Here is a 415,059-nt window from a genome sequence, read left to right on the forward strand (position 1 = left end):
CAGCTTCAAGCTAATCAGATTTCCCCAGATAAGAACGTGAACTTTCACTACACAGCTACATCATTTACTCCACCCGTTAGATCACCCGGCTTCGGTGTCCTTGGCCACCTCGCATCCAGCCTAAGCCTTTTATGATGTTTCTGTTCCTCACCTCATAGTTTTGCTAGTGGCTTCCTTCCCAAAAGACTACACGGTATTGCAGTTGCCAATCGCTAGTAGTTAGAATTTAATAGAACCCATGAAATGGTAATCCTCGTACAGTGAACTTTCACCCCACTAGTCTACGCCCTTGCTGGGCGTACCAAGAAAAGGCAGAACGACGCTGAAGAGCCTGTGCGTCTGCTTTGGGCGTTAAGCATCAGCTCAAGTTATGAGTATCGAAATGGAAGCTAGAGAGTTCAAAGTAATAACAGGGATAGAACTCCCTGTATCTTTAATTGAACTCTACAAAGAAAAAGGGAAAGAAGGTTTTGGCCCTGAACATGGCATGCTCGGAATTATTACTGGCCACAAAAACGACTTAGATGATTCGATCTTGAGTCTATATCAGAGTTTATGTTCTGGAGACTCTGATGACCCCAACTGGATTTGGCCAACGGAACTAGTTCCATTTATTCATATTGGGTGTGCAATCCACTATTGCATAGATTCTACTTGCCAAAATAATAAAGTCATTGAATTCGATCCAACAGGTTATGATCCAGAGGTGGGCCCTAAAGGCCACTTCAAAGAGATTTGTCCGTCTTTTAAAGAATGGGTAGCAAGCAATGTGTAAATACTTAACAAACCGATCAACTTCGCGCCTACGTGGCCGGACAGCTAAAAACGTGGCTTCGCCACATTGCTGCCGCTATTGAGGCGTTAAGCGAAAAGATATGAGTACAGAAGAGGCAATGGAAAGGCTAGGGTATACGCAGGAATGGATCGATAGCGGTATCATCTCTGAGGAATTTCTAGCCTTGCAGTACCACGAGATAAATAATAGTGAGGACCAAAATGCAGAGCATTATAGGTGGGGTGGATTTCTCAACTATATTCGTGGAAAAAGCACACTATCAGACGATGAGGTAGAAAATATATTTTCGCTTGAAGATCGTGGTCCTGACGATATCGATCTTCATATAAATAGAGTAATTGAGCTGATTCAATCGGGTCTGCTAACCGATGAACAGTTTGTTAAAATTGCGCACCATAATGAGATTTTAGAAAAACCGATACAGAAGGTATATCAAAGGTTTGCATTGCGTCAAAAAATTCGTTCAATTGGTATTGAGCTAGCGTTTGATGAAGTAAAATCGTCAACAGATACTACAGTGCATGAGTATGTACTGGATCTTCCTGATGTTAAATTAGATCATGTCAGGTGGTTGGCGGAAAATGGCGCCAATAAGCGAGTACGTAATATTGCAAGGCAAATGGCCAATAGTCGTAGGTTCAGGGGTGACGCTTAAATTGGGTAGCCGGTAGTTTCTAGCTTCCGGCTACCACACCAGCCATCGTGCGAGTACGCGATGAGCGTTTACCTATCCGCAATGTATCCCCACCCAACGATAGAGCCGAGCAGCTCTTCATTTGAGTAGAGTGTCATGGCAACGCGCTACCTCAGCGTTATCCAACTGGACATATATCAGTAGCCTAGCATTTCCTTTAAACTTGTGGATTTAGGTTCAGGCCTTCCCTCTGTCCAAGGTATTAATCTTGGCATTAGGCTACTATGCCATCGGCTGACTTCTGTTTAATCATCTCGGTTATAAATAACCGAAACGCTGCCGTGCTCCACCCTTTTTCTCTATCCCTGCGATGGTGGCTAGCGAATTGGGCCTATTTATGAGTCAGCGACCAAGTTGACAGCAGCAAGCTCAATCGATCTCTCCAGATAAGAATGTGAACCTTCACTACCCAACTACACTATTGAATCTATCCATTAGATCACCCGGCTTCGATGTCCTTGGCCATCTCGCATCCAGGCTAAGCTTTGTATGATATTTCTGTACGTCAGCTCATAACTCTACTAGCGGCCTCCTCCCCACAAGGCCTCTCGGTGCTGCAGTTGCCATTCGCTAGTAGTTATCATTTAATGGAACACATTAAATGGTGATCTTCCTACAGGGGACTTTCACCCCATTAGCACACGCCTATGCTGGGTGTAGCAAGTTAATCAATGCTACCCGGATCTCTGCATTAGGTGCTCCGGTCCATTATTGAGACGTTCAGTGAAATAATGCAATACGCTCCATTACTCTTACTATTGCTGTCGGCTATATCAGAAAATGTTTATGCATGTATGAAAATTGCTCCCTCCATGCTGAAGGAGTATGAGGGTATGTCAATCTATGAATCGAATTTAGCGTCGAGTGATATTGCTTTTCGAGGGTACTTGATACAAGCCGAAACTACGGCACGAACAGCTCGAGAAAAGGGGGGTGTAAGAATCTATAAGTATCTCGTAATTGAGCCATTTAAAGGGAATATTAAAAAAAATGAGGTCGTAGAGGTATCACAGAATCGTACTTATTGTAGCTTTACCTATAGTATTGATAAGGAACATTTAGTTTATCTTACAAAAGATAAAAACGGACTATATCAATTTGGTATGGCTCACTCTGGCCCGTTATTTGATCAAATTCTAGATATGGAAAAAGAGGAAGATGTAGAGTTTTATCAAAAGATCGTAGAAGCCGGTAGAGGATCTGATTATGTGGTGCGATCATATTTTCCCAACGGGAAGCCAAGAATTTACACTTATAGTGTGGAAAAACAGCTGGACAAAGTACGTGTCGCATCAACATTTAAACCAGGTAGTCGGTAGTTTCTAGCCGCCGGCCCCCACACCACTCATTGTACGGGTCCGATTTGAGCGGTGCGCTATCCGTAATGAATCTCTGTTCAACGCAAGTGTCGAGCAGCTCTTCATTTTTCTGTTTAATTACTTTGCCAATCACTGACCGAAGCGCTACTTTGTTCTACTACCTCTTTCCTTCCCTGAGACGGTAAATAGCGTATTGAGCCTACTTATGAGTCAACGGCTACACGGACAGCTTCACAGCAGTAAGCTAAACAGATCTCGCTAGATAAAAACGTGAACTTTCACTACATAGCTGCATCATTGACACTACCCGTTAGATCACCCGGCTTCGCTGTCCTTGACCACCTCGTATCCAGGCTAAGCCTTTTATAATCTTTCTGTACGTCAGCTCATGGCTTTACTAGCGGCTTCATCCCCACAAAACCTCACGGTGTTACAGTTGCCATTCGCTAGTAGTTAGCATTTAATGGACCCCATTCGGCGGTGATCTTCCTAAAGGGGACTTTCACCTCATTACTTCGCTCCCATACTGGGCGTACCAAGTTTAGGCAGCCGACGCCTACGGCGCAGATGCTAAAAGCGTTAAGGCTATAGACTAAGTATCGAGCATGTGAGGAAATCATCAATGAGGGGCTGAGCTCATTTACACCCATACTACTTGGCTGTGGATCAGGAGCATTTGGCCTTGTAATGATTATCTCTGCACCACCAACTGATAAAGTAATCGGCTTCTATGTCTTCGCCAGTGCTTGTTTAAGCATTTCATTTGCCTGCATGTTTACTGGTAGAGTTCGTCAATTTTTCGGTAGCTTCATTGGTCTTGGATTGTATTCTGTACTGTCGTCCGCTGTTGCGGACACAATAACCACGGATAGATTCTTTTGAGTATTAGATATCTTGCAGAAACAAAAGACTACAAAGTCTATTCCATCTTCGAGTCTGTGTATTTAAAAAATAAGTCTACTTGTAGAAATCTAGTCGAGCATGAAGAAGAGGATCAATGTATAGCTTGGATCTACGGCGATCCAGATTCAGCTGTAATATCATGCGATGGAAGTTTCATTGTAGTAGCAGGATGTGGAATAACAATATTTTACATCGAAACTAACCAAGCAACTGAGCTATTTAACGAGCCTGATGACATTACTTGGACTGAGGGTATATACCAGAGCTCTGAAGATGATTGTAAATATGTCCGATTTAATGCACTTACCAAAAAAGATAACTTAAAAATACATCGCTTAGACACCCAAAAAGGTAGTCTGGAGGTGTTAAGCTGATGGCTATAAATCAGGTAGGCCCTAGTTTTTAGCTACCGGCCTCACACCACCCATCGTGCTGGTCCGCAATGGGCCGTGCCCTATCCCTGATGAATCTCTACTCAACAACAATATCGTGCAGCACTTCATTTGAGCTGAGTATCATGACAGTGCATTACCTCAACTTTATCCGGCTGGCAACATATTGGCAGGCTAGTCCTATCTTTTAACGCGTGGATTTTGGGTTCAGGACTTCACCATATCTAAGGTATTAGTCCTGGCATTAAGCTACTATGCCGCCGGCTGACTTATGTTTAACCACCTTTGTCATTACGACCGAGTCGCTGCTAAATTTTATATCCTTTGCGATAGTGGCTCGCGAGCTGGGCCTACTTATGAGTTAGCGGCTACGCGGACGGCTTCACAGCAGTAAGCTCATCAGACCTCCCCCGAGAAAAGCATGAACTTCCACTACCCAACTGCATCATGACTCTACCTATTAGCTCACAAGGCTTCGGTGACCTACCCACCTCGCCTACAGGCGAAGCCTCATAGGATATTTCTGTTCCTCAGTTCATAGCTTTACTAGCGGCTTCATCCCCACAAGATCTCACGGTGTTACAGTTGCCATTCGCTAGCAGTTATCATTTAATGGCGCCCATTAAATGGTGATTTTCCTACAGTGGACTTTTACCCCATTAGTTCATATCCAAGCTGGGTGTACTAAGTAAATCCATGTGACTCCTACCGTGGCACCTGATTTAGGCGTTATATTCCAGGAGAGATATGTTAATCCGAGGTAATGTAACCAACATGAGGGAGCATACTACAAAGAATTTTTTATCCATTTTGGGCTGATGGAATCGGCATCGTGTTTTGATATCTATTAGTGATGAGGATGAGCACCTTGATGTCCCCAAGAATGGAAGTATTAAACGTTTGGCTTGCTTCCGTGCTATCTGTCATGAAGGGAGCAACCGCACATAACATCAATCAGATTTCAGGTCAAAATCACATCTCAGTATGTGGCGAAGTTCTAAATATACTGTAAGAAGGCGAACTTAAAATAGCTGTCAAATCGCTGCCATCACCAATAATGGCCAAGTTTGAAATGATGTACAGGTGAAGGCTGGTTAGATTATTAAATTCAGCAGTGAGCTGCAGCTGCATGCACAATATAATAATTTCAAGCACGGTCGCCCACAATCGGGCTGGACTCGTCGCTGCGCTCCTCGCCCGTGTTACGGGCATCAGGCCCTTGGTATTAATCAAGGGGCCAGGCCGACAAGCTTAGATACGGCGACGGAGCTACACAAAAGGCTAACCCCATTCTCATATGAACGTACATGGAGGAATAATGAGATTAACGTATTTCTTTGACACGGCTCAGGAAGCAGAGTCATTCTTTCTTAGCCTGGTGCCACTATACTGCGGTGAGACTACCACTATTGATGTGACACTTGATGAGTTTAGTTTAGGGCTCAGTGAATTGAGTGAGATCTGCACCATGTGCTCCTGGCACTGCGACAAAGGCGGCATCTATGCATTTCTGGATTTTGAAGGTGACGCCTTCAAGATTGCTGATCAGATAAAAGCCACGATTGATAAAATACTTGAGCCTATGGACCTGCGTTATCGCGACTGCCAAGTGGAGAGGTCCTTAAGCGCCTTCGCTGAGGACGAAGAGCCTGACCATCTGAGACTAACCTGGCCAGAAAGCTGGGAACAGGCCCCAAATTTGGGCGAGGGCTGTACGTTCAATTACAATATTTATGCGCTTTTGCCGGCTGAAAATAAGCTGTATACGGGTAAGTGTCTATCTGAACAGCAACAAGCTAACCTAGTTAAGCACTGGTTAGATTACGGTGGTCTCACTGTCGAAGAACTCACTATGTACTATTGGTCAGACGGGGCCGATGGTAACTACACTCCAAGTTCACTCGAAAACATTTTGACTGCTATTTACGGGAACGGTCTACAGAAGTGCGGCTATATCAGTATTGCGTCAAAAAAGGGGCAGTACGTGAAGCGCTTGATCCAGGACCTATTGTTACCAAATGTAGAACTTTTCGATATTTCAGATAGTGGTTATGAAGGCGCTGGTAACGAGATCAAGATTGTCAGTGATAGCGGCGTGCATCTGCAGTTCAATCTGAGGCGAGAGCTATCGGTGGAAGAACGGCAGGCTATTATGAAGCGCTACCAACAGAGTGATCTTTACAAGTTTATCAATACCGCTTTTTCCCGTCTGTTTGACATAGAGCCTGCCTTGGTGTTAGAAGATGATAACAATGCAAACGTTGAGTTTGAACATGCCGATCAACTCGAAGGGCACCTGGTAGCGCTATCAAACGCACTCAAAGGCGGTGGCTATAATATCTCAGCGATTAAGGTTAACAAAGCCCTGGTTAATCTTGGCATCCTTAGAGAGATGAAGGTACGAGGAGTTAAGACCCCTAAGAAGTCCTTCACTGAAGAACATTCTCCATTTGGTGAAAATATCCCTAAGTCTCATCGCAAGAATGATATTGAGGCACGGTATTATCCAGGAACTTTCAGAGCGCTGATGTACCAATTGGGAGAAGCTCCTTCTCTTACTGAGCGGTGATCGCACCACGCAAGAACTGTCCCACCAAAGATCTCTGGCATTAAAAATGAGATGAACTCCAGGATATTAAATACCGAAAAATGAATGGGTCGAACACTGCTTTGTAAACGAGTGCAATGCCCAAATCGGGTATCCGGTAGTTTCTAGCTACCGGCACCCACACCACTTATCATGCGGGCCCGTAATGGGAAGTTTCCTGCCCACAATGAATCTCTACCCAATGATTGTCTCGAGTAGCGCTTCAATTGAGTTAAATGTCATAGTATTGCGCTACCTCAACTTTATCCGACTGGCAATATATTGGTAGGCTAGCCCTGTCTTTTAACCCGTAGATTTTGGGTGCAGGGCCTCCCCCTGCCCAAGGTATTCATCTTGGTATTAGGCTACTATGCCGTCGGCTCAATTCTGTTTAATCTTCTAGGTCATTACTGACCGAGGCGCTACAGTGTCCTTGGGCACCTAGCCTCCGAGTTCAGCCTTATAGGGTGTTTCTGCTTATCAGCTCGTGGCCCTACCCGCGGTTTGCTCTCAACAAGACCTCACTGTATTGCAGTTGCCATTCGCTAGTAGTTAGCATTTAATGGCGCCCATTAAATGGTGATCCTCCTACAGGGGACTTTCACCCCATTAGTTCACGCCGATGCTGGAAGCTTCGCCCCTTTGGGGCTGGACAATCACTCTACGCTCCAGCTACCAGTGATAAAATCGTTATATGGAAGTATATATGTTGAAGAAATTATCGGTACTATTGAGTTCTATTCTTTATATATCTTGTACGAATAATATCCCATATACCCCAATCGCGAAGGATAACTACGGGGATGATACTCCAGGCTACAAAGAGAAAGACTTAGGGGGCGGTCGCTACGATATTGAAGTTTGGGGGTACGAAAATACTAAAGAAGAATTGTATGTATATTATCTGCATAGGCGATCCCAAGAGCTCTGTAAATCTGGATATACATATATACCCAAAGATATAGAGTTGGTTATGGTTTCTAGTGGCCGGCAACCCAAAGTGAATTCAGGTAGATTGTGGAGTATACAGTGTGTAAATCCATAACGGCCACATGAATCGGGTAGTCGGTAGTTTCTAGCAACTGGCCCCCATACCACCCATCATGGGAGACTGCAATGGGCAACTCCCAATCCGTAATGAATATATCACATAAAGATATCAACTAAATACACTGAGGGTTAACTACAGTAGGTTAAACAGATCTGCCCAGATAGGAGCGTGAACTTTCACTACTCGACTGCATCACTAACTCTTTCCACTAGATCACTCGGCTGGGTGTCCTTGGCCACCTCGCCTCCATGCTAAGTCTTATAAACTACTTCTGTTCATCTTTGCTAGCGGCCTCCTCCCCACAAGACCTCACGGTATTGCAGTTGCCATTCGCTGGTAGTTAGCATTTAATGGCGCCCATTAAACGGTGATTTTCCTATAGGGGACTTTCACCCCACTAGTCTACGCGCTTACTGGGCGTACTAATACCGTCAAAATTGCCCTACGGGCTGGACCCCGGTGCTAACGTACCTCCGCCCGTTATCCTAGGCGTTATAAAAACCATCAAAAATAGGAGATTTAAATGGCTGAAGCATGGGGAACCGTAGTAATAAAAGGTGATGATTCTATAGTTGATCTTATTAAGGCTGACGATGAAAGTATCGAGTGGGCCTCAATGGAAAGTCTATTCTTGGCTTTAGGGTTGGGACAATTGAAAGGTAGTCATTATAAGCTTGAGTACTGCAAGGGCAATTCATTTTATCATGAGGGGATCCAGCGTGGTAATGGAATTGCTTCTATATCCATATTTGGTGATGAGTGGATGCCCGTTGTAGATGTCTTAGCTAAAAACGCACGTGGAATAGAGATCTACGCGAGAATCAGGGATGAATATGGCACGTCAGCCTATTACATACTAACAAAAGAGGAACAGCGGTTTAATTCTTCCTTGGACTACGAATGTGGTGTTGAAGAAAGCGAAGAGGCAGAGTTCGAGAAACAATGGAGTTCTTTGGTACCTTCTGAAATAAAATCGACATATTTTTCATAGCGGTGCAGTTTTACAAGTCGGTAGCCAGTAGTTTCTAGCTACCGCCCCATACCATCCATCGTACGGGTCCGCAATGGGTGGCTCCCTATCTGTAATGAATCTCTACCCAGCGATAGTGCCAAGCAGATATTCACTTGAGTTGAGTTGAGTGTCATGACAGTGCGCCACCTCAACTTTATCCGGATGGGAAACATGTCGGTAGGCTAGCCCTATCTTTTAACTCGTGGATTTTGGGTTCAGGCCCTCAACCTGTCCAAGGTATTAAGCTACTATGCCGTAGGCTGGCTTCTGTTTAATCAGCTTAGTCAATTACTAACCGCGGCACTGATATGTCCCAACACTTTTGTCTATCCCCACGATGGTGGCTAGCGGGTTGGGCCCGGTTATGAGTCAGCGGCCATGCTTACAGTTTCACAGTAGCAATCTAAACGGGCCTCCCCAGATAAGAACGTGAACTTTCACTACACAACCGCATCATTTACCCTACTCGTTAGATCAAATAGTTTCGCTGCCCTTGGCTACCTCGCCTCCAGGCTAAACCTTATAAGATGTTTCCGTTTGTCAGCTCGTAGTTTTGCTAGCGGCTTCCTCCCCACAAGACCTCACGGTACTGCAGTTGTCATTCGCTAGTAGTTAGCATTTAATGGCGCCCATTAAATGGTGATTTTCCTATAAGGGACTTCCACCCATTAGTCCGCGTCCATGCTGTACCAATCGCTCCCCTTGATCGCTGGTACAGCCAAAAGGCTGCGCTTATCTGCCAGCCCTTGTACAGGGCATGATATCTCAGGAGGTTGAAGAGTTGTGATTATTAGGGATATGGTGTTAGTAATACCCTTTCTCGGGCTAGCTGGGTGTGCTTCAACCGAGTTGAAAAAATCATTTAAACCAGTAAAAAAACATATGAAACTATACAATTTAATCCTGTATTTGGAGAGGTGACCAGTAAACACCCAGAATATTTAAAGGCCCAGAAAGAGTGTGAAAATACTGTTTATGATGATGGGGTCAAAATTAATGATATATTAGTATATGATCGCTCAAAGCTAAACGGAATATCCACTAAACACATGTCTGAATATATTAAAAATAGATCATCTCGAGGTTTAGGCATTAATGGATCATTTAATTTGGCCAGTGCGGCTTTATCTATTCCAATTAAAAGTGATACCCCCTCTTATCAGTCTAAGGGTAACCCCAAAACATATGAAGATTATACGAAAGAATATATGACTCTGGAGAAGCCGACTGAGATTAAGGCTATTAATAGCCTTCAGGATAAATATATTGAATGTATGCAAGAAGAGAAAAATTTTGAGCCTTTGAAGTTTATAGTAAAGAATGCTGAAACAGGCGAGATAATAAGGGTACACAAAGTCAAGAAATAGACTATATCGAGTAGTTGGCAGCCTTAAGCTGCCAACCATTTTGCGGGTCCGCAATGAACAGTCCCCTATCAGTAATGAACCACTACCTATCGATAGTATCGAGCAGCACTTCACTCAAGTTGAGTGTCATGGCAGTACGACTGCCCCAACTATATCCAACTGGCAACTTATCGGTAGGCTAACGTCTGTTTATTCACCTTGGCGATAACTGACCGAGGCGCAGCTGTGCTCCTCCATTCTTTCTATCTCCACGTTGGTGGCTATCGGGTGGTGCCTAATTATGAGTCTGCGACCATGCTGACAACCTCCCCCAGCAAGACAAATAAATCTCCTCCGATAAGAACCTTGACTTTCACTACACAACCGCATCATTGACTCTACCCGTTAGATCACCCAGCTTCGATGTCCTTAACCACTTTGCTTCCAGGCTAAGTCTTTTAGGATGTATCTGTTCGTCTGCTCGTAGCTTTACTAGCCGCTTCCTCCACACAAAACTTCGAGGTGTTGGTGTTGCAGTTGCCATTAGTTAGTAGTTAGCATTTAATAGCGCCCATTGATTGGTGATTTTCCTATCGGGGATTTTCACCCCATTAGTTCACGCCCGTGCTGGGCATACCGAGCGTAGGCAAGCCGACGAAATTGGCGCTGCGCTTCAGCCTTACTCGTGCTAAAAGCGTTAGGTGTACGCATGGATATTACGATTGATGGGCCAACTTTCTACGACCAAGAAGATGAAAATATTTTCTTTTCCTGTATCTATGAGCTTCCTGACTACAAACAAGTACGAGGCCATGGAATGGAACTCACTATCAGCTTTAACCAATCACCTTCAGATGAAGCCATAATTAAATTATTGGTAATTTGTAGGCGCTGGCATATTAGTGCAAATGTACTTGAACGCTTTAAACGTAAAACAAATTTAGAGTGCTACCTGTGGAAGAATGAAATCCCACGGTCAAGCACCTAACAAATAAAGGCTGTGCGCCTTATGGATAGGACGTGCTAACGTGCAGTGCTGCTTTGGGTATTATGTGTAGTGGCGAGAAAAAATGAAAACCTTTGCATTAAGCTTGATTATTATTGGTAGCGTCATTGGTCTTTCTAACTGGGCATCAGGGCTAAGTGCTTTGATAAAGAAAGGTAGTACATCATTTTCCCCATATATAGGCGGTATAATTTGCTTGGGTGGAGTATATTTACATCCAACATTTCACTTGTCGGATTATTGGTGGCTTGCTTTAATCGTAGACTTTACATTGCTTCCATTAATATTAGTGTTAGCTTGTCAAGCTGCTAGAAATAGAGGAAGTCGTGAAAAAAAATAAATTGGGAGCAAGTAGTTTCTAGCTACCGGCCCCCACACCACCCATCGAGCGAGTCCGCAATGGACGGCTCCCTATTCGTAATGAATCTCTACCAGACAACATTATTGTCCAGCACTTCATCTGAGCTGAGTGTCACGAAAGTACGCTACCTCAAATTTATCCAAACTGGAAATATATCGGTAGGCTAGCCTAATCTTTTAACTCGTAGATTTAGGTTCAGGCCTTAACTCTGCCAAAGATATTAATCTTGCATTTGACCATTATGCAGCCTGCTGGCTTCTGTATAATCACCTAGCCATTACAGACCGAGGCGCAGCTGTGTTCCACCACTTTCATCTATCCCGAGATCGTGGCTAGCGGGTTAGGCCTACTTATGAGCTGACAGCCTCACAACAGTAAGTTACACAGCCCCCCCAGATAAGGACGTGAATTGTCACCACACTACTGTATTATTTACTCTACACGTTAGATCACTCCGCGTCGGTATTCTTGGCTATCTCGCCTCCAGACTAAGCCGTATAGGATATTTCTATTCGTCAGCTCGTAGTTTTGCTAGCAGCTTCCTCGCCCACAAAACCTCACGGTGCTGCGGTTGCCATTCGCTAGTAGTTAGCATTTAATGGACCCCATTCAACGGTGATTTTCTTACAAGGGACTTTCGCCCTGTTAGCTTACGTCTATACTGGGCGTACCAAGTGGCGGCAATGCTAAGTCCATCACGGTTGGACTCAGCATTGTGTGCCTCGCCATTGCGCCAGGCGTTAAGCACACGCAAGATTAGGAACCCTCTCCATTTTATCGCGGCTTCTGAACTCGATAATTGATAGGGGAAAGAATAATGGATGATTTAAGAAGCAGGGCTGCGAGAAGATCCAAGACCAAAGCTAAGCCCCATAAGAATAGTGCTAGAACTAAAAAGCCGTGGATTTCGGAGAAAAACTGGAAGTTGATGTATACACGCTCTGAAAAGCTTCGTAGAGCTAAGCAATTAGGGATCGAGTACCCCAGGCGAACTATGCTTCAAATCCTAAATACTGAGCCTCCTGAGAAAGATTTAGATATGCGAAATCTCCTATTCATATGTAGCCGGAATCAGTGGCGTAGTCCTACAGCTGAAGCCATTTGGAGAAAACACCCTGATTTCAACGCTAAATCTGCGGGTACCAGCCCGCGGGCTAAAAAAACAGTCAGATCAGCGGATATTCGCTGGGCTGATGTGATATTTGTTATGGAACAAAAGCATAAAAATAGGCTAATAGCAGAATTCTCTAGAATGCTGGATCATAAGCCAGTTCATGTCTTAGATATTCCAGATGAATACAAATACATGGACCCAGAGTTAGTTCAAGAATTAGAATCGGTTGTTAGGGCGTACTTAGAGAGTTAGTGTCCAGGTTCAGCCCTTACAAAATTTAGGTAAGCTGAAAAACTACTACACCTGCGGTTCCGCAGTTCCCCTCTGCTAAAAACGGTAGGCGTGTAATATCGACAACCTCTTTGAGACATAATAATGAAGAAACTCAAAAACGAAAAAGAGTTAGTGAAAAAGGCTATAGCACTCGGTACTGCATATGGCACCAAGCGAGGAGTTGTCGAGTTCGAAGCTACCGATTCAGCTCACGAGAAACTCGAATATATTTACCGTCTTTTAGTTCACGATAAAATAATTCAACCGCTTCCAGAAGACAAGATATCACAGAAGGCAATCATGCATAGGTTGGCAATTTGGGCTTCAAAGTACTGAGCGCTCTAATAGGATTTTCAACTAAATCGGGTAGTCACTAGTGTCTAGCGAACCGCCCGATTCATACCGCCATCAGACAAGATACTTTGCCCATTGATGTATCGGGCTTCATGTGAAGCAAGAAAGACACAGGTCTGCCCGATTTCTTCGAACGTGGCAGTGCGCTGTGCGGGTATGGAACTGCGGGCAAACTCCGACAGGTTTACGTTTTCACAGAAGCCCGGCATTAAATTATTCATGCGAATATTGTATCTTGCATAACGATCACCATAGAGCTTGGCAAAACTGTGTAAAGCGCCACGCAGCATGCTCATCGGATAAGGCGCTCTCGGCTCAACCGTGTTCATTGAAGAAATATTGACAAATGCCCCTCCTCCCTGCTTGATATAAATCGGCGTGACTATACGGGCAAGCTTGACGACATTGAGCACGTACATATCGAGGCTCTCATGCCAGAGATCGTCGCTTAGCTCAAGCAGGGGGCCGTTGAAATCAGGATCGAACCCTACTGTTTTAATTTCTTCCGGCACCCCGCCACCATGGCCCATATTGCTAACGATGGCGTCAATACGGCCATAGGTTTGCATCGTATCGTCGACCATTGCCTGCAGATCTGCGGTTTCGAGAACCGAACCCTGCCGCCCTATGCCACCTAATTCCTTGGCCAGTTCAACACTGCGGTTGGAAGGGGACATCAACGAGACCTTGTAACCCGCCTTAGCCATTTCGCGGGCGCAGCCGGCACCAATTCCCTGACCAGTTCCGGTCATAATAGCAACTTTTGTTTCGGACATTACGCTATCCTCTAGTGCAAATAATTCATGGGTGGAGATCAATATACGATCTTTAAAAGTGGCAACAAAAGGATATAATTACATGTACTTATGAGTTTAATTCATACCAAAACACGATCTTTACCATCTTTGGCCGGCTTGCGTGGGTTTGAGGCTGCGGCAAGGCATATGAGTTTTACCGATGCTGCGAAGGAGTTGAGCGTTACGCAAACGGCGATCAGTCACCAAGTGAGAAATTTGGAGTCGAGACTGGGTGTAAAACTGTTCCATCGAGCGGGGAAGTCGATTTCATTGACCGATGCTGGGAAAAAGCTGTTATCCGAAGCCAGTGAATGTTTTGATCGACTCGAAAATGCGCTCCACCTCATCAAAGCCGAGAGTCAATCTCCGGTGGTAACCGTGAGCGTAACCCCCAGTTTTGCCAGCAAATGGTTAATACAGCGGTTAGGTAACTTCTGGAGAGCCTACCCTGATATACAGTTGAATGTTCACCATACCCTGGCTCTCGCCAATTTCACTAACGATGGCGTCGATATTTCCATTCGAGCTGGTGACGGAAACTGGCAAGGTTCAGTGACCAGGCTTTCGTTGCCGCTCGATTTAAGCCCGATTTGCCACCCTTCGCTGCTTAACGGCAAAAATCCTTTGAAAGTGCCATCCGACCTCAAGTATCAAACCTTGCTGCATGAAGATAATTTTGACGATTGGGCATCGTGGCTCAAAGCAGCCGGGGTCGACGATGTCGATCCGCGATCAGGTAGCGTCATGAATGATGGTAACTCTCTCGCAATTGCAGTCGAAAACTGCCAGGGCGTTGCACTGGGCCGAATATCTCTAATCGAGGATGACTTAAAATCTGGAAGAATCGTAAAACCATTTGATATAAGCATTGATTCCAACTTCTCTTATTATCTTGTCTGCCCATACGAAAAACTTGATAACCTTGGAGTACAGGCTTTTCGTAACTTTATACTCAGCGAGGTAAATCAAGCTGTTCAACGCAAGTCCGGAGAGAGATAAGGTATCGCTTAACAACAATCAATTAGCTGGACACGGCAAAGCCTCGCCGATAATCCTAAGCGTTAATAGTCTTATGGAAACAATCCATCTACAAGTAAAATATTTTCAGGAAATATTGATCCAGCGGTCTCGTAGCTAATTGATACAAGGAGTTCCGAAAATAATAATGTTCAAAATCCGCAAAAGTAAAAAGTTACGGTCACGTAGCTTGATTAGGCACCAGAGTCAGCACTACATGTTTTGCTAGGTGCTAACAATGCTAAATACATACATTATATACACAAGTGTAAAATGCCGAACGGAGAACACATGAATAAAGTAAGAGATACAGGTGATATTGAAGGTAGAAAATTTAGCAAATCAGAAATCAAAAGACTGGAAATAGAGCTCTAACAATACCCCACCCTAAAGATATCAACAAAGCGATCTTTCGCAATCTAAATATATTGATAATCACTTACCAAAAAAAATAATAAAATTCAAAATAGAGCACCCCAAGCTTTAACACTTGTTATTACTTAGCTTTGATTTAATAACTACATCATCAGTATTTAGAGAGTCACATATGAGCTCATGATAACCACGGGGCAGCAATGTTTAGATGAGATATTATTGCGATTATACCGTCTACAACACTAACCTATGTCCAACTTTATTGGCAACCCAGGACAACACCGTTAAAACAGGAAAACAGGAAAACAGGAAAACAAATAAATCATCAGCCTTGGAAGGGTAACAAGAGAAGGGGAAGTATGAAGTGGCTTAAGATAAGCCACTTCTATTACAAAAGGCTAATATCTACTAAAGCGGTAACGGCATAGGTTTTTCATTCACCTTAAGCTCACTATCTTTCAGGCTGACATTTGAGATGTAGCCGTCATTGGTAGACACTAACAAACCTTGCTGTTCAAGGGACGCTAATATGGTCGGCACCTGTTGAGCAGCGATTTGCTCCAGTTGCTCTTCACTCATACCTTGAGTTTGAGGGTTATTTTTCAATTGAGCTTTCATCACTTGTACGGCAATAAATTCAATCACAGCTTTATCGCCACTTAGCTCTCCGTCAACTAAGGTGTGTGACAGCCAAAAAGCCGGATCTAGTGGTTGCTCCGGTAACGCACTGATGCCAACTAAGCTAGTATGAAGGTTACTATTAAAGCTGCCTTGTGGGAAAGTACCGCGTAAGCTGGTAATGTTCAGTTGAGGCTCGCCAGCCACTAAAGATAGCAAGTTTTCGCTCATAAACTCCATTGTCTTAGTAGTTGCTTCTTCCGTAGGTAGTTTATTGAGTGAAACGGCAAAGTCCTGATAAGACTTCAAAAATTCCTGACTGATATTGGTGACCTCAAGCTCAAGGGCCAGATCTTCACCGTGGAATTCAGCTATATCGACCTTTTTAGTTCCATAGGCAACTTGCATATTCCCCAGCTGATTTTCTGGGTTGAGTTCAGTACTGGCCTTTATATATAAATCAGCAATGTCAATATTTTCGTTTTGCTCTCTATCATTTAACTTTACGGCACCAAAGTTAATTGTTGTATCAGAATCATAAAACGTACTTTCAAACATTGCTTCAAGGGAGGAAGGCATGGTCATATCCATAGTCAACCTTTCAACCTTAAAATCCCTTAGCTCGGAAGTAACGGTAAGGCTATCGGCACTCCCCTGGTAAGTTAGTTGCTCATCCTGATATTGCCCACGACCCTGAAAACCACTAAAAGTTAACTGAGTTTTTTGATCCTCAACATCAGTAGTAAATGGTGTAATGCTATCGTTATAGTAATAACTACCTAAGGCCTTCATATTGCCATGGACCTGGTAAAAAGGAGCCTCCTCAGCCCAAACCAAATGTTCACGCAATTGATCACCGGCGACTTCTAGCGTCCAGCCAAGCCATCCGAAACCGGCATGTTCACCGAAGCGAAAGGGGCCGTGGGAAGCACTGAAATCCACTTCTACAGAAAAAGATTCAAGTTCAGAGGTAACTGGTATATCCGCGAAAGCATTGACATCCATGCTGACCAAAAAGGTGGCCTGGGTTGAAAACCAGGATGAATCCATGTTTTTTACTTCAACCGTGTATGCCGAATTTTTATTCGCAGTAGCGAGTATTTCATCAATGGATGACTCGAGCTGAGCACCTACTATTTTAGGCCCAACAATACCGGTAAGCACTGCTGCCGGAAGCAATACACTTAATACTTTTTTCATTAAGATAAATCCAAACTACAAATATGATGATGGGAAATAAGTCTATTATTTGCTATTATTATCTCATACTTACAGTTAGCTGTAAGTGAATATGTAAAATATTTATCCTTTTCACTCTAAACTACAAAACGGGCGTCCCACAACAACAATATGTGAAGCGGACTCTATGAAACCCACCACATTAACTATCTTGACTGGCGCCCGTGATGGCAAAGGGGGAGGTTTCCCTCACCGACAATGCGAACGCCTTGCTCAACTGTAATTGGCACAAATTCTTATGCTCTTTAAAGGATCGTGTAAATGTAACCGTTGACGATTTGAGGTTCAGTTTACTGGGCCACTCGAAGGTTTAAATCCACGCGTATGCGATTGTAATTATTGTCAAGCTAACCCATCACGCATTATTAGTGATCCAAATATGTTAGTAATTTTCATTGGAGATGGAATTTCAACTAGACAAAATTGGGATCAGCTCGCTAATTTCTATCATTGTAAAAGTTGTAATCAACTGTTAGCCGTAGGCTGCGATATAAATAGTCAGCTTCGCGGAGCGGTAAATCTCAACATATTGAACGACATGAATGAAATTGGCAAACCTGTTCAAGTGAAGCCAAGACTATTAAGTGCCGAAGAAAAACTAGAACGCTGGGGCAAGTTGTGGGGCTCCCTCAGTGGGCTTTAAAGGCATAATAAGATACAGCAATAGGTCCTGTTGATCACAGAGGCCGCCAAAATATCGCCTCAACCGAAGTGATCTTGAACTTTCAGGATATTAACACTAATACCGCCTAACCCAACTTTGTTCGCCCGGGTAAATAACCATAGCGCGTAATAGAGGGTTTACCAACCTTGGTTTTCAATGAGTGGTGTAGGTCAAGCAATTCAATTTGCTCAACCTGAATAACTTGCGCCTTCTTTAGCGTTATCCTTAATCAAGTCAAATGAGATCGTTTTCCACAGTGACACGACACTACCATCATTCATGGAAAAGCATTCCTCTTGATTGTTAATTGGGCCAGATCAATCAGTGCACCGCATCACAGTCTTTCTATCTCAAACACCAGAAAAGTTACATCTAATTAGCTTCTGAAATTTCTCTTTGAGATTGAGAGACATTGTTGAGGTCTTCTCCTATAGAAAGGTTAAGGCGAGTCAGTTTTGCATTCAGAGTTACCACAACCGCTAAAACGACCAATAGGACAGTAGCTGGTAAAGCAGTGCTGAGCGCTTGCCCAGCCAACAGGTGCGATCCCGCAGCTCCGATCAAAGCGATGGAGAAACCTGCATATCCCCACTGTTTAAGTGTTTCAAACTTTGGCTGAAGGATTACAATCGCGCCGATCAAATAGGCGGTACCTAAGATTTTCAACAAATATAGGGGGTAGCCTAGTTCATTCGCTGCCTGAACGAGGTCCTCTTGCCCAGATAGTTTGGACATGCCCGATGCCGCCATAAGCACTGCGAACAAAGAAGAGGCCACATAAAAAATGACTGCTTGTTTTCTCATGAAGGGAATCCTGTTTCATTGAATAACATGCACAGATTAGGTGTTCCCTTATTGCAGTTATATAGACAAAAAGGCAAACTGGTATTGCATGAATGCAACGTCAGGTTTGTGATATGGATTGGAACGATTTGAAGGTCATTATCGCGCTTGCAGAGAAAGGAACCTTAAAGGCGGCTTCTAGGCAGTTGAATGTTAATTCGACCACTGTGTGGAGGCGGATCCAGCAGCTTGAAAGTGAGCTTTCAACGCAGCTATTTATTGTTAGTCGTCGCGGCTACCAACTGACTGAGGCGGGGCGAACTGTTTTGGATAGTGCCAAGCGAATGGAGTCATTGGCCGATGGCATCCTCATTCAAAGTTCTCTGCAACATGACAAAGTTCAAGGTTTAATTCGTGTTACCGCACCCTCAACAATGGCAACGACCACTTTGCCCGAGTGGGTTAGTGAATTCCGGAGGTCATTCCCCGACGTTGAGTTTGAGATCCTTGAAAGTGAGCAGGCTCTGGATATCGAGCATCGCGATGCGGACATTGCCATTAGGGCAAGTCATACAGCACCGGAAAACCTTATTGCGCGTAAAATGAGAGATGTAAATTTAAGCATCTATGCCTCTGAAGACTTTTTGAAGGCTAGTGGGTATAACGCTCCTTTCAAGTTGTCCGAAATTGAACGCCTAACAGCTATTGACTACGTGCACTTAGATAACCCAGCAGTGCATTGGTATCAGAAACGAATTAAACACAATGCTAAATCCATATATTGTAATTCTATCACTACAGCATTGAACGCTGCGCTTAATGATCAAGGGATAGCATTGTTACCAACTGATGATTCATACGATCTAGTTGAACTCTATCAACTGGACGCTAAGTACAACTCATCTTTGTGGATTCTTGCTAATAAGGATCTGAGAAACACAGCACGTATCAAGGCTTTTTGGGACTTCTTAATTACTAAAATGGAAAATTATAAAGTTCAATGATTTGCATGTTCCTATGCATGGAACTATCAGGGGGAGCTAAAATTCTATGTATTACGAAATGTTACAACACCAAAGGTTCCTCTATCTCTTCTTCATTTTCTTGTCATCTTATTTTTCTGCCTAAAGTCCAAACCTGACTATGCAATTTACAGTTAATAGGTTTCTGATAAGTCCCCGTTTATGCGGGCCTTGATAGGCTGACTATCAAACAAAATGTTACAAATCAAAGGCTTAGGTTACCATTGAATATTGGCTTTAATTTCCCGCTAACAAAAAGGAGTTCAGTATCAGAATCAGGCAAGAACAACCATACAAAGCCAAGCACGATCGCAAGAACAAGTATTTGTTGGACCACCACCATTTTGCAGCCATGCTCCATATTGATTGGCGCTTGCTGTACAAGTAAAAATTTGGAATTTTCAAGCAATGTCAGGAATTATAGAATTAGAGCGTCTTTTGAGCGAAATGAATCCCGAACTTATTGAAGATGAATTTGTATTTTGCACTGTTTCAGGCTCATTAGCTCAATATATTGAATGGAACCCACTTGCGAGCTTCAATGAAAAAGAAGGATTAACACTTGTCTTAACAAAAGATATCGCAAGCCGAGAGGGCTTGCAGTTTAAAAATACTTACAAGCAAATAACTTTAACCGTACATTCTAGTTTAGAGGCTGTTGGATTAACAGCCGCTGTTTCTAACAAACTAGCTTCGAAGGGTATTAGCGCAAATGTAATTGCAGCATACTTCCATGACCATATTTTTGTACAATCAGAAAAAGCAAGGAAAGCGTTGATTGCATTGAAAGAAGTCGGCAAAAACGGTTTATAAGTGCTCCAACAAGGGCATATACTGGCTGACTACTACGCTGCGTGTCAGATTTTGACCACCTCGTATATTCCTATTAAGCAAGTGTTAAGATTTTAGGGTTGAGAAAGTATGGCAAAGGAAATTGAGCGGAAGTTCTTAGTAGATGAAAAGTCTATTGCTTCTTTTACAGGAGGAAAGAGAATCAAACAAGCCTATGTGAGTACGGAGTCCAAAGCTGTAGTTAGAGTTCGTGTAATTGGAGATCGTGCATACCTAACATTGAAAGGTGAAAGTAAAGGAATTACACGGACTGAGTTTGAGTATCCAATACCCTTTGAAGACGCAAATGAAATGATTGCGGAGCTATGTGATGGTCCCCTCATAGATAAAACGAGGTTCATAGTAGAGCACGAAAAACACACTTGGGAAATAGATATCTTTCATGGAGATAATGACGGCTTGATTGTTGCTGAGGTCGAGATGCAAAGTGAATCTGAGAGTGTGGTGTTGCCGGAGTGGATTGATAAAGAGGTTACTGGAGATCCAAAATATTATAATTCCAACTTACTAGATTTTCCATTTAAAGATTGGGATAAATCATAACTAGAACGTGCGCAACATTGACACATAATTCGCTGAGCTAATCACAAAATAAATTCTGTATGTCCTCGGCTCAGCCAGGCATCATGAGTAAATCACTATGAACCCAGCCATAGAAGAATTAAAAAGATATTTAACCGAGCTAGAATCGGTGAATGACTTTGAGTCGATAGAACTTAAATCTGAGCATATTGGCATTTTAATTCAGGTAAAGTCGGCGATAGGACAGCTTGAACTATGCGAAAAGTATGGTATCAGTGCAGCTTCACTAGTAAGTAGTTTACTCAAAACTGAAAATCCAAATTTTTGCTATTTAGTGGTACATGAAAACGAATCGTCGAACCCTGATAGCTGGGAGGAAGTTATCTTCGAAGGACAGAAAATTCAGTTTAGTGGTGGTGACCTTGTAATTCGCAAGCAATCTACACACAGCAAATCATTGTCGCCAATCAACAAACTGCTTATATATTACAATTCTTATAGAAGTTAAGCACTAAAGACCCACGCCGAAAGCATGCTTAAAAAGAGAATAAAAGGTACTCAGAAGCAAGCGATGACTACCACCACAATAAGAGTAATTTGCTTATTAATTTTGGTTTTAGGAATCACACTCCTCTTTGGCTTTATAAAAATCCACAACCCCGATGTAAGCTTTGAAAGCTCAGATGGCCGCTGGGGAGACTCTGAAGTTCAGCTCAAGGGGCGAGATTATTCCGTAATAGGAGAAGGATTCCGTAGGTACAAACTTCAATGTAACGCAAGCGATGTGTACCTTGTTAGAAATACCAAAAAGAATTGGATAAATGTACTTGCTTGGCCAAACTATCTCTCTCATGAGAAATGGAAAGTCCCATACAGAACGGCAAGTGGAGTACGCTATGATGGCATTATTAGGTGCCAGACAAGCCAATGACACCACACTCTAAGTCCAGTACTGCGTAACCCTAAAAACTTCAATCTGCTTTTGATCAGAGGAGTAGTTTAAGAACAATAGGACCCTCCTTCACCTTCTGAAAACTGGCGCACATTTTCATTTATTGAGCTGTCGCAAGACATTACATAACCCTACCGAATAAAAAGTATATACATAAGAATTAAACGTTCCTTCGCACCACTGGCGCTATCTCCCGCAACGATTTATAAATCAGACAAGCGAATAGGATTACCGACAACTAAAAAATTTCGCAGAAAAGCAATAATCGTTTTTCAAATTATCTCTTCTTGCGTGAGAGCACCCTCAAAATCAGCATTCTTGATTTGCCCTTTTACTGCAAGACCAGTGATTGATACGGGCTTCGCCCGCAGAAACATGGGAGAGCGAAGTTGAATTACCCGGATCAGTTCACTCCTCAGATTTGGCCATTGATTGTTTATTGTCTGGCCGTATTTGCCCTAATTACCTTAATGCTCAGCCTTTCCTATTTTCTCGGTCAGAAACGCAGAGACCCGGCTACCGATGAGCCCTATGAGTCGGGTATTGTTTCCCAGGGCAATGCGCGTCTGCGCCTCTCTGTCGCCTATTACCTTGTTGCCATCCTGTTTATCGTCTTCGACCTGGAGGCGATTTACCTGTTTAGCTGGTCCATCGCATTTTATGAAACTGGCCTGCTCGGGTTTATCGAGGCCACCGTATTTATCGTGATACTGCTGGTGGGGCTTATTTATCTGTGGCGCCTGGGTGCACTTGACTGGGGCGGATACCAGAAGAGTTTGGAGAAACGCCAAAAACCCCGATAACAACAATGAGAATTCATAATGCGCTGGAAGCTGAGCAAAGCCGACGACCTGATTGCTACCGAACACGGCAATCCTTCTGAAGAAATAAGCACTCAAGATTTAGAAAAAAATATTCTCCTTACCAAACTCGAAGAGCTGGTTTCCTGGGGCCGTTCAAATTCCCTGTGGCCATTTAACTTCGGGTTGTCCTGTTGCTATGTAGAAATGGCCACCGCCTTCACCAGCCGCCACGACATCTCCCGCTTTGGCGCTGAGGTCATCCGTGCAACCCCACGACAAGCGGATTTAATTGTTATTTCAGGGACAGTTTTCCTGAAAATGGCACCAGTGGTACAGCGACTCTACGAGCAAATGATCGAACCCCGTTGGGTCATCTCCATGGGTTCCTGCGCAAATTCCGGCGGTATGTACGATATCTACAGTGTGGTTCAGGGGGTCGATAAGTTTCTCCCGGTCGATGTTTATGTGCCCGGCTGTCCACCTCGCCCAGAGGCTCTACTGCAGGGATTGACCTTGCTGCAAAAGTCGGTGGCTGCGGAGAGACGAGCCTTCAGCTGGGTTGTGGATGATCAAGGAACTCACAAGGTTCCAAAGCCCAGTCAGCGTGACCTCCATAGGGAGGAACGTATGAAAGCTGACATGCTACGTGCGCCCGACAGTGTTTAGGCTTCATGGAATAAGAAAAAAACAACGGAATAGCCAATGACTGGCGTAATTGCGAAAACTGTCCACACAGCAACTCCCTACAGGAAAGCAGCAGAGGCATTTATTCGGGACCTCGACACCGGATATAAGCTTCACTCGTTCTGGTGGCAGCCACACTGTGATGATATGCCCACACTGTGGATCGAGAAACATGCCTTGATCCCTCTTTTACTCTTTCTCAAGCGGGATATCACCCAACCATTTGAAATGCTGTATGACCTGAGTGCTATCGACGAACGGCTGCGGATCAACCGTGGGGAGGGAACCGAAAAACAGCCTTCCAGCGATTTCACCCTGGTATATCAACTACTTTCATTTACCCGCAATTTATTTATCCGTATTAAGGTGGCTCTTCCCGAGAGTGATCTGAGTGCACCGACTATTACTACCGTTTGGGAGAATGCCAACTGGTATGAGCGGGAAGTGTGGGATCTATTCGGTATCGACTTTCCCGGTCATCCCCATTTACAGAGAATCATGATGCCCCTGACCTGGAAGGGGCATCCACTGCGTAAGGATCACCACGCCCGGGCTACCGAAGTCGACCCATTTAGTCTGTCAGAAGAGAAAGAGCGCAAGGAACAAGACGCCCTGCTGTTCCGGCCGGAAGACTGGGGCATGGCCAGGAGTAATGAGGATTCGGAGTTTATGTTCCTCAACCTGGGCCCGAATCACCCCAGTGTGCACGGGGTATTCCGTGTAGCCCTTCAGCTGGATGGTGAACAGATTATCGATGCTGTGCCAGATATCGGTTACCACCATCGCGGTGCGGAGAAGATGGCCGAGCGCCAAGCCTGGCATACCTATGTGCCCTACACCGACCGTATCGATTACCTCGGCGGTGTCATGAACAACCTGCCCTATCTGATGGCACTGGAACAACTCGCCGGCATTAAGGTCCCTGAACGCGCACAGATGATACGGGTGATGATGTGCGAGTTCTTCCGCATATCCAGCCACCTGGTATTTTTTGGCACCTTTGCCCAGGACGTGGGGCAGATGTCTCCCGTGTTCTATATGTTTATCGATAGGGAAAAACTGTTTGGAATAGTTGAGGCCATTACCGGCGGCAGGATGCACCCGGCATGGTTCCGTATCGGCGGTGTAGCGCAGGACTTACCCCAAGGTTGGGACAAGATGGTGCGGGACTTTCTCGACTATATGCCCGCACGCTTAGCCGATTACGACGGCATGGTAATTAAAAACAAACTCCTGCAACGCCGCACCCGTGGTATTGGTGTCTACGATACGGCGGAGGCGTTTGAGTGGGGGGTTACCGGGCCAGGGCTTCGCGCCACGGGCCTGGATTGGGATCTGCGCAAGAAACGCCCTTACAGCGGCTATGATCAGTTCGAGTTCGAGATTCCCAGCTACGATGGTGGGGACTGTTTCGACCGCTGCCGGGTCCGGGTGGACGAGATATGGCAGAGCCTGCGGATTATCCGCCAGTGCCTGGAAAATATGCCGGCAGGCCCTTATAAGTCGGACCACCCTTTGACTACCCCTCCGCGAAAGGGGCGCACCATGGAGGATATCGAGACTTTAATTCAGCACTTTGTGAATAACAGCTGGGGACCGGTAATGCCAGCCGGCGAAGTGTGTTATCCCATTGAGGCCACTAAAGGAATCAACAGCTACCAAATCGTTAGTGATGGGGGGACCACCTCATACAGGACCCGAATTCGCACCCCTTCATTCCCACACCTGCAAATGATTCCGTTAATGTCCAACGGACTATTGATTGCTGACCTTATTGCCATTATTGCCAGCATCGACTTCGTCATGGCGGATGTGGACAGATAACAATAAAAAACTACGGCACGCACAGGGCCGTATAGCAGCGGAGTAGAAAAGTGTACGGAAATATACCCAGCGTTTCAGCCATCGCACACACAGATGGCAGCAGCGCCTCAACGAAACCTCCGCAAGTTCTATCTCGGGGGCGACTATGTCCAGCTTACTAGAACCGGAATTGATTGAAGTAATGGAGCAAGGCAATAGCAACTCAGCAGACAACCAGGCGACCTTAACAGTACAAGAAAAAGAGGAAATTGATCAGGAAGCCACCCACTACCACGAAAAAACTTCAGTGGGGCTCGAGGCGTTGCGGATTGTACAGAAACATCGCGACTGGATTTCCGATGAGAGCCTCCAGGCAATTTCCAATTATCTGGATATTCCCGTTGCAGAACTTGAGAGTGTCGCCACCTACTTCCAGTTGATTTTCCGCCAACCAGTAGGCAAGGAAGTGATCTACCTGTGTAAAAGCTCCAGCTGCTGGATTATGGGTTGCGATAATTTGCAGAAAAAAATATCTGAGCGCTTAAATATCCAGCCTGGAGAGACCTCCGAAGATGGGATTTTCACCCTGCTGGAAACGCCTTGCCTGGGAGATTGTGATAAAGCTCCAGTCCTTATGCTCGGCGAGGAGATGCATCGCCATTTGGATGAGAAAGGTATTGATGAATTAATCGATAAGAAGAAAAAATACCATGCTGACAAATCCACTGACTAAGAATATTTCCAGTGACAATATTGCCGCCACTATTGAGCAATATGTGGAAAACGACGGCTACCAGGGCTGGCGCAAAGCCATCACCATGGTACCGGACGATATTATCAACGAAGTAAAAGATGCAGGCCTGCGTGGACGCGGTGGTGCGGGGTTTAACACTGGGCTGAAGTGGAGTTTTGTACCTAGGGGTGAAGATTCGCCCAAACAAAAGTACGTTGTCTGTAACGCCGATGAAATGGAACCCGGCGCCTTCAAAGACCGATTGCTAATGGAGCGAGACCCCCACCTCCTTCTAGAGGGAATGGCTATAGCCGCCTATGCCATTGGCGCCTCTCACGCCTATATTTTTATTCGTGGTGAATACCACCTGGCTGCAAACCGGCTCGAACAGGCAATCGATGAAGCCAAGCAGCAGGGCATGATTGGCGAAAATATTTTCGACAGTGGCTTTAATCTGGAGATCTGTCTGCACCGCAGCGCCGGTAACTATATCTGTGGTGAAGAAACCGCACTGCTAAACGCCCTTGAAGGCAAGCGGGCCATTCCCCGTGCCAAGCCCCCCTTTCCACAGGTCAGCGGGCTTTGGGGCAAACCCACCGTCGTTAACAATGTAGAGACCTTGTGCAACCTCCCCCATTTAATTAGCCACGGCGTGGAGTGGTACAAAAACCTTAGCCGGGGTGACGATGCGGGAAGCAAAATATTTGGTGTTAGCGGCAAGGTTAATAATCCAGGGGCTTGGGAACTCCCAATGGGGACGCCCATTCGCGAAATTATTGAACAACATGCCGGTGGCATGAAAGATGGCCTACAACTGAAGGGCATTCTTCCCGGTGGAGGATCGACCGACTTCCTCGGCCCGGACCACCTCGATCTTCCCATGGATTACGACGTTATCGGCAAGGCCGGCAGCCGTATGGGGACCGGCACGATCACCGTGCTCGACGATAAAACCTGCCCCGTAGGCTTGGTACTGAACTTGACCCAGTTCTTCGCGCGGGAATCCTGTGGCTGGTGTACCCCCTGCCGGGACGGCTTGCCCTGGGCGGTCAAAATTCTGGAGAGAATAGAGTCTGGCCAAGGGACGAAAGAAGATTTGGAACTCCTCCGAGAACAGTGCGAGCGTATTGGCCCCGGCAATACCTTTTGTGCCCTGGCTCCCGGCGCCGCAGAGCCGATACAAAGCGCGTTAAAACTCTTTGAACAGGATTTTATCGACCATATTGAAGGCGGTTGTTGCCCCTACCAATAAATTAGCGCGACAACCCTGCCCCTGAAAGCATTAATAAAAAGAAAATGGATTTCAAATGCCAACCATCACAATAGACGGTAATAAATACCAGGTTGATGGAGATCAAAACCTGCTCACTGCCTGCCTGTCCCTGGGTTTGAATGTCCCCTATTTTTGCTGGCACCCCGCCATGGGTTCTGTTGGCGCCTGCCGCCAATGTGCGGTTATCGAGCATAAGGACAGCGAAGATCAACGAGGCCGGTTGATTATGAGCTGTATGACACCGATAAAAGACGGCGGTATTTACAGTGTCAGTTCGGAAGCTGCGAAAGATTTTCGCGGTTCTGTGATAGAAGACCTGATGACCAACCACCCTCATGATTGCCCGGTTTGTGAGGAGGGTGGCGAGTGTCACTTACAGGATATGACTGAAATGTCCGGTCATACCATGCGCCGCTATCAGGGTACCAAGCGCACCCATCGAAACCAGTATCTCGGCCCCTTTATCAATCACGAAATGAATCGCTGTATTACCTGCTACCGGTGTGTCAGGTTCTATCACGACTATGCCGGTGGCGAGGATTTACAAGCACTGGGTCGCAATCACCAGGTCTTTTTTGGGCGCAATACCGAGGGCATGCTGGAAAATGGTTTTAGTGGGAACCTTGTCGAAGTATGCCCCACCGGAGTATTTACCGATAAGACCTTCAGCCAGCACTTTGTCCGAAAATGGGATTTGCAGACAGCCGCCTCAGTCTGTGAACACTGTGCCGTGGGTTGCAACACCGCGCCTGGAGCGAGGGAATCCGGCAACAACCAAGACCCGATGTTGCGCCGTGTGGTCAACTTATATCACCACGATATCAACGGCTATTTTCTCTGTGACCGGGGGCGCTTTGGATACGAATATGTCAACAGTAAGAGCCGGATAACCCAAGTACTTTCTGCGCGCAAAGATGATGTGATCAGCTCTACAGCAGAAACTGATGAACGTTTGCATAAAGAGGTTTCCCCCAAGGATGCAGTGTTCTCACTTTCAGAAAAACTCGCATCTGCGCAAAGAGGTGAACATCATTTAATAGGTATAGGTTCACCCAGGACATCATTGGAAAATAACTTCGCCCTATTAAAGTTTGTAGGGCGGGATAACTTCTTCTCTGGCCTCAACCAGCGGGATATGCAGCTACTACACCTTGTAGACAGAATTCAGAGCGATGCCAATATCCACAGCCCGACCATCCCTGAGATAGAAAATTCAGATGTTGTATTGATACTCGGGGAAGATATCTACAGTACAGCCCCCAGGGTTGCCCTGGCAGTTCGCCAAGCAGCACGGAGCCGCCAAAAAGAACAAGCTGAATCATTAAGAATACCCTTGTGGCAGGATGCTTCTGTTCGACAATTAGAGGGTGAACCCAGCCCGATTATTTTTATCGGCACCGAACTCAATCAGATCTCAGATATTACCTGTAAAGCGATCTATACCCTGCCGGAACAGGCTGCCCAAATCGGCCAGGCAATTGCCAATAATATTCTGGAGGTTAAAAGCAACAAAACTTCACTGAGTGCAGAGAATCTGGAGGAAGCTGAAAGAATCTCAGCAATATTAACTGCGGCCAAAAACCCAGTGATCATCTCTGGAACCAGCAGCAAAAATATCCACCTTACCCACGGCGCAGCCAAAATCGCCAGTGCACTGGCAGAAAAAAATGGCAAACCTACTTCTCTATACTTGTGTTGTGAAGAGGCTAATAGCTTGGGAGTTATTCAGCTGTTTGAGCCCGAAACCGGTTCCCTTGAGCATCTGATCACTGAACTCAAGAATGACAAAACCAATATCGATAAAACCCTAGTGATTCTGGAGAATGACCTCTCCTTAAGAATCGCAAGTGAAGAGTTAAACAGTCTGTTTGCCAGCGTCGACCATATCGTTCTGCTGGACACCCTGCTCAATGAAACCGCCAAATATGCCGACTTAATCTTTCCTGTATCCGCAACGGCCGAATCCCAAGGGACATTTATTAACAATACTGGTTTGGCACAGCGGTTTTACGCGGTCTATGAAGGCACTGGGTTTATCCAGGAGAGCTGGCGCTGGCTGGTAGATGCCGCTGGTTTTTGCACAGAACACTCCGAGAGTATCGACACTATTATCAATTGGAATCACTGCCCGGATATCACCGATTCCCTGGCAGCAAGTGTTGCTTCACTCAAGGTCATCAAAGATTTAGGGCCGGATGAAAACTTCCGGATTCAAGGGCTGAAGGTTGCTCGACAGACCGCTCGCTATAGTGGTCGCACTGCTATTCACGCAGAGGAACATGTCTCAGAGGAGCCCCCACACCAAGACCCCGATGCTCCTATGAGCTTTAGCATGGAAGGTGTGCACAATCCAAACCGGTCACCGCTGCAAGCCAATATCTGGTCTCCCGGATGGAACTCCAACCAATCAATTTTCAAGTTTCAGCAGGAAGTAGGTGGCGAACGCCGTGGTGGTGCCTCGGGCAAATACATCCAGCGACAGGAGCAAGCACTTTCGGAATGGTCCTTGCCCACAGCCCCCGATGGCGATACAGATAGCGAAAACCACAGCCTAACGACACTGCCGATTTACCGAATGTTTGGTTCGGAAGAGCTCAGTAACCGCGCAATGGCCATCGCTACAGTGATCGATAAGCCATTCTTTACTTTAAATCGAGGTGATGCCGAAAGTGCCAACCTCAACCAGGGAGACACAGTGGCGTTAGACACCAATAGCGGTGTTTTCCGGGGCAGTGTGGTTATCTCCGATAGCCAACCTTCGGGCAGCCTGGGTGTGCCCTTTGGTCTTCCAGGGCTTGAAACTCTTGCCCCCGTATTACCGGGTGGCGCCAATCTGTTGCCAGTGGAAGAAAGCTCCGCAATCGGGCAAGAGGACTAATTATGAGCACAAATATCTGGATCATATTGCTCAATATTTTCGGCGTATTGATAGTTACCGTGCTGCTAGCAGCCATTTTAACTTGGGGCGAGCGCCGCCTATTGGGCTTTTGGCAAGATCGTCCGGGTCCTAACCGAGTAGGGAAATTTGGCACCCTGCAAGTTATTGCAGATATGATCAAGCTGTTCTTCAAGGAAGACTTCACTCCGAAATTTGCAGATATTCCCGTATTTGTACTGGCACCCACTGTAGTTATGGCAACCATGTTGATTGCCTTTGCTGTAGTGCCCATATCGCCCAATATTGGGGTCACCGACCTGAATATCGGTTTACTGTTTGTGCTGGCTATGAGTTCTATTGCGGTCTATAGCGTAATTCTCGGGGGATATGCATCAAATAATAAATATGCTCTGCTCGGTGGGCTAAGGGCTGCCGCTCAAACCGTGTCCTATGAAGTATTTATGGGTTTGAGCCTGATGGGCGTTGTTATGCTCTCAGGCAGTTTCAATCTGCGCGAGATTGTTAATGCCCAGGCAGATGGTTGGTTTATCATCCCTCAATTCCTGGGTTTTATTGTTTTCTTTATTGCCGGTATTGCCGAGAGCCGCAGAACTCCATTTGATCTTCCGGAAGCTGAGCACGAACTGACAGCGGGATTCCATACCGAATACTCCGGTATGAAGTTCGGCATGTTCTTTGTGGGTGAATATCTGGCAGTGATTCTAATTTCAGCGCTAATCACCACACTGTTTCTCGGTGGATGGCACGGCCCCCTACTGCCTCCATTTATCTGGTTTTGCCTGAAGACTGCCATTCTGGTTGGTGTGTTTATTCTTTTAAGGGCGGCGATTCCACGCCCCCGTTATGACCAATTAATGAAATTCGGCTGGAAGGTCATGCTACCTCTGGCCCTGATCAATCTACTGGCTACCGCAGCGGTACTTTTGTGGACTGCCTAGAAAATTAAAATAAGCGTGCGAGGCCAAAGAAATGATTTCAAGCCAGATTCGCAGCATGTGGTTGGTATTTAAACACCTGTTCCGGAAGAACGTTACCGTACAATACCCTGACCAAAAGCCCTACTTGGCACCCAGATATCGTGGCAGGATCGTGCTCACCCGAGATCCCAACGGTGACGAGCGCTGCGTTGCCTGTAATCTCTGCGCCGTTGCCTGCCCTCCTGATTGTATTTCACTGCAAAAAACAGAAGATCCTGACGGCCGCTGGCGTCCCGAATATTTTCGTATCAATTTTTCCCGCTGCATTATGTGTGGGCTTTGTGAAGATGCCTGCCCAACCTATGCCATTCAGCTAACACCTGACTTTGAGATGTGTGAGTACGATCGGCAAAACATGGTGTACGAAAAGGAAGATCTTCTAATCAGTGGCCCCGGTAAGTATCACGACTACAGCTTTTATCAAATTGCAGGAAAGGCCATCTCAGGTAAAGACAAGGGCGAAGCTCAAAATGAGGCCGAGCCCATTAATGTAAAAAGCCTAAATCTCTGATTTCAATAAGGCTAATAACTAAAAAGAGGTTTTCCCAGTGAATTACATTTTCTACTTAACCGCTGCGGTTGCCATTGTCTCAACCGCCATGGTTATCTTTCACAAGAACGCGGTCCACGCGCTACTTTATCTTGTCACTTCACTTTTATCGATTGCCGTTATTTTCTACCAGTTTGGCGCCCCCCTGGCAGCTGCTTTAGAAGTTATTATTTATGCCGGCGCAATCATGGTATTGATTATTTTTGTCATCATGATGCTCAATCAGGGAGACGCTTCAGTTGCACAGGAGCAAGCCTGGTTACAACCCCACACCTGGATTGGCCCAGCCCTTCTATCAGCCATTTTGTTAATCCAGCTACTTCTGCTGGTTAGTAGCGGGCAAATCCCTTCAGAGCAAACCTATCACTATATCGGTCCCAAACAAGTCGGTATCGCACTTTTTAGTCATTACGTTCTCGCTGTCGAACTGGCTTCAATGCTGCTTTTGGCAGGGCTTGTTGGAGCTTTTCACCTCGCCCGACATAGAAGAACAGTTAAACCGGAGTGAAGCTATGCCTATCGAATCTGCACCTGGCTTGGAGGCTGGCGTGCTGTTGGCCTCCATTCTGTTTTGTTTGGGGTTAGCCGGATTACTAATCCGAAGAAATATTATTTTTATGCTGATGTGTATTGAAATTTGCACAAATGCCGCAGCATTAATGTTTGTTGTCGCCGGCGCACACTGGGGCAATGCTGATGGGCAGGTGATGTTTGTTTTTGTTGTCACCCTGGCCGCTGCCGAAGTAGCCATTGCACTAGCGCTGGTCTTGCAATTCTATTATCGCAAACACACGGTCGATATTGACCAGCTCAATGGATTGAGGGGTTAATATGAACGGATCACTTGCCTGGATACCATTGCTTCCCTTTCTTGGTTTCCTGACCCTCATCAGCATTCCACTTTTTACACAAAAGGAACCCTCACAAAAATTAGTAAGCCTGATTGGGGTGGGCAGTGTGGGAATCGCAGCGATTCTGGTTTTTAACCTCGCACTCTCCACCTTTCTGGGCAACCCGGAATCGGTCGTTACGCTGTCAGTTTGGCAGTGGATGCGAGTATCTGACCTCCAACTCGGCTTCACCTTTCATGTGGACTGGCTAACCCTGGTAATGCTGATGATCATTACCGGAGTGGGCTTCCTTATTCACTTATACTCAGCCGGATATATGCGTGAAGATCCGGATTTCCGCCGCTACTTTTCCTACCTGAATCTATTTGTCTCTGCCATGCTAATTCTCGTAATGGCGGACAACCTGGTACTTCTCTATCTGGGATGGGAAGGTGTTGGTCTTTGTTCCTACTTGCTCATTGGCTTTTGGTATAAGGCCCCTGCAAACGGAGCGGCGGCACAGAAGGCATTTATCGTCACCCGCGTCGGCGATACCGCCATGGCGATCGGCTTGTTCCTGTTGTTCTTTGAGTTCTCAACACTAAATATACCGGAGCTCATCACAGCGGCAGGGAATCCCGGGGTCAACACTCAAATTGTCACTATCGCTATGCTGCTGTTACTGGGGGGCGCTGTGGGTAAGTCAGCACAGATTCCACTCCAGACCTGGCTTCCCGATGCGATGGCAGGCCCCACTCCCGTCAGCGCCCTTATCCACGCTGCCACCATGGTGACGGCCGGGGTCTACTTGATCGCCCGAATGCACCCGCTTTATCAACTGTCTGGAACCGCCATGACAGCTGTAGCCATTGTCGGCGCTCTGACTCTATTAATCTCCGGATTCAGTGCTATCGCACAAAGTGATATCAAACGGGTCCTGGCCTATTCAACCATCTCCCAGATTGGATATATGTTCCTGGCCCTGGGTGTCGGTGCCTGGTCAGGAGCCATCTTCCATTTGATGACCCACGCCTTCTTCAAGGCTCTGCTCTTCCTCTCCGCAGGGTCAGTAATCCTGAGCGTACATCACGAGCAGAATATCTTTGCCATGGGCGGCCTCTATCGCAAAATCCCCTTTACCTTTATCTGCTTTACCATCGGTTGCGCCTGCCTGGCAGCACTCCCATTTACGTCCGGCTTCTACAGCAAAGATCATATTTTGCTCAGCGCTTATGAATATCATCAAGGAGTAAACCTGCTTTGGCTTGCCGGTCTATTGGGAGCACTGGTCACAGGGATTTATAGCTTCCGGGTTCTGTTTCTTGCATTTCTGGGCAGTGAGGGCAGCGCCTCCTCACACTGTAAAGACGCCAATAACACGGTGATGATGCTTCCCTTGGGCCTCCTCGCTGTGCTTGCCCTATTTGGTGGAATTCTCGCTCCACCTCTCCAGGGAGTCTTTGGCACCCCAACCGATGAACACCACTCCTGGGTCATTGAAGCTATTGCCATTGCTATGCCGCTGATCGGCCTGTTTATCGCTTGGAAAATGTTCCTGTTCGAGAAGAAAGTTGGGGAGCAGCGCTCTCCACTAATGCAGTTTTGGTTTAAGGGATGGGGTTTTGACTGGGTCTATGACCGGGTCTTTGTAAGACCTTTTAAATTTATCACCGCCCTTAACCACAAAGATATTATCGACAGCATCTACAAGGGTACCGCTTCGCTGAGTACACATTTAAATAACGCCCTCAGCTCTTCACAAAACGGCCAAATACGTTGGTACCTGGCCACCTTTGTAGCCGGATCAATTTTATTCCTAGCCCTGTTGGTGGCTCTATGACATTACTGGCAATAATTATAATTTTATTTGTTGGGGGAATATTAGCCTGGCTGGCAGAGAAACATCTCTATGAGGGTGGACGCTTAATCAGCCTGGTTTCCCTGATTATCGCATCCCTACTCTTGATCAGCTATTTCCCCCAGGCAGAGTCCACAGCTGTTACAGGTGACAGTCAGTGGTGGGATAGCCTTTTGATATCCTGGATACCCAGGTTTGGGATCAGCTTCCATCTGGCGATTGATGGACTCAGCTTTCTTATGCTGCTACTGACAATGGGGATGGGGATCTTTGGGTTAGTAATGACCTGGAATGATGTCACCTTCCGGCGCGGCTTCTTTTATTTTAACTACCTGTGGACACTGGCCGGTATTGTCGGTGTGTTTACCGCTATCGACCTGTTTTTATTCTTTTTCTTCTGGGAAGTCATGCTGATTCCCATGCTGCTGTTGATTGCAGTTTGGGGCTATGAGGGCAGAGTCTACGCTGCGATAAAGTTCTTTATTTTCACCCAGGCAAGCAGCTTGTTAATGCTGATTGCCATCGTTGCCTTAGCATTTATCCACTATCGGAATAGCGGACAACTGACCTTTAACTATATGGATTTGTTGGGTGCTCAACTGTCTGCAACAGCAGCTTATTGGTTAATGCTCGGATTTTTTATTGCCTTTATCGTCAAGTTGCCAGCGCTGCCCTTCCATACTTGGTTACCTGACGCCCATACCCAGGCCCCTACTGCCGGCAGTATTCTGCTGGCAGCGATTCTATTGAAAACAGGAGCCTATGGTTTATTACGTTTTACACTGCCCTTATTCCCGGAGAGTTCACAAGCTTTTGCACCGGTTGCAATGACCATTGGAGCCATCAGTGTGGTCTACGGCGCATCGCTGGCATTCGCTCAGAAGGATATGAAAAGACTTGTGGCCTATTCCAGTGTAAGCCATATGGGATTTGTTCTATTGGGGCTCTACGCGCTGAATACTATCGCCCTGCAGGGCGCAGTGATGCAAATGATCGCCCACGGCTTGAGTACCGCTGCTCTCTTCGCATTAGTAGGTGCACTACAGCATCGTCTCCATACTCGGGATATGAGCCAGCTCGGCGGTGTCTGGCCTCTTCTGCCAAAGCTATCCGCCGTTGCACTCTTCTTTGCCATTGCCTCGCTGGGACTGCCTGGGCTGGGTAATTTTGTTGCCGAATTCCTGGTGCTTGTTGGTAGCTTTAAAGCTAATCACTGGTTAACGGTTATTGCAGCAATTGGGCTTATTGGAGCAGCACTCTATGCACTATTGATGATGCAGCGTGTCTTCTTTGGCAAGTTTAATGACAAATTGAAACCAGCTACAGAGGGGAAAACTGTCAGTGATCTAAGCCTCAGGGAGATCTCTGCGCTTCTTTCACTGGCGGTGCTTCTCGTGATCTTCGGGCTCCGCCCCCAGCCTATCTTTGATATCGCCGAGCCTACGATTGCCAAATCAATGCAAAAATTTCAGGCCCCTGAAAATAAAGAAGTCGTCATAGAAAAGACAGGGCCGGAAACTTCAGCAAGCTTATCCTCTCCTACTGCTAAAAGCGCTAATACAGGTACATCTCTATGAGTGCCCAAGAACTATTTTCTATCCTACCGCTTTTACTGATTAGTGCCGGTATTGTAATTTTGCTGCTCCAAGTATCCTTCTGGAGAAATCATGCGGGCGCTCTGGTTACAACTCTTATCACTTTGGTAGCCGCTATCATTGCCTGTTTCTGGGTTGGAGCCACCCTATCGGGCAATAACGGGTCCATTCAAGTGACTGCCCTACTCTCGATTGACTACAACTCATTGTTCTTCTGTCTGCTGATATTAGTTACCGCTATAGCCGTCAGCGTTATGGGATACAACTACTTAAAACTTCGGTGTGACCTGAATAGAAACCCGGATAGCTATCCAGAAGAGTTTTATATACTACTTTTACTTGCCATTTTGGGAGCAAGCACCCTGGTATTTGCCAGCCACTTTGCCACTTTCTTCCTCGGTATAGAATTAATTAGCCTCGCACTGTATCCACTATTGGGATTTGCGGTTACTGGCAATTTATCCTCAAGCAAAGATCAAGTAAATTCCCTGGAATCTGCCTTTAAATACTTAATCCTTTCAGCACTTTCTACCGCTCTCGGGCTATTCGGTATCGCATTAATTTATGCGGCGTCTGGGGCACTGGACTTTGGCAGTATCGCTACACGGATACAGGATCTTTCACAGACTTCTGCTCTTTTTGCAACCGGCGCCACTCTGCTGGTCATTTCTGTTGCTTTCAAGTTATCACTGGTTCCATTTCATATCTGGACACCCGATGTATTCCAGGGCGCACCTACGCCTACGACGGCGTTGATCGCCACAGTGGGAAAAACAGCCGTAATTGCCTTTCTGTTGCGATTCTTTAATACCTTAAATCTATACCAGAGCCCTATTCTTATTGACTTACTGACAATCGCCGCCATAGCTAGCATGCTGATAGGAAATTTATTGGCCCTGATGCAAAACAATATCAAAAGGCTGCTGGCCTACTCCTCAATCGGCCATATAGGCTATTTAATTGTGGCGTTTATCATCGGCAATAGCGCGTTTGGTACAGAGGCGGTTATTTATTACATGGTCGCCTATGTCATTACTACACTAGGAGCCTTTGCAATTGTTAGCCTGATAGCCGATTCAGTCGAGGCCACACAACTAACCAATGGAACAAATGTCAGCGACGTGACCAACAGTGCAGATGATCCTTATCACAGGGACTTTTACCGGGGATTACTCTGGCGTAGTCCATGGCTGTCGAGCTGTCTTGCTCTAATGCTGCTATCTCTGGCTGGAATTCCCTTAACTATTGGATTTATTGGGAAGTTTTACGTCTTTACCGCAGGTGTTGAAGGAAAAATGTGGGCTCTTCTCGCTGGTGTGGTTATTGGTAGTGCATTGGGCCTCTTCTATTACCTTCGCCTTCTACTTACGATGGTACAAAGAGATGCCATTGACACTAGCAGTAACAGCGAAACGTTACAAATTACCACCTCAGGGCAGTTTTTAATCGCAATTCTCGCTGCTGTACTGGTTTTTTTCGGAATATTTCCACAGATCCTTATTAACTGGATAAATGCTATATAAAGTAGAGAGCGAGTGCTGATGTAAAAATATTTTAAAGCCCAGGCAATAGCCTGGTCATCAGAGGGTACTTACTATGAAGACTTTCAAACAAGCATTTGAAGTCATCAAGGATGCTGAGAGATTTCACCTGGAAATGGCAGCTGTTTACGAGACCTTACTGGATAAATCAGAGGACTACCGAACCCAATTGCTATTAAAACACATGCTTGAGCATGAGCAGAGAATGGCGAAAAACCTGCAGAACTACAATGATGTAGCGCAAAATAAGGTGATGAAGACATGGCTGCAATACACCCATGAAGAAAGTGCCAATGACTTTATTCGCCGCCTCAATCTGAGTGATCCACCCACAATTCGTGAAATTAATAATATGGGACGAGAGGTAGATCGCTATTTCTCAGAACTCTATCAGGCGGTGTATGGGGCAATTGAGTCGATGGAGGTGAAAGAGGTGTTTGAAGACCTGAAACAAATACAAGATAAGGAAAGAATTACCTTATCTATGGCCACAAACTCACTGTGGGATATGTAAAAACCCCGCTACTTACAGCGGGATCTAATCGTCACATAATTCTGCAGTCGGCTAACCCGGCATTAAGAAACACCAGGTTAGCCAGCTACAAAATTCCAGCTACAGCTGGGATTACTTAGAACTCATACTGCGCTCTTACGTAGTACAGAGCTCCATTGAATCCCATAGGTGCTGTTTCCGGATATTCCGCTCCGGCAACACCGGACCAGGGATTTTTATCCGGATAGTTGTTGAATATGTTTTCCGCACCTGCGATCAAGGTCATGGAATCATTGAAGTCATAAGCAGCCTCAATATCTACTGTAAATTCATCACCGGCGTCGATGGGCAGACTATAGTCATCCAAATGTGCTTCCCAGTAACTACCGTAGTAGTTGAGTCGCACTAGGCCTCGCCAATTATCTCCTGTGTGATTAAAAGTGGCATTACCACGAACATTTGGCAATCCGTCTTCCAGCTGCCTAAGACGCATATCACTTATAGTCTCTTCCCTGAAATCAGTTACTTCAGTATCAGTCCAATTCCAAGCGAAACTAAGGTCCGTAGCATCGCCTACTGGATAGGTTGCTACTACGTCAACACCACGAGTTTTAGTGTCAAAATCATTAGTATAAAAGCGGAAAAAGGTTAAAGAGTCAGCGCCGCTGATACCATCAGCCACTAACTGAGCGCGTTCGTCATCGGTCAGCAATTGATCCGCTGACTGGGTAATCCTGTCATCCACAGAAATCTGGAAATAGTCAATTGTAATTTCCCAATCACCTGCTGAGAATATCGCCCCCAATGTAAAGCTATCAGATTCTTCCGGCTGTAACTGCGTTCCGCCTCTTAACTGAGCAATTGGGTTTGTTGGTGGGATAGTGCCCTTGTTCTCTAACTGGCCATTAGTAAAAGCTGTTGTTACATTGCTGATATTAGATTGTGCTGGAGTTGGTGCACGGAAGCCCGTACTCCATGTAGAGCGCAAGGCAATAGCATCATTGATTGTGTAATGACCTGACAGCTTATAATTAAAAGTATCGCCAAAATCAGAAAAATCTTCCCAACGCAAAGCTGCGCCTAATCGAAGATCATCATTTACTTCAAGCTCAAAGTCAGAGTAAATCGCTATATTGTCGCGGTCGAAAGTGCCTACAGTTTCGGGGCCAAAACCAGAAAAGCCATTAGACCCAATCAAGAAGCCTTGCTCTGCCAAATCGCCAATTTGCCAGGATGCGGTATCACCCTGTTTCACTTCAAATTCTTCTTCTCGCCATTCAAAGCCCGTCGCCATAAATAGCGGCAAGCCAGCAACTTCTGTACTCTTAGTCAAATCAATATTGAAATTGGTTTCAGTTTGAGCATAACCACCAGGGCTGAACTCAGTCGGAGTATCTGGGCCCAAAGTAGCGTTTACCGTATTATAAATATTGAAATCTACTTCGTTATGGCCTCTACTTGCACTTACATCGTAGCCAATCCCATTGGCAAATTCTCCCCGCATGCCGAAGACCACAGAGTAATCCTCAAGATCTCCACCGAATCTTGGCGTAAATCCTCCAGGGAATATTTCTGTATAAGAAAAACATTCTTCGAGATCATGTGCTTCCGACACACTCACGTTCTGACAATCATCAATACCGTTACTGGGATCTAAGTCACCAATTAGAGGATGGATGAATACTTCGTCGTCATCTATAACGCCATTGCCGTTTACGTCTGTCTTTTCCTCATACGTAAAAACCCCAGATCGGTTCTCGGGATTTCGGAAATAGAACCCTCCATCAGTAGAACGACTCGCGTAGTTACCAAAGGCATACAGCTCAGCGGTATCATTTATCTCTATGGCACTGTTAACAAAGAACTTGGTGTCGTCATTAACTTCTGGCTGGCCCCAGATCTGCGCAGGATTGGCAACATAGGTATTGCCATCTGCAATCAACTGGGCTGCATCGTCCCGCTGCACACTGCGGCTGGTAGAATCCTGCTCACGATACTCGAGGCTGACATTCACAAAACCAGAATCCGTCAGAGGCAGGCCGAAATTCGCCGCTATCGTACTCTGATCACCATCACCTTCAGCGGTAGTTGCATACTTGGCTTCAACCGTGCCGCCCTCAGCTGCATCCTTTAACTGAAAGTTGATAACGCCGGCAATCGCATCGGAGCCATATTGGGCTGCGGCACCGTCACGCAGGACCTCAACCTGTTTCAGAGCAATCGCCGGAATTGCAGAGATATCTGGCCCCTGGGCACCATCTGAAACACCACTTCCGAGGAAGGAAATGACGGCAGCGCGATGGCGACGCTTACCATTCACCAGAACCAGTGTGCTATCGGGTGGCAGTCCACGCAGGTTTGCAGGGCGAACAATTGAGGCAGCATCAGAAATTGGCTTTGCATTAACGTTGTAGGATGGAACAACGTTTCTAAGCAGGTTACTGAGATCTCCATCCCCCTGGTTTACAAATTCTTCTCCGGTCACGATATCGATGGGAGCGGAGGAATCTGTAGCGGAACGCCCTTCAACACGGGTACCGATTGTTATCACTTCCTCAAGGAGTGCATCTTCAGCAAAAGTGGGACTGCTTAGTGCAGCAATCGAAGCTGCCAGCAGAGAGGGAGCGCCACAGGCCGTAAGCCAGCGCTTCTTTTTTTCATTCATAGGAGAAATACCCTGTTTTAGTTATCTCTTATTTTCTTCCGAGCCAAATCAACCAGCTTTCACTTAAACCAATTTGTGCGTTACAGCAAAAATAAATTGGCTAATTAAGGTAGTGCTCCAGGAGATCAATAAAAATTTTTTACGCACTTGAAAGCTCGCTTATGCAGAGGGAGGTTACCACCAATACATTCACTGCAAGAAGTGTGACAACCAGAGAAAATGCCAGAAAAACTACAATTTGCAAGAACAAAAAAGGCAATTTTAAAAATTAAGAACGACTAAAAATGTAGATACTGACAAAACTGCCAAAAATAAAATAAATCTAATTAGATGATTAAATTAAATTTAATTACAAGAGGAAGCAAAATAGAGCGCACATACACAAGCAGGGTATATCCCAAATAATAACTTCTACAGAGGACAAATGAAACTTATTTGATGATTTGAGGTAAAAAAATAACCTTAGCCTACCGTAATAAACATGATAAATATCATTTCACAAACAAATACCGTGAAGATATTTTATCTTGTCAGCTCTAACTCACAGACAAACATCCACAGAAAACCCACTTAACAAAAGAGGTTAATACTAAAAAACTAACGAATATGGGACAAGCAAACCTAACAAGAGTAGATTTGTGTTATAAAAAAACCACCCACTGATACGCTTCGAAGCTAGTAGAGTGGCTTTAATAAACGTCACAGTGAACTATCAGTCTAACTTTTGGTTGACAAAGATATCTCTAAGTAAACCTAGCAACACTATTCAACAATCAAGTGCGAACTTTATTGCGGCTTGAGCGTGAATCTCTGTGGAGTTCATCAGGTGAGTAGAGGTATCCTCTTGCGAAAGCAACATGCAAATCTCTGTACACCCTAGGATCACACCTTCGGCACCTCGATTGGATAGCAAATCCACAATACGAATAAATTCCATTTTTGAACTGTTAAGGACTCTTCCCTTACAGAGCTCTTCGTAAATAACCCTGTGGACTATCTCTCTATCGCTGGGCTCCGGAATCAAAACCTCAATCCCATACTTTTCCTGCATATAGCCACGATAGAAATCTTGCTCCATAGTAAAAGCTGTCGCCAACAAGCCGACGGTCTTTATCCCTCTGTTCTTAAGTGCTTCAGCTGTAGCATCACCAATATGTAAAAAAGGTACATCAATAGTCTCGATAATATCTCCAGCTACTTTATGCATAGTATTAGTGCACAGTAAAATGCCCTCAACACCAGCTTTCTCCAGGCACATTGCCGCCTCAACCAATAGCTTACTCGCCTGAGCCCAATCACCCTCCATTTGTAATCGGGCTATTTTTTCAAAATCGACGCTATAAAGTAGAATTTCAGCCGAATGCAGCCCTCCTAACTTTTGAGCAATTCCTTCATTAATCAGGCGATAATAAATTGCTGTACTCTCCCAACTCATTCCACCCAAAAGGCCAATCTTCTTTATCTTTGAGTTCATCTAATATCCCTTAATACATGTTGCGAATACTAACATGAGAGAGTCGAAAGACTGATTGTAAATTGAGGGCATTCAGGAATAGCGACAACTTAATTCAAAGTACCAATTTATATAAAACCGGTATTCACTTATAAATTACATACGGACGTGATTTAATACTTTTCTTATTCTTAGTGAAAGATCAATAATCAGACACTTCTGTAGGATCAACCCGCATACAGGAAGCTATTAAGTTTCTCTTACTGAAGTTGTAACCGGACACGACACTCATCAAGTTTTCCCTTCCCAATAGCCGGTGGGTAATCTCACCAAGAGGCAATCCTTGCCGGTCCAATTCCCGTGCTTCAGTTGCAAGATTTAACAAATAATCATACTTGGCTTGTAAGCGGATTTTTCCTTTTTCTACAATCCCTCTATGAGGACAAAATATAATATCAAAATCATAGGTGAGCACTTTTTTGATACTGTGCATTAAAGTTGGAATACTTTCATCTTTACGCAATAGCTTTAACTTACTAGCTACATACAGATCAGCAGTGAATATCCACCCTCGATCCTGAACTAGATAACAGGTCATGTCTTTAGCATGCCCTGGTGCGGGGATAACAACTACCTTTTCGCCGGAGAACCTTAAATCTTCCGGTAGTGGCGCAGCTTCCGCACGCCCGGCCCTCCCCCAAATCAGCATCTGTATTGGCGGTATTCGAAAACCTCTCTTTAATATCTCTACTGTCGCCTTAGGGGCTCTTGGCTGTATACCAGTAAGCTTATAAATTGCGCCGGCGTTACCACTATGATCTTCGTGGTGATGGGTGAGGACTAATTGCCGAAAAGGTTTATTTTTTACAAACCACTTGACGTATTTCCACTGGTTACTGGGGCCGGCATCGATAATAGTGTCACCCAACCGATATACAATAAAGGTTGTATTGATACCAAAGTCGAAACGGCCGACCCTTTGCGCATCCAGATCTTGATAGTCAAAAGAATCAATAACCGACACGCCACTCTCCAGCGCAAGAGACAGACCTTTAAGGAATTATAGAAGCATATCTATAAGGGCTGTCCTCCCCGGCAATTGAGCAATTTTTACGCCAACCATCGCAGGCTCGGGGAAAGAGAGTTTGATATAAGCTTAAATACGACAAAGTGACATTAATGGTGACGAGCTACTTTGTCATTTTTAAACGCAACTGCAAACCCAACTTGGATGTGGCTCCAGTAGTGACCCAGGCAACGCGCCCGTCAGTGTCGACAATCAGCAAGGTTGGCGTCACTTTAACGCCCCATTGGGCACTTAAAACACCATATGGATCATTTAGAGAAGGAAAAGCAAGTTTGTGATTCCGCATATATTCAGTAACCACCTCTTCTGTTCCAGACTGCATCGCAACACCAACAACCTGGTAATCCCGAGACAGGTCAGTCACAGCGGGGGAAACTATCCGGCAATAGGGGCACCAGGTTGCCCAAAAATAAATTAATACTGGACCTTTAGAGTACATTTGCTTTAGGTCAATAAGATTTCCCTGCAGCGATTGCCCCTCTAACTGAGGGGCCTGGTTCTCAGGGATATCTCTTTGGTGGAAATAACCCACGGCAGTAACCATTAGTACCGCCAAGGTGATAAATATCAACGCCTGAACCAGGAAGCTATAACGAGCTTTTTCCACCCCAAATAAACTCCTTTAGTACTTCACACTACACCCATAAGCCCGCGACGAAGACTTGGGCACAGCCAGTCCCTTCAGTGAAGCATCCAGTGCTGCAGAAACATAATTGTGTGAACTGCCTATAACCGCAGGATTGGCTGAGTCATTATCATCAATGGCTCCAGCATATACGACTTCCCCCTGAGGATTAATGATAAACATATGTGGGGTAGTTTTAGCTCCATAAGCACGCCCCATAACTCCAGAGGTATCCAGTAAGAAGGGTACGCTTGCGCTGAGGTTATGACTCTGTGCAACTGCCATAGCCTGCTCTGGCTCCAAATAGCCCTGCTTTCCTTTAGCGGAAGAAATTACCGTGAGCCAATTTACTTTCTGTGCTGTATACCTTTTTTGTAGGGACTGCATATTACCACTGCCATAGTGTTTCCTGACATAAGGGCAATCTTTATTAAACCATTCAATAACCAACCATTGGCCTGTGTAATCGGAGAGATTGTGAGTTTTTCCAGCAGCATCCACTACTGAGAATTCTGGCGCTTTTTGTCCAGGAACGGCTGCTGCCAACACAACACTCGGCAACATCAGGAATAAAAGCAAAACTCCTCTAAGTATCGAATTATTCACGTTGAAAAGTAATTTCATAATTAACCATCCTCACTATTAACAGTTAAGTGCTTACTAAACAGTGCTGCAATTAAAGACTCTTGCAGCAGTGGTGGAAGTAACTCTGGTTTTTTCTCTCCTGCAGGATACCATGCATATACAGGTACAGAGTTCCTCCCTAAATCCTGCAAAGCTTGGGTAATTTCAGGGTTATAACGCGTCCAGTCGGCCCGAATTAGAAGCACGTTATTCTTTTTAAATAATGCTTGTACACTCGGGGTATCAAGCACCAGCTTTTTATTTACCTGGCAGGTAATACACCAGGCTGCGGTATAGTCGATAAACACAGGGCGCCCATTATCCAAGGCTTCCGTCAAAAGTGCCTTGTCATAACGATGCCAGTCATACGCCATTTCTGCAGGTTGCTCACCACCCTCCATACGGATTGCCGATAGAGATATCAGTAAAATAGCAGCGACACAAATCAGACCCGCTGCTCCCCCCTTTTTGGAAAAATTTTTTACTAGCCAGATTGCAAGAGTAACAACGAGCAACAGGCTTAAACCGGCCAACCAACCAGAGTCCCCAGCTAGGCGCCCTAAAATCCATAGTAGCCATATCACCGTTGCGTAAAGCGGAAATGCAAGAAACTGACGCAACTTCTCCATCCATGGACCTGGAGCTGGCAGATGCCTCAGTATTACAGGACTTGCACACATCAAAATAAATGGCGCAGCGAGCCCTAAACCGAGGCATAAGAAGATGAGTAGAGCCTGAAGTGGAGGAATCACCACCGCTGCCCCCAGAGCTGCTCCCATAAATGGACCGGTACAAGGGGCGGCAACAAAGACAGCTAAAACACCGGTGGTAAAGGAGCCACGGCTACTGGAACTAGCAAGCCCCATTAATCGGTACCCAAACTCCAAAAAGCCGCTAAAGGATAGGGCCATCAGCCAGAAGAGCATAATTAACCCAATTACCACAACCGGTGACTGAAGTTGAAAACCCCAGCCAACGGCCAACCCTCCCCAGCGTAGAGCCAATAAAGCAAGCCCCAGGGCAAGAAAAGTCACCATAATGCCGGCGCCATATAGGAAAGATTCACGCAAACGTTCGGCTGGACGATTACCACCGTTAATCAGTCCAAATAGCTTTATGGACAGCACCGGGAAAACACAGGGCATCAGATTCAATAGGATACCGGCAATAAATGCTGACAGGAGTAAAAGCCATATAGAGGTCGCGCTCTTCTCAATTTCCACTTGGGATAAGAGGGGGGCAGAGACTTTCCAGGCCCGGCTCGAGTCTGTAATCACAAAATCGCTGCTTTCAATAATCTCGGAACCTGGCAGACGCTTGAACTTGTAGAGGAGAGTTTCATCTTCGCGCTGAACTTCTGGCTCAGACGCAGAGTACAAGTCACCATTTATGGGGAAAATACTTGGTATTTCATCGCTACGATTCCCACTGAGCTGCAAAGTAATATGCTCACTACCTCGTGCTGAAATGGATACTGGTTGCCACGGGCTCTCACTTTCTCCCCCTGGAAGCCTGTTGGCAAAGTAATTCCTTAACGCCAGATCTGTAGCTGGCCAAGCCGCCTGCTCTGCAACCGGCCGTACAAGGCTCATAGTGGCAAAGCCCGGTATGCAATCCACTTTACAAACCAACCACTCCAGGTCCGCATGCAGGGTCACCTCTTGCGTGCGCTTATCTGGAAGGAGCTGGAACAGGTAGGCAACATTCCCGGAGTACCCTAGGTTAGTAAGATGCTCTACCCGGAGGCGCGTTGGGAATGGCCATTCGATCGGCCCTAATAAAGCGCCCTGAGCCTCCATATCAAACCGGGGAGCCGCCCCTGAATCTCCAGCATTACGCCAATACACATGCCATCCAGGATCTACCTCAAAGTAGAACCCAACCGTCTCTCTCATTCCTTGGCGAAATGTATCAGGTGCCAGCCAACGCACCTTGACGTGATCACCAGATGCCGTCTCCTGTGCTACAGGGAGACCCGCAACCAACAGTAACATCAAACAGCAGATGTTGATCAGCGTGGTCTTTATTTTCAATGTGATTCTCCTTCTCGCCTAATCAACTGGTACTCCCCCTTTGGGTCAGATACAAGTTACAACATTGGCCTCCCCCATCACAAAACGAAGTCTCACTATACTCCGATCATACCTAACCTAAAGAAGCGCCCAGAATGCCTGCCTTGCAGATAAGTGACGGCCGTATCCTTACTTATGATGACTATGGTGATCCAAATGGCTGGCCTGTGCTTTTCAATCATGGCTTCTCAGATTCGCGACTAATTCGCAATCCTGATAGAGACCTTACCGCATCTCTTGGCGTAAGAATCATCTCTGTAGATCAACCTGGTGTGGGGGGATCATCTCCCCATAGAGGCCGGCGAATGGTTGATTGGGGGGCAGATATCGAAGAACTGGTTAATCGTCTAAATATTGAGACATTTTCGGTAGTCGGCCATTCAGGTGGTGCCCCTCATGCACTTTCTATCGCTAACAAACTTCCCCACAGAGTCTCTAAAATTGCCCTTGCAGCCCCAGTTGCGCCACTGGACTACCCAGGAATGACTGACCTGCTAAAAAACCCGGATATCAGACTTATCGCAAAGATCCATCGTTGGCAATTTCTTACTCGTTGTCTGTGCCGATTAAGTGCATACCAAGCCAATAGCAATATACAAGATTATATTCAGCTCTTTGCAAAGAAAGACGCCTCTGATGCCGCACTGTTTATTCGAGACCCGGCACTTAAGAAAATGTTTGAAGAATCATTTTCTGCTGGAGCAACGCAGCATGGGGAGGGTTTTTTTGAAATGATAATGGCGCTTTGGGATTGGGGGTTTGATCCTCGTGAAATCACCACTTCCACCAAAATATTTTATGGTGACGCCGACGATATAATTGATATTAAAATGCCAGAATATCTCTCAAGTATCATGCCAAATAGCTCAACTCAAAGCTGGCACCAGCTGGGACACTATGCCTTTGTTAACAAGTACTGCTGGGTTGAGTTGCTCAAGTCAGCTCGCAAGTAAGCCTTGCGAACTTTACGAGCAACGCTTTTATCTAGCCATCAACAGGCAAAGCCTCTACTGCACTTACCGGAACCAGGCTTGAAATAAAATCCTCAGTGGCCACATCCCAGGAATAGGTCCTGGCATGAGTAACACAGTCCGATCGGTCCAATAATAGTGCCTTTTCTATGGCCACTTGCAGATTGCTATCCAACGCTCCAACAGGGGCATCACCAATGATATCTTTCGGACCTGTCACAGGGTAGGCGGCAACGGGCAAACCACAGGCTAAAGACTCAAGATTAACCAGACCAAAAGTGTCAGTTACCGAAGGAAATACAAAAACATCTGCAGCGCTGTAACATTCAGTTAAGTCCTTACCCTCTTTAATTCCCAGATATACCGCCTGTGGAAACTTCCTCTTTAATTCATTGAGTTGAGGACCATCCCCCACGATAACTTTTGTTCCCGGTAACTCAAGAGATAAAAACTTATCCAGCGATTTTTCCACTGCAACACGCCCTACATTGAGCATGATAGGTCGAGTTAGGCCCTCAAAAAGTTTTGTCTCAACCGGATGGAATTTTTCTAACTCTACGCCTCTTCGCCAGCGGGTGACACGGGCAATCCCCAAGGCTCGAGCTTCCGCTGCCATACCATCTGTAGTCACCATTGTTTGTGCTGCGGAATTATGAAAGCGACGCAGGAGACCGTGTAACCACTTCAGTGGAACTTTATAGCGAATCGATACATATTCAGAGAGACGGGATAGCCAAGATGTCGTAAAACGCAAATTATTCCGTTTGCAGTAGCCACGAACAGCCCACCCCACTGGACCTTCACTCATGATGTGAATAGCGTCCGGTGAAAAATCCTCAATAATTCGGGCAGCTTTCCCACCGGGAAATACTGCAATTTTCACCTCTTTATAGCCCGGCCAAGGGAAATTAGTAAAATCATTAGCAGAAACAATTTTTACTTGGTGTCCCCTTGCTATGAGTTCTTTCTCAGTTTTTTCCAGTACTCTGGAAACACCATTTAGTTGCTCCGGATAAGTATCCGTAGCAATCAAAATCTTCATATTTTGCACTCTTCAGCTATAGACATTAAACCTCACCTTCCACAGGCAGCCTTGATTTCATATAAAACCAGGACCATTGAAGTATAAAAAAATTACCACTTCGACACACAAGGGATTTTAGTTTGGTCACATCGATGTGAATATTTTTTGGCAATACCCTCAACTTCAGTGAGAAGATTATCATTCAGGGTTATAGGCTTGAGCCCCATCTCGATAAGCTGATCATTATTTACCAACAAATCATTTTCTGCTGATTCTTTTCTGGGGTTGTCCAAGTAGGCGATTCCTACCCCTGTCTTGCTGGAGATTATATTTGCTAGATCCCTGATACGATGCGTCTCTGTCATTTGATTCAGAATTTTGACTCTATCGCCTATCTCTGGAGGATTTTCAATAGCTAACTGAATACATTGACAGGTATCCTGAATATGAATAAATGCCCGCTTCTGGCCACCAGTGCCATGAACGGTAAGTGGGTAATTAATCGCCGCTTGCATCAGGAATCGATTGAGGACTGTTCCATAATCACCATCATAATCAAATCGATTAATCAGAGATTCATCCCTCTGTGTTTGTCGGGTCTGGGTACCCCAAACGATCCCTTGGTGTAAATCAGTGACACGTACCTGATCGTTCTTGTTATAGAAGGCAAATAACAATTGATCCTGAGCCTTTGTCATATGATAGATAGAACCTGGATTACTAGGGTAAAGAATCTCCTGTTCACTCAAATGCCCTTCAGTCTCTACCTGGATTTTTAAATATCCTTCGGGAATAGTGAGACCAGCTGTTCCATACCCGTATACACCCATAGTACCCAAGTGAATCAAATGTATATCCAATCCGCTTTCCACTATAGCCGCCATGACATCATTGGTAGCATTCAAGTTATTATCAAGTGTATAACGTCTATGCCGGACAGATTTCATCGAATAGGGTGCGGCACGCTGTTCAGCAAAATGTACAATCGCGTCTGGTTTTTCCTCTTTTAAGAGAGTGAGCAATCGATCAAAATCCTGTCCGAGGTTAATATAAACATGCCTGATGGACATACCGGAAACTTCACGCCATACACGAAGCCGCTCGGACAGGTGCCTGATTGGTGTCAATGAATCAACTTCAAGCTCAATATCAATTTTTCGCCGTGATAAGTTATCAACAATAATAACTTCATAACCCGCCTCTGAAAGGTGGAGAGATGTAGGCCAACCACAAAATCCATCACCTCCCAAAATCAATATTTTCCTCACCCTACCCCCTAAAAACTCTTAGGAATTTATACAATTCGAATACACTAATATTTTTATCAGCTTCGAATTAACCTACCTCATTCAAAAGTACCAACTGCCGTTAAACGAGGCCATACAGACAAATTTATTCGATTTTTTGTGACATTGTCGTGACAATCCATATCACTATCCATGTTCCTTGTACGCCACAATGAGAAAAAATGAACCACTCGTTTAAAATATCTCTCAGCAGCTTTGTAGTTGATAGTAAGTTGGGGGCTTCCTCGCCTACAGGCGCAATAATAGAACTATCTCATTGTTTCTATATTGAAATATATGGCGACAAAGATCTTTATCGCGCCATTCAAATGAATAGTGCGCCAATTTTACTTTAAGCCTAAATACATTGAGCACTCGAACGGAAACACTATTGTTTTAGACCGATCACTCTATCCCTCTATTAGAAAGGAAAATACGCCAATAATGTTTTCAATAAAGCTAAACTTTTTTGACAATCATACGGTTCAAATTAGTCGCCCCCCCAAAGCACCTTTCTGTAAGTAAGACAGCGATCAAATACCCTTCATCTCTGTGTCTACGCTCACAAGTACATGCTGAATTTTGATCTGGTATAGCGAACTGGCCACTCACCGAAGATAAGAAGCGTTTCCATAAACCCTATCAACAAAGGTGAAATTAAATTCCACAAACAGATGAGTTATTAGCCTACAAACCATGTGTCACCTGAAGACAATACGAATTCACAATTGGGGAATTCACTCTTAATCGAAAATAATTATAAGTTTTTCAAAATATCCATTGCCTTCAGTAACGTTAATAACCAGCACTTTTTCCTAAATCTAATGTCACAACCACCAGGAATAGGGACTTTCCGTGAAGCAGGAAAGCCTGTCACCGAAAGGCAAATATGCAAATACCTACCCTTTCAAAGGAACTTATTTATCACAAACGGCAACTAAAAAAGCCGAAAAACAAAAACATAGCCGCGTACTAGCGCGGTAGGTTATGGGCAAAATCGACACAATCGGGATCGCATTTTAGATCTTTAGGTCAGTTAATCTGAGCTTTAAAATCTGCTATCGCAATACTGTATCTCCCGTGGTCTTGACGCCTGCCATAAGTGGCAGAACAGGCACAGTTCTACCTATAAGAAGCTTGCAAGGATGCTGTTAAACCTTTACTGGATGCACTTTGCGAGATAAAAATGTTATTACCAAAATCTCTATCAATTTTTCCTTGTAGCACAACTGATAATCAGTTTTTTGGGGAATCGTGCTTAAAAGAAAAGTGGTCGAGTGTCTCCGCATCGAGTGCATTTTCGTAGAAGAACTCACCTTACGTCCGCTCAATATCAGTACCCGGAGATATAGCTGATGATACTTAAAAAACACCTATTGCCTGTCACTATGGCAATATCGGCTTTAACATTTAATGCCACTCCAGCGCTTGCCGACTTTGGTTCCAAGCACGATAAAAACCGAGTTCCCAAGCACGCAAGAAAAAACCAAAGACAGCAAAGAACCACTCCCTTCGACTTCAGTGAAGTCTTCGATACCGTACAGATATTGCATGCTGGAGCAATTGAAATTCACCTGGGTGGGCATTTGGAGCAATCTGATCTCGAATCCATGGAAACCCTGGAAGCCTATGTTCATGCTTTTGAGGAAGGCGATGAATTATTCGAGATGAATTACAACGCTCTCGACGGGGTCGGGGTCAATGTGGGCAACGGCAAAAGATTTACCAGCTTCCCAAGGCCCGACCTGAAAGGACCTAATGCATGGGCGAATGTCCTGCCCCATCGTGCGACAGGCCCCAACGGTGATTCCTGCATCAGCTGTCACAACGTACCGGTAGCCGATGGCGGTGGTGGCGTGAACGATAATGTGATTCGTATGGACCCTGAACGTAAGCAAAAAGGCTTTATCGAGCGCCAGTCGCCCCACCTGTTCGGTATGGGGGCTGTACAGTTGGTAGCGGAAGAAATGACTACCGAGCTGCACACTTTGCGGGATGAGGCTATCAGTGAGAGCTGCTCATCCGGCACAGATACGACTGTCGCACTAACCGCAAAAGGCGTTAGCTTTGGTGAGATCTCCGTCTCCTGTGATGAGGTCAACTACGATAATGTTGAAGGCCTTGACGCTGACCTGGTAGTCAGACCCTTTGAGTGGAAAGGCTTAACCGGATTTGTACGCGCATTCGTTCGTGGCGCGGCACACCAGGAGCTGGGCATGCAGGCCACTGAATTGGTCGGTGATGCAGACAGCGACTTTGATTCGATCACTAACGAGCTCAGCGTTGGTGACATTACCGCGTTAACTATCTACAACGCAGCACAGCCCCGCCCGGTGACAAAAATCGAGCTTAACAGCGTGATCGATTCCCTAACCGAGGAAGAGCAGGAGACTTACGGCTTACCACTAAGCGACGGAGAAATCGCCAGTATCGAAAATGGCGAAGAGCTATTTAGCTCTATTGGCTGCGCCTCTTGCCACTCCCCTGAGATGGAAGTTGCATCACCAGTCTTCTATGAACCCTCTCAGCACGCCAACTACCGCGATGAGACTTATCCCGCAGGCGATATAGCCGGCCTACCTAGCAGATCCCTGCAATTTAACTTGCTCACAGAGATCATGGATAACCCCCAGGAGCTTCCATCCGGACAAACGCTGGGACAGTTTGAGGAGTCGGAGAATGGCGGAGCAATAGTCCGCTTGTATGGCGACCTTAAGCGTCACGATATGGGCACAGCCATGGCCGAGGAAATTGATGAGGGCAATGTGGGAGCCTCTGTATTCCTCACCGAAAACCTCTGGGGCGTTGGCTCAACACCACCTTACTTACACGATGGACGCGCTACCACTATGACTGAGGCGATTGTCTATCACGGTGGTGAAGCTGAATCCAGCAAGGAACAGTTTGATGGGCTGAGTGACACTGAAAAGGCAGACCTGGTCAACTTCCTGGATAACCTGGTGCTCTATCTCGCGGAAGAATAAACGCAAGGTTAACTCCATAAACCTGAAGCGGGGCGGCCACAGGCTCGCCCCGCCTCTCTTTATCCCCTCCCTAATCGGGAATATTTCGCTTGTGCCATTCAGCCAGGGACTCTTCAGGGTAGCTTCCAAACATTTCGTCCCCCTCCCGTATATCTGGCTGCACCCAACTCGGAGCATAATCCAGCATCATGTGGCTACGCACTGGCGGTACCGGCAACTCAGAATCAATCGCAGAAACGAAGGGGTGTACCAGTTCTGGCCAGCGCGGGTCCCAAAGCCATAACGCACTGCCACACTTTGAACAAAAATGCCGCCGTGCCGGACTCTTCCCGCTACTTTCCCGACTTCGAATTCCAATTTCAGCCTGATAGACACTCAAAAACTCCTCGCCCTCCACTTTCAGGGTTTGGAAATCTGCCCCCAGGTTAATGGCAAAACCCCCTCCTCCAGCTGTCTTTCTGCATATTGAGCAATAACAGCGATTGAAGGGATAAGGTTGCCCGGAGTTCAAACTGAACTTAACCGATTGGCAGTGGCAAGATCCTTTGAGTTTCACAGTATTCCCCCAGACTTTTACCTTTCGTTCCGCAGGTGGTCAGAATGACGGTTTTACAAACCGCACAGATTCCTGTGCCATTTTTGTCGATGGCTGAAATTGCTACACAAATCATAAGTGTATCCGGGCTAAACTGATTCACCATCCACAATGAGACTCAGGGCGTCACACCAATGAATGAACCTATCAGGCATGATAAGTGGCAGGCTCAAGAGTACGTAAACGCCTCTGACATGCAGTGGCGCCACGCGATGGAAGCCATACATCGCTGCGATTATCGCCAGGCAGCCACTATTCTTGATGTGGGTTGTGGCGATGGCAAGGTGACCCGCTATTTAGCTGAGCGTATGACGAATGGCAGGATTATCGGTATTGATCTAACCGAGGATATGATTTGTTATGCCAATAAAAATTACGCCAATATACCCAACCTATCCTTCGAGCAAATGAGCGCAGACGAAATCCAGTTCGACTACAAATTCGACATTATTTTTTCTTTTAGTTGTTTACACTGGGTAGCGGACCAAGCTCAAGTCTGGAATAGTTTTTACAAATATTTAAAAGATAACGGTAAAGTAGTTTGTGGTTTTCAGGTTGATCATGAAAATTTCTGGGAGGCCGTATACGAGGAACAAGAAACAGCTACATGGAAACCCTACTTTGAGAAATTTCACGATCCATATAATCACTATACGCTAGAGGAAATGCGGAACTATGCCGAAGAGGCAGGTTTCTATTTACCCAGATTCGATGAAATCTACCATGTGGAAAACTTTCAAACCTGGGAAAAGCTCACCACCTTCTTTCTATCATGGGTTCCCCAATTCCGCCATCTAGGCCACCCAGAAAGAGAGCAGTTTGCCGACCAGGTAATGAACAAATACTATAAGAAAATCCACCCGGAAATGCGAAAGGATGCTGGAGTAAGAATCAAACGATTTATTATTGAGGCAGAGAAATAGATTCTCTTCAAGCTTTCCTCATAGCACCAACACTCTCACCTGCTGCCACAGAGGGTTCTGATATATTTTTATAAATAATAGTTGCACCAATTATTAGCATAATTAACTCAATCAAGTAGTGAGTGCCACTTAAAGTTAAATACACAATAGATTCTTCAGGGAATAGTGGATAAATTGACACACCTAGATAAGCCACCACCAGACTAACACACAACCAACGCTTTAACCGCCCCGTTATCATCCGAGTCAATATAAAGAAGGCATAGGCAAAAGCAATAGATACCAATGTAAAATAGGGATAGATAATATCTATCAAACTAGGTGCAAGCCCCCCAGAAGATTCATCATAATTTAGTGCTATCAGGAAAGGTTTTAAAAAAACTCAATATATTGCTTAGTAATGGCCAGGCAAGCAACCCAAAAATAAATACCCTTAGCGATTCCCTGATCACAAAACACCCTTCTTCTGCAACTCTTAATCCAGAAGCAACGATCATCTTAATAAATAACTTTACATCGAAATTGGCTACTGGCTAGTACGTAATGAAAACCTAGAGTCTAGGCATCTCATCCAAGTTAACCTGTAAGCATGAAGCAATCAAATTTCTCTTGCAGAAGTTATAACCAGTCAAAGCGCTGAACAATCCTTCTTTACCTAATAAACGCAAAGTAGTCTCTTCTAAGGGCAGTCCCTGCTGCATCAACTTCTGCGCCTCTCCAGATAGATTAAGCAGATACTCATATTTTTTATTCAACTGCTGCCAACCATCGTCTACCACACCTCTATGAGGACAGAGGATAACGTCAAATGAATGATCCAGGACTCCCTTTATACTTTTCATTAATGTAGGGACATCTTCATCAATACGCAGGAACTTTAAGTAGTTGGCAATAAATAAATCAGCACTAAACAGCCAGCCACGCTCAGGTAACAAATAGCAGGTCATATCCTTTGCATGCCCAGGACAAAATACTGGTAATACTTCTTCTTCACCAATGTAGACCTCCGCTGGGAGAGGTGCCACCTCCGCTTTTCCCGCAGTTCCCCAGAAAAACTTCTGCATCGGGGGAATTCGGAAGCCTTTTTTTAATATACCAATAGTCAGATCCGGGGCCACCGCCTGCACACCGGTAAGTTTCTGGATAGCGCCGGCATTGCCACTATGGTCTTCATGGTGATGAGTCAGCAATAACTGCTTTAGCGGTGCGCTTTGTATAAACGGCTTGACATACTTCCATTGATTGCTGGGACCCGTATCAATTACGGTTCCATTGAGGCGATAAACAACAAAGGTTGTATTAACACCCATATTGACTCGGCCGACGCGAATAGCATCTAAGCCTTGATAATTAAAGGTTTCACGTACTGGCATAGCTGTGCCCTTGGATAGCTAGGCGTTATTTTTAGGCGAATGCCGTATCTTGGGGAATTGTATTTCCCATGAAAATGAATGACATATCCTTTCCGAACCCTAGACAGTTACGGAGGAGACACATCCTGACTTGCTGCAGAATACTGAAACTAGCTGGTCGAGGGTTATTCCAGTGCCACCACTTCTATTCCGGCATCGGAATAGCGCCAACGCAAATTGAATTCACACAATTGCATGCCATAAATGCGCTGAGGATCGGTCTTTTGGTATGCCGGTCTTGGATCCTGGGATAACACCTGTTCAATTAAACGGGGGAGATCTGTACCCCAGTCATCGCGGTAGGCTTTGGCTTTATTCAGAACTGGCTCGGGGATAGTAACGGGAATTTGCACTGGAGCTGCATCAGCAAATTCACTTTGCGCATGCGTTAACGCATCCGCATAGGGAACATAGGGTTTAATATCCAATACTGGCGTACCATCGACCAAATCTGCCCCGGCAACTATCAACTCCACTTTAGGAGAGGTGCGCACCTCCAAAAGACGAACTACTGACAGCCCGATATTATTGGGACGAAAGGGCGAGCGAGTGGCGAGTACACCCAGCTTCTTATTGCCGCCCAAACGGGGCGGGCGCACTTTAGCTGACCACTGCCCAGCGGCTTGGTGAAATTGGAACACTACCCAGATATGGCTATTTTGCTCCAGACCCGCAACTGCATCTGGCGTATCCAGGGGGGGTAACAACGCAATACTGGCGCGACTGGCATCCGCCAATAGTGGCTGGCGGGGCACTCCAAACTTTTCTCCAAAGCAGGAATGCACCCGCGCAATAGGCTCTACAACCATTTAAAATCCAAACACTTTTATAAACTACTTATCAATACCGCCGACACACAAATATTTTATTTCCAGGTAATCCTCAATACCGTATTTTGAGCCCTCGCGTCCCTGTCCGGATTCTTTTACACCGCCAAAGGGTGCCATTTCGTTGGAAATAATACCCTCATTGATACCGACCATACCGTATTCAAGCCCCTCTGCAACACGCCAAATACGACCGATATCCCTGGAGTAAAAATAAGAAGCCAGACCAAATTCCGTATCGTTGGCCATTTTAATGACTTCCTCTTCAGAGGAGAATTTATATAGCGGAGCTACCGGACCGAAGATCTCTTCTTTGAACAGGTTCATTTGATCGGTGGCCCCACCCAATACTACGGGAGAATAAAAGCATTCCCCCATAGTACTGGGACCACCAGCAACTAGGGTTTGCGCGCCTTTTTGCAGCGCATCTTCCACCAGGGATTCCGTTTTCTTCACTGCTTTGGTGGTAATCATAGGGCCCATGTCGACACCGCTATCAAAACCACTGCCCATGGAAAGCTGGTTTACCGCAGCGGAAAATTTCTGTGCAAATTCATCGTAAACACCTTCCTGCACGAAAATGCGATTGGCGCATACACAGGTTTGACCGGCATTGCGATATTTACAAACAATTGCGCCCTTTACGGCTTCGCCAATGTCGGCATCATCAAAAACAATAAATGGGGCATTACCGCCCAACTCCATAGAGGTTTTTTTCATGGTTGCTGCACACTGGGCTTGCAGCAATTTTCCGACAGCGGTAGAACCGGTAAAAGTAAATTTCCGCACTAAGGGATTGGCCGTCATTTCTGCGCCAATCTCCGGTGCCTTATCCCCTGCGACAATATTAAAAACACCTGGGGGGATCCCCGCTTCCTCAGCGAGAACTGCGAGTGCCAGTGCGGATAGAGGTGTTTCGGAAGCGGGCTTGGCAATAAATGGACAGCCTGCGGCAATAGCGGGAGCCATTTTGCGTGCGATCATAGCGCTGGGGAAATTCCATGGCGTTACAGAACAGGTCACACCAATCGACTGCTTGATAACCAAGAGCCGTTTATCACTGGAAGGCGGGCTAATAACATCCCCGTAGACGCGCTTGGCTTCTTCCGCAAACCATTCGACATAATTAGCACCATATACAATTTCGGTACGGGACTCTGTCAGTGGCTTGCCTTGCTCTGCGGTCAAAATAATGGCTAGATCATCGGCGTTAGCAATTATCAGCTCATACCAGCGCCTGAGTATTTTCGCTCTTTCTTTTACCGGAGTATCGCGCCAGGCAGGCCAGGCTTTACCAGCAGCTTCTATAGCACGGCGAGTCTCATCTGCCCCCAAGTTGGCGATACTGGCAACCGCCTTGCCAGTTGCCGGGTCCAACACATCGAAGGTATCGCCAGAATCAGCGTCAATCCACTGGCCATTGATATAGGACTGGTTGCGCAGCAATGCAGGATTCTTCAGCTTCAACATCGTATTCTCCTTGTGGTTTCTTCCCTGGCCCCGTCAAAAACGGGATCACTGGTACGATAGAAATCCCACAATGCCATTCCACTGTGGGTTAAGGCTGTAGAAGCTGGAGTGGTGCGCAAACCGGCAGTATCCCTTGCCGGCTTACAGGTAACCTAAGTTACCGCCTCTTATTTTTTCTTCTTTTTAACAAACTTCATCAGGCGGCGTTTCTTGGCCTTCTGGCGGTCACTCAGCTTGTTCTTTTTGTCCGCGTAGGGGTTAGCGCTGGTGCGGAACTCAATTTTTACCGGAGTACCGTGCAAATCCAGAGCCTTGCGGAAAGTCTTCTCCAGATAGCGCACATAATGTGCCGGTACCTGCTCAGTCTGGTTACCGTGGATCACAATAACCGGCGGATTTTGTCCACCGGCGTGAGCGTAGCGCAATTTGATACGATGTCCGTGCACCAAAGGTGGTTGGTGCTCACTTACCGCCCACTCCAGAATACGAGTGAGGTGATTAGTGGACAGTTTGTCTGTAGCGCTCTGGTAAGCACCCTCAATGGACTCGTACAGATGCCCAACACCGGTGCCATGCAGTGCAGAAATAAAGTGCACATCAGCAAAGTCCACAAAGCGCAGGCGGCGCTCCAACTCGGCTTTCACATAGTCGCGATGATCCGCTTCCAGCCCATCCCATTTGTTCAGGGCAACTACCAGCGCGCGTCCCGCCTGTACCACGCTGCCCATCAGGTGCATATCCTGGTCCACCAGGCCTTCGCGGGCATCGATCACCAGCACCACCACGTTGGCATCTTCCACCGCCTGCAAGGTTTTGACGATAGAGAACTTCTCCACCGATTCCTTGATATTTTTCCGGCGGCGAATGCCCGCAGTATCGATCAGGGTGTAAGGCTTTTCGTCGCGTTCATAATTGATATAGACGCTATCGCGGGTTGTGCCGGGCTGATCGTAGACAACAACCCGGTCCTCACCCAAGAGGCGGTTAACCAGGGTGGATTTACCCACATTGGGGCGGCCCACAATGGCAATCTTGATTCCGGTCGCTTCCTCGGCTTCCTCTTCAATCTCCTGCTCGGGCAGGTCCTCGATGACCCGCTGCATCAGGGAGCGAACACCGCGCCCGTGGGTAGCAGTCGTCGGGAAAAGCTCACCAATACCCAACTCATAGAAAGGTGCCAGGGCAATATCCGGGTTTACCCCATCAACTTTGTTGGCCACCAGGAAAGTGGGCTTGGAGCGGGTGCGCAAGCGCTCGGCAATCATCTCGTCGGCTGGGGTCAGGCCGGCGCGGCTGTCCACCAAAAAGAGTACGAAGTCTGCTTCTTCGATGGCCTGCATGGATTGTTCGGCCATAGCCGCATCGATGCCTTCTTCGCCACCGGAAATACCACCGGTATCTACCAGTAACAGCTTGCGCCCGTCGATCTCCGCCTCACCGTACTTGCGATCGCGGGTAAGCCCGGCGTAGTTGGCCACCAAAGCGTCGCGAGACTTGGTCAACCGGTTAAAAAGTGTGGATTTGCCCACATTGGGGCGCCCGACCAGGGCAATTACTGGCAGCATACAAATTCTGGTTTTAGCCGTATAAAAAAATACAAAAGCCCGCGCGAGGCGGGCGATTTCAACTTGCCTGCGCAGCAGGCTCCATTTGCGGGCTCTAAGCCCTAAGGCGGACAGCCTGTCCGCCTCTCGTCAGTTGGCTGCGATTATCAGGAATCAGCGAGGCGTAGAGCTGATAACTTGCCATCATCCGACAGCACAAATATCAGATCGCCATCAACCAGAATGGGGATGCGAATCGCATCACCGTCCACCTGCTCGCGGCCAATAAATTGTCCGGAATTAGGGTCCAGCACATGCAGGTAGCCTTCCAGATCTCCCACAACGACCACGTCCTGGAAGAAAGCCGGTCCGCTCAATTCGCGGCGCAATAGTTCGTTATTACTCCACTCGATCTGGCCGCTGCCCACATTGTAGGCATAGACGCTACCGGAGGCATCACTGAGGTAGACATGGCCACCACCTACTGCCACTTCGTGGTGGGTAGAGGCATCGCGAGCCCAGAGGCCGCGGCCATTATCTTTGGACAAGGCGACAACACGGCCCTGGTAGCTGGCGGCAAACACCAAATCGCCGCGCACTACTGGAGCACCATCGATATCAACTACCCGCTCCAGCTCCGCAGAGCCCTGGGGAATAGCGACTCGCTGTTCCCAGCGCTGAATGCCATCGCGGGCGTCCAGGGCCAGCAGTTTGCCGTTATCCAGGCCGGCAATCACCATACCACCGCTGATAACAGGTGCTGCAGTACCGCGCAGGGTCAGTACTGGCAAATTGGTATTGTGGCTCCACAACTCTTCACCGCTGGTAGCGTCGAGGCCAACCAGCTTGCCATCTACGGTCTGCAGGACAACCACGCCAGCACCGATCGCTGGAGCGGCAACTACTTCGCCGGAGACTTGGTAATTCCATAGCTCAGCGCCGTTTTCGAGGTCCAGAGCCACGGCGCGGCCGCGGTAGTCGGAGACTACCGCCATGCCCAGACCAGTGCCCACGCCACCGCTCAGATCTACATCCAGATCTGTCTCCCAGAGCTTACGCCCGGAGCTGCGATCAAAAGCACTGATTTCACCATCGCTGCTGGCAGCTATCAGGCGACCATCGATAAGGCTCGGCTGCAGCATCGCGTAACGCTTTTGGTCAATACCGCCAATATCGGCAGACCACACCTCTTGCAGGGCAACAGTGGAGTTAATATCCACCAGTTCGACGGGGTCGACATCTTCCTTCTCGTCATTAGAGGCACAGGCAGCCAGGGCCACCGCTAGCGCCACCGCTGCAGTGCGACCCGCAGCGCGATTCAGAAATCCCATTACTCGTCTCCCTCAGATACAGGCTCGGTTTGGTTCTGAGCGTCACTGCTCTCGGTTACCGCCAGGCTTTCAGCCTTCAGGCGCAGAAGTTGGGTGTTGCCCGCTTGCTCTGGCAGAAGCTCTGTCAGTGCTTGCTCGTACGCGGCACGCGCACCGGCGATGTCACCCTTTTGCTTCAGGATATCACCACGAGTCTCAGAATAAAGGGCCGCGAATGCCGGGGGGATAGTGCCCTCGAGCAATTTCAGGCCTTCATCGGACTCACCACGGGCCGCCAAAACAGCGGCCAGGCGGCGTTTAGCGAGCAACTCCAGGCTTGCTTCACTGGTGTTGTCGAGTACCCACTGCAGCTGCTGCTCGGCAGCTTCCAGGTCATTGCTCTCCGCTGAAATAGCCGCGAGACGCAGTGCAGCCTGGCTGGCGTAGATACGCTTGGCAAAATCATCTTTCAGCTGCTCGGCCACATTCTTGGCAGTGGTAAGCTGCTTGTTGTCCGGTTGATTGTTGTTGGCGGAGACCGCTTCAACGAAAGTCTGGTACAGGTCAGAGGCCGCTTCAGCCTTAGTGCGCTGATCTCCCTGCCACCACTGATAACCGAAGTAACCGGCCAGGGCCAGCACGACGCCAGTCACAATTCCCTTGCCATTTTCCGCCCACCAGCGCTTCAGCGTTTCTATTTGTTCTTGTTCGGTAAGATGCTCAGCCATTGGGTAATTTGCCTTTCCTGTAGATTACTAACTTTCCCGGCGGGGGCCTCCGCCTCCCTCAGTGTTTCTTTCAGCCTTGCAGCAGTGCTGCCAGCTCTTTCGGTGCCAGCGTTTGCTGCGGTTGGTCAGCGCGAAGGTACTTCACAGTTATCTGACCACTTGCAGCCTCATCTTCGCCGATAATCAGCGCATAATCGGCGCCGCTCTTATCAGCTTTCTTCATCTGGCTTTTAAAGCTTCCTCCACCACAGTGCAACTGCAGTCGCAACCAGGGCAGCTCGTCGCGCAATTGCTCGGCGGCTGTCATGGCAGCTGATTGTACATCACCAACGGCAACCAGGTAGGCATCTACCTGTTGCGAAAGGGACTCAGGCAACACTTCTAGGGTTTCTAGCATCAATACAAGACGCTCAACACCCAGGCCAAAACCCACTCCCGGAGTGGCTTTGCCACCCATCTGTTCTACCAGGCCGTCATATCGGCCACCGGCACATACAGTGCCCTGGGCACCGAGGCTGTCGGTCACCCACTCAAATACAGTTTTTCCGTAGTAGTCGAGACCGCGCACCAACTTGGGATTGATCTCATACTTAACGCCTGCCCCGTCCAAAAGTGCCTTTAACTGACTAAAGTGGGCGGCGGATTCCTCATCGAGGAAGTCCAGTAGACAGGGCGCATCCGCCAGCAGTTCCTGAGTTTGCGCATTTTTACTGTCGAGAATTCGCAGCGGATTGCGCTCCAGACGGCGCTGGCTGTCCTCATCCAGCTGGTCACGACGCTCACTTAAATAAGTGACCAGCGCATCCCGATAAGCAGCGCGGCTCTCGGCGTTACCCAGGGAATTGAGCTGCAGGGTCACATGTTCGCTGATACCCAGCTGACGCCACAGTCGCGCAGTCATGATCAGGATTTCTGCATCGATATCCGGCCCTTGAATGCCAAACACCTCGACACCAAACTGGTGGAACTGACGCAGGCGCCCCTTCTGTGGGCGCTCATAGCGGAACATAGGGCCGAAATACCACAGGCGCTGTGGCTGGTTCAGCAGGTTGCTCTGGATTGCTGCACGCACAGTGCCCGCTGTGCCCTCAGGGCGCAGGGTAACGCTGTCACCGCTCTTGTCATCAAAGGTGTACATTTCCTTCTCGACAATATCGGTAGCCTCGCCCACCGCACGGCAAAATAACTGGGTCGACTCCAGGTAGGGAGTGCGAATTTCGGTGTAGCCGTAGCGACTAGTAAGTTCACTCAGTGTGGCTTCCACGTACTGCCATACCGGGGACTGTTCCGGTAGCAGATCGTTCATGCCGCGAATTGCGCGAAGCTGTTTCAACGCTGTTCCTTAATTTTTCACTCAATTAATTGGGTCTTGCGCAGGGAGCTGTTGCCCTCTACGCCTTGGCGATGATATCCGCTTCGCGCTCGGCCTTGGCGGCCGCCTTCTCGCGAATCAAGCGTTCTAAATCATCCACCAGATTTTCATTCTTAAACTTGCGGTCCGGCTGCCCATCCACATAGATGGCATGGCTTGGGGTACCACCAGTCAGGCCTACATCGGCTTCTTTCGCTTCGCCGGGGCCGTTGACGATACAGCCAATTACTGCCACATCCAGCGGTGTGGTCACATCTTCCAGGCGCGTCTCCAGCTCATTCATGGTTTTCACCACATCGAAGTTCTGGCGCGAGCAGCTGGGGCAGGCAATAAAGTTAATACCTTTATTGCGAAGACGCAGGCTTTTGAGCAGATCCCAGCCCACTTTGACCTCTTCTACCGGGTCTGCAGCCAGGGAAACCCGCAGGGTGTCACCGATACCGTCGAGCAGGAGGGCACCGAGACCAATCGCCGACTTCACTGTGCCAGCACGCAAGCCGCCAGCTTCGGTAATACCCAAGTGCAGCGGTTGCTCAATCTGCTGGGCCAGCTTGCGATAGGCAGCCGTGGCCATAAAGATATCGGATGCTTTTACACTGACTTTGAAGTCCTGGAAGTCCAGGCTGTCGAGGATTGATACATGGCGCAGCGCCGACTCTACCAGAGCATCCGGCGTGGGCTCGCCATACTTTTTCTGCAGGTCTTTTTCCAGGGAGCCCGCATTGACACCGATACGAATCGGGATATTCAGATCGCGCGCTTTATCCACTACGGCCCGAATACGCTTCTCTCGGCCAATATTGCCGGGGTTAATACGCAGGCAATCCACCCCCAGGTCTGCAACCCGCAGGGCGATACGGTAATCGAAGTGAATGTCTGCGACTAACGGGACATTCACCTGTTTTTTAATTTCTCCAAACGCCTCTGCGGCATCCATGCTGGGCACAGAAACCCGCACTATATCGGCTCCAGCCTGTTCCAGGCGCTGGATCTGGCCAACAGTAGCTGCTACATCGCAGGTTTCGGTGTTGGTCATACTTTGCACCGAGATTGGGGCATCCCCTCCGACCGGTACATCACCCACCATGATCTGGCGCGACTTGCGGCGGACAATGGGAGATTCAAATTGCATAGGCTGACCTGGTGGTATTACTGATAAAAATCGAGGGGAGATTATAGAGAGATTGGGCGCAAACCTACAGGGTTCGCGCCCAAACGGGGAAGATCATCTTAATCGCCGACAATCAGACGACGAGTGCGGCGGTCGCCAATAGGCTGGCTGTCGATAGTTTCATCGCGGTAAACCACATGGGTTGCACGGGCATTTCCCAACATCAGCTCAAATGGAGCATCTCCATCTAAAGATTTGGCACTGCCAGCAGCTTGGACCCCTGCCAGTAAAATCACACCTTGTGCGTCTTTCACCTCAACCCAGGCATCTTCATCAAAGCGAAGCCGCAAAGCGCCTTTCAGGGCCTGGTCCAACTGGGCTACTTGGGAGGGAACAGGCTCAACCACTTTTTCCACAGAAGCAGCGGGTTTATTCTCCACCGTTTCAGCACTGCCAACCTCAAGTTGAACATCAGCAACTCCATTTGATGCTGGTGCAAATGGCTCTGAGCTCAACTCTTCAACTGCAACTTCCTGCCCCTCTACTTCAGTAACCGGATCAGTTACAACTTCACTGGCAACGGGGGCTTCGGCAACCAGGTCCGCAGTATCCTCACCCATGGGCATACCGGGAATATTGACTGGAGTACCGTACTTCCACCAGAAGACACCACCCGCGAGCAACAGGGGAATCAGGGCTAGGGCACCATGTCCGCGCTTGCGCTCAGGGCGAAATGCCTCGGCTTTAGTGGTTCGCCGGGATTCACTGCGCTGTGCTGGCTGCGGCCGATCCCTATCATAGGCTTCCAAAGCCGGCTCAGCAGGAATATTCAACTCGCGACAAATATTGCGGATATAGCCTCGCGTGTAGACAGCTTCTGGCTGCTTTTCGTAATTATCGCTTTCAATCCACTCAACTGTGTTATCAATAATACACAGGCGCTGCGATAACTCCTCTCGGGACAGCCCGGCCGCTTCCCGAGCCGCCAGCAAAAGATTGCCAGCGGACCCCTTAGAAGTTTGCGTATTGGATACGACCTCACCACCTTCGCAGTGTTCGGGACTACTATCCGTCATTACCACTCAACTCCTGATATTTCAGTGTCTCCGCAGAGTACGGGTACAAATTCTTCAAAGCAAGGGCGTAACTCCGCTCCTTGTCACGATTGCCAAACACCTTCTCGATACGAATCCCAAGCCACAGTGACTGGGGTGTCTGGCGATTCTTTTCACTAAATTGATCCAGGTACGCCTTGGATTTTGCATAATCACCGGCATTAAATTTCAGCTCAGCCATTTCGATCAACGCCAGCGGCAAATCGGAGTTCAGCGCTAACGCCCTGGCATAGGCCCCTTCCGCCTTGTCAGTGAAGCCCAGACGCGCGGCCGTACGGCCGTAGTTAACCAAGGCAAAAGATCGACGATTATAAGTGAGGTCTGTAGAGGCGAGTTCGAACTGTTTGAGGGCCTCTTTGTAGCGTTCTTGTTTATAGAGAAAAACGCCGTAGTTAGTGTGGGCCATAGAAAACCCGTCGCTATAGCGCAAGGCTTTCTTGAAGTGAGACTCCGCAATATCCAGCTCACCATCCGCTTGATAAAGAAGTGCCAGACCGTGGTGCGCCAGTGGGTTTTTTTTACCCAATTCCAAGGCGCGGTTAAAATGGCGACGGGACTGCTCCCGGTTGTTCGGGTCCCGCAAATAGCGAATCCCCAACTGAACATGGGTCTCCAATGCCTTATCCAGATCAACTTCCTTGCGCTCGGGTCCCCCAGAGGTTACACACCCCCCCAGCAGAGTACCGAGCAGTACCAGGAGCGACAGGCTCTTAAATTTCGCGGACACTACATCACCTGTATCTTTATTTTTCACTTATCGGCCCAGCGAGATTGTGCGGGTGTCACTAATACATCAATGATGTGCTAACGCCAATCCCTGGACAAAGCAAGCCCGCAAAACACAGCAAAAACCAATATCGACCACCGGCATCCATTGGCAGTGATAAAAATACATATCGGTATTTTGTGTGAGAAATCTGATTCCGCCTCAGCTGGCACTTTCCAAATCCCTATACTGCCGGAAAGCCTTGCCAGTTGCAGCCCTAAAACCCAATCAATTCCATTTAGTGATGACTTTGTCGAGTATTGTCAATCCGCCAGTACCGGTGTACCGGCGGAATAAGTAAAAAGGGCTTAGAAGAGTTAGAGTTGATTACCTTCCTGGTCAACCGCATCCAGCTGCATGCCATCTGGACCAGTGTCCCGCGGCGGAATCAATGACTGGACTGCATTGGAGTCAGTATTTGCCGCATCTGGATCAGTTAGGGTTTCGAGGAACGCTACCAGTAAATCAACTTCCTCGTCGTCCAAATTCACAGCGCCGTCGCCATTTTCAGCCAACAGTGCTTCAGTCAGTGCCTGGCCATTGGGCGCAACTTTCGCGGCACACTCATCCACCTCTGCAAACTGATCCAAATCGCACATCTCACTGTTGGTGAAATACTGGGAAACAGAGTCGGCTCGACCAGTGTAGTGTTCGACATTTCTTTTCAATGTACCGAACTGACCTGCGTGCCCCCAGGGGCCAGTGAGCGCCACGTTAAGCAGCGTTGGCGTGCGGAAGCTGCCGCTTCCATTACCACCCAGGTCAGCACCACTGCCACTCTCATCTTTACCAACACCAATCTGTGGATAACTGACAGCTCTCAACCCTTGATTAGAGAAAAAGGCTCCTGAGTGGCAATTTGTACACCCTGAATTTCGTGTCATAAAGGTAATTGCCCCTCGCTTTTCATCGTTATTGAGGGCCGCAAGGTCTCCATCAACATAATCAAAGAAGGGGTTATCGATAAAAATTTGCACCGCTTCATAAGAGGCAATTGCCTCTGCAATTCTGCTGAAGTTAATTGCCGAATCGCCAAATGCTGCGGTAAACATTGCACCCCACGAGTCCTGGGTTAATTTTTCAGCGAGAATATCCTCACGATAATCAGTAAAACCATCATCGCTGGTATCGTCGTAACCGAACTGGGTGATATCCCCCATTTCTGCAGCTTCTGTGACCGGGAAGTGGGCTTGGGCCATCATCAGTGCGAGGGTACCAATACCCACGGCCGCCTCTGTGTTGCGAGTAACATCCCGGGAGTCTGTCCTGAGCCCTCCATTACCATTGATCGCCACTCGGTTATCCCAAAACAAACCGTTATCCCAAAGGGCTACATTGCAGATAGGCTGGGCATTTCGCGGTACCAGCGGAACTTCATTCTGGCCGTCGGAGCGACCGGGACCGACTAATTCAGCATCAACGGGATCAACACCAACTGGCATAGACAGATCATCACCACCACAACCTATTGCCGGGTGGTGGCAGGAAGAGCAAGATGCATCGCCATCAGCGCTCAGATTTTTATTGTGAAACAAGCGCATACCCAGCTCTACCATGGCAGGGTCCTGTTCACTTCTGACCCGGGCAGCAAAGGCGCGCATATCTTCCAACTGCTCGGCCATGCCAACGTCATCCAGCACTGCCTGTAGGCAGCTATCGAGACTGCCATCAGCAATATTGACCGCTGAACGCGCATTTTGACATTCATCAAAATCGGAAATTCGGCTATCAGAACCGTCTGCATCAGAACCGTTACTGAGGCCATCATTAGTATTATTTACCAATGTTCTGGCAGTGACGCTGGCGGTCTCATCTTCGCTGTCGACATCGCCGGTGGTTACTGAGTAGGTATATTCAGTGTCTGATGAGAGACCTTCATCGACATAGTATCCGCTAGTCGTCTCAGCAACTCGTTCGCTGCCACGATAGATAACATAGGTCGCACCGGTGCTTTCCCAGGAAAGACCAATGCTGGTACCGGAAAATGCGTTGCCGATCAGTTCTGCAGGAATAATTCCCTGACCTGAGCCTGTATCGCCATCGCCATCGCCATTATCATCATCACCTGAACCAGAATCGTCATCACTGCCAGTATCAGAAGTTTCAGTAGGCGTGTCATTGCCATTACTTGAGGAACCTCCTCCTCCGCAGCCCACCATCACAAGAAATAGAGGTAGGACCAGCAGCTTTACCAGAGCCGTTAGCGATAGTGTGATTTGATTTTTATCAACATTCATAGTTCTTGACCTGCCCGTCAATGACCTTTTCTTATTCCGAGTTCTGGACAGCAAATACAGACCTAAGTGCCAGTGCTGGCATCAAAGGGTAAGGAAACACTTACTATATCTAAGAATAAATTCTGCGTTGCAACCTAATGAAAGATCTAGGGAGCCTCGCATTGATTGTGGACCATCCTGAAAATCAGCGGCATTGCGAAAATACCCAATTACTCCCAGGGCCTACTGTAATGACTTAAAACAGGAATAACTGCTAATAAGGTCGCAGTAAGCTACTACATCCGTTCTCATAGTCAGGAATTTAATAAAAATTAGTAGTTTCGGTGTTTGCTTAAGAAAATATGTAAATTCAATCTCTGAAGTTTGGGCGTTAACGCCCAAACCCCAATGAAAATATTTTTGCGCCATTGAAACAGAGGTGGGACAAGCAAGGAGAGTTTGTAAAAACAAACTGTGTCAGGATTATTTCAGATAGATTAAAAAAAGCTGCCGGCAATAACCAACAGCTTTTTAGCGGTGACTACCGACAAATAGCCGGCTAATCCAACTTAGGGGAAACGCAAAGCGCTCTTGACGCAACCATTTCCCAAAGAGTCAATGGAATGAAGGCTATAAACTTTTACCATCACTATCTTTTGCATCTAACTGCTTTCCATCTGGTCCACCATCCCGAGGAGGAATCAGAAACTGAATCTCATTAGAGTTGGTATTCGCGGCCTTGGGGTCAGTAAGAGTCCCCAGAAATACCACTATAAGGTCCATCTCCTCTTCGCTCAGGCGATTTATACCCCCACCCTCATTTCCATCTAAGATCGCCTGAGAGTGTGCCAAACCATTGGGAGCCAGTTTACTGGCGCAATTTTCAAGATCCTTGAATTGAGCGAGATCACACATCTCACTATTTTCAAAGTACCTGGAAATGGAGGCTCCATGATCACTGTAGTGTTCAACATTTCTCTTCAGCGTGCCAAACTGCCCGTTGTGCCCCCAGGGACCAGTGATCGCCACATTCAGTAAGGTCGGTGCCCTGAATGCTCCGAACCCTAAGGAACCCTCTCCACCCAAATCTTCCCCACTGCCACTCTCATCGGTTCCTATACCTATCTGCGGATAATTTGCGGCCATCAAGGCTTCAGACGTGAAGAAAGCTCCCTTGTGACAGAACGTGCACCCAGCATCCTTCGACATAAAAGTAATAGCACCACGCTTTTCCTCTACATCGAGCGCCTCCAGGTTACCGCCCACATAGTCAAAGAAGGGGTTATCGATAAATATTTGCACGGCTTCATAAGCTGCAATTGCTTCAGCAATGCGACTGAAATTGATTTCAGAATCCCCAAAGGCAGAGGTAAACAGCGGAGCCCAGGCTTCGACATCCAAATTAGCCGCTAATATATCTTCGCGGTATGCAGTGAAATTTTCATCGACAGAATCGTCGTATCCAAAGTCCGCGATGTCCCCCATTTCTGGCGGGGCCGTTACCGGGAAATGCGCCTGCGCCATAAGTAGGGCTAACGAACCAGATCCCACAGCATCATTCGTATTATCGGTAACATCTCTTGAATCCGTACGGAGAACGCCATTCGGACTCAGTGAGACCCGGTTATCCCAGAACAGTCCACGAGACCATAGTGACGCATTACAAATAGCCTGTGAATTTCTCGGCACCAAAGGCACTTCGTTAGTTCTATCAGATCGACCTGGCCCGAGCAAAGCAGTATCTACAGCATTCACTCCAACCGGCATCGAGAGGTCATCTCCACCACAACCAATCGCAGGGTGGTGACAGGATGAACAAGAAGCATCTTGATTAGCACTGAGAGACTTGTTGTGGAACAGACGCATACCCAGCTCCACCTTGGCGGGATCCTGCTCACTGCGGACCCGTGCGGCAAAAGCCCGAATATCTTCGACAAGAGAAACCATGCGATTGTACTCGAGCATGGCTGCCAAACAATTGTCCAAGTCCTCTTCGAGTAGATCTAGTGCCGTCGCAGTATTTTTACACTCTGCAAACGTGGAGATACGCTCATTCAAGACATCATCTTCTGTACCGTTATTCAGGCCAGTATTGGCGTCATTAACTAATGTCTTGACTGTAATCTGCGAAGTTTCTGATTCGTTTGCAGCATCAACCGTACTGACAGAGTAAACATATTCGGTGTTAACTGAGAGGCCCTGCTCCACATAATAGTTATTGCTGGTTTCCGCGACCTTTTCACCGTTTCGATAGATAAAGTAAGTCTCACCATCTCTTTCCCAGTTAAGACCGATACTGGTTCCCGAATGGGCATAGCCAATTAGCTCAGTGGGTTCACCGGCTTCTTCCGGCTCAGGATCGGTACCCGTCCCTGAGCCGGAACTGGAACCGGAACCGGAACCGGAACCATCATCACCCTGAACGGTATCTGCAGGCGAATTATCCTCACTACCAGATGACCCGGAGCCGCAACCAACTAACAGCGAAAACAGCGTGAGGAAAAAGAGTCTAAGTAGGACTCTGGGAAAGACTTTTTGATCGAACTTCTGAGCACTCATAAGAATCCTAGTGGTCCCTTCCATATATTTTTAATAGTTCATAGGTGATAACGCGACACCAATAGATTTGGTTGACCAATTAAGGAAGAAATGTGAACAAAAGTCCGGAGTGAATCCCGGAGGGAACGACCAGCTCACCAGAATTTCAGGGGATAGCATTTTTTCCAGCAACAACTGACTAAAAACTTCGCAATCCAGACGATGACTTATACCTAGCCCTGATCGCAGGAATTCACTCTCGGATCAACTTCGGCCTGGCTCTGGAAGCAAAGTAAGAATTAAACTGTGGTGAATTTTAAGGCAGAAGGTAGTTGCCTGAATGATGAGTGCGAATAAAGTTCGCTAATGAAGAGTTGGCATCTCACCAGTAAGTCAATATTAGTGAGATGCTCAAATAAAATGCAGGAATATTATAGTGCGTTGCCGTCCTGATCCCAGGCATCCAGCTGCATTCCATCGGGTCCGCCGTCACGGGGAGGAATCAGGGATTGGGTTGCATTTGAATTTACATTCTCTGCATCCGGGTCAGTGAGCGCCTCAAGAAATGCCGCTAACAGCTTCACTTCATCGTCGTCTATCGGAAGTGCTGCATCACCATCTATTTCCAGAATTGCCTCGGTCAACTCCAGACCATTGGGCGCAACTTTCGCTGCGCAGTCTTCTAGCTCGGCAAACTGATCCAGGTCGCACATTTCACTATCTTCGAAATACCGGGACACCGAATCCGCTTGCCCGGCATAGTGCTCAATATTTCTTTCTAAGGAGCCAAACTGCCCGGCGTGCCCCCAGGGACCAGTAATGCCTGCATTGAGCAGTGTTGGAACACGAAAGCCACCGAGTACTGCCCCTCCCCAATCAGCGCCATCATCCTCTTTTCCGACACCAATTTGAGGATAGTTAACGACCCTCAATCCCTGGTTAGTAAAGAAGGCGCCCGTATGGCAAGCAGTGCAACCAGAGCCTGGCGTAAAATAAGTAATTGCTCCCCGCTTCGCATCGTCATCCAGCGCTGTCAGGTCACCGTCGATATAGTCAAAGAAGGGATTATCAATAAAAATATATACCGCTTCATAGGCGGCAATCGCCTGTGCGACCCTACTGTAGTCAATACTGTTGTCTCCATAAGCGGCAGCAAATAAGGGGCCCCAGGACTCCTCATTGAGCTTTGGTATAAGATATTCCTCACGGTAATCAGTAAGGTCATCGTCGCTACTTTCGTCGTAGCCAAATTCAGAAATATCCCCCATCTCAGCAGCATCAGTCACCGGAAAATGGGCTTGGGCCATCATAAGTGCCAAAGTACCGGTACCTACCGCCGCTTCAGTATTATTGGTTACATCCCTGGAGTCTGTTTTAAGGCCACCGTCACTCGTGAAAAGAACACGGTTGTCCCAGAATAATCCATTATCCCAGAGCGCCACATTACAAATAGGCTGGGCATTGCGTGCAACCAACGGCACTTCGTTTTCACCATCGGAACGCCCTGGGCCAAGCAAATCGGGATCAACGGCATTAACCCCAACAGACATGGAAAGATCATCACCAGCGCAGCCTATTGTCGGGTGGTGGCAAGAAGAGCAGGCGGTATCACCGTTAGCACTAAGACTTTTACTGTGGAATAACCGCATACCCAACTCAACCATCTCCGGGGCTTGCTCACTTCTAACTCGAGCAGCGAAAGCGCGCATATCCTCCAGTTGCTCTGCCATTCCCACTTCATCCAGCACAGCCTGCAAGCAACCGTCGAGACTACTATCGTCAACATCTACGGCTGAGCGCTCATTTTGACATTCATCAAAATCAACAATGCGCTTTTCAATGGCCTCTGCTTCAGTACCATTGCTCAGGCCATCATTCGTGTTATTAACCAATGTTTTTGCAGTAACACTATTGGTATCACTATCAATACTCCCCACACCGACCCAATAACTATATTCAGTATTAACTGAGAGGACTTCATCCACGTAATGGTTATCTGTAGTTTCTGCGATCAATTCGCCATCGCGATAGATGCTGTAGGTCTCTTCAGAGTCCTCCCAGGAGAGCCCTATGCTGGTGCCGGAGAAGGGATTTGCAATCAGTTCAGCAACCAAGATCCCCTGCTCTGAATCGGAATCATCATCTGCCCCAGTATCACCATCCGAATCGTCACCATCGTCTGAGCCAGAGCTATCCCCAGAGCCGCTATCATTTTCAGTAGTCTCTGTCGATGAATCATCTTCACCGCTAGAGGAACCACCGCCCCCACAGCCCACCATAAATAGAAATAAAGAAATGAACAGCAGCTTATTCAGCGCTACAAGCAATTGGGTTAATTGGTTTTTTTCCGCGTTCATAATGTTCGAACAGTCCCGTCGATAACTTTTCTTTTCCTAAGCCAGGCAACTCAGAGAACTCCATGCACTTCAACTCTCAGCACAGCTGTGCAAGCACTTCTACACATTGTTTTTCCTGAACCTAAGCACGCTGCAACAGCTCCAGGCCAAATGAAAATGACTGGATAGCACGCTATAGCGTCATAATGTTTTGATGGTTGTTGGAGATACGGGTGTAGCTACTGCAAAGATCCAGTGCCAGACGGTCTAGTGAAAACCTCTCTCCAATGGCCAACTGCTTTATTCAAAGTCAAAATATTGCAGGCAAAATGCAAATTAAAAAAATATGATCGTTTTGACCTAATCTCATGCATATATCCAACGCTCCCTTCCCGGGTAAATTTTCCTAGAGCGTTAAACGTTAGATAAAGCAATTTCGTTGACACGAAAAATAGAATAGAAAGGAACTTTCAGACTGAACAGAGTTTTTTAGAGAAGGGAAAAATCGAAGCCAATAGGCTGCCAACAATTTGGCAACCTATAAAAAAAATTACCAGCGACTAGTTAACAATACGAACGGGGCGCTCTGCATTGCGGTAGCGCTCGGAGCGGCGGGTACGGTCATTAACACTGCCTGCCAACTGACCACAGGCCGCATCAATATCATCGCCGCGTGTAGTGCGCACAGTCACGGTATAACCTTTGTCGAGCAAAATCTGCTGGAAGCGACGCAGTGCGTTATTACTCACTCGCTGGTAGTCGGACAACTCAAACGGGTTAAAGGGAATCAGGTTAATTTTCACCGGAATCTCTTTAAGCAGCTCTGCTAATTGCTCAGCGTGCTCCGGGCGGTCGTTAACCTCGCGCATCAGCGTGTATTCAATGGTCATTTTACGGTGCGTATCCGGCATGCGGTCGATGTAGCGCTTGGCGGAATCCAGTAGCATCGCAATAGGGTATTTTTTATTGATCGGCACCAACTCGTTACGCAATTCATCGTTGGGCGCATGCAGGGAAATTGCCAGGCTCACATCGGTCACATCGGCGAGGCGGTCCAGTGCGGGCACTACACCGGAGGTCGACAGGGTGACGCGGCGCTTGGAAATACCGTAGGCGTTGTCTTCCATCATCAGGTTCATGGAATCGACCACATTGTCGAAATTGAGCAATGGCTCACCCATGCCCATCATCACTACGTTGGTAACCTTGCGCGGTCCTTTCGGGTCCAATTGACCGAAAGATTTACAGGCAATCCAGACCTGCCCGATAATTTCTGCCGCCGTTAAATCGCGGTTAAAGCCCTGCTTGCCAGTTGCACAAAAGCTGCAATCCAGGGAACAGCCCACCTGGGAGGAGACACAAAGGGTGCCGCGATCACCATCGGGGATATAAACAGTCTCGATAGCATTGCCACCGGAGACTTTAATTAACCATTTCCGTGTGCCATCGGCGGAATCCCACTGATTCAATACTTCCGGGGCACGGACTTCGGCCACTTCCGCCAGCTTTTGACGCAGGGCCTTGCTGACATTGGTCATCTCAGCAAAATCATCAACCCCATTCTGGTGAATCCACTTTAAAACCTGAACAGCGCGGAAGCGCTTCTCGCCCAATGATTCAAAAAAGGCGGCCAGCTTTTCTACCGAAAGGCCGAGCAGGTTGGTTTTCTCTGTGGTCATTCATTTCACCTCGGGGGAAGAATTGCACCGGTCCGGACAGACCGGTGCGATTTGTGGCGCGGATTAAGCGCGCGCGCAGATTTCGTCGTCGGCGAAGAAGTAGCTTACTTCGCGAGCAGCGGACTCTGCGGAGTCGGAACCGTGTACAGCGTTGGCGTCGATGCTGTCAGCGAAGTCAGCGCGGATGGTGCCAGCAGCAGCTTCTTTAGGGTTGGTAGCACCCATCAGGTCGCGGTTTGCCAGGATAGCGTTCTCGCCTTCCAGAACCTGTACAACAACTGGACCGGAAGTCATGAAGTCAACCAGGTCTTTGAAGAAAGGACGCTCTTTGTGCTCAGCGTAGAAACCTTCAGCTTTTTCGCGGGACAGTTGAACCATCTTCATGGCAACAATGCTCAGGCCAGCTTTCTCAAAACGGCTCTCGATTTCACCGATTACATTCTTGGCTACTGCGTCCGGCTTGATGATAGAAAGGGTACGCTCCAGGGCCATGGTTATCTCCAAATTGATTTTTTGTAACTTAACTTAGGAACCTCTGAACAACTCTGTAAGCCCCGCAGGGCGGGCCTTCAAGGCTCGCGGAGGTGTTGCGGGATTGTTGCGGAGTTGTTCAGAGGTTCCCTACATAAAGAAAGAGCAACCTACTCAGTTGCTCTTCCCTGATATTCCTTTCATACCCACCGGGGGTACTCAATTTTTGATCACCGCATTTCGCGGCCGGCGGATTATACGGGGTATTGATCGACTTTTGTACTCTCTTGCCAATACTGCCCCGAAGGCCGGTCACTCCTGCTCTTCGATCCAGGCAGCCTGGATCGCTTCGAGGATTTTCTCTCCGCAGCGATCGGGATCGTCATCAAATCCGGGCAGCGCCATCACCCAGTTGCGCAGGTCGACAAAGTTGACCGTCAGTGGGTCCACATCCTCGTGAGCTTCGCTCAACTCTATGGCAATATCGTGAATATCAGTCCACTTCATGATTCGGCTTCCTTAGCGTGCAGGTCAATGCTTTTCCGACACCTGGTTGATGGTGTACTTGGGAATCTCGACCACCAGGTCTTCATCCTCCACAATCGCCTGACAGGACAGGCGAGACTCCGGTTCCAAGCCCCAGGCTTTATCCAGCAGGTCCTCTTCAAGCTCGTCCGGCTCTTCCAGGGAATCGAAGCCCTCGCGCACAATGACGTGGCAGGTGGTACAAGCACAGGCTTTTTCACAGGCGTGCTCAATTTCGATATCGTTGGCCAGGGCCGCGTCGATCACGCTGACACCGCTCTCCGCTTCCACCACTTTGCCCTCGGGGCACATTTCCGGATGGGGTAAAAATACTATCTTCGGCATGGGGTACTGAACCTCTGTGGTCTCAATCCGACGGGGAGAAAGTAACGACTCCCCGGCCGCCGGCAGCGCAGAGTCTGCGCCTGATCATGGTTATTTATCAAATTCATCCAAGCTGTGGCCTTGCATAGCGCGCTTAATAGAGGCATCCATACGCTTGGCAGCAAAAGGCTCAGACAGCTTATTCAAGGCTTCGATACGTCGACGAATTTCCTCAGCGTCGCCGCCGTTATGGGCCAGGCGCAGAGCTTCCATCGCGTGCTCAAGCTCATTTAACTCACCTTCGTCCAGCAGCTGGGCACCGTTCTCACGCAGGGCCACCAACATGCTTTCCAGGGTTCTCTCCGCCTCCACCTGGGCCTCACGCAGGGCACGCAGGACGATATCCTCAGCGGCGTGGGTGTAGGATTCCTGCAGCATTCGCGCAATATCCTTGTCCTCCAGCCCATAAGACGGTTTAACCGTAATATCGGCACTAACACCACTGCTTTTTTCCATGGCTGTCACCGATAAAAGACCGTCAGCATCCACCTGGAAAGTCACACGGATATGGGCGGCACCGGCCACCATCGGCGGTATGCCGCGCAATTCAAAGCGCGCCAGTGAGCGACAGTCACTCACCAGCTCCCGCTCGCCCTGCACGACATGGATTGCCATGGCAGTCTGGCCATCTTTAAAAGTGGTGAACTCCTGGGCTTTAGAGACGGGGATGGTCGTGTTGCGATCAATCAGTTTTTCCGCGAGGCCACCCATGGTTTCAATCCCGAGGGAAAGGGGAATAACATCCAACAGCAGCAGTTCTTCGCTGGACTTATTGCCCACCAGTACATCCGCCTGAATCGCGGCGCCGATTGCTACCACTTGGTCGGGATCAATTTCCGCATGGGGGGGACGACCAAAATAACCCTCAACCCGCTCGCGCACGCGCAAAGTACGGGTGGAGCCCCCCACCAAAACCACTTCCTGTACCTCATCGGCACTGATACCGGCATCGCGCAGGGCGCGTTTACAGGCGCGTAGGGTTTTGTCGATCAGGGGGTCCAGCAGTGAAGCCATGGTGTCGCGATCGAGCACGCCTGACCAATCGCCGTATTGCACTTCCACCTGCTCGACACTGGACAGGGATTCTTTCGCAGCACAGGCGCTGTCTAACAGGACTCGCTGGGTCGCGGCGTCGAGATCGGTACCCAATCCCACTTGCTCGGCGATCCAACTGGCAATGGTGCGATCGAAATCGTCGCCACCGAGAGCGGTATCGCCGCCGGTAGACATGACTTCAAACACACCCCGAGACAGACGCAGAATAGAGATATCGAAGGTGCCGCCACCGAGGTCATAGACCGCGATCACACCCTCTTCGCCTTTATCCAGGCCATAGGCAACAGCCGCTGCTGTGGGCTCGTTGAGCAGGCGCAGGACTTTCAGGCCCGCCAGTTGGGCGGCGTCTTTGGTCGCTTGGCGCTGGGCATCATCGAAGTAGGCCGGCACGGTGATCACCGCACCATCCAGCTCACCGCCCGCTTTGCCATAGAGCGCTTCGCGGCCGCGCGCAGCCAGTTTTTTCAGGATTTCTGCCGATACCTGCACCGGGTTTACCGGTCCGGCTGCAGTTTCAATCGAAGGCATACCGCCGCTGCTCTCAGCCAGGCGATAGGGCAGCTGCTCACCAAAACTTTTGATATCTGCAACACCTCGCCCCATCAGGCGCTTGATAGAAATCATAGTGTTGTAGGGATCTTCTGCAGCGCACGCGCGGGCTTCAGCACCCACGGTAATCGCCTCGGCTCCGTAGTGCACCACTGATGGCAGGATCACTTCACCCTGCTCATCGGCAATGGCCTCTGCCGATCCACTGCGCACGGTCGCTACCAATGAGTTAGTGGTCCCCAAATCGATACCCACTGCGTGCTTGCGCTGGTGGGGAGCTGGGCTCTGGCCCGGTTCAGAAATCTGCAGTAATGCCATTAGTTATCTCTTCTTTAAGCGGGGCGCGGTACCGTCTGGCCCTCTCAGTCAGTGCTCTCGCAACTAGTCGTTGAAAAGGTCTTCTTCCAGCTCGTCAATTTGTTTCTCAAGCTTGGCCAGGAACTGAAGCTTGCGCAGCGAGTCCTCTGCTGCGCCCAGATCGCCCCCGTCATAAGTTTCGGCAAAGCGCTGTTCCTCACTGGAGATCAGCCCCCGCGCCTCAGCACTGAGCTCATCCAGCGCAGCTGCCGGATCGGGCTGCTCGCGCACTTCTTCCAGGCGCTCGCGCAACATCATCTGCTGCATCAGAAATTCAGTATCTTTGGTGGTCTGCTCAGGTGGCACATCTACCCCGGCCAACTTGAGTAGGTAGGCGGCGCGCTGTACCGGGTCGCGCAAAACGGTGTGCGCCTCATTGATCTGGGCCGCCATTTTGATGGCCAACAATTGTTCGCCCTCGGAATGGGAAGCGTATTTGTCCGGGTGGAATTCCCGCTGTAATTCCCGGTAGCGGGTCGCCAGGGCACTGCGATCGACCGCGAACGCGGGTTGCAGACCAAAAACTTCGAAATGGTTCAGGTTGGTTGCCATCTGAATATACCTACTGGGGCACAGCCTGGGACGCGGCTGAAGTTGCCGCTTACTGCTGCACGGCCCCCAACTGTCCGAGGAGCCAATAAAAAGGCCGGTATGCGCAGCGCACCCGGCCTTGTGGGGCGAGAGCGAATCAGACGTGGAAACTCTCGCCGCAGCCACACTCATTTTTTACATTGGGATTCGAGAAGGTGAAGCCTTCGTTCAGGCCTTCCTTGACGAAATCCAGCTGGGTGCCGTCGAGGTAAACCAGACTCTTGGGGTCCACCACCAACTTAACGCCGTTTTGCTCAAATACCGTATCTTCGGCTTCGAACGAATCGACAAATTCCAGCACATAGGCGAGACCGGAACAGCCGGCCGTTTTGACACCGACACGAATGCCGATTCCCTTGCCTCGCTTGGCCAATTGACTTTGAATGTGGGCCTCAGCGGCCTCGGTCATACTAATAGCCAAAATAACACCTTCGCTATGTTTGGACGCTACATTTGGACGAGAAGTTAACCCGCCGCAGATTCCTTGGCTTCTACAGCGTCATCGGACTCACCGCGCTTTTCGCGGATATCGCGAACCGCAGCTTTAATCGCGTCTTCGGCGAGAACCGAGCAGTGGATTTTCACCGGCGGCAGCGCCAGCTCCTCTGCAATGGCAGTGTTTTTGATCTGCTCCGCTTCGTCGATCGTCTTGCCTTTCACCCACTCGGTCAGGAGGGAGCTGGAGGCAATGGCGGAACCACAGCCGTAGGTCTTGAACTTGGCGTCTTCGATAACACCCTCGTCGCTTACCTGAATCTGTAGGCGCATCACGTCACCACAGGCGGGCGCGCCCACCATACCGGTACCTACATTGTCCGCCTTGTCGTCCATACGTCCAACATTGCGGGGGTGCTCGTAGTGGTCAATTACTTTATCGCTATAGGCCATGACTTTTCTCCTAACTCTTGCGCGCGCTTAGTGAGCGGCCCATTCAATCTTGTTCAGGTCTACGCCGTCTTTGTACATATCCCAAAGCGGTGACAATTCACGTAGTTTCTCCACGGCCTTGCGCACTTCTGCGGCAGCGGTGTCGACATCACTCTCGCTGGTAAAACGACCAAAGCTGAAGCGCAGTGAGCTGTGCGCCAGTTCGTCGTTAACACCCAGGGCTCGCAGTACGTAGCTGGGCTCCAGGCTCGCAGAGGTACAGGCGGAACCGGAGGAGATCGCCAGGTCGCGCAGCGACATGATCAGGCTCTCACCTTCTACAAACGCAAAGCTCACGTTCAGGTTGCCCGGAATTCTCTTCTCGGCGGAACCGTTGATATGGACCTCTTCCATATCCTTGATCTGATCCCAGAAACGGTCGCGCAGAGAGCGCAGACGCTCGGCTTCCTGAGCCATTTCTTCTTTAGCAATACCAAAGGCTTCGCCCATACCGACAATCTGGTGAGTCGGCAGGGTACCGGAGCGCATGCCGCGCTCGTGGCCGCCACCGTGCATCTGGGCTTCCAAACGAACGCGGGGCTTGCGGCGTACGTAAAGGGCACCGATACCTTTGGGGCCGTAAATTTTGTGGCCGGAGAAGGACATCAGGTCAACTTTCATTTCCTGAAGGTCGATCGGCAGCTTGCCGGCGCTCTGGGCCGCGTCCACATGGAAAATAACTTTGCGCGAGCGACACAGTTCGCCGATCGCAGCGATATCGTTGATCACCCCGATCTCATTGTTGACGTGCATCAGGCTCACCACAGTGGTGTCCTCGCGCATGGCTTCCTCAACCTGCTCCGGATAGACGATGCCGTCTTCACGGGGATTCAGGTAGGTCACTTCAAAACCTTCCCGCTCCAGCTGGCGGCAGGTATCCAAAACCGCTTTGTGCTCAATTTTGGAGGTAATGATGTGCTTGCCGCGACTCTGGTAGAAATGGGCCGCACCCTTGATACCCAGGTTGTCGGACTCGGTGGCACCGCTGGTCCAGACAATTTCGCGCGGATCGGCATTGATCAGCTCCGCCACCTGGCGTCGGGCATTCTCCACTGCTTCTTCCGCTTTCCAACCAAACAGGTGGGAGCGAGAGGCCGGATTGCCGAAATTGCCTTCCATCGTCAGCTGCTCTGCCATTTTCTTGGCGACGCGTGGGTCAACCGGACAGGTAGCCGAATAGTCCAGATAGATGGGAAGCTTCATAGTCATACCGTTTCCGCTTAGTAAATCTCTAATATCTGTCTGCTGGCCCGTTTGGGCCTCAATCACAGGCCGCCGAGTACAGCGACCCTCTCTTCCGGCGCCTCGCGCATATCTTGCCGACGCGCAACTTCCTGCACCTCAGCTCGGGAAACCAGGTTGGCCAAGCTGATACTGCTGAGGAAGCTATGAATCTGATCGCTCAAGTCTGACCAGAGGTAGTGGGTCAGGCACTGTTCGCCGTTGGCGCAATCCGCATTGCCGCCGCAGCTGGTGGCGTCTACAGATTCATTGACCGCATCAATGATCTGCGCCACAAAAATCTCTTCACCATCCCGCGCCAGGCGATAGCCACCGCCGGGTCCACGCACACTGGACACCAGCCCAGAATGCCGCAACCGGGAGAACAACTGCTCCAGGTAGGACAGTGATATACCCTGGCGCTTGGATATGTCTGCCAGACTGATCGGTCCGCGATCAGCGTGCAACGCCAGGTCCAGCATGGCAGTCACCGCGTAGCGGCCTTTGGTTGTCAAACGCATATCAGCTCCCAACTGATGTACAGCCCTTTTCCGATCGGGGCGCGAGTATGGAATAACCCACTACTGTAGTCAAGTATATAACCCAGCGGGACACTCGGGTACTCAACTAGTCGGGTCGCCCCTTACCACCAGAGCGATGAATGTAATTCTGGATTGAGGTCAACATACCGCGCAGTATACCCAGCTCCATATCATCGGGGCGCACCCGACTATACAGTCGGCGCAGGCGGGTCATTGTCTGACGGGGGTTATCCGGGTCAATAAAGCCCAGCTCGCCCAGCGCCTGTTGCAGGTGATCGAAATACAGCTCCATATCGCTGGCCTTGGCCGGTGGACGATCCCAATCGGTGTAATTCACAGGCTCACCCTTTTCCGCTTCCAGGGCCGCCATACGCACTTCGTAGGCAAGTACCTGAACAGCAGTCGCCAGGTTCAGGGAGCTGTATTCCGGGTTGGCAGGAATATGCACATGGTAGTTACAGGCCTGTAATTCTTCGTTGGTAAGCCCTCGATCCTCGCGGCCAAACACCAAAGCAACCGGATGAGACGCGGCCTCGGCGACGGTACGCTCTCCACACTGGCGCGGGGTCAGCAGGGGCCAAGGGATTCGGCGCTCGCGAGCGCTGGTGGCCACAACAAGACCACAATCAGCCACGGCTTCTTCCAGGGTATCCACCACAACGGCGCTATCGAGCAGCTCAGCTGCCCCTGCTGCACGCCAAACAGCATTGGCTGCAGGAAATTCCCGAGGCGCTACCAGGTACAGCTGACTCAGGCCCATATTCTTGAGCGCGCGCGCCGCACCACCAATATTTCCGGGGTGTGCGCTGTTAACCAGAACCACGCGCACATTGTCGAGCGCGGCAAGTGGAGTCGTGTCTAAAGGTGACTTGGCCATACTGAAAGTAATAAATCGGTGTCATGGGGGCGCGCGAGTGTAGCAAAAACCAATCGGAATCCCTACAATCGCGTCCGTCGCAGTTAACCTGCGGCCTGCTTTTTAACCCCTTTAACCACTTTGTGCGGAATAGTTATGGAACCCATGCTAAATATTGCCCTGCGCGCGGCGCGTAAGGCAGGAGAACTGATCGAACGGGCCTGGGAGCGCGGCGACCTGATGAAATTCGAAGAAAAGACGCGCAACGATTTCGTTACTGAAGTGGATAAGGCCAGCGAACAGGAAATTATCTATCACCTGCGCAAGGCCTACCCCAAGCACAGCATCCGCGCTGAAGAAAGCGGCCTGCAAGAGGGCGCAGAGCCCGATTACGAGTGGATTATCGATCCCCTCGATGGCACCACCAATTTTATCCACGGCGTCCCACAGTTCGCTGTTTCTATCGCCTGTCGCTATCGCGGCCGCATTGAGCACGCAGTCGTACTGGACCCGATCAAACGCGAAGAATTTACCGCAAGTCGCGGTCGCGGCGCTGCCCTGAATGGCCGCCGTATCCGCGTCTCTTCACGCCAGGGCATGCGCGGCTCTCTGATTGGCACCGGCATTCCCTTCAACGGCCTGCCGCTGGATAACATCGACGCCTACCTGGCCGCCCTAAAAGATATCGCTGGGCAAACTGCGGGAATCCGCCGCCCTGGCGCCGCAGCGCTGGATCTTGCCTATGTTGCTGCCGGGCGATTCGACGGCTTCTGGGAAATGTACCTGAACACCTGGGATATCGCAGCGGGCTCCCTGCTGGTCAAAGAGGCCGGCGGCCTGATCAGCGATTTCCGCGGTGGTGAAGACTACCTGGACTCCGGCCACCTGGTCTGTGCAACTCCGAAAGTATTTAAGCCCCTGGTGAAAATCGTGGGCAAACATATGGGGCACATACGCTAAAATCCTGAACGGCACTCCGGCAAATAAGATGCCGGGGTGCTGATTCCAACAGTCCAACTCACCTCTTCCCCGTCAAACACTCCATCAAAACTCGCGCAAGCTGCGGTCGATCAAAGTTATCCGGCAAAGCGGTGGTCACTCCCGAGGAAGCCTCTCCTCCCATAACCACCAAACAGGTTTTTTGAGTGACTTGATCCTGCTTGAGGATACTTACCAAATCCCCAACCGACATTCCCGGTAAGGTATTGTGAAACAACACCACATCCGGTGCTTGGGTACGCGCCATAAATATGGCCTCAACAACATCTGCGGCCACAGAAAGCTGTACTTGCGGCGCCCCCTGCAAAAGCTTTTCCACCCGAGCCACACTTTCAGGACGGATATCCACTAGCAGCAATCTACAATCGGGTAATGTTGACGGGGCATCAACAGAACTTGCAAATGACAGGAAAGACTCCGCTGCATCAACCATTGGGAATTCAACCCAAAATACTGACCCCTGCCCTTCCTGACTGTCAAAATCGATCCGCCCCCCCATCGCCTCCGCCAGACGCTTGGCAATTGCAAGACCGACACCCGTACCCTCGATATGACCTTTTTCCTCCCCCAGACGGTTAAAGGGCTCAAAAACTTCTTTGCGCCTCTCTGCTGCAATCCCCTTGCCGGTATCCAAAATATTCAGCCTCAACCAGCCATCGGCCTGCGGCGTAAAATTAATAATGACACGGCCATTTTCACGATTGTATTTCACCGCGTTGCCCGCCAGGTTCAATACAACTTGCTTATAGCGCACAGGGTCCGCACAAATATAAGCGGACTCCCAGCCGAGAGGCTCAAACATCAAACTTACGCGACGGGTTTCAGCCAGGGGCTCGAGTAAACGTTTACATTCTGCAACCAAATCGGCCGGACGAATTAATTCCATTGAGGGGCCCAAACGCCTACTGTCGATTCTGGCCAGCTCCAATACATCGCCGACCAAATGCAATAAATGCTGCCCCGCGCGACGAATTTCTGATAAGCGCTGACGCTGGTCTGCGTTGAGACTCTGATCTAATTCGACGATTTGGCTGTAACCTAAAATTGCATTAAGTGGCGTGCGTAATTCATGGCTCAGGCTAAATAATAAATCTGCCCGATGCGCATTTTCCTCCCGCTGCAACTCCAGCTCCCGCTCCATTTGCGAAAGTCTTTCCCGGCTGCGGCTGACGTCCTGTAAAACTCCCAACACCCGCACGGGCTGACCGCGACTATTTAATTGGGCCTTACCGCGGCAGCGAACCCAAACCACACTGCTATCCGAACGCCAGATGCGAAATTCCACATCGAGCGGTAACCCCTCGCGCACATGATCCCGCATGGACTGCTCAACCCGAGGGAAGTCCTCCGCTAAAATTCGAGCCTTCCACTGCTCCGCGGCTGAAATACCGATACTGCGTATCGGGCTCACTTCATAACCCAGAATCCCCCAGCAGGCATCATCAAGCACCATTTCATCTGCGCGTAGATCCCACTCCCATAAACCATCGCCAACTCCAGACAGTGTTTGTAAGGGGCGCTCACCAGGCAGGTTGGATAGGTAGCGCTGGGCCAAAGTTTCGGTGAAGTCAGCGCAACTTCCAATCACAACAAATCCACTGTCATCCTCGAGGTTTATCGCGCGTCCCCGCAATCGTAACCAGCGCAACTGACCGAGACTGTCGTAGGCCCGAAAAGTAGTATCGAAGTGTCCACCTTTGTTAGTAAGACGACGCCGCACAGTGATAATTCGATCCCGCTCATCAGAGTGAACCGAACGCAATTCATCACCCGTCCACAGGGAAGTCAAAGAGAGTTCTGCAGTTTCTGCAAACAGGAGCCAAATTTCACCTTGAGCACGCTGGGCACCGGAATCCGGATGCCACTCCCACAACCCGCAATCTGAATCCAAAAACAAATCTTGCAAACAAGCGGTATGACGAGGCAGGCGCGATGCATCCAAAGAAGAGAGCTCATCGCTGGTTGCCAACTGGAACACTGCGCTGGACGGATTTGGGGTTAGTGACTCTGACACACAGGGCTCGACTATCGAAATTAGCTCATTAATTACCTGGCTCATGCATCCTTGCCATAAAAGAGAGCCTCTCTCCCGGGGCCGTCAAATTTGGGAACGCCTCGGGAGACCCTAAACTAAAGCATTATGAGCTTTGCGCAAAGTGCGGGCAAAAAAAAGGCCCCGCAATGCGGGGCCGTAATCAGCGATGATGAGAGAAAACGGGAAGTCACCCAGTGTTAATGGTTTGCCATAACCCTAAGAAACTCTCCCGAAATGCGGGTCCGTTGTCCCGCACAATCACTAATGCAACCCTTATGCCAACTTTAAAAACGGTGTTTTTAACCGGCATCACCCTTCATCCATTGTGTCACAGCAAACTTACGAACCATTGCGAACCTCAAAATATGGTCGCCGCACCAAAACAATGCATTCTCAGCAAAGACACTAGGGGAAAAATCGCTATCAGGTCTGAGAAAAATCGGGACCGCAGAATATGGCCGGTGAGATTTATTTCTCCCGGGCATACATAAACCCGAGGACCACACTATGAACACAACCTCGATAGACTCTACTGTCAAAAGAAAACGCTTCTGGCCTCCCACGTTGCTCTTTGCCATAACAGGTTTGTTGGCAATTATTGTTGTGCCCCTATATGGCTTTATTTTTGGTTATCACTGGTATCAGTGGCTCGCATTCGCCGCAATGGGTGCACTCTGTAGCTTTTCAATTGCTGCCGGATACCACCGTCTCTGGTCTCACAAGAGCTATGAGGCCCACTGGTCCCTGCGAATTTTCTTTGCACTGTTCGGTGCCGCAGCACTGCAAGACACAATATTGAAGTGGTGTGATCACCATCGCCACCACCACCGATTTATCGATGACAATGATCGCGACCCCTACTCCGCCAAGAGAGGGCTATGGTTTTCCCATATCGAGTGGATGTTGCGGGAGTACCCCACTAGCCATCAAAACTTTAATAACGTAAGGGATTTGCAACGAGATAAAATCGTGATGTGGCAACACAACAATTACCTTCCCATAACTGTTGCTATGAACCTTGGTATTCCCTCACTACTTGGAATTATCGCCGGTGATCTTGTCGGCATGTTCTTACTCGCAGGGGCACTCCGTATATTCTTCTGTCATCACACTACCTTTATGGTGAATTCGCTCGTCCACAAATTTGGTCGCAAGCCCTACCGGGATGATATTTCTGCCTGTGACAATGGCGCTGTTAACCTTTTGGTTTTTGGTGAGGGCTACCACAATTTCCACCACGCCTTTCAAATTGACTACCGAAGTGGCATTCACTGGTTTCAATACGATCCAGTCAAGTGGGTCATTAAGGCTCTTAGTCTGATCGGTATTACCCGTAACCTAAAAGTAGCCTCTCCAGTGAAAATTCAAAAAGCCAAGCTAGACCTACAGTTTAAGAAGGCGCGTAAGAAGCTGGAAAGCGGATCTCTGCCCAAGGGAGTCGAAGAGGCCCTAAAAAGTGAAGCTCTACAGCTCACTCATACCCTGGAAAAATGGGAGCAATTGCAATTAAAAAGCTATAAGGCTAAAAATGGAGAAAAGCCCAACAAATGGGAGTTAACCCAAATACAAACCAAGACGAATGAACTTGAGTACAGTTTGAAAATGCAAGGAGAACGACTTCAAGCTCTGATGGAACACGTCCAGGAAGAAAAACCTAAGGAAGCTTTATAATCAGGCCCCCTAATGGAGCCCAAACCTACACTTCTGCGTATTTGCTCACAGCAAATTTGCGCATGGAAAATGCCACCCGTTCATCCACATTTTTCCTGAACATTTCTTCATCAAATTTTTCGATAAAGCCCAAGCGCTCGCGCAAGCCAACACCGTTGGCAATTTGGATTGCCAACCCTGGACGCGCATTGGCCTCCAGTAAGAGCGGGCCACGTTCACGATCCAGGACAATGTCACAGCCTAAATAACCCAGTCCGGTCATTTCGTAACAGCTCGCCGCCAAGCGGACCAGCTCGTACCAATCCGGTACCTGCAATGCATCGAAGGGCACTTCAGTATCCGGGTGTTGGTCAATTCGCAACCCGCGCATTACCGCATGACAACTTTTGCCCGTGGCCAGGTCAATACCTACACCTACAGCGCCCTGGTGCAAATTGGCTTTACCATCTGAGGCGTGGGTTGAGCAGCGCAGCATGGCCATCACCGGATAACCGCGAAAAACAATAACCCGCACATCAGGCACACCTTCAACGGAGTAGCGATCGAAGACCGGGTCAAAATCCACCAGGGCCTCCACCATCACCCTGTCGGGTTTGCCACCGAGACTGTATAGGCCGCTGTGAATATTGCTCACGTGCCGCAAGATATCCAGCGCATCAATTTCAGCACCGGATATCTTTTTATATTTGTCACCATTGCGACCGGCAATAACGAGAATACCTTTACCACCCGAGCCCCGTGCCGGCTTGATAACAAACTGCCATAGAGGGTCAATCACCTCCATAACTCGCTTGCGGCTGGCAGGGCTTTCAAATGCCTCGATCAACTCGGGCACAGGAATTCCCGCTTTTTTAGCCGCGCGCTTAGTGTTTAGCTTGTCGTCGACGATGGGATATTTTTTGCGGTCGTTATAGCGCGCAATATAGTCAATATTACGGGCGTTCATCCCTAACACCCCCATGCGGCGCAGGGTCAGCGGAGATACCACTCCGCCGCGAACTTTATTGAAAATATGCTTAACTGAAAACTGCAGCATAACGCCCCCTAGCGAACCAGCGGACGGAAACGCATCAACTCACTGAGTCGATATCCGGTGTAGTTGCCCACCACCAGAATAAAGGCCAGCAATACCAACAGTAACTCGGGGAAGTTGAACGTCCAATGCTCAATATAGCGGTTCGTCATTACCCACCAAGCCAGTATCGCCACTAACAAACTACCCCCGGACTGCACCACCACCTCGTAGGGGCCATCCTCCTCCCACACAATCGACATACGCTCGATAGTCCAGGCAAGGATAATCATCGGGAAGAATGTCACTGTGAGAGCCTGCTCAATGCCCAGCTTATAGCTGACCACACTGATTGCCCCCATTATTATCACCACCGTCACCACGACGGCGGCGATCCTCGACACCAATAGCAAATTGAGCCTACTGAGATAGAACCTCACCCAAAGGCCGAGGATCAGGATCAAAGTAAAAATGGCTAAACCGGTAATCAACTGGGTTTCGATAAAGGCAATTGCCAGCAGTACCGGCATAAAGGTACCGGAGGTGCGCAGGCCCACGAATACACGCAGCAGCACCACCACCAGGGCCCCTACAGGGACCAGCAGGATCAGCTTGAAAATACTCTGCTGCTCAATGGGCAAACTGTAGATCGAGAAATCCACCAGCGCATCTTTCTCATCCTTGGTGCTGCGTATAGAGACATCGCGAGCTGGGACATCATTGGCAATCACAGAGAAGGTCACTTGGGAGTTACGACCGCCCTCAAGATCCAAAAGACTCTTGCCACCGCGCTGCCAAATAAAGAAATTTTCCGGCACACCAGGCTGGCCACTGCTGGGTTCAAACACGATCCAACGCTTGCCATCATAGACCTCAAGCAGATCTTCTGGAGATAGTCGACGTCGATCATCCTCCAGGTAGAGGCCGCGAATACGGTGGGCGGGGATATCGGCTGTCGCCAGTACAAGCAAAGCGACATCCACAAAAGAGCGATCGGCGTAATGACGGAAGATCAGGTTGCGATCCTGATTTTCATCGTCATTCAATTCGAATAGTAACTGGGTAGTTAGAGATTCCACATCGGAAGAGCGCTCACGGGCCTGTTCAACCAGGGAGTAAATCGCCAAGCGCACCGCTTCTTGCTCACGAGCCCCCAGGAAGGGTTTTTGTATCTCAGTGCTCAGATCCAGAGGCTGCGCCAGCGCAGCACCGGGCCGCTGGTAAACATCCAGCTGATAGAAGAGAGATTGGGGGCCTCTTGCAGCCCGGCGAGACCAAATGGCCCGATAGGCATCATCTTCTCTCGCGATATAGAAACCAAAACCGGAGGAGCTGAAGGTCTCCCCCAGTATTTCCATATTGCGCTGCTCGCGCGGGAGGGTCAGTGCGGCCTTTACCGGACCGCCATCGGCATCGAAGCCCACTTTTGCTTCGATAGTCCACACGGTGCGGTACTCACCCGGCAACAGCGGAAAACCCAACTCAAGGTTTTTATAGGCGGTCAGGCCTGCTCCTACCAATGCGAGTAACGCCGCAATTACATAAACTTGGACACGCGGCGACATTCGCCATTCCCCGTAACTCTGAGGTCCCAATTAGGAACCCAATTGGATTACTGGCCTATTTAACCCCGTCTATTTGGGGTTGGCCCTGGACATTGCGCCGGCTCACATCGACAACAGCGGCATCTTTGAGGAAGTTGCGTCCCAGCAGCATCAATAAATCAGAGCCGCCCTCATCGGTCAGGTTAACTTCGACTTGGTGGGTTATACGCCCAACAGTCAGGTTAAGCTCCACTACCGGCCTGCGCTGATTATCAAAGCCCAGGCGCTCCACTCGAACATGGCGTTTTATCGGCAGCTCTACCGAGACCGGGTCCATTTTGCTCGACTGAACAATCTGGAACCTGATCCAGTCCCTGCCATCCCGCTCGAACGGAGTCAGCTTCCTGACCCGCAGTGTGGAAGTGGGTGAACCTGTATCGACAACGGATTCCAGGATCAGGCCGGGAGGCTCTATGGCCACTTCTTCTACCGATCCCAAAACCAACTTATCTTTGGCAACGGGCACTTCGACTACTTTTTCTACAGTTCGTTCGATTACCCGCTCAACAACCTTCACTTCCGGTTCCGCACAAATCACTTCCGCAGGCTCTGGGCACTGCATTGCAGAATCTGGTGATTCTACCGGTGGTGCAACTTCCGCTGGTTGAGCGGCCCTGTCCCGCCCCGGATACATCAGTGACTCACAACCGGCGAGCACCGAAAGCGTCAACATTAACCACAGAAGGGAAAATCTCTGCATACCGACCAATTACCTCAAGCCCCATTAGCAATGCCATTCGGACCGCTACAAACGCGCGGTGTTCGCTTATCTGACGGAGAAATTGCTCCCCGCCTCAGGCAAAAGGTCGATATTAGCTCATGAGCGCGGCCACTGCACAGCGATGTCCGCCGAGTCGCGGGACTCAACACTAACAATGTGACATGCCGCCCAGAGTGATTGAGAGTATTGGGCTCAGGGAATCAGAAGCTGGTTAGCCCTGCTGCAGGCGCTGGTCGATAGTTTCCAAAATAGCCAGCAGTGCCGCAGCATCATCCCGCCCCTTGAAGAACTCTTCGGCAACCGGAGCAATACCACACTGGCCCGGTAGGGGCATCTCCCCTTCAATCAGGACCTGCATACGCGGCAAAAAAATAAATTGAAGCCACTGGGGCAAGGTCAAAGTATCCACACAAAATGGCTCGGTGCTGGCCAGGGCTTCTGCGGGTGGCGCATTATCCTGCCAAACCTGCAGGCTGCGCAGTTCGGATTCAAGGAACAGGAGCTGATCAGCGATTTCAGAATAAATAGGTTGCATAACTCATAGAACCTTCACATTTACAGCCGTGATAATACGCAATAGCCACCTGCCCAATCTGAGTAACAGCGCAAATACGACTAAAGATTTTCTAAATTTTTCGATTAAAGGGCGGCAGTGAATTGAGTATTGCCTGACCATAGCGACGGGTAACCACCCGGCGATCCAGCAAAGTGACTGTGCCGCTGTCCCCTTCTGCCCGCAGTAAGCGCCCGCAGGCCTGCACCAATTTCAGGGCTGCATCCGGCACTGTGATTTGCATAAACGGATTGCCGCCCTTAGCTTCAATCCACTCCGCCAGCGCCGCCTCAATCGGATCATCGGGCACCGCGAAAGGCAGTTTTGCAATAACCACGTGGCGGCAGTAGTCACCAGGCAAGTCCAATCCCTCGGCAAAACTTGCAAGCCCGAACAGGATACTGCTGCCACCGCCATCGATAATCTCACGGTGGCTATCCAGCAACTGCTGGCGGGATTGCTGCCCCTGCATCAGAATTCGGTTGCGCCAGGTACCAGGGAGCGCCTCGTAAACCGTCTCCATCTGGCGCCGGGAGGAAAACAGCACCAGAGCGCCACCCTCCCCTTTCAACAGGTCTGGCAACACATCGATAATGGCGTCTGTGTGTTGCTCTGCATTGCCCGCATCTACAGCTTCCGGGGGCACTTGCAGTGTTGCATGGGAAAAATCGAAAGGACTCGGCACCACCTGATAGCTGGCATTGTCTGGAGTACCGGCACGCATTTGCAAACGATCAAATTTCCCCAAAGCTGTGAGTGTGGCCGAAGTCAGTACCGCGCCGTAACAGCGGCGCCACAAGCTGTACTCCAGGGTTTTGCCTGCGAGTATCGGTGAGCTGCAAACCTCAAAATCTGTGGAGCCGCCCCAGTCCACCAGGGTGACCCAGCGCGCCTGGGGCAATGCGCCATCAGCATCGGCACGGGCGTAATTCGCCCACAACAGAAGATTGGCCTCAGCGCGCCCATGCCAACTGCCCAACTGGGGGTACCAGCGCTCCAGATCTGCCAGGGGTACCGGCGAGTGGCCGTCCTCCATCATGCGTTGGGCGGTCTGCAACATCTTGCTGAGCAGGCTTTCCAACTCATCAAAGTCTTCCCGCAGCTTTTCCGCCAGCTGCGACATGGAATCGGGGATTACCCCACCTTCAAAGCGATGGCGGATGGTATTGCCCCGCTCATCTTCAAATTCACACAGCTCTTCAATCAGCGGCCACATCTGCTCCAACCCCTGCTTGGCAGAGGTGAGAACCGCCGGCAGCTGCTCGCCGCAGCGGTCGATCTGGGCGCCGTCACCAATCTCACCCAGCATCTGCCCCAGGGCCTTATTGGTTTGATCCAACCAACCGGTGGAAGCCCCTACGCGGCTGTGGTGAGAGAAATGATTGAGGGCCTTTTCCGGTAGATGGTGAGCTTCATCAAGTACATAGATAGTCTCTTCCGGGGGCGGAAGAATCGCGCCACCACCCAGGGCCAGGTCCGCCAGCAACAGGTCGTGGTTGGCAACTATCACCTGGGTCTTGCCCAGGCTTTCTCGCGCTCGGAAGAAGCTGCAATTGGTGACATGGGGGCAGCGGCGGCCACTGCACTGGCGATGGTCAGTGGTAACCCGACTCCAATCATCCGTCTCAATCGTATCCGGCCAGTTATCCCGATCGCCATCCCAGGTACCCGATGTCAGGCTATCCGTCATCTTCTGGTAGAGAGCGACACTCTCCGCTTCCACCTGCGGGAGTTCATCTTCATAGAGACCAAGGGAAAGGCCGGTGCCGGAGGCAGAAAAGCTGGACAAGAGTTGATCCAACTTGGATAGGCAGAGATAGCGGCCACGGCCCTTCGCCAGGGCAAACTCAAATTTGAGCCCACTGTGACGAGCAACTTCTGGCAGGTCTTTGTGGATAATCTGTTCCTGCAGGGCCACCGTGGCGGTGGATATCACCAGGGTCTTGTCCTGGGCCTGGGCCAGGGGAATAGAGGCGAGAAGGTAAGCAACGGTTTTACCGGTACCCGTACCCGCTTCAACTACACAGATATGCTCGCCATCAGTCTTGTCGCTATCGCGCTCACCACTGGCATTCTGGGTGATGGAACCCAGTGAGCGGGCAATGGCAGCTACCATCAGCTTCTGCCCATAGCGGGCTTTCAGCCCTCGACCGGACAGGAATTGGCTATAGGCGCCCTGAATGGCGCTTTTGTGTTTTTCGTTGAGCACGGGGGTGAGGTCTATTCGCTAAGTGGCTGGCGCAGGGGGCACTATTATCCACTAAGCGCCCTCTCCCCACCAGCTTCTGAACTCAGCGGGCCTTACTCATAGGCGAGGCGAGATACCACAGGATTGGCGTAGGCCTGAATAGCCTTGTCGCGCCAGCGCTCATCGACCCGAGCCATGCGCGCTTCAAACTTCTCCCGCTCTTCTTTATGTGCAGCGGGGTCCCAGGCTTTAGCCGGATATCCCACCGGTAATTGAGGAACCTCACCGTAAACCATCTCGTAGGCAATCATATTGGATGGGTGCAATGTGTAGTTGCCGATAACTTGGCGATCTATTTCTTCAGCCAGGCTGTTTACATCGTTAAAATCACCTTCAATCGGCGTGCCGAAGGCGGCATGTACACGGCCTTTGTGACCGACAATGCCCTTACCAATCGAGGCCAAGTCCTCGTTTTTACCCTTCTTGTACTCGTCCTTGTGCTCGGTAACGTAAATTTCCTTGGCCTTCTGTGCATCACAGGGGTCCCATTCGTAGGAAATAGACACCGGAACAATGTGCAACTTGCGCCAAAAATCGGCAAAGGGCGTTTCCCGGTCCTTAGTCATGGCGAACATGGCGCAGAGTGCTGGATTGGTGCGATCCAGGCCATCTTTGGCGCGCCCGGAACGCTGTGCGATCCACACATGCTCGTTATCGTTGACGATGGAGTGATAGATGTAATTGGACAACTGGGTTGCTGCCTGCAGCTTTTCCCGACGACTGCCAGAACTGCGCACCACGGTGAAGCACTTGTTCAACTTCATCAGGTCGCTGGCAAACTGCTTGCTTAGCAGGTTGTCTCCAATCGCAATGCGGGAGGTCTCATGCCCTTCGCGGAACATCGCCTGAATCATCAGCGCCGGGTCCATAGCGATGTCGCGGTGATTGCTGACAAACAGGCAGGCGCGATCCCTGGGCAGGGTGTCCAGACCAGAAATGCTCAGGCCGGAGGTGGTGCGCTTGATCACCTTCTCCATATATTTGCCGACAATCTCTTGAAGATCCCGCACATTGCGAACATTGCGCAGTTCAAAGCGCAGAAACTGACGTACCAACCAGGCGACGGCGCCCTCCAGCTGAGCCAGTTTAGGGACAAGGAAATGCGCCGCTGCATGGGACATTTCCGGGTCGGCAATTAGCCTTTTGATAACCTCGCGCACTTCATCATCGCGATAGGGGCGCATATCCTCGAATTGAGAGGGGTCTAACTCACTTGCTCTCATGAAATACTACCTGTCGGACCTGCCTCAGACGGCCCGCACTTATTTATTTTGCGGCTGGATCAGCCGGGACTACTGGGCGCAGAACATACCGGAAGCGTCGACGAACTGCCAGCACTGGACCCGACCAGATAGTTGACCGCAGTGATAAATCCGGTTTCGACGACCAAGTCAACGCCAAAATACAGCGATGGTGCGATGATACAAAGTGGACTTCACCGCCCCAAGCTATGAGAATAAGGCTATTAACCGCCGCCGACGGCAAAACAACGATAACGAATACGGCGCTAGCCACGCAGTCAAGCAGGAGTTCACCTTGTCTCAATCCAACCCCAGCTCAGAGCCGCGCGCTCCCAGCTTAACGGACGCCCTGATCCCTCTCGGGATTCTCGTCGCCCTGTTGTCACTATCCGTATATTTCTACGGTGCAGACTCCTCCTACGGTCCCAATCAAATAGCGTTACTGCTCTGTGCCTGCGTTGTGGCCCTAATGGGGATGAAGAACGGACACAGCTGGAACGACATGGAAGGCGGGATGCTCCACGGCATTGGCCTGGTATTTGGCGCTATCCTGATCCTGCTGTCTGTAGGTGCACTTATCGGTAGCTGGATTCTGGCCGGCACAGTGCCTTCCATGATCTATTACGGCGTGCAGATTCTGTCGCCACAGTGGTTCTACGCCGCCAGCTGTGTTATTTGTGCCGTAGTAGGACTGAGTATTGGCTCCAGCTGGACCACAGCGGGCACCTTGGGTGTGGCACTGATGGGTATCGCCGGCGCCCTGGGCCTATCCCTTGAGGTCACTGCCGGAGCGGTAATCTCTGGCGCCTACTTCGGCGATAAGATGTCCCCGCTATCTGACACCACCAACGTGGCCGCAGCGGTAACATCCAATGATCTGTTCCAGCATATTCGCCATATGATGTCCACAGCGATCCCGGCCTTCGCGATCGCCCTGGCGGTTTTCGCGTTCCTGGGTTTTACCTCTGAAGCCAGTTCTGCCTCCGCAACTGATATCGAATCATTGCTCACCGCCCTTAGCAGTGAGTTCAAAATTTCCCTGGTTAGCCTGCTGCCTTTGATCTTGTTGCTGGCAATGGCCTGGCGCAAAGTCCCCGCTTTCCCAACATTGATCATCGGCTCCCTGGTTGGCTGTGCCATCGCACTGATTTTCGAACCGGAAGCCGCCCGTCGCCTCGGTGGCGGTGAAGGTGCACTCGCCCCCCTGAAGGGCGCCTGGTACAGCCTATTCGATGGCTATAAGTCCACTTCCACCAACGAGAACGTGGCTGCATTGCTGTCCAAAGGCGGCATGAGCAGCATGCTTAACACCGTATGGCTGATCACCTCCGCCATGGCCTTCGGCGGCGCTATGGAGCGGGCCGGATTCCTACAGGTCATCGTCCAGGGGGTTTTGTCACTGGTTAAAACAGTGGGCGGCCTGGTAACTGCCACCGTATTCACCTGCTTCGGTATGAACCTGGCCGCTGGCGATCAATATATGGCGATTATTATTCCGGGCCGTATGTTCCGCGAAGCCTTCAAGGAAAAGGGCCTTCACGGGCTTAACTTGTCCCGCACCCTAGAGGATTCCGGCACCATCACCTCTGTGCTGATTCCCTGGAATACTTGTGGTGCCTTTATGGCGGCAACGCTGGGTATTGCTACCTGGGAGTATTTACCCTTTGCCCTGTTCAATATTATCTGTCCACTGTTGGCGATCGCCTATGGCTGGCTGCACTTTAAACAGAAGCCCATTTCTGTAGCGGCTACGGCATCTTAAGGAAATAGACAAAACCCCTATGAGTAAAAGCGGTACCCTAAGCGCCCTGATCGAGCAGGCTGACTTCAAATTGCGCTGGTTCGATCTGGGCCGGCGCTTGCAGTCGGTTTCGAAATCCACTGCGGCATCCTTCGAAGCAGGTCTGGCTCCCTGGCCACACCCATACTTGCGCCAGGCCTGGACGGGCCTGCTGCTGCAACCAGCCGAAGGCGGTGAACCCATCGTCTGGTTCCTGCGCTTTCCGCTGGACGAGCAGGGCAAGCTGCAACTTCAAGCCCGAGATGGATTGCTTCGCGCTCTGGCACAGGAACTCAAGCAGGGACCCGCTTCTGAATCTGCTGCGCAGCTGGACCAGCTGCTGCAGCAAAGTGGCTTGCTGTTTACCCCGTCAACTGAGCGGCAGGCAGCATTTCACTCCCAAACAGCGCTTCTGCTGGGCCGCCAGCCCAGCGAACATTACGAGCCTGTCCTGCGCTATTTTGGCGACCCGGAAAATCACCGCTGGGACAACCTTGCGCTGCAAGGGATTGCCGACTTGGCCGTGCGCTGGGAAAAAGAAAGCACTTTGCTAATGCGCCAGATTGGAAAAGTCGCGGCTCCGGTTTTTATTAATATTTGCCATTGCCTGGAAAACCAGCCGGTCGACCACCGTCTTGCAGCAGCCATTATTGAGCGAGCAGAGCAAGAACTGACCGCAAACACGCCGGATATCTCGGTGGCCGCTGCTGCTATCAGGGGTATCTCTCACTCACCAGCCACAGGATTGCGACAGGCATTTATACAGTCACTTTTGGCTGAAGATGCCAGCAACCGGAATAAAGAAGTCCTGGCCGCAATAGGCAGTCGCTGCGTCCAAGATTTGGAAGGACAAGAATTGGCCGCACAGTGGGTTGGCAAGCTGGCCGATGCCGCTGACCAGCAGACTTTTAACTTACTGCTTTCCGATTTAATGTTTATTCCGAAAGTGCGAATCGCCCTATTGAGTGCTCTCCGTGACCCGGCAAGAAAAGAAAGTCTCGCAGTAGCCTTTGGCAATTTTTTGCACGGACCCAAACCGACACACTGAAGGCCTAAAGATAACGCCTCAGCTGGTGCTCCCTCACCCATTAAAGCTACTTTCACGAGTGAGAATTTTTAACAGAAAAAACTCTTACTCGTGAAACCATTTTCTTTGCATCGCAAAAAAACTCCCCAATCCATCAAGCGGCATTGTCAGCCACAATAATAATTCTTAGAGTCTGCCTCAAAACTGGCGCGATCAGTTTCAGCGCGTAGATTAAACAACCGAAATTCACCATAAAAAATGGTCAGCACAAACCACATTTTTTAAAAAACCCCTTATTTAAGTAGTTTTTTAAAATAAATTGGCGCACCTCTTTTCATAACTTGATCATTGACAGACATTTAAACCCAACGCCTATTACACTCAAATAGGCGGTACCTTTGTAGAACAGATTTTACAAAGCTGACCAACAGGTGACGTTTTATTGGCTATGCTAATGGCTAACATCAACGGAAAGGAGTTAGGGGATGAATTTCACTCCAGCCAAGTACTTAATTGGAATTATCAGTGCACTGGTTCTTGCAGGTTGCTGTAGCCCTCCGGCACCTCCAGCTTACTGCCCACCCGGCGCTGAACAAATTCCTCTATCCATGGCTTGTCCTGCAGATGCCGACTGCTGGATGGCTTCCGACAGAGTGCGCTGCATGAAGGTGGTCAAGTAAAATCTTTTTCTTGCCCGACAGCGTGGTGATTCATACTAAATGAAGTTTTGACCAAATCACCGCTGACAGACACCCGATTTACAAAGCCTTATTTAGTATGGATCACCACAAAATGCCGCTCTAACGAGCGGCATTTGTCTTTCCCCACACAGTTCCTTATCTCGAAACATTCCCTGTAATAGACTGTGATGCCCGCGGCGCTGGCCCGGCAAAGAAAATGCCGTTAGCATTGCCGCCCAGAAATAATAAATAAAATTTGATTTGTGTACGTTTTAGCCAAGTGGCAATAAAAAGGCTCAGAAGAGAACAAACCGAATACCATGACTAGTGAAACCCTGGCTTTAAGCCGTGTAGCGGCAATCTCACGGTTGAAGTCCCATTTTGACCAACATAAGTGGTCCTTGAGAGAGCTGTTTGCAACGGATCCCCAAAGGACAGATAAGTTCAGCTCAGACGCAGCCGGAATCTATCTGGATTACAGTAAGAACCACTTGCGTGAAGACACCCTTAAGTTGCTGTTGGAATATGCAGAAGAGCAGGGTCTGAACAACCAAATTACTGCGCTAGTGAACGGGGCCATTGTCAACAATACCGAACACCGCCCTGCCCTGCACACCGCACTGCGATTTCAGGGGCAACCGAAAACTGAACAAGAGCGGGCGGTAAAAGATTGCCGCGAGCAAATGAAACAGTTTGCCGAATCGGTGCACAACCATAGCTGGCGCAGCTTCTCAGATAAACCGATCCGCCATATCGTGAATATCGGTATCGGCGGTTCCGACCTGGGTCCGCGCATGGCGGTAGAGGCCCTCAGTCCTTGGCACAAAGACTCTATCGATGTGCACTTTGTAGCAAATATCGATGGCGCAGACCTTAGCGACACCTTGGCTGGTATCGATGCGGAAGAAACCCTTTTTGTAATTGCTTCCAAGTCCTTTTCCACCTTGGAAACCCGTGAAAATGCGCTGTCCGCACGCCGTTGGATGTTATCTGCCGGTTGCGATGAGTCGCAGTTGGCCAAACACTTTGTTGCGGTGAGCAGTAATATTACTGCTGCTCAGGATTTCGGAATTGCTCCTGAGAATATTTTCCCAATGTGGGATTGGGTGGGTGGTCGCTACTCACTCTGGTCTGCTATCGGCCTGCCCATTGTTCTTGCTTGCGGCTATGAAGTTTTTGAACAGCTTCTGCAAGGCGCCAATGCAATGGACCAGCACTTCGCCACTACTCCACTGGAGTCCAATCTACCCGTACTGATGGCGTTGACCCAGTTCTGGTATCGCCAGTGCTGGCATACGACCAGCCACGTCGTGCTGCCCTACGCGCAGCGCCTGGCCCGATTCCCCGCCTGGTTACAGCAGCTGGATATGGAGAGCCTGGGTAAAAGTGTCGACAAGGACGGGCAGGCGCTGGGCTACCCCAGTGGCAGCGTTATCTGGGGCAGTGAGGGTACGAATGGCCAACACTCTTTCCACCAATTATTGCACCAGGGAACCGACCTTATTCCAGCAGACTTTATCGCAGTCAAGGAACCGACGTCTGAACTCCTCGAACAGCACCGCTGGCTGCAGGCCTGTTGTATTAGCCAGAGCCAGGCGCTACTGCGAGGCAAAAGCCTGCATGAGGCCCGCCAGGAGCTGGAAGAAGCTGGTCACACTCATCGTGAGGCCCACGCCCTAGCCCCACATAAAGTAATCCCTGGTAATCGCTCCAGCAACACCCTGATCCTGGAAAAGTTAGATCCTTTCCACCTGGGCTCGCTCCTGGCACTGTACGAGCACAAGGTCTACGTTGGCGGCTGCCTGCTGGGGATCAACCCCTTTGATCAGTGGGGCGTCGAACTTGGTAAGCAGTTGAGTTCAAAAATCCATAAGGCTGCCAAGGGTGAAATTCCTCAGGATGACTGGGATAGTTCAACCCGCAGCCTGATGAAAAAGCTGCTCTAAACTCTACAAAAAAGGCCGCACTAATTAGTGCGGCCTTTTTTGATCTTTGCTAAGGACATCGTTAACTGGATGCAGAGCCCCGCTTCAGCATTGGCTCAATTAGATCCAGTGGCAACGGAAATACAATTGTAGAGCTGTTATTTGCGCCGGCAATATCAATCATGGTTTGCATATATCGCAAAGTAATCGCGTTGGCATTTTTCGATAATTGATTCGCTGCCTCAGTCAGCTTTAAAGCCGCCTGCGCCTCCCCCTCTGCGTGTATAACTTTAGCCCGCCGCGCGCGCTCCGCCTCTGCCTGCTGTGCGATAGCCCGCACCATACTTTCATCAAGATCGATATGCTTAATCTCTACATTAGTAACTTTTACACCCCAGGCATCTGTTTGCTCATCGAGTATTTTTTGGATATCTACATTTAGCTTATCTCGCTCACATAACATCTCATCCAGCTCGTGCTTACCCAGTACCGAACGCAATGTAGTTTGCGCTAACTGGCTTACAGCCTCGTGATAGAATTCCACATTAATAATTGCAGACTGTGGATTAATTACCCGGTAATAAACCACTGCGTTGACTTTAACTGAGACATTATCCCTGCTGATAACATCCTGGGTGGGTACGTCCATCACTACAGTGCGCAGATCCACACGCTCCATAGTTTGAACAATGGGAATGATTATAATCAGTCCTGGCCCTTTCACTGTTTGAAAACGTCCCAGGAAAAATACCACCGCGCGCTCATACTCCCGCAAAATACGAATGGCATACATCAGTAGCAGTATGAGTGCGACTACCAGTATCCCAAAAAAATAACTGAGCATCATTGGACTCTCCTTAATCCCACCTTAACTGTTGAGCGCTGTCATTAGCTCAATTAATTACCCTACCTACTCCACCTCTACCCGTAAAACCATACCATGTTGGGCCACTACTCTAACTTTCTGCCCCACCTTCAGAGGCTGGTTACAGGTCGCCTGCCAAATCTCTCCATCGAGATGCACCAAGATCTCTGCGCCTTTAACTTCGCTTACCACTGCAGAGCGTCCCACAAAAGCCTGGTCTGCCGAGACTTTCGGCTGGCGTAAACTACGTCCAACAGCGGTCAGTAGCATCAATAAAAAGACACCACTTACACCGGCAATAGCCCCAATCAGCTGTTTGGAAACCTGCATTCCCGGCACATCACTATCAATAAGCATTACAGAGCCAATCACCAATGCAATAATTCCGCCGATCCCCAAGGCGCCGAAACTCGGCATAAAAACCTCTGCCACAATCAGCAATGCGCCAACAATAATTAATGCAAGACCAGCGTAATTAATCGGTAAAACTTGCAAGGCATAAAATGCCAGCAACAGGCAGATAACACCAACAATCCCGGGAACAAAAGCACCGGGGCTATAGCCCTCAAAAATAAGCCCGTAAATACCCACCAATAACAAAATATAGGCCACTTGAGGATTGGTAATCAGTGCCAGCAATTCATTGCGCCAATCCGGCTCGTAACTTTCACTTTGCAGCTCGGCAATATTCTCCGGAATCGTATAATCGCCGGTATCGAGTAATACTTTTCGACCGGCAACCTGGCGTAATAAATCATCATCATTATCCGCAACAATATCGATAACATTCATTTTTAATGCTTCTGGAGCCGTCAGGGTCGCTGCTTCGCGTACAGCTTTTTCCGCCCAGTCTGCATTGCGCCCATGGCGCTGTGCCAACCCTCGGATAAACGCGACAGAGTCATTAACGACTTTGCGCTCCATGGCTGTTCCAGCAAGCGGTTTTTCTTTTTCTCCATCCTCACTGTCTTCCGCCTTTTCTTTTTTCTCTTCCTCCTGCTTTCCCCCCGGCATAGGTGTGCCCTGAGGTCCGCCAATCTGCACTGGCGTAGCCGCTCCCAAGGTGGTAGCAGGAGCCATAGCGGCGATCTGGCTGGCATAGAGAATATAAGTTCCCGCACTCGCAGCGCGCGCGCCGGAGGGGTAAACGTAGGTGGCAATAGGGATAGGAGACGCAAGGATATGCTGGATGATATCCCGCGAGGCCGCATCCAACCCCCCAGGGGTATCCAGATGCAGAATCACCAACTCTGCGCCCTGGTCCACAGCTTCCTGCGTAGCCCGCTTGAAATAATCAGTCGTCGCGGGACCTATGGCGCCATCAATTTTGAGTATGGCTACATGAGGAAAGGGCTCTTCCTGGGCGGCACTTTTGCACACAAAAAGGCTGAGCAGCAGCGCCAGGAAAACCAGGCTGCGAAAGAACAAAACGGGCGAATTCTGCTTCGACATGCATCCATCCCTGATGCGACATCTGGCTCAACGCCAATATTTGGATATTGAGTGCCACAGTGAACAAGAAAAATCACTTTAGCATTCACGACACCCTAAACCGGAAACAAAAAACCCCGGCTAATTCCATCAGATTAACAGAATTAGCCGGGGCCTTGTTTATTTCCACCGGGATTTACGCCCAGTTGAGTAGTTTTATACCCGATTGCGTCGGCTATACCAGTTCACATCGCGGGAATATTTATCTACCTGATTCTCAACACCCAGCAACATAGCAAACAGAGCCATACGCACCAGCAAGCCATTGTCGGTCTGGCGGAAAATCGCCAGGCTCGGATGTTCATTCAGGTCGGTATCCAGTTCATTCGCCTCTGCCCGTGAATCCCGTGGCAGGGGGTGCATAATTACCGTGTTAGGCTCTGCGTGGCGGGTAAAAATAGCCTTATTCAGGCGGAAGCGCCCACGGTAGCGGTTGGCCTCTTCCTGAGAGGCGAAACGCTCTTCCTGGATACGGGTGGAGTAAACAATATCCACATGGGAGATAGAGGATTCCAGCTGATCAGTAACCGTCACCTCGTGCCCGGCCCCGCGCAGCATCTCCACAATCATTTCCGGCATGGCCAGTTCCGGTGGAGAAACCAGGGTAATCTGCACCTTGCCAAACAAACACAGCAGTTTGCACAGGGAGTGCACCGTGCGGCCGTGCTTGAGGTCGCCGATCATGGCGATACGAAAATCATCCAGGGTGCGACCGTGCGCGGCCAGCTCCTTGCGAATGGTGTAGAGATCCAACAGTGCCTGGGTGGGGTGCTCATTGGCGCCGTCACCGCCGTTGACCACCGGCACACGACTCGCTTCAGCAAACTCAGCCACCGACCCTTCTTTTGGGTGGCGCATACAAATCACGTCGCTATAGCCCGATAGCACTCGAGCGGTGTCGTAAAGGGATTCGCCCTTTGCCATAGCGCTGGCAGTAATTCCTACCGTTTCACGTACAGTACCGCCCAACAGATTAAAGGCGGCTCCAAAACTCAGGCGAGTACGGGTGCTCGGCTCCATAAACATATTGCCGAGAATCGCCCCTTCCAATACACGCGTTACCTTTTCACGCTGTGCATAGGGGGTCATGGCGTCAGCTACATCAAATACACGCTCTATGTCAGCGCGCTCAAATTGGCTGACCGACAGAATATTGGCTCCGATAAAGTCCATGGTTACTCCAGTGGTTGCGCCTTGTGGGCGCCGGGTATTCGCGAGCGGCATTCTACTCGGGCACCAGGAAAGAGCCCAGAGGAAGAACGGCCGCTGACGTGATTCGACACATTAGGCGAGTAAGCTATCGCCCCAGTTCTCCAGCTCTGTAATCAGGGAGATGCGCTCCGGGTGCTGAACCCGCAGCTCAGACAGCTGGCGGAAGTAATCTTCCAGGGTGATTGAGGCCCCGGCAGTAGCGTCAGTTAAGCGCTGGAAACACCAGATCTGCCAGCGCTGGTGCTCTTCCTCAGACAGGGTCTCGGGGAAATTGCGCGCCCGCATACGGAATAGCAGCTCGGGTAGGCGCTTATCGGTGAAAGGCACTTCACCCGCCAAAGCTTCCGGACCTCGGGCCGCCAGTCCACGGTGCAGTTCACGGCAGATATCGCGGTCAGAGTCGCTGAGGAATCCACCGTAAAGGTCCGCTTCCACATCTCTCTCAGGGAATTCCCGATCCAGGAATACGTTGTGCAGCTTTTCTGTCAAATCGATATCTTTGAGCTTCTGCCAGTTCGCCTCACAGGTTGTGCGATCGATACCCAGCTCAGCGGCACGCTTGTCATCCAGCATATTTGCAGGCGCCAATACCGGGCACTTGTTCAAATGCACCAGTTTCAGCCCTACCGGCAACTCGCCCTCACCCAGCTTGTCGCGAGAGGTGTATAGGCGCTCTCGCAGAGTGTCTGCATCCAGGCTGAGTAATGGCTCGGGGTCCATCGCCAGGTTGGCAACAATAACCGCATTGCGGTTAACCGGGTGACTGGCCAAGGGCATCACATAGGTCAAGTGACCATGATTAGCAGAGACCTTGCCGGAAATATGCAATAGCGGACGGCGCTCGCGCATATCGATCATCTTGGCGGCCTCCTGCTTGCGGCGCAGGCGGAACACATAGTCGTACAGCTTTGGTTGCTGTTTGCGGATCAGCCTCGCCATATCAATGGTGGCGTGCACATCCGACAGCGCATCGTGGGCGCCCTCATGGGAGATCCCATTGGCAGCGGTCAATTCTTCCAGGCGGAAGGACGGCGCACCGTCCTCACGGGTGGGCCACTGGATTCCCTCTGGGCGCAGGGCGTAGGTGAGGCGCACCATGTCAATAATGTCCCAACGGCTGTTGCCGGAGCGCCATTCCCGTTCATAGGGATCGAGCAGATTGCGATAAAGGGTGTAGCGAGTTACCTCGTCATCAAAACGCAAACTGTTGTAGCCCACCCCACAGGTGCCCGGCGCACCCAGTTCGGCGAGGATGCGCTGGATAAACTCTATTTCCGGCACTCCATTGGCCAGGGCTTTCTGCGGGCTAATGCCAGTCACCAGGCTCGCCATCGGCTGCGGCAGGCAGTCCACTGAAGGGCGGCAGTAAATCATCAATGGCTCGCCGACGATATTCAGTTCTTCGTCGGTCCTGATACCGGCAAACTGCGCCGGCTTGTCGGCACCCGGGTCTGTACCCCAGGTTTCATAATCGTGCCAATAAAGTGTGGTAGAACTCACGGTACCTCCATAATTTGGCGGCATCATACCACCGAGAACCTCCTCGTCTGGACACCCAAGTCGAGATTTCGAGCACTCCGGACCAACTCCTTTGCCAACGCTGGTTGCAAAGCCGCCACCGCCCATTAAAATTCGGCGTTTCCACGAATTTAAGACAGCACTTCACTCTATGAATATTCGCCAGCTCCTCACCGACAAATTCCAGGCCGCCATGCTCGCCGCCGGTATCCCCGAAGAATGCGGCCCGATTGTGGCACCTGCGAAGAAAGCCGGATTTGGCGACTACCAGGCCAATGGCGCTATGGGCGCTGCCAAGCGTATGGGCACCAACCCGCGTGAGCTGGCTGGCAAGATCCTTGAGCAGCTGGATAAGGGCGCTATGATCGAAAAGGTCGAGATCGCAGGCCCCGGTTTCTTGAATATTCACTTGAGCGAACAGTGGCTGAGCCAGCAGCTATTGGCCGCCCAAGGCGACAAGCGCCTGAATATCGCCTCGGTTGAAGAGCCCAAGACCGTAGTCATCGACTATTCCCATCCCAACCTGGCCAAAGAAATGCACGTAGGCCACCTGCGCACCACCATTATCGGTGATGCCCTGGCACGACTGTTGGAGTTCCAGGGGCACAAAGTAGTTCGCCAAAATCATATGGGCGACTGGGGCACCCAATTCGGCATGTTGCTGGCACACCTTTCCGACAAACTGGCAGACAGTGATGCAGAAGTGGCACTGGCCGACCTGGAAGTCTTCTACCGCGAAGCCAAGGTTCGCTTTGATGATGAAGAAGGCTTTGCCGATCGCGCCCGTGAATACGTTGTAAAACTGCAAGGCGGAGATGAGCAGTGCCTGAAACTGTGGAAGCAGTTTATTGATATCTCTATCAGCCACTGCGAAGAAATCTACTCCAAGCTGAATGTCACCCTCAAACAGGAAGACGTTTACGCTGAAAGCCAGTACAACGATGATCTGCCGGTGCTGGTAAAAGAGCTGTTGGATAATGGAATCGCTGTTGAAGACCAGGGCGCGATCGTTGTTTTCCTGGAAGAGATGGCCGATAAGGAAGGCAACCCCAGCCCGATGATTATCCAGAAGAAAGGCGGCGGCTACCTGTATGCCACCACCGACCTGGCCGCTATCCGCTACCGTGCCAACCAACTCAGTGCCGACCGTATCCTATATGTTGTTGATGCTCGCCAATCCCTGCACCTACAGCAGGCCTTTGTCGCCTCACGCAAAGCGAGCTTCCTGCCGGAGTCGGTTTCTCTAGAGCATTGCGCTTTTGGCACTATGATGGGCGACGACGGTAAGCCATTTAAAACCCGCACCGGCGGCACCGTAAAACTGGCAGCCCTCCTGGATGAAGCAGTAGAGCGTGCAGAGAAGCTGGTGGCTGAGAAAAACCCAGAGCTGGATGCAAAAACCTGTGCAGAAATCGCGCGCAAGGTGGGCATCGGCGCGGTGAAATATGCGGACCTAAGTAAGACCCGCACTAACGATTACATCTTCAGCTGGGAATCCATGCTGAGCTTTGAGGGCAATACCGCCCCCTACCTACAGTATGCTTACACCCGCGTACGCAGTATTTTCCGCAAAGCCGGTATTGAGCCGAGCGAGCTCAAGGGCGATATCCAACTGGAAAGCCCGCAGGAACGCGCCCTGGCAATTAAACTGAGCCAATTTGGCGAAGTACTGGACCAGGTAGCCAAAGATACCTTCCCGCACGTACTCTGCACCTACTTGTACGAACTGGCCAGCGCCTATATGAGCTTCTACGAAGCCTGCCCAGTATTGAAAGAAGGCGTAAGTGAACAGCAGAAGCACAGCCGCCTGCAATTATGTAATCTAGTGGCCAGCACTATCGCTACTGGCCTCGACCTGCTTGGCATTGAAGTGATGGAGCAGATGTAATTTGCTCCAGCCCGGTATCACCTTCTGTAACTTTTCAGATAGGCAAACCGGGCAGCACCCGGGTAGGCGGCCTTCAGTTGTGGCCTACCCAACTATCCTGCACCATCTTTTATCCCACTCAGGCCACACGTTTCCCGCCAGCCTGACAAAAGGAAATCACCCGTGAAAATACTGATTACCGGCGCCTCCGGCCTATTGGGGCGCAGTGTATTTAAACAGCTTTCCAGCAATCCGGTTTTTTCTGTTACCGGTACCGCCTTTTCCCGCGCGGGAGAAAATTTAATTCGCCTGGACTTATCCGATAGCGAAGCGGTGAAGACCTGCCTGCAACAGGTTAATCCCGATATTGTCATTCACTGCGCCGCCGAGCGCTGGCCTGATCGCTGCGCCGACAGCCCCGACACCGCCTGGCAGCTCAATGTCAGCAGCACAGAATTCCTGGCGAAATACTGTAACGAAAACGATACACAATTAGTGTATATCAGCACCGACTATGTTTTTGATGGCAGCACTCCGCCCTACAAAGCTGATGACAATCCCAACCCGGTTAACTTCTATGGCCGCAGTAAATTGGCAGGGGAAGAGGCGGTACTGAATAACGGCAATCACTGGGTTTTGAGGTTACCCTGGTTATTCGGGCCCGTTGCCTATCTGGAGGAATCCGGCATCACCGCCCTACTGGATACTTTGCGCAAGCAAAAGCCAGTCACGTTGGATCACTGGGCTATTCGTTTTCCCACCAGTGTTGAGGAAGTGGCTGAAGTATTGGAGCAATGCCTGCTAAAAATTCGTAGTGGTATGAGTTTTGAAGGCATTTACCAGTGGAGTGGCGATACGGCCTGCACACGCTACGAACTCGCACACATTATTGCCAAGGCTTGTAACCTGAATGCCGAACACCTGAGCGCTGAAAGCGAACCCAATTTTACAGTGCCACGCCCTTACAATTGCCAGCTGGATAAATCAAAACTGACAGGTATGGGAATTAACGGTAGTGAACCCCTGGAGCAACAGCTATTACGAAATTTAAAGCCATTTATTGAAGGCTGATTTAAATAGCTTTCAGATAAAGCGCTACAGGGAAGTATCGCTGCCGGCCATGTTCCGGCTCACACCTGTGTAATACCGTTAACTCATACAACAAACGGTGCTACAAGGTGGCAATCGAGTAGATCAGGGAGGAGCTATTGGATTGCCGAGTAAAACCACTCGAATATTTAGGGAAGGATAAATGAAATTAAAACACTGGTTCTCTGCAGGAGCTCTGGTACTGGGCAGCCTAACCACATTGGCTTCTTGCAACGCGGATAGCGGACCTCACAGCAAGAAACCACACCAGGCCATCAAGACTGAAAACGCCCAACCCATTATCTGGATTGGCGACTTCAATAACTTTGACGATGCCGTAGCACTGATGCTAATCGCCAAAGACCCACGCTATACCCTGGAGCTGGCTGTCGTTGAGGACTCTTTCAATACCGTAGCGCACGGGGCCAACACTGTTTACAACATCCTCGAATGGCTGGGAAATAACGATACCCAGGTTATTCGCGGAGCCTATTTTGCCACAGAAGAAGTCGCCTACGGCGCAAACGGCAAAGCTTCAGTATCTCCAGTGAATGACGATAAGGCCGTTCTCGGCAGAGAAGACTACCAACTACCCAACTCCTCCGATTTCTCCACCGGCACCTGGAACCTGGAGCGCCGCAACGCCATGGGTATTAATCTCTACGGCCAGTATGTACCCGGCCCCTGGCGTGACAACGGCTCCACCTTGTATGGAACTGACCACCTAATCCCGCGCGCAAAACAGGAGCACTACCGCTACCAAGGTAACAATGGTGTCTCCTTCAATTTTGAGCTGGCCGAAGACATTATCCTGGAAACGATGGATAACCTGGAGCAACGCCCAGTAGTTTTCAATACCGGCAAACTCACCACCCTGGCCCGGGTACTTGGCAAAGCCAACGAAGAGCAGCTGGCTAAAATTGACCGCGTTATTATGATGGGTGGTGGCTTTGAGAATTATGAGCCGTTTACAGAGAATCACGAAGCAGCCTGCTTTGGCGATAAATCTAGAAATCTGGGCGGCAATATTTTCTCCCACCCCAGCTTCGGCTGTGACAGCGACTTCAGTACCCATCAGGAATTCAATATTCTGCTCGACCCACTGAGCGCACAATGGACCTTCGACGCCCTGAGTGAAAATAGTATTGAAACCTACCTGGTTCCGACCAACTCAACGGATATGGCCAAAGTACAAGGCAGCACCATCGAAGCCCTCGCAGAGCGCCGCGCAACTCCGGAAGCCTGCTACACCTCCCAACTCCTCAGTTCCATTCGTGAATTTGAGGGTGGGGATTTCCAGGGTAATGGTGACTTCGCCATGGATGCCGTTATTCGCCTGTGGGATATTATCGCTGCGATGGTACTACTGGAACCTGAAACCCTGGAAATGGAATTAGTGCCCGGCTATATCACCGTCGATCAACTAGATGCAGGCCTAGCCGACAGCACAACTCCCTATGATCCGATTACCTTTGACCCAACAGTGGGAAAGACTACTTTTGCTGAGGCCGGTGAGGGCTTGGCAGTAAATGTGGTTATGGGTATAAACCACGATGCTGCGCGCTCAGCAATGATTGAACGCTTGCGTGATCGCTTTAATGCTGCGCGGAAGGGGCCTAGATGTAAATCCAACTAAGTAAATTTAGATAGCAGTTAACACAATAGAACCTTTAACCTTTATAAAAACCGAATAAATGATAAAGGTTCTTACTTCACTTATTGAAGATCAGTAAGCTACCATTTTCGCTTCCCAAATTAATATTCTGTATATCGACATCACCCTCTCTATACAACTTGAGAAAATATTATGATGCACAACCAGTTACACCTGCGCCACAAATCACTGATAAAGCTTGAATGAAAAAACTAAGCCTATACTCTATAGCCACCTTGCGGACCACCTGCCTTTAGCAGAATAAAAGTACCAATTTAATTCATTTTATAGGATGCAAGCTTGAAGAGCTTTACTGTATACGGAAACTGCCAAACCCAACCCCTAGCAAACATATTACAAGAAAATAAATCATTTTCTGAGATTTATAGGTATATCCCTATAAAGCCGGCACAGACTCTCGGCAAGGATGACTATAAACCTATACTGTCAAAAATAGAAAGTATTGACCTGTTTATACATCAGCCTGTCGCAACTACCAACAATAGACCCAAAGAGCTGTCTAGCGATCACTTGCTTAAAAAATTAAAGTCAAACGCATTGAGAATTTCCTTTCCCTCGATTTACTTTGATGGATATTTCCCACACCTTCAGGCCTTTAAAGGCTTGGTATCTGAATTGAATTTAGTTCATGATTATTTTATAGCCTATCTATTTGCGAAGGGCTATAGTGAAAAACATACTTTTGAAGCAATCAATGATAGCAATTTGTACACGCCAAACACCTCCAAACAACTAGTTTCAAATTCCCTTAACAACCTCACTGCTCGAGAAGCATCCGAGGACCTCGACATAAGAATCTCAAGATATATAGAGAAAAACTATAGAAAGCAAAAGCTATTCAATCAATTCAATCACCCTAGAAGACCTGTGTTCAGATATATCGCTGAGAATATTTTAAAGACAATTAAGATACAAGATACCTTTATTCCTGAAACTGGGGCAACGACTCTCGACGGAATTATTACTCCAATATATCAAAGCACCTACAACAATTTAAAACTTGAATTTCCTGAGGACTTCCATCATTACAGATCCCAAAATCACGACCGCATCCACCAGAATGATATAATTTCATGTCTATTTAGGTTTTATAGAACATTGGATTCCAAAATGATCGAGGAACACGTTAAGAAATCAAAACCCTTCATTTCCGAAGCAATTGATGGACTCCAAAGCCACATATAAAAATTTAATTTTTGAAGCCAATACACATAACAGTTTCAAGCGAGGTCAACTAGCTATAGGCTGGCTGGCCTCCACAAAGCAAGCCTGAAACTCTAGAAGCTCCCACACTATCTAGCCACCTCCTAAAGAATATTACCAGATCGAATTCATCAATTAGTAAAACAATGCAATTCAACTTATCACCCAGCCACTCTATCGCTTAAACAAAATTGTCAGGAATATGCCTAATCACTCCCCCCCTATTCTGCTACGAGCATTCATCGCTCTTCCTTACAGAAACCGCGCGGGGCTCTTAAGAGCACTAAACTTGACTTCACCACAAAGGAACTAATCGACCACCAGTATACAAGCACTAGTATTAAACAAATTTCTGAATGAGCGAAACCTAAAAGAGCATGAAAAAGCGGTCGACCGCTCAATAATTTATCACTGAGACAGCAGCAAAGCTCATTCCAGGGCGTGTTTATATTGCAAAACCACTAATGATTATCAACTTACAAACCCTAGCAAAAACTGGATCGCCTAGAGCATTCAACGGACCACATTCAATTAGGCTACTTAGTGGCCCCCTACAATAACTCATCAAAAAACTAGCAAATAAAGCTCATTGTTTCTCTATAAAAACAAATGATCAACCACAATATACTCCACATAAATCACTCTGAAAAATCCTTTACCGAACCACCATTTAAAAAGCAATTAACTAGACCAACATATACATCAATCAAGCTGCAGAGCAATGAAAAAATCAAGCTTATTTTTTCTTGTTTGACTACATTTTAGAATTTTAAAATCAAGCATACCCAGCTTTCGCGCCCCCTCAATACAATCCACAATAGAGCCTGGGGTGAAAAGATTCACATGGCAATCATGATAACCTTTAAGGGCTCTATCAAAGGTATCGTAGGATTGTTTAACCGTAAAAGTTCTCGGAACTTTAACTCTATAGTTCGAATAGTCCGCCCACAATCGAGCCGCCTTTACATTTTTATGATAATAACGCTGATCAAAAGCATGCCTTGGAGCTGGCCTATCTCGATCCAACACATAGTTTTCTACTAGCTCTCCCAGCCCAGTCCAAGGACGCTCAACATCAAAACAGTATCGACAATCAGGCACTATAGAAAATATAATCCCACCTGAATTCAAAACTTTGGAAGCATCATTCAGCCAGCCCAAAAAATTTGGCAAGTGTTCCAATACATGGGATGTAAATATATAATCAAATGATCTATCCACCACTTCACTTAACTTTTTACCTTTTAAAACATAATCCAACTCGACAACCTTATCTGGATTTCTATTTTTATTATTTTTAATTTTATTTTTTAGCTGAATCTCATCAAAATAATCCACATAGAAAACTCTGTTGTCAGCCTTCTTTATAAAGGGCTTATCCAGAGGACCAACCTCCAGACCGACCTTTTTCTGAGGAGTAACAATTTTCAAAAACTCATCAGCATAGGAAACCTGCATTATGCGCTTCCTTCCAAGCAAGCCATTCCCAATTAACACTTTTTACTCCTTTAAAATTCACGCACCCAAAATACACTCACCGATAAAAACATAAATATCCCAACCAAAAATGGGCTCTAAACAGCACATTTTTTGAGTATACCCCTCCCCCTTCTCTATTGCTAGAACCAAACATAACGCCCCACCCCATGATGTCGAAATTACAGTTAATAAAAAACTTACTACCAACTATTCACTAGTTTAAATATAATTCCTCAATAATACGGAACTCTTGCTGCCAAACGATACCAAGATACTGAAAAGTAAATCGCTAAAAAATAGCGATTAGCAAGAAAACACCAAAGATAGAGTGGAACAGATAACTCCGAAATCTTTATTAGTTAATTTGTATCAGATGGATAGATAAAAATCTATACTCTGTTGGAACAGGTACAACAAAGCGCCACCTATAATTATTGCGTACGAAGCGCACTTAAAGTTAATATTGGAACGACAAATAAATGGTGAAAATTATCGCTCAAAGTGTCTATTGATCATACGATACGTACCAAAGCTAAAGTCAATACAGCTTCACTAGACAGTAATCTTGCGTTAACAGCCATTAAGTAACTGAGAAAGCTTAGAGACAGGTATTTAATCCCCTAATACTCACCCCGAAAGAGTAAACACTATTGAAACATTAAAAGTCGCAACAAATGAATTATTCTTTTAGCGGTAAAGACTTTGACTTAAAATCGGTATAGGTTCTGAGAGCCAGGTCATATAGGCATGCACAGCAATCTCACAGTAAGTTGCAGTCCATTTAACTTAAGATAACTTAGGTGAAACCAGATAAGATAAAAATAAGCTGGCCCCCACCTTTAAATAAAGCCTTCAAATGATATAAGCACAGCATATTGCTTGTACTATTATCACTCTGAATTATTGATACTTTTTATATTATCCGCAAAAGTAATATACGTAATATTTCAGTCAGAATTGAAGACCCGTCTTACTGCATCAAAAGCACAAATTTGACAGCGTCATCGGGTCTATTTCTCTCAATGCTTAACATTTTTGGAAATGTTAAAAAGTTAATAAATTTGAATACAATACCTTAATTCACCACAAAGAATAAAGATCCCAAGGCTGGTTAAGAAATGACATTCACATCCACCTTTAGAGTTCAAGAGTAGAAATGGATGCGGTTCCTCCAAAGCCAACCCCCTCAACTCCCACTCCCTTACACAGTAGAGGTTGAAGATCCAGAGCTATTAGAGAGCAGATCCTTTTAGCCCCAGGGTAAGATGAGAATATGCACTTAGAACAAAATGCCTCTATTTGCCATTTCACAGGATTTAACCCAATTTTTAACCCCAAATTTAGCAGTTTCCTCGCTCAAATCCCGCAGATTGCCCCTACTCGCCCCGATTGCTAAGATGCGCGCCTGCCGCTATGGCCCGGCTCCCCCTTTGGTTCCGTATTGCGACACTGGGGCTGCCAGCAAACCGATTTTTCCCAAGCGTTACCCTCGCCTATCCGCAACGCGGAGGCCCGAGGCTTTCCACAGGAAAAGCGGTATTGAGGCCAGGTGCTATTTTTAACCGCGAGCGCACCGCGACGACTCCCTGCGACTACAGGAACGAAGTTTATGACCCAACCATCGCTGCAGCAGTTGGAACAACACGACGCCTTTATCCATCGCCATATTGGCCCCGATGCCAAACAGGTAGAGGCCATGCTGGAAACCCTCGGAGTTGCCAGCCTCGAAGAGCTGATCGAGAAAACCGTGCCCGAAGCCATTCGCAAGACCGATGAGCTGGATCTGGCCGACGCGATCAATGAAGTTGAGGCCCTCGCAGAGCTGAAAGATATCGCGGCGCGCAATAAGATCTACCGCACCTTTATTGGTATGGGCTACCACGACACCATTACCCCCAATGTGATCCTGCGCAACGTGTTGGAGAATCCGGGTTGGTACACCGCCTATACCCCTTACCAGCCGGAAATTGCCCAGGGGCGCCTGGAAGGCCTGCTGAACTTCCAGCAGATGATTATGGACCTCACCGGCATGGAACTGGCCAACGCCTCCATGCTGGATGAAGGCACCGCTGCCGCAGAAGCCATGGCCATGTGTAAGCGCCAGGTCAAGCGCAACAAGTCCAACGTCTACTTTATGGACCAGGACTGCCATCCGCAAACTATCGCCGTAGTTAAGACCCGCGCCGAACACTTCGGCTTCGAAGTCGTTGTCGGCGACGTGGAAAAAGATATCCCCACCGAGCTGTTCGGCGCACTGCTGCAATACCCCGGCAGCACCGGCCGTGTACGCGACCTGAGCGATATTATTGCCAAGGTCCACGAAGCCAACGCCCTGGTAACCGTGGCCGCAGATCTGATGAGCCTGGTAGCCCTGCGGGCACCGGGTGATATGGGTGCGGACGTAGTCGTCGGCTGTAACCAGCGCTTCGGTATCCCCATGGGTTACGGTGGCCCCCACGCAGGCTTCTTCGCCTTCCGCGAAGCTTACAAGCGCTCCGCACCGGGCCGTATTATCGGTGTGTCCGTGGACAGCAAAGGTAAGCGCGCGCTGCGTATGGCCATGCAGACCCGCGAGCAGCACATTCGCCGCGAGAAAGCCAACTCCAATATCTGTACCTCCCAGGTACTGCTGGCGGTGATGAGCGCGTTCTATGCGATTTACCACGGCCCCGAAGGCCTGAAAACCATCGCTGCCCGCATCCAGCGCTTAGCAGATATTCTCGCTTCCGCCCTGCAGCAGGAAGGCTTTAACCTGGCCCACGACAGCTGGTTCGATACCCTGAATATCACCGTTGGCGCCAAGCAGGAAGAGATTTACCAGCGCGCCCTGGCCGCAGAGATCAACCTGCGTAAAATTGGTGAAGACGCTCTGGGTGTGAGCCTGAGTGAGACCGCCACCCTGCAGGATGTGTCTGACCTGATCAATGCCTTTATCGGCACCGAACACAGCATCGACCTACACACTCTGGACAGCGAAATTGCCAGCAAGGGCTCCCTGGGTGTACCCGCCGCCCTGGCGCGCGATACTGAATTCCTGACCCATCCGGTGTTCAACACCTACCACTCCGAAACTGAGATGCTGCGCTACCTCAAGTCTCTGGAAGCCAAGGATATCGCCCTGAATCACTCCATGATTCCCCTGGGCTCCTGCACCATGAAGTTGAATGCCACTGCGGAGATGATCCCGGTCACCTGGCCCGAGTTCGGCAAGCTGCACCCCTTCGCACCAGTAGATCAAGCACAAGGCTACGCGGAAATGTTCCGTCAGCTACAGCAAATGCTGTCCGCTTGCACCGGTTACGATGCGGTGAGCCTGCAGCCCAATGCCGGTTCCCAGGGTGAATACGCAGGCCTGGTTGCTATCAAGAAGTACTTCGAAGCGAAGGGTGAAACCCAGCGCAATATCTGCCTGATTCCCGCCTCTGCCCACGGCACCAACCCAGCTTCCGCCATGATGGTGAGCATGAAAGTGGTTGTGGTTGCCTGTGATGATAAAGGCAATGTGAATATTGAAGACCTGAAAGCCAAAATCGAAGAGCACGGCGACCGCGTTGCCGCACTGATGGTCACCTACCCGTCCACCCACGGGGTGTTCGAGGAAGGTATCCGCGAAGTTTGCGATCTGGTTCACCAGGCTGGCGGCCAGGTTTATATCGACGGTGCCAACATGAACGCCTTGATCGGCGTCGCAGCTCCGGGCCAGTTCGGTGGTGACGTATCCCACCTGAACCTGCACAAAACTTTCTGTATTCCTCACGGTGGCGGCGGCCCCGGTATGGGTCCGATCGCTGTTGGCGAACATCTGAAGCCCTACTTGGCGGCCCACCCGGTGACTGAAGTACCGGAAACCAAGCTGGATAACGGCACCATATCCGCCGCTCCTTGGGGCTCCGCCAGCATCCTGCCGATCAGCTGGATGTATATCCGTATGATGGGTAAGCAGGGCATGAAGCAGGCTACCGAAATGGCAATCCTGAACGCCAACTACGTAGCCAAGAAGCTGGGTGAGCACTACTCTCTACTCTACACCGGCACCAATGGCTTTGTTGCCCACGAGTGCCTGGTTGACCTGCGCCCCCTCAAGGAGGCCAGCGGTATCACTGAAGAGGATATCGCCAAGCGTCTGATGGACTTTGGCTTCCACTCCCCCACCATGTCCTTCCCCGTAGCCGGCACCCTGATGATCGAGCCTACCGAAAGTGAATCCAAGGGTGAACTGGATCGCTTTATCGAGGCTATGGCAACAATTCGCCAAGAAGTGGAAGATGTCACCAGCGGTAAATACACCCCTGAAGACAACCCGCTGCACAACGCTCCCCACACCCTTGAGGACGTGATGAGCGATGAGTGGACCCACAGCTACTCCCGCGATATCGCTGCGCGCCCGGCGGCGTGGTTAAAAGAGCATAAGGTGTGGCCCGCCGCTAACCGTATCGACAACGTATACGGCGACCGCAACCTGATTTGTTCCTGCCCTCCGATTGAGAGCTACGCTGATTAAGATCTAACACTCTCACAGGTGGATTTAAAAGCGGGCTTAATGCCCGCTTTTTCTTTGTTAACGAAAATCATTGGACTCGACTTCTTGCTCAAAAAGATCCTACCCACCAACGACGGACACTCTCAGAAAGCAATAGCAAAACCCCAATGATCAGTCGAAGGCTACAACGTAATATAGGCCTGCGAGGATATCGTCCAGGGTAAGCATATTAGCTTACAAAATTAATACGCTAGCAAGTGCAACTCGAAAAGAATTAAGCCCTCAACAGACTGTAAGCTATTTAAAGAAACTTGCAGGCATATCGTTACATCATGAGTAGATCTACCGACTAATTTATTTAGATCAGGCAAATGGTGGAGACTTGTACAAGCACCTTAGGCGGATTAGTTCAGAAGAAACCTGCGTGCGCAGCTTCCTACTCCAGCATGAATCAATTCAATGTGCACATTAAGAAGCCATTAGTTCGCCGGTTGAATAATAGTCACATCCACAATAACACTTTCATGCAGTGCCATACCATTCTCAGGAAATTGTTTATTGATATCCTCAAATAGAATCGCACTCAGCTAGTTAATCCCCAATAAGTGACGAAAGTTAAGGATCGTTGTTTTGTGAAGATCGGACCATTCAAAGGCAATCCAGCGAAATTACATATAGATTCAATTTTATATAGCGCGTCCAACACATCCGGACCCTGAGGTTGGATCGCAGCCATACAATGAATACGCCTCTCCTCAAGAGCACTAAAACTCAATTCGAGCTTCTAATCCAGGCTATGTTATGAGTATACCCATCTGAGAAAGAAACGTTTCTCAGCGAGTTATGAAGCACTTTAGATTGTATTCTGCTTCGCCAAAAGGTAAAGCGTATGATCTATCGTACTGAACACCACCAAGTTGGCCCTTTAGTCAAAATTACATCGGATTACAATAAAGAGCGCTTTTCCAAAGAAGTCCGTACAAGATTCCACCTAAATACGTGCACTCACCTTACCCGAGTTGACATGCCAGCCTTATTGCGTTATATGTCCACATTGGAACTTCTATAGTTGCCTTGTATTCTAGAGTGAGGGTATCTCTGCATTAGCTTAAATAAGAAATATCAATAACTAATCTGCTACTTAATTAAAGTTAAGCGATCAGCCATAAGCCCCTGCCGAATGAGGAATACGAATATTGATGTAATCAGTAGCTCTTTTGGGAATGATTCCCTTATAGGTCAAGAATTTATAAGTAAGGACATTGTACAATCGCGCCCCCTGAAGAGGTTAGATTACATAAAACTTAATTGAGCTCTGAGGATAGTTGATTGGTTATATTGGTCACTTACACTAGAGTCGTTTTATAGTTAATATATTAAATTGCGAGATGTTTTATGAAGTTATATCTGCACATTGGAACAGAGAAAACTGGAACAACCACTATACAAGAGGTTTTATTCAAAAATCAGAACTTCTTGAGCGAGCGGGGATTCCACTTTCTACAATGTGCCGGCGTAAAAAACAACAGAGCCTTACCTGCATACTGTGTTAATGATGAGAAAAGTGATGACTTCTTTAGAGCTAGGAACATTACCACAATTGAAGAAAAAATAATATTTCGAAAATCGCTAAAGGAAAAGTTAGACAAGGAACTTAGCAACCTGCCTGCAAACGTTCACTCTGTAATCATTTCAAGTGAGCACTTCCATTCAAGGGTAAATACAAAAGAGGAGGTTAATAGAGCTCTTGAGTTAATGTCCGAATATTTTTCAGATATTTCTGTCATTTGCTACCTCAGAGAGCAATCTGCGGTTTGTGAATCTTTATACTCAACATCTATCAAGTTTGGTTACTCCCAAAGTTTAGATTTCATGTTAGCCCAGTGTCAGCCATCTAATATATACTACAATTATTATGACATGCTATCTAACTGGGCAAGCGCTTTCGGATTGGAAAATATAAATCCTAGAATATTCTCTAGAGACTTCTTTGTTAACAGCGACCTTATTGATGACTTTTTTTGTCAACTAGATCCAAAACTATTAAAGGGATTATCAAAGGATGTTGATAAGGAGAATGAATCTCTAACTCAGCTTGGCCAGACCTTGGGGAGAGCTGTTAATAGGGTTACACCTAGATATCTTGCCGATGGGACCCCAAACTCACTTCGAGCAAAAGTATTTGATATTATTTATCAGGAATTTAAAGGTAAAGGAGAGCGTGTTTCCCAGGAAAAATATGATGAAATTTATTACTCCTTTGAAGAAAGTAATAGACAGTTAAATAAGGAATTTTTTAAGTCTGAGGATGATATTTTTGTGTATCGGATGCGGAACACAGAGAAATCTGAGCCTGCGGGAAAGGAGCAAGTTGATAGCTTTGTTAAAATCATACAGTCCTTGATGATCGGCTATGCGGGATTACCCGGTCGCTATGCAGGCTTCCCCGATTATTACGCAGATGTTTTTAGGGATGCATCAATTAAATTGGAAACTGTAGATTTAAAAGCTTCTTTGGGGCTTATGGAGATTGCACACTCGATACGGCCTGAAGGAGAGGTTATCAAGAGCAAGCTCGAAAAGTATAGAAATTCCATGTAAAGACTAAACGTTTATTTGAAATATACTTTAATGGTTTGACTCTAATTTCAAACTACTCTGTATTTGAGATTAATTAGGGGGCATACCGCCCCTTTTTTTTGACTAATGTCTCGTAAAGCTATAAAGCGGATACGCGAAATAGACCTCTGGCGAACTAATTCAGACCAAATCTGATACATCCTCTTAACTAGTTTTGATGTATATACCTATACCTAAAAGCGAAAAACTCCATAATCTATACTAATGATCGTATCATCTAACAAAAAACTGGACTGCTAAATTTGGCAGAAGAGCTTCAAAGTTTTCAAACTACTGAGTGTATCCAGAGACACTTTCTATCGGTACATGGAAGCCCTTTCAATTGTCCGCTATCGAGTTCACAGTATCATGAAAAAGCTAGGTTTGGCAGTAGAATTCAAGAAGCGATTTACACTGACGACAGATAACAAAACACCAACTTCTGATTGTGCAAAACCTTCTGAATAGGGAATTATCACTGAGTGTTAAAAATCAAGTTTGAACTACTGATATTGCGTATATCTGGACTGTGCAAGGCTGGTTATACTTGGCGCTAGTGATTGGTCTCTATTCACACCGGATTGTTGGTTTGCATCTAGATCGCCAGATGGAAACGGCCTTGGAAAACCGTGCATTGCTAATAGCTGTCAATTTGCCTACGCCACCAAAAGGTCTTTTCACCGCTCTGATCGAGGCAACCAGTATGCCAGCCATACCTACCAAGCACTGTTGAAGCGACATGAGATGTTATTCTCAATGAACCGCTAAGAAAATTGTTGGGACAACGCTCCGACTGAACGTTTTTAGCAGCCTGAAACGGGAGTGGCTAACAGAAAATCTCTATAACAACAAGGGAGAATGCGATAATCGATGTAAGAGCCTATATCGCTTATTACCACACACGCAGAATACATACAACGCTGGAGGATGTAACCCCTATCGAATTTGAGAAATGTGCTTAATGAGGTGTTCGGTTGGAATTGACCACAACATATCGAGACGCTGCTAAAAAATTCCTACGAAACCGAGGGCAAAACCTTCGGTAGTACAATTATCTGTCCACCACCCTTCAGACTCATAAGCACGGAATGAGCGTACTTGGACTCACAGCTGCTGCATGCCCGGCGGCGTGGTGGCAAGAGTGCTAAGTTTGGCCGACTGCTAACCTTATCGATAAGGAACCAGCTACAAGCCTAAGATACCAGCCACTTATACCCATTACCCCCCTGCGTACCTTTACTAAATCATAGCAAAAACTAACCAGACAATTAATCTGACAACTCAGTTGTAACAAATTAACTTACCCTCTCATAAAATAAGCTAATTAACACCTATGCTAAGCTAATTCTTAACAACCGTTCTGGCATCGGTGGTGTCCGAAGTGAGACAAAGACAAGTCGGGGAATAAGTGCTGACATATCGAATCTCCAATTAAACCGGTAATTGAATTCAGCCAAATAACTCTGTACTTACTTCGGTTTAATTGCATTATAGGTGCTACGTATTGCACTCTATAAATCACCGAGAACCGTATTCACCCAATAAAATTCAGGCCCTCAACAGAATTCCGACCGCCACCACAAGCAATCTTGTCATGTGCACATCCAGCAGTTATAACGGCATTGAAGCACGCAAGACCGCCAGAAATCACTGTGCTGCCGTTACAGAGGTGTTTTTTGCTCCATGCAGAAATCTCACTGCTCCTGAAACCCTTGACAATAGGGAGCTTGATACGTCTTGATCGCCCTTCCTTGGTGGTTTCAACCGCAGCCACAACAGGGGGTTAACTTTAGCTCCACGGCCAGATTTGCATTCTGTACGCTCCCCCCCCCTGAAATAAACATCATCCAGCTCAACGAAGCCAAACAGCTTATATTGGCGGTCTTGCTCCATCATCACCTGCATGAGTTTGCGCTTCATGCGCCAAGTTGCGTTGTATGAGATACCCAAGTGACGTAACAACTCTATACAAGAGATGCCTTTCTTATCCTGGGTGACGAAAAAAAATCTCAAGTAACAAGGGGCAACTTGGTAGAATCGAAGATCATACGGGAAGTGATCGATGTCTGACGCCGACATCGATCCTAGATTGCCAACATAAGTGACACACGCCTGCCTGCTAGAAATTCTAGTGGGCTCAAGTAATTTAGAATCTTTCTTGGACGAGTGTTTATTCGGAACACTGCTTCGTCAATACGGCTTTGGGGTATCTTACCAATCTTCATACCCTTCGGGAAGAAACGTCTCAGTAGACCATTCGTATTTTCGTTTAATCCACGCCCCCAAGAATGATAAGGCTTTGCAAAATATATTTTGCACCCCAGTTTCTGTGTAATCGCTTGATGACCAGCAAACTCCCCTCCGCTATCGAAGGTTATCGTTTTACATATTGCCTGATACGGCTTCAGCATCTTCTTAATTGCCCGACTTAATGTCTTCTTACTCTTGTTGGACACGCAACGAGTGAGCAACAACTTAAAGACTCGCTCAACTAAAGTCACAAGATAGCCATCCTGGCCATAAACCGTATCGCCCTCCCTGTGGCCGAGCTCGGTGTTTCCATCAACAATCGTAGGCCATTCTTCAATATCAATACGCTCCGGAATGAGCTTTGCCCCTGCTTCAGAGCCTGTACGCCTTCGGTAGACTTTGTCTTTTCGTGGAAGCCGCAGCCTCCAACCAAGCTAAGCTATCCAGCGATAAATAGTAGAACAACAGACCGTTCTCTCACATTTCTCAAGTTTCATCCGACCAGCAACTTGTTCGGGGCTAGCATTTTTTAGCTGATGGTCGATTTGCACCTTCATGACGAAATCAAACTAGGTGTACTTACGGGCCCCATATCGCCTCTGCAGCACCTGACGATGAACGCTTTCAGTACAGTAAGGATGAAAGCGATTGAGCTGTAGTGCAATGGCTCGAGCCGAATAGCCCTGTCCATTGAGGACTTCGATCTGGTATCGTTCTTTCAGGGTAAGCTGGTTGATATAGGTTCCCATGAAATTCATGGCTTGTTTGTGTGGGAGCTGACTAGCCTACAGCCAGCTGGCCTCCTTCGCTATCGCAATGCATGTCGGTTATTGTGGGAATCTAGGGATTACATTATGTGAGCTTTCGGTTAGATATATCACAATACTTGTCATACCCACAGTGAGGACAAGAAAACCCTTTTGGCCAACACCACTGGCAGAGAGCCTCGAAACACTGCTCATCGGTATCACATTCTTGGAGGAATTGAGTCAAACTAATGCCTTTCTGGAACTGCACCTTATTACGAGCCATGATCTATTCCCTTATGAATCGACCAAACAACTGTATTTACATACAGATTTATATGAATTAACAAGGATGGAAATTAGCTAAAACAATGAAAGCTAAAGCATGATAAATTTTACTATCGCTAATCTAATAAATTCATTTTAAAATAACTCAACTGTGAATTAAGCCTATATGGAGCAAAAATGAAACCACTTGATAAATTAGATCGAAGATTCAATCTTAAGAATGGAACTTTCAACCTGGACGATGGTACACTTTTCTTACGACAGAAAGGTAAATCCCAAAATCAATTTGCATATCTTCTAGGCGAGCGAACACTTAGCGATAAAACTATAAACAACTTCAACCTAAATATAGATAGAAACAGAGACTACTGTTACAAGAGAAACATACCTTATCGACATGTTATCTTTCCCGCCAAAGCCATTGCCTACCAGGATATATTTCTTCAGGAAGGTCTAAAAATAACCCCAATCTATGGAAAAAAGCACACTCGAAAATCTGTTTACTACCCCGGAAATATCGTTGAGCCAATCGATTACTTCAAAAATGATTCCCACTGCTCTTTCTTGGGCCAATATAAGATTATGCAAGAAGTACTCCACGGTCTCGGTATCGACCTGCATAAGTTCACCTACAAAACAAAAATCGAGCAAAACAGGGGGGACCTAGGGAAAATGCGAGGAGACGCACCTATAGACCTTCTTTCATTTGATTGCTTCACCGAAATAAAACCAGAATTAGACCGATTTAACCTATCAAAGGCTCTGCAGGGAAACACAGGGGGGATATTTCTAACAATAAACCAAACAGCCCCCATTAAAAAACGTATATTACTATTTGGCGACAGTTATTTTCAAAGTTGCTTGAAATGGCTATCTCATATATTTGAAGAAATAATCTATTTAAGATCACCATATATACTTCCAGATGTAGCAAGCTCTCTTTCCCCTGATTTAATTTTAACTGGAAATGCAGAGCGATATCTAGTAAACACTCCAAATGCAGAAAATGATGTGCCCTTCTTTATTAATTACATCCACTCTCGTTTTGAATCCAGGAAATTAGATGAACATACTCTCTCTGCGTTCCAGAATATTTTCTCTGGTAGAAACTCCATAAGCTACTTAGAGTGGAAAGAGACTTTAAGAATCTCCCACAAGAAAACCCTACTCAACCTAGAAAATAATCATTTACTCCAGTTATGCGAAAACAACAATATATTAATAGACAGGATTAGAGATACTGCCACATCCCTGGAAAAAACGGACATGGAAGAAGCCTATCGGCTTATGTCTATTGCTCACAAAGCTCGGCCAAGTGGTATATTTATACGCAGAAAATTACAGGAATATATATTGTTACTTAACCCATAAAAAACTTAAAAATAAGGAGCCGTGAGAATTTTCCTGACAATCAATAACAGCTCATAAGTGAGCTCATTAATTACTTTTAACGGATTGGCAGCGGGCTTAAGGCCCGCTTTTTTCGTTTTTATTGGGCCTAATTAAATTTCGACCACTTTCAAAGCCCCCCATTTTCCCTCTCAATCAATGGTAAGGAACACCCAATGAAAAGCGGCAAACAAAGAAGAACCGAAATTAAGCAAGCTCGAAGAAAAAGAATAGAGAAGTTAAATAGAGGCAAGATCCTTGATCAGTTCAGTGGCCCCATTCCCGACTGGGCTATTGCGGTAGATAGAGCAACAATTGTGCACCACTCTTACTACCTTGACATTCCTCTCTACTACTTGGATCGAGAATTTCAATGTAAAGATTGTGGCTCAGATGAAGTATGGACGGCAAAGCAACAAAAATGGTGGTATGAAATCGCCAAAGGAGACTTTGAGACTTCTGCGATTCGCTGTCGTCCCTGTAGGAAAAAGAGAAACCAAGCGAAAGCAGAACAGAAAGCTCATATGGAAGCAATGGCAAAGAAAAAGCCACACCCCAATGAGGCCTTCTTTAAAAAGGGCTTTATTAAAGAATAATACAGGTGCATCCAGTAAGAACCAGAAATCGCGCCTTAGGAAACGAGTATAAGGATTGTATTTCGGAGTGTTTACAATCCACTCCGAAATAGATTTACTAAAAAAATTAATTAATCACAACTATCAATATTTTTGAACTACTTTAGGCAATTAGGAAGTGCTGAAGTACCTGGCCATATTGTAGAAAGGTAACTGCTAGAATCTTTAGTCACATTAAATATCATAGTACCGCCACCAAGGTTATTATTCTCATTACATGATGCTAAAGCGCTCGCTGCAGAAGCACTATTCAACACAGTAGAAGCGCCAACACCCAGCTTAGACTTATCAACACCCAGATTGATATACTTCTGGATTCTTGAAGTACAACTTGAGCCCAACCAATAGCTCATCTCCCAGCCATAAGTTAGTTGATCGCCCAGTTTCTTGCCATTCCATTCAGCCTGAAAAGCATCGGCATCACTCCAGAGCGCTTTAGAAATGATTTTATTCGGCATTTTCTCTCGCAATGCACTAGTCACTTTTACCAGGGAGTCAGAATAGGTTTGGCCGCACTGTGAGTACTCATCATCAATATCAATACCATCCAGACCATATTGATCCACTGCATCTTTCAACTGCTGAGCAAAGTCATCAGCGGATTGCTCATCGGCAAAACAAGACCAACCTGCATTTTGGTGATTTCCGAGAACGCTGAGCACCACTTTCGTACCCTTGTCTTGCAAGTCTTGTACTGTACTCAAATTGTTATTGAGCAAGTCTGACACTTGGTCATTAAAATGCAGTACAGCTTTCTGACCATCGTAATTAATATTTGCCGCGAAGATCACAGCTATATCAAACAACTGGCTGCCATCGCTCTCTGTAAAGCAGCCCGCATTGCCCAGGTTATTACTATTAACTTCTACGTAAGCAACTTTAGGAGCTAACACACTTTCCTGAGGAGTATCAGATTTACACAGAGTTGAGCCCAGCTCACGGATTTCATTCTTACGTGAACCACACCCATACCCGCTGCCATCCATGGAGGCATTATCGGCAAGATTTGCAATTTCCCAGTCCCCCAGGACGGAACACAGCTCATCCTTATAGATTTGAGCCTCAAGATAGGTGACCGGGCTTGCATCAGATGCACAGCTGCTTCCACTAACAACTTGAGGCGCTGAAGGTTCGGATTTACACAATGTCATGGATAATTGGCGACTTTCATTACTCGTCAATTGGCAATTATTTCCCAGATGTTCTATTGAGGACCCGTCTGATAAACCAACCAAATCACCATTACTGAGAAGATCACAAAATTCATTAGGATAATTAAGCGCTTCAGAATAGCTTACTGCTGTAGTGTCCGAGGGACAGTCAACCGAATTAACCACTTCAATATCTGCGTATGCACCAGTCTGAAATAAAATGGTGGCACAAGCAGCCTGCACTGCTCTACGTGTCGATTGTTTCATATTTATGCTCATTTTTATTATGTAGTTATGTAAATTCTGTAATCTAATATCGATAATCAAAAAAAATGGTGTAGAGCTTACACTCTACACCCAATACTACGATCAACGAGGTATTAGAATTTATAGTTTGCACCAATATATAGTCTGCGCCCAGAGTAATTATAATAAGTCATTCTGTTTTCCTGCTTCCAGAACCCCTCTGCCTTTTCCTCCGTTAAATTAATGATAGATGCCGTGAAATTGAGGTTTTCATTGAAGGTAAAGCTGACATTAAGATCAAGCTGCCCATAAGCTTTATCGTATAAATTATACCCTTGGTGAAGCCCCCCAGCTCGATCATCTTTCCAGTTATAAGATGCTCGCACACTGTACAAATCATTTTCATAATAACCGGAAAGATTGTACTGGTGCTTAGCCGTTCCAGGAATTTCTGCCTCAGTTTCTTCACCATTAACAAACACCCCTGAAGTACTGGTGTCGGTGTAGGTATAATTTGCCATTACACCAAAACCACTTTCGAACGCGTGTTGTGCAAACAGCTCAACGCCTCTTGAAGTTGCCTCAGCACCACCCGTTTTTGTGGTCATGTCGACTTCAATGGGTCCATTGCAGCAATTGTGCTCACGTAATACAACTTCAGTTGTGGTTATAGGAAGGTTGCTGATATCCTTACTAAATAATGTTGCCCCAAGTGCGGAAGCATCAAAGTAATACCATTCAATTCCCAGGTCGAATTGATTGGAGAGCATCGCTTCTAGCCCAGTATTTGCTGAAGTGCCAGTCCCACGGCCGGTCCAAGAATCCGGCGAGTTAATATTTACAGGGGGGCCATAAGACTCAGCCTGCCCCAAATCAGCATAACTAACTCGAGACATGGTTTTTGCTGCAGCAAATCGTATTACAAGGTCATCAGTTAGATCCCAGGCAATATTCAAACTTGGTAGGAAGTTTTCACTGTCAGCACTTCGATTATTTGCATTGGTGATATCTGTCTCTTGACCAATGATGTCATCGTACGTCGAGGTAGTTAAGTCGGTATTAACATAGCGGACACCAAAGTTACCCCGGAAGGCTTCCCATTCAAAATCTGCCTGTGCGTAAAGTGAAAATATTTTTTCCTCGATGGTATAGGTACCGGATAAGACAGGAACTACAGTCCGAGTAAAATTATCACTAACGTAGGCTTTAAGCGCATCTATATCAAAAGGCAGATAGTTAATAGCCCCGGTATCGCCTGCGCTATTATCGATTACGCTGCCGCCAAGTAAGATTGAAGTGTCTGGATGAAAATCCGGGTTGTGGAACCATTCGGTACCCGACAACCACCCACGATAACCACCGTTATCCGAAATACCGTCATCCCACAGGAAAGTATCTCTTAGGGACTTGGCTTCATGATCTCGGTATTTAGTACCGACATAGATTTTGTTAACTATTCCCCAATTGGTATCAAATCCCAGGTCAAGCTGATAATAATCTTCCCTATCCCGATTTTGGGTAGCGTCAGAACTAAACCAGTCATAGTATGGATAGGCCTCCTGATCCGAGGTGAGATCTGTAGAGATTTCGTAGCTAGGTTCCCCGTCGGCAATAGACCACAGCCAACTATTTACGGAACCATAACGTGCATCCATATTTGCCATGATTCTTTCGGAGACACCTCCTTTTGCAGAGCTGCGCCCAATATTCACTGCTGCTGTGTAAGAATCACCTTCATACAGAATTTCGAGGTCGAATGTATGAGATTCTGATTCACCGTAGCTATCCTGCCCGGTCAATTGCGGAGACATTAAACCTCGCTCTACCTCAACACCACCATTGACATCAGCATCGCCCCAGTTATCAGCATTTAGCAAACCGTTATCACCGTTGCCATAGGTAACTACGGTATCCCCTTCCAGCTCAACGCCAAAGTAGGGGTTATGGTTATCATTCCATTCTGCTAAGGTGAGATTCTGACTACGGGTATCGTATCCCAACTGGGAACCGAAATAGTTCAGAGCAAATTCCAAGCGCTCAGTTGGCCGCCATTGAGTGGTAATTTGATAACCATCCCTGGCCCTATCCTGCTCATGATTACCAATACCCATAGCTCTGGGCGCCCAAACATTGTTGTAAACTTCACCAGTTTCCTGGTCAACAATTGCCGGACGCTCAGCACCTTCAACCGTATCTGAATGGAATCGCCAATGACTCGCGTAGTTTTCAATTGAGGTTACGGTTCTGTCCTGCTTGGTATAGCCAGCCAGGATACCGAAGGTTTCACTCTCATTTTTCCAGGAGTAAAAAGCACTATATTGAGGTTCCCACTGCTCATTAGTATCTGAGTAAGTGGTTTCAGTAGTTATAACACCCTCACCAGAATCCATTTCCAGAGGCTTACGACTGTGTAGAATAACCGTTCCGCCAATTCCTCCTTCATCAATTCTAGCTTCCGGGCTTTTGTAAACTTCTACTTTGCTAATCATGTTGGATGGCAGCAAAGTGTAATTAAAGCTTCGAGATGGCGCTTCTCCATCAGAGGTTGCAATGTAGTTTCCATTTAACTGAGTCAAGGTCCACTCGGCACTGGTGCCACGAATACTGACTCGACTACCCTCTCCACCACTGCGTGTAATTGTGATCCCTGGCACGCGCTGAAGAGAGTCTGCAACATTCTTATCCGGGAACTTGCCCACATCCTCGGCGGTTATCGCGTCTACAATAGCATTAGAATCCCGCTTAATTTCCAGGTTTCTGGTATTACTCTCAAGAATTCCGATTACCTCAATATGATCCATCGGTTTGTCTTTCTCAGAGATATCATCAGCAATCGCCACGCTACTAATGGCTAATGAAATAGCGGAGACTAGCGATTTCTGCTTAATCTCTCGGCTCCAGATTTTGACCATGGTTCGTCTATTATTCTTGACTGTTTTCATAGTATCCCAACTTTCTTTTCTTATAAGTTTTTTAAAAGAGCCCCTCTCCAAATTGGAGAGGGGCGAGAAACCGTCAGGGGACCCTAAACCCCGTAATGACAGTCCACTTGTTGAGCACTAAAACCCTAAGAAAAAAACGGGATAAGGGGGTAATAGAAACTGAGACAGGAATAGAACAAAATCGGCGTTTGGATTTTTGGAGAACACTAAGGGAAAGGTATAAGAAGGTATGAAAGGCCAAAATTCGATTATGGATTTACATGATATTCAACAAATAGATAAACTATTTTTAAAGAGAAGAAAGCCAGCACCAAACCATTTCAACAAAAAACTTCTATTGATTATCCATCTCTAAGTAGTTCAGGAATGGCCTATCGCATTCAAAGTTGAGACTGAACTTCTTCTCTATAAATAGCGGGAAGCTGCCCAAACATGGTCTTGAAATGTCTACTGAAGTAACTGTGAGATGGAAATCCGACACGGTATGCGATTTCAGAAATTGGCCGCTGAGTGTCCACCAGCATACGACGGGAGTTCTCTAACCTAACCTCTCTGACAAACTGCATTGGAGTTTTCTCCAAATACTTTTTAAATCGCCTCTCAAGGGCGCTAACAGACAAACTGGCTACCTCTGCTAGCTGTTCGACAGTAATCGGCTGACTGTAATTATTTTTAATATATTCAACAGGCTTTTTCAGCTTATCCATTCTGGAGAGCGTTTTGACCGTTTCATTAAGGTCGCGAGCTACGCCATAGGTACCAATAATTTTTCCAGTGGAATTCTTTAGTGGGCGCTTGGATGTCGTAAACCAAACCAACTCTCCACTTTTCCCTATATTCAACTCCAGTCGATCTGTAATCGTTTCGCCCTCCATCACTCTTTGGTCATCACGCATATAGTTTTTTGCGAGATAAGAGGGAGAAAAATCCATATCAGAGCGGCCCACAACCTGATTAAGGGACCTGCATCCAACATGCTCAATAAACTCTCGGTTACAATGTACTACGTAACCAGAATCATCTTTTACCCAAAAAATAATATCTGATATTAAATCAAAAACCGCAATAATCTGCTGGGTAGACACCATTTCCAATATTGATTCAGACTTCATTATTATTATCTACAATAGCTGGTAAAGAGTCCCTTTTATTACTGTACAGATCCAGCAAGCAGAAAAGGCACTAAAAAGCGCCTTCTCGGCACTCTCCCCGCACCTCACCACCATATGCGGAAATAACCCGTTCAATTTCAAAATAGCCACGCTCACAGAAACCGCTTTCCAACATCTTTTGTTCGAGAGCCCAATCTAAATAACGCTCTACACGGTCACTTGAACGGCCTCCCAAACCGATAGTATCCCGCTGCATTCGACGTTGAGAACTAGGCTGGTTTGAGACTGGGGGAGGAAGATCCTGTCGATCCTTCTCAAGAGTAAATGTAAAACGCTTAGCTCCATTTTGAGCAATCTCAGTTACAAACGACTCTTTCATTCCGGGAATCGGCTTGTTGCTGGAACAGGCACTGAGAAAAATAGGTAACGCTAGGCTAGCGGCAATAAATAAACGGGCCTGAAAACTGCTAATATTTTTATTATTCACTCAAAATCCTCTCTAAACACTAACCTGCTTTACTACATCGAGCGCAAAGTTAGTATTGTTTACTGCGTTTCTATTTAAATACCACTGTTTTATTTCCGTGTATAAACACTCGTTCCTGTAAAACTAGTTGCAGCGCTCGAGTCAAAACCAATTTTTCAACATCCCTACCTGCATCCGCCATGGTTTCTGCAGAATAGGCATGATCCACATGTATTACATCCTGTTCAATGATCGGCCCTTCATCCAGATCATCGGTAACAAAGTGCGCTGTGGCTCCAATAATTTTTACTCCACGCTCGTAGGCCTGCTGATAGGGCTTGGCGCCAATAAATGCAGGAAGGAAAGAATGGTGGATGTTGATAATGCGTCCACTATAGCGAGCAACAAAATCAGGGGTCAGCACGCGCATATACTTGGCCAGCACCAAATAATCCGGGTTGTACTCATCTACTAAGGTGGCCACTTGCTGCTCGTGAGCTTCGCGCTCCATCCCCTCTGCAGAAATACAGTGGAAAGGAATATCAAACTTCTGTACCAGCCCCTCCAGATCCGGGTGATTGCCGATAACAGCCGCGATCTCCACATCCATAGCGCCGGAATAGCACTTCATCAGGATATCCCCCAGGCAGTGGGGCTCGCGGGTAACCATCAGCACCAGGCGTTTCTTCCGCTCTATGGATACCAAGCGACGCTCTGCCCCCTGGGGCAGTGTCATATCCAGATCTTCCAGGAAGGTGGCATCGTTAAAGATACCCTCCAGGGCAGTGCGCATAAAGAAGCGCCCCTCAACCCGGTCCACAAACTCATCATTTTTGATGATGTTCAGCTGGTGCTTGTAGCAAATATTGGTAATCTTTGCGATCAGGCCCTTATCATCGGGGCAGTCGGTCAGCAGTATCTTCTTTTCCATGGTCAAATTTCAGGCCAAATATCCAGAGTCCAGACTATACACTATGCCGACTTTACGATTCAGCGATCCATTCCGGGGAGAACATGGATAAAAACCTTTACGCCGATCATATGGCCACCCTGTGCCGCCGCTACGACGAAATCCTCGAGCAGAGCGGGTTTGATACCCTCAACGTATTCAGTGGCGCTCCCAGGGTGCAGTTTCTAGACGATAACTATTACCCGTTTAAGGTGAATCCCCACTTTAAGGCACTGGTTCCCATTACCGACAACCCCCACAGCTGGGTTATCTATCAGCGCGGACAAAAGCCAAAGCTTTTGTTCTACCGCCCAGTAGACTTTTGGCACTATGTACCGCCGGCACCCCAGACCTTCTGGAGCGATTTCTACGATATCGAGCTACTGAGCAAGCCGGCCGATGCCCAGGCGTTCCTGAGCTCGGAGAATGCCGCTTTTATCGGTGAGAGCGACAAGCTGCAAGGCTGGTCACTGGGGGAGGAAAATCCGGAGCTTCTGATCAACCGCTTGCACTGGGCCCGCGCTTATAAAACGCCTTATGAGGTCGCCTGCCTGCGTGAGGCGAACCGCATTGCGGTCAGTGGGCACCGCGCCGCCGAACAGGCTTTCCGCAGTGGCGCCAGTGAATTTGAAATCAACCAGGCCTACCTGGGCGCTGCTGGCCAGGGCGAGAACCGTATGCCTTACGGCAACATTGTTGCCTTGAATGAACACGCCGCAATCCTGCACTACACCCACCTGTCTACTGAGCGCCTGCCTGAGCCGCAGCTGAAAAGCTTCCTGATCGATGCGGGTGCTGACTGCAATGGCTACTGCTCTGATATCACTCGCACCTACGCCTATGCCGATAATGAGTTCGCAGAGCTGGTAGCGGCTATGGATGAAAAGCAGTTGCAGCTGGTAGACGGCCTCAAACCTGGCCTGCCTTACCCGGAACTACATCGCCAGTGCCACTTAAACGTGGGAGAGCTGCTGGCCCAATTTGGCATAATCAAAACCTCTGCCGAGAATGCCGTGGAATCCGGCTTAACTCGCCCCTTCCTGCCACACGGCCTGGGTCACTTCCTCGGCCTCCAGGTACACGATGTCGGCGGTCACCAGGCCGGCCCCGATGGAGGCACGACACCCCCACCAGCCGAGTACCCGTTCCTGCGTACCAGCCGAACAATCGAGGAAAACCAGGTATTTACCATCGAACCTGGACTCTACTTTATCGATAGCCTATTGGGAGAGCTAAAAGACTCAGACCTCGCTGCCGAGGTTAACTGGGATAAGGTCGACAGCTTCCGCCCCTACGGCGGCGTGCGTATTGAAGACAATATTGTCGTACACGCAACCGGCAACGAAAACCTTTCTCGCACCCCTTAGTTCATAGACTAAAGCAATATTGTGAGAGTGCTTACAAGTAAGCGCTCTCGCAATACCTTTACCTTACTCCGAAAGTTAAAACATTAAAGAACGCCCTACCGCTCCCGCTTTTCCTCTCGCCGCTTGCGCCCCTAAGCTGCTTGCCCCCTCACCGAAAAAAAGCCAAAGTCCATCACCGGTATTACAACAAGAAAAGGGACGGTTCATGAGAAAAAAAACACTGGCAACGCTTATCGCAGCCACAGTTCTAGCCGCAGCCAATAGCGCTTATGCAAAATCAATCGAGTATATTTTTTACGATAAAGAGGGCATTGCTGGCTCTGAAGTTATTCACCAGGATGGAACAAAGGTATCTGGTGAATTAAAGCTCGGCTGGAATAACCGCCGCCTAAACCTCAAGGAGAGCTTCACTATCGGTGAGGCGGCAATGCCCGAGCAATTATCCATTGAAGGGATCAGCCCATTTGGTGCTCCAGTCAGCGAAGAATTTTCCCTGGAAAATGGTGTCGCTCGCTGGAAAGGTTCCGATGAACATGGCAGCGCAAAAACTTCCGAAGCCCAATTTTATATTCCCAAGAACAGCACCCTTGCCGTACAGGCGCAATTGGTGAAAGCACTGATTGCCGATGCAGATCAAAATATTGATTTACTGCCGCAAGGAAAAGCACGCCTCCATAAGCTTGATAAAGTGACCCTGCAACAAGGCGAGAAAAAGAAAACGGTCCACCTTTACGGCGTAAGCGGCCTGGGCTTTACCCCAGATCTCGCCTGGTATGATGACAATGGGGATTTATTTGCCTCCGACGAAGGGGGATGGTTCGCCATCCTGCGCAAAGGCTGGGATAAATCTCACCTCGAAGAACTGAAAACTCGGCAAGTCGCAGCCGCAGACCAGTACCTGCAAAGTATTGCCAAGAAACATACCCACACATCAACCCAACCCATCCTGATCAGCAACGTCAACCTGGTTGATGTTGAATCTGGCAAACTGCAGAGAAAGCACCATGTGCTGATCAAAGATGGAAAGATCGCAAAAATCAGTAAAAAACCGATCAAAGCCAACGGGGCAACCACCATTGATGCCCGTAACCATACGCTGATCCCCAGCCTCTGGGATATGCACGCCCACTTATCCCCTACCGATGGTGTTCTGAATATGGCCGCTGGCATTGTCAATGTTCGCGACATCGGTAATACCCATGAAAGTATCATGCGTATTGAAGGGATGTTTGAGTCAGAGCAAATCATTGGCGGCGACCTTTTCCGTGCGGGCTTTATGGACCGGGAAAGCGAAAATGCCATGCGAATGGGCAAGACTGCGGACAGCCTGGAAGAAGCCAAGGATATTGTCGAGTGGTATGCCGATCGCGGCTATCAGCAAATTAAAACTTACAGCTCGATGGAGCCCGAGTGGATCGCTCCCTTAGCCAAGCATATCCACGAAAATGGTATGCGTTTGTCCGGTCATATTCCTGCATTTATGACCGCCGAAGAGGCAGTGGACGCGGGCTTTGATGAAATTCAGCATATCAATATGCTGTTTCTGAATTTTATGGGCAAGATAGATACCCGTAAAAGACTGCGCTTTACAGAAATCGGAGAGCACGCCCACGAGCTGGATCTGGATAGCAAAGAAGTGGCTACTTTCCTGGATAAGCTAGCCAAAAAAGGCACTGTCGTAGACGCAACCACCACCGTATTCAGTTCGATGTTACTGCGCCAGCCGGGCAAAGTAGATCCTGAGTTTGCCGATATTACCGACCACCTTCCAGTCAATATCCAGCGCGCCTTTGTTGGGGCCGAACTGGATGTGAAGCCGGAACACCGGGATGACTACGACCTTTCAGCGGAAGCCCTGCTGGCCATGATGCTCAAACTACACGAGCACAAGGTTACTATGGTCGCGGGCTCCGATGGCATCCCCGGATTTACCCTGTTACGCGAACTCGAACTCTATGCCAAAGCAGGTATTCCCAATATTGATGTACTGCGCACGGCTACACTGGTACCGGCGCAGGTTATGGGGGCCGACGAGTACACTGGCAGTATTGCAGTGGGAAAAAATGCAGACCTGGTTTTACTGGAGGGAAATCCCCTTGAGGATATTACCGCGCTGCGTCGCACTGCACTGGTGCTCGAGGGACAAAATATGTATCGCCCGGATGAACTTTACACTGCCTTGGGTATTAAACCTTTCCACCCTTCAGTGCCATTTGAATTAAATAATACTACTACAGTAGCCACCAAGTCCGAGTAAGTTAAAAAAACAGAAGCGAAAAAAACAGAAAAAAAACCGGCAATCCAAATGATTGCCGGTTTTTTATTTATAAATTGGCTAGGCCAGTTCTGTGCGCACAGTGCGTGCAGCCTCTACCATATTCAGTAGGGATGACCCGACCTCAGCCCAGTTACGGGTTTTAAGGCCGCAGTCTGGGTTTACCCAAAGTCGCTCAACCGGCACCACCTGTGCAATTTTCTTAAGTCGCTCAACCAGCTCCCCCCTTTCCGGCACATTGGGTGAGTGAATATCGTAAATGCCAGGTCCAATTTCATTGGGGTAACCACCGGCCTTGTCGGCAAACGCGCTGAGTAGGCGCAAATCGGAGCGAGCTGATTCAATAGTAATTACATCCGCATCAAGGGAAACAATGGCATCCATAATTGCATTGAAATTGCTGTAACACATATGAGTGTGGATCTGGGTTTCCGCTTTTACTTCGCTACAGGTGTAGCGGAAACACCCTACCGCCCAGGCAAAATAATACTGGTGCTCAGACTCTCGAAGGGGAACTCCCTCACGCAAAGCCGGTTCATCAATCTGGATGATCCCGATACCGGCCGCCTCAAGATCCAACACTTCTTCCCGCAATGCCTTGGCAATTTGCAGACAGCTCTCACTGCGGTGAATATCTTCCCTCGGGAAGGACCAGTTGAGAATTGTCACCGGGCCGGTAAGCATACCTTTTACCGGCTTATTAGTAAGGCTCTGGGCATAGCTGCTCCACTCTACTGTCATAGCGTTAAGTCGGGAAATATCATCAAAAATAATCGGGGGTTTCACACAGCGAGAGCCATAACTTTGCACCCAGCCATTACCGGTGTGTACAAAACCATCCAGTTGCTCCCCGAAATATTCCACCATATCGTTGCGCTCAGCCTCACCATGCACCAGTACATCCAGACCGAGTATTTCCTGACGACGGATAGCTTCGGCAATTTCAGCGCGTAGATGTTCTAAATAATCCGCTTCAGAAATTTCGCTATTGCGGTACTTGCGGCGCACACCGCGCAAAAGATCCGTCTGTGGGAATGAGCCTATTGTGGTGGTTGGTAGCAGTGGCAATTGCCAACGCTTGGCCTGTACTAAAGAGCGATCCTGAAAGCACTGTTGACGCCAGGTATCCCGTAATTGATCAGCAATGGAGCCCTCGGCTACACCACTCTCTCCGCCTGAGACAGGGATCTCTGTGTCCTCATTGAGCAGCTGCTGTAATTGAGCCAACTCCTGAAGTTTCTGGCGGCTGTAAGCGAGCTTCTGTTTTTGCTCACTGGGCAGCTTGACCTCCGTTTCCAGATCCACAGGGCTATGGAGCAGGGAGCAACTGGCTGATAGCCATAGGCGATCTCCCAACTGCTTCGCCAAAGGCTGCAAAGTGCCCTGCCAACGATTGAGGTCTGCTCGCCACACATTTCGCCCATTAATCACACCCGCAGACAGAACCTTGTTCTTACCTGCCAGCTGGGCCGCAGCTTCAAGTTCTTCAGGTGCGCGTACACAGTCAATATGTACCCCGGACACAGGGAGGGAAAATACCAGCTCCAGATTCTCGCGCAAAGGTGAGAAATAGGTAGCCAGCAGTGTATTCACCCCCGGGGCTACTACCGCAATCTGCTGGTAGGTGCTATCAAAAGCCCCACGCCATTCATCCGGCAGATCCAGGCCTAGTATGGGTTCCTCCAACTGCACCCATTCAACTCCGAGGTCAGCGAGCTGAGACAGCAACTCGGCATAGCAAGGCAGGAGTTTTGGCACTAAATCCAGAGGGCTATCCACACCTCGTCCCAGCCACAGGTAAGTGAGTGGTCCGATAACCACCGGCTTGGCTTTGTAGCCCAGGGATTGGGCTTCCCGCACCTCGTCAAGTAACCACTCACTATCCAGGGAGAAGGCCTGATCATTGGAGAGTTCAGGGACCAAGTAGTGATAGTTGGTATCAAACCACTTGGTCATGGCACTGGCCGCTACCGGCTGTCCCGATGGAGCGCGACCACGGGCCAAGCGGAAATACTGGTCCAGCTTGTTATCTGCCGCTCCTTCTTTAAAGCGCTGACCGACCACACCAAACATCAGGGAGTGATTCAGAACCTGGTCGTACCAGGCGAAATCCCCCACAGCTACACGGCTCAAACCGGCCTCACTTTGGGCCTGCCAGTTACCACGGCGTATCTCTGTGCCCACTTGCAGCAACTGCTGCTGGGGCATATCACCGCGCCAATAGGCTTCTTGCGCTTTCTTCAGTTCGCGATTGGCTCCGATACGCGGATAGCCGAGGATATGTGTTTGCACCATGGCCGCCTTCCCAAGCTCTTTCCTGTGAGGGGATCAAAGTTGCCCCATTGAAAAATACCCCGCAGCTGCGATCTCGGTAACGGTCGCATTAGCGAGAGTCCTGACTTGATTGTGTGCGCACAGTGCTGTTCAATCAATTTCATATTTTTTGCAAATAACATGAATAATTTTAATGATGATTGAATTGCGCCATTTGCGTGCGCTGAGTGTTTTGCGTGAGACAGGCAGCCTGGTACGCGCAGCAGAGCGCCTTCACCTGACCCAGTCGGCTCTTTCGCACTTATTTCGCGAAATGGAGGACCGGCTCGGCCAAGAACTGTTTATACGTAAATCCCGGCCTCTGCGATTTACCAGTGCCGGTCTGAGACTGCTGCAATTGGCGGACGACATACTGCCCCAGGTAGCTATAGCACAACGGGACCTGTCTCGACTGGCATCTGGGCAAGCGGGCAGGCTCAATATCGCTATCGAGTGCCACAGCTGCTACCAGTGGCTGATGCCCGCACTGAATACCTTCCGGGACAGCTGGCCAGAAGTGGAACTGGACCTGTGCAGCGGCTTCCACTTCGCTCCCCTACCCGCACTGGTGCGCGGCGATCTGGACCTGGTTGTCACTTCTAATCCAGACCCCGATCTCAAAGGACTGCACTACGAGCCGCTATTCAGCTTTGAAATGTGCCTTGCCATAAGTCGCAAACACCCTCTAGCGCAGGAGAGCAAACGGCGTTGGGTAGAACCGCAGGAATTGGCTGGTGAAGTCCAGATTACCTATCCGGTTGAGCGCGAGCGGCTGGATATCTTCCAGCACTTCCTCGACCCCGCTGGAATTGAACCCGCAGAAGTTCGAACCGCAGAACTCACCGTGATGATGGTTCAGTTAGTAGCCAGCGGCCGAGGGGTTTGCGCCCTGCCCAATTGGGCGCTACACGAGTACCTGCAAAAGGGGTTTGTTTCCCAATTCCAGCTGGGTAAAGAGGGCCTTTGGAGCACTCTCTACGCGGCAGTGCGGGAAGATATGCTCGAGCAACCTTATCTCACAGACTTCCTCAAAACCGCACGGGATACCAGCTTTGCCAATCTACAAGGTGTGAGAGCGGCCAGAACCTGCCTAACCACTTACAAAAGTTAACTGGGCGGCTTAAGCCTTTGCGGAAATAATGACTTACTCAACCTCAGCACAATTATCAAACAAACTGAATATTTTCAGATCAAACAAATCAATGGTTTGGTCTGGCCGGAGAGGCCGGTAAAATCACACAAATAACTATACGGCAGTGGCCTGTACCCGGCCAAATGCCTGGACTTTGTAGGAGACCCTCTATGTCAAACCCGGTTGAACGTTGGAACTCAGTGAGTAAAGGACTGCACTGGCTTTTTGTAATCCTGCTGCTCTCTGTGTGGGGAGCGGTTGAACTGCATGAGTTTTACGAGCGCGGCGACCCCATGCGCGGCTGGTTTATGCAGCTGCACTTCTCGCTGGGAGTCGGTGTCCTGATGCTTCTGGCCCTTCGCCTCTACTGGCGTGCACGTCACAAGCGCCCACAGATTGAAGGCAAGAAGTGGCAGAAGGCACTGTCCAGCCTGACCCATGGTGGACTCTACCTGTTGATTCTGGCTATGCCGGTATCAGGCATCGTGATGCGCCAACTGTTTGGGCGCGATACCGAGTTTTTTGGCCTGTTTGCCGTTCCCAACCTGTTCGCCAAAAACCCGGATCTGGGCAAGCAAATCGCTTTCCTGCACAAAGATGTAATGTGGCCCGCCCTGCTCGTACTGGTTGGACTGCATATCGCCGCCGCCCTGTGGCACCACTTTATTGCCCGCGATAACACACTCACCCGTATGCTGCCACAGCGCTAATTCAAGTCAGGGAAGAAATAGAAGAAAGGAAACTGAATGGGAGAGCGCAGGCCTGCGCTCTCCCGGAATAAACCTGCTAAACAGGTACGACTTACTCGTCGTTATTGCCGCGCTTGGCTTTGGGCTTACCTTTGGGCTTGAACTTAGGCTTACCCTTGGGCTTCCCTTTCGATTTCACCGCCGCTTCATCGAAGCGGGTGATTTTCATCGGTTTACCGGAAACACGCACCTTCTTCAGGTGTTGGAACACTTCTTTCGGCATTCCCTGGGGCAGATCTACCGTGGTGAAATCGTTGTAGATTTCGATACGGCCGATATAGGAGCTGTCCAGATCCACCTCATTGGCAATAGCGCCTACAATGCTGCCGGGGCGCACGCCCTGCTCGCGGCCGATCTCGATACGGAAGCGCTCCAGCCCCTCATCGGGCGGCGGCAGCTTGCGATCTTTCTCGAAGCTTTCCTTCTTGCGGCGGCGACCACCGTCAAAGTCATCATCGCGCTCGCGACGCTCTTTGCGCGGCCTCTGCTCTTTCTCTTGAATCAGCAGGGGCTGGTCACCCTGGGCCATTGCAGCCAGCGCGGCAGCAACATCCAGAGGGTCAACCTCATTCTGCGCCAGGAATTCCTCAACCAGCTGACGATAGGGCGCCAGATCAGTTTGGCCTTCCAGGGTCGCGGTAATGCGCTCGCGGAAGCGCTGCATACGGGCGCTGTTAACTGCATCTGCGCTGGGCAAATCCAGTTTTTCGATCGGCTTCTTGGTCGCTTTCTCGATGACACGCAACATACGGCGCTCGCGGGGCGCCACAAACAGGATCGCATCGCCTTCGCGACCAGCGCGGCCGGTACGACCGATACGGTGAATATAAGCTTCGGTATCGTAGGGGATATCGTAGTTAATCACGTGGCTGATACGCTTTACGTCCAGTCCACGAGCCGCAACATCGGTGGCTACAACAATATCGAGCTTGCCGTTTTTCAGCTTGTCAATCACGGCTTCACGCAGGTTCTGCGCCATATCACCGTTCAGGGCGGCACTGGCGAACCCTCTGGCGGCCAGCTTATCTGCCAGTTCCACGGTGCTGTTTTTGGTGCGCACGAAGATAATCGTGGCGTCCACCGGCTCCGCTTCAAGAATACGGGTCAGTGCATCCAGTTTGTGCAGACCACCAACCGGCCAATAGCGCTGGCGAATGGTTTCCGCAGTCTCAGTCTTAACACGGATTTTTACTTCAACCGGCTCATCCAGATGCTCGCGGGCGATGCGGGCAATCTCTTTTGGCATAGTGGCGGAGAACAGCGCAATCTGGCGCTCTTCAGGAATCTGCTCCAATACCCACTGCACATCATCGATAAAGCCCATGCGCAGCATTTCATCCGCTTCATCCAGCACCAGGGTGCGTAGATTGGACAGATCCAGGGAACCACGACGCATATGGTCCATCACCCGTCCGGGAGTACCTACCACCAACTGAACGCCACGCTTCAACTGCTGTATCTGGCCGCGGTAGTCAGCGCCACCGTAGATAGGCGCAACGTGGAAACCTTTCAACTTGGATGCGTAAGACTGACAGGCTTCAGCCACCTGAATAGCCAGTTCGCGGGTCGGTGCCAGCACCAGTGCCTGAGGGCGACGATCCTTCAGGTCCAGCTGGGAGAGTAGCGGCAGCGCAAAAGCTGCGGTCTTGCCAGTGCCCGTCTGGGCCTGGCCTAGCACATCCCGCCCCTCCAGCAGGGACGGAATAGTTTGTGCCTGGATCGGGGAGGGAGTCTCATAGCCGAGCTTTTCGATGGCGCTGAGAATTTCAGACGGCAGACCCAACTGGTCGAAGCCGGCCGCTTTAGGGGTATCGGTCATTTCGGAATTCACTTGAAGCCAAAGTCCCTATCGCGGGACCGGAGCGGTGGGTAAAAGGCCGCGCAGTCTAACAGGTTAGACGATCCAGATCAGCCTGTTTTTTAAACAAGCTGTGATGAAGCGTGCAAGCGGAATGAAATACCTTAGATGGAAAGGAAAAGAACGCAAAATCCCTAATCCCTAATCCCTAATCCCTAATCTCTAGTCCAAGTCCGTGCGAGAGAATTAACCCGCACTATTTCCGCTTTTGATAGAGAGCTTGGCCTGGGGGCTACCCTCAGCAGCAGATTCTATGCGCTTTACCACCCCTTCGATGGTGGCGCCAACCGCCTTGGAGAAGCTACCGTCTAGCTGAGTTTGCTCATATAAATAGGTATGAAAGCGTCTGAAAAAAGCAATATCCACGCTCTCAGGCTCAGCCCAGAAGCTGGATAGTTTACCTTGATGAGTCAGGCCTGGGATGTCATATAGCGCGCGCCCAAGCACTTTTGTGGGCACTTTGTGAAGAAGGGCAGAGATACCGACAGTACTATTAATTGTAACTACGCCACGAGCATGATCGAGAAGGGTGGGCAAGTGCAGATCATGACAATATATAACTCGTCCCTGGATACTATAGCGAGCTTCTAAGCTATCAATCAGCTTCTGGTAATGACAAAACCCACGATCCATCGGGTGATGCTTTAAAACGATCACCGCGTCATTTGGCGCGTTCTTGGCAAATGACTTCAATACTCGATCAATGGCGTTTTCAATTGAGAGAAGGTCCGAGTGCTGTCTTAATTGAAAATCATCTCGAGTCTGTAAGGGAAATAAGAAAAAACGCTGGCTTAGCTTTCCCGTAAGCTTAGGCGTCAAACTGCGCTCTGTTACTTTATAAAGCCCTTTTCGTGCAAAGCTCTTCAACCAACAAACGCCTTCGGCTTTCCAATCTCGATTTCTATGATGGTGATATGCCTGAAATTCGGAACGCGCGAGGCGCATCGCTGCGTAGTAACCCATAGCGAAGCAAGCACGATGCCAGAATGTTTGCCCTACTGGTAACCCACAAGATCTGCTCTGGACCGGTTCATACTTTTCGATCTCCTCCCGCGTCCAGTCCATTTGAGAGAAAGCATTAACCCCCCCCCATTCCAACGTAACAAAATCTGGACGTAAATACCCCTCTTCAAACACCCCAAAAGCAACACCCAAAGATTCACAAACACTTCGAGCTTGAGAGTGATAGCGACGACAGTCTCCATAAACAAATACAGCTTCTGCATTATGTTTTAGCAAATAGGACTTAAAGAAGGGTGACCAATCACTTTCGGTTCCCGTGAAATCACTCTGAAAATCAGCCCAAGCAAAATAGCGATCGCCGCCATTGAAATTAATTTTATGCGTAGTTATGCCTTGATGTGAGAGTCTCTTTGCCAACTTCGCAAAGAACGGGCCATGAGGTCCCTGTAAAAAGACTGCCACAGACATTATTCAACCTACCCCTAAAACTTGCTATTTAGCGCTTAGAAATTGAGCACATATATATAACGGGTCAAACAAAAACCATTTCCATGCCGCACATTAGCTACTTCAGTCATTGACATATCGCCATATGTCACTCCGTGGCTCAATAGGCCTAACAGGAAATTGATCAACTAAACGAACAAGAACAGGTATTAGAGTACTAACCGGCGCAAAATTCTACCAAATAGAACAATAATCTTCTACAGTTGTTAACTTCTTCCAAACCTCAGAAATTGGTAGTGACAAAATTCTCCCGCACCGGAGAAGCATAGAGTATAAACAGGGAGTACTTTTCTCTGTTTAGAATACTAAGTTCATTTTTTTGAAGCTTCAGAAGCCATTTTATCAAAACAAAATTTTTTACTTTACATCCTTACCCATCATAAACGAAGCTGGCGAACTTGCCATCAAAAAAGTTTTCGGCCAAGTCGGGATTTTAGTTGGATGGCCAGCCATTTCAACTGACCAGATCACAATTCACCCACCAAACAAGCGGTCATACTAAGGCCTAACTAATATCATACCAGTCAACCCCAAAACATTATTTATCAAGTAAAGGCGCTTCCTACTGGCAATAACTACCAAAGACCTACACGATATACTTAGAAGCAAGCACAAACAAAATAGCAAGCTTAATCCACAGTTTCCATGCACCGAGAACGAGCTAAGCGTCCATAATAATTTCGCTGCTCTCCACTATTAATCTTGCCTTTATCCAGCCGTTTTAAGGCCACTTTCCATACTGTTTCGAATGCTTTAGCAGCACTATTAGGGAAAGGGGTAAATAATGGATTAAAGGGGTTGTCTCTAGCCTGCATCCACACCGTCATACGCTTCGACTTTTGGAGCGCCTCACCGCGACAGTGAAAACCATACACATTACCAATCACTAAAGTATTTGCAGGGACAGATAGCTTTTTCACTTCATATCCCATTTTTTTCAGATCTTTGTCATTGACCCGAAAAGATCCATCCCAATAACGTCCAGATGGCCTTTCGTTGCCCTTCTTACAAGCCTCTAGACTCTCTCTATACTCCCACTTCAACCTTTTCCAGGAAAGCTTGTGAGAACCTGGTGCATAGACGTAAGCTCCATTATTATCACTCGTCTCATCTATATATAACCACCCTTTAACACACGGGTGAAAGGTATCCGCATGTAAGTCTCGTTGAGGGTCTGGCCGGGGATTCACATTCTCATGGTTGCAGAGGTTTTCTATATAGAATAAAGGCGGCCGATTCTTCGATGAGCAGTACCGCATCAAGCGATTTAATAGCTGATTTTCAACTAGCCGCTTAAATTCTGGAGCTCTTTTTCGCTCCTCGTAATCCATAAATATCCTCTGGGTTACAGTCGTACCTTCAATTATTTCCCTAACAGGCCCCTCGAACTGATCAAGCTCCTTTACCAACTGTAAAAACTGCTTATTATCGAGAAAATTTTTCTTTAAAATATAACCATTCTCAATAAATTCTCTTCGGTATTCCGAAGGAACTATAGGAGAAAGGAGAAATAATCGGAACCGAAATAGAGCATGAGCAACTACAACCCTAAGGACATGTAACCCGAAAAAATTAAGCACGTAATTTCCAATAATAGGATTATTCTTAAAGCTCTTCCCCCAGCTAACCAATTCGAAAGACCACTTAGGTGCTTTCCAGGTCAAAGCAAGTATTCGACTTAGCATTATCACCTCCCAAAGATACATATCTGAAACTATATTATTTATATGGAAATACAGTTTCGCTTTGCTGCCTACTAAACAGGGCACCCATTATCATATTAATCAATAACGAAGAAAAATTTTTCTATACCAGCAAAAAACTTTAAAGAAAAAGCTCTCGCCATTATATAAAGATCGTTTTTTTTCTACCAACTTAACTGTGGTCTCTGCATCAATGTAATCCCCTGTCGCAGCATCAACATATACTGGGTAAAGTAGCAAGGTTCCCGCGATTAACTCATCTAAAGTCAATTTACGTCGCCGCCTTTGCTTAAAAATGTCAAAATCCTTCCTATCACTCCCTACCTTGGAGAGCAGAGTGTCCTCAGTTAAACCCCAACCGGAATAAAAAGGTAAACCATAAGTGACAACCTTAACTTTTCTAAGCAAGGCTTCAAACCCCGCCAAAGAACACAAGGTATGCACCTCATCAACCTGATCCAATATTTGAGAGATATCCCCTTCAGTAACAATCGAGTCATATAATCTTTTAGATCCTTGAGGTAATTCTCCCAAGCGAGCACCAGCAACCACATCGGGATGAGGTTTATAGATAATATATGCTTCTGGATTTTCCTTCCTTACTCTCTCCAAAAGAGAGTGGTTACTTTTTATAACAGGAGAACCATAAGCAATTGAGGCATCGCTTTCCACCTGCCCAGGAACTAAAATAATTTTCTTATTATCAGGAAGAGAGAGATTTACTGAGCCCTGAATGTTATATTTTGTAACTCTTTTTCTTAAAAGTAGCAGATGAAGGCTTTTCGCCCTATTAAGTATTTCATCACTAAAATTAGTATTACTTAAAATAATTTCAAGATCACTGGGTGACCGGGCATCAAAGTAAATACCCCGGGAATCAAACACTAAAGAAGTGGGTGCAACCAAGTCCGCACCTAGCCCTGCTGAACGTATGAACCCATCTTCAACTCTCCAAAGACGAGCTTGAATCTCCACAATCTTTTTCTGCAATGAGTTCGTTGGCCGACTAGCCCAAACAAAAATATTAGCGCCCGCTGCACACTGACTGACAGAGCTTGTGCCTCTAACAAAGTCCACCTTTCTCTTTTTACTAAGAAAATTAGGAATAAACTTTCTCTTCCATGATGAAAAGCCCACACCTAACCAAGCACCTTGAAACCTAAGCCACTGCCTCTTTTGCTCCGCAATCAAAGCAACCGTCTCTTCAAACTCACATTTATCACCGGTATATGGGTTTATATATCGACAATACCTCAAATAGGCAGCACAAAAGAGCTGCGAAAGAGATCTGTTGATATTGCGACGTGATAAAAATTGTCTATCTTTAGTTAATCCCCACCCAGAATAAAAAGGAACACCAAAGCAGTGTACTTCTTTCCCTGCAATTAAAGCATCAAACCCCAGCTGACTAGTGACAACATAAACTTTTTCCACATAGTCAAAAATAGCCCAAGGTGAGATATCTTCAGATATAATTCTACAGCCTTTTTCAAAAGCTAAACTTAATAAATAACCCTTCTTCTTCCCTGTTATAACATCCGGGTGTATTTTTACACATATCTCGGCTTCAGGGTTATCTTCAATAGCACTATCCAGCATGGCCAGAAAATGAGATTCAGAAGCCTGGCCAGCCGAAACAGAGACATCACCAAAAGTCTGATCCACAACTAAAACCCTTTTCAAATTAGTTGACCAATCTAAGGGCTTATCTATGGATTGATTATATTTACAAAGCCTATTAGCTCGTAATAGCTCTATCCCTTTCTCCGCTCGATCCAGTTCTTCAGAAGTGAAGTCAGCTAAAGCTATCAATGTTTCTAAATCACTAGGTCGAGATGCATCATAATAGATCCCGGTTTTATCGACCACCAGACTATGCGGAACCGCTCCATTAACTCCCAACCCGAGCGAACGTAAAAACCCATCTTCTATACATGCAAATGGGAGCCCTGCTCGTAGAGCAATCCTTTTTGCTTTCATCGCTGTTGGTTTAAGCCCCCAACCAATCATATAACTCACATAACTAGCGGGCTTGAAGGTAATATACTGGCAGCGTATATCGAGTAGGCTTTCTAGAATCCGGTGTTTCCGCAAACCTAAAGAACAGTGTCCGGCTACAGGCATTTTCGTGCCTCGGCCAGCATATTCCTTCGTAATTCTTCATCCTCAGCCAAAGCAAGAATTCCATCGATCCATTGCGAAGAGTTCATAGGTAAAAGCAAACCGTTTTCACGATGACGAACCACTTTGCCATAAATATCACCAGCAGCGTAAATACCCACAGCACCAGCCTGTGTGATATCAAAGAACTTGGTGTGAGACCTAGCTCTATTAAAAGGTACATTCAATAAGGGCGCTAAACCTATATTTCGCCCCGGCACCTGTAACATCGAGAAATAAGTAGGCCATTTCATCGGGTGCAACACTTTAACCCTTGGTATATTGGAAAAAAGCCGATTCACGTAGGTATTTCCAATTATTTCAAAGCTCAAATTTTGATTATACTTAAGAACCTCACTTACCACAGGGTACAACCATTGGATATCTTCTTGATGTGATGCAGAGCCATGATAAAAAAGATTTACAAAATTTCTATCAGTTATCTTGATGGGCTCCGCTTGCAACAATCTTGGCCTCCAGTCACTATATTTACTCTGTAAATAAGGCGTCGAAACCAACAATTGAGCTCCCACAGACTTCAACCATTTTTGCTTTGACCACCCATATCGAAGTAATTTGAATTTGTACTTAATAGACAAGCCAAGAAGTGCCTTCTGATCAAATAAATCATCATCTATAAAGAAAAATATACCAGAAATATCCTCAACATTTTTCTTCAGGAATGATTGCCATTTGCTAGGGACATAACGCACAAATAAAATATTTGCATCACGTATATTTTCCTCTGCAGGGACTTCATTAAAACCGAAACGTTTATAGCTAACTCCCATATTTTTAAGGAATGGCAAAATAAAATAATCTGTCGAGGGGTTACGACCTTCTTCTACAATTAGCCAGCGGCTAGCAAATTCCAAATCAATCTCCAGACCTGTCAAATCTCAAGGGGGAATACAATTGGCAGCAACAGTAAAACAACCAGAGAATAAGCAATAGTCAGGGGCAACCCGGCACGGAGAAAATCACGCAAATGATATCCACCAAGGTTCTGTACTATTAGGTTTGTTTGATAACCAAAAGGTGTCAAAAAGCTTGCACTTGCTCCATAAGCTACAGCCATTACAAAAGGCATCCAACTGACATCAAAACTATCAGCTAGACTCCAAGCAAGGGGGAATGCCAAGGCCGCAGCTGCATTGTTAGTCATCAACTCAGTTAGCAACAGCGTGAGTATAAAGATACCCACCAAACCCGCTATTGGCCCCCAGTCAGCTAGAAGCCCCTTTAGCCCGATAGCCAATAAATCCGCCAAGCCACTACTAGCGAATGCTTCTGCAAGTACCAAGGCACTCGCAATGATCAACCATATCTGAAAAGGAAAGCGCCTCTGCAATTCAGTAGTTGATAGGATACCGAGTGCGATCATACCGCTAAGAAGTACCACTAACCCTTTTAACAGAGAAAAATAGCCTAGCGCGGTTCCCACCACAACTGCCGAAAAGCCTAAGCCTAACAACCAATTATCCCGTCGTGACAAGTCACGTCGCACTTCAGTGCCACTAATCACATAGAAATTTTTGTCAATATTCAGGTGATGACGAAAATCCTGGCCTACTGCTAGTAAAAGGGCGTCTCCCGCACGAAGTTCAATTTCACCTAACTTACCCGATAGCCGATCACCACCACGACGCATTGCCACCACTGCAGCATCAAAACGAGTACGAAAGTTACAGCTTTTTAACGATTGCCCGAGGATACTAGAATTAGGGGTAATTACCACTTCAGTAAGATTCAGGCCCAACTCTTCATCCTCTAACGCAAACAGGCGTAGCCCCTGAATGCCCTGTAAACGTCCAAGGTCACGAACGTCACCGCAAAAAATTAATTTATCACCATCTCGGATAATCTCTGAGGGGCCTACAGGGCTGATTACCTGATCACCCCGAACTATCTCAATTAGGTAAAAAGTTTCCAAGTGACGCAGATGATTCTGCTCGACACTCTTTCCGTCGAGAGGGGAATTCTCAATGACTTCCGCTTCTAAAAGATATTCGGTCACAGGCTCATCGACTACGCTCCCTTCTGGCAACAAACGGTTACATAGCAACAAAACAACCAACCCTACTAAAGTGGCAGCTATTCCAATGGGCATAAAAGTAAAGAAGTCTAAGCCAGGCAAGCCTCGATCCAGTACAAAACTATTTACTATCAGATTGGTAGAAGTGCCAATTAGGGTAAGTGTTCCCCCAAGAATCGCTGCATAAGACAGAGGCATCAAAAGTTTGGCTGATGGGAAGCGCCGCTGCCCCTTGACACTAGACGCAAGAGCAGCTACCACTGCCGTATTGTTAAGAAATGCAGAACTCAACGCTGTAGCAGCAGAAAGTCTCAGTAAACTAGCCTTAAGAGATCCCTTAATCAATCCTTCTGAGATCACCCGAAGCCAACGAGCCCTCTCTAACCCGACCGATACCAACAATAGAGCGACCAAAGTAACAAGACCGACGTTCACCCCCTTTTGTAGAGCAGACTCTAACGGTACAAGCCCCGTTAGAAAGCACGATCCAGCAGCCGTGGCAAAGATCAGGGATGGCTTTAAGCGGGTAAAAATAAGTGAACCGATAACCAGAATGAAGATCCCGGCTACAAGCAATTGAGAAAAGGTCATAAGATTAGGGCGTCATTAAGGCTATATGAGATAGAGTTCTATTACTAATACACTTGTAACTCACGAAGATTATGCCAAATTTAATGTGACTGCGCTTTCTAGCCTCCAACCTATAAAGCGGCAAGTTAAGCAGGCCCCTTCTTTGGCAAGATTTTGAGGAAAATAAAAGCTCATCTACTAGAGCATCCCGCATACTATTATGCGTGGCAATTAAAATGCCACGCTTTGCTAAAATCAAGCCAAGGTAAAGTCCTCGTGAGCTAAGGTCAGGTTAGGGTTGTATGCGGGATCAGCATCCAGCACCCCCCCCCACCGATCACGCATATAGTCAGCCTCCCTTTGTGCCCGGCGGCGTTTAGCTTTTGTATCATCCGCTCCACGGGAAACAGACTCGTGGTGATATAGCTCAGCATATGGCGTCCACAAATTACGATATCCTGCTTCACGAACTTTCAAACATAAGTCCACATCATTAAAGGAGATTGCCAAGTCTTTCTCATTTAAGCCTCCAACCTCCTCAAACACGGACTTACGTAATACTAAACAAGCGGCCGTCACAGCAGAGAGATTCTGTATTAGATGGAGGCGTGAAAAATAACCATACTCATTGCGACTGAAATATTTATGGGAGTGGCCCGCAACACCACCTATGCCTAATATTACACCACCATGCTGGATAGTATCGTTGGGATAATAAAGTTTGGCTCCAACACAGCCAATATCAGACCTTAAAGCCTGTCCTACCATCTCACTTAACCAACCATCATTGATGGGTTCAATATCATTATTGATCAAACCAATAATCTCACCCCTCGCAAGAGCAACGCCGAAATTATTAATTGAAGAATAATTAAATGGATGATTCCAGCGGTGAACTGAAACACGAGGATCAGAGGCAATTATCTCCTCTAAAAAGCCTAGTGTAGCCTTGCAAGTGCTTTGATTATCTAGAATTAACAACTCAAAATTTGGATAATCAGTTCTAGATAGAATTGCATCGATACAGGGCTTTAAAATATCATAGCCGTCCCTCGTAGGAACCAATAGAGTCACAAGTGGAGCGCATTCGGGCACATTCCATCGTACTCTGTAACTATTTGGAGCCGAACCTAGTGTCACACTGGCATTTAGAGATTGAGCATCCAAATAGTCACTCACGGCTTTTAAACCAGCAGTTGAGGCATAATTTTTAGCAGTACCTTCCTTAGCTGTGGAGCCGATAATTGCTCTCCAGTGGTACAATATCTCTGGAATATGTACCACATTGCTACTATTCAGGTACGGCATACATCGCAAAAGCAAATCATGATCCTGGCTACCCTCTACCCCCAGGCGGAAGCCCCCAACCAAGTCTACGAGAGTTGCCTTTAAAACGGTCAAATGACAAATATAATTTTGTGACAGTAGCAGATCAGGATTCCACCCAGGTTTAAAGTGGGGATCAAAGCGTTCACCTAGCTCATCAATTTTATCCTCATCACTATAGAGCAACTGCGCCTCTGGGTTATCAATAATTGCCTGCATCACTGTCATCAATGCATGTGGCACCAATGTATCATCATGATCGAGTAGTGCAATATACTCGCCCCTTACCAATTCTAAAGCGGTATTACTAGCAGCAGATATATGCCCATTATCCTTTCGAAAAACTACTTGGATACGAGAATCCTTCTCCTGATAACTCTGAAGGCATTCTCGAACTTTCTGATTTGAAGAAGCATCATCTGCAATACAGAGCTGCCAGTTGCCGTAACTCTGCACAATTACAGACTCTATACAGCTACTTAGCAGCTCCAAATCACTGTTAAAAGTTGGGAGAATAATTGAAATCAATGGTTGCGTATCAAGTTTTCTACTGTATGCAACATCTAAATTGGAAGCTATCTTTAAAGTCTCAATCTCAGAGATCCATTCCGCATAATCACATGCCTGTCGCCGTTTGGAGAAAGTTCTTGCGTAATATTGTAATGCCAACTCTCTCCAAGACCGATTAGTCTCATGAGCTTCATTACGGATACTCTGCAGTACTTCCACTTTCCGTAAATCACGGAACTTAAAATGCGCGTTAATTAAACGCTGGCACAAACGATCATAGGCAAACTGCGCTGGTAATTTAACTAAACGAAAATGCTTAACAGAAAAGTACCCAGTAGACTCCAAAGGGTCTAATCGAAGTACCTTAACCCGCCTTGGTAGATACACGAGACGCTTTGTAACCCTGCCTGCCTTTAAGGGGATCAAAACACTATCCGACTCATCGAAACCTTGCCCATAATTAAAATATAGCTTTGAATCGGCGAGCAGTTGGTCATGCGATAAATTGATCTCCACCATATACCAACCAGCACCCATAAGGTGGTTTTTAATGTAAAATTGTGGATCGCTGCTTGTTGCGCGCCACTCGAAACCTTTTTCAAGCTTCGTAACAGGCTCAATTGATACCTGCGGCCTAAGCCGAGGAATCAAATTAACATGGAAAAGGGATCTTAAAAATTTAAACACTAGTTAACAGCCTAGAAAATAAACAGTTCATTTCACAGTTTTTCGCATGAAGACTCGAAAGCCGCCAATCTATAACTTTACATAAATACAAGCTCTTCAATCACAAATACTGTTAACAACCACCCCATATTCCCAAATTAATTTTCATACACTTTTAGACGGTTATATATCCTATTAATAACAACGCCACTAGGCCTAAGTGCCAGAGCCTTTTTTATGAAGAGCAGAGCCTGCTCAAACTCACCGATGGTCTCTAACGCCAATGCTGTTTCCCTGCAGATATCCGCCCCATCGGAAGAGCGTGATTTCACAACTTGAAGTTGCTTATCGGTGTATTGAAATTTAGATATGGTTGGCTCGTTATATAAAACTCCAAAAATATCGGCAAGCCGATAAACCACATAGCTATTTACGCTAGAATTTGAAAGGTGACTAGAAATCAGTTCTTTTAACTCTTCTTTAACATATGGACGATGATCAATTGCCTTTGCTGCATCCAACAATTCGACTAAAGGAATACGCTTCTCTATTGTATCGACTTCACCTAAATTTGACGAAGCTGTCTCACTAAAGAAATCATCAGGGCAATATGCCAAAACGCTTTCTTTCATGTATTTATTGGATATGGAAAATTTTTCTTCTAACAGTTTTAGTTTTTCTAAAGTTACTACATCTGTTAGTGGCGAAGGCAACAGCTGCAATTCGTCTGAATATTTCTGTAAGCACCAATCCAATTCATGCTGCAATGACAATGTCGCATCACTCAGAATATAATTCAGCTGACGTTTTAGTTCCAAAGCTCCCAAAGAATAAGAAGAGTTTACAGCCTTAATATTCAAAGAGAATTTATTTATACGCTTCCTAGAAACACCAAGAAAATTAAGAAAATTTAACTCAATACTATTAGGCTCTTCCTTTGAATAACGATACGGATATACGATTACATTATCGGAACCAAATCTTTCAATCCAACTTTTGAAAACATCACCTGATATCCCCCCCAAGTTTTCATTTAATTTAGTCTCAATAAAGCAATCTAAAAGCTTAGTGCTAAAATGTCGTTTAATTGCTTGATTATAGTTTGAAACCAAAGCGCTTATTGGGGCTCTAAAATAAGCGAAAATTTTCACCCTATACTCGGATACAAGGCTAGCTAACTCTTTAGCTCGTCCATAAAAGGACTCACCTGACAGTAACAGGCACAGCTGATTCCGCTTCGCGACCTCAACCCACTCCACTAATAGCTTTGCGGCACTAGCCATATCACCACGTATAAGCATAACTCCTAACCTGGAGTGTCCACCTGAAACGTCGTTAACATCCAGTGGATGTTCTGGATAATAATAACCCGATTTTAAAAGCTCCTCTCTGTTATCCATACAAAACTTCTGAATAGCTGAAGAGCCAGATTTAGGGGCGCCAATATGTATCACAATGTCTTGTGATTTAGGATCAGGAATGGTAGAGCTAGTTACTACAGGAGTGATAAATTTTGATCTACCCCTACCCAAAAAATATTTACCAATAGAAGCCAAAGTAGATAAAGTCCCCAATATACTTAATTTTTAAGTAATCATTATTACTCAACCCTTTCACATTTTACTTATTAGCGTAACCTCGCGAAAGGGACCGGATGGGCAGAAAAAAATTGCCATTTGCTGTCAACTTAGTCGTTTAGCACCCTACCCATATCCCAATAATTAAAACACTCTGTACTAAGCAAAACCTAGAACCAGCTCTTTAGTTTCGATGAATTTTCACAAACTAGAAAGTATCTCGAAGCTCTTAGATCAGAATAATCGTTGAATCGCTCTTCGAGCAGCCCTCACACCGTAAGTAAGTTGTACGAAAGTATAACTTAAATGATAACATTCAACTATAGTTAAAAACTATGACGTAATTGGCACAACAAATGTGCTAGAAGCATTTTTATGCAGAAAAGGCATGCCAATCCTGCATATAGACTCAATCTAGCCACCTTTTGACAGGTTAGTCACTCCCAAAAATATCTCTTGTATAAACTTTTTCAGAAATATCAGAGATCTCATCGACTAACCGATTTGCCACTACCACATCAGAGATTGCCTTAAACTCACTCAAATCACTAATTACACGTGAGTGAAAAAATTCGGATTCGGCAAGCGTGGGTTCATACACTACTACTTCTACACCCTTTGCTTTGATACGTTTCATTACTCCCTGAATAGATGAAGAACGAAAATTATCGGACCCCGATTTCATTATAAGTCGATAAATTCCAACCACCTGAGGATTGCGTTTCAAAACGGACGACGCAATGAAGTCCTTTCGGGTTGTATTTGCATCAACAATTGCAGAAATAATATTATTGGGTACGTCCTGATAGTTAGCCAGTAGCTGTTTTGTGTCTTTTGGTAGGCAGTAGCCACCATAACCGAAAGAAGGGTTATTATAATGATTTCCGATTCGCGGATCTAATCCGACGCCTTTAATTATTTGACGTGAGCTTAAGCCGTGTGTTTCCGCATATGTATCTAATTCATTAAAGTATGCAACCCGCATAGCTAGATAGGTATTAGAAAACAGTTTAATTGCTTCCGCTTCAGCTGAATCACATAAGCAAACGGAAATATCCTCTTTTTCAGCCCCCTGACAAAGCAGGTCAGCAAATTGTTGAGCCCTATCAGATTGCTCTCCAATGATAATACGCGACGGGTACAAGTTATCATAGAGAGCTTTCCCTTCTCTCAAGAATTCAGGTGAAAAAATAATGTTATTGCAGTCGAGCTGTATCCTTAATTTGTTTGTAAAACCTACAGGAACTGTAGATTTAATTACTATTGAAGCTGTAGGGTTAATTGTTAGTACATCTCTTACAACTGACTCAACCGACGTGGTGTCGAAATAATTTGACTCAGGGTCATAGTCAGTAGGTGTCGCGACAACTACGAACTCCGCATGTTTGTAGGCTAACTCCTTATCCAAAGTCGCCCTTAGATTTAGAGGAATTTCAGCTAGATATTTTTCTATCTCTCGATCAACTATAGGTGAAACTTTATCATTGATAAGATCCACTCTGCTCGCATTTACATCAACACAAAGAACTTCATTATGTTGCGCAAGCAAGACCGCATTAGAGAGCCCTACGTAACCTGTGCCAACTACCGCAATTTTCATATCTACTTACCGGACTTCTTTAAACAATTTATATCAACTCGAAAATAGACAAATTAAAGGCAAAACTATTTACAATAGTTTTGCCTTCCACGTCATACGAATATATAAAATGTCATGCTATTTTACCACACGATTTATAACAATTACCACTGCAACTACGTGACCAGAAATGCAAATTGAAAAGGTAAATTAATTCGCATCTGAAGTTTCTAAAGTAGACACTATAAAATACCTCATTCCCTAGACTTTTCATTAACCAGTCACGTCCTTACAATTAAACTTGAATAACTTTGCATTTATCATGGACGTTAATAGTTAGTAACTCCATATGAGATAATGTATTAATGTCGGATACAAGTCCCTCAAAATTATCCTGAACGTCAATGCGTTCGAGCAAACTACTACTTACTAATATACCTTCAAAGTTTAGTTCATCAATCTGACTCAATGCTACGAACTGGGAATTTAGGCTTGACAAATTACTGTACTTAAGATTCGGCCAATTGTCACTTGAAACTGTATTATCGACGAATCCAGAATCCATAGCATATGGCTGGGCCACCCTGACATTCTTATCATATTTTGAGAGCTTAGAAATCACATAACAATGAGAGCCCAGAGTAAGTAAAGAATCTGAGATTCCTTTAAAAAAACTTGGATGTAACTGATTTCCACTCTTTAAAAGGCAAACATAGTATTTGCCTATTTCATACGGAAATTCTAGGTGAGAAGGAAAGAAATCAATAAAATTGGAGTATTTGGCCTTGGCTTCAGAGCTTGGAGATGCCATGACAACTCCAATACTTCCTGAAAAATTACAGAAATTTGCCGATGCAACAATTGCTGCTAATGTGATATCAAGCTTTTCAGGATCCTCGCATTCGGTAATCAAGAACAGAATGCTTTCGGAAGCAGTGCTCGCATCCGGAGAGCCCTTATCAGGACCTGAAATTGAACTCTTATATTCGATTAACGAATCCGAATAATTTTCCAGCTTCGTTATCTGGTTTTCAGCCAAATCCATATAGTAGTTTGAAAGCAAGGCAGGTACGTAAAGTGGCCTATTTTCGTTTGTATACCTCACAATCAACTCCCAATCAACCAAGCGCCTCATTCTTTCGTTGAAGCCACCTAAAGACTGATACTTTGATCGTCGATGCATAAAGGCATTTAAATCTATAAAGTTTCTATTCTTAACTAGCGCCTGATTAAAGGGCCCTGCACGTAGAAACGACTCTTCCACCAAGCTTTCGCCACTGGTGAGATTGCAAGTTTGATGAATTAGCTGGCCCGCATAAGCACATTCTCTGCTTTGATTTTTTTCCAGCTCAAATGCCATAATAGAAAGATAATTTTTATCCCAGGTATTGTCAGAATCTAAGTAAGCTATAAAGTCTCCCCTAGCTTTCTCGAGGCCTACGTTTCTTGCTGAAGAAACGCCCATATTTTCTGGTAGCGTATAAATAGAAATACGGTGATCATTCGTTGATGATTTAATCACTTCTACAGAGCGGTCGTTACTCCCGTCATCAACAATGATCAGTTCCCATTCTTGATAAACTTGATCTAGTATGGAGCTAACTGCATCCAGAACTACATTTTCTCGATTAAAAACTGGCATTATGATGCTAACAAGCGGTTTCTCACTTAACCGGTCAAAGTATCTATTAGCATCATAAGATAGCCCTTGCTTTAAACTTTCAAAGTACTTCTTTACTGCCTGGTAGTTTTTGTCTTGAACATAAACCGAACGATGGACATAGAGCCATTTGTTAACATCCTGAAAAACATTAATTTTTTCAGGTGTTTTAGGTTCTCGAAGTGAAAATGAAACATCACGCTCACATAAATAAATCGTTTTACCATCAGGATCGATAGCTTCAACTTTTATATTATGGGCATTACCATCAAGTACAAACATCGGTAATTTGACTTGTAATGAGTGACACCCGTCGAACTTAAAGGCTTTTTCTAAATCTTCACGATAGTTATCCGCGGAATACACCCCTAAAAATCTTCCATCAGAAAACAGCTTAAATTTTATTTTATCAAATAGGTTTGTTTCATCTATAAGCCATCCACAAAGAGATCCACCTGAAATACCATCAATGCGCCCTTTATAAGAAGCGCTAAAACTATCAAACTGAATAGTAGACGGGGAATTTATTGCGTCAACTTCTCTCCATCGAATACTTACAACTGCCTTTTTTCCATTAATGTAAGTTTTTGGAATCTTAAAGGTATATCCGTGATGGCCGTCACCGCTAACTCCCGCTTTTACAAGATCCTCTCTAAACTCATCACAAGTTACATTACCAACATAAAATTCATCAACAAACACATCAAGGTTTAATTTTAATTCGGGATTTAACGAATTTATAGCCCAACCATGCACAATTCCATCATTTGTTACTGAATCAAGACGTATTTTTAAATGATCAGTTTGTACGTCATCTTCAGACTCGAGGGTTTTTCCTGAAATGCCTGCTTTCCCATCTAAAACAGCTCGATCCATCAAACTATTCAGCTTGTCACTAGTTTCAGGGAAGCTTTTCTTTATTCTCTCTTTCCATGGATTAATGAATCTTTCTAATAGATTTTTCTCCAGCATTTCAAAGTCTCCCACCCCAAACTTACCATAGAAATTAAAAGTATTCCGAATATAATAGTAAAGATAGTATTCCTTTGGAGGCTTACCTTTAGGCTCAGAATTCTTATGATGCCTTATCAATACTGAAGGACAAATAACTATCTTTTTATCTTTACGCCTTGCCTCCAGGCACCAATCTGTTTCCTCGTAATATAGGAAGTAATCCTCAGGTATGTACCCGATATCATCGATCAACGAGCCATTAAAAAGTAGGCATGCTCCTGCTGCATACTCGACCTCATACGGCTCACTTGGCAATGAACTAAAATGATCGCCGGAATAATGATGATCGACATTAACACCTTCATCAAATGAAACTACTCCACCAGCACTCCAAATTTGACTAGTATCATCCCTTAAAATAGCTGGAGACACGATGTCTGACTCGATATTTTTCTTATAATTTATCAGGGAACTGATAGAGTTTGGGAGATACTCAATATCCGGGTTTGAAATCAGTACATACTCTGATTTTAAGGTGTCAATTGCGTACCGAACCCCGACATTATTACCTCTAGCGTAACCAGCATTAGTATTCAATCTAATCACATGGCAATCGCTAAAATAGTGTGTCAATAAGTTATCGTTGATATTTGTTGATTTATTATCAACAATGATAATTTGATATTCAAAGTCAATGGATTGGCTCCGTATACTTTGAACTACCTTCAGGACGTCTTTTTCACAGTTGTAATTTAATATTATAACTGTAAGTGTTGGACTGCTGACGGTATCTGTTGGCTGATGAATTAGTCTTGCCCCGTCGCCCAGATGTTTAAAGGGAGCGCTAGAAGACTGGTATGCAAATTTTATAGAATTTGCTCCATTGCTCCAAGAAATATTCTCCGCGTATTCTTTTGCTCGCTGCTTCATCAACGCTCTATCTAAAAGCGAGACCTCCAGTGATTTTTGCATTGCAGAAATCAACCCAGAAATACTACCTTTTTCATAAACAAAACCATTTTCACCATCTTTAATAATTTCTGGTAATACACCATCGGCGGGCGCAATTACAGGAATAGAAAAAGAAAAGGCATTTAATACCGATCCTGATGTCAAAATATTTCGATAGGGGAAAACAGCAAAATCTGCCGCATTAAAATACAGTTCCAATGACTCATCTTCAACCATCCCTTCATATATCTCAATCCCATCAACCTTTCCGTAGAGCTCGCTAATTTCTCCAGGCTTAATTGGGTGGACAGGCTTCCCTGCTATGATAAGTTTTGAATTTTTATCTACTTTCCTAATCTCTGAAAATGAAACGACTAAATCTGTAATTCCTTTATACGGACGCACCTGCCCAAGAAATAGAAATACAGTTTCAGAATCTTTAATTCCAAGCTTTTTTCGAGCAGCTGCCCTAGAAATTGTATTCGGATAAACACCTATATAATTTCCATGTTCAGAAATAGATATTTTTTTTCTGTTCATAAAATAATCCGCAGATAGAACATCTTTGGCCAATTCATTATGAACGAAAACCTGGTGTGCTAAGTCCGTTAACTCTTCATTAAGCTCTTTTTCAATTTCAATAAAATTACTATCGTGAGATAATTTATTATGAACAGTCCAAAAAAACTTACCGCCTTTAAGTATGTATCGCCTAATCTTTCCTATAAATGCGTTCTTTAAAAACTTTGCCTCATAAATAGTTTTTGCACCGGCCAACACTCCAGAGGTCCAGTGAAGATGAAAAACATCACTATTCACTAGTGAAGCATCTAATTCATTGTACGCAATATACTGAATATTATATTCCCCTTCGAGCTCTGCATACATTTCTTCCAAATATGGATTCGTAGCCCTGTAATCCGGACATATAATAAGGTTTTTCATTGATTCAACTATACTTTTCAAGTGCTTACAATTATAAATTATGCTCGTCCGTATCTATCTTGAAAACGAACAATATCATCTTCTCCTAGGTAGGAACCTGTTTGAACTTCAATCATCTCTAACTGAATTTTCCCCGGGTTCTCCAATGCATGTATTTCACCAATAGGAATGTAAGTCGACTCATTCTCAGAAACCAAACGAGTCTTTTCACCTATAGTAACTTTAGCGGTACCCGATACGACTATCCAGTGTTCGGCACGATGGTGATGCATCTGAACAGATAGCTTTGCGCCTGGCTTAACTGTAATTCTCTTTACCTGATCTCGTGCACCAAAATCTATCGAATCATAATGTCCCCAAGGGCGATACACCTCTCTTCCATGTTTGAATTCACTCCGCCCTTCATCTTTAAGTTTATTGACGACCTGCTTCACTTCTTGAATTTTATTTTTATCGGCAACAAGAAGCGCATCCTTAGTTTCAATAACTACGATATTTTGCAAGCCTATTGCCGCGACCAACTTTCCATCAGCATTAATATAGCAATTTTCCACATCCTGAAGTAGGACATCACCTCGAGTGACATTGCCATTCAAGTCCTTTTCAGATATTTCCCACAAGCTACTCCAACATCCGACATCACTCCATTGTGCATCGAGGGGAATCACCATAGCTTCAGTAGTTTTTTCCATAACAGCATAATCGACTGAAACATCAGGCGAAGATTTAAACTTCTCAGCATGAGGGCGTAGGAAATTCAAATCTGATTCAGCTTCATCCATTGCTGCCTTGCAGCTCTCAAATATGTCAGGGCAATGAACCTTAAGTTCTTCTAGATACGCACTCGCTTTAAACATAAACATGCCGCTATTCCAGAAATACTCACCACTTTCTAGGTATCGTTTTGCTGTATCTACATCTGGCTTTTCTACAAATTCAGCCACCGGAGATGCTTTGTGAATAGTTTCAGCTCGAATATAGCCGTATCCGGTATGCGGGTTTCGTGGTACAACTCCGAAAGTCACTAGCTTGCCTAGTTCAGCATGTGATTTAGCTTCCTCCACGGCTGCATGAAAAGCGGCTTTATCCTGAATTACATGGTCAGCAGCTAAAACCAAGAGAATCTCCTCTGGGTCTGCCGCCATAGCTGCCAGAGCTATCGCTGGAGCGGTATTTCGGCCCAAAGGTTCTAAAATTATTGTTGCTCCTTCGGATCCAACTTGCCGCAATTCCTCTGCGGCAATAAACCTATGCTCTTCATTACACACAACCATTGGTGCCAGAGACGATATCACCTCTATCCTATTGATTGTTTCAATCAACATGGAATCGCTACCCATCAATTTTAGGAATTGTTTCGGCATTAGTTCGCGGGAAGCAGGCCACAAACGACTTCCTGAACCACCCGCCATAATTACTGGTTTAATTTTCATGATTCGCTACCCCCTCTCCATATTGAGCTGTAACACTATTCATATAACTTCCATCCATAATAGAGGTCCACCAATCGTTATTTTCCAGATACCACCGCAAGGTTTTTCTAATACCTTTTTGAAAGCTTTCATGCGGACAATAACCGATTTCATCATTTGATTTCTTAGGATCTATCGCATAACGGCGATCATGACCAGGCCGGTCTTTCACAAAGGTAATTAACTCGTGAGATACTCCTGCGATCGCAGCTTTTGCATGAGGATATCTATTTTCAAGTAATGGGTTTTCACTAAACTCATCATTCATTAATGCACATATCAATCTAACGATATCAATGTTGGTCCACTCATTAATTCCACCTAAGTTATAACATTCACCCAGCCGCCCCTTATTAATAACCAAGTCGATACCTCTTGCGTGATCTTCAACGTAGAGCCAATCCCGAATCTGCTGCCCATTTCCATAAATAGGCAAAGGCTTATTATGTAGAATATTTGTTATTACAAGCGGTATTAATTTTTCAGGGAAATGATATGGCCCATAGTTATTTGAGCAATTACTTGTTGTCACCTGTAATCCATAAGTGTGGTGATAAGCACGCACTAGGTGATCAGAAGCTGCTTTACTTGCAGAATAGGGACTATTTGGTGCGTATGGCGTATTCTCACTAAAAGCAGGGTCTTCTGCTTCAAGAGTTCCATATACTTCATCCGTTGATACGTGATGAAAACGATGGGTTTCTCTATTGATCCCCTCATCAAGCCACACTGTTTTAGCTGCCTTTAATAAGCTATAAGTTCCAATAATATTCGTCTGAATAAATGCATCTGGCCCGCTAATTGATCGATCCACATGACTTTCAGCCGCAAAGTGCACTAAGGTATCAATTCGGTGTTCACGGAGTAGAGTTTCTACCAGCGCTCTATCGCATATGTCACCTTGGTAAAACTTATAATTAGGGTGATCCTTAACTAGATCTAAATTTGCAAGGTTTCCTGCGTATGTGAGTGCATCTAAGACTATCACTGTATCCTGTGGGTAATTTTTTATCCAGTAATGGACAAAATTAGCACCAATAAATCCAGCGCCACCGGTAACCAGTAATTTTTTCATATCAAGATCGCTATCAGTCACAATTTTTAAAAAAGCCCCAATACCTAATAGGCAATTAGACAATTAATGTTGTTGTTTCTTTTCAGATAGAGCCAGTCTAAGTGACTCACGCCAATGCCTAGGCTTAATATCTAATTCGGTAATCAATCGAGTTTTATCTAATACACTATAAGATGGTCTCTTCGCAGGAGTAGGATATTCATGTGTAGCTATTGCTTTAAGGTCTAATTGTTTATCCTGCGAAAGTACACCTAAGATCTTACCTTCTTCATAAATAGCTACCGCAAAGTCATACCAACTGGCTACCCCGAGGTCGGTACAATGGTATATACCACTCACACTAGGTTTTTGAGCAAGTATGATTAAGATCTCCGCTAAGGTTCCTGTCCAGGTTGGTGTGCCAACCTGATCTGCAACGACACTAAGTTGATCTCTATCCGCCATCAACCTAAGCATAGTATTCATAAAATTATTCCCGTGGGATGCGTAAACCCACGCGGTACGTACAATTATCGCTTCCGGAAGGATTCTTAAAACGGCAGTTTCTGCTTCAGCTTTACTAGAGCCATATACCCCGACAGGATTAACTTTATCGGATGTTAGGTATGGAGCTGACTTCTCACCATCAAACACGAAATCTGTTGAGACGTGAATGAGGCGAATATTTAGACTGTTACATACCTCTGCTAGATTTTCGCTACCCTGCTTATTGATTGCAAAAACGACATTTTCTTCCTGCTCTGCCTTATCAACAGCGGTATAGGCAGCAGTATTTATGATTACATCGGGCTTAACTTCTCCGATCACGGCCTGGACAACTTGTTTATTGGAGATATCCAGCTCTTCGCGTCCCATCGCGACCATCTCAATATCGACAGGACATAGCTTTTGAAGCTCACGTCCAAGTTGACCGTTTTTACCCGTTATTAAGATTTTAAAAGTTGCCATTTTATACAGACCAAGAATAGTTTGACGACGCATCTATCGCGCCGCCAAGTTTTAGCAAAATAGGAAGGTTAATCTTTAAAGAGAAGCTAATCTCGGAGTTAGTGAAACCAGCGTATACTCTCTATTCGAAATGAACCGCATCCACAAAAGAACTACCGCAGCGATCTTTTTCCGAAAGCTGAGGCTGTATACCTTCAATAAGTGGCCAGTCAATATTCAGATCTTGATCATTCCACAGGAGCGACTGCTCGTATTCTGGAGCATAATAATCTGTGCACTTGTATATAAATTCAGCATTTTCACTTGTTACATAGAAGCCATGAGCAAATCCTTCAGGAACCCACAGCTGGCGCTTGTTCTCAGCTGACAGGTAGACACCAACCCATTGTCCAAAAGTTGGAGAGCTTCTTCGTAAATCTACTGCAACGTCATAAACTTCGCCATGCACTACCCTAACTAACTTACCTTGAGTTCTCTCTGTCTGGTAATGTAAGCCTCGCAAAATTCCTTGAGAAGACTTACTGTGATTATCTTGAACAAACGTACGATGTTCACACTTACTATTAAAGATATCATCACGAAATGACTCGTAGAAAAAGCCACGTTCATCACCAAACACTTTTGGTTCTACAATTTTAACGTCGGAGATTTTTGTATCAATGATATTCATACTAATTGAGAATTTAGCTGTCATCGCGCAGAGAAGCAATCTAGCTACTGCAGCTCTAATGAGGAGGATAGAGGCAGAGTCGTTCGTCCCTGAACGACATCTAAGTAATAACTCTAGAAAAAGCTCAATTTTAGCCCGTTTGGACTTTTATAAACCAGAGGCGTAGCGTCGTGTATTGAGAGAAGAGGTTTCACCATTCTCAACTAAAATTTGCATCAAATATTTCCCATAGCCACTTTTCATTAAAGGTTGAACTTGCGCTTCTAGCTCTTCTGCAGTGATAAACCCTTTACGATATGCAACTTCTTCTGGGCAGGCTATTTTTTGCCCCTGGCGACGTTCGATTGTTTGAACAAAGTGAGCCGCATCTAACAAATTATCGTGCGTACCAGTATCCAACCAAGCACTGCCGCGTCCAAGACGTTCCACGTCTAATTGATTTTGGGTAAGATATACTTTATTAATATCTGTGATTTCCAATTCACCACGCGCACTCGGCTTCACTTCTCGAGCGATGTCACAAACTTGATTATCATAAAAATAAAGGCCAGTGACAGCGTGATTAGACTTAGGCTTTTCGGGTTTTTCCTCTAAACTAATAGCCCTACCATCATCATCGAACTCAACAACACCATATGCTCGCGGGTCTGCCACACGATAACCAAATACTGTAGCTCCCGTCTCTCTCGCATCAGCTTGTTGCAAAATTTGACTGAAGCTGTGCGAATAAAAAATATTATCACCTAGTACAAGGGCGCTGTTGTAATTACCTACATGTTCGCGCCCAATCAAAAATGCTTGAGCTAGGCCATCGGGAGATGGTTGCACTGCATAAGAAATATTAATCCCCCATTGTGCGCCATCCTCGAGCAGACGCTGGTATAAAGATTGCTCCTCTGGTGTCGTAATGATTAGGATGTCTCTAATACCAGCCAACATCAATGTCGTCAAAGGATAATATATCATCGGCTTATCATAAACAGCCATTAACTGTTTGCTCACCCCTTTTGTCAAAGGATACAAACGAGTTCCTGACCCTCCGGCCAGTATTATCCCCTTGCGTTCAGAAGCCCCTTTAGCAACCATCGCCCCTTACCCCCAATTTTCCATTCCGCTATTGACTTTATTTAATATGTCTCAGAAGTTCCTGGACATTAAGACTTCCATGAAGGTGAATCCAACCACTGAACCCCAAAAGCTCTATTGAGCCCTTTGAGGCGTGGATGATTACATAGATGCCCCAAAAACGATATCACAAGCGCCTTACAGCTCATCACAGCCATAAAACTACATTTAAGAACATACGGTAAAACTACTATTCTTTATTAACTCTGCAAAATAAAAGCCAATATGAACACGAAAAACACATTAGATGTACCAGTTAAAATGATAGTACCGCAGCTGTGCCTACCGCAATGCGATATAGTATCTCTGTGATGTCTTTTGTTACTTGTAGCTCGCTAGATTGGATCTTTGGCATTACCATAATTTCATCACCTGGTCTCAGGCGATCTCCTAAGCGATTATCAAAATCACGGTCCTCAATGCGATTAATAGTTCCATCTAAGTGTAAAATTACTAATTCTTGCTCATTTGCGTTATTGGCAAAGCCACCTGCAAGCTCTATATAATCATCCAAAGTGTGCTTTTTATTGTAAACCAATGATGTAGGGAAAATAACTTCTCCCACTATTGATACAGTCGAGGATTTCAATGGAACGACTAGCTCATCACCATCCTCCAGTAACATTTGAGCTGCATTTGGATTATTAGCAATCACCACTTGGCCTTTAGGTTCTGCCTTCCGCGCTTGCTCAATAAAGTTTTGAATCATCAGTGCACTGTCTTTCTGTGCAGTTTTTTCCAAGTCGGTATTAGGCTGACGCGTAAGAACTTCCATTTGCAACGCATCAAGTGAACGGTCTAATGCCGCACGCTGCCTTTCAGCCACACTCATTCGGTATAACTGGATAGATTCCCTATCTGCGTTATCTCGGAAGCTAAGCTGCTCTAACAGAACTTCCAGCGTTGCACCGTAAGGTAAAATATAAGTTGCAGGGCCATTTAATTCACCCGAAACACGAATGGAAATGGACTTTACATCGTTATCTCTAACCAGTTCAACCTCTGCACCTGGGTACAAACGCTGTGTAAGGGCTTTATCAAGAGGGAGATAATTAGCCTGCTGAATACCATCGATAGCCTGTGTGATTCGAGCAAAGTTCGCCTGAGGGTCTGGCTTACTAATGAGAAGCATTTCGCCAAGCTGCGTATAAGGCCCAATAAACTCCATCTGTGCAGCCCGCTGAACCGCTCCCTCCACAGTTACAGCTCCCCTTTTAGCTCCAACCACGATAACATCTCCGTTGCGCAACTGAAGTGCCGGCATAGTCCCTTCGACCAAAAAGTTATAGAGATTGATTGACTCTATCGGTTCTCCTTGACGCAACACTTTGATGTCAACAAAGCTACCACTTTTTGCATCAATCCCTCCTGCACTATCAAGATAATACAAGATCGAGTCAGAGCTGAAACCATTGTACAGTCCGGGGCTAGCTACATACCCAGTAACAAATACTTTTACCGGCTGACTGGCCTCAAGATTAGCGTAAGCCTGAACATTATTTTTAAATACCCGCTTGACATGACGCAGAACGAAAGTGTTTAACTCTCCGTTTTTTACTCCAGCCACATGAACAGGGCCAACCTCAGGAATAAATATATTTCCTTTAGGGTCTACAGTAAGCGAGGCACTGAAACTATATGCTCCCCATAGCTGTAAATTTATTTGATCACCAATTGTAATTCGATAATCAGGGTTGAAACCGCTAAAAGGCTGATCTTTAAATCCCCCCTTGAACAGCGTCTGTCCAAAAACTGGCACATTATTTTGATGCGACTCTAAAGAAGCGGGCTCGTCGATTAATTGAGTTTCCAATGCTATAGCTTGCCCGCATCCCAACGAAGCAAGTAGAGCAAACCCAGATCCGATTTTCTTAACTTTTCCTGTAATCATTTGTGCTAATCTTTTTCGAATAAATTTATCGATGAATTTAGGGAACCCCCAACGTTCTCTCTGCTTTACATCCTATGTTCACGGATAGTAACAACCAGCATTTTTCCTATCCCGCATAGCATCAGCAAAATAATTGCGATGCTTGTCAAATTGTAGAGTTTATGTGGATACTCAGCTTCCTCAGCTAACGATGGCTTCGTCACAACCAATAAATGCTTTAACTTACCTGAAGCCTCCATTCGTGCGGCCTCTAACGCCTTAAGAGAAGTGGCATATGCATCAGTAGCAAACTGCAAATCGAGTTCTAAATTTTGGAAATGAGCACTAAGAGAATTAAGTTTTTGTTCTCCCTCCTCCTCCCCAATCCCCACCAAACGGACCTTCTCTAGCTCTATCTGATTCTCAAGGGCATCTATATCCGCTTGCATAGACACAATTTGTGAAGAATCTGCATTTAGGTATGTCTTTGCTGCCGTAAGCTGGGCACGTTGCTCAGCTAGTCGTGATTCTAAACCTTGGATAATAGTACTAATTCCCTTGGTCAGTTCCTCTGGACTTACCACCTTATGGCTGTTCTGAAAGTCAAGAATTAGCTGCTTAGTAGTCCGTAATTTTCCCTGAGCCAAATCAACTTCACTTTTCACAAAAGCGACTTGTTTATCGGCCAATTGATTACTAATTGCATTGACAAAATCTTCGGACTTTTGAATAACAGTCTCACTTAACAGTTTTGCAAAAGTCGGGTCAAATGCCTGTATTTCGATTGTAATAATCCCTGTGGTCTCATCATGACCAATGCCTATATGCTCACGATAATATTCCAAGTACTCTTCCTGAGTTGCATCAGAGGACAGCCGTGAAAAGAAATCGTAACGAGTACTTTTGTAATACTCTGAAAGTCCTAAATTATTATCCAAGTACAGCGCCATATCTAACGAGTGGATATAGTTGACCACTAAGAAAGCATCCTGAGTATCAGCGCCCATGCCAGGAATTAGCAAACCTAGTGCGGGGGATGTTGCCTGAGACGATGTACTATCCTTCACTATCAACTGCGCTCTACTAACATAGCGCTCAGAAACCCAGAACAAATAGTACACAACAAGTAAAAGTAGAGGCAAAAATACAAACAAAGCCCATCCATTGAACCTAGAAAAATAATTAGAAGCCTTGCTCACCACGTCAATCAGAGCTTTTTTCCTTGATGGATTCTGCACTTGTGCTTCAACTAGCTGGTCTTTAACTTCCATAATTAACTCTTATGCATCTCAATGGCTGTTGTTTTTTCTGGAGCTCTTAGTTTTTTCCCCTGATACAACTCAATAGCTTGATCAACCGTATCAAGAATCCTTAATCCATTCGGGTCCAGATATATCCCTACATCACAATTCTTCCGAAGAAGTGCCATAGCATGTGCCACAATAATAAAAGATGAATTCTTCCTTTTTTCGGCTATAACCTCTTCGCACTTTCTTTTGAAGTGTGCATCGCCAACCGACATCACCTCATCAACCAAGTAAATATCGAAGTCGATAGCGATGCTTAAGCCAAACCCGAGTCGTGAACGCATTCCGGATGAGTAATTACCTACAGGGACATCGAAATAATTTCCGATTTCAGCAAAGTCTTGCACCTTATCCATTACTTTGCGCTGTGCACTTCCCCAGATACCGTGTATGCCGCAAACAAAAGCAACATTTTCACGGCCAGTCATACTTCCTTGAAAACCACCGGCCAACCCCATCGGCCATGAGATCCTTTGATTGGTAAGCACCCTTCCCGAGTCGGGATAATCAATACCACCCATTATGCGTAGTAAAGTTGACTTGCCGGCTCCATTTCGACCAAGAATACCTATGTTCTTTCCTTCAGGGAAAGATGCATTCACGTTCTCAAAAAGTACTTTTCGTCCATGAGGCGTGCGGTACGACTTAGTTAAGCGCTCTAATCTAATCATTGACTTCTCATTAAATCACGCCAATTTGCCCGATAGCAAAGCAAACCAAAAAATAGCACCGAAACAGAAGTAACTCCTAGGTACATCAGACTTCCAGAGTATCCACTGAAGTTACTAAATAACGCCTCACGATTTAACTCAATTACATGCAACAAAGGGTTCCACACCAAGTAAACATGATATTCCTTTGGAACCTGTTCAAGGGAGAAGAAAACCCCAGACATAAAATAGAGAGGCCGTATTAACATAGGGATTACCTTCGCCGCTTCTGGAAACCGCTCACCCAAAACACATAGCGCCAAGCTAAGACCTAAACAAAAAAAGAAAAACAGCAGGTTAATTGCCGTGAAAAGTACAAAATTATTAAACGGGGTGGACACTCCACCCCATGCAAATACAGCCATGAGTGTGACAAGAGTTGCCAGATAAATAACAAACTCCAACAACACACGACTTAGAACTGCATCAAACGGCCTCAGCTGCCGATAGTTGAATAACCCTCGATTTGATTTCACTGCCGCTAACCCCTTCTGCACGCAGTGATTAAAGAAAAGAAAAGGGGCAATTCCCGCAAGCATGAATAGCGGGGTAGGCACCCCAGGATAAAATTCATCTCTTAGAAAGCTGAAAACGGCCACCAACACTATGATATGGAGTGATGGCTCCAGCAGCATCCAAGCATACCCGAGTCGCCACTTGCCAAAACGAGTTTTCATCTCGCGCACCAGTAGCGCATAAATCACATCTCGTTGAATTTTCCAGGTTGAGCGTTGGGTAAAAAACTCCATAAAGATCTACTATTTTGCAAAGTGTGAACCAGTTCGCAACGGAACCAAAGGTAGGTTTGGGATAATCGAATAGAAAAAGTAACCCTGTAGGTGGCTCTTAAGTACAACCCCTAACACTTCATATTAAAAAGTTAAGCTTACCCTTCATTAACAATAAATTAGATTACTGTCAACATCACCCCTTCACAAGAATAAGTGCAATATCTTATAGCAGCGCTCAACTAAGGCAATCACGCGCCATTACGCTAACATTGCCGGCCATCTCGCATAACTAATCTTCAACACTTCTTTACTAAAACGGGCAGGCGTCAAATGATAAAGCTCTGCGCACCAACCCTTAAGCTCCTGCGGCCATCCATAAGTTGTAATTCCCTAGGCTAAGGCCTGCCCCTTATACTAGCACCCAAAATCTGCAATGCGACTCGCTTAACCCAAACCCTCCATGCTAATGACGAAAAAATCCGCTCGTTGAGCGGATTTTGGCCACCTGATCTAATGGTGTATGTAAGTGGGCCACAGAGTTTTTGTAGCAATTCAGCTACAATGGAACCATTGGAAAATGGGCAACCTACTGAATTCTAAACAAAAATTCACTCCCTGAGCAAGTTTTATTCTCTACAACCTTGCTTTGCTGTGGGAGCTACTACCCTCAGACTTGGGATTCTGCTCTGTCCTGCAAAAACACGATCTAACGCTTTTAACGGCTGATCAAAATACAACCAGAGCACCTCTCCCAGCCACCTATAAAGACATTAACCATGTTAGCATCAACCAGCCTGAGGTATTTCTGCCATAAAAAGTTGGCTGTGCGACAATCTATTCATCTTAACTTTAAAGAAGTAGCATCGCTGGAGATTTGCAATTCCTTCATATATAAGTCATCTTTCATAATCAAGCTTCAGGAGAAGCCGGAAATAACGAGCTTTTACCTGCCATGATTTTTAAATATCCACCAAACCAGTCATGCCGTTAACTCTCCCATATTGCCCTGCTTAAAAATCTAAGGTAAGCCTTATAGGGGCACATTTACCTTCTAATAGATAAGTGATATTTATCATGTCTGTAAAATAATAGTCAGGTTCTTGCCTGCTTCCAAAAATATCAAAAATATTTTAAACTTAGGGCAGCGCTAGAGGGAGTCTCTTATATATCTCCTGACTTAAAATTTAAGTTCTATAACTACTACGCTCATAGAATCTGAAAAACTCAAACGCTCAAATCATGCAACGTACGAAATAATTTTTACTATCAACAAGCGACCAAATATAAATAGCTTGGTTTCAGGTATTAAGTGCAATCCTTTTATACCGCAAGCAGATCAGCTTGCAGCCCTATAAATAACTCATTCGGTGACCTTCCACCTCGACTCGCTCTTGGTCTACTATTCAGGCGATCCATTACAAATTGAACCTGCTCGTCTGTTACCTTATTAAAATCGGTACCCTTTGGGAATGAGGCCGTTAGTATTTTCATTGATCCCTCTCTCCCAAGATGAATATGGGTGAGTAAAATAAATATGAGCTTCTAAGCCTTCTGCAATTGTTTCATGACCAGCAAACTCAAGACCATTACCGAAGGTAATTGTTTTGATTTTTTCTTTGAAGTTCACCATGTGACTAACCGCTGCTTCAGCCAATAAGCCTGATCGTTTACCTGTTAATCTGACAATAACAGTAAATAGCGCTTGCGTTCAACCATGGTCAGCAAAGCTCCACCACGCCCCTTGCCTATAACGGTATCACCTTCCCAGTCACCTATCCGATTTATCCGATCAACAACCGCTGGTCGTTCATCTATGCTCACTCTGTTTTTGATCTTTCCGCGTCGATCATACTTACCGTAGCGCTTACGATAGGGCTTTGATGCAATCCTAAGATGCTTGTATAAGTCTCCACCATTTGCCTGATCTAAATAAATGAGTTGGTAAATCGTCTCATGATGTAACGATACACCTGTATGTCTCTTTAAATAGCTTGCAGTCTGCTGAGGACTTAATTCTTTCCGAGTAGGATGACTATTTGTTGCCACACTCCATCAGTCACTTCTGTGCCTTATACGCTTGCCTGCGTCTAAGCTCCGAAAGCTTATGCGCTTACCCTGGGCGATATCCTCGCAAACCTGTATTGCGTCGTAGCTCTCGGCTGATCGTTGCGGGGTGCCTCTCTAACAATTTTGCTATTGCTCTTTGAGAGTGTCCGGATTTTTTAAACTGTAAATCTGGTATCGTTCGTTCTCGCTCAATTGGTAGTAGCTCATCAGTGCCTTTCTCTTGGTCGGGAGAGGTGCCGACTCTACCAGCTGAGCCCTCCCTTACCAATTGCACTTATTATCCGAAACCTGATCCTACCCACCAACAACGGACACACCACTAAGCGACTAGTTGTTCCTCAAACGCCTCAGGGCTGAGATAGCCATTGGCGCTGTGTAAGCGATTTCGATTGTAGTCTATTTCTATATACTCAAATACGGTTTCCCGCATGAGGCACCTTGTAGGAAAGCGGTTACCATGGATTACTTCTACCTTAAGTGAGTGGAAGAACGTTTCTGCGCAGGCGTTATCATAGCAGTTACCTTTGGCGCTCATGCTGCACCGCAGATCATAAGCTGTAATTAAAGATTGATAATCTTTAGAGCAATATTGGCTTCCCCTGTCAGTATGCACGATAACATTTGTAGGTTTCTTACGTCGCCATAAAGCCATTTGAAGGGCGTCACAGACCAATGTAGCTGTCATCGTTTCTGACATCGCCCAACCAATAACCAGCCGACTATATAGGTCTATCACTACAGCCAGATATAACCAACCCTCTTCTGTTCGTAGGTAGGTAATATCCCCGACCCATTTCTGATTCGGCGCTTCAGTATTGAAGTTCTGCTCGAGCAGATTTGGGGCCACTGGCAGACCATGTTTTGAGTAGGTTGTGGCTTTATATCTCTTGGCGGCTTTAGCCCGTAGGCCCTGTCGACGCATGCTGGCAGCAACTGTTTTTTGATTATATTTACTCCCCTCACTGGCCAATTCCCTCGTCAGGCGAGGGGCGCCACTACGTTCTTTACTGGCTATAAAGCGCTGCTGTACCAAACCATCAAGCTCCATTTGGTACTGCTGGCGCTTGGATTGATCGGCCGATCTTGACACCCAATCGTAAAACCCACTGCGAGATACGCTCAATACCTTAGCCATCGCTTTGATGCTGAACTTATGCCTGTGCTTTAGCATGAAGGCGTACCTCATTTCAGGCTCTTTGCAAAGTACGCTGCGGCCTTTTTTAAGATCGCCAGCTCCTCTGCCTGCTCAGCCAGCTGCCGCTTAAGGCGAGCATTCTCTGTGGCCAGCTCTCTCTCGGCATCCCCTCGGCTCTGATGTAACTTAGCCTTGCTTCGCCATCCGTAAATCTGGGAAGGATGTAACCCAAGCTGTTTAGCGGCAACGCTTACCCCTACCTTGACCGCCAGTGCTAGGGCATCTTTTCTATATTCCTCTGAGTATTTTTTACGAGTGGTTTTGGTTGATTTACTTGATCGTGTCATAGGGCACCTCTGCTGCGTAGTTTATCGCTTAAGAGAGTGTCCGTCTTTGGTGGGTAGGATCAACCAAGTTACATTACATTTGTTCCAAAAATAATAAAGCTCCTCTTTTACGCCTCCTGGCTGGGCGATGGTATCGCATTCCTCCACTATGGGGTCGCTGAATTCAGCGATAGCGCTTAAAACTACAATAGGAGCCCCAAAAACCTCTGAATCATTATCTTTCAGACGATGTACAAATACTTCGGTATCACCTAGAGCAAATAATTTAGGATATCCCTTGTTAAGAGCTTCTATGTCAGACATACCTATACTTTTTGAAGTGCTATCGTTTTCGCAAACACCAAAAAATAAGATGAAGAAAGAAATAACAATAAATTTAAAAACGTTGTTTAGCATCATGATTCAGGTATTACATTTAACAGTTTATTAAAGAGCCAGTGGCTCACTATCCGTGAGGCCACTATTTCTGAAGTAGACCTTTAAGCTATGTAAAAAAGCCTTTATTTACAGTAGGTAAAAAATTTTGACCAAATAATAACCAGAAATAGTCAGCCATCGGCTCAAATCGCCTGGTTTCATCTCTCGCTCTTGAACACATTTTACCCGCAATTACATCAATAAGTTAGGGGGGAACTTTCTGCAGATGTAAGCCATGGCTCTATAATTCGGGGCTTCGCACCGGCGGTACGCCCATTCCAGTACTGAAAGCAACGACTAGTATCACCCACTCAGAATTGCCATAGCCGCAATCGAGCTATGCACAATAAGTCGTCCGACAGTATCATAATACCATCAGACACCGGATCGGAAGCCTCCCCCCTTAAAGTAGACGCCACCTTATATTCATCTGGGCTTTTGAACCCAAGTGAACCATGTCTTCTTTTAAAGTTATAGTGCTTATCAAGATACCAAGATAAGTTAGTTCTTAGCTCCTCAACGGATTCAAAATTAAACCCTTTGAAACTCTCAGTTTTCAGTGTTTGAAAAAATGATTCTACATACACATTATCATTCATAAATCCTGGACGGTTCATGCTCGGCTCAATACCCAGTTCCTTGAGTCGGTTTTGGTATGCATGAGCACCGTACTCAGAACCTCTGTCGCTGTGAAATATTGGATCTGATTCTATATTTCTGCGACGGACAGCTTTATTTAGCGCTGACAGTGTTAGCTCAACAGTTCGAGTGTCCGACAGCTCCCAACCCAACACTTTCCGGGAGTAAAGATCAATAATCACAGCTAAATATTGCCATTGCCCATTGATTTTCATATAGGTTACATCACCAGCCCATTGAGAGTCTGGTTTACTCGGCATATCATGCTCTCTTTGTAAATTTTCAACCTAAATGCAAGGATTTCCAGGCAAAGGGCGTCGGCGATAGATCCTTCCGGCTTTCCCCACGATTCCAGCCTCTCTCATAAGGTGTTCAACGCGCTTGTGATTTATTCGTTCACCATTAGCTTTCAGCTCTGCGCTAATTCTTGGGCTTCCATAATTACCATCATGCTGCGCATAGATAGCTTCGATACATCCAAGAATTCGCCTATTTTCTATGTCTCGAGTGCTCTCATCACGGTTGAGCCACTTATAAAACCCTTGGGGTGAAACATTCAAGTATCTACATAAGTACCTGACACCAAAGTCTGATCGATTACGAGCTATGAACGAGAATCTTTCAGCTTTGGATCTTTCAGGTACATTTCCCACTTTTTTAGGAAATCATTCTCCTTTTGCAATTTCTCAACCTGCTTTTTTAGACGTCTTATCTCTTTATCATCAGTTTGAGACTGAGTTTTCGTTGTCTTTGTCATACTTATTCTACGACTGGGCTTCTCGACCAGCTTGCCTTCTCTACTTTCCTGTCGCCATCTAAACACCATTACTGGATGCAAACCAATAACGTTGGCGATAGTCGTCGTATCTACTTTCAGTTGATTAGTGAGAGCTACCACTCTAACTTAAAACTCTGTTGAATATTCAACAACCCGCTCTTCACTCAGTATTTTCGGCATTTTTTCCTACCTTATTCAAAAGGTAGGCGTCTACTCAATGGGGGAAGGTTTCCGCGCGCCGCGCTGAGTTTAATAAATTCTTTAATTACCTAATGGCTGAAGGCTTGAGCAAACTGGAAAGCAACCCCTTCACCACAGCCGACGATCGCCCGCGCCTGCTGGAAAAGGGAAAGCCCATTAAAAAGCGCCAACGCTTAACCCTGGAAGCTTACTGGACCATCTATGACAAGGCCGGGGAATTAGGCTATGAAGCGCTTCAGGTCGCTATGGGTATCAGTATGCTAACTACCATGCGTCGCGCCGATATCTGCGAACTGAACTTTGAGAAACACCTGCAAGGTGACAATCTACGCAAAACGATTAATAAATCTGAAGCGCAACGGGACAGCCTTGCCGCCAGCCACTTAAATTTTAATTTAAAAACCCACCAACAACTTGGCAAACTTATAAACCGCGCGAGAGAACTCAGCCTAAGGAATTATCGCTGCCCCTATTTACTAAGCCATACACCTAAGCAACGGAGAACGGGAAAAATCAAAGAGCATGTTTGCCAGGTAATCCCCGACCGATTGAGCGATATGTTCACCGAAGTTCTCAACGCTACCGGTCTCTATATCGGATTAACCAAAGATCAAACCCCACCCAGCTTCCACGAAGTACGCAGTCTGGCTTCAGACCGGTTTAAGCGTATGGGGTATGATGTGGAATCAGTGCAGCAGTTAATGGCGCATACTGATGAGCGGGTCACGCAGGCGTATCAAGCTAGGCATGGCATCGATTACGAAGAAATTGCTATTTACCTAGATGAGCAGGCAATCGGTCGAGAGTTTTAAAAAAGGGCTAGGAAAGCCCTTTTAATAATTTCGTTACTAACTCAGCCCTAGGTATCAACCCAAGTTAGTAGGAGCAGAGCGAACTTACTCACCTTCTACGGTTAGAAGCTCAGCACTGCCATCAACAACAGTAATCATCTGGTTATTACTACAAGGATAGAGATTTATCCCATTGGAAAAACTAGAGAGGATATGCTCAGCGGCATCCTTAAAGGGTTGATTCCCGTAGTGAGGTAACGGGTAGAAATCCACAAGGTTCAGCCCCTCATAAGACTCTAAACCCTTTACAACATCGGCATTGTCCATCTCCTGGATATACGCAATATTCGGTGAAAGTATGACAGAACCTGCCGACTCACCAATATACGTTTTACCGGATTTTACCTGTTCTAGTAGGATTTTATCCGCCCCACTTCGCCTGAGTTCTTGAAGCAGAAAAAACGTATTGCCGCCAGTCACATAAATGTATTCATTATTCTTAAGTTTACTTTCAATTTCACTGATTGAGGCTGTGGATACATCCAAGTTATCCACAGTAAGGCCCAGCCTTTCGAAGGCCCGCCTTGCATCATCAACGTAAAAATCAATTTCTTCGGGAATACTTGCAGTTGGGATAAATGTAACCGCTTTCCCTTCAAGACCTCTCTCATAGCCTCCAATTACATCAGCAACCTCAGCGAGATATGAGGTCAAGAACAGTTTGGTCATGTGTTTTAATCCCTTAACGTATAAATCGAATCAACTGCCTAATATTGAAAGCACGCACTCTCTAAGGAAAAAGCTAAGAAGCTCGTTACAAAGCCACAGGATTATCATACAGTCATTGGAGATGACAAAATTGACCTATATCTACATCATTAAAAACACAAAGGCAGAATGAAAAAAAAGGCCATCTTAGCTTTTAACTAAAAGCTCAAATTGAATAACGGCACATACAGGCATGGCTGATGAACCAGGGGGGGTAGTTAAGTTGATATGAAAAGCAACCTGGATGGGCAAGAGCTTTCAAGGTAGAAATTTCAGACGAAAAAAAAAGGGCCTTAAGGCCCTTTTTTCATTCTTGCGAGTTTTTGTTCACCGGATAAGAGGCCGTGAACCTCTTCTCGCAACCCCTTGAAGTACAAGGGAAATTTGGTGGAGCTAAGCGGGATCGAACCGCTGACCTCAACACTGCCAGTGTTGCGCTCTCCCAGCTGAGCTATAGCCCCAAATTTTGTTGCTTGACGTTTCCGTCGAAAGCGGGGCGCATTTTAGCAAGGTTTAGACGCCTGTCAACAGAAAAAATAACTTTTTAATCAATTAGTTAGCTGCTGACACCACAGGCCCCCGGAGGCTGCCGCTTCCAGGGGCTCGCCAACGCGGATCAGCCTTACTTGAGTCCAGCGTACTCTTTTTCCCAGCGCTTCAACACTTTCTTTCCGGCACCACCCAATACGTCGATCGCCTGGCGCAGGCGGGCGCGGCTGAGGTCGGGGCCCAGGAGCACCATGGCTTCCATCACGGAGAAGGACGCAGTGGTGCCGCTGATGGCGACAAACAGCGGGGCATTAAAGTCTTTCAGCTTGATTTCCATAGCCGTGGACAGGGCTTTCACTGCCTGGAAGATACTGTCCTTGTCCCAAGCGCGCAGGGCTTCCAAGCGCCACAGGGCAAATTGAAGCAGCTTCTTCTGGTCATCCAGAGGCAGCTTGTTACCGCTGAAGCTGTCTTCGGTCAGGGGCAATTTGCCAGAGGCGAGGAAGCTAACCAGCGGTGCAAAGTCACCGAAGGTTTCCATGCGCTCTTTCGCCTGGGGCAGAACCTTAAGCAGGTTGTCCCGGTTAAACATCCACTCGGTGAGGCGATCGGCGAGTTGCTCGTTTTCCAGTTCGCGAATCCACAGGCCGTTCAACCAGGACAGTTTCTCTACATCGAATACCGGGCCGCCCAAGGAGACACGTTGAATATCGAAATGCTCCAGCATCTCTTCGAGGGAGAACTTCTCGCGCTCATCCGGCATGGACCAACCCATACGGCCGAGGTAGTTAAGCAGTGCTTCAGGCATAAAGCCGGCGCGCTGGTAATACAGAATAGAGGTGGGGTTCTTACGCTTGGAAAGCTTGGTCTTGTCCGGGTTGCGCAACAGCGGCAGGTGGCAGAGCACCGGCATTCCCCAACCGAAGTATTCGTACAGCAGTTTGTGCTTGGGTGCGGAGTTGATCCACTCCTCACCGCGAAGAACATGGGTGATCTCCATCAGGTGATCATCCACCACGTTCGCCAAGTGGTAAGTGGGCATACCATCGGACTTGAGCAGAATTTGTGCGTCTACTTGGGCCCAGTCGATTTCAATAGTACCGCGCAGCAGGTCCTCAATTACACATGAGCCCTCTTCGGGCACGTTCATACGCACCACATAAGGTGCTCCGGCAGCGCGTCGCTTTTCCACTTCCTCTTCAGGGAGCGCCAAGTCGCTGGGCTTCAGTGCGATGCGACCTGCTTCACGCAGTTCTTCGCGGAGCTGCTCCAGCTCTTCCGCAGTGCGATAGCAGTGGAAGGCATGCCCTTTTTGTACCAGCTCATCGCAGTAAGTTTTGTAGATATCCCCGCGCTCACTTTGGCGATAGGGGCCGTGGGGGCCGCCGACATCCGGTCCTTCCTGCCAATCCAGCCCGAGCCAACGCAGGCTGTCGAGAATGGCTTTCTCCGATTCCGGGGTACTGCGCTGCTGGTCGGTGTCTTCAATACGCAATACAAACTGGCCGCCTTGAGCGCGGGCAAAGCACTGGTTGAAGAGGGCAATATAGGCTGTACCAACGTGGGGATCACCGGTTGGAGACGGTGCGATTCGGGTTCTTACGGTCATGATAAACCTGATTGATAAATGGAGGACTCGTTAAACCGCAGGATTATAGCGCTGGCCAGCCTCTTGGCACAGGCGGGGTTTTCTCCTCAATAAGAATATTTACGCGCCATAACTTCATTATTGTGAGCTAATGACGTGACATACATCACGAAAAAAGTATTATTGCGGCCATAAAGAAGGAATGGCTTGACTAACGTATTACCCCAAATTTTGCAGGGGTTTCCGCGAGCAGCTTCTCCCTAAGAACGATAAATTAATCGCTCAGGATGGCATACCATGCAAAAAAATGTAGTTCGCACACTGTTTTCTGCTATTGCAGCAGGTACCCTTTTCAGCATTTCTGCCGCTTCAATGGCCGCTACTGATAGTGCAAGCAGTGATATCACCCTCTCTTTCACACCCACTATTGAGATCACTCGTGTAGACAACCTCACGATTACCGATCCCACTTTGGGTACCGATGCCGTAGGCACCGAAGATTTCTGTGTGGGCGGCCTCGGGTTCTCCACCTACAGCATTACTTTCGACAGTAATGACACAGTAAATGACACTGAGTTCACCCTCACTGACGGCACCAACAATGTCCCTTACAGTGTTGGTTTTGATAACAGCACTTCCGGTACTTTTACAACTGTTACCGAAGGCGATGCGTTGACAGGCCAAACCCGGAATATCGCTTCCTGTGGCTCCAGCGATAATGCGCGCTTCCAAATCACTGTGGCCAACAGCGATTGGGAAACTGCAACTGTGCTAAATGGCACCACCTATACCGATACCCTGCTGATCACTGTCGCCTCCGAGTAACAGTAAAGAGTGGCTGGCCCTGCCAGCCATAGCTCAATATGGCAGGACGTCATCTGGGGCGCCTTGCGCTGGCTTTGTGTCTGGTGCAAGCCTCTTGCCCCGATGCCCTTGCAGCGACCGCAGCGACTTTCCTACTGGAAACCTCTGCTCCTGAAGGGTTTGATGATCTCACCGAACCCCAGCAACTCGTGGTGGATCTCTACTACGGTGGCCGGGAAATTGGTGCTGCGCAAGTCACAATAGATCCGCGCTTTGTTCGCTTTGACTCCCCGTCTGAGGTACTCGAACTGTTGCCCGAATTTCGCGATACCGAGCGAATTCTCTCCATCCTCGAACGACCGCAAACAAGAAACAGTCATCATGTATGCCGCTCAAACCGGCAGATTGGCTGCGGCTACTTAATGCCCTCAGAGTTTGCCGTTATTTACAATGAGCAGCTCTACCGGCTGGATCTTTTTTTCTCACAAGAGCTGTTGCCACAACAAGCGGCAATCAATGATCCCTATCTGCCGGAAGCGAGTTCTGACTTCTCTGTCGTACAAAACCTGAGCGGTTCCTGGAGTGGAGTTGAAAGTGATTGGGGCCCGGACAGCTATAGCGCTGCATTAAATGGCAACACCATAGTGAGCTTTGGTGAGAGCGCTCTGCATTCACAATGGTCTGTGGCCTCAGAGCAGGGCAGCCGGATCCATAATCTGTATTGGAGTCGGGATTTTCAGGGGCAAGCCTATTCGGCCGGTCTTTTACAACCCCAGGGAGGCTTTGGCTACTTCAGGCCTCAGGAAGCGATCTATGGCATAGAGCTACGCACTTCCCAGCGCACCCGAACCGATATCAGTTATCAACAGGGAGCGCCGGTTGAAATTAATATGCCGGTGCGCGGTAGAGTCGAGGTATATCGGGATGAACGACTTATCCACACCGAACTACTGGAGGCCGGCAACCGCCTGTTAAATACCTCTACCCTACCCCACGGCGCCTACGATATTGAGGTGCGCACTTACGATGAAGCGGGGCGGGTATTAAGCCGGCATATCGAATTCTTTGCCAAGGATTCGCTACTGCCGGCCCCCGGCGAATGGTTTTGGAGCTTGCAGGCAGGCTTGCCCACCCGCAATTTTTGGGACGACACTCTGCCGGACTACTACGAAGAAGGAATTATTACTGCCTCTGTCGCACGCCGTTTAACGACCGGATTGGGTCTTTTTGTTTCTGGCGCCGCAGCCGAGGAGCAGCAATTGTTGGAAGTCGGCGGTCGCTGGATTGGCGAAGGCGTTGAAGTCTCCCCAAGCTTGGTGACATCCGGTGATGGACGCAGCGGATACCGATTGCAGGCATTACTTAAAATGCCCTACGGGACTTTTAGTGCAGTAAAAACCGAGCTGGATGCCAATAAAACGCCGTTCAATAACGATAAATATACATTGCTGCCGGGCAGCTATTCCCAAACAAGTCTGAGTTTGCGCACAGCAGTATTGGGCGGACAGCTATCCCTAAGATTCAGCGAGCGGGATCAAAACCAACTCCCCGGCAGCATCGACAACGGCGATTCACTGAGCAGTGCCCAGAAGTTAAAAACCCTGGAGTTCCGCCACCCCATTTTTAAGAGCACCCATTGGCTCGGCAACGCCACTCTGTCCCACAGTGATGCAGACGGCGAGCAGTACACGAGTCTGGAGTTCCAGTTCCGAATGCGCTCCAAGCACTGGCAACACACCGCTAATCTTTATAGCGACAACAGCGAACAAAGCACTAGCAGCGAGCGATTTGCACTGCAAAGCCGCTGGTACGACCGGGATTTATGGGCGGCTGAATTTGAACAGCAGCTTTCTATGGAAGCATCCCCTGAAGCCAATTACCTGGAGGCCCGTACGCATTTAGCGGGACATCACGGATATTTGAATACTGCAGTTGGGCTTTACGATGATGATGAAGGCCGTGCGATCAACTACCTCGGAGGATTCAGCACCAACCTGATTGCCACAAAAAATTCCCTCAATTGGGGCGGTGAGCAAAATCTCCAGAGCGCGGTTATCGTAAATATCGAAGGCAGTGAAGATAAAGATTTTGAAGTTTTGGTTAATGGCAGCCGCCGTGGATACGCCAAAGGCGGCACAACGTCAGTGATTAATTTACCGGCTTATCGCAGTTACGACCTTTCCCTCCGGCCCCTGGAAGAGGGCTTTTTCGATTACCGGGAAACCTCCGAAACGATTACCCTGTATCCGGGCAATGTGGGCGCCAGCAGTTACCAGATACTGCCACAAATCCTGGTACTGGGCCGATTAACCAGCCTTGGCCAGGGGCTGACAAATACAGAAATAATCATTGGCGAACACTCAGCGCAAACTGACCAATATGGTGTTTTCCAAATGGAATTCCACGGTGAACATAGCACCATCCTAAATACAGAAGTTCGCTGGGGAAATTGTAAAGCCTCAATCGAAGCCGCTTCATCGGGCGATAGCTGGCTCAACCTGGGAACCATAGAAGAGTCAGAGGCCAACTGCCAGACTGGGCAAATAGCAGAGGTAAGCCGTGTCCGTAATTAAGAAGCTGCACAAACTTGGCCTGGCCTCTGCGCTGTTGATTCCGCTATTTAATATACCAGTACAAGCCCAGGTAAATTGCTCCAGCAATAACGATTTGCGAGTTTGTGGCCTGGAAGATTCACACACTATTGATTACGAATCAGAACCTAAAGAAATTCAGTTCACTACCCGAAGCCTGCTGGGAAGCTGGACCCTGCGCTATGATGTAGAAGTGAGTCCGCTCAGTGGATCTACTTTCGCACTATTTGCGGACAGTGGTGAACAGCTGGATATTGATATTTCATTTCGAGCCAATAACGGCACCACGGAAACACTCAGTCCAGGAACTCAGTCCGCTACTTTTGCCGGCACCAGCGACGATGCAGATACTTATTTAGTGATCGAGCTGGACAGCAGCCAAATACCCTCTTCCAGCCGCTACTCCGCCAGCTTTGAGATGACACTGAATAATTATTTTATTATTTGGACTGCCGGCACCGAAACAGTTCAGTTTGACATTGTGCTGGACGTAGAGCCAAACATCGCCATTCGCAATCTGGGTGATATTGACCTCAGCAACAGTGGCACCCTGTTTGGACAGGCCATTGAGGGCAGTGAGGACTTTTGTGTTGGCGGTATAGGATTTAGCGGTTACACAGTAAACCTGTCCAGTGCCAATGGCAGCACCGGGGGATCAGGCAGTAGTGCCTATGAATTGGGGGGAAACAGTGAACAAATCCCCTACAGCGTTGCCTTCTCAGACAACCTGGCTGCAACTTCAGGCATTTCCCCGGATAGCCTTGGCGATATCTCCGGCAGTTTTAGCCGAACTTCGGATGAAAACTGCCTTTCTGATAATGCGCGAATTTATATTTCCATTGCGCCCTCAGACTGGGAAAACGCGGGCGAACCTCTCTACACCGATGTACTCACAGTAACGGTGAGCAGCCAGTGAGTTAGATACAAAATAATCCTTTAATCCGCCCAGCCTGCTATAGGCAAGCAACCAATCCTAATTAGCCACTAAGAGGAAAACGAACCCGCTCACTCTGCTGCCCTCGTAGTAAAACTTCCAGCTCACCGCCAACGAGTTTACCCGTTACTTCGATACTGGTGCCAGCGTATAACCGACCGGTGGCCTCAAGTTTTTCACACTTCTCTTCAGTCACACAATGACGTACTTCCACGACTTCTACATTAATATTGCCACTATTCGTGAGTCGGTAATTATCCCCTTCAGCCACTAAATCAATTTTATAAGCTCCGCCTTTTGGCTGCACAAATACCAATGCCTGATAAGCTACAAGGATTTTTAGTGCCGTTCTGTCACTCTTGATATCACCTACAACAGGTTTAAAAGTCACCCGGTAGACTTTTTCCTCTTCAAGATCTCTATCTAAGGCCATTAAGCGAAAGCGCTTTCTCTCTCCGGGGGCCAGGACAGCTCTTGCGGGGCTGACAAGAAGTTTAAATTCATCGGGATTTATCACCCTGACTCGGCTCTCATTATCATGGCCGGGGTTATCCACACGGAATATTTCAGTTTGGATATATAGCGTCTCATTATCTGGATTGCTGACGAGAACATCATCCCGGGCGCTGGGAGTATCTTCCAGGTAAAGGACAATTTTATCCACAGACATAGCTGCCATTACTGGCTGGACGACAAAGAGTAGCAGTGAAAGCAGTACTTTTTTCATAAAGAGCGGGTAGTTTTAGAACTTCTTAAAGTAAGCGCAATATCGGGCTGTTTTATCCACAAGTCAAATCGGAACCTAATGAGCCTCCCTTAAATCAATATCACCAGCCCCGCTAGTAAATAAGAGGCAATACTGATTTGCCCTACACCGCCTGAAAAGTAAAACACTGCCAACGTAATAGATCATCCTGACGCGACATACCGCTAGCTAACTCAGTGGCGCGCTATCCATATGGGCAGTATGCAATCGATTCAGCATCATCACTATGTAAAAACCCCAGCCCTCCATTGATAGCCCTCTGGTCCCATATTTCCTCCCCGTGAACCTTGCAACAGCGGTGGCACCGTCTATTTTTCCTGTATGACCCGGCTCCAGCCAGGGTCCGGTTCATCTCTGGGCAAAGGCCAAATTACGCCCAATTCCAGACGACAATAACACCCGCTTTTCGGACCAGATTCACATGTTAATTGCTCATCGCGGCGACAAGACCCGCCAACCAGAGAATACGATTGCCGCTTTCGAGGCGGCCCATAATCTGGGGGCCTGCGCTATTCAGTGCGATATCCGCTTCAGCGCCGACGGCACCCCCTGGTGCTTCCACGAGGATAGCCTGCACATCCCCGGCAATGACCAGTCCCAGGTCTTCCACTCCCTTAGGGACTCACAGTTACACCACCAGTCGATCAATCGCTTCATCGAGCTGGTAGACTGGGCCAGCTGCCATCGCCACCTGGATTGGTTTATCGGTATCTCACCTGCCAATATCGCCGCCACTGGATTTGTCACCGCCGTTAAAAAGTTAATGGAGCTGATGCGCACCGAGAATGAGTCATTCGCTCTACTCACCGCAGACTGCCGCAGCCTCAGAGCCGCCCGCAATATGGGCTGGCATCGAGTTGCCCTTGAGATCAATAGTGTCTCCCGGTGCCTATCTGCCGACATTGTTACTTTGGCGCCAGAATATCTACTAATTCGCGACAGCCAAGTTGAATGTGACGAATTGCCCCCAGGCCCCTGGCAATGGGTTGTCTATGAAATCAACTCGACAGAAGAGGCAGTACTCTGGCGCAAGCGCGGTGCTCACCATATTCTCACCGGCAACTTGCCGCTGCTGATGCGCTCCCGGGAAGCGAGTGATGTCTACGGATTTTGATGTCCTGGTAGTCGGCGCAGGTATACAGGGAGCGGGAGCCGCTGAGGTTCTGGCCACAAATCACTATTCCGTGGTGATACTCGAACAGCTGGGTATCGCCGCCGCCACTTCCTCTCGCTCCTCCAAACTCATTCACGGCGGCTTGCGTTACCTGGAGAGCGGCCAGTTCCGTTTGGTCTACGAGTGCCTGCGGGAGAGAAAGTGGCTACTGGATAACAAGCCTGAACTCGTGAGAATGGTCCCTTTTTATATCCCTATCTACCAGCACAGCAGGAGACCGGCCTGGCTGGTCCGCTTGGGGTTGAGCCTATATAGCCTTCTGTCTGGACTGAGTAACACTGATTCATACTTTCGCAGAATACCCAAGTCCCAGTGGGACAGCCTTCCAGGCCTGAATAGGGAGGGCCTAAAAGAGGTCTTCCGCTATAACGATGCGCAGACCGATGACGCAGCACTTACCAGGGATGTAGTTGCCTCAGCAGTTGCCCACGGGGCGCAGATTATCTGTCCCGGTAGCCTAGTAGGTGCAGAAGTCACTGGAGATGGGGTCCGCGTTGACTATGTTGCTAATGGCAAGCTCAGCACGCTGCGCACCCGGGCGCTCATAAATTGCAGTGGCCCCTGGGTAGCCAACACGAATGCACGCTGTTCACCGCCAGTGGACATGCCCCCTATCGACCTGGTCGCAGGTACCCATATTTTATTGCCCCTCTCTCTTGGCGATAAAATCTACTATGTGGAGGCTGATGATGGCCGTGCGATTTTCGTGATGCCCTGGCAGGATAAAACACTGGTTGGAACTACAGAACGCCCCTATTTTGGCGATCCTCGGGATGTCACCCCCACACTAGAAGAAGAGAGTTACCTTCTGCAGACCGTACAGAAATATTTCTCTCAAGCCCGGGAGCTCATTGGAGAAGATATTTGCGAGAGCTATTCCGGACTACGGGTACTTCCGGAAATGGAAAAGAGTCCTTTTGCGCGCTCCCGGGAAACCATTATTTGCTGTGATGATAATAAGAAGCCTAGAATTCTAGCGGTGGCAGGCGGTAAGCTAACCAGCTATCGTGCCACTGCACGTAAATTACTAAATAAACTTGAACCCACTTTATGTGTGGAACCACCCACCCCACCCAATACCCAACATTCCGAAACCGCAAAAAACTCTTCTGAACGCGAGAGAAATATCTAAAATTTCTTCCTCGCAATAGCCCCCATTTACTTTGGGAGCCAGAAAATGGGGAGCAAGAAAAACCTCCTACCCCCGAATTTTGCTATTAACCTTCATCCACATTGGAATTCATTACTGCTAAACACTGACTTCCCGGACCTGAACAAGGTCCCTGCAATACATAAGTGGCACGCTTATCACATCCTGAAACCCCATAAGTTCTGTATCCCAGTTGCTGGATCGTTATTGAGCCCGCATCACAGTTCAGATCAAAAGGCGCCCTTTTAGATACAGTTTCTTTCATTAATGAAGCGCATCCACCCAAAACCAGTACCACAGCTCCCACACTGATTAATTTAAACTTCATACTAAACTCCTTTTATAAATTTTGTTGAGCTTGGCCAAAAAGTCAGAAGTGCACTGCCACCAAAGAAAAGACTGCACTCAAAATAATCGGCTCAGTATTAAGGACGGAGCAATTCTATCTTTCATCACAGAAATCTGTCAGCAGAAGAACATTGTGTTCACTCACTATTTATTTTGCTAATGTGGATAATTCAAATTACCAGCAAGTACAAACTGAATAAAACCTGATCTCTCTTTACCTTGCATACATCAGCCATCAAGGATCGAATGAGAAGCTCTTGGTATATCAACCCGTTCCAGCTTTTACATCCACCGCAGATCTCTCACACTATTAGTTACACAAGCAACCGATAGGATAAGAGCACCCCTTATAAAGCCCGCCAACCATTATTCGAGTTCCACCTTATTCGAGTTCCACCTTGCTGTTCCGCAAGCACTCACTCCAGGATAGGTGCCCGAAGTTTCACAATAAAGCCGCACATCACCATAGGCATCCCATATAATGGCGGCTACTCTGTTTTTATTAGTGTTTTACTCCGCAGTTTATGTCCGAATTTAATACCCACCGTTTCTGCACTGCACCACTTCTCGATTGGAGCGACCGCCATTGCCGCTATATGTGGCGCCTATTGAGCAAGCATGCACGCCTGTATTCGGAAATGGTGACCACCGGGGCAATACTGCATGGTGACCAACAGCGACATTTGCAATTTGATGCAGCTGAACAACCTGTCGCCCTGCAGTTGGGGGGCAGTGACCCTCAAGAACTGGCTGAATGCGCCCGTATCGCCGAGGAATGGGGCTATAGCGAAATCAACCTAAACTGTGGCTGCCCCAGTGACCGAGTCCAGTCCGGGCGTTTTGGTGCCTGCCTTATGGCGGAACCGGATGTGGTAGCCGCAGGACTCACTGCCATGCGGGAAGCGGTATCTATTCCGGTTACCGTCAAGCACCGTATCGGCATCGACGATATGGAAGACTACCCAGGCCTGACCCGCTTCGTGGAGGCCCAGGCCAATGCCGGTGTGGATACCTTTATCGTCCATGCGCGCAAAGCGTGGCTAAAGGGGCTAAGCCCCAAGGAAAACCGTGAAATTCCTCCGCTCAATTACGACATGGTTTACCAGTTAAAGAAGGATTACCCCCAGCTACAAATTGTTATTAATGGGGGGATCAATTCAATTGAGGAATGCCAGCAACATTTAAGCCACGTGGATGGTGTTATGCTGGGGCGCGCGGCTTACCAAACCCCGACAATCCTGGCCCAGGTGGACAGCCAATTATTTGGCGGTGAGACCGGCCCGGATGCCATCCAGGTGGTAGAGCAGATGCTGCCCTATATCGAGCAGGAAATGCAGCGCGGACAGCGCTTGAATCATATCACCCGGCATATGCTCGGGTTATTCCAGGGGCTTCCTGGTGCTCGACGCTTCCGCCGCCATTTGAGCGAAAATGCCCACAAGCCGGGGGCGGGTCCCGAGGTGCTTGAACAGGCATTGGCCCAGGTCACCCAAGCCGCTTAGACCGCTTTCAATATGTAGACCAGTGAATAATTAAGGGAGGAACCATGAACAAGTTGGAGCAACTCAAACAGCGCAGCCAGGTTGTAGCAGATACAGGAGATATTGAAGCAATTCGCCGATATTGTCCTCAAGATGCCACAACCAACCCCTCCCTACTGTTTAAGGCCGCCCAGCTCCCTCAGTACGACAACCATATCGCCGAGGCACTTCAGTGGGCCGAAAGCCACCAGGGTGGCTCGAACGCGGAAAATATTGCACGCCTGGCCGCCATCAAACTGGCTGTCAGCATCGGCACGGAAATCTTGCAGTTGGTGCCCGGGGTGGTATCCACCGAGGTCAATGCTCGCCTCTCCTTTGATACCCGCGCTACTATTGATTACGCACGCCACCTGATCGCCCTCTATGAACGCGCAGGTATTGCCAAAGAGCGGGTATTGATCAAGATCGCGTCGACATGGGAAGGCATTGCTGCCGCATCAGTACTGGAGCGCGAGGGAATCCACTGCAACCTGACCTTGTTGTTCAGTCAATCCCAGGCGATTGCCTGTGCCGAAGCCGGGGTAACTCTGATCTCCCCCTTCGTCGGTCGAATCCTCGATTGGCATATCGCCAACAGCGGCCGCGAGTCATTCCCTGCGGAAGAGGACCCGGGCGTAATCTCGGTGCGTAATATCTATGAGTACTACAAGTCCCGAGACTACAAAACCATTGTGATGGGCGCCAGCTTCCGCAATACCGGGGAGATCGAGGCCCTGGCTGGTTGCGATCGACTGACAATCAGCCCTCAGCTATTACAGGCCCTGGAGGACAGTGAGGCACCTCTCGCTGCTGGCCTGCCACCGGTATCCGCAACCAAATCCCGGCCGACACAGGATCTGGCTGAAGCCGAATTCCGCTTTCAATTGAATAGCGATGCCATGGCCACTGAAAAGCTTGCCGATGGCATCCGGAACTTCGTGAAGGATCAGGAACGTTTAGAGCTATTGTTACAGAACCGAGTAAAGGGACAGCAGGAAATTCATGCTGCAACAAATCCGTAAACTGTTTGAGCAGATAGGAAATAGCGTTGATGTTGAAGCACGTGACGAAAAAGACGTGCGGATGATCAGCGCTGCGCTGTTAGTCGAGGTCGCCACTGTCGATCAAAAGCTCGATGAGTGTGAGCGTGAAACGCTCACACAGCTCTTATGCCAGCACTACTCTCTCGACCAGACTAGTGCCACAGAAATAGTCAGTGAAGCTATTGGCCAACGGGACAGAGCCACATCCCTGTTCGAGTTCACCCAGGCAGTGAATGAACAGTTCAGCGAGAGAGATAAATACCTGCTGATTTTGCAGATGTGGCAGGTAGCTTTTTCAGATGATGTTATCGAGGCTTTCGAGGAGCACCTGATTCGCAGGGTGGCAGAGCTAATTTATCTGCCACACGGACTCTTCACCAAGGCACGCGCCGAAGCGAGGGATATGAAGCGTTGCTAAGAAAGGGAGATTTCCAGAACTGGGGATTAGGAGAGAATAAGCGCTAGTGATAATGCGCCGAAGATTTGGCAACCGGGGAACATTCTCGCTCCAGGGTATGTACCAAGTCGCGAAAAGTCTCGGCGTTTTGCTCGTTCATGCTCATCAATACCCGGTGAGCTTCCAGCACCTTTTCCCGCGCAGCACACTCGTCGGGGCTATTACATACCAAAGGCGTGGTGGGTACGCTCAAATCGTGGACCGTATCGCTGATTTCAACCAACGAATCAAAGCCCATAGCGTCCAATAGATGGCGGATACCTTTACCCGCAGAGAATACCAGCGGCTTATCACAGCCCCGCTCCAAAGCGCGAATAGCAATCTTCGCCATCAGGCCGAGGGTCGTACTATCAACACCTTCTGCACCACCGAGATCAAATGCCACTCCGGCAAAATCACCCCGTGCAAACATGTTGTCGATAAAGCTATCAAATGAGGTACAAAGGTTGAGACGAACATCACCTACTAACTTGATGACGTAGATGCCCTGGTGGGCCCCAACCATAATTTGCCCGGACTGCATAACAACCCCTGGCTCACCCGAATACACCTTTTGATAGAAGTGCAGGCGGATGGCAAAAGTTCACTGGTAGAGAACACAATAGCATTTGACGTTTTTGGCGCCTAGTGCAATTTTGTGCATAAAGTGGGCGGAGCTTACTCCTGACTATGCAGACTGACAAGTGCGATAAAGCACAAAATTCGACTTCATAGTCGAAGACTATCGATAGAAGTTTTAGGCATTACTGGCGGCCTAAAGTGAGAATCGTAATATCGTCCGGAAGGGCACCAAAAGTATCCATTTTTAGAGACTGACAGAGCCTGTCGAGTTCTCCCCCACTCTCTGAAATAGCCCGCAAAAGCTGGGCCTCTTTATCGAGCAGATCGCCCTGTAATAATTCAAGTACACCGTCTGAACAAGCGACCAGGCGCCAAGCGGGCGGCAGCTCAGCACGCATCACTTGCCAATCACCCCGTTCAAAAATACCCAGGGGACGCCCTTTTCCCGGCAACCAGTCTGCACCCGCCTCACTAACCAGGGCCGGCATAGGTATTTGCCCGGCGACGGCATAGTGCAATTGCCGGGCACTACTATCCACAACCCCGACAAACATACTGGCGTGCTTGCCCAATTTTGTGGATAACAACTCTCCATTGACCAGATTAAGGACATCCAGCAAGTCATCACTGAGGGAGTCCAGCTGGGCAAATAAGGGGCGCTCCCGCAAACGATGCATAATGCTGTGCTTAATCAGGGCAGTAACCAGCGCAGAAGAGACACCATGGCCCGACACATCGACCAGGTAAAAGGCTACAAAGCGCTCACCGAACAAGCCGTAATCAACAAAATCACCGCTCAGGTACAGGGAGGGAACCAGCCGGTAGGATGCTTCCACACCGCTGGGGTAATGATAGGGGGTACGGGGAAGTAAATGCTGTTGCAGTAAACGGCCAGCTTCCTGGTCCCTGCGCAGCAGCTCGACATGATCCCGCAGTTCACTGTTGCGACGCTCCAAGGTCACTTTATATTCGCGATTCTGCTTCGCCAGGTTTTCTTCACCGCTGATACGGCAGATCATACGATCAATAGCCGCTGCTTCTTCCAGGGGTTTAACCAAGTAGTCTTTGGCTCCAAGGCGCATCGCTTGGAGTACATCATCGGCAGCACTGTCTGAGGCAATAATTACTGCGGCCACTTCTGGGGCTATGCGCTTTATCCGCCGCAACACTTCCAGCCCACTCATATCCGGCAAATAGCGATCAATCAATACGATATGGAAAGCACCGGGGCTGAACTGGCCGATGCCATCTTCCCCGTTGTTGGCAACACTTACCTGGAAGCCAAAACGCGAAAGCGCCCCTCGCAAAAAATTGCGGGAGCGCTCATCGTCGGTAAGCACTAGGCTACTGGGGCCGGCCATATAAAGGCTCTAAAAAGTTATCTGCCCTAGGTGACAAATCAGTAGTCGGAAGCCTCTTCCACTTCACCCTGATCAATTGCCTCTGCGGCCTCTTCTTCGGTTTGAACATCCATTTCACCATCGACAATCAAATAGTCGCGGCGCTGCAGGTAAGCATCCCGCAAGAGTACATAGCGATCACCATGCAACAAGGACTCCGCTTGCAGCAGGCTGGCACGGCTCTGAATGATATCTGTACCCTTCAATGCATATTTGGTCGCGTCGTCATTTACATAGGTCAAGGGGTTGGTGTAGTAATCCACGACCCTGGCAGGGGTATCCCGTACAGTGGACGGACCCAGTAGCGGCAAAACCAGGTAGGGGCCAGAAGGCACACCCCAAACAGCCAAAGTCTGGCCAAAGTCCTCGCCATCACCCTGCTCGAGACCCATGTGCTGGGCAACATCCAGAATACCGACAATACCTACCGTGGAATTCACCAGGAAACGACCCGCGTCATTGCCCGCTTGGCCCCATTTACCCTGCAGAACATCATTAAAAGTATTGGTAACTTCGCGCAGATTGTCGAAAAAGTTGCTGACACCGTGCTGCACGAAAATCGGGGTAATTTGGCGATAGCTGACAGCGGCGGGCTTCAACACATAGCGATCTGCACCATCGTTGAAGGAGAATATGGCCCGATTAAAACCTTCCCAGGGGTCGCGAAGTGATAAATCTTCGCCCTCGGCACCACCAAATTCATCGGCAGGATCAAAGCCGTACTCATCCTCGAGAGACAGGCCCCCGTCATCGGCACTGGCATCCTCTGCTCCGCTGGTATCTACCGCAGCCGGGTTTTGAGCTGCACCACCAAACGGATCTTGTTGCGCTAGCGCCCCTACTGGAGTAACAGCTATCAGAGTTGCCATTAACCAGGGCGATAAAGTTTTGCTTCCAAGCACAACCCTGCTCCTCTTATATCAAACTAGTGAGACCAAGGATTCTAACGCCCTAGTAATTCGTAAGCTACCCTCGGCAGCATAGCAGCTGGGATTTGCCAAAGATAAAGGAGTTTCAGGCAATCACAGGCTAAGCCTTTAAACCGGCAATAACCCCTTTATTCAGTAGTTTTTCTAATAAATCGGCACCAAAATCAAATAAGGAGTCACGACTAATATTGGGTAATTCCTGAGCCATCTGTTCCAATATTTGTAAGCCGGTGTAATCGCCCGCAGAGACCAACTGCAACAATCTGGCGGTGACGGCATTGATCTCCATAAAATTCACTTTGTCGGAACGATCCCGGTATACGAAAAGGAACGTCGGTACCTCCGGCGGCTCTTGGGGCTGAAAATCCGGCCCCAACCGATGCACTGGGTAGCGGTAGCTGAGGCTCCAGACAAGAGGGGAAACTACAGGAACTTGCTGTAAAACATCCCCCTCTATCGCCAGCCCTTCCGGTAATTCCACATCACTGACATCTAAAGCCAACTCTACCCACTCGTAGTGGGCAAGCTCCAACAGGAACGGAGGATCTTGTGGTTGTTCTCCCCGTTCGTTCTGTAAATATGAGAGAAACTCTTCACTGATCTGCAAAAAATACGGGCTAACGGATGTGTGTTTGTGGACAAAATCACGCACCATTTGATGCCAGTTTTCGTCGCTATAAAGACTGCGCAATACCGGGAATCCACTGGCAACAAAGGATTCAATATTGTTGTAAATCAAATCTCGATAAATAGCGACACGCCGGTCCTCAATTTCTGCCGGCGGCGCAACTTGATCCGGTGCGCGCAAATGGGCAGCAAAGTCCCGCTGCACACTTTTGAATGTCTCGGGCTTATCGACGACTGAGGACATAATTCTCTTCCACCTGGTGACTGGCCTGAATGGTTTTAATATGTCCTACTTCTTCGAGTAATTTGGGAATCGGCGGAATATTAAAATCCCGCTCAAGTAGCGTCGGCATCACACCGTGAATATCGTAGGCGCGATCGAGTAGTTCCCACACAGGATCAATAACCGGTGCACCATGGGTGTCCACCTTTAAATCCTCTGCCTCATCATAGTGCCCGGCAATATGTACGTAGCGAATTCTTTCAGTAGGTAGTGCAGATAGAAAGTCCAGCGCATCGTAGCGGTGGTTAATCGAGTTTACATAAATATTGTTCACGTCCAGAAGCAAATCACAATCGGCCTCTTCCAGCACCGCATTTAAAAAAGCCAGTTCAGTCATCTCCTGGCCCGGCGCCGCATAGTAGGAGACATTCTCCATTGCAATCCGTTCTTCCAGTGCGTCCTGGACCATACGGATTCGCTCGGCAACATACATCACCGCTTCTTGCGTAAAGGGAATGGGCAATAAATCGTACAGATGGCCGTGATCTGAGCAATAACTCAAGTGCTCACTGTAACCGCGAATATTGTGTTGCTTGATAAATTTTTTAATGGCTGCAACCAATTCCATATCCAATGGTTCTGGTGCACCAATCGAGAGAGATAAACCGTGAAGTAAAAAAGGAAAACGCTCTGTATATTCCTTAAACCAGCGCCCATAGCGACCGCCAACACCAATCCAGTTCTCAGGTGCTACCTCCAGAAAATCTACGGCATCTGTATCAAGGTTTTCACCCATCATTGAGCGGCGCAATCCAAACCCAGCGCCTTCTACGGAAAACTCGCGCAACACTTTCAGGTCTCACTATTTTCAGCGATCAATAAAAAACAGGGTGGATCGCTAAAGCGTATCCACCCTCTTTGAGTACAGCGAAAAATTACCCGCCACACTTACCTTCGCCGCACTTACCTTCTTTTTTCTTGCCTTCGCCGCACTTACCTTCGCCGCACTTGCCTTCTTTTTTCTTACCTTCGCCGCACTTGCCTTCGCCGCACTTACCCTCTTTCTTTTTATCATCACCGTCGTGATCAGCCAGCGCCACGTTGTAGCCTGAGCTCAGGTCTGCTGCGGCAAAGGGGTTAGCATTGCTGTTGGCAGCAGATACATTCATAGCGGCAGTGGCGATAAACGCTGCGCCAACTGCGGCGGCTACAGGGGAAAGGTGCTTCTTGTTCATAGTGAATCTCCTAACTAGGTGTCCTTAGCAATAAAAAGTACAAGAGACTTTTTTCCACTCCGCAGAAGTATAATGCTGCGAAACAAAAATCAGTCATTGAATAGAACCCGCCACAAAATAACCGGTATCAAGGGGTCATTCTGGGCTCCAGGCCTGCTTTCAGTACTTCTGTCGGGCTCTCCATCAAATTCTTACACTTGATCAAAATTTTTTTTGTGATCTCTTTTCCATAGAGAAAATCAACCAAGCAAACCTTTCCCATCAATTTCTGCCCATGACTTGCTTAAGCGCTTGGATGACACCGGCATCAGGGTTTTTAGAGTCTGCGCGAATAAGGAAACACGAAATTCCTCCAACATCCAGCGAAACTCACGCAATTCTGCCTCTGCAGAGAGTTCTCTGGGTGAATATTTCTCCACTTGCGCCAAGTAAGGCTCCGCCGCCTTCTGGTATTCAACTTGCAGTTTTCGGTCACGGTTAGGGTCGAGAGCGGCCTTTTCCAAGCGCATTGCAATCGCCTTCAGATAGCGACCGTACTGGCGCAGCCATGACAGCGGAGTATCAAACAGGCATCCTCGGTAGAAGAGCCCAGCCAGTTGCTGCTGGATATCCCCCACCGCCATTGCGACCGCCAGGTTTTTCTGCTGCTTGATTTGTTTGCGCAGGGGCACTAGCTGGGCCAGGGCCTTGACCAACAGATCACCAATCTCCTGGGCCACCCCCACCAAGTCACCGTCATTTTCCAAAGCGGCCAGGAATTCAGCTTCGGTGCGCGGCAACTCCTCTTTGGGCCAGAAAACTTCGCGCACGGCTGCCATCAGGATGTCGTCAGCTACCTCCTCACGGCGCCCCAGATCCGCTGCAGAAAGCCCCAGCTCCTTGCCTCGCAACAGCTCTTTGCGCAGATACTTCACCTTCTCCGGCAAGTGCAACAGAGTCAAACGGCAAATACCGGCGCGAGTAAGCCTGCGAGCCTCGCTGGGGTTATCCAGTAGCTTCAGGGAGACACTGTCTTTTCCTTCAACCAGCGCTGGGTAAGCCCGCACCTTGAGCCCGCCCTGGTTGAGGGTATGGGTCTCTGGAAGATCACCGAAGTCCCAGCGGGAAATACCCTCCCGCTCAAAACTGTCGCCAGCCGTTGCCAGCCCCTGCTGTACCCTATCCCGGTAGCGCGCCTGCAATAAGGCCAAATCCCGATCTTGATCCAGCAATTTACCGCCTTCATCCATTACCTGGATATTGAAACGGTAATAATCTTCCAGGGCCTGTTCCGCAGACTCCCACACCTCATCTGGCAGCTGCTGTGCTGTCTGGCGCTTCAGCTCCAGAGCCAACGACTGCCACAACGGGGTATTGTCTGCACGCAGTCGGGGCAAAGCCTTATCTATCGCAGCTGGCACTGGCACAAAATACTTGCGCCACTGCTTGGGCAGGGCTTTTACAAGAGCGATGCACTTGTCCCGCAAGATGCCCGGCACCAACCAGGAGAGGCGAGCTGCCGGCACCTGGTGCAGCGCTGCAACCGGCACCTGGATACTGACGCCATCATCCACACTGCCAGGCTCAAAGTGATAGCTGAGCGGATAGACAATACCGCCCGCCTGCAACTCATTGGGGAATTGGGCCTCTCCCACATGATCGGCACTCTGCTGCATCAATAAGTCGCGGGGAATAAACAGCAGCTGTGTATCGCTGGATTCCGCTTTCTTGCGCCAGTGCTCAAATCCAGCCAGGTTGACGATATCCGCCGGGATACGCTCATCGAAGAAACGGTACACCACTTCATCATCCACCAGAATATCCCGGCGACGGGATTTGGCTTCCAGCTCTTCCAGGGACTTCAACAGGTCGAGATAGTGCTTATAAAACCGGCCCTTACCGCGATAGCGTTGCTCCACCAGCGCCTGGCGAATAAACACTTCCCGAGAAGTTTGCGGGTCCAGTTTGCCGTAGGGAATTCGGCGTTTTTCCACCAGCACCAAACCGTAAAGGGAGACCTTCTCAAAGGCCATCACCTGCCCGGAGCGAGCGTCAAAATGGGGTTCAAAATAATTGCACTTAACCAGGTGCTGCGCGGCGGCCAATATCCACTCGGGCTCGACCTTAGCTACGGTATGGGCGAATAGGCGGCTGGTCTCCAGTAACTGGGCAGACACCACCCAGCGGGGAGGTTTTTTAAATTGGCCAGAGCCTGGGAAAATATGGAAACGACGATTGCGGCAGCCGTTAAACTCCTTGTTTTCATCCCGCGCGCCAATATTGCCCAGCAATCCCACCACGATGGCTCGGTGTATCGCTTCGTATTCCGCCGGCTCTTTGTTTTCTTTAACTTCGAGATCGCGACAGGCCACGCGCAGCTGGTGGTGGATATCTCTCCACTCGCGCATACGCAGCCAGGACAGGAAGTTTTTCTGGCACCACTTGCGCAACTGATTTTGACTCAGTTCCTGACGCTGGACTTCAAAGGCATCCCACAGCTGAACGAAGGATAAAAAATCCGATTGTTCATGCTGCCACTGGCGATGTTTTTCATCCGCAGCCTGGCGTTTTTCTGCCGGGCGCTCGCGCGGGTCCTGCACGGCCAGAGCGGCGACAATAATCAAGAGCTCCCGCGCACTGCCATTCTCTGCCCCCGCCAATAACATGCGGCTCAAGCGCGGGTCCAAAGGCAACCTTGATAGGGATCGCCCCAATTTAGTGACCCGGCCCTGCTCATCTACCGCCTGTAATTCCTGCAGCAATTTATAGCCGTCATTAATCAGTCGTGGGTCCGGCGGATCGACAAATGGAAACTCGCGGATATCACCGATACGCAACTGCAACATTTGCAGAATGACTGCGGCCAGATTTGTGCGCAGAATTTCCGCATCGGTAAATTCCGGGCGCTGCTCAAAATCCCGCTCTTCATACAAGCGCACACAAACACCAGCGCTGACACGGCCGCAGCGACCGGCACGCTGGTTGGCGCTGGCCTGGGAAACCGGCTCTATAGGAAGCCGCTGAATTTTACTGCGGTAACTGTAGCGGCTCACTCGTGCAGTACCCGGGTCGATCACATAGCGGATACCGGGCACCGTAATAGAGGTCTCTGCCACATTGGTAGCGAGTACAATGCGACGGCCTTTATGGCCGTGGAAAACTTTGGCTTGCTCCGCAAGGCTCAAGCGGGCATACAAGGGCAGCACTTCCAATTGCGCTATCTGTGCATCGCGCAAAGCCTTGGCGCACTCGCGGATTTCCCGCTCGCCGCTCATAAATACCAGGATATCCCCACCGCGCCGACTGCTGGACTTTTCCTCGTGCAGCAATTCCTCCACAGCAGTGACCACCTGCTCGTTGAGATCTGCATCCGTATCCGCTGCGGGGCGATAGTGAACTTCCACCGGGTAGGTACGACCGGAAACCTCGATAATCGGCGCATCGCCAAAGTGCCGGGAAAATTTTTCCAGGTCGATGGTGGCCGAGGTAATTATCAGTTTCAGGTCAGGGCGCTTGGGCAGTATGGTTTTCAAATAGCCCAACAGAAAATCAATATTAAGGCTGCGCTCATGGGCCTCATCGATGATCAACGTATCGTATTTATTTAACAGGGGATCGCGCTGAATTTCAGCCAGTAGGATACCGTCCGTCATCAGTTTGACGTGGGTATGCTCGTTGCTGTGATCGGTAAAGCGCACCTGGTAACCGACGGACTCTCCCAGGGGCTGCCCCAGCTCCTCAGCAATTCGGTTGGCTACAGTGCGCGCGGCAATCCTGCGCGGCTGGGTGTGGCCAATCTGGCCGTAAATTCCCCGGCCCAGTGACAGGCAAATTTTTGGCAACTGAGTGGTTTTACCAGAACCGGTTTCACCGGCAATCACTACAACCTGATTTTTCTCGATCTGCTCGGCGATTTCCTCCCGCCGCGCTACCACTGGCAAAGACTCCGGCCACTGCACTTCCGGCAACTTGCGCCGACGCTCCTCCACCAGGGTCTCAGACGCTTGGAGCTGCTGCTCCAATTGGGCCAACATGCGATCTACCGGCTTGCCCTCTTTCTGGCGCCGACGTACATTTTTGACGGTCCTGCGCAACCCATAGCGGTCACGCCCCATGGTCGCGGAGATTCGGGCCTGCAGCGCCCCCAGTACTTTTTCTGCTTCGGTGTGACTCATAATTCGTACAGCAATGGCAAACGCGGGATTATACCCCCTGAGCACCGCAGGGCTATCAAACCTTATTGTGGCGCTCATCTATACTGGTGCGAATAGCACTTCTTCTGAGGGGCACGGCCTTTACTGCTGGTGCAATTCCTCAGGGTCATACCTTGCGAGCAGTACTATGCAAGAGATCAAGCCCAAGCCCCCCGCCAGCGCAGGCCAGCTGTTTGGCCACCCCAAGGGACTCTTCCTGTTGTTTGGTACTGAGATGTGGGAACGTCTCAGCTACTACGGCATGCGTGGTATTTTTGTCTTCTACCTGACCTCTACAGCGACTGCCGCAGTCTTCGGCTGGGAACAACTGACCGATACCGAGTTGCAATCCAAAGCCCTCAGCTACCTGGGCTGGTATGCAATGCTGGTCTACCTGACCCCCATTATTGGCGGTTGGATGGCAGATAATCGCTGGGGCCAGCGCCGCTGTATTATGTTCGGCGGCACCTTGATGATGCTGGGACAGTTCGCCCTGGGATTTCCCCACGGTTGGCTGCCAAATGGCAGCCAAATTTACATGCTGTGGATCGGGTTAGCCTTACTGATTATCGGCAACGGTTTCTTCAAGCCAAATATCTCTACCATGGTCGGGGACCTCTATGAAGAGGGTGATCACCGCCGGGATACCGCTTTTACCATTTTTTATATGGGCATCAACCTGGGCTCAATCCTCGGTTACCTGCTGGTGGGCTGGATTGGGGAAAAGGTGGATTACCAGCTGGCCTTTATCGTCGCTGGCCTTGGCATGTTAGCCGGCCTAATCCTGCAGATGACCCAAGCCAAGCGCTACCTGGGAGAAATCGGTGTAGAACCTTCTGCGCACCTGGAACTGAAAGACAAGAAAGATGAGGACGTCGATAAGCGCCGCCCTTTGACTCAGGAGGAGCGAGACCGCATCAAAGTTATTTTGGTTTTGGGCGTGTTTATCGTGATTTTTTGGGCTGGCTTTGAGCAGGCTGCCGGTTCAATGAACTTATTCGCCAAATATCGAACCGACCTGAATGTGCTGGGGTGGGAGATTCCCGCCAGTTGGCTGCAGATGGTAAACCCTCTGTTTATTATTATCCTCGCGCCAATTATGGCCAGTATTTGGGTAGGCATGGGAGACCGGGAACCCAGCTCACCGGCCAAATTCAGTTTGGGACTGGTTTTTCTCGGCGTGGGATTCTTATCCATGTGCGGTGCCGCCCTGCAAATTGGCGATTCAGAGACCATTAAAGCGAGTATTTGGTGGCTGGTATTTGCCTATATTTTCCACACCATTGGCGAACTTTGCCTATCGCCAATTGGGCTCTCTGTCGTAACTAAATTATCTCCGCTGCGCTATTTATCCCTGATGATGGGGCTTTGGTTTGCCTTTATTGGTATTGCCAACAAAGGAGCCGCAGAGATCGGTAAACTCGTTGGTGTATCCGGTCCACTCGCAACCTTTGGCGGAGTAGCCCTGGCCGCAATTATTGCCGGAATTATCCTGTACTTTATTCGCGAGAAACTGGTGGACTGGATGCACGGTGCAGAAGAGGTTCACGTAAAGGTGGGCGAAACCACCAAGGAGGAACTGAGCATCACCGCCGATCACGACGGTGTACCGCCGAAGCATTTTAGCGGTAATGACAAATAAGGGAGCCAACCCATAAAAGGCGTATTTTGCGAGCACGGACCTCGCTCTTTAACGTTATCAGATTCCGGACCGCTAACAGGCGTACGTTTAGCAGTCAAAGATCTCTTTCAATTGAAAGGGGAGAAAAATACGGCAGGCAGCCCCGAGTGGTTCAATACTCACCCCCCAGCCAATAAAACTGCACTCAGCTTACAGCAATTACTGGAGGCCGGCTCAACCTTTATTGGATTTACTCTCCTTGATGAACTCGCCTACAGCATGCAGGGGAGTAATTTACATTACGGTTCTGCCGACAACCCTAAACTGCCCGGCTATTTTTGTGGGGGTTCCTCTATGGGATCGGCCGCCGCCGTGGCCTCAGGAACAGCCGATATTGGCTTAGGCACCGACACCGGCGGATCGGTGAGGGTACCTGCAAGCTATTGTGGTTTATTCGGCATTCGAACCAGTCACTCACTTATTCCTACCGACGGTGTTATCGGTTTAGCACCCTGCTTTGATACTGTCGGTTGGTTTAGTCAAACTCCTTCACTACTTGTAGACGTCGGCAAAATTCTCATCCCGTCACAGCACTTGTCCACAAATAAAGTAACCCGCCTGGTTATTTGCCCCGAGATCAGTCAACTGGCAGATACGCCCATTCAAGCAGCAATCCAGGAATTTATTCCTACATTAAATAATCAATTTCCTATCTGCGAGATTAAACACCTGTCTGATATTGAATTACTCGGCGAACTGGCGGGTGTATTCAGAATTTTGCAGGGCCGCGCCATCGCCAATACCCACGGAGACTGGTTGCGAAAATACCGGCCAGTATTTTCAGAGGACATCGCCACAAGAATTACTATGGCCCTATCAATTACCGACGATGAGATATCCTGGGCCAACGAAAAACGACAACAGTGGTGCAAGTTGATGGAAACATTACTACCGGACAACAGTAGCGTTTTACTAGTACCAACCACCCCCACAACCGCAATTAAGAAAGGGACCGATAGTGAATCCAGAAAATTACAAACAAATCGCCAGCGACTATTGGGTTTAACCGCTATTGCAGGGCTTTGGGGCGCCCCCCAGTGTCATCTGCCGTTGTTTTCTATCGTAGAAAATGGGATTAATACTGGGGGAAAAGAGATAGAGAAACCCAGTGGCTTCTCATTGATAATGACTCCACGAAGCGATTTTTCGCTTCTCTCTCTAGTTGAACAACTAACAAAATCCCTCGAAGGAATAGCAGGCAGCACCTACGGTGCTACCTGAAAAAGCGATCAGCCTTTTAACGCCCTTTAACCAAATAAGCGATGGCTCGATCCAACCCCTCCAGGGTCATCGGATACATATGCCCGTCCACCAGTCTCTGGGTCATACCGATACTGGGGGTATATTGCCAGTACTCCTCTCCTACAGGATTCAACCAGATCAGGTTACTGTAGGTATCGGTAACACGCTCCATCCAGGCCGCACCGGGCTCTTCATTCATATGTTCGACACTGCCGAAACGACTGGTAATTTCGTAGGGCGCCATAGACGCATCGCCGACAAAAATTACTTTGTAGTCCTTGCCATAGGTGCGCAGTATTTCCAGCAGCGAGGTATTTTCGCTATAGCGCCGCTGGTTGTCTTTCCACACATGCTCGTAAACAAAATTGTGGAAATAAAAATATTCGAGATGCTTGAACTCGGAACGACAGGCGGAGAACAGTTCTTCACAGACGCGCACATAGGGGTCCATAGAGCCCCCTACATCGAAAAAGATCAGCACCTTAATCGCATTATGTCGCTCCGGCACCATTTGAATATCCAGTAACCCTGCGTTGCGTGCAGTAGAGGAAATGGTGTTATCCAGATCCAGTTCCTCTGCGGCACCGGTGCGGGCAAATTTGCGCAACTTGCGCAGAGCCACCTGGATATTGCGGGTGCCCAGACTGATACTGTCATCCAGATTTTTAAACTGGCGCTTCTCCCAAACCTTTGACGCCGAGCGATTGCGCCCCTTACCACCCACACGGATACCACCGGGATGATAACCACTATTGCCAAACGGGCTAGTGCCGCCAGTACCAATCCAGCGATTACCACCGCTGTGACGTTTCTTCTGCTCCTCTAGACGCTTTTTAAATTCCTCCAGTAGTTTTTCCAAGCCACCGAGGCTTTGCACCTGGGCCTTTTCCTCTTCGCTCAGCTGCTTCATAAATTCTGCACGCAGCCAGTCCTCGGGAATCATTTGCTCGACAATGTCGTCGAGGGTCTCAAGGTCCTTAAAATAGGCGTCGAAAGCGCGATCAAATTTATCGAAGTGCTTCTCATCCTTGACGAGGCAAACGCGGGCAAGGAAGTAAAATTCCTCAAGGTCGGCAAATACCAGGCGCTGCTGTAATGCCTCAAGCAGGGCCAGCAGTTCGGTGATGGTTACCGGTAATTTATAGCGGCGTAAATTCTGGAAAAAGCCAATCAGCATAATAATTCGCAGTCAGCACAGAGAAAAAATAACACCCGGTTAAACCGGGCCGAAATCACCGAGGACAATTTCAGCCCTCGGTGACATTAACCAACACAGTTTAGCGATTATCGCGACGGGCCATAAACGCCAGGCGCTCCAGCATATGGACATCCTGCTCGTTTTTCAGCAGGGCACCGTAGAGCGGCGGAATGGCATTGCTGCTATCGCTGTTTTTCAGGATCTCCTCGGGAATATCATCAGCCATCAACAGCTTGAGCCAATCGATCAGCTCAGAGGTAGAAGGCTTTTTCTTCAGGCCTGGAACCTCGCGCAGCTGGAAGAAAATATCCATTGCCTCGGCCACCAGCTGCCCTTTGATCCCTGGGTAGTGCACATCGACAATTTTGCGCATGGTGTCACGATCGGGGAAGCTGATGTAATGGAAAAAGCAACGGCGTAAAAAAGCGTCCGGCAACTCTTTCTCATTATTGGAAGTGATAATTACGATGGGGCGCTGCTTGGCCTTGATGGTTTCGCCAGTCTCATAGACAAAGAACTCCATACGATCCAGCTCAACCAGCAGGTCGTTGGGGAATTCGATATCCGCTTTATCGATTTCATCGATCAGCAGCACCACGCGCTCTTCTGCCGCAAAGGCCTCCCAAAGCTTACCGCGCTTAATGTAGTTGCCAATATCGTGAACCTTATCCACCCCCAGTTGGGAGTCCCGCAGGCGGGATACCGCGTCGTACTCGTACAGGCCCTGCTGGGCTTTGGTGGTGGATTTAATATGCCACTGAATCAGCTTTAGTCCGAGGCTCTCTGCTACCTGCTCGGCGAGCAGTGTTTTGCCGGTGCCGGGCTCACCCTTGATCAATAGTGGGCGCTGCAGGGTAACGGCCGCATTCACCGCCATCTGCAAGTCGTCGGTCGCTACATAGCTTTCGGTACCGGTAAACTTCATAACTGCTCCAATCCTGTCGTCGAGGCTAACTATCTCTTTTAGCGAATGATAATTGAACAACAGGTTGGGGGCGAGGCGGTAACGCTCAATTTGGATGACCAGCTTGCGCTGGGGGAATTTGCCAGTCCCGCAGGGCGAGCCTTGAAAGTACGCGTGGGCTTACCGAAGCAGCCTAGGCCATCTGGGTACTGCGGCGGTGTACAACCTGGCGACCTTTGCCGGTGATATACCAGCGGATGCCCAGGTGACTGTGAATTTTCCCGACCATCTCCAGCACCAGCAAGCTATTCAAGGCGCGGGCTATAGAATTGGTTTCCATACCGCTGTCCTGCACCATGCCGGAAAGAGACCGAAATACACACTCCCCGGTATTTAACAAATGCAGCACCTGTAGGGCATTGTCATCCAATTTACGGATCTGATTGAAATCGATGGTCGGCCCCTGCTCGGGGTCGCCCTCAATTTCATGCTCCAATAGGGGCATGATTTCCAACTGCATGGTGCGCAGTTCCTGCTCCATATTCTCTACTCGGGCGCGGGCAATACTGGCGTCTCGCAACTGGCGCCGCGCGGCGTTAAACACGAACATACGTGATGCAATTGCAGCGAGCAGGCAGTAACCGGTAAAAATCAATAAACGCGAGGGGTCACCCTGGATTTCTATCAACAAGTCACTCTGGGTGAATTTAAGGAATATCGGTACCATCAAGGCGCCACACAGCCCCATAATCAGGCAACGTGCGAGCCCCGCTGGATCTTCTTCGGTAAACAGCATTTGATAGTAATTGACCAACCCACCCAAAATGCCCGAAACCAGCATTACTGCAGTCAATATAAGCAGGTGATCGAGCATCAGTATTCCTCAGCCATTCGGCTCTCACTGCCAATCCGGGCAAGTGGGTATTGAACTGAATATTTCACTCTATTCACGACTGCCCTTGCCCTCTTCCCCTATTAGGTGCGAGGTATTTCCCACATGCCGGATACAGCCGCCTCTTGTTGTTACTGGATACCTGGCAGAAAAGTGACACTGCTTTTACATTGTTTTGCATTGCGCCACAGCGGGAACCAGCTTAATAGATATAGCAGCTGTCATTGACTGGGGTTGTCGGTCTAAAGGGTTTTAGCGCCTTTGATACGAGCAACCGAGTGAAGGCCTGGATATAGGCGTCGAGGAGGGACGATGGCTGCGCAAGTGAATTAAAGTGCAACAAAAAATACTGGGGGAATGGCTACCCTGCCCTCAGGCATGACAGCCATATCTTGGGTTATTGTTCGTTAAAGTAGGGATCTTCATCAAAGCGACGACGCCTGTCCCGGCGAAACCTCATCAGCAAGCTGACAATCCCCCAAACAACCATGATCGCCAGGGCTCCACCCGAAGCGAATATCAAATTGGTAGTGACCTCTGGCGCCGCTCCATTTTCTTCAAACAGCGTTTGATAAACAAATAGCGGCAACACCGGCACAGCAACTGACTCCGCTACAGAGGTCTTTGCCGGCGCCAGCAACACCGCCGCAGCCACTAACAGTAGAGTCTGGCGCACCCAACTCCATCGCCAATTGCGCATAAACCACCAGCCCGCCAACAGCATAACCAGTGTTGAAGCGGCGTATACCATCCAGGCAAATTGGAAATCTTCTGTCATTCTCTCACTCTACTTTCTGGCACACCGATTTAATATCGGGCAAATATGCCAGGGTCCTTTACATCGTCACTCGCTCGGAACCGGCATATTTACGCCGCTTCGCAGACAAGCACTGCCAGCCATAAATCGATCCGAAGAATGATTTAATTATGCGCAATATTCAAAGGCGTTCACAGGTCGCAGTTCCCGTTTGCGATCAACCTTGTTCAACCCAAGAGACAATATGATCCTCCATATCGTCTGAATGAACCGACTCTTCACTGACAACGCGCCCACGCACCGATATCCCCGCCCGATGTACGGATTCCGGGTCCCCCGACACCAGTGGGTGCCAGTCCGCAAGAGGGCGCCCTTCCGCAAGACTGCGGTATGCGCAGGTGAGCGGCAACCAATCGAATTCGGCAATATCCTCTATACGCAACTGAATACATCCGGGAACATGGGCTTTGCGCTGGCTGTACTCACTGCACTGGCAGGAATGGGTATCCAACAGGCGGCAGGCCACATTAGTGAGGTAGACCTCACCCGTATCCTCATCCTCCAAGCTGTGCAGACAGCAGCGACCACAACCGTCACAAAGCTGCTCCCACTCGGATCGACTCATTTGCTCCAGCGTTTTCCGCCGCCAAAAAGGCTCCTGTGCCATTTAGCTCGACTCAGCGTTGCAACTTGCTGTTCTTCAGCGCGATTTCACTCATTTCGGAATCGGCTATTGGCGGCATCTGTAAGTAATAGCCGCGAGTGAGCACCTCTTTGAGCAACTTGTCCGCCTCTGCACGGGCCAGCTTTTTGTCCGGCGTCACCAACATCGTAGTGACGTGCTGCGGCTTGCCGAAAAGCTCCAGTAGATTTTTGGGAACCCTCGTAGTGCCTTCGCGCTTATCCACGTACAGATACATTTCGTCTTTATTTGGACTGCGATAAATATCGCATAAAACTTTCACTTCAATTCCTCTTTACGCAATTGTTTCAGAGCTTCGAGCAAAGGGTGGCCAATCACATCGGCCCGCCACCCTGTGAGCCGCCCCTCTAACTCGGGTCGACGGGCCTGGACCAAGGCTTCCAGCTCTTTTTTGCGAATTAATATTTCGGCAGGCAACCCGGCCCGCTCGGCAATAGACACCATCTCAAGCCGCAGTTGCTTGAGGATCTCTCCCTGCTGCCGGTTGAGAGGCTGCTGCATTCGCGCAGGAGGATCGCTTCTCTCGCAGGCTTGGGCAACGATTTTTAACAGGGCCTCTCCGTGCTCACGCAAAGCCCGCCCTTCCATACCCAGTTGGCTCAAGGCACCTCTATGTCGAGGCAACTGTTGGGCCAGGCCGAGACAGATATTCTCTTTCAACAAGTGATTGCGCGGCATATTCAGCGCCCTGGCCTGCTTTTCGCGCCAGGCACACACATCCTGTAGCACTGCCAGTTGTTTACTGCGCAGGCGCCAGGCACCTTTCACTTTTTGGTAGTAAATCTCAGGCGGGTTCGGGTTTCGAGCCGTGACCACCAATGATGCACAGTCTTCCTGCAACCACTCCAGGCGCCCCTTCCCATTGAGGTCCTTTACCAGTACGCCGTAGAGTACCGGCAACCAAGCGACATCGAGGGCGGCATAGGTTTTCTGTGCATCACTGAGAGGTCTCTGCAGCCAGTCCGAGCGGGTTTCACTCTTGGGCAATTCAATATGCAGTAGCTGGTTAACTGTCGCCGCATAACCTAAGCCCGCTCCCATGCCACAGATCGCAGCGGCAATTTGGGTATCAAAAATGGGCTCGGGGATCACCCCCAGCAAGCGCTCCAGGGTTTCCAGGTCCTCACTACAACTGTGCATGATTTTAGTGACAGCGGTATCGAGCAAGAGGTCGCGAAGCGGCTGTAACTCCTCAATCGCCAAATTGTCGATCAGGTAGCAGTGTTTTCCATCACCTACCTGGACCAGGGCCGGTTGGGGATAAAAAGTACGGCTGCGCATGAACTCGGTATCCAGGGCTACCGCACTCTGCTTGCGCCATTCTGCACACAACTCTACCAGCTGCTCGTAACTGTCGACCCAGCGTGGAGTGGTATCTATTTCTGTCATTGATATCACTCAACTGCCGGAAAAAAATGCGGTTCGACTATTAAAGGCGTGGGCGAGAGTGCCGCCATCGATATATTCCAGCTCTCCGCCGATGGGCACACCGTGGGCAATCCGGCTCACCGTCACCCCCTGGGCACGAGCTCTCTCCGCGATGTACTGCGCGGTAGCTTCACCTTCTACCGTAGGGTTAGTGGCGACAATAAGTTCGCGCAACTGCTCAGTAGCGAGCCTCTGCTCCAGCAAGTCGATCCCCAGGTCCCCCGGGCCAATACCATCGATGGGCGAGAGATGCCCATGCAGGACAAAGTAGCGACCGTGGTAATTACCGGCCTGCTCAATAGCCAGAACATCAGCGGGCGTCTCAACCACGCACAGTGAGTCCTGCTCGCGCCGGCTATTGCTACACAATGAGCAAACGGGCTCCTCTGTCAGGGTGCGACACTGCCCACAGCGCCCGACTTGTTCCACCGCTCGTGCCAAACTCTGGGCCAGCAGGGAGGCAGCTTCCCGGTCTTTTTCCAACAGGTACATCGCCATGCGCTGCGCGGACTTGGGGCCCACACTGGGCAGACAGCGGAGCGCGCGGATCAGCTCTTCAATCAGGGGACTAAACATACAAACTCAAAACCAGTGGATGGCCACTTCTTAAAAGGGGAACTTAAAGCCTTCAGGCAAATTGATACCTGAAGTCAGGTCTCCCATCCCCTGCTTTTGCAGTTCCTGTGTTTTTTCCTCTACACGGCGCACAGCGTCGTTGACCGCAGCGGCCAGCAGGTCTTCCAGCATTTCCTTCTCCTCAGTCATCAGGGAGGGGTCAATTTCCACAGATGTCACATCGTGGCGACCATTCATCGTCACCTTGACCATACCCGCCCCAGACTCACCGCAGATGCGAAGCTCAGTCAGGTCCTGCTGCATCTTCTGCATTTTTTCCTGCATATCGGCCTGCATTTTCTGGGCCTGCTGCATCAAATCGCCCAAACCTTTCATAGGTAACCTCTATCTTGTGCATGTGGCCCCGGAATAAACCGGGCCCTAATTGTCATTAATCTTCTACTACTAGTGATTCTACGGAGCCCGGCACCAGTTCCGCACTCAATTCTGCCTGTAATTCTTGAACCAGTGGGTCAGCGACCAGTGCATCCTGGGCAGCTTCTAGCCGCGCTTGGCGGGTAGCTGCGACTAATCGGGCGGGGGTACTCCCATGTACCTGCCCTACTTGTATCTGCGCTACCACAGGCTGTTGGAAGAAGTCAGCCAGAGAGTCCCCCAGACGCCGCTGGTGAACTTCGTCGTAGAGGCTGCTGTAAGATTCATCCAGGGTGAACGAGAGTATATTGTCCTGCCTGCCCACCATCTCCAAGTGCTGGGCAATAGAGTGCAAAATACCGGTAATACCCAGCTGTCCATACATTACCGGCCAACTGCCAGGCGTTAATGCTTCCAAACGCCCTTTTGGCACTTCCTGACTGCGGCTTTCTACCGGAGCCTCCCGCGAGGTATTCACCGTATTTTGTGGTACTGGTTGCTGTGATGCCGGCGCCGACTCCACTTCCGCAACTCGCTGGCGAAGCTCGGCCAGGACATCTTTACGCTGGGGACGCTCTTCTGCCACTCCCTGGACAGGAGGCGGGCTTGTAATTTGCTCCGGCTGAGCCTCCGTCGCTGGCTCACTGATCATTTCAGCTGGGGCTGCAGGCTCTACCTCCCTTTGCTCTGCCTGATTCTGCAACGGCTGCAGGCCCTGCACTGCCTGCGGGGGAGCCACATCAACCTTTGTAACAGCCTGCGGCTGTGCCGCTTCAGGCTTTTTTGCCGGACTGACCTCCGGTACTTCTGGCGCTACAGGGGCCTGTGGCTGTAGCGCTTCTAGAGCTGGTGCTGGTGAAACGGATTCGGAAGCCGATGGCAGTGGAGAACGGGGAATATCCGCAACTCCCTGAGGACGGAAGGCCAGCATCCGCAGTAGAGCCATTTCAAAGCCACTGCGCTGATCCGGGGCCAAGGGCAAGTCACGCCGGGCCAGCAGGGCCATCTGGTAATACAGCTGCACATTTTCCGGGGCGATACGCCCAGCTAAATTTCTCAGTCGCTCACCATCACCCAGGGAATTATCGATAGATTGCGGCAACACCTGAGCCACTGCGATACGGTGCAGGTTATCGGCGAGTTCTGCCAGCGCAGCACTGTAATCAGGGGCCTGCTGAGACAACTCAGCAACTGTGGCAAATAAAGCCTGTGCGTCCTCTTCAGACAAGGCTTGCAGCAGCTTCCACACCAAACCGGTATCGATACTGCCCAGCATACCGCGCACTTCTGCCTCGGTAATTTGCCCCCCACCAAATGCGATGGCCTGGTCAGTAAGACTCATCCCATCTCGCATACTGCCATCTGCGGCGCGACCGAGATGCCACAGGGCCCCTTCTTCAAACGGAACCTGTTCTTGCTCCAACACAAACTTCAAGTGCCCCACAACCCGCTCGGGGCTCATATTCTTCAGCTTGAACTGGAGACAGCGGGACAGCACGGTAACCGGCAACTTCTGCGGATCAGTCGTTGCCAGTAGAAACTTCACATGGGGAGGCGGTTCTTCGAGGGTTTTTAACAGCGCGTTAAACGAGCTGTTCGACAACATATGGACTTCGTCGATCAGGTAAACCTTGAAGCGACCCCGGGTCGGTGCGTACTGCACGTTCTCAAGCAGTTCACGAGTATCTTCGACCTTGGTACGCGAGGCTGCATCCACTTCGATCAAGTCGACAAAACGGCCATCGGCAATCTCATTGCAAGTGTGGCACTGGCCACAGGGTTCAGAACTAACTCCCTCTTCACAATTCAGACACTTGGCCAGGATTCGTGCGATCGTGGTTTTACCCACACCACGGGTACCGGCAAAGAGGTAGGCGTGGTGCAAGCGGCCATTATCCAGGGCGTTGATCAACGCCTGGAGAACATGCTCCTGTCCCACCATCTCGCGAAACAGCTTCGGCCGCCACTTCCGTGCCAGTACTTGATAACTCATTCAATCTCCGGTGCTCGACACACCTCTGCAAGGTCTTATTGTCTGCGCCTGTGGCGCGGCCGCCATTATACCGGCATCCATCGCCAGGCATAGAGAATCGAAGAGTGTGACCAGTCAAGTTCTATCGTACCTCTCGTAGCGAAACCAATGCTTGTGATATAACTGTGCGCCAGCTCGCACTAAGAACAATCAGTCCATAACTACAGCGAGCAGGGTACGGGGATCACGATCAGTAATGAATAAGGCCAGGAAGACGCTTCTTGAAAGGCTGTTTACCGAACACGGACAGGCCTTGGTACGCTTTGTCTCTCGCATTGTAAAAAGCCCTGACGATGCCGAGGATATCGCCCAACATGCCTATCTACGCCTGCAAAAACTCAGCGATGAGAAGGAACTTGAGAATCCACGGGCCTACCTCTACCAGATTGCCAATAACCTTGCTGTGGACCAGCTGCGTCGGGGCAAGCTTCATGTAGAGTATGTGAGCCAGCAGATCCCCATGGAGGGTGAGCCCTACACCGACGACCATGCGGACCATCAGTCACCAGAAAGGTTGCTGGCAGCCCGCCAGCAACTACAGTCCATCTACGAAACCATGGACAAGCTGCCCCTTAAGTGTCGCCAGGCCTTTCTATTGCATAGGACCCGGGGCCTCTCCTATAGCGAGATAGCTAAGGAGATGAATATCTCCGTGAGTAGTGTGGAAAAGTATATTTTGCAGGCTTTGAAAGCGTGTCGTAAGAAGGTGACTCCTGAAAGGTGACCTTCAGTCAGTTGCGCCACTTGTGACATATATCCTTAAAAATAACGATAAAAAAATGAACCACCAGTATTCACACCTTAACAACAACTCCACAAAATTATTTGAGGGGGGAAGCTGTTCAGTCGTCTCAGCTTCGAAGGACCGAATTGAGTAAACCTAAATACTCTACATACAACAGAACATTTTACTGCAATTCAGTAAAAACTCGTTGGAATGACATTTTTATTCGACGGTATGCGCGGTAGAGGTCGCACAAATCCAGAAACTTTGAGTAATATGCCGCCCTGAATATCAAAGTACTAAAGTAACACTTCGTAAACCCAAGATGCTAGAGCAACCATGATGACTAACCCTAAGCAAGCAATAAGTGAAGAAAGCCTTGACCAGGCTTGCGCTTGGGTTGCTCGTTTGCGCTCTGACTCGATTACATCTAGCGACCGTCACCAGTTCAAGAAGTGGATTTCCCAAGAAGAGAATCAGCTGGCTTTTGCCGAAATCACTGAACTCTGGGGAGACCTGGGTGCTTTATCTCACCTACCGGTAGATACATTGTTCCCTGAAAGCATCCCCTCTCCGCAAAATAGAACTGCGATTTGCTCCGCATCCACCGATAACGCACAGGGGCAACAAAGCTCAAAGCAATGGACATTGCCGCAGTGGCTTATGGGCGGCGGTCTAGCAACCTGCGGAGCAATAGTTGCCCTGTGGGTTGGATATCAGGGTATGGGCGGCGAACTCAAGGCTCAAATATATGCGACTGAACGCGGACAAATACAGACAATAAACCTGTCCGATGGCTCAGAAGTAAAGCTGAACTCCAATAGTGAACTGCGGGTGATCTATAACCGCAATGAGCGCCGCACTGAGTTAGTTCGAGGTGAAGCCTTCTTCGAAGTGGCAAGGCAAACTTCTCGCCCCTTTACTGTTACTGCCGGCAGCGCCAATATCCGCGTATTGGGAACCGAATTTAACGTTGAACTCAACCCACAGAGCACAAGAGTATCTGTAACTGAGGGCACAGTCTCAGTCAGCGAAACCGATAGCGCTCCCGGCTTGGAGCCTGAATCAGTACAATTGGTCAAGAACGAGAAAGTCAGCGTTTCTGAAAGAGGACTCAGTCCAATTGGCCAAACATCACCGGAAGAAGCTACCGACTGGACAAAAGGACTGCTAGTCTTTGAAAAAACCCCACTTAAGGACGCTTTAACCGAGTTAAACCGTTATTTAGCTGTTCCAGTTGCCGCCTCCCCCCAAGTAGAGGACAAGTTGGTTTCAGGAACCTTTGAGATTTCCGACCCAGATAGCACCTTGAAAGCAATCGCTACTGCGCTCGATTTACATGAAGACCACAGCGACTCCAACCTGACTATCTTGTCTCCCGCACATAACTAGGTTATAACCGTCGATACGGCGGTTATATATTACACAAGCAAAATAAGCCCGCCCAAAAACTAAGAAAAACTATCAATTTGCTGCATTTTGACATGCTGCATGTATTTGAATGGGCACCTCATTGACACTTAGGTACTGGATAACAATATCCCTTGTGTTAGCGCTTTGCTCCCCTAGCGCTACCTACGCCCTATGCCCTGAATCGGGAATCGAAATCCCCAAAGGGAGCCTCTCTCAAGCTCTGATATCACTGGGCCAACAATGTAAAATATCACTGCTGGTTAGAGCCTCATCAGCTGCAAAATTTCAAGTTAACAGGCGGACACTACTTAGCCCCGACGGCCAATTTGAGCCCGCTTTAAAGCAACTATTAGAAGGAGTGCCGCTATCCTTCAAAAAAGTAGGCCCATCATCAGTAGCAGTTATTGAATCACCCCAGGCTAATACTAGCCCGCAAATAGCAACAGGTATTTTACAAACTGAAGAAGTAACGGTTACGGGTCAGAGCCTAACGGGAAGTCACTTGCGCCACTTCCAATCAGAAGGATACCTGCCGGTAGACCGTCTTTCGCGAGACCAGCTGGAAATGACCGGCGCTCAGACTATTGCCGATTTGCTAAAGTTTTTACCTGCTATCTCCGGCAACTCCACAAGCACTTCAGTTAGCCAGGAGAGCGATGGTACTGCAGCAGTCTCCCTGCGCGGCCTACCAGCCAATAGCACTCTTGTTCTCCTCAATGGGAGACGAATCATCAGCGATGGGTTTAATGGAGAAGCAACCGACTTAAACACTATCCCTCTAGCTCTTGTTGAAAGAGTCGAAATTCTAAAAGACGGGGCTTCGGCTGTTTATGGCTCCGATGCTATCGCAGGAGTTGTGAATATTATCCTGCAAACTGACTTTGAAGGGCTCACAGTGAAGAGCTATTACGGACAAGCTTCACAAGGTGATCGACAGAGTGAATCCCACCATTTAACCTGGGGATGGAGGGGGGACCGGTCTCACTTAATGTTAAACCTGGCCCAAAATCGCCAGGGAAAAGTAATGAGCCGGGACCGAGATCTCTCCAGCTCAGCGGATAGTCGCGCAATTGGGGGGACAGACCAGAGATCATCCGCCATCCCAGATGGCTTTATCGCCCTCGAGAGAAATGAGGTGTTAACCAACCTCTCCCCCGGAACCTATCAGAGCTGGTCGCCGGAAGAGAAATTTAACTACAGCGACTACACCTCAGCAATTACCCCCACCCAAAGTGACTCAATATACATAGCCGGCAACCTGGATATCGGCGAAAGCACGCAAGCTTTTTCTGAAATTATGGGAGTCCGATCTATCGGAGTATCAACCTCTGCTCCCACCCCTGTATTTACACGCTTTGACAACGGGGACCTAACGATAGCGGCTGATAATATTTACAATACTTTTAACGAAGAAATTTATGATGTCCGCAGACGCGTTATCGAGCTTGGCCCAAGGACACAAAACAACCGAACAAACACCTGGAGACTCAATACCGGAATTAAAGGCTTCTGGAATGAGTGGCAATGGGAACTAGGTGCCTCAATTCACAGAACCTCTAAGAAAGAAACACTAAACAATGTAATAGATCCCTTTGCGCTCTCCCTGGGGCTAAAAGGACCAGATGTCTGCAATATCACGACCTCCTGTGTGGCTGTAAACCTTCTTGGCCCCAGCGGAAGTATTGATGCGGAACAGCTAGAGTTCATTCGCGGCAAAAGTGTAACCACTAGCAACTCCCGAATGACATCTTTCACATTCATAACTGACGGCATTATCAAAAAGATATCAGCAGGAAATATTCTTGCAGCAGCAGGAATTGAGTTCAGACGGGAAAGCGTAAATCTTCACTCCAATGATAATTTTGGAATGTCCTTTATTGGTGGGCACGCCCCTGGATCTACAGAAGGAACCCGGCTTGTCAAAGAAGCTTTTGCTGAGGTGTCCATCCCGCTTATTTCAGAAAAGCTGTGGCTAGATGGTGCCATTAGAAGCTCTCACTACGACGACTTTGGGGATACTAGTAATCCCAAACTGGCTCTAAGATGGAAACCAGCTCCCTCCCTTCTTGTACGAAGCAGCTATACCACTGGGTTCAGAGCCCCAACTCTTACAGACATGAATCAACAGGGCTACCAAACACAAGAATTTCTATTCGACCCCTGTACCAGCACAAATGCAAGCGACCTTCCTGGCTGCCAATTTCAGTCAGACAGTTCACGGATACAATATTTAACTGAATTTAGCGGTAATCCAGATCTAGCTCCAGAAACATCCCGAACAATTTCTCTTGGAGTGACATGGGAACCTCTCAGGCTTCCCGACTTTATTGCTAAGTTTGACCTTTATGACATCGACGAAGACCAAGTGATCGGCACTAACCCCCAGTTTTTATTGGATCAAAATGCCTACTACAACCTTTATACGGATTTAGTCAAACGCGACCAAAGTGGCGATATCACCAAAATATATGCTTCTCGTATAAATCAAGGAAGCCGTGAAATTCGAGGATATGACGCCGCTTTTCGTTATCACTTCCAACTAGAGGGTGATAAGGAGCTGCATTTGGCTTTAAACATCAGCAGAATGCTTCACTACCTCAATCAAAGCTCACCTAACTCAACCAAAGAAGATCTATCTGGCACCTTCACAGATATTTCAGCCGGCGGCCCAGGATCATTGCCAAAGTGGAAAGCCAATGCTGGAGCATACATAAAAAAAGGCCCTTGGAATGCCGGCTATACCGTCCATTACGTGGACAGCCTTAAAGAAACGTTTACCACCCTGGACGGCACTAACGAAAGCCGCAATATCAGCGACTGGTCATCACATGACATTCAGGTTGCTTACACCCCGAGCTCTCGACTGAGATTTGCGTTCGGTATCAATAATTTACTAGATCGCTCACCTCCTTTTGCTTCAACCGCAGAGAGCAATAACCACGACTACCTTACATATGACCTAACAGGTCGATTCTTTTACGGAAGCTTCTCCCTAAGCCTTTAAGTTACACCTCTCTACTCAAACCTCTTCTGCCTCCCCTTTTACCGCTCTCAGACAGACCAAAAATAAAACAAAAAGATCGATGAGCGAGCACGCGCTGACCTACCAAACCTGACAATACGTAGTATCAGAAAAAAACACGATTCTTTTGAGGGGTTCCGCCCGCCAAACGTTAATAGGTGTGTTGGGAGGGAAGTAGCCACTTGGGGGTAGCTACTTCCAGCAATCGTCATTAATGACAACAGACTATAAATCCAACGATCAAGAGAGGATTGACAATGAAAAAGAACCTCCTGTCCGCAGCCGTAAAGGGAGCCCTGGGCTTCACCGCTGCCGCAATTATGGTTCCTGCAATGCCTGCTTTCGCTCAGCAAGATGCGGAAATGGTTGAAGAAGTTATCGTTACTGGCTCTCGTATCAAGCGCCAAGACCTTGAATCTGTTACTCCATTAACCTCTATTGGGGCAGAAGAGTTCAAGATTTCCGGTAACCTCAATATTGAGCAGAAACTCGCTGAACTACCTCAGACTCGGCCCAGCTTTGGTCCCAGCTCTAACAACCCTGGGGACGGTACTGCCCAGGTAGACCTTCGCGGCCTCGGAAGCTATCGTACAGTGGTTCTTGTCAACGGCCGCCGCTATATTCCCTCTACTCAAGAAGGTATCGTTGACCTGAACACCATTCCCAGCACCCTGATCCGGAGTGTTGATGTAATTACTGGTGGTGCTTCTGCGGTATACGGCTCCGATGCCCTCGCCGGTGTAGTTAACTTCCAGTTAGTAGACGATTTCGAAGGGGTTCAACTTACCAGCCTTTATGATGTTACAGAGGAAGGTGATGGCACCAAGCGCAATATCGACCTGACTATCGGTGGTAACTTTGCCGATGGACGCGGTAATGCTACCGTATATGCATCTTGGACTGACCGTGACCCCGTTTTCCAAGCTGACCGCAACTTCAGTACTAACACTTGGGGCGAAGCGGACACTGACGGGGACGGCTTCAACGATAGCCTGTCCACCTCTGGTTCCAGTGGCATTCCTGGCACAAACGTATTTAGTACTGGCACAACCTTTGAGCCAGATGGCACTTCTCGCGCTTTCCAAGACCCAGAAGACCGCTTTAACTACGCTCCAGATAACTATTTGCAGCTGCCGCAAGAGCGCTTCCTGATTAGTGCGTTTACGCATTACGACCTGAATGACAAAGTCACCGCTTATGGTGAAATGGCGTTCTCTCACAACCAAGTTCCACAGGAACTGGCCCCCACCCCTGCATTTACTACAGTTTCAGTAAACCCAAATACACCTTTCTTCGATGAAGCTTACCAAGAAACTCTTAGAAACCTGAATGTCGCAAATGGCAACAATGCAGATGATCCGGTTGATCTTTTCATCGGACGTCGAATGGTTGAAAATGGTTCTCGCGAATCAATAGATACTCGTGACGCTTTCCGCATCGTGACTGGCTTCCGTGGCGACATCAATGACGACTGGTCTTTTGATACTTACTACAGCTACTCCAATCTCGATCAGACCAACCGTCAAAACAACGACGTTGCGGCCTCCAAGTTCAAGCAAGCTATCCTTGTCACAGATGACGGCACAGCATGTCAAGATACTTCCAATGGCTGTGTACCATTAAATATTTGGGGCGCAGGCAATATCAGTGACGAAGCGATTAACTTCATCACTGTCGATGCCACAAACATTACCAGCATCACACAAGAAGTAATCTCTGCAAGCGTATCCGGCCTTCTGGGCACTGTTCCCTCTGCAGATGAAGCTATCGGTGTGGTGTTTGGTTTAGAGCATCGCGATGATGAGTCTAGCTTCCACCCTGATAGCTACCTCGCTACAGGCGACGTTTTGGGCTTTAATGCCGGGCAGCAGACCATTGGTGGTTATACCGCAATGGAAGCTTTTGCCGAAGTAAACGTACCGCTGGTTTCTGGCAAGCCTGGAGTTGAGAGCCTAGCTCTGTGGGGTGCATACCGCTATTCCGATTACTCGAATATTGGCGGAGTTAACTCTTTCGCAACTGCTTTAAACTACGCTCCAATTGAAATGGTTAAGTTCCGCGCAGGCTTTCAGCAGTCTGTTCGCGCTCCAAATGTCTACGAGCTTTACCTAGGTGAATCCGCAGGCTTCCCGCCCGCTAGCGACCCATGTGCTGTAGGCGGTTCAGGGGATACCGATACCTGTAACGCCACCATGCCTGATGGCGTAACTGCAGGCAGCTTTACTCAAGCGAATACCCAGATTGAAGGTGTTTTCGGCGGCAATGAGGAGCTTCAAGAGGAAACCTCAACTACGATCACATTTGGTGCAGTAATTGAGCCGATGGATGGCCTCGACATCGCTATCGACTACTACGATATTGAAATCGAAGATGCGATCGACGTATACGGCGGTGGTGTAAATAACATCCTGGATCTCTGCTACAACCAATTCCAAGATGCTAGCTCACCATATTGCCAAGCAATTAACCGCCGCAGCGACGGTAACGTTGACTACGTAGAAGCGTTTAATGCGAACATCGGCCTGATTGAGACCAGAGGTGTTGACCTCAACATTAACTACGGTACCGATCTGGACTTCGGCTTTGATGGTGCCTCCTACCTGAGCGTCACTTTCAACAGCACCTACCTGCTCCAGTACGACGTAACTCCCGTTGCTGAGTTCCCAAGTGTTGTGAATGAGTGTGCCGGCTATTACGGAAACACCTGTGAGGCACCCAGAGGCGAATTCAACTGGAATACACGTGTTAGCTGGCAGAGTGGCCCACTAACCTTGTCCGCCTTGGTTCGCTATCTTGATGGAACCAAAGATGACCAGTTGATGACCGTTAGTGGACCTCGCACTATCGAAGTTACCGCTGACAACATCGATGATCTGATGGATGCGGGCTCTGCTTTCACCAACATCGCCGTTGGAGACACTGTCACCAATCCATTCGATGAGCGCAACCAACTGGTTGTAGAGTCTATTGATGATGAGTTTTACCTTGACCTCAGCGCCGGCTGGGCAGTCAATGAAAACTTTGACATCAACTTTGGTATTAAGAATGTTCTAGATACTGAACCCACCACTTTGGGGGATTCTGCTGAGCAAGCTAATACCTATCCATCTACTTATGACTTGTTAGGTCCGCGCTACTTCCTGAGCGCAAGCTATCGTTTTGAGTAGAAGTAAGCTGATTGTCATTTGACACAAAGAAACGGCGAGCATTGCTCGCCGTTTCTTTAATTAGAAAATGTCTATGAAGAGAAATTTAACGCTTCAACAAGTCCTGGCGAGCCTTGGAAAAATGGTGGAGTCTGGACATGCTCAGAACGCGCTACCTGCAATCCAAAAATTGAATCAGCAGTTCCCGAACGAGCCGAATGTATTACACCTCTCCGCTCTCGCGTTAGGTGCAGTCAACAGTAAAAGAGAAGCTAAAGATTTCTTTGAAAAATCACTTAAAGCAAAAAATGACCAACCGCCGGTACATAATAATTTTGCTAACTTTCTAAAAGCGCAAAAGCAGATAGATCTTGCAAGGTACCATTACAAGCAAGCTATTCATTACAATCCGAAATTTACAGCCGCATGGCGAAATTTGGCAATACTTGAGTTTGAATCAAACAACCTAACTCTAGCCTATGAACATGCCTTAAAGGCCGCAAGCTTCACGCCTAGCTCTCCTGCTTCACTAACCCTCCTTGGAAATATCTGCAGAAAAAACAGCCAATTTCAAGATGCCTTGGATTTCTTTCAAAAAGCGAGGGCTCAAGATGCAAAGAATTTGAAGGCTACTTATGGATTAGCCATAACTTATTCTGACCTTGAGGAGCCTGAAAAAGCGCTAGCTTTGCTTGAAGAAGTTCTTAGCTTGGCACCTGATATGAGCGAAGCACTTTATGCCAAAGCACTTGCCGAACTAAACCTTGGCTACCATAAAACAGCCATAGAAACACTTGAGAAACTCATTACTACAGAACCTCTTCATACCGAGGCGCACAAAACCCTGAATGAAGCATATTGGCAGCTTGGTAATAAAGGGCTATTTTGCGAAAGCTATCGCAAGTTATCGCAATCCCCAAAAGATCATCGAGAAATCACCATTGCTCATATTGAAAGCTTAATCGCAGCAGGGTTAATTAAAGAGGCACAAAGCGTACTTGAGTCACGTCCAGATGTTGACACAAGCTTCGAACTTCTATTTCTCAGAGGCAAAATTGCCGAAGAGGAAGGAGATTTAAAGCTTGCCTTGAAATTCTATGAAACTGTTTTTTCAGTGCAACCTGACCTCAGCATTACAAAGCAGTACTTAATAACCCTTGTTAGAAACTATGAATTCGAAGTGGCTGATAAACTTGTTAAGCAGGCCTTAAAACAAGCCCCAAATGACCAACTTCTTTGGGCTATTCAAGGGACGTGCTGGAAAATGATGGGGAATGAGCGCTACCAATGGCTCACTCAAAATAGTAGCTATATTCAAGAGTATGTAATACCAACCCCAAATGGGTATTCCAGCCTTAACGAGTTCCTTCTGGAGTTAAAAGCAAATCTATTAGACATGCACAAACTGAAGGAGCGCCCCCTTTTTCAATCGGTACGCTCTGGAGTTCAAACACCTGGCAGACTGCTTCACAAAAGTCATCCTGTAATATGCTCCTTAAAGGAAAGCCTTAAAGAGGTCATTAGCGATTACATATCAAACTCACCTGAAGATGAGAAACACCCATTTTTAGGAAGAACGTCATCAAATTTTAAATTTTCTGGATCATGGTCCGTAATGCTAAAAGGTGGTGGACACCATGTTAGCCATGTGCATCCCCAAGGCTGGATTAGCTCCGCTTTTTATGTAGAATTACCACCACCAGAAAATGAAGGAGCCCCAACAAATCCAGGTGACATCTTTTTCGGGAAGTCTCCATATGAACTTGGAGAGAGAGATTTTGTGGAAAAGCAAATAACTCCCTCTAAAGGATCACTAGTTTTATTTCCTTCATACACTTGGCACGGAACAATCCCCCTACCAGAAGAATCCACGCATCTGAGAGTAACCACGCCGTTTGATGTAATCCCTAGCAATTAATAATTAACTGTGAACGCATTACGCCATTTCCCCACGCCTTAACCAGCCAGTAATTGAATAGCGGCTCTTAGGCGCAAATGGAGCAACATATGAAACTGAATGCTTCTGAGGGACTTTAAATACGTTTACAGCATTAAATGTTGGCACCAGTCCCTTGATTGCCCCTCCATCCTTCCCATAAAAATGCAAAACTCCGCCCCAGTCTAAATTCCAGTTTGGGGTTAAATTAATAACATATGCTGCAACTCTATTCTTCCCGGAAACACCATCATCATGCTCCTTTAGAAAATGCCCACGGTCAAAACATGTCGCTTGAACGTCGGCGAAAGCAATACTATTGTCCCCAACAACTGAGCGCATTAAGGATAAAAATGACTCGCTGTTAACCAACTGAAAAATAGACATAAACCGCTTATCCTGACCACTACCACGACTACAAAAATCAAATATAGGGATGCTCTTGTAAAGGTATTGAAACTCTGTCCCAGCCTGAGACCACACGATATCGTTCAACATACCTTTCTGATCAGCACTCCAACCACAATAATCAGAAAAGCTAATATCCGTATGAACACCAAGCTTATTGAAAGACAGGTTCCATTCCTTCTGCTCCCTCAAAAAAGAAAAAATATCACTAGCCGACTGACTATGAAGAAAATTAGGTACCTGTACAACTGATGACCTTAAGAACTCCTCCCGCAGCCTATCAACATCGAGATCAGATGATATACAATACATTACAACTCCCAGTAAGCATCGATCAGAAGAGATGCCTATAAGACAATTAAATTTCACTCAAGGTCGGCAATTTAAAACACTTAGGGAAGTATACCGAGATAAATCTGTCATATGAAGCATCACACCCCACCCAAAAGCCCCAAACCCTCTCAATGGGAGACCTCTATTGCCTCAATTGAACTTGATCTAAAACAGAAAAATTATACTTCTGCACATACACAACTTCTTAATCTGCCAACCTCGACCTCCTCCAGGCAAATTCAAAAATTGTTGATGCTTGCCTTTACGTCAAGACAGCTAAAAAAGAGGTCCGAAGCACTTAGCCAGCTAAAGGAAGCTGAAACTACAAACGGTATCACAGCAGCTGATCTCAAATTTATAGCAACAGAATATGTAGCCCTAGAAAAACACCATTATGCAGTCGCAGCAATTGAGAGAATTGAACCAATGGATGGGCAAACATTCCATTTGCTCGGTCTTTCTCACTTTAAGTTAGGGAATATAGGGAAAGCTTTTCCAATCTATAAAAAATTATTTTCTCATTTACAGAACAATCTGGCTATTGCCCGCGAGCTATCATTGGTCGCAGCGGAGTTCCGGGATTATGAAACCGCCATCACTGCATACTCTAGATATATTCAGTTAGTATCGCCCTCAGCCTCCGACCGTTTAAAGTATGCAGATCTATTACTAATGGCAAGAAAAACTGAAGAAAGCCAAGTCCAGCTCGAGAAAGCAATAAGCATGGGGGAAACATCCGCTCAGGCTGATCTATTGAAGGCTAAAATAAAAAGACTAAATGGGAACTATAGCGACTCAATTAAGCATGCAACACTAGCCACTTCAAAGAACCCCAAACTCAGCGCTGGATGGCAAATTATTGCTGAACTCACCCCTCCAAGTGACATTAGCCAAGCTCTAGTAAACAAACTAAATTCGGCCATTAAATCTCTATTAGAACCATCGATCGATGCGGAAATATGTAACTTTGCACTTTCAGAAATCTATATAAAACAAAACAAATACCAAAAATCCTACAAGCAAATTGGAATAGCCAACAAAATCAAGCTTGAACTACTAAAAAGGGCAAATAACACCTACGACCCTCGAAAAACAGAAGAATTGTTCTCGAAAATAATAGAGACATACAGCCTATCATCGCATGCGCACAACAAGAGTTCCAACCAAAACAGCCCTATATTTATAGTGGGAATGCCAAGATCAGGAACAACTTTAATAAATAAAATTATAGAAAATTCCAATAGTGTTTACAGTCTCGGAGAAAGTGAAGAAATACCTAGAACGGTATCCCAGCTGCAATTGAAATTTCAGGGGAAAGCCTATGAGAACATTCACAAATTAAGCTCTACCGACTGGAACCAGCTTGCTGAGCATTACATGAAACTCGAAACGGAAGCAGAAAAAGACACTGTGGACAAAATGCCCAGCAACCTACTAAACGTTGGATTGATTTTATCTTTATTCCCCAATGCCCGCATTATTCAAGTAGCCAGAAATCCTTTCGATGTATGCATGTCAATTCTTTCAAAGCCCTTTCCCGAAGGGCATACATATGCGTGCAAAGCAGAAGATGTCGCTCACTATTACTACCAATCAATGAGACTAATGCAATTTTGGGGCAAAACCTTCCCAAAGAGTATTTTCAACCTGAATTTTGATGAATTTCTATCCACACAAAAAGAAACTGCCCAAAAACTATACTCCTTTTTAGGCCTTAGATGGAGCGACAACATACTGTCCCTGAGGGGAAAATCTAACAATTTTACGTTTAGCGAGCTGCAAGTACGAAAACCTATAGATCCTTCAGAAGCCAAGAAATGGAGCAAATTTTCTGAGGCTGCCGAAGACCTCCTCGCAGCCTTAAACAACGAATCAAAAAGAGCCCTAAAGCATCAAACATCTAATACGGGAAGTTGAGATATGCAATATATAATTAATCGTGAACTTGACTCCCTTTACTGGAGCAATGAGTTTAATCAAGACCTGAGCTGCCGAGTTACAAACTTATTAAGTAACGATTCAGCCCACACTTTGAAAAAAGAAATCTTAAAATATGCGAGTTTTAAGCAGGCACATATTTCCAATGGGAAATACTCTGAGATATCAAAAGATGAATTTGCACAGTTAGATCTTAATGATCGCCGCACACTAGTACAAAACGTACATAAGTTAGCTAGCGATGGAGTTGGCTTTTGGTATGGAAGGCAAGAGTTGAGTCAGAGCTCAACCCCTCATCTAGCCAATATCTACAGCTGGCTTTCTAGCGAAGAGATGATAAAGAATATTAGGACTATTACAGGAATTTCATCGTTAGCATACCCAAGCGCCCAAATAACAGCTTTTGCTCCTGGGGATTTTTTAACTCGCCATAGAGACGATGTTTCGGCAGAAAAAAGAAGAGTGGCTTTTGTTTATAACTTATCCGAAAATTGGCATCCTGACTGGGGGGGACTCTTGCAGTTTTACAAAGATGATGGCACTCCCACTAAGTCTTGGTCTCCCACTTACAACAGCCTTTGCTTATTTCATGTCAAACATATTCATTCCGTAACTTGTGTTGCTCCATTTGCACCCAAGTTACGACTCGCTATAAGCGGCTGGTTTCACGACAAATAAATCATATCAATTTCTCACGATTGCACTTACTGCCTGTGAAAACTCCTCGCAGGCAAGCAACTCAAAGCTGCATACAGTGCACACTTTCCCCCAAACACCTCCAGCTTGATACCCACCTCACTACATTAACTATTCCTCTCACCTTTATTTCTGGAAGAAATTTCCACTATTCCTCAGGCAAATCCCCAGCCTCAGCGCTAAAAATTTTTATATTAATAAAAGACTCGGCTACGCAATAAATTAACGGCATAAACCTGTAAATAGGACAAAAAACCTAAAAAAATACTGTTTAACCCAATATCAGCCAATCCTAATCTATCTTCTAGGCCAAATTATTGGGTGCATGAAATGTCACAATAGTTCCATAATAAGCAAATATGCATTAAAGTCACTCATGTCACTTAAAGCTTTTTATCGAATAAAGCCTAATAAGCACCTTAAGTATAAGAAGGTTCCACTATGATCAAGACCAAATTGAGCATCGCCATCGCTGCTCTGGGCACCATCGCCAGCACTGGCGCTTTTGCTCAGGAATCTGCTGATGTTGGCGCAGAGGTAGAAGAAGTAATTGTTACTGGCTCGCGCATTGCTCGTGACCCACTGTCCACTACCGGACCAATCACCCTGGTTGATTCCGAAGCGATTCAACGCTCTGGTGTAGGCACTATTGATGAGCTGCTGAACCAACTTCCTTCTATGGGCACCACCGGCATCAATGCAAATGACAACAACGGCGGTGCTGGTCTTTCATTTGTAGATCTTCGCAACCTAGGTTCTGCACGTACCCTGGTTCTCGTTAACGGTCGTCGCTTCGTATCGTCCAGCTCTGGCGTAGCCTCTGCAGTAGATATGAACAATATCCCTGTAGACATGATCGACCGCATCGAAGTACTGACCGACGGTGCGTCTGCTGTATACGGTTCCGACGCGGTTGCAGGCGTAATTAACGTAGTCCTGAAAGACTCTTTCGACGGCGTTCGTATAAATGCTCGTGCGGGAGCAACCGAAGCTGGCGGTGGTGAGAATGGCGAACTTTCTATCACTTTTGGTAAAGAGTTCGACCGTGGCCAGTTTATCGCTAACGTGACTCACAGTAAGCGCGACGAAATCGCTTATAGCGACCGCGACTGGGCGGGCCTGCAAAGCTCAATGTCTCCCACCGGTAATATCTTTACCAACTACGGCTCCTTCAGCGTTGCCGATGACGGTGTCACTTTGGGTGATTACTCCAGCTATGATATCGGCCAATACATGTGGCTTTCCGGTTCCATGGAGCGCACCAGCTTCACCGGAAGTGGCTCATACTCCATTACCGACGACATTGAGTTTTACGGGGAAGGTTCTTACACCCTGAAAACTACCAATCAGCAGCTTGCCGCTCAGCCCATGTACGCTGGCAATGGCCTCAACCTGACCGCTGACCACCTCTCTGATGAAGTTCAAGAGCAATTGGCAGAAGCATGGCAGGTAGCTGAAGATGCTTACCAGATTGAACTTGCAGCTTACAATGCTGCAGTTGCAGAGTGGGAAGCACAAGGTAGCCCTGAGGATCTTGAGCCTACAGCACCAACTGCAACCCACGGGGACAGCTGGTCAGACGGCCTCTCTGATGTTCGCCTGCGCCCTGTAGCCGGTGGAACTCGTGACTCCGAACAGAAAACTGAAACCTACCGTATCCTCGGCGGCTTACGCGGAGATCTTGCCAATGGTTGGGGCTGGGACGCTTTCGTAAGCTACGGTAAAAACGAAGGTGAAAACACTGTCGGAAATTCCATCAGCAAAACAATGCTGCAGGAAATCCTGGATGGGGAAAGTGGAATTGCTGACGAGGATATTCAGTTCCTCGGTGGCATGAGCGATGAAGTTATCGACTACATCAGCTACACCGATCGCGAAGACAACGAGTACGACATGCTCAATGTCGGCGCGAGCTTGACTGGAGACATCGAACAGATTCAATTCCAAGGCGGTGCCTTAGGGTTTGCTGCTGGTCTTGAATATCGAGAGGAGTCTGGCGAATTTAACCCCAGTGAAGAAACTCAATCCGGTGCCACATTTAGCAACCAGCAAGATGCGACATCCGGAGACTTCGCTGTAACTGAAGTATTTGCCGAGTTTAACCTGCCTATCCTGGCTGGCTTAAAGTATGCGGATGAGCTGTCTGTTGACGCCGCTGTTCGTTATTCCGACTACGACACATTTGGCGGCCAAGCGACTTACAAGCTCGGTGCAGTCTATGCGCCGACTGAAAACCTGCGCTTCCGTACCAGCTTGTCTACTGCATTCCGTGCTCCAGGCATTTATGAGCTCTACAGCGGTTCTTCACAGAGCTACGAGTATCTCATCGACCCATGTGACACTAGCAGCAACAACTCTGCTGGCCAGGGCGCAAACTGCGACATGGTAAGCGCGGGCTTCACCCAAGCCGGCTCCCAGGTACCGACAAACATCGGTGGTAACGAAGATCTTCAGCCTGAAGAATCAACAAGTTTCACCGCTGGTATTGTTTGGACTCCTAGCTTTGTAGAAGACCTGTCCATTACCCTGGACTACTTCGATATCCAAATCAAAGACGCCATCACAGATGCCGACACGCAGCAGATTTTGGATGATTGCTACAGAGACGGTATCAGCTCTGCCTGTGAGCTTGTTAGCCGTGGTACCAGTGGGCAAATTAACTACCTGGAAGGCTCTCTGCTGAATATTGGCGAAATTAATACCAGTGGTATTGATATCGACGTAGTTCAAAACCTTTACTACGATGCTGGTAAGCTGGCTCTGCGCGCTCAAGCGACCCACCTGCTTGAGTATGAGGAGTACAACACCCAGACTGACCAAACTACTGACTATGTAGACTACATAGGCACTACTGGCGACGCATACACCAAATGGCGCGGGCTGGCCAGTGCAACCTGGTATGCCGACAGCTGGGACTTTGGAGCAGACATTCAGTATATCGGTGATGGCCATAGCCCCTATATGGATATGCCTTCACACACCTACCTGAACTTGAAAGCAGGTTGGGATGTTAACGATTCCATGCGTCTTACTGCAGGTATCGACAACGTCACCGATCGCGAACCGTCTACTACCTCTGGTAGCGACTGGAATGGTACTTACGACTTCCAAGGCCGCTACGCCTGGGCTGGTGTTAGCTACCAGTTCTAAGTACTGACTTTCTAAGTCAAATCGATAAGGGCGCTATTTGGCGCCCTTATTTTTTCTAGTTAAGTATTCGCAAATAAAGTTACAACCGCTCTTACACTAACTACTCCCCAGCGCCCATTAAGAACTCTAACTTATTCATATATCTATTTTTAACGGATAAATTATTTACCAGTGAAAATGCCTCCGTAAAGCTCTCCCTGGAAGACACCACATCCCCAAGCTGGTATCGAGTTAATCCCAACAAAAAATGAAACCGGTGATCACTGCTATCGGCTCTTATAGCCCTTCGAAGGCGCTTTTCAGCCAGCTTAAACTTGCCATTTTCATAGGCTTCCCGCGCCTGATAGTAAATGTAATAAGGGTTTCTCTCACGATGATAGCGAACCCTATCTGCGTAGCCATCAGCCAGCACTTCCCTACCTGTGCTACGATACAAACGCTCTAAATTACTATTCGCAACAAGGTTTCCCTTTTGCAGGTTTAACGCCTGTAAATAACTCTGTTCAGCTTCGTCAAGATGGTTAAAGTGGCTGTAGAAAGCTCCTAGGTTTGACCATAGGTCCGCCCTATTCGGGTGTAACTGAATAGCTTTGCGCAGGTACAAAAATGCTTGCCTCTCTTCTCCCTCGCGCATCAACTCAACCCCCCGATTGCTGTAATAGAGCGCAAAAGCAACTCTATCCTCGAGCTTTTGCTGCTTGTAGATAGGGTCATAAGCAGCCAAGTTGAAGTCAATCACCCGCCGGCCCCGTGCATGCTCGGACACCATGTTCACATGGCGGTAGACAACGAAGATTTCGGCCTCATCCTGGTTCCAAACTGGAGGTACATCTACCTCATTAAAATAAGCTTGGGCACCCAATTGTCTAGCCATAGCTACCATCAATAAGGTAAATGTCAGGCAATTGCCACGCTTTCGGTGATAAGCCTCTATTGCGGGAAGGGTACTATCGGCATCGTATTCAAATTGCATATCTCCCTGACGGAAGGCGCCAAGCAGCCCCTTTAACCGCACATCGGGAGCTGAGCCGGGAGAAATCGTACTGAGGTATGATTCTATATCGTTATCAAGATCTAATAATTCCTCACTTGGTAGCTCAAATTTCTCAACTGGCCGGCCGAAAACCGCTTTGCCACTTAAGACATGATCGCTATCTGCAATTTCCACATGGCGGCTTGGAGACTGGGAGCAACCAGTGGCCAGTAGCACTAGAGTAAGTCCGAACAGAAGCTTCACAGTTATTTCCCCTCAAGATTAGGATCACAACAGGATTTAACTCTAATTTACAGACTCACAAAGTACCCTGTTGCCATTTTTATGAATAACCTCACAACAGTTCGCCTGTTAAATAGACAGCTGGTAAACTTTCCAAGTTACGCAGGAGGTAGACTCTACAAACATTTGGGCCTTTGAGCTGGCTGGAAACACCCAGTGCAGACCCGAATCGGTCCCGACCTCTTTAAACAAGAGCAATACAGGAAAAAAATAGTACTCTGACACACGGATGAATTACCTGGCTAGCCAAAGGGCTCTGAAATTTCAGCTCCCTGGCCAGGCTGCCTTCCTAATATGCAACAGCATATTGCATTAGAGCTATAACAACTGGAATTTCAGCTTATGTCGTCAAATATAGACCAAAATGACGCCGGCTTTTTTGGCCACCCGAAAGGGCTCTCAACACTTTTCTTCACAGAAATGTGGGAGCGGATGAGTTACTACGGTATGCGAGCCCTGCTTGTGCTGTTTATGACAGCCAGCCTTCAGGAAGAGGGCTTGGCCTTTACCGTTGCAGCAGCAGGAGCCATTTATGGGCTCTACACTGGCGCCGTGTATTTCCTCGGCCTGCCCGGTGGTTGGATTGCAGACCGCCTACTAGGAGGACAACGCACCATTTGGTATGGCGGCATCATCATTATGTGTGGCCATATTGTGCTCGCTATCCCAGCCAGTTGGAGCTTCTTTATAGGCTTGATCCTTGTTGCTACCGGCACAGGCCTGCTCAAGCCCAATATCAGTGCAGCAGTTGGCCACCTGTACCAACCAGATGATGTTCGCCGCGATAGTGGATACGCACTGTACTATATGGGCATCAACATGGGCTCAATCATTGGTTATGCCGTCTGCGGGTATTTCGGTGAAAGTGAAGACTGGGGCTGGCACTGGGGCTTTGGCGCAGCCGCTGTGGGGATGGCAATTGGTTTGTTCCAATATCGCCGTACTATCGACAACCTGGGAGGGGCCAGCCTCAATCCCGAGAACCCACTTTCGCCAGAAAAGGCAAAGCTCGCTTGGCGCATAATCGGTGCTGTTGTAGTCGGTGTTGCGGTGATTACTGGCCTGGTGATGAATGGTAATATCACCATCAACCCAGTAGAAATAGCCAAGTACGTAGCAGTAGCCTTCACCCTAACTTTCCTTGCCTACTTTGGCTTTATCTACTTTGGCGGCCAGCTGAGCGGGTCAGAGAAAAAGAAAATGTGGGCGCTATTCCTAGTCTGCGTAGCCTCTACCTTTTTCTGGTCGGGCTTCGAGCAAGCGGGTTCCTCACTGAACCTATTCGGCCGCGACTACACGGATCGCCTGATTGGCAGCTTTGAAATGCCAACCTCCTGGCTACAAAGCTTTAACTCCATCTTTATCATTACTCTGTCCCCCTTCTTTGCCGCGCTGTGGATTAACCTGGGCAAACGCATGATCACCCCATCCTATGGGCTGAAATGTGCACTTGGCCTGATCATCATGGCCAGTGGCTTCCTGGTAATGTTCTTTGCCGCTCAATACGCAGCAGCGGGCCTGAAAGTTGCTCCTTACTGGCTGGTAGCCACTTACTTCCTGCACACTGTCGGTGAACTCTGCCTGAGCCCAGTGGCCCTGAGTGCAGTAAGTAAACTTTCTCCTCGCCGCTTTGCTGGCCAGATGATGGGTGTCTTTGTTCTGACTTACTCTATCGGCAACCTCTTTGCCGGTCTTCTGTCAGGTAACTTCGATCCGAACAATGTTGCTGAGATGCCAAACCTGTTCCTACAAATCAGCTTGTTCACAATCGGAGTGGGTATCATCCTGGCCTTGATCAGTCTCAAGTCCAAGTACTGGGAAACTGACTCAGAAGCACCCCAGAATACTGCGACCGCTGAAGGCTCCACTAAAACGGCCTAATACTTAGCTGTATTCCAAAAAAAAGGCCACTGCTATGCAGTGGCCTTTTTTATTTTCCCTCGCCTAAAGCAAGCCTTGTAACAAACCGACATTCAGCCAGATAAAGCGCACCCCAATAATAAACAGCAAAACAGCAAAGCAATGCTTAAGCATTTTGGGAGAAAGGCGATGGGCGAGATTGGCACCAAAGCGGGCAAAAAACGTGCTGGTGATAACAATTCCAAAAAACGCAGGCCAGTACACATAGCCACTACTCCATTCCGGTAGAAGTTGATTGTTCCAGCCCTGGAATCCAAAGCTCAGTGCACCCGCAACCGCAATGGGAAGACCACAAGCCGCCGACGTAGCAACCGCACGCTGCATCTTCACCCGGCAACGGGATAAAAATGGAACGGTTAGTGAGCCCCCACCGATACCAAAAATCGCGGATACCCAGCCGATAACTCCCCCAGCAGATAGCAATAAAGATGACCTTGGTAAGTTGCCGGCCCCCTCCGTTAATTGATCGTGCCGGGCACCACTAAGCCACATCCTCACCGCAATCACGATCGCAAAGACGCCGATCAGCAGCTGCAGCCAGGCACCGGGCAACAGTTCAGCAGTGGCACCACCGGCCCAGGAGCCGATTAAAATGCCTGGAGCCATAACCCCAAAGATCTTCCAGTCCACCGCCCTTTTCTTGTTGTGGGCGCGCACTGAACTGATTGAAGTGACAATGATTGTTGCTAGGGAGGTACCCACAGCCATGTGGGTGAGGATTTCAGGGGATATCCCCATGGCGGTGAAAACAAAGACCAAGGCAGGGACAATGATCAGGCCACCACCTACGCCAAATAGTCCGGCAATAGTTCCAGCAGCGGCACCAACCAACAAATAAACCAGTAGTATTTCCATAGCCCACCCCGTTTAAATACAACAAACAATTTTGTCGCATTTAAACAGATATAAGCTGGGGATAGATAGCGACCTTAACTTCTGCTTTCCACTGTAAGCCAGTCAAAGCCTTCCTGCTGACAGGCAAAAATACAGCTCTCCACTGTTTCGGCAACCTCTGCCAGGGCCTCCTTTGCCAGGGCAAGGCTGTTATTTTTTTCACTGATATGGGCTACAACCAGGTGCTGTAGCTGCTCATAGCCAACACGCTGTAGGAAGCCAGCAGCCTGCTGATTACTCAGGTGGCCATAGGCACCTCCAACGCGTCGCTTCAACGAAGGTGGATAAGGTCCTTGAGCGAGCATCAGGGGGTCGTGATTTGCCTCTAGAACCAAGGCATCACAATCACCAAAGTGCGCTTCAACATGAGGGGTGATAGTCCCCAGATCCGTCAACAAGCCCAGACTGCTACCGCGACAGCGAAACACAAACTGCGCCGCCTCACGAGCATCGTGGGGAACCGCGACCGGGGTTACTTCAATATCAGCGACGACAAAGGGCTGGTGCCCCTCAATTAAGTGCAGCTCCGGTAACCTGCCAATATCACGCGCCTTAAAAGTACCGGGCGTCAGGTAGACAGGCAGGCCATATCTGCGCGCAAGTGGACCTACACCAGAGAGGTGATCACTGTGTTCGTGGGTAACCACAATCGCAGAGATATCAGCGGGAGACATACCGAGCCGCGCCATACGGCGTTCGGTTTCCTTGATGGTAAAACCGCAGTCAACCAAAAGAAAGTGGTCGCCACTGGCGACCACTGTTCCATTGCCTTTACTGCCGCTTCCCAAAGAGGCGAAGCGCAGGCCCATTAAATAAGGTTCTGCTGGATAGATTGAAGCAGCTGGGAAGCTTCATTCTTTGAAAGCGGCTGTCCGCGAGTATCGCGCACGCGCACTTCAATCTCATCGTCATTGCCACGAATAACAATCAGATAGCCGGGATAAGCCTCGCTTGTAGCGGTTTCTACTCCCAGGCCTTTGATTTCCTTGAAGAGAGCAGGTTCAGCACCCTCAGTCATATCAATTCCAGCCAAGATCTGCTGTAGGCTTACCTGATCAGCGCTCTCTGCCAGCTCATCTTCATCGCTCTTGCTACCCCAGGAGAACCAACCTCCGTCGCCATCTTCCTCATCAGAAGCAAGTGCACGGTCTTCATCGTAGGTGACGTAAAAAAGTCCAATATCGGAATCTTCACGGTGTAGACGATAAGCACCAGAATTCACAGCATGAGCGACAGTAGCCCAGGCCCGATCCATTTCGAGCCCCATTGCAATATAGGGCTCATGACCAGCAGGCTCCCTCAACTGGACCTTAAGTGAGCTGCTACCAATTGCCTGGGCAACCAAAGACGCTGTAGCAGCAGCTGTTTCTGACGCCAGAGCCGTGGACATTTCATCAATCATCCACCCTTCTCGCTCAGGGCTCGAAGAGCGGTCTGGCCAATTAACGCTACCGCCAACCGGGGCAGCAGAAGGCACAGACAAGTGGCGTACATGAATCTCTGTCGTATCGGGTTGCACACCGGTTTCTACCTGCAAGCGATACTTATCTTTAGTGTCAGGGCTCTCTTTAAAGGCCATCCAAGCAGTTTCCATCACACCCGCATTGGCATCTGACATTTCTATATTCAAGCCTGAGCTGCGAAGGAATTGGTGCAACTGGGGCCACACCTCTTCAGGAGGCTGGGATACCAGCACCCAGCGATTTCCGCCGAGCTTTTGAATCTTTACTCTCTCCAGACCCGCATTCACTGAAAGCGCTTGAGGACGCGGAACTTCAAATTCCCCTTGGGCCAGCTGCTCTCCTGCAATCTGGGGGATCTCATAGAGTTCCTCCTGGTGCTTGGTATTAACACCTTCAGGTATCCGCAGAGGCGTCAGGCTATCGGCATGCTGGTAATCATTACTGCGATCGCGGAAATAGCCATCGTTGCCGAACACACCGCACCCCGCCAGTGTAATACTGGAGATAAAGAGCCCGGCTCCAACGGTCAATTTTTTCATTAAAGCTATCCTGGTTAATTCTCAGTTCGCGGGTTTAGAGTACACCGGCACTGCGCAGAGCTTCGCGCACTGTTCCGTGGTGCTCAGGGGATAAACTTGTCAGAGGTAGGCGTATTCCACCGTCGACACGACCCATCTCCCGGAGAGCCCATTTCACCGGTATCGGATTGGACTCCAAAAACAGCACTTTGTGCAATATTTGTATTCGCTGGTCAATTGTCCGTGCAGTCACCGCATCACCGGCCAGCGCCGCTTCACACATTTGGGCCACTGCTGCGGGAGCCACATTAGCGGTTACACTAATATTTCCATGACCACCCAGTAACATTAGTTCAACCGCGGTACTATCGTCGCCAGAGTAAACGGCAAACCCTTCGGGCAGAGTATCTATTAAAACCTTAGCCCGCTCCAGGTCACCAGTGGCCTCCTTGACGCCTACGATATTGCCGACCAACGCCAGGCGCTGTACCGTTTCTGGCAGCATATCTACTGCTGTGCGGCCGGGAACATTGTAGAGAATTTGGGGAATGGAGACAGCCTTGGCCACCGCACGATAGTGCTGGTAGAGGCCTTCTTGGGTGGGCTTATTGTAATAAGGTGTAACCAGCAGACAGGCATCTGCACCACATCGGGCGGCATTCTCTGTGAGGTCAATCGCTTCAGAAGTAGAGTTTGCGCCAGTTCCAGCAATCACTGGCACTCGACCTGCCACTTGGTCCACAACACGTCGAATAACCTCAATATGCTCATTGAAGTCCAAGGTTGCAGATTCACCGGTAGTCCCCACCGCAACCAGTGCTCGGGTCCCCTGCTCGATATGCCACTCAACGAGGTTGTGCAGGCTGTCCCAATCCGGGCTTCCGTCTGCGTACATTGGGGTGGCCAGGGCCACCATACTACCGGTTAACATCCTCACTCCTTATTTTTTGCACTCCACCCGGAATACCACCGCCAGAGTCAGTTCAGTATGTTACTTAGGCCAGGGTATCTGCGCCAGTGCGACTAGCTCGCCATTCTTTTGCGTTTCTTCTTCTTTTTGCGTACCCCGTGATACACGTTTTCTGCCCCTTCAGGACGGGTCTTAAAACGGCGATGCACCCACATGTATTGTTCTGGGGCCTCGCGAATACGCGCTTCGATAAACTGGTTCACCAAAATGGCATCTTGCAGCTCATCTCCCGAAGGGATCTGCTCAATAGGATCGTAAATCTTCAAACGGTAACCTGAGCCATCATCCAGTCGTGCCACCACATAGGGCACCACTTTGGCCTTGCCGACCCTGGCGAACCGTGAGGTTCCCGTAACAGTCGCCGCCGGAACATCGAAGAAAGGAGCAAAGATCCCCTGCTTAATCCCGTAATCCTGATCCGGAGCATACCAGACCGCACGCCCGCGCTGCAGGGCTCGCAATACCCCGCGCACATCTTTACGCTGATAAACACTACCATTCTCAGTATGGCGCTCTCGCCCTTTGCGCTGCATGTAGTCATAAACCGGATTTTTGTGCGGCCGATACATGCCATCGAGAGTAATACTCATCCCCATCATGGCGGCGCCGATTTCAAGGGTAGTGAAATGCATGGCCATCAGGAGAACGCCCTGGCCTTGGGCCTGGATGGCCTGCAGGGCTTCCAGCCCTTCAAAGGTAAAGCGTTTCCGTAACCACGTTGCAGAGCGAAACCAGGCCATGCCGGTTTCCATCAAGGCGATACCACTGGACTCAAAATTACGCTTAAGAAGTTCAGTTCGCTCATTTTCCCCCAGCTCGGGGAAGCACAGCGCGAGATTACGTTCAGCAATCGTGCGCCGGCTGGTAGCTACTCTTAGCATTAGGCGGCCAAACGCACGGCCCATGGCCAACTGCCAGCGATAGGGCAATTGCGCGATCAAAAACCATAGTGCAAAAAGCAGCCAGGTCAGCCAGTAGCGAGGATGCAGCAGCGCCGCGCGAAATCGGGGTTTTTCCATCAGATCTATATCAGGGTGTGGCGCCGAGGCGCAACCTAAGTCGGTTGAAAACGACGTAGTATACCCTATGCGAAGAGAGCGGGGAGCGCGTAACAGCCACAGGAGGTCAGTGCCTTAATAGGGTGTCCAACTCATCCACTGCGACACACCAATCCGAATCATCCAAAATGGCATTCTCCAGGAACTCTCGTTGCCCATCACTCCAAAAGGAGGCGGAGGAAAGCTTCTCATGACGGTGCAAATAGTGAGTGACCAGAAATTCATGGATCTGTGCATCTTCAGACGCCAGCCCCAACTGGGAAAACAAGTCCTTCAGTGTGTGATGTCCAGTAGTTTCCATAACGATTACCGCTATCTATTCTGGCAGCCATATTTTCATGGCGACTACCCCAATTATAGTTGGGCAGCCCCTGATTCATTCCGCATTATTCCTTCGGGGCTTTCAGAGGCATCACAGGCTTTCATCAATAGAATTCAGACTCTACCCTTTTAGGGCGCCGGGTTGGGATTCCCCTGGTGTATAGCTTCGATAGCCGCTAATTGCTCACCATCCAGGGTCATTTCAATGCTGGAAATATTGGAACGCAATTGCTCGATAGTTGTGGCGCCAATGATATTTGAAGTAACAAATGGCTGCTGATTCACGAATGCCAGTGCCATCTGCGCAGGGTCCAGACCAAACTCCCGGGCCAAATCCACATAGGCCTGGGTCGCAGCCAAGGTTCGCTCTCCAGCGTAGCGCTGAAAGCGATCATAGCGGGTAAGTCGTGCACCCTCCGGCTTCCTTCCCCCCAGATACTTGCCCGAAAGAACCCCAAATGCGAGGGGGGAGTACGCCAATAGGCCACACCTCTCGCGAATAGCAATTTCAGCGCAGCCAACTTCAAAAGCCCTGTTTAAAAGACTGTAGGGGTTTTGAATCGATACAATCCTTGGCTTTCCGTAGGCAATCGACTGCTGCAGGTACTCAAACATACCCCAGGGGGTCTCATTGGAAACACCGATATGACGAACCTTACCTTGCTCAACCAACTCCTCAAGCGCGCCCAATGTTTCAGCTATAGACACACCATCGTCGCTGCCGTGGACATAGTCCAGGCGCCCGAAGAAATTAGTTTGCCTTTCAGGCCAGTGGACCTGGTAGAGGTCGATATAGTCAGTGCGCAACCGTTTTAAGGAATCATCACAAGCCTGCAAAATCTGCTCTCGGTTCAGACGGGGACCCGAGCGAATATGGCCAACACCTGAATTGGCGGCACTGCGGCCCGCCACTTTAGTTGCGACAATAACCTGGTGCCTGCCTCCTCGCGCAGCCAACCAGTTGCCGATATATTCCTCGGTTCGGCCCTGGGTTTCTGGCCGTGGCGGTACGGGATACATTTCCGCGCAATCAATAAAGTTAACCCCTTGAGATATTGCATAGTCGAGTTGCTCAGCGGATTCAGCTTCATTATTTTGTTCACCATAAGTCATGGTGCCCAGGCAAATCTGGCTGACCTTAAGGTTGGTGGTGCCGAGTTGGCGATACTCCATTGAAAAGCCCCCATAAACCGAAAAACCGGATTATGCAGCTTTGCTAGGAAGAGTTGTAGGAGTGCGTTACGGAAGGGGAAACGGGACTCCCAAATGGAGTCCCGCAAAAAATCAGCCGAATTTGGTATCTACCATAGGTGAGGTGTCTGCATCGTAATCAATGCCATCAACACCAAATCCAAACAGCTTGAGGAAGTCCGCCTGATAGCCCTTGAAGTCAGTCAAGTCAAACAGGTTCTCAGCAGTTACCTCTGGCCAGAGCTTTTCGATCTTCGCCTGAGTCTCAGGGCGCAGCTCTTTCTCGTCCATGCGTAAACGGTTCACATCATCGAGACGTGGAGTATCGGTATAGAGCCCCTCAGTGTAGAGGCGGTATAGCTGTTCGATACAGCCCTCATGAGTCCCCTCTTCTTTCATGATTTTGTACGCAAGAGAGATATAGAGTGGCATCACCGGAATAGCAGAGCTGGATTGGGTCACCAGCGCCTTCAAAACGGCAACGTTAGCCGCAGCCTTACCGTTATCGGTGATCGCTTTTGCCGCGCGATCAAGATCTTCTTTAGCTTTACCGATAGTCGCGTGACCATAAATCGGCCAGGTCAACTTTTCACCGATATAGGTATAAGCCACAGTTTTGCAGTTATCAGCCAATACCCCGGCATCACCGAGGGCCTGCATCCACAGTTCCCAATCTTCACCACCCATAACCTTGACGGTATTTGCGATCTCTTCGTCGCTCGCCGGCTCCAAAGTAATATCGGAGATCTCCAGCTTGTCAGTGTTCAGATTCTTGGCAGTGTAAGATTTGTTAATGGGCTTGAGTACAGAGCTATACAGCTCACCGCTTTTCGGATCTGTGCGACGCGGGGATGCCAAGCTGTAAACCACGAGATCAACCTGACCTAGGTCTTCTTTGATCATCTCTACAGTCTGGGCTTTCACCTCATCTGAAAAGGCATCGCCATTGATACTCTTTGCGTAAAGCCCCGCTTTGTGTGCCTCCTGCTCAAAAGCTGCGGAATTGTAATAACCCGCAGAAGCCGTGCGCTTTTCAGTAGGCGGCTTCTCGAAGAACACACCAAGGGTGCTTGCGCCGCAACCAAAAGCAGCTGTAATTCGTGATGCCAGGCCGTAGCCTGTGGAGGCACCTATCACCAGCACCTTTTTGGGCCCATTTTCGACCGCTGGCTGGGACTGAATATACTCAATCTGCTCGCGTACGTTAGCAGCGCAGCCCTGCGGGTGGGCATTGGTACAAATAAAACCGCGTACTTTCGGCTGGATGATCATCCTTACAGTCTCTCCCTTCGTCTTTTGGGAATCGTTGTTACCTGATTACAGATACGCTGGTGGCGCTCCGGAGAACTATCAACCCAAGGTCGTGAGTGCGACGCCTGGGTCAGGTTCGTGGGCCATTCTAATCTCTGTCGCCGAGGAGTCCCATAGCGGTATTTCCCACAATCGATAGATGACGTCCAAAATATCTACTATCCCGGCCAAAGCGCCATATCCTGTTTAAAACCCAAACAGGAAATCGATATTTCCTGACTTTCCTGCACATAAAAGGGGCTACAGTGATTAATGTCGCGCCAAGCCGGTGCCACAAAAGGGCTAATTGACATATTTCCACAGGAAAATTCATCAACCGCGCTTTTTCTGGCTTGGCACGCTGTATGCAGTCTCACCAGTGAAGGAAGCTTTTCGCTGTCATACAGCAAGCCAGGGATGGCTCGAGCGTTGTTCAACCTGTAGTAAGTTAGGAAGGTCAGAGTGAAATACTATTCGCGACACTGTGTGAAACCCGGAGACCTCAATCCCGCCCAGCGCCTGTTTGGCGGACAGCTACTGTCCTGGATTGATGAGGAAGCGGCAATCTTTGCCGGCTGCCAGATGGGTACTCCAATGCTGGTCACCAAACTGATGTCGGAAATTGACTTCGTCAGCTCCGCTTGCTGCGGTGATGTGGTGGAGTTTGGATTCGAAGTGGTTGGTATCGGCCAAACCTCTCTCACAGTCCATTGTGAGGTTCGCAACAAACAGTCACAGCAGCTGATTGTGCAAGTGGACCAAATTGTTTTTGTCGCGCTGGACGCACATGGCAAGCCTACCCCTCACGCAAAGGCCGGCATGTCCCTGGAACAGGCCCGAATTGTTACTCAACAAGAGCGGGAGGTTCGCGAACGCAGAATTGCCAGCTGACTCTACCCCGGAGCAATAACGCTCTAGAGCAGTGAACCGGTGGCGGTATACTGACGCTTTGCACTAACCGCCATCGACTATGTTTGAACTGCGATTTCACACCCCCAAATCCTGGGCTCAAGTGGTGCTCGCCGACTTTGATCGATTCCTGCAAGACCATGCTGCCGCAGAGAAAAAGGCCTCCGGCATGGCGGTATCCATGTTCTCTCACTATCCCGACAAGCCCGTTTTAGTGGAAGCCATGATCAACCTGGCACTGGAAGAAATGAACCACTTCCGCCAGGTTATCAAGATTATGCATGATCGAGGGATCTACCAGGCACCGGATGTGAAAGATCCGTATATCAACACCCTGCGCCAACTGATTCGCCGGGGGCCAGATGAATACTTGATGGACCGCCTGCTCACCGCAGCGATCATCGAAGCGCGGGGGTGCGAACGCTTTGGACTGGTGGCTGAGGCACTGCCAGCTGGCCCCCTGAAAACCTTCTACCAGGTCATCGCTGATAGCGAGGCTCGCCACCACGAACTATTTGCTGAACTCGCCCTGGAGTACTTTCCCCGCGAAAAAGTGGAAGCGAGGCTATCTGAATTACTCGACGAGGAAGCCGCGATTACTGCCGCACTCCCATACCGCGCGGCATTGCATTAGCGGGCCGTAATTCGACGCAATTCCTATTCCCCTTTAATGGTGTATCCTGGCGCCAATCTCTAGCCCGACGTAGAGGCGCCAAACATATGCAGATTTTCCTTCGCCAACACTGGTTCCGCCTGTTCTTATTGACCACATTTGCCATTACCTGGGCCTGGTCTGCCTGGAACCCCCTGCACCCCGATGACTGGTTGCTGGAGAACTATCTGGTATTTGCCGCTCTACCGATCATTTTGATCAGTGCACGGAGTTTTCCCTTATCGAATATCTCCTATACATTGATCACCATCTTCATCTGCCTTCATGTGATCGGCTCTCACTACACCTATGCCGAAACGCCTTTTGGCTACACCTTGCAGGAATGGCTGGGCTCCGATCGCAATATGTACGACCGCCTGGTGCATTTCAGCTTTGGCCTTCTCCTGGCCTATCCGGTGCGAGAGGTTCTTGTGCGCCTGGCTCAGCTGCGTGGATTCTGGGCCTATTTCTTCCCGGTAGACGTGACTTTTGCGCTCTCATCAATCTACGAAATCATCGAGTGGCAAGCGGCAAAAGCTGTCTCTCCAGAATTGGGCGCAGCCTTCCTCGGATCTCAGGGAGATATTTGGGATGCGCAGAAAGACATGCTGCTGGCGGGGCTCGGCTCTATCACCACCATGCTGGTGGTACTCGCCCTGAACCTGTGGTTGAACTCCAACGCCTGGAGTGATATTCGCAACAGTCTTAAGGCCCCCCCGGGTGACAGCGCCCTGGGAGAAACCCGATTGCGCCACTGGTGGAGTAATCGACGCGGCTAGAGTCCAGCCCTATTTGGACAATGCGTGATTTAGCGGTAAACGGGTTGTCTGCTTCATCGTCTCCATTACAAAACTGGAGCTGACATCAAACAGGTCGGCCTTGATCAGTTCCTTATAGAGACGATCGTAGCCAGGCATATCGGTGACTACCGCTTTGATCAGATAGTCCAAATCTCCACTCATACGATGGACCTCAAGAATTTCAGCCACCCCCTGTACCAGTTCGCCAAAACGGGCGGCCCACTGATCGTTGTGCTGGTTGGTACGAATTGAGATATAAACCGTCAGCGGCAAGTTCAGTTTTTGCTGATCGAGGAGGGTAACCCTGTCGCAAATCACCCCCTCACTCTCAAGACGCTGAATGCGGCGCCAGCATGCCGACTTGGACATCCCAACCCGCTCGGCAATATCCCCCACTGACAGGGTCGCATCAGCCTGCAACAGCTCGAGTATTGCCCTATCCAATTTGCTTAATCCTTCAGTCATCACTCAGTCCCCGCCTCGCCCAATCACACAAAATGACGCCTTATGGCACAGTTTTACGATTTAAATCTTATTATCGGCACATTTATTCATAAATTGCACAATAAAAGATACAAGTAGAGACATTGTTTCAAGCATTCGGGACTAAAGTGAGCCCCACAAAACAGGGGAAAGGAAATCATGACAGACCTGATAAAGCACATCCGCGACTCGGTAATCGGCGAATTGCAAGCAATCGTAACGCCGTTTGGAAAACGTCCTCTGGTGTACGCCGACTACACAGCTTCCGGTCGTGCGCTGACATTTATCGAAGAGACTATCCGCCAGCAGGTACTGCCCTTCTATGCCAATACCCACAGCGAGAGCTCCTATACCGGTGCCCATACCACCGCGCTACGGGAGCAGGCCCGTGAAGAAATTCGTCAGGCAGTCAACGCCAGCGATAACCATAAAGTGATTTTTTGTGGTTCTGGTGCAACAGCGGCGATCAACAAATTGATCGATATTCTCAACTTGCGCCTGCCCGCAGACCTGGATAGGCAACACCAGCTCTTAAGTAGAATTCCCGAACATGATCGCCCGGTTATTTTTATCGGCCCATACGAGCACCATTCCAATGAACTCCCCTGGCGAGAGAGCATTGCCGATTTAATCGCTATTCCACTGGATCAAAGTGGAAAACTTGACCTTGAAGTACTGGAATCAGAACTGCGCGCCCATGCCCATAGACCACACAAAATCGGCAGTTTTTCTGCGGCCTCTAACGTAACCGGAATCAAAACAGATGTAGAGGCAGTGACTGCACTCCTTAAAAAACACGGAGCTTTATCTTTTTGGGACTACGCCGCCGCAGCACCCTATGTGCAAATTAATATGCAAGGGCCAGCAACGCCGGATAGCCACTACCAAAAGGATGCCGTGTTTATCTCCCCGCACAAATTCATCGGAGGACCTGGTACCCCAGGTATTCTGGTTGTACACGAAGACCTGCTGAAAAACTCGGTACCTGCCACACCGGGAGGCGGTACCGTCCTTTATGTCACACCGGAAGATCACCGCTATCTGGAAGACGCCGAGCGCAGTGAAGAGGGCGGCACTCCAGCCATTATCGAGTCGATCAGGGCCGGTATGGTTTTCAAACTTCAACAGACGGTGGGCGCAAAAGAGATTGGTCGACGCGAAACCCAATTTTTACAGCGGGCACTGCAACGCTGGTCGGAGGAAGAGGCCATTGAGATACTCGGCAATACTGACCCTGCGCGACTATCCATCATCTCCCTGCGAATTAAATGGAACAATAAGGACCTTCACTACGGTTTTGTAGTGGCATTGCTCAATGACCTGTTTGGTATTCAGGTTCGCGGAGGCTGCTCCTGTGCCGGTCCCTATGGGCACGCTTTATTGGGCATCGATATGGCCCACAGTAAATCCTTGGAAGAACAAATCCTGCAAGGTCACAAGGTACTGAGACCCGGTTGGATAAGACTCAATTTTAACTATTTTATCAGCGAGGAAGTCTTCGAATACTTATTGGAGGCAGTGGCCCTGGTCGCCAACTACGGCTGGAGATTGTTGCCGTTTTACCGTTTTGACCCAATCACCGGCGTATGGCGATATCAGGATAAGAAAATAAGGACATTGATTGATATTTCTCAGCTGACATTTACCGAGAAAGACACGCAACAAGAGCAGGAAAATCGTTGCAACTTAGATCTTAAAAGCTATTTAGTGATGGGAGAAAAAGAGCTTCGCAAAGTTGGTCGCGAAGCCCATTTCTACGATTTAAGACTACCCGATGAGGCAGAACCCCTACGCTGGTTTGCCAGCCCCCGGGAAGCGGCACTGGCACTTTAAGTGGGAAGCGAAGGGGCTTCTACCGCAACAGCAACAGAGGCTGGCGGGCTTTCAACAACATTTTAACGGTGATGCTTCCCATCAGAAGGTCGTGCAGGCGGTTGTGACTGAAAGCTCCCATCACGGTTAGGTCAATCTGGTGCTCGGTTTGGTAGGCCACCAAAGCTTCAACGGTATTGCCGGTGAGATTACTGGCAGTGCAAGTGAGTCCTGCAGAATCCAGTTTGGCCGAGGCTTCAGCCAACAAATTCTCCGCAGTTTCAGCGGGCCCTACATAGACAAGGTGACAGGAGAGTTCGCGAAATAATGGGCTCTCTGCAACCATCGCCAATGCCTTGCACGAGGCCTCACTGCCATCGTAGGCAAGCATCACCCTGCTGGGCTCTGTGAAGTCCCGATTGACCACCAAAATCGGCTTGTGCAGTGAGCGCACTACTGTCTCCAGGTGAGCGCCAAGTCCACGCTCAGAATCCCCGTGCTCTTCACCGCGAATTCCCAACACCAGCGCGCGAATGGAGTCTTCCATTTCCACCACTGATTCTGTCAGGCTGTCGTGACGCTGGCAGGCTTTGATATTTTGCACACCGGCATCTTCGGCGCGGCTGCGGGCGGCCTGTAGCATCAGCTTGCCCTGCTGCACCATTAACTGCGCCCGCTGCTGCTCCAGCGCAGTTAACTCTTCCAGCAACTCCTCCTGACTTCCCAGGCCAATACTGCCGGTAAAATCGGTTACCGCAGGGACACTGCTTCTTTCGATGTTGTGCAACAGCTTCAGCGGTGCTTGCAGGCTCCTGGCCAGCCAGGCCGAGTAATCACACACCGCTCCAGTGTAATGAGAGCCATCGATACAAGAGAGTATCAATGGCGCTTTGCCGCCATTACCTGTGTTCTCATTGTTATTTTCGCTGTTGCTTACGGCCATCAATGTCCTCCAAGAACCCGCTCAATTTCCTCGGGCTTATCGTGTACGCCAAAACGGTCGACGATCGTTTCACTGGCCTCATTCAGTCCTACCAGCTCAACTTGTGCTCCCTCGCGGCGGAACTTAAGCACCACCTTGTCTAGCGCATTAACCCCGGAAACATCCCAGAAATGCGCGCGGTTGAGGTCGATCACCACCGTATCCACCACCTCTTTGAAATCAAATGAAGCGGTAAACTTATCGGCTGAATTGAAAAATACCTGCCCAATGACCTTGTAAGTGCGGCGACTCTGCTTTTCATCCAGGGAGCTGCTCACATACATAAAGTGACTGACTTTGTTGGCAAAGAACAGCGATGCCAACAGCACACCGACAAATACACCATAGGCCAGGTTGTGAGTCCACACTACCACAACCACAGTGGCCAGCATGACCAAATTTGTAGAGAGTGGGTAGTGCTTCAGGTTGCGGATGGAGCCCCAGTCAAAGGTGCCGATAGAGACCATAATCATGACTGCCACCAGCGCCGCCATGGGGATCACAGCAACCCAGTCACTGATAAACACTACCAGTGTCAGCAGACCGATACCGGCCACCAGAGTGGAAAGACGGCCGCGGCCACCGGATTTCACATTAATAACAGACTGGCCGATCATCGCACAGCCAGCCATACCACCCAGGGTACCCGCAGCAATATTGGCAATACCCTGACCTTTACACTCGCGGTTCTTGTCACTGGTAGTATCCGTCAGGTCGTCGACAATCGTCGCGGTCATCAGGGATTCCAGCAAGCCCACGACGGCCAGACCTGCGGAGTAGGGAAAGATAATCTGTAAGGTTTCAAAGTTAAGCGGAACTTCTGGCCAGAGGAAAACAGGCAAAGTATCCGGCAGCTCACCCATATCGCCGACAGTGCGAATATCCAATCCCATCGTCACTGCCACTGCGGTGAGGAGCAGAATACACACCAGCGGTGATGGCACAGCCTTGCCAATCACGGGGATATAAGGGAACAGGTAAATAATCCCCAGACCCGCCGCAGTCATTGCATAGACTTCCCAGGTGCCGCCGATCAATTCCGGCATTTGCGCCAGGAATATCAATATTGCCAGGGCATTGACGAACCCTGTCACCACAGCCCGGGAGACAAAACTCATTAAGCTCCCCAGCTTCAGGTAACCCGCAATAATCTGCAGTACCCCAGTCAATAAGGTTGCCGCAAGCAGATACTGCAACCCGTGTTCTTTCACCAGAGTCACCATCAGCAGAGCCATGGCCCCGGTGGCAGCGGAGATCATTCCCGGGCGACCGCCGACAAATGCAATCACAACAGCGATACAGAAAGAGGCGTAGAGCCCGACCCTGGGGTCAACGCCCGCAATGATCGAGAAAGCGATGGCTTCGGGTATCAAAGCCAGGGCCACTACCAGGCCGGCGAGAACATCCCGACGTATGTTGCCGAACCAGTCGGCTTTGGTCGATGAGAGCAGCGAAGGAAACATAGGAGACAGCTAATTAAATTGAGATTGATCAAAAAAAGGCCGCGCACTCTAACATAAACGGCAGTAACCCCGCATGGCGCAGCCTCCCTCTCCCCACTTTTCCCCTGATAAATATCAGAACTGTCCACAGCTGTTCGACCGCGGACAAGGCGGACACCGGACACTTTTTGCGGACACCATTAAGAAAACAAAAAAACACAAAAAACTAAAAAAGTCTTTTTATATCAACAGGTTAAATAAAATTTAACTGTTGGCATGCTTATTGCGATACCCCTCCTAACAAGCAGATTCTTAGCTCTGAATCCAAATTTCCAAAAGCCTGCATCCAAATAGCAATGACAGGCAAAACAGCAAGAGAAACGGAAAGCCGCAATGATTAGAGATACTTCCGGACAAGATACCAAGATAGAAGCCGTGCCGGTTTGGAAGAACAAAAAGGTCGTCAAAGCCTCGGTATTTGCCGGTTTGACATTGGCATTCCTGACCTGGGGTATTAGCTCCTGGCACAGCAATAGCTCTGTCGACAGCACCCTCTCCCTGTCTCAAGTCAATATCGCCCAGGTCCAGCGAGGAGACCTGGTGCGAGATCTGGTGGTTCAGGGCCAAGTGGTCGCCGCAAACAGCCCCACACTTTTCAGCCCTGCCCAGGGCATTGTGAAGTTTGCAGTGAAAGCTGGGGATACCGTTGACGAAGGGCAGTTGTTGGCCACCGTCGACAGCCCGGAACTATCCAATCAGCTGGCCCAGGAAAACGCTCAACTCAACCAGCTGACGGTGAACCTGCAGCGCCAAAAAATCCAGGCCAAACGCCAGCATATGGAAAACCAGCAAAAGGCCGACCTGGCCAAAGTCAACCTCACCGCTGCCAAACGAGAATTGAGGCGAGCAGAGTTGTCGATGGAAAAGCAAATTATCTCGCGGCTGGATTTTGAAAAAACCAAGGACGATATGGCCCGCGCCCAGCTGGAGTACGAACAAGCCGTACAAAATGCGGGACTGGAAAAAGAATCACTGACCTTTGAAACCCAGAACCTGGAACTCCAGGTCTCACAACAACGCCTTCAGGTAGAAGAAACTGAGCGCCGAGTGCGCGAGCTGAACATTATCTCACCGGTCAACGGCACCATCGGTAGCTTAGCTGTGGCACAGCGCAGCGCCGTGGGCGCCAATGCGCCACTTATTACAGTTGTCGATCTCACCAGTTTTGAACTCGAGGCCAAAGTGCCGGAAAACTATGCCGACGACCTGGGTATCAGCATGGCCGTGGTAATCAAACTCGGTGGAAAAGAGCTACCAGGGGAAATTACTGCAATCTCCCCCGAGGTTATAAACGGCCAGGTGGTCGCACGGGTTCGTTTCACTGAGGGGCAGCCGAAAAAGCTTCGACAAAATCTCCGCCTCACCGCCCGCATACTGCTGGAAAACCGCAATAACGTGCTACTGGTCAAACGCGGTGGCTTCCTCGATCAAAGCGGTGGCAACCATGCCTTTCGTTTGAACAGCGAACAACAGGCAGAGCGAGTTTCCATCCAGATAGGCGCCTTTGGCTTAAAACAGGTAGAGATTATCTCAGGTCTACAAGAGGGAGACAGAATCATTATCTCCTCTTCCGAGGAACTCGAAAATGCCCAGCTAATTGCGCTGACAGATTAACCCCAAATTCAAATTGGAGCTCAGTAAAGCTCTTTAGTAAATCAATCAATAATTTAAAGTTTAAGAAAAAGGGAATATCGCAATGTTGAAAATGAACAATATCCGTAAAAGTTTCCGTACCGATACTATCGAAACTCATGCGCTGCGCGATTTCAGCCTTGAAGTTAAAGAGGGTGAGTTTGTTTCTGTGACCGGCCCCAGTGGCTCCGGTAAAACCACCTTTCTCAACATCGCCGGCCTACTGGAAACGCCCACCAGTGGAGAGTACCTGCTCGACGGTGAGAATGTTAGTAATCTCAATGACCGCCAGCGCTCACATCTGCGCAACGAAAAAATAGGCTTTATTTTCCAGGGGTTTAACCTGATTCCCGACCTAACTTTATTCGACAATATCGACGTTCCCCTGCGCTATCGTGGTTTCAATGCAAAAGAACGTCGCAAGCGTATTGAAAAAGTGCTCGAGCAGGTAGGCCTTTCTGCACGCGCTAAACACCTGCCGGCACAGCTCTCCGGTGGACAGCAGCAACGTATCGCTATCGCCCGCGCTTTAGCTGGCGAACCCCGTTTTCTACTTGCGGATGAGCCCACCGGTAACCTCGACTCCTTAATGGCCCGCCAGGTAATGGAGCTACTGGAGTTTATTAACGAGTGGGGAACCACCATCGTAATGGTTACCCACGATCCAGAACTCGCACGCCGTGCCCACCGCAACATCCAGATTGTAGATGGACAGGTTTGCGATTTACGTGCGGTCCCCGAGCAGCCTGCTGCCGTTACTGCTTAAGGAGACTGCACCATGTTTGGATACTATATTTCCCTGGCCCTACGAAGTTTGCGCGGAACCCCGATTTTAAGCAGCTTAATGGTTGCCGCTATTGCAGTCGGTGTCGGCGCCTCTATGACGGTGCTGACCCTGAACTACACTATGTCCCAGAATGCTTTAAAGCACAAAGACGACGTTCTCTTTGCCGTACAGCTAGACAGTTGGGATGTTAATAAAGCTTACAAAAGTAAGAATGAAATACCCTGGCAGCTGACCTATCGGGACGCCGAAGCGTTATTGCGCTCAGATATTCCCACCCGCCAAGTTGCCATGCATCGCTACGGTTTTACCGTTGAGATTGAAAATTCTGCTATTAGACCTTTTGAATCACATACCCGGGTAACTACCCGAGACTTTTTCGCTTTGTTCGATGTGCCCTTTATTTATGGTGGCACTTGGGAAAAGTCTGCTGATAGCTCTCCTACTCAAGTAGTTGTGCTTTCCAAGCCGACAAATGACAAGCTTTTCTCTGGTCAAAATAGCGTTGGAAAGACAATAAAACTCAACGACGAACCCTATACGGTAGTGGGCGTTATCGACACTTGGGAGCCCTCACCAAAGGTATATGATGTCAACAACAGCCCGTTTGATACAGTAGAAGAGTTATTCATACCCTTTGGCTTACACCGCAAATTGGAAATTCACAGCTGGGGCAACACCAATGGCTGGGACAATGCCGATCCGCAGGGATATGAAGAGTTTCTACAGAGTGAATATCTCTGGGTTCAATACTGGGTTGAACTTACAACTAGCGAACAAAAAGCACATTACGAAAATTTTCTTCGTGCTTATATTCAGCAAGAGAAAGCTCAAGGACGTTTCGAGCGACCACTAAAGTTTGCCTTGAGTAAGCCATCTGAGTGGTTGGTTCTCAATGAGGTACTCAGCGATGACAACCGCATTCTTGGGTGGGTTTCTTTGGCGTTTCTCCTGGTATGTATTATCAATGCCGTTGCATTATTGTTGGCAAAATTTCTACGCAAAGCACCAGAAGCTGGTGTGCGTCGCGCCTTGGGAGCAAGTAGAAGTGCGATTTTCACCCAGCACTTAATTGAAAGCGCAACCATAGGAATCATCGGCGGAGTAGCAGGTATTTTTCTCGCCATACTCGGCCTTAGCGGCATTCGCTACCTGGCCATGGGCCAAATCGACACACTTCCAACTATGGATTGGGTCATGATGGTTGCGGCTATTGGCCTGGCTATTGTCGCAAGCCTATTGGCAGGTTTCTATCCAGCATTGAAGATCAGTCAAACCAACCCTTCTATCTACCTGAAAACCCAGTAAGGCCTGACCATGCTTGAATTAAAACCGATGCTGTCCGCCCTCTGGCGCAACAAAGTTTCTGCACTGCTGATTGCCCTTCAGCTTGGCTTAACCCTGGCAATTATCAGCAACACAGCAATAATAATCCAAGATAGAGTAGAAAAGATAAACCGGCCCACAGGAATCGATGTCGACAACATTATTACTATTGGGTTCATGGCAATACCAAAAGACTACGACACAATTGGGGCGGTACGAGCCGATTTAGGGATTCTCCGTCAACTTCCAAATGTTGTCGATGCCTCGATCACTCAACAAATCCCTCTATCGCAATCAGGATCGTCTTCGGTATATCACAATAAAGCCAATCAGGAAATCGGCGGAGAAGGAGCCAACTACTATCAAGTTGATCCACACTTTATTAACACCCTCAATTTAAAGTTAGTCGCAGGTCGTAACTTTACCGAGGCCGATATGCAGGCCAGCAACTCTCACGAGGCTACAAAAAAACCTGTTGTCATTATCACCCAGCAACTTGCCGATAAATTCTACCCCAATCAGGATCCTATAGGACGGCCAATTTTCTCCGGTGGTAGCTCTGAACCGATGGAAATAGTCGGAGTTGTAGAACGGCATCTGGGAGCATGGGTTGGATGGTCCAAAGCTGGTAATGTGATGTTTTACCCAGAAATAAAAAATAGGCGTTATGCAAAATATATAGTACGTACAGAGCCGGGTAAACGCGATGAGGTAATGAAGGTGTTAGCTGACAAGCTTTCCGAGCGAGACCCTCAGCGAGTAATCTCTGTTGAGCCACTCTCTAAGTATGTCAAACGCAGCTATGCTATCGACAATATGATGGTTAAAGTACTCTCTATCGTTGCAGCTATGCTGAGCTTTATTGTAGCCCTTGGCATTGTAGGTCTAACCATTTTTTGGATTAACCAAAGGGCCAAGCAAATTGGTGTTAGACGTGCATTAGGGGCCACCCGTACTAATATCAGCCGATATTTCCTTATTGAAAACGGAATGATAGCGAGTCTGGGTATCGCAGTTGGCAGTGCAGCGGCACTGATTGCCAATCAATATATGGTTCGCGATTACTCACAGCCTACTTTAACAATTGTACCTCTAGTTATTTGTGCGCTACTGGTTCTCTTAGTCAGCCTTGTAGCTGCACTTGCCCCAGCACTACGAGCAGCCAATATATCGCCGGCGACAGCCACCCGAAGTATTTAAACAACAACCTTTAGGGGGTGAGCTAATTGCTCGCCCCCAAGATAAGGTAAAAGTTTTCCTCATTCATTTTCATGGTTTATCTGCCACATTCGGTCGACATACCCCCCAGCAAAAAAACAATAGGGACATTGATCTTGTTTAAAAAAATATCTTCTTTATTTTTTGTGGGGCTAACCTTCATTAGCCCAAACTTACAAGCTGAAAAACATCCGGTTATTGCTGGTCCACTAGTAACTGAAGAACTAGTACAACAAATTACTAGAGCCGACCAACGCTTATTTGATGCATTATTCAATAATTGTGATCTAAGAGAAGCACAAAACCTGGTGACCGATGACTTTGAAATGTACCATGACAAGTGGGGTCAAACAGCAAAGTCTGGAGAAGAGTTTGTCAAGGCCATTACCAATATGTGTAAACAGCGTGAAAATGGAAGTGGTATTCGTGCACGTCGTGAACTGGTAATCGAGAGCACTAAAATCTACCCTGTTAACCATTACGGTGCTATTCAGTCAGGCACCCATCGATTTTATGGCATCAATGACGACAAATCTGAGATCTTACGGGAAAGTTCACAGTTTACTCACCTCTGGAAACAGGTAGATGGAAAGTGGCAGCTCGCGAGGGTACTCAGCTTCGACCATAAACCTGCTGAGCAACACATCGTCCACTAACTCTCCCTAATCTATTTGTGGCAGGGAAAACCTGCCACAAGCATTCCCCCTCGCCATCAACACATTGCATAATAGGCGCCTTAATAGCGTGTCTTAGAAACTATGGACAAAGTACTTATTATTGACGACAACAGCAGTATCGTTTCCGCCCTGGAGATCCTGTTGTCTCTGCATGACTTGCAGCCACTTTGTGCGATTACTCCTCAAGCCGGCTTACAGCTACTACGAGAGAACAGCGATGTCAGCCTGGTTATCCAGGATATGAATTTCACCGCTGACACAACTTCTGGAGAAGAAGGCAAAGAACTGTTCTTCGCGATTCGGGAAATAAATCCGGACCTTCCGATTATCCTGCTGACAGCTTGGACTCAACTGGAAATGGCCGTCGAGTTAGTCAGAGCTGGTGCTGCTGATTACCTGGGTAAGCCCTGGGATGACAATAAACTAATATCCACAATTAACAATTTATTGGAACTGGGAGAACTACAAAAGCGCCAGCAGGCATCCCAGCAACAAGCTTTGAATGCTCGCAGCCAATTACGGGAGGACTTTTTACTACAAGACATAATTTACCGCAGCGATAAAATGCAAAAGCTGTTGGAGATGGCCACTCAAGTAGCGAAATCTGAAGTTCCCATCCTGATCACAGGGCCAAATGGGGCCGGCAAAGAGAAGATTGCTGAGATTGTCCAGGCGAACTCTTCATCTAAAGAAGGGCCTTTTATTAAAGTTAATGTGGGTGCACTGCCGGAAGATCTGATGGAAGCAGAGCTGTTCGGAGCCGAACCTGGAGCCTATACCGGCGCCAGCAATCGGGCACGGGAGGGCAGGTTTGAGGCCGCCGATGGCGGCACCCTGTTCTTCGATGAAATTGGCGAGCTATCACCCAGCGGTCAGGTGAAACTACTGCGTGTACTACAAACCGGGGAATTCCAACGTTTAGGCAGCAGCCAAACCCGCAAAACCAAAGTTCGGGTAATCAGTGCTACCAATAGAGATCTCCACAAGGCTATCGAGGAAGGCAAGTTTCGCCAGGATTTATTTTATCGACTCAATGTTATAGAACTGCGCCTCCCACCACTGCATGAGCGCCCTGAAGACATCCCTCCCCTCGCGATGAGCTTCCTCGCAGAAAGTGGCAACTCAAAAAAGCTATCTCCTCAAGCGTTAAACGCCCTTACTCGCTATCATTGGCCCGGCAATGTGCGAGAACTTCAAAATGTTATGCAGCGAGCGGCCGTCCTTAGTCAGGAGGATACCATCGATGAAGCCGTCCTGGCACTTCCTGAGCAAACACCATCCGATAAAGTGGAAGTGAGTTTCGAGCCCAGTCGTGAGCTGCTACAAGAGACACTATCCAACTGCAATGGAATTATTGCCCAGGCTGCACGAGAACTCGGTATGAGCCGCCAAGCGCTATACCGCCGCCTGGAAAAACACGGTATACCCTATTGATGTCGAAATATTTTTCACTTGAAGGCCGCCTTATTGCAACAGCGGCCATTCCCTTAGTCGCTGGTGTTACCATATCCTGGCTCGGCATTCGGGCTGGCTTTAACCCATCACTCGCCTGGTCAGCGGGACTCATCATTTCATTGCCGTTATTAATTGTACTGATTCGCCTTATACTTGCCCCCCTAACTAGCACCCTAAAATCACTACAAAATGGCCTGCTAAATTTTCGTGACGGCGACTTCTCAATTTCCCTTGTACATCCAAAGGATAGCGAGCTCAGAAAAATAACACTGCTTTATAATGAAATTGGCGAACACTTACGTAAAGAGCGCGCTCATATTTATCAACGGGAACTCCTTTTAGACACCGTTATCCAGACATCTCCCCAAGCTCTTTTACTGGTCGATCAAAGCGATCGTATTATTTACTCAAACAGTAGTGCCAAACAACTACTCAATAATGGTAAACCTATACAAGGGTTAATGTTACAAAACCTCCTACCCAAAAGCCCTAAAGAAATAGCTAGCGCCATTAATAGCTGGAAAAATGGACTATTTAATTACACTGATAGTAATGGACCGCACTCCATGCATATCGGGAACAGTACATTTATATTGAATACCCAAAAGCATCGCTTAATCGTCTTGCGGGAAATGACCCGCGAACTAACCCGTGCAGAGGTAGAAGTTTGGAAAAAAGTTATTCGCCTGATAAGCCATGAACTGAACAACTCCCTTGCCCCGATCTCGTCTCTCGCCCACTCAGGAAAAATGCTGGTAACAAAGCCCGGCAAAGAGAAAGCTCTGGAAAAAGTATTCGATATTATTGCAGATCGCTGTAAGCATCTAACAGAGTTCACCCAAGGATATGCCTCTTTTGCAAAACTCCCTCCCCCTAGCTGCGAGGCCATAACTTGGCAAGATCTAGTCGATCGTATAATGCCAATTCAGGCCTTCTCAATTAAGGGCGCCTTACCGGATGAACCCGGTTATTTTGACCCCATTCAAATTGAACAGGCCCTCTTAAATTTGATTAAAAATTCACGAGAAGCTGGTAGTGATAGTGAGGATATTGAGCTTGAAGTCAGCACCGATATCCTTGGGCAAAAGTTAGTACTCTCCGATCGTGGCTGTGGCATGAGTGAGAAAGTGCTTGAGCAGGCTTTGCTCCCCTTTTTCTCAACTAAAGAGCAAGGTGTCGGCCTGGGCTTAGCGCTCTGCCGAGAAATCATTGATGCACACGATGGGCACATACAACTCTTGAACCGCCCCGGTGGAGGGTTACAAATTTGCCTCTGGCTACCATGGAAAAACAATAAAAATTAGATGTGCAACAAGTTATGCTACAAAAGCCATCCAGACGGGGAAATAATTTCTAACAGCGTCAACGGGAAAATTTCTCAGTGATCAAATGAACGTCACACTTTAGTTTAAAATTATGCCAAATCTCTATAATTTTATTGCGGCCTAATCATCTTAAAACGTCATCCCTCTGTAGCTAATAATAAAAAAACTGAGCTGCCACAACTCGAAGTCTGACTATTTTAGTAAGTTTTATTTATGTCTGATTTCGGAACTTATAATTATCTCGGAACGCACAAGAAGGGATCATGCTAAAAATAAACAGTTTGCTCTCCGTCGGCACGCTTGCACTGAGCCTGATGACAGTCAATGCCCACGCCGTTAACTCATCTCAAAAGGGTGGTGATCAAGTCGACTTGGTTATTGCCAATGAAGCCAAATTAATTGATATGCTCAAGCGCTCTGGGCGCATCAGCCAAGATGCCTCTATTGCAGAAGCTGAACGCACTTTAAGGGCTTACTTAAAAGAGCGGGCCACCCATAGCATTAATGGGGCTCAAGATCTTTCCAGCGATACCGTAACGATGATGCGCGATGCCCGTGGAAAACATCACCCCCGGCTTAAAAGGGGCAAAGGTTCCCTTCACCGCAACCATGGCAGCCGCCACCCTAGAAACATTCAACTAGAGAGCTACGACGGTGAAGCCCAAACTGCACGGGTTCTCGCTATTTTGATGGAGTTCCCCGATTTTCCCCATAACAGCATCGAGCCCGGGGAAAGTGATATGTACTACGCGGATTACGCCGCTGAACATTACGCTGACTTGCTTTTCTCCCAAAACGGCTTTGAAGGCCCCAATGGGGAAAACATGCTATCCATGCAACAGTTTTACTGGCAGCAATCCGGCAACAGCTACTCAGTTGAAGGCTCTGTAGCAGGTTGGTATATGGCCAACCAACCAGCAGCTTTTTACGGCAATAACACCGATGGTGATGCTCGCTCCCTAATTCGTGAGGCCCTGGAAGCTGCAGCTGCCGACCCCACAGTAAACCTGTCAGACTTTGATATTGAAGACCGTTACGACTTGGATGGTGATGGCGATTTTTGGGAAGCAGATGGTTTGGTAGACCACATCATGATCTTCCACTCCTCGGTTGGTGAAGAAGCAGGTGGCGGGCAACTGGGTGAAGACGCCATTTGGTCTCACCGTTGGAACCTTGGCAGCGTCTATTCACTAGAAGGAACTACTGCGGAGGTAGATTACTGGGGCGGCACTATGGCTGCTTATGATTACACCATTCAGCCGGCGGACGCCGCTGCAGGGGTTGTCAGCCATGAATATGGCCATGATTTGGGCTTGCCCGATGAATACGATACCGATGGTAGCGGTCGCGGTGAACCCGTCTCCTCCTGGTCCATTATGTCCAGTGGTAGCTGGGCCGGTATTATTCCGGGTTCAGAGCCCACCGGCTTCTCTGCCTATGCCAAGGAATACCTGCAACACAACCATGGTGGGAACTGGCTTCATGGTGAAACTATTGCACTAGATGAAATTCCTCGCCGCGGTATCGAGTTGCTACTCGATGAAGCGGTTAATAAGGGGACCAATAACGATGCAGTCCGAATTGACCTACCAGCAAAACAAGAAATAGTTACCGAACCCAGCAGTGGAGAATACGCCTACTTCAGCGGTAGCGGCAACAACCTGCAAAACTCTATGACAATATCTGTTGATCTGAGCAATGCAGAAACAGCAAGCCTCTCTTTCAAAGCTTGGTACGACATTGAGCTGGATTGGGATTACGCCGCGATCATGGTAGATTCCGGTGATGGCTTTGTCTCCATTCCCGGTTCAGTAACTACAGATACCAATCCCAACGGCACCAACCCAGGTAATGGTATTACTGGTAGCTCCGAGGGCTGGATTGACGTTGCATTCGATCTAAGCGCTTACGCCGGGCAAGAAATTAGCCTTTCACTTACCTATATTACTGATGGCGCCGTAGCGAATTCAGGTCTTTTTGCCGATGACATCAGCATCGAAATTGATGACACAACATTCCTTTTCGATGATGCTGAAACTGATGGCAACTTTAGCCTTGCAGGCTTTAGCCGAAACCCAGGCTATCTCGAGCACGATCACTACTACTTACTCGAATGGCGTACGCATCGCGGCGTTGATGCCGGATTGGCACATGTGAATGTAGCCGGCGAGATGCTCACTTTCACAGAAGGCCTCTTGGTTTGGTACGTAGATTCCAGCTACGATAATAACTGGGTTGGCGTACACCCAGGAAACGGCTTCCTCGGAGTTGTTGATGCCGACCAAAATGTATTGAGATGGAGTGATGATTCCGTTGCCAGTACCCGCTATCAGGTTCACGATGCCACATTTAACATCGAAAGAGCCGACGACATGGTTCTGGATTTACTCGAGGACTACGGCATACTCTTAAGTGACACTCACAACCGCCGCTACCCATTGTTTAATGACACCCGGAGCTATAGCAGCGAAGAAATACCAGATGCCGGCCGCGCTATCACACCTTACGGCTTAAAGGTTCGGGTCGTATCTCGCAGCGGAGATAAATCTGTAGCTAAAATACGCGTAACCAAGTAAAGAAGTAAAAACAGACGGCGCCTACATGGCGCCGTCTCCAATTTAACAAATAGAATAAGATTCCCGCTTAAAACAAAGCCTTTAATTTGAGCAAAACTCCCCTCTCCAGCTAACCTGAATGCCAGAAACTTATTTTCATCATTCAGGCATTCATTTATGGAAAAGCCTCTAGACAACTCCCGTCGCCACTTTCTTAAGCTTTCAGGAACATCGCTACTTTTAATTCCTGCCACATTTATCGCAGCACCCTCAGCTCAGGCCCAAATCAAAGCGCAAAAAGACAAAGTAAATTACCAGGATACTCCCAAGGATGGGAAAAAGTGCGTGGACTGTCAGCTATTTGAGCCCCCCAATGCCTGCCTGGTTGTGGAGGGCGATATCAGTCCCGAAGGGTGGTGTAGCTTATTTGTTTTGAAGCAGGGCAACCCAGTTTCAAATTAAGCTGGGACCCGCTGTTCACCGCGCAATTTAATCACGTCCGCGCGGGGCGGAAGACCAAACATACGGCTGTATTCACGACTGAAATGAGAGGGGCTCTCATAGCCAACCCGATAGCTGGCGGAAGCCGCTTCCAGTCCCTCAGTCAACATTAGGCGTCGTGCCTCATGTAAACGCAGCTTTTTCTGGAACTGCAACGGGGACATGCGCGTGATCTGCTTAAAGCTGTGATACAGGGATGACTCACTCATATTGGCCTGGTCGGCCAAGTCACTGATACGCAGCGGTTCTGAGAAACGGTCTTTTAGCACCTCAATCACGCGGGATACCCGGTTCGCCTGGCTATCTACCATGGCAAACTTGCGCATCCGCGCGCCAATCTCCCCCATCAGGGCACGATAGATAATCTCACGCCGGGCTAATGGCGCCAGTATCGGGACATCTTTAGGGCTATCCAGCAAGGAAACCAGCCGGTTTAGCGCATCAAGCATACCGTAATCCATTTTGGTCAGGCACAGGCCGCAGCTGACTTCGGGACAGTCGTAGCCAGCCTCCACACCCGGCGCCTTATCACCCAGCTCCATAACCAGGTCTGCCACCTCTTGCGGGTCGATCGTTATCTTTACCCCGAGGAACGGTGTATCCAGGGAAGCATCTTCAACACGCCCCAGGATCGGTAAGTGCACTGAGGTTGCCACATAGCTCAGCGGCATATAGGAAATTTCCCGGTCTCCCAGTTCTAAGGTCTTGCGGCCTTGAATAATAAAATTCAGGGACGGTGTATACACCGATGCCGCACAGGCTCCCGGCTCATTACAGCGAATCAGGGAGAGACCACCCAGTACCGTTTCATTTAATCCCTGTTCCGGTGCCTGACGCATCAGGGAGGCAATCAGCTTCTGCCGTATCGACTCCATATCCATGGCGACAGAGTTGAATTCCGCTCTTTTTTCAATGCTCATATGCTCCCCTTGTGCCCGCTAACAATTCCACGACTCAACACGAAGTGGCACAGAGTATACGGAGTTTTAGGCAATTTCCGTGTAGTTTTGCAGGATTGGGCAATCACTGTGCAGTAATAGGTAACTATAACCGATTAATAGCCCTGCAGTCGCTGTAATATCTTAATCACCTTTTGCGATAACTAGTTATATATCCAGTTCTTTACACATCCAACAGAATGTGATCCTTCCAACCCAAAAGTACGTCTTAAGTAGAAATAGGCAATCAATTAACAGTTCCCGGATACCGCAACCAACTTGGCCACCGCTAGAGTTACGCCCTTACTGGGAGAAGCACCCAATAGCCCTTCCCCCTCCGTAGCAAAGGGAGTACACGCGTAATGGTAAGAAAATTAACGACGGTTTTATTCGGCGTATCCGCACTGGTACTCGCCGGCTGCAACAGTGACGCACCCAGCGGTCAACAACCGCCTCCCCCAGCCGTGGAGGTCGCCCAGGTATCTGCAGGAAATACGACATTGTGGCGCAGCTTTACCGGCCGTGTGGCAGCCCCAGAAACCGTTGAACTGCGCCCACGGGTTAGCGGTTATATCGACAAGGTTTCATTTGCCGAGGGAACTCTGGTCAAACAGGGCGATGTCCTGTTCACCATTGACCCCCGCCCTTACCAAGCTCGCGAACGCGCCGCCCGCGCAGACCTGGCTCGGGTTCGCAGCGACCTCTCCTATAGCGAGAAGCAAGCCGGCCGGGCAAAACAGCTACTCAACAGCAAAGCCATCTCCCGCGAGGAATACGATCGGCGTATCGCTTCGCGAGATTCGGCCCGAGCGGCCCTCAGCGCCGCCGAGGCAGCGCTGGAAAATGCCCAGTTGGACCTTCAATACACTGAAGTTAAAGCACCAATAAGTGGCCGAGTAAGCCGCGCCCTGGTTACTCAAGGCAATCTCGCCAATGCCGACAGCACCCTGCTGACAACGCTGGTCTCTGTCGACCCAATGTACGTGTATTTCGAAAGTGACGAACAGACTTTTGCTAAGGGCCGCGACTTACTCAACAGCGGGCAAAAACCTGCTGTGCGCATAGGTCTCGCCGGTGAGCAGGGCTATCCACACAGTGGGGAGTTGGACTTTATTGATAACCGCCTGAACAGCCATACCGGCACTATTCAATTCCGCGCTGTGGTTAACAACAGGGACGGCTTTTTCAGACCGGGGCAATTTGCCCGGGTGGAAATGCCGATTGAAGAGGTGTCACAGGCAGTTTTAATCAATAGCAAAGCGGTTCTTACCGATCAGGACCGCCGCTATGTCTACATCGTCAACGACAGTAATGTCACCGAAAAGCGCCCCGTGGTCGCTGGCCAACGCCAAGGTGACCTTGTGGTTATCCGCAGCGGCCTGGAGCCCGGCGAGAAAATTGTGGTGAATGGCCTGCAAAAGATTTTCTTCCCAGGCATGCCCGTCGCACCGGAAATGGTGGCCATGCAGGAGCAGGTAAAGGCGACCCAAGTCGCTGGCCATTAAACAAAGAGCAAGGGGCTTGCCGAAGTGGGCCCATACATTCAGCTAATCCTATCAATGGAATCCGAGCGGCTGACTGAGTCGCTCTCGGAGTAGCAGTATATGAATTTTTCCCGTTTCTTTGTCGACAGACCGATATTTGCATCCGTGTTGTCGATCATTATTTTCGTCGTCGGTCTGATCAGTATTCCCTCACTGCCGGTCAGCGAATATCCCGAAGTTGTGCCTCCCAGTGTGCAAGTGAGTGCTCGCTATCCTGGCGCTAACCCTAAGACAATCTCAGAAACTGTTGCCACGCCGCTGGAAGAAGCAATTAACGGCGTGGAAAATATGATCTACATGAAGTCAGTGGCTGGTAGTGACGGCACCCTGACTTTGAACGTGACCTTTGAGTTGGGCACCGACCCGGACCAAGCCCAGGTACAGGTGCAAAACCGGGTGTCCCAGGCCCTGCCGCGCCTGCCCGAAGATGTCCGCTTGCAAGGTGTTACTACCCAGAAGCAGTCGCCAAACCTGATGATGGCGGTGCACCTGATTTCACCGGACGACAGCCTCGACGCTACCTATATTCGCAACTACGCCGTACTGCATATTCGCGATGAGCTATCGCGCATTCCCGGCGTGGGTCTTGCCGCCGTATTCGGTTCCGGTGACTACGCCATGCGCTTGTGGGTGGACCCGCAGAAAGCCGCCGCCGTAGGCATTACTGCTGCCGATATTGTCAGTGCCGTGCGTGAGCAGAACGTACAGGTTTCCGCCGGCCAGATCGGCGCCTCCCCCATGCCGAACGGCTCCGACTTCCTGATTTCCATTAACGCCAAAGGCCGCCTGGAAAGTGAAGAGGAGTTTGGCGATGTTGTACTCAAGACCGGCAATAATGGTGAGATCACCCGCCTGAGAGATGTGGCCCGTGTAGAGCTGGCCTCTTCCCAGGACTCCCTGCGCGCCCTACTTAACGGCCGCCAGGCTGTCGCTCTCCCTATTTTCCAATCTCCCGGCTCCAACTCACTGGAGGTTTCTGCGGCGGTACGGGAGAAAATGGCTGAACTGGATGACCAGTTCCCGGAAGGCCTCAAATGGGAAGTCGCTTACGACCCCACGGTTTTTGTTAGCACCTCCATCAGCTCAGTGATCAAGACCCTACTGGAAGCCGTACTACTCGTGGTTCTGGTGGTTATCCTGTTCCTGCAAACCTGGCGCGCCTCACTGATCCCGCTGTTGGCCGTGCCGGTATCTATTGTCGGCACCTTTGCGGTGCTGTTAATGCTGGGCTTCTCAATCAACACCCTAACCCTGTTCGCCATGGTGCTGGCCATCGGTATTGTGGTGGATGACGCCATTGTGGTGGTGGAAAACGTCGAGCGGAATATCGAGGAGGGACTGACGCCTTTAGCCGCTGCCCACCAAGCCATGCGCGAGGTGAGCGGTCCGATTGTCGCGATCAGCCTGGTGCTCTGCGCGGTGTTTGTGCCCATGGCATTCCTGGACGGCATCACCGGCCAGTTCTACCGCCAGTTTGCCACCACCATTGCCATCGCCACCATTATCTCCGCGATCAACTCTCTGACTCTATCTCCGGCTCTGGCGGCAACTCTGTTGAAGCCTCACGGCGCCAAACCGGATATGCCCGCGCGCATTATTGAGCGTTTGTTCGGCTGGATATTCCGCCCTTTCAACCGCTTCTTCCAGCGCAATTCCGAGCGTTACCAGCGGATCGTGGGTGGCAGCCTCAAGCGTCGTGGTATCGTATTTGGTGTTTACCTGATATTGCTCGGCGGTACTTTCGCCCTGTTCCAACAGGTGCCCGGCGGCTTTATTCCGGTTCAGGATAAGACTTACCTGGTGGGCAGTATCCGCCTGCCGGAAGGTGCCTCCCTGGACCGCACCGAGGAAGTTGCTCGCCGCGTGAGTGAATTGGCCCTGGAAACAGAAGGTGTTGCCAACGCCGCGGCCTTTGTCGGCTTCAATGCCCTGCAAGGTACCAACACCCCCAACGTGGGCACGGTATTTATCCTGTTCGACGATTTCGATGAACGTGAGCGCAGTGCCCAGGAAATCGCTGCGGAGCTAAATGGCAAGATCTCACAGATCAAGGAAGGCTTTGCCATGACCTTTATGCCGCCGCCCATCTTCGGTCTGGGTGCCGGCTCCGGCTACTCGCTCTATGTTCAGGACCGTCGCGGTGCCGGCTACGGTGAGCTGCAAAACGCCACCAATATGTTGGCTGGTGCCCTGAGCCAAGCCAGCGGCCTCAGCTACCCCTTCAGCTCCTACCAGGCCAATGTGCCGCAGATGGACGCGGAAGTGGATCGACTACAGGCCAAGGCTCAAGGTGTGCGCATGGACGACTTGTTCGGCACCCTGCAGCTCTACTTCGGCTCTATGTATATCAACGACTTCAACCTTTTCGGCCGCACCTACCAGGTCGTTGCCCAGGCTGATGCACCCTTCCGCGATGAAGTGCAGGATCTCGATAATCTCTACACTCGCAATATGAATGGGGAGATGGTGCCCATCAGCACCATGGTGACCCTGCGCCAGAGTTACGGACCCGATCCGGTGATCCGCTACAACGGCTATCCCGCAGCCGACCTGATGGGGCAGTCCGATCCCAGCATTTTGTCCTCTTCCGAGGCACTGGCAGCGGTTGAGCAGGTTGCCAGCCAAGCCCTGCCACCGGGCATGCAAATCCAGTGGACCGACCTCAGCTTCCAGCAGGTCAACCAGGGCAATGCCGCTATGGTGGTTTTCCCTCTCGCAGTACTACTGGTATTCCTGGTGCTGGCCGCCCTCTATGAAAGCTGGGTAATGCCACTGGCGGTGATCCTGATCGTGCCCATGTGTCTGCTGGCTGCACTATTTGGTGTCTGGGCTACTGGCGGCGACAACAATGTATTTGTTCAAGTCGGGCTGGTTGTACTGATGGGGCTCGCTTGTAAGAACGCTATTTTAATCGTGGAATTTGCTCGCGAACTGGAAATGGAAGGCAAAGGCACTGTCGAGGCTGCACTGGAAGCCTGCCGCCTGCGTCTGCGCCCGATCATTATGACTTCAGTCGCCTTTATTGCCGGTGTTGTTCCACTGGTATTGGCCGGCGGCGCTGGCGCTGAGGTGCGCAATGCCATGGGAATTACCGTATTTACCGGCATGATCGGTGTAACCCTGTTTGGCCTGTTCCTCACTCCGGTATTTTATGTTGCCCTGCGCAAGATTGCCGGCGGCAAACTATCAGCTGCCCGTCACGCAGATAGTCAAGAAAGCAATTTACCCTTAGAGCACGCGACTAATACTTAACCCCGCTTATCCCGGGCGCACCAACACTATGCGCCCGGGCTTTTTCTACTTGCGCTCCTCCTTTTTCCAGCGGGCTCCAGGAAAAACAATCACATACAAGCGGATCAACAAGCCCATTGGCACACAAATCAAAATCACAATAACTCCTAAAACAGCACGCATATAATCACTGCCTTCTTCGTGTTTCTCAGCGTGATCCCACAGGTAGGATTGGTAACAGTGATCGGGCCCATCAATCGGCTTCAGGGTATAGTTAATTACCCGCTCCAGAAACCTCCAGTAACGCCGAAAACGTGTTTCTGTCACCCTTGAGAAATAACCACAGCGCGCAGATATAGTTGCATCAGGATTGCCGCCAGCAATGGCATTGCCCAATTGATCCACGGCAACAATAACATTCCAAAGCCAGCTTTTATTGGCACCTTTCATTACCAGCCTATTTATTGACGGATAACCCTCCTCCCTAATACCCCAGCCCTAGGGTTTGGCATCCACAGTAAAACAATCACCAATGAAAGAATAATCCATAAAAACACGAGCGTGCACACAAACGCTTTTTCGTAAGAAAATCAAGTTCCGCCGAACTTCAGTGGCAAAAGCCGCGTTCGGCTAGACTTTTTCCGAGCGGCAATAAATCCATGCCGTTAAAAAATACTTCAGATTATCGAGATCTCTTCCTAAAAGATGTTGCATGTCGCCACGATTGCCACCCACTCGGAAAGGATGCTTCCCGTCCTACTGGAATCCGCCAACCGCAACGGCGTGTCATTATCTATCCTTGGGCACAATTACCCTTGGAAAGATTTCTCGTCCAAAATAGACATCTTAATGCCTTTCTTTAGATCCCTACCGGAAGAGGATATCGTCTGCTACCTGGATGGTTTCGATTCACTAATACTGCCATCAATCAAACACTTAGAAAAAAAATTTCTCACCTTTGGCAAGGAAATTATTTTTTCCAATGATTACGAACATAGCGGTATACAAGGATTTTTTGAAAGAAAATTTTTTCCCAGCGAGTGTGTTTTTTCTACAGGAGTCTTTATAGGCAGAAATATAGCGCTACAAAACCTTTTCCAGGCCGCTCGTAACATGTACCCCAATTACTCTGATGACCAAAAAATTCTTAGGCACTATTATGCACACCAAAACTGCACACAAATAGGTATCGACGGTGAAAGCCAACTTTTTTTTAACTTTGATGCCGCCAATCCAAGTTTCAATCTACTAAGCCAAGTAAGCAAAATTCACAACGAAGAAATATACCTACACAATGGAGAAACTCCGAGTATTATTTCATTCCCTTGCAGCTGGTTTGCTATTGGCATCAAGAAAAAACTCAATGTGCTTCTGGAAAAACTCGGGTACGAATACAACCCAGGAATTAACATCAAAGGTACTTTCCATGGCCTGAAGTACTATATTGGCACCTCGATTAAAGAGAGTATCAAAACACTATTAAAATAGCCCCAAATCACCCAGCCAATACTCCCTTCAATCGCAGATAACCTTTATATCGATCAATAAAAGCTATAACTTAATTCAAACGGTGAATAGGGTCCTTCACACCAATCACCGGTGTCCAGTTGATAGCAGTGCACACCCTCGGCAATACAGTTATCGAGACTTCCCATATAGGGATCACCGGCCAGGCAAAAACGCGGGAATGCAGTAAGTTCATCCGGTGGCACCGGAGTAGTTTTGTAGGTGTAGTAAGTTGCCGTGCCGGTTAAGTCATAACCGAAACCGTCAGCCACGCAGCCCGCCAGGGACTGCGTTACAAGAACAAGAAAAAAAACAACGCTAATTTTCATAGGAAATACAACGCCTTCCACCGGAAATGTCAAAACAACGAGCACTGGGTGGGCAAATAGAACCCGGCGCCAGCTCCTCAGAATCTCCCGGGCAGCTTGTTGGAGACGCAGGTGCATCTGGCACGTGGGAGGAATGAGAAGAGTGAGAAGAGGGATAACCCCGGTATTCCGCATGGCGGGGAATTGGCGGGCTTACGGGATAAACTACTTGATTGCGCGTATCGGGGGTTCCACAACCCTCAAGGAATACACCCATCGACAAAGCAGAAATAAATATCGCAAATTTTTGCATGGTAGCGCTCCGTATCAGCACCGCGCGGACAGAATCCACGCACTTTTAGATCCGGCTATTTCGCAACAGCTCCACACTGAGCTCGGCTACTATCGTTAGTAAACCCGCAATATAGGGAAAAACCAGGCCATGGAGTCCTGCAAGCTATCTACGCAATCCGCCGCCTCGCATTCGCTTTTGGCGGTAAGGGGTTGTGGGTATTTTGTGTGGTTACTGCCGACTTCCACAAAGCTGGCGCTTTGTCCGGCAGCCTCTGCCTCATAAAAGAAAGGGTCTTCGCCCTCCACTTCGTCCGCAGGCAAAAACAAGCAGCCCTGCATCGCAAATACCGCCACAAACGGCAACGCGAATTTCCTTGTAGGTCCCATAATCCGACACCTCACATTTTCAGTGCTGCGATGATAGTAGCCTCTCTGTGAGTCTAGCTGCCGAGGCATTAGCAGCCAGCAATCCAGAATCGATTTGCGCGTAAATCATCTTATTGTTGTTTTACGCGGCGAATATTTCATTTCCACTTAAAGGCTCCTTAGTCCTGACTATAAAAAAAGCGGCCGATTGGCCGCTTTTTTTACTGACTTTAACTCGCTGGCAATTACAGCAACAGTCTGCGCACATCCGCCAGCACGCTAACCAAATAAGTCATAAAGCGTCCGGCATCTCCGCCATTTACCGCGCGGTGATCGTAGGAGAGCGCCAAGGGCAACATCTGCCGAGGCTCAAAATCCTTACCGTTCCACACCGGCTTCATCGCCAGCTTGGAAACACCGAGGATACCAACTTCCGGAGAATTGACGATCGGGGTAAACCCGGTGCCGCCGATAGCCCCCAAACTGGAAATGGTAAAGCAGGCGCCCTGCATCTCGTTGGGCTTCAGCTTGCCATCGCGGGCCTTCAGGGCCATTTCAGTGGCCTCGGCCGCCAGCTCGTACAGGCCTTTCTTATCCACATCGCGGATAACCGGCACCATTAAGCCTTTGGGTGTATCTACTGCCATACCCACATGCACATAGTCCTTGCGCACAATGTGCTCGCCATCGTTGTGCAGGGACACATTAAAGCTCGGTTCTGCACGCAGGGCCGCAGCTACCGCTTTCAGCAGGAAAGGCACTGGGGTGAGCTTCACTCCGCGCTTCTCCGCCTCGACCTTCATGGACTTGCGGAAGGTTTCCAGCTCTGTGATATCCGCATCGTCAAACTGGGTGACGTGAGGCACGTTGAGCCAGTTGCGCGACATGTTGGCTGCGGTAATCTTGTGGATCTTGCTCATCGGCTCCACATTCACCGGGCCAAACTGGCTGAAGTCGATATCCGGCATCTTGGCGATACCGATTCCACCGCCGACACCAACCGCGCCGCTTTCAGCTTTCTTCACCTGCTCACGGATGTAATTATGCAGATCGTCCTTGGAGACCCGGTTGCGCGGGCCGGTAGGCTTCACCTTATTCAAGGTAACACCCAACTCGCGGGCCAGTTTGCGCACGGCGGGGCCGGCGTAAACCTGGGCTGCTGCGGTGAGGTTGCGCTCCAGCTGATAGTCTTTCTGCGGCACTGCCGGGGGCTCAACAGACGCAGATGCCTGCTGTGGCGCGCTCTCGGCAGGCGCTGTTGCTGCAGGGGCTGCAGCTGTAACCGCGGGCGCGGCGGCGCCTGCAGCAACTACTTTCAACACGCCCAAAGTGTCACCTGTGGAAACCTTGTCGCCTTCTTTAACGGCGATAGAAACCACGGTACCGGCGCTGGGGGAAGGCACATCCATAGAGGCTTTATCGCCTTCCACCACAATCAGGGAGTCCCCCTCTTCAACCACATCACCGGGCTGTACACTGATCTCGATCACATCAACCGCATCAGCACCGCCCAGATCCGGGATCTGGATCGTTTCCTCTTTCGGCTCGCCGCTCGGCGCTGCCACAGGGGCTTCAGCCACAGGCTCCGCAACGGGTGCAGCTTCTTGCTTGGCGGGGGCCGCAGCGGGCTCCTCTGCCGGCGCTTCCGCCACATCGGTTTCGATTTCCCCAATCACGTCGCCTTCAGAGACCTTATCGCCCTCTTTCACGCTGATGCTGAGGATTTTGCCAGCCACTGGGGCTGGCACATCCATGGAGGCTTTATCGCCCTCCACCACAATCAGTGAATCCTCTTGCGCGACGGTATCGCCGACAGCAACAGAAATTTCAATCACATCCACCTGATCGGCACCACCGAGATCAGGCACTTTAATGACTTGTTTTGCCATAGGAGTTCTGCCTTCTCTTAGCTGATGCGCGGGTTAACTTTTTCGGCGTCGATATTGAGCTTCACGATTGCTTCCGCAACCTCTTTCGCATCAATAACGCCCTGCTTGGCCAAGCCGTTCAGTGCGGCAATTACCACGTAGTTGCGATCCACCTCGAAGAAGCGACGCAGCTGCTCGCGGCTGTCACTGCGGCCGAAACCATCGGTACCCAGGGTGGTCAGTTCACCGTCGATAAATTCACGCAGTGGCTCCACATAGGAACGGATGTAGTCGGTGGAGGCGATAACCGGGGAGGTATTGCCTTCGAACTGCTCAGTGATCCAGGCTTTGCGCGGCTCGGCTTCCGGGTGCAGCATATTCCAGCGCGCCACATCCTGGCCTTCACGAGCCGATTCCACAGCGGAGGTAAGGCTCCAGACATCGGAGGTCACACCGAACTGGTCGGCGAGGATATCCGCCGCAGCCAGTACTTCGCGCAAAATAGTACCGCCACCAATCAGCTGTACATGTTTCTTCGCCGCTTTGCCCTTGGCGCCTTTCTTGACGTTGGACTGCAGCTTGTAGATACCGCGGATAATGCCCTCTTCCACGCCCTGAGGCATTTCCGGCTGCAGGTAGTTTTCGTTCTCGATAGTGATGTAGTAGAAGAGGTTCTTCTGCTCTTCGTACATCTCTTTCAAGCCGCGCTGCATAACCACCGCCAGCTCATAACCGTAAGCCGGGTCGTAGCTGCGGCAGTTGGGGATAGTGGAGGACAGTACGTGGCTGTGGCCATCCTGGTGCTGCAGACCCTCACCGTTTAAGGTTGTACGGCCAGCAGTGGCACCGATCAGGAAGCCGCGCGCCTGCATATCGCCAGCGGCCCAGGCCAGGTCGCCGATACGCTGGAAACCGAACATGGAGTAGTAGATATAGAAAGGCACCATCGGCACGCCGTGGTTGCTGTAAGCCGTGGCCAACGCCATCCAGGTGGACATAGCACCGGCTTCGTTGATGCCCTCTTCCAGCACCTGGCCTTTCTTATCTTCCTTGTAATACATGATCTGGCCGTGATCCACCGGGGTGTAGCGCTGCCCCTGGGAGGAATAAATACCCAGCTGGCGGAACAGGCCTTCCATACCAAAGGTACGGGCTTCATCGGGAACGATCGGCGCGATGTTCTTGCCGATATTCTTGTCTTTTACCAAGGCCGCGATAGCGCGGACAAAGGCCATGGTGGTGGAGATTTCGCGCTCACCGGAGCCTTTGGTCAGTGCGCTGAAGGCATCGAGACCAGGAACTTCCAGTTTCGGGCACTCAACCGGGCGACGGGGAACCGGACCGCCCAGGGCCTTGCGGCGCTCCGCCATATATTTCATTTCCGGGCTATCCGGAGATGGGCGGTAGTAAGGGACCTCTTCCAGCTCTTTATCAGTGAGCGGAATGGCAAAGCGATCGCGGAAACGCTTGAGGGAATCCAGATCCAGCTTCTTCACAGAATGGGTATCCATCGCCGCTTCACCGGCGGAGCCCAAGCCGTAACCTTTAACGGTCTGGGCCAGGATCACGGTGGGCTGGCCTTTGTGGGCCATCGCCGCCGCGTAGGCTGCGTAAACTTTGTAGGGGTCGTGGCCGCCGCGATTGAGCTTCATAATCTCATCGTCGGACATATCCTTAACCAGCTCCAGCAACTCCGGGTACTTGCCGAAGAAGTGCTCGCGGGTATAAGCGCCGCCGTTGGCCTTGAAGTTCTGCATCTCGCCATCGACTACTTCGTCCATGACTTTCTGCAACAGGCCTTTGTCATCTTTCTCCAGCAGCGGATCCCATAGGCGACCCCAGAGTACTTTGACAACATTCCAACCGGCACCGCGGAATACGCCTTCCAACTCCTGCACGATCTTACCGTTGCCGCGTACCGGGCCGTCCAGACGCTGCAGGTTACAGTTAACCACGAACACCAGATTTTCCAGTTGCTCGCGGCCGGCCAGGGAAATTGCGCCCAGGGTTTCCGGCTCGTCACACTCACCATCACCTAGGAAAGCCCACACTTTGCGATCGCCGCGCGGGGACAGGCCGCGGGCAGACAGGTAGCGCATAATGTGCGCTTGGTAAATCGCTTGGATCGGCCCCAATCCCATGGAAACCGTGGGGAACTGCCAGTACTCCGGCATCAGCCAGGGGTGCGGGTAGGAGGACAGGCCATTGCCGTTCACTTCGCGGCGGAAGTTGTCCAGCTGCTCTTCATCGAAACGCCCTTCCAAGTAGGAGCGAGCATAAATACCCGGCGCGCTGTGGCCCTGAAAGAAAATCAGGTCGCCGCGCTCCTCCCCCTCATTGCCACGGAAGAAGTAGTTAAAGCCCACATCGTAGAGTGTGGCCGCAGAGGAGAAACTGGAAATATGGCCACCGAGGCCATCGTCATTCTGGTTGGCACGTACCACCATCGCCAGGGCATTCCAGCGAATCAGGGAGCGAATGCGGCGCTCCATAAATAAGTCGCCAGGCATACGCTTTTCCGCATTGGGCGGAATGGAGTTGCGATAGGGAGTGGTGATTGCCGCAGGCAATTGTACGCCTACATCGGTAGCGCGGTCAGACAGCTGCTTCAGAAGGAAGGCTGCGCGTTCTTTGCCGCTATAGCGGATAACCGCTTGCAGCGCGTCCAGCCACTCCTGCGTTTCGAGGTTATCGGTATCTTCGTGCATCAAGTGCTCCTCGGCGAATTAGGCGACGTCGAGTCGGTCTATTTCTCAAAAATCGGTACGCGGGCAAACTACAGCGCGAGCAAAAAAAAGCTTCCTTTTTTTCTTGGTTCCGCCAATTCACCAACTTTGTTGGCGTAAATGCAAAGTTTGTGAATCTTTACTCGAATATGACGGTGAGGAAAGCGGCGCAATTGATTGCCGCAAGTGCCTAGTTTGACTGTGATTATTTGTTCCGGGGCCCGCGCAGACTGGCGGGCAAAACCCCATCCCCGGTTGTTAGCGGAGGGAATTGTAGTATTACTACAAAAAATTTTCCAGATAGGACGGTTAGTAACAAATAAAACAAAAGAGCAAAACAATTATTTGCCGTTTGGCCGTTTCACCGGAACATTTAGTGGAATTTTTGAGAAAATGAACTACAAAATCGAGTCTCAAACAAAGACATCAGTCACAGCTGAACCAGCTCCCCACCGGGTTGATATTCAGCGTAGACCAAGTAACGCAGCGGGCCACCAGCCGCCAGGGCATTAAAGGGGTAACAAGTCACCAGCAATAAACCCCGCTCGGCAAAGATCGGCAAACGCTCTCTCTCACTGTCCACAATTCGCATTTCCGCAACCCGATAAGTATGCCAGCGTCCGCGCTTATCCTGCAGGTAAATGGAGGTACCCCGCCTGACACGCTCTAATCCCGCAAAGTGAGTATCCCGGTGTGCGGCAATAACCGTGGTGCGAGACTCACCAGGATTGCCGGACCCAGCTAAGAGGCCAGGGCCGAAAGCCAACGCCTGGCCACTACCGCCGCTGAGAACAATTAATGGCGACTGCCCTTCCAACTTTAACTTGGCCACAGGCCAGGTGTCCGCCCAGGGCCAGGGCTTTTGCAGAGCCCCGCCCTGTAGCTGTTCTTCCCAAGCACTATCAATCAACACTTGGGCCAATTCTGCCTTGGCCAGGAGCCAGCTGGCGGAACCCAGCTGCCACAACCCCGTTCCCAAGCAAAGCATAAAGAGCAGTGAGCGAGCCACGCTTACACACCTCCCCGTTGCAGAGGATTAGCGCCGCTGGGTTGACGGGGGTCCGGTAAAACCCTGCGCAGGACGGAGCGCAGGGCTCGGGTCAAGTTGCTACGCAAGGCCCGACCGCGCTGGAAGATCGCCGCAAACATCAACAATACCGCCGCTGCCAATAACTGCCCGTAGAGACCTGTAGCAGTTTGCGGATAGGCCTGGCGTTGTAGCACTTGCCCTTTAGCCACCATATTGGTGACCGAGCTGCGAGATAACTTCTCTTCAGCGCTGCGTACAACTTCCTCTTCAACTGCAACAAAACTGGTGTAGGGGCTGGCAAGTTGATGCCTCAGGGCAATCTGTAAAATCTGTTCGCGCAGAGCCAGGCCCGCATCCGACTGCTCTCCAGACTGAAGCTGCCGGTCCCGCAGAGAATCTATCTTGCTGCGCGCCCAGACATTGCCGATACCTGAAGTATCGCTACCACTCTCTACTTTCAAAGCGAGTTTGCGCACAAACTGTTTGCCTGCCATTCGGCCCCGCAGCTGGATATCTCCCTGCAAGAGATCACCCTGCACCTTTGCCACCAACTGCATAGGCTCACCGTTATAGAGATCCGGGATACGCTTGGGGTAGGCATCCGCGACGACTCCTTGGGGCCAACTGAGTTGCAGGTCTGTAGCCATAGGATTTTCCAACTTGGCGAACAGGGCCTGCATACGCTCGCGAACTTCGGAAATATCACCGATGGTGACGAAAGTACCGCGTCCAAACTGAGCAGCTTTGCGCATAAAGTGGCTATTGGGAGCCGAACCAATACCCACAGTAAACAGCCGGGCGTTATGCAAGGACTGGCTAATTAACTCGAACAGGGCCCGCTCATTGCCCACCGCACCATCTGTAATAAATACGACTTGCTGAACGGTACTGGTGTCGTCTTGCATTTGCTGACCGAATGCCATTCGCAAGGCCGGCGCCATTTCTGTACCCCCCTCCGCATTCAGGTTTTCGATTTCCTGACGCGCACGGCGGATATTCTCCGCGCTCGCCGCTATCGGGCGCGGGAAAAATGCGCGGGTTGTACTGTTAAATTCAATAACGTTAAAGCGATCATTGCTGTGCAGGCGAGACAGTGCCAGGGTAAGGCTCTCCTTCGCCTGGCGAATAGAATTGCCAGACATGGAGCCGGAAGTGTCGATCACATAAATCACTTCCCTCGGTAAACGCTGCGCAGAGGTACCGTCGCTGGGTGGCAGCAGCATGACCTGCAGATAAGCACCAGCCTGCTCTTCTACCCCCTCTTGCGCTGTGATTTTCTCGCTAAACAATGCCGCCCGCGGCATAGCAGAAGCGCGCGGCTGCCAATTCAATAAGAAATCCCGATCCATTGCAGCTGTTTCATCCCGCAACTGAACCCGATAGCGACCGTCACCTCGGTTATCAATATCAATCTGGTGATAGGGGCTATCGATTTTTGCTAGCGGCAGTCCGCCATGCAGATCCACCTCGATAGAAATATTATGACTACCCAGTGCCTCTAGCTCCTGCGCTGACTGCATAAACGGAGTTATCGACGCAGCATCCGGCACTTGATTAGTGGGCAGTGCCCAGCCACTACTCTCTGCCACCAACTCCTGCTCATCGCCATTCAATGCCTGGGAAGATATTGTCTTGCCAGGGATATAGCGCGGGGTCAATGTCGTGGGCATACGCAGTGAAAAAACGCCACTGTCATAATTCACTGACTGCAAAAAGCGGATATTAATTTGCACCATCTCATCGGGGGCAATATTGGCCACTTTATTAGTAAACAGATTTGGGCGCTGCTGCTCTAGAAGAGCTGCACGCTTACCCGCCGCACGAGCAGCCTTATAAATCTTGGAGGCCTCTTTCCGCTCGCGTACCTTACCGACAATGCGGCGCTCACCCACCTGAATTTCAAGCCCCGCCACCGCAGCTTGCTCAGGCAGTGGTAATGCATAAACCGCTTCCTGCCAACCGTCGGTGGTATTCTTGAATTGCTGCTGAAGCTCGACTTCCGCTACCAGACCCCGCACAGAAATACTGACCTGACTTTTCAGGTGCACCGCTGGAATATACTTTCCTGACTCATCCCCGGTAAAAAGTAAGTCCCCACCCTTTACATCATCCAGGGTAACTGTCTCGGTGAATTCCTGCTGGATCGCATCACTCACAGCGGGAAGTTCCTGGGCATTGACCTCTGCCCCGATTGCCGCAATGCCAACCGCCAATACCACCACAATAAATAACAGCCAGCGCCCGGCACCGCCGGTCTTCTGGCGACGACGATAGTATTCATCTGTCGGCAACATCAGATCGTCTTTATGGAACCGCTGCCCGAATAACATCACCCTGTTCACTCACTTACCTCCACTTTTAAATTGGATGTTGAAGTCATTAAACAGAGGGAAGCGGGCGAAAGGCGGCAGAAATACGAGCACAAAACAGGAGGAATTGTGGCGAATTATGGCAGGCATAAAAAAACCGGCGAAAACGCCGGTTTTTTGCAGTTCGATCCAGGTTAGTCGACCAGACCGTAATCCTTGCGGAGAACTTCAAGCAATTCCGCTTTGGGATTATCAGATATCTCAAGATTCGTACCAATAATCTTCTCAGCAATACCAATATAAGTATTAGAGAGATCCATCAGCATAGATTCTGGCAGTTCGTTATCACGAGCTAAAGCCGAGCGCTCATCCATGCGATCTTTGTTCAACAGGATATCAGCATCAGGGAAGTAGTTGAGCAGGGCCTGGCGGAAACCCTCTTTGGATTTTTCCACGACCTTGCCCGCGCGGTACTGTTCGCCGTCCCAGATACGAGAGGAGTCCGGAGTACCCACCTCATCCATATAAATCAGCTTCTCTTCACCATTGGCATCGGTGACATAGCCGAATTCAAACTTGGTATCGACAAAGACCTGGTCGAGCTTTTCCAGCTCTGCGGAAATCAAATCGAAACCTTCTTTTAACAACTTCTCGTACAGATCGATATCGCACGCATTGCGGAAGCCAAAGGCCTCGAAATTGTCTTCGATATTCTTGCGAGTGACATTAACATCGTCTGCTTCCGGCACGCCGGGGATACCCTTGAGAATACCTTTGCTAGAGGGAGTAATGAGCAGTTCAGGCAGCTTCTGGTCTTTCTGCAAGCCATCGGAAATCTCGATACCACAGAACTCCCGCTCACCCTTCTCATAGGAACGCCACATGGAGCCGGTGATGTACTGACGAGCGATCGCCTCGATCATTACCGGGCGCGCCTTCTGTACGATCCACACCAGCGGGTGCGGGATATCCAGAATGTGGCTATCGGCGAGGCCCTGCTCTTTAAACAGCTTGAACCAGTGGTTGGAAATAGCATTTAGTGCTGCGCCCTTGCCAGGTACGCCACGCATACCGCCTTCGCCAGTCCAGATACAGTCGAACGCGGAGATACGGTCGGAAATCACCATTACCGCAAGTGGGGTGTCAGGAGAAACCGGGTAGCCCTTCTCCTCAACCAGGCGGCGGCTGTCTTCTTCGCTCAGCCAGTATACGGAACGGACCTTGCCACTGTGGATAGGCTTGTCGGTGCGGATCGGCAGGTCATTATTGACCGCTAGAACTTTGTCAGCCAGGCTCATGGGCTCTCACCTATTTGAAGGGACCAAATAAAAGAAAGCGCGGCATTCTAGCAAATGCCGCAGCCTACAGACAAAGAAAGATATCGGGCAATTACTCCGAACTTCTCCTGGCCTCCCATTCCACCTGGTGCTCATGGGTGGGCCAGGCACTCATAATGGCCTTGAGCAAGGTCGCCAGGGGAATTGCAAAGAAGACGCCCCAGAAACCCCAGATGCCACCAAAGAACAGCACCGCAAGGATAATGGCAACCGGGTGCAGGTTAACTGCCTCAGAAAATAACAGTGGTACCAGTACGTTGCCATCGAGCAGTTGGATAATGCCGTAAGTCATCATCAGGTATAAAAACTCATTACTCCACCCCCACTGGAAAAGCCCAATAGCCGCAACGGGGATAGTGACAACCGCTGCACCGATATAAGGAATCAACACACTGAAACCCACGGCTACCGCCAGCAACAGGGCGTAGTTCACCCCCAGTAGCAGGAAGGCGGCATAACTGACAGCAGCCACAATGCCAATTTCTATTACCTTACCGCGCACATAATTGGCCACCTGATCATTCATCTCATGCCAAATCTGGTGGAGCATGGGCCGTTCTTTGGGCAGGAAAGAGGTGCACCAGCGGATCAGCTGTTCCGCATCTTTAAGGAAGAAGAATACCAGGATCGGCACCACTACAACGTAAATCAGCAACCCGGCAAAAATGGGTAGGTTGGTAAGGGAGAAGGCCAGCAGTGTCTGCCCCAGGCCGCCCAATTCGCTGCCAAGGGTATTGAAGATTTCATCGATCTGCCCTGCCGAAATTAAGCGCGGGTAGCGCTCAGGAAGCAACAATAAAAGCTCCTGTCCGCGCTGCACCATATTGGGCAACTCTGCCCCAAGCCGCACCAACTGACGCCAGATAATAGGTAGCACCACAAATAACAGAGCCACAATAGTACCCACCAACACCAAGCAGGACAGGGTAACCGCCAGCCAGTGTGGCACACGCCAGGACTTCAGCTTTTGCACCATGCCCTGCATCAGGAATGCGATCACCAGTGCGGTGAATACTGGGGCCAGCACAGCACCCAGAGTCGCCAGAACCACCAGGGCCAGGGTCAATATTAAAACCAGAAGCACCACTTCTTCCTGACTGAAGTAGCGGTTCACCCAGCCTTTTACAATCGATAACATAGACTCTCGGGATTTATCTTTATTCATTTGCCAGCGTACAGCCAATATTGAAAGGTATTATTACGTCGCTCAGCGCGGAGCAGGGACCGGCCACTTAAAGATGCAAAACTGTGGAAGTCTCGCCAGGACCCTTCATCAGTGGCCAGTACACAAAGCAGCGTTCCCTCTGGGTATTCCCGCAATGCCCGGCGCATGGCCAGTAACGGTTGTGGGCAGGGCAGATTTCTTGCATCCACAATAGTGGCCGCGTCCCAGTTCGGTATCTGGGTATCGGGCTGACTGGTAGAAGAAGTTACTGACATTGCCTTTTTAGTCACAAACCAGAATTGCCGGGGATTATAGCGCGAACCAGACGCCATAACCCGCGCAGGCTTTACGCTTTTTAACTTTCCGCCTGGCGTAAGTGTGAACCTTTTATGGTCCACTAAGTCCAAACCTCGACAGTCCAACGGGGTAGCGTATAGAGTTGGACTATAGATCCTTCATGGACAGACCGAGCAGTAATCAAGATGACTGATTCCAAAAACAGCCTGCTTCACCGAACGCGCCCCCCAGCTATCCTCCATCGACTTCGCGCAGGACTGCGAAGCCTGGGTATGGGGTTGTTACTCGGCGCAGTCCCGTTTGCTGCCATAGCGGACAGTGATGAAATCCGCCTCCCCGAACTGGGCGATAGGACCAGCGGGGTCGTCTCCCACACCCAGGAAAAAGAACTGGGGCAAATGTGGCTGCGTATTTTTCGCAGTCAGGTTCGCACCTCCAGTGATGCCCTGATCCAGCAATTTGTCGAGGGCATGGTCAAGGAATTGGCCGAGTACAGCCCACTGGAAGACAAAGAAATTGATGTTGTTGTTGTAAACAACAAAACCATGAATGCCTTTGCAGTCCCCGGTGGAGTCATGGGGGTCCATACCGGCCTGTTTCTGTTTGCAGAGCGTGAAGACCAGTTTGCATCGGTAGTTGCCCACGAATTGGGCCACCTCAGCCAGCGGCACTACGCCCGCTCCCTGGAAGCACAGCGCAACAGTACAATTCCCACCCTGGCCGGTATGCTCGGTGCCCTGGTTCTGGCAGCTACCGCCGGTGGTGAAGCGGGAATAGCAGCCATGAGCGTGACCCAGGCTGCAGCCCTGGACAACCAGCTGCGATTCAGCCGCAAGAATGAGCAAGAGGCAGATAGGGTCGGTATCGATACCCTGGCCAAATCCGGCCGCGATCCAGAGGCCGCCGGTGAAATGTTCGAGCAAATGCTCAAGGCCACACGTTACTACCAGCGCCCGCCAGAATTTCTCCTGACCCACCCCGTTACAGAAAAGCGTATTGCCGATGCCAAGTTGCGCGCTCAGCGTATGGAAAAAGTGGCTCCCAGCGAGGATCTGGATTATCACCTGATGCGCGCCCGAGTGCGGCTCGCCACAGAACCAACGCCGCAGCAAGCAGTAAAACGCTTTAGCGCGGAACTGAATGGTATTAATGACAATGAGGATGCCGCCCGTTACGGCCTCGCCCTGGCCCAAGTAGCCGCAGGCAGGCCCGATTCAGCGCTGGACACCCTGCAGCCCCTGTTAGACAAAACTCCCTCAAAAGCAGCCTATGTGCTGGCCCGAGCGGATATCGATCTGTTGCGAGAAGACTACAGCAGTGCCACCAAGCGCCTGCAGTGGGCCCTCGATCGCAATCCGGGAAACCATGCCTTAATCATGGGCCTTGCCAATGCCCACTTTAAAGCCGGCAACTACCTGGCTGCAGAGCGCCTGCTGGCGAAATATAGCCGTACACGGAAGAAAGACCCGGCAGTTTGGTACCTATTGGCGGAGACCCACGGATTAGCCGGAGATATTGTCGGCGTGCACGAGGCCCGGGCTGAGTATTACATTCTCAACGGCATATTCGACAAGGCTATTCAACACCTGCGCCATGGAATTCGCATGTCAAAAGACGATTACCAGGTCAATGCCATCCTGGAACAGCGCCTCAAAGATGTACTGAAAATGCAGGAAAGAATCGAGGAGCTGTAACTCCCCCAACAAAAAGAGCGGCCACTGGCCGCTCTTTTTGTTTACTCACCGCTACTCCCTCGAGAGCTAACCTTTGCGGAAATCCAACATCCGCTGCAGCGGAATCATCGCCTTGCGCCCCAGTTCCGGGTCCACAAAGATCTCATTATCCCCGCGCTCCAGTACACCGCAGAGGTTCTCCAGAGAGTTCATCGCCATCCAGGGGCAATTAGCACAGCTGCGGCAAGTAGCTCCAGCGCCGGCGGTAGGCGCTACCATTAGCTCTTTGTCTGGGCACTCCTGCTGCATCTTGTAAAAAATGCCCTGGTCGGTAGCCACAATAAAGCGCTTCTCCGGGCGAGTCTTGGCAGCATTAATAATCTGCGAAGTAGAACCCACAACGTCGGCCAGGGCTACCACGGAGGCGGGAGACTCAGGATGTACTAGAACCACAGCATCTGGATAGAGGGCCTTTAAGTCCTCAACACCCTTGGCCTTAAACTCTTCATGCACAATACAGGAGCCGTCCCATAACAGTACGTCGGCGCCGGTTTCCCGTTGCACATAGCCGCCGAGGTGCTTGTCAGGTGCCCAAAGGATTTTTTCGCCATTGGCATCCAGGTGATCCACTACATCCAGTGCAATACTCGAGGTCACCACCCAATCGGCCCTGGCTTTTACCGCAGCAGAAGTATTCGCGTAAACCACCACAGTGCGGTCCGGGTGCTGGTCGCAAAAGTCAGAGAACTCCTGTGGGGGGCAGCCGAGGTCCAGGGAGCAGGTTGCCTCAAGGGTCGGCATCAGTACTTTCTTGTTTGGGGTAAGGATCTTGGCGGTCTCACCCATAAACTTTACCCCGGCCACAACCAAAGTGTCCGCCGAGTGCTGAGCGCCAAAACGGGCCATTTCCAATGAGTCAGAAACGCAGCCGCCGGTCTCCTCCGCGAGGGCCTGAATCAAAGGATCGGTATAGTAGTGTGCGACCAATACTGCATTCTGTTCTTTCAACAAGCGCTTGATACGCTCGCGCCATTCTTGCAGCTCTTCTTCGCTATATTGAGACATTACCGGCTCCGCCAGGTGCGCTTGCACCAAAGAGCGAGAATCTACCTTGTCTGCGGCAATGGACTTATGAGTCATGACTAACTTCCAGTCGCGGAAAAGCGCGCATTATAGCGCAATGAAACGACACCACCACGCACCCTTTCGACAGCAATTTTAATCTGGCGTTACAGGCAAAATAGACCAAAGGGATTAAACCTCGTCACCTCAGATAGCACACATTTCGGCAGTAGGACCGCTATGGAGATATTGGATACCGTGATAGTCGGGGCTGGGGTATTAGGGCTTGCCTGCGCCTACCAGTTGAGCCGCGCTAGCCACAAAGTGATGGTACTGGAACAACACAGTGCCATTGGAACTGAAACCAGCGCGCGCAGTAGCGAGGTTATTCATGCAGGCCTCTACTATCCAACAGACAGCTTGAAAGCCCGAGCCTGTGTTAAGGGTAAATCCATGCTGTACCAATTTTGCCAAGAATACGCAGTGCCCCATAAACAGATCGGCAAACTGGTAGTCGCCACCGATAAAGCACAGTTGCCGCAACTCCGAGCCCTCAAAGCCCAGGGGGATGCAAACAACGCCGGGGGACTTCACTTACTGAACACTAAAGACGCTCTATCTATGGAGCCAGCATTACAGTGTACAGGGGCCATCTACTCACCGACGACAGGCATTATCGACAGCCACAGCCTGATGCTGGCTCTTGAAGGCGCCACAGAGTCCAAGGGAGGCGAAGTCATACTTGCGAGTAAAGTTGCGCGCATTGAGATATCCAATGGCACTTGCCAACTGGTGATGAAGGATGGCTACAGACTGACAGCCCGCAACCTCATCCTGGCCGCAGGCCTTCACACCAGCTCACTGATGAGCACAGTAAATAGCGAAGTTATAAAACGAGAAATTCCCTCCACGTATTTTGTTAAGGGCAGTTACTTTACTCAGTCAAGTAAGGTACCTTTTTCACACTTAATTTACCCTCTGCCTGAAAGTGCCGGTCTGGGTATTCACCTCACCCTGGATTTGGCTGGAGGGGCGCGGTTTGGCCCGGATGTGGAGTGGATTAAAGTCATTAACTACCAAGTAGATCCAGGCAAGCGGGATAAATTCTATCGCAGTATCCAGCGCTACTGGCCCGGAGTAGAAAATAATACGTTACAGCCTGGCTATGCCGGTATTCGCCCAAAGATTGTTCCCAAAGGCGCCTCCACCGGTGATTTTCAGGTTTTTCATAAAAAGCTAAACAACAATGCGCAGCTAATAGCATTCTTTGGTATCGAATCTCCCGGCCTGACCTCCTCACTCTATCTGGGAGAGATGATTTCAAAGATTATTAGCTAACCGATTACTTCTTGAATTGACATCGCATCATTGTCGTCGTCAATTTGCATATTTGAGATCAGGCTGTTGATAGTATTACTGACCTGCTCCGCATCAGAGACATTTCCCGTTCCACCTTGAATAACCACAATCTGATTATCAGCAACCATAGGATCTGTATAATTAATTGTGACCATAGTGAGGACTCTCTACTGAGAAACGTCACTCAAATTAATGCCAATATAGCAGTAACTAAGGGCTACTTCCCAACAAACAAAAGAGCTCCAAATTTAAAAACATCAACCTTCGCTTATCGCCTCAAAGGTTTATCGTAAATCTTACTGGAGGATAGTCCCCACATTTGACATACCATTTTGTGTTGCGGATGCAGTTTGGAAATTGTTTAACTGGCTAGTAGTATGATTATTTGAAGTGCCAATTTGAATTGTGTTACTGGTACTATTTGACGCGCCCATCTGAGTAACATCACTCGAATTCATATCGCCATCTTGAGTAATAAAAATATTTGACGAAACAACATTAACTTGTAATGCCGTCAAGGAGTTACTCGTACCGATTTGTGAGGTTATGACGCTACTGAGTTCAACAAAAGTATCCTGTTCTACATCTGCATCATTAGATACTCCTGACTGCGCAATATCAATCGCGCTACTGGAGATAAGCCCATCTTGCTCCGCATCCACCATATTGGAGGAGCCATTTTGATCAATACTGACTGTACTGAATGAAATCAGGCCATCTATCTGCAATACCTGGGAATTATTGTTATCACCGGTTTGAACAACCGTGGTAGAACTGGAATCCACCAAATTACTTTGATTGATTTCAGCATCATTCATACTGCCATTTTGCACAACAGTAGCAATCGTTGAGGAAACTTCGCCCTCCTGGTCCACATCGACCTCATTCATATCCCCCGTTTGATCAACGCTGACCAAGCTAAGAGAAACTATTTCCTCCTGATCCACTAAAAGACTATTGTCCGTCCCATTTTGGCTGACACTAATATTACTGGATATAACTTCACTTGATTGATCCACGCTAGCATCATTATCAGTACCCGACTGGAAAATGGTGGCAGTACTGGAAGAGATATCTCCAAACTGGGCTATATCTGCCTCATTGGAGGAACCTAGCTGGGTAATAGATCCTATTGTTGCAAATATGGTATCAAAGTGATCAATATTCGCATCATTCTCATCCCCAATCTGATTTAAGATAATCGTACTCGATGAAACAGTACTCGCTTGTTGAGCATCAGCATCGTTCATATTTCCATCTTGAACCGTGGTAATGGTGCTAGTAGTAACAACATCCTCTTGGTCAATTTCAATCACATTGGAACTACCAATCTGCGTGGAGTTAATAGAGCTGAAAGTGATATCTGTATCCTGCTGCCCTGCAAATTCATTACCCGTCCCTGACTGAGTGGCGACGATGGTACTGGATTCAACACCGGTCTCCTGAATAGTCTCCGCTTCATTCATATCACCTATTTGAATAACAGTTGCCTGACTGGAGATAACTGTTCCTTCCTGCACCAAATCTGTGAAGTTTGTATTACCAACTTGAGTTGCAGTTAAACCAGAAAACTCAATAAGTGTGTCCTGAAATAACTCAGCATCATTCGCATCTCCTTGTTGAGTCGTAGAAATCACACCGACATTGGTATCATTGGCTTGAGCCGAAATCGCCTCATTATTATCACCAATCTGTATATGCGTAATTAAACTATTAGTCGTCCCTGTCACCTGCTCCGCCTCAGATATATTGCCAGAACCTTCCTGGACAACCACTATCTGATTTCCTTCAGTAGTTGCGTCAACTTGGTTGAGCGTAACCATATTTAGAGTGCCCAACTGAGTCACATCACTTGAATTATTATCAGCGGCAACCCCGGTATGGATAATGGCCAACATCGCTGCGGCTAATGGCTTTAATAATTTCATTGAAAATCCCTTTCAAATACAAATTGAATTTATAACCTTGAGCTCTAATCAGCACTAATGGAGCGCCCCCCCTAAAAGTCCACTACTACTATTGAACAATATTTCCCTGGTTGCCCGTCCCTATCTGAACAGCCGTAGCCACCTGTCCATCATTTGTCTGAGTTGTAACATGAACATTAGAGTTTCCCACTTGAGTAATAGTGGCCAAACCAGTGCTTAACCCGGACTGGGAAACCTCTACATAATTCATGTCACCACTCTGGAAGGTGGTAATAGAGGAAAATAGGGCAAAGCCCTGCGCTACCAACGCCTCATTGAGAGTTCCATCTTGATCAACACTGATAAAACTCGATTCAGTCAGGTCTCCCTGGAATAAGTCGGCACTATTTTCACTTCCGAGTTGATTAATTAGCCCAGTGCTGTTGAGCGCAAAATCCTCATGGAGCGCCAGTGCAAAGTTCATTGTCCCGTTCTGAGTAACAGCGACAGTACCCTGTATTCCCCCGACATCCACCTGGGCAGCAATACCCTCATTATTTGAACCGGACTGGATAACAGTGGCGCTACCAGCTTCAACAAAATCATCCTGGACCACCCAACCCAAATTGCCATCGCCAGACTGGATAATTAGAGCCGTACTCTCAGAGACTTCTGCAATTTGCTCCAGAATTGCTTCGTTCATCAAACCCGATTGCTCTATCGTGCCCGTATTCAAATCTGTAAGGGCACCTTGCAAAACAGATGCTTGGTGGGAATCCCCAGTTTGAGTTATCGAGACGGAATTATTGGTACTGGTCGGATTAGACTGATCCACTGTTGCCAGATGCCCAACACCATCCTGATCAATATCTGTCGTATTATTGCCGCCCATAGAATGGCCACTGAAAGTGAGCGCAGCTATTGCAGTAACTGAAGTCCAAATTCTCATTTAACTAATCCCTTGTACATAAATCCCACCCCTTCTGTTTAAAGTCCAGGCGTAGCAAAGCATCCCAGAAAATAATCTAAGCCAATTTAAATTAGAGTTAAAAGCCAAACCAGACAGGAGAGAGTCAATAGAAAGAGAACATGCAACTCCCTAAAAAATCACTCATATCTCAAATATAGGACTGAATAAAACACAAAAGAAAAACTGGGACTTTGCAGATACACGACAACTGCCGGTATTCATACTGATATCGCAAAGCCCCAATGAAATCTATTGAAAAATAAATCCAATATTGGAAGTACCATTTTGCGTTGCGATTGCAGTTTGTGAATCTAGCATTTGCGATGTTGTATGTTGATTCAAATCACCGATTTGAGTAGTTGTCGCCACACTGAGCATATTTCCCTGTTGGAGAACACCGGCAATATTACTGGTGCCATTTTGAAATATGGAGCCCGTAACTGAGGTGGCAGTGATTTGCCCCAACGTCGCATCATTCATTGACCCTAACTGAGTAACAGTTGCAGAGGCAAAAGAAGTTCCCCCAGCTTGCTGGGTAACGCCCATATTCACAGTACCAGATTGGCTCACTATACCAACACTGGCATCTATACCAGTATCCTGAACGCCGCCACCAAAGTTTCCATCCCCTACTTGAGTCACACTTACAGTACTATTGGCAACACCATTCTGCTGTAGTGCCCCACCAAAGTTGCTGGTACCGGTTTGGGTAATAAGGACCGTACTTGAAGTAACTCCATTTTCCTGATCAGACTCGATATCATTCATATCGCCTGACTGAATAGCAGTAACGGTAGAGTTAAAAACCCCCATTAATTGCTCACTATCAAAGTTATTCTGGTTGCCAAGCTGATCTGCTGACACAGAGCTAAATTCAACAACACTCTGCTGGGAAATCTGGGCCATATTGTCATCGCCAATTTGATTTAGGATGACATCACTTCCCAAAATATCGAATACCTGCCCCATTATAATCGCATCATTCATATCCCCAGTTTGAGTCACCGCGATACTGGATGCTTCAGTATCAGTCTGGGTGATGGTCATAAAGTTCATTTCCCCAGCTTGATTTAGTTCCTGGGTAGAACCAAGTGACTCAAGTTGCTCCGCTGTCGTATCGTTATTATTCCCAATCTGGTTAATTTCCAACGAACTTGACTCAGTCATAAACTGCTGGAAAGACTCAGCCATATTCCCATCACCCTCTTGGTAGTGGGTCATGGTGTTACTTATGGCATCGCTCGCCTGGGTCGATGACGAAGAATTACCATCGCCAATCTGGGTGACATCTATCAGGTTCCCTATAGCCGTAGGGTCAACCTGATTGGCGTTCGCTGTATTACCCACTCCCTGCTGATCTATTAACGTCGTATTATTACTGGCCATCGCACTTCCACTCACTGCGGCCAATATAACTAGAGCTACAGGCTTCAACTTCCTCATAATTCAATCCTTCATTAACTATTCAAGCTTTTCTTGGGACTCAACTTAGAGGGCCTCATCAACAACATCGATACCAATAGGCATGCTGGCGTAAGGCATGCGCAAAATCCAATTTAGCGCCATCCCTACTCCAAACAGCAGTATCCACCAAAGAAGTGTTAAAGCTCGCCAAACTCGAGCGCTGAGGCAATAAAATTGACACAGGCAATTATGCGAACAACAAACCCCAAGAGGAATTGACATGCACTGGCACAAGGTCACTTGCGATAATGAACGGCTGAATATTTAGAAACTATTCTCAAATCGCTGATCATGGGCCGACCAACTACTGGGTAAGAGTTAACGATAAGCGGCGATACAGCTATAAGAAGGAAGTGGGGAAAAACTAGGAACAAAGTTTGGGATTAAATTTCTGTGCCACCGGTAGAGCTTTAATAACTCACTCTTAGCGGGTCAAGTCATTCAACAATTAAGAAGATGACTCTCACTAGCCACTTATGTCGCCAATCTGGTGCTAGTAGCACCAGCGCGAGATGTGACATATTCCTTAGATAGGTCCGGTCAAGATCTAGAAGCACCTTAGTGATGAAATAAAATAGATCCAGACGCACGAACAAATTACTTGCGTTGTCAGCACCTACTGAAAAGTAGCGCCCACTAGTCGAGAGAAAATATTTAGCAAACAGAAATAGAAAATTAAATAGATTTTAGATAAATCTAAGAAAAGTAATTATTACGGAAGCAGAGAAGAGATGGTGGGTCGTGCTGGATTCGAACCAGCGACCAATTGGTTAAAAGCCAACTGCTCTACCAACTGAGCTAACGACCCCCAGGATGGTTGGACTAACTTGGTAATGGTCCAACTTGGGTTGTTTTCACCTTCGCGCAGAAGTGTAAAAACTGGGTGGGTTGCCTTGGGCATCCCTGTCGAAAATGGTGGGTCGTGCTGGATTCGAACCAGCGACCAATTGGTTAAAAGCCAACTGCTCTACCGACTGAGCTAACGACCCTTTTCGATGCCTCGTTGTGAGGAGCTGCGTATCTTACGGATCTATTTCGAAAAGACAATACCTAACTCGAAAAAAAATCTAACAAATTTAAGGAGTTAGGTATTTGTTCAAAAAATTGGCGCCAACGGCCAATTAAGGTGCGTAGACCGTGGGGTCCTCCAGGCCGGCCTCTGTGAAGCCGGCAGCCCTCAGGCGGCAACTGTCGCAGCGACGGCAGGCAGCGCCATCTGGCAAGGCTTGGTAGCAGGACACAGTTAAACTGTAGTCCACCCCTAAGCGGGTTCCTTCGGTAACAATATCCGCCTTGCTCATGTCCATCAGCGGCGCACGTATAGACAGCTTGTTGCCCTCGACACCGGCCCTGGTAGCCAGGTTGGCCATCTTCTCGTAGGCCTCAATATATTCCGGGCGGCAATCCGGATAGCCGGAGTAGTCCACGGCGTTCACACCCACGAAAATATCCTGGGCGCCCAACACCTCTGCCCAACCCAGGGCAATAGACAGGAATACCGTGTTTCGCGCCGGCACATAGGTCACCGGAATACCGGAGGTTTCCTCTTCGGGTACTTCGATAGAGTCATCGGTCAACGCCGATCCGCCGATTGAGCGCAGGTCGAGCTTAACCACCTTGTGCTCAACGGCCCCCAAGTCCTTCGCCACCTTCTGCGCAGCCAATAGTTCTGCCTCGTGACGCTGGCCATAATCGAAGCCCAGGGCGTAACACTCGTAGCCCTCAGCGCGAGCCATGGCCAGTACGGTGGCTGAGTCCAGGCCACCGGATAGCAAGATTACTGCTTTCTTTGCTGTCATTTTTTCCTCTTTTCTTGATGTGGCGCAGCGGTGCTTTAGACGCCGGGGATGTCACCCCACAACAGCTTGTGCATTTGCATCTGCATACGCACCGGTAACCCATCTTCCAGTATCCATTCAGCTAGCTGGCGCGGCTGCAGCTGCTCGTAACTGGGGGAGAAAAGCACCTCTCCAACCCGCTCAGGTAAGCGGTACTGATCCAGGGTAAATCGAGCCCAGTCATAATCCCCGCGATCACAGATCACAAATTTGATCTGGTCCTGGCGAGTGAGTACCTGCATATTCTCCATTCGGTTGCGGTGCTGCTCCCCGGAGGCCGGCGTTTTCAGGTCGACCACTCTCGACACCCGCTCATCCACTTTATCCACAGGCATAGCGCCACTGGTCTCAAGGGACACCGCATAGCCCGCATCGCAAAGCGCCTTCATCAGGGGAAAACAATTGGGCTGGGCCAGGGGCTCACCACCGGTAACGCACACATGGCGAGCGGGATGGCTTTGCACCTGCTGCAAAATCTGCTCCAGCGTCATGCGCTCGCCGCCGTAAAAGGCGTACTCGGAGTCGCAATAGGTACAGCGTAACGGGCAGCCCGTCAGGCGTACAAACACCGTAGGAAGGCCACTTTCTCGCGCTTCTCCCTGAAGGGAGTAGAAAATTTCACTGATTCTGAGTGATTCTTTGGAAAGATCGGTCATACACACCCAACACAAAAACGCCCGAGTGGCACATGCCACCCGGGCGCGGGATCATAGGCTTTTTCTGCTCAAAAAACCAGCGATGGCAGTCAGTAGCGGTTGGATGCTACTGGAAGTTCTCCTGCAGATACTTCTTCGCCAAGTTCGATGCTCTGGCGTCACTAGCTGCCACCTGCTCCAGCAGGTTGCGGGCTTTTTGCTGGTCGCCCAGCTGGTGATAAACAGTGCCCAGCTTGTAGCGGCCATCCCAGACTTTACTGGAATTCGGGTAACCGTCGAGGAGGGCTACGAACCACTCCCGAGCCTCTTCCAGGTTGCCTTGAACCAGTGCAATCTCACCCAGCCAGTAATTCGCATTCGGGGCGTACTGACCATTGGGGAAGTCCTGCAACAGACTTTTGAACTCCTCACTGGCGCCGCCGTAATCGCCATTGCGGGCCAAGCCAAAGCTGGCCTGGTAGCGGTCGCGCTCGCTCTTGCCGTCTTTCGGCCCTTGGGGTTTAGGCGGCATTGCTGAGCCCCCCTGCCCTTGCATGGACGAAGCACCGCCTTCAGCGGTAGACGGAGGCTGAGCCGCTGGCTCTGTACCACTCAGGCGCGCAATACGCCGGTCCAGATCCATATAATCTTCGGTGCGCTGCTGTTTGAGACGCTTGATCTCATGGCGCAACTCTTCAACTGTGCCACGCAACTCCCGCACTTCCTGCTGCAAAACCTGCATTTGATAGTAGGCTTCGGCCTGGGGGTTGCCCTGGGCTCGGGGTGGTGACATACCGGCGCGGGCGAGCTGTGTCGGAGCACTGCTTTCCACTTCATCGGTATAAGTAATGGTCGACTGGTCCTGGCTCTTAGAAGACAGGTCTACAATCGGGGCCTGGGAAAATACCGGCGATGCCGCAGTCATTACTGCTGCGGCGATCGCTAGTTTTCTAATCGTTAAAGCCATTGGCATCCATTTTTACGATTAGTTAATAACAACGCGACGGTTCATCGCACGGGCAGATTCGTTAGAACCCATTTGAGCCGGACGCTCTTCACCGTAGCTGATTACTTCCAGGTTAGCTGCGTCTACGCCTTGCAGTACCAAAAAGTCGCGAACGGCATTGGCACGACGCTCACCCAGAGCCAGGTTGTACTCGCGAGTACCCAGTTCGTCAGCGTGGCCTTCCAGGCGAACAGAACCGGTGGCAGCGCGCATACGATCAGCGTGACGGATCAGCAGTTCACGGGTTTCGGGCTTCAGCAGGGACTGGTCGAAATCGAAGTAAACTACGTTTTCAAGAGGTGCCACTGTCTCGGTTGGCGTGGTATCAAAATCGGTGGTTTCAACCGCAGTTTGATCTGCCTGGTCCAGGGTCTGCTGGCTACCTTCGGTGGTGTCAGTGCTACTACAACCAGCCATTACTGCCAATACACAGGCTAACCCGAGGCCTGTTTTTACTGATTTCAACATAAGCTACTCCGCTTTATATATAGTGTTATCGAAAATCCTGAAAGATTTCTAATTGCTCTAATTCACACCCTTCGCTTGAGTACGTCGGGCACCCCCGCCTTATTCAAAGTACGGCGACCAGGCCGGTTCACGGACATCACCCCTCTGAGAGGGCAGGTTGTACTTCACCCCAGCATCCAGCGACACCGCTGCCAGAATACCTTTATCCCCACGTTTGGTAGCGTACATCAACATGGCCCCATTCGGCGCGATACTAGGGGATTCGTCCAGCGTAGTCTCCGTAAGGACACGCACTCTGCCCGAGTTGATATCCATCGTAGCGATGGTAAATACGCCCCTATTACGATGCACCATTACCAGTGTCTTTCCATCGGGAGAAACACGGGGCCGCGCATTGTAATCGCCATCGAAGGTTAAGCGGTCGACTTGACCAGTGGCAAGAGTCAATTGGTAAATTTGTGGCTTCCCTCCCCTATCGGAGGTGAAAACCAGTGATTTACCATCTGGCATCCAGTTCGGCTCGGTATCAATGGAGAAATGCCTTGTCATTCTTGTCAGTTTATTACTGACCAGATCCAGCACGTAGATCTCCGGGTTGCCGTCCTTGGAGAGCACCATCGCCAATTTGGTTCCATCCGGGGACCAGGTCGGCGAACTGTTGATGCCCTTGAAGTTAGTTAATTGCTTGCGCGCACCCGTGCGCAGGTTCTCGCGAAAAATTGCCGGGCGCCCGGTTTCAAAGGAGACGTAGGCGAGCTCCTGGCCATTGGGGGACCACATGGGAGACATCACCGGCGCGCTGAAACGGCGGATCTGCTTGGCGCGAGCACCATCGATATCCGCACGCATCAGCAGATAACTGGGCTTGCCGCCACGAGTCTCTTCCTGCACGTACACCATTTCCGTGGAGAAGGCACCGCGAATACCGGTGATAGCTTCAAAGATCTCATCGGCGGCGCGGTGGGCGATATCCCGCAGCTGGGTCTGGCCGCCGCGCACTTGCTTGGTGAACATCTTGTGCTGGCCGAAAACATTGACCAGATCAAAAGTGAGCAGGTAACCGGTGGCCTGCGGCTCAATGCGGCCGGTCACTATGTACTCGGTGCCGAGGATACGCCAGTCGCGGAATACCACGTCTTCCGGAGCCTTGGGGAAAGACAGCATGTCTTCCTTGGGCACAGGTGAGAAAAGGCCACTGCGGCGAAGGTCTGAGGAAATAATCCCGGAAACATCTTCCGCCAGTACCCCGCCACCAGACCAGCTGAATGGGGATACAGCGATCGGTGTGGGGTCATCGATACCGCTGGTGATATCCACCACCAGCTGGGCTCGGGCCCCCAGGCTCGCCGAGGCGATTGCAATAATGACGACTGTCTTCAGTAAACTCTTGATCATTGGCGCAGATCTTCGACTTTAAAGTTCAAAATAGTTGTGCGGACTTCCCGCTCAAATACCACTGGTTCTTCCCGGGCCAGGTCGGCCACTTCGGGAAATACCTCCACTTTTTTAATAGCGGTCAGTACCGAGCGATCCAGGGCGGCATTACCACTGCCCTCGACGATATTAGCTGCCACCACCCGGCCGGTGGGGACAAAGTTTATTCTCACCTTGGTAAGCATACCGTTTCGGGCACTGGGCGGGCGACTCCATACCGCCTCAATTTGCTGCTGGATCGCCTGGCCAACGGACATCACCGCTTGCTCGGCCTCATTCGCATCCAGCAGTTCCTCTTCATCCTGGAGGGCCTCGTCAAAAGAACTCTGGCGCTCTTGGGCCAGCTTCTCCTTCAGCTCTTTTTCTTTGCGCGCCTTTTCTTGCTGCTCTTTCTCGCGACGGGCTTTCTCTGCCTGTGCCTTGCGATCAGCTTCGAGTTTCGCTTTGCGTTTCTTTTCCGCCTCGAGCTTTTTCTTCTGCTCCAGGGCTGCGCGGCGCTTACGTTCGACCTCAGCCTTGCGTTTTTGCTCCGCAGCGCGATCGGCACGCTGTTTTATTTTATCGACCTTTTTCGGCAGTTTCTTCTTCGGTGTTGCCGCTTCAATTGTCACCAGCTTAGCCTGCACAAACTTTGGCATCGGTTTGCGCTCAGGCATACTGCTGGCTTCCCAGCCGTAGGTCATGGCAGCTATCAACGCCCCGTGTAACGCGAGGCTGATGATAACCGCCAATGCATAAAAGCCTTTATTCACCGGCACCCTACCCCTGAGGTGGCTCTGTCACCAGGCCGACGCTGGGCGCTCCCGCCTGCTGCAGTTCGGTCATGGCATTGACGATCAGGCCATAGCGAGCCTCGGTGTCACCCCACACCAAAACCGGAGTTCCCGGCTTTTGGCGTAACACCTTAGCGACCGTTTGCTTAATCTCTTCGAGCGGCTTGGCACTCTTCTCGTCAGTCCCTAGATTCAGATAGTAGGTGCCATCGGAGCGCACAGAAATAATCAGCGGCTCCTCATCGGTTTCCTCCATCGGCGCCGAGGGCGCGTTTGGAAGGTCGACTTTGACCCCCTGCATCAACAAAGGTGCCGTGACCATAAAGACAATTAGCAGCACCAGCATTACGTCAATGTAGGGCACCACATTGATCTCCGAGACCAGCTTCTTTTTGGTTCCCTTGCGAAACACACTCATAGGGTTCGCCTATTCACTACTCAGCCGGAATGCACTTTGCGGTGCAGGATAGAGGAAAACTCCTCGGCGAAAGTTTCGTAGCTGGACAACAGCGACTCCGCCTTGGCGGAATAGCGGTTAAAAGCCATCACCGCAGGAATTGCTGCAAACAGGCCCATAGCCGTAGCCACCAACGCTTCACTGATACCGGGTGCGACCGTGGCAATAGTGGCCTGGTGCATAGTAGCGAGACCACGGAAAGAATTCATAATCCCCCACACAGTGCCAAACAGGCCGATATAGGGACTGACAGAGCCTACGGTTGCCAGGAACGGCAGGTTCATTTCCACCTTTTCCTGCTCCCGGGACATAGCCACACGCATGGCCCGCTCAGTGCCTTCCATCACCGCTTCAGGGCCGCTGCTACCCTGCTGGCGCAGGCGGGTAAACTCGGTAAAACCGGCGCGGAAAAGGGACTCAACACCATCGGTTCGGCCTTTTTCCGCTCGCTCGTTACCTTCGCGGAAGAGTTTGTTCAGGTCGGCACCGGACCAAAAGCGGCGCTCGAAATTGTTCAGGGAGCGCTTGGCCTGGGACAGGTAAAGCCCACGCTGGATAATCATCACCCAGGACACCACAGAGGCCAGTAACAGCAGCAGCATAACTAACTGTACCAACAGGCTGGCGTTCTGGATTAGCCCCCAAAGAGAAAGTTGTTCACCGGCGTTCATCTTCTTAAATAACTGCCTTTAATGCTGAATAAATAGGTTCCGGCAGGGCACAGGGCCTGCGGCTGTCGCCAGCGACACAAGCAACTTTGACCACACCTTCGCAAATTAGCTCATCGCCGCGCCAGATTTTTTGCTCAAAAGTCACTGCGGCCCGCCCCAGTTTGCCAATCGAGGCCGTAGCGCGCAATGCATCATCAAGAAGTGCGGACTTTCGATACTGGATCTCGGCGGAGTGCACCACCAGTAACAGACCCTGTTCTGGCATCGCCGGCTTATCATACCCGAGGGAGCGCAGCAGTTCTGTGCGCGCGCGCTCCATATACTTCAAATAATTGACGTAATAAACGATACCACCTGCGTCGGTATCCTCGATATAAACCCGCAGCGGAATACTGAAAACTTCCTTCACCCCATCCTCTCTCTACTTATTATCGGGCTTCGGCAGGCCGAAGTGCTCGTAGGCCAGGCCGGTTGCCACTCGCCCTCGCGGTGTGCGGGCGATATAACCCTGCTGAATCAGGTAGGGCTCTAACACATCTTCCAGGGTATCCCGCTCTTCACTGACTGCTGCAGCGAGACTGTCCACCCCCACCGGCCCACCATCGAACTTCTCAATCATGGCCAGTAGCATACGGCGATCCAGCTGATCGAAACCACGGGAATCCACATTGAGCATGTTGAGGGCGGCATCGGCAATTCCGGAATCCACGGCACCATCACCTTTAACCTCCGCGTAGTCGCGCACGCGGCGCAGCAGGCGGTTGGCTATTCGGGGGGTACCCCGAGCTCGACGGGCAACTTCGAGAGCACCACCTTCATCCATCTCCACTCCCATCAGGCCAGCGGAACGACGAACAATACTGGTGAGATCCTCAACGTTATAGAACTCAAGCCGCTGGACGATACCGAAGCGATCCCGCAGTGGCGAGGTAAGCAGGCCCGCCCTCGTGGTGGCACCCACCAATGTGAAGGGTGGCAGGTCGAGCTTGATGGAACGCGCCGCAGGCCCTTCACCGATCATAATATCCAGCTGGTAATCTTCCATCGCCGGATACAGTACCTCTTCCACATGGGGGCTGAGGCGGTGGATCTCATCGATAAACAGCACATCCCCCGGCTCCAGGTTGGTCATCAACGCAGCCAGATCGCCAGCCTTCTCCAGTACCGGGCCCGAGGTGGTCTTGATGGCCACTCCCATTTCGGCGGCGATGATATTTGCCAGGGTGGTTTTACCCAGCCCCGGCGGTCCGAATACCAGGGTGTGATCCAGGGCCTCTTTGCGCAGCTTGGCAGCCTGAATAAAGATCTCCATTTGCTCCCGCACCACTGGCTGACCCACATAATCATCCAGGGTTTTGGGGCGCACGGCGCGATCGTACTGCTCTTCCTGGCCCGAGGGGCCCACGGGCTCCGGTGCCACCAAACGGTCGGCTTCGATCATTGCAACAACTCCTGGGCCTCAGATTAAGCGGGGGCCATTCCCTTAAGGGCAAGGCGAATCAAAGTCGCACTATCGGCATCCGGCTGCTCTTTGCTGGCGCGGGCCACCATTTTGCTGGCTTCAGTGGGCTTGTAACCCAGAGCCGCCAGGGCGCTCTCCGCTTCACCGGTGTGATCCACCTTCGGCTCGGCAGCAGCGGCCATCAGGGGAATATCGTTGGCATCGCCAAAATCCGGGGTCAATTTATCCCGCAGCTCCACAATCAGGCGCTCGGCAGTCTTTTTACCGACACCGGGGACTTTGACCAGTGCCGCTACATTATCCTCCGACACACAGCGGGCCAGGGCAGCGCCGTCCAGCCCAGATAAAATGGCCAGGGCCATCTTGGGACCCACTCCACTCACCTTGATCAGGGTGCGAAACAATTTGCGGTCCCCATCGCGAATAAAACCATATAACTGCTGGGCTGTTTCGGATACCGCTAAATGAGTGTGCAGCTGTACCGGCTGCCCCAGTGCGGGCAGTTCAAAAATCGTGGTCATGGGTGCGAGCACTTCATAGCCCACCCCCTGTACATCCACCAACAGCAGAGGTGGCTGCACTGCGGCCAGGGTACCGCTCAATCTTCCAATCATGTGTTATTCCAGGTTTATATTGTCTGCGCCCTTTACGGGGCCAATTCTACCAGCCGATCACACGCTCAGGCGGCCGCGACGAAAACGACTGCGCGCACCGCCAGCGGTAAATACCAGGGTTTGCTCGGTATGCATATGACACAGAGCCACGGCCAGCGCATCGGCGGCATCCTCCTGGGGCGACGCAGGTAGGGACAGCAGGGTTTTCACCATGTGCTGGACCTGCAATTTATCCGCTCCACCGCTGCCGACCACTGCCTGCTTCACTTTGCGAGCTTCATATTCGGCTACTGCCAGACCACTATTTGCCCCTGCCACAATAGCTGCCCCCCGGGCCTGTCCCAATTTCAGGGCGGAGCCGGCGCTCTTGGACATAAAAACATTTTCAATTGCCATCTGAGCAGGCTGGTATTGCTGGGCGATCTGGCTCACTGCATCAAAAATCAGTTTGAGGCGCTCAGGCAGGGCACCTTCGGGAATACGAATCACCCCGCTGGCCACATAGCGAGCCTTGCCCCGCTCCACATCGATAATTCCATAGCCCGTTTTTCGCGAGCCGGGGTCAATACCCAGGATTCGGGTCAAAAGGCAGCTCCCCAAATATCTGTATGTTTATATAGTGGTGGGAGTGTCCCAAGGTGAACAGGAAGCGTCAAGGGAGGGGGAGTAAGAAGGGCTTGAAAAGATAAAAACCAGAGGCGGGACAGTAGCCGCCTCCAGTTACGGAACCGGCCTTAGCCCAGTTCCTCCATCACCTCTGCCGGAATATCCGCATTGGTGTAAACGTTTTGCACATCATCCAGGTCTTCCAGCATCTCGATCAGAGCGAGTACTTTTTCAGCACCGTCTTTATCCAGCGGAATCGTGGTGGAAGGAATCATGGCAATTTCGGCACTGTCCGGGGTAAAACCGGCTGCAACCAGGGCGTCCTTAACCGTCAGGTAGTCCTGGAATTCAGTGGTAACTTCTACACTGCCGTCATCGTTGGATTCGATATCCTCAGCCCCGGCTTCGAGAGCTGCGTCCATCAACGCATCTTCATCCACTCCGGTCTCGTAGAACATCTGACCTTTGCGGGTAAACAGATAGCTAACGGAACCGTCAGTACCCAGGTTGCCACCGCGCTTGGTGAAGGCGTGGCGCACTTCAGCCACAGTGCGGTTGCGGTTGTCAGTCAGGCACTCCACCAGGACCGCTACACCACCAACGCCGTAGCCCTCGTAAACTACGGCTTCGTAGTTTTCACCATCCGCATTGCCGGCGCCACGAGCGATAGCTTTGTCGATGGTGTCGCGCTTCATATTGGCGCCCAAAGCCTTATCGATAGTGGCGCGCAGCGCCGGGTTATCGTCCGGGTTTGGACCCGATTTGGCGGCTACCGTCAACTCGCGAATGATCTTGGTAAAGACCTTGCCCCGCTTGGCATCCTGAGCTGCTTTGCGGTGCTTAATATTGGCCCATTTACTATGTCCGGCCATTTTCCGTCTCTCTTCAGTCAGTGCGTAGGATGAGCCAAAGAGCGAAGCGAATCGCCCATCACTACGATTGGATGGGCCCGCTTCGCTCGGCCCATCGGGGAAAAATCAGCTGATTTTCTCTTCTTTTTGTCGCAGGCGAATACTCAGCTCACGCAGCTGTTTCGCATCTACGGTACCCGGGGCATCTGTCATTACACAGGCGGCGCTCTGGGTTTTCGGGAAAGCGATAACATCGCGAATAGAGTCACTGTCGGTCATCAACATCACCAGACGATCCAGGCCAAAGGCCAGGCCACCATGGGGCGGCGCACCGTATTTGAGTGCATCCAGCAGGAAGCCAAACTTCTCGCGCTGCTCTTCAGCATCGATACCCAGGATGCGGAATACCGCTTCCTGCATCAATTGGTCGTGGATACGAACAGAACCACCGCCCAGCTCGGTGCCATTGAGCACCATATCGTAAGCGCGGGAAAGTGCTTCAAGCGGATTCTTTTCCAACTCTTCCGGGGTACAGGAAGGCGCAGTGAAGGGGTGGTGCAACGCAGTCAGGCTGCCGTCGTCATTTTCTTCAAACATTGGGAAGGCGACAACCCACAAAGGCGCCCACTCGCTGGTGTACAAATCCAGGTCTTCACCCAGCTTGCAGCGCAATGCACCCAGGGCTTCGGAGACAATCTTGGCCTTGTCCGAGCCGAAGAAAAGAACGTCACCATCTTCTGCTTGCAGGCGATCGAGGATAGCTGCACGGGTTTCAAGCGGCAGGAATTTAACGATTGGCGACTGCAGACCATTTTCCAGGTCAGAGCGATCGTTAACTTTGATATACGCCAGGCCCTTGGCGCCATAAATACCAACAAATTTGCCGTAATCGTCCAGCTGCTTGCGGGTCAGTTTCTTACAACCGCCAGGTACTTTAATCGCGGCAACACGTCCCTTCGGATCATTGGCCGGCCCGGAGAATACCTTGAAGTCCACCTCGGTCATCAGGTCCTTGATCTCCACCATCTCCAACGGAATACGCAGGTCCGGCTTGTCGGAACCGTAGCGCAGCATCGCCTGGTAGTGGGTCATGCGCGGGAATTCACCCAGATCAACACCCTTAAGCTCTTTAAACAGCTTGCGAACCATATTCTCGGTGATCGACATGATTTCCTCTTCGTCGAGGAAGGAGGTCTCAATATCAATCTGGGTAAATTCAGGCTGGCGATCAGCGCGCAAATCCTCATCGCGGAAACACTTGGCGATTTGGTAGTAGCGATCGAAACCGGAAACCATCAGCAACTGCTTAAACAGCTGTGGTGACTGTGGCAGGGCGAAGAACTTGCCCTCGTGGGTGCGGCTCGGCACCAGGTAATCCCGGGCACCTTCTGGGGTGGCGCGGGTCAGGATTGGGGTCTCGATATCGAGGAAGCCGTGCTCATCCAGGTAATTGCGGATTGCGGTAGTCAGCTTGGAACGGAAATACAGGTTGTTCTGCATTTCGTTGCGGCGCAGATCCAGATAGCGGTATTTCAAGCGGATATCTTCACCCACCTCGGTGTGCTCATCCAGCTGGAAAGGCACTGTCTCAGCGGTATTGAGGATCTCCAGCTCTGTGCCGTAAACCTCAACTTCACCGGTCACCATATTGGGATTCACGGCCTCTGGGGCACGGGCGCGCACACGACCTGTCACTTTAAGCACATATTCGCTGCGCACGCGATCGGCCATCTCGAAGTGTTCGGCCGCATCGGGGTCGAACACCACCTGTACAATTCCCTCGCGGTCGCGCAGGTCGATAAAAATCACTCCGCCGTGATCGCGGCGGCGGTCGACCCAGCCACAGAGGGTTACTACGCGGTCAATGTCCGCAGAACGAAGGACGCCACAGTAATCGCTGCGCATGGATGAAAATTCCCGTTATCGATAGGTGAAAAGATTAGTTAGAGGGTACACCGCACGGACAGCCCCGCACAGCTCGCCTAGGCCGTCTTTGCCGCCGCTGTGCCAGACTTGTCGCTTTTGGCCTTACCACTGTTGGCAGAGTCACCGCCAGCGAGGTTTTTCTTGCTACCAGTTTTAAAATCAGTCTCGTACCAACCGGCGCCCTTCAGGCGAAATCCAGCCGCTGAGATTTTCTTGCGCAGCTCGGCCTTCTCGCAAGCTGGGCAGTCTTTGAGCGGGTCATCGCTCATCCGCTGCAAAGCTTCCATTTCATGGCCGCAGGCATTGCACTGGTATTCATATATCGGCATTACACAGTACCTGGTGCTTAAAAAAAGGGGGAGAGAGTATACATGAGGCCTACAGAGGTAAGAAGCTGCACGGGTCTTTTCCCTGGGTAAAGCGTCCCATAAAGGCGACGTGAGGCTAAAAAATGTAAAAAAAGCACTATTTTTCTAGTATTTCTTCGTGCGGCCGAACAAAAACTATATATACTTCCCCCATCACCCGCTGAGACACCCGTAACGGATGCAGCGCAGCGGGAGAAAAAACACACTTTTACCGGATATATACCGAACAACAAAGAAGGAAGTAAGCCATGGCTGTCTCCAAGAAAGCTGCTACTAAAAAGGCCCCGGCAAAGAAAGCTGCGGCCAAAGCTGCACCGGCCAAGAAAGTAAAAGCAATCAAGGAAAAGTACACTAAAACTCAAGTACTTAATCAGATTGCAGAAAGCACTGAGCTGTCCCGCAAGCAGGTTCAATCTGTTCTGGACGAGCTGAACGATATCATCGAAGGCCATATCAAGAAGCGCGCAGTTGGCGAATTCACCCTGCCCGGCCTGATGAAAATCACCACCGTGAAAAAGCCGGCTAAGAAAGCTCGCAAGGGTATCAACCCGTTCACCGGTGAAGAGACTACCTTCAAGGCGAAGCCTGCCAGCATCCAGGTTAAAGTTCGCCCACTGAAGAAGCTGAAGGAAATGGCAGAGAACTAATACACTCTGTAAAGCCTCAGCTTAAAAACCCCGCTTATGCGGGGTTTTTTATTCACTCCCATTCCAAGCCAGTGCCCAGGCACCTGCTAAATAGATACCCCGGTATAGCAAAAGGCAATCCGCATTGAGGCAATACTGCCCCCAGGCAATATTTATTGCCCAGCGAATAGCGTAAAATAGCCAGCTTACCCGTAATAGAATCCATATAATTCCTATGCGCGCATCTCGTTATCTCATCGCAACCCAAAAAGAAACTCCCAACGACGCAGTGGTGATCAGCCATCAGCTGATGCTGCGTGCCGGCATGATCCGCCGTCTGTCTTCAGGTCTCTACACCTGGCTGCCCACCGGGTTGCGGGTGTTGCGCAAAGTCGAGCGCATCGTTCGCGAAGAGATGGACCGCGCTGGCTCCCTGGAAGTACTGATGCCGGTCGTGCAGCCGGCAGAGCTTTGGGAAGAGTCCGGCCGCTGGCAGCAGTACGGCCCCGAACTCCTGCGCATCAAGGATCGCCACAACAATGACTTCTGCCTGGGCCCGACCCACGAGGAAGTCATCACCGACCTGATCCGCAGTGAAATCAATAGCTATAAGCAGTTGCCCGCCAACTTCTACCAGGTGCAGACTAAATTCCGCGATGAAATCCGTCCGCGCTTTGGCGTAATGCGCGCGCGCGAGTTCACCATGAAGGATGCCTACTCCTTCCACGTAAACGAGGATTCCCTGCAGGAAACCTACGATATTATGCACGGCGCCTACTGCCAGATTTTTGAGCGTATTGGCCTGGACTACCGCCCGGTACTGGCAGACACCGGTTCAATCGGTGGCTCCAGCTCTCACGAATTCCACGTGCTGGCGCAGAGCGGCGAAGACGATATCGCCTTCTCTACAGAATCCCGCTATGCCGCCAATGTCGAATTGGCAGAAGCGGTTGCCCCAACTGGCGAGCGCCCTGATCCGTCACAGGAAATGCAGGAAGTTCATACGCCGAACCAAAAAACCATCGCCGATGTCAGCGAGTTTTTGAAAAGTGATCCCGCCCACTCAGTAAAAACCCTGATTGTCCTGGGCGAGTGCGAAGAGGGTGAAACCGCTCCATTAATTGCCCTGGTACTGCGCGGCGATCACGAGCTGAACGAGTTAAAAGCAGAGAAGCTGGCTGGAATCGCCAGCCCCATTCAGTTCGCCTCGGAAGAGCGCATTGCCGAAGAACTCAGCTGCAACATTGGCTCCCTAGGCCCGGTGGGCATAAAGATCGAGACTGTTGTCGATCGCTCTGCAGCGCACCTGGCAGACTTTATCTGCGGCGCCAATCGCGATGACTACCACTTAACCGGTGTGAACTGGGGTCGCGATGTGGAGTTGGGCCGCGTCGAAGACCTGCGCAACGTAGTGGCAGGCGACGCCAGCCCCGATGGCCAGGGCACCCTGGAAATCAAACGGGGTATCGAGGTCGGCCACATTTTCCAGTTGGGCGACAAGTACAGCCGCGCTATGAATGCCACAGTACTGGATGAAAACGGTAAAGAGCAGGTTATGTCCATGGGCTGCTATGGCATCGGCGTTTCCCGAATCGTCGCTGCGGCGATCGAGCAGAACCACGACGACTCAGGGATTATCTGGCCCACTGCGATTGCACCTTTCCAGCTGGCGATTGTGCCAATCAATATGCACAAGAGCGATGTGGTAAGGGAAAAGTGCGAGCACCTGTATGAGTCCCTGCGCAGCAAGGGTATTGATGTATTGCTGATGGACGAAGCCAAAGCGCGACTGGGTGCTATGCTCGCCGATGTGGAGCTGATCGGTATTCCCCACCGCATTGTTATCGGCGATCGCGGCCTGGAAAAAGGTGTGGTGGAATATAAAGGTCGCGGAGATGCGGAAAGCCAGGAGTTTGCCGTATCCCAGCTCGAAGAAGTGTTATTGGAAAAATTTAATCAATAATTGTCGAGCCGCCCGGTCTGCCCCCAAGCAGGCCGGGACCTCTTACGGCAAAAGTGCTTTTTATCGGCGGCGTCACAAAATCACGCTGCCCATTTTGCCGGGCTTTTCGTAGAATCACCCCATGATAAAAAAAGCCACCGCCCTCTTGTTGCTCTGCCTTACCTGCTGTGCCGCCCAGGCTCAAAGCAGTAGAGCCGAGATCGACCCGGAGTTGCGCCTCGCCCTGCAGGACGCAGTTACCCAGGCCGACAGCTTTGTGGACCGCTTCGATGCGGAAGTGTGGCTAATGTCTAAATCCCAGCCTCTGTCCCGCTATATCAAAGATCCCAAGCGGCGGATGCACGTACTGAAAGCAGTCCACCGGGAGGCAACTCGGGCCGGGCTGCGCCCGGAAATTGTATTGGCGGTTATCCAGATTGAGAGTGCTTTTGACCCCTATGCGATATCCCGCGTTGGCGCTCTGGGTATGATGCAGGTAATGCCATTCTGGAAAAATGAAATCGGTCGACCCGACGATAACCTGATCGATATGGACACCAATCTAAGGTACGGATGTACCATTCTTAAACACTACATCAAAAAAGCCAAAGGCAATCTAGCCAACGCCCTCGCCTATTACAATGGTAGCTACGGCCGCCATACTTATAGCAGCAAGGTCCTGGATGCCTGGGCCGAGCGCTGGAGATAAACGATGACCGCCGGCTACTTATTTTTCTCCGGCGGCGCATGCGCTCTTCTTTTATTGGCGGCAACCAAGGTTGCAATACATCACTACCGGCTTGTTGCCGGGCGCTGCTTACTGGCCCTGCTGATAGCCGTGATCTGCTATTTACTCTGGCCCATCCTGCCACAATTGAGTGGACCTACTGCGCTCTTGCTTAACCTGCCAATTACTCTGATTCCCGCAATTTTTTGGCTGTTTACTCACCTGTTATGCCGCGAGGAAGAGCCTTTTCCCCTGTGGGGCTGGATTCCGATTGGTATTACCCTGATCATCGGCATAGTCGCCTACCACGCACCATTGCCATTGACGTCAGATCAGCAACCCCCACTATTTACCCTTTCGCAGCTACTTAAACTCGGCTTAATCAGCCTCGGCCTACTGACACTACAACGGCAGTTTCACCTGGACTTGGTCGCAGAGCGCCGACGCCTGCGCACAACCCTACTTATCGCCGTCGGCGCCTATATGCTGGTGGTAATTGGCGCAGAATCTATCTTTGCTTACCGCCCGCTTCCCAACGGTGTACCGACACTCCACGCACTATTTGCCAGCCTGTTGTCACTGGTTGCCTGCCTATGGTTGCTGGCCCTTTCCCCCAGCGCTCTGGGAGAATCCCTGCCGCGCCCTAAGAGCAGCGAGCCAGAGGAGGAAGAACAGCCTTTAGCTCCGCCACCTGAACTGGATGAACAACAGCAAACCCAGCTGCAAAAATTACAGGAACATATGCACAACGGTGGTTATCGCCACACCGGACTCACCATCAGGGAGCTCGCGGAGCAGTTGGATATTCGCGAACATGTGCTGCGTGTACTGATTAATCGCCACCTGGGTTATCGCAATTTTAACGAATACCTAAATCAGTTTCGTATTGATGAAGCCAGCAACCGGTTGGCAGATCCGGAACAGGCCCATTTGCCAGTACTCACCATTGCTCTGGACATCGGCTATCGCTCCTTGAGCCCATTTAACGCTGCTTTCAAGCGCCGTCACAGCCAAACCCCCACTGAGTACCGCCGGGAAAAGCTGCCCGCCTGAATCTCCTCTCCTGAAAGAATCCGTCAGCATTTTTTCATATTCCGTAAGCCCGCAAAGTAAAAGGCTCCCAGACTGGGAGCGAGGTGAAAGCGATTTTCCCGATGCGTGCCCGGCTCACCGAGACCCGATTTAACACCGGTGAGTCTCCCTTCAATAGAAGAATAATGATGGTGAGAATATGGATTTTTTAGTCGACATATCCCAGGACGGAGCCAAACATTTCCAGTTGAGTTTATTTCGCTATGTGCTGGCCGCTTCAGTAATGAGTATTTTGGCCGGCTGGCTATTTCGCACCTGGATGAACCGGCGCCGTATCCAAAAGCGTCGTGCCGAGTGGAAAGACATTCGGCGGGAGGTGAGTTATTCACTATTAACGGTGTGTATCTTTTCCCTGGTAGGGGTTATTACCACCATGATGCACGATCTGGGACTGACCAAATTTTACTGGCAGTGGAGCGATTATCCACTCTGGTGGAGTATTGCCAGCCTGCCAGTAGTGATTTTGATCCACGACGCTTATTTTTACTGGACCCACCGAGGTATGCACCATCCCAAGGTGTTTAAACACTTCCACCGCCTACACCATCAGTCCAGAACACCCACGCCCTGGACGGCATACAGTTTTTCCGTAGGTGAAGCGGTCCTGATGGGCGCTTTCTCTCCCCTGATAGCCCTGATACTGCCACTTAATCCAACTATTTGGTTCACCTTTTTATTTATCAGCATCTTCCGCAACGCCATGCTGCACACTGGCCGCGAGTTCCACCCCCGCAGCTGGGTCGACGGCCCTATGGACAGGCTCACCACCACGACTCACCACGACTTGCACCACCAGCGCTTCCAGGGTAACTACGGCTTTTACTTCACTTGGTGGGATCGCTGGATGGGCACAGAATTTAAGGACTACAAGCAAGTCTTCCGGCAAGCAGTGGATGGGCAATTACACGGGGGAGAAAAAGAGGTGGAAATAGACAACAGCGCAGCAGAAGGCGCAAAAGCTCACGCTTAACCCACTCAAATCACTTAAATGGGCGCCGGGGTTCTCCCGGCTCCTTTCTACTAGCCGTAACAACCGTGTTAATGGCCATGCTGCAAAGGCAACCAGCGGGATTCTCGGTAACAGTAAAGTCCCCAGATCACAAAGACGACTTCGATAGCAAAAAGCACTAAATTGCGCTGGTCAAAACCACTGATAAATAACATTCCGTAGAGGCGCCCAAGAGCGAAGCCGATATAGGCGATAGACATCGCAGCGTAAGCAACCCTGCGGTGCGGGCGCATAGCCAAAGCCACCAGTAGAATCACCGCAATGGCCAACATAAACCCGCCATAAGTGGCCATAAACTCGGGCATGGCTTCGGGGGTATCAAATGAAAAATCCACTTCATTCGCAAGGCTCTGCGGCTTAAACAGGGCCCAAAGGCCAATAGAAGCAAAAACCAATAGATTGAGTGTCAAATAGACTCTTCCCAAATATTTCAATCGATTCTCCCCTCTAATTTCTGTTACTCACCCCTATACAAGGGGAACACCGCTTTGGAGTACTGTCACAGTATATATGAGCCACACCCCGCCATACGCCGGAACAATTCACCAATTTGGTACAAAGCGATGGATTTATCAATAATTTCTTACTGGCAAACTGAGAATGTCTTTCCATAATTAGAATCCACAGCGCAACTCCGACCCACTCCAAAATAAGGGCCGCGCTTTTGAATACCACCACCTTCCTCAAGTCATTGGCGAAAGAGCCCCTGCTGTATTTTATTTCGATCGCCCTAATCCTATTGGGATTGGGAGAAATCCTGGAACCGCCTGCACAAGAGATTGTTATCAGCGAGGGGCGCGTCGAACATCTACGTTCGGTGTTTGAGCGCAAGTGGCACAGGTACCCCACCGATAGCGAGCTGGAGCAACTTATTGAGAGTTACCTAAGAGAGGAAATACTTTACAGGGAAGCGCTTGCCCTGGGATTAGCCGAGAGCGATACGGTAATCCGCCGCCGCCTACGAATGAAAATGGAACTTACGGCGCGTAATTTCGCTGACACTCAAGACCCAGGCGATCGAGTATTGGAGAAATTCCTTCAAGGTCAGGCTGATAAATACCAGAATCCCCCCACCCTATCTTTCCAACAACGATTTTTCTCAGCGGATCTGGCCTCATCAGATTCACGTGATTTTAAGGACTTACTCATGCAGCTAAACAGCGGTCAGGCTTCGCCAATGATTGGGGACTCAACCCTACTGCCAGCTGCTTTTATCGACACTTCAGAGCCACGAATAGACAGGCAATTTGGGCTGGGATTTTCCGCTCAATTATCCAAGTTGCCTATTGGCAAGTGGAGTGGTCCAGTCCGCTCGACCTTCGGCGATCACCTGGTCCTCCTTGAGGAAATCAAGTCCACCCAGCTACCGGCATTGGCTGAAATACGCAGCCGCGTGCTAAATGATTGGCAATTCCAGGCGCAAAAGAAGATTCTGCAGGAGCAGTATCTCCAGTACCGTAAAAACTACGAGGTCACTGTCCACAAGCCGGATAACTTCTCAGCCGAGGTTGCCGTCAAGTGATGCACATACGGCCACTCCTGCTCATTCTGCTCCTCAGCTCTACTCCAATACTATCTGCCCACGAACTGCGCCCGGCTTACCTGGGCATCACTCAAGTTGATGCACAATTATTTAAAGTACTTTGGCGATTGCCCGCACAAGGCGATCTTCGCCTCGCTCTGAATGTCCATTTGAACCAAGCTGCCTCTCCCCTAAGCCAACCCAGAGCGCAAATAAGTAAGGGCTACTACACAGAGCACTGGACCATCCATCACCCCAGGGAGCTACAACAGCTGTCGATTCATATCGATGGCCTACAGAGCACTATGACCGATGCGCTAGTGCGGATCTCCTGGTTAGATGGGCGTGAGCAAGTTATCCGACTGACACCAGACCAGCCAGAATGGACCCTTGACCAACCCGCCAGCGAGTTCCAAGTCGCCCAAACTTACTTTGTGCTGGGCGTTGAACATATTCTTCTCGGTGTCGATCACTTGCTGTTCGTTTTGGCCCTGATCTTACTCAAACAAAGCCTTCGCCAGCTGATCGGCACTATCACTGCTTTCACTATCGCCCACAGTATTACCTTGGCAGCTGCCGTACTGGGCTATATCCATCTGCCATCAGCGCCAGTGGAGGCGATTATCGCCCTCAGTATTTTACTGGCAGCCAGAGAGGCTGTACGCCAGAGGCATGGTGTTTTCAGTTTGACCTGTCGCTATCCATGGACAATTGCCTTTGCTTTTGGACTTTTACACGGTTTGGGTTTTGCCGGTGTACTGGGGGAAATTGGGCTTCCCCAGGGGGCTATTCCCCAGGCATTACTGACTTTTAATCTCGGTGTGGAAGTGGGGCAATTAGTATTTATCACCGCAGCTCTTGCAGTGATCAACTTGTATCAAAAGCTCCTTAAACACTGGCCAGGGTATGCCATTCGGAACCGCGAACAATACTCTTTCGGGGAGGGTGGAGGTATCGGAATACCAGCCGCTACAGTGATCGCGTATACGCTGGGGGGCATTGCCTGCTACTGGGTGATTGAGCGCAGCCTGCTTATTGTTTTCCCATAACAGAGAACATTAACCGGCGCCCTGCAAATCACGGGCACCGGTTAATTTAAGGCTCAGTCCTGAAACAAGAGTTCCAGTGGGTAGCCGGTAAAAGGCTTGGTTTTCTCAATCACCAAATGAGAAGTCATACGGGAAATCGCCGCCTCTTCATTGGCCAACAACTGCTCTGAGACTCGATTAAAATCTGCTGCGTCCGGGCAGACGAAATGCAGCATATAGTCGAACTCACCAGACATCTTCACACAGGAAACAATCTGTGGAATATCGCTAATAATGCGGCGAAAGTTCTCACTGGTACGGGCATCCTGCCTCTTAAGCGCAACGTTTACATAAAACTCTGCATGCCGAACTTTATCCAGGTTTATCTCGGCAAAGAACTCGCGGATATAGCGCTCACTGGTCAGGCGTTTAACCCGGGCCAGGCAGGCACTTTCCGATAATCCAATTTTTTCACTCAAATTCAGGTTACTTGTACGTGCGTTTGATTGCAGGGCCTGCAAAATACGCAAATTATGCCGGTCAATTTTCACGGAGCTATTTTCTTTTGAATCTGAAAGGGGGCAAGGATAGCGGTATTCGCCGGTGGCATAAACATTACAGCCACCGGCATGGGAAACTTGTCATCACTTCAAAAGCGAATTTGGCGACAACCAGCCTCCCGGCAAAGGCCTAACCGGCCTGGCGGTTACCACTGGTGACGAACTGCTCAATGCGATCCAAGGCCCGCGACAACTCGGCCTCATCAGCCGCCAGGGTGAGGCGAACATGATTCACTGAACTGCTACCAAAGGGCGCGCCAGGCAGTACCGAGACCCGCTCAGCATCCAAAAGGGCTTCAGCGAAGGTTTGCCCGGAGCTGGATACCTTGGAGACATCCACCATAACAAACATCCCAGCCTCAGGGCTGTAGCAACTCAAGCCAGGTATCTGGCCAATCCTCTCAACAATCAGGTCTCGACGCTGCTGATAGGCATCCCGCATCTGCTTCACGAAGTAGCTATCAAACTCCAGGGCAAAGGCTGCAGCCTCCTGGATGAACTGAGGGCATCCAAAAATTGTCGCCCCTGCAAAAGCAATCAAACGATCTACCAGGGGACCACGAGCCACTGCCCACCCCAGGCGCCAGCCACTCATGGCGTGGGATTTGGACAAGCCATCAACCACAACAATATTATCCAGCGACTCCGCTGCCGTACGCAGAGAGGTGTGGCGGCGGGCAAAGGTGATCATTGAATAAACTTCATCACACACCAGCCAAATATTGCGCTCGCGGCAGTATGCCGCCAACTCGCGCAATTGTTCAGGGGTAGCCATCGCGCCAGTCGGGTTTACCGGCGTATTGATCATAACGACCTTGGTCTGCTCACTGATGGAGGCCTTGATAGCGTCGACATCAAAAGCGAAATTGGTCTCCGCCGGGCAAGTCACTCGCTTTACGGAGAGGCGCAAGGCATCACAAATGGGGACATAGCCGATATACATCGGCTCGGGAATTACAATCTCCTCACCGGGGTTTAGCAGGCAGGCAAGTACTGCGTAGATCGCGTTGGTTCCACCGGGGAAAACAACAACATCATCCGGATTACAGGGGTGGGGAGAGACCTTGCTCTCGATATCCGCGATAGCCCTGCGCAACATTGGCTCCCCGGCCGCAGGGGAATAGTGGGTGCGCCCCACTCCCAGGCGAGCGCGGGCAAAGTCGAGGATCGGCTCGGGGGTGTCAAAGTTGGGATCACCTACACAGAGAAAGATGACATCCTCCCCTTTATTGGCGAGATCGTGAGCCCGGTCACTCACAGCCCAAACATTGGCGTCCTCACCATTCAAAGCCTCACTTTGCAAGCTGAACCTGGGGGTAAAATTTGTCACGTTTTTCACTATTTAGCAGCCATTTATAGGGGCTAAGGTAACAACCATCTGGGTAATCGGTGCCGCTATATGACCGTCAATTTCGCATTAGAGGGAGCTTTTCTCGGGTATTCCCGCAGATAATGCGGGGGCCAGTGTGTTCACGTGGATCGCGACTAAAAATAGATTTTTAGTCTCAGTTATTCAGGACGATCCTGGCGCCCCAGAGAGAGCGAGTAATGAGTAAAACTTAAGCAAGGTATCACCCCATCCCACTGCAATTGAACACTATTAAACGGAGCCAGGAAAACCCCAGGGCTATGTACAAAGCTTCATTACGATATTCTTTTTTGACGTCCCGTCCGCTCCCCATGCCCCTTTCACCTGACTCGCAGCAATCTCCCTCAAGTTTTCGCTGTATTTAGATTAACTTTAATCTTCAAAGATGGAGGGCAAACTCCAATCCCGGTATAGGTGCGAAACTGGCCCCTTAGCGCCTCTGGATATACTTAGTGTTAACCAGCTTTGATCTTCCGAAACTATCTATTACGGCTTGATTGCGTATTATCGTTAACACCTAAAAACCAATAAGTAAATTTTAATCATGGATAAGATGAAACAATTACTAACCTTACTTTTGCTCTCCTGTTCACTTACGGCAATCGGCACTGAAATTTCTCAGGAAAGGAAGTTGGAGCTTATTAATTCTATCGAGAAAAAGATTGCCTCCAACTATGTCCTGCAAGAAAACCTGGAAGCTATTCACTCTTCATTAAATAAAGTTGCAGAGTCAGAGGCATTCAGACAAGCCACTGACACAGAGTCAGTGGCTGGAATTATTAAATCCGCCTTAACAAAGCATGATAAACACTTTGGCGTAATCTGGGATGATCCAGAATCTCCCCAACAGCAGCCGAAACACGAGGATTGGTTTAGTAAGCTCAGTAGAAAAAATTCTGGATTTACCCGAGTCGAAGTTTTAGAGGGTAACATCAGCTATATTGATTTCTGGGGGTTTGACCATGTTAACGAGGAGTCCCAAGGTCGAGTGGCTGCAGCTATGGCATTAATCCAAGATGCTAGCGCTATTATTTTTGACCTGAGAAAGAATGGTGGTGGTAATGGCTTTATGGGCGGCCTTATCAGCGGTTATCTTTTTGATAAACCCACCCACCTCAATAGCATCCACTGGAAGCCCGCGGGCAATGTTACAGAGATATGGAGTCAGGAAAAGGTTCAGGGTAAAAAGGTAGCAGACACCCCGGTATATATATTAACCAGTAGCGATACCTTCTCAGCAGCAGAGGCCTTTGCGTACTATTTAAAGCACCTGGACCGTGCAACCATTATTGGAGAGGCTACCAAAGGTGGGGCAAATCCCTGGCAGTACTTCCCCCTTGGGAATGGCTTTAAAATAGCAATCCCTATCGCCAAGGCAGTTAATCCGATTACCAAAACTAACTGGGAGGGGACTGGTGTAAAACCAGATATCGAGACATCTCGGGAGAAAGCATTTCCAACAGCCTATAGGCTCGCCTTACAAGCGGCCAAAATTTCTACTGCACATCCGGAACACTTAAAAGAAATTCAACAAAAACTGCAGGATTTCGATAGCCTTTAAAATACCTTAACCCCTTTCAATAACTTTTCAGACTACTACTTCAGGAAGGGGTCCTAGTTATTAGCCACCCTTCCCAGATCAATTCAACATCCCATAAATAAAAAAACAGCCCTTAATAATTGTAAAAATCTTTCACTCACATTAACCTAATATCATCCCCTTATCTTATTCGTGTAGCAGGGCGAATTGGATGTTTCAATTTACTCAAATCCTAAAGTACATTCCTGAAGAACTTGCGGACAGCTTTGCCCACCTCCCTCCAGATGAATATCTAAAATCCCAAAATCCATATCGCTACCGAACATATAGTTCAGGACTCTATAGTGGCAATTCAATTGAGTGGAGCAACAATACCATCTTCATACAGAGTAAAACAATTAACACGTACCTTGGGGATATAGAGCGTCACTACCCCTCATTAGGAGCAATCGCTAGAATATTCTCACAAAATATTGTAAGACACTTAATTTCCCAACAATATATACCGGCAAAAAAATATCAGGTCGGGTGCCACCAGATAAGAGTTCGCGCTACAGATGAATTCAACGCTTACCCCACCCCTGAGGGTTTTCACCAAGATGGGTTTGACTATGTAGCGATTAATTGTATTAATAGAAATAATGTCAATGGAGGGGAATCATTCATCAGCAACTTGGATGAAAATGAAATTATATTTCATGGCACACTAACCCCTGGAAAAGCTTTGGTTTTGAACGACAGGTCGCTCAAACACTACGTAAGCCCCATCACTCCTCTTTTTCCCGGGGAGGCTTTAAGGGATGTTGTGGTAATTACATTACATAACGATAGAAATACCACATAAAAACATGAAGCTTACCCAAACCAGATCCCAAAGAATTTTTTCAAGTTTAAAAAGATGACCGCCTAAATCAAACTTCAAATCCTCTCAAAAATATCAAACCAAGATCTTTTATTAACTTAATATCCGCATCAAGATGCTTGCAAGACCATATAGTAAACCACCAGATAGCGTAGACATTTACCCGTGGCAACCAATAACAAAAACCAAACCAAACGAATTCTTAGAATACCAGCCATTACAGTAAGGGGATCACCAATAATAGGCACCCAGGAAAAAAACAGGGAGAATACCCCATATTTTTTAAATCTCTGTTCAGCCTTTACAAATTCCTCTTCAGACATTCCCAACCATTTCTTGATCACGCCCAAGCTGGCCCAGTAGCCTAATGCATAATTGAGAAGAGAGCCCGCTACATTCCCAGTAGTGGCGACTATTATCAGGGCCCAAGGGGAGAGGCCCTGGAGCAACAGACCAGTCATTACAATTTCTGAGCTTAGCGGCAGAATGGTCGCTGCCAGGAATGCTGATACGAAAAGCCCCAAAAATCCAAACTCAAGAAAGTACCCCATAATGACGACTCATGCCTAGCTAAACTCGGCATTCCTTCTATCTATACTTATAATTGCGCCACTATAATCGAAAAAAGGGGACATCCCAACAACCCCCCTCATCAGTGTTAGCGATACTAGTCACAAGCCTCTACTTTTTATATTCACCCTTGTTAACACATTTTAGAATTCATAACCTTACACAGACTTACTTAGGCCCAAGTACAGACCCGCTCATCCGAAGTCGAAATCAGTGTCCACCCCATAATCCTCCAGCCACCTTTCAGTTTTCCTATCGACAAGATATTACAGGCAGCTTTCCTACTCCTTTCTTTTGATTTGGATCGCTGAAAAACAACAAGCGATGTTGCTGAGCCATCCTCTGAAATATAAATCTTCTCTATATATAATCCGGAAAATGGATATTTCTCAAGGTCCATAGTTTTACGCAGCTGACTGATAATTACGGGAATTAAATCTGGATGATTGGACAACCCCGGCTGCTCACCGATAAAAAATAAAGGGGATTGAGCAAAGTACTTCTTTAAACTACTTGGCGGAGATGAACTATTAAGTGTGCGGTAAAAACTTTTTATAAGATAAGATACTTCACTGCGCGAGCTTGCATACATTTCAGATGAAAAGGAAATAAATACGACAACCAACAGCGCCATAGCAATTTTCATGGCTACCACTTCCTATTTTAAGGAGTTTCTGAGTAACTCTGCAATTAGAGGGGACTGACTAAAGGTTGAAGTATAGTTATGCTATTAATTCGCATTGACTGAAAAAGGGAATCTGATAATCACCAAACGGAGTTATCCTGTGCCAGAGGTAATAGTGGAGAGAAGTATTTACTGCCCTTATTGCGGTGAAACCATAAAAATACTGGTTGATTCATCAGTTTTGCCTCAACAGTACACCGAGGACTGCCAAGTTTGCTGTAGACCTATCGTTTTCTCTGTGGAACTCGATTTAAATGGCGAGCTATCTATCGTGGCTCATACTGAGGATGAAGCGTTCTAAATCGCATTGTCGCACTCAAATTCACTTCAAATTGGCAAAAACTTCAATCGCTCGCTTCCGTCCAGCCCCCACATCGCAAATCACTTGAGGATAGCCTTGAGTCGGCGGTGGATCGTGTATGGATTTGTCGCTCAGCTCCTTTAGCTCAGGTATAAACTTGCGGATAAAATCTCCATTGGGATCAAAACGTTGCGACTGACTATAAGGATTAAATACACGAAAATAGGGTGCAGCATCAGTACCCGTGGAGGCAGTCCACTGCCAGCCCCCATTGTTGGAAGCAAAGTCTGCATCAATTAAGCGCTGCATAAAGTAGCGCTCACCCCAGCGCCAATCTATCAGCATATTTTTACTGAGAAATGAAGCTACTATCATACGCAATCGATTATGCATCCAGGCAGTCTCATTTAACTGTCGCATCGCTGCATCAACTATCGGAACCCCAGTCTCCCCCAAAGTCCAACGCTCAAACTGATCCTTATTGTAGGACCAGGGGATTTGGTCAGTTTCCTGCTTGAATGGCCTCCCTTTACTCAGACGGGGAAAGTCCACCAACAAATGGGTATAAAACTCCCGCCAGATTAATTCGCTAATCCAACAGGCCGCCCCATCATCTCCACCCAGCCAACGCCCCTCATTCATATCCAACGCCATTGCTATACATTGGCGAATCGAAACAGCACCACTATTTAGGTAGGGGGATAAGCAGGAGGTACTATCAAGTGCTGGAAAGTCTCTCTCTGCCTGATAAGCAGATATTTTTCCACCGAACTTCTTGAGCCGTTTCAGTGCCGCCTTTTCTCCTACTTGCCAACCTTTAATCAGGCCTGCATCGTCGATCTTATCTATCGAGTATGTCGACAGTTGCGTTGGAATCTTTTGGCTTAATTTCTGCCCTTCAGATAAAGAAAGCCACTTTGGCCAATGTGCTCCATTTTCCCGGGTAGAAATTTTCCGAGGCTTAGGCAAGGTTTTTACTTCACTATCGGCACACAATTGAATCAGTGCACGCTTGAAGGGGGTAAACACCTTGTAGGGTTTCCCTCCGCCGGTTCTTACTGCTCCCGGTGGAAGCAGGGTGCGGTCACTGTAGAATTGAACCTGAACCCCCTCATTTGTCAGTAAATCTTTTACTGCATTATCACGACGTAGCTCATTGAGTGGATATTCAGCATTCGCATAGAGAGCATTGACATCCAGGCGCCCAACTATTTGCTGAAGAACCCCTGGAACCTGAGCAAAAGTAGGAACTTCAACGAAGTACAGCGGTATATTGCGCTCCTCTAATCCATCTCGTAATTCACGCAAACAGGCAATACGAAAAGTCACCAATGGATTGCCTTCATCCTGGCTCTGCCAGGTATCCGGACAGGCAATAAATACAGCAGCCACCTCCTGACATTGCACACTGGCTTGGTAAAGTGCTGAATTATCATTGAGGCGTAAGTCACTGCGTAGCCATACCAGGCCACGCGGCAAAGTCACTGGGCGACTCATAGCTTAAAAGACTCCCGCAATTGTGTAACTGCGCTCTCTGTATTTCCGGCAAGTACTCTTGTTAAAGGGAGTTGGTTTAAATCAGCCAAAGCCAAGCGCTGCACCTCAATAAAATCACCCGCAAGCCACAGAGGATCAGTCATCCCCTGAACAGCACTTGGTAACTCACGTTCAAGAATATTTTTCGGCAGAGCCTTGTGGCTATAGCAAAGCACTCCCTGAGCACCCAGTTTTTTGACTGTACTTCCAAGCTCCAATAATCCCGCAGGATAAGTCAGGGTAATGACCTCTATTCCCGCAGCAAGGAGTACCGCAATAAACATCTGTATAAATGCCTGTTGGCCCTGAACGCCAATTTCCAGTAAAAGAACACGGGGCTTCGCCTGGGACTTGTCTTTGTCCAGGTTTTTCCTGGCCATACCATTAGCCAGAAGTAGCTGTTCCTTTAACAGAGGCCAGAAAAATATCTGCGCTCCATGGGCTTCAGGTAGGCGAAATCGCTCAAGCCGCACATGCAAAGGTTTCAGCCAGTGCTCCAACAGCAAAGCGGCAGGGAATGAGGAAAACCACTGATCGAGACGGCGGCGCAGCTGGGGTTCTGCAAAGTCTCTGAGAAGACTGGAGGTTTCATCCAGCATCGCCTGCCAATTGTTTTTTCCATCGCCTGTAGTCGCTGGCAACCCCAATTTGTCCTGCTCTCGCGCTAACAAGTTTCGCACTTGACCAATGGAAACGCCCCTGGCGAGGCATTGCAGGACCTTTTCGATCTGCTCGACTTCCTCTTCACTATAAAGGCGATGCCCTTTGCTGGTGCGCATGGGTTTTAGTAAACCATAGCGGCGCTCCCAGGCCCGCAAGGTCACAGGGTGCACCCCGGTCCTTCGGGCTATCTCTCGAATCGGAAAATAGTTTTTTTCAACAACTTCTGGGTCGGACATGACACTCATTATCGAAATTCACATAAACCTAATTCAGCCGGCTCGGCAGCGAGCAAGACCTGGCTGTGGATAAAGTGGTGTGGGCTTCTCGGCAAGTAATGACGGAGCATAGTAAGCACCGCCGAAATCGGTTTATGCCCTTGCCGGTACTCCTCGACAAGCTGGGCCAGCTCAGCCCGCTCTTCCCGGCTTAAATAGCCCTTTAAATGCCCCTGGCTGTGCATCAGTGCATTGGTTCGATCCTTGCGCGATGCATGTTGGGAGAGAATATCCATAATCCGCCCACGAATTTCATAAGCGAACTCTTCAGGGGTCACCGCACGAGAGTTGGAAACAAACTGACCCAAGGTACGGGTCAGAGGCTGGCTATGGGCTAACAAGAGGTACTTATAAGCGGTGTAAAACTCAATAACTTTAGCGGGTCGAGGATCCGGCGATACATAGCGATGCCAGGCATCGTAAGCAAATACTCGGGTTAAAAAGTTTTCGCGAATGTCGCTGGCATTCAGTCGCCCTACTTCCTCCATAGGGAGGTGGGGGAAATTCTCTCTCACACGCGCAGCAAATAGACCTGCCGAATGCGCCAGTACACCGCGACCATCTTCTTTGTAATGGGGGGTAGTACGCACACCGCAGCTGGGAGACTTTTGCATCAGGATAAAACCGCGCAACTGCTCAACCTCCGGGCTTATCTCATCTGCGTAAGCCTCAAGATCCTCTGTCACATCGATATTGGTGTCATCGCGCCCAACTGCGCGCAGGCGATCACTGACAATCAGGTGAATTGGCGGGCGGGGCACTCCCAAGCCTATTGCCACTTCCGGGCAGTAAGCTTGCAGATCAAAGCAATTACCCAGCAGCTGAGTGCAGACTTTGCTGTGCTTATGGCTACCGTTATATCGAACGGGATCACCCACGGCACAGCGGCTGATACCAACGGGAATCTTATGCGGCAGGAATTGAATATTCATAGTCACAAAGTGTGCAGGTAATGGCCTACCTTTTTTATAGCCTGTCACTAAAACTTATACAAGTTCTGCTCTTGTATAAGTTTTTGGAAGTCTCTTGCAAGGTAACCGTGGCTTGCGCAAATACAAACCAAAGCTACAATGCAAAGCCGCGTTCATTCCGAGTTTTAGCGCTGCGCGCACTCTTATCGCCAGTCCCCGGTCTGCGATGCGGCCCATACCTCCCGGAAAGTACGGATTAGCTCATGATTCCAGCATTGCGCGAAGTCGACGAGGTTCAGGCGCTCTATTTGCAGTTCTTGCAGGAACTGAAGGACGCAGGTTTCCGTGGCGATACCACCCCCAGTTATGCCAGCCGCACGGTTCTGGCTACCGATAATTCGATATACCAGGTCCTCCCTCAGGCTGTTGTCTATCCCCGCGACAATCGCGACTTGCAGCTGCTCGCCGAGCTGGCTGACAGGGAGGAGTTTCACTCGGTAGTGCTATCCCCCCGTGGCGGTGGTACCGGTACAAACGGCCAGTCCCTGACCGATGGACTGGTTGTGGATATCTCCCGCCATATGAACCAGATTCTCGAAATCAATGTTGAGAAGCGCTGGGTCCGGGTACAGGCCGGTGTGGTCAAAGATCAACTGAATGCAGCACTCAAACCCCACGGCCTCTTTTTTGCTCCGGAGCTTTCCACCAGTAACCGGGCCACCATTGGCGGCATGATCAATACCGATGCCTCGGGCCAGGGTTCATGTGTCTACGGCAAAACCCGCGATCACGTGCTGGAGTTACACACTGTATTATTGGGCGGTGAGATTTGGCACTCGGCCCCGATCGACGATGAGGAGCTGGCACAAGTTAGTGTCGGGGATAAACGCTCTGCACAGGTTCACCAAGTCTGTGATTCTATCGCGCGTACAAAAGCAGAATTAATCACAGCAAAGTTTCCCAAACTCAACCGCTGCCTCACCGGCTACGACCTGGCTCATATTCGCGACGATAAAGGCTTTAACCTCAATAGTGTTCTCTGTGGCTCAGAGGGAACCCTGGGTTTTATCGCCGAGGCAAAACTCAACCTGTTGCCAATCCCCAAATGTATCGCTCTGGTCAATTTAAAGTACGACCATTTTCAAGAGGCGCTACGCGACGCCAAAGACCTGATGCTGGCCGGTCCCATGTCTATCGAGACAGTGGACAGCAAAGTGTTGCAGCTGGCGATGGAAGATATTGTCTGGCACAGCGTCAGTGAATTTTTCCCAACAGACGATCGCCCAGTCAAGGGCATTAATTTAGTCGAGTACGCCGCCGATAGTGAAGAGGAATTGGAGCAGGCACTGACCCAATTTACTGCTCATATTGATGAAGCTATTGGCCAAGCAGGTAAAAGTTTCGGTTATTCCATTGCCCGAGGCCACGCCGAGGTCAATCGAATCTGGGCCATGCGCAAACGGGCCGTGGGCTTACTGGGAAATGCCCAGGGAGAAAAACGCCCAATTCCCTTTGTCGAGGACACGGCAGTACCACCGGAAAACCTGGCGGATTTTATCGCTGAGTTCCGCGCGGTACTGGACGAAGCCAATCTCGACTACGGTATGTTTGGCCATGTCGATGCGGGCGTGCTGCACGTGCGTCCGGCAATTGATATGAAAGACCCCCAGCAAGCCGCACAAATTCGTCCGATTACCGATCAGGTGGTCGCCCTCACACAGAAATATAAAGGCCTTTTGTGGGGGGAGCATGGGAAAGGTGTCAGATCAGAGTATGCACCGGAATTTTTTGGCGAGCTCTACCCAGAGCTGCAAAAAATCAAAGCCGCCTTCGATCCTCGCAACCAACTCAATCCAGGGAAAATAGCTACCCCCAGTGATGACAGCCAGCTGCTGAAAATTGACGAGGTATCCACCCGAGGCGAGCGGGACAGACAAATTCCCGCCCAGGTCTGGGAGGGCTATGAGGAAGGTGTGCACTGCAACGGTAATGGCGCTTGCTTTAACTGGAACCCCGACGATGCCATGTGCCCTTCCTACAAGGCCACTCGCAACCGTATTCACTCTCCCAAAGGGCGCGCCTCTTTAATGCGCGAATGGCTGCGATTGCTCAGCGAAAAAAATGTTGATGCGGTCTCCAGTGCCCAGCGCCTGCGGGAACGCTCCTTTTTTGTCGGACTCCCCAAGCGCATTATCAATTCCCTGGCAAAAACCCGTGGCGAGTACGATTTCAATCACGAAGTTAACGAGGCGATGCAAGGCTGTCTGGCGTGTAAATCCTGTGTAGGGCAGTGCCCGATAAAAGTGGATGTGCCGGAGTTTCGCAGCAAATTCCTCGAACTCTACTACAGCCGCTATTTGCGTCCGCTAAAAGATTACGCCGTCGGTGGGCTGGAATTCCTGATGCCACACCTGGCCAAGCTACCTCAGTTATACAACTGGCCACTAAAACTCAAGCCAGTTTCCTTCCTGATGGAGCGCCTGTTCGGCATGGTGGACAGCCCACTGTTATCGGAAAAAACCTTGAAAGCGACTATGGCGGAGCTGGGTGTGCCTGTCGCCAGTGCCGCCTGCCTGGAGTCCTTGGGCCCGGCACAGCGCAGTCGCGCAGTGGTGATAGTGCAGGATGCTTTTACCAGTTATTTTGATGCCCAAGTGGTTGCCGACATTGTGCGCTTGCTAAAGCAGCTCGATTTTGTCCCCATGCTGGCGCCCTACCGCGCCAACGGTAAACCCCTGCATGTCCACGGTTTCCTGCGCCAGTTCCAGAGGGTCGCTGAATTAAACAGCCAGATGCTTAACGACCTCGCCGCCAGCGGTATTCCCCTTGTGGGCATCGACCCCTCAATGACCCTGACTTATCGCTCCGAGTATAAAAAGCTGATGGGCGATGAGGCACCCAAGGTCCACTTGTTACAGGAATGGCTGGCTTCCCAGCGGGAGCACCTGGAACAACAGCGCCACCGCATAGCGCCCGCCAACTTCCAGCTTCTGCCCCATTGCAGTGAACAAACCAATGCCACCGCCTCGGTGAAAGACTGGCAAAATGTTTTCACTGCCCTGGGCCTGGAACTCGCTACCGAGAGCCTCGGCTGCTGCGGTATGGCCGGTACCTATGGCCACGAAGCAGATCACAAAGAGACCTCACGAGTCATTTTCCAGCAATCCTGGGCGCCCCGATTGAACAGTGGCGAAAACCAGTTGGCCACCGGCTATTCCTGTCGTTGCCAGGCCAGTCGCTTTGCAGGCGTATCCTTGCGCCATCCGCTACAGGGGCTACTGGCACAACTGGATAAATAGGCATTTACTGACGTAAGAGGCCCATATCTCCGGGTCTCTTACCGTCCACCCAAAGTAGCCTGCGGGAAGTGCCTATGCACAAACATCTCTCAAACCTGCTCATGCTGTTTTATGCACTGCTTGGCATCGCCGTATTGCTAGCAGCAATATCCATAAGCTCAAACTCCGGGAAACAACAATTAGGGCACCATCTATCCCAGGCCCAACACTCCCTGGCATTGGTTACTGAGGCTGAAACCTACGCCCGCACGGGCAACTACGCCGACGCACTGCCACTTTACGAAAAGGCCATCTCCTCGCTGTCCGACTATCCGGATCAACAGCAGGCCCTGCGCTACCGCTACGGTATTGTGCTCAATGCATTTAGCGCCCAAGCGCGACCTGACCTCTACCCCCTTGCCCGCGCACAGTTCGAATCGGTCCTCAATTACCTGGATGAGGGCGCGGTGCTACCGCAGTCCACCGCGAGAGTGCGGTCAGCCATGGCACACACTTACCATCAGCAAGCAGCAACGGAGAAGGAGCACACTCAGCGAGCTCATCTTTTACGCTCTGCTTACCTTCTATATAAGAGTGCAATCCAAGGCCTGCGCGAACAGGCGGAATGGCAGAACCTTGCCATCACCTATTTCAACCTGGGGCAAGTCTGTGAGTGGCAGGGAAACCTGGAGGAAGCCATCATCTGGTTGGAAAAAACGGTGAAGCTGGACATGCAGCACAAGCTGCCGGACCTCCAGGAAGACAGTGACTACTTATCCGCATTGCGCAGCCAGGTGGAACCGATACTGGAAAACCCCGAAACCGCGCTGTAAGTACTGGGGATTCCCTGCACTTTTTAATGTGACGCACCGGTTTTTCCGCTAAAACCTGCTGTTTTTTGTCATATCAGCAATATATGGAGAATAAGTCACAAATAATTTATGAGGAATTTTTTACTGTTCCAGTCATGCTAAGCAATGCCCTCCACCACTCCTAGCACGACTCTTTAGAATGACATCGCTGTCACGCAATTTTTCTCTTTTGAAACCATTTACCAAGGAGCTGGGTTCTACCCGGCCATTTCCTTCTGTACAAAATATATACATTGCAATTTTATTGCTCTTTATATCTGAAAATTAAGCCATTTTTTTATTTTCTGTAAATAACCCGCCAATTCATACGGCTTTTTCTCGCTTTGCAGGAAAAAGTTGATACCTCAGGAATCGCCGGTAATATAGCCAGCGTTGATTAAATATTGATCAACGATTTCCAAACAAACTTGGAAATTTCACAAGCAGCCCTTGGCTTGTGACCATTTATGACCTGGAGGTAATGGGACATGATGAAACAGACTCTGCGAAATACTGCCTTTTTTATTGCTGCCTTGCTCGCTATCGGTGTAAGCGTTAATGCCTCAGCAGCACTTAAGAAAACCATGATTGTTGACGCAACTGCTTACAACTCTGTACCCGGACAAACTGACAGTGATCCCTGGGTAGCAGCTTGGAACAACCGCCTGCGCCCCGGTGACAAAATTATCGCCGTATCCCGTGACCTGGAAAAACACGGTCTGACTAACGGCGCCAAAGTTAAAATTGAAGGTCTGCCTGGCACCTATACCGTGCGCGACCGTATGAACAAGCGTTTTACTAACCGAATCGATGTTTGGATGGAGAAAGACATTAAGAAAGCCCGCGCCTGGGGCAAGAAAAAACTGAAGATTGTTTTTGAACCCGTAAAGTAATTAGACCTAATTTCAACAGAGCTTGTGACCCCGCCCTCCAGCGGGGTTTTTTTATTGTTAAAAGAAATTATATCTAATCCAGAAAAAAGCAATCAGGGTTCCATCTCCATTAAAAACCCTTCTAGCTCTATACAATTTGAATTTCCGATATAAAACAGGCTCGGCTGCTGGTTCTCGGTATAGCGATGTTTTAATCCATCCTCGCCAATTAATATTAAGTATTCTGATTTTACCCAGCGCTCACCCTCCCTGTATTCCGTTAGCCATAAAAGCGACGGCTGCCCCTCGTGACAGAGCCCATAAAACATGCGGGTTTTTTCCACCAGTTTCTTAGTCATGTAATCTAGATAGCGGCCGGGATAGGTATAGCGATCAGCCTCAATACCAATTTTCTCTGGGTTTATCCCCATATCGGCGCGGCCAACTCTCTGTATATAAATTGCCAGGTTCTCGTCGCAATCGAGACAATGGCGCCCGGCAACAATGGCATAGCCACTCAATTCGGAGATAAGTCGGGCTTCTTTCAGGTCAGTGGTGAGCAGCTGTCGATTGGAAAGGCGGATGCTCTCTGCGGATACCAGTGGACTTAATACAGTCACCAGCAGAATAAGGTAGCGCAGGTTCATGGGGAGGGTAACCGCAGGTTAGGTAGTACCGCCGGAGACCTGGATTCCACCATTGTCTCGCGGCGGCACTGTGATTGGGTGTGCTGTTACACAGTCGCGATTCCCTTCTCACATTAACCTTAGCAGTTTGAACAAATGTCAGCCGACTTTTGCCACAACTCCCGCTGGGAATTGCCAGTCAGCCGATTCATTCTGAAGAGGGCTTACCAGCTGCCATCGGCTTCCTGAACTGGCCCAACAAAGGTAGCGATCCCCTCCTCTTTAAGAGCATCGAGCGCTTCATCCAGCGCTTCCCGCTCAGTCTCAAACGCGTCTTCCCAAACGGTTGAGTTGTTGTGTTCATCGACGATTTCAAGCAGCCAGCCGCCCTCACCATCTTCATAAATATCGATCTGGACGGAAACCTCGCCCTCCCGATAGATCTGGCTCAACTCCGATTCTTTCGGTGCAAACTCTTCGCCCATGGGATTCGCCTCGCTGTGACCTTGAAATTTCGGCCAGAACTTTGACAACTTGCGGCCCGACGGTCAACTACAAATCCCTTTTCTTGCAGGTGCGGACCGCCTGCTTACTGTACGACAAGCTCCTTTTTTTGCGATAAAATGCGCGGCGATTTTTTCTGCTCCGGATTTGCGATCCGGCCCGCAACTGAGGAAGTACCATGAACCATTTTGTTGTCTGTGCACTGTATAAGTTCGTTACCCTTGAGAACTTTGAAACGCTTCGCGCCCCACTGCTGGAGGTGATGCAAGAAAACAGTGTTCGCGGCACCCTGCTGTTGGCCCAAGAGGGCATCAATGGCACTGTAGCCGGCTCCCGCGAAGGTATCGACGCGGTATTAGCCCATTTGAAGTCAGACGAGCGCCTCGCCAACCTGGACTACAAAGAGTCCATCACCCAGGCAATGCCCTTCCTGCGCAGCAAAGTGAAGCTAAAGAAAGAAATTGTCACCATGGGTGTAGAGGGCATTGATCCACTGCGCACCGTCGGCACCTATGTCAAACCCAAAGACTGGAATGCCCTGATCAGCGACCCAGAGGTTGTTGTCGTGGACACCCGCAATGACTATGAATTCCAGGTCGGTACTTTCAAGAATTCCATCAACCCGGAAACTGAGACTTTCCGCGAGTTCCCGCAGTACGTAAAAGAGAATATGGACCCGGCCAAGCACAAGAAGGTCGCCATGTTCTGCACCGGCGGTATCCGCTGCGAGAAGTCCACAGCCTATATGAAAGAGCAGGGCTTTGAAGAGGTATATCACCTCCACGGCGGTATTTTGAAATACCTGGAAGAAGTCCCAGCAGAAGAATCCCTGTGGGAAGGCGAGTGCTTTGTTTTCGATGAGCGGGTGACAGTCAACCACAACCTGGAACGCGGCAAATATGATCAATGCAATGCATGCCGCATGCCCATCACTGAGGAAGACCAGCAATCTCCCCTGTTCGAGCAGGGTGTAAGCTGCCCGCACTGCCACGACAAGGTGCCTGAAGCCGACCGAGCCCGTTTCCGCGAGCGCGAAAAGCAAATTCAGCTAGCCAAACAGCGCGGTGAAGTACACATTGGCCAGGACGCCCGCGCGCAAACCGTCTCCCGCCGCGAGCAAAAGAGGGAGGAGCGCCGCCGCCAGGCTGAAGCCCAACAGGCGCGCAACCAGCAGGCCTAACTCCTCCCCTAGAGAGCAAGAGGCTGAGGTACGACCTTTATCTGGGCTAGCCAGGCCTCTGCCTCGGCCTCCACAACGAACTCCCTAGAACTGAGCCTGCACAGGCAGGAGCCATGGCTGGGCAGCGGACAGGTCCAGCGCCCTCGCGGATGTAACACCGCGATAAATGCCCGTCGCAGTACAGGGTTCTCAGCAATAAAGTGAATAAATTTCTGGTGTTCCTCCAGTGTGGTTTTGCTGCGCGCATAACGCAGGTCGAGTAGTACACGTAGGGGTTTTCGGTGGCGATACTTTTCCACCAGTAGTGCAATGGCTTCTATTTTGTCCTTATACCCCACCGGACCAAAAAAAAGCACACGCGCTATTCCACCCGCCGGCCGATAGCTAATATGAAAATTCATTGATAACAGCACCCGTGCGCTTGTCTTTTTTATTTTTATCGACTACAGCTTCCGCAATGCCTCTTTTTATTGTCTTACCTGTATTGAAAACGCGAAATAAGGCAGACTTTTTTCTCGTACACTCCTGATATTTACTTCTATCTCAACGGCAATCCAACATCCGTATAAAGGGTTTGACGTTTGTCGGCGAAAATACTGCACCTGTAAACCCGTTTTAATACCCTCAGCCCCAACTACATTTAATAAGCGACAAAAAACCAGCAAATACTGCCACCTAAAAATCATAAGCGGTCTATATCGCAAAAAAATATCGGCTTTATGATTTTTAAAACAATAAGTAACTAGTACGATCAAAATACCCCTGTTTTTTACCAGGTAATTCTGTGAAATATTTTGAAACTTCTAATTTACCCAGGGCGCGACAGAAGTGGGCTATCGCTAAAAGGAAATCTGTACCATAAAACAAGGAACAAACTAGTACGGCTTACTTCAATGAGGGACACCGGGCTGCATCAATATAGAAATATTGGAGCCCGGTAAAAACAGAAAAACAAAGAAAATTATTTCTTTGTGATCAATATCGCGAATGGGTTCAACTTATTTCGATTTCCGGCATATCGCTGTCATCACTGCTGTTTAACCAGATCTGGGCGGCAGCCTTGCGGGCAATTTCGCAATAAAAACCAGCAATTTCACTATCTGGATCGGAAATAACACTGGGCTGTCCGCTATCCACATCGGCGCGGATTTTCTGTGCCAGCGGAAGCTCTCCCAGTAAATGGGTATCGTACTCTGCAGCGATTCGCTCACCGCCACCGGTACCGAAAATTGGCTCGCTGTGACCACACTTGGAACAAGTATGCAGCGCCATATTTTCCACAATACCCAGCACAGGTACCGATACCTTGCGGAACATCTCCACGCCCTTAATGGCATCTTTTAGTGCCAGGTCTTGAGGGGTAGTTACAATTACCGCACCGGCCAAGGTAGTTTTCTGTGCCAGCGTCAATTGAATATCCCCAGTACCCGGGGGCATATCCACAACCAGGTAATCAAGCCCATCCCGACTTTCCCCCCACAGGGTTTGACTGAGAATCTGGTTGAGCGCGCCGCTGGCCATAGGCCCGCGCCATACCGCTGGGGTCTCCTCGGTCATCAGGTACCCCAGAGACATTGTCTCTATTCCGTGAGCCTCTACCGGCACAAAAAATTTCTGTTCTTTCACATGCGGGCGCTGGTCTTCAGTTCCCAGCATGGTGGGCAGGCTCGGGCCGTAGATATCAGCATCCAATAAGCCAACCCGGGCACCTTCCGCCGCCAGGGCCAGGGCCAGATTGACCGCAGTTGTGGACTTGCCAACCCCGCCTTTGCCCGACGCCACGGCAACAATATTTTTTACCTTCGCCAGAGTTTCCGGCGCCCCGGAAGTCGGCGTAGCGGGAATATCGCTGAACAGCTCAAACTGCAACTTAGAGCCTTTGAGGGGCCCGGCTTTCAACAGCGGCTGACAGCTTTCCTCTACTCTCTGGTGCCAGTCTGCCTCCTGGCTCGCACACGGATATCCCAGGGTAATCCCTGCGAAAACAGTTTCGTCCTCATACCCAACTTCAATTTCTGCGTCCAAATCATCCAGCGGCAAGCCACTGGCAGGATCATGCAACTGGCCGAGGCACTCCGCCAGTCGCTCCAGTTCAGCCTGAACTTCCTGTGACAGCTCGTCATGATCGTGATGATGATCGCTCACGGTATCTCCCTCTCAGCGCTTCTAGATTGGCTCGCATTGTGTCGGATGACGCGGCCTAACACCAGCCACGGCAGCCAAACAAGGATTCACATAAGCCAGCTTGATCCCTCCACGACATAGTGCAAATCTGCTATATTCCGCGGTCTTTTGACGATCTTCGGCCCACTCTCCGTGAGTCCCTGGCCGCAACCCCACAGCGATGGAAAAACCGATGTCCGATACGCGCAACATTCTCGTCACCAGCGCACTGCCCTATGCCAATGGCTCCCTACATCTGGGCCATGTGCTCGAATATATCCAAACCGATATTTGGGCCCGCTTCCAGCGTGCGCGCGGTAATAACTGCCTGTATATCTGTGCCGACGATGCTCACGGCACTGCAATTATGCTGAAGGCTGAACAACTGGGCCTGACCCCGGAACAGCATATCGCCAATATGCAGGCAGAACACGAGCGCGACTTCGCCGACTTCCTAATTGGTGTGGACAACTACCACTCCACCCATTCAGAGGAAAACCGCGAGCTGTCGGCAATGATCTACCGCCGCCTCAGCGAAAACGGCCACATCGCATCGCGCACTATTACCCAGGCTTTCGATCCAGAGAAACAGCTTTTCCTGGCGGATCGCTATATCAAGGGAACCTGCCCCCGCTGCAGCACGCCCGACCAGTATGGTGATAACTGTGAAGCCTGTGGCGCCACCTACAGCCCTACCGAACTGATCGATCCGGTATCAGCAATCTCCGGCGCCACTCCGATAGAAAAGGAGTCAGAGCACTTCTTCTTTACCCTGCCCGCATTCACCGAATACCTGCGCGAGTGGACCCGCTCCGGTACCCTCCAGGATGAAGTAGCCAACAAGCTGGCCGAATGGCTGGAAGAGGGCCTGCAAGAGTGGGATATTTCCCGCGACGCCCCTTACTTCGGTTTCGAAATTCCCGATGCGCCGGGCAAATATTTCTACGTGTGGCTCGACGCTCCCATTGGCTATATGGCCAGTCTCAAAAACTACTGCGACAGCAAAGGGCTGGACTGGCAGGAGTACTGGAAAAAAGACAGCGACGCCGAGGTCTACCATTTTATCGGCAAGGATATCGTCAACTTCCACGCACTCTTTTGGCCAGCCATGCTGGACTCAGCGGACTTCCGCACCCCCAACAAAGTTTGCGTACACGGCTTCCTTACCGTAAACGGCAAGAAGATGTCCAAGTCCCGCGGCACCTTTATCAATGCCCGCAACTACCTGGATCACTTGAGCCCTGAGTATTTGCGCTACTACTTCGCCGCCAAACTGACCGGTGGCGTCGATGACCTGGATCTGAACCTGGACGATTTTATCGCCAAGGTGAACTCTGACCTGGTGGGTAAAGTAGTCAATATCGCCTCTCGCACCGCCAAGTTTGTCAGCAAGTCCGGTGGCAAGCTGGCCGGCGAACTGGCCGACGAACAATTGTGGAACCAATTTGTAGAGGCGGCTCCACGAATTGCTGAGTATTACGAGCAGCGAGAATACGCCCGCGCCATGCGCGACATTATGGCTCTGGCCGACGCCGCCAATGCCTGGATCGCCGACAAGGCTCCCTGGTCCCTGGCCAAGCAGGAGGGCACCGAAGCTGAGGTTCTGGCTATTTGCTCCCAGGGTGTGAATATGTTCCGCGCTCTGATCACCTGGCTCGCCCCGGTATTACCCAACACTGCACAAAAAGCGGCGGAGTTCCTCAACAGTGAGCTGGATTGGAACAGCGCAACCAAACCGCTGACAGATCACGAAATCAAGAAGTTCAAGCCGCTGCTGCAACGGGTGGAGAAAACCCAGGTAGATGCAGTTATGGATGCGGCTGCGGAATCCCTGGCCCAGCTACAAGCGGAAACCAAAGCTGCTACCGGCCCTCTGGCGGAGGACCCCATTGCTGAGGAAATCCAGTTTGATGACTTCGCCAAAGTAGACTTGAGGATAGCCCTGATCGCCAAAGCTGAGCATGTTGAAGGCGCCGGTAAACTGCTGCGCTTAACCCTGGACCTGGGCGGCGAAACCCGCCAGGTATTTGCCGGTATTAAAAGCGCCTACGCCCCTGAAGACCTGGAAGGTAAGCACACCGTTATGGTCGCTAACCTGGCGCCGCGTAAAATGCGCTTTGGTGTCAGTGAGGGTATGGTTCTGGCAGCAGGTCCCGGAGGTAAGGACCTGTGGATACTGGAGCCCCACGAGGGCGCCAAACCCGGTATGCGCGTAATGTAATTTCCCTGCGCTAACGCAGGGAAACTGCAATCAAGCCGGCACACACCAGCCCCACTCCCAGCAGCTGGGGCCTGTGTGCCGGCTCCTTGAGTAACCAGACCGCCAAACCCACGCCCAGGGGAATACTCAACTGCCTTAGGGCGACTACATAACTCACATTTTCAGTCATTGTCATCGCCAGCAGTACCAGGCCGTAAGTCGCTCCCATCATGGCACCGGTCAGAGCCCCAACCTTCAAATCCCGAAAACTTTGGATCAATGGCGCAGTGCCACTCTGACCCAAACACCCCAGAAGCAGCCATACGCCACAGGCGAGAAACTGCATCCCCAAATAGCTGTAAGCCAGAACAAGCGCAGGCATAGTGCCTCCCGCAGCATCCCCCAGGTAAATCAGCGCCCCTTTATCCGCCAGTGAATAGCCCACAGTGCCAATGGCTGCTACCAGCGCCCAGGCGCAGTCCGCGCGCCAATAAGCTCTCCAGTGCCACTCGCGGAAATACACCAGCGGTACCAGCAGGCAGCCAATTGTCACCAACAGCATTCCCACCCAGGCGAGTGGAGGCAACGATTGCCCCAACAATACCGTTGCCAGTGCAACCAGCAATACCGGCAATGCTCGAGCAACGGGATAGACCAATCCCATATTGGCTCGCTGGTAGGCGAGGGATAAGCCCCCCATATAAATCATTTGAAAAAAACCACTACCGATAAGGAGGATCCAAAAACCTCGCGGGAGTGAATCAACCTGATATAGCAACCAAAAATTTAGCGGTAAAAGAAAAATTCCAACACTGAGAGTCGCGATACAAAAAAAGGCGGGAGTTGGTGTGCGGGACTTCCCCAGTAAATTCCAACCCGCGTGTAGAAATGCAGAAATTAAAACAAGACTGGCAGCGGTAAACGATATTCCCATAGAGGCCCTCTTCAATTGCGACAGAAAGGCCCCGACAAACCAACCGTAGCCACGAATATGCGCAGTTAAGGCCGCTGGCCAGCAAAGTTTTGCATTCCCTCTTTACTGCCGTAGCATGTCCACCACACTGCAAATCTATCGAGGAGATGTCATGCGCGGCGTATTTCTGGACACTTTGACAATGAAGCTTGAGGAGCTGGATACCTCGGCCCTAACAAATAGTCTAGACCAGTGGGACTTCTATGAAACGACTCCCGCCGAAAAAGTCGCGGAGCGAATCGCCGAGGCCGAGGTGGTAATAACCAATAAAGTCATAATAAGCCGCACATTATTGGAGCAAGCCAGCAAATTAAAAATGATTTGTGTTTGTGCAACCGGTACAAATAACATCGATCTCGCCGCCGCACAGGAATTAAATATTCCGGTGTACAACGTTAAAGGTTATGCGGGGGCTTCTGTACCACAGCACACTCTTGCCCTGATCCTGGCTCTTGCTTCCAAGTGGCACCGCTATCACAACGATGTTTTTGCCGGACGCTGGAGCCAATCTACAATTTTTTGCCTGCTCGATCACCCAGTGGTTGAACTCGCAGGAAAAACACTCGGTATCATTGGCTTTGGTGCCCTCGGGCAGAAGGTGGCAAAACTGGGGGAAGCCCTGGACATGCGGGTACTGGTGGCTGAATCATTTAGCGGCACACCCGCTGAAGGCAGGACGCCACTGCAACAATTGTGTGCAGAGTCCGATGTCATCAGTCTGCACTGCCCGCTCACAGAAGAAACCGATCAGCTGGTAGACGAGCAATTCATCGCCGAGATGAAACCCGGCGCACTCCTGGTCAATACGGCTCGGGGCGGGCTGGTCAATGAACAGGCACTGGCGGATGCTTTGCGCAGTGGACACCTTGGGGGGGCGGCGCTGGATGTCCTCAGCCAGGAGCCCCCACCCGCCAGTCACCCACTATTGGACAGAGATATCCCCAATTTGATTATCACCCCCCACAACGCCTGGATCAGCCGTGAATCACGCCAGCGCCTACTCAACGGGGTCGTAGAGAATATTGAAACCTGGAAAAGTGAGAGTACCAGCCATCCATAAACAACTCGCTTTTATCTAACCCAAGCCATCTCAGGCATCTGCCGGTCCGAGGACTAATCCCCTCTGTGAACTCAGGCCGGCTTTTGCCGTTTGAAACTACGACCGGGCCCGAACAGCTGCCAGCCATAGTCCAAGATCAGTAGCAGAGACAGGGACTTTTTCCTGCAAAAATCGCGTGAAAAAAACCCCTTTTTCAAGTGGGAATTACCACGCGGGACTATAGACTTCCTCGGCAATTAAACCCCGAGAGGAGAAACCTGATGGCAACCGCAAGATCTCCACATACGAACTCCAGTAGGGAGAAGCTGCAACAGGCCTATAATCTTGCTGGAGAGGCCGCTTCACAAGCTGCTGGCAGCTTGAAAGAGAGGGCCCGGACCTCTGTAGAGTCCCAGAGACAACGTGCCACCGATGTAATGGAAAAAGCGGAGTCCTCACTTCGGGAGCGCCCCATTCTCGCTGTTGGCTGTGCATTTGTTGTTGGCTGGGCAATTGCGAAGCTCTTTAAGTAACGCTTCTCTCTTTTTTTCGACTGGTAAGGACACCCCCTGATGGGCAATGAAAAAAAGTCCCAAGCGTCTGGCGAGAATGCCGATTCCGCTGCGCAGGAGCGCAGCCCGGGTCAGTCTTCACCTTCTCCCTCAGGGAAAGACTCTGATGGAGAAGGTGAAAATAGCCTTGAAGCTACCCTTGCTCGCGCCGAGGCAACACTGACCCTACTGACTGCCTGGTTGGCTAATATTCAAAAGCTATTCCAGTTGGAGTTGGATAGAACGATTGCAGCCGGCAAGCGTATTGTTGCCCTGCAACTGATGTTACTGCCTCTAAGTGCGGCCCTCATCGTCAGTCTCTGTGGAGGCGTTGGGCTGATTGCCTACTATTTTTCCCAGTCTATTTATTTGGCATTTCTGGTATTTATTCTTATCCAGGTCGCTATTTTGGCGGGAGCTATCGTTTATCAAAAGAAGCTGGTGCCCCTACTGGGTTTTGAAGAGACCAAGCGACAAGTTAAAGAGGCTTTAAACGATGTCACTGAAGTCTTTAAATAAACAGATCGAACTATGTAGTCGAGACACGGAGCGACAGCGGCTCAGTGTATTGGCAATCGTAAATCAGCAACAGCAAGATGTTCAGCAGCGTTTACAGGGAATTCCCCTGCCATTGGTTTTAGGCCTCGCTTTAATCGCCGGCTTCGCGGCGGAAAAATTATGGCAATTGCCCCGCACCTCACAGGTGGTTCAGTTTATGCTTTCTATGAGGGCTTTTTAGCCGACGCTACTCTTTATATAGGTATTAATACAACGGCCACTTCTAAAAAGAGGGGCACCGGAAAATAACCTTAGAAAATAGATACTGGCACATCCTTGTGCCAGCCTTACCTATTAATACCCTGTATTAATCAACATCCTTATCGGTCACTTTATCTTGGGTGTTATTGTCAAAATCACCGGCGCTGTGGCGCTCATGTAGTTGTTCGCTGGGCTCACCCCAGGTTCGATTGACCATTCGTCCGCGCTTTACTGCTGGCCGCTCTGCAATTTCCCCCACCCAACGATTGAGATTTTTATAACTCTGGGTATCGAGAAATTCCGCCGCACTATAAGCTTCATTGCGCACCAGAGCCCCATACCAGGGCCAGATCGCAATATCGGCGATGGTATAAGTCCTACCCGCCACATACGGATGCTTCGCCAGCTGTTGGTCCAATACGTCCAACTGGCGCTTTACTTCCATAGCAAATCGGTTGATCGGGTATTCATATTTTTCCGGTGCATAGGCATAAAAGTGTCCAAAGCCTCCTCCCAGGTAAGGGGCCGAGCCCATCTGCCAGAAGAGCCAATTCAATGCCTCAGTGCGCTGCTCGGGTGTATGGGGCAAGAGGACATTAAACTTTTCCGCCAGGTAAAGCAGTATGGAGCCACTCTCAAATACCCGGATTGGTGGCGTAGTGCTGTGATCCACTAAGACCGGGATCTTGGAATTTGGGTTTGCTTCAACAAAACCACTGCCAAACTGCTCTCCTTCAGTGATACGGACTAAATGGGCATCGTATTCTGCTCCCTCAAACCCGAGTTCCAATAACTCCTCTAACATCACCGTCGCCTTAACCCCATTCGGCGTGGCCAAAGAATAGAGCTGCATCGGGTGCTGCCCCTGCGGCAGCGCTTTATCATGGGTCGCACCCGCTACCGGCCGATTGATACTGGCAAAAGCGCCCCCGCTTTCCTTATCCCACTGCCAAACCTTGGGGGGAGTGTAGGTTTCGTTCGACATTAAACTGCTCCAACTGAATTTAAGGTTGCTCTCAAGCAAAAACACGCATGCCGAGTCAATATACTGTATTGCCTCTACCCCACGCTTAACACCAAGTACCAAACTGGGTTACCCATCTTGTACCTATCGTTTCAAATTGACATAGGTACTGCAAATAGTATCCACAAAGGCCTCCACCTTTGCTCCAAGTGGAGTCCTTTTGATCCAGAGGTGGCCCTTTGTCGGCCCTTTTCCCCTGCCACCCTCCTCACGAGTTGAAGCCCCCAAGCGACTCAACCATAATAGCCGCCCTGCGCGGCATTCGACGGTGCTCACAAGGAAGGTGCTAGTCTCACCTTAACCCTGCCGACGCCATTGCCGCTGTTCGCGCCACTCCGCCCTAGGGCTTTAACCGGACCTGTTATGACCGAATTTGCCGTCATTCTGCTCAGCACCATCTTGGTCAATAATTATGTGTTAGTGCAGTTTCTCGGCCTGTGCCCGTTTATGGGAGTTTCCAATAAACTGGAGACCGCTGTGGGTATGGCCGGCGCTACCACCTTTGTACTTACTTTGGCCTCTATTTGTTCATACCTGGTCAACACCTATCTGTTGGCCCCTTTTGGTATTGAAGATCTTCGCACCATCTCATTTATTCTGGTGATTGCTGTTGTCGTACAGTTCACGCAGATGTTTATCCAGAAGACCAGCCCCTTGATGTACAAAGTGCTAGGCGTTTTTCTACCGCTGATCACTACCAACTGTGCCGTGTTGGGTGTCGCTCTGCAGAACACTATGAAAGCGCACACTTTTATACAGTCCACTCTTTACGGATTTGGCGCAGCAGTGGGTTTCTCCCTGGTGTTAATCTTGTTTTCCTCGATGCGCGAGCGCCTTTTTGCCGCCGATGTCCCGCTGCCATTTCGCGGCGCCGCAATCGGAATGGTCACTGCCGGACTGATGTCACTGGCATTTATGGGCTTTAGCGGTCTGGTATAGGATTTCGAAATGCTGGACTGGATTTCACAAATTTCTTCTCCCCTGCTGGTGCTTGGTGGCATGGCATTGGTATTCGGTGCCCTGCTGGGTTTCGCCGCCGTTCGCTTCCGGGTGGAGGGTGACCCACTCGTTGAGCAGGTCGATGCCCTGTTGCCACAGACTCAATGTGGCCAGTGTGGCTACCCCGGCTGTCGCCCCTACGCAGAAGCGATAGTGCACGGCGATACCATCAACAAGTGCCCCCCCGGCGGGCAGGCCACTATCAATGAGTTGGCCAATCTGCTGGATATAGAGCCCATGCCGTTGGACGCCGAGCACGGTATTGAAGATGTAAAAAAAGTGGCATTTATCCGCGAGGCAGAGTGCATCGGTTGCACCAAATGTATTCAGGCCTGTCCGGTAGATGCCATTGCGGGCGCCGCCAAATATATGCACACGGTGATCACCGATGAGTGCACAGGATGTGACCTTTGTGTCGAACCTTGCCCCGTTGACTGTATCGATATGGTTCCCCTGGAAACCGCTTTACAGGATTGGCACCCACACAAGCCCAGCGATAGCTCGGTGCTGATTGCCAGCGATCGCCGCACTATTCAAGAACATACCGGGGGAGGCGCGGTTTGAACCCCGTAGATAGCAAGACCAAGCAAAGAGAGGCCGTTCAGGAGAGACGCGCAGCCCGCGAGGCACAACTGATTGCCAGTGAAAAAGCGCGCGAGCTGCGCCCCAACGACTTCCCCGGCGGAGTGCACCCTCCCGAGAACAAACACCAGAGTACCGGTGAGCCTATAGGAGTGATCCCCCTCGCCGAGGACTTGATCGTACCACTGCTACAGCACTCTGGTACCACCGCCATACCGCTGGTGAACCTCGGTGATAAGGTATTAAAGGGACAAAAGATTGCCGAGGCCGACGGTTTCATTAGCTGTCCAGTGCATGCTCCCAGCTCCGGCAGGGTTATGGCCATTGAACCCTATCCAGTGCCCCACCCTTCGGGTCTGCTGGAGGACTGCATTGTCATTCGCACAGACGGCGACGATGCCTGGTGCGATCTCACCCCCTGCGAAGATTACCTCCAGGTTTCACCGATAGAGCTTCTGGACAAGATCCGCGACTGCGGTATTGCCGGCATGGGCGGTGCAGGATTTCCAACCGCTGTGAAGCTAGACCCTCACGGCGGCGCCGAAATTGATACTTTGATTATCAATGGCACAGAGTGTGAACCCTATATCACTGCCGACGATATGCTTATGCGGGAGCGTGCCGACGAAATTATCGCTGGCGTGGAAATTCTTGCCCATATCCTCGACCAGCCCGAACGGGTATTGATTGGTATTGAAGACAATAAGCCCAAAGCTATCCGCGCGATGCGCAAAGCTGTCGAAGGCACCCGTTTCGATATCGTGGTATTCCCCACAAAGTATCCGTCCGGCGGCGAAAAACAGCTGATTCAAATTCTTACCGGCCGAGAAGTGCCCAACAAAGGGCTACCGGCTAACGTGGGGATTGTATGCCAGAATGTCGGCACTGCTCGCGCGGTATATCGCGCGATTCGGTTTGGCGAACCCCTGATCAGCCGAGTGACGACTGTTGTCGGCAAAGCGCTGGAGCAGCAGCGCAATATCGACGTACCTATCGGCACTCCCATAGAACATATCCTCAAATATCACGGTGTCCATCGGGGCCTGATGCAAAAGGTGATCATCGGCGGTCCGATGATGGGTTATACGATTGACGATCAACGCGCCCCAATCGTGAAAACCACCAACTGCCTGCTGGTACCGACCCGTGAGGAGCTACCTCCAGCACCGGTGGCCCAAGCTTGTATTCGCTGCGGTTTTTGCGCAGAGGCATGCCCGGCTTCCCTGCTACCGCAACAACTCTATTGGTATGCCCGCGCCGACGAACGGGAGAAGCTACAGGCCTATAACCTATTTGACTGTATCGAGTGCGGTGCCTGCTCTTACGTCTGCCCCAGTACGATTCCCCTGGTTCAGTACTACCGCGCTGCCAAAGGTGCAATTCGCACTGCTGAAGCGGAAAAAGAAAAGTCCGATCGCGCACGCGATCGTTTCGAATTCCGCAAGTTGCGCCTTGAAAAAGCTGAAAAAGAGAAAGAAGCGAAACGCGAAGCCCGGCGCAAAGCCGCTGAACAAGCTCGCCAGCAAAGGGAACAAAACCCTGAATCTCCGACAGCCAAAGCTGAGAAGCAGGAAGCAGATGTTGTCGCCGCCGCCCTGGCGCGAGTTAAGTCCCGCCAGGAGGACCCCAAGCAGCTTTTGGCCCGCGCCCAGCGTACTTTCTCCAGTGCCGAGAGCCGGGTGGAACGCATGCGTAATAAACTGGAAGCTGTCGATGAGAGCCAGCGCGACCAATTGGCAGCGCAACTCAAAGCTGCTGAAGTGAAATTGCAGGAGGCACAACACAAGTTGACCCTTGCCGAACGACGCGCCGATAGGGATACCACCCGGGAGCCCAACCAGGAAGAAACCAATGCAGCTGTGCGGGCAATTACCAAAGCCCGTGCCTCCGCAGAGGCGCGGGCCCAGATGAGTGACGCCGACAGACTTGCTGCAGATATCGAAGCACTGCGCAAGCGCGTCACTAAAGCTGAGACTCGCCTGCAAAAGGCTCGGGATGAAGATGATGCCAATCTGGGTGCATTCGAAAGTGCCCTGGAGAAGCTACAAAAGAAACTGGAAGACAAAATGCGCGAACAACAAGCAGCACAGGACGGAAAGCAATAATGTCTCTGATGCGCGCCACCTCCCCTCACGCCCGTTCCGGCAATGACACCACCAAAGTCATGCTACAAGTCGCCGCGGCCACCATACCCGGTGTGCTGGCGATGGTGATTTATTTCGGTATCGGAGTACTGATCAATATTGCCCTGTGCACAATCACAGCGCTTCTGTGTGAAGCAGCGGTAATGAGATTGCGCGGCAGGCCGGCAGCATTCTATCTGCGGGATTGCAGTGCTTTTGTAACTGCACTGCTGCTCGGTATCGCGCTTCCAGCCTACTGTGCCTGGTGGCTGCCGATAGTGGGCACTGCGGTGGCAATTGTCCTGGCCAAGCATCTTTATGGCGGCATGGGGTACAACCCATTTAACCCCGCAATGGTGGGCTATGTTGTCCTGCTGATTAGTTTCCCGGTAGATATGACCCGCTGGGTGGGAGCTGCAGAGGTTATCGGTGGGACACCCAGCCTGGAAGAAGCCTTCTCTCTGGTAATCGGTAGCTACAATGTCGATGGTTTTACCCGGGCTACACCGCTGGAAATCGTGCGGTTAAACGAGTCAGTGCTTCTTTCCCAGCTCTATGAAATGGAGCCGGTCCTCAATAAAGGCACATTTGCTGGAGTCGGTTGGGAAACCGTCAGCTTCGGATTCCTGTTAGGTGGGCTGTTCTTACTATTTCGCGGCATTATTACCTGGCATGCACCGGTTGCCATGCTCGCCACCCTCACTCTGATTTCCCTGTTTTTCTACGACAGCGGCAGTTCCTTGTCAGAGGGATCCCCCGTACTGCATTTATTTTCTGGGGCCACCATGTTTGGGGCCTTCTTTATTATTACCGACCCTGTCAGCGGTGCCACCAGTAACCGGGGCCGCCTGATTTTTGGGGCCGGTGTGGGGCTGCTCACTTATGTAATCCGGGCCTGGGGCACTTACCCCGATGCGGTGGCTTTTGCTGTATTGCTGATGAACTTTGCAACACCAACCATTGATAACTACACGCTTCCACGGACCTATGGCCACAAGGGCTCCCGCCGCGCTACCGACCTGGAGGAGAGCTGATGCTTAAACAGTCAATGGCCTCCAATGCCGCTGTTCTCACTCTTATCGCCCTGGTCACTGCAGGTACACTCGCAGTGACCCAGATTACGACCAAAGAGCCGATTGAGAGAGCTATCCGGGAAGCTTCGGCGAAAGCGCTACTGGAAATTATTCCATTGGAACGCCACAGTAATGACATGTTGGTAGACACCTATCCAATTCCAAAACCTTACTGGAATCAGCTAGGCCTGCAACAAGGTGGAGATATCAATCTCGCGCGGGAAGAGGACGGAAAAGTCTCCGCAGTCATTGTGCCCGCAGTCACACCGGATGGATATTCCGGCCCGATAAAAATACTCGTTGGTGTGAATCGCGATGGCACTATTGCTGGCGTCAGGGTAACAAGCCACACAGAAACTCCGGGGCTGGGCGATAAAGTCGAGCTGAAAAAAAGTAACTGGGTGCTCCAGTTTGACGGCCTGTCACTAAAAAATCCGCCCTCAGCCGATTGGAAGGTACAAAAGGATGGCGGCGTTTTTGATGAATTTACTGGCGCAACAATTACTCCTCGCGCTGTTGTCAATGAAGTGCACCAGGTGCTTGAGTTTGTAGCCCAGCACCACGAACAAATATTTAATGCGCCAATGTCCAAGCGAGCGGTAGAGATTGAGAACTCTGAAATCGACTCGGAACAAGTACCTGCGGCGGTTGAGGAGCAGAACTGATGGCAACTCCCGGCTACACAGAAATCGCCCAAAATGGGCTGTGGAAAAATAACCCCGCGCTGGTGCAATTGCTTGGCCTCTGTCCCCTGCTGGCGGTCACCGGTTCCGTAGTGAACGGCATCGGCCTCGGTTTGGCCACTACCGGAGTTCTCACCTGCTCCAACCTTGCGGTCTCCCTGATCCGACGACAAATTCCGGATACTGTCCGTTTACCAGCCTCCGTTATGATCATCGCCACCTTCGTTACCTGCGTTGAGCTATTGATGAAGGCTTATACCTACGAGCTTTACTTGGTGCTAGGTATTTTTATCCCGCTAATTGTAACCAACTGTGCGATCCTCGGGCGAGCAGATGCTTTTGCCAGTAAAAACCCCGTGCTTCCGTCCTTGGCAGATGGATTTATGATGGGTATAGGTTTCACTGCAGTACTCATCGCCATTGGCGCAGTCAGAGAAATTCTTGGCCAAGGCACGCTATTTTCAGATATGGACTTGTTATTTGGTTCAATGGCAAAAGATTGGGGTATTTCCATTTTTGGCAGTGACTATCCAGGCGTTCTTGTTGCCGTGCTTCCTCCTGGTGCATTCCTTGTCGCCGGCTTATTGATCGCAGCAAAAAACGCCATTGATATCGGTATTGAAAGACATAAAAGCCAGAAAGTTAAGATCATTCCAGGCTCAAAGCGCGTACGTGTTACCGGAAAAATCTCTTAAGATAAGCAGCAGCTAACCAATTTAATTCTGCAATTGAATGGCGATTTATCCTGCCAATCGATTGCAGAACTTAATTTTTTCACCAAAAGCCAAAATGTGAACCCCCTCACTAATCTGTATCTTGCGGATTTTTCATCTTTCACTTTTTCAGTATGATGAGATACATCATCAAATCCCCACTTTTTTACATTTATTGCGCTGTACCAGTGCAATATTCGTGTAATCGAATGTAATAGCATTATTCCCTTTTTTTAATTTTGTTTGGCTAGAATGGCACGGCCGACCAGCTTCACCTTGCTATCGGCGCCAACGCAATAAGACAGGGATAATGCTATGACTGTAGACACTGGAAAGTCTGAATTGGTCTACCACGGCCGCCGGGCCCAACGCGCAGATAGCCGTCTGCGGCGCAAGGCGATTCTAGAGGCCACCCTGAGACTGATCGTTAAAGAAGGTATCCGCGGCATCAGGCACCGTGCAGTCGCCCGCGAAGCTAACGTTCCTCTCGCGGCTACTACTTATTATTTCAAAGACCTGAATGACCTGATCAGCGATTCATTTACTTATTTTGTTGAGCAGGGACTCGAGGCTACACGCCAACTGCATGAAGAGAGTTTTAGTGCGGCACGGAATTTATCCGCACAAGAACGGGCGTCACATAGCAGTCGTAAACTGCTGATTCAACAATTGACCCGTTTTATTCTTACTCATGTCCGCACCCAGGCTGAAGACCGGGATCGCAGATTGGTTGAACTGGCATTCCGCAATGAAGCGCTTCGCAATGAGCAGCTGACCCGCGCGGTGCGGATGGCCAATCACGCCAGAGAGTCAATGATTAAGGAATTCTTCCAATTACTGGGTCTGGCTGATTCTGAAGCGGCTGCACAAATTGCTCACGGTACGATCCTGAACCTTGAGTATGAAATTTTGAGCGGTGCTATTGCTATCGACTCACCGCTGTTGGAACGCACCGTCACCTTGATGATCAACGGATTAATTCCAGCTGCAACAGTTGTTGCTGAAACTGCAGCATACGGCTGAATCTTTCTGAATTACTCGTCTCCAGGAAACGGGTATGGAGTTGTCCCCTCCATACCCAACTCCTCTTCATATAGCTCTTTCCAGATAGCTTCCAATAAAGATTAAGTGCAGCTTCCCGGTAGGGAGCTTACCCACTGCTTTAGTAATTCAACGCCCTCTGTATGCACCATGCTTCTACCTAATTCAGGCATCATGGCCCCAGGCGCGGTAGACTCTACACGAAAATTCAAAATAGAATTTTCAGGCTCTCCCGGTACTATTGCAAATAAATGCCCTCCACTGCCTGTACCCGCAGCAATAGGCGGTTTACATAGCCCAAGTTTGCGCCAATCAGTTTCGCCATGATGCAACATAAGCCCTGAGGTATCTGCCGGCCCAGTGGGATTGTGACAGTGGCCACAATTGATATCCAAATAAGCCCTGGCGCGATCCTCGAGCGACACAGTCGCATCGTAAATATTGGCATTTCTCGGCAAACTTTTCAGATCAGGCAGCCCACGTAAATAGCCGGCCTTCTGCCAAAACAGCAATTGATTCTCTACTCCGCTACCGTAGGGATAGTCTTTATTCAGATGTCGAGCTTTTGGGCCGAGAGGAGAAATGGCTTTTGCAGTAAACTTTTCTGCATGGCAACCAGCACATTGATTGGCGTCAGGTACTACATAACTAAGGTTTTCCTGTTGTCCGTTCAGGCCAACCAACTGAAAATTTTTCACATCTCCAGCAATCTCAAGAGTTGCCTCAGTCTGCTCTTTATTCCAGACATAGGGCAGCGCCTGCCAATTTTCCTTCCTGCGGATTAAAAGCCGCGTCTCAACGAGACGGACTCGATTTAAATCAAGTGCCTGCCCAAAGCGCCCCTCAACATAATCCGCAGAGAAGTCATCGGTACGGCGAACTACACCACTACTCTCCTGTGGATAGTAAAATGTCTTGCTTAAGATAGTTCCGACAGGGTAATTAAACTGTTCTTCTCCGTAGGTTACAAACGCCCCCTTAGGCAGCCAGATGGTTCTGAACTTATGAGCATAATCGGTAAATAAACCCGTATTTAAATCGTAGGGTAATGCTCTTTCCGCAGGGAAGAGCACACCTTTCTCCAGTCTCAATAAATTCCATGCACTGAGATTTTCGGGCACCTCTTCTGCCGGGAATAAATGAACATCCTTTTTGTATGAATCACATCCCACAAGACCAATCAGTAATACAAGGCTCCAAATAGAATAGATAAGCTTCCTACTTATTTGATTGTTATTCTTCATTAGCTACCTCTATCACTGCCAAATGGTCTTCATTTTCCAGCTTTGGATCAAAGTCTAAAACTACTTTGGCAAGCTTTTCCAAATGACACTGATGAGGTGCTATATCCGTGGATATATTCTTATACTCATTTCCAAAATCTATGTTGAGAATTCCTGCAGGTTCGTTATCAATACATAACTTTAATGCCTCAGGTATTTGACCATCCACCAGTTTACTTTGATCAACAACCCCATCCCAAAGAATATCCGGCAATGTACCTGATATTCCAAACATAGCTAACTTCAGAGCTTTTAACTTAAGATGATCTGGCGATGTACCACCGCCAGAAAAGTTATTGGCATAGATATAGATCCCCTCTGGGTATGGGTCAAAATCAGCTTGCGTAGACTTATCACTATAGTATCCAGCCGTAAAATAGCTGCTGATCAATATGTTAGCAGTATCATTATCAGAAATATCATTTTCAAAAATCTCCACCCGATCATTCGAGTTAATAACCACCCCAGATCCTGCTGGCACGGCAGCAACCGGCGTGCCCTCATGACCAAAATTTCCAGTATTATTATTCTTTATCTGGTTATTGTAGATACGTGTACTGTGCCCTGGCTGCGGAAGATTAGGCATATTAAAAACAAGAATTCCCCCAGTATTATTCACAGCAATATTGTTGTAAACATCTGCACCGATCGTATTCTCTACCTCAATACCCGCCACATTAAATTCTGCACGGCTATTGCGAACAATAACATTCCGCGACTGACCGACATAAATTCCTGCATCTGAAGCACCAATAGCTACCACACCATCGATTAAAGTATTTTCAGTCTGTACAGGATAAATACCATAGGCACCATTTTGGGTAGACGGGCCATTGGTCCATTCAACACGAACATCCCTGATGATAATGTTTTTGCCCTCATTAATTTTCAGGGCATCGCCTATGGTATCCTCAATAGCCAACCCCTCAATAGTAAAGTTACTGGCATTAACTAATATCCCCTCAGCACCCTGAATTTGCCCCTCAAAGGAGAGGACAGATTTATCCATGCCAGCTCCACGTAGCGTTACCCCATCAATATTCAGGGATAAACTACGATTAATATGGAATTTACCCTCAGGAATAGTAATAACATCCCCGGTCTTTGCAGATATCAGTTTTTTTAATAGTTGCTTTTGAAAATCAACCTTACTGGAACTGTCCTCAACTCTGGATTCAGGCCGTTCAGAACATCCAACGGATACTATTAAAGCCAGAATTACTCCCATATACGCTAAAGTCTTCATAGCCACACCTTTTATATAAATTATTGTCAATTGAGCTACTCAAACCTCAAACTGGTACTCATGTACCAATTTAAAGATGAAAACAGGACTAAATACACACTTTGATACTATCCAACCAACACCTCGTTATCAAGGCGCTATTATTAATACAGAAGACAACCCTAGAAATTCATTTAAGCGCCATACTCCCAAAAACAAAAACCACTTATTGAAATCAAGATGGCCAGTACTTCAATCAAAAAATATCAGTTTTTGTGTTTTCTTATTTACATATTCTGCTCACTTGACGCTGCTGCCGAAATGATAGCGATACAGATCTCTGCTCCTAATGGATCAAACCTCTACACAGAACAACCTATCGATAAAAGTACAGATATCAAAGGAAGCGAGCCTATCTATATCAAAATATCATCAACTCAATATCAAGCAATAAAGTGCAAAGGCCCGTGGGGCGCTACAAAGTACAAAAAATGGATGACGGAGGGGCCTGGTTTCAAGCTCTACCAAAGTGATAAGCAGCTGCTCATTCAGGTTGTTGAACACCGGGTAATTAGCGCTGACATGGCCATTAACTCCATGAGCATACATTGCATGGACGCAGAACCTAAACAAGTTATTAAATCAATAGCGGAGATAGTGATCGAAAGATCAATAAATTCAGAAGAAATACTAGAGTTTGATAACGGGTATAAATTATCTTACCAGTACTCAATTACAAAAGGAAAACCGTAAGTTTAGTCATTCAGGAAACTATTCATGCCGGCATAAACTTTTGCGCACTCCCCTTTCACTAAGTCTTCAAGAATCAAAAATGGATGAATCATATCGGAAAAATGAACATTTTCAGACCTAACACCCACCTCTTCCACTTTCCGGTAGTAAATATCCCCAGTATCCCGGTGCGGGCAAAACTCCACGGTAAAAACTAAGGTTTCAGGAAGAGCTGCCGTAAAATCCATAAAAAGAGGGGATGCTTTTTTTCTACACTGCCCCTCAGCAAAATATTGCCCCAAGTACCAAATTGATTTTCGTGCCTCTAAAAAATAGCCTACCGCATTCTCTTCATGGGACCGTAAATGCATGGTGTAATCGAGAACCGGATAAATTAAAACCTGCTTTTTAATCTTAACGCTGTAGTCAAATTGAGCCAGGTGAGACATTGTGGCGGCCAGAGCGCCACCTGCAGAGTCCCCAGCAACCGACAAACTCGGTTGATAATATAAGCCCAATCTATCCAGTGCCGCCCAAACCCCAACAACTGCGGCATAGCAATCTGTTACTGCGCTCGGATAGCGATTCTCAGGGGCCAACCGGTACTCAGGCGCAACAACAATATGTCGAGTCTCCCGGGCAATCTTTCTGCAAATCGGGTCAAATGAATAAACGTTTCCAGCTACATGACCACCGCCATGAAAATAGACAAGAACAGGTAGAACTTCATCGGGATAGGGGACAAAGACTCTTACAGGTACGTCATATCCAGAGGCATAGATAATGCCATCTTGTACCGAGGCAACATCTGGAATATCGGTCACATACTTATCTATAAACTTTGTGGTCGATTCCCGAACATTGATGGGGTTGAACTCAAAGCCCTTCGAGTAGAGCTCTTTCATAGAGCTGTTGAATTCTTCGAGAAACCCCGAAAGGCGGTCATTTACTTTACGCATTGTCGTTACAGCCAGGATAGAAGAGACTTCGCCGTACCCGTGAATATGAGCCCCTTCACCGGGTACGACGTCGATAGCTTGTATCCCCACCACAACAACAGCCCTAAATCTCCTGGCGAAAATGCCTGAAACGACATTTCATCTAGTGATAGCTACGAGCCCAAACTACTCAAGAGGAGTAAAAGACCGGTGCGGATACATAACTCCAGAATAGAACTGTAGCAACCATAATAATGACTGCCATGACGAGTGACACCGTAATAATTGCACTGGCAAAAAGGAAGCCACGCTCTTCAGAAACACCCATCACAATAGGAATTCCCAAATAAAGCAGATAGACGGCGTAAGCAACCGCCAGAGTTGCGAGCAGTATGTCCAACCACAACACAGGGTAAATCCCTGCAATACCCACAATAAAAATAGGCGTGGCAGTGAAACCCGCTACAACAACGCCTTTAAGGGGGTGAGTTTCAGCTCCGTAAGTCTTGGCCATCCAATGGATGAAATAACCAATAGCAGTGACAGCCAAAACCATTGTGCAATAAAATACGGCGACCAATTCCAAAGCACTTTGTCCCGTAATTCTCACCGGGGCACCAGTGCCAATCGTCCAGCCAACTTGTGTCGTGCCAAAATACCACGCAGCTGCAGGAAGTAATGCCAGAACGATGACATAAGGAACCTGTCTACGCAGATTACGTTCAGAGAGACTGCCAATAAGCTGCCACTGTCTACGTGGTTGCAGCATAAGGCCAAGCATATGGGTCAACATCTCGTTATCCTCGACTGTGCAAGGAACTATAAGCGAGACCTATTAGCTCAAATTGATCTTGGAACTGCTGGTCAAAATGAGGTGTACCGCAATCAGGCCACTCTCAAGCTCCAATTTATTTCTTATTTAACCCCTTCACTTTTAGGTGTTAAGGTCGCACAAGTCAACAAACTCAATTAAATTGGCGGGAATATTTACGCGAGCGTTTCGCTTGGAAACAAGTAAATAGAAAACACTGCTACAAAAAAACCCGCGAAGGATAAAGCAGGATTTACGGTGGGGAAAAGCTGGTTACTAGACCCAGGCAGCCTTGGAAACTGCCCGGGTACGAAGATTTAGTACTTAAACTACAGGCTCAACAGAGTGCATCCACCCGTAAGCATCCTCAGAACGCCCCTCCTGAATATCCAGCAGTGCTTGTCGCAAACGCTCTGCAACAGGACCTGGGGCATCGGCTAGTTCGTACTCCTTATCGCCATCACCGATTACGCTGATAGGACTGATTATTGCAGCAGTACCACAAGCAAAAGCTTCGCTACAGTCTCCAGAAGCTACCTGTTCTAACAGTTCATCAATGGGGATCGCCCGCTCAACAACCTTGTACCCCAATCCCTCCGCAAGCTGGATCAGAGAATATCGGGTGATGCCTTCGAGAATTGAGCCGTTCAACGCTGGGGTATATATAGCGCCATCAATGACCGCAAAAAAATTCATCCCTGACAGCTCATCGATACTCTGCCGATTAGAGGGGCTCAACCAAAGCGACTGATCATAACCTCGCTCTTTAAGGCGGCCGATACTAAGTAGAGAACTGGCATAATTTCCGCCAACTTTAGCATCCCCAGTTCCCCCTACTGCAGCTCGAGCATCTTCTCTCTCAACCCACAAACGCATATTGCCGGAATGGTAGGCTTCCGAGGGACTAGCTATTACATAAAATTCATAGGCATTACTGGCTGAAACCGTTAGGTCCGGCTGGGTTCCCATTAGGAAAGGACGCAGGTACAGGGACTCACCGCTGTTGCTCGGGAGCAGGCCAGCGCAGTAAGCAGTCACAACACGAACGCCATCCAGGAACAGGGACTCAGGAACCGGAGGCATACATAAGCGCTTCGCTGAATATGCCATTCGTGCAGCATTCATTTCGGGCCGGAACAGTGCAGCTCCCCCCTCGGAAGTTCGATAGGCCTTCATTCCTTCAAAGCATGACTGCGCGTAGTGAAGTACCTTAGCAGCAGGGTCGACGGTCAGAGGCGCATAGGGGATCAACTCTCCACTACTCCAGCAACCATCCTGCCAAATGGCGCGAAACATTACTGGGGCCATGGCGGTTCCAAAGCCCAGCTTCTCGGGTGCTTCATAGCCCCGAAGGCTTACCGCGATCTCTGGATCGATATAGATACTCACTGAGCTCTCCTCTGAATTCGAATCAGCTGATTATGGCGCTTGTTACGCTGCAATCCAAATAGATCAACCTCTGATACAGCAACAGCAGTAATCTAACCCCAAATTCAGCATACTTGTTAGGACGATGATCCACCTATTTAGCTTCCGCCATCCTGATGTGGCACCAGCGCCAACCAAGCCACTCGCTACACTTCGCTGCCAAGTCGCGATATCGGACGTAATCAACAAATTTTTGGCATCTACTTACAGTCCCTCACCCCTAATTTGCACTCCCAACTGCTAAACCAAAAGGGTGGTCACAGGCATGCTGGCGCAATGGGCATTAAGTGGCTGAAGTACCCGCCGCAGCTTCCTTCTTGGCACATAGTGCTAGCTATACTGACTAATACGCGGCCAGGCAGGCATTTATAAGCATCCAGTCGCGCCGTCACTGTGAGCTTGAGGATACCCCCTCAATGCGCTCAGGGTCGAGAGAACCACATTCAGGAGAGAACTTCCGCCGTATTCGCTGTTGCAGTGGGCGAGCGGAAATAAGACCCGAAAACTGACAGGTGCAGGTTCCAACCTCAGCTGTTTGGTATTCGGTGAAGCCAAATATGAAACGGAAGTGGTTCAATCGTGACACAGATAGATACCAGCAATTCCTTTGCTATCGGCTTGATGTTTACAGCCACAGCACTGCTGTGTAATGGCGCCCTGGCCGACGATGGCGCACCTGTGGCAGTCCAAACTAATGCACCTCCAAAAGCCTTTATTGAAGCCGCCTCGAAACCACTCAAGAAAACACCTCGACAGCTAAGGCCCTCCGAGGCTGTAGAAAATTACCGTGAACGTATAGAGGAGCTCGAAGCCCAATATGGTGCTTATGGCGCCGGTATTGATGAACAGCTTTTGGGGCTGGCCACCGCATTACAGAAAGCTGGCGATCATGAGCAGGCTGTCACTGAATTTCGTCGTGCAATGCTGATTAGCAGAGTCAATGAGGGGCTCTATTCCCTAAGCCAAATCCCTATGATCAAGCGCTTGATCGAGAGTCAAATAGCGCTCAATCAGTGGGAAGAAGCTAACGACAACCAGCAGTACCTCTACTGGCTCTACCAGAAAAATTACGGCGAAAAAGACCCCCGTATGCTGCCAGTAATCAACAACTTGAGTCGTTGGCATTTACAGGCTTATGTGGAGGAAAAAGGGGACACGCTATTTGAGCATCTAATTAGTGCAACCAATCTTTACAGTTTGGCGGTAGATATTATTACAAAAAACTTTGGCTCCACCGACCTTCGCCTTGTTGATGCCCTGCGCGGATTAAAAGCAACTAACTATTATCTGGCCACCTATAAGGGTGAACCCAACTCTCCAGTTTTTGTTAACGCCAGCTTTGGTGGTAGTGGCCCCGACTCACATCAGCGAACCAAATTAGATCACTACCGGATGAAGAGTTTTAACACCGGGAAAAAAGCCATTACCCGTATCGTTGATGTCTACCAAAGAAACCCCAAGTCCCCCCCGGCAGCCTCAGCCAAAGCCAAAGTTGAACTCGGCGACTGGTACATGATGTTTAACAAGTGGCACTCCGCACGCCAAACCTACGGCGAGGCCTACAAGGCACTTTGGGATAACGGTGCCTCTAACGATGAAATTGAGGACATATTTGGACGGCCTGTGGCTTTACCCGCGCTCCCAGTTTTGGAGTCGGACAGCAAAGCCCTAGCCAATTCCCGGATTACGGTCTCCTATGATGTCACGGCTTTTGGCAAGGCGAGGAATATAAAAATACTCAGGGCTTACCCTTCAGATAAAGTGAAGATCCGCTCAAAAGTTAGAAACATTCTAAAACGCGCCAAATTCAGACCAAGGTTTGAAGATGGAGAGGCGGTGGAAACCCGCGGAATTGTGCAACGCTTTATATTCGACTGAGAAACCTATCACCACTGACACCGGCTCGATGTGGAATCTACGCAAATAATCAAATAACAACTATTTTTAAAGTTCCACATTGAGCATTTGCTAGTACCGGAAAAACACTTCATGTGTCTCACGCGGTCACACCGGCAAACAGTCTAGGAGAGAAAGAGATGACACCTCGAGCAGCGGTAGAAAAAATTCACCGCCACAGCTGTTTGTCAAATGTACTGGTACCAATTGCTTTGGCGGCGATCTTAACCGGTGGGTGCAAGAGCCAACAAACTCAGTCACAGCCACCAGCAATGCCATCTCTACCATCCTCCAGTTCATCTTCCAGTTCTGCATCGCAATCACAATCGCAATCGCAATCTAGTAGCAGCAGTAGTTCGCAAAGATCTGGCCAATCAACGGCTTCGAGCAGTGGGCAGCCTAGTAGCAGCTCTTCCAGCCAGCCCAGTGCGAATATGCCTACAGCGAGATCAGAACAGAGCCAGTCCTCCAGTAGTGGAAGTAGCGGATCAGAGTCGAGGGATCAAAGTTCACCTGGGGATCAAATGCCGGACCCAAACGGTTCAAATGATCCATCGTCACCAATTTATACAGATCCCGAACAAACCAGCCAAAATGGAGAGAAACCTACTGATCCTTCGTCTGGTGAAGATGGAACGCCTCCCGAAGAAATTGATTTTTCTGAGGAGGAGCAATCATCTTCGTCTTCCAGCGCATCATCTAGTAGCTCAGCTTCTAGCAGCAGCTCATCCAGTAGTAACTCAGCGGCCAGCGGCGCGCCTGCCAGCAGTTCAGCTTCTGGGCAACCCGGCGGTGGTTCGCCACGTTCCGGCAGTGCCCCCAATGAAGCTCCCACTTCATCGGCAGATCGCGTTGCAGAACTTGAGGGCCAGTTTGAATCCACTATGGTCAGCTATGACGGCATGATTTTGCGGGAGCGCGACTTTGTAAGAAACAGACCGGGGTCAGCCTCCGAAGAAAATAAAGAAGAGGCGATGGATGAGGCACCACCAGCAGGGGAATCCCTAGAAGACTTAATTCAATCTGCAGAAGCCGAAATTCCACCTCCCCCCAATGCAGGCCCAACATCAGGTAACGGCCCCAAAAATAATAACTCCAGTGGACAAATAACCGGTCCCGGACTGCCCGCCTCTGGACGTAAAGGTGATTTTAATCACGGTGGTTCACAGGCAGTTGTGCCCGCCGATATACCCAGTGGTACAGATGATGACGTCGTAGCTCGACAGATTCGTGAAGCTGCCACACGCGAGACTGACCCCGAATTGCGCGAAAAGCTTTGGGAAGAGTATCGCAAGTATAAAAGTGCAACGCAGTAGTCTTGGAGAACGCCGATATGTCGACCAACCAAAAAACCCGACCGGTTAAGTATCAGTTCATAACAAGAGTCGCAGCATTTTTTCTAATTCTTGTTGTTATCAATGGTTGTACCACTACCGAAGTCAGAACTACCGCATTTACTCCGCTAACAATCGAAGATAACAATGTTCCCGAAGAGAGACTGCTGGATGTCGGCGTTATTCAATTCAATCCAGGTCTCGATACAGCACAAGCAGATGAAGATGAGCTTGTTTTTCCCGAGCTTCGTCAAGCTGAATCCCGCTATATGGCTGTCACCCTTGCCGATTCATTGCAGTCCAGCCTGGGGTGGGGAGCTGTAAGGGTTATTCCATCGAGCCGCACCAATATTGATGTGACCGTATCCGGGCGAATTTTACAATCTGATGGAGAAAAGCTGACGGTGGAAATCACCGTATCCGATTCCCGGGGACAGTTGTGGTTTACCAAGCAGTATTCAGAGAACGCTTCCCACTATGCCTACGACCGAAAGCACCCTACTGAAGGAGATGCTTTTCAGGGAATCTATAACCGTATTGCTAACGATATGCTGAATTACCGACAAAAGCTTTCAAATCAGCAAATCGTAGAGCTGCGCACAATTTCTGAGATACGGTTTGCACGGGATTTTTCTCCCCAGGCATTCAATCGCTATTTAACTCAAAGTGCTGAGGGTGTCTATTTTTTAAGTGCTTTACCCGCAGAGAATGACCCCATGTTACAAAGGGTAAGAAAAATACGGGAAAGGGATTATCTGTTTGTCGACACTCTGCAGGAGTACTACGGCACCTTCGCCAAAAGTATGGAAGTTCCCTATCAGGAATGGCGAGCCCGCAGCTATGAAGAAGTAAGGGAGATGCGAGAGTTAAAGCGCAAAGCCCGCAATCACACAATTATGGGAGCAGCAGCCATTATTGGAGGTATCGCAGCTGCTGGCGCTGGCACTGGAAGCGCTCAGGCAGCTGGGCAGGTTGGAATCGGTGCCGGGGGCTATCTTGTTAAAAGTGCATTTGACCGAAAATCCGATGCCAAGATGCATTTGGAAGCTCTGCAAGAATTAGGAGACTCCATTGAGGCAGAGGTAGAACCGCAAATTGTTGAGCTGGAAGATCGCACTATTACCCTCACAGGTACTGTTGAAAATCAGTATCGGCAATGGCGGGAAATTCTAAAGGAAATCTATGAAGCCGAAACTGGCGCAGTCAGTAACAGCATTTAAATTACGTTAGAGGTACCCAAAAAGCACGCTAATCAATGTGATTAGTTATTACTGAATACCCAACATCTTCACTGGGTCATTGAATAACACGGCGGAATCACTATGCAGCACCGCGATAACTCCAAGGAAGATACAGTTCATATAGAGCCCGCAGAATTCACATTCGGCGGAGAGGAAAGCTCTAAATCCCCTAAGTCAACGACTGCCAACACTATTCATCAACGGGAGCAAAGGTCCTACTGGCCCGCCGTTCTTGGAGTGATAATGGTAAGCGCACTGGTCGGTGTATTTTGGGGGCTTCCTCAGGTTGTAAAACCACCAAAGCGTTCAGCCGATACAATTGTCTCCGCACAGCCTGGAAACAGCGCAGCTGTGGAGAGCAACCAAAAATCTCCTTATAGCGATGCAGAAATAATGCAGCAGCGCAGGGAGGTTCAAAAGGTTCTCCAGGAAATTCTTGAAATCAAAGAAGAGCTCAAAGATCGAAAGGTAGAAGTATGGGCTTTTGAAGAATTCTATTCTGCTGAAGACTTGGCTCTAAAAGCTGATGAAATTTATCGCAAACGCAATTTCATGGCAGCGCTCGAAAAATACCGGGAATCACTCCAGGCATTAGAGTACCTGAAAGATAGTATTCCCGAGCGTATTGAAACGCATATTAGTGAAGGTAATCGAGCTCTGAGTCAGGGAGATAAGGATTCCGCCAGCGATGCTTTCAAGATGGTATTAACCATATCCAATAACCATCCCAGAGGCCTTAAGGGTATTGAGCGAGCCGACAAACTCCCCCTCGCTTGGTGGCACTTAACTCAAGGAACAAAGGCATTTAAACAGGCCAAATTGGATTTGGCTCAGGAACAGCTCAAGAAATCTCTCGCGATCGACTCAGAAACAGCCGATGCTCAGGATCTATTAGCAAAGGTTGAGGGTGCAATTACAGAAAGGGATTATCAAAGCGCGATGTCATCTGGCTACGGTGCAATTGCCGAAGAAAAATTTGAATCGGCAAAATCCTATTTTCATCGAGCAAAGAACTTAAAGCCAACAGCAAAAGCCCCCGATATCGGCTTAGCACAGGCACAAAATGAAGCTGACAGAGTGCAGATAGAAAAACTCCTCCAACAAGCCCGCATGGAAGAAACCAAGGAAGAATGGCACAGAGCCCTAAAAAGTTATACAGACCTGGTCAAGAAGGACTCTAGCCTGGTGGACGCAATAACAGGCAAGGCTAGAGCTGCTGCCAGAGCAAAGCTGGATGACCAGTTAAAAGACTTAATTCAAGATCCATTAACCCTTGGCGAAGGTAAAAGGAACTATTTTGCCCGACAAGTACTAACAGACGCTCGCAAACTCAATACTAAAACCCCAAGGCTGCAAAGACAAATTGAAGACCTTGAAAATGCCCTGACACAAGCCCTGATCCCCTTGCCGGTTAAATTCAAGTCGGATCGAACCACCAGTGTCACCATTTACCATGTAGGGAAATTAGGTAATTTTGACCAAAGGGAAATCGCGCTGAAACCTGGGCGCTATATCGCCATTGGTACCAGAGAAGGTTACCGAGACGTTCGCCAAGAGTTTGTTGTAAAACCAGGTAAGCCCACAACGGAAGTTGTTATCCAATGTGCCGAAAGGATAAATGGTGCCAATAATAGTTAAATGAGAGAACCCAGACAGCAGCATAAACTCTAAAAATAAGATTTTCCGTAATGAGCTGCGATGACAACAGACACCTCGTTGAGCTGAGCGAAACGAGGTGTTCTGTGACAAACACCCTATAAATCCCCATGCAGATTACGCCAGCAAGCTAAGCTTTCTGCAGATAGAAAAATGTGTACCCACCTTTGGTCAGGCTGACTGAGCATAAAGCGATGCGTGCCAAACCAATGCCATTGCGAAAAATCTATAAGTACCAGCAATAGGGAAACATAAATGACAGTGAAGGAAGCAGTACCTGTCCAGGATGAAAAGCCGCCAGTTCAGGAACAAAGCCTGATTGAGCCAGTTGGATTCACCCCGGTACAAATAAAATCTACCCGCGCGCGACTCTTTCTTTCTAAGCGAGCATTGACTGTCGCAGGTTGCCTTTTACTCGCTATTTTTGCACTCAGCTATCTGATTATGGCGCGGTCATTAATCTTTGATACCAACCCGGTTGATGCCCGCATCAAGGTCAGTGGGTTCGCCATTCCTCTGGGCGATGGACATTTGGTTTTACCTGGTAATTATCAATTCACGATCAGTGCTGACGGCTATTTGCCCCAGAGTGGCGAAGTCGAAGTAAAACGTGACGGGCACAGTCGCCACTCTGTTTCCCTGGAAAAACTTCCAGGCCACCTACAGGTTAAAACAACGCCCCCTGTACCAGTAAAAATCCTTATTAATGGACGGGAAGTACCCAATAGAAATGGTCTTGTGGAAGCAATCAACGCAGGTCCTATGCGTGTGACTGTCCTATCAGACCGGTACTTGCCGTTCACCCGTGAAATCAATGTTGAGGGGCTAGACAATACCCACACACTGGAGGCCGCGCTTCGACCGGCCTGGGCCAATATCACCGTCAGCAGCAACCCTCCCGGGGCCACGGTCACGGTTGAAGGAAAAGTTCTCGGCAGAACACCACTGACCACTGAATTAGTTCAGGGCGACAGAACCGTGTCCATTTCACTACCGGAACATAAAACTGTCGATATTCCTGTCGCTGTTACAGCCGGTGTCGATCAAACGCTAGCAACCGTCAGCCTGGGACCCGCTGATGGACTTTTACGCGTTGTTACCACCCCAGAGGGAGCGGGAGTGACAGTCAACGGAGAGTTTCGCGGTCATACCCCACTGGAACTGGAATTGGCCTCCGGCCACAGGCATAGACTTCGCTTCTTCAAGGATGGCTACGCCTCTATTGAGCACACAGTTGACCTCGGTGCTGGAACACAGCGGGACCTGAATATAAACCTAAATGCTGTGTACGGCAGGGTTCACATCAGTAGTGTCCCTCCAGATGCGGAAGTTTACATTGATGGTCAATACGCCGGGAACAGTGGACAAACTTTCAACCTGCCAGCCCGCAGCCATAACATTGTCGTACGTAAACAGGGCTACCAGGAATTTGACACTCGTGTCATTCCCAGCACCAAACTGGAGCAAACTGTCAGAGCGGTACTGCTTACATCCGAACAAGCGCGCTGGAGAGAAACCCCATCAACTTTGCGTCACGCAGCTGGCGGCACCATGAAACTCATGCGCCCCAACGCCGTATTTACCATGGGATCATCCCGGCGAGAACAGGGGCGGCGGGCAAACGAGGTTATGCGTCAGGTATCTCTAAATCGGCCTTTCTATATTGGGACCACTGAAGTTACTAACCGGGAATATCGGCGTTTCAAGCGCCTGCATACCTCAAGCCATATAAATGGTGTCAGTCTCGACAATGACAATCTGCCAGTTGTAAATGTCAGTTGGGTAGAGGCAGTGCTATTTTGTAATTGGCTCAGTGAAAGAGACGGTCTCACACCGGTCTATTTGACGGAAGCCGGGCGTGTTGTCGGCTTTGATGGCGCAGCCAACGGTTATCGTTTACCGACTGAAGCCGAATGGGCCTGGGTTGCACGATACGATCAAGGCACCATGAAAAAATTCCCTTGGGGAAATGAGCTACCAATAAAGAGCAATTCCGGAAACTACGCAGATACTACTGCCACAAAACTAGTTCCTGCAGTCCTTCGCACCTACAGTGATCGTTACGCAGCTACCTCACCGGTAGGTAGCTACAGTCCTAATGCTTTTGGTATTTATGACTTAGGTGGAAATGTCTCTGAATGGATTCACGATCTATACACGATAGGGACCGGGTTATCCCGACGTATCGAAGAAAACCCTGTCGGTCCAGAGGATGGGGACTTCCATGTAATACGTGGTTCCAGTTGGCGTCATTCGGGGTTGACTGAGTTACGCCTCTCCTACCGTGATTACGGAGAGTCCGCTCGTAATGATATTGGCTTCCGCCTTGCCCGCTGGGTGAATTAGGAGACTAGTGTGAAATTTTTATTACTTACTTTACTGCTTCTATTTATCAACTTCGCGTACGCAGAAGATGAAAACAAGCCGGAAGAGAACCAACAAACAGCGGCAGTAATCCCCAAGAAAGAAGCACCAATAACTAGGAATAAAAGTAATTCAGATGACTATAAGGCCTCGGAAGAAATCTCCGAAGACTTATCGGTTTCCTTTCCCGTAGATATATAGAAATAGCTTCTAGCGAGTATCGCCATGAAATTTAAATCATCGGATTTTGTCTTCCAGGTCTTTGCTCTTCTGGGGTCTATTATTTTGGTCCACGCGATTTATGTCGCCATTATTCGCCCTAATGCAGATGCGCTAATTGAGGAGCAACTGGCGAGGGAGGCCGCTGGGGAAACCTACGTTCAACAACGCTCTATCTACATTGTGATGCGCGACTATGAGCAAGAGGCCTGCTTTGTTCTGATGTTGTGGGCAATGGCCATTATGGGACTGAAGGCACAGAGAAGCATTCGCGAGCGAAAATTACTGGACAAAGCTCTACTTAATATCAGCGAGGGAACTCCTATTCTTCCCGAGGATACCCGTGATTTATCCCGCCCGATACAAGCCCTTCCTGAAGAGGAACGACGATATTTAGTTCCCAGGGCACTACTCACCGCCCTGCAGAGATTCGGTTCTACCAAGAATGTCGCCGCCGTTTCCAACTCTGTAAAAGAGGTTTGCGAAACTGAGGGAGACAGACTCGATTCTGAACTGGCAATGGTTCGCTATATTACCTGGGCTATTCCATCTATCGGATTTATTGGCACGGTACGAGGTATCGGCGAAGCATTATCACAGGCGCATAGAGCCGTGGAAGGGGATATAGCTGGCGTGACGGTAAGTCTGGGGGTCGCGTTTAACTCTACCTTTATCGCCCTGGTAATTAGTATCGTCATTATGTTTTTCACTCACCAGCTACAACTCATGCAGGAGCGCCTGGTGTTGGATACACAAAGTTACTGTGACAACCGCTTACTGCGTTTCCTGAAAATCAGCTAGCGGTTTTACCTGAATAAGTCGTAGCGAGGAATAAACCCATGGGACAAGGCGTCCTGGAAATAAATGACTGCGGATTACGTGTATTTTCAAATACTAACGAAGTACTGGAAAGTCCTGGAATTGCAGTTATTGAACACAATAAAATTCATATTGGTACCTCAGCTCAAATGCGTGCCAGAAGCCATCCGACTCAGGTTAACAACCAGTTTTGGAGAAGACTGAGCCTCGAGTCGCTAAAGTCAGAAAATCAACGCTGCCGCCACCATGCCGACTTGGTCTACTGCCACCTTCAGGAAATAGCGGAGCACTGTGACCTTCCCGATGAAATTGTTCTCGCTGTTCCCGGCAATTTTACCCACGAACAACTGGCCTTACTTCTGGGAGTTATTAAAGTCAGCGATATCAATATCGTAGGCATTGTTGATGCAGCAACCGCGTGCCTGGGTAATTTGGCTCCTGCAGGAATCCAACTGCATATCGACCTACAACTCCACCAGACACTGGTAACAAAGATTGCTGTGGATAAGCAAGCCACGGTGAAAACGGTAGAAACTGTTGCCGACGCAGGACTACACAACTTCCAGGAATCCTGGGCTCGCGTATTTACCGATGCATTTATTATGCAGTGCCGATTTGACCCTCTCCATTCAGCTGAATCAGAACAGCAACTCTATGATTTGATGCCCCAGTGGACTGATCGAGCGATGCGTCACGGAGAAGTTCTAGCTGAACTTGATGATCGAACAGCAAAGATCAGCCTGCGGCAGCTTCAAGATGCAACAACCCCTCTCCTTTCTCGTATACGAGCAATGATTGAAAACCTGGAGGAAAGTCAAAGTGTGAGTTTTATCTCCCATCGCTGGGCTGATATCCCAGGGGGAATTCAATTGGCCCAACGTGTACATCTTCTCTCAAGAGACTCCATTGCACATGCCATCAATCATCGCTGGAAAGAATTACGCAGTGATAGCAGTACATTGAAACTGATCAACTCTGTCACTGCCCTCCCCCCCAACGAGGTCAAAGTGCATGTAGAGAAATCCTCAGAAACCGTAGCGACACATTTACTTTTTGGCCACAAGGCACTGGCCGCCCAGGAACCTCTATTCGTTTTCTGGCATGACGAGAAATTTCAAGTCACCCCAACACCACCGGAGCACCCTGCCGCAACAGTCACAAATCATGCCGGCAGACTTGCTTTGCGGGTGGATGCTGGAATTCAGCTCACACTCAATGGAAAAGAGATTGAGTCACCCGTTAATCTCAATGCCGGCGATACAATTGGAGTTGCAGATTATCAAGATGTGATAACTGCGATTAGCGTGGAGCGATATGGGGCGTAAAAAGCGTCGTTTTTCCACATTTAGCCTGTCCTTCCTCGATATCATGTCCTGTGGTTTTGGGGCAGTAGCGTTAATTTTTCTTATTATCAAACACGGCTCCGATCACCAAGTTGAAGTAGAGACTGAAGATCTCACTGCCGAGGTGAACCTTCTGGAAGAGGAGGTGGAATTTGGACAGGAACACTTAGTTCAAGCCAGAAATACTCTGGATATCGTTAGTGATGAACTGGTTGAGGCTCAAGGGCTTGCCAGACGCATTTTGGAGCAAATAGAGGAAACCAAAGGCAATATCGCTGAAATCGACAGTATCGATGAAGAAGAGGATATCAAGAGGCTACAAGATAAACTCAAAAAACTGGAGCAGGCGAAAAAGAACCTTGAGGAAGAAAATAAAAAGCTGGGAAATAACGTTCGCAAATTTGTCGGTGATGGAGATCGTCAATACCTCACCGGCCTGCGCCTAGGCGGTAATCGCATCCTGATACTATTGGATTCATCGGCGTCTATGCTCGGCGACGAGCTTATTAAAATAATACGCGCCCGTAACATGTCTTCACCGGTAAAACGCAAAACTGAAAAATGGCGCAGGGCCGTCAGCACAGTCTCCTGGCTTACTGCTCAGTTTCCCAGAGATAGCCAATACCAGATCTATACTTTTAATACCTCTTTTCGTGCCGCAATAGCCGGTACAGAAGATCGCTGGCTCAATGTGGATGACCGCGACCAGTTGGACCAGGCTATCAAGGGGCTAGATGAAGTAGTGCCGGAAAATGGTACCAGTCTAGAGAGAGTATTTAACGCTATTAACGCTATGACGCCACTGCCCGACAACATTATTCTCATTACCGATGGGTTACCGACCCAAGGGATGAGTGCGCCCAGAAAACCCACTATTTCGGGTAGAGACAGGCGCAGTCTATTCAAGCGCGCGGTCAAAGTGCTCCCCAAGAATATTCCCATCAATGTCATTCTTGCCCCAATGGAGGGGGACCCATTTGCGGCTAGTGAATTTTGGAAGCTGGCGATGCAAAGCAAAGGCTCTTTCCTTGCACCTTCGAGGGACTGGCCATGATAGGAGCACAAAAAAAGCGTCGCCAGGAGGAGTTCAGCATTTCCTTCCTGGATGTTATCTGCTGTGGATTTGGCGCAATTGTTTTGCTGCTGATGATCGCCAAGACTGCAGAACCGATTGTATTAGAGGAAGCTGAAGTTGACCTCGAAGGGCAGGTATTGGAACTACAGCAACAGCTGGCAGAAATCCGTGGTGAGACCACAGTTATCAACCGGGACCTAAATTCCAAGCGAGAACAAATCGATATTGAGCGCAAGAGAATTGCCAACCTGCGCGGTGAGTTGGAAGCACTTCAAGCAGAATTTGCCAGTAAAACCGAAGGGCAAAGTGAGGATGGCAAACTCAAAGGTGAGCTGACCATTGCACTACAATCCATCACTGATGAAATGCGTCGCCTACTGGGCGAGAACTACCAGCGTAAAAACAATGTTATTGGCGGAATCCCTGTCGACAGCGAATACATTCTCTTCATTATCGACACCTCCGGCAGTATGTTTAATTACGGCTGGGACCGAATGATGGCGGAGATGGTCAATACTCTAGACCTTTATCCCAATGTTAAAGGTATCCAGGTCATGAATGATATGGGGGACTATATGTTCTTCAATTATCGAAACAAGTGGATACCTGATACCCCAGGGCGCCGCCAAGCGATACTAAAGCGGTTGAAGTCCTGGAATCCTTTTAGTAACTCCAGCCCTGTTGAAGGTATCCAGAAAGCCGTCCGCAGCTTTTATGATCCCAGTAAGAAAATCAGTATTTATGTGCTTGGCGATGAATTCACCGGAAAATCAATCCGCAGGGTTATGTTAGCTGTCGAACGGGTAAATACTAAGCACGGTGAGGGAAAACGAAATATCAGAATCCATGCAGTAGGATTCCCTGTACAGTTCTCTCGCCCTCCACACCTACAAACCACAGGACTGCGCTTTGCGGCCCTTATGCGCGAACTCACCTATCGAAACGGCGGCACTTTCGTGGGGTTGAATGACTTTCGCTAGTTAAATGATTCAAGGAGGAACATATGAGGTATAGGTCGACTTCCTTTGGACACCTAAAGGTACTTATTCTTGTAAGTTTCTTCCTGGGTGCTTGCAGTCATACAGTACAGGTGGATGGCAATTACCCTGCCCCAATAGGCGATCAATTGCCAATAACAGTAGGCTTCTACCTCAGTGAGGACTTTAAAAGTTTCACTTATAAAGAAGACAGTGAAGATCGTGAAGAATGGAATATAAGCACAGGCAGAGCACAAAAAAATCTGTTTGAAACAGTATTGGGTTCCATGTTTACCGATACCGTATCTCTATCCAGTTATCCACAAGAAGTCCCCGCCAATGTCGAACTGGTGATAGTTCCAGAAGTGCGAGAGCTGCAGTTCACAATGCCCAGAGAGACAAGAGTCAATATTTTTGAGGTATGGATTAAATACAACATGACCGCATTTGACCCCAGTGGCGGACAGGTTGCCAACTGGGTAATAACCGCATACGGAAAAACCCCTACCGCATTTTTACAGTCCCAGGAACAGGCATTAACTCAGGCGATAAATATCGCCCTGCGCGATGCCGGAGCAAATCTCTATACCGGGTTTGGGAAAGTTCCTGAACTACAGGCCTTTCTCTCTGGGAAGCGCCGATCGCTATCACTGAGAGAAATCAAGGTGAAAGCCAAAAAGGCTGAATAAGAGGAGTAAATCGTGTTCAAGCCACTTCTAGTTGCAGCGATAGTCTTTATTAGCGGTTGTACCACTGTCGTAATTGATGAGTATCGACGCTCCGATGGTGAGCTTGCCGAAGGAGATTCCGTCGTCATCCTCGGCCGTCGTCATTCCAGTGAATATGAAACAGAGCCTGATTTAATTGCTTGTGTTGGTAGAGAACTACACAACCCTGAGTTAGGTGTAAACATTATTCCAGAGCAAGACTTTGTCGATCTTATGTACCCCTGGTTTGAACCCAGGACAGCACCTATGCATGTTCGCTCCCTAGATCGCCTGATGGAAAATGAAAGTGTCCGTGAGCGAATGGAAACCTATGGAGTGAAGTACATCGTCTGGATTGATGGTTCGACGGAGACCACAGCCAGTGCCGGCTCTATCAGCTGTACCATCAGTACCGGGGGTGCAGGGTGCTTTGGCTTTGGGACCTGGGATAAAGAATCTGACTACGAAGCAGCAGTATGGGATTTCAGGGACCGCGAACTGTCTGGGAAACTTAGCGCAGATGCCAAAGGAACCTCCTATATGCCCGCAATCGTGGTTCCAATACCACTAATCGCCAGAGTCCAGAATAATGCCTGTAAAGGAATGGCGCTGCAGCTCCAACAATTCTTGATGCCAGCAGTAACACCCAGTTCATAAAAATTAAGACGCTACGGGAGGCCAGGGGTAATGAAATTTATCGAGCGTGTTTTTGCCAGCGCTATCCTAATACTCAGTGCAGGCTGTGCATTTAACCCTGCCACCAATAAGCCTGACCTGGTTCTAATGTCTGAGGACAAGGAGATCTCCATCGGTCGGGAGATGCATGAAAAGCTGATAGAGAGCACTCCAATCTATAAAGACCCAGTCCTAACCGCTTATGTTAATCATGTCGGGCAAAAAGTTGCCGCCGCCAGCGACAGACCGGATATCAAGTACCAATTTACGATCATCGACAGCCAGGATATCAACGCATTTGCCCTTCCCGGTGGGTATATCTACATCAACCGAGGCCTTCTAACTTACCTGCACTCAGAAGCTGAAATGGCCGCTGTACTAGCTCATGAGATTGGCCATATCACCGCCCGTCATGCGGTAAGGCAAAAAACAGCTGCGACCGGAGCCAGCGTTGTATCAGTATTGTCAGTTTTGGTTACCGGTAGTGGTGTAGTCGGAGATGTTGCAAATTTATATAGCACCGCTGCAGTGAAGGGTTACGGCCGCGAGATGGAACTGGAAGCCGATCGCTTCGGCGCCCAGTATATGTTCAACGCTGGTTATGACCCCCAGGCTATGATCAATGTTATTGGGCTATTAAAGGATCAGGAGACATTTGCCCGACGCCGTGCCCGTATTGAGGGCAAGAAACCGCAAACTTACCACGGTGTTTTTGCATCTCACCCTAGAAATGACCTTCGCCTACAGGAAGTTGTAAACGCTGCGGGCCAGCTTCCCGAAGATAACAAAGAAACCAAAGTAGAATACTATCGGGAAAAAACAGATGGCCTTGTGTACGGACAAAACACACAGCAGTCCACTAAAAATCGCTACAATCACAAGCGGCTGGGCTTCTCCCTTTTATTTCCCGATGGCTGGTTGGTAGAAAATCAACGTTCAGCCATTGTCGGCTCTGCACCTGATAAAAGTGCACAAATTACCATTACAGTTACCCAACGCGATGGCAACCAGCCCGCTGACATGGCTCTGCGCTCAGAGTTCGATCTACGACAACTGGAGAAAGGGGAGAAACTCAATCAATATCGACTTGAAGGCCATACCGGAAAAATTCCACCGCTTGAAAAAGAGGATGCAGATCCAGACAGAATTGCGGTAATTTTTTATGGTAGCAGACAATTTGTACTGCAGGGAAAAGTCACAAATGATGAAGACTCAGATCCAGAAGCTATTGATAAATATGACAATTTATTCCTGACCAGCATTAGAAGCTTCAGGCCGCTACGACAAACTGACATTGTAGAAGAGAAGGACATCAAACGCTTGCGCTACGTCCAGGCCAATGAAAAAACTACTTTTGCCTCCCTGGCAAAACATATGGAAATCGGCGAATATGCAGAGGAGCAATTACGCCTCTTAAATGGTTATTATCCCCGAGGAGAACCCAAGCCCGGAGAATGGATAAAGATCGTTCAATAATTTTATAAGAAGCAGCCCCTAATCCTTTTTCTATCACCCCCCAAAATTTTGGAGGGTTAGTGTCTATCTGAAAATAAAAGATAATAATAAGGAGTAAGTGATGAATGGCATGATGATGCAATCCCAGCTCATCCTCACCGGTATTATGAAGCATGCTCTAAGCAACTCACCGGATAGTGAGATTGTTTCAGTTACCTTGGATAACCCCGATTTTCGTTATAGCTATCAACAAGCTTTTGAGCGAGTCTCGCAATTGGCAAATGCACTACAAAAGCTTGGAGCCAATGATGGAGATCGAATTGGTACTCTTGCCTGGAACGATCACCGGCATTTTGAACTCTACTACGCAACTTCTTGCAGCGGGCTCGTTTGCCATACCATTAACCCCCGGCTTTTCCCTGAGCAAATATCTTACATTATTGAGCATGCCACAGATCGATGGCTGTTTATTGATCCACTATTTATGCCCCTAATCGAATCTCTGGCAGAATATCTAGATTCGATTGAAGGCATCATTGTGCTAACTGATAAAGCACATATGCCCGCCACAAGCCTGAGCAATGTTTACTGCTATGAAACATTGATTGCAGCAGAGCCCACTGAGTTTCAATGGCCTGAATTAGAGGAAGAGAGTGCAGCAGCACTCTGTTATACATCAGGCACAACAGGCAATCCCAAAGGGGTGCTTTATTCCCATCGCTCTCTGATGCTGCATACCTACGGCGTATTGATGCCAGATGTCTTTGCGATTAGAAGGGACGAAGCCATATTGCCTGTTGTTCCCATGTTTCACGTCAACGCCTGGTCAATACCCTATGCGGCACCGGCTGTTGGAGCAAAACTCGTGTTACCTGGCCCCCAAATGGGGTGTGGAGAAACGCTCAGTCAATTAATTCAAAAGGAAGCCGTTACTATCGCTGCCGGCGTTCCAACCGTTTGGCTCGCCCTGCTCAAGTACCTGCGGGAAAGTGAAGAGACCCTACCCAGCTTGAATCGAGTAGTCGTGGGTGGATCGGCTTGCCCCTGGAGTATTATGGAGGAATTCGAGCAAAAGCATGGGGTATACACCCATCACGCCTGGGGCATGACTGAAATGAGCCCACTGGGAACCTACAATGCCCGCATACCTGAGAACCTCTCTAAAGACGAAGCACAGGCCCTCAGGCTCAAGCAGGGCCGAGCGGGCTTTGGGGTCGAGATGCGTATTGTAGACCCCGAGGGAAATACCTTGGCACAAGACGGGCTGGCTTTTGGAGCCCTTCAAGTGCGTGGTCCCTGGGTCTGTGAGCGCTACTACCAATCCAAAGAGTCAGCACTTACCGAAGACGGCTGGTTTGATACTGGTGACGTTGCCACGATCGATGCTGACGGCTACCTGACAATCACTGATCGCACTAAGGATGTTATCAAGTCCGGCGGCGAGTGGATTTCCTCTATTGAGCTGGAGAATTTTGCTATGACACAGGCGGGAGTAGCCGAAGCCGCTGTTATTGGGGTTGCCCATGAAAAGTGGGCTGAGCGGCCTCTCCTGATCATTGTTCCTGCTGAAGGCAAAACACTAAAAACTGAGGAGATTCTGGCATCCTTTAAAGGGCATTTTGCCAACTGGTGGATTCCCGATGACTGTGTCATTGCCAAGGAAATCCCCCATACGGCTACAGGCAAAGTCAGCAAAAAAGACCTTCGAGAAATCTATGCCGACTATCTATGGTCTCACGAAGCCACTGTGTGAAGGGGATTAAGACGCTTTTGGCAGGCATCATCGCGGCATAGCAAAGCGTTGCACTGTAATAACGCAATTTTACCTACCTCAAGTCTTGATTAAATTTTGACGGCGCCGAAATAGCGCCGTTTTAGAGTGCTTAACTTCCTGTTAATACCTAAACCAGCGGTTCCTCTGTAGGCGACAATCTTTGCTTGCTGACTATTAACCCTTATCGATTCATGGTTTCCGGGCTGACTGGATATCGGTTTATCTTCTATTGACTTACCTAGGCGCACTAGCCAACCAGAATTGTCTAGAATTATCTTGAGTAGAAGTATCTGACTGTGGATATCCTGGAATATCTCAGTCCATGTGAGAGGGAATAGGGAATTTACACTTCCTTGCGTTGGATGGCACTGGCTTACAATCTAGCCATTATCATACTCCTCACAGCAACGGCATTTACTCATTAACGAGGAAGTCACAATGAAGAAATTATTCAGTTTGGTAATCGCTGCAATAATTACCATTTCTGCAAATACCCTAGCTTGGGCAGATAATGACCATGCCGCACAACTTGCGGAGCGCTTAGAGGCAACTAAAGCCAAGCTTAACCTCTCTGATGAGCAGGTAGAAAAAGTAAAGCCAATCCTGGAATCAGCCAATGAACAACGCCGCCAAGTGCTTGCAAAATACGGCGTTAACATAGAAAGTCCCTCTGGCGCTATCCAAAAGATGAGCTTTCGTGAGAAGCGCCAGTTAGGTAAAGAAATGGCCGCTATCAGAAAATCTACGCTCAGTGAAATGTCCACCGTACTGACGGATCAACAATTAGCAGAGTTCAAAAAACTTCAAGAAGAAAATCGAGCAGCCTTCAAAGCCAAGCTTCAAGAGAAAAGAAATTAGAGTCACCAGGGTTCATAATGCCTATCAGATAGACGAAGCCGCGCTGAATAGCTCTGCGAAAGCCTCGCCCTGGCGGGGCTCTCGTATTCAGTTATATCCCTGTCATATTTCTCTGCTAGAAAGTGCCCCACAATTCATCACGGGCCTTTATCACATGTTAAAAAACATTCTATCAGTAGTGTTGATTGGCTTTTCTGTAGCCGCAACACTAACCTGCGCGGATAACTTTGATCAGAGAAATAAACAAACTATTGTGGTAGCTCATAGAGGTGCCTCTGCCTACCTACCTGAACACACCCTCGAATCCAAAGCGCTGGCTTACGGTATGCGTCCAGACTATATCGAGCAAGACTTGGTACTCAGCAAAGATGATCACTTGATCGTAATGCACGATATTTATCTAGATAGTGTAACTAATGTCGCCAACGTTTTTCCCCAGCGCGCTCGCGATGATGGTCACTTTTACACTATCGATTTTACCCTGAGCGAACTTAAGCAGCTTCAGGTATCAGAGCCCTTCATAGATAGTGAGGATGGACTTCAAGCAAAATACCCTGAGAGATTTCCAATATGGAAATCTAGCTTTAAGCTGTCCACCTTTGAGGAAGAACTGGAATTGATCCAGGGGCTTAATCGATCCCTGGGCTACGATATTGGCATCTACCCGGAGATTAAAAAACCCTACTTCCATCACTGGGAAGGAAAAGATATTGCCTCTATAGCCTTACAATCACTCAAGAAATACGGCTATACCGATCGCGATCACAAAGTTTTTTTCCAATGCTTTGACGCAGAAGAGCTCCAGCGAGTTAAATTTGAGCTGATGCCCTCCATGGGGATGGATCTATCATTAGTTCAATTGATCGCCGCTACCGACTGGGGGGAAAAATTGGTCGAAGTGAATGGAGAAATTGAAAAGTACAATTATGACTGGATGCTGCAACAGGGGGGCTTGCGCAAAATCGCCACCTACGCAGATGGGATTGGCCCCTGGTATCCTATGTTAATGGAAGTAACGGATGGCCAACCAAGAGCTAACAGTGTTGTCCGCCGGGCACACCGCAGACAGCTAGAAGTTCACCCCTATACCTTCCGCGCGGATACAGGCAAGGTTCCCGAAGAATTTGAAAGCTTCGAGGACTTCCTGCATTTCGCTGTATATCAGCTGCGCATTGACGGTCTCTTTACCGACCACCCCGACAGAGCCGTTAACTATCTTTCCCGGGGACATAGGGATCGTTAAAAAATGAAATCAGAAAAAAGGCCGCATAGTGCGGCCTTTTTTTACTTAATCAAACTTGGAGAAGTCCGCTGGTCTCTTCTCCATAAAGGCCATAGCAGCCTCTTTAAACTCATCAGAGGCGAGGCGCTCCTTAAAGTAACGGCCTTCGTCTTGAATAAACTCTAACCCTTTCTCTTGAGTTGCTCTGCGCAAAAGCTGCTTAGTTAAACGGAGGGCAGCCGGAGCTTTCCTCGCTAACTCAGCTGCGGCTTCACGTGCTCGAACTATGGCCTGCTCTGGCGCCACTGCGGCATTACAGATACCAATCTCAACGGCTTCCTGAGCACTAAAACGCTTGCTCAACAGTAATAGTTCAGAAGCTTTGGCATGGCCGGCGATCCTGGGCAACAAGTAGCTGGAGCCATACTCTGGACACAGCCCCAGGTCCACAAACGGCATCTGGAACATGGCGTCGTCTCCAGCAAAAGACAGGTCGCAATGCAACAGCATGGTCGTACCAATACCTACTGCGGGGCCATTAACAGCTGCAACTACCGGCTTGGGGAAGTGGTAAAGAGCACTCATAAACTGGAAAACCGGAGACTCCTCCCCTTCGGCAGAGCCGCCCAGGAAATCTGTCAGGTCGTTACCACTGGTGAATATGCCCTCAGCACCGGTAATAATCGCGACGCGAACATCCGGGTTTGTAGCTGCGTTATTCAATAACCCTGCCATCGCGGTATACATGGCCATAGTCAGGGCATTTTTGCGCCCGGGTCGATTAATCGTAATCTCGAGGATGCGGTCCTTAAGCTGAGCCTGAATTTCAGCGCATTCGCTTTGCATATTGTTCTCCGGGGTAAGAAGTAGATTGGGCTACTCTCAGTAGCCTAATTATGGAACCCCAACGGAAGCCACTTTTAATCCGCTGTAGGCCATCTATTTAGGAGATTCATATTAACCGCTACTCCCAGAGGTTCGAGTTCCTAATCAACCACTTTCGTTGACGGGATTAACCCGGTCACCAGTGACCGGGCCCTCTAGGTAACCAGCAACAGTAATCAAACTTTATTGGCTGAATCCCGGCGCAGAGGTTGGCACATACAATGAACGCCACCGCCCCCCGGAGTGATCATAGAAATATCCGGGTCGATAACTTCCAAACCATGTGCGCGACACTTCTCCGCCAGTCCGGTATTGGCCTTAGGTAGCATCACTCGATCGTTCCCCAGGGCAACGACATTCACTCCAAGCTCCAATACCTGCGGGAAGGGAATATCGATAATCTCTATATTTCGGCTTTTAAACCACTGCACCAGCTCCGGCTCAACAGCATCAACACAAATTGCTGCCAGCTTTTCCGCAAGCATCGCTACCATCACATCAATATGCAGGAAGAACGGATCGAACTGGTAGCCTTTAACTTCCCAGCCCTCTTTTTCCACCCAACTTTTCATCTGCTCAAATCCCTGCGGGCTGGTGCGTTCGCCGGAGTAGCCACACAGAATAACGCCGGGCTCTAGCACCATAAAATCACCGCCCTCCAGAGAGCCTGCGGTAATAATGTCGTAAATAGGGATATCCAGCTCTGCATACTTCTTCACTATGGGCGCCCACTCACCACGGCGCCAAGGGCTGAACATCTGTGTCACGATAGGCCCCCAGGGAGTCATTACTGAGGAGTCGCGACCGTAAATTTGGTAGGGCAATGTGCTGTCCGCTGGGATTAGGTGCGTATTCACTCCTGCGTGGCGGTAAGCATCGAGCATCTCTCCATGCTGTGCCATCGCCACCTTGTGATCAAACTTCATTCCGAGGCGCTCAGCACGTCGCGCACTCGCATTACCAGTGCGCCAACTGAAGTTATCCACAGGCCCAATTAGAACATCCCTCAGTACACCGTATTCTGAATCCATCCCCCATTCACTCAGGAGTGCCGTACCGCCGTTATCCTGACGGTGCTTCAAAGTAAAATTACTCATTCGCCTAAATTCCAACTTGTTATCAACTATGCCAAAACAAAGACAGTGCAACGCCGACAGTTGACAGAAGCACTTGTTTTACTGCTACTTAAGCCTGCTCCGCACTGTTTAGCATTGCGTGAAGCAACACATTACAACCCGCCTCAAGATGATCCGGCTCCGCCGATTCCGCTTCATTGTGCGACAGCCCTCCTTCACAGGGCACAAAGATCATAGAGACAGGGGCGACTCGGGAAACATATACGGAATCGTGCCCAGCACCTGAAACCATCTTGCGATTGCTATATCCCAAGGTCTGCACAGCACTGCTAACCGAATCAATGCAATGCTTATCAAAGGCGACTGGAGGTGAGTACCACTCTTCCCGAATATCGACTCTGGTACCTGTCTCTTCCTGTACTTTTTCAGCCGCCCTATACAAGGCTTTATGCAGATGGTTTAACCCTTCAGGTAACGGGTGACGGAGGTCCAGTGCCAGCACAACCTCTTCAGGAACTGTATTTCGGCTGCCCGGCGCCGCCCTTAAATCCCCACAGGTCATGCGCGCATCTTCTGAATACTCCCGGACTTCGCGATACATACGCTCGCACAGAATAGACATTGCTTGGACCGGATCACGGCGGTCCTCCATCGGAGTTGGACCCGCATGGCAAGGCGTTCCGTAAAAAGTTACGTCATACCAGCGAATACCCTGTACACCGGTGACAACACCAATTACCTGATCCTGTTTTTCGAGGATCGGGCCCTGCTCGATATGCGCTTCAAATGAAGCCTTAATAGCCCTCGGCTGAGCGGGCTCAGTACCGAGATAACCGATCCGCTCCAACTCTTCACCGATGGTGATGCCCGATTTATCCGCGCGGCTGTGCCCATACTCCAAGCTAAATTCGCCAGCCCAAACCCCGGAGCCCACCATTGCAGGAGAGAAGCGCGCACCCTCCTCATTAGTCCATACAACCACCTCTAATGGGGCCTTGGTCCTGATACCTTGATCCTCTAGAGTGCGCAGAACTTCCAGGCCGGCAAGTACGCCATATACACCGTCAAATTTGCCACCCGTGGGCTGGGTATCCAAATGAGAACCAGTCACTACCGCAGGCAAGCTGTTATCTGCTCCCGGTCGGCGGGCAAAAATATTGCCCATCTGATCCACTCTGACCTCACAGCCTATATCTCGGCACCAGCGCACGAAAAGGTCGCGCCCTTCACGGTCTTCATCTGTCAGGGCTTGTCGATTGCATCCGCCCGCTGGGGTCGCGCCTATCTCAGCAATTTCCATCAGGCTATCCCAAAGGCGAGAGCCATTGACACGTAGGTTTTGTGCTGGGTTTTCCATTCAAAGAGCTCCGGGCTTTATAATGGGTCCAATATTAATCACTTTGCCGTAATTTTTGTTTTGATCCACACCGGCTAAAGAGAGCATTATTTTGTAACTGGTCAAAACACACTCAGGAAGCAGCTGACTATGACAATAACTTATAGCTCTTACCTAAAAGTAGACGAGCTTTTGCAGTGCCAGAAACCCCTTTCCGATGGTCCCGAGCACGACGAACTACTTTTCATTACTATTCATCAAAGCTACGAGCTCTGGTTCAAGCAAATGTTGCATGAACTGGATTTCCTGGTGCGACTGTTCAACGCAGGTGAACGCAATCGCGCATTGCATACACTTAAACGTGTCGACACGATTTATCGTACTTTGATTCAACAGGTCGATATCCTGGAAACCCTAACTCCCCTGGAGTTTATGTCTTTCCGCGATCGACTATCCACAGCTAGTGGTTTTCAGTCGTACCAGTTTCGCGAGTTGGAATTTCTTTACGGAGCCAAGGACCCGAAAAAACTGGAAAACTATACCCCTGGCTCAGAGCACTACCAGCGCTTGATGAAGCGCCTTGAGGCGCCGACCCTTTGGGATGCTTTCCTAAACTTTTTGGTTCACGAAGGGCATAAGGTACCCGCTAATGAGCTTGAAAGGGATTTTAGCCAAGTTGCGGGACCTTCTTCAGCCGTCCAGAAAATACTGATCGATATCTATCGCAATGATCCACTGGTAAGTGAAATCTGTGAGGCTTTGGTGGACATCGATACTTCGTTACAACAGTGGCGTTACAGACATGTAAAAATGGTCGAGCGAACAATTGGCAGGAAAATGGGGACTGGTGGATCGAGCGGAGTAGGTTATTTACAGGGAACCCTGTTTAGACCGGTTTTCCCCGACCTCTGGGCAATTCGTTCAGAATTCTGATATCGGATTTCATTTGAGGGGGTACTTAAGTACCCCCCCCCAATTTGTGACCAGTTCAAAACCATAATTCACAAATGAAAAAAGCCAGCAATATGCTGGCTTTTTAAGCGCGGGTAACTCACCGGGAACTTAGTCCTCGTAAGGTACCAGGGAGACCTGAATACCCAGGCTCACTTCCTTCGCGGCATCCGCAATCTGTACGTAAGTATCCGCACTAGACTTGTTGTGTGCACGCACAATCACCATTGCCTGCGGGTTCTCCGCATACATCTGGGCGATACGGGCCCGTACAGCACGGCTGTCAATACGGCTGCCATCCGCCATGGTGATTTCATCATTTGCGCTAACCATCAACAGAATATTCTGCTTGGTAGGATCTGGCTCAGCATTGCTGGTCTCATTTGGATCAGGCACATTCACATCCAGCGCCTTCTCTTTAACAAATGAAGCAGTCACGATAAAGAAGATCAACATGATAAACACAACGTCCAACATGGGCGTCAGGTCGATATCTGCCTTTTCTTCTTCTACGGCCTTTCCGCGTCGTCTACTCATAAAACACCGTGCAATTTTCAAATATCAGGGGTGCCGGATTGACCGGTCTAATCTGGTGGGCAAGATTGCCGCGATTTCGCAAGCATTGCAAGTGCGAGCGATAACAGAGATAAATAAACTTTAAAAATCAATAAGTTACAGAATCGAGCCGACAGAAAAGATCAAATTTTAAGCAAAAATTCCGACTAACGTCCTGCTAGATAGCTGTGATAGTCAGGCACCTCATGCTCGAAGGATTGGTCCATCAATGGTGACTGTACCACCATATCTGCACTGCTCTGGTTGCAAGCCACTGGGATATTCCACGCTGCAGCAATACGCAGTAGTGCCTTGACGTCTGGGTCATGGGGCATGGGCTCAAAGGGGTCCCAGAAGAATATCAGTAAGTCCACCTGCCCCTCGCTAATCCTCGCTCCGAGCTGTTGATCACCTCCCAGAGGGCCACTTAAGAGCTTTTCGACACTTAAACCCGTCGCATCTTCAATTTTTCCACCAGTAGTCCCCGTAGCCAATAACTGGTGTCGTTTGAGCAGATTGTGATGTCTGAGACACCACTGAATCATGGCATCTTTACGGTTGTCATGGGCTACCAGAGCCACTCGCTTTGTCGCCGGCAGTGCTTTAGCAATAAATTCCATTTGAACCTCAATATCAAGAGTCTCTTCTATAGTATCTCAAATAAGCACCGACAGATTTGATTTTCCCGTAGGTTTAGTCCCTGTTATCGCAACCCAACTCCTTTATAGAGACTTCCAAAATTACTACAAAACGATTCATTAGATTCGAAGAAGTAATGTGGATTAATTCAAAGACCTCTTTATTCATTGTTATCTAGAGTAAGATCCCCCTGAACACAGCCCCCCTCGCTATAATGCAACAGCAAGAAACCGGACCTTTATAAGGAGTAAGTATGAGCGTAGGAGCCTGGGAGCCACAGGTAAGTGGCCCACAAAATGAAACCAGTGAAGAATTCAACCGGGAGCAGTTGCTCAGACTTATCGAAATTGCAGAGTCAGATAAACCTTTTACAGAATCAGTAGGAGCGTTTGAAAAAGTACCCTCTACACTTATTCGCCTTCCCTTCCAACACTGGATCGAAGAGAGCGAACATTGGAACAGTGCCCAGCTATGGCAACTGATCCGCTTCTTTACCTTGGCAGAAATGAATCTGCCAGGCTGGGACGCCGGCGCTGAGTCTGCAGTAATTCCCCTCGCCAAAGTACTCAAGCAACGCTCGACGCCATTAACAAAAGAACAACTGTTATGGATTCGCCAGAATTCCAACAATCGTTATTTGCCCTACGGGCCACTATAAAGCTACGCGATTGACTCCATATCACCCCAGTGACAGAGATATTCTGTTACTGGGTCAGTCCTGTCCCCCTCTCCCATTGCAAAACTCATAAGGTTGCCTTCGGTAAGAGCAGCCACTCCAAAGCAGAAGCATTGCCCATAAAAATATCATTAAGATTGTTGATCAACGCACGGATAATCAGGACTGCATTCAAATAGCTTCTGGTATTACTTGCCTCTGAACAACTGCCCTCTACTCCTTTTATGGCTAGCAGGGATGTCACGTGATAGCAAAACAAATGACTGGAGACCAAGCGCTCGCTTTCTCGGTAATTAAAAAGACCTCAACTGAAGAGCACAAACTAATACAGTTCCGTCCCATTAAATACATGGTTATAACTAGATTTATCACTGGCTTGCTTTCCGCTATGTAAAAGTAAACCTCGCAGCAATAATGTCAAATCCCGGCAGCCAAGACCCCAAATACCCCAACCGGTTGGAACTTATATACTGGGCAGTAGATCCCGTACATGAGTGTAAGTTCGCTCCCAGTTTTTAATTCCTTACTAAATGCCAGGGTACGGCAGTAGGATTCAAGCTGTCTCTGACATCTTGACACTTGCAACTTTCCGCAATTTGAATATCACACTTCAATACGCAAGGTTACACAACCAGCTATGGAGGTTGCCCGCTAATTGGCGCAGGCAAAAGCTCGCAGTTAAGTTTTGTTAATCCGGCTCTCTGTTAATTGATGAACAGAAACTATCTGCCACCATCAAAATCCAACTATAAAAGCCAAAACAACTAAACCAACAAGTTCATAAAGCTTACAAAATTACTCAACTATTTAACGCCACCGATACTGACCTGATACAAGGAATATTGAAGTTAAAGAATCACCAGTAATGAGTGCTTTCAAGTTCCCAAAAAGATCAAAAACACAGTTCAAACGGCCCCCAATTGAAAAATATGTAAAAAAAAGCCATTTTTTTTACATTAAATAGAAAAAAACCATCTAAAGGACTTGCAATTAGGTATACAAATAAGCTGCAATTAGCGCCGCTAGCTTGGGGGGACTCACTATCAATTGTTTTCTGCCGAAAACATGCATCTTGGACGGTGCCTAATTCCGTTAAAGATGGCTGAGAATAATTGATAGGAATGCCCCCACTTACTAAAACAATTCATTTTGCAGGGATATTTAAATGGCTACTAAAAAAGCTGCTCAAGTCGCTACCAGCGACGTCGCAAAAATGGAAGCGGAGCTACGCTCCCTTACCGCTAAACTGGAAACTGCCCGCCTTAAGCAGGAAAAAGACCTGACTGTCAAAGCCGAGAAATTGGCAAACAGTGCCAAGAAGGCTGCTGCTAAAGCAAAAACTACTCAAGATAAAGTAGCGACTGTTAGAGCTAAGAAAAAGACTGCTGCTCAACAGCAACAGCTGAAAAAAGCACGTGAAGCCGCCGCTGCAGCTAAAACTGCTGCAACTGAAGCCAAAACTGCCGCAACTGAAGCCAAAGATGCACTGGCTGAAATCAAAGCCGCCAACAAGCTGGCTTCTCAGGTAGCTAAGATCGTCGCTAAAGAAGAAGCTGCTGTAGCTAAGAAACTGGCTGCTGCTGAAAAGAAAAAAGCCGCTGCCGAAGCGAAGAAAACTGCTGCTGCCGCTAAAAAAGCCGCTGCTGCTGACAAGAAGAAAGCCACCGCAGCTAAGAAAAAGCCCGGCCGCCCAGCTAAAACTGAAGAAGCCAAGAAGAAGCCTGGTCGTCCCGCTAAGACCGAAGAAGCTAAGAAAAAGCCTGGCCGTCCCAAAAAAGACGCCACTGAAGCCAAGAAGAAGCCCGGTCGCCCAGCAAAAACTGAAGCCGCTAAGAAAAAGCCCGGCCGCCCCAAAAAAGCAGAGACCGCAGCCGCCGCAGCAACTGATGCTGCTCCTGTAAAACGCGGTCGTGGCCGCCCACCTAAGGCAGAATCCGCACAAAAGAAGCCCGGTCGCCCAGCAAAAGCGGAAGCCGCTAAGAAAAAGCCAGGGCGCCCCAAAAAAGCAGAAGCCACAGCCGCAGCAGCAACTGAAGCTGCTCCTGTAAAGCGCGGTCGCGGTCGTCCGCCCAAGGCTAAGTAAGCCAGCGCTTAAGTAAAACTGATTTATTCAGTTAGTTTAAACCCTGGCCTCGCCAGGGTTTAAACAGATCTTACTGCATCCGCAAGCCCTTCACCTGATGGTCCTCCCCCAACTCAATAACACAATCTGCCCAACCCGGCATATCCTCTAGCAAGCTCCGCGTCACTCTTTCGTAGTGTTGTACAAACTGAACAATTTGTTGATCTGTCATCCCCATTCCGGAGCGAACCCTGAGTTTATGTTCCTGTAACTTACGCCACTCAACGATACATTCCATACTCGGCGCTTTGAGCATCACCCATACATCGATAAGCGAAAAAAGATCTCGATAAGAATCTTCCAACTGTTGATTAACAAAATTTCGCCATTCGCCAGTACTATCTTCCCTGCACTCCAGTTCATTGAGCGGCCCTTCATACCCTTCTGAAGGCTTGGCTCCTAGGCACCATCCTTCGAAGATAACAACATCAACTTGCCCCCTGAATACGGGCCACAAGTGCTTAGGGATCCGATCATCACGTCCTTTATCAAACCTAGGTAATGCGATAGCGGAATCACTACTGGATGCACACAGGGCCTTGAGCGTGCTGATCCCCAAGCCGATATCATGGGTTCCCGGCACACCACGAGTTTCGAGTAAAGGGTGTACCTGTGTAGCCAGCTTGCGGCGCTGTTCCAGAGTTAAATAGATATCATCCAGAGACAAAACACAGCAGCGATAGCCCATCGCCTGGTAAATACATTGCCACACATCTGCCAGGGTCGACTTGCCGGTACCCTGCCCCCCACTAACCCCAATTATTAATGGATTACTGCGCTTATGGCGAGTCAGTACCCAAACTCCGAGGGGAAGAAAAAGTTGTTCGAGCACCTGGAGGAAATCGCATGGTAATTGATGCTCACGCAACAGCTCCTTAAAAGGCCCCGATAAACTCTCCTTAAGCTGTCCACTACGCTCTAAAATTTCATTCGGCCATTTAGCCTTATTCATAAATTCCCCGCTATAAAAACGGGGGCCTAAGCCCCCGAATTTTGTGATCACTAATTATGATTACAGTACTTATATAGCCGTCACTAACTTGCTACCGACTCAATAACCCCCTCTGGATTACCCCTCTTCTTGGAGCGACCCGGTAGTACTAACATAATGGGTGTGACCAATAACGTCAGCAAAGTGGAAAAGGTAAGCCCGTAAACAATTGCACTGGCTAGCTTCACCCAAAAAGAGGCTATCACTCCATCGACAACAATATTGCGCCCGACCATATCCACACTGACGCCTAGCGCCAGGGGCAACAACCCGAGGATAGTTGTTGCCGTTGTCAAAAAGACCGGTCTCAGCCTCTGTGTCGATGCCTTTACTGCTGCTTCCGTTGGTGTAAGGCTCGGCTCATTCTTACGCACGAAATTATAGGTATCTATCAATACAATATTATTGTTCACCACGATTCCAGCCAGCGCCACAATACCCACTCCAGTCATAATCACACTGAAGGTGCTTTGTGTTATTAGCAGGCCAAACATCACTCCCAAAGTGGACATAATCACAGATGAAAGTACCAATAAAGACTGATAGAAGCTGTTGAACTGTGTTACTAACAGGATAAACATTAAAAACAGAGCCAGGAGGAAGGCTATGCCTAGGAATTGAAAAGACTCATTCTGCTCCTCGTCCGCCCCACGGAATAGCAGCTCAACCCGGTTATCCACCGGATTAGTCTGCAACCACTTCCTTATTTCCTTCACTTTGTCATCCGGCAGAATCCCCTCTTGCGCATCAGCCTTAATTTGCATGCGAGTAATTCCGTCGATTCGCTCAATCTTATCGACCTTGGGCATGGCTTCCGTATGTACGAAGCTGCTAATCGGAACGGTACCCTGCACGGTATTAACTTTTAGCTGATCGAGCGCGGCTATGCCTCTGGCACTTCTGGGGTACCTGATACGTATATCTACTTCTTCATCCGTATCATCGGGTCGATATTCTGCAACCCGGACGCCATTGGTAACCAACTGCACCGCCCTGCCAACTTCAGTTAGATCGGCACCATATAGGGCAGCCTTGGCTCGATCGACTTTCACTTCCCACTCGATGCCAGGTAGTGGCGCGGTGTTTACAATATCTCGCAACCCGCCAATTTCCTCCATTGCACGGTGTAGTCGCCAGGTTTCCAGCAGTAGCTGCTCATAGTTCTGACTGCGCAACTCCAGAACAATATCCTTGCCTACCGGCGGTCCTCCCTCCATTACATTTGCGGTTACTTTAATTCCGGCAAAATCTGAGGTGCGGGAACGGATATCGGCAAAAATGTCGCGGCTCCGCCGCTCGCGTTCCTCTGCGGGATAAAGCTCCACTAACATATTGGCGATTTGATCTGGGGAACGATCAGAATTTCCAGAAATTCCGCCAGAACCAATAGTAGTGTGAGCTATTCGGACCTCAGGTACACTAAGCACGGCTCTTTCCACTTGCACCACCAGGGCTTTTTTCTCCTCCATGGACAAATTGCCCTGGGCCCTAATTTCTACATTGCCGTATTGCTCTTCTGTATCCGTGAAAAATTCAACACCCGCACCAAAATTGACAAAGCCAATAAAGATGGCAACCAGAATGGCAATAGTGGTTAAGAACCCACCCAATGGGCGCTGTAGAACCTTCTCAAGAATACGCGCATACCAGCCGGTAATTCCAGGCAGGGCTCGAGGTAAGCCATCCTCTAACTGACTCAGGTAGTTACGAGTAGAGGCATCCATTGCGCTTTTGCCAAACAGTGAACCCAGCACAGGAGCAAAAAACAGGGCGTACAAGAGTGACCCCGCCAATACTGCAAATACTGTAACGGGCAGGTAACGCATGAAGTCTCCCACCACTCCAGGCCACAGCATAATAGGCAAAAATGCTGCAAGGGTAGTCGCCGTTGAGGCAACTACCGGCCAGAACATCCGACTGACTGATGCAATATAGGACTCCCTTGCTGACAAGCCTTCAGCCATTTTCCGATCGGCAAACTCGGTGATCACAATGGAGCCATCAATTAACATACCGAGGGCCAGCAACATTCCGAACATCACCATAAAGTTAAACGAATAACCCAGATACCAGGTGATGATGGAACCAAACAGCAAAGAGAAGGGCACTCCCAGCCCCACCAGAATTCCCGAGCGAAAGCCGAGCGCGGCAACGACAATAATCATTACCAATAGCATCGCGGTCAGGATGTTTCCCTGCATCTCACTGACCATATCCCGTGCAAAATCAGATTGGTCAAAAACAAACTCAACCGTAATTCCCTGTGGCAAAACACCAAATTCAGCCTGAACCACTTCCCGGACTCGATCCGCAACATCGACAGAGCTGGCATCGTTGCGCTTTTCAACATTAATAGCGAGCCCCGGGCGACCATTGATACTGGTGTAGCTCACTGCATCTTTGAAGGTTCTGCGAATATCTGTAACAGCACCCAAGGTCACAACTCCATCGCGTGACTTCTTGAGCGGAATTTCATAAACATCCTGAGCGGTCTCAATCAACCCAGGGACTTTCACTGAAAAACGGCCCCGATTGGTTTCCAGCTCCCCTGCAGGAATTAACAGATTGTTCCCCAATACCGCGTTGATTAACTCCGCACTGGTGATTTGATAGTGCTCCAGTCGCACCGGATCAATCACTGCCTCAACAACCTCCTCCCTATTACCGTGGAGATCTGCACCTAGCACCTCAGGGATACTCTCTATCTTCCGCTTAAGCAATTCAGCCGAGCGCAGTAAAACCCGTTCATTCACTTGCTCGCCGGATAGGGTAACGACGATGGTAGGGAAAGGTTGAGCGGATACTTCCTCCACAGTGGGCTCGTCGGCATCCCGGGGCAGCTCAGCCCTGGCCCGCTCTACAGCATTGCGAATATCATCGACGGCATCATCTACACCAATGGCAGAGTCAAATTCAATCACGATATATGCAAGGGATTCCCGGGCGACAGCAATCACCTCGACAACCCCTTCTACCGCACGAATTTCCTTCTCCAGAGGGCGGACCAACAGGCGTACACCATCCTCTGGGGAAATTCCCTCGTGAGTGACCTGTACAATTACAAATGGAGGGTTCACCTCAGGGCTTGATTCAATTGTCATCGCTGCGCGAGCAACTATGCCAATTAAAACGATCAGCAGCATCAGGCATATTGTACTGCGATTTCTTTGAATAGCGCTTTCCAACAGCTTCATCGCGAATCCCCCTCGGGAATCACTGAAGTTTCGGATACCGGAGTCACCTCTGCGGAATCTACTGGGGAAGCTTCCTTCGCTTGGTTCTCCCGGGAAAACTCCTCCCCAGTTTTCAGTATTTCTGCACGAACCAAATCTCCCGTAGTGACATATTCTTGTCCCACAGTAATCAGAGTCACTGTGTCGGGCAGTCCAGAAACCCAGACGCCGCCATCACCATCCCCAACCAGTGAAACATTAATAAATTGCACTCGGTTTTTATCATTGAGAGTCCGCACCCCCAATTCACCGCTATCATCCAGCGTGAGTAGAGATGCATTAATATGGTGGGCCGTAATTTCACCGGTCGGGAGGACCAGCTGACCACTCAAGCCTCCGGGAAGTTGATTACCTGGATTATCTACTGCTACCTCCACTCGGTAAGCCCGAGTAATTTCCTGCGCCTGTTGACTGATATAACGAAGGTATCCGTCTACTAACAGTCCTCTTTGTAATTGGGCTCTCGCCGGCCCGCCCTCAACAAGGCTCCCCACTTGATCCTCTGAAACTTCGCCAACAATTAGGATGGGATCCAAGTCAAGAATGGTCGCGCATTCCTCTCCCCGGCGAATAAAATCCCCCAGCTCCACCGCTCGGCTATTCACTACTCCAGCAAATGGTGCACGAATTTGTAGTTTCTCTACCGTCACTTTGGCACGTGTGTACTCCGCCTTGGTTCGGGCAAGCTCAACTTGCTGCTGGGCCATTGCGGTATCCGACTGCAGTCCTTTTTTCTTAAGTTTCTCGGCACCGGCAAAGTCTATTTCTGCTTTGCGTTTTGCCGCTTCAGCTAATGCCAGTTGCTCAATACGATCTTCAGCCTCGATTTCGCAAATGACATCCCCTTGTCTAACTGTCTGCCCTTCCGCAACTGGAAGTGCAGCAATAATGCCATCCAGTTCAGCGCGCAGACGTACATGCCGGTTAGCCTCAGTGCGCCCATTCACTAGTATCTGAGTGGCGTATGGGCTGGACTCAATGATTTGGGCTTGAATTCGCAATTCAGGCTCCGGCTTCTTGGCAGTTACCTCTTTAGATTCTGACTGCTCATCCTCTGCATCGGAGAATAACTGCCCACTCAGCAGCCATAAAATAGCGATCACCGAAACAATAATTGCCATCCGGTAATTGCGCCTTGACCAGATTGATGCCAATACATTCATAACTTACTAAACCTGTTGGGCAATGATGCGCCATCGCAAAAGGGGTCTTAAATCCAATCGAAGGGATCTGCGATAACAACTGAAGCGAAGCGATTTTTACACAATCACAGCGACATATAAAAAGCTCCGCTGTGTCCTACTCGAATTCTGTCAATAAATACGTGGTTAATGTCGGGCAAATGAAATATACGAGTGATCTACAAATTTAGACTGGAATCAGCAGATAGTCCCCCCTAAAGAAAGGTGTACACATGTGCCAATAAAAATAAGTACAAAGAGGAGGGAGAGCAGTCAGGAGCGAGGAAATAATTCTCTCGCCCTTGGTTTGAACGGGAAACCTCTACGACAGCATAGATTCCAGAAATCCAAGCATGTCGGATTCATCATCAACCAGCTCACCAGAACCAAACTCCGCATTCCAGTCGAGCAGAATTTGAGCCAAAGCTTTCGCCTGTTCCGCTAAGGCAATTAACTCTTCCCGGCTATTTTTGGGTCCTGTATAAAGTTTCAGCTTTCTATGGCTATTCGCCAACTGATGCCCCGGATACTTGGACCTATAGACCTCCAGTTTCCAACGCAATGAATGCACCATATTGCGATAGAAAACCAGTTTTGCTGGCAACTGTAAAAGTGATAAGTCTTCCAGGTCACCAAACAGCGTACAATCAACGCCTAGAACCTGGGTATCCTGGCTATTATTCGCGGCAAATACATCGGCACTGCGGGGCTCCGCCAATAGCATCGACAAATCACCAAATAACTCACCTGGACGTATTACCGCCAAAGGACGTTCATTTCCCGGAGCCTCCTCAGCTGCGGGACTGTTCACCTTCACATGTAACTCGCCGCGTAACAAGAAGTAGACCCATTGATCCACATCCCCTGCACGCAGCAGCTGTTCGCCCGACTGAAGGCTGACCAACCGGGAGCGCTTTAGCAATACATCGTATTGCCACTCACTCGAGGCACGAATATCCCGAAATAGATGGATGACATTGAGAAGACGATCCACAGCATCCCGTGGATACTCGCTAAGAGGTTTAATTTCCATGCACAATTCAAATTTAGTGAAAACTATTCCATTTTCCTGAAAAGAGTGGCCTAAGCCACTCTGCAAAGTGCCATTCTAAACGATATCGACCTAGCACACCTGTTTCTAAGTGTGACAATCGTTTCTTTACCAACCCATCATCTTGCGATAAAGAGGACAGTCTGCCCCTCACAGGGTTGAACTCCGTTCCAGTTACAGTAGAGTTAGGTGTAGTGGGTAGTACATTGTACTCCTACAAGCTTTGGGCGCGCACTTTTTAATCTGACTTGTGTGCATTGGGGTTGGGGCCCCGAAATTCTTACTTAGCGGAGCAATTTACTCCTGCTACTCAGACACCATAGAACAATGAAATCGATAAAAATTGTCCTCTCTTTTTGGGTGTTTACATTTGCTTTCACTGCGAAAGCGGCACCACTCCTGAACGGTATTGCACTAGAAAAGCAATTTAACAAAGACATTTATATCGCTGCGATCTACTCGGAAAACTTGACCCGGGATTCCAGCACACTGCTCGATAACAACATTCCCCGGCGGTTGGAAGTTCGTATTATCACCAATAGCCTTCCCGCACGCCGATTCCGCAATCAGTGGATGGAAGCCATTGCCATTAACAACCGCGGAGACACATTGAGCAGTCAGGCAGAAAATATGGTAACTTTTGCCAACATGTTTACCGGGCGCTTTGTTCACGGCGATCAATTGAGTGCTGAGTTTGCGGCAGACACAGGCTCGACCACCATATCCCTCAACAGCATCCGGTTAGGTGAGATTGCCGACCCTAATTTTTTCAATACCCTGCTGCGAGCTTGGATTGGCTCAGTTCCCCCTTCTAGCGACTTCAAAGACGGATTGCTCTCCGCCGGTCAGGTATCAGGCAACTTGGTTACCACATTCGAATCTCTGACACCAACTAGTGAACGAATTGCAGACCTGCAACTGAAGCAAATAAACCAGGAAGAGGCTGTCACTGCGGAGGAGGCGCCTACGGAAAAACCACTTCCTACACCCGCCATTGAGATTGCCGACCTACCCCCACTCACCCTAGCCCTGGCAGAAACGGTCCCTGCCGCAGCAATTTCCCCAGACGCAGGTGTAATTCAAGAGGGCTCTGAGGTAGCTTCACAATCAGAGGAATCTGCATCAGCGCTGGCCGAAGAAGAGATTGAATTGATTACGGTCCCTCCTGAGGATGGGCCAATACTGGCCGAAGGTGCAGCCGACATGTTAGAGGAAGAAGAGGAAGCCCCCCTGACGGCGGATATGATCCTGGCACGCCAGATTTACCATTCCAGTTTACTTCGTCACACCTACCGCTATATTCGCTACCCTAAGCGGGCACAGGGGCGTGGACAAGAAGGCAGTGTCCGTCTAAATGTGACCATTAATTCCCAAGGGGAAGTATTAGAGATTCAGCCAATCCAAGAATCCCGCTTCTCGAGCCTTAACCGTGAAGCCCAAGCAGCCGTTCACAGAGCTGACCCGTACCCGGGGGTTCCTTCGCAACTGAGTACGGATACTTATAATTTTTCTATTCCTATCACCTTCCGTCTCCCCGATTGAGCAAAAAGATTAAAACTAGCGTTTTAGAGCCCCGCATTGCGGGGCTTTTTACTAGGCTCAATCCAACGCACCTCTTCCCCAGCTAAACGCAGCCCTCTTGCCCCAGCTCACCCCCTGCTTTTAGTATGCTCGGCGGATATTCAGCCAAAAGAGCAAAAATGAAAAAGTTACTATTACCACTCGCTATTGCCGGTACTCTGGCGGGAGCCCAGTTCCCTCTGTTTGCTGTCGCTCACGACCACTCCACCGGTAGTAAAGCTACCGCTGAGCAGGTTCAGCTTTCCTCGGGTATCGACCTGGGCGCTATGGATACCAGTGTACGGCCTCAAGACGACTTCTTTGCTTATGTAAACGGCACTTGGCTGAAGAATACTGAAATCCCTGCGGACAAGTCCCGCTGGGGTGGTTTCTCTATTCTGAGAGATCAAAGTACCAAGCAAGTCAAAGCTCTGATTATGGAAGCCAGCCAAGGAGCCAAGAGCGCCGATGCCAAGCAAATTGGAGATCTCTACAACAGCTTTATGGATAAAAAGCTGATCGAGAAAAAAGGACTCTCAGCTGTTTCCGGCGAACTCGCCAAAGTCGATGCAATTAAGAACCGCAAGGATCTTACCGATTTCTTCGCCTATGCGGATACCGTCGGCTACGATGTACCATTTGGCGGAAGCATCTGGCAGGACCTGAAGCAAGTAGAAAACTACATGACTTTCCTGTGGCAGGCAGGCCTTGGACTCCCTGATCGTGACTACTACTTCGAGGACACTGAGAAGAGTAAGAAACTCCGCGAAGCCTATGTAACCTACCTCACTGATCTTCAAGACCTCGCAGGACTTAAAGAGGCTGACGACTTTGCCAACAAGATCTTCAAACTTGAGGAAAGTTTGGCAAATCACCATCGCAGCCGCGTTGATAACCGGGACCCGGAAAAGTACTACAACAAGAAAACTGTTGCTCAACTTAAAGAGCTAATGCCCGTTGTAGATTGGGACAGCTACCTAGCCAAAGCCCAATTGAAGAAGGCGGATAGTTTTATTGTCGGCCAGCCTGAATACCTGGAAGCGGCCAATGAGATTATTGCCAATACTGAGCTGGCAACCTGGAAGCGCTACCTGAAGGTCAAAGTGCTTAATGCAATGGCGCCCTACATGCATGACGAAATCGCACAACTGCGCTTTGACTTCTACGGCACCACTGTTCACGGTATCGAACAGATGGAACCCCGCTGGAAGCGCGGCGTGCAATTTGTCAATGGTTCTGTAGGCGAGCTGGTCGGTAAGCGCTACGTAGAAAAGCACTTCCCGCCCGAAGCCAAAGAGCGAATGGTTGTACTTGTGGACAATCTGAAAGCCGCCTACCGGGAATCCATCGAATCCCTCGAGTGGATGGGCGAAGATACCAAAAAGCAGGCTCTGTTTAAGCTAAGCAATTTTTCCACCAAAATCGGCTACCCAGACAAGTGGCGTGACTACAGTAACTTGACAGTTAAATCCGATGACCTGATTGGCAACGTTCTGGCAGCTAACTTGTTTGAGTCCTCTTACGATCGCAATAAGCTGGGCAAGCCGATTGATCGCGATGAGTGGGGCATGAGCCCACAGACTGTGAATGCTTACTACAACCCAGCCATGAATGAAATCGTATTCCCTGCAGCGATTCTGCAACCACCATTCTTTAATATGAATGCGGATGATGCAGTCAACTACGGCGGTATCGGCGGTGTAATCGGCCACGAGATTGGACACGGGTTCGATGATAAAGGCAGTAAATTTGATGGACGCGGCTATCTCAACAACTGGTGGACCGACTCCGACCGTAACAATTTTGAGCAGCTGACCAGCAAGCTCGTATCCCAGTACAACGCCTACGAGCCGCTTGAGGGTGAACACATCAACGGCGAGCTGACCCTGGGCGAGAATATCGGCGATTTATCAGGCCTGGGAATTGCCTATAAAGCTTATAAAATGTCTCTAGATGGAGAAGAGGCACCTGTTATTGACGGCTTTACCGGCGATCAGAGGGTGTTTATGGGCTGGGCTCAGGTGTGGCGCAGCAAGATGCGCGATAAAGCCCTCAGTGGACGCTTGAAGGTAGATAGTCACTCTCCCGCTGAATATCGTGTGAAAGGCGTGCTACCAAATATCGATGCTTTCTACGAAGCATTCGATATTAAGGAAGGCGACGGTATGTACCTGCCTGAAGAGGAACGGGTAACTGTCTGGTAAACCGGTACCCTCACCTGGCCGCCCACGCGGCCGGGTTTCCCTTCAACCAATTCTACCTCTCCCCCAACAACCCCTAATCTATCGTACCAATTTACCCACTATCACGGGGGATACCTCCCGTCGGCAGTATGACTTACCATTAGCTCACTTAAATAAGAAGAGAGTTGCCAATGGCTAACCAGTCTCAGTTTCATCTTCTCACTAGCCGCCGCTTTTTGCCGTTCTTCAGCACCCAATTCCTGGGCGCCTTCAATGACAATGTTTATAAAAATGCCCTAATTGTCATGATCGCCTTTCGCTTGGTGGAAAGTGAAGCGAACGCACTAATTAACCTGGCTGCTGGTTTGTTTATTCTTCCCTTTTTCTTATTTTCTGCCTCCGCCGGTCAGATCGCAGACAAATACGACAAGGGGAGGTTAATACGCTGGATTAAGCTAGGAGAGATCGCTATCGGTGCACTGGGAGTTTTCGCCCTTTTTAGCGGAAGCAACGCACTCTGTTTAACTGTGCTCTTTCTCCTGGGCATACAGTCCGCCTTTTTTGGCCCGGTGAAGTACGCGATTATCCCTCAACACTTGAAGCGTTCCGAACTGATAGGGGGCAATGCTCTGGTGGAAATGGGGACATTTGTGGCCATTTTAACGGGAACAATTGTCGGTAGCCTACTCGCAGGCCTCACAGGCCATGGGCAACAGGGAATTCTCTACTTAGGCCTCGTAATTATGGGCGCAGCTACCCTGGGATATCTGGCCAGCCGCTCAATTCCCGCAGCGCCAGCCCCCACACCCAATCTCAAAATAAACCCTAACCCCATTACTCAAACCCATAAAATACTCCGTGCCAGCGCGAATACTCCCTCAATTTTCTACTCCATTATTGGAATATCTTGGTTTTGGTTAATGGGGGCGGCCTATCTGACACAAATTCCCAGTTTTACCAAGAATGTCCTAGGTGGCAGTGAATCAGTGGTTACATTACTGCTGTGCAGTTTTACCATTGGTATTGCGATTGGGTCCTTAATCTGCGAGCGCCTCTCCAGTGGATTTATTGAACTTGGCCTGGTGCCTGTTGGTGCTGCTGGACTCACCATAAGTGGTATCGCCCTGGGCATTGTCGGGGGAAACTTTGCAGAACTCCATGAGCCCAGCTTTACCGCATTTCTAAGTACCGATGGTGCATACTCTCTTCTCAGTTGTCTGGTACTACTGGGGATGTTTGGGGGTCTTTACATCGTTCCTCTGTACACCATGATCCAGGATCGATCCGACCCGGCAATTCGTGCACAAATTATCTCCGTAAACAATATTTTGAACGCCCTCTTTATGGTGGCTTCGGCGCTACTTGGAATTCTGTTCCTCAATATGCTGGACGCGACCATACCGCAGTTCTTTCTTGTTATTGCACTTATGAATGCGGCTGTCGCCATTTTTGTGTTCGCCAAAGTGCCAGAATTTGCTATGCGCTTTTTGATCTGGGCCCTTTCCCACACCATGTACCGGGTAAAGCACCAAGGGCTTGAACAGATACCCACAGAGGGACCAGCCCTAATCGCTTGCAATCATGTAAGTTATGTCGACGCACTATTACTCGCCGGCGCTGTCCGCCGTCCTATCCGCTTTATTATGTACAAGCCCATTTATGAAATTCCAATTTTGCACTTCGTCTTCAAAACAGGCAGGGCAATTCCAATTTGCTCCAAGCAGAAAGACCCTGAAGGGTATGAACAGGCTTTTCAAGCCATTGAGGACGGGCTAAAGGATGGAGATCTTCTCTGCATATTCCCCGAAGGTCAGTTGACGAAAGACGGAGAACTACAGCCATTTAAAGCAGGCATAGAAAAAATTCTGGAGAGAACCCCTGTCCCTGTAATCCCTATGGCCCTCCAAGGTCTCTGGGGAAGCTTTTTCAGTCATAAAGGCGGTCATGCCTTCACTACATTGCCCAAGCGTTTTTGGTCGCGGGTGAGCGTCGTTGCCGGCAGGCCTGTCGAAGCAGCCGGTGCCAAGGCAGAGGCTCTATACCGCCAAGTGCTGGGCTTACGCGGAGAGAAACGCTAGCCCTCCTTATTCCCGACCAAATTAAAATATATGCCTGCCTCATTGGCAGGCATGTAGATTACTCACCCCTCTCGCCGCACCCACATTCCACCAGATATCATCCGTATCGCCTATTCTGAGAGCGGGACCCCCAATACCTTGCTGCTGGCAACAACACATATCACCTACCAGTTTCGGGTTGGTGAAAAATTCCTTTACTCCAGAATGGCAAAGGGACGAAGGCCTAACCATGGCTCAAAGCAATCAGTTCAAGCTTCTCGCCAGTCGCCGCTTTATGCCACTGTTTTTGTCCTTACTAAGTAGTGTTTTTAATGACAACTTATTCAAAAACTCACTACTCGTCTTACTCGCATTTCACTTAGCGAAGGCAGAGGCCAATACATTAATCAACCTTGCCAGCAGCCTGTATGTCGTTCCTTACTTCCTTTTTTCGCTAGCTGCGGGGCAGTTGGCAGATAAATATGAAAAAGGACGTGTGATAAGAATTATTAAAGCTGCAGAAATTCTCATCAGTTTGCTCGGCGCTATTGCCCTACTTACTAATGATCGAGTATTAAGTTTCATTGTGCTGATACTTTATGCCACTCACACAGCTTTCTTTAGCCCCGTCAGGTATGCCATTTTACCGCAACACCTTAAACCGTCCGAACTACTCGGGGGCAATGGCCTGGCCCAAGTCGCGTCCTTTGCTGGACTATTAGTTGGAACTATTGTCGGAACTTTACTCGCCGGCGATGTAGGCCAGGGAAAATCCGGGCTGCTTTACTTGAGTTTGGTGATGGTAGTTGTCGCTGTACTCAGCTATCTAATTAGTAGGGAAATTCCCTTCGCCGCCCCTTCAGACCCCGACCTGAATGTAGATTGGAACCCCCTAACTCAAACACTGAAAATCATGCGAGAGGTGGTTAAGACTCCAACTATATTTTACGCCATTATCGCCAATTCCTGGTTCTGGCTGTTTAGCACAGCATGTCTGACCCAGGTTCCCAGCTTTGTTAGGAATGTGTTGGGCGCCAGCGAACCTATCATCACCGTGCTTCTCTGTTGCCTGACGGTTGGTGTTGCCATAGGCTCACTAATGTGTGAAAGCCTGTCTCGTGGACGTGCCGAACTGGGCTTAGTAACAGTCGGGGGGCTGGGTATGACAATAGCTGCACTTTGGCTGGGAGTCCTATCTGGAAATTATCAAATGCTATCCAACGCGTCCCTCGTCCAGTTTTTACAGAGCGACGGAGGTTTTACTATCCTATTTATCACGAGTTTCATCGGCGTCGCTGGCGGAATATTTATAGTGCCGTTATACACAATCATCCAGGTCAGAACAGCAGAAAAAATTCGCGCACAAGTTATTTCTGTGAATAATGTATTCAATGCCGTATTTGTTGTTATTATCTCTTTTGCCATCATTGGACTTTTGGGTCCTGTTGGCATCGCGATTCCTCAGATATTCACTCTGCTGGCCGCACTAAATTTGGTAATGTTGATATTCTTACTTTTTCAAATGCCAGAGATGTTGTTCGATACTTTGGCGTGGCTAACCTACCATCTACCCAGGCGCACTCAATATCACAACTTGAAAAATCTTCCCGCCACAGGCCCCATCCTTATCTTAACGACTTACTCAAATGCTTTTACCCCGCTTATTATAAGCAGCTTAACCACAAGAAAAATCCGCTTTATCCCCAGCAACGCCCTAAACAAAAATCAATCAATTAAAAAAATTCTGAGTAAGAGCAACCGACTCTACGAACCCCATAAAGATGATACCCTAGAAAACAATTTAACATTGAACAAATATTTTACTCACTTAGAGCACAATGGGGATTTAATATGCTTCTTAATTGAAAAAGAATCTTCAACTAGTGCTATGAAGGAAATAAACCTGGTCAAGGAATCACTAAAAAACAATCCCATCTCCATAATACCAATTTTCATCAGAGGTGCTTTTGGCAGCAAACAAAGATTAAAAGCAGAAGTCAGAGTTGGAAAGTCAATATCAGCAAGCGACATAACCCCCCAATCGCTTCAAGCACTATTAAATCATCTGCAATTGACAAAAGACGATCATTAAACTAATAACGAATAGGGTGCCGCTACTTATAACAAATTAGATATATATTTACGTAATTTATAACCAAACACAAACAGACATCTCCGATAAACCAGCACCATCTGCTAGGATTGAATATAGAACTCATTAATTTGTTTGCATTCATTAAAAAACAGAAGCTTTTGTTGCAGTCTCGGTGCGCCATTTGAAAACGGTACCCTGTATAAAAAACACTCTTTCAGAATGATCATCCATCATATAAGTGGCAACTGTTCATGACTCAGAACAGTCAATTTAAACTGCTTACCAAACGTCGCTTTCTCCCGCTGTTTATCACTCACGTATTTGAAATGCTGGATGATAAATTCTATAAAAATGCCCTCATCGTTTTATTGGTCTATCAACTAGCCGCTACAGAAGCAAACACTCTAGTCAATATCGCTTCAAGCCTATACATATTTCCTTTTTTTTTGCTCTCCGCATCTGCGGGCCAAATAGCAGATAAATATGATAAAGGCTCCATAATACGTATCCTAAAGGTCTGTGAAATTATTTTCGCCATTATCGGTGTCACTGCGCTATTTACCAAAAACTATACTTTGGGGTTAGCGGCCATTCTTCTATATGGTATTCACGCCACATTCTATAGCGCAACAAAATACGCCTTACTTCCCCAGCATTTACATCGTGACGAGCTACTCAGTGGCAATGCTTTAGTCCAAATGGGTTCCTTTAGCGGGACACTAATAGGAACTATTATTGGAATCCTCCTGATTGGAATGACTGGCCCAGGCCAATATGGCCTATATTATATAGCGCTCGCATTAATTGGTTTTGCCTTTCTAGGATTACTAGCAAGCTTTGCTATTCCTCCTGCGCCACCACCAACACCAGGCCTGAAGGTTAATTGGAATCCAATATCTCACACTCTAAAAGTTTTGCATCTAACCACACAAACACCTGCCGTTTTTTACTCCATATTAGCCGTCGCTTGGTTTTGGATGCTAACCACCGCCTACCTGGCCCAGGTCCCTAGCTTTACTAAAAATATCCTCAAGGGTGATGAGCAAGTTATTACCCTATTACTTTGCAGCCTGACGGTTGGTACAGCAGCGGGTTCCCTGCTATGCAGCAGCTTATCTAAGGGGCGTATTGAACTAGGCATTGTTCCTATAGGTGCCATCGGAGTAACAGCCTCAGGCTTAGCTCTTGGATATCTTGCAGCTAATTTTGATGCCACTGCCAATGCTACAGTCCATCAGTTTATTCTCAATACCAATTCCTACCCTATTTTGATCGCTATCGCATTATTCGGAATTTTTGGGGGCATTTTTTCAGTCCCTCTATACGCCGTAATCCAAGACCGAGCCACGGAAACCATCCGAGGGCAGGTAATTTCAATTAGCAACGTTGTCAACGCATTCTTTATGGCAGTTGCCGCCCTCTTCGACATTTTCATTCTCGACTTTATTCATATCGGAATTCCTGAATTTTTCGTAATAGTCGCACTAATGAATATTGTTATTGTGACAATCATTTTTTCACGAGAACCCGAACTTGCAACGCGAATGTTGCTATGGGTTCCCACCCATACCCTTTGCCACATCAGTTTGGATGGCCTGGATAAAATTCCCACTAAAGGGCCGGCATTAATCATCAGTAATCATGTTAGCTATTTAGATCCTCTACTGCTCGCCGATGCCGTACAGCGCCCCATTCGCTTCATCACTCATCAGTCGATCTACCAAATGCCAATGCTCCACTTTCTATTTCGCACTAATGCAGCCATTCCCATTCCCCTTAAAGGTGATGATCCAAAAAGTCGAGAAACTGCCCTACAGGCCATAGAGGACGGGCTGAAAAAAGGAGAAATAATGTGTATCTTCCCCGAAGGCAAAATCACACTCGACGGCAACCTTCAACCCTTTTTAAAAGACGTCGAGGAAATTCTTGAGCGAACTACAGTTCCGGTCATTCCAATAGCTCTTCAAGGACTTTGGGGAAGTATTTTCAGCCCACAGGACACGAGGCTTCCCAAAAAACAAAAGCGTCGATTTTTCCCCAAGGTCAATATCATCGCAGGAGAACCGATCGACGGCAGCAATGCAAAAAGAGAAAACTTGAGAAGAAAGATTGCAGAACTCAGAGGCGACCAATTGTAAGAGCACAACAGCCCAAACAATAATGTGATGGGAGCCAGAAGAAGAAATAGGGTACCCACAGAGTTGCGGGTACCCAAAAGCCATTTAGGCCGCTTTAGCGGAACTGGAATCTGAGCGGCCGCCTTTCAGTAGCAACCACAGAGCGACAACCAGTATTGCCCCCTGAATACCAACACCTTGCCAAGTCGGGTAGATACCCAACCAGTCAAAGCTGAGATTTACCGGCAGCGGGGAAATCGCAATCCACGCCGCTTCTTGCAGCGCCGCGACAGCCTTGCCCGCAAGAACAAATGACAACGCCAACAGTAAATAGGTCGTCATGGAGAAGAACTTGCCTATAGGCAAGCGAGCAGAGAAGCGCACAAAGGCAACGCCCAGCACAACCAGCAATATCGCACCGGCAGCGAGCCCCCCCCATAGGGCGCTGTACTGACTGGAAGCTGTTTGCACCAATAGGGCCTGGTAGAACAGGATGGTTTCAAAAATTTCGCGGTACACAGCGACAAATGCGAGACCGGCAATGCCCCACAGGGCGCCAGCGCTAAGGCTGCGGTTGATGCTGTTCTGGATATATTGCTGCCACTGATCCGCCTGGGTCTTACTGTGCATCCAGAAACCCACGTAGAAGAGCACAACTGCGGCCAGAAGCGCTGCAACCCCTTCCATAACTTCCCGGCTGGCGCCACTGATGGAAACCAAACTCTGTGCGGCAACCCAAGTAACAACACCTGCGACCGCGGCACTGATCCAACCGAAGTGAACAAATTTCAACGCATCGCGACGACCGGATTTTACCAGGATCGTTGTCAGTGCAATCACAACCAGCAGCGCCTCGAGACCTTCGCGCAGAAGTATCACCAAGCTGGCAATAAATAGTGCACCCGCAGAGAGAGTTGTCTCCTGCATTAAAGATTCGGCGCGCCCGAGTTGCTCAAGAATTACCTGTACCTGAGCCCCGACTTGCTCGGGGTTACTATCGGCATTCAGCTGACTGCGCAGCCCGAGCAGCTCCCGCTCAGTGGCTTTACGCAGATCGGCGTCGAGGGAATCCAGAGAACTCTCCGCCATCTCAAAACCGTCCAGGTAGGCACTAATAGCCAGGGTGCGGGCGTGATCGTAGTTACCTTCCTGGTAGGCCACCAAGGACTTTTCCAGTTGCGCACGGGCTATCTCAATCGGCTGGCTACTGAGGCTCTCCTCACCAGTAAAGAAGGGTGTGGGGTCGGCACGCAGGGAAGCAACTGCCGCGCCGGACAGTTCCGGGCGATCACTCTGCAGCACATTGGGGCTGTACATCACGATATCCTGCAAGCTCGGCTCAACGCCTTCGCCCTCCCCCGCTTCACCTTGGAAAGCCAGGCCGCCAACATAAAATGCCAGGGACCAGCGCTGCTGCTCATTCAGGTTTTTGAAGGCGGTCATTGCAGTGCCATCGATACCGTTACTGATAGCATCGTAAAGGCCCAGCAGGGAGCGATTTTCAGCGCGCTCCAACTCGTAGAAGTTTGTCGGCGCCGGCTCCAACTGTGCCGCTAAGGGGCCATCCCCTTTACCCTCGATACCATGGCAGGTAACACACTGCGCCTGGTAGATAGCGCGACTCTCATCCACATTCAGCAATGCAGTGGGCAAAGATAGCGCGGGGGCGATAGATAGTAGCCCCTGACGCAACTTGGCGGTATGCGCTTGCACTTCCTGCACACTGGCCTTGCGGAGAATCGCCGCTTGCAACGCATCCGCCTCGGTGCGGATCATCGCCGCTTCAGGCGACTCTTGCAGTTGTGCGCCGCGATCGATCAGTACCGAGGCGAACTCCTGCATCTCTGCAAACTCATCGTCACTAATGATCTCCCCGTCTGCCACCGCTTCCGGGTAATCTACACCGATGTACTCTGCCATCTGCATCAGCTGGCGCAATTCCTGCTCTGAAAGACCGGAGGCCTGGGCTTGGACGGGTAGAACCGTAATGGCCAGTAGCGCCACTAGCAGGCGGGCCAAGTGTAAGGTGAGGCGCATGGAGAATCCTTTACTGTTATTGCAAAAGGGTTTTATCAATCTGGCGCATAATATAATTGGTAATCATTCTCACAATAAAGCCTGCAAAAGGGCTACTCCCAAATAAAGCAGTTGCAAAAAAGGTTGTGCACAACTAAATTTAGCAAAATACAAACCTTCGAGGCTCTCCCAATGACCGATCTCTACTCAATTCCTGTGCAAACCGCTGATGGGCAAAAGACCACTCTGGCCGATTACAAAGACAAGGTGGTGCTAGTTGTTAACACGGCCAGTAAGTGTGGCTTCACCAAGCAATACGCGGGCCTGGAGGATTTATATAAAAAATACAAAGACCGTGGATTTACCGTCCTGGGCTTTCCCTGCAATCAATTTGGCAAGCAGGAACCCGGTAGCGATGAGGAAATTCAGGAGTTTTGTGAACTGAACTTTGGAGTCAGCTTCCCCGTCTACGCTAAGCTGGACGTCAATGGCGATGAAGCTCACCCGCTGTTTGTGGAGCTCAAGAAACGTGCGCCGGGGCTATTGGGAACCGAGGGCATTAAGTGGAATTTCACTAAGTTCTTGATCGGTAAGAATGGCGAAAATGTTAAACGCTACGCGCCAAAGGATGCACCGGCATCCCTGGAGACAGAAATCGAGCGTATGCTCTGATGATTGTCTGTGATGACGATTCCGGCGAGCTGGCACTGAACCGCCAGCTATGTTTTGCCCTCTACGCCGCATCCCGAGCCATGACCCGCGCCTACCAGCCGATGCTAAAGGAATTGGGGATCACCTATCCGCAATATCTGGTTTTAATGGTTCTGTGGGAGTGGGCCAACACCAAGGCGCCATCGGAAGAAGAGCAGAGCGTCAGTGCACTGGGGCAGAGGCTGATGCTGGATTCCGGCACCTTGACCCCGCTGCTTAAGCGGATGGAGCAAAACGGCCTGGTCAAGCGTCGCCGCAGCAATCAGGATGAACGGATAACCCTGATCACTGTGACAGAGGAAAGCCTTGCCCTTAAACCAAGAGCCAGAGAGTGGGTGACAGCACAGCTGGACAACAGCCGTATCAGCCGCAGCGAGGTAGAGCAACTACACGGAGACTTGTGGCAGTTTCTGCATAAATTGACCGATACCACCCCTTAATAGCAGACCCCATTGAAACCCTCAGTGGGGCAGCCCTTCAAAAACAGGATATAAACACTAAAAAACAGCCCAGACCGAAAACATAATAACAAAAACAGAAAATAATACGCCAATATTAGGATATACATTGACCTTTCGGTTGATTCCGCTTCATAATGCCCTGAATCCGACCTAATGCGGAAACTGTTGTATATGAAGACTCCATTTATAATTCAGCGCCAGTCTTTTCTTGCCCTAGCTTTCTCGCTACGACTGCCCCTGCGCGGCATATAATTTTTCTCCCCCCCACCCCCAACAGAATTCCAAACTTTATTTGAGCGATGCATAGACAGCGGCAAGGCCCCCTGTTTAGCCTCAAAGCAAATAAGGAGAACAAACGAAAATGAGCACTAAAAAAGATAAGTTAGTCATTTTTGATACCACTCTGCGCGATGGCGAGCAGAGTCCTGGCGCCTCTATGACGAGAGAGGAAAAAATTCGCATCGCCCGCATGCTTGAGAGAATGCGTGTCGATGTCATTGAGGCTGGATTCGCGATTGCCAGTCCCGGGGACTTCGAGTCGGTCAAGGCCGTCGCTGAAGCCGTTACCGAATCACGGGTTTGCAGCCTTGCCCGAGCGGTCAATGCCGATATCGTGCGCGCTGGCGAAGCCCTGAAGAATGCCAACGCCTCGCGTATCCACACATTTATTGCCACTTCTCCAATCCATATGAAATACAAGCTGCAAATGGAGCCGGAAGCGGTGTTGCAGCAGGCAGTGAAAGCGGTTCAAACAGCGCGCAACTTTACCGACGATGTGGAATTCTCCCTCGAGGATGGCAGCCGCTCCGAGCCGGAATTTATGTATCGCATCATCGAAGCGGTTATCGCGGCAGGGGCCGGCACTATCAATATTCCCGACACCGTTGGTTACGGAGAGCCGGAAGAATATGGGGCTATGTTCCGCCGCGTTATCGAAAACGTTCCCAACTCCGACAAAGCCATCTTTTCGACCCACTGTCACAACGACCTGGGCCTCGCCGTTGCCAACTCCCTGTCGGCCGTGATGAACGGTGTGCGCCAAGTGGAATGCACCATCAATGGCTTGGGAGAGCGCGCCGGTAATGCCTCCCTGGAAGAAATCGTTATGGCAGTACAAACCCGCCAGGATCTCTACCCGGTAGAAACAGGGCTGGATACCAGCCACATCGTGCCCACTTCGAGAATGGTGTCGTCGATTACCGGCTTCCCGGTACAGCCCAACAAGGCCATTGTCGGCGCTAATGCCTTTGCCCATGAGTCCGGCATTCACCAGGACGGTGTTCTGAAACACCGCGAGACCTACGAAATCATGCGCGCTGAAGATGTAGGCTGGGGTCAAAACCGTCTGGTTCTCGGTAAACACTCCGGCCGGGCTGCCGTCCGCGCCCGTTACGAAGAGCTGGGGGTAGATTTCGCCGATACCGAAGAATTCCAGCAGGTATTTGCCCGCTTTAAAGACCTCGCCGATAAGAAGCATGAGATCTTTGACGAAGATTTGCACTCTCTGGTGAGCGGAGGCGAGTCCCCAGTGGAACGGTTCCAACTGAGCGACCTGGATGTGCGCACCAAAATCGGTTCAGCCCCCCAGGCCTTTGTCAGCCTCACCATTGATGGAGAACTCCGGCAGACTGAAGCCAGCGGTGGCGGCCCCGTAGATGCCACCTTCAAAGCTATTGAACAGCTGGTAAACAGTGGCGCCGATTTAAAACTGTATTCTGTGAATGCGGTCACCCAGGGAACAGACTCCCAAGGGTCCGTTACAGTGCGCCTGGAAAAGGACGGCCGCCTGGTCAACGGCGTTGGCGCAGATACAGATATCCTGATTGCCTCAGCACAAGCCTACATGGATGCGTTAAACTTGCTCGCCAGCAGTGAGAGTAAGAAACAGGGCGTATAAGTGAACGAGCTTCAGCGAGCGGAATATTTATCAGTACTTGGGGTTCCAAGCTATGTGCCCCGATTCGTATTGCCGCTCGCACCCGATCCTCGCCAGGCCGAACTGCCTCCCGCCGAAGAGGCTGCTGGGACTCAGCAGCCTCTGGTTGCAAGTGGAATAGCTCAAAACCCGCTACCCCACTCAGCAGATCAGATAATCACCCAACCGGTACAGAGTCCGGAGCGCAACGCCCGTGTGCTAGATGAAATAAGCGCTCTCACCGACCAGACAAAACGCCCACAAGAGACGGTGGCAGTGACACCGGCTCCTGTTGCCCCCCCCCAGCAAAGTGTTAAACCTTTTGTTTTGAACTGCTGGCGTATTGGGGAGGAACTCCTGGCCGTGGACAGCCACGAGCCTGGTGCAGCGCTTCCCCTGGAAGCCCTGTTCAACAATATTCTCCGCGCCTTGCACTGGCACCAGCTCCCCCGGCAACAGGAGCGCCTGCAATGGCCTTTAACAGAAAATCGCTTTGGTCCTGCCGAAGACGCCTCACAGGCTCGGGATACATTCTCCAGCTGGTTGGAGGCCTCTTATTCCCGTATGCCGGTTAAATCCATCTGGCTGATGGGCAGTGAAGCTCAAAACTTTTGCACTCCGATCCCATTGGAAAGCCAGGTTGTCGAATGGCAGAAGGCCCGCTTAATTAGTATGCCCAGCCTCTCGCAACTACTGCGAGCCCCCGAACTAAAACGCCCCCTGTGGAACCTGTTGCGCACTAGTTACCCGACTGAAACCCGCGCAGAATGACCTATTTAAATTACACTGAGCTACAGTTGCGCTCCGCCGATGCCGATGACTGTGCATCTCTGGCCCAGCTGGCAAAAAGTGCCCACAGTCATCCGTGGAGTCAAGCCCAATACCAGCAGAGTCTCAGCGCCGGCCACTACTGCTGGGTCCTGATCCAAGGCGATGACATTATCGCCTGTTGCGTGATCAGTAGCCTATTTGACCAGGCAGAAATCCTGGACATTGCCGTATCGCCAGCGCGACGCCGACAGGGCCTCGCCGAGGCACTGCTGAACAGCGTGAAAACGGAATTACCCTGCGAAGTTGAGCGAATTTTGCTCGAGGTGCGGGTATCCAATCTCGCTGCGCGCTCCCTCTATCGCAAACTGGGTTTCTCTGAAGACGGGATACGCAAAAGTTATTACCCCGCGCAAAACGGCATGCGCGAGGACGCCGTACTCATGAGTCTCGCTCTGAATGACACTCAGTCGTAGAATGAGCCTCTCATTCGGAATTCCCGCCTTACCGACAAGGCCTTGAACGGCAGGCAACCACTCCTGCTCTGTAACACTATTCCCGACTTCCCAACCCCCTCGTTGGATTGACAAGAGTTATACATGTCTCTATCAAAAAGCAGCCCATCACTGCTGGAAGGTTCAGTTTCCAGTCACTTACAGAGACTGGCACTACCCATGGTCTGGGGAATTCTCGCCGCCATGTCCTTTAATATCGCCGATACCTATTTTGTCTCCCAGCTGGGCGATGGCCCCCTGGCGGCGATGAGTTTCACCTTCCCGGTAGTGATGGCCATAAACAGCTTTGCTATCGGCCTCGGCGCAGGTACTTCTTCGGCTGTGGCCCGGGTTTACGGCGCTGGAGATATAAAGAACGTTCGCCGCCTGGTAACTGACGCATCTGTACTGGCACTGCTGATTGCTATTGTGATTACTGCAGTCGGCCTGGCCACCATGCGCCCTCTATTTGAGCTGCTGGGCGCCGGCCCCGATATGCTTCCGCTTATTGCCGATTACATGATCCCCTGGTATCTGGGAACCATCTTTGTCATTGTCCCGACCGTCGCGCTCGCCGCTCTTCGCGCCATTGGTAACAGCGCGGTAACCGGCCGTATCATGGTGGCGGTAGCCCTGCTGAACCTGATTCTCGACCCCATTTTGATTTTTGGGCTTTTCGGCTTTCCCCGACTTGAGCTCCAGGGAGCAGCTATCGCTACGATTATCGTGCGCGCCCTGAGCTTTATTGCTGCACTCTACTTCGTCATCAAAAAAGAACACCTAATGACAGCCCCACAATGGCGGCTGAGCGGCCTACTCGAATCCTGGCGCAAAGTGTTGGCTGTCGGGCTTCCCGCTGTGCTCACCAATGTCATTATTCCCGTATCGGGGGGGGTTGTCGTTGCACTCGTTGCCGTGCACGGCGAGGATGCCGTCGCGGGCCTGGGAGTCGCACTCCGAGTCGAACCCCTGGCACTCATTGTGTTTTACGCACTTTCCTCTGTAGTCGGCCCCTTTATGGGGCAGAATGCCGGGGCGGAAAAAACCGATCGCCTGCGGGAAACCGTGAGCGTACTGGCAAGGTTCTGCCTGGTATTTGGAGCGGGACTGGCGGTGCTTCTCTACTTTGTTGCAGAACCTATCGTAAGTCTGTTCAGTGATTCCACCGAGGTTCTCGCTGTCGCTGTTGCCTACCTGACCCTGGTGCCTCTCAGCTATGCCGGGTACGGCTTTGTGATGTCTGCCAATGCCGCATTCAATGGACTCGGGAAACCGCTGCCTGCAACCGTCATTTCTTTCCTGCGGGTACTGGGCCTATACCTACCCCTGGCCTGGATTGGAAACAGCCTGTGGGGCATGACCGGCCTGTTTGTCGCTACAGCAGCATCCAACCTGATTCTCGGCTTTGTTTCCTGGTGGTGGCTGCGCCGCGATACGCACCAGCGCACGGCAGAGACAACATCCAGCCCCGAGCTGTCAACCAACTGATCAATCTATGGGCCGAATCACTCCTGATTGGGCCCATATCTATCCCCCCCCTAAAAACACAACACAAGGAAATCAGTGCCTTAACGGGCAGCGTACACATTACTTGCCATTTTTGCCGATAACTTCAAATTCCTCCAAACCCCGGCAGACAGCAGCATAGCCCGCCTTCTTCTCTTACTGCGAAACATGGATGGTGATTCGATGAGGCTTCAGGAGATTTCCCCCCTTCAAACCCGCACCCTATTAATCAGCGCACTGACAATACTTCTGGTCTGTGCACCTTTAACAGGGTGCGACAATGACGATTCAGATCCACCCCCATCAGATGACGATACTGGCGATGACAGCAGCCCCTGGGTGCTAAATACCGACGATGAACGGGCGCCTTACATCTACGAAAGCAATAGTAATGAGCAGGTCCTGGTCAATGTACAAAGCATCGAAACCGTCACTGTCGACAGCAGGGAATACACTCAAGTCACTGCATCCGGCATCCCGGATTATGAAATTGAAATCACCACCGCTATCTACGACGAGCTAATCAATCGCCCCAAGGCGAGCACCGACTTTGTCTACGGCAGCCCCACGGTACAAATTGGCGATATCGTGAGTTTTGGTCAGGATATCGGCTTTAGCAGCAATCCACATACCTGCTACGCCGAAGCGGGTTTTGGATTCTGGCCGCCGGGCCCTGTCTGCCCAGAAAATGTTTCCCACAACAGCTATTTTCCAACTGAGCCAGAGGTCTCAGAAGAAGCTTGTGAAAGTGGACTCGGACCACAGGGCTATTGGGTCAACGGCACCTCTATCTACCAGTGGAGCGATGGACAGTCCGTGAATGGTACCTGGCATACTCTGGCACCGGTCGCTGAGATGTACGATGTTGATATCTGTGGTGGACACGCTGCTCGGGGAGACTATCACCACCACTTCTACAGCGATTGCCTGGCCGACTTGGTTGGAGACACTGGAGATAGCCACTCCCCCGTCTACGGGTTTACCGCTGATGGCTATCCCATTTATGGCCCCTGGGAGGCCGATGGTGTACTTGTAGTAAGTAGCTGGGTCACTAGAGACTATGACGATGCCGACTCTACCAGCGGCTGCGGGATTGCCGGTGAGCGCAGTTGTTTACTGGTAGATGAATACGATTTATCACAGGGCACAAATACACTTGCCCAATCCGGCCCCAGTACCAGCGATACATTTACGTCCCTATCAGGCAACCTTTTTCAAACCACCAGCGGTTTTTTTTACGAAGACTATTACTGGGACTCCAATTTGACCAATCAGGAGGGCGCTTATCTGGATCAATACAATGGACACAGTGACAGCGAGCGTGGTTATCACTACCACCTAACGGTAGAACTGAATGATGAAGGGCAGCTGACACCATCATTCCCCTATACTTTTGGGCCCCGCTTTTACGGCAAACTCGATGACCAGACAATCGTGAATGTTTGCTCCGATGAAGTCGGCGGAGGTTTTCCCCCTGGCCCACCGCCCATGTAACTAGACCAGCAGAAAACAGCTTACCTATATCACCTATAAATCATTGATAAAGCCCCACGCCAGCCTGGAACCGGTTAAAGCTTCCAGACTGGCGACTCTCCCAAATACAGTCTCAGAACCCAGGCCTCTGCTTTCAGTATCTGGCTTCACTAAATACAGCCAGCCAACTACTAGGGAGCCTCTGAATAACTCCGTGATACCTCTGGCATGCAGAGCGGTTCACAATCAAGGCGCGGCTTCGCAGGAATGTCTAGACCTTTCAAGAAGTCGCAACGCGGAGTGTGAATCGCTCTGCAAGCCCCGAAGGGCGGGCCTTGAAGGCCACAGCTGCTGCGTTGCAGCTCTTGCCAAGGGCTACGGCCATTCGCGGCGAGCTGCGCCTAACATCTGCAGCCTTCAAGACCCGCAGAGGCATTACGGAGTTATTCAGAGGCTCCCTAGACCTTTTAGTCAAAAAAATATCGCAAGAATAATATTTTATTTAAATTAAATACAAAGAAAGTCATTAACGAGGTAAGTAATTTTTCAGCAAATAACTTTTTAACTGTTGATTCCGAAAGAAAAGCCATCCTTTTGAACTTACGCACAAACTAAGCAGAAATAGAGAGCCAATTTAACCCTTTGCAAATTAGGTTAATATTTATCCACATTTTCTCCACTTTTATCCGCTAATTTCTGGGCTAACCCCCATCTAGTTCACGGTGTGCTATGAAATTAACGGAAATTTTTGACACGGACCGAAAGTCCATTTTGCCTTATGTAATATCTCTGGTATTGCTTTCAGGCGTACTCCAAGCATGCGGTGGAGGCGGCAGCTCTTCATCTGATTCAGATTCGTCATCTGAAGATACTAGTGACAGCGGCTCAGATTCCGGTGACGATAATGACGATGACGATTCTTCAGATGATAGTGACAGCTCAGACTCGAGCACCGATAGCGGGGTTTGGATTCTAAATACTGATGATGAGCGCGCACCCTATATCTATGAAAGTAACAGCAATGAACAAGTACTAGTAAATGTTCAGAGCGTTGAATCTGAAACTGTCGACGGTAAAGAATACACTGTTGTATCAGCAACCGGCATTCCAAATTACACTATCGAAATTACACAAACTGTTCTCGATGCACTCCTGGAACGTCCAAAAGCATCCTCTGACTTTTTAACCGGCAGCCCCTATGTCAGCGTTGGCGATATTGTCAGTTTTGGGCAGGACATTGGATATAAAAGTAATTCGTCCTGTGGTACAGAAGCTGGTTATGGATTTTGGCCACCGGGGCCTGTCTGTCCTGAAAATGTTTCACATGTTGGCTATTTTCCCGTTGAACCTGAACCTGCAACTGACAGTTGTGAAACTGGTTTAGGGGTACAGGGCTACTGGGTAAATGGAACCTCTATTTATCAATGGAGTGACGGGATGAGTGTTGATAATACATGGCATACACTCGCCCCCCTAGCTGAAGTCTACGACGTTGATATTTGCGGTGGTCACGCAGCAAACGGTGATTATCACCACCATTTTTACAGTGAATGCCTCGCAGAGATGGTCGGCGATATTGGTGACGACCACTCTCCAATTTATGGCTACACCGCCGACGGCTATGCAATTTATGGCCCTTGGGAAAGTGAGGGTGAATTAGCGGAAAGTAGTTGGGCTGTTCGAGATTACGATGATGTCTCATCCGAAAGTGGTTGTGGTGTCGCCGGCGAGCGCAGCTGCTTATTAATCAATGAATATGATATTTCCCAAGGCGTGGAAACTACTTCTAATACTGGCCCAACTACAAGTGATTCATATACCTCCGCGTCCGGAAATGAATTTGAAACAGCTGCTGGTTTTTTCTACGAGGATTATTATTGGGACGAAGAACTTACAGCTCAAGGTGGAGTCTATTTAGATCAGTACAATGGCCATTCGGATGATGAGCGAGGATACCATTATCATCTTACCGTCACTGTCGATAGCGATGGACAATTAATCCCCGCCTTTCCCTTCACTTTTGGACCGCGCTTTTACGGAAAATTGGATGACCAAACTGTTGTCAGCCGATGCTCAACAACCGTGGGGCGGTAACCAATAAAGATAAATTGAGGTAACCTTCTCGTGAAAATTAACGGGTACTTTCTTGCCGGCTCATTAGCCTGGCTAACTGCAGCCAGTGTTGTGGCTCAACCTAATCCCAACTCTGGGCATAACAACGATCAACGTTCGGTTAGGGAAGTACCTGTTCGCAATAGCAATGGAAGAAACTGGCAAAACAACAATTCGATAAATTCAGAAAACACTAGAAATAACACTGCAGATTCCTCCACCGACTCAAACAGCAATACAGTTGAAGAGGAAAGTCCTACAGATACTACGGTAGATAATCCAGCAGAAACAACTACCGACGAAACAAGCAATACATCGAATAATAACGAGGACACTTCTTCGGACGTTAACGAAGAGAATTCCGGCTCCTCAGATAATTCGACAATTTCAGGTAACGAGGAAGGCTCGGTAACAGAGAGCTCCGGTACTACCTGGATTATCAATTCAACTAACGAACGCGCCCCCTATATTTACGAAAGTAACAGTAATCAGCAGGTTCTGGTTAATGTGCAAAGTGTTGAACCTGTAACCGTTGCCGGAAAAGAATATACCCGCGTATCTGCTACCGGTATCCCGGACTACCAGATTGAAATAACCCAGGAAGTACTAGACGCACTCATCAGCCGTCCAAAAGCCTCTACAGACTTCGTCAATGGCTACCCCTTGGTACAAACTGGTGAGGTTGTTAGCTTCGGCCAAGACATCGGCTATCGCAGTAATTCCAGCTGCGGCTCAGAAGCCGGTTATGGCTTCTGGCCCCCAGGTCCCGTGTGCCCCGAAAACGTCGACCATGTAGGCTATATTCCTGCTGAGCCTGAGGCATCCACTGAGAGCTGTGAAACTGGGCTCGGTGTACAGGGTTACTGGGTAAATGGAACCTCAATTTACCAGTGGAGTGACGGGCAGTCAGTAAATAACACTTGGCATACCCTGGCTCCCATGGCAGAAGTCTATGACGTAGATATCTGTGGCGGCCATGCAGCTAACGGCGATTACCACCATCACTTTTACAGTAATTGCCTGGCTGAAATTGCCGGGGACACCGCCGATGGCCACTCCCCTATCTACGGTTATACCGCCGATGGCTACGCAATTTACGGTCCATGGGAAAGCACAGGTGTGCTCGCTAAAAGCAGCTGGGCAATACGGGATTACGACGATCCCCGTTCAGACACCGGCTGTGGCGTTGCCGGGCAACGCAGCTGTCTGCTAGTCGATGAATATGATATTGATCGCGGCGTATCCAATACAAATAACACCGGCCCCACTACCAGCGGTAGCTACACTTCTCAATCCGGAAACGAATTTGAAACTCCGGCAGGTTTTTTCTACGAGGATTATTACTGGGATCAAAGCCTGACAGCGCGAGGTGGCGAATACTTGGATCAATTCAATGGACACGCTGACAGCGAAAGAGGTTATCACTACCACCTGACAGTGACGCAGGATAACAATGGCCAATTAATTCCAGCTTTCCCATTTACCTTCGGTCCACGCTTTGCCGGCAAACTGGATGACCAAACTATCGTCAATCGCTGCTCAACCACCGTTGGCCGCTAACTCATATTCAAGCTTGGGAGTAAGAGTTAAATGAAAATGCACAGGTTCTTTATCGCTGGGTCTTTGGCCTGGATTGTTTCATCCTCTATGACCGCGTATGCGGCACAGCCAAATCCTCACGCGGGCCACAATGGCGATCAGCATCCGGTGATAGAGATACCTCTGCATGTTGCCGCTCCCAGAATCGAACTGGACATGAGCCGCGACGATATGTCCGGCTATAACCTGCATATTGACTACGATCGGTTTGAGCTGGAATCCCCTCGCTTTGCCAATGACGATTCTGAGCAGTTTCTGGAGGGGCACGCCCACCTTTACATCAATGGGGAAAAAATCCAACGTCTTTATGGCTCGGATTTACATATTCCCGGAAAATTACTAAAACCCGGTTTTAACCAAGTCACCGTGACTCTCAATGCACACGACCACAGCACTTGGAGCCGCGGTGGAAAGCGAATACTGGCAACCTTATTTGTTCACCTCGATAAGAAAGAGCTGGTATTACACCGCTTTTCAACATCACCTATCGGGGGCAACAAACAAATAGCCAAAGTCAGCCGACCTGATAATTAGATTAAGACCTGGAATTTTTCAAAGAGAGAATTGGAGCTAATACCCCAAAAAATATTTAATTAATAGCCGGCCCACTAATTAAAGGCTACTTAGGCTATTTACAATAAAGCAATAAGATATTTTTGCCTGACTCACGGAGTATCTCTTTTGAACGCAGTGCACAAATCTGAAAAAAATTAAGACGATAAAGAGGATATAAAATGTAGCTAGCAGGCCATCCACATTTCATTCACTTTTGTGCGCTAGGTTCGGGGAGCAACTCCTCCATATGCCACGGTGTGATATGAAAATAATTAAAATTTTTGACCGGAATGGCCAGCCTACACTCTCTTATACACTAGCGTTGATAATATCTCTCGGAGTTCTTCAGGGATGCGATAGTGGCTCTTCCTCAGATGAGGATGGTGATGATTCTTCTGAGACCTCCTCTGAAGAGTCAGATTCCAGCACTGATACTGGTGTCTGGATTATGAATACTGATGACGAACGCGCGCCTTACATTTATGAAAGTAACAGCAATGAGCAGGTTCTGGTCAACGTCCAGAGCGTAGCATCAGAAACCGTAGATGGCCGGGAATACACCGTTGTCTCAGCAACCGGTGTTCCCGACTACGAGATTGAAATTACTCAAAGTATTCTAGACGGACTACTTGAACGTCCATTAGCCTCCTCTGATTTCGAAACCGGCAGCCCCACTGTCAGCGTTGGAGATATTGTCAGCTTTGGGCAGGATATTGGCTATACAGGTATTGGCACCTGTGATGTAGATGCCGGCTATGGATTTTGGCCACCAGGGCTCGTTTGCCCAGAGAATGTCTCTCATGTCGGATACATCCCTGTCGAACCCGAGCCCGCAACGGAGGAGTGCACAACGGGGCTCGGCGTACAGGGCTACTGGGTAAATGGCGTCTCTATTTATGATTGGGGTGATGGTCAATCAGTGGATGGCACCTGGCAAACCCTGGCACCGGTTGCTGAGGTCTACGATGTGGATATCTGTGGTGGACACGCCGCAAACGGAGATTACCACCATCACTTTTATAGCGATTGCCTAGCCGATCTTGTTGGCGATATAGGTGACGACCACTCCCCTATCTACGGCTATACCGCCGACGGCTATGCAATCTATGGCCCCTGGCAGAGTGAAGGAGAACTCGCAGAAAGCAGCTGGGCTGTACGAGATTATGACGACCCCAGCTCCGAGAGCGGTTGCGGCGTAGCAGGCGAGAGAAGCTGTCTCTTGGTGGATGAATACGACCTCTCCCAAGGAGTCGAAACAACATCGAATACCGGTCCCACGACAAGTGGCTCTTATACCTCCCTGTCAGGCAATGAGTTCACTACAGCGGCGGGCTTTTTCTACGAGGACTATTACTGGGACGAAGACCTGACTAATGAAGGCGGAGTATATTTGGACCAGCATAACGGTCACTCAGATGACGAAAGGGGATACCATTACCACCTGACTGTCACTGTCGATGATGATGGTGAGCTTGTCCCCGCCTTCCCATATACTTTTGGCCCCCGCTTTTACGGCAAGCTAGATGATCAAACTATTGTCAATGAGTGCTCAACACAGTAGTTCAGCGGTGCACTAACATTGAAGGCCAAGCCACTTTCCTAATACGCCGGAAATCTCCCTGGAGTCGCAGTAAGTGTAAGCTTTGCGGTCCCTTGTTTTTACGGGGACCCACACCCCAGGTAATGGAAGTAACTGGAGCAATAGCACCCGATAGACTAAAAGCACTGGTAACCAGAAGTATTCACAGCAACAGCAGTTTGAATGAAGTTTGTTGCCCCATCGCCAAACCTGGGAGTGAGACAATAATGAAAATTCTTCGAGCCGTTCTTATCGGGTCTTTTATCTGGGGAATGAACAACCTTGCTACAGCACAGCCAAACTCACACACGAGCCATAACGGCGACCAACACCCAGTAGTCGAGATCCCTTTACACAATGCTGCACCGCGCATCGAACTGGACATTAGTCGCGATAAAATGTCCGGATATAACCTACATATAGACTACGACCGGTTCGAATTAGAATCCCCTCGCCACGCCAATGATGCCTCAAAGCAATATCTGGAAGGTCATGCCCATCTCTATATCAATGGTAAGAAAATACAACGAATCTATGGTCCAGACTTACACCTTCCCGACAAGCTGTTTAAATCGGGCTTCAACCAAATTACTGTCACTCTTAACGCCCATGACCACAGTACCTGGAGCCGGGGAGGGAAGAGAATTCTTGCAACTCTATTTATCCGGCTCGATAAGCCCGATCTGATATTGCATCGTTTTTCTACATCTCCAATAAAGCCGGGAGTAAGCACAGGCAAACCGGGATAACAATAGAAGTAACTACCAGTAGGGACTCAATCTCTCTCACCGACTCAGGGCATGGAGGCCCCAAGAACAGCTTTGGATAACCAAGCTAAGCTTATTGGCACTTAGCTTGGGCTCTTATCGCGAGACTCTCGGAGTGTTAAAAGATTGCTCTGATATTTACAGTAAGTGTAGGCTTGATCTTCTGAGCCGCGTTTCCTCAGTGGAAACAGAGTAAAATGCACCTGAGCTCACTGTGAACACAGGCTACTGAAATCCAAGCTACCGGCTATGTCGTTAAATATTCGCTATAAACTAAGCCTCGCTTTCTTATTGACTACAGCAATTACTGTTGGCGGGATGTTCGTATTCTTTCAGTGGAGCTTTAAGCATGGTTTTATGACCTATATCCAGTCTCAGGAGCTTCGCGAGGTCGGCGATTTGGTAGATGAGTTACAAGAAATCTACGCCAGCGAAGGGAGCTGGCAATCTATCGACGGCAATAGCAGGCGCTGGCAAAGACTCCACAGACGCGTGATGTCCAGTCACTTTGAGGATATGCCACCCCCACATCGTCCACCTCCGGGTACGAGGGGCCCCCGCCGCCCGCCTGAGCCCCCACCTGAACATGCAGTGGGCAAGTCGCTTAATGCCCGCCTGGTCCTGTTGAACAAAGAAAAAAGACCTCTGATAGGTCGTTATTCAGGATCTGAGAACATGGTAATGCAGCCTCTGGTTGTGAACGGAGAAACCGTTGGTTACCTGGCTATCAATCCACTACCCGTGTTAGATGATGATTTGGCCGTAGGGTTTGTTAAAGAGCAATCGCGGACTTTCGCTCTTATCTCTGTTGCCACCTTCATTCTGGCACTGGCCATTGCCATCCCCCTTGCCTGGCAGCTGGTAAGGCCCATCCGTAAGCTGACAGAAGCGACATCCCATCTTACATCCGGCAACTTCAAAACCCGTATTGATATAGAGCAGCGAGATGAGCTGGGCCAATTAAGTGCTGACTTTAATCGGCTCGCCGCAACGCTGGAAGCAAATGAACATGCCCGAAACCGGTGGATGGCAGATATTTCGCATGAGCTGCGCACACCTCTCGCAGTATTAAAAGGGCAGATTGAAGCCATTCAAGACGGTATCAGATCAGCCACACCAGAGAACCTGCGCATACTGCACAGCAAAATTCAACAATTGAGCCGCCTGATAGATGATCTCTATGAGTTGTCTCTCTCCGACGCGGGGGCACTAAGTTACTGCAAGTCCGACATCTCCCTGGAGAATATCCTACGAAGTGTTATCGAAGACTTTGAAATTCCATTCGACCAGAAAGGTATTCGCTTAAGCAGTGACCTCCAACTATCGGAAGATAAGTTAGTTTACGCAGATGAAGCACGCCTCAATCAGTTATTTAGCAACCTGTTAACCAACAGCCTGCGCTACACCGATAGTGGGGGACAACTCAAAGTAACTGCGCGCTGTGAAGCCCGAACAGCCATTATCACTTTCGCCGACTCCGCCCCCGGTGTTGCCAGTGCTGATATACCACACCTGTTCGAGCGCCTGTATAGAGCAGATAGTTCACGCAGCCGGGAAACCGGCGGTGCGGGTTTGGGGCTATCAATTTGCCAAAATATTGTTACAGCACACGAGGGTAGCATTTCTGCAACTCCGTCCACTATGGGCGGTCTTGAAATAAGTATTTTTTTACCCCTAAGCCAAAGGATTAAATGGTAGGAAGTTATGAGCGCCAAAATATTAATAGTCGAAGATGAAACCGAACTTGCGCACCTACTACTGGATTATCTTCATGCCGCCGACTATCAAGCCGAGATCATTTCTGATGGTAATCAGGTTGTCCCCAAAGTGGAAACTATGAAACCGGATTTGATCCTTCTCGACCTGATGCTACCTGGGCGGCATGGGATGGAGATTTGCGAAGAGATTCGCCAAAAAGGCAACGACGTTCCAATTATTATAATGACTGCGCAAATTGAGGAACCCGATCGTTTGCGCGGCCTGGAATCCGGTGCCGACGACTATGTTTGTAAACCCTACAGCCCCAGGGAACTCGTCGCACGGGTGAAAGCGGTGTTGCGCCGTCGACCACAAAAGGGCGAAGTCGGAAATGGTGGCATCGAACTAGATAGAAATACCGGGCAACTGCGAATCGGAGGTAAAGACGCCAACCTTACTGCGCTGGAGTTCCACCTATTTGACCTACTTTACAGTGAGCCCGGTCGAATTTTTTCCCGCGAACAAATCATGGACCGTATCTATTCCGATTACCGCGTAATCAGCGACCGAACTATTGATAGCCACATCAAAAAAGTGCGCAAAAAAATATCAGTGCTTATGCCTGAAAAAGAGTTGATTCACTCTGTCTACGGTGCTGGCTATAAGTTTGAGATAAATTAATTATGCCTGGGGGCACGCAGCCCCCAGATTCACACTACAAAGCTTCAGTAGCCAATTTTAACCATTCAGCAGTTTTTTCAGTAACCAGCGGGGTAATCACATCTCGCACCCTCTGGTGGTAGCGATTCAGCCATTCCCGTTCAGTCTCAGTGAGTAGTGCCACGTCAATCAAATTACGGTCGATCGGAGCTAACGTAAGTTCTTCAAATTCTAGAAAATCTGGATAATTTTCGCTCTTTTTCACAAACACCAAATTTTCAATACGGATGCCATACTGCCCAGTGAGATAAAACCCCGGTTCATTGGAAACGATCATCCCCGGCTGAAGAGCAACACCTGTTACAGCCTTACCTATCCGCTGTGGCCCCTCGTGAACACTTAAGTAACTACCAACACCGTGACCGGTACCATGGGCATAATCCAGCCCTACCTCCCAAAGCGAACGGCGTGCAAGCGCATCAATTTGCTCTCCACAAGTCCCCCTGGGGAATCGCAAAGTCGCAACTGCAATATGTCCCTTTAAAACCCGGGTAAAATTTTCTTTTGCCGAAGGCGGGAACTCACCCAGAGCGACTGTTCGGGTAATGTCAGTGGTGCCATCTGGATATTGGCCTCCAGAATCGCACAGATATACCCCTTCTGGCTTCATAGCCAAACTGGATTCAGGGCTCACCCGATAGTGAACAATGGCCCCATTCGGACCATAGCCGGAAATTGTCTCAAAACTGTTGCCCTGAAAGCCTTCGCGAGCCTCTCTTTTACTTCGTAAAAGCTTTACTGCGGACAATTCGTCAAAATGGCCTGTGGCAACCTGTTCAGGTATTTCCGCCAGGAATTCACACACCGCAGCACCATCCCTTTCGTGTGCAGCCTGGCTGCCTGCCAGTTCAATCGCATTCTTACAGGCCTTGGCTTCAGTGACCGGGTCACCTTCCAGCATTAGTTCAATATCCAGTGCCCGCAATTGCTGTAAAGTCCAACTGTTGCTAATCAGGGGATCTATCCATATTTTATTGACGTGGCGGCGCTTAATATTTTCAAATAATTCCCCTTTGGCCACGACTAAACTTACATCTTTATCCAAGTGCTCAATCAACGCATCCCCTACAGCGCCCTCCCCCAAATAAAGAGTTGCACTGCCATCCCGATAAAGGACTGCATTGGCCAAGGCCACTGGTAAGTGCGGAATATCCTCTCCACGGATATTAAAAAGCCAAGCACAGCTTTCAGGATTTGGTAGCCATAAAGCATCGGCTCGTTTTTCTGCGAGACGTCGGGCAATCCTCTGCCGTTTCTCTTTGGAATGCTCACCAGTAAAGATGAAGGGGTGTGGGCGCGCAGGCCCACAGGGAGATGCGGGGCGGTCATTCCAGATGGCATCAATCGGGCTCTGTTCCATCGGCTGTAGTTGGATATCCCTTTCAGCCAATCGCTTCTTGATCAAGGCCAATCCCGGCTCCGTGTGCAGTCGCGGGTCATACCCCAGAGACTGACCGGCATCCAGCTGACTACACAGCCACTCAATGATCGCGACTTGACTGAGGCTCATTAACTCAATGGGTTGATCACCGAGTTGTTGCTGCGCCTGCAAGGTATAGCGACCATCAACAAATAATGCCGCTTCTCGACTGCCTACCGCAGCCATTCCTGCGGAACCAGTGAAACCTGTCAGCCAGGGCAGTCGCTCATCTGCCGCAGGCACACTTTCATTTTGGTACTCATCAGCCCGGGGTACCAAGAAAGCATCGACACCCTGCCGCTGCAACTCTTCCCGCAATGCCTGTAAACGCTCCCGGCTCATAACCTCTCCCCTTCAATAACTGAGTTTGCCACTGCACCGCTAAAAGCTCCTCGATGACTGTTGGCCACAACAGAGTACAGTGTTAATCCAAATGGATTTGAGCAAATTGTCCAGGTGTGCCAGTCCCGCTGGCAACTCAGCCCATTGACATGACCCCATTCGCCGAGCTGGTAAACTGACAAGTCTAATTTCGCAGTATACCCCACCCTCGGAGCAACGCCTGCGTGTATAATACGCCCCTATTTTTTTCGAATATCCAGTGATCGAATCTTAAAGTATGGGTCAAAGTTCTTCCCTGGCAGGCTTTGCCGGCCGCCGCACCTTCGCCATTATTTCCCACCCGGACGCCGGTAAAACAACCGTGACCGAAAAGCTTCTTTTGTTCGGGAATGCAATCCAGCAAGCGGGCTCCGTTAAGGGGAAAAAAGGTCCCCACGCACGCTCTGACTGGATGACGATGGAACAGGAACGCGGTATTTCTGTTACCTCTTCCGTTATGCAGTTCCCCTACAAAGAGAGGACTGTAAACCTACTGGATACACCGGGGCACGAAGACTTCTCTGAAGATACCTACCGGGTACTCACCGCCGTCGACTCCGCACTGATGGTGATTGACGGGGCCAAAGGTGTGGAAGACCGCACCATCAAGTTGATGAATGTGTGCCGCTTGCGAACCACACCGATTCTCTCATTTATCAACAAACTCGACCGGGATATTCGCGACCCGATCGAGGTAATGGATGAGATTGAAGAAGTTCTGAATATCCAGGCTGCCCCTATCAATTGGCCTTTGAGTTCAGGAAAAGGTTTCAAGGGGGTTTATAACCTCTACACCGATACCATCCATGTATTCTCCCAAGGTCAGGGCCACAGAATTCCCGATGATATTCAAATTAAGGGTCTGGATTCCGCTGAGGCTGACGCACTACTTGGCGAGTACGCCGAGGATATTCGGGAAGAGATTGAATTGGTTCGTGGAGCCACTCATGAGTTTGACCTGGAAGCTTATCTTGCCGGTGAACTGACCCCGGTATTTTTTGGTACGGCCTTGGGTAATTTTGGCGTAAGGGAAATGCTCGATGGTTTCGTTGAATGGGCGCCCTCACCCCAATCTCGGGAAACCAAAGAGAGAAAAGTAGAGCCCAGCGAAGATAAATTCTCCGGCTTTGTTTTTAAAATCCAAGCGAATATGGACCCCAAACACCGCGATAGAATTGCCTTTATGCGTGTCTGCTCCGGCACCTACAATCGCGGTATGAAAATGAAGCATGTGCGCATTGGCAAGGATGTAAAAATTGCTGATGCGGTGACATTTATGGCTGGCGACCGAACCCACGTAGAAGAAGCCATTGCCGGCGATATTATTGGTTTGCACAACCACGGTACTATCCAGATCGGCGATACCTTTACCGAAGGCGAAGCACTGAAATTTACCGGCATTCCCAATTTCGCCCCGGAGCTATTCCGTCGCATACGTTTAAAAGACCCTCTCAAATTAAAGCAATTACAAAAAGGGCTTCAGCAGCTTTCTGAAGAGGGGTCCACCCAGGTATTTTTCCCGCTGGATAACAACGACATTATCGTGGGCGCAGTTGGTGTACTACAGTTCGAAGTAGTCGCTTACCGATTAAAAGACGAATACAAAGTTGAAGCCATCTACGAAAACGTCAACGTGAACACTGCGCGCTGGGTAGATAGTGAAAGTGCCAAAGAACTAGAGAATTTCAAGCGCAAGGCCAGTACCAACCTGGCACTCGATGGCAGCGGACACCTGACCTACCTGGCACCGACGCGCGTTAATTTACAATTGGCTGAAGAGCGCTATCCGGAAGTTCGCTTTTATGCCACGCGGGAACACTAAAGCAGCAAGGCTAAGTACCTTTGCTGAAACCTTAGTGTGACAGCAGTAAGAAAGAGGCAAATAATGAGTCAGTTTGTAGAAATACCTACTGAAGTACCCAATGAAGTACCTCGGCTGGGCAATCGCATCACCAAAGCTATTGGCAAGTTGATAATCAAGGTGCTCGGCTGGCGAATGGATGGGGAAATCCCTCCAGAAAGAAAAGTCATGGTGGCTTTGGCTCCCCACACATCCAATTGGGATTTTGTGGTTGCCATGCCATTTATTATGGCATTGGGTATTAAAATTTCCTGGCTCATGAAAAAGGAAGCTTTTTTCTTCCCGTTTAAAGGACTATTTATGTGGCTTGGAGGTGTTCCTACCGATAGGCGCGCCGCAGGTAATATCGCTCTACAAGTTGCATCGAGTTACCGGGAAAATGAAAAAATGTGGGTGGGGATTACTCCCGAGGGGACCCGCAAAAAAGTAGGGCGCTGGAAGAACGGTTTTTTAAGGATTTCCTATACCGCTCAAGTTCCTATTTTGCTTGTTGCCTGGGACTTTCCCAATAAGCGTATTTGCATTGACTCCCTGTACCAGCCTATCGGTGATCTGGAACAGGATATGGCAGAGATCCAAAAGCGCTTTAGCAAGTATCAGGGGTATTACCACGATAATGAAAGTACTCTTGAAAAGGGGTAACCAGTCCACTCGTGATACAGTTAAGTAGTGAGCTTTCTACTTATACCTACCTGATACTGACAGTAATCGCCTTTACCGCAGGCTTTGTCAGTGCGATCGCCGGGGGAGGGGGAATAATCACCCTCCCCGCTTTACTCTGGGCCGGCATTCCCCCACTCGATGCTCTCGGTACCAATAAGTTTCAAAGCGTCTTTGGCACCCTATCATCCACCATTAACTTCCTGCAAAAAGGCCAGTTGAATTTACGCCCCCTCTGGCCAGGACTACTTGCTGCAATTATCGGTTCCTGCCTAGGCACCTTAACAGTCGCTTCACTTGGGGAGGCTGGTCTCAATACCTTACTTCCCATCCTGCTCATTGCTATTGCCCTCTACTTTATTCTGTCCCCTCGCATTTCCGACATTGACTCAAAACCCAGAATCAGTAACGTTACTTTTAATCTAGTTGTTGGCGGTGGGCTCGGCTTTTACGGGGGCTTCTTTGGCCCTGGGATGGGGTCTATCTGTGCAGCCGCCTTCGCAGCACTACTCGGCTACAATATGCGTGCGGCTACGGCATCAACAAAACCTATTGTGCTCGCTACCAATGTGACCTCTATGCTAATTTTTATCGCTGGAGGCCATATTTTTCTATTGCTCGCTATCGCTATGTCTTTTGCCCAGGTTGTAGGAGCTCGTCTCGGCTCCAACCTCGTGATTGCAAGAGGTGCCAGTATTATCAAGCCGGTAATCATTATTGCCACCATTGCTGTGGCAATAAAACTATTAGTGGAGGATTGATATCGTGACCTGGCTGGCAACGCTTATTCTTTCTTTCATTGCCTTTGTTATTGTGGTTTGGGTTCTTATGCACCTGCGCAGACCCAGATTTCGAATGGACCGAGGCAGTTTTGTTAAGGGCCTTGAAGATGTAATCACCGGGCAAGCCAGCGATACTGAATGGCGAGCACTCCTCGCCTGCCCAATGCGACACGACCCAAAGCTTGAAGAGATGCGACAACGTTGCCTCAGTATTGAAGACAGCGAATATACTGGCGAACCGCCCTACTTATTTACAGAAAAAGGCCTGCATACGTTACGTGAAATTCGCGAGCAACTGATCGCGGCCTCATCAAATAACGAGCCAAAAGCTTAAGACCGAAGAGTATTAACAAAGGATAGACCGATGTTGAAACCACTGCTTTCCCTTACCGGGGGACTGATCACTACCATGGCACTGGGAATAGCCCAGGCAGCCCCTCTGTCACAGGAAGATGTATCTGTGGCGGAAGTATTGCGTGACCGGGCACTGGAAAGCTCCGACGCCTACAGTATCGTAGAGTCTTTGACCGTCGAGGTTGGACCACGACGGACAGGCACTGAGGGCGATGAAAGAGCCGTTGCCTGGGCACAAGACAAAATGAAGGCATTTGGCTTTGATCGCGTCTATACCGAGCAAATTGAGGTACCCCGCTGGATTCGTGGCCATGCTCACGCCGAAGTCATATCCCCTTTCCCCCAGCCACTAGTTGTCTCCTCCCTCGGCTATGGCGCCGCCACTCCTGCGGGAGGGTTAACAGCGGAAATTATCGAGTTTCCCGATGTGCAGGCCCTGTTGAAGGCCCCAGCCAGCCAAGTGAAAGGCAAAATTGCTTTTATCAATAAGCGTATGGAGAGAGCGCGCACGGGAGAAGGCTACGGCCCTGCGGCGCAAGGCCGCAAGTTGGGAATGCGCGCTGCCGCTGAAAAAGGGGCTGCTGCCATGCTGTTGCGCTCCGTAGGAACCGACTCAGACCGATTTGCCCACACCGGTATGATGTCGGTTGATGATGTGGAAAACCCAGTTCCTGCACTCGCACTTTCCGCTCCTGATGCAAACCTGCTCGAGGCTATGCTCCAACGCGGCAAGCCAGTCCAGGTAAAACTTGATGTTGAAACTGAGCGACTGAGTGACGGCCCCTCTTTTAATGTCATCGGTGAGATTACTGGCCGTGAGCAACCTGAAGAAGTCATGATTATCGGTGCGCACCTGGATTCCTGGGATGAAGGCACCGGGGCCTTGGACGACGGAGCTGGGGTTGCCATTGTTATGGAAACTGCACGTCTAATTGCTGAGCTGCCACAGCGCCCCCGTCGTACCTTGCGAGTCGTGCTGTTTGGTGCAGAGGAAATCGGATTGGTAGGTGCTAAGCAGTATGTTGAGGCACACGTAAAAGAACTGGACAATATTATTGCCGTCTCCGAATCAGACTTTGGAGCAGGGAAAGTCTGGCGTTTCGATACCCGTCTCCCTGAGAGCAAATTTGATATTGCAGATCAAATGATGCAACTCCTCGCCCCCCTGGGTATTGAGCGCGGGAATAATGAATCTTACGGTGGCCCAGATAGCAGTGTGTTTGTTGCGCGCGGTGTGCCAGCCTTTGGTCTATACCAGGACGGTACCGACTACTTCGATTATCACCACACACCCAACGATACCCTGGATAAAGTCGACCCTGAGAATCTTCGCCAGAATGTAGCGGCCTGGGTTGTAATGTCTTTCCTGACCACAGAAATGGAAGGAGACTTGGGCCGAGTTCCTACTGCCTCTGAATAAATAAAAGATACAGACGATATTTTTAAAGCCCCACCTGGTGGGGCTTTTTTTATCCCCAAATTTTTCTTCTCTCGAATACTGGCGTACCAATCAGTCGCAGTAATCCACAGATTTATCGCTCATAACACTGTTAATAACTGATGTCCGTTTTATGGCGTCTTTGTTACCAACAGAAACCATGGATAGAGCTGTGTATAACTCCGGGATATCCCCGGCCAGCCCCGTGATTGCTTGGCTCTATTGAAGGCGGGTAAAAAAGCAGCACTTTTTGCGCAGATTTCCACAGCCAGCGGTTACTAACAGAAAGTCTGGATAGAGTTGTGCATAACTTTAATAAACGGGCTACAGGCCCCGTGGTTACAGGGGATTACTGCAGAGACTAAAAAATCACCGATATTTTTACCGGCTAAATTTAATTTTTGGCGGGAGTGGTATGGGTACTTTTCTGGTTTTTACGCGAGTTATTTTTGTTGGATGATTTTTTATATAAGTGCGACGGAGGTAGGTAAAGACCTATTTTTATAGGCTTTTTAGGAGAGCGTCTGTTTAAGGTGCTCAGGTAGTTTTAGGTTTTTCTTTTTTTAATTACTGACTGATTTTTTAAATAGAAAGTTGAGCATAAAAGTTTTTCAGAGTTACTTTTATTTTTTTTCATTTAATTTCTGCCAAGTATTTTCTGCTTTCTCTTTCTTATTTTTTTGTTTTTTGTTTTTTGTTTTTTTAAATATTTTTAGCCATAAAAAAAGGGCCACCCTATTGGGTGGCCCTTTCGGATTAGAAGCCTGACGATGACCTACTCTCACATGGGGAAGCCCCACACTACCATCGGCGATGTTGCGTTTCACTTCTGAGTTCGGCAAGGGATCAGGTGGTTCCACAACTCTATTGTCGTCAGGCAAACTGGCTTGGGTTGGCGTTGGTCTTATAAGCAAAGTGCTTGGCCTGCCGCGTTATCGCTGTTTGCCTCGGTCATATTATTGACCGGCGATAACCCCAAATAAGTCGGTAAAACAATCTGTAGTAATACACCGCAAGCGATCGTATGTCTCTAACTCACAATCCGCTAGCTTAGCTAGTCGTTAGTAACCATCTCTGTTGTATGGTCAAGCCGCACGGGCAATTAGTACTGGTTAGCTCAACGCCTCACAACGCTTCCACACCCAGCCTATCAACGTGGTAGTCTTCCACGGCCCTTCAGGAGGCTCAAGGCCTCAGGGAGATCTTATCTTGAAGGAGGCTTCCCGCTTAGATGCTTTCAGCGGTTATCCCGTCCGAACATAGCTACCCGGCAATGCCACTGGCGTGACAACCGGAACACCAGAGGTTCGTTCACTCCGGTCCTCTCGTACTAGGAGCAACTCTTCTCAAATCTCCAACGCCCACGGCAGATAGGGACCGAACTGTCTCACGACGTTCTAAACCCAGCTCGCGTACCACTTTAAATGGCGAACAGCCATACCCTTGGGACCGGCTTCAGCCCCAGGATGTGATGAGCCGACATCGAGGTGCCAAACACCGCCGTCGATGTGAACTCTTGGGCGGTATCAGCCTGTTATCCCCGGAGTACCTTTTATCCGTTGAGCGATGGCCCTTCCATACAGAACCACCGGATCACTATGACCTACTTTCGTACCTGCTCGACATGTCTGTCTCGCAGTCAAGCGCACTTATACCATTATGCTCATTGCATGATTTCCGACCATGCTGAGTGCACC

The 415,059-nt window shown here is 49.0% G+C and carries 333 protein-coding genes, 3 tRNA genes, 2 rRNA genes and 5 pseudogenes (1 of these 343 cut by a window edge); 160 read left to right on the plus strand and 183 right to left on the minus strand.

Translation table 11 applies throughout. The features are described 5' to 3' along the window. The first annotated feature begins 382 nt into the window (after positions 1-382). From ACJJI5_RS19155 to ACJJI5_RS19205, 11 genes are all read left to right on the plus strand, one after another. Complete coding sequence (locus ACJJI5_RS19155) at positions 383-775, plus strand: SMI1/KNR4 family protein (RefSeq protein WP_413664617.1); 393 nt, start codon at positions 383-385, stop codon at positions 773-775. A gap of 100 nt (positions 776-875) precedes the next feature. After that, positions 876-1,451 carry a hypothetical protein gene (locus ACJJI5_RS19160; RefSeq protein ID WP_413664616.1) on the plus strand — a complete coding sequence of 192 codons (576 nt, stop codon included), beginning with the start codon at positions 876-878 and terminating at the stop codon, positions 1,449-1,451. A gap of 872 nt (positions 1,452-2,323) precedes the next feature. Beyond that, positions 2,324-2,809: a hypothetical protein gene (locus tag ACJJI5_RS19165; protein ID WP_445354969.1), complete on the plus strand. Its 486-nt coding sequence runs from the start codon at positions 2,324-2,326 to the stop codon at positions 2,807-2,809. A gap of 878 nt (positions 2,810-3,687) precedes the next feature. Continuing rightward, the gene (locus ACJJI5_RS19170; RefSeq protein WP_413664614.1) at positions 3,688-4,086 is read left to right on the plus strand and encodes a hypothetical protein; all 399 of its coding nucleotides are present in this window, start codon (positions 3,688-3,690) and stop codon (positions 4,084-4,086) included. A 1,336-nt stretch (positions 4,087-5,422) separates the two neighbouring features. Further along, the gene (locus ACJJI5_RS19175; protein WP_413664613.1) at positions 5,423-6,673 is read left to right on the plus strand and encodes a hypothetical protein; all 1,251 of its coding nucleotides are present in this window, start codon (positions 5,423-5,425) and stop codon (positions 6,671-6,673) included. Between the two features lie 1,592 nt (positions 6,674-8,265). After that, positions 8,266-8,733 carry a hypothetical protein gene (locus tag ACJJI5_RS19180; protein WP_444912230.1) on the plus strand — a complete coding sequence of 156 codons (468 nt, stop codon included), beginning with the start codon at positions 8,266-8,268 and terminating at the stop codon, positions 8,731-8,733. A 938-nt stretch (positions 8,734-9,671) separates the two neighbouring features. Beyond that, a complete protein-coding gene (locus ACJJI5_RS19185) occupies positions 9,672-10,121 on the plus strand; it encodes a hypothetical protein (protein WP_445354970.1) in 450 nt (149 codons plus the stop codon). Between the two features lie 688 nt (positions 10,122-10,809). Further along, the gene (locus ACJJI5_RS19190) at positions 10,810-11,088 is read left to right on the plus strand and encodes a hypothetical protein (RefSeq protein ID WP_444912228.1); all 279 of its coding nucleotides are present in this window, start codon (positions 10,810-10,812) and stop codon (positions 11,086-11,088) included. An 82-nt stretch (positions 11,089-11,170) separates the two neighbouring features. Next, a complete protein-coding gene (locus ACJJI5_RS19195; protein WP_444912227.1) occupies positions 11,171-11,446 on the plus strand; it encodes a hypothetical protein in 276 nt (91 codons plus the stop codon). An 838-nt stretch (positions 11,447-12,284) separates the two neighbouring features. Next, entirely contained in the window at positions 12,285-12,833 is a 549-nt protein-coding gene (locus tag ACJJI5_RS19200; RefSeq protein WP_445354971.1) for a low molecular weight protein tyrosine phosphatase family protein, read from the plus strand. A gap of 123 nt (positions 12,834-12,956) precedes the next feature. Beyond that, entirely contained in the window at positions 12,957-13,190 is a 234-nt protein-coding gene (locus ACJJI5_RS19205; protein WP_444912225.1) for a DUF5062 family protein, read from the plus strand. Positions 13,191-13,234: 44 nt separating this feature from the next. Here the strand turns inward: ACJJI5_RS19205 and ACJJI5_RS19210 are convergent, their stop codons facing one another. Further along, on the minus strand, positions 13,235-13,984 hold the full coding sequence (locus ACJJI5_RS19210) for an SDR family oxidoreductase (protein ID WP_445354972.1): 750 nt from the start codon (positions 13,982-13,984) through the stop codon (positions 13,235-13,237). 90 nt (positions 13,985-14,074) lie between these two features. On the opposite strand from ACJJI5_RS19210, the gene gcvA reads away from it, so the two are divergent. Continuing rightward, a complete protein-coding gene (gcvA, locus tag ACJJI5_RS19215) occupies positions 14,075-15,004 on the plus strand; it encodes a transcriptional regulator GcvA (protein ID WP_445354973.1) in 930 nt (309 codons plus the stop codon). 801 nt (positions 15,005-15,805) lie between these two features. On the opposite strand, the gene ACJJI5_RS19220 is transcribed toward gcvA, so the two are convergent. Then, positions 15,806-17,215 carry a YdgA family protein gene (locus ACJJI5_RS19220; protein ID WP_444895010.1) on the minus strand — a complete coding sequence of 470 codons (1,410 nt, stop codon included), beginning with the start codon at positions 17,213-17,215 and terminating at the stop codon, positions 15,806-15,808. A 418-nt stretch (positions 17,216-17,633) separates the two neighbouring features. On the opposite strand from ACJJI5_RS19220, the gene ACJJI5_RS19225 reads away from it, so the two are divergent. After that, on the plus strand, positions 17,634-17,897 hold the full coding sequence (locus ACJJI5_RS19225; RefSeq protein ID WP_444895011.1) for a hypothetical protein: 264 nt from the start codon (positions 17,634-17,636) through the stop codon (positions 17,895-17,897). A gap of 393 nt (positions 17,898-18,290) precedes the next feature. Here the strand turns inward: ACJJI5_RS19225 and ACJJI5_RS19230 are convergent, their stop codons facing one another. After that, on the minus strand, positions 18,291-18,722 hold the full coding sequence (locus tag ACJJI5_RS19230) for a DoxX family protein (protein WP_444895012.1): 432 nt from the start codon (positions 18,720-18,722) through the stop codon (positions 18,291-18,293). Positions 18,723-18,835: 113 nt separating this feature from the next. Here ACJJI5_RS19230 and ACJJI5_RS19235 point away from each other — a divergent pair, with 113 nt between their 5' ends. From ACJJI5_RS19235 to ACJJI5_RS19320, 18 genes are all read left to right on the plus strand, one after another. Beyond that, positions 18,836-19,705, plus strand: a complete 870-nt coding sequence (locus ACJJI5_RS19235; protein WP_444895013.1) for a LysR family transcriptional regulator — start codon at positions 18,836-18,838, stop codon at positions 19,703-19,705. Positions 19,706-20,131: 426 nt separating this feature from the next. Further along, positions 20,132-20,536 carry an ACT domain-containing protein gene (locus ACJJI5_RS19240; protein ID WP_444895014.1) on the plus strand — a complete coding sequence of 135 codons (405 nt, stop codon included), beginning with the start codon at positions 20,132-20,134 and terminating at the stop codon, positions 20,534-20,536. A gap of 108 nt (positions 20,537-20,644) precedes the next feature. Beyond that, positions 20,645-21,118 (plus strand): CYTH domain-containing protein, encoded by a 474-nt coding sequence (locus ACJJI5_RS19245; RefSeq protein ID WP_444895015.1) that lies wholly within the window; start codon positions 20,645-20,647, stop codon positions 21,116-21,118. 97 nt (positions 21,119-21,215) lie between these two features. Then, the gene (locus tag ACJJI5_RS19250; protein WP_444895016.1) at positions 21,216-21,605 is read left to right on the plus strand and encodes a hypothetical protein; all 390 of its coding nucleotides are present in this window, start codon (positions 21,216-21,218) and stop codon (positions 21,603-21,605) included. A gap of 833 nt (positions 21,606-22,438) precedes the next feature. Beyond that, a complete protein-coding gene (gene ndhC, locus ACJJI5_RS19255) occupies positions 22,439-22,852 on the plus strand; it encodes an NADH-quinone oxidoreductase subunit A (RefSeq protein WP_282934024.1) in 414 nt (137 codons plus the stop codon). A gap of 18 nt (positions 22,853-22,870) precedes the next feature. Next, positions 22,871-23,518 carry an NADH-quinone oxidoreductase subunit B gene (locus tag ACJJI5_RS19260; protein WP_282934025.1) on the plus strand — a complete coding sequence of 216 codons (648 nt, stop codon included), beginning with the start codon at positions 22,871-22,873 and terminating at the stop codon, positions 23,516-23,518. A 36-nt stretch (positions 23,519-23,554) separates the two neighbouring features. Further along, positions 23,555-25,360, plus strand: coding sequence for an NADH-quinone oxidoreductase subunit C/D (gene nuoC, locus ACJJI5_RS19265; RefSeq protein WP_444895017.1), 1,806 nt, complete (start codon positions 23,555-23,557; stop codon positions 25,358-25,360). Positions 25,361-25,505: 145 nt separating this feature from the next. After that, positions 25,506-26,072, plus strand: coding sequence for an NADH-quinone oxidoreductase subunit NuoE (gene nuoE / locus ACJJI5_RS19270; RefSeq protein WP_444895018.1), 567 nt, complete (start codon positions 25,506-25,508; stop codon positions 26,070-26,072). Continuing rightward, positions 26,050-27,324, plus strand: coding sequence for an NADH-quinone oxidoreductase subunit NuoF (nuoF, locus tag ACJJI5_RS19275; RefSeq protein WP_444895019.1), 1,275 nt, complete (start codon positions 26,050-26,052; stop codon positions 27,322-27,324). Before nuoE ends, nuoF begins: the two co-directional genes overlap by 23 nt. Before the next feature lie 55 nt (positions 27,325-27,379). After that, positions 27,380-30,223: an NADH-quinone oxidoreductase subunit NuoG gene (gene nuoG / locus ACJJI5_RS19280; RefSeq protein ID WP_445354974.1), complete on the plus strand. Its 2,844-nt coding sequence runs from the start codon at positions 27,380-27,382 to the stop codon at positions 30,221-30,223. 2 nt (positions 30,224-30,225) lie between these two features. Further along, positions 30,226-31,182 carry an NADH-quinone oxidoreductase subunit NuoH gene (gene nuoH / locus ACJJI5_RS19285; RefSeq protein WP_282934030.1) on the plus strand — a complete coding sequence of 319 codons (957 nt, stop codon included), beginning with the start codon at positions 30,226-30,228 and terminating at the stop codon, positions 31,180-31,182. 31 nt (positions 31,183-31,213) lie between these two features. After that, complete coding sequence (gene nuoI, locus ACJJI5_RS19290) at positions 31,214-31,732, plus strand: NADH-quinone oxidoreductase subunit NuoI (RefSeq protein WP_282934031.1); 519 nt, start codon at positions 31,214-31,216, stop codon at positions 31,730-31,732. Between the two features lie 37 nt (positions 31,733-31,769). Further along, positions 31,770-32,279: an NADH-quinone oxidoreductase subunit J gene (nuoJ, locus tag ACJJI5_RS19295; RefSeq protein ID WP_445354975.1), complete on the plus strand. Its 510-nt coding sequence runs from the start codon at positions 31,770-31,772 to the stop codon at positions 32,277-32,279. A gap of 4 nt (positions 32,280-32,283) precedes the next feature. Continuing rightward, a complete protein-coding gene (nuoK, locus tag ACJJI5_RS19300) occupies positions 32,284-32,601 on the plus strand; it encodes an NADH-quinone oxidoreductase subunit NuoK (RefSeq protein ID WP_444892930.1) in 318 nt (105 codons plus the stop codon). A gap of 1 nt (position 32,602) precedes the next feature. Then, positions 32,603-34,441 (plus strand): NADH-quinone oxidoreductase subunit L, encoded by a 1,839-nt coding sequence (gene nuoL, locus ACJJI5_RS19305; RefSeq protein ID WP_445354976.1) that lies wholly within the window; start codon positions 32,603-32,605, stop codon positions 34,439-34,441. Further along, a complete protein-coding gene (nuoM, locus tag ACJJI5_RS19310) occupies positions 34,438-36,036 on the plus strand; it encodes an NADH-quinone oxidoreductase subunit M (RefSeq protein WP_445354977.1) in 1,599 nt (532 codons plus the stop codon). The genes nuoL and nuoM overlap by 4 nt, the downstream gene beginning before the upstream one ends. Next, positions 36,033-37,577, plus strand: coding sequence for an NADH-quinone oxidoreductase subunit N (locus ACJJI5_RS19315; RefSeq protein ID WP_445354978.1), 1,545 nt, complete (start codon positions 36,033-36,035; stop codon positions 37,575-37,577). The genes nuoM and ACJJI5_RS19315 overlap by 4 nt, the downstream gene beginning before the upstream one ends. Before the next feature lie 73 nt (positions 37,578-37,650). After that, entirely contained in the window at positions 37,651-38,109 is a 459-nt protein-coding gene (locus tag ACJJI5_RS19320) for a hypothetical protein (RefSeq protein WP_282934036.1), read from the plus strand. A gap of 115 nt (positions 38,110-38,224) precedes the next feature. Here ACJJI5_RS19320 and ACJJI5_RS19325 read toward each other — a convergent pair whose 3' ends face one another. From ACJJI5_RS19325 to ACJJI5_RS19350, 6 genes are all read right to left on the minus strand, one after another. Then, positions 38,225-40,753: a TonB-dependent receptor plug domain-containing protein gene (locus ACJJI5_RS19325; RefSeq protein ID WP_445354979.1), complete on the minus strand. Its 2,529-nt coding sequence runs from the start codon at positions 40,751-40,753 to the stop codon at positions 38,225-38,227. Positions 40,754-41,519: 766 nt separating this feature from the next. Further along, complete coding sequence (locus ACJJI5_RS19330; protein WP_445354980.1) at positions 41,520-42,227, minus strand: aspartate/glutamate racemase family protein; 708 nt, start codon at positions 42,225-42,227, stop codon at positions 41,520-41,522. 181 nt (positions 42,228-42,408) lie between these two features. Beyond that, entirely contained in the window at positions 42,409-43,230 is an 822-nt protein-coding gene (locus tag ACJJI5_RS19335) for an MBL fold metallo-hydrolase (RefSeq protein ID WP_282934039.1), read from the minus strand. A 166-nt stretch (positions 43,231-43,396) separates the two neighbouring features. Beyond that, on the minus strand, positions 43,397-43,900 hold the full coding sequence (locus ACJJI5_RS19340) for a protein disulfide oxidoreductase (protein ID WP_445354981.1): 504 nt from the start codon (positions 43,898-43,900) through the stop codon (positions 43,397-43,399). A 15-nt stretch (positions 43,901-43,915) separates the two neighbouring features. Beyond that, positions 43,916-44,542 carry a thioredoxin family protein gene (locus ACJJI5_RS19345; protein WP_445354982.1) on the minus strand — a complete coding sequence of 209 codons (627 nt, stop codon included), beginning with the start codon at positions 44,540-44,542 and terminating at the stop codon, positions 43,916-43,918. Positions 44,543-44,544: 2 nt separating this feature from the next. Continuing rightward, positions 44,545-46,575, minus strand: a complete 2,031-nt coding sequence (locus ACJJI5_RS19350; protein ID WP_445354983.1) for a protein-disulfide reductase DsbD family protein — start codon at positions 46,573-46,575, stop codon at positions 44,545-44,547. Positions 46,576-46,709: 134 nt separating this feature from the next. Between ACJJI5_RS19350 and ACJJI5_RS19355 the strand changes: the two genes are divergently transcribed. Beyond that, positions 46,710-47,567, plus strand: coding sequence for an alpha/beta hydrolase (locus ACJJI5_RS19355; RefSeq protein ID WP_444939856.1), 858 nt, complete (start codon positions 46,710-46,712; stop codon positions 47,565-47,567). Positions 47,568-47,598: 31 nt separating this feature from the next. Here the strand turns inward: ACJJI5_RS19355 and ACJJI5_RS19360 are convergent, their stop codons facing one another. Both ACJJI5_RS19360 and ACJJI5_RS19365 read right to left on the minus strand, forming a co-directional pair. Continuing rightward, positions 47,599-48,627, minus strand: a complete 1,029-nt coding sequence (locus ACJJI5_RS19360) for a glycosyltransferase family 4 protein (RefSeq protein ID WP_444906236.1) — start codon at positions 48,625-48,627, stop codon at positions 47,599-47,601. 92 nt (positions 48,628-48,719) lie between these two features. Further along, positions 48,720-49,877: an NAD-dependent epimerase/dehydratase family protein gene (locus tag ACJJI5_RS19365; RefSeq protein ID WP_445354984.1), complete on the minus strand. Its 1,158-nt coding sequence runs from the start codon at positions 49,875-49,877 to the stop codon at positions 48,720-48,722. Between the two features lie 1,373 nt (positions 49,878-51,250). Here ACJJI5_RS19365 and ACJJI5_RS19370 point away from each other — a divergent pair. Continuing rightward, a complete protein-coding gene (locus tag ACJJI5_RS19370; protein WP_445354985.1) occupies positions 51,251-52,879 on the plus strand; it encodes a di-heme oxidoredictase family protein in 1,629 nt (542 codons plus the stop codon). A gap of 70 nt (positions 52,880-52,949) precedes the next feature. Here the strand turns inward: ACJJI5_RS19370 and ACJJI5_RS19375 are convergent, their stop codons facing one another. Further along, positions 52,950-53,435 carry a GFA family protein gene (locus tag ACJJI5_RS19375; RefSeq protein WP_445354986.1) on the minus strand — a complete coding sequence of 162 codons (486 nt, stop codon included), beginning with the start codon at positions 53,433-53,435 and terminating at the stop codon, positions 52,950-52,952. Positions 53,436-53,608: 173 nt separating this feature from the next. Here ACJJI5_RS19375 and ACJJI5_RS19380 point away from each other — a divergent pair, with 173 nt between their 5' ends. Beyond that, positions 53,609-54,397 carry a class I SAM-dependent methyltransferase gene (locus tag ACJJI5_RS19380; RefSeq protein WP_445354987.1) on the plus strand — a complete coding sequence of 263 codons (789 nt, stop codon included), beginning with the start codon at positions 53,609-53,611 and terminating at the stop codon, positions 54,395-54,397. Positions 54,398-54,404: 7 nt separating this feature from the next. On the opposite strand, the gene ACJJI5_RS19385 is transcribed toward ACJJI5_RS19380, so the two are convergent. The 25 genes from ACJJI5_RS19385 to trmJ form a co-directional block, all read right to left on the minus strand. Beyond that, positions 54,405-54,713, minus strand: coding sequence for a hypothetical protein (locus ACJJI5_RS19385; RefSeq protein WP_445354988.1), 309 nt, complete (start codon positions 54,711-54,713; stop codon positions 54,405-54,407). 235 nt (positions 54,714-54,948) lie between these two features. After that, entirely contained in the window at positions 54,949-55,770 is an 822-nt protein-coding gene (locus ACJJI5_RS19390; RefSeq protein WP_445354989.1) for an MBL fold metallo-hydrolase, read from the minus strand. A gap of 164 nt (positions 55,771-55,934) precedes the next feature. Beyond that, positions 55,935-56,618, minus strand: a complete 684-nt coding sequence (gene tsaA / locus ACJJI5_RS19395; protein ID WP_445354990.1) for a tRNA (N6-threonylcarbamoyladenosine(37)-N6)-methyltransferase TrmO — start codon at positions 56,616-56,618, stop codon at positions 55,935-55,937. 24 nt (positions 56,619-56,642) lie between these two features. After that, positions 56,643-58,106, minus strand: a complete 1,464-nt coding sequence (locus tag ACJJI5_RS19400) for an NAD-dependent succinate-semialdehyde dehydrogenase (RefSeq protein WP_445354991.1) — start codon at positions 58,104-58,106, stop codon at positions 56,643-56,645. 167 nt (positions 58,107-58,273) lie between these two features. Further along, the gene (gene der / locus ACJJI5_RS19405; RefSeq protein WP_413664566.1) at positions 58,274-59,671 is read right to left on the minus strand and encodes a ribosome biogenesis GTPase Der; all 1,398 of its coding nucleotides are present in this window, start codon (positions 59,669-59,671) and stop codon (positions 58,274-58,276) included. Between the two features lie 146 nt (positions 59,672-59,817). Next, positions 59,818-60,981 (minus strand): outer membrane protein assembly factor BamB, encoded by a 1,164-nt coding sequence (gene bamB / locus ACJJI5_RS19410; protein ID WP_282934067.1) that lies wholly within the window; start codon positions 60,979-60,981, stop codon positions 59,818-59,820. Beyond that, positions 60,981-61,688, minus strand: a complete 708-nt coding sequence (locus tag ACJJI5_RS19415) for a YfgM family protein (protein WP_444895038.1) — start codon at positions 61,686-61,688, stop codon at positions 60,981-60,983. Before ACJJI5_RS19415 ends, bamB begins: the two co-directional genes overlap by 1 nt. A 70-nt stretch (positions 61,689-61,758) precedes the next feature. Beyond that, positions 61,759-63,021: a histidine--tRNA ligase gene (hisS, locus tag ACJJI5_RS19420; RefSeq protein WP_282934069.1), complete on the minus strand. Its 1,263-nt coding sequence runs from the start codon at positions 63,019-63,021 to the stop codon at positions 61,759-61,761. A gap of 58 nt (positions 63,022-63,079) precedes the next feature. After that, positions 63,080-64,192, minus strand: a complete 1,113-nt coding sequence (ispG, locus tag ACJJI5_RS19425; protein ID WP_444926858.1) for a flavodoxin-dependent (E)-4-hydroxy-3-methylbut-2-enyl-diphosphate synthase — start codon at positions 64,190-64,192, stop codon at positions 63,080-63,082. 98 nt (positions 64,193-64,290) lie between these two features. Then, the gene (locus ACJJI5_RS19430; protein ID WP_445354992.1) at positions 64,291-65,247 is read right to left on the minus strand and encodes a RodZ domain-containing protein; all 957 of its coding nucleotides are present in this window, start codon (positions 65,245-65,247) and stop codon (positions 64,291-64,293) included. Then, a complete protein-coding gene (pilW, locus tag ACJJI5_RS19435; RefSeq protein ID WP_444895041.1) occupies positions 65,237-66,013 on the minus strand; it encodes a type IV pilus biogenesis/stability protein PilW in 777 nt (258 codons plus the stop codon). The genes ACJJI5_RS19430 and pilW overlap by 11 nt, the downstream gene beginning before the upstream one ends. 356 nt (positions 66,014-66,369) lie before the next feature. Further along, complete coding sequence (locus ACJJI5_RS19440; RefSeq protein WP_445354993.1) at positions 66,370-68,289, minus strand: cytochrome-c peroxidase; 1,920 nt, start codon at positions 68,287-68,289, stop codon at positions 66,370-66,372. A gap of 609 nt (positions 68,290-68,898) precedes the next feature. After that, positions 68,899-70,827 carry a cytochrome-c peroxidase gene (locus ACJJI5_RS19445; RefSeq protein ID WP_445354994.1) on the minus strand — a complete coding sequence of 643 codons (1,929 nt, stop codon included), beginning with the start codon at positions 70,825-70,827 and terminating at the stop codon, positions 68,899-68,901. 410 nt (positions 70,828-71,237) lie between these two features. Then, complete coding sequence (locus tag ACJJI5_RS19450) at positions 71,238-73,163, minus strand: cytochrome-c peroxidase (protein WP_445354995.1); 1,926 nt, start codon at positions 73,161-73,163, stop codon at positions 71,238-71,240. A 539-nt stretch (positions 73,164-73,702) separates the two neighbouring features. Next, on the minus strand, positions 73,703-74,821 hold the full coding sequence (rlmN, locus tag ACJJI5_RS19455; protein WP_445354996.1) for a dual-specificity RNA methyltransferase RlmN: 1,119 nt from the start codon (positions 74,819-74,821) through the stop codon (positions 73,703-73,705). Positions 74,822-74,884: 63 nt separating this feature from the next. Then, complete coding sequence (gene ndk, locus ACJJI5_RS19460) at positions 74,885-75,313, minus strand: nucleoside-diphosphate kinase (RefSeq protein ID WP_108731991.1); 429 nt, start codon at positions 75,311-75,313, stop codon at positions 74,885-74,887. A gap of 291 nt (positions 75,314-75,604) precedes the next feature. Further along, complete coding sequence (iscX, locus tag ACJJI5_RS19465; protein ID WP_282934076.1) at positions 75,605-75,799, minus strand: Fe-S cluster assembly protein IscX; 195 nt, start codon at positions 75,797-75,799, stop codon at positions 75,605-75,607. 24 nt (positions 75,800-75,823) lie between these two features. Continuing rightward, on the minus strand, positions 75,824-76,162 hold the full coding sequence (gene fdx / locus ACJJI5_RS19470; protein ID WP_108731989.1) for an ISC system 2Fe-2S type ferredoxin: 339 nt from the start codon (positions 76,160-76,162) through the stop codon (positions 75,824-75,826). Positions 76,163-76,252: 90 nt separating this feature from the next. Further along, positions 76,253-78,124: a Fe-S protein assembly chaperone HscA gene (gene hscA, locus ACJJI5_RS19475; RefSeq protein WP_445354997.1), complete on the minus strand. Its 1,872-nt coding sequence runs from the start codon at positions 78,122-78,124 to the stop codon at positions 76,253-76,255. A 63-nt stretch (positions 78,125-78,187) separates the two neighbouring features. Further along, positions 78,188-78,715 (minus strand): co-chaperone HscB, encoded by a 528-nt coding sequence (gene hscB, locus ACJJI5_RS19480; protein ID WP_282934078.1) that lies wholly within the window; start codon positions 78,713-78,715, stop codon positions 78,188-78,190. 136 nt (positions 78,716-78,851) lie between these two features. Continuing rightward, on the minus strand, positions 78,852-79,163 hold the full coding sequence (iscA, locus tag ACJJI5_RS19485) for an iron-sulfur cluster assembly protein IscA (RefSeq protein WP_444895049.1): 312 nt from the start codon (positions 79,161-79,163) through the stop codon (positions 78,852-78,854). A 56-nt stretch (positions 79,164-79,219) separates the two neighbouring features. Beyond that, a complete protein-coding gene (gene iscU / locus ACJJI5_RS19490) occupies positions 79,220-79,642 on the minus strand; it encodes a Fe-S cluster assembly scaffold IscU (RefSeq protein WP_108731985.1) in 423 nt (140 codons plus the stop codon). A gap of 27 nt (positions 79,643-79,669) precedes the next feature. Next, a complete protein-coding gene (locus tag ACJJI5_RS19495; protein ID WP_444894792.1) occupies positions 79,670-80,884 on the minus strand; it encodes an IscS subfamily cysteine desulfurase in 1,215 nt (404 codons plus the stop codon). Between the two features lie 62 nt (positions 80,885-80,946). Then, the gene (gene iscR / locus ACJJI5_RS19500) at positions 80,947-81,423 is read right to left on the minus strand and encodes a Fe-S cluster assembly transcriptional regulator IscR (RefSeq protein WP_282934079.1); all 477 of its coding nucleotides are present in this window, start codon (positions 81,421-81,423) and stop codon (positions 80,947-80,949) included. Between the two features lie 106 nt (positions 81,424-81,529). Further along, the gene (gene trmJ, locus ACJJI5_RS19505) at positions 81,530-82,321 is read right to left on the minus strand and encodes a tRNA (cytosine(32)/uridine(32)-2'-O)-methyltransferase TrmJ (RefSeq protein WP_108731983.1); all 792 of its coding nucleotides are present in this window, start codon (positions 82,319-82,321) and stop codon (positions 81,530-81,532) included. A gap of 135 nt (positions 82,322-82,456) precedes the next feature. Between trmJ and ACJJI5_RS19510 the strand changes: the two genes are divergently transcribed. After that, positions 82,457-83,260 (plus strand): inositol monophosphatase family protein, encoded by an 804-nt coding sequence (locus ACJJI5_RS19510; RefSeq protein ID WP_282934081.1) that lies wholly within the window; start codon positions 82,457-82,459, stop codon positions 83,258-83,260. Between the two features lie 58 nt (positions 83,261-83,318). Here ACJJI5_RS19510 and ACJJI5_RS19515 read toward each other — a convergent pair whose 3' ends face one another. Then, a complete protein-coding gene (locus ACJJI5_RS19515; protein ID WP_445354998.1) occupies positions 83,319-85,358 on the minus strand; it encodes an ATP-binding protein in 2,040 nt (679 codons plus the stop codon). Between the two features lie 483 nt (positions 85,359-85,841). Here ACJJI5_RS19515 and ACJJI5_RS19520 point away from each other — a divergent pair, with 483 nt between their 5' ends. Then, on the plus strand, positions 85,842-87,005 hold the full coding sequence (locus tag ACJJI5_RS19520; RefSeq protein ID WP_445354999.1) for an acyl-CoA desaturase: 1,164 nt from the start codon (positions 85,842-85,844) through the stop codon (positions 87,003-87,005). Between the two features lie 25 nt (positions 87,006-87,030). Here the strand turns inward: ACJJI5_RS19520 and ACJJI5_RS19525 are convergent, their stop codons facing one another. The 6 genes from ACJJI5_RS19525 to ACJJI5_RS19550 form a co-directional block, all read right to left on the minus strand. After that, positions 87,031-88,041 (minus strand): alpha-L-glutamate ligase-like protein, encoded by a 1,011-nt coding sequence (locus tag ACJJI5_RS19525; RefSeq protein WP_445355000.1) that lies wholly within the window; start codon positions 88,039-88,041, stop codon positions 87,031-87,033. Between the two features lie 8 nt (positions 88,042-88,049). Beyond that, positions 88,050-89,582, minus strand: coding sequence for an inactive transglutaminase family protein (locus ACJJI5_RS19530; RefSeq protein WP_445355001.1), 1,533 nt, complete (start codon positions 89,580-89,582; stop codon positions 88,050-88,052). Positions 89,583-89,637: 55 nt separating this feature from the next. Next, entirely contained in the window at positions 89,638-90,321 is a 684-nt protein-coding gene (locus tag ACJJI5_RS19535) for an ATP-dependent zinc protease family protein (protein WP_413664553.1), read from the minus strand. Between the two features lie 232 nt (positions 90,322-90,553). After that, on the minus strand, positions 90,554-90,877 hold the full coding sequence (locus ACJJI5_RS19540) for a YqcC family protein (protein WP_282934088.1): 324 nt from the start codon (positions 90,875-90,877) through the stop codon (positions 90,554-90,556). A 91-nt stretch (positions 90,878-90,968) separates the two neighbouring features. Next, positions 90,969-93,104 (minus strand): ATP-dependent DNA helicase DinG, encoded by a 2,136-nt coding sequence (gene dinG, locus ACJJI5_RS19545; protein WP_445355002.1) that lies wholly within the window; start codon positions 93,102-93,104, stop codon positions 90,969-90,971. Positions 93,105-93,196: 92 nt separating this feature from the next. Continuing rightward, positions 93,197-94,366 carry a 1-acyl-sn-glycerol-3-phosphate acyltransferase gene (locus ACJJI5_RS19550; RefSeq protein ID WP_413664551.1) on the minus strand — a complete coding sequence of 390 codons (1,170 nt, stop codon included), beginning with the start codon at positions 94,364-94,366 and terminating at the stop codon, positions 93,197-93,199. A gap of 313 nt (positions 94,367-94,679) precedes the next feature. On the opposite strand from ACJJI5_RS19550, the gene nhaC reads away from it, so the two are divergent. From nhaC to pgi, 4 genes are all read left to right on the plus strand, one after another. Beyond that, complete coding sequence (gene nhaC / locus ACJJI5_RS19555; RefSeq protein ID WP_444898254.1) at positions 94,680-96,146, plus strand: Na+/H+ antiporter NhaC; 1,467 nt, start codon at positions 94,680-94,682, stop codon at positions 96,144-96,146. 19 nt (positions 96,147-96,165) lie between these two features. Then, entirely contained in the window at positions 96,166-97,212 is a 1,047-nt protein-coding gene (locus ACJJI5_RS19560) for a DUF3549 family protein (RefSeq protein ID WP_445355003.1), read from the plus strand. Between the two features lie 464 nt (positions 97,213-97,676). After that, complete coding sequence (locus ACJJI5_RS19565; protein ID WP_157533369.1) at positions 97,677-97,871, plus strand: hypothetical protein; 195 nt, start codon at positions 97,677-97,679, stop codon at positions 97,869-97,871. Between the two features lie 320 nt (positions 97,872-98,191). Beyond that, on the plus strand, positions 98,192-99,817 hold the full coding sequence (gene pgi, locus ACJJI5_RS19570) for a glucose-6-phosphate isomerase (protein ID WP_444914583.1): 1,626 nt from the start codon (positions 98,192-98,194) through the stop codon (positions 99,815-99,817). A gap of 61 nt (positions 99,818-99,878) precedes the next feature. Here pgi and ACJJI5_RS19575 read toward each other — a convergent pair whose 3' ends face one another. The 4 genes from ACJJI5_RS19575 to sbcB all read right to left on the minus strand — a co-directional run bounded on the left by ACJJI5_RS19575 (position 99,879) and on the right by sbcB (position 104,888). After that, positions 99,879-100,643 carry a slipin family protein gene (locus ACJJI5_RS19575; RefSeq protein WP_413664548.1) on the minus strand — a complete coding sequence of 255 codons (765 nt, stop codon included), beginning with the start codon at positions 100,641-100,643 and terminating at the stop codon, positions 99,879-99,881. 63 nt (positions 100,644-100,706) lie between these two features. Further along, on the minus strand, positions 100,707-102,113 hold the full coding sequence (locus ACJJI5_RS19580) for an NfeD family protein (protein ID WP_445355004.1): 1,407 nt from the start codon (positions 102,111-102,113) through the stop codon (positions 100,707-100,709). A 195-nt stretch (positions 102,114-102,308) separates the two neighbouring features. Then, on the minus strand, positions 102,309-103,325 hold the full coding sequence (locus ACJJI5_RS19585) for an aspartate carbamoyltransferase (protein ID WP_413664546.1): 1,017 nt from the start codon (positions 103,323-103,325) through the stop codon (positions 102,309-102,311). A 111-nt stretch (positions 103,326-103,436) separates the two neighbouring features. After that, positions 103,437-104,888 carry an exodeoxyribonuclease I gene (gene sbcB / locus ACJJI5_RS19590; RefSeq protein ID WP_445356330.1) on the minus strand — a complete coding sequence of 484 codons (1,452 nt, stop codon included), beginning with the start codon at positions 104,886-104,888 and terminating at the stop codon, positions 103,437-103,439. Positions 104,889-105,033: 145 nt separating this feature from the next. On the opposite strand from sbcB, the gene argS reads away from it, so the two are divergent. The 4 genes from argS to ACJJI5_RS19610 all read left to right on the plus strand — a co-directional run bounded on the left by argS (position 105,034) and on the right by ACJJI5_RS19610 (position 110,698). After that, positions 105,034-106,770, plus strand: coding sequence for an arginine--tRNA ligase (gene argS, locus ACJJI5_RS19595; protein ID WP_445355005.1), 1,737 nt, complete (start codon positions 105,034-105,036; stop codon positions 106,768-106,770). Between the two features lie 162 nt (positions 106,771-106,932). Next, the gene (locus tag ACJJI5_RS19600) at positions 106,933-107,820 is read left to right on the plus strand and encodes a dTDP-4-dehydrorhamnose reductase family protein (protein ID WP_445355006.1); all 888 of its coding nucleotides are present in this window, start codon (positions 106,933-106,935) and stop codon (positions 107,818-107,820) included. Between the two features lie 181 nt (positions 107,821-108,001). Beyond that, on the plus strand, positions 108,002-109,474 hold the full coding sequence (locus ACJJI5_RS19605) for a nucleoside hydrolase (protein WP_445355007.1): 1,473 nt from the start codon (positions 108,002-108,004) through the stop codon (positions 109,472-109,474). 318 nt (positions 109,475-109,792) lie between these two features. Beyond that, positions 109,793-110,698 (plus strand): WcbI family polysaccharide biosynthesis putative acetyltransferase, encoded by a 906-nt coding sequence (locus ACJJI5_RS19610; protein WP_445355008.1) that lies wholly within the window; start codon positions 109,793-109,795, stop codon positions 110,696-110,698. 720 nt (positions 110,699-111,418) lie between these two features. Here ACJJI5_RS19610 and ACJJI5_RS19615 read toward each other — a convergent pair. Further along, positions 111,419-112,174: a methyltransferase domain-containing protein gene (locus ACJJI5_RS19615; protein ID WP_445355009.1), complete on the minus strand. Its 756-nt coding sequence runs from the start codon at positions 112,172-112,174 to the stop codon at positions 111,419-111,421. A 1,630-nt stretch (positions 112,175-113,804) separates the two neighbouring features. Between ACJJI5_RS19615 and gcvP the strand changes: the two genes are divergently transcribed. Both gcvP and ACJJI5_RS19625 read left to right on the plus strand, forming a co-directional pair. Continuing rightward, positions 113,805-116,696 (plus strand): aminomethyl-transferring glycine dehydrogenase, encoded by a 2,892-nt coding sequence (gene gcvP / locus ACJJI5_RS19620; RefSeq protein ID WP_445355010.1) that lies wholly within the window; start codon positions 113,805-113,807, stop codon positions 116,694-116,696. Positions 116,697-118,070: 1,374 nt separating this feature from the next. Next, positions 118,071-119,276, plus strand: coding sequence for a hypothetical protein (locus ACJJI5_RS19625; protein WP_444895064.1), 1,206 nt, complete (start codon positions 118,071-118,073; stop codon positions 119,274-119,276). A 1,349-nt stretch (positions 119,277-120,625) separates the two neighbouring features. Here ACJJI5_RS19625 and ACJJI5_RS19635 read toward each other — a convergent pair. The 3 pseudogenes from ACJJI5_RS19635 to ACJJI5_RS19645 form a co-directional block, all read right to left on the minus strand. Then, positions 120,626-121,378 (minus strand): annotated as a pseudogene (locus tag ACJJI5_RS19635) (IS1595 family transposase); the annotation flags it as partial. Then, positions 121,379-122,293: pseudogene (locus ACJJI5_RS19640) on the minus strand (IS30 family transposase). 109 nt (positions 122,294-122,402) lie between these two features. Then, positions 122,403-122,576 (minus strand): annotated as a pseudogene (locus tag ACJJI5_RS19645) (transposase family protein); the annotation flags it as partial. Positions 122,577-122,755: 179 nt separating this feature from the next. Between ACJJI5_RS19645 and ACJJI5_RS19650 the strand changes: the two are divergent. Further along, positions 122,756-123,949 (plus strand): alginate O-acetyltransferase AlgX-related protein, encoded by a 1,194-nt coding sequence (locus tag ACJJI5_RS19650; RefSeq protein ID WP_444926831.1) that lies wholly within the window; start codon positions 122,756-122,758, stop codon positions 123,947-123,949. Between the two features lie 194 nt (positions 123,950-124,143). Further along, on the plus strand, positions 124,144-124,563 hold the full coding sequence (locus ACJJI5_RS19655) for a zinc-ribbon domain-containing protein (RefSeq protein WP_444926830.1): 420 nt from the start codon (positions 124,144-124,146) through the stop codon (positions 124,561-124,563). Positions 124,564-124,700: 137 nt separating this feature from the next. Here the strand turns inward: ACJJI5_RS19655 and ACJJI5_RS19660 are convergent, their stop codons facing one another. The 5 genes from ACJJI5_RS19660 to purU form a co-directional block, all read right to left on the minus strand. Further along, positions 124,701-126,080 (minus strand): glycosyl hydrolase family 18 protein, encoded by a 1,380-nt coding sequence (locus ACJJI5_RS19660; RefSeq protein WP_444926829.1) that lies wholly within the window; start codon positions 126,078-126,080, stop codon positions 124,701-124,703. Between the two features lie 53 nt (positions 126,081-126,133). Continuing rightward, a complete protein-coding gene (locus ACJJI5_RS19665) occupies positions 126,134-128,941 on the minus strand; it encodes a TonB-dependent receptor (protein WP_444926828.1) in 2,808 nt (935 codons plus the stop codon). A gap of 380 nt (positions 128,942-129,321) precedes the next feature. Next, positions 129,322-130,053, minus strand: coding sequence for an AraC family transcriptional regulator (locus ACJJI5_RS19670; RefSeq protein ID WP_413664535.1), 732 nt, complete (start codon positions 130,051-130,053; stop codon positions 129,322-129,324). Positions 130,054-130,123: 70 nt separating this feature from the next. Then, the gene (locus ACJJI5_RS19675; RefSeq protein WP_444895071.1) at positions 130,124-130,540 is read right to left on the minus strand and encodes a hypothetical protein; all 417 of its coding nucleotides are present in this window, start codon (positions 130,538-130,540) and stop codon (positions 130,124-130,126) included. 70 nt (positions 130,541-130,610) lie between these two features. After that, entirely contained in the window at positions 130,611-131,450 is an 840-nt protein-coding gene (gene purU / locus ACJJI5_RS19680; protein WP_444895072.1) for a formyltetrahydrofolate deformylase, read from the minus strand. Between the two features lie 83 nt (positions 131,451-131,533). Between purU and pepQ the strand changes: the two genes are divergently transcribed. Together pepQ and ACJJI5_RS19690 are read left to right on the plus strand one after the other, a co-directional pair. Continuing rightward, complete coding sequence (pepQ, locus tag ACJJI5_RS19685) at positions 131,534-132,835, plus strand: Xaa-Pro dipeptidase (protein ID WP_445355011.1); 1,302 nt, start codon at positions 131,534-131,536, stop codon at positions 132,833-132,835. Between the two features lie 205 nt (positions 132,836-133,040). Then, the gene (locus ACJJI5_RS19690; RefSeq protein ID WP_445355012.1) at positions 133,041-135,092 is read left to right on the plus strand and encodes an amidohydrolase family protein; all 2,052 of its coding nucleotides are present in this window, start codon (positions 133,041-133,043) and stop codon (positions 135,090-135,092) included. Positions 135,093-135,170: 78 nt separating this feature from the next. Here the strand turns inward: ACJJI5_RS19690 and metE are convergent, their stop codons facing one another. Continuing rightward, positions 135,171-137,405: a 5-methyltetrahydropteroyltriglutamate--homocysteine S-methyltransferase gene (gene metE / locus ACJJI5_RS19695; RefSeq protein ID WP_413664531.1), complete on the minus strand. Its 2,235-nt coding sequence runs from the start codon at positions 137,403-137,405 to the stop codon at positions 135,171-135,173. A gap of 172 nt (positions 137,406-137,577) precedes the next feature. Here metE and ACJJI5_RS19700 point away from each other — a divergent pair, with 172 nt between their 5' ends. After that, on the plus strand, positions 137,578-138,534 hold the full coding sequence (locus ACJJI5_RS19700) for a LysR family transcriptional regulator (RefSeq protein WP_444912190.1): 957 nt from the start codon (positions 137,578-137,580) through the stop codon (positions 138,532-138,534). Between the two features lie 191 nt (positions 138,535-138,725). Continuing rightward, the gene (locus ACJJI5_RS19705; RefSeq protein WP_413664530.1) at positions 138,726-139,265 is read left to right on the plus strand and encodes a cytochrome b; all 540 of its coding nucleotides are present in this window, start codon (positions 138,726-138,728) and stop codon (positions 139,263-139,265) included. A gap of 91 nt (positions 139,266-139,356) precedes the next feature. On the opposite strand, the gene ACJJI5_RS19710 is transcribed toward ACJJI5_RS19705, so the two are convergent. From ACJJI5_RS19710 to ACJJI5_RS19825, 24 genes and pseudogenes are all read right to left on the minus strand, one after another. Beyond that, positions 139,357-141,123, minus strand: coding sequence for a DEAD/DEAH box helicase (locus ACJJI5_RS19710; protein WP_282934580.1), 1,767 nt, complete (start codon positions 141,121-141,123; stop codon positions 139,357-139,359). Between the two features lie 225 nt (positions 141,124-141,348). Further along, on the minus strand, positions 141,349-142,593 hold the full coding sequence (locus tag ACJJI5_RS19715) for a capsule polysaccharide biogenesis protein (protein WP_444895076.1): 1,245 nt from the start codon (positions 142,591-142,593) through the stop codon (positions 141,349-141,351). 668 nt (positions 142,594-143,261) lie between these two features. Beyond that, the gene (locus ACJJI5_RS19720; RefSeq protein ID WP_445355013.1) at positions 143,262-144,317 is read right to left on the minus strand and encodes a phytanoyl-CoA dioxygenase family protein; all 1,056 of its coding nucleotides are present in this window, start codon (positions 144,315-144,317) and stop codon (positions 143,262-143,264) included. 99 nt (positions 144,318-144,416) lie between these two features. Continuing rightward, positions 144,417-146,345 (minus strand): capsule polysaccharide biogenesis protein, encoded by a 1,929-nt coding sequence (locus ACJJI5_RS19725; protein WP_444926822.1) that lies wholly within the window; start codon positions 146,343-146,345, stop codon positions 144,417-144,419. 104 nt (positions 146,346-146,449) lie between these two features. Next, positions 146,450-147,370 carry a glycosyltransferase family protein gene (locus ACJJI5_RS19730; protein ID WP_444926821.1) on the minus strand — a complete coding sequence of 307 codons (921 nt, stop codon included), beginning with the start codon at positions 147,368-147,370 and terminating at the stop codon, positions 146,450-146,452. Positions 147,371-147,387: 17 nt separating this feature from the next. Continuing rightward, on the minus strand, positions 147,388-149,121 hold the full coding sequence (locus ACJJI5_RS19735) for an SLC13 family permease (RefSeq protein ID WP_444895080.1): 1,734 nt from the start codon (positions 149,119-149,121) through the stop codon (positions 147,388-147,390). A gap of 234 nt (positions 149,122-149,355) precedes the next feature. Continuing rightward, the gene (locus tag ACJJI5_RS19740; RefSeq protein WP_444895081.1) at positions 149,356-151,623 is read right to left on the minus strand and encodes a glycosyltransferase family 2 protein; all 2,268 of its coding nucleotides are present in this window, start codon (positions 151,621-151,623) and stop codon (positions 149,356-149,358) included. Between the two features lie 137 nt (positions 151,624-151,760). After that, positions 151,761-153,158, minus strand: coding sequence for a hypothetical protein (locus ACJJI5_RS19745; protein WP_444895082.1), 1,398 nt, complete (start codon positions 153,156-153,158; stop codon positions 151,761-151,763). A gap of 454 nt (positions 153,159-153,612) precedes the next feature. After that, positions 153,613-154,779, minus strand: a complete 1,167-nt coding sequence (locus ACJJI5_RS19750; RefSeq protein WP_444895083.1) for a nucleotide sugar dehydrogenase — start codon at positions 154,777-154,779, stop codon at positions 153,613-153,615. Between the two features lie 274 nt (positions 154,780-155,053). Continuing rightward, positions 155,054-159,268, minus strand: coding sequence for a glycosyltransferase (locus ACJJI5_RS19755; RefSeq protein ID WP_445355014.1), 4,215 nt, complete (start codon positions 159,266-159,268; stop codon positions 155,054-155,056). 38 nt (positions 159,269-159,306) lie between these two features. Next, positions 159,307-160,701, minus strand: a complete 1,395-nt coding sequence (locus ACJJI5_RS19760) for a mannose-1-phosphate guanylyltransferase/mannose-6-phosphate isomerase (RefSeq protein ID WP_444895085.1) — start codon at positions 160,699-160,701, stop codon at positions 159,307-159,309. Further along, positions 160,691-161,815: a dTDP-glucose 4,6-dehydratase gene (rfbB, locus tag ACJJI5_RS19765; RefSeq protein ID WP_444895086.1), complete on the minus strand. Its 1,125-nt coding sequence runs from the start codon at positions 161,813-161,815 to the stop codon at positions 160,691-160,693. Before rfbB ends, ACJJI5_RS19760 begins: the two co-directional genes overlap by 11 nt. Before the next feature lie 63 nt (positions 161,816-161,878). Further along, positions 161,879-162,796: a dTDP-4-dehydrorhamnose reductase gene (gene rfbD / locus ACJJI5_RS19770; RefSeq protein ID WP_444895087.1), complete on the minus strand. Its 918-nt coding sequence runs from the start codon at positions 162,794-162,796 to the stop codon at positions 161,879-161,881. 88 nt (positions 162,797-162,884) lie between these two features. Next, positions 162,885-163,433, minus strand: coding sequence for a dTDP-4-dehydrorhamnose 3,5-epimerase (gene rfbC, locus ACJJI5_RS19775; protein WP_444898257.1), 549 nt, complete (start codon positions 163,431-163,433; stop codon positions 162,885-162,887). A 147-nt stretch (positions 163,434-163,580) separates the two neighbouring features. Beyond that, a complete protein-coding gene (gene rfbA, locus ACJJI5_RS19780; protein ID WP_444895088.1) occupies positions 163,581-164,519 on the minus strand; it encodes a glucose-1-phosphate thymidylyltransferase RfbA in 939 nt (312 codons plus the stop codon). Positions 164,520-164,814: 295 nt separating this feature from the next. Continuing rightward, complete coding sequence (locus ACJJI5_RS19785) at positions 164,815-166,449, minus strand: polysaccharide biosynthesis/export family protein (RefSeq protein ID WP_444895089.1); 1,635 nt, start codon at positions 166,447-166,449, stop codon at positions 164,815-164,817. A gap of 65 nt (positions 166,450-166,514) precedes the next feature. Then, entirely contained in the window at positions 166,515-167,699 is a 1,185-nt protein-coding gene (locus tag ACJJI5_RS19790; protein ID WP_445355015.1) for a KpsE/RkpR family capsule polysaccharide export protein, read from the minus strand. Between the two features lie 2 nt (positions 167,700-167,701). After that, the gene (locus ACJJI5_RS19795; RefSeq protein ID WP_444895091.1) at positions 167,702-168,406 is read right to left on the minus strand and encodes an ABC transporter ATP-binding protein; all 705 of its coding nucleotides are present in this window, start codon (positions 168,404-168,406) and stop codon (positions 167,702-167,704) included. Further along, complete coding sequence (locus tag ACJJI5_RS19800; RefSeq protein WP_444895092.1) at positions 168,403-169,194, minus strand: ABC transporter permease; 792 nt, start codon at positions 169,192-169,194, stop codon at positions 168,403-168,405. Before ACJJI5_RS19800 ends, ACJJI5_RS19795 begins: the two co-directional genes overlap by 4 nt. A 1,302-nt stretch (positions 169,195-170,496) precedes the next feature. After that, a pseudogene (locus tag ACJJI5_RS19805) lies at positions 170,497-171,450 on the minus strand (IS30 family transposase). Positions 171,451-171,562: 112 nt separating this feature from the next. Next, a protein-coding gene (locus tag ACJJI5_RS19810) for an IS3 family transposase (protein WP_444897071.1) occupies positions 171,563-172,725 on the minus strand; the annotation gives its coding sequence in 2 pieces (ribosomal slippage) (positions 171,563-172,467 and positions 172,467-172,725; 1,164 coding nt in all). Between the two features lie 21 nt (positions 172,726-172,746). Then, on the minus strand, positions 172,747-173,124 hold the full coding sequence (locus tag ACJJI5_RS19815) for a hypothetical protein (protein WP_445355016.1): 378 nt from the start codon (positions 173,122-173,124) through the stop codon (positions 172,747-172,749). A 329-nt stretch (positions 173,125-173,453) separates the two neighbouring features. After that, a pseudogene (locus tag ACJJI5_RS19820) lies at positions 173,454-174,050 on the minus strand (IS3 family transposase); the annotation flags it as partial. 18 nt (positions 174,051-174,068) lie between these two features. Then, positions 174,069-174,434 (minus strand): IS3 family transposase, encoded by a 366-nt coding sequence (locus ACJJI5_RS19825; protein WP_445355017.1) that lies wholly within the window; start codon positions 174,432-174,434, stop codon positions 174,069-174,071. Positions 174,435-174,843: 409 nt separating this feature from the next. Here ACJJI5_RS19825 and ACJJI5_RS19830 point away from each other — a divergent pair, with 409 nt between their 5' ends. Next, positions 174,844-175,572 carry a tyrosine-type recombinase/integrase gene (locus tag ACJJI5_RS19830; RefSeq protein WP_444895095.1) on the plus strand — a complete coding sequence of 243 codons (729 nt, stop codon included), beginning with the start codon at positions 174,844-174,846 and terminating at the stop codon, positions 175,570-175,572. A gap of 84 nt (positions 175,573-175,656) precedes the next feature. Here the strand turns inward: ACJJI5_RS19830 and ACJJI5_RS19835 are convergent, their stop codons facing one another. From ACJJI5_RS19835 to gltX, 3 genes are all read right to left on the minus strand, one after another. After that, entirely contained in the window at positions 175,657-176,280 is a 624-nt protein-coding gene (locus ACJJI5_RS19835) for a Type 1 glutamine amidotransferase-like domain-containing protein (protein WP_444895096.1), read from the minus strand. A 424-nt stretch (positions 176,281-176,704) separates the two neighbouring features. Beyond that, positions 176,705-176,780 (minus strand) — tRNA-Ala (locus tag ACJJI5_RS19840). Between the two features lie 161 nt (positions 176,781-176,941). After that, positions 176,942-178,417 carry a glutamate--tRNA ligase gene (gene gltX / locus ACJJI5_RS19845; RefSeq protein ID WP_444895097.1) on the minus strand — a complete coding sequence of 492 codons (1,476 nt, stop codon included), beginning with the start codon at positions 178,415-178,417 and terminating at the stop codon, positions 176,942-176,944. A 276-nt stretch (positions 178,418-178,693) separates the two neighbouring features. Here gltX and ACJJI5_RS19850 point away from each other — a divergent pair, with 276 nt between their 5' ends. The 3 genes from ACJJI5_RS19850 to ACJJI5_RS19860 are packed head-to-tail and all read left to right on the plus strand — an operon-like array spanning position 178,694 to position 182,707. Then, positions 178,694-179,221 (plus strand): hypothetical protein, encoded by a 528-nt coding sequence (locus ACJJI5_RS19850; RefSeq protein ID WP_444912171.1) that lies wholly within the window; start codon positions 178,694-178,696, stop codon positions 179,219-179,221. Between the two features lie 38 nt (positions 179,222-179,259). Beyond that, on the plus strand, positions 179,260-181,773 hold the full coding sequence (locus ACJJI5_RS19855; protein WP_445355018.1) for a TcfC E-set like domain-containing protein: 2,514 nt from the start codon (positions 179,260-179,262) through the stop codon (positions 181,771-181,773). Next, positions 181,760-182,707: a hypothetical protein gene (locus tag ACJJI5_RS19860; RefSeq protein WP_444895100.1), complete on the plus strand. Its 948-nt coding sequence runs from the start codon at positions 181,760-181,762 to the stop codon at positions 182,705-182,707. Before ACJJI5_RS19855 ends, ACJJI5_RS19860 begins: the two co-directional genes overlap by 14 nt. 61 nt (positions 182,708-182,768) lie before the next feature. Here ACJJI5_RS19860 and ACJJI5_RS19865 read toward each other — a convergent pair whose 3' ends face one another. Then, the gene (locus ACJJI5_RS19865; RefSeq protein ID WP_282934154.1) at positions 182,769-183,452 is read right to left on the minus strand and encodes a fimbrial biogenesis chaperone; all 684 of its coding nucleotides are present in this window, start codon (positions 183,450-183,452) and stop codon (positions 182,769-182,771) included. A 460-nt stretch (positions 183,453-183,912) separates the two neighbouring features. On the opposite strand from ACJJI5_RS19865, the gene ACJJI5_RS19870 reads away from it, so the two are divergent. Both ACJJI5_RS19870 and ACJJI5_RS19875 read left to right on the plus strand, forming a co-directional pair. After that, positions 183,913-184,605: a glycerophosphodiester phosphodiesterase family protein gene (locus ACJJI5_RS19870; protein WP_282934155.1), complete on the plus strand. Its 693-nt coding sequence runs from the start codon at positions 183,913-183,915 to the stop codon at positions 184,603-184,605. Further along, positions 184,589-185,797, plus strand: a complete 1,209-nt coding sequence (locus ACJJI5_RS19875) for a glycerol-3-phosphate dehydrogenase/oxidase (RefSeq protein ID WP_445355019.1) — start codon at positions 184,589-184,591, stop codon at positions 185,795-185,797. Before ACJJI5_RS19870 ends, ACJJI5_RS19875 begins: the two co-directional genes overlap by 17 nt. Positions 185,798-185,882: 85 nt before the next feature. On the opposite strand, the gene ACJJI5_RS19880 is transcribed toward ACJJI5_RS19875, so the two are convergent. After that, the gene (locus tag ACJJI5_RS19880) at positions 185,883-186,143 is read right to left on the minus strand and encodes a hypothetical protein (protein WP_282934157.1); all 261 of its coding nucleotides are present in this window, start codon (positions 186,141-186,143) and stop codon (positions 185,883-185,885) included. A gap of 544 nt (positions 186,144-186,687) precedes the next feature. Between ACJJI5_RS19880 and dusA the strand changes: the two genes are divergently transcribed. From dusA to ACJJI5_RS19895, 3 genes are read left to right on the plus strand one after another with little or no spacing between them, the layout of a single operon-like run. Further along, a complete protein-coding gene (dusA, locus tag ACJJI5_RS19885; RefSeq protein WP_444956751.1) occupies positions 186,688-187,665 on the plus strand; it encodes a tRNA dihydrouridine(20/20a) synthase DusA in 978 nt (325 codons plus the stop codon). A 44-nt stretch (positions 187,666-187,709) separates the two neighbouring features. Then, the gene (gene tal / locus ACJJI5_RS19890) at positions 187,710-188,705 is read left to right on the plus strand and encodes a transaldolase (protein ID WP_445355020.1); all 996 of its coding nucleotides are present in this window, start codon (positions 187,710-187,712) and stop codon (positions 188,703-188,705) included. After that, positions 188,686-189,144, plus strand: a complete 459-nt coding sequence (locus ACJJI5_RS19895; RefSeq protein ID WP_282934160.1) for a tellurite resistance TerB family protein — start codon at positions 188,686-188,688, stop codon at positions 189,142-189,144. Before tal ends, ACJJI5_RS19895 begins: the two co-directional genes overlap by 20 nt. Before the next feature lie 43 nt (positions 189,145-189,187). On the opposite strand, the gene ACJJI5_RS19900 is transcribed toward ACJJI5_RS19895, so the two are convergent. The 7 genes from ACJJI5_RS19900 to hrpA form a co-directional block, all read right to left on the minus strand. Next, positions 189,188-189,706 carry an STAS domain-containing protein gene (locus ACJJI5_RS19900; protein WP_444914685.1) on the minus strand — a complete coding sequence of 173 codons (519 nt, stop codon included), beginning with the start codon at positions 189,704-189,706 and terminating at the stop codon, positions 189,188-189,190. Positions 189,707-189,926: 220 nt separating this feature from the next. After that, positions 189,927-191,105: a PP2C family protein-serine/threonine phosphatase gene (locus tag ACJJI5_RS19905; RefSeq protein WP_445355021.1), complete on the minus strand. Its 1,179-nt coding sequence runs from the start codon at positions 191,103-191,105 to the stop codon at positions 189,927-189,929. Positions 191,106-191,143: 38 nt separating this feature from the next. Beyond that, positions 191,144-192,046 carry an MlaA family lipoprotein gene (locus ACJJI5_RS19910; RefSeq protein ID WP_413664483.1) on the minus strand — a complete coding sequence of 301 codons (903 nt, stop codon included), beginning with the start codon at positions 192,044-192,046 and terminating at the stop codon, positions 191,144-191,146. A 127-nt stretch (positions 192,047-192,173) separates the two neighbouring features. After that, positions 192,174-192,944, minus strand: coding sequence for an HvfC family RiPP maturation protein (locus ACJJI5_RS19915; RefSeq protein ID WP_444914687.1), 771 nt, complete (start codon positions 192,942-192,944; stop codon positions 192,174-192,176). Beyond that, complete coding sequence (locus ACJJI5_RS19920; protein ID WP_444916226.1) at positions 192,925-193,770, minus strand: HvfB family MNIO-type RiPP peptide maturase; 846 nt, start codon at positions 193,768-193,770, stop codon at positions 192,925-192,927. Before ACJJI5_RS19920 ends, ACJJI5_RS19915 begins: the two co-directional genes overlap by 20 nt. An 88-nt stretch (positions 193,771-193,858) precedes the next feature. Further along, entirely contained in the window at positions 193,859-194,158 is a 300-nt protein-coding gene (locus tag ACJJI5_RS19925) for an HvfA family oxazolone/thioamide-modified RiPP metallophore (protein WP_108731896.1), read from the minus strand. A 239-nt stretch (positions 194,159-194,397) separates the two neighbouring features. Beyond that, positions 194,398-198,312: an ATP-dependent RNA helicase HrpA gene (gene hrpA, locus ACJJI5_RS19930; RefSeq protein WP_445355022.1), complete on the minus strand. Its 3,915-nt coding sequence runs from the start codon at positions 198,310-198,312 to the stop codon at positions 194,398-194,400. Positions 198,313-198,478: 166 nt separating this feature from the next. Here hrpA and ACJJI5_RS19935 point away from each other — a divergent pair, with 166 nt between their 5' ends. Together ACJJI5_RS19935 and ACJJI5_RS19940 are read left to right on the plus strand one after the other, a co-directional pair. Beyond that, positions 198,479-199,972: a peptide MFS transporter gene (locus ACJJI5_RS19935; protein WP_413664480.1), complete on the plus strand. Its 1,494-nt coding sequence runs from the start codon at positions 198,479-198,481 to the stop codon at positions 199,970-199,972. 12 nt (positions 199,973-199,984) lie between these two features. After that, on the plus strand, positions 199,985-201,232 hold the full coding sequence (locus ACJJI5_RS19940; RefSeq protein ID WP_445356331.1) for an amidase family protein: 1,248 nt from the start codon (positions 199,985-199,987) through the stop codon (positions 201,230-201,232). A 16-nt stretch (positions 201,233-201,248) separates the two neighbouring features. Here the strand turns inward: ACJJI5_RS19940 and ACJJI5_RS19945 are convergent, their stop codons facing one another. From ACJJI5_RS19945 to dnaX, 10 genes are all read right to left on the minus strand, one after another. Next, a complete protein-coding gene (locus tag ACJJI5_RS19945; RefSeq protein ID WP_444926744.1) occupies positions 201,249-202,430 on the minus strand; it encodes a vWA domain-containing protein in 1,182 nt (393 codons plus the stop codon). 100 nt (positions 202,431-202,530) lie between these two features. Then, positions 202,531-203,376: an AAA family ATPase gene (locus tag ACJJI5_RS19950; protein WP_444912159.1), complete on the minus strand. Its 846-nt coding sequence runs from the start codon at positions 203,374-203,376 to the stop codon at positions 202,531-202,533. A gap of 172 nt (positions 203,377-203,548) precedes the next feature. Next, on the minus strand, positions 203,549-204,229 hold the full coding sequence (locus tag ACJJI5_RS19955; RefSeq protein WP_445355023.1) for a YEATS-associated helix-containing protein: 681 nt from the start codon (positions 204,227-204,229) through the stop codon (positions 203,549-203,551). A gap of 415 nt (positions 204,230-204,644) precedes the next feature. After that, on the minus strand, positions 204,645-205,025 hold the full coding sequence (locus ACJJI5_RS19960) for a hypothetical protein (protein WP_282934168.1): 381 nt from the start codon (positions 205,023-205,025) through the stop codon (positions 204,645-204,647). A 196-nt stretch (positions 205,026-205,221) separates the two neighbouring features. After that, positions 205,222-205,671, minus strand: coding sequence for a YcgN family cysteine cluster protein (locus ACJJI5_RS19965; RefSeq protein ID WP_444892841.1), 450 nt, complete (start codon positions 205,669-205,671; stop codon positions 205,222-205,224). 10 nt (positions 205,672-205,681) lie between these two features. Next, positions 205,682-205,969 carry a YcgL domain-containing protein gene (locus ACJJI5_RS19970; protein ID WP_413664475.1) on the minus strand — a complete coding sequence of 96 codons (288 nt, stop codon included), beginning with the start codon at positions 205,967-205,969 and terminating at the stop codon, positions 205,682-205,684. Beyond that, on the minus strand, positions 205,966-207,096 hold the full coding sequence (gene rnd / locus ACJJI5_RS19975) for a ribonuclease D (protein ID WP_444912158.1): 1,131 nt from the start codon (positions 207,094-207,096) through the stop codon (positions 205,966-205,968). The genes ACJJI5_RS19970 and rnd overlap by 4 nt, the downstream gene beginning before the upstream one ends. A gap of 9 nt (positions 207,097-207,105) precedes the next feature. Continuing rightward, on the minus strand, positions 207,106-207,711 hold the full coding sequence (gene recR, locus ACJJI5_RS19980; RefSeq protein WP_282934172.1) for a recombination mediator RecR: 606 nt from the start codon (positions 207,709-207,711) through the stop codon (positions 207,106-207,108). Between the two features lie 30 nt (positions 207,712-207,741). Further along, positions 207,742-208,086, minus strand: coding sequence for a YbaB/EbfC family nucleoid-associated protein (locus tag ACJJI5_RS19985; protein ID WP_413664473.1), 345 nt, complete (start codon positions 208,084-208,086; stop codon positions 207,742-207,744). A gap of 55 nt (positions 208,087-208,141) precedes the next feature. Beyond that, entirely contained in the window at positions 208,142-210,118 is a 1,977-nt protein-coding gene (dnaX, locus tag ACJJI5_RS19990; RefSeq protein WP_413664472.1) for a DNA polymerase III subunit gamma/tau, read from the minus strand. 235 nt (positions 210,119-210,353) lie between these two features. Between dnaX and ACJJI5_RS19995 the strand changes: the two genes are divergently transcribed. The 5 genes from ACJJI5_RS19995 (at position 210,354) to ACJJI5_RS20015 (ending at position 220,380) form a co-directional block, all read left to right on the plus strand. Next, positions 210,354-210,881, plus strand: a complete 528-nt coding sequence (locus ACJJI5_RS19995) for an RNA polymerase sigma factor (RefSeq protein WP_413664471.1) — start codon at positions 210,354-210,356, stop codon at positions 210,879-210,881. Positions 210,882-211,220: 339 nt separating this feature from the next. Beyond that, complete coding sequence (locus ACJJI5_RS20000; protein ID WP_413664470.1) at positions 211,221-212,273, plus strand: FecR family protein; 1,053 nt, start codon at positions 211,221-211,223, stop codon at positions 212,271-212,273. 523 nt (positions 212,274-212,796) lie between these two features. After that, positions 212,797-215,298, plus strand: coding sequence for a TonB-dependent receptor (locus tag ACJJI5_RS20005; protein WP_413664469.1), 2,502 nt, complete (start codon positions 212,797-212,799; stop codon positions 215,296-215,298). Positions 215,299-215,573: 275 nt separating this feature from the next. Further along, positions 215,574-218,483 carry a TonB-dependent receptor plug domain-containing protein gene (locus ACJJI5_RS20010; RefSeq protein ID WP_413664468.1) on the plus strand — a complete coding sequence of 970 codons (2,910 nt, stop codon included), beginning with the start codon at positions 215,574-215,576 and terminating at the stop codon, positions 218,481-218,483. 73 nt (positions 218,484-218,556) lie between these two features. Further along, positions 218,557-220,380 (plus strand): tetratricopeptide repeat protein, encoded by a 1,824-nt coding sequence (locus tag ACJJI5_RS20015; protein ID WP_413664467.1) that lies wholly within the window; start codon positions 218,557-218,559, stop codon positions 220,378-220,380. A gap of 18 nt (positions 220,381-220,398) precedes the next feature. Here the strand turns inward: ACJJI5_RS20015 and ACJJI5_RS20020 are convergent, their stop codons facing one another. Next, positions 220,399-221,118, minus strand: coding sequence for a 2OG-Fe(II) oxygenase (locus ACJJI5_RS20020; protein WP_445355024.1), 720 nt, complete (start codon positions 221,116-221,118; stop codon positions 220,399-220,401). Between the two features lie 111 nt (positions 221,119-221,229). Between ACJJI5_RS20020 and ACJJI5_RS20025 the strand changes: the two genes are divergently transcribed. The 3 genes from ACJJI5_RS20025 to ACJJI5_RS20035 all read left to right on the plus strand — a co-directional run bounded on the left by ACJJI5_RS20025 (position 221,230) and on the right by ACJJI5_RS20035 (position 226,923). Beyond that, positions 221,230-223,056, plus strand: coding sequence for a sulfotransferase (locus ACJJI5_RS20025; protein WP_413664465.1), 1,827 nt, complete (start codon positions 221,230-221,232; stop codon positions 223,054-223,056). A gap of 3 nt (positions 223,057-223,059) precedes the next feature. Next, positions 223,060-223,755 carry a 2OG-Fe(II) oxygenase family protein gene (locus tag ACJJI5_RS20030; RefSeq protein ID WP_413664464.1) on the plus strand — a complete coding sequence of 232 codons (696 nt, stop codon included), beginning with the start codon at positions 223,060-223,062 and terminating at the stop codon, positions 223,753-223,755. Positions 223,756-224,214: 459 nt separating this feature from the next. Next, on the plus strand, positions 224,215-226,923 hold the full coding sequence (locus ACJJI5_RS20035; protein ID WP_445355025.1) for a TonB-dependent receptor plug domain-containing protein: 2,709 nt from the start codon (positions 224,215-224,217) through the stop codon (positions 226,921-226,923). Between the two features lie 100 nt (positions 226,924-227,023). Here ACJJI5_RS20035 and ACJJI5_RS20040 read toward each other — a convergent pair whose 3' ends face one another. Beyond that, positions 227,024-228,160, minus strand: a complete 1,137-nt coding sequence (locus tag ACJJI5_RS20040; protein WP_445355026.1) for a tetratricopeptide repeat protein — start codon at positions 228,158-228,160, stop codon at positions 227,024-227,026. A 381-nt stretch (positions 228,161-228,541) separates the two neighbouring features. On the opposite strand from ACJJI5_RS20040, the gene ACJJI5_RS20045 reads away from it, so the two are divergent. After that, positions 228,542-230,080 (plus strand): peptide MFS transporter, encoded by a 1,539-nt coding sequence (locus ACJJI5_RS20045; protein WP_445355027.1) that lies wholly within the window; start codon positions 228,542-228,544, stop codon positions 230,078-230,080. Positions 230,081-230,143: 63 nt separating this feature from the next. On the opposite strand, the gene ACJJI5_RS20050 is transcribed toward ACJJI5_RS20045, so the two are convergent. The 8 genes from ACJJI5_RS20050 to fabV all read right to left on the minus strand — a co-directional run bounded on the left by ACJJI5_RS20050 (position 230,144) and on the right by fabV (position 237,806). Next, entirely contained in the window at positions 230,144-230,974 is an 831-nt protein-coding gene (locus tag ACJJI5_RS20050) for a sulfite exporter TauE/SafE family protein (RefSeq protein ID WP_445355028.1), read from the minus strand. A gap of 74 nt (positions 230,975-231,048) precedes the next feature. Beyond that, the gene (locus ACJJI5_RS20055) at positions 231,049-231,822 is read right to left on the minus strand and encodes an MBL fold metallo-hydrolase (RefSeq protein WP_444906358.1); all 774 of its coding nucleotides are present in this window, start codon (positions 231,820-231,822) and stop codon (positions 231,049-231,051) included. Further along, the gene (locus tag ACJJI5_RS20060) at positions 231,822-233,015 is read right to left on the minus strand and encodes an NlpB/DapX family lipoprotein (protein WP_444939981.1); all 1,194 of its coding nucleotides are present in this window, start codon (positions 233,013-233,015) and stop codon (positions 231,822-231,824) included. The genes ACJJI5_RS20055 and ACJJI5_RS20060 overlap by 1 nt, the downstream gene beginning before the upstream one ends. A gap of 34 nt (positions 233,016-233,049) precedes the next feature. Next, a complete protein-coding gene (gene dapA / locus ACJJI5_RS20065) occupies positions 233,050-233,925 on the minus strand; it encodes a 4-hydroxy-tetrahydrodipicolinate synthase (RefSeq protein WP_444926725.1) in 876 nt (291 codons plus the stop codon). Positions 233,926-234,017: 92 nt separating this feature from the next. Next, positions 234,018-234,983 (minus strand): LpxL/LpxP family Kdo(2)-lipid IV(A) lauroyl/palmitoleoyl acyltransferase, encoded by a 966-nt coding sequence (lpxL, locus tag ACJJI5_RS20070; protein WP_445355029.1) that lies wholly within the window; start codon positions 234,981-234,983, stop codon positions 234,018-234,020. Between the two features lie 106 nt (positions 234,984-235,089). After that, positions 235,090-235,323 (minus strand): DUF2789 family protein, encoded by a 234-nt coding sequence (locus ACJJI5_RS20075; protein WP_413664456.1) that lies wholly within the window; start codon positions 235,321-235,323, stop codon positions 235,090-235,092. 149 nt (positions 235,324-235,472) lie between these two features. Next, positions 235,473-236,516 (minus strand): NADP(H)-dependent aldo-keto reductase, encoded by a 1,044-nt coding sequence (locus tag ACJJI5_RS20080; protein ID WP_445355030.1) that lies wholly within the window; start codon positions 236,514-236,516, stop codon positions 235,473-235,475. A 111-nt stretch (positions 236,517-236,627) separates the two neighbouring features. Next, a complete protein-coding gene (gene fabV / locus ACJJI5_RS20085) occupies positions 236,628-237,806 on the minus strand; it encodes an enoyl-ACP reductase FabV (RefSeq protein ID WP_444895132.1) in 1,179 nt (392 codons plus the stop codon). 480 nt (positions 237,807-238,286) lie between these two features. On the opposite strand from fabV, the gene ACJJI5_RS20090 reads away from it, so the two are divergent. The 3 genes from ACJJI5_RS20090 (at position 238,287) to ACJJI5_RS20100 (ending at position 240,164) form a co-directional block, all read left to right on the plus strand. Next, positions 238,287-238,715 (plus strand): acyl-CoA thioesterase, encoded by a 429-nt coding sequence (locus ACJJI5_RS20090; protein ID WP_444906363.1) that lies wholly within the window; start codon positions 238,287-238,289, stop codon positions 238,713-238,715. A 79-nt stretch (positions 238,716-238,794) separates the two neighbouring features. After that, positions 238,795-239,367, plus strand: coding sequence for a tRNA-(ms[2]io[6]A)-hydroxylase (locus tag ACJJI5_RS20095; RefSeq protein WP_445355031.1), 573 nt, complete (start codon positions 238,795-238,797; stop codon positions 239,365-239,367). Positions 239,368-239,453: 86 nt separating this feature from the next. Then, the gene (locus tag ACJJI5_RS20100; RefSeq protein WP_445355032.1) at positions 239,454-240,164 is read left to right on the plus strand and encodes a DUF2238 domain-containing protein; all 711 of its coding nucleotides are present in this window, start codon (positions 239,454-239,456) and stop codon (positions 240,162-240,164) included. 9 nt (positions 240,165-240,173) lie between these two features. Here the strand turns inward: ACJJI5_RS20100 and ACJJI5_RS20105 are convergent, their stop codons facing one another. Further along, positions 240,174-240,650, minus strand: a complete 477-nt coding sequence (locus ACJJI5_RS20105; protein WP_445355033.1) for an Lrp/AsnC family transcriptional regulator — start codon at positions 240,648-240,650, stop codon at positions 240,174-240,176. Between the two features lie 177 nt (positions 240,651-240,827). Between ACJJI5_RS20105 and ACJJI5_RS20110 the strand changes: the two genes are divergently transcribed. After that, a complete protein-coding gene (locus ACJJI5_RS20110) occupies positions 240,828-242,501 on the plus strand; it encodes an aminotransferase class V-fold PLP-dependent enzyme (protein WP_445355034.1) in 1,674 nt (557 codons plus the stop codon). A gap of 19 nt (positions 242,502-242,520) precedes the next feature. Here ACJJI5_RS20110 and ACJJI5_RS20115 read toward each other — a convergent pair whose 3' ends face one another. Then, the gene (locus ACJJI5_RS20115) at positions 242,521-243,423 is read right to left on the minus strand and encodes a universal stress protein (RefSeq protein WP_413664448.1); all 903 of its coding nucleotides are present in this window, start codon (positions 243,421-243,423) and stop codon (positions 242,521-242,523) included. Further along, complete coding sequence (locus ACJJI5_RS20120; protein WP_413664447.1) at positions 243,423-244,925, minus strand: SulP family inorganic anion transporter; 1,503 nt, start codon at positions 244,923-244,925, stop codon at positions 243,423-243,425. The genes ACJJI5_RS20115 and ACJJI5_RS20120 overlap by 1 nt, the downstream gene beginning before the upstream one ends. A gap of 372 nt (positions 244,926-245,297) precedes the next feature. Here ACJJI5_RS20120 and ACJJI5_RS20125 point away from each other — a divergent pair, with 372 nt between their 5' ends. The 9 genes from ACJJI5_RS20125 (at position 245,298) to ACJJI5_RS20165 (ending at position 256,398) form a co-directional block, all read left to right on the plus strand. Next, the gene (locus ACJJI5_RS20125; RefSeq protein WP_413664446.1) at positions 245,298-246,578 is read left to right on the plus strand and encodes an efflux RND transporter periplasmic adaptor subunit; all 1,281 of its coding nucleotides are present in this window, start codon (positions 245,298-245,300) and stop codon (positions 246,576-246,578) included. A gap of 82 nt (positions 246,579-246,660) precedes the next feature. Further along, positions 246,661-247,362 (plus strand): ABC transporter ATP-binding protein, encoded by a 702-nt coding sequence (locus ACJJI5_RS20130; RefSeq protein WP_108731860.1) that lies wholly within the window; start codon positions 246,661-246,663, stop codon positions 247,360-247,362. Positions 247,363-247,374: 12 nt separating this feature from the next. Further along, on the plus strand, positions 247,375-248,688 hold the full coding sequence (locus tag ACJJI5_RS20135; RefSeq protein WP_413664445.1) for an ABC transporter permease: 1,314 nt from the start codon (positions 247,375-247,377) through the stop codon (positions 248,686-248,688). A 9-nt stretch (positions 248,689-248,697) separates the two neighbouring features. Continuing rightward, on the plus strand, positions 248,698-249,906 hold the full coding sequence (locus tag ACJJI5_RS20140) for an ABC transporter permease (RefSeq protein WP_444912150.1): 1,209 nt from the start codon (positions 248,698-248,700) through the stop codon (positions 249,904-249,906). 134 nt (positions 249,907-250,040) lie between these two features. Next, entirely contained in the window at positions 250,041-250,580 is a 540-nt protein-coding gene (locus ACJJI5_RS20145) for a nuclear transport factor 2 family protein (RefSeq protein WP_413664443.1), read from the plus strand. 102 nt (positions 250,581-250,682) lie between these two features. Then, complete coding sequence (locus ACJJI5_RS20150; protein ID WP_445355035.1) at positions 250,683-252,035, plus strand: sigma-54-dependent transcriptional regulator; 1,353 nt, start codon at positions 250,683-250,685, stop codon at positions 252,033-252,035. Continuing rightward, complete coding sequence (locus ACJJI5_RS20155) at positions 252,035-253,360, plus strand: sensor histidine kinase (RefSeq protein ID WP_445355036.1); 1,326 nt, start codon at positions 252,035-252,037, stop codon at positions 253,358-253,360. The genes ACJJI5_RS20150 and ACJJI5_RS20155 overlap by 1 nt, the downstream gene beginning before the upstream one ends. Before the next feature lie 284 nt (positions 253,361-253,644). Next, a complete protein-coding gene (locus ACJJI5_RS20160; protein ID WP_445355037.1) occupies positions 253,645-255,957 on the plus strand; it encodes an immune inhibitor A domain-containing protein in 2,313 nt (770 codons plus the stop codon). A 156-nt stretch (positions 255,958-256,113) separates the two neighbouring features. Further along, positions 256,114-256,398: a hypothetical protein gene (locus ACJJI5_RS20165; protein WP_282934201.1), complete on the plus strand. Its 285-nt coding sequence runs from the start codon at positions 256,114-256,116 to the stop codon at positions 256,396-256,398. Here the strand turns inward: ACJJI5_RS20165 and ACJJI5_RS20170 are convergent. Then, on the minus strand, positions 256,395-257,357 hold the full coding sequence (locus tag ACJJI5_RS20170) for an AraC family transcriptional regulator (protein WP_282934202.1): 963 nt from the start codon (positions 257,355-257,357) through the stop codon (positions 256,395-256,397). The two genes, ACJJI5_RS20165 and ACJJI5_RS20170, sit on opposite strands and share 4 nt — an antisense overlap. Positions 257,358-257,737: 380 nt before the next feature. On the opposite strand from ACJJI5_RS20170, the gene ACJJI5_RS20175 reads away from it, so the two are divergent. Then, complete coding sequence (locus tag ACJJI5_RS20175) at positions 257,738-258,880, plus strand: efflux RND transporter periplasmic adaptor subunit (protein ID WP_444939999.1); 1,143 nt, start codon at positions 257,738-257,740, stop codon at positions 258,878-258,880. 99 nt (positions 258,881-258,979) lie between these two features. Then, a complete protein-coding gene (locus tag ACJJI5_RS20180; RefSeq protein ID WP_445355038.1) occupies positions 258,980-262,171 on the plus strand; it encodes an efflux RND transporter permease subunit in 3,192 nt (1,063 codons plus the stop codon). 45 nt (positions 262,172-262,216) lie between these two features. On the opposite strand, the gene ACJJI5_RS20185 is transcribed toward ACJJI5_RS20180, so the two are convergent. Then, positions 262,217-262,600 carry a hypothetical protein gene (locus ACJJI5_RS20185; RefSeq protein ID WP_444934911.1) on the minus strand — a complete coding sequence of 128 codons (384 nt, stop codon included), beginning with the start codon at positions 262,598-262,600 and terminating at the stop codon, positions 262,217-262,219. A gap of 255 nt (positions 262,601-262,855) precedes the next feature. Here ACJJI5_RS20185 and ACJJI5_RS20190 point away from each other — a divergent pair, with 255 nt between their 5' ends. After that, the gene (locus ACJJI5_RS20190; protein ID WP_444934910.1) at positions 262,856-263,638 is read left to right on the plus strand and encodes a glycosyltransferase domain-containing protein; all 783 of its coding nucleotides are present in this window, start codon (positions 262,856-262,858) and stop codon (positions 263,636-263,638) included. Positions 263,639-263,691: 53 nt separating this feature from the next. Here ACJJI5_RS20190 and ACJJI5_RS20195 read toward each other — a convergent pair whose 3' ends face one another. The 10 genes from ACJJI5_RS20195 to ACJJI5_RS20240 all read right to left on the minus strand — a co-directional run bounded on the left by ACJJI5_RS20195 (position 263,692) and on the right by ACJJI5_RS20240 (position 275,349). Continuing rightward, positions 263,692-263,985 carry a hypothetical protein gene (locus tag ACJJI5_RS20195; RefSeq protein ID WP_444895150.1) on the minus strand — a complete coding sequence of 98 codons (294 nt, stop codon included), beginning with the start codon at positions 263,983-263,985 and terminating at the stop codon, positions 263,692-263,694. Next, positions 263,975-264,277, minus strand: coding sequence for a hypothetical protein (locus ACJJI5_RS20200; protein WP_282934207.1), 303 nt, complete (start codon positions 264,275-264,277; stop codon positions 263,975-263,977). Before ACJJI5_RS20200 ends, ACJJI5_RS20195 begins: the two co-directional genes overlap by 11 nt. Before the next feature lie 95 nt (positions 264,278-264,372). Continuing rightward, positions 264,373-264,645, minus strand: coding sequence for a hypothetical protein (locus ACJJI5_RS20205; protein WP_444895151.1), 273 nt, complete (start codon positions 264,643-264,645; stop codon positions 264,373-264,375). 224 nt (positions 264,646-264,869) lie between these two features. Beyond that, positions 264,870-266,513 (minus strand): dihydrolipoyllysine-residue acetyltransferase, encoded by a 1,644-nt coding sequence (aceF, locus tag ACJJI5_RS20210; protein WP_445355039.1) that lies wholly within the window; start codon positions 266,511-266,513, stop codon positions 264,870-264,872. A 17-nt stretch (positions 266,514-266,530) separates the two neighbouring features. Further along, the gene (gene aceE / locus ACJJI5_RS20215; protein WP_413664434.1) at positions 266,531-269,200 is read right to left on the minus strand and encodes a pyruvate dehydrogenase (acetyl-transferring), homodimeric type; all 2,670 of its coding nucleotides are present in this window, start codon (positions 269,198-269,200) and stop codon (positions 266,531-266,533) included. Between the two features lie 448 nt (positions 269,201-269,648). After that, entirely contained in the window at positions 269,649-270,227 is a 579-nt protein-coding gene (locus ACJJI5_RS20220) for a class GN sortase (protein ID WP_445355040.1), read from the minus strand. Between the two features lie 2 nt (positions 270,228-270,229). Further along, entirely contained in the window at positions 270,230-272,590 is a 2,361-nt protein-coding gene (locus ACJJI5_RS20225) for a marine proteobacterial sortase target protein (RefSeq protein ID WP_445355041.1), read from the minus strand. Positions 272,591-272,751: 161 nt separating this feature from the next. After that, positions 272,752-273,855, minus strand: a complete 1,104-nt coding sequence (locus ACJJI5_RS20230) for a phosphoribosylaminoimidazolesuccinocarboxamide synthase (protein ID WP_445355042.1) — start codon at positions 273,853-273,855, stop codon at positions 272,752-272,754. Positions 273,856-273,946: 91 nt separating this feature from the next. Beyond that, entirely contained in the window at positions 273,947-275,032 is a 1,086-nt protein-coding gene (locus tag ACJJI5_RS20235; protein ID WP_282934585.1) for an AI-2E family transporter, read from the minus strand. 23 nt (positions 275,033-275,055) lie between these two features. Beyond that, on the minus strand, positions 275,056-275,349 hold the full coding sequence (locus tag ACJJI5_RS20240) for a sulfurtransferase TusA family protein (RefSeq protein WP_445355043.1): 294 nt from the start codon (positions 275,347-275,349) through the stop codon (positions 275,056-275,058). A gap of 192 nt (positions 275,350-275,541) precedes the next feature. Here ACJJI5_RS20240 and ACJJI5_RS20245 point away from each other — a divergent pair, with 192 nt between their 5' ends. Next, positions 275,542-277,050, plus strand: coding sequence for a M48 family metalloprotease (locus ACJJI5_RS20245; RefSeq protein WP_445355044.1), 1,509 nt, complete (start codon positions 275,542-275,544; stop codon positions 277,048-277,050). Between the two features lie 66 nt (positions 277,051-277,116). Here the strand turns inward: ACJJI5_RS20245 and nadA are convergent, their stop codons facing one another. Further along, positions 277,117-278,169, minus strand: coding sequence for a quinolinate synthase NadA (nadA, locus tag ACJJI5_RS20250; RefSeq protein WP_444895159.1), 1,053 nt, complete (start codon positions 278,167-278,169; stop codon positions 277,117-277,119). A gap of 162 nt (positions 278,170-278,331) precedes the next feature. Here nadA and ACJJI5_RS20255 point away from each other — a divergent pair, with 162 nt between their 5' ends. Beyond that, positions 278,332-279,429, plus strand: coding sequence for an NAD(P)/FAD-dependent oxidoreductase (locus ACJJI5_RS20255; protein WP_445355045.1), 1,098 nt, complete (start codon positions 278,332-278,334; stop codon positions 279,427-279,429). Here the strand turns inward: ACJJI5_RS20255 and ACJJI5_RS20260 are convergent. The 21 genes from ACJJI5_RS20260 to ACJJI5_RS20360 all read right to left on the minus strand — a co-directional run bounded on the left by ACJJI5_RS20260 (position 279,426) and on the right by ACJJI5_RS20360 (position 296,861). Further along, positions 279,426-279,605 carry a hypothetical protein gene (locus ACJJI5_RS20260; RefSeq protein WP_445355046.1) on the minus strand — a complete coding sequence of 60 codons (180 nt, stop codon included), beginning with the start codon at positions 279,603-279,605 and terminating at the stop codon, positions 279,426-279,428. The two genes, ACJJI5_RS20255 and ACJJI5_RS20260, sit on opposite strands and share 4 nt — an antisense overlap. 141 nt (positions 279,606-279,746) lie before the next feature. Continuing rightward, on the minus strand, positions 279,747-281,378 hold the full coding sequence (locus ACJJI5_RS20265; protein WP_445355047.1) for a hypothetical protein: 1,632 nt from the start codon (positions 281,376-281,378) through the stop codon (positions 279,747-279,749). Between the two features lie 88 nt (positions 281,379-281,466). Continuing rightward, positions 281,467-282,306: a hypothetical protein gene (locus ACJJI5_RS20270; RefSeq protein ID WP_445355048.1), complete on the minus strand. Its 840-nt coding sequence runs from the start codon at positions 282,304-282,306 to the stop codon at positions 281,467-281,469. 270 nt (positions 282,307-282,576) lie between these two features. Next, on the minus strand, positions 282,577-283,770 hold the full coding sequence (locus tag ACJJI5_RS20275) for a hypothetical protein (protein ID WP_445355049.1): 1,194 nt from the start codon (positions 283,768-283,770) through the stop codon (positions 282,577-282,579). Between the two features lie 753 nt (positions 283,771-284,523). Further along, positions 284,524-284,599: transfer RNA gene (locus ACJJI5_RS20280), tRNA-Lys, on the minus strand. Positions 284,600-284,704: 105 nt separating this feature from the next. Further along, positions 284,705-284,780 (minus strand) — tRNA-Lys (locus ACJJI5_RS20285). A 132-nt stretch (positions 284,781-284,912) separates the two neighbouring features. Further along, entirely contained in the window at positions 284,913-285,590 is a 678-nt protein-coding gene (queC, locus tag ACJJI5_RS20290) for a 7-cyano-7-deazaguanine synthase QueC (protein WP_282934224.1), read from the minus strand. A 35-nt stretch (positions 285,591-285,625) separates the two neighbouring features. Then, complete coding sequence (gene queE / locus ACJJI5_RS20295; protein WP_282934225.1) at positions 285,626-286,285, minus strand: 7-carboxy-7-deazaguanine synthase QueE; 660 nt, start codon at positions 286,283-286,285, stop codon at positions 285,626-285,628. Between the two features lie 106 nt (positions 286,286-286,391). Further along, on the minus strand, positions 286,392-287,231 hold the full coding sequence (ybgF, locus tag ACJJI5_RS20300; RefSeq protein WP_413664416.1) for a tol-pal system protein YbgF: 840 nt from the start codon (positions 287,229-287,231) through the stop codon (positions 286,392-286,394). Between the two features lie 18 nt (positions 287,232-287,249). Beyond that, on the minus strand, positions 287,250-287,738 hold the full coding sequence (locus ACJJI5_RS20305; RefSeq protein WP_445355050.1) for an OmpA family protein: 489 nt from the start codon (positions 287,736-287,738) through the stop codon (positions 287,250-287,252). Between the two features lie 99 nt (positions 287,739-287,837). After that, positions 287,838-289,133 (minus strand): Tol-Pal system beta propeller repeat protein TolB, encoded by a 1,296-nt coding sequence (tolB, locus tag ACJJI5_RS20310; protein WP_445355051.1) that lies wholly within the window; start codon positions 289,131-289,133, stop codon positions 287,838-287,840. Further along, positions 289,130-289,924: a cell envelope integrity protein TolA gene (tolA, locus tag ACJJI5_RS20315; protein ID WP_445355052.1), complete on the minus strand. Its 795-nt coding sequence runs from the start codon at positions 289,922-289,924 to the stop codon at positions 289,130-289,132. Before tolA ends, tolB begins: the two co-directional genes overlap by 4 nt. Positions 289,925-289,931: 7 nt before the next feature. Then, a complete protein-coding gene (gene tolR / locus ACJJI5_RS20320) occupies positions 289,932-290,363 on the minus strand; it encodes a protein TolR (RefSeq protein WP_444892812.1) in 432 nt (143 codons plus the stop codon). A 20-nt stretch (positions 290,364-290,383) separates the two neighbouring features. Beyond that, positions 290,384-291,073: a protein TolQ gene (gene tolQ / locus ACJJI5_RS20325; protein WP_108731827.1), complete on the minus strand. Its 690-nt coding sequence runs from the start codon at positions 291,071-291,073 to the stop codon at positions 290,384-290,386. A gap of 4 nt (positions 291,074-291,077) precedes the next feature. Continuing rightward, positions 291,078-291,482, minus strand: coding sequence for a tol-pal system-associated acyl-CoA thioesterase (ybgC, locus tag ACJJI5_RS20330; protein ID WP_445355053.1), 405 nt, complete (start codon positions 291,480-291,482; stop codon positions 291,078-291,080). A 12-nt stretch (positions 291,483-291,494) separates the two neighbouring features. Then, a complete protein-coding gene (ruvB, locus tag ACJJI5_RS20335; protein WP_413664411.1) occupies positions 291,495-292,514 on the minus strand; it encodes a Holliday junction branch migration DNA helicase RuvB in 1,020 nt (339 codons plus the stop codon). Between the two features lie 23 nt (positions 292,515-292,537). Then, on the minus strand, positions 292,538-293,149 hold the full coding sequence (ruvA, locus tag ACJJI5_RS20340) for a Holliday junction branch migration protein RuvA (protein WP_282934234.1): 612 nt from the start codon (positions 293,147-293,149) through the stop codon (positions 292,538-292,540). Between the two features lie 57 nt (positions 293,150-293,206). Further along, positions 293,207-293,734, minus strand: a complete 528-nt coding sequence (gene ruvC, locus ACJJI5_RS20345) for a crossover junction endodeoxyribonuclease RuvC (protein ID WP_445355054.1) — start codon at positions 293,732-293,734, stop codon at positions 293,207-293,209. Positions 293,735-293,883: 149 nt separating this feature from the next. After that, on the minus strand, positions 293,884-294,627 hold the full coding sequence (locus tag ACJJI5_RS20350) for a YebC/PmpR family DNA-binding transcriptional regulator (protein WP_282934236.1): 744 nt from the start codon (positions 294,625-294,627) through the stop codon (positions 293,884-293,886). 105 nt (positions 294,628-294,732) lie between these two features. Next, positions 294,733-296,511, minus strand: a complete 1,779-nt coding sequence (gene aspS, locus ACJJI5_RS20355) for an aspartate--tRNA ligase (protein ID WP_445355055.1) — start codon at positions 296,509-296,511, stop codon at positions 294,733-294,735. Between the two features lie 77 nt (positions 296,512-296,588). After that, a complete protein-coding gene (locus ACJJI5_RS20360) occupies positions 296,589-296,861 on the minus strand; it encodes an FmdB family zinc ribbon protein (RefSeq protein WP_282934238.1) in 273 nt (90 codons plus the stop codon). Positions 296,862-297,148: 287 nt separating this feature from the next. On the opposite strand from ACJJI5_RS20360, the gene ACJJI5_RS20365 reads away from it, so the two are divergent. The 5 genes from ACJJI5_RS20365 to ACJJI5_RS20385 all read left to right on the plus strand — a co-directional run bounded on the left by ACJJI5_RS20365 (position 297,149) and on the right by ACJJI5_RS20385 (position 302,257). Beyond that, positions 297,149-297,547 (plus strand): HU family DNA-binding protein, encoded by a 399-nt coding sequence (locus tag ACJJI5_RS20365; protein WP_282934239.1) that lies wholly within the window; start codon positions 297,149-297,151, stop codon positions 297,545-297,547. Positions 297,548-297,761: 214 nt separating this feature from the next. Beyond that, positions 297,762-299,489, plus strand: a complete 1,728-nt coding sequence (locus ACJJI5_RS20370; protein ID WP_445355056.1) for a proline--tRNA ligase — start codon at positions 297,762-297,764, stop codon at positions 299,487-299,489. Between the two features lie 121 nt (positions 299,490-299,610). After that, positions 299,611-300,177 carry a lytic transglycosylase domain-containing protein gene (locus ACJJI5_RS20375; RefSeq protein WP_108731817.1) on the plus strand — a complete coding sequence of 189 codons (567 nt, stop codon included), beginning with the start codon at positions 299,611-299,613 and terminating at the stop codon, positions 300,175-300,177. Positions 300,178-300,180: 3 nt separating this feature from the next. Then, positions 300,181-301,248 (plus strand): helix-turn-helix transcriptional regulator, encoded by a 1,068-nt coding sequence (locus ACJJI5_RS20380; protein WP_445355057.1) that lies wholly within the window; start codon positions 300,181-300,183, stop codon positions 301,246-301,248. A gap of 178 nt (positions 301,249-301,426) precedes the next feature. Beyond that, on the plus strand, positions 301,427-302,257 hold the full coding sequence (locus tag ACJJI5_RS20385) for a sterol desaturase family protein (RefSeq protein WP_445355058.1): 831 nt from the start codon (positions 301,427-301,429) through the stop codon (positions 302,255-302,257). Between the two features lie 68 nt (positions 302,258-302,325). Here the strand turns inward: ACJJI5_RS20385 and ACJJI5_RS20390 are convergent, their stop codons facing one another. Continuing rightward, complete coding sequence (locus ACJJI5_RS20390; RefSeq protein WP_282934243.1) at positions 302,326-302,730, minus strand: DUF4345 family protein; 405 nt, start codon at positions 302,728-302,730, stop codon at positions 302,326-302,328. Between the two features lie 230 nt (positions 302,731-302,960). On the opposite strand from ACJJI5_RS20390, the gene ACJJI5_RS20395 reads away from it, so the two are divergent. Both ACJJI5_RS20395 and ACJJI5_RS20400 read left to right on the plus strand, forming a co-directional pair. After that, entirely contained in the window at positions 302,961-303,818 is an 858-nt protein-coding gene (locus tag ACJJI5_RS20395; protein WP_445355059.1) for a peptidylprolyl isomerase, read from the plus strand. Further along, a complete protein-coding gene (locus ACJJI5_RS20400) occupies positions 303,818-304,867 on the plus strand; it encodes a HupE/UreJ family protein (RefSeq protein ID WP_445356332.1) in 1,050 nt (349 codons plus the stop codon). Before ACJJI5_RS20395 ends, ACJJI5_RS20400 begins: the two co-directional genes overlap by 1 nt. A 53-nt stretch (positions 304,868-304,920) precedes the next feature. Here the strand turns inward: ACJJI5_RS20400 and ACJJI5_RS20405 are convergent, their stop codons facing one another. Further along, on the minus strand, positions 304,921-305,397 hold the full coding sequence (locus ACJJI5_RS20405) for an Lrp/AsnC family transcriptional regulator (protein WP_108731811.1): 477 nt from the start codon (positions 305,395-305,397) through the stop codon (positions 304,921-304,923). Positions 305,398-305,536: 139 nt separating this feature from the next. Then, positions 305,537-306,736 carry a pyridoxal phosphate-dependent aminotransferase gene (locus ACJJI5_RS20410; RefSeq protein WP_413664405.1) on the minus strand — a complete coding sequence of 400 codons (1,200 nt, stop codon included), beginning with the start codon at positions 306,734-306,736 and terminating at the stop codon, positions 305,537-305,539. A gap of 583 nt (positions 306,737-307,319) precedes the next feature. Between ACJJI5_RS20410 and ACJJI5_RS20415 the strand changes: the two genes are divergently transcribed. Both ACJJI5_RS20415 and ACJJI5_RS20420 read left to right on the plus strand, forming a co-directional pair. Then, positions 307,320-308,336 (plus strand): S41 family peptidase, encoded by a 1,017-nt coding sequence (locus ACJJI5_RS20415; RefSeq protein ID WP_445355060.1) that lies wholly within the window; start codon positions 307,320-307,322, stop codon positions 308,334-308,336. A 190-nt stretch (positions 308,337-308,526) separates the two neighbouring features. Next, a complete protein-coding gene (locus ACJJI5_RS20420; protein WP_444926689.1) occupies positions 308,527-309,159 on the plus strand; it encodes a 2OG-Fe dioxygenase family protein in 633 nt (210 codons plus the stop codon). A 128-nt stretch (positions 309,160-309,287) separates the two neighbouring features. Here ACJJI5_RS20420 and ACJJI5_RS20425 read toward each other — a convergent pair whose 3' ends face one another. Both ACJJI5_RS20425 and ACJJI5_RS20430 read right to left on the minus strand, forming a co-directional pair. Then, positions 309,288-309,728, minus strand: a complete 441-nt coding sequence (locus ACJJI5_RS20425) for a YqaA family protein (RefSeq protein ID WP_445355061.1) — start codon at positions 309,726-309,728, stop codon at positions 309,288-309,290. Positions 309,729-309,919: 191 nt separating this feature from the next. Next, on the minus strand, positions 309,920-310,393 hold the full coding sequence (locus ACJJI5_RS20430) for a hypothetical protein (RefSeq protein ID WP_445355062.1): 474 nt from the start codon (positions 310,391-310,393) through the stop codon (positions 309,920-309,922). A 139-nt stretch (positions 310,394-310,532) separates the two neighbouring features. Between ACJJI5_RS20430 and ACJJI5_RS20435 the strand changes: the two genes are divergently transcribed. Then, entirely contained in the window at positions 310,533-310,733 is a 201-nt protein-coding gene (locus tag ACJJI5_RS20435) for a CPXCG motif-containing cysteine-rich protein (protein ID WP_445355063.1), read from the plus strand. A 21-nt stretch (positions 310,734-310,754) separates the two neighbouring features. On the opposite strand, the gene ACJJI5_RS20440 is transcribed toward ACJJI5_RS20435, so the two are convergent. From ACJJI5_RS20440 to ACJJI5_RS20450, 3 genes are read right to left on the minus strand one after another with little or no spacing between them, the layout of a single operon-like run. Then, a complete protein-coding gene (locus ACJJI5_RS20440) occupies positions 310,755-312,230 on the minus strand; it encodes a cryptochrome/photolyase family protein (RefSeq protein ID WP_445355064.1) in 1,476 nt (491 codons plus the stop codon). Further along, positions 312,227-313,168, minus strand: a complete 942-nt coding sequence (locus tag ACJJI5_RS20445) for a MerR family transcriptional regulator (RefSeq protein ID WP_445355065.1) — start codon at positions 313,166-313,168, stop codon at positions 312,227-312,229. Before ACJJI5_RS20445 ends, ACJJI5_RS20440 begins: the two co-directional genes overlap by 4 nt. 8 nt (positions 313,169-313,176) lie before the next feature. Beyond that, positions 313,177-314,139: a YbgA family protein gene (locus ACJJI5_RS20450; protein WP_445355066.1), complete on the minus strand. Its 963-nt coding sequence runs from the start codon at positions 314,137-314,139 to the stop codon at positions 313,177-313,179. Between the two features lie 242 nt (positions 314,140-314,381). On the opposite strand from ACJJI5_RS20450, the gene ydiJ reads away from it, so the two are divergent. The 3 genes from ydiJ to ACJJI5_RS20465 all read left to right on the plus strand — a co-directional run bounded on the left by ydiJ (position 314,382) and on the right by ACJJI5_RS20465 (position 319,140). Further along, entirely contained in the window at positions 314,382-317,417 is a 3,036-nt protein-coding gene (gene ydiJ / locus ACJJI5_RS20455; protein WP_445355067.1) for a D-2-hydroxyglutarate dehydrogenase YdiJ, read from the plus strand. Between the two features lie 74 nt (positions 317,418-317,491). After that, the gene (locus ACJJI5_RS20460; protein ID WP_282934256.1) at positions 317,492-318,229 is read left to right on the plus strand and encodes a tetratricopeptide repeat protein; all 738 of its coding nucleotides are present in this window, start codon (positions 317,492-317,494) and stop codon (positions 318,227-318,229) included. 506 nt (positions 318,230-318,735) lie between these two features. Then, a complete protein-coding gene (locus ACJJI5_RS20465) occupies positions 318,736-319,140 on the plus strand; it encodes a 3D domain-containing protein (protein ID WP_238152122.1) in 405 nt (134 codons plus the stop codon). A gap of 92 nt (positions 319,141-319,232) precedes the next feature. Here ACJJI5_RS20465 and ACJJI5_RS20470 read toward each other — a convergent pair whose 3' ends face one another. Together ACJJI5_RS20470 and ACJJI5_RS20475 are read right to left on the minus strand one after the other, a co-directional pair. Beyond that, a complete protein-coding gene (locus tag ACJJI5_RS20470; protein ID WP_282934257.1) occupies positions 319,233-319,766 on the minus strand; it encodes a hypothetical protein in 534 nt (177 codons plus the stop codon). 203 nt (positions 319,767-319,969) lie between these two features. After that, entirely contained in the window at positions 319,970-320,278 is a 309-nt protein-coding gene (locus tag ACJJI5_RS20475) for a hypothetical protein (RefSeq protein ID WP_238152121.1), read from the minus strand. Positions 320,279-320,427: 149 nt separating this feature from the next. On the opposite strand from ACJJI5_RS20475, the gene trhO reads away from it, so the two are divergent. After that, positions 320,428-321,429: an oxygen-dependent tRNA uridine(34) hydroxylase TrhO gene (trhO, locus tag ACJJI5_RS20480; protein WP_444906411.1), complete on the plus strand. Its 1,002-nt coding sequence runs from the start codon at positions 320,428-320,430 to the stop codon at positions 321,427-321,429. Positions 321,430-321,437: 8 nt separating this feature from the next. On the opposite strand, the gene ACJJI5_RS20485 is transcribed toward trhO, so the two are convergent. Together ACJJI5_RS20485 and apbC are read right to left on the minus strand one after the other, a co-directional pair. After that, a complete protein-coding gene (locus ACJJI5_RS20485; protein ID WP_282934259.1) occupies positions 321,438-321,830 on the minus strand; it encodes a hypothetical protein in 393 nt (130 codons plus the stop codon). Positions 321,831-322,422: 592 nt separating this feature from the next. Beyond that, on the minus strand, positions 322,423-323,574 hold the full coding sequence (gene apbC / locus ACJJI5_RS20490; protein ID WP_413664391.1) for an iron-sulfur cluster carrier protein ApbC: 1,152 nt from the start codon (positions 323,572-323,574) through the stop codon (positions 322,423-322,425). 211 nt (positions 323,575-323,785) lie between these two features. Here apbC and metG point away from each other — a divergent pair, with 211 nt between their 5' ends. Continuing rightward, positions 323,786-325,813 carry a methionine--tRNA ligase gene (metG, locus tag ACJJI5_RS20495; protein ID WP_282934262.1) on the plus strand — a complete coding sequence of 676 codons (2,028 nt, stop codon included), beginning with the start codon at positions 323,786-323,788 and terminating at the stop codon, positions 325,811-325,813. Between the two features lie 10 nt (positions 325,814-325,823). Here the strand turns inward: metG and ACJJI5_RS20500 are convergent, their stop codons facing one another. Continuing rightward, complete coding sequence (locus tag ACJJI5_RS20500) at positions 325,824-326,726, minus strand: EamA family transporter (RefSeq protein ID WP_445355068.1); 903 nt, start codon at positions 326,724-326,726, stop codon at positions 325,824-325,826. Positions 326,727-326,877: 151 nt separating this feature from the next. On the opposite strand from ACJJI5_RS20500, the gene ACJJI5_RS20505 reads away from it, so the two are divergent. From ACJJI5_RS20505 to ACJJI5_RS20520, 4 genes are all read left to right on the plus strand, one after another. Beyond that, positions 326,878-327,825: a D-2-hydroxyacid dehydrogenase gene (locus ACJJI5_RS20505; protein ID WP_445355069.1), complete on the plus strand. Its 948-nt coding sequence runs from the start codon at positions 326,878-326,880 to the stop codon at positions 327,823-327,825. 260 nt (positions 327,826-328,085) lie between these two features. Then, positions 328,086-328,337 carry a hypothetical protein gene (locus ACJJI5_RS20510; RefSeq protein WP_282934265.1) on the plus strand — a complete coding sequence of 84 codons (252 nt, stop codon included), beginning with the start codon at positions 328,086-328,088 and terminating at the stop codon, positions 328,335-328,337. A 39-nt stretch (positions 328,338-328,376) separates the two neighbouring features. Continuing rightward, positions 328,377-328,874: a hypothetical protein gene (locus ACJJI5_RS20515; protein ID WP_413664388.1), complete on the plus strand. Its 498-nt coding sequence runs from the start codon at positions 328,377-328,379 to the stop codon at positions 328,872-328,874. Continuing rightward, on the plus strand, positions 328,852-329,094 hold the full coding sequence (locus ACJJI5_RS20520) for a hypothetical protein (RefSeq protein WP_444895197.1): 243 nt from the start codon (positions 328,852-328,854) through the stop codon (positions 329,092-329,094). Before ACJJI5_RS20515 ends, ACJJI5_RS20520 begins: the two co-directional genes overlap by 23 nt. 126 nt (positions 329,095-329,220) lie before the next feature. On the opposite strand, the gene yghU is transcribed toward ACJJI5_RS20520, so the two are convergent. Further along, positions 329,221-330,099 carry a glutathione-dependent disulfide-bond oxidoreductase gene (gene yghU / locus ACJJI5_RS20525; RefSeq protein WP_444895198.1) on the minus strand — a complete coding sequence of 293 codons (879 nt, stop codon included), beginning with the start codon at positions 330,097-330,099 and terminating at the stop codon, positions 329,221-329,223. A 402-nt stretch (positions 330,100-330,501) separates the two neighbouring features. Between yghU and rsxA the strand changes: the two genes are divergently transcribed. The 7 genes from rsxA to ACJJI5_RS20560 all read left to right on the plus strand — a co-directional run bounded on the left by rsxA (position 330,502) and on the right by ACJJI5_RS20560 (position 337,334). Next, a complete protein-coding gene (gene rsxA, locus ACJJI5_RS20530; RefSeq protein ID WP_108731788.1) occupies positions 330,502-331,077 on the plus strand; it encodes an electron transport complex subunit RsxA in 576 nt (191 codons plus the stop codon). 9 nt (positions 331,078-331,086) lie between these two features. Continuing rightward, on the plus strand, positions 331,087-331,701 hold the full coding sequence (gene rsxB, locus ACJJI5_RS20535) for an electron transport complex subunit RsxB (RefSeq protein WP_444934880.1): 615 nt from the start codon (positions 331,087-331,089) through the stop codon (positions 331,699-331,701). A gap of 71 nt (positions 331,702-331,772) precedes the next feature. Further along, positions 331,773-333,824, plus strand: coding sequence for an electron transport complex subunit RsxC (gene rsxC / locus ACJJI5_RS20540; RefSeq protein WP_445356333.1), 2,052 nt, complete (start codon positions 331,773-331,775; stop codon positions 333,822-333,824). Beyond that, positions 333,824-334,876 (plus strand): RnfABCDGE type electron transport complex subunit D, encoded by a 1,053-nt coding sequence (locus ACJJI5_RS20545; protein ID WP_282934269.1) that lies wholly within the window; start codon positions 333,824-333,826, stop codon positions 334,874-334,876. Before rsxC ends, ACJJI5_RS20545 begins: the two co-directional genes overlap by 1 nt. After that, positions 334,876-335,580, plus strand: coding sequence for an electron transport complex subunit RsxG (gene rsxG / locus ACJJI5_RS20550; RefSeq protein ID WP_413664384.1), 705 nt, complete (start codon positions 334,876-334,878; stop codon positions 335,578-335,580). Before ACJJI5_RS20545 ends, rsxG begins: the two co-directional genes overlap by 1 nt. Next, positions 335,580-336,293, plus strand: a complete 714-nt coding sequence (locus tag ACJJI5_RS20555) for an electron transport complex subunit E (protein ID WP_282934271.1) — start codon at positions 335,580-335,582, stop codon at positions 336,291-336,293. Before rsxG ends, ACJJI5_RS20555 begins: the two co-directional genes overlap by 1 nt. Before the next feature lie 333 nt (positions 336,294-336,626). Further along, the gene (locus ACJJI5_RS20560) at positions 336,627-337,334 is read left to right on the plus strand and encodes a TetR/AcrR family transcriptional regulator (RefSeq protein ID WP_282934272.1); all 708 of its coding nucleotides are present in this window, start codon (positions 336,627-336,629) and stop codon (positions 337,332-337,334) included. A 101-nt stretch (positions 337,335-337,435) separates the two neighbouring features. Here ACJJI5_RS20560 and ACJJI5_RS20565 read toward each other — a convergent pair whose 3' ends face one another. Together ACJJI5_RS20565 and ACJJI5_RS20570 are read right to left on the minus strand one after the other, a co-directional pair. Beyond that, a complete protein-coding gene (locus ACJJI5_RS20565) occupies positions 337,436-338,596 on the minus strand; it encodes an SO2930 family diheme c-type cytochrome (protein WP_445355070.1) in 1,161 nt (386 codons plus the stop codon). After that, the gene (locus tag ACJJI5_RS20570) at positions 338,586-339,881 is read right to left on the minus strand and encodes a parallel beta-helix domain-containing protein (RefSeq protein WP_445355071.1); all 1,296 of its coding nucleotides are present in this window, start codon (positions 339,879-339,881) and stop codon (positions 338,586-338,588) included. The genes ACJJI5_RS20565 and ACJJI5_RS20570 overlap by 11 nt, the downstream gene beginning before the upstream one ends. Positions 339,882-340,100: 219 nt before the next feature. Between ACJJI5_RS20570 and ACJJI5_RS20575 the strand changes: the two genes are divergently transcribed. Next, positions 340,101-340,613 carry a hypothetical protein gene (locus ACJJI5_RS20575; protein ID WP_444914760.1) on the plus strand — a complete coding sequence of 171 codons (513 nt, stop codon included), beginning with the start codon at positions 340,101-340,103 and terminating at the stop codon, positions 340,611-340,613. 2 nt (positions 340,614-340,615) lie between these two features. Here the strand turns inward: ACJJI5_RS20575 and ACJJI5_RS20580 are convergent, their stop codons facing one another. The 3 genes from ACJJI5_RS20580 to ACJJI5_RS20590 all read right to left on the minus strand — a co-directional run bounded on the left by ACJJI5_RS20580 (position 340,616) and on the right by ACJJI5_RS20590 (position 343,730). Further along, entirely contained in the window at positions 340,616-341,644 is a 1,029-nt protein-coding gene (locus ACJJI5_RS20580; RefSeq protein ID WP_444906418.1) for an alpha/beta hydrolase, read from the minus strand. 76 nt (positions 341,645-341,720) lie between these two features. Further along, positions 341,721-342,323, minus strand: a complete 603-nt coding sequence (locus ACJJI5_RS20585; protein ID WP_444895205.1) for a Yip1 family protein — start codon at positions 342,321-342,323, stop codon at positions 341,721-341,723. Between the two features lie 342 nt (positions 342,324-342,665). After that, a complete protein-coding gene (locus ACJJI5_RS20590; RefSeq protein WP_444895206.1) occupies positions 342,666-343,730 on the minus strand; it encodes a branched-chain amino acid aminotransferase in 1,065 nt (354 codons plus the stop codon). A 618-nt stretch (positions 343,731-344,348) separates the two neighbouring features. On the opposite strand from ACJJI5_RS20590, the gene ACJJI5_RS20595 reads away from it, so the two are divergent. The 16 genes from ACJJI5_RS20595 to glpQ all read left to right on the plus strand — a co-directional run bounded on the left by ACJJI5_RS20595 (position 344,349) and on the right by glpQ (position 363,405). Further along, the gene (locus ACJJI5_RS20595) at positions 344,349-345,647 is read left to right on the plus strand and encodes a hypothetical protein (RefSeq protein ID WP_413664377.1); all 1,299 of its coding nucleotides are present in this window, start codon (positions 344,349-344,351) and stop codon (positions 345,645-345,647) included. 542 nt (positions 345,648-346,189) lie between these two features. After that, on the plus strand, positions 346,190-346,981 hold the full coding sequence (locus tag ACJJI5_RS20600) for a hypothetical protein (RefSeq protein ID WP_444918979.1): 792 nt from the start codon (positions 346,190-346,192) through the stop codon (positions 346,979-346,981). Positions 346,982-346,998: 17 nt separating this feature from the next. Then, the gene (locus tag ACJJI5_RS20605; protein WP_445355072.1) at positions 346,999-348,219 is read left to right on the plus strand and encodes a hypothetical protein; all 1,221 of its coding nucleotides are present in this window, start codon (positions 346,999-347,001) and stop codon (positions 348,217-348,219) included. A gap of 102 nt (positions 348,220-348,321) precedes the next feature. After that, a complete protein-coding gene (locus tag ACJJI5_RS20610) occupies positions 348,322-349,878 on the plus strand; it encodes a tetratricopeptide repeat protein (protein WP_445355073.1) in 1,557 nt (518 codons plus the stop codon). A gap of 273 nt (positions 349,879-350,151) precedes the next feature. Next, positions 350,152-352,242, plus strand: coding sequence for a PEGA domain-containing protein (locus tag ACJJI5_RS20615; protein WP_445355074.1), 2,091 nt, complete (start codon positions 350,152-350,154; stop codon positions 352,240-352,242). A 9-nt stretch (positions 352,243-352,251) separates the two neighbouring features. After that, positions 352,252-352,461: a hypothetical protein gene (locus ACJJI5_RS20620; protein WP_413664372.1), complete on the plus strand. Its 210-nt coding sequence runs from the start codon at positions 352,252-352,254 to the stop codon at positions 352,459-352,461. 24 nt (positions 352,462-352,485) lie between these two features. After that, positions 352,486-353,280, plus strand: a complete 795-nt coding sequence (locus ACJJI5_RS20625) for a MotA/TolQ/ExbB proton channel family protein (RefSeq protein ID WP_282934287.1) — start codon at positions 352,486-352,488, stop codon at positions 353,278-353,280. Positions 353,281-353,318: 38 nt separating this feature from the next. Beyond that, on the plus strand, positions 353,319-354,623 hold the full coding sequence (locus tag ACJJI5_RS20630) for a hypothetical protein (RefSeq protein ID WP_413664371.1): 1,305 nt from the start codon (positions 353,319-353,321) through the stop codon (positions 354,621-354,623). Further along, a complete protein-coding gene (locus ACJJI5_RS20635; RefSeq protein WP_444892779.1) occupies positions 354,613-355,695 on the plus strand; it encodes a vWA domain-containing protein in 1,083 nt (360 codons plus the stop codon). Before ACJJI5_RS20630 ends, ACJJI5_RS20635 begins: the two co-directional genes overlap by 11 nt. Then, positions 355,692-356,696, plus strand: a complete 1,005-nt coding sequence (locus tag ACJJI5_RS20640; protein WP_445355075.1) for a VWA domain-containing protein — start codon at positions 355,692-355,694, stop codon at positions 356,694-356,696. Before ACJJI5_RS20635 ends, ACJJI5_RS20640 begins: the two co-directional genes overlap by 4 nt. Before the next feature lie 23 nt (positions 356,697-356,719). Next, positions 356,720-357,382 carry a hypothetical protein gene (locus tag ACJJI5_RS20645; protein WP_282934292.1) on the plus strand — a complete coding sequence of 221 codons (663 nt, stop codon included), beginning with the start codon at positions 356,720-356,722 and terminating at the stop codon, positions 357,380-357,382. Positions 357,383-357,394: 12 nt separating this feature from the next. After that, entirely contained in the window at positions 357,395-358,057 is a 663-nt protein-coding gene (locus tag ACJJI5_RS20650; RefSeq protein ID WP_444892778.1) for a hypothetical protein, read from the plus strand. Positions 358,058-358,087: 30 nt separating this feature from the next. Beyond that, complete coding sequence (locus ACJJI5_RS20655) at positions 358,088-359,551, plus strand: M48 family metalloprotease (RefSeq protein WP_444892777.1); 1,464 nt, start codon at positions 358,088-358,090, stop codon at positions 359,549-359,551. A gap of 100 nt (positions 359,552-359,651) precedes the next feature. Beyond that, positions 359,652-361,283, plus strand: coding sequence for a long-chain fatty acid--CoA ligase (locus tag ACJJI5_RS20660; RefSeq protein WP_444906427.1), 1,632 nt, complete (start codon positions 359,652-359,654; stop codon positions 361,281-361,283). Between the two features lie 459 nt (positions 361,284-361,742). Continuing rightward, positions 361,743-362,162: a hypothetical protein gene (locus tag ACJJI5_RS20665; RefSeq protein WP_445355076.1), complete on the plus strand. Its 420-nt coding sequence runs from the start codon at positions 361,743-361,745 to the stop codon at positions 362,160-362,162. A gap of 154 nt (positions 362,163-362,316) precedes the next feature. Beyond that, entirely contained in the window at positions 362,317-363,405 is a 1,089-nt protein-coding gene (gene glpQ / locus ACJJI5_RS20670) for a glycerophosphodiester phosphodiesterase (RefSeq protein ID WP_445355077.1), read from the plus strand. A 45-nt stretch (positions 363,406-363,450) separates the two neighbouring features. On the opposite strand, the gene ACJJI5_RS20675 is transcribed toward glpQ, so the two are convergent. From ACJJI5_RS20675 to ACJJI5_RS20685, 3 genes are all read right to left on the minus strand, one after another. Continuing rightward, complete coding sequence (locus tag ACJJI5_RS20675) at positions 363,451-364,230, minus strand: enoyl-CoA hydratase (RefSeq protein WP_445355078.1); 780 nt, start codon at positions 364,228-364,230, stop codon at positions 363,451-363,453. Positions 364,231-364,445: 215 nt separating this feature from the next. Beyond that, positions 364,446-365,366: a dimethylarginine dimethylaminohydrolase family protein gene (locus ACJJI5_RS20680; protein WP_445355079.1), complete on the minus strand. Its 921-nt coding sequence runs from the start codon at positions 365,364-365,366 to the stop codon at positions 364,446-364,448. Between the two features lie 88 nt (positions 365,367-365,454). Further along, on the minus strand, positions 365,455-366,702 hold the full coding sequence (locus ACJJI5_RS20685; RefSeq protein WP_444940041.1) for a Zn-dependent hydrolase: 1,248 nt from the start codon (positions 366,700-366,702) through the stop codon (positions 365,455-365,457). A 129-nt stretch (positions 366,703-366,831) separates the two neighbouring features. On the opposite strand from ACJJI5_RS20685, the gene ACJJI5_RS20690 reads away from it, so the two are divergent. Beyond that, on the plus strand, positions 366,832-367,614 hold the full coding sequence (locus tag ACJJI5_RS20690; RefSeq protein WP_445355080.1) for a tryptophan 2,3-dioxygenase: 783 nt from the start codon (positions 366,832-366,834) through the stop codon (positions 367,612-367,614). A 129-nt stretch (positions 367,615-367,743) separates the two neighbouring features. Here the strand turns inward: ACJJI5_RS20690 and ACJJI5_RS20695 are convergent, their stop codons facing one another. Then, a complete protein-coding gene (locus ACJJI5_RS20695) occupies positions 367,744-368,169 on the minus strand; it encodes an ExbD/TolR family protein (protein WP_413664360.1) in 426 nt (141 codons plus the stop codon). Positions 368,170-368,354: 185 nt separating this feature from the next. Further along, positions 368,355-368,807, minus strand: a complete 453-nt coding sequence (locus ACJJI5_RS20700) for a methylglyoxal synthase (protein WP_413664359.1) — start codon at positions 368,805-368,807, stop codon at positions 368,355-368,357. Between the two features lie 272 nt (positions 368,808-369,079). Between ACJJI5_RS20700 and ACJJI5_RS20705 the strand changes: the two genes are divergently transcribed. Beyond that, positions 369,080-369,484, plus strand: a complete 405-nt coding sequence (locus ACJJI5_RS20705; protein WP_282934304.1) for a hypothetical protein — start codon at positions 369,080-369,082, stop codon at positions 369,482-369,484. Positions 369,485-370,667: 1,183 nt separating this feature from the next. Further along, positions 370,668-371,585, plus strand: coding sequence for a hypothetical protein (locus tag ACJJI5_RS20710; RefSeq protein WP_413664357.1), 918 nt, complete (start codon positions 370,668-370,670; stop codon positions 371,583-371,585). Between the two features lie 70 nt (positions 371,586-371,655). On the opposite strand, the gene ACJJI5_RS20715 is transcribed toward ACJJI5_RS20710, so the two are convergent. The 4 genes from ACJJI5_RS20715 to ACJJI5_RS20730 all read right to left on the minus strand — a co-directional run bounded on the left by ACJJI5_RS20715 (position 371,656) and on the right by ACJJI5_RS20730 (position 378,062). Further along, positions 371,656-372,576 (minus strand): phosphoribulokinase, encoded by a 921-nt coding sequence (locus tag ACJJI5_RS20715; RefSeq protein WP_445355081.1) that lies wholly within the window; start codon positions 372,574-372,576, stop codon positions 371,656-371,658. A gap of 83 nt (positions 372,577-372,659) precedes the next feature. Further along, a complete protein-coding gene (locus tag ACJJI5_RS20720; protein WP_445355082.1) occupies positions 372,660-375,809 on the minus strand; it encodes an efflux RND transporter permease subunit in 3,150 nt (1,049 codons plus the stop codon). Then, entirely contained in the window at positions 375,806-377,011 is a 1,206-nt protein-coding gene (locus tag ACJJI5_RS20725; protein ID WP_445355083.1) for an efflux RND transporter periplasmic adaptor subunit, read from the minus strand. Before ACJJI5_RS20725 ends, ACJJI5_RS20720 begins: the two co-directional genes overlap by 4 nt. Before the next feature lie 340 nt (positions 377,012-377,351). Beyond that, the gene (locus tag ACJJI5_RS20730) at positions 377,352-378,062 is read right to left on the minus strand and encodes a Crp/Fnr family transcriptional regulator (protein WP_413664353.1); all 711 of its coding nucleotides are present in this window, start codon (positions 378,060-378,062) and stop codon (positions 377,352-377,354) included. Between the two features lie 345 nt (positions 378,063-378,407). Here ACJJI5_RS20730 and ACJJI5_RS20735 point away from each other — a divergent pair, with 345 nt between their 5' ends. The 5 genes from ACJJI5_RS20735 (at position 378,408) to ACJJI5_RS20755 (ending at position 388,113) form a co-directional block, all read left to right on the plus strand. Next, entirely contained in the window at positions 378,408-379,622 is a 1,215-nt protein-coding gene (locus tag ACJJI5_RS20735) for a TonB family protein (RefSeq protein WP_445355084.1), read from the plus strand. Positions 379,623-379,780: 158 nt separating this feature from the next. Continuing rightward, positions 379,781-381,844: a M13 family metallopeptidase gene (locus ACJJI5_RS20740; protein WP_445355085.1), complete on the plus strand. Its 2,064-nt coding sequence runs from the start codon at positions 379,781-379,783 to the stop codon at positions 381,842-381,844. Positions 381,845-382,014: 170 nt separating this feature from the next. Then, the gene (locus ACJJI5_RS20745; RefSeq protein WP_444914785.1) at positions 382,015-383,901 is read left to right on the plus strand and encodes an MFS transporter; all 1,887 of its coding nucleotides are present in this window, start codon (positions 382,015-382,017) and stop codon (positions 383,899-383,901) included. A 229-nt stretch (positions 383,902-384,130) separates the two neighbouring features. After that, positions 384,131-385,972, plus strand: coding sequence for an MFS transporter (locus ACJJI5_RS20750; RefSeq protein ID WP_444914786.1), 1,842 nt, complete (start codon positions 384,131-384,133; stop codon positions 385,970-385,972). 254 nt (positions 385,973-386,226) lie between these two features. Beyond that, complete coding sequence (locus tag ACJJI5_RS20755) at positions 386,227-388,113, plus strand: MFS transporter (protein ID WP_444914787.1); 1,887 nt, start codon at positions 386,227-386,229, stop codon at positions 388,111-388,113. An 84-nt stretch (positions 388,114-388,197) separates the two neighbouring features. On the opposite strand, the gene ACJJI5_RS20760 is transcribed toward ACJJI5_RS20755, so the two are convergent. Further along, positions 388,198-390,129 (minus strand): cytochrome c/FTR1 family iron permease, encoded by a 1,932-nt coding sequence (locus ACJJI5_RS20760; protein ID WP_445355086.1) that lies wholly within the window; start codon positions 390,127-390,129, stop codon positions 388,198-388,200. Positions 390,130-390,300: 171 nt separating this feature from the next. On the opposite strand from ACJJI5_RS20760, the gene ACJJI5_RS20765 reads away from it, so the two are divergent. The 14 genes from ACJJI5_RS20765 (at position 390,301) to ACJJI5_RS20830 (ending at position 406,427) form a co-directional block, all read left to right on the plus strand. Next, positions 390,301-390,780 (plus strand): glutathione peroxidase, encoded by a 480-nt coding sequence (locus ACJJI5_RS20765; RefSeq protein ID WP_282934317.1) that lies wholly within the window; start codon positions 390,301-390,303, stop codon positions 390,778-390,780. Further along, entirely contained in the window at positions 390,780-391,259 is a 480-nt protein-coding gene (locus ACJJI5_RS20770) for a MarR family winged helix-turn-helix transcriptional regulator (protein ID WP_444906435.1), read from the plus strand. Before ACJJI5_RS20765 ends, ACJJI5_RS20770 begins: the two co-directional genes overlap by 1 nt. A 382-nt stretch (positions 391,260-391,641) precedes the next feature. Next, entirely contained in the window at positions 391,642-393,177 is a 1,536-nt protein-coding gene (locus tag ACJJI5_RS20775) for a 2-isopropylmalate synthase (protein WP_444906436.1), read from the plus strand. After that, complete coding sequence (locus ACJJI5_RS20780; protein WP_445355087.1) at positions 393,178-393,966, plus strand: uracil-DNA glycosylase family protein; 789 nt, start codon at positions 393,178-393,180, stop codon at positions 393,964-393,966. It begins immediately after the preceding gene. Then, positions 393,963-394,439, plus strand: coding sequence for a ribosomal protein S18-alanine N-acetyltransferase (rimI, locus tag ACJJI5_RS20785; protein ID WP_445355088.1), 477 nt, complete (start codon positions 393,963-393,965; stop codon positions 394,437-394,439). Before ACJJI5_RS20780 ends, rimI begins: the two co-directional genes overlap by 4 nt. 123 nt (positions 394,440-394,562) lie before the next feature. Next, entirely contained in the window at positions 394,563-395,945 is a 1,383-nt protein-coding gene (locus ACJJI5_RS20790; protein ID WP_445355089.1) for an MATE family efflux transporter, read from the plus strand. 201 nt (positions 395,946-396,146) lie between these two features. Then, positions 396,147-397,457 carry a YHYH protein gene (locus ACJJI5_RS20795; protein ID WP_445355090.1) on the plus strand — a complete coding sequence of 437 codons (1,311 nt, stop codon included), beginning with the start codon at positions 396,147-396,149 and terminating at the stop codon, positions 397,455-397,457. Positions 397,458-398,165: 708 nt separating this feature from the next. Next, positions 398,166-399,530: a YHYH protein gene (locus tag ACJJI5_RS20800; protein WP_445355091.1), complete on the plus strand. Its 1,365-nt coding sequence runs from the start codon at positions 398,166-398,168 to the stop codon at positions 399,528-399,530. 30 nt (positions 399,531-399,560) lie between these two features. Beyond that, on the plus strand, positions 399,561-401,108 hold the full coding sequence (locus tag ACJJI5_RS20805; RefSeq protein ID WP_445355092.1) for a YHYH protein: 1,548 nt from the start codon (positions 399,561-399,563) through the stop codon (positions 401,106-401,108). 30 nt (positions 401,109-401,138) lie between these two features. Then, positions 401,139-401,681, plus strand: a complete 543-nt coding sequence (locus ACJJI5_RS20810; protein ID WP_444918958.1) for a hypothetical protein — start codon at positions 401,139-401,141, stop codon at positions 401,679-401,681. A gap of 283 nt (positions 401,682-401,964) precedes the next feature. Next, entirely contained in the window at positions 401,965-403,263 is a 1,299-nt protein-coding gene (locus tag ACJJI5_RS20815; protein WP_444926643.1) for a YHYH protein, read from the plus strand. Positions 403,264-403,508: 245 nt separating this feature from the next. Then, on the plus strand, positions 403,509-404,030 hold the full coding sequence (locus tag ACJJI5_RS20820; RefSeq protein WP_445355093.1) for a hypothetical protein: 522 nt from the start codon (positions 403,509-403,511) through the stop codon (positions 404,028-404,030). Positions 404,031-404,297: 267 nt separating this feature from the next. Continuing rightward, on the plus strand, positions 404,298-405,746 hold the full coding sequence (locus ACJJI5_RS20825; RefSeq protein ID WP_444895234.1) for an ATP-binding protein: 1,449 nt from the start codon (positions 404,298-404,300) through the stop codon (positions 405,744-405,746). Between the two features lie 6 nt (positions 405,747-405,752). Continuing rightward, positions 405,753-406,427, plus strand: a complete 675-nt coding sequence (locus ACJJI5_RS20830; protein ID WP_444895235.1) for a response regulator — start codon at positions 405,753-405,755, stop codon at positions 406,425-406,427. Between the two features lie 34 nt (positions 406,428-406,461). Here ACJJI5_RS20830 and ACJJI5_RS20835 read toward each other — a convergent pair whose 3' ends face one another. Continuing rightward, positions 406,462-408,228: an aminopeptidase P family protein gene (locus tag ACJJI5_RS20835; protein ID WP_445355094.1), complete on the minus strand. Its 1,767-nt coding sequence runs from the start codon at positions 408,226-408,228 to the stop codon at positions 406,462-406,464. A 277-nt stretch (positions 408,229-408,505) separates the two neighbouring features. Here ACJJI5_RS20835 and ACJJI5_RS20840 point away from each other — a divergent pair, with 277 nt between their 5' ends. The 5 genes from ACJJI5_RS20840 to ACJJI5_RS20860 all read left to right on the plus strand — a co-directional run bounded on the left by ACJJI5_RS20840 (position 408,506) and on the right by ACJJI5_RS20860 (position 413,344). Further along, positions 408,506-410,089 (plus strand): peptide chain release factor 3, encoded by a 1,584-nt coding sequence (locus ACJJI5_RS20840; RefSeq protein WP_445355095.1) that lies wholly within the window; start codon positions 408,506-408,508, stop codon positions 410,087-410,089. Between the two features lie 63 nt (positions 410,090-410,152). Then, positions 410,153-410,770 carry a 1-acyl-sn-glycerol-3-phosphate acyltransferase gene (locus ACJJI5_RS20845; protein ID WP_444906448.1) on the plus strand — a complete coding sequence of 206 codons (618 nt, stop codon included), beginning with the start codon at positions 410,153-410,155 and terminating at the stop codon, positions 410,768-410,770. An 11-nt stretch (positions 410,771-410,781) separates the two neighbouring features. Then, positions 410,782-411,549, plus strand: coding sequence for a TSUP family transporter (locus ACJJI5_RS20850; protein WP_444892752.1), 768 nt, complete (start codon positions 410,782-410,784; stop codon positions 411,547-411,549). A gap of 4 nt (positions 411,550-411,553) precedes the next feature. Beyond that, positions 411,554-411,904, plus strand: a complete 351-nt coding sequence (locus tag ACJJI5_RS20855) for a hypothetical protein (protein WP_413664329.1) — start codon at positions 411,554-411,556, stop codon at positions 411,902-411,904. Between the two features lie 30 nt (positions 411,905-411,934). Next, positions 411,935-413,344, plus strand: a complete 1,410-nt coding sequence (locus tag ACJJI5_RS20860; RefSeq protein ID WP_444906451.1) for a M20/M25/M40 family metallo-hydrolase — start codon at positions 411,935-411,937, stop codon at positions 413,342-413,344. A gap of 780 nt (positions 413,345-414,124) precedes the next feature. On the opposite strand, the gene rrf is transcribed toward ACJJI5_RS20860, so the two are convergent. Together rrf and ACJJI5_RS20870 are read right to left on the minus strand one after the other, a co-directional pair. Continuing rightward, positions 414,125-414,240: ribosomal RNA gene (gene rrf, locus ACJJI5_RS20865) — 5S ribosomal RNA — on the minus strand. Between the two features lie 203 nt (positions 414,241-414,443). Continuing rightward, positions 414,444-415,059, minus strand: a 23S ribosomal RNA gene (locus ACJJI5_RS20870) (it continues 2,266 nt past the right edge of the window).

It is taken from the genome of Microbulbifer maximicatervae (SeqCode) (genome assembly GCF_052467955.1).

Bases quoted from the DNA above. Each gene is read 5' to 3' on its own strand.
- ACJJI5_RS20695 (WP_413664360.1), bottom strand. From the start codon at position 368,169: ATGAGTAGACGACGCGGAAAGGCCGTAGAAGAAGAAAAGGCAGATATC.
- ACJJI5_RS19390 (WP_445354989.1), bottom strand. From the start codon at position 55,770: ATGCCAGTACGTGAAACCTTTAATTATCAAGGCTTAGATGCTATTCGC.
- ACJJI5_RS19700 (WP_444912190.1), top strand. From the start codon at position 137,578: ATGATGATTGAATTGCGCCATTTGCGTGCGCTGAGTGTTTTGCGTGAG.
- ACJJI5_RS19835 (WP_444895096.1), bottom strand. From the start codon at position 176,280: ATGACCAAACTGTTCTTGACCTCATATCTCGCTGAGGTTGCTGATGTA.
- ACJJI5_RS20180 (WP_445355038.1), top strand. From the start codon at position 258,980: ATGAATTTTTCCCGTTTCTTTGTCGACAGACCGATATTTGCATCCGTG.
- ACJJI5_RS19155 (WP_413664617.1), top strand. From the start codon at position 383: ATGGAAGCTAGAGAGTTCAAAGTAATAACAGGGATAGAACTCCCTGTA.
- ACJJI5_RS20170 (WP_282934202.1), bottom strand. From the start codon at position 257,357: ATGAGCATTGAAAAAAGAGCGGAATTCAACTCTGTCGCCATGGATATG.
- ACJJI5_RS20570 (WP_445355071.1), bottom strand. From the start codon at position 339,881: ATGAAGACTTTAGCGTATATGGGAGTAATTCTGGCTTTAATAGTATCC.
- ACJJI5_RS20485 (WP_282934259.1), bottom strand. From the start codon at position 321,830: ATGAATTTTCATATTAGCTATCGGCCGGCGGGTGGAATAGCGCGTGTG.
- ACJJI5_RS20175 (WP_444939999.1), top strand. From the start codon at position 257,738: ATGGTAAGAAAATTAACGACGGTTTTATTCGGCGTATCCGCACTGGTA.
- ACJJI5_RS19625 (WP_444895064.1), top strand. From the start codon at position 118,071: ATGAAGTTATATCTGCACATTGGAACAGAGAAAACTGGAACAACCACT.
- ACJJI5_RS20110 (WP_445355034.1), top strand. From the start codon at position 240,828: ATGACAGACCTGATAAAGCACATCCGCGACTCGGTAATCGGCGAATTG.
- ACJJI5_RS19175 (WP_413664613.1), top strand. From the start codon at position 5,423: ATGAGATTAACGTATTTCTTTGACACGGCTCAGGAAGCAGAGTCATTC.
- ACJJI5_RS19755 (WP_445355014.1), bottom strand. From the start codon at position 159,268: ATGAAAAACCTTATTATATGTCCGGATTACAGGGCTACGAATCCATAT.
- ACJJI5_RS20680 (WP_445355079.1), bottom strand. From the start codon at position 365,366: ATGAGTAATTTTACTTTGAAGCACCGTCAGGATAACGGCGGTACGGCA.
- ACJJI5_RS19800 (WP_444895092.1), bottom strand. From the start codon at position 169,194: ATGGAGTTTTTTACCCAACGCTCAACCTGGAAAATTCAACGAGATGTG.
- ACJJI5_RS19520 (WP_445354999.1), top strand. From the start codon at position 85,842: ATGAACACAACCTCGATAGACTCTACTGTCAAAAGAAAACGCTTCTGG.
- ACJJI5_RS19515 (WP_445354998.1), bottom strand. From the start codon at position 85,358: ATGAGCCAGGTAATTAATGAGCTAATTTCGATAGTCGAGCCCTGTGTG.
- ACJJI5_RS20415 (WP_445355060.1), top strand. From the start codon at position 307,320: ATGGATAAGATGAAACAATTACTAACCTTACTTTTGCTCTCCTGTTCA.
- ACJJI5_RS20465 (WP_238152122.1), top strand. From the start codon at position 318,736: ATGATGAAACAGACTCTGCGAAATACTGCCTTTTTTATTGCTGCCTTG.
- ruvA (WP_282934234.1), bottom strand. From the start codon at position 293,149: ATGATTGGAAGATTGAGCGGTACCCTGGCCGCAGTGCAGCCACCTCTG.
- ACJJI5_RS19960 (WP_282934168.1), bottom strand. From the start codon at position 205,025: ATGACAGAAGATTTCCAATTTGCCTGGATGGTATACGCCGCTTCAACA.
- ACJJI5_RS19715 (WP_444895076.1), bottom strand. From the start codon at position 142,593: ATGTCTGTGGCAGTCTTTTTACAGGGACCTCATGGCCCGTTCTTTGCG.
- ACJJI5_RS20755 (WP_444914787.1), top strand. From the start codon at position 386,227: ATGACTCAGAACAGTCAATTTAAACTGCTTACCAAACGTCGCTTTCTC.
- ACJJI5_RS20045 (WP_445355027.1), top strand. From the start codon at position 228,542: ATGTCGTCAAATATAGACCAAAATGACGCCGGCTTTTTTGGCCACCCG.
- ACJJI5_RS19450 (WP_445354995.1), bottom strand. From the start codon at position 73,163: ATGAACGCGGAAAAAAACCAATTAACCCAATTGCTTGTAGCGCTGAAT.
- ACJJI5_RS20600 (WP_444918979.1), top strand. From the start codon at position 346,190: ATGCCGGACCCAAACGGTTCAAATGATCCATCGTCACCAATTTATACA.
- ACJJI5_RS19905 (WP_445355021.1), bottom strand. From the start codon at position 191,105: ATGGCCGGCCCCAGTAGCCTAGTGCTTACCGACGATGAGCGCTCCCGC.
- ACJJI5_RS19750 (WP_444895083.1), bottom strand. From the start codon at position 154,779: ATGAAAATTGCGGTAGTTGGCACAGGTTACGTAGGGCTCTCTAATGCG.
- ACJJI5_RS19955 (WP_445355023.1), bottom strand. From the start codon at position 204,229: ATGCTCGATCACCTGCTTATATTGACTGCAGTAATGCTGGTTTCGGGC.
- tolB (WP_445355051.1), bottom strand. From the start codon at position 289,133: ATGATCAAGAGTTTACTGAAGACAGTCGTCATTATTGCAATCGCCTCG.
- ACJJI5_RS19230 (WP_444895012.1), bottom strand. From the start codon at position 18,722: ATGAGAAAACAAGCAGTCATTTTTTATGTGGCCTCTTCTTTGTTCGCA.
- ACJJI5_RS19565 (WP_157533369.1), top strand. From the start codon at position 97,677: ATGAATTTCACTCCAGCCAAGTACTTAATTGGAATTATCAGTGCACTG.
- ACJJI5_RS20760 (WP_445355086.1), bottom strand. From the start codon at position 390,129: ATGCGCCTCACCTTACACTTGGCCCGCCTGCTAGTGGCGCTACTGGCC.
- ACJJI5_RS20060 (WP_444939981.1), bottom strand. From the start codon at position 233,015: ATGAAAAAATTGACCGTTGGAGCCGGGCTCTTTATCTCCAGTATTACA.
- iscU (WP_108731985.1), bottom strand. From the start codon at position 79,642: ATGGCCTATAGCGATAAAGTAATTGACCACTACGAGCACCCCCGCAAT.
- ACJJI5_RS19850 (WP_444912171.1), top strand. From the start codon at position 178,694: ATGCAAAAAAATGTAGTTCGCACACTGTTTTCTGCTATTGCAGCAGGT.
- ACJJI5_RS20120 (WP_413664447.1), bottom strand. From the start codon at position 244,925: ATGTTTCCTTCGCTGCTCTCATCGACCAAAGCCGACTGGTTCGGCAAC.
- ACJJI5_RS19875 (WP_445355019.1), top strand. From the start codon at position 184,589: ATGTCTACGGATTTTGATGTCCTGGTAGTCGGCGCAGGTATACAGGGA.
- ACJJI5_RS20750 (WP_444914786.1), top strand. From the start codon at position 384,131: ATGGCTCAAAGCAATCAGTTCAAGCTTCTCGCCAGTCGCCGCTTTATG.
- ACJJI5_RS20155 (WP_445355036.1), top strand. From the start codon at position 252,035: ATGTCGAAATATTTTTCACTTGAAGGCCGCCTTATTGCAACAGCGGCC.
- ACJJI5_RS19650 (WP_444926831.1), top strand. From the start codon at position 122,756: ATGAAACCACTTGATAAATTAGATCGAAGATTCAATCTTAAGAATGGA.
- ACJJI5_RS19320 (WP_282934036.1), top strand. From the start codon at position 37,651: ATGAAGACTTTCAAACAAGCATTTGAAGTCATCAAGGATGCTGAGAGA.
- ACJJI5_RS20270 (WP_445355048.1), bottom strand. From the start codon at position 282,306: ATGAGAATTTGGACTTCAGTTACTGCAATAGCTGCGCTCACTTTCAGT.
- ACJJI5_RS20800 (WP_445355091.1), top strand. From the start codon at position 398,166: ATGAAATTAACGGAAATTTTTGACACGGACCGAAAGTCCATTTTGCCT.
- ACJJI5_RS19935 (WP_413664480.1), top strand. From the start codon at position 198,479: ATGCAAGAGATCAAGCCCAAGCCCCCCGCCAGCGCAGGCCAGCTGTTT.
- rfbB (WP_444895086.1), bottom strand. From the start codon at position 161,815: ATGAAAAAATTACTGGTTACCGGTGGCGCTGGATTTATTGGTGCTAAT.
- ACJJI5_RS20115 (WP_413664448.1), bottom strand. From the start codon at position 243,423: ATGGCCGTAAGCAACAGCGAAAATAACAATGAGAACACAGGTAATGGC.
- nuoF (WP_444895019.1), top strand. From the start codon at position 26,050: ATGCTGACAAATCCACTGACTAAGAATATTTCCAGTGACAATATTGCC.
- ACJJI5_RS20725 (WP_445355083.1), bottom strand. From the start codon at position 377,011: ATGAATGTATTGGCATCAATCTGGTCAAGGCGCAATTACCGGATGGCA.
- aspS (WP_445355055.1), bottom strand. From the start codon at position 296,511: ATGCGCAGCGATTACTGTGGCGTCCTTCGTTCTGCGGACATTGACCGC.
- ACJJI5_RS19180 (WP_444912230.1), top strand. From the start codon at position 8,266: ATGGCTGAAGCATGGGGAACCGTAGTAATAAAAGGTGATGATTCTATA.
- ACJJI5_RS20100 (WP_445355032.1), top strand. From the start codon at position 239,454: ATGCAGATTTTCCTTCGCCAACACTGGTTCCGCCTGTTCTTATTGACC.
- ACJJI5_RS20010 (WP_413664468.1), top strand. From the start codon at position 215,574: ATGAAAAAGAACCTCCTGTCCGCAGCCGTAAAGGGAGCCCTGGGCTTC.
- ACJJI5_RS20665 (WP_445355076.1), top strand. From the start codon at position 361,743: ATGAAGAAATTATTCAGTTTGGTAATCGCTGCAATAATTACCATTTCT.
- ACJJI5_RS20245 (WP_445355044.1), top strand. From the start codon at position 275,542: ATGACTGATTCCAAAAACAGCCTGCTTCACCGAACGCGCCCCCCAGCT.
- ACJJI5_RS19540 (WP_282934088.1), bottom strand. From the start codon at position 90,877: ATGCAACCTATTTATTCTGAAATCGCTGATCAGCTCCTGTTCCTTGAA.
- ACJJI5_RS20035 (WP_445355025.1), top strand. From the start codon at position 224,215: ATGATCAAGACCAAATTGAGCATCGCCATCGCTGCTCTGGGCACCATC.
- ACJJI5_RS19895 (WP_282934160.1), top strand. From the start codon at position 188,686: ATGCTGCAACAAATCCGTAAACTGTTTGAGCAGATAGGAAATAGCGTT.
- ACJJI5_RS20640 (WP_445355075.1), top strand. From the start codon at position 355,692: ATGATAGGAGCACAAAAAAAGCGTCGCCAGGAGGAGTTCAGCATTTCC.
- ACJJI5_RS20610 (WP_445355073.1), top strand. From the start codon at position 348,322: ATGCAGCACCGCGATAACTCCAAGGAAGATACAGTTCATATAGAGCCC.
- ACJJI5_RS20050 (WP_445355028.1), bottom strand. From the start codon at position 230,974: ATGGAAATACTACTGGTTTATTTGTTGGTTGGTGCCGCTGCTGGAACT.
- ACJJI5_RS19605 (WP_445355007.1), top strand. From the start codon at position 108,002: ATGAAATTAAAACACTGGTTCTCTGCAGGAGCTCTGGTACTGGGCAGC.
- ACJJI5_RS19985 (WP_413664473.1), bottom strand. From the start codon at position 208,086: ATGAAAGGTTTGGGCGATTTGATGCAGCAGGCCCAGAAAATGCAGGCC.
- ACJJI5_RS19360 (WP_444906236.1), bottom strand. From the start codon at position 48,627: ATGAAGATTTTGATTGCTACGGATACTTATCCGGAGCAACTAAATGGT.
- metE (WP_413664531.1), bottom strand. From the start codon at position 137,405: ATGGTGCAAACACATATCCTCGGCTATCCGCGTATCGGAGCCAATCGC.
- ACJJI5_RS20445 (WP_445355065.1), bottom strand. From the start codon at position 313,168: ATGTCCGACCCAGAAGTTGTTGAAAAAAACTATTTTCCGATTCGAGAG.
- ACJJI5_RS20575 (WP_444914760.1), top strand. From the start codon at position 340,101: ATGGCCAGTACTTCAATCAAAAAATATCAGTTTTTGTGTTTTCTTATT.
- gcvA (WP_445354973.1), top strand. From the start codon at position 14,075: ATGAGTTTAATTCATACCAAAACACGATCTTTACCATCTTTGGCCGGC.
- ACJJI5_RS20765 (WP_282934317.1), top strand. From the start codon at position 390,301: ATGACCGATCTCTACTCAATTCCTGTGCAAACCGCTGATGGGCAAAAG.
- ACJJI5_RS20630 (WP_413664371.1), top strand. From the start codon at position 353,319: ATGGGACAAGGCGTCCTGGAAATAAATGACTGCGGATTACGTGTATTT.
- ACJJI5_RS19235 (WP_444895013.1), top strand. From the start codon at position 18,836: ATGGATTGGAACGATTTGAAGGTCATTATCGCGCTTGCAGAGAAAGGA.
- rimI (WP_445355088.1), top strand. From the start codon at position 393,963: ATGACCTATTTAAATTACACTGAGCTACAGTTGCGCTCCGCCGATGCC.
- ACJJI5_RS19430 (WP_445354992.1), bottom strand. From the start codon at position 65,247: ATGACGGATAGTAGTCCCGAACACTGCGAAGGTGGTGAGGTCGTATCC.
- ACJJI5_RS19495 (WP_444894792.1), bottom strand. From the start codon at position 80,884: ATGAAGCTTCCCATCTATCTGGACTATTCGGCTACCTGTCCGGTTGAC.
- ruvB (WP_413664411.1), bottom strand. From the start codon at position 292,514: ATGATCGAAGCCGACCGTTTGGTGGCACCGGAGCCCGTGGGCCCCTCG.
- ACJJI5_RS19355 (WP_444939856.1), top strand. From the start codon at position 46,710: ATGCCTGCCTTGCAGATAAGTGACGGCCGTATCCTTACTTATGATGAC.
- ACJJI5_RS20645 (WP_282934292.1), top strand. From the start codon at position 356,720: ATGAGGTATAGGTCGACTTCCTTTGGACACCTAAAGGTACTTATTCTT.
- ACJJI5_RS19670 (WP_413664535.1), bottom strand. From the start codon at position 130,053: ATGAAGTCTGAATCAATATTGGAAATGGTGTCTACCCAGCAGATTATT.
- ACJJI5_RS19760 (WP_444895085.1), bottom strand. From the start codon at position 160,701: ATGAAAATTAAACCAGTAATTATGGCGGGTGGTTCAGGAAGTCGTTTG.
- ACJJI5_RS19220 (WP_444895010.1), bottom strand. From the start codon at position 17,215: ATGAAAAAAGTATTAAGTGTATTGCTTCCGGCAGCAGTGCTTACCGGT.
- ACJJI5_RS19880 (WP_282934157.1), bottom strand. From the start codon at position 186,143: ATGAAGTTTAAATTAATCAGTGTGGGAGCTGTGGTACTGGTTTTGGGT.
- hscB (WP_282934078.1), bottom strand. From the start codon at position 78,715: ATGGCAACCAACCTGAACCATTTCGAAGTTTTTGGTCTGCAACCCGCG.
- ACJJI5_RS20675 (WP_445355078.1), bottom strand. From the start codon at position 364,230: ATGCAAAGCGAATGCGCTGAAATTCAGGCTCAGCTTAAGGACCGCATC.
- ACJJI5_RS19690 (WP_445355012.1), top strand. From the start codon at position 133,041: ATGAGAAAAAAAACACTGGCAACGCTTATCGCAGCCACAGTTCTAGCC.
- ACJJI5_RS19790 (WP_445355015.1), bottom strand. From the start codon at position 167,699: ATGGAAGTTAAAGACCAGCTAGTTGAAGCACAAGTGCAGAATCCATCA.
- ACJJI5_RS19945 (WP_444926744.1), bottom strand. From the start codon at position 202,430: ATGCTGATTGGCTTTTTCCAGAATTTACGCCGCTATAAATTACCGGTA.
- ACJJI5_RS20745 (WP_444914785.1), top strand. From the start codon at position 382,015: ATGGCTAACCAGTCTCAGTTTCATCTTCTCACTAGCCGCCGCTTTTTG.
- aceE (WP_413664434.1), bottom strand. From the start codon at position 269,200: ATGCACGAAGATACCGATAACCTCGAAACGCAGGAGTGGCTGGACGCG.
- ACJJI5_RS20020 (WP_445355024.1), bottom strand. From the start codon at position 221,118: ATGTATTGTATATCATCTGATCTCGATGTTGATAGGCTGCGGGAGGAG.
- ACJJI5_RS19925 (WP_108731896.1), bottom strand. From the start codon at position 194,158: ATGAACAAGAAGCACCTTTCCCCTGTAGCCGCCGCAGTTGGCGCAGCG.
- ACJJI5_RS20795 (WP_445355090.1), top strand. From the start codon at position 396,147: ATGAGGCTTCAGGAGATTTCCCCCCTTCAAACCCGCACCCTATTAATC.
- ACJJI5_RS20000 (WP_413664470.1), top strand. From the start codon at position 211,221: ATGATGACTAACCCTAAGCAAGCAATAAGTGAAGAAAGCCTTGACCAG.
- aceF (WP_445355039.1), bottom strand. From the start codon at position 266,513: ATGGCAAAACAAGTCATTAAAGTGCCTGATCTCGGTGGTGCCGATCAG.
- ACJJI5_RS20015 (WP_413664467.1), top strand. From the start codon at position 218,557: ATGAAGAGAAATTTAACGCTTCAACAAGTCCTGGCGAGCCTTGGAAAA.
- ACJJI5_RS20380 (WP_445355057.1), top strand. From the start codon at position 300,181: ATGACCGCCGGCTACTTATTTTTCTCCGGCGGCGCATGCGCTCTTCTT.
- ACJJI5_RS20360 (WP_282934238.1), bottom strand. From the start codon at position 296,861: ATGCCGATATATGAATACCAGTGCAATGCCTGCGGCCATGAAATGGAA.
- ACJJI5_RS20420 (WP_444926689.1), top strand. From the start codon at position 308,527: ATGTTTCAATTTACTCAAATCCTAAAGTACATTCCTGAAGAACTTGCG.
- tolQ (WP_108731827.1), bottom strand. From the start codon at position 291,073: ATGAACGCCGGTGAACAACTTTCTCTTTGGGGGCTAATCCAGAACGCC.
- nuoC (WP_444895017.1), top strand. From the start codon at position 23,555: ATGACTGGCGTAATTGCGAAAACTGTCCACACAGCAACTCCCTACAGG.
- iscA (WP_444895049.1), bottom strand. From the start codon at position 79,163: ATGACCGAGGCCGCTGAGGCCCACATTCAAAGTCAATTGGCCAAGCGA.
- ybgF (WP_413664416.1), bottom strand. From the start codon at position 287,231: ATGGCTTTAACGATTAGAAAACTAGCGATCGCCGCAGCAGTAATGACT.
- gltX (WP_444895097.1), bottom strand. From the start codon at position 178,417: ATGACCGTAAGAACCCGAATCGCACCGTCTCCAACCGGTGATCCCCAC.
- ACJJI5_RS20260 (WP_445355046.1), bottom strand. From the start codon at position 279,605: ATGGTCACAATTAATTATACAGATCCTATGGTTGCTGATAATCAGATT.
- ACJJI5_RS19190 (WP_444912228.1), top strand. From the start codon at position 10,810: ATGGATATTACGATTGATGGGCCAACTTTCTACGACCAAGAAGATGAA.
- nuoM (WP_445354977.1), top strand. From the start codon at position 34,438: ATGACATTACTGGCAATAATTATAATTTTATTTGTTGGGGGAATATTA.
- ACJJI5_RS20200 (WP_282934207.1), bottom strand. From the start codon at position 264,277: ATGCAAAAATTTGCGATATTTATTTCTGCTTTGTCGATGGGTGTATTC.
- ACJJI5_RS20735 (WP_445355084.1), top strand. From the start codon at position 378,408: ATGAAATCGATAAAAATTGTCCTCTCTTTTTGGGTGTTTACATTTGCT.
- ACJJI5_RS20350 (WP_282934236.1), bottom strand. From the start codon at position 294,627: ATGGCCGGACATAGTAAATGGGCCAATATTAAGCACCGCAAAGCAGCT.
- ACJJI5_RS19225 (WP_444895011.1), top strand. From the start codon at position 17,634: ATGTTAGTAATTTTCATTGGAGATGGAATTTCAACTAGACAAAATTGG.
- tal (WP_445355020.1), top strand. From the start codon at position 187,710: ATGAACAAGTTGGAGCAACTCAAACAGCGCAGCCAGGTTGTAGCAGAT.
- ACJJI5_RS20075 (WP_413664456.1), bottom strand. From the start codon at position 235,323: ATGGAAACTACTGGACATCACACACTGAAGGACTTGTTTTCCCAGTTG.
- ACJJI5_RS20690 (WP_445355080.1), top strand. From the start codon at position 366,832: ATGACAATAACTTATAGCTCTTACCTAAAAGTAGACGAGCTTTTGCAG.
- ACJJI5_RS20135 (WP_413664445.1), top strand. From the start codon at position 247,375: ATGTTTGGATACTATATTTCCCTGGCCCTACGAAGTTTGCGCGGAACC.
- ACJJI5_RS20660 (WP_444906427.1), top strand. From the start codon at position 359,652: ATGAATGGCATGATGATGCAATCCCAGCTCATCCTCACCGGTATTATG.
- ACJJI5_RS19870 (WP_282934155.1), top strand. From the start codon at position 183,913: ATGTTAATTGCTCATCGCGGCGACAAGACCCGCCAACCAGAGAATACG.
- rsxG (WP_413664384.1), top strand. From the start codon at position 334,876: ATGCTTAAACAGTCAATGGCCTCCAATGCCGCTGTTCTCACTCTTATC.
- rfbC (WP_444898257.1), bottom strand. From the start codon at position 163,433: ATGAATATCATTGATACAAAAATCTCCGACGTTAAAATTGTAGAACCA.
- ACJJI5_RS19575 (WP_413664548.1), bottom strand. From the start codon at position 100,643: ATGATGCTCAGTTATTTTTTTGGGATACTGGTAGTCGCACTCATACTG.
- ACJJI5_RS19535 (WP_413664553.1), bottom strand. From the start codon at position 90,321: ATGCAGAGATTTTCCCTTCTGTGGTTAATGTTGACGCTTTCGGTGCTC.
- ACJJI5_RS20400 (WP_445356332.1), top strand. From the start codon at position 303,818: ATGCACATACGGCCACTCCTGCTCATTCTGCTCCTCAGCTCTACTCCA.
- ACJJI5_RS19210 (WP_445354972.1), bottom strand. From the start codon at position 13,984: ATGTCCGAAACAAAAGTTGCTATTATGACCGGAACTGGTCAGGGAATT.
- yghU (WP_444895198.1), bottom strand. From the start codon at position 330,099: ATGTCGAACGAAACCTACACTCCCCCCAAGGTTTGGCAGTGGGATAAG.
- ACJJI5_RS20700 (WP_413664359.1), bottom strand. From the start codon at position 368,807: ATGGAATTTATTGCTAAAGCACTGCCGGCGACAAAGCGAGTGGCTCTG.
- ACJJI5_RS19995 (WP_413664471.1), top strand. From the start codon at position 210,354: ATGAATAAGGCCAGGAAGACGCTTCTTGAAAGGCTGTTTACCGAACAC.
- ACJJI5_RS19245 (WP_444895015.1), top strand. From the start codon at position 20,645: ATGGCAAAGGAAATTGAGCGGAAGTTCTTAGTAGATGAAAAGTCTATT.
- ACJJI5_RS20205 (WP_444895151.1), bottom strand. From the start codon at position 264,645: ATGGGACCTACAAGGAAATTCGCGTTGCCGTTTGTGGCGGTATTTGCG.
- ACJJI5_RS20625 (WP_282934287.1), top strand. From the start codon at position 352,486: ATGAAATTTAAATCATCGGATTTTGTCTTCCAGGTCTTTGCTCTTCTG.
- ACJJI5_RS19705 (WP_413664530.1), top strand. From the start codon at position 138,726: ATGTCAAACCCGGTTGAACGTTGGAACTCAGTGAGTAAAGGACTGCAC.
- ACJJI5_RS19400 (WP_445354991.1), bottom strand. From the start codon at position 58,106: ATGTTGAAGCTGAAGAATCCTGCATTGCTGCGCAACCAGTCCTATATC.
- ACJJI5_RS20560 (WP_282934272.1), top strand. From the start codon at position 336,627: ATGACTGTAGACACTGGAAAGTCTGAATTGGTCTACCACGGCCGCCGG.
- iscR (WP_282934079.1), bottom strand. From the start codon at position 81,423: ATGCGTTTGACAACCAAAGGCCGCTACGCGGTGACTGCCATGCTGGAC.
- ACJJI5_RS19550 (WP_413664551.1), bottom strand. From the start codon at position 94,366: ATGAGAGCAAGTGAGTTAGACCCCTCTCAATTCGAGGATATGCGCCCC.
- purU (WP_444895072.1), bottom strand. From the start codon at position 131,450: ATGGAAAAGAAGATACTGCTGACCGACTGCCCCGATGATAAGGGCCTG.
- queE (WP_282934225.1), bottom strand. From the start codon at position 286,285: ATGACCGATCTTTCCAAAGAATCACTCAGAATCAGTGAAATTTTCTAC.
- nuoE (WP_444895018.1), top strand. From the start codon at position 25,506: ATGTCCAGCTTACTAGAACCGGAATTGATTGAAGTAATGGAGCAAGGC.
- lpxL (WP_445355029.1), bottom strand. From the start codon at position 234,983: ATGGAAAAACCCCGATTTCGCGCGGCGCTGCTGCATCCTCGCTACTGG.
- ACJJI5_RS19815 (WP_445355016.1), bottom strand. From the start codon at position 173,124: ATGATGCTAAACAACGTTTTTAAATTTATTGTTATTTCTTTCTTCATC.
- ACJJI5_RS20230 (WP_445355042.1), bottom strand. From the start codon at position 273,855: ATGAGCCTGGCTGACAAAGTTCTAGCGGTCAATAATGACCTGCCGATC.
- ACJJI5_RS20845 (WP_444906448.1), top strand. From the start codon at position 410,153: ATGAGTCAGTTTGTAGAAATACCTACTGAAGTACCCAATGAAGTACCT.
- ACJJI5_RS19195 (WP_444912227.1), top strand. From the start codon at position 11,171: ATGAAAACCTTTGCATTAAGCTTGATTATTATTGGTAGCGTCATTGGT.
- ACJJI5_RS20840 (WP_445355095.1), top strand. From the start codon at position 408,506: ATGGGTCAAAGTTCTTCCCTGGCAGGCTTTGCCGGCCGCCGCACCTTC.
- ACJJI5_RS20505 (WP_445355069.1), top strand. From the start codon at position 326,878: ATGCGCGGCGTATTTCTGGACACTTTGACAATGAAGCTTGAGGAGCTG.
- ACJJI5_RS20515 (WP_413664388.1), top strand. From the start codon at position 328,377: ATGGGCAATGAAAAAAAGTCCCAAGCGTCTGGCGAGAATGCCGATTCC.
- ACJJI5_RS20150 (WP_445355035.1), top strand. From the start codon at position 250,683: ATGGACAAAGTACTTATTATTGACGACAACAGCAGTATCGTTTCCGCC.
- ACJJI5_RS20470 (WP_282934257.1), bottom strand. From the start codon at position 319,766: ATGAACCTGCGCTACCTTATTCTGCTGGTGACTGTATTAAGTCCACTG.
- dapA (WP_444926725.1), bottom strand. From the start codon at position 233,925: ATGTTAACCGGTAGTATGGTGGCCCTGGCCACCCCAATGTACGCAGAC.
- ACJJI5_RS19315 (WP_445354978.1), top strand. From the start codon at position 36,033: ATGAGTGCCCAAGAACTATTTTCTATCCTACCGCTTTTACTGATTAGT.
- ACJJI5_RS20825 (WP_444895234.1), top strand. From the start codon at position 404,298: ATGTCGTTAAATATTCGCTATAAACTAAGCCTCGCTTTCTTATTGACT.
- recR (WP_282934172.1), bottom strand. From the start codon at position 207,711: ATGTTTAGTCCCCTGATTGAAGAGCTGATCCGCGCGCTCCGCTGTCTG.
- ydiJ (WP_445355067.1), top strand. From the start codon at position 314,382: ATGATTCCAGCATTGCGCGAAGTCGACGAGGTTCAGGCGCTCTATTTG.
- ACJJI5_RS20195 (WP_444895150.1), bottom strand. From the start codon at position 263,985: ATGAAAATTAGCGTTGTTTTTTTTCTTGTTCTTGTAACGCAGTCCCTG.
- ACJJI5_RS20510 (WP_282934265.1), top strand. From the start codon at position 328,086: ATGGCAACCGCAAGATCTCCACATACGAACTCCAGTAGGGAGAAGCTG.
- metG (WP_282934262.1), top strand. From the start codon at position 323,786: ATGTCCGATACGCGCAACATTCTCGTCACCAGCGCACTGCCCTATGCC.
- trhO (WP_444906411.1), top strand. From the start codon at position 320,428: ATGAACCATTTTGTTGTCTGTGCACTGTATAAGTTCGTTACCCTTGAG.
- glpQ (WP_445355077.1), top strand. From the start codon at position 362,317: ATGTTAAAAAACATTCTATCAGTAGTGTTGATTGGCTTTTCTGTAGCC.
- ACJJI5_RS20770 (WP_444906435.1), top strand. From the start codon at position 390,780: ATGATTGTCTGTGATGACGATTCCGGCGAGCTGGCACTGAACCGCCAG.
- nuoH (WP_282934030.1), top strand. From the start codon at position 30,226: ATGAGCACAAATATCTGGATCATATTGCTCAATATTTTCGGCGTATTG.
- rsxA (WP_108731788.1), top strand. From the start codon at position 330,502: ATGACCGAATTTGCCGTCATTCTGCTCAGCACCATCTTGGTCAATAAT.
- ACJJI5_RS19525 (WP_445355000.1), bottom strand. From the start codon at position 88,041: ATGCTGCAGTTTTCAGTTAAGCATATTTTCAATAAAGTTCGCGGCGGA.
- trmJ (WP_108731983.1), bottom strand. From the start codon at position 82,321: ATGGCCAAGTCACCTTTAGACACGACTCCACTTGCCGCGCTCGACAAT.
- ACJJI5_RS20775 (WP_444906436.1), top strand. From the start codon at position 391,642: ATGAGCACTAAAAAAGATAAGTTAGTCATTTTTGATACCACTCTGCGC.
- nuoG (WP_445354974.1), top strand. From the start codon at position 27,380: ATGCCAACCATCACAATAGACGGTAATAAATACCAGGTTGATGGAGAT.
- ACJJI5_RS19370 (WP_445354985.1), top strand. From the start codon at position 51,251: ATGATACTTAAAAAACACCTATTGCCTGTCACTATGGCAATATCGGCT.
- hrpA (WP_445355022.1), bottom strand. From the start codon at position 198,312: ATGAGTCACACCGAAGCAGAAAAAGTACTGGGGGCGCTGCAGGCCCGA.
- rlmN (WP_445354996.1), bottom strand. From the start codon at position 74,821: ATGACCACAGAGAAAACCAACCTGCTCGGCCTTTCGGTAGAAAAGCTG.
- ACJJI5_RS19950 (WP_444912159.1), bottom strand. From the start codon at position 203,376: ATGAAGTTTACCGGTACCGAAAGCTATGTAGCGACCGACGACTTGCAG.
- ACJJI5_RS19855 (WP_445355018.1), top strand. From the start codon at position 179,260: ATGGCAGGACGTCATCTGGGGCGCCTTGCGCTGGCTTTGTGTCTGGTG.
- rfbD (WP_444895087.1), bottom strand. From the start codon at position 162,796: ATGCGTCGTCAAACTATTCTTGGTCTGTATAAAATGGCAACTTTTAAA.
- ACJJI5_RS20255 (WP_445355045.1), top strand. From the start codon at position 278,332: ATGGAGATATTGGATACCGTGATAGTCGGGGCTGGGGTATTAGGGCTT.
- iscX (WP_282934076.1), bottom strand. From the start codon at position 75,799: ATGAAGTGGACTGATATTCACGATATTGCCATAGAGTTGAGCGAAGCT.
- ACJJI5_RS20375 (WP_108731817.1), top strand. From the start codon at position 299,611: ATGATAAAAAAAGCCACCGCCCTCTTGTTGCTCTGCCTTACCTGCTGT.
- ACJJI5_RS19260 (WP_282934025.1), top strand. From the start codon at position 22,871: ATGCGCTGGAAGCTGAGCAAAGCCGACGACCTGATTGCTACCGAACAC.
- ACJJI5_RS19415 (WP_444895038.1), bottom strand. From the start codon at position 61,688: ATGGCTGAGCATCTTACCGAACAAGAACAAATAGAAACGCTGAAGCGC.
- ACJJI5_RS19165 (WP_445354969.1), top strand. From the start codon at position 2,324: ATGTCAATCTATGAATCGAATTTAGCGTCGAGTGATATTGCTTTTCGA.
- ACJJI5_RS20460 (WP_282934256.1), top strand. From the start codon at position 317,492: ATGCACAAACATCTCTCAAACCTGCTCATGCTGTTTTATGCACTGCTT.
- ACJJI5_RS20565 (WP_445355070.1), bottom strand. From the start codon at position 338,596: ATGAAGAATAACAATCAAATAAGTAGGAAGCTTATCTATTCTATTTGG.
- nuoK (WP_444892930.1), top strand. From the start codon at position 32,284: ATGCCTATCGAATCTGCACCTGGCTTGGAGGCTGGCGTGCTGTTGGCC.
- pgi (WP_444914583.1), top strand. From the start codon at position 98,192: ATGACTAGTGAAACCCTGGCTTTAAGCCGTGTAGCGGCAATCTCACGG.
- ACJJI5_RS19580 (WP_445355004.1), bottom strand. From the start codon at position 102,113: ATGTCGAAGCAGAATTCGCCCGTTTTGTTCTTTCGCAGCCTGGTTTTC.
- ACJJI5_RS19205 (WP_444912225.1), top strand. From the start codon at position 12,957: ATGAAGAAACTCAAAAACGAAAAAGAGTTAGTGAAAAAGGCTATAGCA.
- ACJJI5_RS20025 (WP_413664465.1), top strand. From the start codon at position 221,230: ATGAAGCATCACACCCCACCCAAAAGCCCCAAACCCTCTCAATGGGAG.
- ACJJI5_RS20185 (WP_444934911.1), bottom strand. From the start codon at position 262,600: ATGAAAGGTGCCAATAAAAGCTGGCTTTGGAATGTTATTGTTGCCGTG.
- ACJJI5_RS20430 (WP_445355062.1), bottom strand. From the start codon at position 310,393: ATGAAAATTGCTATGGCGCTGTTGGTTGTCGTATTTATTTCCTTTTCA.
- pepQ (WP_445355011.1), top strand. From the start codon at position 131,534: ATGGATAAAAACCTTTACGCCGATCATATGGCCACCCTGTGCCGCCGC.
- ACJJI5_RS20715 (WP_445355081.1), bottom strand. From the start codon at position 372,576: ATGAATAAGGCTAAATGGCCGAATGAAATTTTAGAGCGTAGTGGACAG.
- ACJJI5_RS20730 (WP_413664353.1), bottom strand. From the start codon at position 378,062: ATGGAAATTAAACCTCTTAGCGAGTATCCACGGGATGCTGTGGATCGT.
- tsaA (WP_445354990.1), bottom strand. From the start codon at position 56,618: ATGGTTGTAGAGCCTATTGCGCGGGTGCATTCCTGCTTTGGAGAAAAG.
- ACJJI5_RS20545 (WP_282934269.1), top strand. From the start codon at position 333,824: ATGTCTCTGATGCGCGCCACCTCCCCTCACGCCCGTTCCGGCAATGAC.
- ACJJI5_RS20655 (WP_444892777.1), top strand. From the start codon at position 358,088: ATGAAATTTATCGAGCGTGTTTTTGCCAGCGCTATCCTAATACTCAGT.
- hscA (WP_445354997.1), bottom strand. From the start codon at position 78,124: ATGGCATTACTGCAGATTTCTGAACCGGGCCAGAGCCCAGCTCCCCAC.
- ACJJI5_RS20370 (WP_445355056.1), top strand. From the start codon at position 297,762: ATGCGCGCATCTCGTTATCTCATCGCAACCCAAAAAGAAACTCCCAAC.
- ACJJI5_RS20830 (WP_444895235.1), top strand. From the start codon at position 405,753: ATGAGCGCCAAAATATTAATAGTCGAAGATGAAACCGAACTTGCGCAC.
- ACJJI5_RS20835 (WP_445355094.1), bottom strand. From the start codon at position 408,228: ATGAGCCGGGAGCGTTTACAGGCATTGCGGGAAGAGTTGCAGCGGCAG.
- ACJJI5_RS20615 (WP_445355074.1), top strand. From the start codon at position 350,152: ATGACAGTGAAGGAAGCAGTACCTGTCCAGGATGAAAAGCCGCCAGTT.
- ACJJI5_RS19965 (WP_444892841.1), bottom strand. From the start codon at position 205,671: ATGGCACAGGAGCCTTTTTGGCGGCGGAAAACGCTGGAGCAAATGAGT.
- ACJJI5_RS20265 (WP_445355047.1), bottom strand. From the start codon at position 281,378: ATGAAATTATTAAAGCCATTAGCCGCAGCGATGTTGGCCATTATCCAT.
- ACJJI5_RS20275 (WP_445355049.1), bottom strand. From the start codon at position 283,770: ATGAGGAAGTTGAAGCCTGTAGCTCTAGTTATATTGGCCGCAGTGAGT.
- ACJJI5_RS19560 (WP_445355003.1), top strand. From the start codon at position 96,166: ATGAGTAAAAGCGGTACCCTAAGCGCCCTGATCGAGCAGGCTGACTTC.
- gcvP (WP_445355010.1), top strand. From the start codon at position 113,805: ATGACCCAACCATCGCTGCAGCAGTTGGAACAACACGACGCCTTTATC.
- ACJJI5_RS19720 (WP_445355013.1), bottom strand. From the start codon at position 144,317: ATGCTAAGTCGAATACTTGCTTTGACCTGGAAAGCACCTAAGTGGTCT.
- ACJJI5_RS19655 (WP_444926830.1), top strand. From the start codon at position 124,144: ATGAAAAGCGGCAAACAAAGAAGAACCGAAATTAAGCAAGCTCGAAGA.
- ACJJI5_RS20860 (WP_444906451.1), top strand. From the start codon at position 411,935: ATGTTGAAACCACTGCTTTCCCTTACCGGGGGACTGATCACTACCATG.
- ACJJI5_RS19510 (WP_282934081.1), top strand. From the start codon at position 82,457: ATGGAACCCATGCTAAATATTGCCCTGCGCGCGGCGCGTAAGGCAGGA.
- rfbA (WP_444895088.1), bottom strand. From the start codon at position 164,519: ATGGTTGCTAAAGGGGCTTCTGAACGCAAGGGGATAATACTGGCCGGA.
- ACJJI5_RS19615 (WP_445355009.1), bottom strand. From the start codon at position 112,174: ATGCAGGTTTCCTATGCTGATGAGTTTTTGAAAATTGTTACTCCTCAG.
- ACJJI5_RS20305 (WP_445355050.1), bottom strand. From the start codon at position 287,738: ATGTTGAAATCAGTAAAAACAGGCCTCGGGTTAGCCTGTGTATTGGCA.
- ACJJI5_RS20555 (WP_282934271.1), top strand. From the start codon at position 335,580: ATGGCAACTCCCGGCTACACAGAAATCGCCCAAAATGGGCTGTGGAAA.
- ACJJI5_RS20190 (WP_444934910.1), top strand. From the start codon at position 262,856: ATGTTGCATGTCGCCACGATTGCCACCCACTCGGAAAGGATGCTTCCC.
- ACJJI5_RS20385 (WP_445355058.1), top strand. From the start codon at position 301,427: ATGGATTTTTTAGTCGACATATCCCAGGACGGAGCCAAACATTTCCAG.
- dnaX (WP_413664472.1), bottom strand. From the start codon at position 210,118: ATGAGTTATCAAGTACTGGCACGGAAGTGGCGGCCGAAGCTGTTTCGC.
- ACJJI5_RS19240 (WP_444895014.1), top strand. From the start codon at position 20,132: ATGTCAGGAATTATAGAATTAGAGCGTCTTTTGAGCGAAATGAATCCC.
- bamB (WP_282934067.1), bottom strand. From the start codon at position 60,981: ATGGGATTTCTGAATCGCGCTGCGGGTCGCACTGCAGCGGTGGCGCTA.
- sbcB (WP_445356330.1), bottom strand. From the start codon at position 104,888: ATGCCGCCAAATTATGGAGGTACCGTGAGTTCTACCACACTTTATTGG.
- ACJJI5_RS20585 (WP_444895205.1), bottom strand. From the start codon at position 342,323: ATGTTGACCCATATGCTTGGCCTTATGCTGCAACCACGTAGACAGTGG.
- ACJJI5_RS20130 (WP_108731860.1), top strand. From the start codon at position 246,661: ATGTTGAAAATGAACAATATCCGTAAAAGTTTCCGTACCGATACTATC.
- rsxB (WP_444934880.1), top strand. From the start codon at position 331,087: ATGCTGGACTGGATTTCACAAATTTCTTCTCCCCTGCTGGTGCTTGGT.
- ACJJI5_RS19735 (WP_444895080.1), bottom strand. From the start codon at position 149,121: ATGACCTTTTCTCAATTGCTTGTAGCCGGGATCTTCATTCTGGTTATC.
- ACJJI5_RS20425 (WP_445355061.1), bottom strand. From the start codon at position 309,728: ATGGGGTACTTTCTTGAGTTTGGATTTTTGGGGCTTTTCGTATCAGCA.
- ACJJI5_RS19200 (WP_445354971.1), top strand. From the start codon at position 12,285: ATGGATGATTTAAGAAGCAGGGCTGCGAGAAGATCCAAGACCAAAGCT.
- ACJJI5_RS19530 (WP_445355001.1), bottom strand. From the start codon at position 89,582: ATGTCGCCGCGTGTCCAAGTTTATGTAATTGCGGCGTTACTCGCATTG.
- ACJJI5_RS20820 (WP_445355093.1), top strand. From the start codon at position 403,509: ATGAAAATTCTTCGAGCCGTTCTTATCGGGTCTTTTATCTGGGGAATG.
- ACJJI5_RS20705 (WP_282934304.1), top strand. From the start codon at position 369,080: ATGAGCGTAGGAGCCTGGGAGCCACAGGTAAGTGGCCCACAAAATGAA.
- queC (WP_282934224.1), bottom strand. From the start codon at position 285,590: ATGACAGCAAAGAAAGCAGTAATCTTGCTATCCGGTGGCCTGGACTCA.
- ACJJI5_RS20125 (WP_413664446.1), top strand. From the start codon at position 245,298: ATGATTAGAGATACTTCCGGACAAGATACCAAGATAGAAGCCGTGCCG.
- ACJJI5_RS19345 (WP_445354982.1), bottom strand. From the start codon at position 44,542: ATGAAATTACTTTTCAACGTGAATAATTCGATACTTAGAGGAGTTTTG.
- ACJJI5_RS20365 (WP_282934239.1), top strand. From the start codon at position 297,149: ATGGCTGTCTCCAAGAAAGCTGCTACTAAAAAGGCCCCGGCAAAGAAA.
- ACJJI5_RS19330 (WP_445354980.1), bottom strand. From the start codon at position 42,227: ATGAACTCAAAGATAAAGAAGATTGGCCTTTTGGGTGGAATGAGTTGG.
- der (WP_413664566.1), bottom strand. From the start codon at position 59,671: ATGCTGCCAGTAATTGCCCTGGTCGGGCGCCCCAATGTGGGCAAATCC.
- ACJJI5_RS20105 (WP_445355033.1), bottom strand. From the start codon at position 240,650: ATGACTGAAGGATTAAGCAAATTGGATAGGGCAATACTCGAGCTGTTG.
- ACJJI5_RS19900 (WP_444914685.1), bottom strand. From the start codon at position 189,706: ATGCAGTCCGGGCAAATTATGGTTGGGGCCCACCAGGGCATCTACGTC.
- dusA (WP_444956751.1), top strand. From the start codon at position 186,688: ATGTCCGAATTTAATACCCACCGTTTCTGCACTGCACCACTTCTCGAT.
- ACJJI5_RS20790 (WP_445355089.1), top strand. From the start codon at position 394,563: ATGTCTCTATCAAAAAGCAGCCCATCACTGCTGGAAGGTTCAGTTTCC.
- ACJJI5_RS19440 (WP_445354993.1), bottom strand. From the start codon at position 68,289: ATGAATGTTGATAAAAATCAAATCACACTATCGCTAACGGCTCTGGTA.
- ACJJI5_RS20160 (WP_445355037.1), top strand. From the start codon at position 253,645: ATGCTAAAAATAAACAGTTTGCTCTCCGTCGGCACGCTTGCACTGAGC.
- fabV (WP_444895132.1), bottom strand. From the start codon at position 237,806: ATGATCATCCAGCCGAAAGTACGCGGTTTTATTTGTACCAATGCCCAC.
- ACJJI5_RS19665 (WP_444926828.1), bottom strand. From the start codon at position 128,941: ATGAAAACAGTCAAGAATAATAGACGAACCATGGTCAAAATCTGGAGC.
- nuoL (WP_445354976.1), top strand. From the start codon at position 32,603: ATGAACGGATCACTTGCCTGGATACCATTGCTTCCCTTTCTTGGTTTC.
- tolR (WP_444892812.1), bottom strand. From the start codon at position 290,363: ATGAGTGTGTTTCGCAAGGGAACCAAAAAGAAGCTGGTCTCGGAGATC.
- nuoI (WP_282934031.1), top strand. From the start codon at position 31,214: ATGATTTCAAGCCAGATTCGCAGCATGTGGTTGGTATTTAAACACCTG.
- ACJJI5_RS20740 (WP_445355085.1), top strand. From the start codon at position 379,781: ATGAAAAAGTTACTATTACCACTCGCTATTGCCGGTACTCTGGCGGGA.
- ACJJI5_RS20500 (WP_445355068.1), bottom strand. From the start codon at position 326,726: ATGGGAATATCGTTTACCGCTGCCAGTCTTGTTTTAATTTCTGCATTT.
- ACJJI5_RS19710 (WP_282934580.1), bottom strand. From the start codon at position 141,123: ATGACCGATACCCCTAAAGCGGCCGGCTTCGACCAGTTGGGTCTGCCG.
- argS (WP_445355005.1), top strand. From the start codon at position 105,034: ATGAATATTCGCCAGCTCCTCACCGACAAATTCCAGGCCGCCATGCTC.
- ACJJI5_RS19865 (WP_282934154.1), bottom strand. From the start codon at position 183,452: ATGAAAAAAGTACTGCTTTCACTGCTACTCTTTGTCGTCCAGCCAGTA.
- ACJJI5_RS20635 (WP_444892779.1), top strand. From the start codon at position 354,613: ATGGGGCGTAAAAAGCGTCGTTTTTCCACATTTAGCCTGTCCTTCCTC.
- ACJJI5_RS20165 (WP_282934201.1), top strand. From the start codon at position 256,114: ATGGAAAAGCCTCTAGACAACTCCCGTCGCCACTTTCTTAAGCTTTCA.
- rnd (WP_444912158.1), bottom strand. From the start codon at position 207,096: ATGACAGAAATAGATACCACTCCACGCTGGGTCGACAGTTACGAGCAG.
- ACJJI5_RS19785 (WP_444895089.1), bottom strand. From the start codon at position 166,449: ATGATTACAGGAAAAGTTAAGAAAATCGGATCTGGGTTTGCTCTACTT.
- ACJJI5_RS20710 (WP_413664357.1), top strand. From the start codon at position 370,668: ATGGCTACTAAAAAAGCTGCTCAAGTCGCTACCAGCGACGTCGCAAAA.
- ACJJI5_RS20605 (WP_445355072.1), top strand. From the start codon at position 346,999: ATGTCGACCAACCAAAAAACCCGACCGGTTAAGTATCAGTTCATAACA.
- ACJJI5_RS20685 (WP_444940041.1), bottom strand. From the start codon at position 366,702: ATGGAAAACCCAGCACAAAACCTACGTGTCAATGGCTCTCGCCTTTGG.
- nadA (WP_444895159.1), bottom strand. From the start codon at position 278,169: ATGACTCATAAGTCCATTGCCGCAGACAAGGTAGATTCTCGCTCTTTG.
- ACJJI5_RS20440 (WP_445355064.1), bottom strand. From the start codon at position 312,230: ATGAGTCGCCCAGTGACTTTGCCGCGTGGCCTGGTATGGCTACGCAGT.
- ACJJI5_RS20810 (WP_444918958.1), top strand. From the start codon at position 401,139: ATGAAAATGCACAGGTTCTTTATCGCTGGGTCTTTGGCCTGGATTGTT.
- ispG (WP_444926858.1), bottom strand. From the start codon at position 64,192: ATGCAATTTGAATCTCCCATTGTCCGCCGCAAGTCGCGCCAGATCATG.
- ACJJI5_RS20030 (WP_413664464.1), top strand. From the start codon at position 223,060: ATGCAATATATAATTAATCGTGAACTTGACTCCCTTTACTGGAGCAAT.
- ACJJI5_RS20235 (WP_282934585.1), bottom strand. From the start codon at position 275,032: ATGTTATCGATTGTAAAAGGCTGGGTGAACCGCTACTTCAGTCAGGAA.
- ACJJI5_RS20140 (WP_444912150.1), top strand. From the start codon at position 248,698: ATGCTTGAATTAAAACCGATGCTGTCCGCCCTCTGGCGCAACAAAGTT.
- ACJJI5_RS19160 (WP_413664616.1), top strand. From the start codon at position 876: ATGAGTACAGAAGAGGCAATGGAAAGGCTAGGGTATACGCAGGAATGG.
- ACJJI5_RS20080 (WP_445355030.1), bottom strand. From the start codon at position 236,516: ATGGAGTATCGCCAACTCGGCACCACCAACCTTAAGGTCAGCCAGATT.
- ACJJI5_RS19795 (WP_444895091.1), bottom strand. From the start codon at position 168,406: ATGATTAGATTAGAGCGCTTAACTAAGTCGTACCGCACGCCTCATGGA.
- ACJJI5_RS19380 (WP_445354987.1), top strand. From the start codon at position 53,609: ATGAATGAACCTATCAGGCATGATAAGTGGCAGGCTCAAGAGTACGTA.
- ACJJI5_RS20520 (WP_444895197.1), top strand. From the start codon at position 328,852: ATGTCACTGAAGTCTTTAAATAAACAGATCGAACTATGTAGTCGAGAC.
- ACJJI5_RS19725 (WP_444926822.1), bottom strand. From the start codon at position 146,345: ATGATTGGTTGGGGGCTTAAACCAACAGCGATGAAAGCAAAAAGGATT.
- ACJJI5_RS19445 (WP_445354994.1), bottom strand. From the start codon at position 70,827: ATGAGTGCTCAGAAGTTCGATCAAAAAGTCTTTCCCAGAGTCCTACTT.
- ndk (WP_108731991.1), bottom strand. From the start codon at position 75,313: ATGGCCCTGGAGCGTACCCTTTCTATCATCAAGCCGGACGCAGTAGCC.
- ACJJI5_RS19250 (WP_444895016.1), top strand. From the start codon at position 21,216: ATGAACCCAGCCATAGAAGAATTAAAAAGATATTTAACCGAGCTAGAA.
- ACJJI5_RS20815 (WP_444926643.1), top strand. From the start codon at position 401,965: ATGAAAATAATTAAAATTTTTGACCGGAATGGCCAGCCTACACTCTCT.
- ACJJI5_RS19585 (WP_413664546.1), bottom strand. From the start codon at position 103,325: ATGGACTTTATCGGAGCCAATATTCTGTCGGTCAGCCAATTTGAGCGC.
- fdx (WP_108731989.1), bottom strand. From the start codon at position 76,162: ATGCCGAAGATAGTATTTTTACCCCATCCGGAAATGTGCCCCGAGGGC.
- ACJJI5_RS20095 (WP_445355031.1), top strand. From the start codon at position 238,795: ATGTTTGAACTGCGATTTCACACCCCCAAATCCTGGGCTCAAGTGGTG.
- ACJJI5_RS19325 (WP_445354979.1), bottom strand. From the start codon at position 40,753: ATGAATGAAAAAAAGAAGCGCTGGCTTACGGCCTGTGGCGCTCCCTCT.
- ACJJI5_RS20450 (WP_445355066.1), bottom strand. From the start codon at position 314,139: ATGAATATTCAATTCCTGCCGCATAAGATTCCCGTTGGTATCAGCCGC.
- ACJJI5_RS19915 (WP_444914687.1), bottom strand. From the start codon at position 192,944: ATGTCCTCAGTCGTCGATAAGCCCGAGACATTCAAAAGTGTGCAGCGG.
- ACJJI5_RS20055 (WP_444906358.1), bottom strand. From the start codon at position 231,822: ATGGGCCTGCGCTTCGCCTCTTTGGGAAGCGGCAGTAAAGGCAATGGA.
- ACJJI5_RS20720 (WP_445355082.1), bottom strand. From the start codon at position 375,809: ATGAAGCTGTTGGAAAGCGCTATTCAAAGAAATCGCAGTACAATATGC.